The organism is Pseudomonas sp. GT1P32 (assembly GCF_054897805.1).
This window is the reverse complement of the sequence record NZ_CM142704.1, coordinates 56,234-514,315: the sequence shown is the minus strand read 5'-3', so window position 1 is coordinate 514,315 and position 458,082 is coordinate 56,234. Positions and strand designations below refer to the sequence as shown.

The window sequence follows — 458,082 nt, the reverse complement described above, 5'->3', positions numbered from 1 at the left end:
GGCTCGCCTTCACCAATTTGAACGCGATCCTCTTGGCGGCCGGTTGCACCTTCGACGATGTGATTGATGTCACCGTGTTCATCGTCGACCCCGAATCGACCTTCGAAACCATCTGGAAGATCGTGCCGGAGTTCTGGGGTAACGCGCCGCACCCGACGCTGACCGGGGTCGGCGTAACGTGGCTGTATGGTTTCCAGTTCGAGATCAAGGTGATCGCCAGACTTCCAGACACCGCCGAGGAATGAACTGACGCCTGTGCAGGGGATGAACGCGGTTATCCGTTCGGCGTTAGAATCGGAAAATGTTCAGCCCACACTTTTGAGGATGACCCAGGCATGTCCACACCCGACACTTCCCTGCAAGACACCGCGGCGCCGGAAGGCGTTTGTTATGGCTGTGGTAGCCGCAACCCGCATGGACTGCACGTCAAAAGCTTCTGGCACGAAGACGGCGTGCATGTCATCGCCGAGCACGTGCCCGACGCCAGGTATTGCGGTTGGCCGGATCTGGTCTACGGCGGTTTGATCGCGATGCTGGTGGATTGCCATTCCAACTGGACCGCGATGGCCTATCACTACCGGACGGAAAACCGCGACGCCGCCAGCCTCCCGCGCATCAATTGCGTCACGGGCAACCTCGGCATCAAGTTCATCAAGCCGACGCCGATGGGTGTCCCGCTGACCCTGCGGGCGAAGGTCGAAGGTGATGTAGGGCGCAAGACCCGGGTCATCTGCGAGATCTACGCCGGGGACGTGCTCACGGCGGTGGGCGACTCCACTTTTGTTCGCGTGGACACCGATCAATTGGCCGACGTCGCGCATAACCGATAGGTCGCCGCATGCTAACGTGCGTACACCCTCTTTATTGAAGTCGCACGCCCATGTCCATCGCCGACAATCTTCTCGCGTTCACCTTCGCGGCCACGTTGCTGACACTGACACCCGGCCTCGATACCGCACTCATCCTGCGAACCGCAACGGTGGAAGGCCGACAACAGGCCTTCCGCGCGGCATTGGGCATCAATGCTGGCTGCTTCCTGTGGGGCGCCGCGGTCGCGTTTGGCCTGGGCGCGTTGATTGCGGTCTCGGAACTGGCCTTCAACGTCCTGAAATACTGCGGCGCCGCTTACCTGGCGTGGCTGGGCCTGAACATGCTGCTGCGCCCGCGCCGCTCGCTGTCGCCCCTCGAAACGGACGCAAAACCAACGGCCAACTGGTTTCTGAAAGGCATGATGGGGAATGTGCTCAACCCGAAAATCGGCATTTTTTACGTCTCTTTTCTCCCACAGTTCATTCCCCAGGGCCACTCACTGATTGCCTGGACTTTTGGGCTGGTCAGCATTCACGTGGTGCTCGGTTTGATCTGGTCGTTGACGTTGATTCGCGCTACACAGCCGCTCGCCCTGGTGCTGCGGCGTGAAAAAGTCATCAAGTGGATGGACCGCACGACGGGCATGATCTTTGTTCTGTTTGCAGCGCGGTTGGCGTTCAGCAAGCGGTGAACAGCGTCCCCCTGTAGGAGCCGGCTTGCCGGCGATGACGCCCGAACGGGCAGCGTAAAGTTCAAGACTGCATCGCCGGCAAGCCGGCTCCTACAGTTTTGTGTTCCCCGGGGATTGTGTGAAGAACCCAAAAAAATGCCCGCATCTTGCGAAGCGGGCATTTCGTTCATGGGTTACGCGTCGTTTTCTTCGCTGTCTGTGTTAGACACTCGCTTAGACCTTTCGGCAACAGCGGCTTCAGCCTTCTGTTTCTGTGCAACCTGGAAGGCTTCCATCGAGACTTTCCGGGCCGACTCCATGCGTGTGAAGGTCCGATCACCGCCACCTGTGGCCATAGCCAGAGTGGAAGCAGTCAGAGCGGCGGCGACGAAAAGAACTTTTATGGATTTCATTTGGGTTTCCTCAAGTGAGAGTTTATTAATAGATAACAGTGGTATTTATTTGCTAAAGCATTACTTGCTTATTCAACCTGGCTTTAGCATCAAGCCAGGGCGGCGTTTCGTTGCGTCCAGGAGTCTTGTTCCATACGCCCATCGGTATCTCTGCTTTTTGCCCAGGCGGTGAGCAGTACCATCATTGCGAATCCGCCGACGATGAGAACCGGATAGGCTGCCAGCAACTCGATCAGCGAGTATTTCCAGGCCAGCGGACGACCAACACCCAACATGGCGGCATAGAACCACGACACGCCAGAGAGCGCCCCCGAGAACAGCGCCAGCATGCGAAGGCTGAAGGAAAGTTTGAGTAACGAACCGGCTTTTTTCAACGCCGGCAATACAGCGCTATGCAACAGGAAGCCGTTAAAGGTCAGCAGTACAACGATCCCGATTTTTGCTTGCAACTTTGGATTCAGGAAATACTCCATCCCTTTGCCGGCATAATCGATCCCGACAATGCCAATGCCCGTAATCCAAAGAGCTACAAGTGCAAGTACTACGGTTTTTTGAAGGCTTTCCATATGTGCGTCATCATGGTGACCCGACACGTCCCCCTTCAGGAGTTGCTTGACCATTGCAACGTCACTGGTCAAGACAAGACCGATTGCAACACAGCAGGCGATAAGATGGAAATACACAACACCCAAACGAAAATATTCCACGGCGGACGAAGAAATCATACTAAGTTCCATGGTTACCTCTTGGCTTCAATAGTGAATCAACATAGTTCTCGGCACAGTTTGATTGGAGTTTGCCGTTGCTGATTGTAATTAGGATCCAACATTCATTATTAAATAATCTTGCAGTATTACGCTGCCAAGACAATAGCGATCTTCGCGAATGAACTTTTAATCATCCGTACTTAGTGCATATGAGGTTTAACTTCCGCTTCTGGGGTCGGCGAGATCCAGAACCCTATCGGCGAGCGGATCAGGCAATGCTGGTGGGGTTGGCTGGGCTTGCGCCCCATTCGAGGAAACGGATCTTGTGAACCTCACCCAGGCTGTCTTCATAGACCACGGTCACCGGTACCACGCCTGTCTTGTTGGATGTATCAGTGCGCTGCAATACCCGCTTCACATCGATTTCCATTCCGTAGTGGTAATCGACGGCTGAGACATGCGCGCCGGGTTCTTGCAGGCCGTTCTGGTCGAAGACAGTTGGCGCGAGACTGGAAATCACGGCACTGACAATTGTGGCCATGTTCATAAGGCTGTACCTCCACTGAAGTTCTCTTAACGAGGACTTAATGTGACACGTGATCAAAGTGAAGTTCACTTCACCACGACGAACGCGCCGATTTGAGTCGCCGGTAGTGGCTTCAGGCCCCAAGCAATTCCCCGCGCTTGACGCCTTTCGACCATTCGTCCATTAAACGCCGTATTTGTTGGGCCAAACGGCATTTTTGAGTGAGGTCATAACATGTTATGACGGATTTTCGCGCAAGATTTCACGTGCTGGCGGTGACAGCAAATGGACCGAAAACGCCTGCGAGCCAGGTGAGAAATACCGGTCAGTTTCCGCCGTTCGAGCGTCCACATTCAGTACTTGATATCCCGGGCTTTTTGACGTCCTTCATGCTTCGTTTGTCGCTTGTCCTGTCGACAACGGGGATTGCTCTGGGCATCGGCCGCTCGACAATCCTGTTTCGTCTCACGCGCACCCTGGCGCGTTTCCTGCCTGACATCGCGCGCGGAACGACGCGTCTCGGCTCGTTCGGTGGCCGCCCAGGATGCCCCGTTCGCCGCTAGAAGAAAAATCATCGCTACCCAACCAAACGTCCTGTGCGTTTTCATAATCTGATCTCCAGGAGCTCGATGTCAGATTTTAAGTACAGCTGATTTCCAGACGTCCTGCAGGCTGAGGAACTGCCATTCATCCAAGCGATATCCATTGCTTAAGTCTAAGGGGGCAGCTGGTGAGCATCACTGTCGATGGTGGTTTGTATGACTTTCACTGAGCCATTGATGGCGGTATCTGGCCGAAAGAAGTCATTCGTGAACGGCAACAATCGGCTGTGAATTCAACCGGTCGATTTACCCCTCGCAAATGAAGCCTCTTTCCTGCCAGGGGTTATAGATGCTCTCTCCGCCTCCTGACATTGCATAGGTATAGGGGGTATGCCTATCATGCGCAATACATAGGTAGGGGGGGTATCTAATGGGCCATATTGCAGCAAACAAAGGCGATCTTCTCAAACGCGTAAAACGTATCGCCGGACAAATCCAAGCCGTTGAACGGGCATTGGAATCGAATCTCGATTGTGCCAAAACACTGCACCTTGTTGCCGCCACTCGCGGAGCCATCAACGGCTTGATGGAGGAAATCATCGAGGACCACGCGCGGGAGCATGTCGCAAACCCTGCTCTCAGCGAAGAGGAGCGTAACAAGGGCGTCGAAGAACTTCTTGAAGCCATTCGCCGTTACTCCAAGTGAACGCAGGTACACACTCATGAGCAGCTCCAACATCAACTACACACACGACCACATGTTCCTTGGCTCAGCGCACGACGAAAATGCCAAGCGTACGCTTTGGGTTGTGATACTGACCGTTGTGATGATGGTTGGCGAGATCACCGCCGGGTATATGACGGGCTCGATGGCGTTACTGGCCGATGGCTTTCACATGGCAACCCATGCCGGCGCATTGGGCATCGCGGCGGCCGCTTATGGATACGCAAAACGCCACGCTTTCAGCCAGCGCTACAGTTTCGGTACCGGAAAGGTTGGAGACTTGGGCGGGTTCGCCTCGGCGCTGATTCTCGGTATGGTCTCCCTGGGAATTGGCGTTGAGTCCGTCATACGTCTCTTGCAGCCAACCGAAGTTCAGTTCGGCACCGCTACGCTCATCGCGATTGCCGGCTTGATCGTCAACGTTGTCAGCGCACTGCTGCTGGGTCACGGGCATAGTCATGGGCACGATCACGATCACGATCACGATCACGATCACGATCATGACCATGCCCATCATGGGAACGACAACAACCTGAAATCGGCCTACGTCCACGTCATCGCGGACGCGCTGACTTCGGTTCTGGCCATTGCTGCATTGCTCGCCGGCCGGTATCTCGGTTGGGTGTGGCTGGACCCGGTCATGGGCATTGTCGGCGCCATCGTTATCGCGCGCTGGGCATGGATCTTGATGGGGGTCACCGCAGGTGTACTGCTGGATCAGACAGACGCACACGTTGCCGATGAAATCCGTGAACTGGTTGAGAAACCCGGGGATGCCACCATCACCGACTTGCACGTCTGGCGAGTTGGACCACAAGCGCATGCGGCCATCGTCAGCGTCGTTGGTGAAGCCACTACGAACGCCGACAGCATTCGTGAACGTCTGAAGCCGGTTCATGAAGTCAGCCATCTGACGGTCGAGTTTCGAGCGGCCTGATTCAGCGCCTCCCCTCCATTGCCTCCAAAGGAAACCGTAATGCCCCCAGGGAAACGTGAACTGGCGCGGATCGAACGCCGATTGATTACCACGCTCACTGATGCGTGCGAAACAGCAAAAGGTGAAATCAAGGGTTTTACCTGGCTCACCCACATCGCTGACCTGAACGCATTGGCTGAAACCCTGAAGGTGATCTGGGTGTTCGAAACCCTGGCTGACAAAAAGCTCGCCCAGGTTAACGCGAAGACGCGCATCTTTGAGCTGACGGCCATCGCCTTGAATGAGGCCAACATCGATCTGAGCCCTTCAGACCTCAATGTCCGCTTTGACTCCGAGGAAGAATGCCAGCGCACTCACGGTGGCGATTGGCAGAAGCGCCTGGCCAAAGGTTATTGACGATGGCTAAAGAAATCGAAAACCCCTGCATCTCGGTTTGCCAACTGAGTGGCGATCTGTGTGTGAGTTGTGGACGGAGCAAGGAAGACATCAGAAAGTGGAAACGCATGAAGCGGCCTGAAAAAATGGCCGCTGTGCAAAGGGCGAATGTGCGCTTGAAAGGGTTGAAGAAAGCGCAGGGGTAGTCACTTGAACTGGATGGCCGCGATTGGGATTTCAGGGACAGACCACATTTAGAAAATGTGGTCTGCCCTCTAATGACCCGAGTGGAAAACGGTCTGTCGTGACAGGCAGAGATCGGCCAGAAGCAGGCGCTCGTGAGCGACTGCTTACGTCTGATTGTTGCACGTCAGGAATGACAGGTAATGGCCGTTTTCAGTCGGACGCGATAGGCGGAATACGGCCAGAAGGGGCCAAATCTACGTGAATCACCCCTCCCTCACCGCTTTTAAGGTCAGTCACCTTTTTTGTGTTTATGTACTTCCAGATCGGGATGTTTGGGTTTGTTTTCTTCAGTAACACGACGGCGTTGATCCTTTTTGCCGGTGGATTCAGCGATCGGTTTGGGGCCGGGTTTAATACTCATGTGTTCAACTCCTTCGATTGATAACAGGTCTGTAAGTAAAGCCCTACGCATGGACAGTGAAGCTACGGGGCGACCAACTCGGCAAGCTTGGCCGCGATATCTGCAAACGTATCTTCAGCAGTGCTCAGGCCGCTTCTCGAACCGAGTAGAGGACTGACTTCGCGCAGCGATTCGTATGTGGTGTCGTGAATGATGGGAACCAGTAGATCCCTTGCGAGGAGCGCGGAAAGCTCTTTGTCAGCGATGCCTTCGGCTGCTAGGCGACGCAGCAAAGCAGGGGTCACCAGCACAATTCCTACTCGAGACTTCGCCAATCCCTTATCAATTTCACGCAGTAAGGAAGAGCCTAGAAGGACATCTTTCTCGCTGAACCAAACGGAAACACCGAGCGACTCGAGTACATCATGCAGCTCCTTCGCGGATCCTTTCCGGTCGTCCCAGGCGTGACAAAGAAAGACGTCACGTAGATCAGGTACTGTCGCACGCCTCTCGACATTTTCGCGTACCGGTGTGAGCGTTCTTACCTCGGCGGAGGTGTAGGCCACAGAGGATCCGGGCTTCGACCAGCGCGGCTTTGCGCTGCTGGATGAACCGCCGCTACTGCGACCGCCCCCGCCATGAGACGAGGACGAATAGGATGGTGCATAGGACGAGGATGAATACGATCGCGATCCGTACCCGCTATATCCGCTGCCACATGCGGGACACGCTGCTCTTGCGCTTGCCGAACGATGACCATGTACCGGTGCTGTACATCTAGACATGTCGTAATCCTTCCGTTTGTAGCTGCTTGCCCAAGAGATGATTAAACATCGGCTATACCGAGCCATCAGCTTTTGAAAACACCGCAGCCCCTCCTTATTGGTTCGAAATCAACCTGCGCTTCAGATCGTGATTCCAATATGCCGGCACAAACAATAGCCCATAGCGCGAATTTCGCTAGCAGGCGTAGCGTGAATGTTCGCTAGCCGCTTCCGATACAAATGCCTCCATGGTCTAGGGCTATCTATCATAGCGGGTAGCTCTCGACCCAGGTTTCAGGCCTTTGACGTTCAACGGCCCCACCATCGATGCCGTTGTTCAATCGACGAACGTCGCCTATGGGTCGAAAGCCGTCTTTTGCTAACCCCATCGGGACCTCGCGTATCCGTCCGGCCCACACACCTTCCTGATCCCGACGCCAAGGGCGATGGTGCCCACCTAATTAGTGGACACCATGTCTAGCCTTTTTAAGCGGGTCAGGGGTGGTCGGGACTTCGACGCTGCGCAACTGAAAGTGCTTCAAGTAATCCATCAAGCGACCGATAGATTGCGAAACCCTCATGGAAGAATCGCAAGATGTATTACCCACGCGAAGCCGAAAAAGATCATCTGTATAACCGAGTGATCCTGCTCACCGTTGCTTGCTGTGTACTGTTGGCACTGGCCGCCATGGCAAGGCAACAGGGGGCTGTCTATGCAGCCATCCAATGGAGCGCAGTTGAGGTCACCGGCACAGTTACGCGGCTGGAAGACATCCCAAGAAACGGCATGGTCAAAATCATTCACTACCGGTATTTCGATAACGACGGCCAGGTCCATGAAGACGAATGCTGGGACAAACGCTATAGCGAACACGCCCCCTATGAAGTGGGGCAGGACATTTCGCTGGTCTATTCACGCTGGTTTCCGCGAGCCAGCAGCATCACAACTGAACTGCACACCTACCGCCCGGGCTTTTACATCATGACGGGTGGGGTGTTGCTGACGTTGTTGTTTCTTGGCATCTCCTTCAAAACACTGGGCCGCATTTTTACTTTGAAGCAGGAAGATCGATTTTATTGAGAGGTACTGTTGATAAGCAGCTCGCCAACGCAATAAAGCGTTCTTAAGCTTGATCTAATTTCTGACCACATAGCCCGCAGTCTCGCTTGTGCATTAGTTACCCGTAGGAGAATCGGGAAGGCAGCATGACAAGGAACATTTACAACCCTAGCGTTGATGACCAGATCGCTTACCTAAGAGAAGCGTTAGAGCTAGGTGTCCTTGAGGTCTCGGACATTGTGCAATGGGCGGATGATCAGATCATTGCACGGGAAAATCCTGCCTACGAACTGGTAGAGCTTGCGCTGATGAGTGACTCGAATCGGTACGACACTGCAAATCAGTTACTTCGAGTCGGGACGCCCTCCTTGAGCCGCGCAGAGGTATTGCCCTATGTACTCGCCAAGGCGCATGAACAACTCCTTGTAGATCCTGATTTTGGAAAGGTCTTAGCAGAAGGATTGTACCAATCCTGGTTTCGGTCGAATTACGACTTTCCAGACGCTCTTAGCCTGTGCGGCTATTTCGAAGATGCCTATTCATTGGCTGAGAGCGGGATAGTTGGAACAGTTGACCAGATCAACCGAGAGCTGCTTGAGTTTACTGCCCAATTTCAGGACTACAATTGGTTCGGGATCGTGCTTGGCCGATAAGATAGCGGCAACTGAACGTGCAAGAGCAAAATGCTCTTGTGGCCCACAGACTCATGGTAACCGCCAAAGCCTGGCTGACCACAGGGGTTCCCGCCGCCTTAAAAAACTATGGCGAGTCAAAAGGCATTAGATGGTCAGAAACCGTCGTACTCGACCTTGAAGTCGACTTTCCCGGAATGCCACGCCTTTATGGTCTGTTGCTCACTCACGAAGAACGGTTCATTGCGTTTGAAATTGATACCGATAGCACTCATAGGTACGTGGAATCGGTGAGTCAATGGGCGGATGTTTCTACTCATCAGGACTACACGCCCCGCAAGCGTGGCAGGGGAAAGGGCTTCGCAGCGATTGCTCTTCAGGTGAGACGCGAACTTCTATGCGACTTGCAGGTGCGGATGTCATAGAAGCTGACAGCCCCATGGTGAATTGGGAGCCGCTTTTGGCCGACGGCTTCCAACAACGAGTGTCGCAGACATTGATAAAAATACAGGTACCCATCGTATGCCGACATCCCATCTGGATCCGTTAAGAGCAATCATCAGTCAATGCCAAACGTCCCAACCCCCGTCTCCCTGGGAACTCGCCGGGGAGTACACCGTTGCCGGTTTGTATGATGTTGGCTTTGATCGTGACTCGGAGTTGTTACTCGTATCTTCCAGTTCAGGACTAGGTCTATTCGATTGTGAGACCGGAGAAAAAATTGCCCGAGACGCTTCTGATCGAGCACTCACAGACCGCTTCCTCGAATGCAAGGGCATCGGCGCACTTGAAAACAAGACCATCCGCATGGCCGGCATTTATGGCGGCAGTCTACCCTCTACTACCCCCGATGGTTGGACGATAGAGACAGTGACTTTGAAATGGCCTGAGCATCACTTGCTTTTGCTAAAGCCGGGCTCCTGGCTTCATGGTACCGAATGCAATCGCCCATCGAGCTTTCACAAACTGGCGATCGAGTACGAAGTGAGAGCATTTGGTTTTTCGTACTCAGGGCAGACATTGGTGATTGCGACCTCCGGAGAGGTGGTGATTTACAGGCGTCACGGTTGAAGGGAGCGGCCTAGTCATTCAAGTCGGCTTTGCTATTGAGCAAAGACCGCATTCGGCCAACAGCTGACTGTCGATTTCGTCTGAGGAACATGCATGTGCATAGCATTTGACCAACTGCTTATTAGGATTAAAGTCTAAGGGAAAGATCGACCCCGTCAGTCTTTGATCCGCAACGGCTATCGCCACGCAGGTTCCTCAATGGCAGGTTCAGAAACGGAGTATTGCTCATGATCAAATACCTTCGAATGATGGCAATGATTTCAATCCTCGCGATCACGGCGGGCTGCCAAATGGGTCAATCAACTTCCGCCTCTGATGCGATGGCTGCTAACGCGGAAATGGACCGCGAGGCGAAAGCGGCGTTACAGAGTTTGTATACCAAAACGCCGCAAGCGCGCGCCCTCGCGCAGCGAGCCAAGGGTATCCTCGTTTTCCCTGATGTGCTGAAAGCGGGCCTCATCGCCGGCGCACACCATGGCGAAGGCGAATTGATTGAGAACGGAAAAGTGACGGGATACTACGCGACCACAGCAGCCTCATACGGCCTTCAGGCGGGCGTGCAGCGGTTTGGATACGTGATGTTTTTCATGACCTATTCAGCGATGAATGATCTGAAAAATGTTAATGGATTTGAGGTCGGCGTGGGCCCAAGCATCGTGGTCGTAGATTCAGGCATGGCCAAATCGATCACTACCTCAACGGCTCAATCCGATGTCTATGCGTTCATCTTTGATCAAAAGGGCTTAATGGCCGGGCTGGGATTGCAGGGTTCAAAAATCACCAGGCTCAATCGCTGAAGCCGTCTGCATGTCGCTTACACAGAATTTAGATGTGTTGCATCGACCTGCTGAATTCACAATCCCTAGCTGCCCTTAGCGGAGGGCAGCAATGGGGCGTTTGCTGCCCATCGCGATAGGTCGTTATCAACCATTTGATGTGCCTGCACCTTTGAGGGATATCCGCCCAACTAACTTCCATACAAACCCGAGAAACGTATCAAGCCAGCAACTCGCTAATCCACCGCGCCTGCCGGGCAACATCCTGCACCTTCTCCTCAGGCACAGCCTGCCGCGCGCGGGCGAACTGGGTCAGGGTCTGTTGCTTGTGGCGCAGGATGCGCTGCCATTTGACCAGGAACGCCGGGGTGCGTGCCTGCATCTGCAGCGGGCCGAAGTACAGTTCTTCGGCGGTGTACGTCACCGGTCCGGCGCGCTCGGCGACGATGATTTCGTAGTCGAAACGATTTTCGCGCAGCACTTCCTCACAGAGGATGCGGTAGCCATTTTCCATCAGCCATTGGCGCAGTGGCTGCTCGCCGCCGTTGGGCTGCAGGATCAAGCGTTCCTGGCCGCTCAGGTGCGCCTTGCCGCTGTCGAGGATGTCGCGGATCGTCTCGCCGCCCATGCCGCAGATGCTGATCGCGGTGATTCCGTCTCCCGGCTCGATCGCCGCCAGGCCATCGGCCAGGCGCACGGTGATGTGCTGGTCCAGGCCGTTTTCGCGCACGGTGCGTTCGGCCGAGTGGAACGGTGTCAATGCCACCTCGCCCGCCACCGCCGATGCGATGGCGCCACGGCGCATCAATGCCACCGGCAAGTAGGCATGATCCGAGCCGATATCGGCCAGGCGCGCACCGGCCGGCATCTGCGCGGCCACGCGCTCCAGGCGCATGGACAATGTCTGTTCGTTCAACTGCAGTTCCTTTTCACCACGGATGTCCGGCACCGTTGGCATGAGTGCGGGCCGCACATGATGCTTGGTGAGGGTGGCAGGGTAAAGCGCCGGCGCGGGTTGTGTGATGAACTGCCTGTCGTCGTACCGTCGGGAAGACAGGCTCGGACGATTGAATCGCCCTACTCCCGGTCTTTCGTCGTACGGATGAGATTGCCCCGTAACTTCACGATTGCCTGCTGCAAATGCACGAAGTCGTCGGCATCAAGACCGGTTTGCGGGAAGCCGTCTTCGGAGAGGCCTTCACGCAATTTTCGTCCCTCTTTTGTGAGGCTGATCCGCACTTGGCGTTCGTCTTCCGGGTCGCGCTGGCGCAGCACATATCCCATGGCTTCCAACTTCTTCAGGATCGGAGTGAGGGTGTTGGATTCCAGAAACAGTTTTTCACCGAGGCTGCCAACGGTCTGGTTGTCTTCCTCCCACAGCGCCACGAGGGTGATGTATTGCGTGTAGGTGAGTCCGAGCCGTTCGAGCATTGGCTTGTAAGCCTTGCCGAAGGCGAGGTTGGAGGAATAGACCGCAAAGCACAGGAAGTCGGATAGCTTCAGGTCGAGGGCGGATGTCTTTTCAGTGGGTTTCATGAGCATTCTCCGGGCCAAAGACAAATGGATCGCAAGGCCCGACTATACATCGCATGCGATGGTATCGGAAGTGCTACTCCCTCTGATGTTCGTTATCCACGTGCAGCAGGCCGGTGACGGTCGACGCACGGCTCACCAGGGAGTCGTGCGTCGACGGACACTGCCGCCGTCAGCATCAAGTCTTCATGCTTTGGGCTTTTCACTTACCTCAGCGACTTGAACCCGACTTTTTATATCGACTCACGCCGTCTGAACATTCAAATACACATCAATATTGCCGCGCGTGGCCTTCGAGTACGGGCAAATTTGATCCGCCGCATGTGCAACAGCGCAAGCGACCTCATAAGGCAGGCCTGGCAGGTTGACGTTGAACCCGGCCTGCAGGAAGTAAGCATTCCCGGTTTGCCCCAGATCAATCTCGATATCGACGGACACGTCGGCCGGAATAGTCACCTTCAACTCTTTGGCCGCAAGACCAAGCGCTGCGATGTAGCAGGCCGACCATGCGCCGGCAAACAACTGCTCGGCTGTCGGGTGCGGCTGGGTAGCGGCAAATACGTGGGCCGGTTTAGCGCTCCCAGGCGTTGAGAGTTCGATGTCGAGGTTGCCGTTATGCCCGCGCGAAGTGTTGCCGGAGCTGCTCAGGGTGGTGTGAGTCTTGCCGGTAGCCAAGACTTTTTCGATTTTGCTCATCAGTGATTCCTTGAGTTTTTTTATTAAAGTCAAATAGCACTAAAGATACGTAACTATCTGACCAGGCTCATTTTATAGGCGCGACAAAAGCACCGGGAATGACGGAAAAACCGATCACCTTCGGCTTTTCCGACCACCCTGCTGCCCTTCGCCAATTGAGATGAAGCCCATCACCGCTCGTCGCCAAGTCGCGAAATGAGCTTTGACATCAAGGGGTCTTTGCTTGAATATTAATATATCGCATACGATTTAATCGATAACGACAACAAGCCGCCACAACCCCTGCCGTTTGGAGAATCAGCCATGAACACCGCAAGCAGCCGCACAATCTCAATCTCTCACGCTGCCCATGGCCACAACGGCAACAACTGGATCACTGCTGCATGAAGCTGATCCAGCTCCGGGCGTTCTGCTCAGTGGTCGACATGGGCAGTTTTCGTTCGGCGGCGCGAACGCTGGAAGCGGCTCAAAGCACCTTGACCGAGTCGATTCAAAGTCTGGAAAGAGAACTGGGGGCCACCTTGTTGGTGCGCTCCAATCAAGGCATCAGCCTGACGCTGGCCGGCAAAGTGTTCCTGACCAGGGCACGCTCGATCATTCTGGATTGTGATCGCGCAGTACAGGACGTCCGACAATGCAACGGCGCGCCCGAAGGTCAGATCGCATTGGGTGTCACGACGGAACCTTTAGCTGCGTGCCTGATGCCGGTCTTCAACAGTTTTACCCGCCGATTTCCAAACGTGCAGTTGCACGTCGCCGGTGGCCAGACGAAGAAGTTGATCGAAATGATTCGCGCGGGCCGGCTCGACTTTGTGATGTGTCCACTGAGTGCCGACGTTTGCGATATCGACTTGCACATTGAGCGGCTTTACAGCTCGAAAGCCAGCGTCATTGCACGCAAGGGGCATCCCCTGGCGGAGGCTCGCTCGGTGCGCGACCTCGCCGATTGCCAGTGGATCAGCGTCCGCCCGGCGGGGATTGCCGGTAGCGCGGAGAAGCATCTGATCGAGCTGTTCAAAGCCCAAGGCTTGCCGCCTCCGAAGATCGCGATTACCACCGAATCGCTGCTGGAAATCCTGCACATCATCTCCGAGACGGACTACCTGACCATTGAGCCCGGCATGCTTCCCGGCATGAAGCTGTTTTCCTCGTCGCTGACCAGCATTTCGATTCGCGAGCCACTGGAATCGTGCGAGGTGTGCCTGATCAGCCGTCGAGTGTCACCCTTCTCCCAGATCACGCAAGAACTGACCAGCATGCTGATTTCGTACTCACGTTTGCGTCATCGGGCCAAAGGGTGAAGGTTCGAGTCGTCATTCAAGCACCCTCACCCGCTAAAACCTACGCGCAGTGGCCGGTGAAACTGAACCGGTGACGGCTACAAGCGCCGTCACCGGTTCAACCTCTCAAGCCAGCCGTTTACAGATCGGTGATTTCCTTGTGACGCGGTACCAGCAGTTTCATCACGCTCCACGCTACCAGGTAGGCCACCGCACAGATGGCGAACATGATCATGTAGCCGGTGTGAATATCGTTGATCGATTTGTAGTAGTCGAACACCCAACCGCCAAGCTTCGTCATCGCAACACCGCCCATGCCGCCGGCCAAACCGCCAATGCCGACCACTGACGCGATGGATTTTTGCGGGAACATGTCAGACACGGTGGTGAAGATGTTGCACGACCACGCCTGATGCGCGGACGCCCCGATGCCGATCAATATCACCGGCACCCAGAAACTGATGTAACCCAGTGGCTGAGCCAGCAACACCAGCAGCGGGAAGAAGGCGATGACCAGCATGGCTTTCATCCGACCGTCATACGGCGCATCGCCACGTGCCATGAAATAGCTCGGGAACCAGCCGCCACCGATGCTGCCGACCATGGTCATGCTGTACAGCACGGCCAAAGGCAACACGATGGCCGCGCCCTTCATGCCGTACTGCGCCGACAGGTAGGTTGGCAGCCAGAACAGGAAGAACCACCACACACCGTCGGTCATGAATTTGCCGAAGGCGAACGCCCAGGTCTGACGGTAGGTCAGCAACTTGAACCACGAGACTTTTTTCTCGGCAACGCCCGGTGCCGGGGTGGCAATCACCTGCGCATCACTGCGAATGTAGGCCAGTTCCTCTGCCGAAAGGCGTTTCTGATTTTCAGGTTTTTCGTACAGCGCAATCCACACGGCCACCCAGACAAAGCCCAGCATGCCGATCACGATGAACGCCGCTTCCCAACCCCAGAGGGCGGCAATCAGCGGCACGCAGATCGGCGCCAGGATCGCGCCCACGTTGGCACCGGAGTTGAAGATACCGGTGGCGAAGGAGCGCTCCTTCTTCGGGAAGTATTCGGCCGTGGCCTTGATCGCGATCGGGAAGTTCCCCGCCTCGCCTATCGCTAGTACGGCGCGGGACAGCATGAAACCGGCGATCGAGACCGGGATGACGGCAAGGCCGAACGCACTGCTCACCGCCGCGATGCCCTCGCCCATCGGTACTGAAAAGGCATGCATCATGGCGCCGGTCGACCAGATACCGATCGCGATGATGTAGGCCTTCTTGGTGCCGATCTTGTCAACGAAACGGCCGGCAAACAGCATGGAAATCGCGTACACAAACTGGAAAACGGAAGCGATGTTGGCGTAGTCGCTGTTGCTCCAGCCAAATTGCGTCGACAAATCCGGCGCCAACAGGCTGAGCACCTGGCGGTCGAGGTAGTTGACGGTGGTGGCAAAGAACAACAGCGCACAGATCGTCCAGCGGTATTTGCCGACGGCTTGGCCGACACGTTGCGCATTGATGGGCTCGTTCAGATTCATGGCATCACTTTATTATTGGATTGTGGTGATGATCTCTCGGTTTCAAGCGAGATCAATTCTTACGCGCAGCGAACTGCTCTGTGGCTATCGTCAGACGAGTAGCACGTGCAATCGGGAGGTTGCTACAGATAACGGGGATGACTGAGCGCCTGGGCAGGCAATCAGGACCGGACCACAAGAGGCGGTATGCGGGAAGGCGAGTAAGCGGATTGAGTTCATGATGGGACCCGGTTTTTGTTTTTAGGGGTGTAACATCGTATGTCGTCGTACAACTGCGCCTTTTATAACGACTCCCCTACCCGGCTGTCAATCCGGAAAATGGCCGTTCGTCTCGACAGACAACACGCCGAACGGCAACGGCTGTGCCGCTCTTGAAGAGATTAGTGGTCCGGGTGTGGCCGTGGGTATTTGAAAACCAGATAGTCATACGACAACACATGTCGTGACGCACATTTGAAATGTAGGAGCGAGCCTGCTCCTACAATTTCCGAGGGGGCTTATTTGACCAGCCGTTTTTCCTTGGACGGCCTGTACCCGAAATACGAGCTGTAGCACTTGCTGAAATGACTCGGTGACACAAAACCACAGGCCACCAGCACATCCACCTGGGACAGTTCCGTGTGCTGCAGCAGGCGCCGCGCTTCGGTAATGCGCAACTCCATGTAATAGCGCTGAGGCGTAGTGCCGAGTTGTTCCTTGAACAGACGCTCAAGCTGGCGGCGAGAACGGCCGGCGTAGACAGCCAATTGCTCCAGCTCCAGAGGTTCTTCGAGGTTGGCGTCCATCAGCTTCACCACCTCGCGCAAGGGTGCGCTCACGCAGACATTTTCCGTCGGTTTGATCCGCCGGTAACGCGACTCTTCGAACGCGAGGATGTCCTCGATCCCTTCGACAAGAGCCTTGTCGTGCAAGCTCTTGATCCAGTCCAGCGCCATGTGGAACGCGCCCGAAGGACTGGACGCCGTGAGCCGGTCCCGATCAATGACAAAAGGCTCGCTGGTGACATGCGCCGCTTTCGCCACTTCCGCGAGCGCGGGGCGATGTTCGGGATGAATCGCGCAGCGATAGCCGTCGAGCAAGCCGGCACTCCCGAGGAACCAGGCGCCATTCCACAACCCGGCCAGGCTCACGCCATGGTCGGCGGCCGCTCTCAACAGACTGGTCAACTCGTCAGAGGCCTTCAGCTCGGTCCTGTAACCACCGCAAATGACCAACAGATCGAGGTCGTGCACGACGGAGCAATCAATGCGCGCATCCGGCCGGATGACCAGCCCCAGATCGCTGATGACCTCACCGTCGTGCAAGCCGAACGTGCGCGACGAGAACAGTTTTGGCCGTAGCAGATTCGCCGTGATGATCGTATCCAGTGCCTGCGTAAATGCCGGCAGCGAAAAATGTTCGAGCAGCAAAAAGCCTGTCCGTGTCAGTTGAACAGGCTCGTCGGGGTTGTCATTCAGATAGCGAAGATTTTTCCCCTTCATGCCTCCGCTAAATTGGCGTCGTTCGATCAAAGTTTTAGGCACTCGGTTACGTTTAACGAACCTGTAGTTTGGCACATCGGGACAGTGCAAAGCCGTCTACGCTCCTCCCATTGCGTACCTCCGGAGACACCGTCATGACCCGCATCCTGCTGACTGCTTTCATGCTGCTCGCACTTAATGTCCCGGCCTACGCCGACGTCACTCCGTTCCCCTCCTCCTTCCGCACCCAGGACATCGCCGTGGAAGGCGCGAAGATCCACGTGCGCGTCGGCGGCAAAGGGCCTGCCGTGGTGCTGTTGCATGGCTTCGGCGACACCGGCGACATGTGGGCGCCTCTTGCTGCCGATCTGGCCAAGGACCACACAGTCGTGGTGCCGGACCTTCGCGGCATGGGCTTGTCGTCGATCCCGGACGGCGGCTACGACAAGAAGACGCAAGCAGGCGACATACGCGCGGTGCTTGCAGCGTTGAAAATCGACCACTCGGTGGTGATCGGCCATGACATCGGCACCATGGTCGCCTTCGCCTACGCCTCGCGTTATCCGCAGCAAACCGATCGCCTGGTGGTCATGGATGCGCCCGTACCGGGCATTCCGCCGTGGAACGACATTGTGCGTTCACCGATGCTGTGGCACTTCGATTTTGGCGGTCCGGATGCCGAGCGCCTGGTGGCCGGTCGTGAGCGTATCTACCTCGACCGATTCTGGAACGAGTTCGCCGGCGACCCGACCAAAGTGGACGAAGCCACTCGCCAGCATTACGCCAAGCTCTACGCCCGCCCCGGCGCGATGCACGCGGCGTTCGCGCAGTTCCGCAGCATTCGCCAGGACGCCGTGGACAACGAAGCATCGATGAAGACACGCCTGACCATGCCGGTGCTGGCCGTCGGCGGGGAAAAATCCTTTGGCAATAACGAGGCGATCGTCATGCGCAACGCCGCGGACAATGTCACGGAAGTGGTGATTCCGGGGGCAGGACATTGGCTGATGGAAGAAGCACCCACACAGACCATTCGGGCGATTCGCGACTTTTTGCAGTGACCGCCTCTAGCAGGTCAACAACGAATTGAATCCCGGCTGGATGTTGGTTTGGGATCAGGGAGGTGTCCATGGCTGTAATCAATATCAACAACCGGCCAATATCATTCGCAATAACCTCATCCTGATACTCGCTATTCCAAATGAGTCGAAGTCGCTAAAGGCCCGGTGCCTGGACTCATGCTACCGTTTCAATTCGTATTGGCAGCGCGTTGGTTACACGCGAAGGCAGAATCGCCATGTTCGAACCCGCACTGCGCCAGCTCATGACAGGTCTCTTGTTGGCTAGTCTTTTGCTGATCTCGGGGTGCCTTACCTCGGAAAAGCCTTTAATCGCCACTAGCGACTTTCCAATCCCAGCGGGCACGAAAGTTTTGCAATACAGCGATAAGACGGGAACCTACCAGGAACCAAAAACATCCTCTCTCAAGACACTATCGATCCGTGATGGTTGGTATGTCTATTCCGAACTTGACGCATCGGGTATGGCCTTCAAGTTGCGCAAGGTCACCGCCAGTTCCTGGGTAGTAATGATGCGTACCGGGCTTGAAACCGGTAAGTACGCCTATGGCTGGATGAGGCACGAAGGTGACCTTTATGTGATTTACCTGGGTGACGCCGAGCAATTCCGGAACTGGAAAGGCCAAGCCGAATTGAATACCGACTGGGCCGTGGTGAATGCCAACGTCCAGATCTTTTCGCTGGACTACTTGGCGAACATCATGCCGGCTGCCATTGCCGCTCGCGCGTACGCAAAGCCCATGGCGTTCAAAGTAGCAGACGCTGCAACCGTGAAGGCTGATCAAACTATCGTAACGCCCGAGATGCTGGACCGTATACGTAAGGCGAATGAAGCCCATATCAGCAAGCTCAATGCGCAGATCAAGGAGAACGAAGAGAAGACCAAGGCGTTGTGTGGCGGCCGGGTCTGCGTTATCCGCAATGACACTACGCTCTACCGCACCGAGAAATCCGACCCACCCGTGTGGTACTACCAGGATGGCCGCCTGGCCCCTGAATCGGTATGGCCAAAATGAACATCGGATCAAGCCTTGCAAGTCTTGTTGCAGCGACCTGTATATCCATGGGCGCCTGCGCCCAATCCCAGTTAACGCTGTGCAATGAAAACCCGACGGAAAATATCAGCACCGCCGTCATCTATCGGGTCAATCAACCCTTTGATAGAGAGTGGGTAGCGTACGGATGGGTGACAATTGCCCCAAACAAGTGCGTGGTGGTAGCGCAAACACCCAGCGGCTATTTGGAGGTGTTCCTGTCCACGCTCAGCCAAGACATTCACGGCGGGAAAGCCCACATCATGCATTTTGCTTTCAATGAGTTCAGTGAGAATAATTCAACGGCATCCGAGCGTTTTTTTGCGTACAGGACGAAAGCTTCAAGCGAACACTGGGAACGATTGATGCACATCAAAACTGCCCTTCTGGCTGGTATAAACAGCTGTTTAATCTATTCGTCAATGCCGAGCCTGACAGTAATTTCAAACTGCGCCTCTAGTGCGTTTGCGATAGATTACGGGGGCGATTCCAGCCCGTTCACGACAGGCAGCAACGACCAGAAGCTGCAGCTCGTATATAGCCGTAGAACGGATCACCGGCGCTGCTGTAACCGATGACATGAAGGGTCGCAAAGGGGGTTTTCCAACCCACTTATCATGATGTTCATGGGAACCTGATCGATGGCAAGAGATGCAAAAGTCGATTCAAAAAACGAGACTTTTATCACGCAGGAGATTGAGGCCCTGGTCGAACCAGCCCCCGATGACGATGTGGTTCGCAATGGAATCTGGCACGCACGGCTCAAGGTCCAGGCGCGCAAGCTGAGTCACTCGACCCAGTTTGTCATTGCCGCTGCGGTGATCCTGGGACTTACCATGTTCTTCGTCGGCAAACTGGTAAGCGAACGAATAGAAAATGCCGCGGTAAATAGCGCAGCAGAAGCCGGCGCCCAGTACATGGACACGTTTCTGGAGCCTTATGTGCAGGAGTTGAGCCGAGACAACAACCTCTCGGCTGCAAGCGTCCAGTCCCTGGACCTTCTCACGCAAAGCCGTGCGTTAAAACAGCACATTGTCTCGATCAAGATCTGGCGAGCGGATGGCACGGTGGTCTACAGCACGAACAAAGCCATCACCAACCACAAATTCCCAATGGATGAGATCACCGAGGCACTCAAGGGCAAAGTGGTCACCGACCTTGAAGAGTTGAACCAGGATGAGAACGAGTTCGAGCGTATGCTCAACATGCCGCTCTATGAGATCTACGCGCCCCTGCGGGATTCCAACTCCAGGAAAGTCATTGCGGTGGGCGAATTTTATGAAAAGGCCGATAGCCTCAAGCGCGAGATCAATCGCGTCCGACTGCAGGTATGGGTGGTCGTTGGCGCCGCGACGCTGGCAATGCTGACGCTGCTTTTCTTCATCGTGCGACGCGGTGACAAGATTATCCAGCGTCAACAAATTGCACTGCGCTTACGGCTGCTGGAGCAAACCCGCTTGCACATCAGCAACGCCGAACTCCAGCGCAAGATGGCGACCGCTACCCAGGAGTTTTCCCGTGTCAACGAACTCACCTTGAGGCGCATTGGTGCAGACCTGCACGATGGACCGGCGCAGTTGTTGACCTTGATTCTGATCCGGCTCGACGACTTGGCCGAAAACTGCTCCGCTGTCGATCAGGAGTCGCTGGAAACCATTCGTGGCGCCGCCACAGATGCATTGCGTGAGGTCCGCGATTTATCACGAGGCCTGGCACTGCCGGAAATTAACGACTTGAGCCTGGTGGAAGAGTTGCAACTGGTGGCGCAACGGCACGAGCAACGCACTGGCACCAAGGTCACATTGACCCTGGGCCTGCTACCGAAGGTCGCGCCACTGCCGCTCAAACTCTGTTTGTACCGTTTTGTGCAGGAAGCCCTCAACAACGCTTACCGTCATGCCAACGGAGAGGGTCAGGTCATCCAGGCGCAATACATTGATGAAGAATTGAACATCAGCGTCAGGGACAGTGGCCCAGGCATGGCGGAGGACGCCATGCTGCTCGATGCGTCCGGCAGAACCCGATTGGGGCTCGCCGGTTTGCGTTATCGCGTTGAATCTCTGGGCGGGTTGTTCAGCATCGACTCCTGCGCCTCCGGCACGTCGGTAAATGCTCAGTTCAAACTCTAGTCAGGAACCGCTCCAGGCGTCCATTTGTGTTTGCGCAGCTCCGATGTGAAGTCGCCCGACAGCTTCGCGCTCCCTGTAATGCCGTAGAGCGGTGACTGCTTCAACACGATTTCGGGCGTGGAGTTTCTGCATCACGCAGCCCATGTGGTGCTTGACGGTTTTTTCGCTGATTAACAGCTTTGACGCAACTTCCCTATTGGTCAGCCCCATTGAAACTTCACGAATGACCTGCTCCTCGCGATGAGTCAGACCACACATGTGAATTTCCGCTTCGTGTTTTTTGATGTTATTCAGCAGCTTGTTGGCAAACTCAGGGGTGATGTACGTCTCCCCCTTGGCAACCGACCTGATCGCCTGGACCAGTTCCGGTCCGCTGACACCTTTCAACACATACCCTCGCGCGCCGGACTCCAGCGCCATAAAGGCGTCATCTTCGGATTCTGAAACGGTCAGCATCAGCACCTTCACATCTGACAGCTGAGTGGAAATGAACCGCACCGTGGCGAAAACATCGCCCGGCATATTGACGTCCATCAACATCACATCCGGACGCACCCTCTGGGCAATATCCCTGGCCTCTTGCGCATTGGCGCCCTGCTCCACGACCTGAAGGTCCGCCCGTTTTCTCAAGGTATTGGCTACACCCTCACGCAACAACGGATGATCGTCAGCAATGCCAATGCGAATGAATGGACTCATGACGCGCTCCCCCAAAGGATTTGCACTCGAACACTTATTGATTAATAGCAGGGAACCTGGAAAGACGCCGGTCGTCAGTTGTGCGTCCCAGGCTCCCAGCGCTCGGAAATCAGACTTAGGTCGGATGAAATCCGGTCATCAACACGCGATCATTGTTACAAGACCCCAGGCATTTATAACCCAACCCATTGTTTTAAAAGGACTCTGAACACGTCAGAACACAGACAGCCTCATAAAACCCGGATCCATCTTTCATCCGACCAACAGTCGCTCTCCGGTCAGCACCTGGCTCAACTGTTCGGCTTGGAAACAGCCTCATGAAAACCCTTCTGATTCTGAGGGTGCCATCGTTACCATCGACACCGGTTCGACAGGAGGAATGCAATGGAACTGAAGTGGTGATTCCCGGGGCAGGACATTGGTCGATGGAAGAAGCGCCTACGCAGACCATTCGGGCGATTCACGACTTTTTGCAGTGACCGTCTGTGGCAGGGCAAAATTTGTCTACGAATCGTTGTCGAAGCCTTGCGCCCTGCCTGTTCGACGGGCAGTCGCTCGACACTGCATCTGCCTACCGCTTAAAGTGCCGCCCCCTCAACCGTGGATCGCCACCAAATGACTGAGACCTTCCAGGGCAGTTGCCTTTGCGGCGCCATCCAATACCAACTCCGGTCACGTCCCAAAGCTGTTTCGCACTGCCATTGCAGCCAATGCCGCAAAAGCCATGGCGCTGCATTTGCGAGCTACGGAAGTGTCTTGCGGGGCGACTTTGATCTGGTACAGGGTAACGACGACATCCGTTCTTATCCTTCCTCTGAATCTGTCGAACGCCAGTTTTGCACTCGCTGCGGCTCGTCGCTCTTCTGGTCAAATAGCCAGGGCGAATACTCCGACTGGATCTCCATAGCCCTCGGTACGCTGGACACACCCTTTACTTGCGATAAACAGAAGCATGTCGAGGTGACGTCCAAGGCTGTATGGCATGACATTCAGGATCACTGGCCGCAGTTTCGATAATCGCTTTGTGGCTCGATCGCCAATATCAAATCGTCGATCCGGTCACCTCAAAGGCCGAGCGAGAAGCATTGGCTCAAAAGCTTCGAAACCTGGCCGCGACAGGACTCATCGGCAGCGATAACGTAGCCCGTGTTGCATCGACCGGTTGAAACCCCAACCAATAGCTGACCTTGCAAGACAGCTGCCTGACGACCAGTTTTCCACTGCTATGCTGATAACACCTGTTTCTGCACTGGGGACGAGTAGCATGGCAGCACAAGGCAAGCATTCCCCATTCACGCTCAAGGCTATGGCCTGCTGGGCTGGGATTCTCCTTGTACTTTGGGCTGCCATAAAGCTGCTCGACACTCACCTCGAACTGAGATTGTTGGCAGATAGCACGAGCTGGCTGCTACGTTTTTCGGAATGGCTTTCGCTGGAAACGTCAATGCCGAATTGGTCACTGCTGGTGATAATCGCGATTTTAATCAGCACTCTGTCTGTAGCGATTTACTACGCCCGCAACACTGATGGCGATTACGACGAGCTACATGAGATAGAACGAAAAGTTTACAAAATGAACAACCCTCAGTTTCCACGATTGACAGATAACCAAACGCTACTGATGGAAGCTTTGGCCTATCATGCAAACTTCAGGAAAGTCGCAAACCTGAACTCAATCTGCAAACTTGTCTCACTCAGCACAGCAGAAGTTGAAGCCGATCTAAAGCAACTTCAAGCCATACGTCTTATCAAACAAAAAGTGACACGAGGTACGTTTGGCGCCACCACTTTTGAACTTACCTTGGCAGGCAAGGATTATGCATTAGAGCGATTTCAGCTAACGTAGCACAGGCAAAGTGGAGGTAGGCTGGAAGTTATTTTTTGAGAGGCATAATTTTCCCACCGGGCGAAACCATTCATCTTTTCACAAGATCAAGTGGCCCCAATGGGAAATGCCTAAGGATGCGATCCTAACTCTACAGGACCGTCGCTTTCCGGCTAGAACCAAACATCCACACAAGCCATTCAGCCAGGTACTTCCAGACTCCGCTTTGCAGACCACAGGTTTACAGACTTTGGTAGCGCCGTTCGAAATCACTGGCCAACTGTTCAAGCGTGACGCTTCCCAAGCGATCTATAAGCAGTGCCTGCGCCGCATCAAACGCGTCGGTCAGCGCAGCATTCACCGCTTGCTCCACCAGGCATTCTGGATGGTCGGTCGACAGACCGATGGCGAAAAGCGAGGACGAGCCCAAAGCCTGATGGATGTTCAACAGTGTGATATCCGCTAATGGTTTCGCCAGCGTCCACCCCCCACGGTGCCCCTTTTCCGAGCGCACATAACCCCCGTCCTTGAGCAGCGCCATGGTCCGCCGGACCACCACCGGGTTGGTACCGAGCATCTGCGCGATGGTATCGGACGTGGCGGGCTGTTCGTGTCGGGCCATGTGGATCAGCACGTGCAGCATACGGGACAAGCGAGTGTCATTTCTCATGGATGGCGGTTTCCTGAAGTTGCGTGTGCCGAGTATCGCTCGACACAGCATAAGTTACGAGACTGTTGACACCCTGACATCACGTAACTTACGTTGTATCTAGAGTTTTCGAGCAGGTCGAAGACCCAGGGAGACTGATCAATGGTTTATGACGTGATCATCGTTGGCGGCAGCTATTCCGGTATTTCCGCAGGCTTGCAACTGGCACGGGCGCGCCGAAAGGTGTTGGTGATCGATGCAGGTCAGCGCCGTAACCGGTTTGCTCACAATTCACATGGATTTCTTGGGCAAGACGGTCGCGATCCCGGCACGATAGCCAGCGAGGCACGTGCCCAGTTGCTGGCCTATCCAACAGTTGAGTGGCTGTCGCAACCCGCCATCCAGGCAAAGACGGGCGATGGTGGATTTGTGATAACAGCCGCGAACGGGGAACAATTCGCGGCGAGGCGTCTGATCCTGGCCACAGGGGTGGTGGATGAGTTGCCTGCAATTCCCGGGCTGTCAGAGCGCTGGGGGCAGCGAGTGTTTCATTGTCCGTATTGCCATGGATATGAACTGTACGGCGGACAGATTGGAGTATTGGCGGCGTCGCCAGTTGCCATCCACCAATCGCTGATGCTGCCCGACTGGGGGCCAACGACACTCTTCCTCAACGAGGTATTCGAGCCTGATGCCGAGCAGTTGGCGAAGCTGGCCAGGCGTGGGGTTGCGGTGGAGCGTGAACCTGTCTTGTCGGTTGGCGGTGAACAAGTCGATGTGACACTCGTCAGCGGTCGTGTGATCAAACTTGCAGGGCTGTTCACTCAGCCTCACACGCGTATGGGCAGCCCACTGGCAGCGCTGCTTGGTTGCGAGTTTGAAGCCGGGCCGACAGGTGAGTTCATCAAGGTCGATGCGATGCGCGAAACCAGTGTACCCGGCGTGTTTGCCTGCGGGGATGCGGCAATAGCCGCAGGTAATGTGGCAGTCGCAGTGGGTGACGGCGCACGCACGGGCGGCGCAGCACACCAGTCGCTGATCTTTCGCTGAATACGGGTAGCAAGCGGATTAAGTGCGTCCGTCGGCACCCGACCTTCTCATGCCGATTGCCTGCGCCAGGTGCCGGGTGATGTGCCGAACTGGCGTTTGAATGCGCGACTGAACGCAGCTTCGGATTCGTAGCCCACTGCAAAGCCGATTTGCGCCACATTGCCGCGACCTTCGCGCAGTTGTTGAGCCGCCACGTGCATGCGCCAGAGCGTCAGGTATTGCATCGGTGGCTGGCCGACCAATGCCGTGAATCGTTCCGCGAAAACCGAGCGCGACATGCCCACTTCAAGCGCCAGGGCTTCTGCCGTCCAGCCCTCGGTTGGGCGAGCATGAAGCAGTGCCAACGCACGCCCGATATGTGGATCCCGCAAACCCGCCAGCCACCCGCGCCGCTCGGCGGGGAGGCTCGCGACGTACTGGCTGACGGCTTCGACGAAGAGCAATTCGGATAACTTGGCGATGACCGTTGTCGAGCCAACGCGCCCCGCCGCGATCTCACTGACAGCAAACCGGAATGAGCTTTCAATCCAGGCACCCGAAGCCGTCGCGCGCATGTCCAGTTTCAATAAGGATGGCAGCGACGAGAGCAATGGACTGAAAGGGGTTTCAGTGCCGAGGAACCCACACAATAACTGCGTGACCTCGCCGCCACCGCCGCACTTGATACGTGAAATGCCGCCGACTTCCGGCGGCTGAATAACGTCGCGCGCCGACATGGGAGCAACGCTCAGGTCGCTGCCAAACGTATGAACGTCATTGCGCGGAAGCAGAATGAGTTCGCCTGCCCCCACGTCGAGGGGGGCTTCACCGTCGATTTTCAATTGCATGTGCCCCGCAGCGACAAAATGCGACGCAATGACATGTCGAGGGGCCGCCAGGAACGGTTTGCAATCGTCCGCAGAGATTTTTCCGCTGAGGCACCAGGGCGCAGTGAATTCCGCCTCGAGGAAGACTCCTCCAGACAGCCGAATGACACGCAAGACATCAGAAAGCGCATCCAGCAATTGCCAGCCCTCCTTTCCGGAGTCCGGAGCATGTAATCAGGCGCACCGGTCATTCTGCGCCTGAACGGCGAGGCCTAGATTAGCACCAACGCGGACTCAGTGATCGGGACACTCCCCAGAGGCTTCACCCAGGGTCACTGGCTCCGACGTTAACCGTAATGGCCCCCTTCCCACTCGATCAGGAAGCAGGAGATCGATATGAACACCGTCGCTACCCTACCCGGCACAGATTCAGGCAACGCCGCCCGTTATGCTCAACTTGTCAGATCATCGAAGAAAGCCGAATGGCAGATTGATCGCGATTTGCTCCAGGACCGCAACTTCGACTTCTCGCGCAAATTCTTGCCCGACGGACTCTCGCGGATCGACCGCCTGACCTTTCTCACCATGGAAGAGGCGCGCCTGCTCAGTCAGATTCAAGGCCGAACCTATGCGTATATCTTTGGCCTGGTCGAGCGTTTCATCAGTGCCAAAATGCTCGATCAAGGTCGGGCCCATGTCTTTGACGATCAGCTCGCGCTTGAAGCGCTGGTGCGCTTTTCCAATGACGAGATCAAGCATCAGGAGCTGTTCCGGCGCATAGAAACGATGATGGATGCGCAATTGCCGGCGGGATATCGTCAAGTGGCCGATCCGAACGATGTGGCGCGTGCAGTACTGGCGGCCAGCACCTGGTCGGTGCTGGCGCTGACCTGTCATATCGAGCTGTTTGTTCAAACGCATTACGCAAAAAGCATCGCCCCGCGTGAGGAGTTGTGCCCGCTCTTCAAGGATGTCTTCAAATTTCACTGGAAGGATGAAAGCCGGCACGTCGTACTCGATGAGCTGGAATGGAAAGCGGAGCATGCGAAACTTTCGCCAGTCGAGCGCGACCAGGCCGTGAACGACCTGATTGCGCTGGTGGCAGCCGTCGATGCAATCCTGCAGGCACAATCGGCATCCGATGCCGGCTACTTCATTCGCAATGTTCCACGCTCATTCAGTGTTGATGAGACCGCGCAAATCAAAGCCTCGGTGCTGGGCGCCTACCGCTGGCAATACATTATCTCGGGCGTGCAACATCCACACTTTGGCCAACTGCTTGCGCGCATGACAACACCCGAACAGATGTCCAGGATTCAGACCGCACTGGCTCCCATCATGAGCAACTGATCTACAGGGTGCGGCCGACCTCGCGTCGGCCGCGCGGATGTGCAATGACGTGCTGGATTGAGGATGGCAGCCATGACGATACCGATGTGGATGTTGCTTGGATTCGCGACCTGGACTTTGCTGCTGCTGATGGCAACCGTCGGGGTGTATCGCTGGGTCAGAATCCTGTTCTCGAATGTTCCGATTGCCTCTTTCCGAAGCGATCAGCCCGATGGCGAGGATTGGTACCGGCGCGGAACACGAGCGCATGCGAACTGTGTGGAAAACCTGCCGGTCTTTGGCGCCATCGTCTTCGTGATTTCAGCCCTTGGTATCAACACACCCGCCGTTGACTACTTGTCCATGCTCGTCCTGATCGCTCGCGTGTGCCAGTCGCTGGTTCACGTATCTCATGTGCAGACAAACAGGTTCGTGGCGGTTCGGTTTACCTTCTATTGCGTTCAGTTGGTCTGTTTCCTTGCGCTCATTGTGATAGCGGCGAGTTACGGCGTATGAGTAAGGGATGAAGTGTTCGCTTGCCGCAAACGTCAAGGGCAATGCGTTGCCGCTCTCGGCAAGCATGTGCCACGGACCCACCTCAGCGACCCTCCAACGCCCTGAAAAACAAGGCACTCAGCGAATGGCCTGACTTTTGCTCTACTACCTGGTTACTAACCAAGGAGTGTCAAAATGATCGGAAGCAACCTACCTCCGCTGCCTTACGTAGATGCGCTAAAAAGGTCTTTGGCGAGCGGCAACGTGACCGCCGGCAAGATACAAGTCGCCAATGCGACAGCGGAAACCCAGGCGCAGATCGATAAAAGTTTTCGCGAGGCAGAGCGCGATCTGGAACAGCTGAAAGCCCGCTATAAACCTGATCAAAGCTCGGCGACGTTCGACGCGAAAAGCAACGCTATCGAACGGCCCAATGTGCAGTCCCTCAGCAGCAGCGACGCTTCGCATGGTCCGATAGACCTTCAGCCTCTGATCGAAATCGGACGCCATGAAGAGACAACCCTCAACGCTAACCATGGCGACTTTTCGATTGATAGCACTGCGGTCTATCAGGAGTGGCTGCTGGCTCGTGGAAGCGTTGATGTAACGGTGTAGGCAAATTGTGAGGGGCACTCAAGTAACCCCTTCTGATCCTGAGGGTCACGTCGTTACCATGGACGCCGGTTCGACAGGAGAAATGCAATGGAGCTGAAGTTCAGTCACGTCGATGTGCTGGTCACGAATCTCGAAGAAGCCTGTGCTTACTACGCACAGACACTGAAGGCCAGGATCTCTAAAACGCTGGTCTGGGAACGCGGTGGCCTGCACGTGCGCTACGCGATTGCGTTGATCGGTCAGGAGCGTTTCATGCTGGTGCAACCGTTGGCGGGGAACCTGAAGGACCTCCTGGATTCCTCGGGCGAAGGCATGATTTATCGCCACTGCTACTCCACGCCGGACATCGAGAAGGCCTATGACGAATTGATCGCCACGGGTGTTCAGCCAGAAGACGAAAACGGCAAACCACTGGCCCGCGCGAACCTGCAATCCCCGTCCGGGACCCGCATCATCTGGTTGCCCAAGCGCTTCGGGCACTTCTCCATCGAGATATTGGAAGACAAGGCGCTGGAAGCATTTATCGAGGAGGCGTTTGCCTGAAAGAGGTTGGGGTGAATGCTCGCTATAAGGATGACGCCTTCATCGCATAGACGTTTAAGGACTCCACGCACACTGGTGAACGGCAACTCGCTGGCGAAGGGATGCGCCGCATCGGATATCCGCACTCAGGAAGTGCTGCCATGCCTGCTCCCCTTCCCCGCAGGATCACGCGCCGGACAGGCACGTGATCCTGCGGTATCACTACAAAAAAACCATCATCGAAGTTCTATCTTCGAAACCTGAGTGAGTGACCGGCCCGCAAGCTGTTTGGCCATTCAACACCGATCAGAAATCGACTGTAGCCGACAGCTGCAAGGTCCGTGGATATCCCGGAGAGAAAGCACCATACGAGGCAACGCCCGACCAGTACTCACGATCGAAGACGTTCTGAACCGTGGCGCGGAACGTGGTCGGTCGACCTTCGATCTTGGTGGTGTAACGCGCCCCCGTATCGAAACGCGTCCAGGAATCCAGCTCCTGGGTATTAGCCTGATTGACGTATTGGCTGGCGGTGTAGATTGCACCGCCAGTAAGGGTAAAGCCTTCCACCCAAGGCGTATCCCATTCAGCCCAAAGGTTGGCTTGTACGTCGGGCACGCCCACAGGCTTGTTGCCTTTGTTGGCGGCAGTCGCCGAATCCGTCAGTTCGCCATCGAGGAAAGTCACCCCGCCCATCAAGCGAGTACCCGTCGCCACTTCACCGAACATGCTCAGTTCCACGCCGCGGTTGCGTTGCTCTGCCTGTACCGAGAACACATTGCCTGCGCCAATTTCACCGCTTGGCTTCTCGATCTGGAACAACGCCAGGGTGGTCATGAACGTGCCATGTTCATATTTGACGCCGACCTCGTGTTGCTTCGACTCATAAGGGGCGAACGTTTGGCCGGAGTTGGCCGCGGTGCCCGGTGCGATATCACCTTTACTCAGGCCCTCGACATAGTTGTAGTAAAGCGAGACGTCTTCCCAGGGCTTGACCACCACACCCACCAGCGGGGTCGTGGCACTGTCGTCGTATCTGGAGCTGACCGAGCCTGCCGCGTTGTAGTTACGCGACTCGATGTCCTGTTTGCGTACGCCCAGGGTCAACTGAATACGGTCGTCCAGTACGGACAATGTGTCGGTCAACGCGACGCCAGACAATTCGGATTCGGAAACGCGCAGCACTTTGGGTGCGTTGATGGATTGTTTGGGCACATCCACCGGGTGGTAGATGTTCGAGTTGATGACCGTCCCGTTGTTGATCCCCCGGGACAACTCGTCTTGATAACGGGTCGCCATCAGCGTGGTCGTATGGGTGACCGGGCCGGTGGCGAACACGCCGCGGATACCCACATCGGCCGTCGAGCGATCGACGTTGAATTTGTAATAACCGGGGATATTGCTGGTGTCACCGGCGTCGTTAAGGATTCGCGGCACCTGGTCGGACATCCGCTTGACGTCTGCTTTACCACCACCAGCATGGGCGAAGACAGTAACCGCATCACTCAAATCATACTCACCGCCCAGCAATGCCGATTGTTCCTTCGTGTCTGACCATCCCCAATCCTGCGGCAAGTTGGTACGACCATTGGGCGCCGAGGGAACATCGACACCCGGCGCGACAGTGAATGGCCTTGAAGGGGCATCAAAGCTTTCTTTCTGACTGATGAAATCGAGGTTCAAACGCAACCGTTCGCCCTGATAATCGAGCGCAATGGCGCCGATATCGACCGATCGTTCCTGGTCATCAACGGCGGTGTCGCCGCCCTGGAGGCTGCCATTGAAGCGCACACCGAACTGATTTTCGTCGCCAAAGCGGCGGCTGATATCCAGGTGACCGCCCATTTGTGAGTCCGACGCGTAACTGGCGGTAAAGCGTGTCAGGTCTTCGGCCAGTGGTCGCTTGGGCACGATATTGATCACGCCACCGACACCGCTGTTCGGCGAGATCCCGTACATCAAGGCACCCGGCCCCTTGAGGACTTCGACGCGCTCGGCATACTCAGTGAATACCCGATAGTTGGGCGCAACGCCGTACACGCCATCGAAGGCCAGTTCGCCCAGGTTGCCTTCCCCCACCGGGAAGCCGCGTATGAAAAACGAATCGACGATGCCACCGGTTTGACCGGTAGAGCGGACCGAGGGATCGCGCTCCAGCGCATCGGCAACGGTCACCGTTTGCAAGTCGGCCAATGTCTTGGCGGTGTAGCTGGTCACACTGAAGGGGGTGTCCATTACATCCTTGTTGCCCATCATTCCCAAGCGCGCACCGCGAGCAACCTGACCACCGGCCAAGACTCCCGGAAGCGCAGTCGGACCGTTGTAATCGGCATTGATGTTAGTCGTCCCCAGCGTCAGGCCTTCAGCGCCAGGCTCCGGTTGCTCGGCTTGCTCGGGCTCGGCGGCCCAGGAATTGGCGCTTCCTGCGGCCAGGGCGAAACTCAGCATAGCGGTACGGATGGCCAGTGTTAACACGCGCTCACCGCAAGGTCGACTTGCAACAGACATGACGAATGGATCCTTTTGACTAAGGTAAAATGGTTATCACTCTTATTTGCCAGTCGAGATCCAAAAAAGTATCACCGTGAACGAACTTTTTTCAGCGGTCTGATTGCACTGCGTAAGGAATGTAGTTTCAGTGGGCGTGCCGGCACGGCAACGACGGGACAGGCCGTCCCGAGCCTGCTGAATGCAGGCCCGGTTCATTTTTCGAGCCGGTCGCGAGCGGGGGCGACCAGGCGCGGGGGTTATTGCCTGGCGGTGTTTTCGCTGCCGGGCCAATTCAACAAGTTATGGGTAAAACCATAACTCGCGGCCTGGTAATAGGTAATCGCACGTGCGATCAGGGGATCGTCGAGTTGAGCCGTCACCTCTTGACTGGCGCCCAGTGCGTCATCGTGGCGTCGCAGCATCGCCCGCGGGCTGAGAATTGCCAGATCTTTACCATCGAACAGACCAAGGTGTTGGTAATTGCCTACCAACACGCGGGGTGGCAAGGTTGAAGGCTGAAGCAAATCGCGACCAAAGAATGTCGATTCGTAATTCAGGTTCAACAGACCCAGCAGGGTTGGAGCCAGGTCGATCTGACTCGCCAGCTGACCGTCCTCACGTGCCGCCAGGAGCTTGGGTGCATAGATGAACAAAGGGATTTGGTAGTTGCGAATCGGAAGATCCTCCTTACCAGCGCTGCCCGCGGTGTGGTCAGCGACAAAGACGAAGACAGTGTCGTCGAACCAGGCTTTCTTTCGGGCGGCTTCAAGAAACTTGCCGATTGCATAGTCGGTGTACTTCACCGCGCCATCACGACCGTCACCGGATGCAATATCGATCCTGCCTTCAGGGTAAGTGTATGGACGGTGATTGGAGGTGGTCATCAGTTGCAGCAGGAACGGTTTTTGATTGGCAAAATTCTCGTCTGCCAGCTTCAGCGTTTGCTGGTAGAGGTCTTCATCCGCCATACCCCAGGCGTTTTTGAATTTGATATCCGCTTCATCGACACTGCTTTGATCGACGACCCGATAACCGTTCCCGCTGAAGAACGCATTCATGTTGTCAAAGTAGCCACGGCCGCCATACACAAACACGCTGTCATAACCGACGTGATTCAGCTGTTGGCCCAGGCTGGCGAAACCACTTTCACGGCCTACCCGTTTGACAATGGAGCGTCCTGGCGTCGGCGGGATAGACAACGTAATGGCTTCCAGGCCACGGTCCGTCCTGGTGCCAGTCGCATAGAAGTTATTGAAGTACAGGCTCTCTTTACGCAATTGGTCGAGGTTCGGCGTCAGGTTGTCGGGGTTCCCGTTGCTACCCATGTACTTGGCGCTGAAACTCTCGATAGTCACCAGAATAATATTGTGTCGCCGGGTCTTATCGTTCGAGGTCACGGTACGGCGGACATTGAGCGAATCCTTACCGATGAATTGCACATCGCGTTCCGCCAGTTCCTGCTGGATGTGCCGGCCAACGACATCATTCGGCAACGTGCCGTAGAACTGTTCGTAGTCCAGTTCGTTGTTGCGAAATGCGGCAAAAAACTGATACGGACCATTGCTGGCCAGCTCATGTTGATAGGTGTTGCCGCCCTTGCCACGTGGAGTGACCTGGTCAACGACCAAAAGAACGACGGCGCTCATGGCAAAAATCACCCCGATACTCAGCAAGCGCTGGCGCCAGGACGGTAGCGGCGCACCGATCACCCGCTGTAGAGGCTTGTGCAGAGCAATACAAATGACAACGGCGATCACCGCCAGCCCGCTCAACAATTTGCCGATCGGGTAAGACTCCAGGATGTTGTTCAGCACCTCGTCGGAGTACACCAGATAGTCCACGGCGATAAAATTGAAGCGCACGCCAAACTCGTCCCAGAACAGCCATTCAGCCACGGCAGTAAACAGCATGGCAAAAACGCTTAGCGTCAGCAGCCCTTGCAAGAACCAGCGGTGCCCACGTGAACGCCACAGTGAGGGCGGGCACAGCAGCACATACAGGCTCATTGGCAGAGCGGCGTACAGTAAAAAGCTCAGGTCGTACAAGACGCCGATGCCAAAGATCGACAAAAACTCAGTACCTGCCTCTGATAAATGAGAGACGAGTAAAGCCAGACGGGTAAGGAAAAAAATCACTAGCCACAGGCCTGTGATCATCAGTAGGAAACGCAGCGGGGCTGAGGCAGGAAAACGCATCTGAAACTCCTTGTTGTACTCCCCCCAGAATGGAAATTGTTGGGCCGGTTGGCCAAACAAAGTCATAAGCATTAAGACATTCTTGTCTTCCAATGCACTGAGTTACGACCCATTTGGAGGGAGGTCAATCTATCCGGCGAATTAGCAAAATTTTGTCAAAGCGATGAGCAGTATAGGTATTAAAAAGGTTTAGCTGTAAGTGTCCGGCAAACAGCTTCAAGGTTTGATCTGGCCCTGATTCGCACACAAGGAGCCCAGCCCGAGCAACAGGGCGGAACGCTTGGGTTTCAGGTACGACTCGATCCGCGTCAGGGTGCAAGGCGCCAGGGCTTGTAATGCCGCAGGTAGCGGCTCCTGGACAAACAGCAGACCCGGCGCATGGGCTACGCTGCTGACTTGCGACTCGTTGATCGAACTGACAGGCCGCCCCATGTAATAGACCAGGCGAATGTCCGCATCGCCCAGGCTATAGGCCGGGATGTTTGGGTATGCGTCGGTGGCGGTCTTTATCTGCGCAAATCCGTCGATCCGATGGGCGAACACCCGCTCTTCAAGACCCAGGTAGAACAGCGTGTACCCCACAAGAACCACGGCCGGAACAACTCGCAGACTCCAGCGCAGCCAAGGGTGTCGGGCCTGGGTCAGCAGTTGGCTCCAGTGCCAGGCCAGCAGCAGGGCAATGGCCGGGTAAATAGGCAGCAGGTACTTGGCGTGCTTTTCGGTGAACAACGAGAACAGCAGCAGCGGCACCAGAATGCAGCACAGCAACAGGGTCAGCTGTGGACTCAGGCGGATGGCGCGCCAGAGTTGCCGCGGCCGCACCAGCAATATCAGCCAGAAGGGAAAGAAATCCCCAGCCAGATACAACAGATAGGCATACCAGGCTTCTGCCCCCTGGCCATTGATTTTCTTGACGATGTCTTCATTGAGGATGGCCGACCAGACGCCCCAGCCCTCCTGCATTGACACCGCCAGATACCAGGAAATCCCGACCAGCACCGCAAGCATCCAACCCCAGCCGTCACACAGAAAAGCTCGAGCCAGACGATCGCGGCTGATCAACGCATAGACCAGTATCGGTGCCGTCACCCACAACAGGCAGACCGGCCCCTTGGTCAGCAAGGCACAGCCGAGCAGCCCGTAACTGAGCCAGACCCAGGTGCGAGCGCCTTGCTCGAACAGAAAGCGCCATGCACAAAACAGAGCCAGCAGACACAGGCCCGTCAAAGGCATTTCGATTTCAGCCCGACGGGCAAACAGGCTGAACCCGGCATTCGCCGCCAGGAACACCACAGCCAGCAGCGCCACTTGTCGCCCGGCGAATGCACTCGCCTGGCGATACAAGGTCAGACAGCACAGCGTCGAAAACAGCGCCGAAGGCAGGCGCACGCTCCACTCAGAGAGGCTTCCCAGCAGTGACGTGCTGACCAGGGCCAGCCAATAGAACAGTGGCGGTTTGGACAGGTACAGCTCGCCATTCATGTACGGCAACAGCCATTGGCCTGCCTCGTGCATTTCCCGAGTCGTAACGGCGCGCCGGGCTTCATTGACGCTCATGAACGGCAAACTCCCCAGCCCCCAATAAAACAGCAGCAGGAGCAACACCGCCACACCCAGGGTTGGCCAGTCCAGCGCGCGCCGCGTGCCTTGCATCGGCTGGAATGCCTCACTTTTTGTACTCATACGCACTTAACTCCTTCCCCAAGATGCACGAGAACGCATGAGTCTGCTCAAGGCTTATGGGTAAACGAATAGAACAAGTTCGGCTCGGCCACGACATACAAATGGCCTTGCGCATCCATGGTTACGCCTTCCGGATGCACCTTGGGCGAGAAAAAATCCTGCACGCCTTCGAGCAGACTTTTGTAGCTGACAAAGCGGCCGTCCTTATCCAACTCAATCAGTAATTTGGACTGCTCGCTGAGCATGATGAGATGGCCAGTGCCCGGATCGAAATAAGCGTCTGCCAGATCACGCCCGAAAACACTACGGTTCACCCATTCAGTCCGATCGATCAAGTTGATGGACAGGTTTCCATTCAGACTTTTAGACACGCCATCAATTTCGTAGAGCTGTCGCGGATCGCGCTCCTTGATGACAAACAAACGGTCCCCGACAGGGTCATAGGTCACCCCTTCAAAGCCCTTGTTGTTTGTGCTCAGGTTGACGCCTACGGTGATGAACGGCTCTGCGCCCTTTCGAATGGTCGCGGACTTCTCGGGCAGTTGAATGAACGTCAGGCGCTGGTCACCCTCTTCGGAGACAACCACTCGACCATTGCCCATGTAGGCCAATCCTTCGGTATCGTCAAAGCCTTCAAGCAGATAACGTTCGAGCACGTTGCCAGCCCGGTCGAGTGCGACAATTTGCATGAGGCCGCCATTGGTAATGGCCAGCAACCGGTCATGGTCATAGTCGTAGGTAATGCCTGAGATGTCTTCTTCAATGCCCTCGACTGGCTTCGCAACTACATCAGGCACAAAGCCTGGCAGCCATAACCCAGTCGCCTGACTGGCGCTGCCCCAGCTTTGCACTACAGAGTGGTAAATCTGATGGGGCCAGTAGAAACGGCAGGAAACCGCCCCAAGCACTCCTAATAACAGCAACACCAAACTGGCAATGCGTAGCCGATGTCGGCGCTGAGTCCTGCGCGCCACCAGAGCCGCACTCAATTCAAAACTCATAGAACTACTCCGGCCGTTACAGGGGGTGCTTCCACACGAATGAGTAAACCTTGTCTGGCGCGGCAGACTGGCAGCTATGGTTGTCCGCGTCCGCGCCAACCAAGAACCACTCAGCCCTTGAGGTGTCGCCAACACTGCGAGCTTTTTGTGGGTCATAACAGCGTGACAACTCATGCGCGGGCACTAACGCATAGGCCTGCGGATGGTTACGAAGCCACAGTGCCGATTGCTCCAGAGCCCGGTTGTCCACAAAGCCAAAATGCACAATGGGTTGCTGCGCGAACAACCAGTGTCCTTCGCGCCAACCGACCAGCACCAACTCGGAGTTTCCAGTCAGTCGCGCCACTTCACGCATGATCGTTTCGTGAGGGTTAATGCCTTCTTTGCGAGGCTCGATGAAGCCGCGCACAAACCACGCGCACAACCACACCGCAGTCAGTACAACAAATACCGTTCTGCCTCTCGGACGCTTGCTGAACCAACGACGCAGCATCCACGGAACAAGTGGCGCCACTAACAGAATCAGTGCGGGTAACGCAGGAAAGACATACAGCTTGCGTTTGCCACTGCTCAGACTAAAAAACAACAGCACCAGTACCACCCAACCGAGTAGCACCAACACTCGACCGTCGTGCTTGGCCAGTTGCTTGCGCCAGGCGGGCACCAGCCATGGCAGCATGAAAAAAATCGGTACCCAGTATTTGGGAATGACCTTGACGAAGAAGTACCAGAAAGGCTCGCGGTGATCCCAGGCATTGGCGTAACGGCCAGCCGTTTGCTTCAGCAGGATTTCCTGAGCGTAAGCCAGGCTATCGGAACTGCCCTGCAGCACGATCACCACCAGAGGCCCCAGCCAAACCGCAATTGCAGCCAACGCCACCGGCAGCCCCAGCCACCAGGCCCCCGCTTTGCCGGGCATGGGCACCACGCCTTTCCAACCTTTGCGCACTGCATACGCGTAGGGGATCAGCATCAACACCGGCAGAAAGCCCACACCTTTGCTGATGATTCCAAACCCCATGGCGGCACAGGCAACGTAGTACCAACGCCATGCCGGGCCGAGCAACAGATGCCGGCATAAGCCATAGATCCCCAGAATGATCCAAAGGGCCAGAAAACCATCGATCTGCCCCGTCCGTAAAATGCTGTAGGTCTGGTAGGTCGCGAGAAACAGTATCGCTGCGATGACACCGACACGTCGGCCCCACAAGCGCCGGCCCAGGTCATACAGGCAGCCCGTGGTAACGGCGCCCGCCAATAGCGCGGGTAAGTAGAGCGCCACTTTGGGCAGGTGGGTAAGCTGCACGAACAGCGCCACGGCCCACATGAAAAGCGGAGGTTTGTCTGCGTAAATTTCACCGGCGCGATGTGGAATAAACCACGAACCGTTCTGCAGCATTTCCAGGGCTACGCCGAGAAAACGCTCTTCATCGACGTTCAGCGGCTGGCGCCAGCCGAGACCGGCTCCCACCAGGACCAACGCCAGCACCACAAAAGCCAATAACTCCAACCGCGAAGAAGATAGTCGTATCCGCACCGTCTCAGTCCTTTTTATCCAGTTCGTGGCCTTCCTGCTCACGATGCTTGGCAATCAGTTGCAAATTGCGCAGATACACAATGAAACCGAAGGACTGGCCGACAATAAAAACCGGGTCTTCGCGGTAGATTGCGTAGGCCAGCAGCAACGCACTGCCGATGATGCTCAAGTACCAGAAGGCGACAGGGATCACGCTGCGTTTTTTGTATTCGCTGTACAGCCACTGCAGGACAAACCGCCCGGTGAATGCCAATTGACCGACGAAGCCAATGGCCAGCCACAAAGATTCTCTGCCCATGTCAGACCTCGGACTCTTGTGCGTTGACTTCCAGGCGGGTGCGTTTTATCAGCCACCACACGCCGAACAAATCAAGGATGCCCACGAGTGCCCGGTCGAGATTTCCGTAGTTGGAAACCCCGGCGCCACGCTCACGGTGGTTCACCGGATGAACCAACATCCGGCCGTTGTGACGACGGATCAGTGCAGGAATAAAGCGGTGCATGTGATCGAAATACGGCAGGCGCAGAAACGCCGTGCGTTCAATCAATTTGATGCCGCAACCGGTATCGGGGGTCTGGTCTTTCAGCAGCCTGCCGCGCAGGTTGTTGGCAAATCGCGATGCCCAGCGTTTGCTCGCCGTGTCCCGACGGTTAACGCGGTGACCCGCCACCAGCTTGACGCCTCCAGGCTTTCCTTCGGAACCACGAACCAGGTCCAGCATTTTCGGCAGGTCGGCTGGATCGTTCTGACCATCGCCATCAAGGGTTGCCAACCAATGGCCACGCGCCACGCCAGCGGCGTGGTAAATCGAGGTGCTCTGACCGAGAGAGCGAGCGTGGCTGAGCACCCTCAATTGACTGTAGCCACTACTTTGCAAGGCTCGCAATTCGGTGGCGGTGGCGTCGGTACTCCCATCGTCAACCACAATGACTTCAAAGATCTCGTTGGCTAACGCGGCACGCACTTCCTCCAACAGAGGAATGAGGTTACCGGCTTCGTTTTTTGCCGGAATCAGGACCGACACATAAGGAGTTTCTTGCATGACGCTTCCATAAATATGGCTGAGTAGTGAATGGCTAAACGCCGTAATAGTTGCGATACCAATCGACAAACGATTGCACGCCAGTAGACACACTAGTCTGCGGACGGAAACCCACACGATCTTCCAGCTCGCGAGTGTCTGCCCACGTGTTAACGACGTCGCCTGACTGCAACGGCATGAAATTTTTTATAGCGCGCATTCCCAGCGCCCCTTCAATGCACTCGACAAATTCCAGAAGCTTCACCGGTGCACCAAAGCCGATGTTGTAAACCTTGTTTCGCGCTCCGGTCTCATCGTCAGGTGGCAGCGGTATCAAGCGCACAAGCCCCTCGACGATGTCGTCGATATAGGTGAAATCGCGAGACATCGCGCCGTCGTTGTACACGTCAATGGCACGACCTTTGAGAATGGCGTCAGTGAATTTGAACAGCGCCATATCGGGCCGCCCCCAAGGCCCATACACGGTAAAAAAACGCAGACCGGTAGCAGGAATGCCATAGAGATGCGAATAGGAGTGGGCCATCAGTTCATTGGCGCGTTTGGTCGCGGCATAGAACGACATCGGTCGATCGACAGAGTCGGTCGTGGCATACGGCAAGTGATCGTTCAATCCATATACGGAGCTGCTTGAGGCGTAAATCAGGTGTGCCGGCCTATGGGCGCGGCAGGCTTCCAACACGTTGAGGAATCCCACCAGATTGCTTTGCGCATATGTGTCCGGAGCGTCGATGGAATAGCGCACACCGGCTTGAGCAGCCAGGTGAACGACTTGCTCGAACTGGTTTTCAGCAAACAAATTCAACAACGCTTGTTTGTCACCCACATCCAGCAACTGGAACTTGAAGTTGCTGCAAGCAGCCAGCTGTGAAAGCCGAGCCTGTTTCAGTTCAACGCTGTAGTAGCTGTTGAGGTTGTCGATGCCAACAACCTGGTGGCCATCGCTACATAGGCGTTTGGCAGTATGGAACCCGATGAAACCTGCGACGCCGGTTACCAGTATTCTCATGCCTCTCGTCCTTCTTCATCTCTCCCAATGATGTAGCTGGACGGATCTGACGCCCCTTTGATGTCCTCGACACGAATGACTCCAGACAACTCACTGGCGACTTTTTCGTAGCCGACATGGCTAGCGTCAAAATCATTACCGCACATCCAACGACACACCTCGGCTGCGTGGTCGGGCTGTGCCAAACCGACGTAGCCACTACCAAGAACGGACACTTCCATAAATCACTCTGCTAGATGGCGAGGCTTTTCTGTACCTGCAAAGCCTTATAATCAAAAAGAAATGAAAATTTTGTGAGCGCCGAAGGTAAAGAGAGACGGGCCTGTAAATAACCTGCTTTAACAGGCCATAGGCATTCAGTAATACCCCGGTTTACCGGGCTGCGGGCGGTGCGCAGTCCGGGCATGTCCCCACCCCGACCAAACCTTGAGCTCTCGAAGATCGAAACGAACCATCGACTGGCGCGACAACGCAACGTATCGGCAGCCGGCAAATCGTTTAAACGAAATCACCTGTAAAAATCAAGAACAGCAAATACACAAATGAAGTAGACGTAATACAAGACGGCAAAAACCTGTAAGACTTTCACCATTAAAGGCGTGAGAGTGATCCTGCTTTTTAGTACCGGCCTAGTTCGTAGATAAACAATTTTCCGACCAGTTTTTCATGCTTCTTTCACAAAATCGCGCTTACCCTCAATGAATTCAGGCTGCTCTGTTCCGAGCTCCGGCTTGCCCCCCTCCCGGCACGAAAAACCTACTGGAGCGTTTGATCAAGTATTTCAGGTAACTGATTGATGCAGCTTTTCTTTTAGCGTCTATGCTGTCATTGGATCCATGTTTCTAGCCTCAAAGGCTATTCACTTTTCAGCCCCGAGGTGCCCATGAGTCAAGCGTTTCTTCCGTTCTCTCGCCCCAGTATCGGCGATGAAGAAATAGCCGCCGTAGAGCAAGTTTTGCGCTCTGGCTGGATCACTACCGGCCCGAAAAACCAGCAACTGGAGGAGCAGTTCGCCAACTACGTGGGCTGCCGTCATGCCGTGGCACTGTCCTCGGCCACCGGCGCCATGCATGTCACGTTATTGGCCTTGGGCATCGGTCCCGGCGATGAAGTCATCACGCCATCCCAGACCTGGGTCTCCACCGCCAACATGATCTGCCTGCTGGGCGCGACGCCGGTGTTCGTTGACGTTGACCGCGACACGCTGATGAGCAACGTGGAGCACATTGAAGCGGCCATCACCCCGCGCACCCGCGCAATCATTCCGGTGCATTACGCCGGTGCCGCGTTCGATCTCGACCCGCTCTACGCGGTGGCCGAAAAACACGGCATCCCCGTTATTGAAGACGCCGCCCACGCCGCGGGAACCCTCTACAAAAATCGTCAGGTCGGCGCGAAAGGCACGGCGATCTTCTCGTTCCATGCGATCAAGAACATGACCTGCGCCGAGGGCGCGATGTTCGTCACGGACGATGAAACCCTGGCCAACCGGGTGCGCATGCTCAAGTTTCACGGCCTCGGCGTCGATGCCTACGACCGCCTGACCCACGGGCGCAAACCCCAGGCCCAGGTGATCGAGCCGGGGTTCAAATACAACCTGGCCGACATCAATGCGGCCATCGCCCTGGTGCAACTGGAGCGCCTGGACGAAATCAACGCCAAGCGCACTGAACTGGCCAAGGCTTACCTGCAACGGCTGGAAGGCTCAGCGGCGCAACCGCTGGCGATTCCGGCCTACCCGCAACAGCACGCCTGGCACCTGTTCATCCTGCGCATCGATGCCGAGCGTTGCGGACTGGACCGTGAGGCGTTCATGAAAGCCCTGCAGGAACAAAACATCGGCACCGGCATTCATTTTATCGCCACTCACCTGCACACCTACTACCGCCAGCGATTCCCCAATATTTACCTGCCCAACACCGAATGGAACTCGGCGCGCCTGTGTTCGATCCCGTTGTTCCCCGACATGACCCTCGATGATGTCGATCGTGTGGTCGGCGCCATTGAAACCGTACTGGACACACACCTGTGAAACCTTATCCGATCCGTTGCGTGTCAATTGTCATCCCGGTCTACAACGAACAGGACAGCCTGCCTGAATTGCTCAGGCGCACCGAAGCGGCGTGTCAGCAATTACGCTACCCATACGAAATTGTGCTGGTCGACGACGGCAGTCGGGACGAATCGGCGCAGATTCTTGAAGAAGCCGCCAGTCGCGAATGCAGCCCGGTGGTCGCGGTCATTCTCAACCGCAATTACGGCCAGCACGCGGCAATCATGGCCGGATTCGAGCAATGCAAGGGCGACGTCGTCATCACCCTCGATGCCGATTTGCAAAACCCGCCCGAAGAGATTCCGCGGCTGGTGGCCCAGGCTGAGCTCGGCTATGACGTGGTCGCCACGGTGCGCGACAACCGCCAGGATTCGGCCCTGCGTCGTTGGCCGTCGAAACTGATCAACCTCGCCGTGCAGCGCTCCACCGGCGTCGCCATGAGCGACTACGGCTGCATGCTTCGCGCCTATCGCCGATCCATTGTCGAGGCCATGCTCGCCTGCCGTGAGCGCAGCACGTTCATTCCGATCCTGGCCAACAGCTTTGCCCGGCACACCACGGAAATCCTGGTGACCCACGCCGAACGCGAACACGGCGTATCGAAGTACAGCCCCATGCGCCTGGTCAATCTGATGTTCGACCTGATCACCTGCATGACCACCACCCCGCTGCGGTTGCTGAGCATCGTCGGTTTCGCCATGGCCGCTTTGGGCGTGCTGTTCGCCACGGCCTTGATCGTCCTGCGTCTGGTGTTCGGCGCCAGTTGGGCTGGCCACGGCACATTCGTGCTGTTCGCCGTGCTGTTCGTGTTCACCGGCGGCCAATTCATCGGCATGGGTCTTTTGGGTGAATACCTCGGACGCATGTACAGCGACGTCCGTGCCCGCCCGCGGTTCTTTATCGAAAAAGTCCTGCGCAGCCAGCCCGCCACTCCCGTTCCCGTTGTCACCGTTGACGGCCTCACTTCCACTTCTTCCGATCAGGTTCTCTCATGAGTGCAAAAGCTGTTGTTTTCGCCTATCACGATATTGGCTGTGCCGGCATCGAAACCCTGCTCGCCAGCGGTTACGAGATTGCTGCGGTGTTCACCCACGCCGATGATCCGAAGGAAAACGCCTTCTACGGCTCGGTTGCGCAACTGTGCGCCCGCCAGGGTATCCCGGTGCATGCACCGGAAGATGCCAACCACCCGCTGTGGATCGAGCGCATTGCCAAGCTCAACCCCGATTACCTGTTCTCGTTCTACTACCGCCATCTGTTGAGCGAACCGTTGCTGGCCACGGCCAGTAAAGGCGCGTTCAACCTGCACGGTTCGTTGCTGCCGCGTTATCGCGGTCGCGCGCCGGCCAACTGGGTGCTGGTCAACGGCGAAAGCGAAACCGGCGTGACTTTGCACCGCATGGTCAAACGTGCCGATGCCGGCGCGATCCTCGCCCAGAAAAAAGTCGCGATTGAGCGCACCGACACGGCGCTGAGCCTGCACGGCAAGTTGCGCGTGGCCGCCGCCGATCTGTTGCGCGACACGTTGCCGGCGTTGCTCACCGGGAAAGTCAGCGAGACCCCGCAGGACGAATCGAAAGCCACGGTGTTTGGTCGCCGCACCCCGGCCGACGGCAAACTGATTTGGCAAAAACCGGCCGAAGAACTGTTCAATCTGGTGCGCGCCGTCACCCAACCGTATCCGGGGGCGTTCTGCGCCGTCGGCGAGCACAAACTGATTGTGTGGAGCGCCGAAGTCGCCAAAGGCAATGAAGGCCTGGCGCCAGGCCGGGTCATCAGCGTCGATCCGTTGCGCATTGCCTGCGGCGAAGACTCGCTGCTGATCACTGCCGGCCAACGCAACGACAACGGCTTGTACCTGAGCGGCCCGCAACTGGCCAACGAACTGGGGCTGGTCGACGGTTCCGTACTGCGTGGTGCCGAGTCCGGGCGCGCGCCTCGACGCACCCGGGTGCTGATCCTCGGCGTCAACGGCTTCATCGGCAATCACCTGTCCGAGCGTTTGCTGCGTGACGACCGCTACGAGGTCTACGGCCTGGATATCGGCTCGGACGCCATCGAACGCCTGCGCAGCCATCCGCATTTCCACTTCGTCGAAGGCGACATCAGCATCCACTCCGAGTGGATCGAGTACCACATCAAGAAGTGCGACGTGGTTCTGCCGCTGGTGGCGATCGCCACGCCGATCGAGTACACCCGCAACCCGCTGCGCGTGTTCGAGCTGGACTTCGAAGAAAACCTGAAACTGGTGCGCTACTGCGTCAAATACAACAAGCGCGTGATCTTCCCCTCGACCTCGGAAGTCTACGGCATGTGCCAGGACGCCAAGTTCGACGAAGACACTTCCAACCTCGTGGTCGGGCCGATCAACAAGCAACGCTGGATCTACTCGATCTCCAAGCAATTGCTCGATCGGGTGATCTGGGCCTACGGCCAGAAAGGCCTGAACTTCACCCTGTTCCGCCCTTTCAACTGGATGGGCCCGCGCCTCGACCGACTGGACTCGGCGCGCATCGGCAGCTCCCGGGCGATCACGCAACTGATCCTCAACCTGGTGGAAGGCACGCCGATTCGCCTGTTCGATGGCGGTGAGCAAAAACGCTGCTTCACCGACATCGCCGACGGTGTCGAAGCGTTGGCGCGGATCATCGATAACGACAACGATGCCTGCAACGGCCAGATCATCAACATCGGCAACCCGGATAACGAAGCCAGCATCCGTCAGTTGGGCGAGGAGCTGCTGCGCCAGTTCGAAGCGCACCCGCTGCGCAACAACTTCCCGCCGTTCGCCGGGTTCCGCGACGTTGAAAGCAAGGCGTTTTACGGCACCGGTTACCAGGACGTGTCCCACCGCAAACCGAGCATCGACAACGCCAAGCGCCTGCTGGACTGGGCGCCGACGGTCGAGATGAGCGAAACCATCGGCAACACCCTGGATTTCTTCTTGCGCGAGGCGATGCTCGAACAAGCGGACAAACGCTGATGCAGGCAGGTCTTCGAATCGATGTCGACACCTACCGTGGCACCCGTGAGGGGGTGCCACGACTGCTGGAAATCCTCGATGAAGCGCAGGTCAAAGCGACGTTTTTCTTCAGCGTCGGGCCGGACAACATGGGGCGCCATTTGTGGCGCCTGATCCGCCCGCAATTCCTGTGGAAGATGCTGCGCTCCAACGCCGCCGGGCTGTACGGCTGGGACATCCTGCTGGCCGGCACCGCATGGCCGGGCAAACCCATTGGCCGCGACCTCGGGCACTTGATGCGCCAGGCCCGGGATGCAGGCCATGAAGTCGGCCTTCACGCTTGGGATCACCACGGCTGGCAAGCCAATGCCGGGCGTTGGAGCGACGCGCAACTGATCGAACAGATCCGCCAGGGCGTGGACACACTCGGCGACATCCTCGGGCAAAAAATCGAGTGCTCGGCGGCCGCCGGTTGGCGTGCGGACGAGCGCGTGATCGAGGCCAAGCAGGCTTTCGGTTTTCGCTACAACAGCGATTGCCGTGGCCACAGCCTGTTCCAGCCGACTCTGGCCGGGGGTGGTTTGGGGGCACCGCAGATTCCGGTGGACCTGCCGACCTTCGATGAAGTGGTTGGCCCGACGGTCGCGGCCAAGGACTTCAACGGGTTCATCCTCGATCGATTCTCCCCTGAAAAACTCAACGTCTATACGATCCACGCCGAAGTAGAAGGGATTCTGATGGCCAACGATTTTCGTCAACTGCTGGCCGCTGCGCGCCAGCGAGGTATCCGTTTTCAACCCTTGGGCGACCTGCTGCCCAAGGCGCCAGGCACCTTACCGACCGGTCGCGTACTGCGCGGCACGCTCGACGGTCGTGAAGGCTGGCTCGGAGTACAAGGCGTATGAGCAAGCGCTGGGCATTGCCACTGCTGCTGGGCCTTTTCCTGTTGGGCTACCTGCTGCCAATGGGCACCCACGGTCTGTGGATTCCCGATGAAACCCGCTACGCGCAGATCAGCCAGGACATGCTCCTGAGCGGCAACTGGGTGTCGCCGCATTTCATGAGCCTGCGCTATTTCGAGAAACCGGTGGCCGGTTACTGGATGATTGCTGTCAGTCAGGCACTGTTCGGTCAGAACCTGTTCGGCGTGCGCTTCGCCTCTGCCCTGAGCACCGGGCTCAGTGTGTTGCTGTGCTACCTCATCGCCCGCCGGTTGTGGAACGATCCGCGCAAGAGTTTTGCGTGCGCACTGCTGTACATGAGCCTCACCGTCATCGCCGGCGCTGCGGGCTACGCCAACCTCGATCCGCAATTCACCTTTTGGGTCAACCTGAGTCTGGTGGCCTTGTGGTTTGCCCTGGACAGCGCCGGCCGTGGCCAGCGCCTTGCCGGCTGGGGCGTGCTGGGACTGGCCTGCGGCATGGGTTTCATGACCAAGGGTTTTCTCGCCTGGCTGTTGCCAGTGCTGATCGCCCTGCCCTGGATGCTCTGGCAAAAACGTTGGCGTGAACTGTTGATCTACGGCCCGCTGGCCATTGCCGTGGCCATCGCTGTCAGCCTGCCCTGGGTCCTGGCGGTGCATGCGCAGGAACCGGACTACTGGCGATTCTTCTTCTGGCACGAACACATCCGCCGTTTTGCCGGGGACGATGCGCAGCACGAAGCGCCGTGGTGGTACTACTTGCCGTTGCTGGTGGCGTTCAGCCTGCCGTGGGTGGCGCTGTTGCCACCGGCGCTCAAGCAAGCGTGGCAAACACGTCGCCAGGCAAATATCGCTTTCCTGTTGCTGTGGCTGCTGATGCCGCTGATCTTTTTCAGCCTGAGCAAAGGAAAACTGCCGAGCTACATCCTGCCGTGCCTGTTGCCGCTGGCTTTGCTGCTGGGTCATGCACTGGCCGACCGACTGCAACTGAAACAGGGGCGAGCCCTTGGCGTTAACGGTTTACTGAACCTGCTGCTGGGTCTGATCACACTGGTCGCGCTGGTCTACCTGCAACTGAAAAAACCGCTGTACGACCATGAGCCACACAACCTGGTGCTGGTGTTCATCGGCCTGATCAGCTGGATCATGGCCAACCTGCTGCAAGCGTTCCGGCCTTTGCAATGCTGGGCGGCGCCGGCGTTCGGCAGTCTGCTGCTGATCGGTCTGCTGCCTGCCGGACTGCCCAAGTCCGTGGTCGCTAACAAAATGCCCGACCAGTTCATCCTCGAACACCTTCAGGAGCTCGGTCAGACCGACAATCTGCTGAGCAACGATCTGGGTGCTGCATCGGCCCTGGCCTGGCGCCTGAAACGCCCGGACGTGGCGTTGTACAACACGATAGGCGAGTTGAAATATGGCCTTGCCTACCCTGACGGGATACAGCAGCGCGTCGACCCCGATCGCGTACAGCAGTGGATGCGCGAGGCCCGCAGCAGTGGCTCGGTCGGGGTGGTCATGCGGGTCAAGGGTGACGAGGAACGGCAAGAAATCGAACAGCTACCCAAGGATGGCAAACGCTATGAGCAAGGCAATCTGGTCATTCTGATCATCCCTCAGGGTGCGCCATGACCCTGTTGCTGCTGCTGGCCGCCTGCCTGTTGACCTGCCTGGGCCAGATCGCCCGGAAGTACGCCGTGGAAAGTTGGCGCGGCAAGACGTCGGGCTGGGGCGACAAACTGCGCTCGCCGTGGCTGTGGCTGGCGCTCGGCGCTCTTGGGTCGGGATTGCTGGTGTGGCTGCTGGTGTTGCAACGCCTGGAAGTCAGTATTGCCTACCCGATGCTCAGCCTCAACTTCGTACTGATCACCCTGGTCGCACGGTTCGTTTTCCACGAGACCGTCGACCGTCGTCATTGGCTGGGCGTGACCCTGGTGATGGGCGGCGTGGTTCTGCTGGGGCAACACACATGAACCTGCGTCGCGGAATCACCTTCGCCCTGGGCAGTGTGCTGCTGGTCAGTGCCGCACAGCTGGGCATGCGCTGGAGCATGAGTCGCCTGCCCTCCCCTGAACAATGGTTGACTGCCAGCCTCGATCTGACGGCGATCGCCGTGGTGCTCGCCGCCATCTTCGCTTATGCCCTGTCGATGCTCTGCTGGCTTGTCGCCCTGAAAGATTTGCCGTTGGGCCGTGCCTACTCACTGCTGAGCATCAGCTACGCGCTGGTCTACCTGCTGGCCGCCAGCCTGCCAGTGTTCAACGAAGATTTCAGCCTCTCGAAGAGCCTGGGGGTGGCCTTGGTCATCCTCGGCGTCATTACCATCAACTCTCGACCTGCTCACGCGCCCGAACTCAGGAGTGCCTCATGAAAATCAGCGTATTCGGAAGCGGCTATGTCGGCCTCGTCCAGGCAACCGTCCTGGCAGAGGTCGGTCATGATGTTATCTGCATGGACATCGACTACGAAAAAGTAACAGCCCTTAATCAGGGCCAAGTCAGCATCTTCGAACCTGGCCTGGCTGAACTGGTCAAGAACAACTTGGATAACGGACGGCTACGCTTCACCTGCGAAGAAAAACTTGCCGTTGAGCATGGTCAGGTTTTGTTTATTGCTGTGGGCACGCCCTCGCTACCGGACGGCTCGGCGGATTTGAGCTGTGTCTTTTCGGTGGGCGAAGCCATCGCCCGGCACCGCAGCGAGCCCATTATCATCGTTGAGAAATCCACTGTGCCGGTAGGCACAGGTGATGCCCTGCGCGACCGGATTATCGAGGCCCTGCGACGCTACGACCAAACACTGGATTTCGATATCGTCTCCAATCCAGAGTTTCTCAAGGAAGGCTCGGCCGTCGCCGATTGCCGACGCCCTGACCGCATCATCATCGGTTGCGAGCGTGATGATGTACGCGACGTGATGCGCGAGCTTTATGCCCCGTTCAATCGCAACCATGACCGAATCATGTTCATGGACCTGCGCAGCGCCGAGCTGACCAAGTACGCCGCCAACTGCATGCTGGCGACCAAGATCAGCTTCATCAACCAGATCGCCGAACTGGCCGAACACCTCGGCGCCGACATCGAATCGGTGCGCCTGGGCATCGGCGCCGACTCGCGCATTGGCTACGACTTTATTTATGCCGGTTGCGGGTATGGCGGCTCATGCTTCCCCAAGGACATGCGCGCCCTGATCCACAGCGCACAACAGGCTCATTGCTCCAATGATCTGCTGCAGGCCGTTGAGGCGATCAACCAGCGGCAGAAGCACAAGCTGTTCGAGCGCATCAATGCGTTCTACAAGGGTGATTTGCGCGGCAGGACTTTCGCTGTGTGGGGCCTGGCATTCAAACCCAACACCGATGACATGCGCGACGCGCCCAGCCGCGTGCTGATGGAAGATCTGTGGGAAGCAGGCGCACATGTCCGGGCATTCGACCCTGAGGCGATGCAGCAGACCCAATCGTTGTATCAGGACCACCCTAATCTGAGCCTGATGGGCACACCGGAAGCAACGCTCAGTGGTGCCGATGCGCTGATCATTTGCACCGAGTGGCAGCAATTCAAGGCGCCGGATTTCGACTTGATCCACAAACGGCTCAAAACCCCTGTGATCTTCGATGGCCGCAACCTGTACGACGCAGAACGTCTCGCACACCGGGGCTTCCAGTACTTTCCGATGGGGCGAGGCGACTCGCGCAAGTTGCCCATTCCGCAGCAAAAGTGGAAGGCCAGCGTCGCGCTTTGATTGCTGAAACCCGGGGCTGGTGTCATGTGACGCAATGTTTGCGGCACCGGGTTCATCAGGCAATGTTGAAAGGATTAAAGGAAAGTTTGTTCAGCTCGCCATAATCCAAATGACGGCTCTGGGCACTTCGCCCGGAGTTTAAATCTTGCGCAGAACGTAAACACGCCACATTGCATAAAACGGGATGAAGTCCGACTTGCTGTCGATGACGAATCCGGCCTGTTTGAACTCGGCTTCTGCGACGGCTCGAGGAATAACAAACCTGTTCTGGTATTCGCTATGTTCGCCTATGGCTTTGCGCCGCTCTTCGTGACGCTTACGCTTCCATGACTTGAAGTTGCCATCTACCCACATCGACAAGATGACGGTGTCTCGCGTCACCCGATGAAACTCTCGCAGCATCGCCATTCGATGCGCAGACTCACCGATATGATGGATCAACCGCATGCTGAAAATACAGTCAACCGAACTACCAGGCAGATCAATGGCAAACGCTGAGGTCTCAAGCGATTTGACGCGTTTGACTGTATCGGCAGGTTGATTCTCAAGTGCGGTGTTAATCATGTCCGGCGAATTATCTGCGCCAATGATGATTCGATTAGGGTTTTCTGCAAGCAAAGGCCAGAACCGCCCCGCACCGCATGGAAGGTCAAGAACCAGCCCGGGGTCTCCCGCCTTGTGTAACGCATCTCGCGCCATCTGAACGTCCCGATAATGGGAAAGTTTGCGCGACAGACCGTCCTGGTGCTTTAGGTAGTATTGCTTTGCGTGATCTTTATCGTACTTTTCGGAAAATTTAAGTTTGACAGGGGCGCTCATTGGCGGTCTCCATTGGCCAGGATTTTATGCTAATCATCCGCCTGTCGCTGAAAGGTCAACGTGATGTGAATTTTCTGTAGAGCGATAACTGAAGACCGCCATACCCGCTATCTGGCCAGTCTGTTGGTAGTAACTAAGCTCAGAGGTGTAGTGGACTTATCCTGCTTGTCACTGTCGATTTTTAACGTAGCACTGGACCAGTTGCATGCCGGCAATCGGCAAACCAACTCCTGTAATACACAGGCTCCAGATCAGACCTTCGATACCAAAAGCAATCAATGCCCCACCATTCCGTAGCCATGCATACCCTGCCTCCTTTCTGGAATTGAGCTTTTTTATCCTGACCGTCTCAGCATAGGCAACCTGGCTACAAAACAGCCCGTCGCCCAACGAGCGCGCGAAACGTTTATTCTATTCATTCGTGTGGCGCCGTCAAAACGCGGCAAAATACAAAACAGAGGCGATCGCTCTTGTAGCGAGTACACAGCAATAGATGGAACGTTTGCCCTTCCTCCCTGATCATCAGAGTGCGGTTAACTTGACTCGAAGCCTAAAGGCGATGCAATGAACATATTGATCATTGAGGATAATCGCGACATTCACGACAACCTCATGGATTTTTTCGCGCTAAAGGGCCACGCAGTCGAGGGTGCACTTGATGGGCTGAGCGGGCTTCATCTAGCCGCCTCTAAAAGCTTCGACGCGATTGTTCTGGATGTCATGCTTCCTGGCATCGACGGCAACAGGATTTGCCAAAGCTTGCGTCAGAATTCCAAATCCGACGTTGCCATTGTCATGTTGAGTGCCCGAGACCAACTGGAAGATCGATTGACCGGTTTCAAGGTCGGCGCTGATGACTACGTCACCAAGCCTTTTGCCATGTCTGAAATTCTTGCCCGGATCGAAGCCGTGGTGTCGCGTCGTGTTGGAAAAATGAACCGGGTGATGGTTGTAGCCGACCTGCAGTTTGATTTGGACACCATGGAAGTCTCTCGCTCCGGGGTCCCTATCAAGATGAATCCCATCTGTATGACACTGTTGGAAACCCTCATGCGTAGAAGTCCGCATGTCGTCAAACGGACCGAACTTGAAGATCTTGTCTGGGGGCGCAACCCTACCAGCAGCGACAGCCTTCGCAGCAACATCCACATGTTGCGAAGGGCATTGGACAAAACCTTCGATGAACCACTGCTGCATACGGTACACGGGATCGGGTACAGGCTTTGCGCCCTGGGTAGCTCACCCTTATAGCTCCCTCCCGCCTCTGTCGCCACGCGTCGAACGCCGTGTAAATACACTGATCACATTTAACGGGCGCTACTTGATTGTTTCCCACTGCGCGGCATTCAACGACCCAATGATTCTTGGTTTCTGCTTTCCATCCACCTGGACGAATACGGCTTCTGTGTAAGCGCTGGAACGAGATCCCGCGCGCACGCCCATCTGGCGTTCGAAATGATCGATGCAACCGCTGTGGGTGATCAGGATCAAATTTTCGTTGTCGCTTTTATGGGCTAACACGGCACCTTTGAACCCGTCATCGCACTCGCTCACCCAATCCTGAGTCGTCACCGGCCCGCCTGATAAAAGATCGGCAGTCTGACGCGTGCGAGTCAACGGACTGGCGATCATCCGGGCTTTTTCGAGACCCAGTCCGCGCAAGCCCGCACCGACCGCCAACGCAGCATTGCTGCCATCGACGGTAATGCCTTCGGCGTCGCCCAGGCACGGGTTCGCTGACCGATCACATCGCTCGGCGTGCCTGATCATGACGACGACGGAACCTTGCCGCCATTGCTCTTCAAGCCCTGACTTGATCATGTTGTCGCCCTCGCCCAGATCCATTACGGGCGTCGCCGTCGAAAACCATACGACGACCGCGCCGAGCAGAAAAGTAATGAGCGTCATTGCGATTTTTTTGCCATGCGAGCGCAACGTGCGCGGGACGAATCTCGACATTAACGAGTCATTGATCAGGGTGTGGGGCATACCATCGAACCTGCTGTATAGGACGCTAGTGCCAGCCAGGGTTGTCCCTTAGAACTTCACCGCGCCATTTACACCAAGATAAATATGGCGCTGTGCTGGAGCGGTGAAAGCGATGTGAAAAATCAGTAAAACCGAGGGCACCGACCACATCGGTTATGTTTGCGGTCCCTCAGGCTCAGCTAAGTTTCGTTCCGTACCTTCTCCCCTGCGCACATTCCGCGCTGCTCAGGAGAGGCTACCCGCCTATGAAATCCGCAATAGCCGGCTGGCTCAATAAAGTGCCCGAAGTGACGCTGTCATTCTGGGTGATCAAGATTTTGTCCACGACCGTGGGTGAAACAGGCGCAGACTTTCTGGCTGTCGATGCTGGCTTCGGCGCAGGCCCGACCAGTATCGGTATGGCGGTTTTACTGGCAATCGCGATGTTCTGGCAAATGCGCACCAAAGCCTACACGCCATGGATCTATTGGCTGACGGTGGTACTGGTGAGCATCGTCGGGACGCAAATCACCGACATTCTGACCGACATGCTGGACGTCAGCCTGTACACCAGCACAGCGGTTTTTTCCGTACTGCTGGCGATCAACTTCGTGGTCTGGTACCGGGTGGAACACAACGTGTCGATCAGGGAAATTGTCACGCCGCGACGGGAATTGTTCTATTGGGCCACTGTGCTCTGCACCTTTGCCCTGGGTACCGCCGCCGGTGACCTGGCCACCGAAGCCCTCGGCCTGGGGTTCACTCTTGGTGCCGTGATCTTCGGTGCACTGATCGCTGCCACCGTGGTGGCCTGGCGCATGGGCTGCAACATGGTGCTGACGTTCTGGATCGCCTACATCCTGACCCGTCCATTCGGTGCCTCTCTCGGCGACCTGCTGACCCAGGCCAAAACCTACGGGGGCCTCGGAATGGGTGCCACCTGGACCAGTGCCATCTTCCTGTGCGTCATTGTCATTCTGGTTGCGGTCGCGCAAATCAGCGTAGGCAATCGCAAAACCGTTACTCAATAAACGCCCGAAAGCCATTCAAGGAATCGTCATGCACCAGATTCAAAAAATCATTCGCCACGTCGCCATTGTCTCGTCGATTTTTCTGCTCAGCATCGCCGCCGGTTGCTCGAAACCTGCCGACAAGCCCAATCCCGGCGCTACGTCAGGTTCGGTAGGCACACAATCCCAATCGGGCTCAAAACTGGGAGACCTGTCCGAGTTCCGCACCATTGCCGCCGACGTCTCCGTCCTCGTCGATAAAAATGACTTGCCGGGTGCCAAAGCCAGGATCAAGGATCTCGAGTCCGTGTGGGATTCAGCCGAAGCAGGCATCAAACCTCGCGCCGCAAGCGACTGGCATGTGGTGGACAAGGCGATCGACCACGCACTCGATGCCTTGCGCGCGAGTAATCCGCAACAGAACGACTGCAAGGCAAAAATGGATGAACTGATGAAAGCCTTCGATTCGATGAAAAGCAAAGCATGAGTCCACTGCAGCACTGACTCCGCAGCGGACAAACGCTTGCACAGGTGCTTCAATACAAGCGCGACGGTCATGCCCGTCGCGTTTTTTTCGGGAGCGAGAAATGCGGATATTGCTGGTCGAAGACGACCCGATGATCGGTGATGCCATCCAGGGCGCCCTGAACGATGCGAGTTATGCCACTGACTGGGTCAAAAACGGTCTCACCGCGCTTGCAACGCTGGACACCCAACATTATGACTTGGTGCTACTGGACCTCGGGTTGCCCGGCAAGGATGGGCTGGATGTACTCGACAGCATTCGCGGGCGCAACAACCCGGTGCCACTGCTGATCATCACCGCACGGGACGGACTTGGTGATCGCCTGCGAGGCCTCGATGGCGGCGCTGATGACTACCTGCTCAAACCCTTCGACATGGCGGAACTCCTGGCCCGTATACGCGCGGTGTTACGTCGCAAAGGTGGCAGCGCCCTGTCCTTGCTGGATAACGGCGAGGTAACGCTGGACCTGATTTCCAAAGAAGCCAGTACCGCAGAAAATCGCGCCGTCCAGCTGTCCAGTCGCGAGTTCGCGCTGTTGCAGGCGCTGTTGATTCGGCCGGGCGCCATTCTCTCGCGCAGTGAGCTCGAAGACCGCATCTACGGCTGGGGCAATGAAGTGGAAAGCAACGCGGTGGAGTTCCTGATTCACGCCCTGCGGCGCAAGCTGGGTAGCCATGTCATCAAGAACGTCAGAGGTATGGGATGGATGGTTTCAAAAAGCGCTTGAAGGACTCGATTCAATTACGCCTCTCTGTGACGCTATCGCTGGCCATCCTGATCGTTGCCTTAGTGGCCGGTGTTTTTGCGTTCGTCTCGGCGTTCGACGAGGCCCACGAAATGCAGGACGACACCTTGCGTCAAGTGGCGGCCTTGTTTGATCGGCAGCAGATGACCCTGCACTACCCTGCTGCGCAGGACGTCGAAGATGACAACGAAGAATCCAGGGTCATCGTGCAATACCTGGCCGACGGCAGCAAAGCCATCGGCAACGATGACGCCCTGATGCCACTGCCCTTCCCCACAACACTCGCCGATGGCCTGTCGACCTTGAATGTCACCGGCGAAGACTTTCGTGTGTTGGTCAGAACCACGGCCCGCGGTGAACGCATCGTGGTGGCTCAAGAAACCGGTGTCCGCAACAAGGAGGCCCGCGAGAGCGCCTGGCGAAGTTTGCTGCCGTTTCTCATTCTGTTTCCGGTGTTGTTGCTGGTGGTGGGCGATCTGGTGCGCAAACTGTTCCGCCCCATTGCCGTCCTTTCGGCTGACATCGATCAACGTGATGAACAGGCCCTGCACCCTGTCGACGAGCGCGATTTGCCGACCGAGATCCGGCCTTTCGTCGTCGCCATCAATCGCTTGCTCGCGCGCGTTGCGCAGTCCATGGAAAACCAGCGCCGCTTCGTTGCCGATGCGGCCCACGAACTGCGTTCGCCCATGACGGCCCTGTCCCTGCAAGCCGAGCGGCTGGCCGCCACGGACATGCCGACACCGGCTCGCCAGCGCCTGTTGCCGTTATCCCGGGGAATAGAACGCAGCAGAAATCTGATCGATCAACTGCTGACACTTGCTGCCGCGCAATCGAGTTCGAACCGACCGCCGACAGCCGTTTCTGTCCATGATGTGTATCGACGTGTACTGGAGGATTTATTGCCGCTGGCGGAACGCAAACATATTGATATTGGTGTCGAGAGTACCGAGGACGTGCAGGTCATCATCAATGAAATGGACCTGCTGACTCTGGTCAAGAATCTGGTGGATAACGCGATCCGCTACACCCCCGATGGAGGACGGATCGACCTGTTGGTTGAGCGGGTGCAAGAGACTGCAATCCTGCAGGTCAGGGACTCGGGCCCAGGTATCACCGTCGAGGAGCAGGCGCGGGTGTTCGATCCGTTTTACCGCAGCCTGGGAACCGATGAAGCCGGCTCCGGGCTGGGCCTTTCTATCGTCAAGACAATTGCCGATCGCGCCGGAGTGCATGTCCGATTGGGTTTCTCGGACGAGACGAAAAAGAGCGGTTTATGTGTGTCGCTGGTGTTGAAACGGGCAAGCGCTGCGGCCATCGGGCAGGGCTGATTTTCAATCGCTCGACTCAACAGGCTAGTGAAATAATCACGACTTCTTTTTGACGTTTTTTTACCAAACTGCCTCGTAGAGTGGCTTTTCCAGCCATACAGGTAGCTGTCAATGAACCCCTCAGATCCTTCCGAGTTGGACGACGAAATCCTCACTCAGGCCGCCCATTGGTGTATGCGTTTGCAGGATGACACCTGTTTGGTTGAAGAACGTCTCGACTTCCAGACGTGGATTCAGAGCGATCCTCGCCACGCGTTCGAGTACGCCAAAATGCTTGAAATCTGGGACCTCAGCGGCGCGTTACCGGACAATCAAAGCACAGCAAACAAACTGCTGACCGCCCCTTCGACGCCCCATAATGGCGTCCACAAGATGTAACGTGAAGAAGGAAACCGGTGAAGCCGGACGCGAGGAATGTGCTTCCCCGCGCCCCTGGGTTTACATGTCGTAACGCAGAACCAGGCCCACCGTGCGCGGTGCGCCGACATCGATGCTGACTTCACCCAGCCCGCGCCGAGCCGGGAGAACCCTAAACCCGATCCTGTGTTTCACCCCGATACCTTCACGGTTCTGACGTTCAAATCGCGCTGACCTTGAGAGCCCGCTCAATGTGCAGCCGATGGCAGGATTGCTTGAATGTCAAACGCCCGCCCAGGGCCAGGTTATCGAATAGCCGGGAACTCATCGACGCTGTCAGGCCAGGCAGATAGAACCTCAAAGCCATCGTCAGTGACCGCCACCATGTGCTCCCACTGGGCCGAAAGGGAGTGGTCCTTGGTGACAACGGTCCAGCCGTCCGCCAGAGTTTTCACATGACGCTTACCCGCGTTCAGCATGGGCTCAATGGTGAAAATCATGCCCGCTTTCAACTGCAATCCGTGGCCGGGGTAGCCGTAATGGAGGATCTGCGGCTCATCGTGATAGACCTTGCCAATGCCGTGACCGCAGTATTCGCGCACAACACTGAACCCATCCCTTTCGGCGACCGACTGAATGGCATAACCGATATCGCCCAGCGTGGCGCCGGGGCGAACGACTCGAATACCGGCGCACAGCGCTTCATAGGTGGTCTTGACCAAATGCCGAGCCTGCGGACTGGGTTCACCCACGTAATACATTCGACTGGTGTCGCCATACCAACCGTCCTTTTTGACAGCGACGTCGATATTCACAATGTCGCCATCCTTCAGGACAGTGGCCGAAGGCAGGCCATGGCAGACCACCTCATTGACGGACGTCAGCACGGTTTTCGGGTAGCCGAGATACCCGATATTCCCTGCAATGGCCTTTTGCACATTGACGATGTAGTCGTGACAGCGCCGATCGAGCTCGTCGGTGGTGACACCCGCTTTCACATAAGGCGCAATCATGGCCAGCACCTCGGCAGCCAGCGTTGCAGCGGCACGTGAGCTGGCGATGTCTGCCGGGGTATTGATGCGCACGTTCGCCCTCATTTCCTGGCTCCGATGGCTGCTTGAACCTGTGGGCTTTGCGAACCCTCTGCAAGGGCGCAGAGCTGTTTCAAATCAAGACCGCCTTGCAGTTCTGCACGAATCAGCATGCGGCAAATGTCGCTGTGATCCAGGTTGGGGTGCAACTCGGCAAGCATTCCGATACGCATCCAGTGCTCGGCCTGAGCGTTGATCGAACGACTCAACGCATCGCTGGCGACGCGCAGATGCTCATGCATGTCTTCAGAAATTTTGACGATTCCCATGTATCACACCATATGAAATGCATATGGATCGTATATTAATGGGTTCGAGCGTGAAATCAAATTTGCATTGTCGGATTGGGGTGGATCAAAAGCGTCACGACGGGTTGAATCCACAGCCAGGAGCCGCGGCGTGGAAAGCATCAATGGCGGCACGATTCGGCGCTTCGAAGCTGATGGTGACACCGTTACCCATGCTGGCCGGGGCACCGTTCGCCGGCTTCAGAACGAAGAAAGAACATGAGAGGGTTTGGCTGTCAGCGAACACAAGGTGATGCTGCAACGAAGGCCACACAAAGGGCGTCCCTGCCCTATAAAAAACTAGAGCGTCGCGTCGATTTTTTTTGCAGCCGCTTCACTGACCCAGGTGTGCCAGATTTCCGGGTGTTCCTTGAAGAAAATCCTGGCGAGCTTGGGAGAATCAATGTGTTCCTTGGTCATCCGGGCCAAGTTCTGGTTCAACAGGTCGATTGGCAGATTGACCTTTTCCAGCACGCCCACCAGTTCTGGCGCTTGCTCATGAAAAACGCTGGAGAGCCCTACTTTGATGCTGATTTTTTTGTCGACGCCCGGCTTCTCTTCCAGCTTGACCAGGTCGACCTGCCCCATTAGCGGCGTCGGTGACCAGTAGTAAAACAGTATCGGCTCGCCACGCTTGTAGCTCGACAGGACTGCGGCATCCAGAGCCGGGCCGGTACCTGGGCGGAAGTTGGTGTAGCTCCCTTCGAGGCCGTAACTTTTAAGCATGTCGCTGTTTTCCAGTTCGCAGGTCCAACCGGCCGGGCAATTGTAAAAGCGGCCCTTGCCCGGCTCTTCCTGGTCCTTGAAGAGTCCGGCGTACTGGGTCAGATCAGCGATTTTTTTCAGGTCTGGCGCCTTGGGTTTGAGGTTGCGTTTAGTGTCGCCTTCGACCACATAACGCGGTACGTACCAGCCTTCGGTTGCGCCAATGATCGGTGCGCCGACACCTACGACCTTCCCGGTGTCCGCAGCCTTGTTCCAGACTTCACTTCGACCGACCCATTCTTCCGCCAATACTTGAATGTCGTTGCTGCCCAACGCGCTCTCCATGGTGATGGAATTGCCAGGCAGCGTATCGACAGCACAGCCGTAGCCGTCCTTGAGCAGAACCTGCAACACATCGGTGAGCAACATGCCGCTTTCCCAATTGAGCCCGGCGAACTTCACCGGTTTACCCGACTCGCACCAACCGGCAGCCTGGCTCGTTGCACTACCGGCCAACAGGCCAAGGGAAATCAGTGTGGCGGTAAGGTTTTTTTTGATTTTCACAATCGCACGCTCCAACACAGTGAACAGGGTTATGGCAGTGCAAGCGTTCGCCACATCAGTGGCGAACAATTGTCATCAACGTGAAACTCAAGCTCCTTGATGTATCGTCGGGAACCAATCTTCGCGCAGTCTCTGACCGGTCTGCATCGCATGCCCTGGATACGGTGGAGAGGTCCGTCCTGGACGCTCGAAGTAACGTATGTCGTCGCCGAGCCAGCGAAGCGACAACACACGTCGGCGCTGCGCCGACGCATTGCCTCTGGCGCCATGTACCGTCCGGAAATCGAACAGCACCGCATCGCCAGGTTGCATCTCCCACTCAAGGACTTGCATGCCCTCTTCCGAATCCGGATCGGGGGCATCGCGGTACCCGTCGGCGTCCCTGTAAAAATCACTTTGATCAGCCCAGTGGACGGGTTTTATCCCTTTCTCCCAACGATGTGAGCCTGCAAGAAGCCGCAGCGTCGACTCGCGAACCGGGTCCACGGGTATCCAGAAACTGACGTTCTGGTTGCCCTCGACAAAGTAGTACGGAATGTCTTGATGCCAGGGTGTGGCTTTTTGCGCACCCGGTTCCTTGACCAGCACATGATCATGGAAGAACTGTGCCGATTTCGAACGCATGACGGCGGCAGCGACGGAGGCGGCAGGTGACTGCTCCACCATTGCGCGAAACTCTGGAATCCGCTGCCAGTTGCAATAGTCATCGAAAAAGCCGCCCGGCTTGTCATCCTTCTCGACGTATCGGCTGGCGTAAACGCCCGGCTCGGCCAGGTTGCGCTCAATACCGGCGGCAATGGTCTCGATCCAGTCACTGAAAATGCCGCGCAGGCAAACCGCCCCATCGCGTTGAAAGGCCTCGATATCTTTTTCACTGATGGTGTATGAGCTTTGTGTCATGACCTGAAACTCCCTCAAGCAAGAAATAAGGTGGGCGCAGGACAAATATTTCATGACGTTCAACTAAGATAAAATAATATGTATTGATTTATCACCGAAGAAAACCTTATGAAGTTCAGCCTGCGACAACTCCGCTACGCACTCGCTGCGGCCAAACACAGCAACCTCACGCTGGCGGCCGAGGAGTTGCACGTTTCCCAACCCTCGATCTCCACGGCCATTACCGAGTTGGAACAGCTTTTCGGCCAGCCGCTGTTTGTTCGCCAACGCGGGCTCGGCGTGTCCCTGACGCCCTTCGGCCGCACGGTGATGGCTCAGGCAAAACGCGTCTTGGCCGAGGCCAGGACCTTTTCGGACATCGGCACTGATAGCAATGACTTTTCCGGTGAGCTGGTGCTCGGTTGCTACGAAGACCTGGCGCCTTATTGCCTGCCACAGATCCTCAGACGCCTGCAGCAGGACCACCCTCAGGTCACGGTCGATATGCGCGAAGGAGGGTTCGAATATCTCGGCAAGCGTCTCGCCGAAGGCACTCTGGAGTTGGCGTTGACGTACGACCTGGGATTGCCGGCAAACATGGAATGCATCGAGCTGCACCAGCTGACGGCTCATGCCCTGTTGGCGGCTGATCATCCGTTGGCAACCGAGACCCATGTCAGTCTGCAAGCACTCAGTGAATGCAATCTGGTGGTGACTGACCAAATCCACAGCTGGCAGCATGTGCTGGACCTGTTCAACTTCCATGGGCTCTCGCCCGACAGGGTCCAGCGCACACACAGCTTCGAGTTTCAGCGCAGCCTCGTTGCCAATGGATTTGGCGTGGCGCTGACCTACACCAGACCCTTCGGTGACCATAGCTACGATGGCCAGCCGCTGGTCTGTCGTCCCATACGCGAAGAGCTGCCCGCACAGCGCATCGTATTGGCTTATGACCAGCGCTACCCGTTAACGCCACCCGCCGAAGCGTTCAAAAAGCAAGCGGTGACCTGGTTCAAGGAACGGCTGCCGTTTGCCACCCATTGAACAGTGCGCAGGATCCATCCACGCAGTGCCGCTCGTGCAGATGAAAACCCGACGGGCCATCGGTTCAATGCCTCGTCTTGCGCTCCAGCAAACGCACACCGAGCGACAGCGGATAACACAGCGCAAAATAGATCGCGCCGACGAGCATGTAGATCTCCAGGGGCATGAAGTACACCGAGCTCAAATCCTGAGCCCGCAACATCAAATCCGGCGCCGCGATCAACGAGGCCACCGAGGTGTCTTTCAACAGCGAGATCGCCACGTTACCAATTGGCGCCAGCACGATGCGAATGGCCTGGGGCAACACGACCCAGCGCAACACCTTGAGATGAGGCATGCCAATTGCCTTCGCCGCTTCCACCTGCCCCTTGGGCACGGCCTCGAGGCCCGAGCGATAAATCTCCGACAGGTAGGCAGCGGCGTTCAGTCCCAAGCCGATCATGGCGGCTTGAAACGAGCTGAACTGCACGCCGACTTCGGTCAGGCTGAAGTAGACGATGAACAGTTGCACCAGCGCCGGTGTACCGCGAAAGACCTCGATGTAGACCAGCGCGGCGCGGCGCAATGGTCGGTTACGTGAAAGCCTGGCCAACGCCACCAACAGCCCGACAATCAAACCGATGACCAGTGCGCCAAACGCTAACTGGAGCGTCGCCCAGGCCGCCGCCAGCAATTCGACATGGGTTGCTTCCCACAACTCGCCATAGCCCATATCAATGCTCCTTCACGACTTTGAGTCGCCGTTCTGTGCGCGCCGCCCAGTGGGACAGCACCAGGCTCAAGACCAGGTAGATGATCGCCAACAGGAAGTAGATGAGGTTGGTCTGATAGGTTTCGCTGACCAGCATCCGCGCCTTGAACGTCAGCTCCGGCACCGCCGCTGCCGAGGCAAGGGAGGTGTCCTTGAGCAGGCCGATGGCGAAGTTGGCCATCCCCGGAATCGCCACCTTGAACGCCTGGGGCAGCACGATAATGCGCATCGCCAACGACCGGGTCATACCGATCGAAAACGCTGCTTCGCTTTGCCCCCGATCAATGGTGCGGATGCTCGAACGGAACACTTCCGACAGGATCGCGGCACCGTTCAGGCCAAAACCGATGATCGCCGCACCGATCGCCGGCAGCGTGATACCGATATAGGTCAGCCCGAAGTACAGAATGAACAACTGGGTCAAAATCGGTATGTTGCGAAACACCTCCAGGTACACGCTGGCAATCAGGCTCAGTACCCGGCTGCGCGAGAGCCGCATCAACGCCAGGCAAAACCCCAGCAACATCGCCACGACAAACGCGGCGGCCGTCAGGCCGACCGTCGTCAGAGCACCGATACCCAGCACATTCAAAAAGTACGGCAGCATCTCGATGGCTTTGTGCAGTGCAGTCGAATCGAACATCGATCAGTGCTCCTGCACGGCGCGGATGAAGGAGCGGGTGCGTTCGATCTGGCTCTCGCGAAAAATCTGTCGTGGCGGCCCCTGTTCAACGATGTTGCCGTCGGCCATGAAGATCACTTGATCGGAGACGCTTTCGGCGAAATGCATTTCATGGGTCACGATGATCATCGTCATGCCCTCCTCTGCCAGCTTGCGCATGACGGTCAACACTTCACCCACCAACTCCGGGTCCAGCGCTGATGTGGCCTCGTCGAACAGCATCAGCTTGGGTTGCATCGCCAGCGCCCGGGCGATGGCGATGCGTTGCTGTTGCCCGCCCGAGAGCTGTTCCGGGTAAACGTCGCGCTTGGCAAACATGCCCACCTTATTCAGCAGGTCTTCGGCCAGTTCCACCGCTTCGGCGCGGTTGCGTTGCTGCACCTTGAGCGGGCCGAGGATGATGTTCTCCAGCACCGAGAGATGCGGGAACAGGTTGAAGCGCTGGAACACCATGCCGATCTCGGTGCGCATCCGCGCCAGCTCCTTGTCGCTCATGGGCACTTTGCGGGTGCCCACCAGGCGCTGGCCGATCAGTTCGTTATCGATGTAAATATCGCCTTTGGTCGGCTCTTCGAGGTAATTGACGCAACGCAACAAGGTGGTCTTGCCCGAGCCGCTGGGGCCGATGAGCGAGATCTTCTGGCCTTGCTGTACGTTGAGGTCGATGCCTTTAAGCACGTCCAGGCTACCGAAGGACTTGTAGAGCCCTTCGATCCGCACCAGTGGAGTTGATTCAGCCATGTGCAATGTCCGTAAGTGGATGACGCAAACTGTGATCGCGACGTCGACTCAGGCGAAGGCCTGACTGAAATCTCGCGGCGGGTGCTCGAACGGCCCGATAAGGTTGCCCTTTTCGTCGCGGTCCACGCCGATGCGCGGGTCCTTGGCGGGAGGCACGAGGTAGTCGGAGTTCTTGATCCCGTACTTGGCGAGGATCGGCTTGATCTGATCGGTGCTTTTGAGCCAGCGCAGGCCCTGGTTTATGCCATCGAACAAGTCCTGGTTCTGCGGATGAACACCCCAGATCGCCTCGAACTTGGCGGTCAGGCTGGGGAATTTTTCATCGTAGGACATAGGGATTTGTTTGAGCTTGAGGCTTGGGTCCTGAAGGATCATGTAGTCAATGGTCGGGGCATCCAGCACGGCAAAATCCAGTCGCCCGGCGCGCACGTCACGCAGACAGGAGTCGGTGTTGTCGTAGAGTTTGACCTCCTTCACGCCTTCGATTTTCTTCATGTCCGGAATGGTGAAATAGCCGGTAATCGCGCCGATGGTGCGGCCCTTCACGTCGTTGACGGTGATCGAGGTGGTGAACGGCTCACTGTCGCGCATGATCACGTAGGCACCGGTGTAGAACACCGGGTCGGTCAGCAGCAGGATCTTCGAACGCATCGGGTTCCAGGCGAAGTTGCCGCCGAACCAGTCGGCCCGTCCCGACCTTACCGCTTCGACCACCGCCGGGAAGCCCATAGTCAGCACGTCGAGCTTGAGTTCGAGGCGATCGGCAATGATCTTCAGCAATTCCAGATCGGTGCCGACCGGTACGCCTTCGCGCAGCGCACCCAAGGGCATATCACCCAGGCAAGCGGCTGTCAGGTAGCCGGGGCGCACAGTCTTGATCGGTTGCCCGGCGGCGAATGACATCGGGATCGGGCCTACGACGCTGCTCAGCAGCGCAGCCAGCGAACCGTAACCCGTGGCTTTAAGCAGCCCGCGCCGGGAGAAACCCTGGGAGTCGAATTTGAAGTCGGACATAGATCACCTATTGGGCAAATTATTGTTTTGGACGGTTTCAAGCCAAACAACTCAACCGCCATCCGTGGCTGGATTTCCCTATGATTTATGACCGTGTCGGCAACCCCGCCAGCAAGTCGATGGCATTGATGTGGGGCTTGCCGACTGACTGCCGACGACGCTTGAGTAGCAGGTAAGCCGCCGATACCACGCCCAGACTTACAAGGCTGGCAAGGAACTGTGTGCGCAAGGATTCCTGAAAGGCCATGGCGACCAAAACACCCGCAATCACCGCTACAACAGCATAGGACAGCCAAGGAAACAGCCACATCTTGAGGGTCAGCCGGGCCGGTGCCGTGGCTTGCACCTGACGCCGAACCTGGATCTGCGCCAGCGCTACCGCGAGATACACGAACAGCATCACCGCGCCGGACGCATTGACCAGGAACAGGAACACGCCTTCGGGGGAAATGATCGCCGCCATGATCGCGATGTAGCCGATCACACTGCTCAGCAGCACCGCGGCCCTGGGCACTTTGCGCCCGGTCAGGGTCGACAGCCTGGCCGGTGCATCACCGCGCTGACTGAGGCCGAACAGAATCCGCGACGACACGTACAACCCGGAATTCAGCGCCGAGAGCACGGCCACCAGCACCACCGCTTGCATGATCATGGCCGCGCCGGGAATGTGCAGGACCTCCAGCGCCGCCACGAACGGCGAGTGCCCGGCCACGATCTGCCCCCAGGGCACCACGCAGACAATCAGGAAAATCGAGCCGACATAAAAGGTGATGACCCGGAAGATCACCGAACGGGTCATGTTCGCCACGTTCTTCGACGGGTCATCGGATTCGGCGGCGGCGATGGTCGCGATCTCGGCACCGCCCACCGCGAAGATCACCGTCGGCACCCCGGCCAGAATCGCGCTCACGCCGTAAGGCATGAAGCCGCGGTCGTTCACCAGGTTGCCCAGCAGCGCACTGGTGCTTGGCGCAAAGCCGAAGAGGTAGGCACCGACCACAAAGATGAAGACGATGATCGCGAAGACCTTCAATGACGCAAACCAGTACTCGAATTCGCCATAGGACTTCACGGACAGACAATTGATGGCGGTCATCACGGCCAACAGCGTCAGACCGATCATCCAGGCCGGCAACGGTATCCATTGCTGGAGAATGTTGGCGCCGACCACGGCTTCCACGGCGACCACGATCACCCAGAAGTACCAGTACAACCAGCCGCTGGTGAAGCCGACCCAATTGCCCAGGCCGATGCGCGCGTATTCGGTAAAGGAGCCGACACCGGGCAGGGCCACGGCCATTTCGCCGAGCATGCGCATGACCAGCATTACTACGATGCCTGCGGCGAGATAACTGAGGAACGAGGCCGGGCCGATGGCCTGAATCGTCGCGCTGCTGCCGACAAACAGGCCCGCGCCAATGATCCCGCCCAGGGAAATCATCGTGATATGACGTTGGCGCAACGCCCCGCTGAGTTGTTGCTGACCGGGCTTTGTATTGGTTGGCTGGGCGTTGTTCATCGGATGACCTCCGCTGCGTTGTCTGGGGCCGATCGACCGGATAATTTCATCGAAGACTTTGCGCGAGGGGGACAACACACCGGATACTCTGTGCCGCCCGCTGCCAGGCTGAAAAGTCGGTGGTGCCGGGGCGTGCCTGGCTGGAACGTTTTGATAGTCATGTGCGTACCTGTGGGGCTGAGCGTGGCAGCCATTTTCTTATTGTGTTGCATGACAAGCATTACAACTCACACACTAATCACGATTTTTTAGCTTGTCAATGGGCCTTGTATCGGATAAAAAGCAATACAAATTTGCTTATTGTCTTGCTACAAGCATGACAAGCAGGGATAAAGCACCATGAGTCAATTCGAACAATTGCTGGACGAGCTCAAAGCCAGTGCCGCTTTGCAGCGCGACAAGGCAGAAACCCTTTACGCCCAATTGGCCGACTCACTGGCTGAAGCGATCGGCAACGGCAAGCTCAAGCCGGGCGAGCGCCTGCCGCCGCACCGCGAGTTCGCCAGCGCACTGGGGGTGAACATCACCACGGTGACCAGAGCCATGGCGGTGTTGCAGCAAAAAGGCCTGGTAGAAAGCCGCCCGGGTCGCGGCACGCAAGTCGCCCAGCCTCGGCATCCGGCCGCGCAGTTCCAGTCGGCGCCGAGCAATGATCCGGGCACCGTGGACCTGAGCGTCAACCGCCCGGCCACCGATGGGTTCAATCGGGTACTGGCACAACTGCTGCCACGGCTGTCCAGTGATCCGCGCTTTGGCGACATGAAGGACTATCACCCGTCCGAAGGTCCGCTTTGGGCCCGGGAAGCCGCTGCGCAATGGTTGCGCCATACCGGCGTAGAGGCCCAGGCCAGTCAGATGCTGATTGTCGAAGGCGCGCAACATGGCATCGCCAATACCCTGCGCAGCCTGACCAACAGCGGCGACACCGTGTTGGCCGACAGCGTGACCTATCAAGGCATTAACGCCCTGTGCCGCTCTCTGGGTCTGATTCTGGTCGGGGTTGATGCTGATGCGCGCGGCATGTCCCCTGAAGCGTTGCGCCTGGCCTGCGCCGAACATCAGCCACGGTTGCTGTTTCTGGTGCCGTCGATCCATAACCCCACCGCCATTACCCTCGACGCCGAGCGCCGCGAAGAACTGGCGGCAGTGATTCGCGAAACCAACCTGCTGGTGATCGAGGACGATGTGTACCGACCGCTGCTGGATCAATCACCGCCCTCCTTCGCATCCCTGATGCCGGAACGGACGATTTACATCTCGGCCCTGTCCAAATGCATCGCGCCGGGGCTGCGCATGGGGTTTGTCATGGCGCCCCAACCGTTGGTGCAAGACATCGCCGCCATGCAACGCATCGACTGCTGGAGCACTTCGCCGCTGACTGCGCTGATCGCCACCCGGTTGATCGAGGACGGGCATGCCGAGCAACTGGTGTCCGAACAACGCGAAGAACTGCGGATCCGCCAGGCGCTGCTGGCCACGCATCTTGAAGGCCTGGAATTCCAGCACAGCGCCACCGGCACTCACGCCTGGCTGGTGTTGCCAGAACCGTGGACCGGTTCGCGCTTTGCCCGATTGTGCCAGGACCGCGGTGTCGTGCTGCTGGCCGGCGGCGCCTTCACCTTGCGCCCGGAACTGTCACCGCAAGCGGTGCGCATCAACATCTCGGCTGCTCTGTCACGGGAGCAGCTGGTCAAGGCCTTGGGCATCATCAGCCAACTGGCGCGCCAGGGTCATCTCTATATGCACAACCGGATCTGAGGTCATGACACAGCCAGTTCATTGCGAAATTGCCGTTATCGGCGCCGGTGTTGTCGGGGTGGCAACTGCACTCTGGCTGCGTCGCCAGGGTTACCAAGTGCTGTTGCTGGAGCGCGAGGCGATTGCCGCCGGTGCGTCCTACGGCAATGCCGGCACCCTGGCGCCCTACGGCGTGATGCCGATCGCCCAGCCTTCACTGTTGAAGGCGATTCCGTCGCTGCTGTTTTCGCCGGACTCGCCTTTTGTCATCAACTGGGCCCGCTTGCCCCGGCTGATGCCCTGGCTGTTGCGGTTTCTCAATGAATGTCGCGCTTCGCGCTGCGAAGCCAACACCCTGGCGCTGACAAAAATATTGCAACACACCTACAGCGGTTATGCGCCCTTGCTGGCTGATTGCCCCCAGGCCAATCAGCATCTGCGCCACAACGGCTGCATCTATGCCTACGGCACCGAGCAGGGTTTCGCCGGCGCCCAGGCCGCCATCGAACTGCGCCGCGCCCTGAACATCCCGCAACAAGTGTTGAACGCTACCGATATCGAACAGCTGGAACCGGCCCTGGCGGGTAAAGCGGTCGCCGGGATTCTGTTTCCCGAGTCGTCGCACATGGATGACCCGCGAGCCTTCATTGAAGCGCTGGCGGCACCGCTGGTGGCTGAAGGGGCGCTGCATCAAGCAACGATCACCGGTCTGCAAAGGCACAGCGACGGTCTGCACCTGCTCAGCGCCGAAGGCCTGACCTACCGCGCCGACCGGGTGGTGCTGTGCGGGGGGGCTTGGTCGGCGGCGTTGGCGCGTCAGGTCGGCGATCACATTCCGCTGGATACCGAGCGCGGTTATCACCTCGAATTCGACCTGCAAGACACCTTGCTCAATCGCCCTTGCTGCCCGGTGGAAAGCGCGTTCTACATGACGCCCATGGCCGGTCGCCTGAGGGTGGCGGGTACGGTGGAGCTTGGCTCGATCAACGACCCGGCCAACCCCAAACGCTTTGATTATCTGGAGCGCCATGTACGCCGTGTCATGGGCTTGACCGAACCGGTGGCGCGCAAATGGCTCGGCTTCCGCCCGTCCCTGCCCGACTCGTTGCCAGTGATCGGCCCATCGCCAAACGAACCGCGACTGATCTATGCCTTCGGCCATCAACACCTGGGCCTGACCCTCGCCGGGGCGACCGGCCAGTTGGTCGCGGATTGCATCGCCGGCAAGGCCCCGGGCTGGCTCGACAGTTTTTCCGTGCAACGTTTCTGAGCCACGTCATTCCACAGGAGAGCAATTGATGCCAACCATCGAACGCAAACAGACCAACCAACGCATGAGCCAGATCGTCATCCACGGCGACACGGTGTACCTGGCCGGTCAAGTGGGTGAGGCCCACCACAACGTCGCCGACCAAACCCGCGATGCCCTTTCACGGGTCGATGCCTTGCTCAAAGAAGCCGGCTCTACGCGGCAACACGTGCTGCAAACAACCATCTGGCTCGCCGACATGGCGGACTTCGAGGCGATGAACGCCGTATGGGATGCCTGGATACCGGCGGGCCATGCTCCGGCACGTGCTTGCGGCGAGGCGAAACTCGCTGATCCGCGGTTGTTGGTTGAAGTGATTGTCTGCGCGGCGAAGGAGTGAATTTTTACGGTTCTCTCAAGCGCATCAATGGCTACTAGAGCCGCATAGCTGCCGCTAGTGACGGGCAGCAACCCCATGCCGCCGCTCACTGGTTCAGGAACTCGATGACAGCAGCGGCGAACAGTTCTGATTGATCAAGCATGACGAAGTGAAAACTGCCGTCAATGCGTCGCAAGCTGATGTTTGGGGTCGAGACATAGGCGTTCCGGTACATTGCATCAACGTTGGAAGCATCTATGCCGTAAAGCGGGTCGTAGGCATAGACAACCTCGACCGGCACCTTAATGCGTTCAAGCTCAGGCCGCAGGTCAGTAACCATCAGTTCATACATGGCATCGGCCACGGTCTTTCGGTCCGAGCTTATCCCCGCTGCGGCCAAACCTGGCCTGAACGCTTCAGTTTTGACGAGACGGGCGATGGATGCATGCTGCATCGCTTCGGCCTGCTCAGGTGTTGCCGCTAACATCGCATCGCGCATCGCAGCAGCATGCGGGGTGGCCGTTTCACTGGTAGCCGAGGGGGCGATCAGCAACGTATAAAAAGGCAGAGCATCGACAATCATCAGGGGGCCAACCTGGTCGGGATGACGAGCACCAAGCATCAGTGCCACCTCACCACCCAACGAATGACCGATGATGACCGGCGCCTCGATGCGCTGGCTGCGGATATATTCAGCAATCGCCTCGGCTGCAGGCGCTGCTACTTTCCCTTCTGGATCGGATGCGGCAGGCGAGCCGGCAAAGCCAGCTACCTGTACGAGATGGAGACGGTGAGTCTGTCGCAATCTGGAGGCCAAATCAGCCCATACTTCGTAGGACGATGCCAATCCTGGAATCAATATAATGTCTGTTCCCTTGCCTTCGACCAGCACAGAGATACGCCCCTGTTCGACCGTCACTGGCGACAGGGACTCAGACAGGGCTGGCGATGCCGACATCGGGGACAAAGTGGCGCCGATCACGCCGACGAGTAAGCTTAAGGGGTTCATAGCCATTCCTTTGACCGAAAAAATGTTGCCACTATATAGCGATAACGGCACACGAAGGCGCGAGAAAACTATCCCCCCGCCTGCAATCCGTAGCGTCAGCTTCGGGTCGATGGCTGTCCCTGGTGACAGGCAGAAAACGGCATACCCGGCATTTGTTCCCTAGCTCGATAGCAGGCGTTTTCGGTCCATGTACCGTCACAACCACCGCGTGAACATATGCCGCTAGGGTCGGGACGCAGTGATCGGGGACAGGGGTACGCTCTGCGTGACTTTGGCCATCTGGGTGATTTCCACCTGCATCTTATCCTTGCCGAGCAGGTAGTCGGCCAGCTTCTGCGAAAACGGCCAGTAGTTCAGGTTGGCATTCAGGGTCAGCGGCCCGACGGCGTCGGCCGGCACCAGGAAGGAGAATTCCCGGATATCGTAGCCCTTGGGCAGAATGCGGTTGTCCGAGAGAATCTGCGTGGCATTCCAAACCTCGACGTCCAACAGATTTCCGTCCTTGTCGCCTATGTGCACTTTGAAATTTCGCGTGTCGTCCTCGGTCTTGCCGTCCTTGATCGAACCCAATCGATAGAGCTCGCGACCCGAGGCATCCTGCACCCGGAAATCGATCCACATCTCCCGTCCCTCCGGAAAGCCGGTCGGCAGCTTGTGCCCGGCGCCGACATTGGAAACTTTGACTGCGACCGAGGTGTATTGCCCGGGAATGATGGCTGCCGGCAGTTGCTCGAACTTTACTTCCGCCGCGCGCGCGAGCATGTTGCGCGCGCGTTGCGCGCCCTCTTCCTGGCCGAGATGCTGGAGCAGCATCGCGTTGGCTCCGCTGAACCAATGCGAGGCGACCTCCTCGCGGTCTGGCCCCATGATCGCGGCCTTGCCCGCAAAACCTGGCATATGGCAGCTCTGGCAGGTGACATCGTTAAGGCTGTAGGTGCTCTCCTGCCATTCGTCATAGGTGCGCTCGACCGCCACACTGCTGAACGGGTGCGTGACGTTGTGGCAGGTGCCGCAAAAGTCCGAGCGCGTGTGCAGAGCGGAATACACGGTGTCGTGATAAGGCGAAACGGCATCTTTACGCGGGCCGAACTTGGTGGGTTTACCGTGCGCTCGAGGGCTCAGAACATAGGCACCGTTATCGAGGCCCGTGCGCGCACTGATGTTGTGGCAGGTCTCGCAATCGACCCCAGGCATCGGATGATTCTTCGTGCTGTCTTCAATTGAAGAGCGGTTGACTTGCGAATTGATCTGCCCGGTCGTGAGACCGATCGGGGTATGGCAGCCGGTGCAGAAGTTATCGACCTTCCCCTCGGTGGCCGAACTCGCACGCTTGAGCAAAGCCCGATAGATGGGTTCATCCCAGGCTTGGGACATCATCGACGAGCGCCACTGCTTGTAGATCTCTGTATGGCAAGCGCCACAGACCTGGGCATTGTCGAAGTCTTTGACATTCAAAACCAGGTTGCCGGTGGTATTGGCCCGATGAGGAAAGAACGGCATCCCGCCAATCACATGCATGAGCCTGGAGCGTGCCGGCTCCAGCCACTTCTCATTACTTTGGTTGTCATTGCCCTGAGGTTCGTCGGCCGCCACCAGCGTGACCATCAGCAGGCAGGCTAGAAAGCACAACCGGTGCAGCGCTACCTGCACACACGTATTTCTGGAGTGGCCCATAAGCATTTCCCCTGGACGGTTGCAGAGGATGACTGCAGTACTTCTATTGAGTAGCCCCAGTATTGAGTAGTCAGAGGGACTTCGTGATGCAAACCGATGGTTACAGGCAATCACTCAATGGAGTACTGACAGTTCCACAGCATCCCGACCCTGCACCTTGCATGAACGGGACAAGCTCACTCAGCAATTGCCTTGCCAGCCCCGCAACAAAATATGTCGGATTACCTGGGAGACCAGCAAACATTGGTCAGTGCTTGAAATTTTGAGTTAATGGACACGCGAACTCTGCTGGGGAATCGCGCCCATTAGTGGGGAAGCTCACTCCGAAATCGGGGGGGGGGAACAAAAGCGCTTCAGCAGCGCTACAGGCCCAAGGCTTGCAGCCAGTGATCCCACATCAATTTTTTCTGGCTTTCGGTGTAATAGATCCGAGGTCTCTGCTTCATCTGCAACACTCCTTCTGCTTACACAGAATTTAGTTGTGTTGCATCGACCGGTTGAATCCACAGTCGTAAACGGCCTCTCACGAAGGCTGTTGGTCAATCGCGCCTTTTGAACTATGACCCATCCTAAATATCACGCTCTACCCCTTAACCTGGAGAGTCCAAAGGCTTTCGTATAAATACTGGCGCGCGCGGCCAATGAGTTTTTTTATCATGTAAAGGAGCGCAGAATGAGCAGCCTGGCGTTCGAATGACATGCCGCAGGCGTCTGGCGTGTAGTCATCTCGTACACCACCGGCAGGGACTTTCTCGGGGACGATGAGCGCGCTTGCTGTCGACGGCAAGGGCTGGAGAGGCGTTTTGAAACCATTCCCGCTCAGACCTGGTGCCTCAACTCTGGACATGTTTCTTCAAGCGTGTCTGCCACGCCGTGACGCTGTTCCGCCAGCCTTGACGGAAAAAGCTGTCATCCCAGGCATTCCCAATGCTCGCTACAGACTGGACCACGACCTGACGCCTTTCATTGAGGATGCGGTTCAGTCCAACAAACGTGAGAGCGAGGTTCTCGCCAAGGCCGGGAAGCCGAACAATATCCTTCCGCTGGCAAATATGCTGGCGATTTCCGGTGGCGGCGATGCGGGCGCATTCGCAGCGGGACTGATTGCTGGATGGACGACGCAAGGAACTCGCCCCATGTTCAAGGTCGTCACAGGCGTTAGCGCGGGTGCCCTGGTCGCCCCGTTCGCTTACCTGGGGTCCGAGTACGACGGCGTGATTCGGTATGTCTCCAACGCAATCGGTCCAAAAGACATTTTTCATTCGCGAAGCGTATTCACCCGTCTTGCCAGCGACGGTATAGCGGACAGTAAGCCACTGTCGCGGCTCATCGCAAAATACGTTACAGCACAGATTCTTGCGGCGATCGCGACAGAGTACGCCAAAGGACGAATTCTGCTGATTGGCACAACTGACCTTGATTCGGGGCGGCCAGTCACGTGGAACATGGGCGCGATTGCCGCAAGCAAAGCACCGGGAGCGCTCGACCTCTTTCGCAACATTATGCTCGCGTCAATGAGTATTCCCGGTGCAGTCTCACCCGTCATGATTGATGTGGACGTTGACGGCAAACAGTTTCAGGAAATGCACGTGGACGGAGGGGTCATCACTCAAGTGTTTCTGTACCCACCCAGCACCGTGATGGCGCTGAGCAAAGCCACCGGAGCACCTTTGCGACTCGACCGTCATTTCTATGTCATTCGTAATGGGACACTGGAGCCACAGTGGTCCGGGACCAAGCGCCGCACATTGAGCATCGGCGGTCGAGCCATCAGTGCCTTGATTCAAACTCAGGGGATCAGCGACCTGGAGCGTATTTACCGTATGGCGCAACAGGATGGAGCGGATTTTAATCTTGCGTACATTGGCTCCGACTTCTACTTTCCGCACAATCGAAAATTCGATGGCGAGTACATGAAGCGTTTATTCGATTACGCCTTTCAACTCAGCGCGAAAGGCTATCCGTGGCATAAATCGCCGCACTTGGAAAACACTAAACAATGAAACAACCGCTGAAAAATCGAGGCAATCTGCTGCATTGATCTGTTGCGTCCACGGTCGATTGCAGCAACGTGAACCTACCGTCTAATCTGATAAGTACACGACTACACACACGCTGCTAGCCGCCTCTTGCAGGAAAACGCCATGACCGCAAACACAGTACGCCACTGCTCGTCATGGATCCTGCCCTCCCTGCTTGCCATCATCCTGGCGATGATGGCGGGATGTTCAGCCAAAGCGGCCACGGCTCGCTACTCGGCCTCGAGCGTAGGCTCAAGCTGCTATGCCAAAGCACTGCCCACTTCCGGTGAGGGCGGCCTCGCTTGGGGGGACACCTTGAACATGGCACGCCAGAAATCCCTGAGTAACTGCATTCGCTATGCCGGCCGCTCCGGTGGCACGCCGGATACCTGCCAGGTGGTGTTGGCCAAGTGCAAAAATTAGGCGTGCAGCCGTGTGCGCTTCTACTCAATAAACATCTGTGGAAGGCGCGTGTTTAAGCGCCCTCATGCTTACGTCCAGAGGCCGACGACCATTTCCCGTCGGCTGCGGACATTAAAGACAAGACTCGCACGCCGAAACCGCATTTCTGCAAAGACCCCATGACAGGCAGTGAATTGGCAGTCAGACAGCATTTGACCACTCCATATGGAAAACCGTATATTCGATTAACCATATGTGCCAAGAGAAGTCACCATGCGCGTTTTGTTCATGTGCACCGCCAATAGCTGCCGCAGCATCCTCTCCGAAGCGATGTTCAATCATCTCGCGCCGCAAGGTTTTCAGGCGATCAGTGCCGGCAGCTTCCCCAAGGGCCAGGTTCTGCCGCGCAGTCTTGTGACGCTGCAAGAAGCCGGCATCGCGATTGACGGTTTGAGCAGTAAAGGCAACGACGCCTTCGAAGCCAACCCACCGGACATTGTCATCACCGTCTGCGACAAGGCTGCCGGCGAGGCGTGTCCGGTTTATTTCGGGCCGGCGCTGAAAGCCCATTGGGGATTGGAAGACCCATCCGAGGTGAAGGGCGACGAAGCGGTCGTGACCGCAGCCTTCCACTCGACCCTGGCGCGCATCGAAACACGCTGCCGGGCCTTCCTCGCCCTGCCCTTCGGCGAACTTGACCGGGATGCGTTGAAGCGCGAACTCGATCGCATCAGCACCCTGTAACCGGAGCCCTCATGTCCCACGAACTGCCCCATCTCGACGCCTCTCTGATTCAATCCATTGCCGGTGACGACACCCGGCACAAGCCACGAATCCTCCTGTTGTACGGATCGACCCGACCGCGTTCATTCAGTCGACTGCTGGTGGAGGAAGCCGCCCGATTGCTCGAGCACTTCGGTGCTGAAACGCGGATTTTCAATCCATCCGGCCTTCCTCTGCCGGACGATGCACCGACCGATCACCCGAAAGTTCAGGAACTGCTCGAACTGATGCAATGGTCCGAAGGACAGGTCTGGTGTTCACCCGAGCGTCACGGTTCGATGTCGGCCGTGTTCAAGGCGCAGATAGACTGGGTGCCGCTCGCGCTAGGCGCCATTCGCCCGACCCAGGGCAAAACCCTCGCGGTCATGCAAGTCAGTGGTGGTTCTCAGTCGTTTAACGTGGTGAATCAACTGCGTGTGCTGGGGCGCTGGATGCGGATGTTCACCATCCCCAACCAGTCTTCCGTGCCGAAGGCTTATCTGGAATTCGACGAAGACAACCGCATGAAACCGTCCGCGCTTTATGACCGGGTGGTGGACGTCATGGAGGAACTGGTGAAGTTCACTCTGCTGCTCCGGGAGCGTCCGGACCTGGTCGACCGCTACTCGGAACGCAAGGAGTCGGCAGAGGAACTGACCCGACGGGTGAATCAGCGGTCGATTTGAAGCTCAAGCCTCAGCGCTTGAATGCCTCATTTTGACAGTGACGAACATTTTGACGCGGTCGTGAATTTCCTGGAGAGCATGTCGAAAAGGTTCATGCCGTTCACTGCTCGCCGGGTCCTCAAAATTCCACGTCATCACTTCGTCAGAGATCGGCATCTTGCTCGCCTCTTCCGATGATTTGTCACACAGCGTGATGACATAGTCGAACTGCTGGCCCTCAAACTCGCTGATTGATTTGCTGCGCAACCCGGTTGCGTCGACGCCGATATGTTCCAGCGACTCAAGCGTTCGCGGGTCGACTTCACTGGCTACCAGACCCGCGCTGAAAGCTTCAAAGTGTTCGGAGTCGGTATGTTTGAGGAGCGACTCCGCCATCAATGAACGAATGTCATTTTTAGCGCAGACGAACAGCACCCGGGATTTTTCGGTCATGAGCAACACCCCCCTCTTTCAAGACAGTGAACGGAACTTCGGTTGCTGTTATTAGAGCAGTGATTGCGCCGAAGGGAAGTCCTGACCGATGGGAAGCACGTGAAATAAAGTGCGGATTGAAGAATCGTCACGAGGCTGTCATTTATCTTTAGTAATACTGACTTCAACCCGTTGCGGGCTCTTTCAATGGCTGCCATTTTGGCAGCTTTTTTTTGCCTGCCGCTTTTGCCACCTCAAACATCAATTAATCCCCCCCGATCCTGCCCCCCAACGCTTTATAGATCGCAATAAAAAAACGCCAGCGCTGGCGAGATAGAGGAAACCCTATCTCGCCACACCGATGTTGTTGTAGTCGGCAGCCCCCACTATCAGCCCTGCGCTTTGCTCATTTTGGTGAACAGCTCGGTCGGCACTTTCTTGCCGTTGGAGGTGAACTGGTTGGTGCGGAATTTGTAGACCTCGCCTTCGGAGAGGAAGCCATCGTTGTTGGTGTCCATCGCCTTGAACTCTTCAGCACCCTGTGGGGCCACGGTCAGCAATTCTTTCAGGGAAACGCGGCCGTCGTGGTCGGTGTCGGTACGGGCGAAGGAAGCGTCGCCGCATTTGCCTTCACCGCATTTACCTTCACCGGCCTTGGTGACCTTGGCGCCGGTTTCGCTGGCACCGCACTTGCCTTCGCCACACTTGCCTTCACTGGTTTTTTCCGCCGCGGCGAGTTGGTAGCCTTGAGGCAGTGCGTCAGCGGCAAAGGCGGACGAAGCGAGGTTCATACAGCCAACCAGTGAAACAGCGATCAGGCCAATACGGGATTTGTTCGAAAGACGGGACATGGTTATTTCTCCGGATACTGTGTGCGGTGAGGCCGCTCAGGGTCATGCCGCCAGGGCTATAAGCCGTGGTGCGAGGTGCGTTTGCTTTCTCGCTAAGGCCAGGCTATTTGACTGCAACCGTGTATCCCGGATGTATCCGGATCGAGGGGCATTTGTACGCCAGCATCTTTACAGCGAGTCTGGATACACAGCGATACATATGGCCCACTGTTTTTTATCCTGGCGACCTCGAAGGCCCTGAATAAATAGGCATCAACCCTATCCCTGAGCAATTTCAACACGATCGTGGTTGGGGGGCTGCCGATGAAGATGTCCGGGCCAGACTCGCTCATCCTGCAGCCCTGCCATACTGATCATCATGACCAGTGCAACCTTCCGCTTCTACGAGGAGCTCAACGATTTCCTGCCGGCTGAACGGCGGCGGCAGTCATTCACCTGCAAGTGCGCACGAGGGGCGACGGTCAAGCACATGATCGAGGCGCTCGGGATACCGCACACGGAGGTCGAACTGGTGTTGCTCAACGGTGAGTCGGTGGGTTTCGAGCGGGTGATCTTCGACGATGACCGGTTGGCGGTGTATCCCAAGTTCGAAACGCTGGACATCAGCCCGCTGTTAAAGGTTCGTGCTCAACCTTTACGGGTGCTGCGCTTCGTCGCTGATGCGCACCTGGGCGGGCTGGCCAACCTGCTGCGCATGAGCGGCTTCGACACCCTCTACGACAATGGCTTCGAGGATAGCGAGATCGCTGAGATCGCTGCGCAGCAAGGACGTATCGTGCTTACCCGTGACCGCGAACTGCTCAAGCGGCGGATCATCAGCCACGGCTGTTACGTGCATGCCCTGAAACCGTCGCTGCAGCTGCGCGAATTGTACGAGCGCCTCGACCTGGCGCGTAGCGCGCGGCCATTCAGCCTGTGCCTTCATTGCAACCTGCCGCTGCACGAGATCAGCCCGGAACTGGCCCGGCCGCAGGTGCCGCCACGCGTTGGCGCGCTCTATTCGCACTTCCTGCGCTGCGACGCCTGTCAACGGATTTACTGGGAGGGTTCGCACTGGCGCAGCATGTGTGCACTGCTGGCACCTCTGCTGGACCGATAGCCGAATGCATCGGCCGGGAGAGATCGCATTGGCCAACCCAAAACGTGCCTTGAGCAAGCGCGGCTAGGCACGTTCACGCCGCTATAGTCGACTCTATTGCCGACCATACTTCCAGGAGCCTTTTCCCAGTGTCTGACATGCCGACCCACTTCGCTTACACAAAACGCTTCAACGCCGTACTCGCCTACATTGATGCCAATCTCGAAGGTGACCTGTCGTTGAAAACGTTGAGCCATGTGGCGAACTTTTCGGCGTTTCACTTCCATCGACAATTCACCGCGTTCGTAGGAGTGCCAGTCTCACGTTATGTGCAACTGATGCGGCTACGACGCGCGGCACATCGCCTGGCCGCCCTCGCTGATCACTCGGTACTGGAGGCCGCACTCAGTGCCGGCTTTGAAAGTCCCGAAGCATTTTGCAGGGCGTTCAGGCGGGCGTTCGGTATGACGCCGAGTGCGTTCAGGAAGGAACCGAACTGGCAGGTCTGGAATGCGGTATTCGCAATCCCTCACTTTTCCAGGACTATCATCATGCAAGTACGAATCGTGGAATTCCCTGAAGTCAGGGTAGCTGCGCTTGAGCACTGCGGACCCGCCGGGCTCGTCAACGAGAGCGTGCGCAAGTTCATCGAGTGGCGTATGCAGAGCGGACAGTCGCCGGTGGCATCGAGCCGCACCTTTGGCATTCCCTATGGCAACCCCGATACAACACCTCCACAAGCATTCCGCTTCGCAATTTGCGGCGAAATTCACGAGGCCGTGGCGCCGAATGAGTTCGGCGTGCACGAGATCGTCATTCCTGGCGGTCGCTGCGTCGTGGTGAGACACGCGGGTTCACCGGATCACATCGGCGAAACGATCTATCCGGTTTACCGCGATTGGCTGCCCGCCAGTGGAGAGGAACTTCGTGACCAGCCGCTGTTCTTTCATTACCTGAGCGTCTTTCCCGAGACACCGCAGGATCAATGGCAAACTGATGTATATGTTCCGCTGCAATAGCGGAGCAAGTAGCTTTCGACCCTGAGCTGACGTGACGAGCGTCCGCTTTGGGTTGTGTTTCAGCCGGTCGCGACAGGCAAAATTCAGCCAGAAGCGGACAACGATCGATATTACAATCAGTCTTCATGCACGTACCATTCACTTGCCAACCCGGTACCGCGCAGCTACTGTCAGCCCTATGAACCAACCACGAATTACCTTGACCACGACTACCACGACCGCCAAAGGCGGGTCGTGAGAGGTGTCGTGAGCCGATAACGCACGAACTTCAAAGGCCCGCCAGTGATGGATAGGGCCTTTTCTTTTGCCCTTGTGTCGCTGGCCAAAACGCAAGGAAAAGCACTATGTATGCGCTGTTGATTCTCGATATGCAGGTTGGATTGTTTCATGGCGCGGATAAGCCATGGGCTGGCGAAGCGCTGGTAGACACGTTGAACGACCTGTTGAATAAAGCCCGCAGTGCGGGCGCCCCCATTTTTCTCGCCCGCCACATTGGTCCACCTGGTTCGCCAATCGAGCCTGGAAGCCAGTTGACGCAACTGGTGCAGGAACTGGTGCTGCAGGGCGACGAAGTGATTTTCGAAAAAAGTCGACCCAACGCCTTCACCAAGACAGCTCTGGTCGATCAACTGCGGGCTTGTGGTGCTCAGGGTGTGGTCATTGCCGGAATGAAGACCCAATACTGTGTCGACAGCACCTGCCGCGCCGCACGAGACCATGGTTTCGACGCAGTTCTGATCGCCGATGGTCATACCTGCTCGGACACCTCTGCGCTGAAGGCCGAAGAAATTGTCGCTCATCACAATGCGACCCTCGCGGGTCCATTCTGTCGTGTCGTAAACGCTGAGGACTGGTGTTTCTAACCGCCATTGACGGACCGGTCCGCATCAGGGTCGATCCGTCCGCTATGGGTCGAAAGCACGCCGTCATAATTAACACCTCTCGCCCAGAAGCCATCGCTCATCGAAGTCGCTTTCGACCCAAACCAAACATCCGAAATATCCGACCCGCCGCCCCACACCGTCAGTGTAGGGCGGCAGATTTCACGCCAGCATCAGTTCGTGGCTACCACTTTTTTGCCGCCACTGTCCCACCCTCCTCCCAACGCCTTATAGATTGCGACGATGCCCCGGTACTGATCAGTCTCACCCAGCGCCTGCGCATCCTCGGCGTTCAGACGTTCACGCTGCGCATCGAGCAAAACCAGATAATCCACCGTGCCTTCCTTGTACTGGATCGCCGCCAGGTCGGCCGCAGCACGGCTCGACTCACTTTGCTTGATCAATGACAGCAGCCGCTGCTGACGTTTGCCGTAGTCGCTGAAGGCGTTTTCCGACTCTTCCAGTGCCAGCAGCACTTGCTGTTCGTAGGTGGCCAAGGCGCCTTCGGCATTCGCGTCGGCACCCCGGATGCGCGCTCGCACACTGCCCAGGTCAAAAGCTGCCCAGGTAATGCTCGGTCCCAGCCCCCAGGCTCTGGCGGCACTGGAACCAATCTGCGAACCACGGCCAGCGGTGAAACCGAGGAAGCCGCTCAAGCTCACTCTCGGGAACAGGTCGGCGGTGGCCACGCCGATTTCCGCCGTGGAGGACGCCAGCCTGCGCTCGGCGGCGAGAACATCGGGACGCCGGCGCAGCAGCTCGGCGGGATCACCGATCGGCAGCGCTTTGGCGATGGCGGGCAACTGCGCAGGGCTCAACGACACGCTCAACGTATCCGGGCGCTCCCCCAAGAGCGTGGCGATGCGGTTTTTCTGCCGCACCTGTTCCGCTTGCAGTTGCGGAACCGTCGCCTCGACAGCCGCCAAACGTGCGTCGGCACGCACCACGTCGAGCTCATTGCCCACGCCGGCATCGCGCAGGCTGACCGTCACGCTGCGCGAATCCTGCTGATTTTTCAGGTTGGCCAGGGCAATTTTTTCCCGCAACTGCGCGCCGCGCAATTGGCCGTAGGCATCCACCAGCTCGGCGATCATTGTCACGCGAAGCTGAAACAAGTCTGCGGCGGCAGCGTCTTCCTGGGCGCTGCTGGATTCCAGTTGACGCTGGATCCGGCCGAACAGATCGACTTCCCATGCCATGTCGAGGCCCAGGTCGTAGCGTTCGATATTGACGCGGCTCTCGGTCAGACCGGGCACTTGCGACTTGCCCTGCTGGCTGCTGACGCGGCTGGTGACGACCGGCAAATTGTCATTGCTGACGTCATCACGAATCGCACGGGCCGCTTTCCAGCGGGCAAACGCGACGCGCAAGTCGCGGTTGCCCTCCAGGGATTTGCTCACCAACTGATTGAGCGTGGGGTCATCAAACTGTTGCCACCACACCGTTTCAAATCGCGATTGATCGTAGGCACTGCCTTGGGCAGACACGACGTTGGCAGGCGCGGTGTCAGGCGTTTTGTAGTCGGGGCCTACCGTGCAGGCGCCGAGCGCGACGACCAGAAGGCTGGGTAAGAAAAGCTTCAAGGTGTTCATGAATGTGCCTCCTGATTGAGCGCGTTTACCTGATGAACCTTGGTGACCTTGTGCGCGTTCTTGCGCTCGATGTAGCGACGAATCAGCACGAAGAACACCGGCGTCAGCAGCAACCCGAAGAAGGTCACGCCGAGCATCCCGGAGAACACCGCGACACCCATCGCACGGCGCATTTCCGAGCCGGCGCCAGTGGACGTCACCAGCGGAATCACCCCCATGATGAACGCGAAGGACGTCATCAGAATCGGCCGCAGACGCATGCGGCAAGCGTCCAGCACCGCATCCAGCGGCGACATGCCCTGGTCCTGTTTGTCCTTGGCGAACTCGACGATCAGGATCGCGTTTTTGCAGGCCAGGCCGACCAGCACGATCAGGCCGATCTGGGTGAAGATGTTGTTGTCGCCCTTGGAAATGATCACCCCGGCAATCGCCGACAGCAGGGTCATCGGCACGATCAGGATCACCGCCAATGGCAGGCTCCAGCTTTCATACAGCGCCGCCAGCACCAGGAACGCCAACAGCACGCAGAGCGGGAACACCAGCAGGGCCGTGTTGCCCGACAGGATTTGCTGGTAGGTCAGGTCGGTCCACTCGTACGTCATGCCGTTGGGCAATTCTTCCTTGAGCAACTTTTCAATCGCGGCTTGCGCCTGTCCGGAGCTGTAGCCAGGGGCTGCACTGCCGTTGATTTCGGCGGTGAGGAAACCGTTGTAGTGCGAGACCCGGTCAGGGCCTGACGTCGGGCTGACCTTGACGAACGTGGCCAGCGGAATCATTTCGCCGCGATCATTGCGCACCTTCAACTGACCGATCTGCTCCGGCTCCTGGCGGAACTGCTGCTCGGCCTGCACGTTGACCTGATAGGTCCGGCCAAAACGGTTGAAGTCGTTGGCGTACAGCGAGCCCAGGTAGACCTGCAAGGTGTCGAAAATATCGTTGATCTTCACCCCGTGAGTCTTGGCTTTTTCCCGGTCAATGGCGGCTTCGACCTGCGGCACGTTGACGGTGTAGCTGGTGAACAGGTTGGCCAGCTCTGGCGTGCTACGGCTCTTGGCGATGATGTTCATCGTCTCTTTGTACAGCTCGTCGTAACCCAGGTTGCCACGGTCTTCGATTTGCAGGCGGAAGCCACCGATGGTGCCCAGGCCTTGTACCGGCGGTGGCGGGAACACGGCGATGTAGGCGTCCTGAATCCCACCGAACTTGCCGTTGAGCGAGGCGGAAATCGCCTTGGCAGACAGGCTCGGGTCTTTACGCTCTTCGAACGAACTCAAGCCGATGAACGCAATACCGGCGTTCGGGCTGTTGGTGAAACCGTTGATTGAAAGGCCCGGGAATGCCACCGCACTGTCGAAACCCGGCTCGTTCATGGCGATGGTGCTCATGCGACGGATCACCGATTCGGTGCGGTCGAGACTCGCGGCATCCGGCAATTGCGCGAAGGTCACCAGGTATTTTTTGTCCTGGGTCGGCACGAAGCCGGTCGGCGTGGTGCTGAAACCCATGTAGGTCATGGCGATCAGACCGGCGTACACCAACAACGCCACGCTGCTGCCACGAATGACTTTGGCCACGGCAACCATGTAGCCGTGACTGGCCTTTTCGAAGAAACGGTTGAACGGTTTGAACAGCCAGCCACCGAGCAAACGATCCAGCACTCTGGAGAAACGGTCTTTCGGTGCGCCATGGGCCTTGAGCAACACCGCCGCCAACGCCGGTGACAAGGTCAGGGAGTTGAACGCCGAGATCACCGTGGAGATCGCAATGGTCAACGCGAACTGTTTATAGAACTGCCCTGTCAGCCCGGAGATGAACGCGGCTGGCACGAACACCGCGCACAGCACCAGCGCCGTGGCGATGATCGGCCCGGTCACTTCGCCCATGGCTTTCTTGGTCGCTTCGACCGGTTCCAGTCCGGATTCAATATTTCGCTCGACGTTCTCCACCACAACAATGGCATCGTCGACCACGATCCCGATGGCGAGGACCAGGCCGAACAGCGACAACGCGTTGAGCGAAAACCCGAGTAGATGCATCACGGCAAACGTACCGATCAGCGACACGGGCACGGCCACCAACGGAATGATCGACGCGCGCCAGGTTTGCAGGAACAGGATAACGACCAGCACCACGAGAATCAGCGCTTCGAACAGCGTGTGCACCACCGCCTCAATCGAGCTGCGGACGAAAATCGTCGGGTCGTAGACGATCTCGTAATCCATGCCTTCCGGGAAGTTTTTCTTCAGCTCGGCCATCTTCGCCCGCACTTGGTCGGAGACGTCGATGGCATTGGAGCCCGGCCGCTGGAAGATCGGCATCGCCACCGCTTCCTGGTTGTTGAGCAAGGCGCGCAAGGCGTACTGGTTGGAACCCAGCTCGATCCGGGCAATGTCTTTCAGGCGCGTGATTTCGCCGTTCGGACCGCTGCGCACGATCACGTTTTCAAACTCTTCCTCGCTGACCAACCGCCCTTGGGAGTTGATCGACATCTGGAAGCTGGTGGCATTCGGCGCAGGCGGCGAACCCAGTTGGCCGGCGGCGACTTGACGGTTTTGCTCGCGCACTGCTGTGACCACATCAGTGGCAGTCAGATTACGCGAGGCGGTTTTGTCCGGATCGAGCCAGATACGCAGCGAGTAATCGCCGATGCCGAACATCTTCACATCGCCGATCCCTTCCAGGCGCGACAGCTCGTCCTTGACGTTGAGGATCGCGTAGTTGGACAGGTAGAGCATGTCGTAGCGTTTGTCGGGAGAGATCAAATGCACCAGCAACGTCAGCTCGGGAGACGCCTTGTCGACGGTGATACCGATGCGCGTCACTTCTTCGGGCAGCTTGGGCTCGGTACGGGTCACGCGGTTCTGGACCTGGACCTGGGCGTTGTCCAGATCGGTGCCCAACGCGAAGGTCACGGTCAGGGTGAGCCGGCCGTCAGCCGTGGATTGCGAGGACATGTACAGCATGTTCTCGACGCCGGTGATGGCTTGCTCCAAAGGGGCTGCCACGGTTTCGCCGATGACTTTCGGGTTGGCGCCCGGGTAGTTGGCGTGAACGACGACGGTCGGTGGAACCACTTCCGGGTATTCACTGATCGGCAACTGGAACAGCGAGATCGCGCCGGCGATCAGGATCAGCAGCGACAGCACCGCCGCGAAGATCGGCCGCGTGATAAAGAACTGGGAGAACTTCATGTCGGTGCTCCTTATCCGCGAGGTGCAGCGGCAGAATCCGCTTTCACCAGGGCAGGTGATTTAGCGGCAGCCGGCTGATTGGAGGCTTCGATGGCCTGACGCTGGCGAGCCAGTGTGGCGACGGTTTCCGGGCTGGCCATCGGCGCATCCTGCGGGTCGATCACTGCGCCGGGCCGCACGCGCTGCAGGCCGTTGATGACGATGCGATCGTCTTTCTGCAAACCGCTGCGCACGATGCGCAAGCCTTCAAGCTTCGGCCCCAGATCGACGCTGCGATACACAGCTTTGTTGTCCTGATCGACCACCAGCACGAATTTTTTGCCAAGGTCGGTGCCCACCGCTTCGTCCTTGATCAGCAGGCCGGGATAGGCGGCGCTGCCCACCAGTTTCAACCGGGCATACAGGCCGGGGGTGTACTGGCCGTCCGCGTTGTCGAACACCGCGCGACCACGGATGGTGCCGGTTTTCGGATTGACCTGGTTGTCGACGAAGTTCATCTGCCCGAGGTGGCTGTTGCCCTCCTCGTTCGACAGGCCCATGTACACCGGCGTGGCTTGACCGCGCTGGCCCTGGCGGGAAAGCAGGCTGTACTTGAGGAACATGCGCTCGTCCGCATCGAAATAGGCGTAGACCTTGTCCGTGGAGACCACGCTGGTCAGCGCGGTGGTGTCGGCGGTCACGATGTTGCCGGCGGTGATTTCCGCACGGCTGACGCGGCCGGTGATCGGCGCGGTAACACGGGTGAAGCTGAGGTTCAAACGCGCCAGATCCAGCTGCGCCTGAATGGCATCGACACCGGCCCTGGCTTCTTGCGCAGTGGTCGTGCGGGTGTCGGCGAGCTCTGCGGAGATTGCGTTGCTGCTCAATAGACGTTGGCCGCGCTGCGCTTCGTTGCCGGTGCGGACCAGGGTGGCGCGTGCCTGTTGCAACTGTGCTTCGATGCGATGAACTTCATGTTCGAACGGACGTGGGTCAATCTGGAACAGCAAATCGCCCTTCTTCACCAGCGCGCCATCGGTAAAGGCCACACGTTCAATCTGGCCCGACACCCGTGGCCGAACCTCTACGGTTTCCGGTGCTTCCAGGCGAGCGGTGACTTCATCCCACTCGGTGATGGGCTGCTCGAGCACTTTGGCGACGGTGACGTGCGGCGCCCCCGGAGCCTGTGCGGCACTGGGTGTACGTTCACACGCGGCAAGCATCAGCAGCGCCAACGCAGCCAGGGGATAACGCAAAGGTTTGAGTGACTGTTCCATGGGTTGTGTCCGCCAGACGGTTTGGGAATTTGCGAATTCTCGGCCTCGCGCGAGGTCACGACGAATCGAACGGAGTGAAGTTGGCTATCATCATTAATGATAGCCGTCATGTTTAAGGACAAAAAAAGGGATCGGCCCGCTTAACCCCTCGTGTGAGCAATTGCCGAACACACGCAATCCAGCGCCGGCCCCAGCGTCTGCGCCGCACTCAATGCCCGTGGGGTGGGCACCATCCGGCGACCGATGCGCTCGAACAAAGGGTCGTTGAACAACTTGCGCAAACGCACCAACGCCGCGCTGATGGCGGGCTGGCCCAGCGACAATTTCTCAGCGGTGCGGGTGAGGTTTCGCTCCTGAATCAGCGTGTCGAATACCACCAGCAGATTCAGATCGATACTGTGCAGATCATTACGTTTCATGGGGCAGGTCCACGTAGAGATTTTTGACTTGAGCCACAGGCGGGGAATCCGCCAGACTTGAGTCGATACCGGAAAAGCCATTGCAGCGACTTTATATGACGCGCATCATCAATACCAGCCTCTCAGCACAGCTTTTCCCAAGCGATGCCGACCTGGCGACAGGAGCAGTCTCATGAAAGTCACGAAAGACCAGGCCGCCGCGAACAAAGAGGCGATCCTCACGGCCGCGTCCCGGCTGTATCGGGAAAAGGGAATCGACGGCATCGGCATTGGTGAACTGTCGCGCTCCGTGGGCCTGACCCATGGCGGGTTTTACGGACAGTTTCCGGGCGGCAAGGAGCAGCTGGCTTCAGAGGCTGTTACCCGGACATTCGAGTCCAATATCCAGGACTGGCAGGACGCCAAATCCATTCCCGAACTCATAAAGGGTTACCTGACGCAAGGGCACCTGGACAACTGGACCGAGGGCTGCCCCATCCCGGCATTGGGCGCCGATGTTGCCCGCGCCGGCGGGACCGTCAGCAACTCCTTCACCAAAGGCGTCGAGCGCTTGATCGAAACGTTGATGGCGCTGGTCGAGGGGGAAAGTCACGAGGAGAAATACCAGGAATCGCTGCGCATCCTGTCATCGATAGCCGGGGCGATGCTGATTGCCAGGGCGTTGGACAACCCGGAGTTGTCCGGGCAGTTTTTGCAATCGGTGATCAGTGCCTGGCCTGCTGTTCCTGAAACCTTCCCAGAATCTTAAAGCTTGAACTGCGTCACCAGGGTATTGAAGGAAACGGCCAGCCACGACAGTGCCTGAGTGCTGGAGGCCAGCGACAGGCTTTTGCCCATGGCAGTAACGGCCCCATTAGCACCCGATTGCACGGTACTGATCATGCTTTCAATTTCTACAGTCGAGGTTTGGGGGCGGTGTGCGAGCGCGAGCGCGCACTTCATCGGCTACCACCCCAAACCCACGCCCCTGCTCGCCAGCACAAACGGCTTCAATGGCAGCGTTGAGCGCCAGCAGATTAAAGTGCAGTCATGTCGCTTAGTACCGATAGGTAGCCTGCACTGAAACGCCATTCGCACTATTGTCGTAGTTGGCACTGTATTCAGGTTGAACTCCAGAGTTGTTCGACTGCTTTACAGAAACTTTGGAATCCCAGAGATATCCATAAGCAAAGTCTATCGTCAGATCGGAATTCGGCGAGTAAGCACCGCCCAAGGTCACGGCTTGGCGATTCCCGACCGGAATGCGCACGCTGCGATCGGCATTTCTGATAGGCGACGGATCATAGGCGTAGCCTGCGCGTAGCAGCCATTGTTGGTTCACTTGATAGGAGGCGCCAACTGCGGTGCTCCAGGTGTCGCGCCAATTCATTTCTTCGATCACATGTCCCAAACCAGCCGCTTGACCCACAGGGGAAAGACCGCTGTTGACTGCCTCGACCTTCTGGATTCGGCTCCAACGTTTCCAGGTGGTCCCCAGGTAGCCCGTCCAGCGACTATTGAAATGATGGGTGATCGACGTGTCCACGGACTCGGGCATAGTGAGGTCTATCTTGTTGTCATACTTTCCATCCAGCGGGATAACGCTCGGGGAGCCAGAAACCTCAGTATGCCCTTCGAGTTCATAGTCCACTTTCGAGTGATAGTTAATCCCCCAACTGGTTGCTTCAGTAAAGTCGACCAAGATGCCTACGTTGTAACCAAGTGCCGTGTCATCGCCTTTGATGGTGACCAGTGTGTCCTCGCCGTTGTTCAGGGCGCCGGTGGCCAGGTAATTCTGAAGTTTTGCATTGAAACGGTTGATGGTCGGTCCGCCACCAATGGACACGTAATCATTGATCCGCCAGGCAATGGTGGGCTGCAGGGTTATTTCCTTGGTCGTGCTATAGGAGCCATGGTAGCGGCCCTGAAAAGTGCTCTCGTAATCATTGATCAGACCACTCGGCGCATAGAGGCCCAGACCAATCGAAAAGCGATCATCAAGTGGCGTCGACATATAAGCGAAGGGCACGACTCCCAAGGGTACCGAGTCCCCTTTATTTGTTCCTGAGACACCGCTCTGCGCATCACTGATGTCGTCACTCACCGAGACGACCGCTGCCCCGCCGGAAATCTCAGCGCGCTTCAACTTGGTCAAGCCTGCGGGATTTCCAAAGATGGTACTGGCGTCCAGCGCGGAAGATGACCTTCCCGCATAGGCCGTTCCCGCACTACTTGCACTTTGTTCGTTTAGTGCAATGCCATTGGCACTTGCAATTGTAGAGGCGCTGAGTAGTGCGATGGCACTGCTGAATTGAATCCAGACAGCACACTTTCGCTGAGCAGAGAGACACGGGATCACACGGCTATTCAGTTTCATTTTCCACCTCTGGTTTATTGTTTTTGTTGTTTGCTCGCAGGCAAGGCTTCGCCATCCCGTGCACTTTTCAGTACCGGCTGGAGTTGATCGATGTTGCGTAAAAGGCCCTGGCTCAACAGGGCCAGGGCATAACTGCTGGACTTACAGATTGCGAATCAGGAACTCAATTAATCCATTCGACTTGAAAGCTATATCGCCCCAAGAGCGGAGCCAGGACTTCCTGGCCAGTGCCGGCCCTGACGCAGGCAACCTGCCCACGACGATTGTCCTGCACGACTTCAACAGCAATATCCGAAAGCCCCAGGCGCTCCACTTCCTGCTGGACGACTTTGGCAATCTCCCGCTGCTGCAAAGCAGGCTTGAATATCTTGCCCACGGCAGTCAGTGGCAACGCTTCGAGGATTTCAATGCGCTTGGGAACTGCTGCCCGCTCGCTGATGTTGTGATGAGCGAACGCCTGAAGTTCTTCGGCGTTGCACACGTGCCCGGGACGCAGTTGAACGTAGGCGACCGGTACCTCGCCCGAGTAGGCATCGGGGCTGCCGATTGCAGCGGCCAAAGCGACGGCGGGATGCGTCTGAAGCGCTTCTTCAATTTGCTTGGGATCAATGTTGTGGCCGCCGCGGATGATCAGCTCCTTCTTGCGTCCAGTCAGCCAGAAATAACCTTGCGCATCCTGGCGACCCAGATCGCCCGTATTCAGCCAGCGCTGACCGTCGATATCGATCCAGAGGCCCTGGTTATGACGCTCTTCCAGATACCCCTCGAAGAGGTTCGGCCCACTGATCGTGATCAGGCCGATCTCATCCACTTTGGCGTCGCGCAGGAACCCTCCGGAATCATTGAGCACGACCGCACGCATATTCTGGTAGGCGATCCGTATCCCGATGGAGCCGATATGGCGTTCGCCATGGGGCGGATTGATTGAGGAGACGCAGGCGCCCTCAGTGAGGCCATAACCTTCAAGGATTTTCACCCCGGTACGGCTCTCGAACTCCCGGAAAAGCTCAGCCGGCATAGGTGCGGCGCCACACATGGCAAAGCGAAGACTGGATAGATCGCGGCCCTGCCATTCATTTTGCAGAAGCGCGGCATAGACCGTTGGCACGCCGGAAAAGAGGTTGATACCAAAGTGTTCGACCATCTCCCAGAATCGTGGGATCACCCCCTCGCCACGATACCCATGAGGCGTCCCGAGAATCACGTGATCGCCTTGAGTCCAAGGCATCAGTCCAGTCACCAGCTGACCATTGACATGAAACAGCGGCAGGCCACAAAAGATAACCTGGCCACCACTGCGTGGTTGCAAGTGAGCGGCCACAGCCCATGCATTGAATACTTCCGAGCCGTGGGTGCGCGCGGCGATCTTGGGGAGTCCGGTGGTGCCGCCCGTACAGATGTAGGAGGAGCACTCATCCTGGCGGATTTCCCGACCGCTTTTCAGGTGTGTGTGTGGCTGAGTATTCATCAGCGATTGCCAATCGTGGATCGCGATGCCGCGGTGTATGTCTCGCTCCTTCAGTGCCACGGCTTTCAGAGCCCCACGTACAGGTTCCGCGACATAGGGTTCCATACTGACCCAGACAACAGACCTGACCGTGGGTAACTGATCCAGTTGCGAAGCCAGTTTGGGCCACAGGTCGCTGCCCGCCGTCGGCGCGAGCGTCACCACCACCGATGCTTTCGCCGCATTCAGCAAGCCAGCCATCTGCGTGGCTTCTAGCAGCGGATTGATCGCCATGACAATGCCAGCCGCCTCCCCGCCCCATAGTGTGAAGTGGGTTTCCGGCAGGTTGGGCAGGATGAAGGCAAGCACCTCGCCCGGCTTTATGCCCAGATCATGGAAGGCATTTGCCGCGCGGGTGATATCCGCGAAGAGCTGGGAATAGTTCCACTCGTAGGTGCGTTTGAAATCGGCGGCATCGGCAAAGAAACTCAGCGCTGGAGCCTGTGGGTTGCACTCGGCCGCCTGTTGCAGCGCTTCATAAGTGCTGCAAGCCAGACCGCGCTCCGACAAGGGGACTCGTTCGAAATTTTCGATGTCATCCAGGGTCTGCACAACCATCAGGCTTCCCCCACGACGCGATTGCGTTGTACGCCGAGGTCGATCACACCATCGGCGCTGCGAATGCGCGCCTCGACCACGTCACCGGCCTTGAGGTACTGCGTCCGGCCTTCCTGCGCCTTGAGGAAAAGCTTCCACTTGGTGGCTTCGGGCAGCAGGGCTGCAATGCGCATTTTGGCAGGCGAAGGGATCGTCAGGGCACAGCCGGCAGGCGTACCGGTGGCGATCAGGTCTCCAACGGCGAGATCTTGCAAGGCGGAAAGTTCGGTCAGGGTTTCAGCGGGGCCGTAAACCAGGTTGGCCGTGCTGTCGTTCTGTCGCACCTGGTCGTTGACTGTCAGGCGTAGCAGCAGTTCTTTCAGGTAGTGAATATTCGTGGCATCCAGAAGGCACAGGTACGGGCCGACCGGACCAAAAGTGCGGTAGCTCTTGCCCTTGTAGAACTGCATCTGGGGAATCTGAATGTCTCGAGCCGAGTAGTCATTGACGATGACGACGCCTGCAATGAACTCATGCAGATTGGCGTCGGTGACACCAATGGCGCCGGTGATCGAGCGCTTCATCACAAGGCCCAGTTCGATCTCGTAGTCAAGGAAGCGCACGTGGCGCGGCTTGATCAGGTCGCTGTCAGCCGCTACAAGGCAACTCGTCGCCTTGGTGAAGATCATGTTGAATTTCTTCGCATCCGGGTCCATGCCCGACTCGATCATGTGCTGACGGTAATTGGCACCCTGACAGACGAACTGTTGGTTACGGGTTACCGGCGACAGCAGTTTTACTTCGCCCTCCTCCAACTCCGGACCTTTCAGTTGAGCGAGGTCGTCAAGACTGTTCTGGCTAATGAAGTCACCGGTGGTTTCAAAAACACCGGGGACCACTGTAATACGACCCTGGCGTAGCACGCCCCAGTGGATACCACTCTGAAATTCAAAGCGGACTACGTGTACTGCAGACATTGAAGGCACTCCTGGAGCAGTGTTTTTCCCGTGCTCGATGGCACGAGAATTCTGGTGTTGTTCTTGTGAAGGGCTGGTAACGCTGTAAATCAACGAGCCGCCGGCGATCACAGCACCGGCTTTGAGTACATCGCGCCGGCCATATCTGGTTGAATTGCCCGACATGGCGGCAGCTCTACCCGAACATCCGCATAAGTGTTAGCAACTTTCGAAGGGTCAGGTCCGGGCTGCGTCGCAGGTTGCGGATCAGCAGAATCAGATTGGCCAGGCTCATCTTGGGTTTGGTAAAACTCCTGGGCATGCGCTGCCCCCACTGCGCCATTGCCTCGGGACTCACCGGATGAATGCCCGTAGGCTGGGTGGCCGTGAAAAGATCCCCGTCGCAGTAATGCTCGTGCTTGTCACCCCAAGGGTCTTGCCAGTAATCGAAGATCTGACTGCCCAGAATGTGCCGGCCGATGCCCCATGAGTGCTCCCAACCGCGCTCGCGCAAGACGCGCTGCCCCATACCCACGGCGTCTGCATCGACGACTTCATAGGCGCTATGGCTGTAGGTGGCCATGAACCCTTGTGCAATAGCGAGCGTATGGTGATCCGCGGGAATGTCACCGAGATCAAGGCGCATGAAAGTAACAATGGGCGTGCCGTCGGGGAGTACCTGCACATCGCTGGGAATAAACCCGAAATGCCGCGTATACCAGGCACACGTCGCCTGATAGTCGGCCACTTCAAGGACGATGTGGCCAAGCTTGAGGACTTCAGGGGGAGCAATTGGCGGGCGCTGCGTGGCGTTGATTCGAGGTTGCTCGTGCGCCAGATTCCAGTTCAAAGGAGCTCTATGCGCCAGAGGCTTGCCTGGCGTCTGGTCACAGACGGCTTCCACAATGAAACCGGAAGGATCCGTCAGTCTGACGTAATACCCTTTGCCAGGATGCTCCGACTTCTCGACCGATGACGCACCCGGGATTCGAGTGAGCTTCTCCAGATCTTCCAGGGACTGCACGGCAAGTCCGAACCCGATAAAACGTGCCTGTTCGGCCCGTTGGACACGGTAACAGTAGGCAGTCGCTTCGGTGGCCCGTAGATAGAGCGTATCGGCGTCCTGCCGACTGACCGTCAGGCCGAAGTCAGTCAGGAAACGCGCCGCCGCATTCAAGTCCGGCCGTTGGAAGATCAGGTGAGTCAGATCCTGGGCCTTCACCGTCGGCTGCGGATGCCGGGCGGGCTGTTGCGTCGCCAACCGGTGCAATTCGATTTTGTTGTTCATTGTTGTTGTTTTCCGGTTTTTTAGGGCAAAGCGGTCCCGAACCCCTGAAAACTCAGGGGTTTATTTTGTTAAGTCAGTTACGAACTCAGTCGAGAGATGGAAGTGCCGGCAACTCTTTGGTCGCCAACGCACGAGCCTCCTCGGACGGAACACCCAATGCGCGCAGTACCAGCTCGGCAGTATCAGAGCCCGATTCGCGCCACGTTCGATGCCCTTCCAGTACCAGGAAAATCGAGCCAAGCACGCTGCTCGATATCAACGTCAGTACCGAGAGCAATTGCTCCTGTGCAAACGTGTAGCGCCCGGTGGCAAGCCCGCTTAGAAGATCCTTGGTCGCCTGGCTGCTGAACATTTCGCGCAACGCCGAATTGCTCATGGCGAATTTATGGATGAACGCGCCCCACTGGGAGTCTTCGTGCGCTCGGCGAATGAAGAATCGAATGCCATTGGCAAGGCGATGAGCCGGATCCGAGAGGGAGTCGAAGCTCTTGTTGACGCGCTCATGCATCTCCCTCGCGAGATGGCTGGCGACCGCCTCGAACAGGCTTTCCATGCTGTCGATGTTGCTATAGACCGTTCCGCGCGCCACGCCTGCCTCTTGCGCGAGGTCGAGGATGTTCACTTGTGAGGTGCCTCTCTCAGCGAACAGGCGAAAGGCAGCTTGATGAATGCGGCGTTGTGTTGGATTCAGGGATTCCACGGTTCTCTCCAGGATTACCTCATGAATCGATTGAACACTCGTGTTCATTTTACGTCAACCCTATTTTTTAGCGTCTTGGATTTACCGCCTGAAATCTGGCCAAAAACCTAATAATCCGGACGTCATGATCGATGACGCCGGATCAATCAAAGCCCTGCACATTGACATAATTGAACACGCGTGTTCAATTATGTCATGGCTCAGGTTTGTCTTCTCCACAAGCACCTGGCTCTGCCCATCGATGAAAACCAGGACACAACATGACCGGCTCAAATCTCTTCAAACCGCTTCGATTGCCTAACGGCACGGTGATTCCAAACCGAATCGCCAAGGCTGCCATGGAAGAGAACCTTGCCAATGAGGCACACGCTCCAGGGGATGCGCTGGTTAGGCTCTACCAGCGTTGGGCGGAAGGTGGTGCCGGTCTGATCATCACTGGCAACGTCATGGTTGACCGCCATGCCTTGACCGACCCCGCTGGCGTAGTGCTCGAAGATGATCGGAATCTGGGCAAGTTCAAGCTATGGGCCGATGCTTGCCGCAGCCATGGAGCCCAGGCCTGGATGCAAATCAATCATCCCGGACGGCAGCTATTGGCTTCGATGGGGCAATCGGCAAGGGGCCCCTCCGCTGTTGCGGTCGATATCCCCGGACTTTCAAAAGCGTTTGTGCTGCCCAGGGCTTTGGAGGAGCAGGAGATCGAAGAGCTGATCGGGCGTTATACCCAAGCGGCGGTGCTGGCGGAGCGTGCCGGATTCACCGGCGTGGAGATTCATGCAGCGCATGGCTACCTGTTCAGCCAATTCCTTTCCCCCCTGACCAATCGGCGTGATGACCGCTGGGGTGGTAGCCTCGAAAATCGTGCGCAAATTCTATTGAAAACCATCGACGCCATTCGCCAGCGAGTGGCACCGATCTTTTGCGTCGCCGTGAAGCTCAACTCCGCGGACTTTCAGCGCGGCGGGTTCGATGCCGAAGATGCAGCTCGCGTGGTGGAGATGCTTAACGCCAAGGCGGTCGACCTGGTCGAGTTGTCGGGTGGCAGCTACGAAAGCCCGGCCATGCAGGGGCAGACCCGCGATGGCAGCAGCTTGGCTCGAGAAGCCTACTTTCTCGAGTTCGCAGAGAAAATAGGCGATATAGCGCGCATGCCGTTGATGGTCACCGGCGGCGTGCGCCGAAAAGAGGTCGCGGAGCGAGTGGTGAGCGGCTCGGTGTCGATGGTCGGACTTGCTACTGCGTTAGCAATCGAGCCAGCCCTGCCGAAACAGTGGATGTCAGGTCGGGACACCCAGGTGGAGCCCATCGTCGTCCGCTGGAAGAACAAGGCGCTGGCGTCGCTTGCCATGGCGTCGGTGGTCAAGAAGCAGCTCGGCTTGCTGAGCCAGGGAAAACGGACAAACCCCGGGGCGTCGCCGCTCTTGGCATTGATCGGCAATCAGTTGAAAGCCCGTCGCCAGGCGAAGAGCTATCGGCAATGGATCGATCAAGCAAGGTAGAGGATCAGGCCGGCAGAGGCTTGCCGGCGATTTTCCTGGCTTTGGCAGGTGTGACGCCCAGAGCCTGGAGAACCATTTCGGCGACCCGCAGATCGTGCTCCGCCACTGCCCGTCCCTCGACAACCGAGCGCATGGCTCCGGTTGTGCACGACACGACTATATCCAGGGCGACCCCTTCGTCCTCGTAAGCAAAAGTACCCGCACGCAGCCCTTCACGCAGATCGCCCAGTACATGGTCAGCCAGACGCGAACGCATGGCCTGGTCGAAATGGATGATGCGCAGCAGCGCATTCGCCCATTGGTGGTCGGCCGCGGCCCGGCACACAAACATGCGCACGCCGATCGAAAGCCGCTGCGCACCGCAGTGCACGTCCGTGCTGAGGGCGGAAATGGCATCGGAGAACTCGGCGGCCATAGCGATGCCCACCGCCTCCAACACTTCATCGCGAGTTCGAAAATAGTTATAGATGGTGCCGTTGGATACCTCTGCTTCCGCAGCGACCTCGAGCAATGCGATCTCCCCCACGTCCTTGCGCGCGATAAGACGCAATGCCGCGTCCACCAGACCGCGACGGGTGCGCTCACGCTTCTTGTGACCTCTCGTGAGAGGTTCTGGCGCATCAGTTTCTAAAGGAAGAGTGGGGGAAGGCATTATCAAGCTCGTAATCTAATGGGCTCGTTGATGGTAATGGAAACGCTGCCCGGAGTGGCGTCTTCGCTGACCAGCAGGATTCTGCAGTCCTGAAGGAGATTGCCGGCCTCTGCGCCAGGGGCGTGGTGCATGATGATACGGTCGGGGCGAACCACGACGAGCGTTCCCTTGGCAGCCAGCGGCAGGATCTCATGATTCATGTCTTCGATGAAATCACAGCTGCCGCCAGAGCGTTGGCCACGTGCTCTGACCTCTAAAAAGTGACCTCCCATTTTCTCCCAGGAAACGATCTGATCAGGGGTCAGCAGTGACAACGGGTCAACACCGAATCCAACCAGGGTCAGGTTGTCTCCAAGTGCATCGTCGCTCAGTTTGATCTGCTTTTGCAGGTTGCGAATCCAGGCTTGGGGAAACAGGCTGCCACGCACCAGCTTGTCGCCCCGGCGATGCTGTACGAACAGGCCGTGCTTGAAGGTGTTCTTCGGCTTGATGTCCAACTGTTCGAAGTACCTCCTGGTCGCGGGAGTCAACGCCAGCGTACGCATCAGGCCGTGGATAAAGAATGCCGCGATCTTGTTCTTGGGCATCACCAGGCGCCCCATGAGTTTCGCCAGATTGATCATCGCCTGAGCATGGGGGCGGCGCTCTACGTCATAGCTATCGAGTATTGCAGGCGCGGCATGGCCGCGAAGGACCCAAGCCAGCTTCCAGGCAAGGTTGGCGCCATCCCGAAGTCCCGCGACGAGACCTTGCCCGACAAAAGGGGGCGTGATGTGCGCGGCATCGCCAGCGAGAAAAACGCGTCCCTGGCTGAATCTGTTGCAGCAGCGTGCATGGAATCGATACACCGCCTTGCGCTCGATTTCCAGCTCCTGCGGGTTGATCCATGGCGAGATCAGCCGGGCTATGCTTTCCGGGCTTTCCAGCTCCTCTCGGGACTCATTGGGTTGCAGCATGAACTCCCAACGCTCCCTGCCGCCGGGTGCGGGCATGTGCGGAGTCGGGCGCTGCGGGTTACAGAGAAACTCAATGTGATCAATCGCTGACTTATGCCGGTTCTTGACATCGACAATCAGCCAATCCTCCGCATAGGTCTGCCCTTCGAACTCCTGGCCAATCAGCGCTCTGACCCTGGAGCTTGCGCCATCCGCACCGATCAGGTACTGGGCGCGAACGGAATGCGACTGTCCATTTTCATCCCGTACGGAAGCGAAGACGCAGTCCGACATCTCGACCAGACTTTCAAGCTCGAAGCCACCCAGGCTGGTTATAGACTTCTGCCGGGAAACCTGGCCGCGCATCGCTCGTTCGAGATCGGGTTGATAGAACGTCACAAGCTTGGGATGGCCGTCGATACACCCCTGCGTATTGGCTCGACCGAACTGCCCGAGTACCGGGGAGTGCATCTTCACTTCAGGGATAACGATCTTCTCGAAAGCGTCTTCCGACAAACCTGCGAGTTGCAGGATGCGTAGCGCCTCGTTGTCCAGGGCAATGGCACGAGGCATCAGTACGACGTCGTGGACCTTGTCCAGTACCAGGGTCGTGACCCCATAGCGGCCAAGCAGCGCCGCGATTGTCGCACCTACGGGTCCATAGCCGATGATCAGCACGTCAACGGCGGCGGGAGGCAATTCGGAAACTTTCTTGTTGTTGTTCATCTCGAGCCCTTGTTGTGATTGAAGTCGTGAGACGCGAGGTCTCATCGTCAGGCAAGGTGAAAGGTATGCAATATTGAGAGATATTTCAATATTGATGTTTTTGTCATTATTTTTTGGGATCATGGTCAAGCCGCGACAGGGCCAAGGGACGAGCCGAAGTGCGCGGCGTGAACTGCGTTTGCGCGAGTGCCAGTTTCCGACCGGCGACGCTTGGCTTCAGAACCGATCAGCGTTGTCATTGGAGCAATGGCTCAAGACTGTCGAGACTGGTGAGCAGTTGATTCAAAAGGCTGGTCGATAGCACCAGGCCGCCGGGCACACCAGTTTTTCAGTTTCGAACCCATGTGAAGCTTCGCGGCGCACACCATGTTTTAGTCTTCAGGAATCAACCGTGGCACGTCCGCAACCCCATCCGAACCCAGTCCTGCTCCGCTTTGTCGAGTTTGAGCTCGACGAGACCAACGCCTGTTTGTCACGTAATGGGCAAGCGGTGGCGTTGGCGCCAACGCCTTTCATGTTGTTATGCGTGCTGGCACGCCAGCCAGGGTCGCTGGTGACTAAGGACGCCTTGCTTGATGCCGTGTGGGGGCATCGGTTCGTCAGCGATTCGGTCCTGAAAACGGCCATCAGCGATCTGCGCAAGGTGCTGGGCGACGACCCCAGGCAGCCTCGGTTCATCGAAACTGTGTCGCGGCGCGGCTATCGCTTCATCGCCCCACCCTCCTCCGCACTTTCGATACCGCCTGCACCCGCTGCGGTTACGGCGGCCGGCACATCTCCGTCACCGCCATTCATCGGTCGCACCGACGAGGTCTCCAGACTGCAACGGGCGTGGGAGCAGGCGAATGGCGGCCAACGTGCCGTGGTCTGGCTCGCTGGAGAACCGGGGATCGGCAAGACCACATTAATCGAACATTTCCTCGCCAGCCTTGGCGGCATCGCTTGCGCACGCGGCCATTGCGTGGAGCATTACGGCGCCGGCGAGCCGTATCTGCCTGTGCTGGAGGCGTTAGCCGATCTGTGCCGCAGCGACCCTGCCCTACCGGCGCTGATGCGCGCCGTGGCACCGACCTGGCTGCTGCAACTTCCGTGGCTGAGTACCACGCAGGAGAAAGACGCGTTGCGGCGCGAGCTTGCCGGCGTCGGCCCGGATCGTATGCTCAGGGAAATGGGCGAGTTGCTGGACCGCTACACAGAACAGCGCCCGCTGATGCTGGTGACCGAAGACCTGCATTGGAGCGATCGGGCGACAGTCCAGCTCATCAACTACGTGGCACGGCGACGTGGCCGAGCGCGGCTTATGTGGTTGTCGAGCTTTCGCCTTGCCGAGGTTGTAGCACTCGAGCATCCCCTTAGCTCGTTGCGCCACGAACTGCGCCTGCAACGTCTGTGTGAGGAAGTGGTGCTCGACCCGTTCTCGGAAACCGAGGTCGCTGACTATGTTGCGCTGCGTTCGACCTCGCTGGCACGCGATGAAGCTTTCGTGCGCGCCCTTCACGAGCGGACCGACGGTGTGCCGTTGTTCGTTTCGTCAATCACCAGTGAAGTGATGGACCCAAAGGACGACAAAACCACCATCGAGGCCCGGCTTGCGAATCTGGCGGTTCCCGAGAATCTCGCAGCCATCATTGATCACTACATCGCCAGGCTGGGTCCGGAGCAACGCACCCTCCTCTCGGCCGCAGCGGTGTGCGGGGTTGAATTCCGAATCGAGACGGTTTCACTGGCTCTCGAGCGCGACCTCGCTTCGGTGGCCCACGCCTGTGAAGAGCTGGTACGCGAACAGGTATGGCTCACACGGTCGCGGGCCACAGAAATTGAAGAGACGCTAGAGCCACCCCACTCTTTCCGACATGCTCTCTTCCGCCAGGTGCTGTACGACCGCACGCCGCGCTCTTTGCGCACCCAACTCCATCGCCAGGTCGGCGCCGCCCTCGAACGCGACCGCACGATCGGCCTACCGGTTGCTGCCTCAGAGCTGGCAATGCACTTCGACCGCGCCCGGCTGCCGATGATCGCGCTGCGCTACTACGCCGAGGCCGCAGAAGCCGCACTACTGCACTTCAGCCCGGACTTGTGCATTGGCCTCACTGAGCGCGCCTTGGTCCTGCTGTCGCAGGCACCCGAAGGGACGGAGCGCAACTCCCTGGAGATTACCCTGGCTACGCTGCAGGGGGTTTCGGCATTCCACATGTTCGGTGTCGGCAACGAAGCCAAGAACGCCTTCGAACGTGCATACACGCTGCTGGCGGATGTACCCGAACATCCCATGCGCAGTCGCCTGCTGCACGGATTCGGCTATTTGCTGGGTCTGCGCGGCGATTATGCGTTGGCGCTCGAGGTGGCGGAGCGTGCCGAAACCCTCTCCTGCGAAGCAAATGATCAAGAGCTCATGCTGGCGGCGTGCATCGTCCAGGGAGAGGTGCATCACCTCCAGGGACGCACGAAAACGACTCGTCGTTGGCTGGAACGTGCACTCGCGATCGCCGAGCCGCTGGACATCGGGACGAACGAGGTTTTCGCGGCTGATCCTCAGGTCATGCTGCACGGCATGCTGGCTATAGAACTCGTGCGTTCTGGTCTGGTTGAGCAAGCCCGAGTCCACCTGCAGCAGGCACGGGTACGTGCGCAGAAGTTGCGCCAGCCCATGACTTGGCTGGTCGCCGCCTGGCAGGAGGTGTTGATCGAGGTGAGGATGGGAAACCACGTGCGTGTGGCTGCGCTGGCCGACGAGATGCAGGCGCTGGTCGATGAGTATTCGCTTGCACTCGGGCGGACGGCTTGCCGCTGGTGGCGCGGTTGGGCCGGCGCGCGCCGTGGCTCACCGAGCGACGGCTACCTTCGCATCCGTGAAGCCTACGAAGAACACACCGGGCTCGGCATGCGCTCCGGTGCAAGCGAAGTACTCGGTTATGCCGCCGAGGCACTTTTGTTGGCGGGCGATTGCAACGCAGCGCAAGTCGAACTGCAGGAAGCATTTCGGGTGGGCGAGGAACTGGGCGAGCGCGTATACCTGCCGCAGCTATTGCTGCTGGAGGCAGCGATCTCGCGAGCGCAGGGTCGGCCCGACGCCGGCATCGCTGCGGTACGGTGCGCGGTTGAAGAGGCTCGCGCCCAGGAAGCTCCGTGGCTGGAGCTGCAAGCGCTGGTCGAGTTGTGCGAGCAACCTGACGCAACGGCCGAGGACCTACAGGCATTGGCCACACTGGTTGACCAGTTGCCCGAAACTGACGGGACCGAGCTGGCAAAACGTGCGCGCTCGCTGATTCTCGCTGCCAAGCCGGCTTAAAGCGACGCGACGTCTCTGCGCAGAGAGTGCGGTCCCGACCGAAGCCTGACCTTTCGCTTACGACTCGACCCGGGGGGCGGCTTACGCTGTCGTCGAACTTTCTTGCCCCCCTGGTCTGCGATGATCCTGAACCCTGAATCCAAATACCCGAGCCGCCGCTCGTACGTAGTGAAGCTGCGTAGCGACGCCGCGCCGGGGGCCCTGGTGGGCCGCCTCGAAAACCTGGTCACTGGACGACAGCGCGAGTTTTCGTCCGCCGAAGAGCTGTTGGAGTCGATTGCCTCGGACCTCGCTTTGGCAACCGGCGAGCACACCGGCGATGCCAGCGGCGAGTGATGCATCCACCACGAATCAGCGCTCGATATGGCGACCGAACGGCGACCCTTCGCTGACGACTTCGCGTACACCGGGCCCTACGCTGATGCCACCTCGAATCTTCACGAGTCCAATCTGATGCCGCGACTTCCAACTTTCCATCTGTTGACCCGCAACGGGCAAACGCCCCTGCAACATGCCGAACGCGTGGTCGGCTTCGTCATGGGGGCAGCGCTCGCCGCGTCTGTTGCCCTGGCCTTGACCGGTTGCTCCACGGAGGTGCTCACGCCGTCGGTAGAGCTTCCGAGCAACTTCGCCGCAAGCACGGCCTCCGAAATGGAACCCGAGGCGGCCTGGTGGGAGGTTTACCACGACCCGGTGCTGACGGATCTGGTGCGCCGGGCAGCGCGCGAGAATCGCGACGTCAAGATTGCCGCCGAGTGCCTGCACGCGGCACGAGCCGGCGAAACGGTCAGCCAGTCCTGGCTGTTCCCGAGCGTTGGAGCATCCGTCTCCGGCAGCGATCGCAGCAGTGGCTACAACTCGGCCACGAAACAGGGTTATCCGGATACCAAGACCACCAGTGCGGGCCTGGACGTCTCGTGGGAACTCGACCTGAGCGGCCGCCTGCGCGCCGGCGCAGCGGCGGCCGACGCCGATGCGATGGCCGCGGAGCACAGCATGCGCGGCGTACGCCTGCTGGTAATGAGCGACGTCGTCAGCAACTACTTCACACTGGTCGGCGCGCAACGTCAGGTCGCGACGCTGCGTGCCATCTCGGCGATGCAGGACGAGACGCTACGTCTGGTCACTGCGCGCCAGCTGGCGGGGCTGGCATCCGCCTTCGACGTCGAACGCGCGCAGACCGACGCCTTGTCGGCGCGGGCGCAGATTCCGCCGCTGGAAACGCAGGTGGCTGTGTCGCGCCATCGTATCGCGGTGCTGATTGCCGACCAGTCCTTCAATACCGCGAACATCCAGACTTCGCTCAGCGATGTAACAGTGGTGCCCGAGGCCAAGCCCGGCCAGCCCGCCGAGTTGCTGCAACGCCGACCTGACGTACTGGCGCTGATGGCGCAACTCGATGCAGCCAATGCGCGCCGCAAGGAGGCCGCGGCCGAGTGGTTTCCGCGGCTGTTCCTCGATGCCTCCTTCGGCCGCCAGGGCTTGAGCCTGAACGGTGCCGATCTCGGCGTTGCACGTTTCACCAACGTGGCGGGCCTGCTGGCGATGCCGCTCTTTAACGCCGGGCGCACGCAAGCCATCAACGAGGCTGCCGAAAGCGCTCAAAAAGAGGCGCTGCTGCGCGCCGAAGACGGCATCGTACGGGCACTCGAGGATGTGGAGAACGCCCTCGTCACGCTGGCGCAGGAGCGGCGCCGCGCCGGGTCGCTGCAATTGGCCGCCGCGTCCGCCGAGGCTGCGCAGAACCGCGCCCAGTCACTTTATAACCGCGGGCAGATCGATCTGTTGCCACTGCTGGACTCGCAGCGGGCACGGCTGGCGGCACGCTTGAACTCCAACGAAAGCAACACCCGCCTGCTGATCGATAGCGTGCAGCTCTATAAGGCACTGGGCGGGGGCTGGCAGGTGTTCGAACAACCTTCCAACCCAACTGCATCCGCCAATGCCGACCGGCCACCACTTTCCTGAGAATTGCCGTTTTACAAAGAGGAACCCACTTGAAAACTTCCCTTACTGCGGCCAGCGCTCTGGCTGTAGCCGTCATGCTTTGCGCGTGTAGTCCAGACCAGTCTGTCGTGCAGGCACCACGACCGGTGCGTACCGCTGAAATCAACTACGACAACGCTCGCGACATCAGTCGCTACGTGGGCACCGTACAGTCGCGACATGAAGTCGACCAGGCCTTCCGCGTGGGTGGCAAGGTCGCTCAGCGCAAGGTCGAGGTAGGCCAGTTTGTGCGTGAAGGCGACATACTGGCTGTGCTGGATGACAGCGACTACCGCCTCGCCGAGGAAGCGTCGCGACAACAGTGGACGGTTGCCGTCGAGCAGACGCGTCAGGCCGACTCGGACCGCCTGCGCCTGACTGCGCTGAAGGCTGACGGCTCGGTCAGTGCGGCCGACGCCGAGCGCGCGCAGACCAATGCCCAAACCACGCATGCGACTGCCGAGGCCGAGGCACGAAAGCTCGAACTTGCGCGCAACCGGCTCAAGTACACCGTATTGCGCGCCTCGCGTAGCGGCGTCGTCACGGCCGTGCGCTTTGAGGCCGGGCAGGTCGTGCCGGAGGGTCAACCGGTTGTCTCGATCGCCAACCCGGATGAATCCGAGATCGTCATCGATGTACCCGAGGACCAGCTAGCCGTCTTCAAGGACGCGCGCTTCAAGGCGTCGCTGGCCAGTTCGCCGAGCGAGGTCTTCGATGTCTCGCTGCGCGAGCTGTCACCGCAGGCGGCAGCCCAGACGCGCACTTATCGCGCGCGGCTCAAGCCGGTGCAGGCGCTGCCGCTGGGCGCCACCGCCACGGTGATGGCCGAGCGTGTAATGACCAATGTCTCTGTGGCGGCAGTGCCAGCCACGGCACTGACGCAAAGCGGCGGTCAGCCGGCACTGTGGGTGGTCACGCCCACGGGCAAGGATCCGGTAGGCATCGTCGATTTGGAGCGTGTGGCCGTTTGGGGCTACCGCAACGACGAGGTGCTCGTCTCCGGGCCGCAGGCTGGTGCATTGATCATCACCGCCGGCGTTCAGAAGATGACGTCCGGACTGAAAGTCGCGCTCCCCGGTGCGGCGATCGTTGACGCGAATACCACGCAGCAGGCCGCCCGATGAGCAATCTCAACCTCACCGACTGGGCGCTGCGCCATCGCGCCATCGTTCTGTTCATGCTCCTCATTGTCGCGGTGGCCGGTGCCTTCAGCTTCACCAGGCTCGGTCAACTCGAGGATCCAAACTTTTCCGTGCCTTCCATGACCGCCATGGTCATCTGGCCGGGCGCCACTGCCCAGCAGTTGCAGGACCAGGTCCTCAACCGCATGGAGAAGAAATTCGAGCAGATCGACAACTTCGAGAAGGTGGTCACCTACGCGCGACAAGGCTACGCGGGAATGACGCTCACCGTGCGCGGCGGCACTTCCAAAGCTGACCAGCGCGAAGCCTGGTATCAGGCGCGCAAGAAACTCAACGACCTGAGCCTCGAGATGCCTGACGGTGTGATAGGCCCGGTTCTGAACGACGAGTACGGCGACGTGTATGGCCTGATGTACGCCATAAAGGGCGACGGCATCGGCCACGCCGACCTGACGGACGCGGCCGAGAACATCAAGCGCCAAATGCTGAAGGTGCCGATGGTCAAAAAGATCGATCTCATCGGCAAACAGGCCAAGCGTGTCTACGTCGAGTTCTCGCACGAGCGCCTCGCAGCGCTGGGCATTACACCGCTGGCGATCGCCGAAAGCCTCAAAAGCCAGAACGCGATGTTGCCCGCAGGCCAGGTCGACACCCATGGCGACCGCGTCATGGTGCGCGTGAGCGGCCAGTTCGAAAGCGAAGCGGCTATCCGCAATGTGCCCATCGCCGCGGGCGGCCGGTTGATCAAGCTCGGCGACATTGCGACCGTTACACGTGGTTTCGAGGATCCGCCCACCTACACGGTCCGCCACAACGGCCAGCCAGTGCTGATGCTCGGCATCACGATGACCAGCGACGGCAACATCGTGGACCTTGGCAAGGCGATGGACACGGCCGTCGCCAAGATTCAGTCGGAGCTCCCGCATGGCGTGGAACTGGAACTCGTGGCCGACCAGCCCACCACGGTGAAGGATGCAATCCTGGACTTCGGGCGCGCGCTGGCCGAGGCGTTGATCATCGTGATCGCCGTGAGCCTGGCCAGCCTGGGCTGGCGCGCAGGCCTTGTGGTCGCGGCCACAGTGCCGCTGGTGCTGGGCGGCGTGGCGCTGGTGATGCTGGCGATGGGCTGGAACCTCGAGCGCATCTCCCTCGGCTCACTGATTATCGCGTTGGGACTGCTGGTGGATGACGCCATCATCGCCATCGAGATGATGGTGGCGAAGATGGAAACCGGCATGGACCGCGTGAAGGCGGCCGCCTTCTCCTATCAGTCCACTGCCATGCCGCGCCTGACCGGCGCACTGATCACCGTCGTAGGCTTCCTGCCGATCGGCCTTTCGAAGTCCACCACCGGCGAGTACGCGGGTGGCATTTTCTGGATCGTCGGCGCGGCGGTGCTGTTCTCGTGGATCTGCTCCGGCATCTTCACGCCGTACCTGGCGGTCAAGATGCTACCCAACGACTTGGGCAATCACCAGCACGGTGATGTGCACGATACAAAGTTCTACCGTACCCTGCGCCGCCTGATCGACGCCGCCATTGAGCGCCGCTGGGTGGTCATCGGTGCGACGGTTGGCGCCCTGGTGTTAGCTCTGGCGTGTATCAAGCTGGTGCCGCAGCAATTCTTTCCCAACAGTTCGCGTCCTGAACTGGTCATTGACCTGCGTGTCAAGGAAGGCTCCTCGTTCGCCGCGACGACCGAGCAGGTCAAGCACATGGAGGAGATCCTGGCGAAAGACGAGGACGTGCGTTTCTATACCGCCTACACCGGCGCCGGTGCGCCGCGCTTCTATCTCTCGCTCAACCCCGAACTGCCCAATCCGGGATTTGCCCAGTTAGTTGTGATGACCAAGGATCTGGATGCTCGCGAGCGGGTACGTGCGCGGCTGGTGGCCACGGCAGACCAACAATTCCCGCAGGCGTGGGTGCGCGTGACCCGGCTCGAGTTGGGGCCACCTGTCGGCTACCCGGTGCAGTTCCGCGTCGTAGGGCCTGATACCCAGAAGGTGCGGCAGATCGCTCGCGAGGTGGAGAACGTGGTTGCATCCAACCCGAAGGTGCGCGACCTCCAGCTCGACTGGAACGACCCGGTGCGCACGCTGAAAGTGGAACTTGATCAGAACAAGGCGAGCGCGCTCGGCCTCTCCCCGGCGGACGTATCGCTGGCGACCCAGACCGTGATGAACGGCGCAACCCTGTCGCAATTGCGTGAGCACGAAAACCTGATCGACATCGTCGCCCGCGCCGTACCCGAGGAACGCTTGAACCTCGACACACTGAAAGACATCAACCTCTACACGCGCCAGGGAACAGTTGTACCGCTGTCGCAAGTCGCACAAGTGCGCTCTGAGCTGGAAGAGCCGGTGCTTTGGCGCCGCAACCGCGATATGGCAATCACGGTGCGTGCCGACGTGAAGGATGGCGAGCAAGGTGTATCGGTGACTCAGGAGATCCAGCCGATGCTTAAGGACATCGAAGCGAAACTGCCGTCGGGCTACCGCATCGACACGGGCGGCGCCGTTGAGGAAAGTGACAAGGCCAACAAGGCGCTGCTCGCGGTGGCCCCGCTGATGATGATCACCATCCTGTTGTTGCTCATGCTGCAATTGCAGAACTTCTCCCGCATGTGGATGGTCGTGCTGACCGCACCGCTGGGCCTGATCGGTGTGGTGCCGGCGCTGCTGGTGTTCCAGTCGCCGCTGGGCTTCGTTGCGATCCTGGGCATCATCGCACTGGGTGGCATGATCATGCGCAACGCAGTGATCCTGATCGATCAAGTGCAGATCGAGATCGCCGAAGGACGCGACCCATGGAACGCTGTACTGGACGCGGCCATTCACCGTGCCCGACCGGTGATGCTGACGGCGCTGGCCACCGTGCTTGCAATGATCCCGCTGACGCGCAGTGTGTTTTGGGGGCCGATGGCCATTGCGATCATGGGCGGCCTTACCGTGGCAACGCTACTGACGATCTTCTTCGTCCCGGCGTTGTACGCCGCATGGTTCAAGGTGGGTCGCCAGACGGCCGCCGCTACCCAACAGGTACAGGGGGCCGCCGCACTCGCTTCTGAATGATGAGTACCGTTGTGAAAACAACCGCGATCAGCCGCGAGGTCCTGCGAACGTCATGTGCTTTCGCCCCCCTCGCGGCTCACAGAATGATGGCCACAGGATTACTCAATCCCCCTTCACTCAACGAGCATATGCTCCAACACCACCTCCAGCGGGTGACGCAGTTGCTTGCTGGCCAGGCGCTTGACCTGGCTGCGGCACGAATACCCCGTCGCCAGCGCTTCACCCGCCTGGTCCAGCTTGCCCGCCCATGATTGCTCGAAAATAGTCCGTGAGGTCTCCTGATTGCGCGCTTCGTGGCCGTAGGTGCCCGACATGCCGCAACAGCCGGTTGCCTCGGTCACCAGCTTCAGCCCAAGCCTGGCAAACACGGTTTCCCATTGCGAGGTGCTGGCGGGGACGTTGGTCTTCTCGGTGCAGTGCGCCATCAAACGGAATGTCTGAGCCGCGTGACGGGACCTTTCAGGCAACACATCAACCAGCCACTCCTGGGGCAGCAAGACTTTCGGGCAGCCGTCGAGGCCCGGCACTTTCTGATATTCCTGGCGATAGACCAGCGTCATCGCCGGGTCCAGGCCAACCAACGGCACGCCACAGTCGGTCAGGGCCTTGAGCTGATTGGCGTTGCGGATCGCCGCTTTGGCGAATGCACCGAGGAAACCCTGCACGTGCAAAGGCTTGCCGTTGGCACTGTAGGGCGCCAGAAACACGCGGTAGCCCAACTGATGCGCCAACTGGATATAGCTCGCCAGCAGCGGCGTTTCAAAGTAGCGGGTGAAGGCGTCCTGCACCAACACCACGCTTCGCTCACGTTGTGCGGCAGTCAGTTCGCGCAGGGCGGGCACGCTGGCGACAGCGACTTTGCAACGGGTCAACGTGGTCTGCAGGTCGAAGCGGTGAATCAGCGGACTGTCGAGCATGCCGACGTGTCGCTCCAGCAAACGACTCACCCATTTCGACCCCATCACCGCGTTGTACAAACCCGGCGCGTACGCCATATAGGGAATGGTGAACTCCAGCGAGCCGATCAGATAATCGCGCATCGGGCGTTGATAGCGACCGTGATACAGCTCGAGAAAACGCGAGCGGAATTCCGGGACATTGACCTTGACCGGGCATTGTCCCGCGCAGGATTTACAGGCGAGGCAGCCGGCCATGGCGTCGTACACCTCATGGGAGAAATCCGCCTCGCCGCGCGAGCGCGCCAGGTTGTTGCGCAGTCGTGCCGGTAACCCGCTCAACCACGACAATTTGCCCCGGGCCGCTTGCAACACATCAATGTTGGCCGCTCCTTGCAGGCGCAACCACTCGCGAATCAATGACGCCCTGCCCTTCGGCGAATGCTGGCGTTCCCGCGTGGCTTTCCACGACGGGCACATCGCATCGTTGGGGTCGTAGTTGTAGCAAGCGCCGTTGCCGTTGCAGTGCACGGCGCTGCCGAAGCTCTGCCACACGCGTTCGTCGATTTGCCGATCCAGATCACCGCGCAGCGTCACTTCGTTGACCTTGAGCAAGCCTTGGGCAGCATCCGGCGGGGTGCAGATCTTGCCGGGATTGAGCTGATTGTGCGGGTCGAACGCGCCCTTGAGCGATTGCAGCGCCGGGTACAGTTCGCCAAAGAAATCGGGGACATATTCCGAGCGCAACCCCTTGCCGTGCTCGCCCCACAACAGTCCCCCATAACGCCGGGTTAGCTCGGCCACGGCATCGGAAATGGGCTTGACCAGCGCGGCCTGGGCCGGGTCTTTCATGTCCAGTGCCGGACGCACATGCAACACGCCGGCATCGACGTGGCCGAACATGCCGTAGGCCAGGCCATGGCTGTCGAGCAGTGCGCGGAACTCGGTGATGTAGTCGGCCAGTTTCTCGGGCGGTACGGCAGTGTCTTCAACAAACGGCTGTGGGCGGACCTCGCCTTCGACGTTGCCCAATAACCCGACGGAGCGTTTACGCATGGTGTAGACACGGGTCACCGCTTCAGCACCTTCGGCCAACGTGTGGCCCAGCCGTTCGATCGTCGTATCGGCCTGCAAATGCGTCACGAACGAAGCAACGCGAGCATTCACCTCCGACAGGTCTTCACCGCTGAACTCAACCAGATTGATACCCAGCGTCGGGCGCTCGGCATCCGTCGGGAAATACTCGGCGACGCTGTGCCAGACGATGTCTTTCATCGCCAGCAGCAACACTTTGGAGTCCACGGTTTCGATGGACAGCGGCTTGTGCGCCAGCAACGCGTTGGCATCGCGCAGTGCATCCATGAAGCTGCTGTAACGCACGTTCACCAGCACCGAATACTTGGGAATCGGCAGTACGTTGAGCTTGGCTTCGACGAGGTAACTCAACGAACCTTCCGCACCGCACAGCACGCTATTGAGGTTGAAACGCCCCTGTTCGTCGCGCAGGTGCGCCAGGTCGTAACCGGTCAGGCAGCGATTGAGTTTGGGGAACACCGTCTCAATCAGCTCGGCCTGGGTTTCCTGGATCTGCCGTGCGGTGCGGTACACCTCGCCGATACGGCCGGGTTGCGCACACGCAGCTTCCAGCTGTACATCGGACAGAGGCTGGCTGTGCAGGCGCTCACCGCCGAGCAGTACGCTGTGCAGTTCCAGCACATGATCGCGGGTCTTGCCGTAGGTGCAACTGCCCTGGCCGCTGGCGTCCGTGTTGATCATGCCGCCAACGGTGGCCCGGTTGGACGTCGACAGCTCCGGGGCGAAAAACAATCCATGAGGTTTGAGCGCGGCATTGAGCTGGTCTTTGACCACGCCGGCCTGCACCCGTACCCAACGTTCGGCGACGTTGATTTCGAGGATGGTGTTCATGTGTCGCGACAGGTCAACCACGATGCCGTCGGTCAGCGACTGGCCGTTGGTGCCGGTGCCGCCGCCACGTGGGGTCAGCTTGATCTGGCGAAAGCGCGGTTCGGCCATCAATGTTGCGATGCGCACGATGTCGTCTGCATCCAGTGGGAACACCGCCGCTTGCGGCAGACGCTGGTAAATCGAGTTGTCGGTCGCCAGCACGGTGCGGGTGGCGTAGTCGGCACTGAGCTGACCGCGGAAACCGGCGGCACGCAAGCCCTGGAGGAATTCCGGGTACTGTGCGGCGGGTGCAGCGGTAGGCAACTGGGCGATCATCGCTGGAAAATCTCTTGTAGGTCTAATCACGGAAATCAAAATACTTGTCGCCTGAGCATTAATAGGTCAGCCTCAGGTCGTCGGCGAAGCCAATGATCCTGCAGGTTTCGACGCCAAACAAACGGATAATCCTGCCGCTATCGATGACTTTTACGAATGAATTACCGCCATCTCACCCCTTCCATGTCCTTGCTGCTGGCGTTTGAAGCCGCCGCCCGGCATGAAAGCTATACCCGCGCCGCGCTGGAGTTGTCACTGACCCAAAGCGCCGTCAGCCGGCAAGTCCAGGCGCTGGAGCAGCAACTGGGCCTGACGCTGTTTCGTCGCGAAGGTCGGCAGGTGCAATTGACCGACGTCGGTCGTCTTTACCAGCGGGAAATGAGCGACGCGCTTGGGCGCATCCGCAGCGCCACATTGCAGGCGCTGGCTTATCAATCAGGCAGCGGCACCTTGCGCCTGGCCACTCTGCCCACGTTCGGTTCGAAGTGGTTGTTGCCGCGCCTTCATGACTTCTACAAAACCCATCCCGGCATGCTGGTGCACATCAACTCCCGGATCGAAGCCATCGACTTCGAAACCAGTGGCATCGATGCCGCGATCGTCGTCGGCACGGCTGACTCTCCGGGCCTGATCAGCCATCGCCTGCACACGGAAGAGTTGATGGTGATCATTTCTCCAGAAGCGGCCGAGGCCCATGACGCCTGGACCCCGGAACGCATCGGCGGACAGACGCTGCTCAACGTCGCGAACAACGCCAACGTCTGGGGCGAGTGGTTCAGCCACCACGGCCTGCCCCATCGAATGATGCGGCTGGGGCCGAGCTTCGAACTCACTTCACACTTGATCCAGGCCGTGAGAGCGGGCATTGGTATCGGTCTGGTGCCACGAATCCTGGTGACCGACGAGCTGGCCAACGCCGAGTTGATCAGCCTGGACCAACCCTTCGCCAGCCAGCGCAGTTACTACCTGACCTATCCACCGCGCAACGAAAGGCTACCGTCGCTGATTGCGTTCCGTACCTGGTTGCTGGCGCAGATATGACGACGTCCGTCGATGCACCGCGTCGCCTGGATCGCCAGCAAGCCGGCTCCTACAGTGCAGCGGTGTACACAAGATCCAGCCTCACCCCAATCCCGTAGGAGCCGGCTTGCTGGCGATGGTCGTCAACGATTAAGCGCATCTACAAGATAAACGCGACGCCTGTGAATCCATCGCCGGCAAGCCAGCTCCTACAGTGCAGCGGCGCACACAAGACCCAGCCTCACCCAAACCCTGTAGGAGCCGGCTTGCTGGCGATGGTCGTTAACGATTAAGCGTTTCTACAGGATAAACGCGACGCCTGTGAGTCCATCGCCAGCAAGCCGGCTCCTACAGTGCAGCGGTGTACGCAAGACCGAGCCTCACCCAATCCCGTAAACGAGCCATTGTTGCTTCGCGCACATCACTCCAGCAGCGAGACCAGGCGGGGCTCTATTGCCGTCTCGAATACCTCCAGCAACGCCAATGTCACCGGCAGCTTGAAGCGCCTGCGTCCCGCACTGCCCGGATTGAGATAAAGCACTTCGCCGCGCCATTCGATGCGTGGCTTGTGCGAATGGCCGGTGATCACCAGTTTTATACCGGCATCTAACACGACCGGGACATCAGCGATGTCGTGCACCAGCAACGCCTCCCACCCGTTCAAGTCGAAACGCAGGCAATCCGCAAGATCCTTTGCCCAGGGAGCATCAAGATCATTGTTCCCGCGCACGACGTGCAATGGAGCGATTGACCCCAGCTGCTCAAGGATTTCGGAGCTTCCGATGTCACCCGCATGAATGATCCGTTCACATCCCTCCAAAGCCGCAAGGGCCTCAGGGCGGAGCAATCCATGGGTATCGGAAATCACGCCAACCTTCATACAAAGCTCCCGACCAGGCTCAAGCAGTGGAGCATCGCAGACTAAACCAACGGCTGATGACTGGTCACACAATGAATACCGCCACCGCCGGCCGAGATCGCGTCGATGTTGAGCTGCACCACCTCTCGCTCCGGATAGAGCCTGGACAACAGATCAAAGGCTTTGGCATCTGCCGCCTTGTCACCAAACTCCGGCGCAATCACCGCGTCGTTGATCACGAAGTAGTTGATATAGCCGGCTGCAAAGTCCGGGTTGTTGCGGTTGAATTTGCTCTTTCGTGGATTGAGCGGCGGCGACACCGTATGCACCCGCAGCTTGCGGCCATCGGCATCGGTGGCATTTTTCAGAATTTCCAGATGAGCCCGCGAGACCTTGTAATCATATGACTCGGGGTCGTTGTCGAGGTTGGCGATCACCACGCCAGGCTTGACGAAACGGGCGTAGAAATCGACATGGGCATCGGTGATGTCCTTGCCCTTGATGCCCGGCAGCCAAATGATTTTGCGCAAGCCCAAGCGGGCTTTCAGCTCTTCCTCGACCTCGGCCTTGCTCCAGTCCGGGTTGCGATTTTTATTGATCCAGCTGCTCTCGGTCATGATCCCGGTGCCGTGACCATCCACTTCGATACCGCCGCCCTCGCCTACCAGTTCGCTGCGCAGGTAACGCGCATCCGTGGCATCGGCCACCTGTGCCGCCAGTTGCGCATCTTCGCTGTGCTGCTGTTTGTTGCCCCAGCCGTTGAAGTTGAAATCCACGGCGCCAAGTTCGCCCTTGTCATCAATGACAAAGTTGGCGCCGATGTCGCGCATCCAGATGTCGTCGAGTTCGGTGACGACGTAGGTGATGTTGCTCTTGCCGCAATGCTCTTCGGCCAGGCTCCGCTCGTGTTCGCGACAGAAAACGGTAACCGGTTCATGGCGGGCGATGGTGCGCGCAATCAGGCCAATGGCCGCTTGCACGTCGGCGGTGAAATCCTCCCAGATCGCCTCTTGTGCACCAAAAGCAATGAAGGCCCGCTCGTGGCGATCGCCCTCATCCGGCATGCGCCAACCGACTTGGGTGGCTGCTTGCACGGACAAAGGCATCAGGCCAAAACCGATGGAGGCAACCGCCCCCATCCCCGCCACGACCGAAACCTGCTTGATGAACTCGCGACGCGTCGACATGTAGTGATCCTTTGAAAATTGACTCATTTCGCGGTGGCCGTCTTGAACTTGGTCCAGGTGCGCATCCGCGCGCGCATATCGGACTGGGGAATGTCCTTGCCCGGAATCAGCCGTGCATAAGTGGCTTCATCGAGATAGATATCAGGATTATTGCGCATGCTCGCATCGACGTCCGGACGGGCCTTGGCATTGGAGGTCGGGTAACCAGTGAAGTTACTGATGGCGGCCATGTTCTGCGGGCGCATGACGAAATTGATGAACGCATAAGCGTACTCCGGATGTTTCGCATCGACCGGAATGGCCATGGTGTCCATCCACACGGTGGTGCCTTCACGGGGGATGCGGTACTCGAATCGGGTGCTTTTGCCGGCGCTGTCTGACGTCCGTTGCGCCTGGGTCATGTCGCCGCTGTAACCGAGCGACACGCACAGGTTGCCGTTCACCAGATCGGTCACCGGTTGCGACTGGAACTTGCGAATGTGTGGCCGCAGTTTCATCAGCAATTCACTCGCCGCCGCGAGATCTTCGGGCTTGGCGCTGCGCGGTTCCCGACCGAGGTAATTGAGCACCACGGCGAGCACTTCGTCCGGTGAGTCGATCATCGAAATACCGCAGTCGGCAAACTTGCCGGCCAGTTCCGGCTTGAACAACATATCAAGGCTGTTCACTGGAGCATCGGGCAAGCGCTGTTTGATCTGCTCATCATTATAGGTCAGGCCGATGGTGCCCCACGTGTAAGGCACGGTGGCCTGACTCGAGGTTTCATACTGCCTGCGCAGTTTCTGCAAACCGGGCTCGATGTCGTCCAGCGCGGTGAGTTTGCTGCGGTCCAGCGGCAGCAGGCTCCCGGCGCGCATCAAGCGTTCGGCCACCGTGTCGCCGGGGAAGATCAGGTCATAACCGCTGCCACCGGCGAGCATCTTGGCTTCCAGCGTTTCGCTGCCATCCATGACGTCATAGATCACTTTGATCCCGGTTTCAGCGGTGAATTTCGCCAGCGTGTCCTCGGCGAAATAATCGGCCCAGTTGTACAGCCTGAGGGTTTTCTCTTCGGCGTGCAGCGACGACGAGGCCAGTGCCAACCCCAAGGTGCCGAGCAACAACGTGTGCGCAATGCCCATATCAAACTCCTTGAGTGTTCCAGCGTGCATGAAGGTGACGACCGTCCTGACTCAACAGCGCCCCGTACATCTCAGGGCGACGGTCGCGGTAGATGCCCCAGCTCAGGCGCTCTTCGCGCATGGCGCTCAAGTCCAGGCTGTGCACCAGCACGCCGGTGCTGTCACGGTCGGCCTCGGCGAGCATTTTGCCCTTGTGATTGCAGATGAACGACGAGCCATAGAAGTTCATTTGCAAGGTCGGATCGGTGGTCGCCGCTTCTCGGCCGACGCGATTGGCGGCCACCACCGGCAGGATATTCGCGGCCGCATGGCCACGCATGGTCATCTGCCAGTGGTCACGGGAATCCAGCTCGGCGCAGCCAGGTTCAGAACCGATGGCGGTGGGAAACAGCAAGACTTCAGCGCCCATCAACGCCAGGCAACGCGCGGTCTCAGGGAACCACTGATCCCAGCAGATCCCCACGCCGAGGCGCCCGAACGCGGTGTCCCAAACCCGGAAACCGGTATCGCCGGGGCTGAAGTATTCCTTCTCCTGATAACCGATGGCGTTGGGGATGTGGGTCTTGCGATACACGCCCAACAAGCGCCCGTCGGCATCGGCCACGCTCAGAGAATTGAAATACGCGTTGCCGGCCTTCTCGAACCAGCTCAGCGGCAGCACCACGCCCAACTCCTTGGCCAACGCGGCAAAGCGTTTGAGTACACGGCTGTATTGATATTCTTCGGCCAGTGCCAAGTGTTTGTGGTTTTGCTCGATGCAGAAATACGGCGTGGCAAACAGCTCCTGCAACAGGATGACCTGAGCGCCCTTGGCCGCGGCCTCGCGAACCAACTGCTCGGCAAGGTCGAGGTTGTGCGGCAAGTCCCAGGTGCAAGGCATTTGGGTGGTGGCAATCGTCAATAGGGTCATGGCATCAACCCTTCACTGGCCAGGCAGGCTGCTGCTGGGTGATGCAATGCACCCCGCCGCCGCCATGGGCCAGATGGTTGATCCGCACCGGCACCACTTCACGCCCAGGGAACGCCTGAGCCAACACTTCGGCCGCTGCGTTATCGGCATCGATGCCATAGGCCGGCATGATGATCGCGTCGTTGGCGATGTAGAAATTGGTGTAGGAGGCACAGAACACTTCCGCCTCAGTGTCCACCGCATCGGTGGCTTCATACAGTTCGATCAGCTCGAACTTCCGGCCTTGGGCATCGGTGGCCAGCTCCAGCGCGCGGCGGTTCTCGCGGGCCACTTCGGCATACACCGACTGCTTGTCGTGGGTCGCGTCCACCAACAACACGCCGGGGCGCGCAAATGCGCAGACACCATCGACATGGCCGTCAGTCATGTCGCCGGTCACGTAGTCCGGATCACCCGGCAGCCAGATGGTTTTCTTCACGCCCAGCAGACGCGTGAAAATCTCCTCCATTTCAGCCTTGGTCATCCCGGGGTTGCGATTGGGATTGAGCAACACCGACTCGGTGGTGATCAGCGTGCCCTCGCCATCGACATGGATCGCCCCGCCTTCGTTACTCAGCGGTGTGCCGAAGCACGGCAAGCCCAGGTGATTGAGTGCGCGGCGCGCCAGGCCTTCATCCAGATCGTGCGCCGACTTGCCGCCCCACGCGTTGAAACGCCAGCTCACACCGGCCAGCCCTTGTTGCGGGTGGCAGACGAAGCTTGGGCCGGAGTCGCGGCACCAACTGTCGTTTACCGCCAATTCGATAAGCTCGATGTTCGGACCACAAAGCGCCTTGGCACTCGCGACAGCCGACGGATCAACGACCATTTTCACCGGTTCGAAACGGGCGATGGCGTTGGCTACCCCGGCGAAGTCCTTTTGCACTTGCGCCAGGGTGACGCGCCAACCCGACTCCCAGAGTGCCTGATTGTGTGGCCAGACCATCCAGGTCGCTGCGTGCTTTACCCATTCTGCCGGCATCAACCAGCCGCTGTTCTGAAGTTCGTTCTGCTGCATGACAATCGCCCTTGAGTTAAGTCATTGTGTTCAATGAAAATGACCTTTGCGGTCCTGGCATGCATGCTACGGCTGTAAAAACGGGCGAACAAACGATGGATTTTGCAGAAAAGTGATTAGAGGAACTTATCAATATGCTCAAGCACTGGCCCCCGCTCAGCACCCTTCGCGGCTTTGAGGCAGCTGCCCGCCTGGGCAGTTTTCACAAGGCCGCCGACGAGCTGCACCTGACCCAGTCGGCGATCAGCCAGCAGATTCGAACGCTTGAGGCGTACCTTGAACAGCCGCTGTTTTTTCGCAGTGGGCGCAGCGTCAGCCTGACCGATGCCGGCCACGATTTGCTCAGCACCACGCAGGCGTTGCTGCAGCAATTGTCGGTCGGCATTCGTCGCCTCGGGCAATACCAGAAACCCAATCAACTGGTGCTCAACACCACGCCGACGTTCGCTCGTCATTGGCTGCTGCCACGTCTTGGGGATTTTCGCCGACAGCATCCGGAAGTCGATCTGTGGATTTTCAGCACCGATGAAGTCCCGGACATGACCACCCAGACCATCGACCTCGCGGTGCGCGATGACATCAGCTCCCAGGCCGAATGCAGCTTCAAGGTGCTGCACGCAGACCGCCTCTACCCGGCGTGTCACCCCGATGTATTGGCGGTGCCCATCGAACAGCGCACCACCCTGCACGGCGAGCGGGAAATGGACTGGAGCCATTGGGACGTCGAGGCCGGCATCGATGTGGGACAGAAGGATCAGGGCTTGAATTTTTCCGACCCCGGATTGCTGCTGGACGCGGCGTGCGCGGGGTTAGGGATTGCGCTGGTCAGCCAGCTGTTGAGTCGGCAGGCGCGTGACAACGGATTGCTGCAACCGTTGGTGGAGGAAACCATTCGTGGGCCGAACTGGGCGTTGTTGACGCATCGGGACAGTGAGAACAATCCGTTGGCGCGAAGCTTCATCGAGTGGCTGCTGAACAACCTGACGTGACGCGGTCTTTCGACATCCTGCAAAGCGTTTTCGCAGGCCTCAAGGTAAGCTCCTCGTTCCTCTTTGGAAACGTGACCCAGGGACGTATAAATGACCGTTGAAAGCTACGACCAACTCGCGATCTTCTCGGCCGTGGCGCAGGAGCGCAGTTTCACCCGCGCCGCTGCCAGGCTGGGCATGTCACAGCCCGCATTGAGCCGGGCCATGCGCCAGTTGGAGGAGCGACTGGGGGTCAGGTTACTTTCTCGCACCACGCGCAGCGTATCCCCCACGGAAGCGGGCGAGCATCTGCTGAAAGTGATCGCCCCAAGGTTCGAAGAGATCGACATCGAGCTGGCATTGCTCAGCGAATTCCGCGACAAGCCCGCAGGCAAACTGCGTATTACCGCCGGTGAACATTCCGCGATTACGATCCTGCACCCGGTACTCGCGAAGCTGCTGCCCGACAATCCCGATCTCAATATCGAAATCATCGTCGACTACGGCCTGACTGACATTGTGGCGGAGGGCTTCGACGCCGGCGTTCGGCTGGGTGAACAAGTCGCCAAAGACATGATCGCAATGCGCATAGGTCCCGACATGCGCATGGCGGTTGTCGGCTCCCCGGCGTATTTCGCCCGGCATTCAAAGCCAGACATCCCGAGCGACCTCATGCAACACAACTGCATAACCTTGCGCATGCCGACTTACGGCGGCCTCTTTCTCTGGGAGTTCGAGAAGGATGGGCAAGAACTGAACGTACGCGTCGAAGGCCAAATGGTGTTCAACAACATCGCCATGCGCATGGAGGCCGCCCTTCAAGGGTTGGGGCTGGCCTATATGCCCGAAGACCTGGTGCAGGAGCATATTGCGCAAGGCCGGTTGATTCGGGTACTCGCAGATTGGTGCGAACCGTTCTCCGGGTACCACCTCTACTACCCGAGCCGGCGCCAGAGCTCACCCGCCTTCACACTGCTGCGCGAAGCCCTGCGCTATTTGGGCTGATTTGCCTGGGCAGCATTCAGCGCCTCGTCGGCACGTTTGGCCGCATCGGCATGACCTTGCTCCGCCAGCAGCCGGACCAATTGGCGCAATTGCGAAATGCTCAGGCCGACCCGCAGGCTCGCGGCCATGTGCGAACGCAGCTGCGACTCCACACCGGGAGTGACGGCCAACGCGGCGACCGTGGCCAACTCACGACTTTGCCAGTCCAGGTTGTCGCGCTCGAAAATATCGCCGAACAAATGCGCCTGCAGGTACTGGTTGATGACAGGTGCAAAGTCGAACAGCGGGCCCTGAACAGGCGCACCGGCAATGCGGGTCTGATTGGCCTTGCCCACCGCCAGCAGCTCACCACCGGTGGGAATGACGCGACCGGGCTCGCGCCCCGGATCGTCCTGGATGCCGTTTTTCTTGCGCGCCTCCACAACCCTCATCAGTTCGCCAAGTGCGTTGAGACTGCGGGGAAAACCGGTGTAGGCGTAGAGCTGCACCAGTATTTCCTTCGCCTCGCTGACGGTCAGGCCCGCGTCCAGCCCCTGATTCAATGCAGCATTCAGCCCCGGCATGTTGCTGCTGGCCATGTGGGCAGCAATCAGCGGGATGGCTTGCTGCCTCGCGGACAGCACCTCGGAAGCGAGATTTTCGGTGGACATTGATGTCGGCGTCACGGGTTCGTGGGCGTGGTATTGATCGTCGGTGACTTTCTCCAGCCAATCCACACTTTTGCCATTCACAGCACCGGTCACCGCCAGGTGGGTCATGGCACTTGACGGTGCGGCACCGTGCCAATGCTTGACGCCCGGAGGGCAGACGATCACGTCCCCGGGGAGAATTTCCTGCACAGGCTTGCCCCACTCCTGGGTCAAGCCCACACCGGAAACCACCACCAATCGCTGGCCTGCGGGATGGGTGTGCCAGGCCGAACGCGCACCCGGCTCGAAGGTCACGTAGGCGCTGGACGCATTGATTTCATTCGTGACGGGGAACAAGGGGTCGACGCGCACTTGCCCGGTAAAATAATCCGCCGGTCCCGCTGTGGAAGACTGGGAGCCTGCGCGACTGATCTGCTGAACGGACCGGGACTCACCGGCATTCTCAGCACCCGCAGCGCTGGCGAAGGGCGCTGCGACGCAAACCGCGATCCCCAAAAGAGTGTTTTTCATAATGACCGATCCCTCAAGTCAGAGCGTTCTGGCGTAGAACGCGTTCAACTGCGCAATGGCGACGTCCACATACTCAGGCACCCAATAGGTTTCGATATGCGTCGCGCCATCGATGGTGAACAGCTTCTTGTCCTGAGTACCGGTGGCCTTGGCAAAGGCTTGCTCCGACATATACAGGCTGTCCGCCTTGCTGCCTGCGATCATCAGCAACGGCTTGTCGAACAGTTCGATCTGATCCGTCGCATCGAAGCTCATCAGGTCCAGCAGGCTGCTCAAGGTGTATCTGAAGGTCGAGTTGGGGTGAGCATGAGTCTTGCCGTAGTACTCAAAACCCTGCCGATACAAATCAAATGGCAGCCTGGCGATCTGCTCGTCGGTGAGTTTGGCATCGCCGGTGTAGAGAACTTCTCCGCCTGCCGCTTCCTGGGCACGTGCGACCGAAGCCTGCTGTAAACGCTCCTGAACGGTGGACAGCTGCGAATCCCTGTAGCCATTGCGCCGTACCAGCCCGGAATTGAACATGCTCACCGTTGCGATGGACTGGAAGCGCTTGTCGGTTTGCGCCGCCTTCAATGAATAGCCGCCACCGCCGCAGATACCGAGCAAGCCCAAACGCGAGCCGTCGGCGCCCGGATAGCCGGCGATAAAATCCGCCATTCCATGGATGTCTTCGACGCGGTTCGCCGGTTTGTCGACGTTGCGCGGCTGACCGCCACTGCCTCCCTGATACGCCGCATCCGCAGTGATCGTGATGTAACCCTGATCTGCCAGACGCTGGGCATACAGGCCTGCGACTTGCTCCTTCACCCCGCCATTGGGATGCGCCACGACAACAACCGGGTACTTCTTCGCCGAGTCATAGTTCGCGGGGGTGTAAACGTTGGCGGCAATGTCCAGGCCATCGAGTTTGTAGGTGACCGGATGGATGTTGACCTTGCCGGGCTCGTTCTTAGTCAACGCGCCACCGTAGGTCAATGTGAATGGATTCTGCTTGTAGTCCCCGGCCTCTGCTTCGGCTCCGGACATTCCGATCATGGCGGCCAGGAATGTGGCCTTTATCGTGGTTCGCGTCATATGAATATCCCGTCAATTTCAGTTTCCAAGGTGCACGGCAGCCATGGCCGTGCGCGTCATCAATCAAGGTCTTTTTCTGCGAGGAAGGTCGAAACCAGATCCGCGATCTCGATGTTGTTCATGTCCGAGAACGGGAAGTGGCTATTGCCCTTGATCCCGATCTCCGGCAAGTGGATGAGCCTGACGTCACCGCCATGGCGATTCACCGCATCACGCCACAGGCGCGCCATCTCAAGTCGCGCGCGCCAACTGTCCTGAGCCGGCAAACGAACCGGTTTGTCAGGGATGTTGTCGCCGTAGAAGATGAGGATGGGGATACGGGTCAACGCTTCGAACTGCGTCTTCGAGACGGTCTGTGCCGAGACTGTGTCGAACGCGCTGGGGATCGGCGCGGGAATCTCGCCTTCCGGAAACACAAAGCTGCTGCCCGGTTCAAATGCGACGATAGCCCGCACATTGTGGCTCTTGATCGCCGTCAGCCAACCGGGCCCGCCACCTTGCGAGTGGGTAAACAGAATGGCCGGTCCTGTCTTTTCCAGCAGCGCGGATACGCCATCGGATACGACCTCAATGTCATAAGGACCGGTGTTGGGTGTCATCGAGCGGAAGAACTGCTCCAGCGCCTGCGGCCCACGAGGGAATTGGCTGCCTTCGAAAGTGTCGGGCCACAGGCCAATGCGGAACTGGTTGAACCACATCTGCTCGTCCGCAACCGGCTTGATCGTCGTTTCAACCAGACTGCGTCCTGCATCGCCACGGCGCGGCTGGTCGATCAACCAGGTGGAGAAGCCACGACGCAGGAAGATGTTCTGAAACCCTTCACGTCCGTCAGCCGTCGTTTCCCAGGATTTCGCAGACTGCCCCGCGCCATGCCACATGACAATCGGCAACGGGCGGGCGTCAACCGGGACCTGGTAGAACGCATACACATGGTCGCCATGGTAGCTTTGGCCATCAGACAGGGCAGGCTTGTAGGGGTCAAAGATGCCCGGCTGAGTCTCAACCCTCCCGCCGGCAATCACGCTGCCCTGCTCCTTGATAACCAGCGGACTGCGCTGGTCCGCTTCGGCGACCGCTGAGGTGCACAGGGCAAAGCACAGGGTGCCTGCCTTTGCCAGGGCTGAAACACGATAGAGAATAACGGGATGGGTCATGGGGTGCTCTCGGCGAGAAAACGCAGAGAAGCAACTTACCCTTAGGCTATTGATTGATAAACAGTACTAATCGGATAGAACTAATACCAAAATCACATAAATGTGATGAAAATGCGCAACACTTTCCCTGTAGGAGCGAGCCTGCTCGCGATGGAGGTCAACGATAACGCGGGCTTTCTGAATAAACGCGTTGCGCCTGAGTTCATCGCGAGCAATCGAGCGTCGACCGGCTGCTCCTACCATTTTGCTCAGCCCTTGGCTGCCATCGCGGTCACTTCCACACGCATGCCTTCAACCGCCAGCGACGCCACGCCAACAGCCGCACGCACCGGCCACGGTTTGGCGAAGAAGCGCTTGTACACCTCGTTGAACGCGGCGCGGTCGGCCATGTCGGTGAGGTAGATGGTCAGGTGCATGACGCGGTCCATGGAACTGCCGGCGCGCTCCAGCGCAACCTTCAATGCCTGCAACGTGCATTCGCTCTGCAGGGTGATGTCGCCCAGTTCCAGGCTGCCGTCGGCGCGGGTCGGGATCTGCGTGGAGACCAGGATGCCGTTGAAACCGGTAACGTCAGAGGAGATGGAATCCGCGTCGGGATCAGGGGTGAAGGTGATGTCTTGGTTCGCCATGGGGTTCTCTTGTTCGAGGAAGTAAAAAGTGTGGGGAGTTTACAGCTTCACCGGGTGACTTGCGCCTCCCCTGCGGCGGGTGAATTGCTGTTCAGTCACCACGCTGCCCCACTGACTGCCTTGTTGTTCGTGGGTCAGCTCAAAACCTGCGGCTTCATAAAGTCGACGCGCGGCCTCCAGACCCTTGAACGTTGCCAGCTCAATCGCCTCGAAGCCGAACCGGTCGCAGAACTCCACCGCCTCGCGCAGTAACTGACGACCAACCCCGCCACCACGGCAACCGTCGTCAAGGATGAACCAGCGCAGGTGGGCCTGGTTGTTGCCCAGATCCTGCCCGTCGATGGCGATCGAGCCGACGATGCGATCATTCACTGTCGCCACCCAGAGGCTGTTGCAGGGCTGGTCCAGACGCCCCACGAACTCAGCGATGCCACTGGCGACCTTGCTCTCGAAGAACTGCCCGAACCCTGAGTGCCTCGCGTAAAAGGCGGCATGCATTTCAGTCACACGCCCAACGACGCCAGGACGGTAACCGGCGCTGATCTCGACCGGGTTGCCCGGCGCTTTACCTTCGCCGGTACGGTGTGCATTCAGGGCGTGGGCATACGCCGCCAGCCCCTGGGCGACCGCTTGTTGTTGTGATGGATTCAAGTGTTCCAGCGCCGTTTGGACTTGCGTTCGCCCGTAAGCATGGATCGCAGCCACCGTGCGCCGGCCCTGCTTCGTCAATTGCAGGCGCTTGACGCGACCATCGCTGTCGGCACTTTCCACCAGCTCGCCGGCCTTGATGAGCTTGGCCACCATGCGGCTGACACTGGACTTGTCCAGATCGAGCAATTGCACGAGTTGAGCGGCGGTCAGCGCCAGGTGTGCTTCGATTTCCAGCAGCGTGTGTACGGCTGAAGGCGAGTAGTCGGTCGCCGCCAGCGTGGCGCGCATGAAGCCCAACTCACGCACCATCGTGCGCGACGCAGAGCGGATTTCTTCAACCAGAGCGGGATGAGTGGTCACTTCAGGCCTCCCCTGAAAATTAGTTGCACCATACAACCATATTTCAGCGTGGAGGTTCAACAGGCGCTGAGTCAAACGCTCTGCATCAGTTATTTATACTCAAATGCCAGCTTAATAATATTTTACCGATAACAGGGTCATCCCTAGTCTTGAGCCCAAGAAATGGCAGGCCGTTCGCGACCTAAATCCAACTCGAAGGGTATAGAGATGACCACTGAAAAAATAAAAACAGATACGCTGATTGTTGGTGCCGGTCAGGCTGGCGTGGCCATGAGTGAACACCTGAGCAAACTCGGCGTGCCGCACCTGGTGCTGGAGCGCAGCCGTATCGCCGAGCGCTGGCGCACCGGGCGCTGGGATTCGCTGGTGGCGAATGGTCCGGCGTGGCACGACCGTTTTCCGGGCCTTGATTTTGACGACCTGAGCCCCGACGAGTTTGCACCGAAAGAGCGTGTGGCCGATTACTTCGAAGCCTACGCAAAGAAATTCAACGCGCCGATCCGCACCGGCGTGGACGTGCTGAAAGTTGAACGCAACGTTGGCCGTCCGGGTTTCACCATCGAAACCTCTGAAGGCGTGATCGAGGCCAACCGTGTGGTCGCCGCTACCGGGCCTTTCCAGCGGCCGGTGATTCCGCCGATTGCGCCGCAGGATCAGCCCTTCCTGCAGATCCACTCCGCCGATTATCGCAACCCGCAGCAACTGCCTGAAGGCGCAGTGCTGGTGGTTGGCGCGGGCTCGTCCGGCGTGCAGATCGCCGATGAATTGCAGCGGGCCGGCAAGCAGGTTTACCTCTCCGTCGGCGCCCACGACCGCCCGCCTCGCGCCTATCGCAACCGTGATTTCTGCTGGTGGCTGGGGGTGCTTGGCGAGTGGGATCAAGCGGCGATGAAGCCCGGTCGCGAACACGTGACCATCGCGGTCAGCGGCGCACATGGCGGCCGTACGGTGGACTTCCGTGGCCTCGCTCATCGCGGCATGACGCTGGTCGGCCTGACCCAGGCGTTCAACGGCGGCGTGGCGACCTTCCAGCCGAACCTGGCCGAGAACCTGGCGCGTGGTGACGAAAATTATCTGGCGCTGCTCAACGCCGCCGACGTCTACATCGAACGCAATGGCCTGGACCTGCCGCAAGAACCGGAAGCACGCATCACCTTCCCCGATCCGGACTGCGTGACCCATCCGATTCTTGAGCTGGACCTGGCCAAGGCCGGCGTGACCTCGATCATCTGGGCCACCGGTTTTGCCACGGACTACAGCTGGCTGAAGGTGGACGCCTTCGACGACAAGGGCAAGCCGCAGCATCAACGCGGTGTGTCGAGCGAACCGGGGGTGTACTTCCTCGGTTTGCCTTGGCAATCCCGTCGCGGATCTTCGTTCATCTGGGGCGTTTGGCATGACGCCAAGTACGTGGCGGATCACATCGCCATTCAGCGTTCGTACCTCGACTACCACGATGCGGCGCAACGCGAGGCGGAATTTGTTTCGCTCGTACCTAAAAAAACCGTCAGCGCTTAAGCCATTTCCCAGGAGCTTCACATGTCCACGCCAACCCATACCCGTATTCGCATGTTCAACACCAAGGAAACCTACCCGAACCAGAGCCTGGACAATGACCTGTGCCAGGCGGTCCGCGCCGGCAATACGGTTTATGTCCGCGGCCAGGTCGGGACTGATTTCGAAGGCAATCTGGTAGGCCTTGGTGACCCGCGTGCGCAAACCGAGCAAGCCATGCGCAACGTCAAGCAGTTGCTGGAAGAGGCTGGCAGCGACCTCAGTCACATCGTCAAAACCACGACTTACCTGATCGACCCGCGGTATCGCGAGCCGGTGTATCAGGAAGTCGGGAAGTGGTTGAAAGGCGTGTTTCCGATTTCTACCGGGTTGGTGGTGTCGGCGTTGGGGCAACCGCAGTGGTTGATGGAGATTGATGTGATTGCGGTGATTCCCGAGTAAGGAACCAGACCGAGTCGCGGCCATCGCGAGCAGGCTCGCTCCCACAGGGGATCTTCAGTGGTCACGGAATTGTGTACGACACAAATCCAATTGTGGGAGCGAGCCTGCTCGCGAAGAGGCCCGCCCAGACACCTCATTTGCCAAGGAGAAATCCCATGACCTTTTCCATCGCCGCCCGTTGCCCCGAAACCGGTCAGTTCGGCATCGCCATCAGTTCCTCCAGCATCGCCGTCGGCGCCCGCTGCCCGTGGCTGCTGCCGGGCGTCGGCGCCGTCTCCACGCAAAACATCACCCTGCCCTCCCTCGGCCCGGACGTCCTCGCCCTGATGGAGCAAGGCCTCGCCCCCTTCGATGCGCTGGACAAGGTCCTCACGCGCAACGGCTACAGCCAATACCGGCAGATCACCGCCATCGACCACCTCGGCCAGACCGCCCACTTCAGCGGCGCGCAAACCCTGGGCAACCACAACGCCGTGTACGGCGAACAATGTGTGGCCGCCGGCAACATGCTTGCGGACCGGGGCGTGATCGAGGCGATGGTCGAAGCCTTCGAACACGGCGAAGGTCAACTGGCCGACCGCCTGCTCGCCGCGATGAAAGCCGCCATCGCCGCTGGTGGCGAAGCCGGGCCGGTGCATTCGGCAGCGATGGTGGTGGTCGGCGAACTGACCTGGCCGATCATCAACCTGCGGGTCGACTGGGCGGACAACGATCCAATCGGTCAGCTCGAAAAACTCTGGGATGCCTACCGCCCACAAGTCCAGGACTACATCGACCGCGCCCTCGCCCCGGACAAATCCCCCGGCTACGGCGTCGCCGGAGACGACCGATGAGCAGCAGCCGCGACGTGCTGCAAACCCTGGTGGCGTTCGACACCACAAGCCGCGAATCGAACCTGCAGCTCATCGAGTTTGTCCGCGACTATCTCGCGAGTCTCGATGTGCCTTGTGAACTGATCTACAACGAGCAGCGCAGCAAGGCCAATCTGTTTGCCACGATCGGCCCGGCGGACAAGCCGGGCATCGTGCTCTCGGGACATACCGATGTGGTGCCCGTCGATGGCCAGCCGTGGACCGTTGCGCCGTTCGAACTGACCGAGCGCGATGGCAAGTTGTATGGTCGCGGTACGGCGGACATGAAGGGCTACATTGCTTGCGTGCTTGCCATCGTTCCCTCCCTGGTGAACGCCTCGTTGCGACTGCCGGTGCACATAGCGCTTTCGTACGATGAGGAAGTCGGCTGCCTCGGTGTACGCTCCTTGCTGGCGGAGCTGGAACAACGCCCGGTCAAACCGATGCTGTGCATCATTGGCGAGCCGACCGAACTGAAACCGGTGCTCGGGCACAAGGGAAAACTGGCGATGCGCTGCGATATTCACGGTGAAGCGTGCCATTCGGCGTATGCGCCGCTTGGGGTCAATGCCATTGAGTACGCCGCCGAATTGATCGGTGAGTTGGGACGGATTGGCAACCGACTCAAAGCGTCCGAGCATCACGATGCGCGTTTCGACCCGCCATTTTCCACCGTACAAACCGGTGTGATTTCCGGTGGCAAAGCCTTGAACATCGTCCCGGCCGATTGCCGGTTCGACTTCGAAATCCGCGCGTTGCCCTCGCATGATCCAAGTGAAGTCGCCCAGCAATTGAAAGCTTACGCTGAGCAGCAAGTGCTGCCGCGAATGCGTGCGGTAAGTGAACAGAGTGAGATTCGCTTCAGTGAGTTGTCGGCGTATCCCGGATTGGCAACGGATGCACACAGCGAAGCGGCTGAGTTGATCGCTGCATTTTCCGGCTCCAGGGAATTTGGAACAGTGGCCTTCGGCACCGAGGGCGGCCTGTTCGATGCCGCAGGAATCCCCACCGTTGTCTGCGGACCTGGCAGTATGGATCAGGGCCATAAACCGGATGAGTTCGTCAGCCTCGAACAATTGAACCGCTGCGATGAAATGCTGCAACGAATGCTCGCGTTCATCAGCCTGTAGGAGCCAGCTTGCTGGCGATGGCGCCTTCAAAATCGCCATCGCCAGCAAGCCGGCTCCTACAGGTTGTGTGGTGATGCAACGATCCCGAACACCCCAAATAACCTTGTAGGAGCCAGCTTGCTGGCGATGGCGGTCTCACAATCGCTATCGCCGGCAAGCCGGCTCCTACAGGTTGTGTGGTGATGCAACGATCCCGAACACCCCAAACAACCCTGTAGGAGCCGGCTTGCTGGCGATGGCGGACTAACATTCAACACCTGTGTTGAATGACACTCACCCATCGCGAGCAGGCTCACTCCTACAGGTTTTTCGGCTGCCCGGCGGCCTACTTTTTTTAACGTCTGTACCAACAAAACTACTAATTTATCTATCCCACCCCACCGCACATCATCAACTCCAACAAGAAAAGCGTCGCCCCACGCGGCGCTCACCGAAGTACGTCCACGTACTCAAAATTGCCTTGGAGTCCGTCATGGTTACCGCAGCAACAGCCCCCGCCCCGCTCATCGAAAAACACACCATCGGCTACGTGCCACCCGAAGATCGCCACGGCAAAACCCGTGACCTGTTCACCCTCTGGTTCGGCGGCAACATCGCCCCGCTGCCCATCGTCACCGGCGCCCTTGGCGTGCAGATGTTTCACCTCAACCTGGTGTGGGGCATTGTCGCCATCCTCGTCGGCCACCTGGTCGGCGGCGTGTTGATGGCACTGCACTCGGCGCAAGGCCCGCAGATGGGCATCCCGCAAATGATCCAGAGCCGCGCCCAGTTCGGCTCCCTCGGCGCGCTGCTGGTGGTGCTGATCGCCGGCATCATGTACATCGGCTTCTTTGCCTCCAACATCGTCCTCGCCGGCAAGTCCCTGCATGGCGTGGTCGACAGCGTGCCGGTGCCGGTGGGCATCGTCATCGGCGCCCTCGGCTCCGGCATCATCGGCATCATTGGCTATCGTTTCATCCACGTGCTCAACCGCATCGGCACCTGGGTGCTCGGCGCGGGTATCGTGCTCGGCTTCGGCTACATCTTCACTCACGTGCAGACCGCCGACTTCCTCACACGCGGCAGCTTCAATATCTCCGGTTGGCTCGCCACCGTATCCCTTGCCGCGCTCTGGCAAATCGCTTTCGCGCCTTACGTCTCCGACTACTCGCGCTACCTACCGGCCAACGTGCCCGTCGCCGCAACGTTCTGGACGACATATCTGGGCACCGTGCTCGGTTCCAGTCTTTCGTTCATCTTCGGCGCCGTTGCCGTCCTCGCCACGCCCGTCGGCATGGACACCATGGACGCCGTCAAACTCGCCACCGGCTCCATCGGCCCGTTGATGCTCGTGCTGTTCCTGCTCAGCGTCATCAGCCACAACGCCCTCAACCTCTACGGCGCTGTGCTGTCGCTGATCACCCTGGTGCAAACCTTCGCCTACCGCTGGATCCCCACCGCCAAAAGCCGCGCCTTTCTGTCGATCATCCTCCTCGCCGCCTGCTGCTTTGCCGCCGTCGGCGCCTCCGCCAACTTCATCGGCCACTTCGTCGACATGGTGCTGGTGTTGCTCGTGGTGTTGGTGCCATGGACCGCGATCAACCTGATCGACTTCTACGCCATCCACAAAGGCCAGTACGACATCAATTCGATTTTCAAAGTCGATGGCGGCATCTATGGCCGGTACAACCCGCAGGCACTGTTGGCGTATGCGATCGGGATCGTGGTGCAGATTCCGTTCATGAACACCCCGCTGTACGTCGGGCCGATTTCGGAGCACATCAATGGGGCTGACCTGTCCTGGCTGGTGGGCCTGATCATCACCTCGCCGCTCTACTACTGGCTGGCCAATCGCGACACCGCGTACAAGCGCCGCCTCTCCACCGGAAAACTGGCCAATAGCCTTTAATCCCCCCACATTTCAACCGCAATAAAAAACCGCATTGATGCGGTTTTTTATTGCTTGATCATATTTTGCAGCTCCAAGAGATTGACTATCACGCACAATGAAAACGCCAATAAAACCTATATTAAAAAATTGACGTGTTTCAGCAACTTTACAACATAAGAAAAACTTGATTGACCTGATTACAAAACTGTAAAGCTGGCGTTGCACTGCGCCAGTGCCGATTCGAAAAAACGACATAGCCTCTCGCCTGATTTTGGTGCATAAATACATAGCCTATTCATATGCATTATTGAAATAAGTTATCTATCTATCTGTTTTTAATGGTGTTTTTTATTGACTACCTACGCATTGTCTTTTGGCACTTTCCTTGTAACCCCCACTCTTTATATTGCTGGCGCGAACTGTTCGAAATTCCTGTTAAAAAAAATGACAGTACCAGGAAGATGTTTGTCTACACTCTTGGTTCTGCGTTTGCGGACCCGAAAAACAAGTTGAACCAAACTGCCGCTTAGTTAGCCAAATAGAGCAACTGTCGGCCTGTGTGGCATGCCGATGGCCATCCGAAATCCGGGTATATGGGGAACTTACCAATGCGTATCAGCATATTTGGTCTGGGGTATGTGGGCGCTGTATGCGCGGGCTGTCTGTCTGCTCGCGGTCATGACGTAATCGGGGTGGATGTCTCGCAAGTCAAGATTGACCTGATCAACCAGGGTAAATCGCCTATCGTCGAGCCCGGCCTGGAACCGCTGCTCGAACAGGGAGTGAATTCGGGGCGGCTACGCGGCAGCAGTAATGTAAAGGCGGCCGTGATGGACACACAGATGTCGTTCCTCTGCGTCGGTACGCCCTGCAAGAAGAATGGCGATCTGGATCTGGTCTACATAGAGTCGGTCTGCCGCGAGATCGGCGAAGCCCTGCACACCAAGGACAGTTGGCATACGGTGGTGGTGCGCAGCACCGTGTTGCCGGGCACCGTGAAGAATGTGGTGATTCCGATACTGGAAGACTGTTCCGGCAAGAAGGCCGGGGTCGACTTCGGTGTGGCGATCAACCCGGAGTTCCTGCGTGAAAGTACGGCGATCAAGGACTACAACTGTCCGCCCATGACAGTGATCGGTGAACTCGACCAACGCAGCGGTGACCTGCTCGCCACGCTCTTTCAAGAGCTGGACGCACCGCTCCTGCGTCGCAGTATCGAAGTGGCCGAGATGATCAAGTACACCTGCAATGTCTGGCACGCGACCAAAGTCACCTTCGCCAATGAGATCGGCAATATCGCGAAGGCTGCCGGCGTGGACGGTCGCGATGTGATGGACGTGGTCTGCCAGGACACCAAGCTCAACCTGTCGCGTTATTACATGCGTCCCGGATTCGCGTTCGGCGGTTCCTGCCTGCCCAAGGATGTGCGTGCGCTGAACTACCGCGCCGGACAACTGGATGTCGAACACCCGCTGCTGGCGTCGATCATGCGCAGCAATGCGGCGCAGGTTCAGCGAGCCTTCGACATCATCACCAGTTACGGCAAGCGGCGTATCGCCCTGCTCGGCCTGAGCTTCAAGGCCGGCACCGATGACCTGCGCGAAAGCCCGCTGGTGGAGTTGGCCGAAATGTTGATCGGCAAGGGCTACGACCTGCACATCTTCGACCGCAACGTTGAATACGCGCGCATCTACGGCGCCAACAAGGACTACATCGAATCGAAGATTCCGCACCTGGCTTCGCTGCTACGCGCTGACCTTGTGAAGGTGATCGACGAGGCGGAGGTGATTGTGCTTGGCAACGGTGACGAGTCCTTCAGAGCCCTCGCGCTTGATGTGCCCGAAGGCAAGCGGGTGGTTGACCTGGTGGGTTTCATGCCACACACCAGTGACGATCAGCTCGAAGGCATCTGCTGGTAAGAACGGCACCGAACTGCAACCCGGGCAATACGGGTTTATCGAACAGGAGTCACGGGTATGGCTGATGCCAGGGATTACTTGCGCGAAGCGGCGGGCTGGCTGTTTTACGTCACCGCGTTGCTGGGGCTTGCATTGCTGCTGCCGCGCTCAGTGTTCGATCCCCAATCCAGGGACTTTCTCCTGTTGCTGGGGGCGGTCGGTATCTGGCGTTATTCGATGGGGGCTGTCCATTACATACGAGGGTTACTGTTCCTTTATCTGGTGTTCCCCTACTACAGACGCAAAGTCACCCGGCTCGGCAGCATTGCCGACCCGTCGCACGTATTTTTGCTGGTCACCAGTTTTCGGATCGAGGCGTTGACCACGGCGCAGGTGTATCGCTCGGTGATTGAGGAGGCCATCGGTTGTGGTTACCCGACCACGGTGGTCTGTTCCATCGTCGAGCTCGCCGATGAATTGCTGATCAAGGCGCTCTGGGACAGCTATACCCCGCCGGAGCAGGTCAAGCTGAGCTTCGTGCGGATTCCCGGCACCGGCAAGCGCGATGGACTGGCCCATGGTTTCCGGGCGATCTCCCGGCACGTGCCGGACGCCGATGCGGTGGTGGCCGTGGTCGATGGCGACACCGTGCTCTCCGCCGGGCTGGTACGTCAGACCGTGCCCTGGTTCAAGCTTTTTCCGAACGTCGGCGGGTTGACCACCAATGAGTTCTGCGAAGTGCGCGGCAGCTACCTGATGAGCGAATGGCACAAGCTGCGGTTTGCCCAGCGGCACATCAATATGTGCTCGATGGCACTGGGCAAGCGCGTGCTGACCATGACCGGGCGGATGTCGGTGTTCCGCGCCCAAGTGGTGACCGATCCCGGCTTCATTCAAGACGTCGAGCGCGATTATCTGCAGCACTGGCGCCTGGGACGTTTCCGCTTTTTGACCGGTGATGACAAGTCCAGTTGGTACAGCCTGATGCGGCTGGGCTACGACACCTTTTATGTGCCCGATGCGGCGATCAACACCGTCGAGCATCCACCGGAAAAGAACTTCATCAAGGCCAGCCGCAAGCTGATGTTCCGCTGGTATGGCAATAACCTGCGGCAGAACTCACGGGCCCTGCACCTGGGTGTGCGGCGGCTGGGCTGGTTCACCTCGGTGGTGCTGCTCGACCAACGCGTATCGATGTGGGCCAGCCTGCTTGGGCCGTCGGTGGCGATCATTGCCAGCCTCAAATACAGCATCGCCTACTTGCTGATTTATGTGCTCTGGATCGGCGTGACGCGCCTGATCCTGAGCCTTCTGTTGCTGGCGTCGGGGCACCCGGTCGGGCCGGCTTATCCACTGATTCTCTATTACAACCAACTGGTCGGCGCGATGGTGAAGATCTATGTGTTCTTCCGTCTCGACCAGCAATCGTGGACGCGCCAGAAAACCAAACTCGACCGTGGGCTGGCGAGCTATCAGCGCTGGTTCAATACCTGGTCGTCGCGGGCCATGACGTTTTCGGCCGGCAGCGTGTTTTGCGCGCTGCTGATGTGGATTGTGTAGTGCAGGTGTCAGGGCCGTGGCAGGCCGTGCCGGATCGGACTCAATCGATGGGAAGGAACGCGTTATGAACACAGCTTTTGTTGCTGTTGATGACAATGTCGTGCACGAGTCGGAGGTGCAGCGTCAGCATGCGCGGCTCACTCTACCGGCGAGGATCAAGTTTCACGGGCCGGACCGGGAGCCGTTCGATTGCGAGCTGATCGACTTGTCAGCTGGCGGATTCAGCCTGAGTCAGCCGGGTACAACGCTGATCGTGGGCCGGCAACACAAAGGCAAACTGGTGTTCCAGGTCGATGCGCTGGGGTTTGCCATCGACGTGGAGTTTGTCGTGCGCTCGATTAACGACGAAGGGCAGCGCATAGGTTGCGAGTTTCAAAACCTGCGCCCTCGTGCGATTTCCGCCTTGCGTTACGTGATCACCTCTTACCTCTCGGGCGGGGTGATCAGCCTGGGTGACATGCTCTCGACCCAGCAACGCGACAACTTCACCAAGCCGCGAAAGCACGAAAGCGGCCACGGCATGGGCATTCTCGCTCGCGTGCGGGCCACCGCGGTAAGCCTGCTGATGTTCCTGGTGGGACTGTTTGCCTTTGGTTATGTGGTGCACCAGTTGTATGGCATTTATTTCGTCACCCATGCCGAATCGGCGCGGGTCAACGTGCCCGGCCAGTTGATCGGCCTGCCGCGCGACGGCAGTGTCAATTCGTTAGTCAAAGTGGGGTCGGTGGTGGCCAAGGGCGCCCCGCTGGCGACCTTTTCCGCCTCGTTGCTGGATGTGATGAAAGGCAACCTGCCGCCCGGACAGGCGACCCCGGAAAACCTTGAGCGCCTGTTCAGCCGAACCCTGCAAGGTTCGTTGACCAGCCCATGCGATTGCCGCGTGGTGTCGCAACTGGTGCCGGACGGCCAGGTCGTCGGCAAGGGCACCACGGTGTATGAGTTGATGCCAATCGACGGTGTGGCAACCATCGAGGCGCGTTTTCCCTACAAGAATTTTGCCAAGATCCAGCCTGGCAAGGCGGTGAGCTTCCAGTTGATCGGCGAAGAACAGCCACGCGCGGGCAAAATCACTGCGGTGGCGCTGGACAACGGCGGCCTGGCCTCGGACCTGCGGGTCACCATTGAGCCTGACAGCCCGTTGCAAACCGATCAGGCCGGACGGCCGGTGGAGGTCAGTATCGAAGACCTGCAAGGCAATGTCTGGGTGCAGAGTGCCTCGGCGGCCAATGCCTGGGTGAAAAACACCTGGGCGAATAAAGTCATGGCGGCCGGAAAATGAACGGCGCATGGCGATCGGGGCTGCGGTTTTCCGCGCTGGCCGCGGCCCTGACAATGATTCATGGGTGCGGCACCCTCCCCGATCAAGGCTTGGCGCGCGAAGCCATGGCGCGCGGCGATTATGAAACGGCTCGCAAGAACTACGCGCCGCTGGCCGAAGAAGGCTATGCCGACGCGCAGGCCGGAATGGGCGACTTGACGGCCTCGGCGGGCGACCCGGCGAGCCTGAAAGAGGCTGAGGGATTGTACCGGCAGGCCGCGCCGGAATCGGTCAAGGCGCAGTCACGTCTGGGCCGCGTGTTGCTGCGTCAGGGACCGACGGATCCCAAGCAAGTGCAAGAGGCCCGGCAATTGCTGGAAGGTGCGCTGGACAAAGGCGAGTTCAGTGCAGTGGTGCCGCTGACCTTGTTGTACCTGGGCTACCCGCAACTGACGCCTGGGGTGGATCCGCAACAGAAGGTCAACGGCTGGCGCGCCCAGGGCATTGTCGAGGCGGACATGGCGCAAATCCTGATTTACCGCAATCAGGGCACCTATAACGCTCACCTGCCGCAGATCGAGCAGATGTGCCGGGCGCGATTGGCGGTACTCGATGCCTGTTATGTGGAGTTGGCCACCATCAACCGGATGCGCGCCCAATCCAAGGCGCAAGCCGACTTGCTGGCGCAGATGCGCCAGGGTTGGCGCGAAGGACGAGTAGCGCCCTTGCGGGTCGAGTCGGTGGCGCGCGTTCTGTCGACACCGACACTCGAAGGCCCGGCCGATCCGCAAAGCGCCCAACGCCTGCTCGAGGAACTGGCACCCGAGTATCCACCGGCCTGGACCAGCCTGGCTCGGCTGATCGACGACTACCCCGCCCAAGGCGATGCGCCGCAATTGCTCTCGGCCTTGCAGCGCGGGCGCGAAGCGGGCGATCCACGGGCGGAACTGTTGACCGGGCGCCTGTATTACCTCGGCAAATGGCTGCCGCAGGATCCGCGTCTGGCGCAAGAGCACCTGCTCAAGGCGGCCGCCGCCGGTGAAGTCGGGGCGCATTACTACCTCGGCCAGTTGTACCGGCGCGGTTATCTGGGCCAGGTCGAACCACAGAAAGCGCTGCAACACTTGCTGCTGGCAGCCCGCAACGGTTCGCCCAATGCCGACCTGGCGCTGGCGCACATGTTTTCCGACTCACGCGGGGTCAAGGTCAATCGAATCAATGCTTTTGTCTTTGCGCAACTCGCGCAACGCCAGGGCGTGGTAAATGCGGGGCCAGTGCTGTCGGCCGTGCAGTCGGGGATGACCCCGGCAGAGAGGAAAATCGCGCAGCCCTTACTTGAGGAAGAAGCTCAGGCCCGTCTGACGGGCGCGGCTCTCGCCAGGCTGCAAACTCCGGAAAATGGACAGGACTTACTATGAAACAAGCACTGTTGGCAGGTTATGGTCTGGGAGTTTCGCTGATGTGCAGCGCCGGTCTGGTGCTGGCGGCGGAAGTGGCGCCGAAGAATTTCGGCCTGGATGTGAAGATTACCGGTGAGTCGCAGGACGACCGGGACCTGGGCACTGCACCCGGTGGCACCCTCAACGATATTGGCCTCGACCTGCGCCCCTGGGCCTTTGGCCAATGGGGCAACTGGAGCGCCTATGTGATGGGCCAGGCGGTAGCGGCGACCGACACCATCGACACCGACACCGTGAACAACGGCGTCGACGACAGCAACACCCGTGAAGCGGATGACAGCTACCTGGCGCTTCGCGAGTTCTGGGTCGATTATTCGGGCATCACGGCCTATCCGGGCGAGCATCTGCGTTTGGGTCGCCAGCGTCTGCGCGAGGACAGCGGCGAGTGGATGGACACCAACATCGAAGCGCTCAACTGGACCTTCGAAACCACATTGCTGCGCAGCCACCTCGGCGCCGCTCAACGTTTTTCCGACTACCGCACCGACCTGGACGACCTGGCGCCGGAAGACAAAGACCGTTCCCATGCCTTCGCCGACATCTCTACGCAATGGACGCCCAATAATTGGGTCGGTCTGCGTGTACATCACTCGGAAGACAGCGGCAATCTGCCGGATCCCGGTGAACAGCTCGATGCACTCGACAAAACCACCACCGGCAGCCTGACCTGGGTCGGCCTTGAAGCGAACGGTGACGGCTACAACTATCGCTCGACGATGCCGCTCAATTACTGGATCAACGCAACCTGGCTGACCGGCGATCGCGACAACCTCAACAGCGTGATCGTCCCTTCCGGTAATCGAATCGCGACGGGCCACACCAGCGGCGACGTCAATGCCTGGGCCGCGGACCTGGGCTTGCGCTGGAACATCGATGACGCCTGGCGCGTCGGTGCTGCCGCCGCCCGTGGCGATGGCGGCGGCAACGACCAGGAGAACCAGTTCCAGCAAACCGGCCTGCAAAGCAACCGCTCCAACTACACCGGCACGCGCTCACGCGTACACCGCTTCGGCGAAGCCTTTCGCGGTGAACTGAGCAACCTCCAGACCGCGACGCTGTTCGGCGCCTGGTCGTATCGCGAGGACTACGACGCCAGCCTCGTCTACCACCGTTTCTGGCGGGTCGACGACCAGACGGAAACCGGCGACGACGGGATCATCAATGCGGCGCTGGTGGACGGCGAGAAGGACCTGGGCCAGGAAGTCGATCTGGTCATGACCAAGTACTTCAAGCAAGGCCTGTTGCCCGCGAGCATGGTGGATTGGGTCGACGAACCTTCGGCACTGATCCGCCTGCGCCTGGGCGTGTTCTTCCCCGGTGACGCCTACGCCAACGACACCGATTCGAGCATGCACCGGGCGTTCATCGATTTCATCTGGAAAATCTAGAACCCGGTGGTTGCCCGCGCTGAAACCATCGCGGGCAACGGCACATTGATCACAACCGGCTGCCTTTTGGATGAGTGAGACTTATGGACCGTGTCGTCAAGATAGGACTGATGCTCGCCGCAATGCTGTTGGTGCAGACGGCAGGTGCCAGTGCGGCAGGTGACCTCCTGATACCGCGCTACAGCATCAGCGAGGCTCCGGGAAAACCGTTGCTGATCAAGGAACCGAAAATGCCCGACCTGTCTGGCTATACCGCCGAGGCAGTCGCCGCGAAGATTGCCTACAAGCCCGCCGGCCGTGCCTTGATCCAGCCGATGCTCAAGGAGAACGCGCTCGACGAGTTCATCGGCGGCCAGGACCGCTTCAAGGAATGGGTGGTGCGCCAGAAGCAAATGCCCGTGGCGATCTTCATCGACCGTGGCTACATGAGCCTGACGCAACTGGCACGCAGCTTGCCGCAGACTGCCTTGCGCGAAACCGCGCCGGGGGTGTTTCTGGCGCGCTTGCCGATCGTCATTCGTCCCGGCGGGACGCTGCATATCGACAAGTCGGTCAAGGAATTGCGCTTGTCCCAGGACGGCGGTTCGTTCCTGGTCAACGACGGCAAACTGTTCATTACCGATACCAAGGTCAGCGCCTGGAGCGAGAAAGACGACAGCCCGGCCTGGTTCAAAAAAGAGGAAACGTTTCGCCCGTTCCTGATTTCCTGGGGCGGCACCGAGACCTACATCGTCAACAGCACCATCACCAGCTTCGGCTACACCGAGAGCAAGAGCTATGGGGTGAGTATTTCCCAGTACAGCCCGAGCATGGCGCCGAAGATGAAGCGCAAAAAACCGACCGGCTGGCTGATCAATTCGCAGTTCATCGACAACTATTTCGGCTTCTATTGCTACGAGGCCGACGACGTGGTGATTCTGCGCAACACCTATCGCGCAAACATCGTATATGGCATCGACCCGCACGACCGTTCGCGCCGGCTGATCATTGCCCATAACGATGTCTTCGACACCCACAAGAAGCACGGCATCATCCTCTCGCGCGAGGTCAACGACAGCTGGATCATCTACAACCGCACCTACAACAATCATCTGTCGGGCATCGTCCTGGACCGTTCCAGCGTCAATAACCTGCTGGCCTACAACGAAACCTACAAAAACCGCTCCGACGGCATCACCTTGTACGAGAGCGGCAATAACCTGATCTGGCGCAACCGCGCGGCGGACAATGACCGACACGGGATCCGCGTGCGCAACAGCACCGGCGTGCGCCTGTATGAAAACGAGCTGATGGCCAACGCCCTGACCGGGATCTATGGCCACACCAAGGATTTGCGTGGCACCGACCGCGATCTCAAGGAAGACCCTTACGAAGCCAAACTGTCGCTCACCGTGGTCGGCGGCAAGTTGATCGGCAACGGTTCCAGCCCCATCGCCGTGTTTTCACCCTCGCGCCTGGAACTCTATGACTTGACCTTTCTCGCGCCGCAGAAACAGGACGGCCTGGCCTTCACCGGTTTGCTGGGGGACGTTCAGGGCGACTTGATGGACATCCTCCTGCGCCGCCACGCCGCCGCGTTGATTCTGCCCGAGACACTGTGAGGAGCCTGCCGATGAACACCTTTCATGGATTTGCCGCGCTTGGCCTGCTGTCCATGTCGATGGGGGCACAGGCACAGCCGCAGTATTCGGCCGAGGCCTGCTGTCAGCTGTGCCCGCAAGCGGCGCAGGCAACCTATTACGAACCACCGGAACTGAAAAACTACGCGACGCTGGTGGAGGCCAAGGACCAGTGGCTGTTTCGCACCCGTAGCGATTTGCGCACTGACTTCGGCCTCGACGAGAGCGGCTACAAAGCCCTCAAGCGCCTGCGCGACGGGCTCGCCCAGCGCGGCGTCGAACTGGTGTTGGTGATGCCACCCAGTCGCGGCCTGCTGCACGCCGACCGCCTGACGCCGCTGGAACTGGCCAGCTTCGATCAGGCCAGGGCTAGGCAGAACTACCTGCAAACCCTGGACCGAGTGCGCGGCCTGGGCATTCTGGCACCCGACTTTGCCAACCTGCTGAGTTCGCCACAGCCCGCCGGGCAGCCCTTCTACTTCAAGGGCGATCACAACTGGACGCCCTATGGCGCCGACCGCAGTGCCCAATTGGTGGCCCAGACACTCAAGGGCAACGATGTGCTCAAGGCGTTGCCGCATCAGCTCTTCGCCAGCCAACCGGCCGGCCTGTTGGGGCGCTCGGGCACGCTGCAAAAAGCCGCCGCACAGATCTGCGGCAACGGCTATGCGGCGCAGTATGTGACCCGTTATCAAACCCGCGCCCAAGGCGATTCCAAGGGTCCGGCCAAGGTCGCATTGATCGGCACCAGCGCCAGCAGCGAGCTGTTCAACTTTCCCGGTTTCCTCGAACAATATCTGGAGACGCCGGTCCGCAACTTCAGCGTACCGGGCGGTGGCTACGATGATTCGTTGATCGCCTACCTGCTCGGCGACGACTTCCAGAACGCCCCGCCGGCGGTGCTGGTGTGGGAAACCGACAATCTCGACAGCCTTGGCAAACCCAGCTTCTACCGCCAGGCAATGGCGGCGCTGAGCGATGGCTGCGACAACCAGTCCCCGCTGCTCAAAAGCCAGGCGACCCTGCACAGCGGGCGCAATCAAGTGTTGTTCAACGGCAGTGGCGGCAACGTATATCCGATCAAGGGCAATCGTTATCAGGTCGACCTCAAGTTCGCGGATCCCGGCGTGCGTCTGTTGAACGCGACCCTGACCTACCTGAACGGTCGCCAGGAAAACCTCAGCTTGAGCCGTTCGCCGACGGTCAATACCCAGGGCCGATTCGCCTTCGAGCTGCGCGGCGACGGGGACTGGGGCGAACAGACGCTTCTTTCCATGGACGTGCAACCGCCGCCGGGAATGACCACCACAGGGCTTTCGACCCGACTGTGCGTCAAACCCGCCATCACGGCGGCACCGGCCCTGCGCACCGCGCAGACGGAGGAAAACTGATGCGCCCGGCACGCTGGGCCGCCATTGGCGTGGCCCTCATTCTGATGGGGTCGATCATGCAGGCGACCGCACAACTTCGCCCACCGCAGGGCTATTACGCGCCGGCCACAGAGAAAAAGGGCGACGCACAGAGCTGTCCGGCGACGCCCAAACCCTATACCGGCGACCTGTTGATCCCCAGCAAATACGAAGGCTCGGGCAAGGCCCGGGATCAGCTCAACGCAGAGTCCAACAAACGCTACAAAGAAATGTCCGGCGATATCAACGAACTGGAAAAAGGCGTCAACAAACAAGTCGCCGCCTACTTACGGGTCGGCCGCCCAGGTCATGTGGACTGCACGTTGAGCTGGCTGGGCGATTGGGCCAAGGCGCAGGCGCTGCTGAGTACCACCTACACCCACACCGGCAAATCGATGCGCAAATGGGCGCTGGGCAGTATTTCTTCGGCGTACCTGCGGCTCAAGTTTTCGCGCTCACAGCCATTGAAGGGCCGTGAAGCGCAGACCCGTCCCATCGAAGCCTGGATCGGCAAGCTCGCCGAACAGGTGGTGCGGGACTGGCGCGACCAACCGCTGGACCGTCTCAACAATCACCAGTATTGGGCAGCATGGTCCGTCATGGCGGCTTCGGTGGTGGTTGACCGGCGCGACCTGTTCGACTGGTCGGTCGCACAGTTTCGCATCGGCGCGTCCCAGGTCGATGCCGACGGGTACTTGCCCAACGAATTGGGCCGCGATACCCGCGCACTGGCTTACCATAACTACGCGATGGGGCCGCTGATGATGATCGCCTCCTTCGCCCAAGCCAACGGCGTCGATCTGCGCGAAGAAAACCACGGCGCCATGCGGCGTCTGGCGACGCGCGTGGAAGAAGGCATCAAGAATCCAGGTTTGTTTGAACGCAAGACCGGCCACAAGCAAGCACTCGAGGACCTCAACGAGGACGGCAAGTTTGCCTGGCTGGAACCGTACTGCGCCCTATACGACTGCTCGGCGGAAACCAACCGCTGGCGCCAATCGGTTGAACCGATGAAAAACTACCGCCTGGGCGGCGACATCACCCAGCTGTTTGCTGACCAGAAAGACTAGGTGCAACAGCCGGCACGCCCTGATTGCGGCCACATTGAATTGAGCTTGTGTTTCAAATAATGGAAGGCAGTCCTTCGCTGTTCGAAGCGCCTTCATATCGAACGATGAAGGTGCGGGAGGAAAGAAAAATGATTCCAGTCATTCTGTCCGGGGGCAGTGGTTCCCGGTTGTGGCCATTGTCACGCAAGTTGTATCCCAAACAATTCCTGAGCCTGGCCGGCGAAGGATCACTCTTTCAGCAAACCCTGCAGCGCCTGGCGTTCAACGGTATCGGCAAACCGATCGTGGTGTGTAATCAGGAGCATCGCTTTCTCGTCAACGAACAACTTGCCGCCATCGGCTGCAAGCCGCAGGCGATCCTGCTCGAACCCTTCGGCCGCAACACCGCACCGGCGGTGGCGCTGGCAGCCCTAAAGCTGATTGCCGAAGGCCGCGATGAGCTCATGTTGGTCCTTCCGGCCGACCATGTGATCAGCGACGTCCCCGCCTTGCGCGCCACACTGGAACACGCAGAGGAAGAGGCGCTCAAAGGCAATCTGGTGTTGTTCGGCATTCCGGCGACACGTCCGGAAACCGGCTTCGGCTACATCAAGGCCGACTGCAGCGATGCTGGCGCCCATGCCTTCAAGGTCGAGCAATTCATCGAAAAACCCGACCAGCAAACCGCCGCCGAATTTGTCCGCTCCGGCGAATACTTTTGGAACAGCGGCATGTTCCTGTTCCGTGCCAGCCGCTACCTCGAAGAGCTGCGCACTCACGAACCGGACATGTACGACACCTGCGTGATGGCCCTGGAACGTAGCCCCAGCAACGAAGGCGTGACCAGCATCGATCGCGTCACCTTCGAATGCTGCCCGGACAACTCCATCGACTACGCGGTGATGGAACGCACCAGCCGCGCCTGGGTCGTCCCGCTCAGCGCCGGCTGGAGTGACGTCGGTTGCTGGTCTTCGCTGTGGGATGTGCACGAAAAGGACGCCGACGACAATGTGCTCAAGGGCGACGTCGTCAGCTTCAACAGCCGCAGTTGCTTCGTCCATGGCAGCAGCAAACTGGTGACCCTGCTCGGGGTGGAAAACCTCGTCGTGATAGAAACCGAAGATGCACTGATGGTCGCGCACCGCGACACCGTGCAGGACGTGAAAAAACTGGTGAACGCGCTCGACGCCCAAAATCGTTCGGAAACCCAGAACAACTGCGCGGTGTATCGCCCCTGGGGCAGCTACCACTCGGTGGACAACGGCATCCGCCACCAGGTCAAGCACATCACCGTCAAACCGGGTGCGCAATTGTCCCTGCAAATGCACCACCACCGCGCCGAACACTGGATCGTGGTCTCGGGCACAGCCCAGGTAACGTGCAATGAAAAGGTCTTCCTGCTGACGGAAAACCAGTCCACCTACATTCCGATTGCTTCGGTGCATCGGTTGGCCAACCCCGGGAAAATTCCGTTGGAGGTGATTGAGGTGCAGTCCGGGAGCTATTTGGGTGAGGACGATATTGAGCGGTTGGAGGATGTTTATGGGAGGAATCAGCAGGTCAAGAATTGAGCCCATTCAGTAACCCCACCGGACATTATGAAGAGGTTATCAATCGAATAGTAACTTGTCGAATGCATTTTGAGTGGTTACGCTGAGCCTTATCAATCCAGGCTTTAGTGGACACCCTCATGAACAGCACTCCCCGTGGACCGGCCCTCTTCGTCGCCGACGCCGCCGCTCTCGATTTCCTGAACTCGATAGCAACGCCGGTCGATGAACCCGTCGACTGGATCGACGACGGCAACGGCTGGCTTGACTGGCTGAAACAATCGGGCTGGGTGGAAGACGAGATACTGCAACGGCTTCAGGCACAAGCGATGCCTGGCGAGCTGGAAACCGTCGCAGCGCAGGCACGGTCATTGCGCGAATGGTTTCGCGGCTTTGTCCTGAAATACAAAGGTAAACCGCTTGAAGCCTCGGCCCTGACAGAGCTAGAGGCCTTGAATCGCCTTCTCGAACGGGACGAAAAGTACACCCAGATCACGCTGCAGGACGGCGAAACACCCAAGCTCGCCTGGGAAACGAAACGCCGCTGGCGCAGCCCTGATTCCCTCCTGCTGCCACTGGGCGAAGTGCTCGCGCAGTTCGTCAGCGAGGAAGATTTCACCAACGTGAAATGTTGCGAAGGACCGAGCTGCACCCTGATGTTCGTCGACCACACCCGTGGCAGAAAACGCCGCTGGTGCAGCATGGCGGTCTGCGGCAACCGAGCGAAAGCAGCGGCCCACCGCGAACGGCAAAAGAAAGTCATCGATGCTTGAGGGCGAAAAACAATAACCTATCAAAATCATTTTGACAGGTTACTTTGTTCGTGCCAGATTTAATCTCGAAAACCGGCTTGATCTCATCCATGCGGTTACGAGGCCAATCATCATGACCAGCACCACTGCACCCATCCGCTACACATTTGCCGACGTCGACGGCGTCCGCGTCTTCTACCGGGAAGCAGGAGAACCGGCCAAGCCGACCCTCCTTCTGCTCCATGGCTTTCCCAGCTCATCCCACCAATTCCGCCAACTCATCCCGTTGCTGTCGGCACACTTCCACATCATCGCCCCGGACCTGCCCGGGTTTGGATTCACCGAAGTGCCTGCCGAGCGCAAATACGCGTACACCTTCGACGCGCTGGCAGAAACGCTGGGGCATTTCGTCGAGACCCTGGGACTGAAACGCTACGCGATGTACGTCTTCGATTACGGCGCACCGACCGGCCTGAGACTGGCAGTCAAATACCCCGAAAGAATGACCGCGCTGATCTCGCAAAACGGCAACGCGTATCTGGAAGGACTGGGCGATGCCTGGGCACCGATCAAAGCCTACTGGGCAGAACCGTCGGCTGAGAATCGCCAGGTCATCGCCGACGCAGTCCTGCACCTGGAAGGCACGCGCTGGCAATACGAACACGGCGTCAGCACGCCAGAGCTCATCGCTCCCGAGTCCTACACCCTCGACGCACTGCTATTGGAGAGGCCGGGCAACAAGGACATCCAGCTCGACCTGTTCCTGGACTACGCGAACAACCTCAAACGCTACCCGGACTTTCAGCGCTTCTTCCGTGAGACCCAACTGCCGACCCTGGCCATCTGGGGCCAGAACGACCCCTTCTTCATCCCGCCTGGCGCAGAAGCCTTCAAACGCGACAACCCCAATGCCGTAGTCGAACTGCTCGACACCGGACACTTCGCCCTGGAAACGCACGTCGACTACATTGCGAAGCGAATCATCGAAGTGATCGGTCACGCCGCATAAAGCAATCACAGGCGGACGCAACAATGCGCCCGCCTACACCGCCCCCCTGTAGGAGTGAGACCGGCTTGCCGGCGATGAGGCCCTAACATTCAACACCAACATTCACTGTCACACCTTTCAGCCCACCCGATTTCACAAACCTGACATCCGAAAAACGCGTAGGAATTCACCTTTTGTAACGAGGGAGTTTATTCCCAATAAGCAGCGAATCGCCCCCAAAACCTGCCCCCGATTTCCCAAGGCACTCCATACCGCCCGGATTACCGCGAAAGCCCCGTAAACAGTGGCATTAAGCCTTGTCGCAACAAACACCAAAGCGTCCTACAGCCCGGTTGTGAGCGCCAAAATCGCAGCTTATAGTTTCCCCCGTCGCTGCCATTGTCGGTGACCGGGATTCGCAGCCCAAAAGAGAAGACACCGAAGACCGCCAGACCCGCGCAGCCGACCCCCGTCGGCAAACGAGTAATGGCGATTGTGATTCATCTTTCTAGGACTACATCCATGTCGACCCAACATCCACCCCGCCGCTTCACCCCCATGTCCCAATTCGCCACCGACTACCCCGTACTAGTCATCGACAGCCACGCCCCAATCCGCGAACTGCACAACGTCGTCAGCGAACGCCTGAACGCCGTCCTCCCCTACCTCCAGCTCATGGGCTGCACCAGCCTCCCCGACTACGCCGAAAACGACATCAACACCGTCGCCAACATCGCCCGGATTTTGCTCCAGGACGTGAGTGATGTTTTTCGAGTCATAGAGCAGCGTGGATTTGAGGCACCCAAGGGTCACTGACCCGCTTTGAACCGCAGCAACACTCGTCGCTGCGGTAATTTCTCACTTGAACACAAGCCGTAATGGTCGCTTGCTTTTCAGTGAAAGTTTTTAAGGGGGCGTCGCAGATTGCTATCGGATAGAAGTATTGAAAAGAGGACAGGTTCATTTATTCAAACATATCTGTCTATTTTTTTGCCATATCAACAAGTTAACAGATAATTTTTGCTTTAAATTTCCACTTACCGTGCCTGGGTAACCGCATTTTTCAGACCCTGGAGCCCTCCCTCCCCAACACTACTCCCTGGCTAGACAAACCCTCTGCTTTGCAATAACTTGCGACTACGGTACTGGCAAATTGATGCTGGTCGACGTATCTACAGCATTGGGGAAATACATGGACGGTCGCAGCAGATTCAAATTTTCAGCGGCAGAAAGGACTATAGAGATAGAAGGATCTGAGGCTTTCGTGAGCCAGCAAATTGCCGAAATGAGAGAGGTGATATCTTTCTTTATCACTCAGGAACCTACCCCTTCCAGTTCGCAACCGATGGTTACGGTTACCGACGTCAAGACTACCGAAACCATAACTGCCTCCATCAGCCAAATCAGTGAGCGTCAGCCCCTTGGCATAGAAGCGTTCCCTAACACCTTCGACTCTCTAGATGGAGCAGTGAAACTCATCGCCGAGATCCCTGGCGATAGCAAAAAAACATCAACCAGAAATGCCGCCCTGATGTACGGATATGCCTGCAGCCTCCAAGGGAGGGATACCTACCCCAGTGATGAAGTGCGCGATATTTGCTTAAATCATGGCTTCCTCGATAACGCCAATTTCTCAAAGTCATTTGACGACAAAAAGCTATTTATCATTGGAGGTGTAAGAGGTGGTAAGAAAACACTAAAACTCACAATGGCCGGTAAAAAACTTGCTCTACAGCTCATAGAAGAAATTGAAGCAAATGCCAATTAAGGAGTTACTAAAGCGAGAGCACCCAGAGATACTAGTCGAGCATTTATACAACTCCTACAAAGAAATAGAAAGAAACTATCAACTTGCCAACTGGAAAACAAGTGAATTAGATGCCGGGCATTTTGTAGAAACTGCCTTGCGGATTATTGAGCAAAAATTACTGGGCACTCATACCCCCCTCTCAACAAGCTTTGGTTCATTTAGTCAAAATACTCTGGCTAAATTTGAAAACGCACTAGGTCACGAGTCATACCGCATACTCGTCCCCCGCACACTTTATAGTGTGTACTGCATACGAAACAAGCGCGGAGTAGGACACATCGGGGAAATATCCCCCAACCAACTTGATGCAACTTATATTTTACATTCCACAAAATGGGTTTTAGCCGAGTTTGTACGCCTAGCTTCCTCGCTATCACCCGACGAAGCAAACACCCTCATCCATCAAGTAATAGAGCGCAAAGTTGATACCATCTGGGACGATGGTGAAACATTCATGATTTTAAAAACCAAAATCAGGGCACAAGACAAAATATTATTAGTTCTTTATAAAAAAGACAACTTAGCCGATTTGGAGGTACAAAAAACAATAGAATATAAAAACACATCGACCTTTAGAAAAATCCTAACCACACTGAAAAAAGAACGACTTATCGACTACACCTTAGACAAACGCTGCAAGCTTTCCCCCTTGGGTAGTAAAAGAGCTGAAGAAATTCTCTCATCAAATGCATAATAAACAAGGGAAACGCACAAAATTAAGAACCATTAGAGTTCGACAATGAGGTGCAAAAACAGAAAACCTGAATAAAAATTGACATATCTACTCTTTAAATTCTGGCTAAGCTGCTGTTGACCCTATAACCGCCAAAATCAGCGAGCAACTACGGATGGTCAATTTGTGCCAATAGTATAGACGCAGCCGCAAAGCTAAGTGAGTTTGTCGAGGACGTATTGTTTGAACCAAGCTGGCTGGGTATCCGAGACTATATCTATATCTTCCCCTTCTGTTATCTCAGCAATTTGGGCAAAGCTGGAATCGCCATCTTGAGAGTTATCAAAGATGTAAGCCCGATTAGACACCAAAATAGCATCAGACAAATTTTCCAGAGATCGCTTATAGCGGGACCGGATCTTGTCCAGCGGAACATCGTGGCCACCAATCGAGGCACGATAAGCAACCCGAGCCACATTGATTTCAGCATCTGCCGTAGCTACGTAATAAACATACACCCGGTATCCGGCCAACCGCGCTTGCTGCAGCAACTCTATCTTGCTGACATCTGACATTACGGTTTCGAAGGTGAAGCTCGCGAGCTCCTGGATAAGTGACACACGGATGAAATCCGAAAGCACTGAGGCAATGTACGAATCAATCTGCCGTGAAGGAAAAACAAGCATACTGTCTTCAATGAACAGATCTTCGATCTTTGCCAGGGACTTAGGTTGCTTAGCGAGGAACCCGCTAGCGCGTAGAAAAGAGACCGCTCGTTCAACATAGGTCTGAAGCTTGAACTGTGCGAAATCGAACGCACCAGCCTCACGAATACCTAGCTCAACGGCATCCGGATTGATGTAGTTTACGAGCAGATGAGCGGGGACTTTCGAATTGAACGTGCTTTTTCCACTGCCATTCGGCCCCGCGAAAATCCTGACCCTAGGTGTACTCAAGCTTGCAACTGAGGAACGAGTTCCCCCTGCCGAGTCTTTTTGACCTTCAGTCGAGTGCCGGCCTTGATCGTCCCGTAGGTCTCGACCGAGCGAAGTACCACAGTCCCGGCGCTAGAGACTTTCACCAAATTCCCCTCGCGAACCACAAGCACGGCCTCCCCTTTTGAAAGCGCAACATTGTAGGCATCTCTGAATGCTTTGGCTGCAATCGAAGGTATCGCGGACTCCTGGGCGACTATTTGCGCCTCAGTCTTGGGCTGCTTTTCTCTCTTTCGAGACATATCTGACTCCGGATCACGCCTAGTACATTAAGCCAACAATTATCATACATCCTGACGAGCGTCGAGCGCTGAGCTGCTTCTGACCAAGCAGGTTCCAAAGTCATTCTTGAGAGGATGTTTCGCAGCTCATCTCGGGGAGTTTTTGGACCGCGCGACCATTCGAGAATCAGTTAGTAGCCCCGGCTCCACTCACGCAGGGCCCACAAGGAGTGTGACCGCTATCTGCCGTCCCGCTATCCACCCCTTTAAGAAGCAAGTCAGCATCTGGATCCGCATCTGTGGCTTCAGGTGCGGGTTCGCGAGAAGCGGACAGGCGGTTGTGGTTCCCGGTTGCGTACCCACAAACCAGTTCAGTAAGAGTTTTCAGCCCAGCAGTCCGACTGTCTTGAGCAACTTGTACAATCCATCAGGCACCAACGGCGCTTCATCAGTAAACCTCGCTAAAGGAAGCCACTTCGCAACGAAGGCCGCACCATCGCTTTCTTGAGCATTCAAGTACGACAACTCATAGACACTGGCATCCACAAACTTCGCGTCGTACACCTGCACGATTTCGTGCCCTGGTGTGCCGTTATACGTAAAGAGGCTTTCAAGCGTGCCGAGCAAGCGAACATCGGTGATGGGTAAACCGAGCTCTTCCTGTACTTCTCGTACAACGGCTTGGGCACTGGTTTCGCCGAATTCGATACCGCCACCGATTGGGCGGAAGAATGGCTTTTCAGTGATGGGGTCGCGGGCTTCGTTGACCAGTATCTTGCCATCGTGATGGAAGATGCAGAGTGCGAGGGGGCGGATGCGGGGTGTGGTCATGATGTGAAGTCCATTTACTTTGAAAATTCCTGAAGCAGCTGCTTCCATTCGGCATGGGTGTTGGTCGCGGACGCAACCTTGGCAGCTGCTACAGGTTGGCGTCCGCTTTTGATATCAGAAGTTGGCCGGAGTGTTGGCGCTGATGATTTCCGCCTCATCCTGGCCGATGTTGCGGAACTTGTGCGGCAAGGTTGTCGGGAAGTAATAGCCGTCCCCCGCATTGAGCACACTGATTTGCCCATCAACCGTCAGCTCAACAGTGCCACGAGTCACAAGCCCACACTCCTCGCCTTCCGAGTGCACAATTGGCTCTTCCCCCGAACTCGCCCCAGGCGCGTATTGCTCGCGCAGCAAGCGCATCTGCCGGCTCGGCACTGAAGCGCCAATCAGCAACAACCGCAGCCCATGACGCCCGAGATCCGGCTGTTCATTGGCACGGAAAACGTATTGATGTTCACGCGGCGGCTGATCAAAGGTAAAGAAGTCCGCCAAGGACATGGGGATGCCTTCGAGCAGTTTTTTCAGGGAGCTGACGGAGGGACTGACGCGATTCTGTTCGATCAGGGAGATGGTGGCATTGGTGACGCCGCTACGCCGGGCCAGCTCGCGCTGGGACAGTTTGTAGCTTTCGCGTACTAATTTGAGTCGTGAGCCCGTGTCCATGACAGCCTTATGCGAGAAAAACTTAAGGGTTATGGGGGTGGATGGCGGGCGACTTTTGGCCGCGAAAGTACCGCTTCCCTGTCCCGTAATTGTGAAAGGCGGGTATTAAATCACGTTTGGGGGTGTTGCTGTAGGCGCATGGTTATTGGTGATGGTGGTGGGTCAGTTGGCATTGATGGGGAACCGGATGGCGTCATCGCGAGCAGGCTCGCTCCCACAGTTTTTGACCTCTGCTGCACGTACATTTTGTGCCTGCCATGGATCCAATGTAGGAGCAGAGCTTGCTCGCGAAGGCGGTGTGTCAGGTGGCATCGATGTCGGATGTGCCGCCGTCTTCGCGAGCAAGCTCTGCTCCTACAAGGGTTGTGTTGGGTTAGATGCCGAAGCGGTCGCGAAGCGCGTAGTACGCGGCGCCCATGGCGGTGAGCGGGGCCTGGAAGGTGCGGCCGCCGATCATTGGCATGTGCGGCAAGGATGCGAAGGCATCGAAGCGTTCAGCGTCGCCGCGGATCATTTCCGAGATCAGTTTGCCGGCCAGGTGCGAGCAGGTGACGCCGTGGCCGCTGTAGCCCTGCATGTAGTAGGCGTTTTTCTCGATGCGACCGAATTGCGGCATGCGCGACATGGTCAGCAGGAAGTTGCCGGTCCAGCGGTAGTCGATCTTCACGTCCTTCAGTTGTGGGAAGGTCTTGAGGATTTTCGGTTTGATCAGTTGCTCGATGTCATCCGGCTCGCGCGCGCCGTAGACCACGCCGCCGCCGTACAGTAGGCGGTTGTCAGCGGTGAGGCGGTAGTAGTCGAGCAGGTAGTTGCAGTCTTCGACGCAGTAGTTGTTTTTGATCAGGCTGCGCGCAACCTTTTCCGACAACGGCTCGGTGACGACGATTTGCGAGCCGCACGGCATGCTTTTGGCGGTCACGCGATTGTCGAGGCCCTGCGGCAGGTAGGCGTTGCCGGCGATCAACAGGTATTTGGCGCGGACCACACCTTTGGCGGTGCGCACGGTGATCGGTTCGCCGTAGGTGATTTCCACCGCCGCCGATTGTTCGTAGATTTTGCCGCCCAGGCCGATGATGGCCGAGGCTTCGCCGAGTGCCAGGTTCAGCGGGTGGATGTGGCCGCCCTGCATGTCGAGCAAGCCGCCGACGTAGTTGTCGCTGCCGACTTCGCGCTTGATGTCCGCGGCATCGAGCATTTTCAGGTTCTTGTTGCCGTAGCGTTCCCAGCTGCTCTTCTGCTCGGCCAGGCCTTTGAGCTGCTTTTTGTTCAGCGCAGCGAAGATGCCGCCCGGCTTATAGTCGCACTGGATGTCGTAGTGTTGTATGCGCTGACGAATGATGTCGGCGCCTTCGAAGATCATGCTGCCGAGGACTTCAGCGGTTCTGTCGCCGTAGCGCTCTTCGATGACATCGACGTCGCGACTGTAGGAGTTGACCAGTTGGCCGCCATTGCGACCGCTGGCGCCGAAACCGACTTTGGCGGCTTCGAGTACGGTCACGCTGTAGCCGGCTTCGGCGAGGAACAGGGCCGAGGACAAACCGGTGTAGCCGGCGCCGATGATGCAGACGTCGCAATCCACCGCTTGTTCCAGCACCGGGAAGTCGCCGGTGAAGTTGCGGGTTGCGGCGTAGTAGCTGTTTACATGAGTCTGTTTCATAGGTTTCTCCGATGGCCGCTGGCATGTGCCGGCGGCCGCCGTTGTAGAAGTATTAGAGCTTGATCCAGGTCGCTTTGAGTTCGGTGTATTTGTCGAACGCGTGCAGCGATTTGTCCCGACCGTTACCCGACTGCTTGTACCCGCCGAACGGCGCGGTCATGTCGCCGCCGTCGTACTGGTTGACCCAGACGCTGCCGGCGCGCAAACCGCGGGCGAAGGTGTGGGCCTTGCTCAGGTTGCTGGTCCAGACACCTGCGGCCAGGCCGAAGATGCTGTCGTTGGCGATGGCCAAGGCTTCTTCAGCGGTATCGAAGGTGATCAGCGACAGCACCGGGCCGAAGATTTCTTCCCGGGCGATGGTCATGGCGTTGGTCACGCCGTCGAAAATCGCCGGTTCCACGTACAGGCCGCCGGTGGCTTCGAGGGTGCGGCTGCCGCCCGCGATCAGTTGCGCGCCCTGGTCTTTGCCGACCTGGATGTAGCGCAACACGTTGTCCAGTTGACGCTGATCGACGACCGCGCCGACGGTGGTTTGCGGGTCCAAAGCATGCCCTGGTTTCCAGGCTTGCAGCGCTTCCACCAACAGCGGAATGAACTGCTCGCGGATCGAACGCTCGACCAGCAAACGCGAACCGGCGGTGCAGACTTCGCCCTGATTGAAAGCGATGCCGCTGGCCGCTGCCTGTGCTGCCGCGCGCAGATCCGGCGCATCGGCGAACACCACGTTCGGGCTCTTCCCCCCAGCTTCGAGCCAGACGCGTTTCATGTTGCTTTGGCCGGCGTAGATCAGCAGTTGCTTGGCAATCGCGGTCGAGCCGGTGAAGGCCAGCACGTCGACGTCCATGTGCAACGCCAGCGCCTTGCCGACGGTGTGGCCGTAGCCCGGCAGGACGTTGAACACGCCTTTCGGAATGCCGGCGTCCAGCGCTAATTGAGCGATACGGATCGCGGTCAGTGGCGACTTTTCCGAAGGCTTGAGGATGAACGAGTTACCCGCCGCAAGGGCCGGGGCGAACTTCCAGCTGGCCATGATCAGCGGGAAATTCCACGGCACGATCGCGGCAACGACACCGGCAGGTTCGCGGGTGATGAGGCCGAGTTGATCGTGCGGCGTGGCGGCGACTTCGTCGTAGATCTTGTCGATGGCTTCGGCGCTCCAGCGGATCGCGTTGGCGGTCGCCGGGATGTCGATGTTCATCGAGTCGTTGATCGGTTTGCCCATGTCGAGGGTTTCGAGCAGGGCGAGTTCTTCCCGGTTGGCCAGGATCAGGTCGGCGAAGCGGATCAAAGTGCGCTTGCGTTCTGCGGGCGCCAAACGCGCCCAGACGCCGGATTCGAAGGTGCGGCGTGCGACGGCGACGGCTTCGTTGGCGTCGACTTCGTCGGTGCTGGCGACATTGGCCAGGAAGCGGCCGTCGACCGGGCTGATGCATTCGAAGGTTTCACCGCTGAGTGCATCGCGGTATTGGCCGTCGATGAAGGCGCGGCTTTCGATGGTTAGGGACTGGAAGCGTTGTTCCCAGTCGCTGCGAGTGTTTGTCATGGTTGTGACTCGACGCAGAGGAATGTTGGGTGGGCCGTGGGCGTTGGTGGTGGCTGAGCTGCCGCCATCGCCGGCAAGCCGGCTCCTACAGGGTTTGGTGACGTACACAAAAAGTGTGAACGACGAAGATCAACTGTAGGAGCCGGCTTGCTGGCGATGGCGGTGTGTCAGGCGAGATCAATGTTGATTGATCTACCGCCATCGCCAGCAAGTCGGCTCCTACAGAGTTTTGTGTCGTGCACGAAAGGTGTGGACGGCGCAGATCTCGTTAAACCGTGTGCAGGTACCAGTTGTACTCAAGGTCCGAAATGGAGTTTTCGAACTCGGCCAGCTCGCTTTCCTTGCACGCCACGAACACGTCGATGTACAGCGGGTCGATGTATTTGGCCATGACTTCGCTGTCGTCCAGCTCGCGCAATGCATCGCGCAGGTTGTTCGGCAGGCTCTGTTCGTTTTGCTCGTAGCTGTTGCCTTCCACCGGGGCACCCGGTTCGATCTCGTTGGTCAGGCCGTGGTGAATACCGGCCAGCACCGACGCCATCAGCAAGTACGGGTTGGCATCGGCACCGGCAACGCGGTGTTCGATACGCACGGAGTCCGGCGAACCAGTCGGCACACGTACCGCAACAGTACGGTTGTCGATGCCCCAGCTCGGCGAGTTCGGCACATAGAACTGCGCGCCGAAACGACGGTACGAGTTGACGTTCGGGCACAGGAAAGCCATCTGCGCCGGCAGGGTCTCGAGCACACCGCCGATCGCGTGTCGCAGCGCGGCGTTCTGCTCGGGATCCTCGCTGGCAAAGATGTTGTTGCCTTCTTTGTCGAGAATCGAAATGTGCACGTGCAAACCGTTGCCCGCCTGGCCCGGATACGGCTTGGCCATAAACGTGGTGTCCATCTCGTGGTCGTAGGCGATGTTCTTCACCAGACGCTTGAGCAACACCGCGTAGTCGCAGGCCTTGATCGGGTCGTTGACGTGATGCAGGTTCACTTCGAACTGCGCCGGGGCGCTTTCCTTGACGATGGCGTCAGCAGGAATGCCCTGCTCTTTCGCGCCTTCGAGGATGTCTTGCAGGCAATCGACGTATTCGTCGAGGTCGTCGATCAGGTACACCTGAGTCGACACCGGACGCTTGCCCGATACCGGCGAACGCGGCGACTGCGGACGACCATTCACGTTGTCCTGGTCGATCAGGTAGAACTCGAGTTCGAACGCAGCGCAGATGGTCAGGCCAAGTTCGTCGAACTTGCGCACCACATTGGCCAGCACTTCACGCGGGTCAGCGAAGAACGGCTCGCCTTCCAGTTCGTGCATGGTCATCAGCAACTGAGCGGTTGGGCGCTTCTGCCACGGCTCGATGCTCAGGGTGCCAGGGATGGGGAAGCAGATCCGGTCAGAGTCGCCGATGTCCAGACCCAGGCCGGTGCTTTCCACCGTGGAGCCGTTGATGTCCAGGGCAAACAGAGACGCCGGCAGGTTGATGCCTTTTTCGTAGACCTTATGAAGACTGGTGCGCTCGATGCGCTTGCCGCGCACCACACCGTTCATATCCGCAATCAGAAGGTCGACGTACAAAACCTCAGGATATTTCTTAAGGAATGCGTTTGCTTCGTTGAGTTGAACGGCACGCAGAGGGACCGACATGATGCACCTATTAGCTGTTAATTATTATGTTCACCGCACTTTCTGGAGCCCAGTCAACCCGAACGGCAAAGTGAAGTCAATAGCGAACACTTGGCCTTTCATCCTTTATTTTTGGGACTTTTCTGGGCACGAGAGTGCCATATAGGCCCTCAACACCGCACAAAGACTAGCAATCGGACGTATGGCGTTTAGAATTTTTTACATGAGAGTTGTTAATTAAAATCAACAAAGCTAAGCTCCTGAAAAACTCGTTCAAGGTCGAGGTGATAAAAATGGCATTCAAGCCATTGATCGGCGTTACAGCGTGCGTCAAACAGATTGGCCTGCACCCCTACCACATCAGCGGCGACAAGTACTTGCGTGCTGTCAGCGTCGCGGCTCTGGGGCTGCCCGTGGTCATTCCTTCCTTAGGCGAACTGACTGAAATCGAGGATGTGCTCGCGCATCTCGACGGTCTGTTGCTGACCGGTTCGCCATCGAATGTGGAGCCCTTCCACTATCAAGGCCCGGCCAGTGCTCCCGGCACGGATCACGATCCGGCGCGGGACGCCACTACCCTTCCTTTATTGCGTGCAGCCATTGCGGCGGGCGTTCCGGTACTCGGCATCTGCCGTGGCTTCCAGGAAATGAACGTGGCGTTTGGCGGCAGCCTGCATCAGAAGGTGCATGAACTGCCGGGCATGCTCGATCACCGCGAAGCGGACAGCCCTGAGCTGGCGGTGCAATACGCCCCGGCGCATGCGGTGACGGTGCAACCGGGTGGCGTGTTCGAAGCGCTGGAGTTGCCGACCGAGTTCATGGTCAATTCGATTCACAGTCAGGGCATCGACCGCCTCGCTCCCGGCCTGCGTGCCGAGGCGATTGCGCCGGACGGCTTGATCGAAGCGATTTCGGTGGACCACAGCCCGACCTTCGCTGTCGGTGTGCAATGGCACCCCGAATGGCAGGTGCTTTCGAATCCTCCTTATTTGAGTATTTTCCAGGCGTTCGGCGATGCATGCCGACGACGGGCCGCGCTGCGTAAAACCCGCTGACCCAAAACACCCATTTACTGCCCCCGCGAGTTTGGCGGGCGTGCCTTTGCGCGTCCGTGGCTCGCGAAAACAACACACTGCAATAACAACAAGTACGACCCAGGCAGCCAGGACGGCGGCGCCGAATAAGCCCGAGCGGTATGGATCAGGCGAGCGCAATCCTTTGTAGGAGCGAGGCTTGCCCGCGAAGGCGGTGTTTCAGGCAACGATGATATCGACTGACATACCGTCTTCGCGGGCAAGCCTCGCTCCTACAGGGGTTGCGCCAACCGAATGCCCCGGGCTTGCAATCCACTCTTAAGTCAGGCCGCGTTGGCCCGACGACTGAAACCTGTTGGGAGTTTCACATGGCAAACGCCTCCAGCATTTACAGGAAGGCTCTTGAAGGTCACCAGGCACCGAAAAAGGTGTTGGTGAAAGTCGACCGCGTCACCAAGAAATTCGACGAAACCACCGCAGTGGACGATGTTTCGCTTGAGATTCATCAAGGGGAAATCTTCGCCCTGCTCGGCGGTTCCGGCTCCGGCAAATCGACGCTGCTACGCATGCTCGCCGGCTTCGAGCGCCCGACCGAAGGGCGGATTCTGCTCGATGGCGTGGACATCACAGACATGCCGCCGTACGAACGGCCGATCAACATGATGTTCCAGTCGTACGCCTTGTTCCCGCACATGACCGTCGCACAGAACATTGCCTTCGGCCTCAAGCAGGACCGTTTGCCCGCCAGTGAAATCGACGCCCGCGTGGAAGAGATGCTGCGCCTGGTGCACATGACCCAATACGCCAAACGCAAACCCCATCAACTCTCCGGCGGTCAACGTCAGCGTGTCGCCCTCGCCCGCTCCCTGGCCAAGCGTCCGAAGCTGTTGCTGCTCGACGAACCGATGGGCGCGCTGGATAAAAAACTGCGTTCTCAGATGCAGCTTGAGCTGGTGGAAATCATCGAACGCGTTGGTGTGACCTGCGTAATGGTGACCCACGATCAGGAAGAGGCCATGACCATGGCCCAACGCATCGCGATCATGCACTTGGGCTGGATCGCCCAGATCGGCAGCCCGGTGGATATTTACGAAGCCCCGGTCAGCCGCATGGTCTGCGAATTCATCGGCAACGTGAACGCCTTCGAAGGCACCGTTGTCGAGGACCTTGAAGGTCACGCGATCATTCACAGCAAGGATCTGGAACAGAAGATCTACGTCGGCCACGGCGTCAGCACTTCGGTGGAGGACAAGTCCATCACCTACGCGATCCGTCCGGAAAAACTGCTGGTCAGCACCACCCAACCCGAGTCCCGCTACAACTGGTCCCAGGGCAAGGTGCATGACATCGCCTACCTCGGCGGTCACTCGGTGTTCTACGTCGAATTGCCTGGCGGCAAAGTCGTGCAGTCGTTCATGGCCAACGCCGAACGCCGTGGCGCGCGTCCGACCTGGGACGACAAAGTCTACGTGTGGTGGGAAGACGACAGCGGCGTGGTACTGCGCTCATGAAAACACTCAATCAGCAGTTCATGCGGCTGATGCCGAGTGGTCGAAAGCTCGTCATCGGGATTCCATTCCTGTGGCTGTGCCTGTTTTTCCTGTTGCCGTTCTTCCTGGTAATGAAGATCAGCTTCTCGGAAGCGGCGCTGGCCATTCCTCCTTACTCCGAGATCTACACCTTCGCCGAACAGAAGCTCCAGCTGTTCCTCAACGTCGGCAACTACCTGATGCTGACCGAGGATGAGTTGTACATCTCGGCTTACTTCGGCTCGTTGAAGGTCGCGTTTTTCAGCACGCTGATGTGCCTGGTGATCGGCTTCCCGATGGCCTACGCGATCACCAAGGCAAGCAAGGAAGCGCAAAACGTCTTGCTGCTGTTGATCATGATGCCGACCTGGACTGCGATCCTGATCCGCGTTTACGCGTGGATGGGCATCCTCAGCAACAACGGTTTGCTCAACGCGTTTTTGATGTGGACCGGGCTGACCGATCACCCGATCGAGATCCTCAACACCAACACGGCCGTGTATATCGGCGTGGTCTACGCCTACCTGCCGTTCATGGTCTTGCCGCTGTACGCCAACCTGGTCAAGCACGATCAAAGCTTGCTGGAAGCGGGTTCGGACCTGGGGTCGAGCAACTTCAACAACTTCTGGAAAATCACCGTGCCGCTGGCCAAGAACGGGATCATCGCCGGCTGCATGCTGGTATTCATTCCGGTGGTCGGTGAGTTCGTGATTCCGGAACTGCTGGGCGGCCCGGAAACCCTGATGATCGGCCGTGTGCTGTGGCAAGAGTTCTTCAACAACCGCGACTGGCCGGTGGCGTCTGCCTTGGCCGTGGTGATGCTGTTGATCCTGATTGTGCCGATCCTGTTGTTCAACCGTAGCCAGGCCAAAGAGATGGAGGGTCGGGGATGAAACGCTTCGGATTTTCAAAGTTCATGCTGATTTTCGGCCTGTCGTTTATCTACCTGCCGATGCTGATTCTGGTGATTTACTCCTTCAACGCCTCGAAACTGGTGACGGTGTGGGGCGGCTGGTCGGTGAAGTGGTACGTCGGCTTGCTCGACAACTCGCAACTGATGGGCTCGGTGGTGCGCTCGCTGGAGATTGCCTGCTACACCGCGATTGCGGCGGTGGCGTTGGGGACTTTGGCGGCGTTCGTGCTGACTCGTGTCACGCGCTTCAAGGGTCGTACGCTGTTTGGTGGCCTGGTCACCGCGCCGTTGGTGATGCCTGAAGTGATCACCGGTCTGTCACTGTTGCTGTTGTTCGTGGCCATGGCGCAACTGATCGGCTGGCCGATGGAGCGTGGCATCGTCACCATCTGGATCGCCCACACCACGTTCTGTGCGGCCTATGTGGCGGTGGTCGTCTCCGCCCGCCTTCGCGAGCTGGACCTGTCCATCGAAGAAGCGGCCATGGACCTCGGGGCGAAACCGTTCAAGGTGTTTTTCCTGATCACCATCCCGATGATCGCGCCGTCACTGGCGGCCGGCGGCATGATGTCGTTTGCCCTGTCGCTGGATGACCTGGTGTTGGCGAGTTTCGTATCCGGCCCAGGCTCGACGACCTTGCCGATGGAGGTGTTCTCGGCGGTACGTCTGGGCGTGAAGCCTGAGATCAACGCCGTGGCCAGCCTGATTCTGCTCGCCGTTTCGATCGTGACCTTCATGGTCTGGTACTTCAGCCGCCGCGCCGAAGCCACCCGCAAACGGGCGATCCAGGAAGCAATGGACCAGACCGCCAGCGAATCCTGGCAGCAACCGAAAAAGCAAATGGTAGAAGCGACGGCCTAGTGCCGTCGCGTTTCACAGCTTTGCGCATTGAATAAAAAAAGAATGGAGTTGTACCGATGAAAATGTTTGGCAGGACTCTGCTGACACTGTCCTTAATGGGCGCAATCGTCACCGGCGCCCAGGCCAATGACAAGGTACTGCGCGTCTACAACTGGTCGGATTACATCGCCCCGGACACCGTCAAGAAGTTCGAAGACGAGACCGGTATCCGCGTGACCTACGATGTGTTCGACAGCAATGAAACCCTTGAGGCACGCCTGCTCGCAGGCAAATCCGGCTATGACATTGTCGTGCCGTCCAACAGCTTCCTGGCCAAGCAGATCAAGGCTGGCGTCTATCAGGAACTGGACAAGTCGAAGCTGTCGAACTGGAAAAACCTCAACCCGGTGTTGCTGAAAAACGCTTCGGCCAGCGACCCGGGTAACGGTCACGCCTTCCCGTACATGTGGGGCTCGATCGGCATCGGTTTCAACCCGGCCAAGGTCAAGGAAGTGCTCGGTGCCAATGCGCCGACCAACTCCTGGGACTTGCTGTTCAAACCGGAAAACGCCGAGAAGCTGAAAGCCTGCGGCATCAGCTTCCTCGACTCGCCGACCGAGATGCTGCCCGCCGCCCTGCACTACCTGGGCTACCCGGTGAACTCGCAGGACAAGGCACAGATCGCCGAAGCTGAAGCGCTGTTCATGAAGATCCGGCCGTCGGTGGCGTACTTCCATTCGTCGAAGTACATATCCGACCTGGCCAACGGCAACATCTGCGTTGCGGTCGGTTACTCCGGCGACGTGCTGCAAGCCAAGGCCCGCGCGCAGGAAGCGGGCGACAAGGTGAAGATCGACTACAGCATTCCGAAAGAAGGCGCCGGCAGTTTCTACGACATGGTCGCGATCCCACGGGATGCGGCGAACGTCGACAACGCCTACCTGTTCATGAACTTCCTGATGCGCCCGGACATCATTGCCGAGATCACCAACAACATCGGCTACAGCAACGCCAACGCGGCGGCGACGCCGTTGGTGGATGAAGCGATTCGCAATGACCCGGGCTCGTATCCGCCCTTGGCCGTGATGGCGACGTTGTATGCGATTCCGGACATGCCGATCGGCGTTCAGCGGGTGATGACCCGGGGCTGGACGCGGGTGAAGCTCGGGAAATAATTGAGCGCCCCCCTGTAGGAGCGAGCGGGCGGCGTTCCGACTTGCCCGCGAAAGCGATGTGTCAGTCACCATTGATGTTGAATGTGACGGCCTCTTCGCGGGCAAGCCTCGCTCCTACAGGGGGTAGGCCAGACACAAACATTGGGGTTTTTACTGTTTACCGTTCACGCAGCGCCTTACCACCGCTGCACTCCTCTCTGACGAACGGCCTCACCTGGCTTCCTCGGTTAAGGTGAATTTGGCGCCCTCCTCGGGCGCCTTTTTTTATGCCGGCACCAGCGGCCATTCGGCCAGCGCCCGGTAACGACCCTTGTGCGATTCAAACAACACAAATCGATCCGCCCGCAGATAAAACTCCGGCGGCGTCGTCGACTCAGGCACCGGCGCCCGATAGTCACGCATCAACGTCAGATGTGGTCTGAATTCCTTGTGTGCCTCTTCAAACCCGAACGGCAACATCGCCTGCTCCAGCGCATACACCAGCCGCAGCAACTCCGGCGGCGCCTGTTCCGGCGCGAGCACCAACACCCCGGCCCTGCGCCACACATCCAGCCGATCCAGCGCCAACCGCAACGTCGCACCCGGCACGCGCACCTTTGCTGCCGCCGCGCAGATCTCGGAAATCTGCGCCACCTCCACAGCGCCCAAAAACAGCAACGTCAGATGGAAGTTTTCAACCGGCACCGGACGCCCGATGCGCAATTGCAGCGCGCTGCGCCATTGGGCAATCGCCTTGCGCTGGTCGGGTGGGCAATCCAATGCGAAAAACAGCCGTTTGACCGGCTCCGGGGTTTCGTCGCTCACGCCTGGCACCTCCTGACATGCACGTTATAGTTGAACCAACCGAATAAACGGGACGGGGCCATGCGAGAGATCATCAGCAAAGAGCCATGGTGGGCCGTGCCACCGCAACCGGGTCAGGATGAGTCAGAGCTGGAATGGGGCTGGCTGGTTCACTATAGCGAAGGTGAACCGCGTTTCGAGTTTGTCAAAGAGCGACCGACCGACAGTGAGATCCGCAATCGCAAGAGTTGCAGGATCACCCCGACGCCGGAGTGATCCTGTCACGCACTCAGGCCTGCAAGAGGATGTTGAAGCCGCCGAAAATCATCCGCTGACCATCGAACGGCATCGGGTTGACGTCCTGCTGCATACGCGGGTCGGCCATCATTTTCTGCATGCCAACATCGCGGGTGGGCTTGTCCGGCCAGACGATCCAGGAAAACACCACGGTTTCGTCGTCCTTGAGTTTCACGGCCAGCGGAAACGAAGTCACTTTGCCGTCGGGCACGTCATCGCCCCAGCATTCGACGATGCTCAGGGCGCCGTTTTCCTTGAAAATCACAGCGGCGGATTCCGCGTGTTTCTTGAATTTTTCGCGGTTGGCACTGGGCACCGCAAAGACACAGCCATCGACGTAAGACATGGTCATTCTCCTGCCTGGGGTAGAGGGGCGATCTGCGGTTTAGTCGGTTCGGACGGGCTCCAATCGACAGCGCCGCTGCCCGAACTGACCGACGGTACGTCGGCACTCCCCGCCAGGTTGCCCTCGATCTGCCCTGCCATGTACAACGTCCCCGCCATCACACCGGTGGTCGGGTTCTGCACCAGTTTTATCCAGGCCTTGTCGAACGTGTTGCCCAGACTGCTGCGAATCAGCGCCTCGCTGTCCGGCCGGTCGTTGGCCTGAATCAACGCGCGAATCCCCGCCACGCCCAAGGTAATCAAGCCTCCGGCGAATTTCCCCGCCGCTGCGGACACCGCGCTGGCGGCACCGCGCGGGGCCATTTCGGCTTCCATCCGCTGGCTCGCGCGCCTGGCCACCGGCGCCATGGCCTGGTCGGTGGAATCAACGCCCTTGCTACCGCCGGCCTTGTGGATCTTGTCGATCAGCGCCGCGTACGCCGGCAGGGTGTTGAGCGGCTGGGTGTGCATGACCTGGTACAGCGAAGCGTCCCGCGCGGGGGGCGGTCCGAGGGCGATGGCCGGGATTTTCTGGATACGGCCATTGAGCTGGGCCATGGGCACGCCGTGGCGCTGGGAGATTTTTTGCAGTTCTTCCTGAAGAATGTCCACGTAGAACGCCGTGGCCAGACCGAGGATCTGGTCGGGATCAATCTCTACCGCGACCGGGGCCAGCACGCGTTTCTGGTATTGCTCCAGCAGATAGGCCGCCAGGCGTTTCGACGAGGCATCCTGCTCACCCTGGGCGCTGAGGCTGTACCAACTGACTTTCATCGACAGCCATTCCTGGGTCCAGTAACTGCTGAACCAGGGAATGAAGTTTTCTTCGGTCAGCTGATAGACCCGGGTTCGCCAGTAATCCATGGCGCCGCGCGAATAGATTTTTGCCTGTTCGGTGGCGGACTGGGATGCCGCGACGATGTCCCGATCCACCTGCTGCCAGGTGCTCTGGGAAATGATCACCGGCGGCGCAGGCGCCGGGGCACGCGCAGGCGTGACGCATCCCGCCAACACCAGCAGCACGGCGACGATCAGCGAACGCAGGTTCAAGATCGTGGTTCTCTAGGGTTGAAATCAGATTAAGGGTTTCTACCTGAGTATAGGTGTTTGCCTGCAAGAGCATCGCGAGCAGGCTCACTCCCACAAGGGATCAGCGTCGGTCACAAAACAACTTTCAACACCGGCCCCTGTGGGAGCGAGCCTGCTCGCGAAGAGGCCCGAATGAACACCACAAAAACCCGACCATCACTCACATCGATATTCACCATCGCCGCGAATGCCTTCCGCTCATGAACCGTCAGCGTAGGATCAACTTCAACCCGACACACAACCCCGAACCGGAGGGGCAAATCATGTTGATCCATCTGCTGACCTGCCTGGCCCTGACAGCCTTAACGCTGACCGTATTTTCGTGGTACGTCCTGACCGAGGAGCGCACATCATGATCCACACCGTCACCCTCGCCGTGAGCTTTCCGGTGTTCGGCAACAACTACTACTCGCAGCAGGCCGTCTCGCGCAAAGTGCTGTCGCTGGTGTTCGACAAGAACTTCGAAGCGCTGCTGATGCCTGCCGCCGGAAACCACTTCAGCAACGAAGTGGTCGGCCTTAACGATCAATTCCGCTTTTTGAATGATGTGCTGGCCGAGCATCTGCTGGACGCCGAACTGGCCCATCACACCTCGCGGTCGTTCACTTTTTGAGCCTGCCCGTCAGCGCCATTCAGTGACATAGGCCGGCGCGACCCCTGCAGGCGTCTTAGGCTATTGCGCACAGACCTCACGAAAACACCCGCGTAACCAGCGATGCACCGGATCGGCGTCCAGACGCGGATGCCAGAGCATCGCGACGGTGAATTCCGGCAGGGCAAACGGCAGCGCAAAACTGTGCATGCCCGCCCGCAGGTTTTCGGTGTGGCGTTCAGGAACGGCAGCGATCAAATCGGTGGCTCGGGCAAGCGCCAGAGCGGTCGAGAAACCGGCGACGATGGTCACGACCTGCCGTTCCAGTTGCAGCGCCGCCAGCGCTTCATCGACAGGCCCCTTGTCGAGCCCGCGCCGCGAGACGCTGATGTGACCGCCCGCCGCATAACGTTCCGGGGTGATCTCGCCCTGGCTCAACGGGTGACCCATGCGCACCACGCCGATGAAGCGGTCGCGAAACAGACCCTGGGTCCTTAACTCAGGCCCGGCAGCCTTCCCCACCACACCGGTTTCCAGATCAACGGTCCCGTCCCGCAACGACGTGCTGTCCTTGTCAGGTTTGTGCATGAAGCGCAGCAGCACGCCCGGCGCTTGCTCGGCGACGCGGGCGATGAGCGGCGCACCAAAGTTCTCCACAAAACCTTCGCTGGTGCGCAACGTGAACGTGCGAACCAGTTGTTTCAAGTCAGGTTGCTCAGCCGGGCGCAGCACCGCTTCGGCGTCCTGCACCAACTGGCTGACCCGCTCGCGCAATTCCAGCGCCCGAGGCGTGGCCACCAGTCCGCGCCCGGCCCGGACCAGCAACGGGTCACCGGTGGTTTCGCGCAACCGCGCCAACGCCCGGCTCATCGCCGACGGGCTCAGTCGCAAGCGTTTGGCGGCGCGCGCCACGCTGCCCTCGGCCAGCAGTGCATCAAGGGTAATCAGCAAATTGAAATCGGGAGTCGACATGCGTTGCCCCACGGCCGGGTGAGATGGCGTTTGACGCACGAGTAGAGTGCAACCCGTGCGTCTTCCGCCATGTTAGGCGCCCGCGTAGATTTCTGATAGCTCCACTTCGGGAGTGGCCAGATCCAGAGGGACAGCATGAAGCCGACTATCGCCATCGTGGACAACACAACACAGACACCCGCCGTTCGCTGGGCGCTGGTCAGCCTTTCGCTGTCGATGCTGCTGTCGTCACTCGGCACCAGCGTCGCCAACGTCGGTTTGCCGACGCTGGCCCAGGTGTTCGGTGCAACCTTTCAGGACGTGCAGTGGGTCGTCATCGCGTATCTGCTGGCGATCACCACGCTGATCGTCAGTGCCGGAAGGCTCGGCGACCTGATCGGCCGTCGCCGGCTGCTGCTCGGCGGCATTGGCGTGTTCACCCTCGCCTCGGCGTTGTGCGCGTGGGCACCGACATTGGGGATGTTGATTGGCGCCCGAGCCCTGCAAGGGCTCGGCGCGGCGATCATGATGGCGCTGACCATGGCCTTCGTCGGTGAGACAGTGACGAAAGCCAAAACCGGCAGCGCCATGGGGTTGCTCGGGACGATGTCGGCGATTGGCACCGCGCTGGGGCCATCGCTGGGCGGCCTGTTGATCAGTGGATTCGGTTGGCGGGCGATGTTCCTGGTCACCGTGCCCCTGGGCCTGATGACGCTGCTGCTTGCGCATCGCTATCTGCCGGCGGATCGGCAGGAGGCAACCACAGGGAACGCCCGTTTTGACGCGTGGGGCACGCTGGTATTGGCACTGACGTTGGCGGCGTATGCGCTGGCCATGACGTTGGGCCGTGGCCATTTCGGGCTGCTTAATATTGGTTTGCTGTTGGCGGCGGGGTTCGGCGTGGGGCTCTTCGTTTTGGTTGAAATGAACGTCGCCTCGCCGCTGATACGGCTGGCGATGTTTCGCAACCCGGTGCTGAGCGCGAGCCTGGCCATGAGCACACTGGTCGCTACGGTGATGATGGCTACGTTGGTGGTCGGGCCGTTTTATCTGGCCCATGGGCTGGGGCTGAAGGCGGTTGTGGTGGGAATAGTGCTCGCGGTCGGGCCCTGTGTCGCGGCCCTGACAGGTGTGCCCGCCGGCCGGATCGCCGACCGATTCGGCGCCCAACGGATGACTGTCGCCGGGCTGCTCGCCATGGCCGTCGGTTGCCTGGTGTTATCGGTGTTGCCGCTGACAGTCGGCATCGGCGGGTACGTTGCGCCGATGGTGGTGATCACGCTCGGCTATGCCGTGTTCCAGACGGCCAACAACACCACGGTCATGAGCGATGTGCAGCCCGATCAGCGCGGCGTTGTCTCGGGCATGCTCAATCTGTCGCGAAACCTGGGACTGATCACTGGCGCCTCGGCATTGGGCGCTGTATTCGCCCTCGCCACGCAGGCGGCCGACATTACCCTGACGCCACCCGAAGCCGTGGCCCACGGCATGCGGGTCACCTTCGCGGTAGCGTTGGGGCTGATCGTTGTTGCGCTCGGCGTCGCACTAGCCCGCCGAACGCTGAAACCTTTGTAGGAGCCGGCTTGCCGGCGATGGAGTGTCAGTCGACATCGATTCAGCTGACCCACCATCGCCGGCAAGCCGGCTCCTACATGTGCGTGTGTGCTCCTGGGATGTTCGGTTGACGTAAATTCTGTAGGAGCCGGCTTGCTGGCGATGGCGGCGTATCAATCGCCATTGATGTTGGCTGACACACCGCTATCGCCGGCAAGCCGGCTCCTACAAGTGTGTGTGTGTACCGGGAATGTTCGGTTGACGTAAATCCTGTAGGAGCCGGCTTGCTGCGGGCGGCGTTCCGACGATGGTGGGTCAGCTGAATCGAAGTCGACTGACACTCCATCGCCAGCAAGCCGGCTCCTACAGGGATTTGCGGTGTATTAAAATTCGCGCATGACAGGTGAACCGTCGATAACCATATCGACGGTTCCCCCTAGGCCTTACTGCTTGATCACAACCAGCGGTTCGCCTTTCTTCACGATGTACGTCGCCAGTTCGGAGCCGGTTTTGGTTCCGATGTTCTTCGCGACATGCGCAACGCCCGCCGGGATGTACAGCGAATCACCGGTTTTCAACGTGACCGGTGGCTGCCCTTCCAGTTGATATTCGAACGTGCCGTCGATGACATAAGCCACTTCCACGCCGGGGTGGGAGTGGTTGGGCGACGAGACGCCCGGATCGATATCAACCCGTACCTGGATCACTTCACGACCGTCGACGTCGAGGTCCTTTTTCAGGAGATCGGTGCGATGAATCCCTGTCTGCCAGCTTTTTGCAGGGGCCTTCACTTCCTCGGCCTGAGACATCCCGGAGAACGCAGCGAGTGCGGCAGTGGTGACAACAGCGACGCCAAGCATTCTGGCGGTGTGACGAGCGTTGATACGGAACATGGCATTTCTCCGGTGGATACCGTTGTGGTGCCCCATTAGGCGGCCGTCGTGTATCGGGGACGTGTCGTGGATGCCATGGTTTTGTAAGCCAAGATAGCTTTGGCTGCGAGGGATACACAGGAATACAAACCGGCCGATTCATTTGGAGGTGTTGAGCACCACCGCCGCCCGAATCAGCGCCTTCACTGTTTTTTCATCAAGCGTCTCACCCTCATGCACATCAATCGCACGGCGGGTATTGCCTTCCAGGCTGGCGTTGAAGAGCTTGAGTATTACCGACTGGCGGATTCTCTCCAGCAATCAGGTGACCGGCTGGTCGCACAAAGTTGCGAGAGGCGCAATCGCGGCCTATGGTCCAAACGATGCATTGCTGGCGACTGGCGTGCGATGGCTCGCCGCCGGTTGCTGTCCTTCCCGTGCGAATTTTCGCAAAGAGGTGACAACATGCCGAATGACTCCCGCCCTGCCGTGCTTGAACTGATCGGCAATACGCCGCTGGTGCGCGTCAGCCGCTTTGACACGGGCCCATGCACCCTGTTTCTCAAGCTCGAATCACAGAACCCCGGCGGCTCGATCAAGGACCGCATCGGCCTGGCGATGATCGACGAAGCCGAGCGCGACGGCCGGCTGAAGTCCGGCGGCACCATCGTCGAGGCCACCGCCGGCAACACCGGCCTCGGTCTGGCCCTGGTCGGTCGCGCCAAGGGCTATCGGGTGGTGCTGGTGGTGCCGGACAAGATGTCCACCGAGAAAGTCTTGCACCTCAAGGCCATGGGCGCCGAGGTGCACATCACCCGCTCTGACGTCGGCAAGGGCCATCCCGATTATTACCAGGACGTTGCGGCACGGCTGGCGCTGGAGATTCCCGACGCATTCTTCGCCGACCAGTTCAACAACCCGGCCAACCCGCTCGCCCATGAGTGCAGCACCGCACCGGAGATCTGGGCGCAAACCCAGCATGACGTGGATGCGATTGTCGTCGGTGTCGGTTCGGCCGGCACGCTGACCGGGCTGACCCGTTTCTTCAAGCGCGTACAGCCCAATCTGGAAATGGTGCTGGCCGACCCCATCGGTTCGGTGATGGCCGAATACAGCCGCAGCGGCACCATGCAGACGCCCGGCTCGTGGGCGGTGGAAGGCATCGGCGAAGACTTCATCCCCTCGATTGCCGACCTGTCCAGCGTGCGCCACGCCTATTCGATCAGCGACGAGCAAAGCTTCGATCACGCCCGCCAACTGCTGCGCGCCGAAGGCATTCTCGGCGGTTCTTCAACCGGTACCCTGCTGGCGGCGGCCCTGCGTTACTGCCGCGAACAAACCACGCCCAAACGCGTGGTCAGCTTCGTCTGCGACACCGGCACCCGCTACCTGTCGAAGGTCTACAACGACCAGTGGATGAACGATCAGGGCTTGCTCAAGCGCAAACCTTATGGCGACCTGCGCGATGTGATCGCACGGCGTTTCGAGGATGGCCGAGTGATCAGCGTCGGCCCGGACGACACGCTGCTGACCGCGTTCCAACGCATGCGCCTGGCGGATGTGTCGCAATTGCCGGTGCTGGTGGACGGCAAGCAACTGGTCGGCGTGATTGACGAATCCGACATTCTGCTGGGCATGCAGGAAGATCCTTCGCACTTCCGCTTGACCGTGGCCAGCGCAATGACCGACAAAGTACAAACCCTGCCGGCCAGCGCCAATCTGGTCGAGTTGCAAGCAGAACTCGATCGCGGGCTGGTGGCGATCATCGCCGACGCCTCGGGCTTCCATGGCCTGATTACCCGCGTCGACCTGCTCAATCATTTGCGGAGATCCCTTGCATGAGTCAACACGATGAAAACGCCGCGACACGCGCCTTCGCCACTCGGGTGATCCATGCCGGGCAAACGCCGGACCCGACCACCGGCGCATTGATGCCACCGATTTATGCCAACTCCACCTATTTGCAACAAAGCCCCGGCGTGCACAAAGGTTTCGATTACGGGCGCTCGCACAACCCGACGCGCTTCGCCCTGGAGCGTTGCGTCGCCGACCTGGAAAGCGGCACCCAGGCCTTCGCGTTCGCCTCCGGGCTGGCGGCGATTTCCACGGTGCTGGAACTGCTCGACGCAGGCTCGCATATCGTGTCCGGCAATGACCTGTACGGCGGGACGTTCCGACTGTTCGACAAAGTGCGTAAACGCAGCGCCGGGCATCGTTTCAGCTTCGTCGACCTGACGGACCTCGCGGCGTTCGAAGCGTCATTGCAGGACGACACCAAAATGGTCTGGGTCGAGACGCCGAGCAATCCGTTGCTGAGCCTGACCGACCTCGCCGCCGTCGCACGTATCTGCCGCGACCGCGGCATCATCTGCGTCGCCGACAACACCTTTGCCAGCCCGTGGATCCAGCGCCCGCTGGAGCTGGGCTTCGACATCGTGCTGCACTCGACCACCAAATACCTGAACGGCCACTCCGACGTGATCGGCGGCATCGCTGTGGTCGGGCAGAACCCGGAACTGGCGCAACGCCTGGGTTTCCTGCAGAACTCGGTGGGCGCGATCGCCGGACCGTTCGACGCGTTTCTGACCCTGCGCGGCGTGAAAACCCTGGCGCTGCGCATGGAGCGTCACTGCAGCAACGCGCTTGAGTTGGCGCAATGGCTGGAGCGCCAGCCGCAAGTGGCGCGCGTCTACTACCCGGGCCTGCCGTCGCACCCGCAGCATGAATTGGCGAAGCGGCAGATGCGCGGTTTCGGCGGGATGATTTCTGTCGATCTGAAGAGCGATCTGGCGGGTGCCACGCGTTTCCTTGAGAGCGTACGGATATTCGCCCTGGCCGAGAGTCTGGGCGGCGTGGAAAGCCTGATCGAGCACCCGGCGATCATGACCCACGCCACCATCCCCGCAGAAACCCGCGCGCAGCTGGGCATCGGCGACGGGCTGGTGCGGTTGTCCGTGGGGGTTGAGGATGTCGAGGATCTGCGTGCCGATTTGGCGCAGGCGCTGACGCGGATCTAAAAACCCTGTAGGAGCCGGCTTGCCGGCGATGGCGGTGTGTCAGCCAACATTAATGCTGATTGATCTACCGCTATCGCCGGCAAGCCGGCTCCTACAGGGGAATGCGTAAGGCCGGCCGATTGCGCTCCGCCCTGAGTGTTATTCGCCGGACTTGATGCTGGTCCAGACCCGTGTGCGCACCCGCTCAAGCTTTTGCGGCAACGGTTGCACCACATACAGGGTTTTCAACGCTTCACTGGTCGGCGTCAGGTTCGGGTTGCCGGTGATCTCTTTGTTGATCAGCGCAAGCGAGTCCTTGTTGGCGTTGGGGTAGCCGAGGAAATCACTGATCGGGGCGATGACTTTCGGGTCCAGCAGGTTGTTCAGAAACTCGTGGGCCTCCTCCACGTTCTTCGCGCTTTTTGGAATCGCAAAGGTATCAAACCAGATCGGCGCGCCCTCCTTCGGCAAGCGCCAATCGACGACTACGCCGTTGCCCGCTTCCTTGGCGCGATTGCCGAACTGGTAGAAGCTGCCGGAGTAGCCGATGGCGACGCAGATATCGCCGTTGGCGATGTCGGTCATGTACTTGGCGGAGTTGAAGTAGGTGACGTAAGGGCGAATCTTCAGCATCAGCGCCTTGGCTTTTTCGTAGTCGTCCGGGTTCTGGCTGTTCGGGTCCAAACCTAGATAATGCAGTGCAATCGGCAGAATTTCCGAAGGCGTATCGAGCATGGCGACGCCGCAGGATTTGAGCTTCTGCATGTTCTCCGGTTTGAACACCAGGTCCCAACTGTCCACCGGCGCATTCTCACCCAGCGCGGCCTTGACCTTGGCCGGGTTGAAACCGATCAGCACGGTGCCGTACATGTAGGGCACGCCGTACTGGTTGCCCGGATCGTTCTTGTCCAGCAATGCGAGCAGTGCCGGGTCCTGATGTTTCCAGTTCGGCAGCTTGGTCTTGTCGAGTTTCTGGAATACACCGGCCTTGATCTGGGTTTCGATGAACTGGTTCGACGGCACCACCAGGTCGTATCCCGAGTTACCGGTCAGCAGCTTCGCTTCCAGCGATTCGTTGGTATCGAAGGTGTCCCAGGTCACTTTGATTCCGCTTTTCTGGGCGAAGTCCTTGGGCACGGACGGCAGGATGTAGTCCGCCCAGTTGTACACCCGCAATTCCCGCTGTTCGGCGTGCACGGCACTCGCCAACAGCGTCAGCCCACAAACAGTGGCGCCCAGTATGCGTTTCATCATGACCATGAATGAATTCCCCAAGTGTGTCGCTCGTTGGTTTTTATGTTCTGTACACGGCAGGCCTTAAAAATTGCCAAGGGCAAGGAAAACAGGATTTCAGTTGTGGATTCGCAAGCGTGCTGAAACAGCAATGCTGCTTCGATTCTTGCTGACGAACGAGTGAGTTCATAGTGCGAGGTCGGCCAAAAGGAGATCGAAATGGCCAATATCGGTGTCCCGGTGGATCCGGTTGATGGGGATGCAGAAAGATTTTCAGCAACACGCCACCCCTGTGGGAGCGAGCCTGCTCGCGAATGCGGTGTGTCATTCAACATTGATGCCGACTGACACGGCCTCTTCGCGAGCAGGCTCGCTCCCACAGGGGATTTGTGGTGGTTTGGGAGATGGCGAAACGACAAAGCCCGCACAAGGCGGGCTTCGGGATTCGAGTAGGTGGCCGGCGCTGGTCTCCGGCTTACAAGGTTTATCAGGCCTCTCACAGAACAGTTTTGTGCTCTTCTGCTTCACACGGCATAAGGGCCGGATCTCAGCGCGGAGATCTTTCTAACCGTGTACCCTTCGGAACGCGCCCCACGTGTCCTTGCCATCCGCTTGCGCATCAGTCTGCGTCTTCACCTACAAATTCAAGACTAGTACACCCCCCCGAACCACGCCCCGGAATTTTTAGAACGATTTTGCCCATGGCGACGGGCGTCAGGACGGAAAAATACTAACCAGTGTTCAAGGGTTTTGCTGCGCGAGGGTTTCCCTTCAAGCCCTTTGATGTACAGTCTTCGCCGACGTTTGCAGAACAACAAAAAATACAGGAGTTGAAAATGTCGGAACTGAAACTGCATCCAAACGCCGCACAATCCTTGAACCAATGGCACGCGATGATCAAAAAGGCTGACTTGCAGGCCTTGCCCGAATTGTTGGACCCACAAGCGGTATTCCGCTCGCCAATGGCGCACACGCCTTATCCGGGGGCGCCGGTGGTCAACATGATTCTCACCACGGTGTTCGACGTGTTTGAGGACTTCCAGTACCACCGCGAATTGGCGACTGCGGACGGCTTGAACGTCATCCTCGAGTTCAGCGCCAGGGTCGGTGAAAAACAGCTCAAGGGCATCGACATGATCCGCTTCAACGAACAAGGAAAAATCGTTGAATTCGAAGTGATGGTCCGTCCCCTGAGTGGCTTGCAAGCCTTGGGTGAAGAGATGGGCCGCCGACTGGGCGCTTACCTGGCCGCCAGCAAAGCCTGACCACCCTGCCGCGCTTCATCGGCGGGCTCATGCTCCGGTGAAGCGCGTCATCAGGCCAGGCTCGAAAGATACGGCCACGGGTAAATGCCGCGTTCGTGGCCATCGCTGAAAATCAGTTGCAGGCCATAGCCCTGCGCGTTCAATTCGATGACTTGCACTCGGTCATCGACCCTCGGCGTCAACCCTTTCAAGCGAAACGCCCGGCACTGCGAACACGGGCATTGCCGGCGTAACTCGGCATGATCCAGTAACTGCTCACGACCATCCGGCCAGTTCAGTCGCAGCTGCTGTTTGCTCCGGGAATTGCCGATCGCCAGCGGGTTCATTGCAGCTGACTCAGGGCAATACGCACTGCTTTGCGCACTTCCGGGTCGCCGTCGTTCTGCGCAGCCTGCAACGCTGCGACAGCGCCCTTATCGTTCAATTCGCCGAGAGCCAGCGCGGCTTCCTTGCGCAGGTTACTGATGCGATGGCCGAGGGTTTCGATCAATGCGTCCAGCGCCGGGGCGTAACGCAAGCGACCGAGACTGCGGGTGGCGCGCAGGCGCACTTGCCAATAATCATCGCTCAACGCTTCGACCAGTGCCGGGCCGGCGTCGGTGTGGCCTACCTTGCCGAGGGTGGTCGCGGCTTCTTCGCGCACTTGCCAGGCGCCGTCCTGTAACGCCTGGCGCAGGGCCGGCAGGACGTGCACATCGGAGGCCAGGCCAAGGGCACCCGTGGCGGCGCGACGGACTTCGGTGTCCGGGTCGTGACTGGCCAACGTCGCCAGGGCCGGCAAGGCATCGAGCTGTTTGAGCCAGCCGAGCACGCCAACAGCTTCGCGGCGAACGCTGGCATCTGCATCGCCCAGCGCCGCCAAAGCAGCGGTCGCGGCATCGGGAAAACGCAATTCGCGCAACGCCCGGAACGCGGCGATACGCACGTTGATGTCGGCATGCCCGGTCCACGGCAGAATCACCCGGCCCGCGGCTTCACTCTTGAGCAGGCTCAGGCTCTGCGCAGCGGCGGCCTGCACGGCCGGCGACGGATCGGTCAACGCCTGGCACAGCGCCTCGACGACCGGCGCATCCTCCCAGGCTTCAAGCAGGCGCGCGGCTTCGGCGCGGACCTCTGCGGTCGGGTCATCGGCCAGTCGATCAACCAGCCACAGCAAACCGTCCGGTTCTTCCAGATCCGCCAGCTCGATCAGGGCGATCCGGCGCACGCCGGCGTCGGCATCGGTCAGGCGTGGTTGCAGGGCGAGAATGTCATCGTTATCGGTTACATCGAATAGAGAGGTCATAGGGCAAATCGCGGCAGTTTGTTTTCAGGGGGAAGTCCGAGAGGGTTCAGGCGTGGTAGCTGCCGACCGTCTTCGTGACGCAGTAATTCGAGGCAATGGCGCTTCAAGCGGGAAAACTCATGGCTTGTCACCAGTTCGCTGGTGCGTGGCCGGGGGAAGTCGAGGCGCAGGTCTTCGATGATCCGCCCGGGACGCGTGCTCATGACCAGCAGCCGGTCGGCGAGGAACAGCGCTTCGTCGATGTCGTGGGTGACGAACACCACGGTGGTGCGAATCCGCGTCCAGATGTCCAGCAGCAGCTCTTGCATGTTCAACCGGGTCAGCGCGTCGAGGGCACCGAACGGCTCGTCCATCAGCAACAGGCGCGGACGGTTGATCAGCACGCGGGCGATTTCCACCCGCTGCTGCATGCCACCGGACATCTGATCCGGCCAGCGCTCGGCGAACCCATCGAGGCCGACCAGCGCGAGGATTTCATCGGCGGCTTCGTGCCGTTCGGCCTTGCCAATGCCGCGCATTTTCAGGCCGAACGCGACGTTGTCGCGCACCGTACGCCAAGGGAACAGCGTGTGGTGCTGGAACACCATGCCGCGCTGGGGCGAAGGACTCGACACGTCTTCGCCATCGACTTTAAGGCTGCCGGCGCGAGGTTGCAGGTGTCCGGCCAGCGCGCCGAGCAAGGTCGATTTGCCGCAACCGGAGGGGCCGAGAATGCACACGAACTGCCCCGGCTCGATCTGGCAATCGAGGCCTTGCACGGCTTCGAACGCGGCACGGCCCTCCCCGAGGCTGATCGACAATCCGCGAATGTCGATGCGCCCTTCAAGGTGTTGAAATACGCTCATCAGGCTTTTCCTCGTGGTCGATGCCAAGGCGTCAACAACCCGCCCAACCGTTTGATCAGCAAGCTGCTGCCCATGCCGAGCACGCCGATCAGCAACATGCCGACGACGATGTCGGCGTAGTTCTGGATGGTGTAGGACTCCCAGGTGTAGTAGCCGATGCCGTATTGGCCGGAGATCATTTCGGCGGTCACCAGGCAAAACCACGAGGTGCCCATGCCGATGGCGAGGCCGGTGATGATGCTCGGCGCGGCGCCCGGCAGAATCACCTCCAGCAGAATCGCCCGACGCCCTGCCCCGAGGCTTTTCGCCGAGGCAATCAGGCGCGGGTCAACGCCTTCGACGCCGTGCACGGTGTTGAGCAGGATCGGGAACAGCGCGCCAGTGAAGGTGATGAAGACCATCGACAGTTCCGACGACGGGAACATCAGGATCGCCAGGGGAATCCAGGCGACGGCCGGGATCGGCCGCAGGACTTCCAGCGGCGGCAACAGCAAATCTTCGGCCCATTTCGAACGACCGATGGCCAGGCCCAACGCGATGCCGATGATCAGCGCCGCGAGGTAACCGGCGAAGACCCGGCTGAGGCTGCTGCTCAGGTGCTGGGCGAGTTTGCCGGAATCGCCCAGGCCCAGGGCGGCTTCGATCACCGCCAGCGGTGTCGGGACATTGGCGAAGGTGACAAGGCCGAGGTTCCAGTGGTGGCTGGCGGCGAGTTGCCAGAACAAAAGGCAGAGCAGCAATGAAGCTGCCCTCGGGATCCAGCGCAAATAGGATCGGTACACAATTCTTCCTCTCAACCTAACCCCCCTGTAGGAGCGAAGCTTGCTCGCGAAGGAGTGTCAGCTAAGTCAATGTCGACTGACACTCCTTCGCGAGCAAGCTTCGCTCCTACAGGGGATTGCGGTGTTCTGGCGGTTAGCGGGCGGCTACGGCCTGGGTGGTGGCGTCGGTGAAGTCGAGGACTTTGCCGCCCTGGGCCGTGGCGAATTGCTGGGCCTGGCCCTTGAGCAGAAACGCGCTGAGGCGCCCTTTCGCATCACTGGCAAACCACGCCTGATCCGCCAACAACTTGATCCCGCTGTCACTCGCCTGGGCATACACCGCGCGGATGTTTTTGCCTTCGGACTTCAAACCGGCCAATGCCGTGAACGCCGATTCCGCCGAGGCGTACTGCCGGACTTTCGGCTCGCCGCGCACCCAGATCTCGGCCACATGACTGAAGTCGGTGATGGCTTTGCCGCTCAACGCATCCACTGCTTTGAGCGGTGTCTGACCGTAGTTGGCCAGTTGCGCGGTGTAGTCCAGGTGCGAGGCCTTGAACGCGGCGCGGATGTACTGGTCGTCGATGAAAGTGTTGAGATCGAGGCCGCGATCAGCCTTCTTCAGCAGCTTGAGGGTGTCGATGGCGGTGCCGACCGCCTGGCGATATTCCGGCTTCCAGCTCAGGTCGCGGGTCTGCACGCCGAGCGGGCCGTGGAACAGGTAATTGACCTCGGCATCGACGCCGGTGACCTTGGCGATCAACTCGCTGTACTTCTCGGGTTCTGCCGCCAACAACTGGTTGGCTTCGAGGCTGGCGCGCAGATACGCGACGACGATTTCCGGGTACTTTTTCGCGTAGGCCTGATCGACCAGCGCACCGTGGAACGTCGGCGTATTCGCCTGGGAACCGTCATAGATCTTGCGAGCGAAGCCACGGCTCGGGAACAGTTCGGCGAAAGGCACAAAGTCGGCGTGGGCGTCGATCTTGCCGGCCTGCAACGCGGAACCGGCGACTTCCGGCGGCTGGGCGATGATGTTCACGTCTTTGAGCGGATCCCAACCCTGAGCCGCCACCGCGCGCAGCAACATGCCATGGGCGGTCGAGGCGAATGGCACGGAAATGGTCTTGCCCTTGAGTTCGGCCAGTGATTGCACACCCGAAGCGCTCGGCACGACGATGCCGTTGCCGCTGCCCTTGATGCTGCCCGACAGCACGCTGATAAACAGGCTGTGCTTGCCGGCGGTTTCGAACGCGACACCGTTGAACGAGCCAGGGAAATCGGCCATCGCGCCGAAGTCCAGTTTGCCCGCAACCATCTCGTTGGTCAGGGGCGCACCGCTGGTGAAGTTCTTCCACTCGACCTCGTATTTGGCGTCTTTGTATTGGCCGTCGTGGGGCAGGTATTTGTCCAGCAAGCCGAGCTCGCGAATCAACAGGCCGCCGGCGGCGCAGTTGATCGTGGTGTCCTGGGTGCCGATGGCAATGCGGATGGTTTCGGCGGAAGCCGACAAGGTGAATGAAGCCAGTACCAGACCGGCCAATGCTGCACGCAATAACATGGTGAATCCCCTCGAATCATTTATAGGATGTTCGTCTCCGCCACGATCAGGGCGCGGTGGGAAACGAGGGGTGTTTGAAGCAGGCGTCCGGTGTTGCCGGGTAGCGTTTTATGTTGTTTGGGCTGGCCTCTTCGCGAGCAGGCTCGCTCCCACATTGGAACTCGATCAACTGTAGGAGCCGGCTTGCTGCGGGCGGCGTTCCGACGATGGTGTGTCAGTCGACATCAACGCAGCTGACACACCATCGTCGGAACGCCGCCCGCAGCAAGCCGGCTCCTACAAGGTCGGTGTTTCAACGTAAGAGGTATGGGATCTCGACTTTCACGGCCCCGGTCGGGCAGTCCTTTTCGCATGGCATGCAGTACCAGCATTCGTCGAAGGCCATGTAGGCCTTTTGCGTGGCCGGGTTGATCGCCAGCAAGTCCATCGGGCAGACGTCGACGCACACGGTGCAACCTTTGTGGGCGATGCACAGGTCCTCGTCGACGGTGACGGGCGCGTTGGAACGGAAGAAAATTTCCTGGGGTTGATAGGCCATTTCGCGGTCTCTCTTTTTTAGGCTCAGGCCGCAAAGGCACCGACACGCAGCCGGTCGTAGGCCTGCATTTCTTCGGCATCCAGCGGGATGATGTAGGGCTCGACGGCTTTCTTGAAACTGCTCATCTGGCCGTTTTCATCCTTCTTCAAATGGCAATGGCAGAACCAGTCGCTGTCGTTGCGCTGCGGGTGATCGACCCGATAGTGGTAAAGCCCCCAGCGACTTTCGGCGCGGAACAACGAAGCGCGGGCGGCCATTTCGGCGCAGTCGCGGATCATGCTGACTTCCATGGCGCGCATCAGTTCGTGGGCGTTGTGGGCCTTGATCTGATCGAGATCGCGCTGGATATCGCTGAAACGTTGCAGGCCGATCTGCATCTTCTTGGTCACTTTCGGCGGTTGCAGGTAATCGTTCACGAAGCGTCGCAGCTTGTACTCGACCTGGGCCGGCGGCAGTCCGTGTTCGCGGTCCAGTGGTGCGTAGACCCGTGCTTTCTCTGTTTCGATTTGTTTGGCATCGACCGCTGAAAATTCGCGACCGGCGACAAAATCCGCTGCGTTGGTGCCGGCAAACCAGCCGTAGGTGAACGCGCCAAGCATGTAGTTGTGCGGCACGGCGGCCATGTCACCCGCCGAGTACAAACCCTTGACCGAGGTTTCGGCCTTCTCGTTGACCCACACGCCCGACGCCGAATGCCCGCTGCAAAAACCGATTTCCGAGATGTGCATCTCGACCATCTGCGTGCGGTAATCGGTGCCGCGATTGGCGTGAAACTGGCCGCGACTCGGGCGTTCGTTGCTGTGCAGGATCTCTTCGATGTTCTGGATGGTTTCCTCGGCCAGGTGATCGAGTTTGAGGAACACCGGGCCGTTGCCGCTTTCGAGTTCCTGGTGGAACTCCCACATCATCTGGCCGCTCCAGTAGTCGCACTCGATGAAGCGCTCGCCCTTGTTGTTGGCGGTGTAGCCGCCCAACGGGCCGGTGACGTAGGCGCAGGCCGGGCCGTTGTAATCCTTGATCAAAGGGTTGATCTGGAAGCATTCGAGGTTCGCTAGCTCGGCCCCGGCGTGATAGGCCATGGCGTAACCGTCGCCGGCATTGGTCGGGTTTTCGTAGGTGCCCATCAGGTAACCCGAGGACGGCAGGCCCAAGCGCCCGGCGGCACCGCACGCGAGGATCACTGCCTTGGCCTTAATCACATGAAAATCGGCGGTACGGCAGTCGAAACCCATCAGGCCGTTGACCGCGCCCTCTTCGTCCGTCAGCAAGCGCGTGCAAACCACACGGTTGGTGATGCTGACCCGGGCGCGTTTCAACTGGCGGTACAGGACTTTCTTGATGTCGTGCCCTTCCGGCATCGGCAGCACGTAAGCGCCCATGTGGTGGACCTTTTTCACCGCGTAGTCACCGGTTTCGTCCTTCTCGAACTTCACGCCCCAGCGGTCCAGTTGCTCGATGGTTTCGAAGCTGTGTGTCGCGTAGGCGTAGACCGCTGCCTGATTGACGATGCCGTCGTTGGCGATGGTGATTTCCTTGGTGTACTGCTCCGGGGTCGAGTGGCCCGGAATGATCGCGTTGTTCAGGCCGTCCATGCCCATGCTGATCGCGCCGCTGCGCTTGACGTTGGCCTTGTCGATCAGTAACACGCGCAGGTCGCGGTTGCGCTCCTTGGCCTTGATTGCTGCCATGGGACCTGCCGTGCCGCCGCCGATCACGACGATGTCGTATTCCTGTTCGAGGGTACTTCTTGTCATGCCTGCGCCCCTTTTTGCCGGTCGATCCGCAGGCGGTACTGGAAGGCATCGCCGCGGTAGTAAAGGTGTTCGAAGTCCACGGGTTGGCCGCTGGCATCGTGGGTCAGACGCTCGATGCGCATGATCGGCGAGCCGGGTTCGACACTCAGTGCCTGGGTCAGGTCGCTGTCGGCGAGGACGGCGTCGATGGCCAGATCGGCATGACCGAGGGCCAGGCCGCAGTCGTTTTCGAGGATCAGGAAGATGTCGCGGGTGACCAGATCGGCCTTCTCCAGCCGTTCGCCGATGGTTTTGGGCAGGTAGGTGATTTCCAGTGAAATCGGCTCGCGATTGATCAGGCGAACCCGCTTGATCTGCGCCACGATCTCGCCTTCGGCCACCTGCAAACGCTCGGCGACAAGTTTGTCGGCGGGGATGAATTTGAAACTGCGCAGGCGGTTGATCACCTCGTAGCCACGCCCGGTCATGGACTCGGCGAGACCTTGCAGAGTGCTGACGTTCTGGAAGGTTTTCGGTTTGGCGACGAAGGTGCCCTTGCCGTGAATCTTGAAGATCAGCCCTTCTTTTTGCAGATCACCGAGGGCCTGGCGCACGGTGATGCGGCTGACTTTGAACAACGCGCCAAGCTCGCTTTCCGAAGGCATCTGGCTGTCTTGCGGGTATTCGCCGTCGAGAATGCGGGCACGCAGGACGTCGCGCAGTTGAGTGTGCAAAGGAACACTGCTGAGGGAGAGAACGTTATCGGTCATGGCAGATCACTTGTTATAACGAGTTATGACGTGATCTTAGAGTTCTAGCGCGAGGGTTGAGAAATACTGTTTGAGAATAAGGTTAGATTCGCGGGATGGCGCGTCACCTGACACACCGCGCCGCATGGATCGCCAGCAAGCCGGGCTCCTACAGGATTGGCGTCAACCGAACATCCCCGGCACACCCACGCACTTGTAGGAGCCGGCTTGCTGGCGATGGCGTCCATGAAATCGCCTTCGCCGGCAAGCCGGGCTCCTACAGGATTGGCGTCAACCGAACATCCCCGGCACACACGCACTTGTAGGAGCCGGCTTGCCGGCGATGGCGTCCATGAAATCGCCTTCGCCGGTAAGCCTGGCTCCTACAGGATTGGCGTCATCCGAACATTCCCGGCACACCTACGCACTTGTAGGAGCCGGCTTGCTGGCGATGGCGTCCTTGAAATCGCCATCGCCGGCAAGCCTGGCTCCTACAGGATTGGCGTCATCCGAACATTCCCGGCACGCATACGCACTTGTAGGAGCCGGCTTGCTGGCGATGGCGTCCATGAAATCGCCTTCGCCGGCAAGCCTGGCTCCTACAGGGTTTGCATCATCCGAACATTCCCGGCACGCATACGCATTTGTAGGAGCCGGCTTGCCGGCGATGGCGTCCTTGAAATCGCCTTCGCCGGCAAGCCTGGCTCCTACAGGATTGGCGTCAACCGAACATCCCCGGCACACCCACGCACTTGTAGGAGCCGGCTTGCCGGCGATGGCGCCCATGAAATCGCCTTCGCCGGCAAGCCTGGCTCCTACAGGATTGGCGTCAACCGAACATCCCCGGCACCCACGCACTTGTAGGAGCCGGCTTGCTGGCGATGGCGTCCATGAAATCGCCTTCGCCAGCAAGCCGGGCTCCTACAGGATTGGCGTCATCCGAACATTCCCGGTACGCATACGCACTTGTAGGAGCCGGCTTGCTGGCGATGGCGTCCATGAAATCGCCTTCGCCGGCAAGCCTGGCTCCTACAGGATTGGCGTCATCCGAACATTCCCGGCACGCATACGCACTTGTAGGAGCCGGCTTGCCGGCGATGGCGCCCATGAAATCGCCTTCGCCGGCAAGCCTGGCTCCTACAGGATTGGCGTCAACCGAACATTCCCGGCACACCCACGCACTTGTAGGAGCCGGCTTGCTGGCGATGGCGTCCATGAAATCGCCTTCGCCGGCAAGCCTGGCTCCTACAGGATTGGCGTCAACCGAACATTCCCGGCACACCCACGCACTTGTAGGAGCCGGCTTGCTGGCGATGGCGTCCTTGAAATCGCCATCGCCGGCAAGCCTTGCTCCTACAGATCAACCGACGCGCAGTGCGCGCAAGTCCAGACGACCGTCCTTCAGCGGTGGGCACCAGTAGTAGCCGCCGGTGATCGGGCGACTGATGCGGTACAAGCCGTCGGTGATGCCATCTTCCAGACCGCTCATGCGTCGCAATTGGGCTTCGAAGGCGTCGAGGGAGAAACCGAACGCGAGGAACATCAGACCGGCGCGATCCCCTTCGATCCACGGCATCGAGCGGCGGACCACGAACGCTTCGGGGGCGAAGCTTTCCTGGGCGGTGCGTTTGACGTGGGCAGAGATAGGCGCGTCATCGATTTCTTCGTTGTCGCTCAAGCGACGGCCCATGATGTTGTCCTTTTCTTCGGACGGCATCGCGTGGAAGCCCTTCAGGTCGTGCTGCCACTGCTGGATCGCGGCGAAGCTGCCACCGACCACACCGTCAGCGCCCTCACCGATCAACGCGGCAGCCACGGCGGCTTCGTTGTGCGGGTTTTCGGTGCCATCTTCGTAACCGGTCAGGTCGTGGCCGGTGAGGTGGCGGAAAGTTTCATTCATCTGCACCAGGCGCAGGGCCGGCGCCAGCGCGGCTTCGATGGCGGTGGCGCGATTGAGCAACTCGCCACGGTCGACACCATGCAACCAGCACCACAGCGCGTGCTGGGTCGACGGGTTGTCGACGCCGACGCCGGTCAGTGCCGGAAACGGCCGCAGCCCGTCGATCTGCACGTGCAGCGCCTTGACCAGGGATTCACCGAAACCGGCCACCGCCGACTTCCAGTCCACCAGCTGCGTCAACTTGTCGAGCGCGGCCGGCAGAGCATCGACGGATTCCAGCGTGAAGAACATATGACGGGCCTGAGGTGGAACGGGGGTGGCGAGGATGCCCGGCTGGTAGTAACTCATATGAACTCCTTAAGAAAGAGCGTGAAGTTTACCCGCAGCGTCGGCCGTTGTGTGTTCTCAGGTCAAAAGATCGCCGGATCTTGATCCCGGCACTTAAAAAGTCGAGGCAATAAGGCGTATAACCTTTGAAGTGAATTCTGAACTGCAAGCCGCCAGCGCATGGCTTACATCACATGGAGTAGCGACATGACCACAGCACACATCCTCGGCAACCTGTTTCCCGACGCCAGCGACATTCCGGAAAAGTACCGCCTCGACGGCCAGACCGAGCAGCGTGAATACCTGGTCGATGGCGAGCTGAAAACCTGGTCCGGCCCCCTCGCCCAAGTCCGCAGCCCGGTGTACCTGACCGGCGAAAATGGCGACGAACAAGTGATCCTCGGCAGCACGCCGTTGCTCGATGCCGACACCGCGCTGACCGCCCTCGACGCCGCCGTCCGCGCCTATGACCGGGGCCAGGGTTTGTGGCCGACCATGCGCGTGGCCGAACGCATCCAGCACGTCGAAGCGTTTCTCGGGCGTATGCGCGAACAGCGCGAAGCGGTGGTCAAGTTGCTGATGTGGGAGATCGGCAAAAACCTCAAGGACTCGGAAAAAGAGTTCGACCGCACCTGCGACTACATCGTCGACACCATCAACGCCCTCAAGGAACTCGACCGCCGCTCCAGTCGTTTCGAGCTGGAACAAGACACGCTCGGGCAGATCCGCCGCGTGCCGCTGGGCGTGGCGCTGTGCATGGGGCCTTACAACTACCCGCTGAACGAAACCTTCACCACGCTGATTCCGGCGCTGATCATGGGCAACACCGTGGTGTTCAAACCGGCCAAGCTCGGCGTGCTGCTGATCCGTCCGCTGCTGGAAGCGTTCCGCGACAGCTTCCCGACCGGTGTGATCAACGTCATTTACGGCAGCGGCCGCGAGACGGTCAGCGCGCTGATGGCCAGCGGCAAGATCGATATCTTCGCGTTCATCGGCACCAACAAGGCCGCCAGCGACCTGAAAAAACTCCACCCGAAACCGCACCGTTTGCGCGCCGCGCTGGGCCTGGATGCGAAAAACCCCGGTATCGTTTTGCCTGAGGTGGACCTGGACAACGCCGTGAACGAAGCGGTCACCGGTTCGCTGTCGTTCAATGGCCAGCGCTGCACCGCGCTGAAAATCCTCTTCGTCCACGAAGACGTGGTCGAGGCGTTCATCGACAAATTCAACGCCAAACTCGCCAGCCTCAAACCCGGCATGCCGTGGGAAACCGGCGTAGCCCTTACGCCGCTGCCGGAATCGGGCAAGGTCGATTATCTGCACGGGCTGGTCGCGGATGCCGTGAGCAAAGGTGCCCGTGTGGTCAACCCGAATGGCGGTGAAGCCCGCGCGTCCTTCTTCTATCCGGCGGTGGTGTACCCGGTGACGCCGCAGATGCGCGTCTATCAGGAAGAACAGTTCGGCCCGGTGGTGCCAATCGTGCCTTACCGGCATCTGGACACAGTGATCGATTACGTCCTGGAGTCGGACTTCGGCCAACAACTGAGTATCTTCGGCACCAACCCGGTGGCGGTTGGCCGGCTGGTCGACACCTTCGCCAACCAGGTCGGGCGCATCAACCTCAACGCCCAGTGCCAGCGCGGTCCGGACACCTTCCCGTTCAACGGCCGCAAGAACTCCGCCGAAGGCACGTTGTCGGTGCATGATGCTCTGCGGGTGTTTTCGATCCGCACGCTGGTCGCGACCAAGTTCCAGGAGACCAACAAGGACCTCATCAGCGAGATCATCAGCGGCCGCAGTTCGAGCTTCCTGACCACCGACTACATCTTCTGAGGACCACGAGCCTGAGCACCTTCAGAGCCCATCGACTACCACCACTGTTGCGCCGGGTACTGCGTCCGTTACTGGACCCGTACCGGCGCTATCGCCACGCCAAACTGATTCACGCCGTGCGCGTATCACTGGGGTTGCTGGCGACGATCCTGTTGACCACCGGCATCCACCTGCCCCACGGTGAGTGGGCGTCGGTGACGATGCTGGTGGTGATCGGCGGTTTGCAGCACCACGGCAACATCGGCAAAAAAGCCGCCGAGCGCGCCATCGGCACCTTGATCGGCGCCGGTGTCGGCCTGTTGCTGGTGGCGCAACAAGCCTGGCTCGGGATGCCGTGGCTGACCTATTTTGCGATGTCGGTGGTCTGCGGATTCTTCTCATACCATGCCATCGGCAAGGGCGGTTACACGGCGCTGCTGTCGGCGATCACCGTGTTTATCGTCGCCGGGCATGGCGATAATCCGGTGACCGACGGGCTGTGGCGCGGGGTGGATATCCTGATCGGCATTGCCCTGGCCCTGGCGTTTTCCTTTGCGCTGCCGCTGTACGCGGTTTACTCCTGGCGCTACAACCTGGCCGATGCGCTGCGCGATTGCGCGACGATTTACGGACGCATCATCAATGGCCAACCCGTCACTGATGACGAGCACGTGAAGTTGATGAATCGCCTGAACACGGTGATGGTGCAACAGCGCTCGCTGATGCCGTCGGTGTCCAAGGAAGTGAAGATATCCATGACCGAGCTCGATGCGATCCAGCGCCATTTGCGCATGTGCGTCAGCACCCTGGAAATCCTCAGCAACACCCGACCCGATGCCAATGACCCCGACGCCATGGCGCATCTGCAATCGGCGTTGAAAGCGGAGCATCGGCTGATTCGCGTGCAATTGGTGGGGATGGCGCGGGCGCTGAAATCCGGTGCGTCCCGGCGGCTGAATCGACCCGTCGAACTGCCAGCGGATTCGAGCCTGGACGCACCGGTTTACAACCCGCTGGACGGCTACCGGCTATTGATCCGGCAGCTGGCCAGCAACATTGGTGAAATGCGCCAGCGCCTGGCCAAGACCGCGCCGTGCTGGAACATCTGATTATTGTGTAACTGTCCGCCGAAACTTCAGGCTCCAGCCTTGTTGCATGCCCGCGGCGGCCAGCAGAATCGCAGCGACACCGATCCATTGCAGCACTTCCAGACGATGACCGAAGGCAAACCAGTCGACGAAAATCGCCGCAATCGGGTAAATGAACGACAACGCGCCGGTGAGTGCCGTCGGCAATTTCTGGATCGCGCCGTACAGCAACACGTACATCACGCCGGTGTGAACAATGCCGAGAGTCACCAGGCTGGCCCAGGCGCTCGGTGCTTGCGGCAACGCCGAGAAGTGCGCGAATGGCGCGAGCAACAACACGCCGGTGCTGACCTGAACCAGCGCGATCAGGTGCGGTGGCGTGCCGGTCAGGCGTTTGATGATCAACGCCGCAATCGCGTAAAGGAAAGCGGCCCCAAGCGCCAGCGCGATGCCCATCAGGTAATCGTTGCCGCCCTCGCCCTGTTGCCCGTGTGCGCTGACAATCGCCAGCATCCCCAGAAACGAAACGCCCAGCCAGAACAGTTTCTGCAGGGTGATTTTTTCGTTGAGGAACAGCGCGGCCAAGCCGACCAGCATGAACGGTTGAACGTTATACACCGCGGTGCCGATGGCAATCGAAGCGCGGGAGTAAGAAGCAAACAACAGCACCCAGTTGCCAACAATCGCCACGCCGCTTAGCACCGCCAGCAGGAAGGTGGTGCGGGTCAAAATGCCGGGGCGCAGGAAGCCGAAAGCCGCGCAAATCAGCAACAAGGTGCCGGCGCCGAACACGCAACGCCAGAACACCACGTCCAGCACCGGTTGCCCGGACACCAGCACGAACCAGCCGATGGTCCCGGAAATCAGCATGGCGGCGGTCATCTCGAATGACCCGCGACGAAGTGTTTTGTCCATCATCAGACTCCTGTGATTGAGCCCAAAGTATGCCCATCCAACCGGGGGCTTCTCCAGCGTAAAAAGCAGGCTAAACTCGGCATCTGCCTTTTTTATCAAGGCGGTTTCGATTAATTGCCTTACAGGGGTTACGCCATGACTGACGATATCGACCAGGTGCTGATTACGGCGTTGATGGAAGACTCACGGCGTTCGCTCAAGGCGCTGGCAAACCTCAGCGGCCTGTCCTCACCGAGCGTCGCCGAGCGTTTGCGCCGCCTCGAAGAACGGGGCGTGCTCAAGGGCTACACCGTCGAGATTGATCCCAAGTGTTTCGGCTATCAACTCCAGGCCATCGTGCGAATCCGCCCGTTGCCGGGCCAGTTACAAGAGGTGGAGCGGCAAATCCAGGCGATTCCCGAATTCACCGAGTGCGACAAGGTCACCGGCGACGACTGCTTCATCGCCCGCCTGCACGTGCGCTCGATGGAACAGCTGGACACCCTCCTCGACCGCCTCAACACCCATGCAGAAACCAACACCGCCATCGTCAAGAAAACCCCGGTCAAACGCCGATTGCCGCCCATGGCCTAAGCCTTCAGCCAAATCGCAGGCAAGAAAAAACCCGCCGAAGCGGGTTTTTTACTCATGGACGACGATTAATCATCGCGGCTCATGATGCCGAAGATCTGCAACAAGCTGATGAACAGGTTGTAGATCGACACATACAGGCTGATGGTCGCCATGATGTAGTTGCGCTCACCGCCGTGAATGATGGCGCTGGTCTGGAACAGAATGCAGACCGAGGAGAACAGCACAAAACCTGCGCTGATCGCCAGCTGCAGACCGCTGACCTGGAAGAAGAAGCTCGCCAGCGTCGCACCCAGCAGCACAAAGAAACCTGCGGTGATGAAGCCGCCGAGGAAACTCATGTCCTTGCGGGTGATCAGCACGTAAGCCGACAGACCGCCGAACACCAGCGCCGTCATCGCGAAGGCCGAGCTCACTACTTCAGCGCCGCCCTGCATGCCCAGGTAACGGTTGAGGATCGGGCCGAGCAGGAAACCCATGAAACCGGTCAGGGCAAACGCCGACACCAGGCCCCACGCGGAATCACGGAGTTTGTTAGTGAGGAAGAAAAGGCCGTAGAAACCGATCAGCACCACGAATATATTCGGGTAGCCGACGCGCATCTGCTGGGCGACGAACGCCATCACGCCGCTGAATGCGAGGGTGAGAGCGAGCAAGCCGTATGTGTTGCGCAGGACGCGGCTAACCTCTAGCTGCTCAGCCTGCACGCTGTTATTAACTGCGTAATCCTGTTCGCGCATGGCGACACTCCTGTTGGTTTGAAACGTTCAGTCGCAAAGATCATAACAGACGCTCTGTAACAAGCCATGCAGAGAGTTTGACAGTGTGTTTCATTCAGGTATTATGGCGCCCGCAACGCAAACGGAGGTGTGGCCGAGTGGTTTAAGGCAACGGTCTTGAAAACCGTCGACTGTAACAGGTCCATGAGTTCGAATCCCATCGCCTCCGCCATCTTTATACGACAAAGCCCTGATTATTCAGGGCTTTGTCGTTTCTGGTACTCGCGGTTTTTGGTCTTCCCTTTCTGGATCGCTTCCGCATCTTTTCGGTCATTTCCGCAACCCTACCCTTCCGATATCACTGGTTCGACCTCGACACGCAGGTGGATGTGGCTTTCTTCAACAGGCAGCTGTCGGCCAAAAGCGGTCTCTAGCGCCCCAGCCCAAGTGCGGCCACGTCGAAGGCGTGAATGTCACACTGGAGGGCCTTGTTGTGCGCCGAGCCGCAAACATCCGCTTTACTCCGTTTGAAGTGCTTTACCAAGTTTCGCACCCAGATCGCGGCGACATTGATTGTGCACGTGGTATCGCTGCATGACGGTTGCCGTCAAGGCTTCCTCGGAGAGCGCGACGTCCATTGGCTCCGGCCCCCACTCCTTACTGACCTTGAGCTGTTGGAGTCCAATGACAGTCTCAATCAAGGCCTGCTCGAACCATGCGTGGACTACATCCGTAAGGGACATCTGGTGAATAAAGAGCAGGCGCCAATGCTAATGCCTGTCAGTTAAGAAATCTCTCGCGAAAGATGCTTCGTGTAACAGCTGGCGAAGCCATCCAATTACAGATTGCTTTACGGCTTACTGACTGGCACCAATGGTGCCCGAATATCGTTCGAATGGAAATCGACACGGGAGGTACATGGCGATACTCCAAAACAAAATCATTTAAACAGCAAGTTACTGGATAGCTCCCTAAGATTGTGAAAAGGAGTCACCAATCGGATAGCGGTACCATTTATCTGCTTTAGCTTCCCGCTACGAGCCAGGGTATAAAGTTCCTTTAGATCCTTTTTATCATCCTCGGTAAGCTGGCTGTCAGCACCATAATTCATTATCGACACGCGGTTCTCTGAACCAAAGGGAACAGCAGGATTATCAGGCTCTTTCTGTGGTGCAAACCAATGTCGAAGCCCAAATACGTGGCCAAGCTCATGCGCCAATGTCTCGACTTGCTCAGTTAGCTCCTGACTAAACAGCGTCGGATAGATCACCAGGTCATGTCGCCCGGAGTCTGGAAAAAAGGCGCTTGCCAAAACACAACCCGCGGTATTACAGCGTTCGACTTCCTGTATGACTATCTGAAAATCCCACGCATCATCGTCCTTGGCAAACTTGATTGGCACAGCGTCTCCCCATGCCTGCAATGCAAGCGCAAGAAGATGTTCAATCCTTTCTTTGGCTTTATCAGGCGACTCAAAGTTAGTCAGCGATTGCTCCTTGAATCTCCACCTCAGTATTGAACCTTCGCTCCAAAGAGGAATAAAACCCTCCGTGGCGTCAAGCTGCAACTCCGCAGGGTTACGCTTATAACCACGAGACTCTGTATCACAGATTATATTTACGTGCTGTCCATAGACATGGACCTTGGGATCTTCGCTGACGCTCTGTTGCCCGGCAATTTTCATACGAAACGGATCATCCGTTAGTACGTCTGTGTTGGACTGGGTTAACTCAACTGTATCAGTCATGAACTCTTCCTTTTGCCCGTTGAAGATAACTGCACACAGGTAAATTAGCTCACAGCCCACAAGCTGCACTGACCGTCCGGCAGATCTGAAGCAACGGTCAACTCATCAAAATGGAACTGAAGCTGCCGGGTGGAGAAGCGGCATCCAAAAAACGTCGACCCTACGCCTTCAAAACGACCGACCTGGCGAACTGTCCTATCGGGTAGAGCTCGACTACGCTTCGACAGCAACACACCGCAATCACGATGAATACCTTCATCGCTGGGAGGTGCATTGATGTGCTTGCCCTGGTTCGTTATACCCTTGTACTTCATGAGGTACGGGGCAATGTGTCTACTGCTGATATGCGGTGCCGTCAGTCATGCTCAGGATAGACTCGCATTGGTCATCGGCAACGGCACTTACAGTGAATCATCCCTGGCCTTTGCAACTGCCGACGCGCAAGCGATGGCGCAAGCGCTACAGAGTGCAGGGTTCGCCGTCACACTCGCGAAGGACTTGAATACAGTCGACATGCGCATGGCCCTGGATGAGTTCGTGGCACATGCATCAAATGCCGACGCAGTGCTTTTTTACTTCGCAGGTCATGGCGTCCAGGTCCAGAACAATACGGAATACCGCAACTACCTGCTGCCGACAGACATCAGCCCGAGTGCGCCCGGAAACATCATCCAGAACGGCATCGACGTCGAATCCGATGTACTCAAACGGTTGGCCAGCAATCTCCATTCACACACAACGATAGTCATTCTCGATGCCTGTCGACTGCGGGCGCTTAGCAGCTCACAGTCGGTAGGCATTACCTTGTCGGCGAAAGGTAGCAGCGGACTTGCGCGCATGTCCGTGCCCAGTGGCACCTTCGTGGCCTATGCCACAGCGCCAGGGCAGCGGGCACTCGAAGACACGGCCGCATTGCCCAAACACGGCACGTACACCGGAGCACTGCTCGAGCACATCACGACGCCGGGCATCATGATCGAACAGGTTTTCAAACGAACCCGATCGGATGTCGAGCTTGCAACCCATGGCGCACAGAGCCCGCGCGAGGAGAGCTCCTTGCGTGGGGACCAGGATTTTTTCTTCTTGGACACGTCCGTCAATCGCACTCAATCCCCTATCACCGTTCGGTCGGGTTCGACGGCAAGCTCACCGAGCAACACAGAGGCGGGTTCGGCGATCGAACTGATGATCTCAAGCATTCGCCAGGCACCTCGTGAGCAACGCATGCGCACACTGGCCAGGCTGCTTGAAAATCGCTCATTCACCTTACAACCCGCGGATATTCGGGAGCTGCTCCGGTCGTTCTGGATCGCCGCACGCCCCAAGGTACTGCAACTGCTCGACCCGGCACTGCCAAGAACGATAGAACCCTCACAACTGCTCGAATACAGCTACCTCATCGACCGGCGGGACCTTGTCGAGCTGCTGCGTGACTATGATGAAAAGCGGCGCATCTCGGCACCCTCCTCGCCAACGCTCGATATTCTGGAAGAAAGTATGTCCCGAGCCCGCTCGCAGGGCGCATGCGCTGTCGCTGAAGCGCAGAGCGTGAACAGACCGGCGACAGCCCCAACCGCGCTCAACGCGCAGCGGCTGCTGGGGGAACTCGGTAATGATCCGCAAACCATGCGCCTCGCACTGCACGAACTGCTTCAACAAAATGAGGTGGCGCTGAGTTACGAAGAGGCGATGAGCGTTTTGAAAGCATTCCCGGATTCGGCGCGAGGGCCGGCTTTCGACGAACTTCTGCAGCTGTTTCCGGACCGGATGTCTCCGCAAGAACTGGTGGGTGTTTCTGCCGCGCTTGGCGCTCATGCACCTGATCCGCAAAATTTCTTCTCGATAACCTGGCGGGTCGACGGCAAACCGACCGCCGAGCAGCGACAGCAAATCACGCAACCCATAATGAAATCGGCCGGATCAGGTGATGTCTTCGCCCCCATACTCGATAAGTACTGTCCCGAGCAACAGACGCCCTTGCAATACCTAGTGGGCATGCAAATGAACTCGATGGAGTACCAATATCAATTGGGTTCGGACGGCAAATACTGGGAATTGCTCGACATCCAGGACCGTCTGGAGTTCGTCCGCAGTCGTCCGCCGAAGGAGAGAGGCATGGCACTGATGTACGCAGGCTTTGCAAAACCTACGTTGCATTTCAACGTGAGTGATTTGGAGCCGATTCACGATGGCTCGGTAACTGACAAGGAACTTCAAGACGCCATCAGCATGTACCAACGTCATGGAAACCTGTTGCTACCGCTTTCAGCCATCGAAGTTGCGATGATCCGTAGCTGGTTCTCCGAGGCAGATGCCCGCAATCTGTTGAAAGATTTGGAGGCCCGCAATTGAGCCCCGCCGCAGCGCGACGTCGCCATGGATGCATCCACCATGTATGGCATCACCTGGTCATCGCGACGCTGATCACCTGTTTTGTCTACTGGGCCAGCACGTTCGGGCTTACCGGTGCGCTTGACAGCGCGACCTTACATGCGACCCAACGCCTGATTTCGCAGCAAAAACCTGGCGCTACCACGGCTCCTCAAAAGACAGATGATGTTCCGCCGCCAGTAATATTCGAAGTCACTCGCCAGAACTATGAGACCACTTATCACAACACTTCGCCGCTGGGGCGCGAGGCACTCAAGCGTGAATTGAGTCCGGTCCTCGGGGACAAATCCACCGCGAAACTGGTGGTCATCGATCTCGACATCTCCCCCGCCACGCCAGAACAGGACACTCGTGACCTCGATGCCCTGCTCGACTCCCCGGCCGGTCCGCCCGTGGTTCTCGTCGTTCCTGCGTTCCTGGGCACCCCCGCCCTCACGCAACGTCAATCCGAGTGGATGAAGGAGCGATGTATGGCGGACCGGCGTGGCCGGCCACTGTACTTCGGGTTTCCTTACCTGAGTGGCGAAGGGGGCGTCATCCTCAGGTACTCGAAACACTACCCCTCAATCGGCAACGTTGCCCTCTGGGCCGCTACTCGTGAATACCCCCAAGGCACGTCCCTCCTGCCGACCTCGTGCGAAGCCCCCATGCATCCCGATGCCATTTGCGAGTTTCACAAGGGCGGTCAGGATCTGGATTTGCTTCGCGAACACTTCAAAGACATACGCGAGCATTGCGCCACGAGCCCGATCGATTTCGAAAGAGTCGCTCCGAACCGCCTTGTCCACAGACCGCTGGAGACCGTGACTGTGGACCTGGCCAAGGAACTGACAAAAAACGTCGTGTTCATTGGCGGTACCTATGACAGTCGCGATGTCCACCTCACCGGCGCCGGACCGATGGATGGCATTTACGTGCATGCCGCTATCTATTCTTCGAAGGTCACTGCGCTGTCCCATCTCTATGTGTTTCTGATCGAGATTACACTCGGCGTCGCGCTCGGCTTCGGATTCAGCTGGTTATTCTCGCGCGCCGCCCATGCTGATCACAGCTACCGGGATCGCCTCCACCACCGGGCAGTGGGTGCAGCGCTGGTGGCCTGGGGACGTTGGCTCTTCTACGTCGGGGTGATCTTCCTGTTGATGATCGGGGCCGCCGTCGTCCTGATTTATGCGTCATCCAGTGTCCTTTGGCGCGGGTCGTGGCTTAACCCGGTGCCTTTGGTCATCGGTATGCTGATTGACGGGCTCGTTGCATCACGGACCGTCAGCGCGGTTCATTACCACAGCACTGCGCGTTTTCCAGACAAGGTCTGGTGGGTAAAAAACGCAGGATCACTGGTGTCTGCGCTGTTGATCACGATAACTCTCGCCTACATTTCCTTCGGTGCACTTCATGGACACTAGCTTCTTTCGTCGAGGGCTGATTGGCCTCAGTGTGTTGATGATCTGCATACCGTCATCTGCGGCAGCGATGTCGTGTGTGCTCCAACAGGACGGCGACGCGCGCGTTTTGACTTCAGACGGGAAAGAGGTGGTCATTCCCGAAGGGCCGTTCGGTGTGCCGTTCGCTAATTGCCTGGAACTGAAAGTTGCGGAAGGAGAAGTGACATTGATAACGATGACAGCTGAGCACACGCGCAGCTCGAACCGTTATAAGGCAGGACAAACCGTGACGCTCGAGTCGTTAACGGCCCAAGGCGGTGAATCATCGTTCTGGGGCCTCGGAATACTGGCCGAAATTCTTTCTGGCACGGCAACTGAATCCCAAGGAGTGAGTCGGGGAGCCAAAGCGACCGCTGTCGCATTTCAGCAGTATCTCAGTGGAAAAATCCTCAAGCGCAGCTCGATGGCTCAATATGACCTTCGTCCACTCGGGGGCTCGACGGTGTCTGACTTGAGTTTTGTGACGAAGAATGCACAACGCCTTGCCGCTCATGGGGCGACGTTACAGCAAGGGATTCTCACGGTTGCGCCCAATGCATTCGAGTCCGGAAGGACTTACCTGTGGAAAGCAAAAATTGAAGGTGTCGAAGTATCGGGAGAAATTCAGGTGGCCAATGAAGACACAGCGCCCGGCCTGCGCGAAGAGGTCGAGAAGGCCTTGAGCGCCCCTCGTCCACCCAACGAATTGCTTGCTCTTGCCACTAGGCTTTGGGAGAAGCGCTTTGCCCTGGATTCACTGGCGGTTGCTCAGCGCTGGCTTGCGCCATCGGGTGATAGTTATTGAGGTGAGCGTTTTTACTCAATACCAGAATCATTAACGCTTACTCCCGGTCTTTCGTCGTACGGATGAGATTGTTCCGCAATTTCACAATGGCCTTCTGCATTTGCACGAAGTCATCGGGACGCTTTACAACAGAGTCTGGCCATCCTGATAGAATCGATCAGGCTATAGATAACACCCTTCTGAGAAATGGTATGAATACAGAATTGATGGAAGATGAGATGCGCCGGGCGCTATTCGGCGATCCTGATTCCTCTGCGCCGGCAATTCACTCAGAAGTGCAGGACACAGTCCCGGATGTTGTGATCGTGCAACCGGAGAAGGCAGCGAAGAAAAAAACAGTCTCAAAAGGCTTCACACCTAGGTTGAGAGTCACGCTCCGTGTGGGAAATGAATTTGAAGGCGAGATGCACGAGATGGTACATGAGGCCGATACGCTGAGCTCCCTAGTTGCAGAACAAGAAGCTACTAAGACGGCCAGAAAAAAATTCAGGTATGTGGAAGTGGTATCGGTCAAGTCGATGTAAGTGGGTACTTCCACTTGGCTCACCCGCCTGGGCATTAAACCGCATTCGGTTGCCGCGGATCAGCCAACAGGTTCGTGTCGATTGAAGCCTCAAACATTAGGGGGAGGTAGTCGTATCCCGGACTGGATTTAACATCACACTCCATACCGCTCTCAATGTTAATTGGTCGCCAGCCCAAGCCGCATAACTGAGGGTAGCGACAGACAGAAATCAGCCAAAAGCAGTCATCCAGGCTAAGCATTATCTCGAATGACTTGGGTTTCGATATCAAATCTGCTCAACAACGCGGCGCCATCCGTAATACCTAGAATCTGATCGATCGCGGCGATTTTCTGGGTTGCGTGATCGAGCTGAAAGTCAGCGTTGGTGTACACAGCCTCCGCCTCATTATGAAGTGCATAGGTAATATGCGCCGCGACACGGACGCTCGTTGGGGCATCTACAACGCTACCCAGATAATCAGCAAGTAACATCCTGATCTCTAGCAATGCGAGGGCGAGTAGCCTGTTCTGGTCGGTCTGCATATTGGGATCCTGGATATTGCAACGAGGTGTACGAAACGAATTTCGCGAGGTTATATAAAACCCCGGATAGGCAAAAGCAAAAGCCCGCTTCGGGTCGGTAGCTGCCCTTTGCCACAGACGGCAATCGGCCAAGAAACGGTCATTCGCGAAAAGGCGAGAAGCAGTTATTGAGCGGCTAAAAGCTTAAGGGACATTCATCGCGTGCCTCGACAGGGCCTCAACTTGAATGCTGAAGTCGTCCAGTTGACTATCCATCCTAGGAATTTTCCCACCCATGCCGAAAGACGATCCCGACATTCAAATAAACCAGCAATTCAATACGAACAACCTGACCGAATTCGAAGCAGCGCGTCGGGTCGCGTTCGCATTGAGCAAGGAGGTCGGAACAACCCAACCTATTCGCCGCGATGGCTTTCCATGTCGGCAATGACCTGTGCAGATACGTCGAACACGAGGTGGTGGTTGTCGAACAGATCGTCCTGATCCGATACGAGGTCGACGGCGATATGCCCGCAGTTGAACATCAGCAATAGTTGACCGCCGTCCGGCAGCGGGACGATACGAATAGCTTCGGCTTCACCTGTGGTAGAGATGATGGCTTTGGCGATAAGCAGACGGGTGTGTGAATCAATCGTAAGAGTAGGCATGGTAGCTACTCCGCTTTAGCGAGAATTTCTCAAGCGCCCCCGCAAGTAGGATTAAATCGGCGCACCTTTGAGTGTAGCCCATGCGCACAGACTGCCTAGAGGGATCAAGGTCGGCGACCGGCAGAGAACGACCCATAGCGGTCATCGGGATCGGCAGAAAACGGCGAAAAGCGACCGTTCGCAAGTGACTGGTTTCCGCCCATCTGTTGCGAAGCGGGTGCGCCCCGGCCCTCGAAAAATTGAAAGCGGAGCGGTATCTTCATACGACCTCTATAGTTGCTTAAGCATCCCGAGCAACCCGACAGAGCCTTTTCACCTTGGATAAAGCGCTTCATAGGCGATCCCTGCGATGAAATCCTCAGAAATCATAGCAAGGGTTCGCGAAAGCGTTTTTACACACTCTGGGCCAGAAGCGGTCAGTCTGATGCGTTTGGTAAGTCAGGGGCAACGCATCGCCATTAGAACATGTGATAAAGCACCAGCCCGCCCTCTGCATCCGGGCTAGCGTCAGAAAAGCCTTTGACCGCGTACAGTTGAATCTTCCACTCGTGGCTGAGCTTATGTGTGACGAACAGGGTGAATTCCTGAATTTGCGAACCGGTGGAGACGACTTTCTGCCTCCAGTCGTAGGAGGCACCCGCCGTAGTGCGCGCAGCCACGGGGATGGCGAAGCCGAGGCTGGCAAATACCGGATCGTCGAAATCGCTGTCGGGTGGGTCGCCGAACTTTTTCCAGCCCAGGGTCGCGAAACCGGTCACCGGGCCGAAGGCCTTGGCGATGTCGATTTGAGCGGTATAGTCGGTTTCGCCGGTGCCCAGGCACTGATCTTCATCTGCCGTGGGGAACTTAACCTTGCCGATCAGATCCAGCAACACGCCCCCCTCACTGCCATCGAGCAAGGCATAACCTGCGCTGGCGACAGTATCGCCCAGGCCACTTTCCACGTCCCTGCAACCACCGGGCAACGGGTCGCCTTCCGGGCCGACTTCGGGGTTAGTGATGCGCAACCAGGGCACGGTCACCTTGTAGGTCATAGGGCCCGTTTCATACTTTCCCACAACGGGGACATACCAGATTTCCGAAGTGGTGCCGGTGCCATAGTCACCGCTTGAATAGTCCATGCCGATGGCGGTGCTGAAGGTATCGGTCGAGGCCTGCACGGTAAAGCTTGCCAGCAGGCTGGCAAAAAGAGGCAGCATGGGTCTCATCGTCACCTCAAAGTCTCGTTGAGAAGTGTGATCGAACTTACCCAGCCTAGTTGCTTATTCACCGCTTGTAGAATTGCCGCAGCGCTTATGCCGAACGGCCAGATCGATCCACTTTCTCTACTTTTTCGACCTTTTCAGGTAGTTCGACTTTTTCTACCTTTTCTGGCCGCTCCACTTTCTCAACTTTTTCTACCTTTTCGGGGCGCCCTACCTTCTCGACTTTTTCGACTTTTTCGACTTTTTCGACTTTTTCAACCTTCTCGACCTTCTCTACCTTTTCGGGCCGTCCGCTGTTGTCCTCCTTCTCGGGTTGTTCCACTTTCTCGACATGCTCTGATTTTCCAGACTTGTCCACGGTCTCGGATTTGCCGCTGTTGTCGACCGCGTGGCTCCCACCGCTACGGTCGTTACTGTCATCACTGCGCGGACTTACATCGCGCCCACCGTGACCGCTGCTGTTGTTGGAGTTGCCTGAGCCATCCGCACTCTGTTCCGTGTCGGCGCCCGTTCGGTTGTCACGTCCCCCATGGCCCCTGCCCGAGGTATCGGCGCGTTCGCTATGGAACTCGACACGGGTTGCCCGTACTTCACGTTTACCAATAAACACCCCGCTCACCCGAACGCGTTGATCCACTGCCAATGTGGCGGGCTGCTCGCCGACAAACACTGTGTCGTGCCCCAGTGTCACATTGAAGCCTGCGACCACCAGATGTTGGTCCTGTCGGCTCTGCACCAGGCCTTCGATCACTGCCTCATGCACACGGCCGGCAAAAGGCAGGCTCGGGTCAGGACGGCTTTGAGCGACCTCCAACTGGCGACCGGACCACTGGCCACGCACCAGCACTTCCTGCGCCGGAGCCACGCGACTCCCCAGTTTCAGCCCCTGGAGGCTGCCGGTACGATCTATCGAGCCGATGGCACTGGATTCTCTGAGGCCCGGCGCCCGTTCGATGCGACTAGCCACTACTTCACCACTAGCGTCGCGTAGACCGCTGACTCTGACCGGTTCGCCCGGGCGTAGCCCTTCAGCGACCCGTGCCCCCACGGCAAGGCGCACGGGTTGCCCCATGACCCGCAGTGGCGCCGAAGCATTTGGTAGTGCCGTCAGCGGCCCTTCATAGACGTTCAGGATCGAGATGCGCCCGGCTTGCAGGCCTCGCTTGGTGGCGAATGCTTCCACCGCGACAACCTGTCCAATCGCCAGGTGAGCGCTGCTGGCGGCGACGCCGTTTTCGCTCACTGGTACGTCTTTGCCGAAGTGCACTTCCATACCATTGACGCAGATCGAAGCGAACCCGGTGATGGTGCCGACGATACCAGTGCCGCCAGTACCTCCCGGACGCAGGATCGGTGCGCCCGTGCCACCCACCCCACCGTTGTCACGATCAATGATGGTGCCATCCACACCGGCAGCCACCGCGCCCGTACCGCCTGTGCCGCCGGGACGTTGTTGGAGCGGCGCGCCGGTGCCACCAACACCACCGCTTTCACTGTGGACGCCTGTACCGCCCACACCGCCTGTCTTTGCCCCGGTATCACCAATGCCGCCCGGAAACTGCAAGCTCGATGCGCCCGACATGCCCACTTCATCGCGGCTGACACAGGCCGGTGCTGCGTCTACCCATGTGGTAGTCACCAGGTTCAGCCCAAAACCCAGGACAAGAGTGACGACACTGAAGCAGCGCTTGAGGGAAATCATGGGGCAGACGTCATCGGAGAATCGGGATCGGTGGGCTCAGTGTAGAAATAAAGTCCGATAGTGATGCGCTGGCGTTGCTCGATACTAGGCAAATCAACGTTTTCGAGGTCTGCGGCAAGCCGGCTGAAACTGAGCAGAGTTTGCATCCCGTCCCTGGCCACGGCCTCGCGCAAAGTGTTGACGCTGACCGAGGCCAGGGCATCGTAGTGCACGCTGCGTTCGAAGAAAGGCTGGCCTTCCCCGCTCAAGTTATGCACCGCTGCACTGGCATGATCGTGCAGGTTGTGGCCGAGGTACGCGGCTTTTTCGTCGAAGCCTTTCTGCGGCACGAACGCCTGGGCTTCAAGGTGTACACAATCCTGTTCATCGAGCCGAACGACGCCTAAGCGCAACCATTCATCGAGCACCACCCGCGCGCGGATGTCCGTGCTGACCTTCGCCACCAGGGCGTCAAAGGAGCAGTCACCGCCAACACTGGCCAGTCGCGGCAGAGGTAACGCCTGGCCGACACCCGTGGAGAAAGGCTGACTGTTGGTCCAGGCGTTGACCAGCTGCGCTCCTAAAGTAATGTTTTCTGGCAGCGCCGCGATCGACGTCTCGCTCTCGTTTCGCAGCCGCCGAACATCCTTGCGATGAACCCCCGTGAGCAGGCTGATGCGGCTGTCGCTCGGAACTTTGTCGTCCAGGCGAAACTCACGATCAGCCACATCAACGAACACCTCTTTGAGCAAATCGGAGAACACCGTATAGGTGACCCCTTTGCGAAGCATCAGGCGCACCAAAGGACGCATGACCCGCCGCAGGGCTCTTAACAGAGAAGGAGGTAAGGTGGGCGATTGCATTCAGCGCATTCCTTGACAGATAAACCCAGTATAACGACGTGGAAAAAAATCCCATACGAGCTGGCACCCACTTTTTGCCAGGGATATGGGATAGCTGTAAGCGCTCTCTGCATATGCGTTGGTTGGGGCTGTAATGAGCTAGACCAAGCCTCATACAAAACCCGCCCCGAAGGTTTTGTATGAGACCCCATCAGAGTGAGTCAGCTCCTGCTGTTGTCATCCCCTGCTTCGCCGCCGACGTGAACGCCGCGGTTATCACCCGGTTCGCCACCCACATGGTTGCCACGATTATCACCAGGCTCACCACCAACGTGATTGCCACGGTCGTCTCCAGGCTCGCCGCCAACATGATTGCCATGATCGTCCCCGGGCTCACCGCCAACATGATTGCCATGATTATCACCAGGCTCACCACCAACGTGATTGCCATGATCATCGCCGGCTTCAGCATGGTTGTTGCCGCGCCCTGAATTCGAATTCCCGGCGTGGTCGTGGCCTGTATCGCCATGGCTGCTACCACTGTTACCACCGCCGTTGCCAGCATGACCACCGCTACCGCCGCCGCTTCCACCATGGCCGCCTCCACCTCCGCTTCCGCTTCCACCGCCGTTTCCGCCGCTGCCGCTGCCGCCTCCTCCGTTTCCGCCGCCACTACCTCCATTTCCGCCGTGGCCACCGCCTCCACCGCCGCCGCCACCGTCTTTGGCGTAAGCACTGGAACTATGAGAAATCGAATCCGGAACCAAAACGATGGACGCCGACAGCACGCCACCAATGGCCATCGCCAATAGAGCCCTCTTGAACAGCCTATGAATTTGCATTTTTCGTCTCCTGGTCATTACCGCGAGAAACGCCAAATCAAGTCAGGAATCGGTATAAATTTTTTGGCATTTATTGTGTGGGATTTTTTCCCACGCCTAATAATTAGACCTCTTTGCACAGAGGTTCAAGCGGCGCACAGAAAAGTCGACCGATGGTTGGCCGCAAAGAAGTTGCCAATCTGTTGCATCGACCGGTTGAATCCACAGTCGATAGCGGCCCTTCAGTCTCAACGAGACACTTCACGCACATAGGCTTGGCACGCCGCCAAAGCGATCAGTCCCTGGTCGCCGGCATCGGTGATTCCGATAATTCGTTGAGCATGCGCTGGGTCAAGTCGGGCGCGCGCTCCTCCATGAATCACGCCGCCGGCTTCGGCACCGGTTGACACTGAACAGCCACTGGCTGAATCCGTGGTGTCGAGAAGGACTGACAGCCGCAGATCAGAAGTGGCAAGACGATCACGTCGGCGGCCTTGATCACGCAGGGCATCGCTCAGCTCCTTGTAGTGGGATTGTTCGCTGGCCGACAGCCACTGCTCGAGCGCAAGCCGCTTATCCTGATCGGCCCGTACCTGGTCTGCGGCTGCATTGCTGATGGCGGTCAGGTCATCCTTGTGCAACCCGGCCTACTCGGCTAGCTGCTTTCCATAGCGCCAGTCCTACACCTTCCATGTGCCCGCAGCGCTGCCACCCATCAACATCGCGATCAGCACCAGCAGAGCTATCAGCTTCTGCGCCGGCGTCATCACGGCACATCCCTGAAGAAGACATGGCCACCAATCGTCACCGTCTGTTTGGCCCCCTTCGTCCAGGTCGGCGCCTTCATCATCGCGGCGGCGTAGTAGTGCGTGGCACCGCCGGTAGGGTCTGGCACCTTTCCGTCAATCACCAGGTCAGCGGCGATACGTGCCTGCGCAAGCTCCAGGTAGTTGGCGGCCTTGCTGGTCTTCAAGGAAGACGATGTCAGCGTAGTTCTGCTCGCCGCCGGAGAAGGCCACATCTGTAATCTGCGGGATTTGCGCCCAGGTCAGTACCTTCGTCAACGTGCCCGCGCCAGAGCCAGCCGGGAAGATCTGGGTGCTGGTGGTGTCGATTGCTTCCAAGGTAATCGCGGTCGCTGTCGCGGTCTTAACGCGCACCACTTTGCCATTGAGTGGCGTCCAGCCATAGCGATAGGTGTGATGGAGCCGAAATGATTGGACTTGATACGTCCGGGAAAACATCCACTGGGTAGCGGCTTTCCTCGGAGGTACAAAAAAGCCCCGATCAATGTCGGGGCTTTCTCGTTTCTGCTATACGCAAAACCCGCTCGATGTCGGGCTGTGCTTGTTAGTTTTTGCAGGCCATCTGCGGAGGCGCAGAAGGTGTCAGCTTTTGGGGAATTACGAATGAAGTTCCAGCTAAGGGCATAAGTTCGATAACTCCGAGCATGCAAGTAAGCGCTTGCCCGCCATCGCTGCTTGGTCTGCTAAATACCCCTACCAAAACTTCGTAGTCTTTCCCAGACTCCAGCTTGTAAACGAGCGCTTGGCCACCGCAGGACGAGTATGTGCTGCCATAGCCACCAATGGTCGCGCCAAGAGTTGCAATTTGGAACGGCAGATCAGTCCTGACGCGATACTCGGTTACGACCTCTTTATATACGCCTTCACCCATCCGAATTGCTGGGACGTATTCAGTAAGAGTGGGCGCAAATCTTTTCGGCATGCCAACGCTCGCCGACTTCAGGGGGTACTGCGGATAGTTGATGTTCGCCGTCCCGTCCCCTCCGAAACGTCCGGCATCAGCCATCTTATGACGGGTAGCAGGGGCACAACTGCCAGTGATGCTATCTCCATACACACTGGAGTTAGTGATCACACGAAGACGCGCCACCCCCTCTGATTGAGCAGGCTCTTCATATGGAACTGAAGGGATTCCAGAGCAACCGGCAAGTGCTACAGCAAAAAAAGTTACGAAAGTGACAACCCGCATGACCATGTCCTTATGTACTCGAAAACTCAAAAAAAACCCGACACTATGGCCGGGCTTTTTTTGCCACTCCTACACACGTAGAAACGACAGGATGGCGCTATTTACTCTCACTTTCTCACTTCAATGCAAAGGCTTTTTGCTATGCCACGCAACTTTCGATGAGCCCCTCTATATCGAGCCGTTCCTGGGCGGCGGTGAGCGCTTCGTTCACCTGGTCATCCAGTGCCTTGCGGATGCTCGAGCGCCACCGGTAACGGGTTGATTCCGGCTTGCCGTCGTCGTCCCAATTGGTGATGTCGTACCATGCCGCTGGCAGCACCGCCGCAGAACGCTTGCCCTCGGCACCCGCCACTTGCGAAATTGCCCAGGTCAACACGGCGCACTCCCGGAAGCGTTTCGGCGCCGGAGTTTTAACCGAAATGAGCAGTTCTAGGATCGCACCGTGTTTGCGCTCTTCATGCAGCGAACGCTGCGATAGCCGTTGCAACCGCAGAGATGATTGCGAACAAATCTACAATCTTGAAACCATCGGAAGAGCCACCAGCGAAAGCATAAGCGAACAGGCTGCCAGTCAAAAAAAGACCGACGCAGCCGCCCCAGATAACCCTGTCCTTAATCAATATCTTATCTCCCGAGTTGAGTCTCGATTACGCCGAACCCTTCAAGCTATCGGGAAATATCCATCCATTCACCCATCCTCCACCGCCCGAGCATGACCCGGCATAGGACGCCCCATGCCCACGCAGCGGCGGATCGATGTAAAAAGTCAATCTATTCCGAAGCGATCGATGTCCTGGAACGACTCGCCGAGCTGCCAGATCGCTCTTTAGTGGCGCGGTGCAATAAGGAAACGTTGTAATCGTAGGTCGATATCAACGGCACTGGCCCCTCGTTCCGAGCCATCCCAAGCCATTGCCTTGTTCGTTCAACGTCAAAGAATTCGTTCTTGAACTTCATCTTCGCAACAAGGTTTGCTGAGACCCTGAAGTGTCCACATCCGGCCGAGCATTTGACCTCGGACCAGCATCCTGTCGTGTGAACAATTTTAGAAGCAGCTTGGCAAATTAAGCATTGCATGTCCGATCTCCATTTCGATGACCAACTCACTGTAGTCGAACACCAGCCAAGGCTCCTCCATGCCCACAGAAAACAAACCGGTCGAGCCTGGCTTTGACCAGAACACGCCAGATGGCGGACGCGGTTACATAGCCCACCTGTTCAAGACCGTGCTCAGGCATTCAAGCCTTGCCTGTGTCTAGCTGTACGCCAACCTCACTGCCACCACAACGGGCCGGTCGTGAAATCGGGGACCGAGCGTTTATTGATAAGACATTGTGATGGTCATTCCCGCGTTTACTTTGCCTGCGACAACGGGGACGGTAGTTCTGAGATAGCGAACGGTAAATGATTTTCCTAGATGACCGCCGGCACTTGTGAGCTTGCCAAAGTCTCGTTGATTAGTAGTGCCTATCGCTGATGAATCAGGACCGAAACTTACGGGTAAACCGTTTTCCAGAACTTGAAGGGCAAAACCCGACGCGGAGTCCGGTACGTTCGCCAATCCAAGCGTCGATGAGGTATTCGTGGGGGATGAGATATCGGAGAGTGTATATTTCACGTTTACGTTTGATGCGCCTGCCCCGCAATCCAAATCGATAGAAAAGGGGGTTTCTCCAGCCGTCGTTTGTGCACCTCCCAAAGATCCGATATCGACTGTCGGCAGTTTTATTACCCCTGGCACGCTGAGCTTACAGACAGGGTATTTCACATTAAGAGTCGTTCCCTGAGTCGTTACAAACCCAAAACCATAATATTCATCATCCACTTTCATATATATGCCGTGCCGCATAACTCTGATTGATGGAATGTTTATTGTTCCCGGCTGCAGGAGCTCTGTGGCAACAAAGCGAACTCGATATTTACTTAACGCAGAAGCAGCAACGACCCCAGTACTAGAAGCCCACATTCTAATTTCAGCTGATAGTAAGAAAGGCTCATAAGGTCTATTCCCATCGGCAGCGGCCATAATTATTCCAACACCCTTGACACCTGAGCTGTGAATTGTATATGAGACTCCTTCAAAGACTAACGTTTGTGCCGTCCTACTAACAACATTATTTGCGTACGAGAAAAAATCGGATGTTGATGGAACGTTTTTACATGACCCTAAGCCTCCTCCAACCTCATGCCAAGAGTTTGAAATTACTGTCGGCAAAGTGGCGTCCCTAGCCGCCAGCGTAAGAGCAGGTGTAGGAATTGTGACGTCGTTGAATGTACAAGTTGTTGTTGTTGCAGCAAGTAAATTACCGCTAAAAAATGCAGATACTAAAAGCAATGTTCTCATAAGGCTCAAATACCGATACTGCCCATTGACCAGGCGATGCCAACCGCATGCCTTGCTTGATTTGCTCCGACCTCCATAAACCTACTTCATTTCGGCTTTCTTTCCAGACCCTGCGCGCGCCGACAACCAGCGCAACAGATCCTCACCGCTCATCGGTCGGGCGTAGAAATAGCCTTGCCCAGAAGTGCAACCCAACTCCAGTAACAGGTCATGTTCTTCTTTATTCTCAATGCCCTCGATCACCACCGACATTCCCAGGCTTTTACCTAGCGCCAAAGTACTGGAGATGGCTGCCCGGCAGCGTGGCTCATGTTTGAGAGTGCGGATAAATTCGCCATCGAGTTTGATCTCGTTGAACGGCAACTGACATAACCGCTGCAACGACGAGAATCCCGCCCCAAAGTCATCGATCGACAACTGGCAGCCCATCATTCGTAATCGCACCAGGGTTTCCAGACTAGTGACAGGACTTTCCAGCAACCCGCTTTCCGTGAGTTCAAAAGTCAGGCTGGAACCCGCCGCATTGTGAAACTGCAGAATGCGTTTGACGATCGATGTGAGGTCGCTATTGGTCAGTTGCGTTACGTGCAGGTTGAACGCCAGGTTTAATACAAAACCATCGCTGCGCGCTTGTTGTTGCAGGCGCAGCGAAGTATCCATTTGTGCGAATAACAACTCATCAAGTAATCCGCAACGCTCCAGCACTGGCATGAACACCGCCGGGGACAGAATGCCTGAAGCCGGATGCTGCCATCGCGTCAGCACTTCCACGCCTCTCACCTCCCCGGTACTCAGATTCACCTTGGGCTGATACCAGGCCTTCAACTGTTGCTCGCGTAGCGCTCGAAGAACCTCATCTTCACTGGCCAATTCAACAGGCGCGCGAACTGGCGGCACAACATCCGAACCACGCAGGTGCTTTTTCAGCAAGACGTCCAGAGCAGGCGCCTGCAGCGGCTTACCGACATCACCGAGCATTTCCAGCCCCAACAACGATACGATCTGCTGCACCGCCCGACGCAGGTCGGCGGACAGCGAGCTGCTGATGATCACAGAGCCTACGAGCCCCGAGCGTCCGACTCGCTGAAGAAACTCCAGCCCATCCATGCCGTCCATACACAAGTCACAGAGGGCAATGTCTACCTTGCCCACTTTGTGTAAAACATCGAGTGCCTGGACGCCGTCTACAGCCTCGAAAACTTCCTGACAGCCAAGCTGGCGCAGCATGCTGACCGCGACTGAACGCTGAAAATCATGATCTTCAAGCACCAGTACACGTAGAGGAAGACGCTTCATGGAGATCAGCTCGGTGATGGAGGGCGAACCATCCTGCCTAAAGCTGAAACAAATCTAATTAGGAAATATCTGACATTCGCGCGGATTAATCTTACGTCGATGAATTTCTCTGGCGGGGCCCCAATGCAATATGGGCCGTTGAGCATGTCTCAGTTCGCGCGGATAGCTTGTTCTACGCGCCGAACAAACTGATCGACTTCGACTGCACAGTCGTGGCCAGAGCTCTCGACCAATCTCTCCACTTCTCGACAAAGAACAATGAGGCTTTTGGCTTTGCCTACCGCAAGAGCGCCACGAATCCGGTGCAACAATCTAACGGTTTTTGCAGCGTCGGCTTCCTTCATCGCGGATTTCAATCCACTCGAATCTTCACGAATAGTGAGCATGAAGAGCACAACCATGCGCTCTGGAATCTGAATCCGGTCTTGAGGGCCCGTAGCCTCGATCACCTCTATGTGGTCGAGCACTGGTTGGTTCATCGTACTTTTCAGGCTCAAGTAAAGGCCCTGAATGTCGATGGGTTTGGTCAACCAATTGTTCATGCCGGCATGTATGCAGCGCTCGCCTTCCTCCCGCAACGCATTGGCAGTAACGCCGATTATGGGTATCTCCAGATCCCGCTGTCTGACGGACTCTGTGAAGTCATAACCGTCCATGACGGGCATGTTGACGTCGGTGAGGATCAGGTCATAGCGTCCGTGTTCAAGAGCTTTCAGCGCTTGAATACCATTCGATGCCACCTCGACCGTACAACCGATGGCTTGCAGTTGCTCTTTCATCAACCGCTGATTGACCGGGCTGTCTTCAGCCAGTAGCACGCTCAGGCCCAAATGACGTTTATCGGGGGCGATTGCATTGGCAATGGGCTCGGGCATGGCACCGGTGACGGCCATGGTAAGGGCCTGACGCATGCCCGAGAGGCTGTGCTGACTGACCAGAATATCTTTGCCAATGACTTGCGGCACTTCACTGAAGTCATGCTGGGCAAAGACTTTGACGCCAGCCCAATCAAGCACTGGCAATTGTTCAGGCATGACTTCCAATAGCGCATCGTGGAATGCCTGGACTTGGGTCGAAACAATCACGCCAAGACGCTCCAGCCATGCAGCCAGACTCTGCGTCAATGCCGGGTACGGCGTGCGCACCAATACGTTCTTACCGGATAACAGTTGATCGGACACAGGGATCATCGCCGGTTTCAGGACATCCACCGTTAACGCGAAAGTGAACTCGCTGCCCTCTCCCGTTTGACTGCTGACCCTGAGCGTGCCGCCCATCATCTGGCTGAGCATGGAACATATGGGAAGGCCCAACCCTGTGCCCTTGACCGTGTGTTGCTTGCTGTTGGCCTGGAAAAAACGCTCGAACAAGCGCTCCTGGTGAGCCGGCGAAATACCCGGCCCGGAATCGACGACTCGCCACTCCAATCCGACTTGACCATTAGGGTTGTGGGTCACAGCCACAAAAACCGCTACCTGCCCACTGTCGGTGAACTTGATTGCATTGCTCAGCAGATTACTGATGATTTGCCGAATACGAAGACTGTCCCCTGATACCTCTTGAGGCAGCGCCGGATCGATGCAACAAAAAAGCGATAAGCCCTTACTCGCAGCGGTACCTGCGAAGAGGCGAATGATGTCTTCAATAAGATCCAGCGGATTGAATTTGATCGGCTCAAGAACCAGTTGTCCTGCTTCGATTTTCGACAGATCCAGGACATCGCTGATCAAATGCAGCAGAACGTCGGAGGAACTGTTTATCGTCGCGAGGTAGGCTCGTTGTCGCTCTTCCAGTTCTGTCATGCCCAGTAATTCGAGCGTTCCAAGCACACCGTAAAGCGGCGTGCGAATTTCGTGGCTGATCGTTGCCACGAAGTTGCTTTTTGCTTCGTTGGCCGCATCCGCGGCCTTGCGCGCAAACACCAGAGTTGCCGCCGCCTCGCGATGGGAAGTGATGTCCGTGAAGGTGCACAGCAAAACCCGCTCGCCCTGATAATCTGTCGGGGCAAAACGAACATGCAGCGATCGTTCAGCCGTCATCAGGCAACCTTCACCCGAGAGCGCCTGATCCTGGTCGAACATAGGCCAGTCGCGCATCAAGTCGTGAAGATCTCCGGCATCACCGAGCCACTCGGTAAACAGTTCGTTTTGGGTGACCTGCTCCAAACCCTCCGCTCTTATAACGCACAACGCCAGCGGCACCGTTTGCAGCAGTGAATGATTAAAGTCGTGATTAACCAACAACTCCCGATAGTCCGTACTTGCAGGTACCAGGACACGACGCCGATACCAGTTAATCAGCCACCAGCCACCGGACACACACACCATCAACAAGCCCGTCAGCCCCAGTAGCGGCCATCTCGCGTCGTGAATAAGTCGCTCATAACTGATGTAATACAGCGCCTGCCAGGTTCCAATAGTGCCGGCACTACGCTTGATCAGCAGACCGGAGGTGGTCAGGTGCAGGCCGTTTTCGTATTCACGAATATCAGTGTTCTGTGACCCGACCAGCACGCTACCGTCAGGTGCTATCAAATCAATCGATTCAAACGCAGGCAGATTGTAAAACTGCTTGTCGATACTGATGCCGAAGGCATTGAACTCATTGAGCTCCAGCAGGGTCGCCACAATCATTTCCGGGGGGTTGTGGCCATCTGCACTGTATTCATGGGATTGGTCGGAGATATAGGCCAGCAGTTCCCGTCGGCCATCCGCCAGAAAGCGTCTACCCGGTGTCCAGTGCACAATCAAATCGCTTTTTTTGGGCGGATTCCTGGCAATAGTTGCCTTGACCTTTTCGATGACCGGCAGCAAAGCGCGCTGTGAATCCGCAGGCTCCGCGTCAATCGAGGGCACCGCTACATCAAAACCATCTTCCAGATCGAACAAAAACATCTGAGGCGCGGTAAACGATGATCCACCCCAGAAATCGCTGTAGACATTGGCCATGCCACGAGCTTGATCCAGCTCCCGAGCAACCGCGCCACTGACCAGCAAGTCGAGGCGATCAGGCCCGAGAACCGATACTGTGGTCGAAAACTGTGAGGCCCTGCCCTCGTAGAGGCGCAAGTCGCCCATTGGACGTTCATCAAAGACATAGCCGACGCTTTTCTCCGGTTTGTAATCAACCGAACCACTGGCTTTTATTGCTCGCAACAAAAACGTTTCGTGATCGTTGGCGCGCGCTACCAGTCTCAAAAAGTGATAGTTGACTTTGACAAGTTCGCCCCTGACTACTTTGTAAGTTGCCCAATAGCCGACAACTACAAAAAACAGCAGCAACAAAAAAGAAACGATCAAACCAAAACCCAGACGCAGGGAGATTTTTTCCAGCCGCCCTACTCTTGATTGCCTATAACGCATAAAAATTCAAATCAGACGGCATCAAGCCACGTCCGTAAACCATCAAAAAATCCCCCGCCACAGAAGCGTTTTCGCTCCCTTTGCGTGCTGACAAGCCATGAAAGCAGAGTCATTGAAGCCTGTAAGATTAATCCTACAAGCGCTGTAGAAACCGCCGACCGACAGTCTGCCTGAGCTGCGCCAAGGTTCACAAACAGTTTCTCTTACCTGTTTCTGACCTTGGAGCGCCCATGAAAAATTCGAGTGTGAAAAATCTGGATTTGCTCGACCGCGCTCGATTGTCGACAGCAGAAAAAGATCGCAATCCATCTTCAAATCCACTTGTTGCTACGCCGCCTGGTATCACTTCATACGAAATATGCCGGGGGCTGCGTAATCATGAGTTCGCCTCTTATTACCAACCGAAGTTATCACTGAAAGATGGCACCATTACTGGCGCCGAAGTACTCGCGCGCTGGAATCACCCGCAGCGCGGAGTATTGAGCCCGTCGCAGTTTTTACCGGCGATGCAGCACCACGACCTGATCGACGAGCTGTTTTTTGAAATGCTCGAACAGGGCGTATTGCTGCGAAGGACCTTGTCGGCGTTCGGTTTTCCCATGGAACTCGCCTTTAACCTGCAACCTTCGCAACTGGGCTGCAAGTCCTTTTCCAACACGATCCGTCATTGGCTTGAACAGTATCAATGCCCCGCCAGCCGAATCACGTTTGAAGTCACCGAAACCGGCTCGATGCACTTGTCGCCAGCTTGCCTGAAGAACCTGTTGCAGCTGCGAATCCTCGGTTGCAACCTGTCAATGAACGACTTCGGCACCGCGTTTTCCTCCCTCGAGCACTTGTGCGACCTGCCCTTCAATGAGCTGAAGCTGGAAGGTTCTTTCGTGCAACGCCTGCACTCTCATCCCTCCTGCCGGATCGTGGTGGAAAACACCATTCAACTGGCAAACACCCTCGGCCTGTCGCTGGTTATCGAAGGCGTGGAAACCGTAGCGCAAATGAAAGAACTGGAAGCTCTGGGCTGCCCGATGGTTCAAGGCTTTGCAATTGCCCGACCGATGCCGGAGCAGCAGTTCATCGACTATTGCCTGCAATACAACGCCCAGCCCCGAAACACCTCGCTCTGCGCGTGATGCTCACTACGCCTTGCCCGGCATCTCGCAGTTCCACCACCACGGGCACCTGCCTGCCAAGAAGACATTCAATGTTCAGCGCCAAATCCGTTTTAACTTTTCTTCTCGTGTGCCTGAGCTCGCTGATTGCGAGCAGTCGAACCCTCGCCGACCCGGCCGGAGGCTATCTCCATCTGACCAGTCAATTGGCCAGCGAGCCGCAAAAGTTGCAACTGGCCCCCGAGGATTGGGCCTGGCTTCGTGAACGGCGCAGTCTGACGCTGGGTGTACCGGGGACGTCCGCCCTGCCCCTCGACGTCATCTATAGCAACGGCGACTACGAAGGCATCAGCGCCGATGTCGTCGCGCTGCTGAAGCAACAACTGGGTCTCGAGATCAAGGTGCTGGGGTTCGCTTCACGCCAGGATGCGCTGGCGGCGTTACAGGCTGGCGAAATTGATCTGATCAGCCGTTCCAGCGTCTACGAGCATCACCACCCGGAAACAGCCCTGAGCATTCCTTACGCAGTGAATGCTCCTTCGCTGTATCGACGAGCGGGCGATGATCGCCCTGTCCCGGACAACCTGCGCGGCATGACGATCGCCGTGGCGAAAAACTACATCCCCTCGGACCTGTTCCGAGCGCGTTATCCAGAAGCGCAGATCATCACCTTCAATAATAATATCCAGGCGATGGCCGCCGTGGCATTTCAGGGTCTCGACGGATACATCGGTGATTCGCTTTCCGCCCATTACATGATCAATCACAGTTTTTTCAATTACCTGAAGTTTTCGCAATTCATCAAGCTCGACGTCGGCGGTTACGGCTTTTTGCTCAGGGGCGACGAGGGTCGGCTCTTGAACATTCTCAACTCCACCCTGTCATCCTTCGGCACGTTGAAAATGCGCTATCTGGTCAAACGCTGGACCGGTGGCGGTACAGTGATGCCGGAAGACCGGGTGGCGCTGTCGGACCAGGAGAAACGCTGGCTTGCCAAACATCCTGTAGCGCGCCTGATGATCAACGATGACATGGCGCCTTCGGCCTATTTCGATGCCAGCGGTCGGTTTAATGGCGTGGTCTCGGACCTCTTCGAAACCATCACCCAGCGCACCGGCCTGCGCTTCGAGATATTGCGCACATCAAGCTTCCAGGGCGTTCAGGATGCACTGCGTGAAAACGAAACGGATCTGGCCCTGCTGACACCCAGCGCCGAACGCCAGGAAACTCTGCGATTCAGCCATCCTTTTGCTACCAGCTCGTTCAGCCTCGTGACTTCAGTCGATCATCGGGACATTTACGGTCTGGACTCCATGGCCGGCAAACGCCTGGCGATTGCCAAGGGCCACGTGCTGATCAACAGCCTGCGCCGGGAGTACCCGGATGTGGTCCTGCTGCAACCCGCCAATAATCTGGAAGCAATGAACATGGTGGTCAGCGGCGAGGCCGATGCCGCGGTAATGGCCCTGTCCATGGCCCGCTATTACACCGCTCGCCTGTACGAACAAAAACTGCGTATCTCGGCGATCCTCGATGGCGAAGACGCAACGGCGAGCTTTGCCATGCGCCGTGGCGACACCGAACTGCAATCGATCATGGACAAGGCGATCCTGAGTATTCCACCGGATGAGCTGAACGCGCTGACGGCGCGCTGGCGCTCCAACGCCGCGATGAGCGGGCAGAGCTGGCGCGACTATTCGCGGGTGATACTGGAAATCGTCGGTTGCGCGCTGTTTGTGCTGACGATCTCGATGCTGAGAATTTTCCAGTTGCGCCGGCAGATTCGACGTCGTGTGGCGGCCGAAAAAGCGCTCAACGATCAGTTGGAGTTTCTGCAAACCCTGAACGACTCCATGCCGATTCCCATCTATGTCCGCGATCTGGAAGGTCGCTTGCTGTCGTGCAGTCGCAGTTATGAAGAGGTCATGAATCTGCGTCAGGCCGACGTGTTGGGCAAGACTGCACTGGAAATGCCAATCGAGCATTTTGAAGTGGCCCTGGCACTGCACAACAGCTACCTGCTCGCAATGGAAACCGGCACTCCGCTTGAGCAGCAGTACGAAATCTCAATTGCCGGCAACAGCCGAAGTATCGAGCATTGGATACAGCCGTTCCGCGATTCTTCGGGAAGCATCAAAGGTGTGATCTGCGGATGGCAGGACGTGTCCGAGCACCGCCGACTGATCCAGGATCTGCAACAGGCAAAAGAGCACGCCGACGAAGCCAGCCTGGCAAAGACCCAGTTTCTGGCGACCATGAGCCATGAAATCAGAACGCCGATGAGCGCGGTGATCGGCACACTGGAGCTTGCACTCAAGCGTGCCGATCAAGGCGTGCTGGATCGTGACAATATTGACGTGGCTTACGACTCGGCTAAAAACCTGCTCGAACTGTTGGGCAATACCCTGGACATCGTGAGAATCGAATCCGGTCGCCTGAGCTTTTCGCCAAGACGTTCCAGCCTCAAGGAATTGGTCGAACCCGTGGCGCGGGTCTTCGAGGGTCTGGCACGCCAGAAAAACCTCAAACTGCTGCTGGAGATCGACGCCGGCACTACTCGGGACGTGTTGGTGGACCCTCTGCGCTTCAAGCAGATCCTGTCGAACCTGGTGAGCAACGCGATCAAGTTTACTGACGAAGGCAGCGTGGCCATCCGTATCACCACCCATATCGATGCCTCGCGTATGTTGCATGTGCAATTGCAAGTCACCGACACCGGAACGGGTGTCTCCGATGAGAACCTGCAGTTGTTGTTCCGCCCTTTCGCACAGGTGGCGCAATCGACACTCAACGCCCAAGGCGGAAGCGGGCTGGGTCTGGTCGTCTCGCGCTCACTGTGCGAAATGATGGGCGGACGCCTGGAAATGCACAGTGCGCTGGGGCACGGCAGTACGGTCAATGTCACACTGAAACTGAAAACCCTTGAACCGCTTCCTTTGATGGACGACGCGCCTGTAGCCAAGCCCCGACAGACGTCGAGAAAGATCGCCCATGTGCTGATCGTCGATGACAATACCCTCAACCGGCAGATGCTGCGTGCGCAACTGGAGTTCCTCGGCTGCACGGCAGTAGAGGCGGAAAATGGCCTCGAAGCGCTGCAATTCTGGCGACAGCATTCGTTCGATCTGCTGATCACTGATTACCACATGCCGGTCATGAACGGCGTCGAGTTAACCCTGGCGATTCGCAAGGAAGAACACGAGCGGCAGCGCCCTCGCCTCACCATCCTCGGTCTTACCGCTGACGCACAGCAAGAGGAAATCGATCGATGCATCAGCGCCGGCATGCGTGACTGCCTGATCAAACCCGCCAGCCTCGGCGTGCTGGAAGAGCGATTGAACGCCTTGATTCCAGCGGTCGCGACGGCACCCTCAAACGAGGTGTTTGTGCCTGCCTGCGACGCCCTCGCCGACATGCCCGAGGGCTACGCCGAAGCGATCGACACGTTGAGCAAAATCAGCATGGGCAACCCCGCCGTCGTCGAGCAACTGCTCGGGGAACTGCTGAAAAGCAACCGCCGGGATCTTGAGGAACTGCGCCGACTCAACGAACACATGGACATCAATGCACTGATGCAACTGTCCCATCGCATTCGCGGAAGCGCAGCGATCATGCGCAACACTCGCCTGATCGAGTTATGCAAAGCCATGGACCTGGCCTGTGTCGAAAGCAGCTTCGAGGAACTGACCGGCAAAACGGCCGAAGTGGACAAAGAACTGCTGCTGATAGAAAGGGCCTTCACCAAATCCCAGTGACAAAAAAGGGCTGGAGAGATGCTCTCCAGCCCTTTTCTTTTTTGCGCTCGAGCCCGGGCTCAAACCAGATCGTTACGCTTGGCCAGTTCGACCAGGGCAATCAGGTTTTCTGCACTCAACTTGCGCTGCAGTCGCACTTTATACGTGCTGACAGTCTTGTGGCTGATCAGCAACTCTTCGGCAATTTCCTGATTACCCATGCCTCGGGCCAGCAACTTGAGCACAGTGATCTCGCGATCCGAAAGCTGGGAAATCTTCTGGCTTTCCTGGCTGGCAGCCTGGGAGTTGTCCCGCAACATCTGAATGGTATCGGCGGGGAAATAACTGTATCCCGACAGCACCGCTTTTACGGCCCCCACCAGTTCATCCAGACTGTCGTCCTTGCAGACGAAGCCAGATGCGCCGGCCTGCAATGAGCGCACGGCAAAGTTACTGGTGTCGCCGGAAGTCAGAATCAACACCTTGGTGGAAATACCAATCGCCTTGAGATGCGCGATCACCGACAAACCATCCATCTTCGGAATGCTCAAATCCAGCACGATCAGATCCGGGAGCAACTTGCGGATCGCTTCCAGTGCGTCCACACCGTTATCGACCTCCGCCATGATGGTGTGCCCTTCACCTTCAAGCATCACCCTCACCGCCATACGCATCAGCGGGTGATCATCGACGATGACTATATTGCCCATGGTGTTTACTGCTCCTGAAGTGAAGACGATCGAGTGGCACGCATTGAATGGCGGCCAACATAGCACAGGCCCGAGAGCGCAATGCTTGCGCGCCCGGGCCTGTAGTGTTCAGTGAAATGAGAGTGTAAGGATGTCATCAGCGCTCGCTAAGTGGTTACGAACGTGCAAACCACATCAAACTTCTCGTACATCATGTCTTTTTTCGCTGGCGGCACGTCGAAGTTCGCCCGGCAACTGCCCTGGCTCCAACGAACATCCAGTACCCCTTTATCCTTCGCACCGAATACCAACAGACGCGACAGATTGTCGACCACTCCACTGACGTTGCCTTTTTCGTCAAAGGCCTGGGCGCCAAACGGAATTTTCTCGCCGTTGTCCAGGCTCAACGTCAGTTGCATGCGACGTCCCGTCTCCGCTTCGAACCGGCCTTTGACGATGGCACCTCGGGTTGGTACGACCATGCGCGAAGTGTCGGTGACTTCCATGTCGCTACCCAAGGTGCTGGTATCGAGGTTGATCCAGTTAAAGCGATACGGTTGCGCATACGGCACCACTGCGTAGCCCTTGCCGTCCGTGCGTGCGGCGCCGGCTGAAGCGACACCGACATCGGCCACACCCGGGACCTCCACCAGTGCGAAGGTCTCGCCGACCGGCTGACCAAACGTCACGCCACCACCGTGTACGACCATAGAGCCGGACGCACCGGTGTTCATATGGGTGCTGCCCGGACCCTGGCCATAGTTGCCGTTGATCTTGGCTTTCGGGGTATCCCAACTCAGGCCGAGGTCGCCGTTGGTACCGCCATTTTTACTGTGACCCGCCTGGGCCGAATACATCAGGCTGCTGTCTTCGGTCAGGTTGCCGGCGATGCCGGACTGGATCGACGAATCGCCCTGGGACGAAGACGTTACGCTGGTATAAGCCCTTTGCGAACGCTTGCTGCCACCGAATGGCAGGCTGATCGACGCAGTGACCTGAGTATCGGCGCCTTGCGTCATGGCTTGGCCATCGGTACGCGAAATGGCGAAGCTGTAACTGGTATCCGAGTAGCTGCCGCTGTAGCCGAACTGCCAGCGGCGAGTGCTGCCTTGACGATTCCAGTAGCTGGTTTCACCGAGGCTCAGGAACAATGAATCACGGTCGGCAAACGACTGGTTGATGTTCATGTCGAATCGGCTTTTCTGCCGTCCGTAATTCGAGCCACTGAGGTAGCCTTGCTCATCGACGTGCTGGCTGAACGTCCGATAGCCTTCAGTGGAGTAGCGATAACCGACCATTGTGAAAGTGGTGTCGGTGGCACTGAGGGTCTTGGAATACAGGAAACGCGCACTTTTCCCGGTGTTCTTGCGTCCCGCCGCATCTTCGGAGGTGCTGCTGGTGACGTCAAACGACAAGCCGCCCACCGAAGTATTCAAGCCCAGGCCGAGGTTGAGCGCTCGGTACTGCTTTGAAGTCAGCACGCCGCCGTAACCGGTAACGTTGTCGCTGACACCGTAGACCAGGGTGCCCTGTCCGAATTTCGGCGCAACGGGCCCCTGGCTCTGGTATTGACCACCGGCAAAACTGTACCGGGCACTGCCACGGCGAGTCATCACCGGCAGATACGAATAGGCTTGGGAATACTGGCGTTCGCGGCCATCGGCTTCGATGATCTTGACCTTGAGGTCGCCGTTCGAACCGCTGGGATAGATGTCGCTGATCTCGAACGCGCCGGGCGACACCGTCGTCGAATAGATGACGTAGTCGTTCTGGCTGATTTCGACAGTCGCGTTGGTCTCGGCGATACCACGCACCACCGGGGCAAAACCGATCTCGTTGTCCGGCAACATGCCCAACTCGGAACTGATTTGCGCGCCGCGAAAGCGAACGCTGTCGAAGATATCTCCCTGCGTGTACAACTCCCCCGCCGCCAGTTTGGCTTTGAGGCCGATGAGATCGCGCTCCACGTAACTGCGGTTGCTGCTGAATTGGTTCCGGGTGCCGGTAGAGCCGGTAATCGACGACTCATTGCGCAGGCGCCAAGCCCCGATGTTGAAGCCGTTGCGCAAACCGATATAGCGGTAGTCGTTGCGATTGCCCTGATTGATATTGCGGCTGAAGTTGGTCTGATAATTGGTGTAGAACGCAGTAATCCCCTGATCCCAAAGCGAGGGGTCAACGTAGCCCCGAGACTGACGCTGGACATAAGCCTGGGGAATGCTGATCTGCAGCGCCAATGCGTTTACATCAAACTCGACCGACGCACCGGGCGCCAGCGTCGCGACATCAATGACGGACTGATCATCACTGTCCTGGGCAATAACATTTTCCCGACGCAAGCGGTTGACGTTAACGCCGAGGTTTTGCAGTACGCCTAGCTGAATGATCGGGCGCACCTCTCCATTGTCGCCAGACACTGCAAACTCGATGTTCTCGCGGACAATCAGAATCTGATTGAGATAAATATCTACCGCGTAGCGACCCGGCGGCAGTGAGTTACCCTGCTCAAAGTATTTGAGTTCAGCCTCGGCCCCACCCTTACTCAGGAAGTCAACATTGAATTCGACCGGAAACGCCGCAACAGGAACGGTCATCCCCAGGAGAAAGACGCAAGAACCACTTACGTAATTAACGAGGCTTGGATTCGCTTTCTTCCTGAAAACATACACAGGCTCTTTCCTCTTGCAACTTCTTAGTCAACTTGTGGCTCCCCTCCACTACAGAAAGTCAATCCACGGACATGCACTCGGCTATTACTCGAAAACACTCACCGTATGCTTAACCGGCGCACCGTAATCGTTGATGTTGTAATACTCGACCACAGACCGTTTATCGATGCTGCCTACAGGCGCGCCCTTGACCGGAAACTTTCCGGTAGAGAGTGGTGCGACCATATCGGTGTCTACCGGGTATGTTTTGCCATCGCTTTTGTATTGAGTCGTGCCGAAGGACACGTGATAGAGCGAGTCGTTAGTGACGCGAAGATAGCGCTTGCCACTTTCATCCTGAACACGCCATTTGAGACCACTGGCGGCTTCCGCCGAAGTGCCCTTCATAGCGTCGGGGCGATAGAACACCTTGATCCGTTGGCGTATCGCCAACTGCAAGGTATTGTCACCTTCGGCCTTTTGCGGAATTTCCTGGACATTGAGCCAGAACACCGATTCCTTGTCGCCTAGCAGCCCTTGCCCGTAATAGAAAACCCGCAGAGTCTGCTGTTTGCCAGTGGCGAGACGGCTCAGGGCCGGGGTTAGCGCAAACGGTACATCCCGGCCTTTGAAGGCTACGTCCGGCTCGATCCAGGACTGGATCATGATGTCCTGATTCCCGTCGTTTTTAACCAGAATGGATGTTTCCTTGCTCTTTTGAGGATAAATAATGCGCGTGCCGCCTAATGTAATTCCTGCCGCGGCGACGCTGCTGTAAAGCAAAGCGATACCAGCCAGCACATATCTGGATTTCACTATCATCGTTTGGACCTTGAAGAGATGAGACAGAGAGGCAATTGATGTCTCCCTGTCTTGAAGACTTACTGGTAAGTCAGCGTGTAAGGCAAAGTACCGTTGGCAACGCCCGGAGTAATGGTGGGTTCACCGTTGGCAACATACGCGGCGCGAATGTTCAAATTGGCCGTGTACTGAGCTGCAGCACCTGCGCCCGTTGCAATCAACGCCGAGTCAAAACTGTCGCCAGCCGCCAGGTTCAACATGGTGTTGTTAGCAGCAAAGATACCGATACCGACTCCCGCGGCGCCGCCCGGGGCAATTTTCAGTAGTGCATTATTCTTGTCATCCACACCGCTGCCCGAGTACGGGTCAAACTTCATTTTCACGGTGGTCAACCCGGTGGCTGTATTGCCGCAATCAAGATTAATGTTGATTGGCGTGCCGGAAACAATAGGCGTGGTACCGGCATTTTTCAGCGAGTCAATACTGACCTTGCCCAACCCAACGGCAATAACTGTATTGCCTTTATTACCGGTAATGCCCGTACCGGCACCGGCGGTGACACTGCAGGAAGCCGCGGTGATTTCGCCGGTGAATTCAATTTTACCGTCAGCAGCAATCGCCGAAGTTGTAATGAGCCCGACTGTGGTGGCAGCCAGAATACTTCTCAGGGAAACAAACATTGCGTATTCCTTTTACTGCGTAAAGTTAGCGCTTCTAGAACTCTTGAAAAGAGTCGGGCAATCTTTACCGAGTGCAGCTAAAGCAACAATTGCAGGATTCGTCCTACCCCAATAGATAAATCTGTCTTGCGTGTAGGATTAATCCTACTTGCCTGGGAGGTTTGCAAAAAAAAACCGCCTGAACCTTAAGGATCAAGCGGCGCTGTGTGAACAACCTTAAAACGTTTGCCATCGTCTACGGCGCAACAACCTGCGAGCACTCCACAGACACAGAACAAGCAACGTCAGCACACCGGGCACCAGACCGATATTGATGGCTTTGAGCAGCGTCCCCAGCTTCTCCACCTCCAGATTCGATTGCCTGGCCACCGCGCGCATCTCACTTGCAAGGGCGGTTTTCTCCTGAATGAAACGATCGATTTCCTTCTGCTGATCGGGGCTCATACCCGTACCGTCGTGATGTTCAGATTGCAAAAACGCCAGCTGTCGTTCGGTTTCATCGAGCTTGCTCTGCAACGTATCGCTCATATCCCGAAAGCGCTGCCGAGCTTGTCGCTGGAGAACTTCCACAGTGGTAAACGTGCGGCTGTAGTGCCCGCGAGAGCGTAAATTGATCAAGGCATCGGTGCCGGTCAGGCTGTCCAGCGCGTTAAGCACAAACACGCCATTGTCAGCCCAGGCCGTGGGGTCACCGATGCGACCCCGAGCGTCAACCCACAGGTTGTCGCTGAGCAGATCAGTGTCGGCCACCACAATCACATTAATGTTTTCAGTCGAGGTGATTGCTCCAGGCTTGCCCTGTACCTCTGTCAGAAACGCTGACTGCGCCGGACCTTGCAGCCGGGCCGCGAGGGTGAAGCGCTCGCCGGAAGGTTTCATTTCCCGCGCCAGTTCGCCCGAGTCTTTCATCTGGTCAAAGCGCGCGGTGCTGAACGGCATCGAGTACTCGGAGCCGCGCAACAAAGGGCAGAACGTAGTGCGCGAGCCCTCCAGCGGTTCAAGAATCCCCGCCGTGGTCAGGTTGATGCTTTGCAGTCCAGCGGTGGCAACGTCCTGTTGATTCATCGCCGATGCTGGCAGTGCGAGTGCTGTCGGTTGCCACACCGGATCGGCGCTGTCCTTGAGGTTGACGAACTGCCCGTAGTGACCGTCGCCCAGCACCTTGCCAGGCACCTGGCGCACACCCCATGCCCGCAACAATGGCGCCAGGTCAGAAGATTTGTCTTTGCTGGGAATGCCGAAGTATTGCTCACCGCGATCCTGCTCGCTGTACGGATCTACAAACAGCAGCAACCGACCGCCGCGCAACACGAATTGATCAATGGCCAACTGGGTGTTGCGGCTGACTCGCTTGGGGTGTACCAGCATCAGCACATTGAGCCCCTCGGGGATCTGCTCGATCTCGTCGGTCAACTCCTGCACATCGAATGCCTTGCGAATCTCCTCGAGCACGAACCAGGGCGGTAACGTGCGGCGACTTTGCTCATCGAAGCCACCCGCCAAAGGCAGGGATGACAGCAAACCGATGGGCGCCCGCTCCGGCTTGTCCAAAGACTGTAAAAGACGACTGATCTCGTACTCCAGGAACGCCTGTTCATCCAGAGAGAACAAGGGAATGCGTTGCGTATGCTGTTGCTGATCGACCGCCGCCAACCCGAAGAACACCTGCCCTTCGACCGGCCCCAAAGGAATGGCATCCAACCCGAATTCACGCGCTCGATCTTCCTCGACAGAGAACGCCTGCGGATCGATTACGTGCAATTTGAGTTTGCCGTGGCCCTGTCGCTCATACTCCCTGAGCAGCGCCTCGACGCGCCGGGCGTAGCTGCGCAGAACAGGCAGGTCTTTGGCAGCCCTGCTGGAGAAAAACAGGTAGAGATCCGTCTGACTGGCGAGCTGCTCGATAATCTGCCGGCTACCTTGGCTCAAGGTAAACAGTTGCTGCTCGGTCAGATCCAGCCGTGGCTCGTCCAGTAATGTACCGACACCGGGACTGCCGGCCAGAATCGTCAAGGCTGCGCCGCTCAGGCACAGCGTGACGTAACGCAAGCGTCTCAAGTCCATGGCTTACGAAGCCTTCTTCAGATCGACAACCAACGCCGTCGCGGCCAACCAAGCGACGATTTGACCGAAGAAATAGAGCAGGTCCCGAGGCGCTATGACGCCTTGGCTGATCGAGCCGAACCGTGCGAGAAAACTCATGGACGCGCTCACATCAAGCCACGCCATCGGCGCCCATTGTTTGAGCAGATCCAGTACCGGAGCCGAACCGCTGGCAATAAAAAGCAGGCCGACCATGGCCGCCATCAAGTAAGCGACCACCTGATTCTTGCTGAGTGCAGACATACAACCGCTGATCGCCAGGTAAACGCCGGCCAGCAACCAACTTCCCAGGTAACCGCACAAAATGGCGCCATTGTCCGCTTCGCCGAGGTAATTGACGGTGAGCACGATGGGAAAAGTCAGCAGCAACATCAGTGCGGCAATCAACCAGGCCGCGAGGTATTTGCCGACCACCACTTCGAAACGGGTCAACGGCAACGTCATCAGCATTTCAATGGTGCCGGACTTGCGCTCTTCAGCCCATTGACGCATCGCCAAGGCTGGCATCAGCAGTAGATATATCCATGGGTGCCAGGCAAAAAACGGCGCCAGGTCCGCCTGGTTTCGTTCAAAAAAACCGCCGGGATAAAACGTGCATACGCCACACAGCACCAGGAACGTCATCAGCAGCAGGTACGCAGTTGGCGTGGCGAAGTAGCTGCAGAATTCGCGCTGGACGATTGGCGACAACATCCTCATGCGGCGCGCTCCCGGGTCAGGGTCCGGAACACGTCCTCAAGCCCGCCCCGCTCCTCTTCCAGACGCCGCACTTGCCAGCCTTTGCTGACGATCAAGGCGTTGATCGCCGGAAGAATGACGGCACCGTCCCGGGCCAGCACTTTTACGCTATGCGCCTCGAGACCTGCCTCGATACCGGCAACGCCAGGCAGTATTGCCAACGCCAGCAGATCCAGCGGATGGCAGCCGAACAGTGTCACTGCCTGGTGATAACGGGATCGGCTTTGCAGTTGTTTCAGTGTCTCGTCCGCCAACAAATGACCGTTGTCGATGATCAGGGCACGACTGCACAGAGAAGTGACCTCTTCCAGAATGTGCGTCGAAATCACCACAATCTTGTCCTTGGCCAGCTCCGAAATGAGCCCGCGCACATGGTGCTTCTGATTCGGATCAAGGCCATCGGTAGGCTCATCCAGGATCAGCACTTTAGGGTCGTGCAACATTGCTTGCGCCAGACCCAGGCGCCGCTTGAACCCCTTGGACATGGAATCAATGGTGTCGGCGCGCACGTAACCAAGCTCGAACCGGTCGAGCATCTGCGCTACCCGCAACTTCCTTTCAGCGCCGCGATAACCGCGCACCCTGGCAATAAACCCGAGAAACCCCTGCACACTCATATCGCCATAACACGCGTTACCTTCCGGCAAATAGCCCAACAAACGCTGTGCCTGACGAGTGTGTCGGCTGATATCGAAACCGCAGACGGTGACTGTTCCAGAGGTAGGTTTGATCAGGCCGGTGAGCATGCGCAGGGTCGTGGATTTGCCAGCACCGTTGGTGCCGAGAACCCCTAGCACTTCTCCCGTGACAACCCGGAACGAAATATTGTTTACGGCGACATTTCCTGAGAAACGTTTTGTCAGTGTCGAAATATCAATCATGGCTTCCAGCTCGCTAAGCGATTTTTCCGCTTCACATTTGCAGTTACGTTTGTTGAAGCGAGGAAACATAAACCGCTGATTGATCCGATTGAACGGGGGCAAGTGAATACCAGATCGGTCTGTAGGCTGTGAGGATTTATCCGGGGCCTTATGCGCTTGTTCCTACAAAACACGGCACCGACACTCGCTATTCTTTAATCGGCCGATAGTCCAGATTTTTGCCCAGCCTCGGAGCCGCAAAGCCAAATGAACTTTAAAACAATCACCGTATTGAACACCGATGGGGAACCGCTGAACGCTGCAGTACTGTGCGTGTTTTCGGCGGTTGTGATTGACAGGCGATTTGTGATTTACAGCCTGAATGAAAATCTTGGTGGTGGCCTGATACGAATCTACTTAGCGTCGCTGTGTGATGACGGGGAAGCGTTACTGATGACCGGCATGTCTTCGAACGACTTCAAGATTGCTGCGCAAACCCTCAAAAACATCATAAGCGACGCCTTGGCGCCGGCACCCGACATGACCGATGGGAGCTATCGGATACTTGATCTGCTGGAGACTCGGATCATTCCCGGGGATGTGCACACCCACCGCACGTTGAAGGTCAACGAAACATGGGTGGAAAAGCTGTTGAATTTTCAACCTTCGCCAGGCCTCTTTGTACAAACAACCGTGAAAACTTCGACGCGGGATATACATATCGAACTGGAGTGCACCGACTACTACTCGAAACTTACACGCGTTAACCAACATGAAGACGACCATCGTCAGGTTCCCCCTCTCCCCCTGAACAAGATCTCCCGAGATGCCCCCGCTGCTTCTCCGAAATTCATTATGACCCACGTAGCGTCAACTACCGCCCTGACAGCATCCGAGGAAACCGCGCCAATGACCCAAAATACCGTATCGCGTATTGAACAAAGCTTGCAGACACTCATGACGAACCTGAGCAACCATAAAGAGGCGCTGCAGAACAAACATGAGGAGTTCTATAACGTTCGACTTAAACAGGAGCGTCTTGACCGCGACTTGACTGCCCGTGAAGCCATGTTGGATCAACGGGAGGAAGAGTTGAGTAGAAGCGCTGCATCATTGACCATTGCCGAGGCGCAACTAAGTGAGTTGATCCACCTGATCAACGATGCCTCCGTTATTGCCTTGCCCCCAAAGTCCGATTGAAGCTTCAATCACCTTACGGTTGTAAGCCTCAAAGCCGCGAAAAATTATGGATAGCTCGGCAATGAACCTGCCGGGACAGGTATGAGATAAATCCTGCATAAAGCAACGATTCTTCAGTACATCCAAGATTACTCTTCTTTATTTTGATTCCACCTTATGCGAACTCAATCATCTATTATTTACGGGCGTATTCGATGAATTCAAAAAAAATTCTTAGCCGACCTTGCCATCTTAATGTTTTCAGCCCTTCTATTATTCGGATACTCTTCACTGGTTCTCGCCGCGTGCAGCACGAGCCCAACTTTCATTACTCCCACTGCAAAAGCGCTACAGGGTGCGGACACCCGATCAGGCGAGCGGCGTTAAGTTACAGATCCTGGACAGCGGCGGGCCTTTTAAATTTGGCCCGCGCTCTTGGTCAAGTTCGGGTCCAGGGTTGTTGGGGACTATGTCTGCTCCCGGAGGAAGCCTGACTAAAACACTCACCGCGCAGTATGTTCGAACCGGGAATACTGTTACTCCCGGCAAGGTGAATTCAGGAGTAACAATCACACTGTCCTATGAGTGAAGTTAGTAGCCGTTGAGCCGACTCGGCTACCTGACCGGGCAGAATCTGCTGATCGATGGCGGCGCGATTCGCTCAAGTCAGTAGGTCCGCCGCTGCGCATCGCTCTTCGAGCAAACGCACGAACATGGTCAGGCTTTGCGACACCGTGCCCCGGCGCCAAACCAGCCAGGTTCGCAAATAGCGAAAGGACTCAGACAACGGCCACACACTCACGGTAGTGCAGCCCGGCATGCTTTCGAGCATGCTGCGCGGCATCAGCGCCAGGCCAGCACCAGAGCTGACACAGGCCAGCATGCCGTGATAGGACTCCATTTCGAAAATCTTGCCGGGTACTGCGGCGTCCTTGGCGAACCAACTTTCAAAGTGGTGGCGATAAGAGCAATTGGAACGAAAGGCGTAGATGTTTTCGCCGTTCACGTCTTGCGCACGGTGGATCGGGGCATGGTTGAGCGGCGCGATCAGCACCATTTCTTCCTCGAAGGCCGGCACGCCCTCCAGTGCCGGGTGCAGCACCGGCCCGTCGACAAACGCAGCGGCCAATCGACCCGAGAGCACGCCGTCGATCATGGTTCCGGAAGGACCGGTGGACAGGGCCAGTTCGACCTTGGCGTGCTTCTGGTTATAGGCGGCCAACAGCCCGGGAATGCGCACCGCCGCCGTGCTCTCCAGCGACCCCAGGGGAAACGACCCTTGCGGCTCTTCCCCGGCAACCGTCGCGCGGGCCTCCTGGACCAGGTCGAGGATGCGTCGGGCATAGTCGAGAAAACTCCAACCGGCCGGCGACAGCCGCAGGCGGCTTTTCTCGCGGATAAACAAGTCCACGCCCAGATCCAGTTCCAGTTGTTTGATCCGCGTCGTCAGGTTCGACGGCACCCGATGGATATGCTGAGCAGCCACGCTGATGCTGCCGTGCTCGGCGACAGCTTTGAAAATTTCGAGCTGAACCAGATCCAAGTTATTCTCCAAACGTGAACGGTACGATCAGTATTATTCAGTTTCCAGAAAACAAATGCCACCGTAGTCTGAACACATTCCCACCCCGCAGGACGGTGCCATGACCAATGTTTCCAGCCTCACCCATGCCATTTCGATCAACCCCGCCAACGGCGAGCAGATCGGCCACTACCCTTTTGAATCCGATGTGGCGCTGCAAACCGCACTGTCACGCGCTGCGGCCGGGTTTCGTGTCTGGCGCGGCACACCGGTGGCGCAACGCGCGCAACGGCTGATCGCCCTGGCCAACGTCTTGCGCAACAACGCAGAAGCGATGGCAACCATGATCACTCTGGAGATGGGGAAGCCGATCAGTCAGGCCCGTGGCGAGATCGAAAAGTGTGCGCAGCTCTGCGAATGGTACGCCGAGCACGGCCCGGCCATGCTCAACGCTGAACCGACGCTGGTTGAGGGCGGGAAAGCGCGCATTGAATACCGCCCGCTCGGCCCGATTCTCGCGGTAATGCCGTGGAACTTCCCGATCTGGCAGGTTCTGCGCGGCGCCGTTCCGGTACTGCTCGCCGGCAACACCTACGTGCTCAAACACGCACCAAACGTGATGGGCAGCGCTTACCTGTTGCTGGATGCCTTCAAACAAGCCGAATTCCCTGAAGGGGTTTTCGAAGTCATCAACGTCACCCCGGACGGCGTTTCCACGGCGATCAAAGACTCACGCATTGCGGCGGTGACCCTCACCGGCAGCGTGCGGGCCGGCATGGCCATCGGCGCGCAGGCCGGTGCGGCGTTGAAAAAATGTGTATTGGAGCTGGGTGGTTCCGACCCTTTTATCGTGCTCAACGATGCCGACCTCGACGATGCGGTGAAAGCCGCCGTCATTGGCCGTTATCAAAACACCGGGCAAGTCTGCGCAGCGGCCAAACGCCTGATTGTCGAGCAAGGCATCGTCGAGGAGTTCACACGCAAGTTCGTCGAAGCCACGCGCAAACTGGTGGTCGGTGATCCACTCGCCGCCACCACGTACATCGGCCCGATGGCCCGCTTTGATCTGCGTGATGAACTGGATCAACAAGTGCGCGATACCCTGGAAGAAGGCGCGACATTGTTGCTGGGTGGCAAGAAAGCAGAAGGCCCCGGCAACTTCTACGAGCCAACGGTTTTCGCGGATGTCACCGACCAGATGACCTCGTTCAAGCAGGAACTGTTTGGCCCGGTCGCGTCGATCATCACCGCACGCGATGCCGCCCACGCGCTGGAATTGGCAAATGACAGCGAATTCGGCCTCGCTGCGACTATCTACACCGGCAACGTAGAACGTGCCCAACAGATGGCCGGCGAACTGGAAACCGGTGGCGTATTCATCAACGGTTACTGCGCCTCCGATCCGCGCGTCACCTTCGGCGGCGTGAAGAAGAGCGGTTTTGGTCGCGAGCTTTCACACTTCGGCGTGCGGGAATTCTGCAACGCGCAGACGGTGTGGCTGGATCGTCACTAAGTGCAGGGATGTTCGCTTTAGTTGATACAGGTTGTTCATTGCCCCCGCTCGCCCTGCACGAGCGGTCAGGCAACATACGTTTAATCACCTGAATAGCCAGATCGGAGCAGACGCTCGGGTTACTTGAAAACGGGCACGCTGGCTGACCCGTTCGGCTTTTTCAGGTATTCACGCAGCCGCGCACCGATCTCGGCAATTTTCGCCTCCCCCGCCCGCAAGGCTTGCGGGTTGGTATGCACCGAGTAACTTCCCAGCGCCAGATCATAAGGATGAGGCTGCGCGGAGCCGATCACGAAGACCGTATCCTTGTGCATGGCCTTGAGCGTAACGGTGCCGCTACCGGGTTCGAAGACGACCATTTCTCCCGCCATGACTACCTCCGGAGCGCAAAGCGAGCCGCGACTGACACTCAACCACAACGACTCATGACCAGCGGGCGGAACATAACTCCAGGATTCTCCGGCAGGTAGCGTGACCAGCAGGTAGTTCATGCCGGCGGGTGCGCGAACCGGGCTTTGGACACCCTGGTATGCACCTAGAATCACACGCGCCGGCCCCACTTCTGGCATCACGCCTGACTCCAGGTATTGGCTATCGACACTGGCGTTTTCCAGCGCCGGCGGGAGTGCAACCCACAGTTGAAAACCCTGAATGCGCTTCGATGTGCCGACCGACATTTCCTTGCCGTGCCAGACCCCGCCACCCGCGCGCATCCATTCGACACCGCCATAGTCAATCATCCCCGAACCCGAATCCGCCTCCTCAAAACGCAAATTCCCTTCGGTAATGACGGTGACCGTGGCGATGCCCGAATGCGGATGCATCTGCATGCCGTTGATGAACGAGCTCTCGCCTTCAAACAGGTCAAGGAACACAAAAGGCTTGAGCAGTTGGCCGAGGTCTGAGGGGCTCATCAACCGGACAATCGCGCCATGCCCATTGCCGGTGGTGCGGTAACGGATGGCCCGCTGGGTAACGGTTTCTTGTGTAGCGAATTGAGGCTGTTGCTTTAAAGACATCTTGATGACTCGAAGTTGGAAGCCTTTCGGCCCGATGCTCCAGACAATAGGCCCGGAACGATTACTTGATAAGCCGGTACAATTGGATTGCACTCGTCCACCAGCATCAGGAATGACTCGCCATGCTCGACCTCAATGACATCGCCATGTTTGTGCAGGTAGTACGTTGCGGCAGCTTTGCAGAAGCCGCGCGACAGTTGGGCATGCCGCCCAATACCGTGAGTCGGCGCATCCAGCAGCTCGAAACGCAGCTCGGCACTCGGCTGATGCAACGCTCCACTCGCAAACTCACGCTCACCAGTGCGGGCCTTGGCTTTCATGAACGTTGCGTGGGCGCTGTCGATGGCCTGCTCGAAGCGGGACAGGCGTTGATGACGGGCAGTCACGAGCCCAGTGGCCGGGTGCGCGTGGCGGCCCCGGCCGACTTTTTCGACTTTTTTCAGATGCAATGGGTGACGGAGTTTCTGACCGCGCATCCGCGCGTGCGACTCGACTTCGTGCTCAGCGACGCAAAGGCCGACTTGATCGCCGAGCAGATCGACGTCGCCTTTCGCGGCGGCCCCTTGCGCGATTCAGGCTATGTCGGTCGTCAGATCCTTGACCCGCGCAGCGTCGGGATGGTCGCCAGCCCCACCTACCTCGCGGCGCGTGGTTCACCCCGCACGCTGCAAGACCTGATAAACCACGATTGTGTGATCTCGGCGCATCCAGGCGGCCACGCCACTTGGCGCTTGGTCGGCCCGAACGGTGAGGAAGAAGTGCAAGTGACCGGACGCTTCAGCGGCAATACCGCCCAGGCGCTGCGCAAGGCCGCCGTGGCGGGCCTCGGCATCGCGCTGCTGCCGCCGGTGATGGCCAAGCTTGAAGTGGAGGCCGGCGCACTGGTCCCGGTGTTGCCTCAATACCAACCCAACGGTTACGGCCTGAACGTGCTGTATCCGAGCCGCCGACAGTTGCCGCTGGCGGTATCAGCGTTCATCGAGTTGGTCATCCAGAAGATGAATGCGGCCGACTCTTCGCTTGTGCATCAGTAACGGCACCCATTGCGGGCAGCCCGTCACGGCGGTGCCAGGCCTCTACACCTCGCGATAAAGAATCATGCCCGCGTGGTACAGAATCCCGTCGCGGAACTCGCCATCAGCCGTGAACCCGGTGTCATCGACGTACTCGATGTGGTCACCTTCCAGCCAATACCGCCCCTGGTAGGCACTCGCCTTCCGGCCCCGGGCTTCATCGTACCGGCCACCCGGCAAGAGCTCATGGCGGATGAGCCCGTCTGCCGTGACCCACATACCGACGTACTTGCCCTGATCAGCGGATTTTTTTACCGTCATGTTCAACTCATCTGTTCAGAACGCACTGGCGGTCGGGCGGACAATCAGCTCACTGACGTCCACATCGGCAGGCTGTTCGATAGCGTCTCGCTGCCAGTCCAGATTAGGGATAACGGTGGGCAGCCAGTTAGTCAGATCCTTCTGACAACTTGCCTGATCCTGTCGGGATAACGGGCTGCGACTTACCGGTTCAACGACGGCGAGCGTCGAGGCTGAAGCGACCGGCACCGAAAGCCACGACCTGCAACAGGCCACCGGCCATCGCGATGTTCTTGAAGAAGTGGATGAACTGGTTTTGATCGCCCAGTGCGTTATGGAAAGCCAGTGCGGTAAACACGCTGAACACGGCCAGTACAGCGGCAACGGTGCGGGTGCGGTAACCGGCGATCAGTGCCAGGCCACCACCGACCTCGACAATGATTGCCAGCGCCAATGCCAGTTGCGGAAGCGGCAGACCTACGGAGCTGATGTAGCCGACCATCATCGCGGGAGCGGCCAGTTTCGAAAAACCAGAGAGGATGAAAATTGCGCTGAGCAGTACGCGGCCGATCAACGAAGCCGAGGCTTGGGTCACGTCGCGGCGGCTCTGTTCAGAGCCGGTGGAATGAGCGATGTTTGCAGAAGTAGTCATGAGGTATTTCCTTCAAAGTTTGTGCGACTCGCCATGAATCGCTGCTGTGAAGAAATCTTGCGCCTCGCCCTCTCATCTGAATAGCCGACTAATTTAGATCATTAGATTCGAATAAATAGGCAAGTCACTCACCCCATCAATAGGGAGTTCAATCGTGCAAATCGTTGAGCGGACCTCTGCAACAGGTCTGGAATTGCACATTCGCGGTCAGCGCCTGGATTCGGGTCAACTGCGCCAGTACCCCTTTCGACGCGGTGCAGGTCGGGTTGAAACCGCAAGCCGGGCAGGCAATCCAGGCTGATGAAACGGTTAGCAATACCGGGATAATATTGACCATTACGTTCGAGGAAACACGCATGATTTCTGATCCCGGAACACCGACACTGGACCAACTGCGCGTGTTCCTGACGGTCGTTGAAGTTGGCAGTTTTGCAGCGGCTGCCAGAAAGCTGCATCGAGCCACTTCGGTCATCAGCTACTCGATTGCCAACCTGGAAATGCAACTCGGCGTGTCGCTGTTTGACCGTCAGACGACACGCAAGCCGCAGCTCACCGACGCCGGCCGCACCGTGCTGGCCGAAGCCCGGACCATCGCCAATGGCATTCATGGTTTACGCGCCAAAGTGAAAGGGCTGCTTCAGGGGCTTGAAGCCGAAGTCCACGTGGTGCTCGATGTGATGCTTCCCCCGGAGCGCGTGGTCGACGCACTCAAATCCTTTCGCGAAGAATTCCCTACGGTTGCCCTGCACTTGCATATGGAAGCGCTCGGCGCCGTCACGGAACTGGTGATCAACCGTGGTGCTATCGTCGGCGTCAGTGGGCCGATGAACGAAGGCATCGACGGTATCGAAAGAATTGGCGTCGGCAGCGTGGAGTTGATTCCGGTGGCAGCCCCGAATCATCCACTGGCTTCAAGCGGCTCGAATGTGCCGGGTGCCGGGCGAGAGTTCACGCAACTGGTGTTGTCCGATCGCTCGCTTCTGACCAAAGGCAAGGATTTCGCCGTGCTCAGTAACCGCACCTGGCGCCTGGCGGACCTGGGCGCCAAGCACATGCTGCTGCGTGAAGGCATCGGTTGGGGGAACATGCCGACGCCGATGGTCCAGGAAGATCTGGAGAGCGGCCGACTCGTGCAATTGAACATACCGGAATACAAAAGCGGCAAATATGCCTTCGACGTTATCTACCGTACGGATCTGCCACCGGGCCCTGCGGCAAGGTGGTTGATCGATCGGTTCGTACAACAAGGCTCGGTGCTGGATAGCGCCGCTTGAGGGCGATTTCGCCCTGCCTGCATCTGCTCTCGAACGGGTGCTGGCAGGGCTGCGTGAAACCATTACCCATGACGACCACTTGCTCGCTGCTGCAAGCGCCATCTTCGACGGCCTGCTCACCGAATGTGTGAAAGAGGAATAACCCGATGAGTAAGGTTTCCACATTGGAAGTTGACGAGAATCTGTCGAGGCCTCAGCCGGTCAGTTTGCGTGAGGCGTTCTGGTTCTGGCTAAAGCTCGGCTTCATCAGTTTCGGCGGGCCGGCAGGACAGATCTCGATCATGCACCAGGAGTTGGTAGAACGGCGGCGCTGGATTTCGGAACGGAGATTTTTGCATGCCCTCAACTACTGCATGTTGCTGCCCGGGCCCGAGGCTCAGCAGTTGGCGACCTACATTGGCTGGCTGATGCATCGGACATGGGGAGGCGTCATTGCGGGCGCACTGTTTGTGTTGCCCTCGCTGTTCATCCTGATTGCGTTGTCGTGGATGTACATTGCGTTCGGCGAAATACCCGTGGTGGCCGGGCTCTTCTATGGAATAAAGCCCGCCGTGACGGCCATCGTGGTGCAAGCGGCACACAGGATCGGCTCTCGGGCACTGAAGAACAATTGGCTGTGGGCGATAGCGGCGGCGTCATTTACCGCGATCTTCGCGTTCAACGTTCCATTCCCGCTGATCGTGCTGAGCGCCGCTTTGATCGGCTATGTCGGAGGGCGTCTGGCGCCCGAGAAGTTCAGGACCGGGGGCCATGGTTCCGCCAAAAAATCCTTCGGACCGGCCTTGATCGATGACGACACCCCCTCCCCTGAGCATGCCCGTTTTAACTGGCTGAGACTGGTGTCGCTCGCACTTATCGGCGCCGCGCTCTGGGCATTGCCGATGGGCATCTTGACCCTCCTCTTCGGCTGGGAAGGCACCTTGACTCAAATGAGCTGGTTCTTTACCAAGGCCGCGTTGCTGACCTTTGGCGGTGCATATGCCGTGCTTCCGTATGTCTACCAGGGCGCGGTCGGACACTATGGCTGGCTGACCCCGACACAAATGATCGACGGGCTGGCGCTGGGGGAAACCACACCGGGGCCGCTGATCATGGTCGTGGCCTTTGTCGGTTTTGTCGGCGCCTATGTCGCGCAAGTGTTCGGAGCCGATCAGGTGTTTTTGGCCGGGGCCGTGGCGGCCTCGCTGGTGACCTGGTTCACCTTCCTGCCCTCGTTCCTGTTCATCCTCGCAGGAGGCCCACTGGTGGAATCGACCCACAACGAACTCAAGTTCACGGCACCGCTTACCGCCATAACAGCCGCAGTGGTTGGTGTGATCCTCAATCTGGCGTGCTTCTTCGGCTATCACGTGCTTTGGCCAAAGGGCTTCAGCGGCAACCTGGACTGGCCCTCCGCGCTGATCGCGATTGCGGCGGCGGTTGCCTTGTTCCGCTTCAAGCGGGGCGTCATTCAGGTGCTGATGGCCTGCGCGCTCGTCGGTTTGACCGTGCATCTGTTGCGTTAGCCTGGTGCAAGGAATGCGAGGGTGAATCGCATAAATGGCCTTCACCCACGCCCTGAACCAGACTAAACCCGAAATTGCTGCATCAGCCCCTGCTGATGGTTGGCCAGGCGGTTCAGCGCCTGGCTTACCTGGGCCGACTCCTCGGCTTGCCCCGAAAGGGATTCGGTGACATCGCGGATGGTCGCCACGTTGGTATTGATCTCTTCGGCTACAGCGCTCTGCTCCTCGGCGGCGCTGGCAATCTGCAGGTTCATGTCAGAGATGACCGATACCGATTCGCCGATTCGACGCAAGGCGGCGACCGCCTGTTCGACGTGTACGACGCTGCCCTGTGCTTGCTGGTAGCTGCTGTTCATTGAACTGGCGACCTCGCGGGTCCCCTTCTGCAAACCTTCGATGACCTGACGGATTTCCTCCACCGAGTCCTGGGTCCGCTTGGCCAGGTTGCGCACCTCGTCGGCAACCACCGCAAAGCCGCGTCCGGCTTCACCGGCACGCGCAGCTTCGATGGCGGCATTGAGGGCGAGCAAGTTGGTCTGCTCGGCGATGCTGCGGATCACCTCCAGCACCAACCCAATCTGTTCACTGTTGGCCGCCAGGCCTTCGACCTGCGCCATGGCACTGCTCATGTCGCGCGCCAGGGCATCGATGGCGCTGGTGGTGTGGCCAATGATGTCGAGGCCTTCGCGGGTGGCGAGGTCGGCACCACGCGCCGCTTCAGCGGCCTGCGCCGCGCTGCGGGCAACATCCTGGGCGGTGGCGCTCATCTCGTTGGAGGCCGTGGCCACCTGGTCCACTTCGCGATATTGCTGCTGCATGCCGGAGCTGGTCTGACTGGCAATGGCCGCAGACTGGTCAGCGGTGCTGCGGGCGTCCTGCACCGAGCGCTTCACGTCGGCAATCACCGGTTGCAGCTTGTCGAGGAAGCGGTTGAACCAACCGGCGAGCTCGCCCAACTCGTCCTTGCGCGAGTAGTCGAGGCGACGGGTCAGGTCGCCTTCACCGCTGGCGATGTCCTTGAGCATGCTGGCGACGCCAAGGATCGGTCGGGTCACGCCACGCGCCGTCAGCCACACCAGGAGCAGACCGGCGATGGCGGCGCCTATCCCGAGCAGCAGCTCCAGCCAGGTTCCCTGGGTGTTGCGCACGTCCAGATCGTTCTGCAAGGCCATGGCCGGCGCCAGCAGGGTCGTCATGGGTACGTCCAGCAACACGGCCCAGGGCTTGGCATCTGGAATGGGTTGCAGCGGTGCCAGCACCTGCAAGTGGTCGTTCGTCTGCTGCTCATGCCCCTGCCCCTGGCGTTGCAAGTCCAGCAGCTCGGCCGCTTCGCCCGGGTAGGCCTTGGACAGGCTCTGGCCGAGCAGGCCGACGTCCACGCTGTGACCGGCCAGCAAGCCGGCCGGGCTGAGGATACTGATGGCGCCCTGCCCCTGATAAAGGCCCTGACTGCCCGCCGTCGCCAACTGCTGGAGATTGCTCAGGCTGATGTCCATACCCACCACCGCGATCATGCGACCGTTCTCGATGACCGGAAAAGTCAACGTGGTGATCAGCGTCTTCTGCCCCGAAGCGTCATCGAAGTAGGGATTCAACAAGCAGGGTTTAAGGCTTTGCTTGGGGCAATTGAACCAGGTATTGAAAGGGCTGCCGTCGAGCATGGGCGTGGCGTCGCTGATCATGTCTTCGGTCACCGCCAGGGTGTTCAGGCTTGCACCGCGCTGTGCCCAGTAAGTGGCGAAGCGGCCTTGTTCGTTACTGCCCGTTTCGGCACGACCGGCAAAAGCGGAGTCGTCGCCGCCCAGCGCATCCGGTTCGAACACCAGGTAAAGGCTGAGCAGTTGCGGGTTGGCCTGCAACGCCTCTTTGATCTGCTGGTTGAGCGAATCACGCAGGGCCTGACCGTCCAGATTCAGTTTCTGCGCCTGGCGACGCTGGCGCATTACTTCGCGGGATAAGTTCAGGCCATCCTGGTAGGCCGACATGAAGTAACGCTGGATGGTCAACGCCTGAACCTTGCCCTCCCCGTGCATGCGTTCGCGGGCCGATGCTTCGAGCATCTGCGCACTGCTTGCCTTGACCAGCGTGGTCCCGGCCCCCATGCGGTAGAGCGAGATGCCAATGAGCATGGCAACGATAGCCAGCAGACAGAGGCCGGTCAGCAGGGTGATCTTCCATTGGATGGAAAGTCGGTCAAGAGGCATTGAAGCAGTCCTTGTGCGGAGATACTGGTTGAGGTCCGACGATGCGCGCATTGACGGCGGAACCCGACGGCAACGTTGATCGGGTCAGCTCAGCAAGCAGTACTGGCCCCCTGACATCAATCACCAGCACTTTTCACGCCAAAGACATAAAATCCTTTAATTACAATGATTTAATTAAAAAACTGGAACCGCGTCGCCGCAGACAGAAGGCCCCTGTGTCAAATTTTGCGACAGACTATCTCTACTTGAATCACTACCTGACCGGCCTCAACATTCGCGATCTGGCTGCTAATCGCTGAGCACCGAGTCGATATCTGCAAACCCTGAGCAGCCCCCAATGCTGATCAATCACATGGGAACGGCGATGAGCAATATCGCCGTCCCGTGTGCAGCGGTGGCGGCGATCACGCCGTAGCGCATGCGGACGAAAGCACAGACCAGCCCCTCCAGCAATGTGAACAGTAGAATCGGCCAGCCAATCCGGGTGACGCTCAGTGCCAGAAACGAATGGCAGGCCGAGAACGCGACAGCGCTGATCAAGGCGGCTCGTACCGCAGAGGTGTGGTGTTCGAGGTGACCTTGCAGGAACCCGCGAAACAGCACTTCTTCCAACGCATTCCCGCCGTAGGCCAGCACGACCATGCCCATCAACCAGGGCCAGTAACCGGCTATTTCGCCTACACCGATACCTTGATAGAGCCGCAGCGGAACGCCGATCGCACACCCGGCAGCAACACCCAGTGCAAGCCCTGCAGCCAGATTGCCCTTCCTCCAGACGACGAGTTGCCAAAGCTGCGGGGCGATCCTTGCCAGCACGGCGACGATCGCCAGCGACAGCGCACCCAGCACGGCCAGGACAAACGGATTCGCAACAAAGCCGATCTGCACATCGCCACTCAGGGACCATAAGCGCAGCGGGGTCATCACATCGCGCATCAGGACGAAGGTCAGCAGCAGGATCGCAATGCGCAAACCGGGTTGCGTCTTCGGCGTCAGCCAGAACCAGAGAGCACAGAGGCTAAAACCGGGCAGCAGATAAGTGCCGTAATCGATCAGTAGCGAAAGTCCCTCTTCAATCATGTGTCTGTCCGTTGGCGTCGAGGCGAGTGCCGGGTTATAGCATCCACTTCAGAAGAATGTGAGCGGCAATCCAGGGAGACGCTGCGGCCACGCCCAATCCGAACACCAGGAAAGCGGACAGATAAACCGCAAAAAATCCAATCAGCACCCGCCTCGACATCACCCGCCTCCAGAAACATTGAAACGCTCAAACCGGCTTAATGGCTTGGACGTGCGGCAAATTGCACAGTTCAATGTTCCGCGAGGCCGGGTATTCAGACGCCATTGCACCTCAGGTGGGTGCTGAACACCTGCGCGTTGGCAAACTCAGAGCGACGTCCGAAAAATAAAAGGAACTGGCACTACGCCATCAGTGTCGTAGTGGCATGACCTGGAGAATCGGATGACCCGCGCTCGGCATTTTCAAATCAGCTATTGCTTCAAAAAAAGACGGCAGGTGTTTATCCAGCCGGACTCCCACATGAGTGATGAAGATGCCTGGTACTACGCGTGCCTGCACGCGGGCGTGAGCCTTTTATATGGCGAACACCACAATCAGCAAAATCACCTGAAGTTGCGCGCACATGCTGAAAAGTCCGGTTTGACTCACGTTATCTGGGAGGAACTGCCATAAAGCAGGCAGAGCCTGCAACCTGGCGCTACGCTCAACACTGTGCATCTTCCTCTAAAAAAGGTAGTCATCATGCCTTTGTCTCTGAGGTTATCTGCCTGGGCTCCAGGCGGACTTCTGCTGCTGGTGCTTGTTGTCGGCAACGCTCAAGCGCAAGGCAAAACCTGCGAATGCGAGTTCAGTAGCCACGACTATCAGGCCTACGGCACGAGTGGTGCCTGTGGTGTGTTCATGTACGCGAAGGCCAGTATCTGCGAGATCTCCTTCGCCGGTATCGGCGCCAATCCCGATGTGCTTGTTAACCCGAGGCTGGGCACCAACACGCTGCAGGCCCAGTCAGACATCGCCCCGGATATTTTCAGTCGTTATCTGGAGTTCGTTAAAACGGGCGATATCACCCAACTCAGCGATCGCGCATTCATAGAGCGCAGTTTGCCTGTCATGGCCCGCGCCAGCCTGTACCGCGCAGCCGTGCAAATAGCAGAAGCGCCGATCAAACAGCTCGATGCCTTGACTCAAGATGTGGCACACAAATACAGCGGCGAAATGGAAGCGATTTTCCTCGGCAAAAAAGAGCCGCACACCCTCAAGTGGGATGCCGAGAGCGACGTTGAGCTAGGTCGCGGCTATGTCCAGATCAATTACCGAAAGGATACTCAGCTGCGCATTCTTTACTTCTCGCCAGCACAGAGGTGAAGGCTCATGAACTTCACATGCCTTGAAGAGCTGTCGGACCTTGAGCGGGTGGCTTTGTTTGCGGCCCTGGGCTTTGCCGCGATTTTACTGCTCATCGGCCTTGGCTTGTCCTTTCGACTGAAGCTCTGGCAGACACTGGCGGAAATCCTCTACGACAACATCCATTTAAAGTTGCCGCCTCCCCTCCTTTGCCTGGCGATTAGCTTTGCGCTGTTGGGCGGCATTTATTGGTACCTGGATCGCCAATACCCGGCTGACAGCCTTGTGTTCAGTTCAAAGCCGTGGACGCTTGGGGAGATCAAGCAGCGATTGGAGACGGTGTCGGGGGTGGACATACAACTGAAGGGCGACGTGGCGGGGTTTGCGATTGATCGGCGGATCAGCGGGGCTTGCGCGAGTGATGTGCTGAAATCGCTGTGTGACAACTATCGGGACAAGCTTGTGTGCCGCAATGAACCGGGGCGAACCCTCATCGAACGTAAACCCTGAAAAGCAGAAGCCCGGCTTGTCGGCGATGGCGTCCTGAAGATCGCTATCGCCGGCAAGCCGGGCTCCTACAGTGGTGTGTTGCTTAAGCCTCGTGCATCAACAGCACTTCGGCCCGGCCTTGCTTCCGTAACGCGCTTCCTGGCGTTCGCGGAAGAACACCTCGTAACTCATCACCGGTTTGTCCGGATGTTTGGTCTGCATATGCTCGACGTAAGTATCGTAGTCGGGCATGCCGACCATCAGGCGCGCGGCCTGACCGAGGTATTTACCGAGGCGACTCAGGTCATTGAACATGCTGCACTCCTCGATCAAGCATTCGGCAGAGCCTGGAATGGCGCTTCTTTATCCGTGCGCTCCTTGGTTCCCCACGCGGCAATGCCGACCTTGAGGGCAAAGAACAGGATGCTGAACACCACCAACAGGAACAGCGCGGTCAACGTCGCATTGGTGTAGGCGTTGTAGATCACGTGCTGCATCTGCTCGATGCTTTTGGCCGGCGCGAGTACCTGACCGTTGGCCAAGGCATCGCTGTACTTCTTGGCCAGCGCGAGGAAGCCGATCGCCGGGTTGGCGTCGAACAGCTTGATGAATCCGGCGGTGGTGGTGCAGATCAGCAGCCAGACCGCAGGCAGCATGGTCACCCAGACGTAGCGCTGGCGTTTCATTTTGATCAGCACAACCGTCGCCAACATCAGCGCGATACCGGCCAGCATCTGGTTGGAGATGCCGAACAGCGGCCACAAGGTGTTGATGCCACCCAGCGGATCGATCACGCCTTGGTAGAGCAAGTAACCCCACATCGCCACACAACCAGCGGTGGCGATCAGGTTGGCGGTCCAGGATTCGGTGCGTTTCAGCGCCGGCACGAACGAGCCGAGCAAATCCTGCAACATGAAGCGACCGGCACGGGTACCGGCATCGACTGCGGTCAGGATGAACAGCGCTTCAAACAGGATCGCGAAGTGGTACCAGAACGCCATGGTGTTTTCACCCGGCAGGACGTGGTGCAGGATCTGTGCGATACCGACCGCCAGGGTCGGCGCACCGCCAGCACGAGCCAGGATGGTGGTTTCACCGATGTCCTTGGCCACCGCTTGCAGCGCTTCCGGGGTAATTGCAAAGCCCCAGCTGCTGACGGTCTGCGCAACCGAAACAGCATCCGCGCCGACAATCGCCGCTGGGCTGTTCATGGCGAAATACACGCCCGGATCGATCACCGATGCCGCAACCATGGCCATGATGGCGACGAAGGATTCCATCAGCATGCCGCCGTAACCGATGTAGCGGGCATGACCTTCACTGGCGAGCAGCTTCGGCGTGGTGCCGGAAGCAATCAGCGCGTGGAAACCCGATACCGCGCCACAGGCAATGGTGATGAACAGGAACGGGAACATACCGCCCTTCCACACCGGACCGGTGCCATCGATGAACTGGGTCAGTGCCGGCATTCTCAGCTCGGGCATGGTCACCAGAATGCCGATCGCCAGCGCAATGATGGTGCCGATTTTCAGGAACGTGGAGAGGTAGTCACGCGGCGCCAGAATCAGCCACACCGGCAGAACCGCGGCAACGAAACCGTAACCGATCAGCATCCAGGTGATCTGCACACCGGTGAAAGTGAACGCCTTGGCCCACACTGGGTCAGCGGCAATCTGCCCGCCCAGCCAGATCGAGCCCAGCAGCAGGAACACGCCGATGATCGAGATTTCACCGATGCGGCCCGGACGGATGTAGCGCATGTAGATGCCCATGAACATCGCGATCGGGATGGTCGCCATCACGGTGAACATGCCCCAAGGGCTTTCGGCCAGGGCTTTGACCACGATCAGCGCCAGCACCGCGAGGATGATGATCATGATCAGGAAGCAGCCGAACAGCGCGATGGTGCCGGGGATGCGGCCCATTTCTTCGCGGACCATGTCGCCCAGGGAGCGACCGTTGCGACGGGTGGACATGAACAGGACCATGAAGTCCTGAACCGCACCAGCCAGCACCACGCCGGCGATCAGCCACAGTGTGCCGGGCAAGTAGCCCATCTGCGCCGCCAACACCGGACCGACCAGCGGACCTGCGCCGGCAATGGCTGCGAAGTGGTGACCGAAGAGCACGTGTTTGTTGGTCGGAACAAAGTCCAGACCATCGTTATTGAGTACGGCGGGAGTGGCTCGATTGGGGTCCAGTTGCATCACCTTGTTGGCGATGAACAGGCTGTAGTAGCGGTATGCGACGAGGTAGATGGCGACGGCTGCGACTACGATCCAGAGGGCGTTGATCGCTTCGCCGCGGCGCAGGGCCACGACACTCAGCGCAAACGCTCCCAGAACAGCCACGGCAAACCAGGCGAGGTGTTTAGCCAGACGGGGCATAGCGTGTCTCCTGCCGACAGCTTGTGACTGCGGCGGTAATTTTTATAATTGTGTCCGCTGTGCGGAGCTGGCCCAATATCCGCGCATGCCGTCCACAAATAAATCCGCGTTACTACGTACGCACTCTCTACGTAGTTCTACGTAGAAAGCGCAAAACCTGTAGGAGCCGGCTTGCTGGCGATGGCGGCGGAACTGACACACCGCGTCGCCTGAATCGCCAGCAAGCCGGCTCCTACAGTTCAGCGTCGTCCAGAAAGCCGCAGGTCATTCCGTCCAGCAGCGCTACTGGACGCGCGTATCTTTGGCATATGATGCCGGCCTTCGCCTTCCCCCGGTCCGGACAGGAGCCCAGATGCAGCTCAAACACAAAATCGTCGCGCTCGGGATTCTGCCGCTGGTGTTGGCGATCGCTGTCATCTGCGGGCTGGTGATTTCCCTGAACCGCCAGGTGGGTGATCAACAGGCGCAACTGATCGAAGACAGCATCCTGGCGAGCAAACGCGCCGAACTGAAAAACTACGTGGAAATGGCGCAAAGCCTGATCGCGCCGCTGTACGACGACGGCCACGGTGACGAACACGCCCAGCAACGCGTGCTGGAGGAACTGCGCAAACTCAGCTTTGGCATCAATGGCTACTTCTTCGTGTACGACCGCGAAGGTCGCAGCCTGATGCACGCACGGCAGTCGGAACTGGTCGGCCAATACCTGTGGGACATGAAGGACCCGCACGGCCTGCCGGTGATTCAGGCGTTGCTCAAAAGTGCGCAATCGGGCGAAGGCTTTCAACGCTACGCCTGGAACAAGCCGTCCTCCGGCCAGGTCACCGACAAGCTCGCCTATGTGGTGATGCTGGATCGCTGGGGCTGGATGCTCGGCACCGGCATTTACCTTGAGGACGTCGAACGCGCGACCCAACAGGCGCGTGACGAAGTGGCCCAGGGCATCCGCAAAACCATGCTGGCGATTGCCGCTGTGGCGCTCGTGGCGGTGCTGTTCGTGTTTGCCAGCGGCATGACACTGAACGTCAGCGAGCACCGTCTGGCCGACAAAAAACTGCAACGCCTGACCCAGCGAATCGTCAGTTTGCAGGAGGAAGAACGCTCGCGGGTTTCCCGTGAACTGCACGACGGCATCAGTCAGGTGCTCGTCTCCATCAAGTTCCAGTTCGAACTCGCCAGCCATGTGCTGGAGAATGGACAAGACAAGGGTTTGAGTATTTTAAGAGAGGCCACTGAACGTCTCGGCGAGGCGATTGGCGAGGTGCGCAGCCTCTCCCACGACCTACGCTCATCCTTGCTCGACACCCTGGGGCTGTCGGCAGCCATCGGTCAACTTGCCGAGGAATTCGAGCAACGCAGCGGCCTCACCGTGACCTACATCGACAACGAATTCGACTGCCATCTGGTCGATGGCGCGGCGGTTTCGTTGTTTCGCATTGTGCAGGAAGGCCTGACCAACATTGAACGCCACGCACAGGCAAAAAACGTTTCCATCAACCTGCACGGTTCTGAAGAATCCATCCGGCTGACGGTGATCGATGACGGTATCGGCTTCAACGTCGCCCAGGTCGAACGTGGCCATGCCGGCATCGGCTTGCGTAATATCCGTGAGCGTGTCGAGCACTTTGGCGGCCGGTTCGAGCTGATCTCGGTGCCGGGAAGAAGTGAGCTGGACGTGCTGCTGCCCATGAAAATGCCCGGCACAAAACGCTGATCAGACAATAAGAGTGAATGCCCGTGATAAACCTGCCCTCCCCGATCCGCGTCGCCCTGGTCGACGATCACTCCCTGGTTCGCGACGGGATCAAGGCGCTGCTGTCCGTCATGGCCCCGCTGGAAGTGGTGGGTGAAGCCGAGAATGGCGCGGACGCCATCGAGATGGTCGGACGCTGCCAGCCTGACCTGTTGCTGGTCGACATCAGCCTCAAGGACATGAACGGTCTGGAGTTGACCCGGTTGCTGCGCAGCCAGTACCCGTCGCTCAAAGTGCTGGTGCTGAGCATGTACGACAATTATGAATACGTGAGCGAGTCCGTGCGTTCGGGTGCCAGCGGTTATGTGCTGAAGAACGCACCGTCGCGGGAGATCATCGCAGCCATCGAAGCCATTGCCAGTGGCGGCACGTTCTACAGCGCGGAAATTGCCCAGCGGCTCATTGCTGATAAAAGTACCGACAACGAGCTGACGCCGCGTGAAAGCCAGGTGTTGTACAAAATGGCCCAGGGGATGAACAACAAGGAAATGGCCCGTGACCTCGACATCAGCGTGCGCACGGTTGAAACCCATCGCCTGAGCATCCGTCGCAAACTCAACATCGACAAACCGGCGGCGCTGGTCAAATACGCCATCGACCACGGGATCATTTCCCCATAAACCAGCTGAACACTACCCCCTGTAGGAGCCGGTTTGCCGGCGATGGCGTCCTCAAGATCGCCATCGCCAGCAAGCCGGCTCCTACAAGGTTGGGTGTCGTTGCCGATTTTTTACCTGAGCCCACCGGAGACACCCGTGCCACCGTTGACCACCCGCGAGATTTACCAGCTATTGCGCGACGCCGCCCTGGAGGTTCGTCCCCTGCGGCTGATAGGCGAACCTTCCGCATCCGGCCTGGTGCAGGTCGACATCGAGGGTTGGCAACTGAGCCTCGACATCGACGACAACCACTTGCGCCACTGCCAACGCTGCCAGAGCCCGGACGGCCGCGAGGGCCTGTTCGACAATTGGCAACGTTACGGCACCGACCCGGTCAGCCTGCTCAGCACCTGGGAACTGGCGCAAATAGAACGCCTGCTGACCGAGCTCAAAAACGCGGTTTGACCGCCTTCCAGTCCGGTTTGTAACGCTGCATCTGCTTCACGTCATCGCGCTGGCGGATGCCACAGGTCAGGTATTGGTCATGCAGCTTGCCCAGTTGATCGTGATCCAGTTCCAGACCCAACCCCGGCGCGCGAGTGATTTTCACGCAGCCATCGACGATCGGCAGCTTGCCGCCCTTGATCACCTCTTCATCCGGCTCCTGCCACGGGTAATGCGTGTCGCAGGCGTAATCCAGATTGGGCACCGCGGCCGCAACATGCGCCATCGCCATCAGGCTGATGCCCAGGTGCGAGTTGGAGTGCATCGACACGCCAAGACCAAAGGTGTCGCACATTTTCGCCAGCGCCTGTGTGTCGCGCAGCCCGCCCCAGTAATGGTGATCGGCGAGGACAATCTGCACGCTGTTCAACGCCACGCTACGGCGGAACTCGTCGAAATCGGTGACCACCATGTTGGTCGCCAGCGGCAGCCCGGTGCGTTTGTGCAGCTCAGCCATGCCGTCGAGGCCCGGCGTCGGGTCTTCGTAATATTGCAGGTCATCGCCCAGCAATTCAGCCATGCGAATCGATGTTTCCAATGACCAGTTGCCATTCGGGTCAATACGCAGCGGGTAACCGGGGAAGGCCTTTTTCAGCGCCTTGATGCACGACACCTCATGCTCCGGCGGCAGCGTGCCGGCCTTGAGTTTGATGCTCTTGAAACCGTAGGCCTCAATCATCCGTCGTGCCTGGGCAACGATCTGCTCTTCGTTCAGCGCCTCGCCCCAATTGTCCGGTTTGTACGGCGAATCGACATGCTGCGCGTACTTGAAAAACAGGTAGGCGCTGAACGGAATCTCGTCGCGAATCGCCCCGCCCAGCAAGTCCACCAACGGCACGTTCAACGAATGCGCCTGCAAATCCTGGAACGCCACTTCGAACGCCGAATAGGCGTTGCTCACCGCTTTGCTGGCATGGGAGCCCGGAGCCAGTTCCGCGCCGGCAATGCTCGCCGGTTTGTGCGCCGCCACGGTGGCCTGGACGATGCGCCGCAGTTGATTGAGGTCGAACGGATCGAGACCGATCAGTTGCGATTGCAGTTGCTGCTGGATCAACAGCGCCGGCGCATCGCCGTAACTTTCACCCAGACCGATGTAGCCATTGTCGCTCTCGATCTCGATGATCGAACGCAGCGCGAACGGCTCGTGAATCCCGCTGGCGTTGAGCAGCGGCGGATCACGGAAAGCGATGGGGGTGACGGTGACTCGTTTGATTTTCAAGAGGCTGCTCCCTTTGGACCTGAGCTCAAGGCTTGATGACTGACTGATTTTTCTGGGACTGCGATGTCGACAGGTTGGCCGCTCAACACGCGAACGGGATCACCACGCGGGGCGGTGCGGGCAAAGAAGATCACCACCGCCGCCACCAGCGAGGTGGCCGCCAGCCCATAGAGACCGCCCTCGATGGAGCCGGTTTTTTGTTCGAGGAAACCGAACGCCGTCGGGGCGACGAAGCCGCCGAGGTTGCCGATGGAGTTGATCAAAGCGATCACCGCCGCAGCGATGCGCGCGTCCAGATAGCCTTGCGGAATGGGCCAGAACAGTGCCGAGGCGGCCTTGAAACCAATCGCGGCAAAACAGATGGCGACGAAGGCGAAAACCGGCCCGCCAGTGGTGGACATGAACATGCCGAATGCGGCAATCACCAGGGTCAAGGCGACCCATGCCTGCTGGTGTTTCCATTTGCTGGCCATGGCAGCGAAGCCATACATCGCGACGATGGAAATGATCCACGGAATCGAGTTGAACAGACCGACCTGGAAGTCGCCGAGGTTGCCCATTTTCTTGATCATGCTCGGCAGCCAGAACGTCGCGCCGTAGATGGTCAGGGCAATGGAAAAGTAGATGAAACAGAACAGTGCGATCTGCTTGTCGGCGAGCAATTTGAACATCGACGGCTTGACCGTCTGCGTGGCTTCGCGGGCCTGTTGTTCAAGGGCGATGGCGCCCACCAGTGCATCCTTTTCTTCCGTGCTCAGCCAGTTCGCCTGGCGCGGATGGGACTGCAACCAGAACCAGACAAACCCGCAGAGCACGATCGAGGCGAAGCCTTCGATCAGGAACATCCACTGCCAGCCGTGCAGGCTGAAACCGCTGACGTGCAACAGCGCACCGGACACCGGCCCGGAAATCACCGAGGCAATGGCCGAGCCGCTGAGGAAGATCGCCATGGCCTTGCCGCGTTCGGTCGACGGCAGCCATTGGGTGAAGTAATAAATGATGCCGGGGAAGAACCCCGCTTCGGCCGCACCGAGGATGAAGCGCAGTACATAGAAACTGGTTTCTCCGCGCACGAACGCCATGGCCATGGCCGCTGCGCCCCAGGTAAACATGATGCGCGTCAGCCAGGCGCGGGCGCCGTAGCGTTGCAGCAGCAGGTTGGAGGGGACTTCGAAGATTGCGTAACCGATGAAGAACAGCCCGGCACCGAGGCCATAAGCGGCGGCGCCAATGCCAAGGTCGGTTTCCATGTGACTGCGCACGAAGCCGATGTTGACCCGGTCGATGTAATTGACGATGAACATCACCACGAACAGCGGCAGCACATGGCGCTTCACCTTGGCCGCTGCGCGGGCGAGCACAGTTGGATCGGGCGGACTCTGGAGGGTATTCAAGGGGGCGACTCCCGTTCATTGTTTTTTTAGGGACGAGCCGATCATGGACGCCGACATTGATCCCGTCTAATCTAACTTGGCATTCGATTGATACCTGGATTAGATCAATGTTCGAACTGACCCAACTGCGCTGCTTCACCACGGTGGCCACCGAACTGAACTTCCGGCGCGCCGCCGAACGGTTGAACATGACCCAGCCGCCGCTCAGCCGACAGATTCAGCTGCTGGAACATCACCTGGGCGTCGAGCTGTTCACCCGCACCACCCGCAGCGTCGCCCTGACCGCCGCCGGCCGCGCCTTCTTCATCGAAGCGCAGAACCTGCTCGAACGCGCCCAGCAAGCCGCCGCGACCGCCCGGCGTTTTGCCGAGGGCGATATCGGCACGGTCAACATCAGTTTTGTCGGCAGCGCTGTGTATGAATTCCTGCCCAAAGTCATTGCCGAAGCCCGCCTCAAGCAACCGCACGTGAAAATCGACCTGTCGGAGATGAATACCTACCAACAGCACGAAGCCCTGCGCGCCCGCCGCATCGATCTGGGCATCGTCCGCGCGCCGTTGCTGGAACCGGGCTACGCCACGGAATGCCTGGTGCGCGAGCCGTTTGTCCTGGCCGTGCCCAGCCATCATCGATTGGCCAGCGCCGAAATCGTGTCGGTCAAAGACCTCGATGCGCAACCGTTTCTAATGTACTCCCACGCCGCCTACCCACCGTTCAACGAACTGCTGACCGGCATGCTGCGCTCGGCCCGCGTCGCCCCGGAATACGTGCAGTGGCTGGGTTCGTCGCTGACCATTCTGGCGCTGGTCAACGCCGGCATGGGCCTGGCGCTGGTGCCACGGTGCGCCAGCAGCGTGGTGTTCAAGAACGTGGTGTTTCGCGATATCGATCTGGGGGAAGGCGTGCAGAGCGAGTTGCATTTGATCTGGCGCGAGAACAATGACAACCCGGCGTTTGCGATGTTGCTGGAAGGGATTCGCACGGCTGTGCGCGAGGGATGGGGGGGTTGAAGGTACGTCTGTCGGACACACGAAGTCGCCGGTAAATATGCGCTCCTGCCCCGTGAACCTTGTTTCAACTCCCCAGTCTTACAGCGGCGCCAATTCCTCCCCTAACCGCCGCCATCTCTTCAGAGCTGTCCCTCCATGCGCCAAACCGCCCACGCCTTGCGCTTGACTTCGCTGTGCCTGTTTACCTTGCTTTCTTTTACCTCCAGCCCCGCCCACGCCGGCGCGGAACGGCAACTGGTGGAAGCCATCAACGATTACCGCGCCCACCCACAACGCTGCGAGCGGCGTCCCGCCCAACGCTTGGCACCGCTGGCGCTGAAATCGAATCTGGCCCTGCCGATCGGCTACGGCGGCGGCTTGCGGGACCGGTTGAAAGCGTCCGGTTATCAGGCTGTGACCGTGCGCACTCTGCGCGTGGTCGGCGCGCAAGATGCCGAAGAGGCCTTCGACCTGCTGCAGAGCGATTACTGCACGGCATTGCTGGATAGCCAATACGCCGATATCGGCGTCAGCCGCAGCCGCAGCGAATGGCAAGTGGTGCTGGCGCGGCCGGTGCTGGACAGCCAGATGAGCGACACGCGAGCCGTCAGCCAGGCGTTGCTCGCCCAGGTCAACGCCGCGCGGGCAAAACCGCGTATCTGTGGGCGCCAGCGCTTTGCCGCCGCCCGGCCACTGGCCTGGAATGCCAGCCTCGGGGCAGCGGCGCAGGGCCACAGCAAGGCAATGGCCTACGGAAATTACTTCGCACACCGCGATCCCGACGGTGATATGCCTGCCGACCGGGCGCGGGCTGCCGGATTCCGTGGCCGCCAGATCGGCGAAAACATCGCCGCAGGCCAAGGCTCACCGAGCAAGGCAATGGCAGGCTGGCTCGCCAGCCCCGGACATTGCGCCAACCTGATGAGCCCGCTGTTCACCCAAGTGGGAGCCGCCTACGCGACGGACGCTCGCAGTGATGAAGGGGTTTACTGGACGATGTTGTTTGGAGCGCCTTGAGGCCGGTCCCACCGCGAGCAGCGTGATGCGTCACGCTGGCCGCCGCACCGCCCTCACCTTCCCGCTGCCACCGCCGCCGCAGAAGAACTGATCGCCGCCATCGGACTCAAGTCCCGACACGCCGACTCCGGTCGGCATCTTGACGCTGTGCAGCACTTCTCCGGTTTTGGCATCCACGCGGCGCAACTCGCTTTCATCCCCTTCCCACGTTCCATGCCACAGCTGCCCGTCAACCCAGGTCACCCCGGTAACGAAGCGGTTGGACTCGATCGTGCGCAAAATCGCGCCGGTCTCGGGGTCGATCTGGTGAATTTTCCGATCGCGATAGCGGCCGACCCACAGCGTCCCCTCAGCCCAGGTCAGCCCGGAATCATTGCCGCCACCCGGTGCCGGGATGGTGTTAAGCACTTTGCCGGTCTGCGGGTCGATTTTCTGGATGCGGTCGGCGGCGATCTGGAACAGGTGCTGGCCGTCGAAGGCCGTGCCTGCATCGGCGATGACGTCGATTGAACGCAGGGTCTTGCCGCTGGCCGGGTCGAGAGCGATGAGTTTTTCGCCACTGGCAAACCAGACGCGCTCACCGTCCCAGGTCACGCCATGCACGCTGTCGACACCGGCGAACGGGCCATATTCGCGGAGGATTTCTGCGGTTGAGTGTTTCATCTCGGTTACCTCTTCAGGGGTTCGTGGCGTTCATCCTAGTCACTCGGCAGTGGCGCCGGGAGTAACAAGGTCGTCGCGAAACCCGGTACCGGCGGGGTCATCCAGCGCCGCGCCCGGCCACGTCCGAATGGCTGCACTTTGCCCGCCGCCGCCAGCGCGTCGAGTGTGCGTTGCACCGTGCGCTGGCTGGTGTCGAGGGCCAACGCCAGCGCCGAACTCGACCAGGATTCGCCGTCGGCGAGCAAGGCAAACAGCGCCGCGTGTCGTTCTTCGACCGGTTGCGCCAACACCACTACGTCAGATGAAACCAGCGCCACCAGCGCAAACCCGCGTTGAGTGGCGATGACGCCCGCCAAGGGTTTCAGCGCCACACGCAAGCGCCCGACTTCGACACGCAAGCGCGCTCGATGGGACTCGTCCGAAAGCTTCAGGCGGAACGCCCGGCGGATCAGTGTTTCCCTCGATACGTCCGCCGGCCACGCTTCGGCCAACGCCCGAGCGAGGGTGAACAACACCGGGCGCCTGGCGAGGGAAACCGACATGCCAACGCCGCGCACGGCATAACGGCAGGCGTCCACCACCAACGCGGTCGACCCAAGCACGGCTTCAACTTCATCCAGCCACAACGGTCGCTCTTCGCCATGGGCGATCAGGCGCGCCGCCGGGGAATTCAGGACGTTAACGGCGTTTTCGACTTCGCCAGTGAGCGCCGGGATACTCGCCTCGCGTGCGACATGTTCGGCCCTCGCCAGGGCAAGCCGGGCTGTTTGCGATTGCAGGCGGCGGATGGCAATCCCCGCCACCACCAATTCATGGGCGGCGCGCAGCACCGGCGGCAACGGTGCGGGATCCAGCGCGGCCAACAGAACGTCCGCCTCGTCGAGCCGACCGATCAGCACCAATCGCCGAATCTGCAGATACCGCGCGTGGGCGGCGTTCACTCGATCCCCGTGGGCCTCAAGCGTCAGGCGTGCCGTTTCGAGCGCCTTCACTGGCCAGCCCAGGTCACGCGAAGCCAGCGCAATTTCGGCCTCGGCCACCACGCAGCGCGCCCGCGCCAACGGCTCTTTCGGCCCGAATGCGCGCGCGGCGCTTTTCACCAGCGCTTTCGCCCGAACCAGATCGCCGAGCTGCGCCATGGCGATGCCGCGCAACGCGAGCGCGGGCGCATCGTCACGCAACGCCACCCGGTCCAGCGCACCGAGCGGATCACCCGCCGCGAGCGCCCGCGCTGCGGCTGTGATCAATGAGTCCATAAGAGTAGCGCCACGGTTGTCGCCCCTGCCGTTCGATAACCCTGGTTAGTCTAGTCACGCGGCAGCTGAGCACGAGGCGCGATTGTTTGCGTTTGTAAGGGCCCTGTTTTCAACAAAGACGCCGACTCAAGAACCCCAGAGCGTCCTTGAAAACCTGATGCCATTCGTCACTGGGCTTGCTCGCCAATGGATGCCAAAAAAACGCGAATTCATGACCTCCATCGTCCGCTGCAAAATGACACCAGGCATCTGGAAGGTTCTGCGTCACGCGACACTCGTGAAACGCCCACGTGTGTCCTGTGATCATCGAATTCCAGGTGCCCAGATCCCGCATTACTTCGCCCCTGATACCGGCCTCTTCGAACAACTCCCGGACAGCCGCGGTGCCAGTCAACTCTCCCGGCTCCACGCTACCCTTGACCAGTTGCAGACCTGCCAGCGGATGCCGGAACGCTAAAATTTCCAGCCGCTCGATGTTGCGTGTAACCACGGGGCAAGCCTTGTCTACGCGCATGGGATGTCCGCGGGGCGCGCCTGGGTGAGCAACCTCATATTTAAAAGCGCGACCCGACGACCATCCGGCGATAACCGCTCCTCGATCTCAAACGGTACAAAACCGAGTTGCGGGTACAGCAACAGCCCCGCAGTGTTTTCGTTGAAACACGAAATCTGCACTTCACTGGCCCGGTGACGATCGATCGCCAGCCCCACCATCGTTTCCACCAGAAATTTCGCCACGCCTTTCCCCCGGGCCTTGGGGGACACGATCACGTTGCCAATCGTGCACACGCCCTCACGCTCGAACTTGTAAAAGTTCGCAAAACCAATCACGGAGCCGTTCTCTTCAACCACCGTTGAGTCAGAACGTTGGGCAATCGATGCCAGTAGCTGGTCGTCCGTCAGCGGGTACTGCGCCTTCGGAAACATGAAAAACAGTTCTTCAGGGTTTTGCGGGAAGTTGCAGATCGTCAGAACATCTTCAGCGCGTACGGGGCGGTGGGTGAGTGGCATGATTTGGCTCCATCCAAATGGCGGTGTCACAGATTACTGATTGCAGGCTCCGGATTAAAGTGGCTGCATACGGACAGTTTGCTGACCCTGAAATGCAAAAAGCCCCGCCCTCTCAATGAGGACGAGGCTTTTCGGCAGCCGCCGTTCAACCGGCGTTCAGCAGCACCGCGTCGTGCAGCTGCGTTTGCCGTAACGTGCTTCCTGACGTTCGCGAAAGAATGCTGAATAGCTCATGACCGGCTGGTCCGGATGATTCAGCTTCATCTGCGCGACGTAGTTGTCGTAATCCGGAACGCCCACCATCAGGCGCGTGCTCTGGCTGAGGAACCTGGCGGCAAGCTGCAGTTTGCGGAACATGGCAAAAGCCTCTTTGTGGTGTTGGACGGCCTCATCAAACCGCACTCATGTATCTGCATTGTGTCCGCGACCGGGGAATTTGTATGTTCAAGTGGCTGAACGAACCCGACAAACCGTCCCCCCGATCACAGAACCAGCCTGCGGTAATCCGCCAGCACACTGCTCAGATAGGCGTTGAAACGCCCCGCCTCCGTGCCATCGATCACGCGATGATCCCAACTCAGGCTCAACGGCAGCATGTTGCGCGTGACAACCTGCCCGCCCTCCAGCGCGAGTCGCTCCGTGCTTTTGCCCACCCCGAGAATCGCGACTTCCGGCGCATTGATGATCGGCGTGAAATAGGTCCCGCCAATGCCGCCCAACGACGAGATTGAAAAGCAGCCGCCACTCATCTCGGCAACGCTCAACTTGCCCGCCCGCGCCTTTTCAGCCAGCGCCGACATTTCCCGGGCAATCGCCAGCACACCTTTCTGATCGACGTCCTTGATGACGGGGACGACCAACCCTTCGGGTGTATCGGCGGCAAAACCGATGTGGCAATAACCCTTCAACACCAATTCGTCGCCGTTGAGACTGGCATTGAACTCCGGGAATTTTTTCAACGCACCCGCACAGGCTTTCATCAACAACGCCAGCAACGTCAACTTGACCCCGCTGCCGGCCTTTTCCTTGTTCACCTGCACGCGGAACTGTTCGAGTTGCGTGATATCCGCGTCGTCATGATTGGTCACGTGGGGAATCATCAGCCAATTGCGATGCAGGTTGGCCCCGCTGATTTTACGGATGCGCGACAGTGGCCGGGTTTCCACCGGCCCGTACTTGGCAAAATCCACCACCGGCCAGGGCAGCAATCCGCCCAACGGCTGGGCACGGGTTTCAGTTACCGTCAGTGCGCCTTTCACATGGGCCAACACGTCGTCCTTGGTGATGCGGCGACGCAGGCCCGTGCCCTGAATGGCCTTGAGCGAAACACCCAGTTCTCGAGAGAACTTGCGAACCGACGGCGAAGCCAGCGGCAAGTCCGTTGGCGGATCAGCCGCTTCGATGAGCAACCCTGGCGAGGCAATCGGCTGAGGCTCTATGACCGTTGCAACAGGCTCGATGCGGGGGGCAGGCGCCGCCGATAGACCTTCACTCTCGATAAAGGCAATCGGCGATCCCTCGCTGACTTTGTCATCCAGACTGACCACCAACGATTGCAACACGCCCGTCTGCGGCGATGGAATTTCCATGGACGCCTTGTCCGTCTCGACAATGATCAGGGTCTGCCCTTCGACCACCGCATCGCCCGCCTTGACCGGTATTTCGATGACACCGACATCCTTGGCATCGCCGATGTCGGGCATTCGCACTTCATGCACATTCTTCATGACCATTTCCTGAAAATTCGACTCGACCTGAAGCCCGGCTTCAAGCGTCCCAAGGCGCGATGGCGTCAACATCAATCCCGTAGCGCGCAATCGCTTCGGCACACACGCCGGCATCGAGGCGCCCGTCCTGAACCAGTGACGTCAGGGCGCTCAAGACGATCTGATGGCGGTCCACTTCGAAAAACGCGCGCAACCTGCTGCGGGTATCACTGCGGCCGAAACCGTCGGTGCCGAGCACCGTGTAACGCGCCGGCACGTAGCTGGCGATCAGCTGGGGCAAGGCACGCACGTAATCGGTGCTGGCAATGATGGGTGCCGCGTCGTTGAGCGACTCCTGAACGTGGCTGCGCCGCGCCGGTTGTCCCGGATGCAAGCGATTCCAGCGCTCCACTTCACGGGCCTCGCGAGCCAGCTCGGTGAAGCTGGTGACACTCCAGACCTCGCTGTCGATGTTCCAGTCGCTGGCCAGCAGCTCGGCCGCCGCGATCACTTCAAGCAGGATCGCACCGGAACCCAGCAACTGAACGCTGCCACGTGCGTCCTCGACTTCATGCCGGGCGAACAGGTACATGCCCTTGATAATTGCCTGTTCGACGCCCTCGGGCAGGTTGGGCTGCGGGTAGTTTTCGTTCATCAGCGTGACGTAATAAAACTCGTCTACCTGACGCTCCAGCATCTGGCGCATGCCGTGATCGAGGATCACCGCAAACTCACCGGCGAACGCCGGATCGTAGGCCCGGCAGTTGGGCACCATCGCCGCCATCAGGTGGCTGTTGCCGTCCTGATGCTGCAAACCTTCGCCGCCCAACGTCGTGCGTCCCGCCGTGGCGCCGAGCAGAAACCCGCGCGCCCGCTGGTCCGCCGCCGCCCAAATCAAATCGCCGATACGCTGGAAGCCGAACATCGAGTAGTAGATGTAGAACGGCAACATCGGCAGGCCATGCACCGAATAGCTGGTCGCGGCGGCCACCCAGGAACTGATCGCACCGGCCTCACTGATGCCCTCTTCGAGAATCTGCCCGTCAAGGGCTTCGCGATAACTCAGGATCGAACCGATGTCCTCCGGCTCATAACGCTGGCCCACGCTGGAATAAATCCCGATCTGCTTGAACAGGCTGGCCATGCCGAACGTGCGCGCTTCATCGGCCACGATCGGCACGATGCGCGGCCCCAGTTGTTTATCCCGGAGCAAACCGCTGAGCATCCGCACGAAGGCCATGGTGGTGGACATTTCCTTGCCTTCGGCGGCAATGGCGAACCCGGCGTAGCTGTTGACGTCGGGCACGGCCAAGGACGTCGACGTGGTGGGCCGCGACGGCATGTAACCACCCAATGCCCGGCGACGTTCATGCAGGTAGCGCATTTCGGCGCTGTCGTCGTCTGGTTTGAAGAAGCTCAGCGAGGTCGCCTGTTCATCGGTCAACGGCAGATTGAAACGGTTACGGAAGGCGATCAAGGCATCCTTATCGAGTTTCTTCTGCTGGTGCACGGTCATCTTGCCCTGCCCGGCGTCGCCCATGCCGAAGCCTTTCTTGGTCTGCGCCAGAATCACCGTGGGTTTTCTGCCCTCGCGCATCGCGCTTTGGTAGGCGGCGAAAATCTTCACCACGTCGTGGCCACCGCGTTTGAGGCGGTCGATCTGCTCATCGGTCAGGCCCTGGGCCAGATGAGCCAGGGCTTCGTTCTGACCAAAGAACTGATCGCGGTTGAAACGTCCGTCCTTGGCGGCGAACGTCTGGAACTGGCCATCGACCGTGGCGGACAGGGCCTTGACCAGTGCGCCGTCGTGATCCCGGGCAAACAGTCCGTCCCAGTCAGAGCCCCAGACCAGTTTGATGACGTTCCAGCCGGCCCCACCGAACAGCGCCTCCAGCTCGTCGATGATGCGACCGTTGCCCCGCACCGGACCGTCCAGACGCTGAAGGTTGCAGTTGACCACCCACACCAGATTATCCAGCCCTTCGCGTGCCGCCAGCGTCAGGGCCGACATGCTTTCCGGCTCATCCATTTCACCGTCGCCGAACACCCCCCAAACGGTGCGCCCGGCGGTGTCTTGCAGGCCGCGGTGTTCCAGGTAGCGCATGAAACGCGCCTGGTAGATCGAGCTGATCGGACCGATGCCCATCGAGCCGGTCGGGAACTGCCAGAAGTCCGGCATCAACCACGGATGCGGATAACTCGACAAACCCCGGGCACCATTGGCGCGCGCGCCGATCTCTTGTCGGTAATGCTGCAAGTCCTTCTCTTCGAGACGGCCTTCCAGAAAAGCCCGTGCATAGACACCCGGCGCCGAGTGCGGCTGGTAGAACACCAGATCGCCGCCGCTGGTTTCAGTGCGCGCCCTGAAGAAGTGGTTGAAGCCCACTTCAAACAAATCGGCAGCGCTCGCGTAACTGGCGATGTGGCCACCGAGTTCCCCGTAGGCCTGATTGGCTCTCGCCACCATGACCAACGCGTTCCAGCGCATGATCGAGGCCAGGCGTTCTTCGAGTGCCAGATCCCCCGGGAACACCGGCTGCTGCTCAACGCTGATGGTGTTGATGTAGGGCGTGCCGTGACGGGGCCGCCAATTCATCTCGCAGGTGCTGGCCAGCGTCACCAGCATGTCCATGATCTGCCGGGCCTGCCCGGCGCCGCCGTGGGCAACGACCGATAGCAAGGCATCGCGCCATTCAGCGATTTCCTCGGCATCTTCCGTGGTCTGGCCGGGTAACTGGGCATGAAGATCGGACGGGTTCATGGGCATCTCCTGCAAAAGGCTAATTCGGTATCAATACGCGGTGGAGGGTTCGCTCGGGCCAGGCTTTTGACCTGCTCGACCGCTTCGATGACGGAGCGCTCGGTCCGGGCATCCCGGGCTATCGGGTAAATATTGATTCTGCGCTTGGGCAAATCGCGTAAAAAGCGCTTATCCAGTTCGCCTGACACGACAAGGCAGTAATCACAGGTGGATGTGTGCGTTTCAAACATTCCAGCGGTCATCGGCGCGACATCAACCTGCATCAGTGCAATGTTTTCAAAGCAACTGAAACTGTGGTGAATCAACTCTAGATGTTCACTGCCCAGTCCAGCAGTGATCACAACAATGCGCGTGCCACTTGAGGGCTCGCGCATCCATTTCCTGGCGTTATTGCGACGGTCGGCAGATCGGCTCATAGGCGTTGCCTTTCTTATTGGGTGTGTTTGATTGAGCGGGTGAAGACATCCGCTAAATGACGTAGCGCTCCTGCAGCACGCTTTTCGCCAGACTCCGGGTCGCCAACAAAACGGCTTCCACCTGTCGATCCATCGCCGCATGGGTTGAGGCGATTGTTCCCAGGTCGACGACGCGCAGCGGGTGACCGCAGACGGATCCCAGCCAGGTCAGGCCCGGCACCGTGCCGACTTCGACGTCCAGTAAAAAACTGCTTTTGCACACGCCGCGCAGCAATTGGCGGGCATCACACGCTTGCTCGGGGCTGGACCCGATCCGCAACCAGTCGAGCATCAATGCCCTGGATTGCTTGACGGCCAGGTAAGCCACCTGATCCCAGTCGTCGATGGCCACGTGCAGCTTGTCGATCATGTATTTGGGCAACGCGGCACTGGTCACGATGACCACCCCGGCATCCGCCGAGGGTTCCTTGATCCAGACGGCGGATTGCGATATCGCATGCATGGCGCTACTCCTGGCGGTTGAACGTTATCCCCTTTCCTGTAGGAGCCGGCTTGCTGGCGATGAGGCCCGTTGGTTTTGCATCGATCTCAAGGCCGCCATCGCCGGCAAGCCGGCTCCTACAAGGGTTTGGTGACAAACACGAAAATGTGAACAACACAATCCACTGTAGGAGCCGGCTTGCCGGCGATGAGGCCCGTTGGTTTTGCATCGATTTCAAGACCGCCATCACCGGCAAGCCGGCTCCTACAAGGGTTTGGTGACAGACACGAAAATGTGAACAACACAATCCACTGTAGGAGCCGGCTTGCCGGCGATGAGGCCCGTGAGTTCTGCATCGATTTGGAGGCCGCCATCGCCGGCAAGTAGGCTCCTACAGGTTTGTGATCAGCCGTTACGGAACAGGAAGCTGTAGGCATTCAGCGCAGGCACCCCGCCCAAGTGTGCGTAAAGCACTTTCGAGCCCTCGGGGAACTCGCCACGGCGAACCATTTCGATCATCCCGTGCATGGATTTGCCTTCGTACACCGGGTCGGTCAACACGCCTTCAAGTCTGCCGCACAGGCGGATGGCTTCCAGCGTGCCGTCATTCGGCAAACCGTATTCCGGATAGGCGAACCGTGTGTCGAGCACCACGTCCTCCTCGGTGATTTCACGCCCCAGCTCCACCAGTTCAGCGGTGTGCCGGGCGATCCGCAGGATCTGTGCCTTGGTCTTTTCCGGTTTGGCCGAAGCGTCGATACCGATGACATTCTTCGAACGACCGTCGGCGGCAAACCCGACCACCATGCCCGCCTGGGTGCTGCCGGTCACCGAGCAGACCACGATGTAATCGAACTTGAAGCCGAGTTCTTTTTCCTGCTGGCGGACTTCCTCGGCGAAACCGACGAAGCCGAGGCCGCCATACGGATGCTCGGAACAGCCCGCCGGGATCGGAAACGGTTTGCCGCCGCGCTCCACCACATCGTTCATGGCCTTTTCCCAGCTGGGCCGGATGCCGATGTCGAACCCGGCGGCGTCCAGTCGTACATCCGCGCCCATGATGCGAGACATCTCGATGTTGCCAACGCGGTCATACACGGCATCGGAGTAGTTCACCCAGTTTTCCTGGACCAGCACGCACTTCATGCCTAGGTGTGCGGCGACGGCGGCGACCTGGCGGGTCTGGTTCGACTGGATCCCGCCGATGGACACCAGGGTGTCGCAGCCCTGCTCGATGGCCTCGGGAATCAGGTATTCGAGCTTGCGCGTCTTGTTGCCGCCGAAGGCCAGGCCACTGTTGCAGTCTTCACGCTTGGCATACAGCTCGACCTTGCCGCCCAGGTGTTCGCTGAGGCGTTTCAAGGGGGTGATGGGCGAAGGACCGAAGGTCAACGGATAGCGTTTGAAACGATTCAGGTTCATGACTCTGCTCCTTGATTATTGGATATCCAAGCGCCAGACCGAAAGGCAAACAGGCTGCATTCCAGGTTCTTTCAGAGGGGCTTCGATGAGTTCAATATTAAGAACAAAGCCAAAAATATGTGTTGCAAGTTTCAATGCATTAAAGAAACATAAATCACCACATATAACTTCTAACAACTTTTTATTGCGTATAAATCCATATGAACGCAACAAATACTCACAAAAAAACCGGCACACCCAGCCCGGAGCCACACCCGCTGGACCGGACCGACCGCGCCATACTCAAAACCCTGCAGCGCGACGCTTCAATCTCCAATGTGGCGCTCGCCGAGAAGGTAAAACTGAGTGCGCCGGCGTGTTTGCGCCGCGTCGAGCGCCTCAAGCAGGTTGGTTTGATCAAGGGCATCGTCGCTTTGCTGGACAATGACGCGCTGGATGCGGGCATGGTGGTGTTGATCGGCGTGGTGCTGGACCGCTCGACGCCGGAATCCTTCGCTGCCTTCGAGGCCGCCGCGCAAAAGGTTTCCGGCTGCATGGAATGCCATGTGGTGACGGGGGAATTCGACTACTTCATGTTGATACGAACCAAGGACAGCAACAGTTTCAACCGGCTGCACGCGGAGCAATTGTTGTACCTGCCCGGCGTGCGGCAGATCCGTTCGTTCATGGGGTTACGCCAGGTGTTGTCGACAACCCACATCCCCATTTGAGGCTCAAATCAGCCCGAGGGTCAGCGCCTTGAGCGTTGCAGCCGCACGGGTGGTGCAGTGCAATTTGCGGAACACGCTCTCGACATGGGTACGCACCGTACTCGGGCTGATGCCGAGCTGGCGTGCCACCTCTTTGTTGCTCCCGCCCATGCTGATCCGTTGCAGGATTTGCGTTTCGCGGTCGGTCAGCGGACTGCCATTCACTTTGGCCGCTACAGCGCTTTCACCGTGCGCCGCCGCGATGACCGCCTGACAGGCCTGAGGGTCGAAACGCCCTTGGGCGGCTTCGTCGAGCAACAGACGTTCCGCGTCACTGTCAGTGAAGGCCGGTCGCCAGGGGCGTTCGCAACGTAACGCCTGCCAAACCAACGCCGCTGCCAGCAAGCGCTGCTCAGCGGGCAAGGCATCGCCCTCAAGGCCGCGGAAATAGCCGCTGCCATCCAGTCGTTCGTAAGCGTTGGCCGCCAGCCGGCCCGGCACCGACAGTTCGGGAATCTGGCCGCAGGTACGCGACGTCCAGTAAGGCACCAGGCGTACCTGTTCAAGATCACCGTCCAGCAGCGCCCCCGCCGTGTTCCAGATTCGGTTGGGAACCGCCGCCCGGCCGATGCCATGCACCAGCGCGGCCTTCGCGGCCTGGTCGCCCGACTGTTCCGACAAGCCCCAGAGTCTGGCGGCTTCGCGCACCAATTCGGCCGAGCGACGCGAATAGCCCGCCAGCCAGGGCAGCTTGAGGTCGATCACATCCCCCACCAGCGTAAGCGGCACCTTCATCCCGTTTTCACGGGGTTGTGATGGAGTGACCTCTGGGACGCGCAACGACTCCAGCCAGTCTGCGGCATGTTGCGTGAGCCGGGCGGCCAGCGATGCCGGGTAGCGACGATTGCCCTTGGTCGCGATCCATTCCAGCGCGGCGTCGAGCCCGTGAACCCGCGAGAGAATTTCCAGATCGCCGGCCAGGAGTACCTGATACACCACCTCCGGCACCTCGGGATGGCGCAATCCAAAGGGTTTGCCTTCGCCGTCGAACTGCTCGAACACATGCCGCAGCCCGTGTTCGACCGGCGCACTCAGGCCCAGTGTCTGCGCAATATCGCCCGACACTTCGCAATGCACCTGCGCCAACGGCGTCGATTTGCGCAGGGCCCGCAAGCCCGCCGCCCCCAGCGTCTGGCTGAGCATCGCGTTGCGGCCCTCGACGTCATCGCCCAGCAGACGGGTGAAGCCCTCGGCATTCGCGGTACAACCCGACCAGCGCAGCAAGGCCACTTGCCGCGCAACTTCGGTGTGTTCACCGGCCCCGTGGCACGACTGTGCGAGCAGCTGGACCAGCCGGGCGGTACGACGTGACTGGTCGAAGGGCTGGCCCATGCTCAGGTCTCCGACCATGGACAACGCCACGATCGCACTCTCCAGCTCGATGCCGTCACTGTCGCGCATACCGTTCTGCCCCCCCTCTCGTTTTTTGGCCTGCCTCGGATAAACGACCGATACCGGACCGTTCGCGTATTGCTGAAACTGGATCACACCAACCACAGGAGATTTAACCATGTTCAAACCCAAGGCTATCGCCCTCGCACTCGCCATGACGGCGTCACTGTTCGCCGTCGGCAGCCATGCCGCTACTGCGCAACCTTCGGTAGTGATCGTACACGGCGCCTTCGCAGACGGCTCTGACTGGGCCAAGGTTGTTCCGTTGTTGCAGGCCGAAGGCATCAAGGTCACCGTGGTGCAAAACCCGCTGACGTCGCTGGCCGATGACGTGGCCGCCACGCAACGCGTCTTGAACAACCAGGACAGCGACGTCGTGCTGGTCGGGCACTCCTGGGGCGGTACAGTAATCAGTCAGGCCGGCACTGACCAGAAAGTTCGTGGGCTGGTGTACGTCGCCGCGTTTGCGCCCGATGCCGGTCAGGCCAGTAAAGACCTGGGCAAGGACTACCCGGCACCACCCGGTACGAAAGACATCGCCGCGGATAAAAACGGCTTTCTGTACATGACCCGCCAGGGTATGGCCACAGGCTTCGCTCAAGATCTGCCAGCCGCGCAGACCGACATCATGACCGCGACACAAGGTCCGATTCGAGCCTCGGCGTTTGGCGACGTAACCACTGCCGCCGCCTGGAAAGGCAAACCGTCGTGGTACGTCGTGGCCCGTGAAGACCGCATGATCCAGCCCGACCTGCAACGTGCGTTTGCCAAGAAGTTGAAAGCGCAGGTCACCGAAGTCGAAGCCAGCCATGTCCCGCAGCAATCGCGCCCGGCCGACGTGGCCAAGGTCATCATCGACGCGGTTCACAAGACCCAGGGCGGGGTTTGAGTCGGTTTCTTCCGACCACAAAAAAGGCGCGTGCCTCATGGCACGCGCCTTTTATCGTCTGCACTGAGAGCGCAGCTCAGGCGTCATTGACCAGGCTTGGCCACCGCCACGCGCCATACTTTGTTGCCGACATCGTCTGCCACCAGCAACGCACCGCTACGATCAAGCGCTACGCCCACCGGACGCCCCTGCGCTTCGCCTTCGGCATTGAGGAAACCGGTGAGGAAATCCACCGGCAAACCTGAAGGCTTGCCGTCGCGAAACGGAATGAACACCACCTTATAGCCGGCTTGCGGATTGCGGTTCCACGAGCCGTGTTCGCCAATGAACACGCCGTTGGCGAAACCGGCGGGCATGGCGCGTGAATCGGAGAACGCCAGGCCCAGCGGTGCAACGTGGGTGCCCAACGCGTAATCCGGGGCGATGGCTTGGGCCACCTTGTCCGGGCGCGGCGGCTCAACCCGGGTGTCGACGTGGCTGCCGTAGTAACTCCATGGCCAGCCGTAGAACGCGCCGTCTTTTACTGACGTCAGGTAATCCGGCACCAGGTCGCTGCCGATTTCATCGCGTTCATTGACCACGGTCCACAACTGGCTCGAACCGGGTTTCCAGGCCAGGCCGTTGGGGTTGCGCAGACCGCTGGCAAACAGGCGCTTGTCTGCGCTTTTAACGTCAACTTCCCAGATGGCCGCGCGCCCTTCTTCGGCCTCCAGACCGTTTTCGCCAACGTTGCTGTTGGAGCCCACGGTGACGTACAGCTTGGTGCCCTCGGGGTTGGCGAGCACGTTCTTGGTCCAGTGATGGTTGATGCCGGCAGGCAGATCGGTGACTTTCACCGGCGTCGCCGTGATCTCGGTTTGCCCCTCGCTGTAAGGCACTTTGACCAGGGCGTCGGCGTTGGCGATGAACAGCTCGTTGCCCACCAATGCCATGCCGAAGGGTGACGTCAGTCCACTCATGAACACTGTGCGCAGTTCTGCGTGACCGTCACCGTCGGCATCGCGCAGCAAGGTGATTCGATTGGCGCTGGGCGCATCGGCGCCGACACGGCCCATCACAAAACCCATCGCGGTACGCCGCGCCCAGGCCAGCGGACCGCTGCCACCGTCAGTGGCGCCCTCAGGCATCGGCGGGTGATTGCTTTCGGCGACCAACAGATCGCCATTGGGCAATCTGTAGATCCAGCGCGGGTGGTCGAGGTTCTCGGCCAGGGCCGTCACCGTGAAACCGGCGGGCGCTTTCGGTTTATCACTGCCGGACCAGCCGATGGCCTTGGACACCTTCAACGTCGGGATCAGCGTGGTCGTGGGCTCAGGCAACTGCGGGCTCGGGCCGACACTGGCCTGCGGCGGCAGTTTGGAAGATTCACCACAAGCGGTGAGCAACGCGGCAGCGGTCATCAAGAGCGCCAGTCGGCGGGAGACAGTCATGGTTCGAACCTCGCAATGGCCATCCGTGGGCCAATTTAGGAAAAGGCAAAATCCCGTCGAGTATCGCGGCGCCGATTCGTTTCAAACACCGCGCCTGTCACAAATCAATTTTGCCTGAATCGCACGAATGCAGACGTCCAATGCCGGGCACTATCCCTGACAACGACGCAACCCCTTGTAGGAGCCGGCTTGCCGGCGATGGGGCCCGTGAGTTTTGCATCGATTTCGAGGCCGCCATCGCCGGCAAGCCGGCTCCTACAAGGGGTTGGTGGCGGGCACGGGAAAGGTGAACAACACAACCCACTGTAGGAGCCGGCTTGCTGGCGATGAGGCCCGTAAGGTTTGCATCGATTTCGAGGCCGTCATCGCCGGCAAGCCGGCTCCTACAAGGGGTTGGTGGCGGGCACGGGAAAGGTGAGCAACACAACCCACTGTAGGAGCCGGCTTGCTTGCGATGGGGCCCGTAGGATTTGCATCGACTTCGAGGCCGCCATCGCCGGCAAGCCGGCTCCTACAAGGGTTCGGTGGCGGGCACGGGAAAGGTGAACAACCGCGATCCACTGTAGGAGCCGGCTTGCTGGCGATGAGGCCCGTAAGGTTTGCATCGATTTCAAGGTCGCCATCGCCAGCAAGCCGGCTCCTACAAGGGTTTGGTGGCGGGCACGGGAAATGTGAACAACCGCGATCCACTGTAGGAGCCGGCTTGCCGGCGATGGGGCCCATGGGTTTTGCATCGATTTCGAGGTGGTCATCGCCAGCAAGCCGGCTCCTACAAGGGTTTCGTGGCGGGCACGGGAAAGGTGAACAACCGCGATCCACTGTAGGAGCCGGCTTGCCGGCGATGGGGCCCGTAGGATTTGCATCGATTTCAAGGCCGTCATCGCCAGCAATCAGGCGGGATTCAGCAATGCCTCGCGCAGCAGCCTGGCCGCTGGCGAGTCCGGGACGCCTTTGCGCGACACCAGTTCATAGGGTTCGCTGCGTGAGGTGATCGGCAGCGGCAGCGTGGTGGTGAAGCCGTAGCCGGAGCAGAACTTCGCCACGTCGGTCGACACCAGCGCGACGAGGGTCGGGTTTTCCTGGAGCAGCGACAGAGTGGCGAAGGCCGAGGTGGTTTCCAGCAAATGCACCGGGAAACGCAGGTCTGCCTCATGAAACTCCCGCTCCAGCAACAGGCGCATCGGCATGTTGGCGCGATAGACGACCCAACGGTAATCCACCAGGTCTTTCAACGACAACTGGCGGGCATAGGCGAACGGATGCTGGGTGCTGGCGATCACCGCCAGGGTTTCCTCGACGAAGGTCGAGCTCTCATACAAGTAGGGGGTGGTGCTGATGGTGGTACGGCAGATCGCCAGGTCCAGGCGCCCGGCATCGAGCTGGCTGAGCAGCGCGGCGCTGGTGTCTTCGACAATCTCGATGGACAGCTTCGGGTTGTCGGCAATCACCCGGCTGATCGCCGTGGTCAGCAGCGGTACGGCGCCCATGATGGTGCCGACCGACACGCGTCCGCCCTCGCCGCTCATGATGCCGATGATCTCTTCGCGCAGGTGCGCAAGGTCAGTCTGGATCAACCGCGCGTACCGGATGACCGAACGCCCGGCATCGTTCGGCTCAAGCCCGCGGTTAGTGCGGGTGAACAGCGCAGTACCGAAAGTGGTTTCAATTTCTTGCAGCGCCTTGCTCGCGCCGGGCTGGGTCAGCGCGACCTGTTTGGCCGCGCCCAGCAAGGAGCCGTGCTCATCCAGGGCGATCAGCAAACGGAGCTGCTTGACGTGCAGGCGGGACATGATCGAGTTCAGTGAGGGCGTCATCAGGGCTAACTAAAAGTTATAGAGGTATCGAAAGTTGTCAGTATCGAGGCTGGCCAAGACGGCCCTATAGTCCACCCCACAGCCAGGCAATGCAATGGTTTTGACCAGAGCGCGAAAGCCCTCCTGCCCCAGACCGGTTGCAACAATAACAATCCTGTATAACTTGTGGTGAATCATGTCACTCATCAATTACGTCACCAAAATCCAGTTCGGCTACGACAGCCTGCAGCACCTGGCCGCCGAAGCCGAGCGCGCCGGCATCACCCGGCCGCTGATCGTCACCGACGTCGGCGTGCGCAATGCCGGCATCGTCGACAAAGTCATCGCCGCCCTCGGCGGTGACCGCGCACCGACAATCTTCGACGCCACCCCGCCCAATCCGAATGAACACGCCGTGCGTGAAGCCGTGGCCCAATACCACCTCGGCGAGTGCAACGGCATCATCGCTGTCGGTGGCGGTTCATCGATCGATCTGGCCAAAGGCGTCGCGGTCTGCGCCACCCACGACGGTCCTCTGCAAAGCTTCGCAGTGATTGAAGGTGGACTGGATCGCATCACCTCGGCCACCGCGCCGCTGATTGCGGTTCCGACCACGGCCGGCACCGGCAGCGAGGTGGGTCGCGGCGCCATTCTGATCCTCGACGATGGTCGCAAGGTCGGCGTTATCTCCCCCTATGTCGTGCCTCGCGTGGCCATCTGCGATCCGGAGTTGACCCTCGGTCTGCCGCCCATGCTCACCGCCGCCACCGGCATGGACGCTATCGCGCATTGCATCGAAACCTTCATGGCCCCGGCCTTCAACCCCGCCGCAGACGGCATCGCCCTCGATGGTTTGTGGCGCGCCTGGGAACACATCGAACGCGCGACCGCCGAACCCGGTGATCGCGAAGCGCGGATGAACATGATGAGCGCGTCCATGCAAGGCGCGCTGGCCTTCCAGAAAGGACTAGGCTGCGTGCACAGCCTTTCCCACGCCTTGGGCGGCATCAATCCGAAACTGCACCACGGCACTTTGAACGCGATTTTTCTACCGGCGGTCGTGCACTTCAACGCCAACGCCCCGACTGTCCGTGACGAGCGCAAACTCGAAAGACTGCGCCACGCCATGGGCCTTGAGGCCGATGCAAACATCGGCGCAGCCATCGAAGACATGACCAAACGCCTGGGCCTGCCGACCCGCCTGAGCCAGATCGGCGTCGATGAAAGCCTGTTCGCCGGCATCGTCGAGGGCGCGTTGCACGATCACAGCCACAAGACCAATCCGCGCGAAGCATCCTCGGCGGACTACCTGTCGATGCTCGAACAATCGCTGTAAGCAGCCGCTGCCCAACAACAATAAAACAGGAGGCATCCGCGTCGTCGATCTCACCCCCCGAGCATCGACGACAGCGGAACAATCATGAAGCCCACCGTCCTTATCGAACGGCAAGACGCCATTGCCATCGTCACCCTCAGTCATCCGGGAAAGATGAACGCCCTGACCCTGTCCATGTGGCAAGACCTGGGTGACGTCATGACCGAATTGTCCGCCGACCTCAGCGTGCGCTGCGTGGTGTTGCGCGGTGCGGGCGAACAGGCCTTTGCCGCCGGCGCCGATGTCGGCGAGTTTCCGAGCGTGCGCGCCAACCAGGCGCAAGCCCGACACTATGCCGAAGTCACTTCAGCAGCGATGCGCGCGGTTGCCGACTGCCCACACCCGGTGATCGCGATGATCCACGGCGTGTGCGTCGGCGGTGGCCTGGAAATCGCCGCACTCTGCGACCTGCGCATCTGTGGCACGTCCAGCCGCTTCGGCGCGCCGGTCGGCAAGCTCGGACTGGTCATGTCCTATGACGAAATGGCCGGGCTGGTGGCGCTGGCGGGACGCTCGACGACCCTGGAGATTCTCCTTGAAGGCCGCATTCTCGACGCCAACGACGCCTACGTGAAGAACCTCGTTACCCGCGTCGTACCGGATGCCGAAGTCGAATCCGAAACCCTCGCCACCGCCAAACGCATCATCAACGGCGCCCCCCTCGTCGCCCGCTGGCATCGCCAGGCGGCACGGCAACTGGAAGCCGGCGTCGCACCCACCGTCGAGCAGATCGACAGCAGTTACTCCTGCTACGACACCGACGATTTTCAGATCGGCCTGAACGCGTTCATCGCCAAAGCCAAACCACAATTCGAGGGCAAATAACATGGGACCGCTGACAGGAATGCGCGTGGTAGAACTGGCTCACATCATGTCCGGCCCGGTGTGCGGCATGATGCTGGCCGACATGGGCGCTGACGTGGTGAAGGTCGAGAAAGTCCCGGACGGTGATGATTCGCGCCGCTTCTCGCCGATCATGGCCAGCGGTGAATCCGCTTCGTTCATGGTGGTCAACCGCAACAAGCGCGGCATCGGCCTGAACCTGAAAACCGACGGCGGCCGCGACGTTCTGCGCCGCCTGCTGATGGACGCCGACGTGGTCACGGAAAACTACCGCGCTGGCACCATGGAAAAATTCGGCCTCGGTTACGAAACCCTGAAAACCCTCAACCCCGGGCTGATCTACTGCGCGATCTCCGGTTATGGCCGCAGCGGGCCGTTCGGCGAAAAAGGCGGTTTCGACCTGATCGCCCAGGGCATGAGCGGCATGATGAGCATGACCGGTGAAGCCGGGCGTGAGCCGGTCAAGGCCGGTTCGCCGGTGGCCGACATCAACTCCGGCATCCTCGCCGCCCTCGGCATCTGCGCCGCGTATGCCGCGAAACAGAAAACCGGTCTTGGGCAGATGGTCGACACCTCGCTGTTCGAAGCCGGCCTGCAACAAATGTACTGGCCAGCAGCGGCGTATTTCGCCGACGGCACCATCCTGCCAAAAATGGGTTCGGCCAACTCCACCAGCGCTCCATATCAGGTGTTCCGCACGGCGGACGGCTGGATCAACATCGGCGCCGCCAACCAGGCCAACTATGAACGACTGGTCGAGGCGCTGGCCGTTCCGCAATTGAAAGCCGACCCACGTTTCGCCAGCAACGCCTTGCGCATGGAGCATCGCCTGGCGCTGGTGGAAATCCTCAACGAAGTCCTGGTCGCGCGCACCACGGATGAATGGATGGTGTTGTTCGACAGCCTCGGCCTGCCTGCAGGGCCGGTCCTCGACATCGCCGCCGCGTTGGCCCACCCGCAAACCAAGGCACGCGGCATGGTCGTCGAGACTGAACACCCGACCGAAGGCCGGGTGCGCGGCATGGGCTTGCCGATTCACTTCTCCGACATGGACAACGCCGCGCCACCGACCAGCCGCCCTGCACCGCTGCTCGGCGAACACACCCGCGAAGTGCTGAAGGAAAGCGGGTATGCGGAAAACGAAATCGACGAGTTGATTCGAAGCCAGGCCGTCGTGGCACTCGCCTCCTGAACGATGGGAAATCTGTAGGAGCCGGCTTGCTGGCGAAGGCGGCGTGTCAGCCAGCATCAATGGTGATTGATACACCGTCTTCGCCAGCAAGCCGGCTCCTACAGAAAGCAGCTGTTTTTTTAGAACAACTACAACAAAAACAATAGGTGAACATCATGAGCCGTATCTTGACCGAGTCCGTCAGCCGCCGATCCTTTCTAGTGTCTGCCGGCGTCACCGTGGGTGGTGCTTTCGCCGCCAACCTGCTGCCTTCCAGCGTCTTCGCCGCGACCAAACCCATCGTGCTGCGCTACACCAGCAGCCTGCCCGACACCCATCCGCTGAACCAACAGATGAAGGCCGCCTCGCTAGCGATCAAGGCCGAAACCAACGGCGCGGTGGACTTGCAGGTGTACGCCAACGGCGCCATGGGCGGCGACACTGACATGCTGTCCCAGGTGCGCGCCGGGGCGATCGATTTCATTCCATTGCCGGGTGCGATTCTCTCGACGCTGGTGCCGGCCATGTCGATTGAAAGCATGCCGTTTGCGTTCAAGGACTACGACAGTGTCTGGGCCGCGCTGGACGGCAAACTGGGTGAGCACGTGCGCGCCAAGACCGAGAAGGTCGGCCTGATCCCGATGGAAAAAGTCTGGAACAACGGCTTCCGTCAGATCACCAGCTCGACGCGGCCGATCAACACGCCGCAAGACCTCGCCGGCTTCAAACTGCGCGTCTTGGTCAGCCCGCTGTGGACGTCGATGTTCAGCGCCCTGGGCGCCTCGCCGACCGGCATCAGCATCAACGAAACCTACTCGGCCTTGCAGACCAAAGTGGTCGACGGCCAGGAAAACCCGCTGGTGGTGGTCGAGTCCGCACGTTTCTATGAAGTGCAGAAATATTGCTCCCTGACCGACCACATCTGGGGCGGTTTCTGGATCGTCGCCTCTGGCAAGACCTTCCCGAAACTGCCGGCGGACGTGCAGGAAATCGTCTCCCGGCAGATCAACGCCGCCGCGCTGGTTCAGCGCCAACAAGTGATCGACCTCAACTCCAGCCTGGAACCGTCGTTGACCGCCCACGGCATCACCTTCAACAAAGTCGACCGCACATTGTTCAGGACTGAACTGCAATCGAAAGGCTTCTACACCCAATGGAAGGATAAGTACGGCCCGGAAGCCTGGAGCTTGCTCGAACAATACGCGGGTCAACTGTCCTAAGCCGGAGACAAAGTCATGAAAAATGAACTGCCAATGACGGATGTTGCTCCCGCTGAAGGACTCAGCCCACACCAAACCACGTTTCGTCTCGGTCGCGCGCTGGACACCGGTCTGCGCTGGCTGACCGAGGGCAGCGCGGCGTTGCTGGTGGTCATCGAAGTCACGCTGCTGTTCTGCAACGTGTTCTCGCGTTATGTGCTCAACCAGCCGATTGTCTGGGGCGACGAACTGGCTTCGCTGCTGTTCCTGTGGCTGGCAATGCTCGGTTCGGTGGTGGCGATGCGACGCGGCGAGCACATGCGGCTGACCTCGTTCATCTCGCGGCTGCCCGTGGAAAAACGTGCGTTCATCGACACCCTGGGCGCGGTGATCGTCATCACCTTCATCGGGCTGCTGTTTACCCCGGCCTGGGAGTACGTCAGCGACGAGTGGATCATCACCACCGCCGCCCTCGAAATCCCCAACGCCTTTCGTGTGTCCGCCATCGCCGTCGGCCTGAGCCTGATGTTGATGACCTGCGTCGCCCGGCTGTTGACCAGCGCACGGTTGATCGATTTCTCGGTCTCGGTGGCGATGCTCGCGTCCCTCGGCGCGTTGTTGTGGGTGGCCGAAGGCTGGATGCTGTTGATGGGCAACTGGAACCTGGTGATCTTCTTCATGGTCGGCGTGATGGCGATGATTGTCATCGGCGTCCCCATCATGGTCGCGTTCGGCCTGGCCACGGTGGCGTATCTGTCGACCATGACCAGCACACCACTCACGCTGGTGGTCGGGCGGATGGACGAAGGCATGGCGAGCCTGATCCTGCTGGCCATCCCGCTGTTCGTGTTTTTGGGTGCACTGATCGAAGCCATGGGCATGGCGCGGGCGATGATCCGTTTCCTGTGCTCGCTGATCGGCCATGTGCGCGGCGGTCTGTCGTATGTGCTGATCGGCGCCATTTACCTGATCTCCGGCATTTCCGGCTCGAAAGCGGCCGACATGGCCGCCATCGCGCCGGCGCTGTTTCCGGAAATGAAAAAACGCGGCGAGGACGAAAACGAACTGGTGGCGATGCTCAACGCTTCCGGGGCGATGTCGGAAACCATTCCGCCGAGCCTGGTGCTGATCACCATCGGTTCGGTGACCGGCGTGTCGATTTCCGCACTGTTCACCGGTGGTTTCATGCCGGCGGTAGTGGGTGCGATTGCGATGGCAGCCGTCATCTGGTGGAAGAACCGCAAAGGCGAGGCCTCCACCGGCAAACGCGCCTCGGGCAAGGAAATCGGCCACTCGCTGCTGGTCGCGATCCCTGCGCTGGCCCTTCCCTTCGTGATCCGCACTGCGGTGGTCGAAGGCGTCGCCACCGCGACCGAAGTCGCCGCCATCGGAGTGGCCTACACCTTCATCGTCGGTCTGCTGTGCTACCGCTGCTTCGACTGGCGCCGGTTGTATCCGATTCTGGTCAGCACCGCGTCGTTGTCCGGCGCGATCCTGATCATCATCGGCAGCGCCACCGCCATGGCCTGGGCGCTGACCCAGTCGGGCTTCTCGCACCAATTGGCGCAAGTGATGGCGACCGTTCCGGGGGGCGCGATGGGCTTCCTGATCATCTCCGCCGTGGCGTTCATCCTGCTCGGCAGTTTCCTGGAAGGCATCCCGGCCATCGTGCTGTTCGGCCCGTTGCTGTTCCCGATTGCCAAAGCCATGGGCATCAACGACGTGCATTACGCCATGGTCGCGATCTTCGCCATGGGCCTGGGCTTGTTCGCCCCGCCATTCGGCGTCGGTTTCTACGCCGCGTGCGCCATCGCCAAGGTCGACCCAAGTGGCGCCATGCGCCGGGTCTGGCCGTATCTCGGCGCGCTCGTCGTGGCGCTGGCGGTGCTGATTGCCGTGCCATGGATTTCCATCGGTTTCCTGCCGTCTGCCTGAATCAACCTTTGACTGTCAGCACTCAAACACGAGGTTTTTTATGAATTTCTCCACACTGCACCCAGGCTCCGCCACTGAGCGCCCACTGATCGTCGACAAACAACGCACCATTTCGTTTCTGGGCGAAGACTTGCGCATCTATGCCACGCCACGCCTGGTCGACGACATCGAACAGACTTGCCTCGATTACCTGCTGACCTTCCTCGACGAGGGTGAAAACACCGTGGGAGCAGCGGTCGATATCCGTCACGTCGGCGCCACGCTGCTGGGCATGTCGGTGAACATCGTCGCCACGGTCACTCGCATTGAAGGTCGTAGCGTCACCTTCAATGTCGAGGTGCGCGATGACGTCGAGCTGGTGGCGACAGCGGCGCATACCCGCGTGGTGGTGAACGTCGCCAAACTGCGCAGCCGCGTCCAGGCCAAAGCCGAGGCAGCGGCCGCCGGCGACGTCGAAGACGGCGTGCTCAGCCCTTCGCAATTCTCCGCGTCACGCTGAGTCAGGGTCTCCGTCATGATCACCCTTCACGAACGCAACGGCATGCCGAACCTGGCGGCCGGGGACGCGCTGCCGATCGTCGATGCCCATCACCATTTGTGGGACCTGAGCAACGGGCGCTATCCGTGGTTGCAGGACGAGTATCACGAGGAATTCTTCCTCGGCGACTATCACAGCCTGTGCCGTGATTTCCTGCCAGAACAGTTCCTCGCCCTGACCGAAAATCAACGCTTGGTCGGTACGGTGCACGTCGAGGCCGAGCGTGCGCGCGATGAGCAAGTCGCCGAGACACGCTGGCTGGAACAGGTGAACGCCCGCTACGGCTTTCCGAATGCCATCGTTGCCCATGCCTGGTTCGATCGCGAAGACAGTGCAGAGATTCTCGCCGCTCAAGTCGCCAGGCCTCTGGTGAAAGGCATCCGTTCAAAACCGGTGACCTCGGCATCGCCGGACGTGTCGGTGGCCGGGGCCAAGGGCACCATGCAGGACCCGAACTGGCTGGAAGGCTTTTCGCGGCTGGCCGAGCACGATCTGTCGTGGGACCTGCGGGTGCCGCCGTGGCATTTGGTCGAAGCGGCGGAAGTGGCGGCGATGTTTCCGCAGATCCGCATTGCGCTCAACCACACCGGTTTCGCCTGGGACCGCAGCCCACAAGGCATGGCGCGCTGGCGCAAAGGCCTGGAAGCGTTGGCCTTGCAGCCGAACGTGCACATCAAGCTGTCGGAGTTCGGGCTTAAAGATTCGCCCTGGAATTATGACGACAACCGGATTGTGGTCCTGACCGCGCTGGAAATCTTCGGCCCCGAGCGCTGCATGTTCGCCAGCAATTTCCCGGTGGCCGGGCTGCGCGCTTCCTACGACACGATTGCCGATGGCATGGCCGCGATGCTCGCCCCCATGGGCCGTGCGGTGCAGGAAGCGGTGTTCGCCGGCAACGCTCGACGCTTTTATCGATTGGAGGAGCAGCATGGATAACCTGTCGGCCATCGACTGGCGCGCACGTTTTCTGGCCAGCGGCGACGATGCGGATTTGCCCATCGTCGACGCGCATCAACACTATTTCGATATCGAAACCCATTACTACCCATGGCTGAACGACCGCCCGTTGCGACCGTTTCGTTATGGCGATTACTCGTCGATCTGCCGCAATTTCCTGCCGGCCGACTATCACCGGCTGACCGGCCGCCATCACGTCGTGCAAACGGTCGTGATCGAAGGTGAATGGGACCCGGCGACACCGGCCGATGAAGTGCGGTTTGTCGAATCGCTGGCGAAAACCGAGTCCACCCTGGGCGCCATGGTCGCGCAGGCCTGGCTGGATCGTGAAGACGCTTTTGATCTGCTGCGCCTGTACGGCGATCACCCATTGGTGCGCGGCATACGCCACAAACCGGCAGTGACCAGCCGTGAGGCCTGGCGCGAAGATTTTATCGCCCCCGGTTCGATGCGCGATCCGTGCTGGCGCGAGGGATACGCACAACTGGCCGAAAACGGCCTGCACTTCGAGTTGCAGGCGCCGTGGTGGCATCTGTCGGAAGCCGCCGAGCTGGCCCGGGATTTTCCCGACGTGTCCATCGTGGTCAATCACACCGCACTGCCCGCCGACCGCTCCGAAGAAGGTCTGGCCGGTTGGCGTGAAAACCTCGCCCTGCTGGCAAAGGAGCCGAACGTAGTGCTGAAGATTTCCGGCATCTGCATTCCCGGCCAGGCGTGGCCGGTCGAGGCGAACCGCGTGGTGGTGAACGACGCGATATCGATTTTCGACGTCAGCCGCTGCGCGTTTGCCAGCAATTACCCGGTCGATGGCGTACTGAACAGCCTCAGCGAAGTGTTCGACGGTTTCAAAACCATTGTCCGGGACCGCTCTCTCGAAGATCGGCTTGCGCTGTTTCATGACAACGCCCGACGCATCTACCGGCTCGCTTGACCCGATTTGAACAGCTCATCAGGAGTCCAACATGTTTGAAGTTTCAGGCCACAACTACATCGCTGGCACACGCTCGGCCAACGGCACGCACACCCTGCAAAGCCACGACGCCAGCACTGGCGAAGCACTGCCCTATCGCTTCCATCAGGCGACAGCCGAGGAAGTGAATGCGGCTGCAGAAGCCGCAGCTACCGCGTACCCGACTTTCCGCAACCTGTCGGCCGCCCGCCGCGCCGGATTTCTCGATGCCATCGCCGCAGAACTCGATGCGCTGGATGACACGTTCATCGCCCTGGTTTGCCAGGAAACCGCCCTGCCCGCCGGGCGCATTCAAGGTGAACGGGCACGCACCAGCGGCCAGATGCGCCTGTTCGCCACGATGCTGCGCCGGGGTGACTTCTACGGTGCGCGCATCGACCGTGCCCTGCCGGACCGTCAGCCACTGCCGCGTCCCGACCTGCGTCAGTACCGCACCGGGCTCGGTCCGGTCGCCGTGTTCGGCGCCAGCAACTTTCCGCTGGCCTTCTCCACTGCCGGCGGCGACACCGCTTCCGCCCTCGCCGCCGGTTGCCCGGTGGTGTTCAAGGCCCACAGCGGCCACATGGCAACCGCCGATTACGTCGCCGATGCGATCACCCGCGCAGCGCGCAAAACCGGGATGCCCGCAGGTGTGTTCAACCTGCTCTACGGCAGCGTCGGTGAGGCACTGGTCAAGCATCCGGCCATTCAGGCGGTCGGTTTCACCGGTTCGTTGCGTGGCGGCCGCGCCTTGTGTGACATGGCGGCCGCGCGCCCTCAGCCGATCCCGGTGTTCGCCGAGATGAGCAGCATCAACCCGGTGTTGCTGATGCCCGAAGCACTCAAGGCACGCGGTGAAAAAATCGCCGCTGAGCTGAGCGCTTCCGTGGTGTTGGGTGCGGGCCAGTTCTGCACCAACCCCGGTTTGGTGCTGGGCATTCGTTCGGCGGAATTCACGGCTTTCCTCGACCGGTTTACCGGATTGATGAGCGAGCAACCGGCGCAAACGATGCTCAACGCCGGCGCCTTGAAAAGCTATTGCCATGGCCTCGACAACCTGCGCGCTCACCCCGGCATCACGCACTTGGCCGGCAGCGAGCAACAGGGCAATCAGGCGCGGCCGCAAGTGTTCAAGGCCGATGCGAGCCTGCTGATCAACGGCGATGAGTTGCTTCAGGAAGAAGTGTTCGGCCCGACCACCCTCGTCGTTGAAGTCGCTGACCACAGCGAGTTGATGCAGGCATTGCACGGTTTGCGCGGGCAGTTGACCGCCACGCTGATTACCGAGGATTCGGAGCTCGATACCCTCGGCGACGTACTGGCCCTGCTGGAACAGAAAGTCGGGCGCGTGCTGTTCAACGGTTATCCCACTGGCGTGGAAGTCTGCGACGCCATGGTGCATGGCGGCCCCTACCCGGCGACGTCGGATGCGCGCGGCACCTCGGTCGGGACCTTGGCGATCGATCGTTTCCTGCGGCCGGTATGTTACCAGAATTGCCCCGATAGCCTGTTGCCGGAGGCCCTGAAAAACAGCAATCCGCTGGGCATCGCCCGACTGGTTGACGGCGTCAGCCATCGCGATGCGCTGTAAGTCACACGGCTTCAACTAACACCCACGTTTAGCGACAACTTCCGCGCCTGTTGAACAACAGGCGTCGGATTCGCTCGTCCCGAAAACCGCAACACCCACACAACAACAAAAACAGAGGAAGTCTCATGCAAGTCCAACGTCACCCGAAACAACGCTTGTGCAAACTGATGCTGGCCGTGTCCGCCGCCGTGATGATCAACATTGCAGGTGCTCAATTGGCCTTTGCCGAAACCACTCCCACCGCGACGACCGCGCCCATGCAATGCCCCACTGAAGCCACACCGCGCTACACCAAAACCCCCACCGGTTACCTCATGGTCCTGCGCACGGGCGACAACGCGTTCAAGGAGCTGACCAAACTGGCCATCGCCGAGAAGATCCCCAGCGCGTCCATCACCGGTATCGGCTTCGGCAACGTCAAGTTCGGTTTCTGGAACAAGGACAAGAAGGACTTCGACGCCAAGCTCTTGAACGGTGTCGAGATGGCGAGCATCACCGGCTCGGTCGCCTGGAAAAACGATCAGCCTTCGATCCATATGCATGGCGTGGCCGGTGACGCCACGTTCCAGGCGTATGGCGGCCACATCCTCGACTTCGAAGTCACCACCGGCTCGATGGAAATCACCGTGATCGTCCACCAGCGTCGCCTGGAGCGCGGCATTGACCCATGCATCGGCGCCAACGTGCTGGGTATCTGATCCAGGCATCACGCTCCCGCCTGTCACGGCGGGAGCCACCCTCCTGAATTCAAAAACTACAAAAAAGGGGCGATTTACATGAGCAACAAGAACACCGTTATAACCCTGGCGCTGGGCGCCATTGCACTGAGCACCCAGGCCCACGCCGACTTCCTGAGTGACAGCAAGGCAACCCTGGGGATGAGGAATTTCTACTTCAACAACGACAACCGCGACGGCCCGGCCGCGCCGTCGAAAACCGAAGAGTGGGCGCAGGGTTTCATGCTCGACTTCAAGTCGGGTTACACCGACGGAATGGTCGGCTTTGGTGTCGATGCTCTCGGGCTGATGGGGGTCACGCTGGACAGCGGCAAAGGACGCCACGTCGGTAGCAGCATGATTCCATCGGACAGCGACAACAGCGCGGTCGATGAATGGAGCCGGCTGGGGTTGACCGGCAAAGTCAAAGTCTCGAAAACCGAGCTGCGCCTGGGCACGCTGATGCCGAAACTGCCGATCCTGGTGTCCAACGACGGGCGCCTGCTGCCACAGACATTCGACGGCGGCCAGATCACTTCAAGCGAGTTCAAGGACCTGACCCTCACGGGTGGCCGCATTGAACATGCGACGGGCCGTGGCTCAAGCGACCGGACAGGCCTGGCGGCCACCGGCGGCACCCGCGAAAGCAATGCCTTCGATTTCGCCGGCGGCGACTGGAAAATCACCAAGGACCTGACCGCCCAGTATTACTACGCCAACCTCGACAACTATTACACCCAGCAGTTTTTCGGCCTGCTGCACACGCTGGCGATCTCGGACAATCAATCGCTGAAAACCGACCTGCGCTACTTCAAGACCGATTCGTCCGGCGCCAACAGCTCGGGCACGTCAGGCTACCGCATCAGCGGCTACACCGAAGGCGCCGATGGCGAAATCGACAACCGGACCTGGAGCGCTGCACTGATCTACACCGCCGGTGCCCATGCACTCACCGCCGGTTATCAAAGCGTCTCCAGCGGCAGCAACTTCACTCAACTCAGCCAGGGTAACCTGCCCAACAAAGGTGCCGGCGGCGCCAGCCTTTACCTGTTCACCGACCGCCTGATCCAGACCTTCACCCGCGCGGGCGAGCGCACGTCTTTCGGTCAGTATGCGTATGACTTTGCCGGTTTGGGTGTACCCGGTTTGAAGGCTACGGTCATCTACCTCAGCGGCGATAACATCAAGACCGTCACCGGCGACACCCAGAAGGAATGGGAACGGGATTTCGGCCTGGACTACACGATTCAGTCCGGCGCGCTCAAAGGTGTCGGGTTTGGCTGGCGCAACGGCAAGTCCAACAGCGAAGCGAGCCGTGATCAGGATCAGAACCGCTTGATCGTGAGCTACAGCATTCCGCTGCTTTAACGCGTACCGGTTCGCAGGGATGCGACCGCTTAAAGAATCGAGCGAATGGTGCCGCCCTCGACGCGCATGGCCATGCCATTGAGCGCCGGTGACGCCGCAAGATGCAGCACGCTGCAGGCCACTTCTTCAGGCTCGATCATGCGCCGGATCAACGACGTCGGTTCGGTATCGTCAAAGTAATCGTGGACCACCTGCTGCGGGGTGATGCCTTTCTCGGCGGCGATTTCGCGGTGGTAACGCTTGACCGCCTCGGTGTAGGTCGGCCCCGGCAGGATCGAGTTGACCCGCACCGCGGTGCCTTTGGTGAGTTCGGCCAACGCTCTGGAAATCCCCAGCAGGCAGGTTTTCATCGCGCCGTAATGAACCATCCACGGCTGCGGCTTGACCGCGGATTCACTGCTGATAAACACAATCGAACCGTGCCCGCGTTCGAGCATCTGCTTCATGACCAGGCGCGTCATGCGCACGCCACTCATGACATTGACGTTGAAGTAGTGAAACCACTGGGCGTCGTCCGTTTCGAAAAAGTCCCGGACCTCGAAGATGCCGACATTGTTGATCAGGAAATCAATCGGCCCGGACTCAAGGGCCAAGGCCACCAGACGTTCCGCCGCGCCTTCCTCGGTCAGGTCCGCCACCAACCCTTTGCTGCGTTCACCCAGTTCTGCGACGGCTGCGTTGACCTCTTCCGCCAACAGCCCGCTGATGACCACGTTGGCGCCTTCAAGGATGAAACGCTGGGCGATGGCTTTGCCGATCCCCGTCGCGCCGCCGGTGATCAGCGCGGTTTTTCCAGTCAGTTGATAGTCCATGAACACCCCTGGTTTGTTGTTATACGGACAATCATGCCCCAGGCCTGGCGTGAAGACTTTCAAGGGTTGCTGAAGACTGATTCAGCAAAAAACCGAAACCGCGGGGTTGTGTCGCAATCAGGGCAAGGTCAACTGCGGCCCGATTCGCTCCAGCAGAAAATCAATGAACACCCGTACGCGATGGGGCAATTGCTGTCCCGGACCGATGAACACGGCGTGAATCGCCTCGGTTTCACCACTGTCGAATGCCTCCAGCACCGGTACCAGGCGCCCCGCTTCGATGTCGGCGCTGATGTGGAAATTCGCCAGCCGGGCGATCCCTAATCCGGCCAGCGCCGACTGACGCATGCTCTCGCCGTCACTGAGCAGGACATTGCCCTTGGGCTCGATCTCGATGCGTTGACCGTCAGCGCCGCGAAAAACCCAGGCCTGGGAATGGCGATGAAAACCAAAACTGAGGCGGTTATGCCGCTGCAACTCCTCCAGGGTTTTCGGCTGCCCCCAGCGGGCGAGGTAACCCGGTGAGGCCACGGTGATCATGCGGCTTTCACCCAGGCGTCGCTGAACCAGGCTCGACTCTCTCATCGGGCCGGTGCGGATCGCGACGTCCGCGCGTCGCTCCAGCAGGTCCACCACGGTGTCGGTCAGCTCGACGTTCAGCGTGATGTCCGGGTAGGCCGCAAGAAAATCCGGCAGCAGCGGCAACAGGCAATGCAGACCGAACGGCAGGTTGGCGTTGACCTGAATCAGCCCGCTGGGCCGGGTCACGTTGGCGATGTCTCGCTCGGCGGAATCGATCAGTTCGAGAATCCGCAGGCATTCGTTGTTGAACCGCTCTCCTTCCGCCGTGAGTTCCAGACGCCGCGTCGAACGATGCAACAAGCGCGCACCCAAGCGCGCCTCAAGGCGCGCAATCAGTTTGCTGACCGCCGAAGGCGACATGTCCAGGCGTCGTGCGGCTTCAGAGAAGGTGCCGGCGTTGACGACCCGGGTGAACACTTCCATCTCGCCGGAGCGGTTGATGTCTTTGATCGTTAGCATGAACTTGATTCACAGATACTTGTAGTTCCAGCAGTCTAGCTCATATACGGAGTGGATCGTATCGTGACCGGATTCCTTGACCAGGAATACCTGCGCCTTCCATTTAATGCGAGGCCGGGCATAACTCAAAGATGCAAGGGAGATAATCCATTGAAAATTTTCGTTACCGGCGTGACCGGTTACATCGGCGGTTCCGTGGCCAAATACCTGGTGGATGCGGGCCATGAAGTCAGCGGCCTGGTGCGTAACCCGGAACACCGCGCAGCGTTGCAGGCACTGGGCATCACCCCGGTACTCGGCACCCTCGATGATGCTTATATTCTCAGCGAACAGGCGCGCGCTGCAGACGCGGTGGTCAACGCCGCCAACTCCGACCATCGTGCTTCGGTGGAAACGTTTATCAGCGCCCTGAGCGGCAGCGGAAAAGTGCTGTTGCACACCTCCGGTTCGAGCGTGGTCGGTGATGATGCTCGCGGTGCCTATGAACGCCCGGACATCTTCACTGATGAAACGCCGTTCACGCCGATGGACATCCGCAAGGACCGTGTCGAGATCAATCAGCTGGTGCGTAATGCCGGCGTTGAGCTGGGTATTCGCAGCATCGTGTTCTGCCCGACCATGATTTATGGCGAGACGTTGGGCGTGCCGGCGAAAAGCGATCAACTGCCGAAACTGTTCGCTCAATCGCGCAAGTATGGCGCGGGGGCATATATGGGGGCCGGGGTGCATCGTTGGTCCAACGTGCACATCGAGGACCTGGCGGAGTTGTATCGTCTGGCTATCGAGAAGGCGCCTTCTGCTTCGTTGTTCTTTGCCGAGAATGGCGAGGCTTCGTTTATCGAGATTGCGACGTCGATCAGCAAGTCGTTGGGTTTTGGCGGGGCGATTCAGAGCTGGCCGGCGGATGAGGCGATTGCCGAGCTGGGGGATTGGGCGCGCTTTGCCATTGGCTCGAATAGCCGCGTGCGCGCGGTCAATGCTCGTGTGTTGCTGGGCTGGGCGCCGAAGCGGGAGTCGATTCAGCAGTGGATCGAGACTAGCGGTGTGCAGTGGTGATTGTTCGCTTTATGTTGTGATGCTTTTAGTTGTGTACATATCCGTTTCTTCGGTAACGGCGGCTATTGGTTTCGCCCTTACGGCGAGTCACTTGGAAAAGCCCCAAGTAACCAAGGGCTCTTGCCCCTTTCGTTCGGTGCCTCGCTAAGGCTCGGCATGCCCTCGCTCCGGCCCTGCTCCGTGGGCCCGCCGCCATCGGCCATCCATGGCCGGGGGCGGCTAACCCGGCATCCATGCCGGGTTGCCCACTGCGCAGAACCTCCACTCGGCCTCTCGAGGGGGCGCTCAGATCAAAAGCTGAAGGCGAGCTAACGCTCGACCTGGTGAGTGGTGGAAATCAAAAGCGTACGCGATTCCCTGTAGGAGCCGGCTTGCTGGCGAAAAGCGTCTGGGCGACGCGTTCATTCAGACAGCACGCGTTATCGTTGACGTCCATCGCCAGCAAGCCGGCTCCTACAGGGGAATGCGTAAGTGTCCGAAATTTGTGGGCCACGACAATGCTGGAGTCCGCGCTCGACTGAAGAGCCAGGCCGCCTCGCGTTGCTGTTGCCGTAGTCGCCCTCTCGAAAGGCCGAGCACCCTGGTCACACGTTCAAGCCTATAACGCCCAAAGGGAAAAAACGTAGTACGCGTTCTGCTCCTCCTTTGCGGTCATCTCATTCCGAACACATCCACATTCCCACTGTAGGAGCTGGCCTGCCAGCGATGGCGTCCACCCAATCAAGTAACAGGTGACTGAGGCAGACCCAGTGAACGGCGTTGCGTTGGCACCCTACAAATTCATCGTCCACCTGCCACGCATCCGTTCGGGCTTGCCGATCCGGGGCGGGTTGGCACGTCTCGCCGCCGTGGGTTACATGTGCAAGGCCTGGACTTGGAAGGACTGGATGGGCTTCGCCGACATCTTCGGTATGCCAATGCGCGCTGGGCGTTATGGGCCAGGTGCCAGCAAGGACGATATCGCAACTCTTATGTCAGCAGTGGGCAACTTGGGCAGTGACGCGGCGGCGGTGATACCGGACAGCATGCGCATTGACTTTACCCAGGCCGCGAACGTGACCGGTGCCGATGACTTCTTCAAAGGTCTGGCCGAGTGGTGGGACAAGCAAGTCAGAAAAGCAGTTGTAGGGCAGACAATGTCCACCGACGATGGCTCCAGCATGGCGCAGGCCATGGTTCACAACGAGGTACGACTCGATCTGTTGCAAGCGGATGCCAAAGCGGAATCCAACACACTGAACCGCTACTTTGTGCGGCCCTGGTGCGATCTAAACTTTGCACCTGGTCGTCCATATCCACAGCTGATTATCGACGTACCACAGCCCGAAGACACCAAACTCCTGGTCGACGCTCTGGAGAAGCTGGTGCCATTGGGGTTGAGAGTCGAACAGTCGGTGATCCGCGACAAACTCAATATCCCGGCTCCGGCCGTGGGTGCCGAGCTGCTGGGGATTCCGGCGCCTGTTGCTGCTCCGCCGCTGGCCAAAGCGACCAACAGCGAGCAGACGCCCACTAAACCAGTGGTAATGGCGGACATCGTGGATAACCAGGTGCGGACAATGGAGCGAGCGGCGGGGGTGTATGTGGATGACATGGTCGAGCAGATCAAGGAACTGCTCGACACAGTCAATAGCCTGGAAGAGTTCCGGGATCGGTTGATTGAAACCTATCCGGCTATGACGACCAGCCAGTTAGCGGATGCTATTGCCGATGGGCTGACGGCAGCCAGCCTGGCTGGGCGGGATGACATATTGAGAGGGCTTTAAGCGTCTTGCATCCTGGTCTGTAGTGCCTGGCATTCCTGGCAAAGCATTTCATCCAGGATGTAGCAGCCGTCTAGATCCTCATCATCAATTCTACCGTTGCCAATGCAGCCACCATTCCCGTCCTCATCTTCGGGACCGAAAACTCCACTGCATGGAACATTTTCGACTAGCGGGCGAATGTGATTTTCGTAGTGATAGCGTTGGTTTTCTGACAGCGCTTCTACGTTGCCATTGTTGCCGACGAGAAACTTGGCGACACCTATCGCCGCAGCAGGGTTACCCCTTGCTGGTACGTTTTCTTCGATCAGCTCTGGGTTGTTTTCAACGACGTGTCTTAAGGCGACGATATTCATAAGGCGCTCCATTTCCTGGCTTGATGAACAGTGATCATAATTTCAGAGTTTGAGGTATAGCAAATGGCCGTCTCCCACGGGTCAATTCCGTTCAAAGAACAGATCGACTACTTCCATGGCAAGGTCAATCTGCCTACTCGCTCCTGGACGGACATTTATACCTCCGAACATGACTACGCCTTTGTCGTGGCTGGAGCGGTCAAACGGGAACTTCTGGTCGACCTGCGCGCTGCGGTCGAGAAATCCATCGCTAACGGCACTACCTTGGAACAATTCCGCAAAGACTTTGACCAGGTCGTTGGCAAACATGGCTGGCAGTACCAGAGCGAACGTGGCTGGCGCACCAACGTCATTTGGGAAACCAACCTGCGTCAGTCTTACAACGCTGGCCGCGAAGCACAGATGGCCGACCCGGAATTACGCAAGCGCCAGGGCCTGACGATTGGCCCCGCGCCTGCTATTGAGTGGGAAGATCGGGTTATCGGCAAGAACAGCCCCAACGGCTCGCGCACTGTTCGCGTTCCCAAGGGGATCGATCCTGGCTTCGAGTACGCACCAGGTCAATCACGCCTGGCGAATTCCGTGCCCCAGCTGCGCGCCCGTGATTTTCTACCTGCGCCGTCAACAGCTCCAGCTCTGGCAACAGGACTGCCTAGCCATCGGCCGGCCGGCCCATTGCCGCTACCTCGGTCAATCCCGGCGAAGCGCTTGCAACCGGCCAAAGTCGCTGCGCCGCAAGCGGTGACCCAGTTCCTTGGCGAGTTCGGCGCCACTGATGCCGCTCCGGCAGTGTTCCGTGATGTGACCGGTGAGGCCTTGGTAGTCGGCCGGGAGATGTTCACAGATGCCAAAACCGGCGCGATAACGCTGGCTCAGCAGATCAAAGTCCACGAACTGCCCCTGCTGATAGAAGCCATCAAGACGCCCGACGAGATCTGGGCTCGCTTGGAATGGCATCCGGACTTGGGCAAAGCCACACTGCGGCGCCGCTACTTGATGCACGGCCAGGTGAAGGGCAAAGCCAGCTCTGCCGTGGCCGTGTTCGACCAGGGCGATGGAGGCTGGAACGGCGCAACGGGATTTGTTGAAGATAGCGAGCAGTACCTTGAGCCCCTGCGCCAGGGTGTTTTGCTTTATCGCCGACCTGAGTAGGGGACCTTGATGGCAGGTGCAATGCTCGATGTTACTCTCGACACCAGACAGGTCGGCAGCGTCCTGGAAGAACTGACCCGCCGACTTGGCGACCTCACAACACCCTTTAATGACATCGGTGAATACCTTCACCAATCCACCGACGAACGTTTCCAACGCAAGGTAGCGCCGGACGGTTCATCTTGGGCGCCACTCTCGGCCGTCACCTTGGCGAGAAAGAAAGGCACCGGCATCCTGCGGGAGAAAGGCACACTCCAGGACACGCTACACAAACAAGTCACCAGCACCGAACTGGCCTTTGGTACAGACCGCCCGTATGGGGCGGTCCACCAGTTCGGGCAGAAGAAAGGTGCCTCAGGCAAAACAGGCAAAGGCAGCTCCATACCGTGGGGGGATATTCCTGCGCGGAAGTATCTTGGCCTGTCGGCTGACGACGAAATAGAGGTGCTATTCATTATTCATGAATACCTACTAGCACCGGCAAAGGAATGACTGCGCAAAATACCAGAGGGGCGCTGATCGCTTTACATGGGTACATCCGCCGTCAGGAGCTACGCAAAGGGCGTTAGACCTGCGTTAGATTGCCTCTAGGTGATAGTCTTGAAGCATTCAACCCCTAGCCGCTGGAAAATCTCGCAAAGGAGTGAGTATGGACAAGATTGTTAAGGGTATTTCAGGCGTAACGAAGCATTCAAAGACATCTTCGATATTGAAGATTGCAGATATTGTCATCAAAACAGGGTTCGCCACTGTTGGTGCAGTACTCCCAGATGCAGCTTATGAATTTTCTAAATTTGGTCTGGGAAAGCTCCGAGACTATATACATGGCCGAGACGACCAACGCATTTATGAATTCCATAAAAAACTTTTGTACCTCGACGACGTAGTTGATGCGGAAATTCTTAAGGGAGAGATAGAAGAAGCAAATTACCATGCCTTACTCAACGCCTGTCTATCTGATATAGAGGATGAAAAAACTATCCCCTATGCGAACTTAACTCGCGCAATTGCACTAGGCAAAGTAAGTAATGACCTAAAAAGGCATTACGTACTTTCACTTAAAGATATTGCATGGGAGGATTTGGATTTTCTCAGACAAGCCTATGTGATATCTAACAACCCCATAATTCCTAGCTCTGGCAATGGCAATTTAAGTTCAAGAGACTTTTTAGTACAAATCCCATCGGAGAGCGTCCGTGCTTTGTCTGTAAGAAATTTGACCGCAAAAGGTTTTGTAGATGGTCAGAAACTTACAGCTATTGGAGTTGGATTTGTTAAAGCATGCTCAGAAGACGATGACTTGACCCCTGGCGCCTATGACTATAGGGTTTGGACAGGACAAAGTTGCGATAACTACTTGCTTGATGACAGCGCGGGAGCAGCACGAGTGCAGGATTTGCTCCAGAGCGATTTGCGTTCTATAGGTGTGAATAGCAACACTCCAATGGAAGGCATGTTAGACGGGCGACGGGAGAAAAACATATTCACGACCTGCGCTTCTATTATTTATAGGCGAGGCAAGATTTTAGAAGATCTTCAATTGGAAAATCTAAAATTCCTGCTAGGAACAAATCCAGTTGTGCAAATAGTAATTGACGACAATAACTCTGATTCATCTGAGCTTTTGCTACCTGAAGATTTTGTGGTAATTAGTAACGATGACAGTCGCGTAGGCGTGCAAGAAGCCATCGAAAAATTAGTACGCAAGATCAACGCTCAGCACGAAACCTCAAAAAACCTTAAACGCCCCTGAAATATCCCCCCTTAGACATGCCGCCAACAATGGCGGCATGAAAACTCAACTCGCACTCAACACCGACCTTTCCGCCACCGTCTCTGACGGTAAGGCCCCGGAGTGGGTCGAACTAATTCCCCCTGGTCCCAACGTCACCGGCCGCGATGGTCGGCAATGGCTGTTCGATGAGCAAGCAGAAGTGCTGGTGCAATCCAGCTTCACCGGCCGCTCTATCGATCTGCCCATTGATTGGGAGCATGCCACCCAGCACCGCGCTACAAAGGGTGAAGACGCCCCGGTCGCTGGCTGGATAAAGCAATTGGATATTCGTGGAGGCGCGCTGTGGGGGCTAGTTGACTGGACACCCCGTGCGTCCTCCCAGGTCATCAATCGCGAATACCGTTTTCTATCCCCCGTCTTCGACTTCGACCCCGATACCACGCGTATTGCGCGTTTGGTCAGCGCAGGCCTGACCAACAAACCTAACTTCCTGCTGACAGCCCTCAATCAAGAAATCACGGAGAACACGCCTGGAAAACTCCACCTGCGCTTTTGGCCGCGCTCGGCTTGCCGGACACAGCTATCGAAGAACAAGCCCTCGCGGCCACCACTCAGCTCAAGGCTGCGGTCCAGGCGACCAACACCGAAATAGCCAACCTGGAACAGTTCGTCCCTCGGGCGGACTACAACGCGCTGGAAACCTGCGCAACCAATGCAGAACAGGCGCTGGCCACCCAGAAGAAAACCGAGCACGACAAGGCCGTCGACGTGCTGATCACCTCAGCGACACAGGCCGGAAAAGTTACGCCAGCAACCGTGGAATGGGCTTGAAAGCGCAGTGCGACGCGCAGATCGGAACTCATCTGATACTCCCGAAGGTCTTACAGGGACAAGAAAGGCTCGGAGTTCGAGCCTTGATTCTAGCGAGGCTTCGGCAATGGCTTGCGTTGCCGAGTGCTCACCAGCCGCCTGGCTGTGGGCTTGCCAATAATCAGATCAATGCGAGCATCGATCTCGTGCTTGGTCATTTTTCGGATTTCGTCTAGGCGGTAGCCGTGTCGGACAAAGATGTGTTCGATTCGTCGCCAGTCGGCATTGCCGCGCTCCGCGGCCCGCGTTTTTTTTTCCAGATCTGCATCCGCGTCGGCGATTGTCGCGAGATCCAATTCAGTCAGCTCCATTGCCAACCGTTACAGGGAGATCACTGTGCTTGGCCAGCATAGTCAGTATGATCCCGACGAACTTGATGCTAAGCGTTCCCACCTTAGGTCAACTGTCCAGGATCAAGCGCTGGCACGTCGTGGGATCTTTCGACCGAAGGTTGTCATAGACAGCTCAAACGAGAGTCAGGATATGGCGACGACCCGCGCTCGAAAGCTGCTGTCAGATAGTCGTCTGGAGGGATTCGAGATCCGTGCCATTGTCAAAGGACACAGGGCGGGCAACGGCAAGGTATGGACACCTGGCCAACGCGTAATCGTTCATAGTGCCCCTCATGCACTTGATGACACGTTTTTTTTGATGTCTCGAACACTGCGGCTTTCTCGTGGCGAGGGTGCCTTCACTGAGCTGCGATTGCGAGAAGACAAAATGTGGGTACTGGACGGAAATCCGATTAAAAAGCGTAAAGGCAAGGCCGATCCGGACGCCGACTTTATTCAAAAAATCAAGGTGCTTTGATGAGTAGCATGGCGCGCCTGGTACGCGAGCAAGTCGGTAGAGTTATGGCTAATTTTCGAATGCCGTTTCGAGCGGTCGCAGCTCGGAACACACATGGAAAGCTGATCGCTGTCCAGATCCAGGGGTTGGCGGGTGAGACCGTTTCGGGTGAGCAGTTTCAGAATTACGGCTTCAGTACCGCCCCATTACCTGGTGCGGAGTACATCGTTATTCCGGTGGAGGGCAACAGCAAACATGCAGTGGTAGTCGCCAGTGAAGATGGTCGATACCGGCTGACGCTTGAGGATGGAGAGGTGTCGCTCTATACCGATGAAGGTGACTATGTGCATATGAAGCGCGGCCGCATGATTGAGGTCGTGACTGATGACCTGGTGTTCAAGGTCAAGAACAAGAACAAGAACAAGAACAAGAACAAGAACAAGGTGCGATTTGAAACGCCCTTAGTCGAGATGACGGAGAACCTGACAGTCACCAAAGATATCAAGGCAGATGGAGAGATTGCTGATCACACGCGATCCATGCAGGCGGACAGAGATCTGTATAACCAGCACGACCATGCTGGCGGAAGTGGCGCAAAGCCATCGCCATTGCAGTGAGTTTCTGCTATTCCTTTAGGCGGTCAATGATCTCCTCTCTACCGCATCTCATGCAGGCAATACATGGCGAAAAAAATTATCGTCTTCATTCGATTTTTCAAAGAAAAGGCACATCGCGACGCATTTTTGCGCGGTGATTTGTACATGAATCGTTTGAGGTTTTTCAAGGCATACGAAGAGCACGACGCCTGCAATATCGGGGACAAGCATGAGGGGGTAACAGGCTGGTACCAACCTGATCAGATATCGAGGATGACCATCAAGAATAACGTGACTGGAGAGGAGCATGTAATAAAGAGTTTGGCAGGTCCGGTTGTGCTGGGACTAACGCGTCACAATGACTACCACGTCTACTGCATGTCGACCCTTTGTACAGATGATGAGTTAACCTTTGAAACGTTCGACGAGCTAAAATCCCACATGATGTTAGACGTCGAAAAGGGGGATTTGGGGGACTACTGCGTAGTTGTTGCTGCTTCAGAATTCATTGCGCGTTTAGACATCGCGCTAAAGGCTGAAGTGCAGGCAGGAAACATCGTGGGTCGTGGAATGGTTGAATATTTTGACCCTGACACCTTCAATGGTTCGTTCGAAGAGGATCAAGCCATACTGCAGAAAAGGGAGTGTTTCAGTCATCAGAAGGAGTATCGGATTTACGTCTACGATGGGACTTCCGGTCATGATTCCAGGGTCATTAATGTAGGTGATCTTTCAGATATTGCTCACAGTTTCCACAAGCGGGATTTCTATACCACTGTCCTTATCAATCAGAAGGATGATGGTTCTGCTAGCGACTGACTGTAAATCTTAAACCGTCCTGAAATACCCTCACTGCGCGTACCTCTGCACCATGCATCCCCATGGACGCAGGCATAAACCCAACCACAGGCGACTTGACGGGCCAGCGTATTAATACGCTGGCAAATGCCGTTTACATCCGCCTCGTTACTCCCCTCGGAACCTGGTTGGCAGACCCCACGTTGGGTTCCCGCCTGCACGAACTTCGCCGCGAAAAAGACCGCCCAAGGGTTGGCATTCTTGCCAAGCAATACGCCAAACAAGCGCTCCAGCCCCTGCTCAATGACGGTCGCGCCAGAAAGATTTCCATCTCCGCCGAGCAGCCTCACAACGGCTGGCTTGTCCTACACGCCGAAATTATCGACGCCACCGGCAATCCGCAGGTGTTTCGCCAGCCTGTAAGAGTGATTTGGCATGGCCTATTGCCTCCGCCAGGTGACTACTATGTGTGGCGAGACGATGGCTGGCAACTGGACGTCGTAGCCCAGAAACAAGCAAAGGTGGTGCAGGTTCTGGCTGAGCGGGATGGTCGGCTTGGCGTGGCTCAAATGCGCATAGCGCCGCTACAGTACGCAGCTAATTTAGAGATGGCGACAGAGCAAGAAAAAGAAGCCTTGCTCGCGTGGATGCGTTACAGCGTGGATTTGAACCGAATGGAGCAACAACCAGGTTATCCCTTCACGATAACTTGGCCGGTTAGCCCAGCTTAAATGCGTTGGGTAATGCGGACCGAATACGACTTCACGCTCACAGGTGCCAAATAGAACGCTAAAGCACTCGACACATCTTGATCTGGTCGGTGCCAATTATCGCGCAAGGCGGTGCCAAATCCGGCGCGCGCTTACAATTTGCTTTTGATTTTCACCACTCATCAGGCCGAGCGTTAGCTCGCCTTCAGCTTTTGATCTTGAGGTACACGCCCCCTCGAGAGGCCGAGCGCAGGTTCTGCGCAGTGGGCAACCCGGCATGGATGCCGGGTTAGCCGCGCACAGCCAGGGATGGCCGATCGCGGCGGGCCCACGGAGCAGGACCGGAGCGAGGGCATGCCGAGCCACAGCGAGGCACCGAACGAAAGGGGCAAGAGCGCTTGGTTACTTGGCGCTTCTCCAAGTGACTCGCCGTAAGGGCGAAACCAATAGAAGCCGTTACCGCAAAAACGGATATACACACAATCACCAAGCAAAAAAAAACGTGCAACCAGCGCGCTCTTCAATGAACACCCCGGTCACACGTACAGGCCCATAAAGCCCAAAGGGAAAAACCCCAGGCGACCTCACCAAAAGCCGCCTCAATCAGTCAGCAAAAAACCGCAATCAACCCAGCACTTCCAGCGCCACACTTTCAATCCCGGCCGCATCAAGCCGGTAATGCCGGTAAAGATGAGTCGGCGGCGCAATCAGGCTGTACTCGTCGTAAATGCCATGCCGCCGCACTTTGACCCCAACGCCCTCTTCCGCAATCACCTCACACACCGCCCCACCCAACCCGCCGATGATGTTGTGCTCTTCCACCGTCAGAATCGCCCGGCTATTGCGCGCCGCAGTCAGCACCGCCTCACGGTCCAGCGGCTTGATGGTCGTCATGTCGATCACCCCCACCGAACGCCCCGCGGCATTCAACGCCCGAGCCGCTTCAAGGGCCGGGTGAACCGTGGAACCGGTGGCAATGATCGTCAGTTCATCGCCCGTCAGGTGCACGGTGGCTTTGCCGAAGACAAAGTCCGGAACGGTTTCATACACCACCGGATCACGCCCGCGCTGAATGCGGAAGTAGATCGGTTGCGGGTAGTTGGCTGACGCCAGAATGGCCGCCTTGAGCTGATTGCCGTCCGCCGGGGCGACCACTGTGATGTCGGCAATCGAACGCATGATCGCCAGGTCTTCAGTGGCGTGGTGCGAAGTGCCGTAAAAGCCGAGGGAAATCCCCGCGTGGTGACCGATCAAACGTACCGGCAACGCCGAGTACGCCACGTCCATGCGGATCTGCTCGCAGCACAGTAACGGCAGAAACGAGGCAAACGTCGCCACAAACGGCTTCATGCCCACTGCCGCCATGCCGGCTGCCGCCGACACCATGTTTTGCTCGGAAATCCCGAATTGCACGAAGCGCTCCGGGTGCAGCTGCGCGAATTTCGACAGGCCGTTGGAGTACTGCAAGTCAGCGGTGCCGGCGACAATCGGCTCGCCCTGCTCGACCAGTTCGATCAGCGCATCGGACAAGGCATTCAAGCTGGGTGTCTGGCTGTTCAGTTCCCGGTACTGCCAGGAGTTGTTCGACAGAGGTGCGGTATTCATGAGTTAAATCACCTTGCTTTTGATTTCGTCGATAGCACGTTGCGCATCTTCCGGATCGAGATAACCGAGGTGCCAGCCGGGCTCGGTTTCCATGTAGGAAACGCCCTTGCCCTTCACCGTGTTGGCGATGATGCAAACCGGCTGCGTGCGAGTGTTATCAGCCTTGAGGCGACGCAACAGGCGGGTGACCGCCGCCAGGTCATGCCCGTCGACCACGTGGGTTTCCCAACCGAAGGCGATCCATTTGTCCGCCAGCGGTTCGATGCCGATGACGTCGTCGACATTGCCGTCGAGCTGGTAGCCGTTACGGTCGATGATCGCCACCAGGTTGTGGACTTTGTGGTGAGCTGCTCCCAGCGCCGCCTCCCAGACCTGCCCTTCCTGCATTTCACCGTCGCCGAGCATCACGTAGGTGGTGAACGACTTGCCGAGCATGCGCCCGGCCAATGCCATGCCCAGGCCGCCGGACAAGGCGTGCCCGATGGAGCCGGAGGAGAAATCCACGCCCGGCACTTTGCGCATGTCGGGGTGATCGCCCAGCGGGTTGCCGAGGCGCGTGTAGTTATCGAGGATCTCTTTCGCAAAGAATCCCCACTCCACCAGCACCGGAAACAGGCCGACCGCCGCATGCCCCTTGCCCATCATGAAGCGGTCGCGATCAGGCCATTTCGGTTCGCCAAACCGCAGGTCCATCACGTCGTAATACAGCGCGGCGAACAACTCGGCGGCGGAAAAAACCGAGGTGTAGTGACCGACCTTGGCGATCTCGATCAGCCGGATGGTTTCCAGGCGAATGAACTGGGCTTTTTCCCGCAGGCGAGCCAGTTCAGTGGCGGTCAGTTCGAACGCGCGATCACCTTCGCGCAGGTCCTGTCTTGTCAAATCAGTCATGTGTAGTGTCCAGGCGCATTACCAAAGTTGCGGCCACATCCGGGATGTGGCCGTACACACGCGCGCAATCGCGACAAGGCGATTACTGCGCTTTCAAACGCGGAGTCATGTAGTCGTTCAAACGGGGCATGACCTGCTGCGCCGTCAGCTCCATCGAGCGCCGCCACAGTGCTTCGTCATCCCACTCGTGGAAGGCGGTCATCAAGGTGCCGAACGGCCCGGTCTGCTCACTGAACGCGACCAGTTGTTCGGTCACGGAATTCACGTCGCCGTAAATCACCATTTCCTTGATGCAGTGATCGACCGTCACTTCCTCGTCGGTCATGTCGGGGCGGGTCTTGAAGATCTTGGTGTAGTTGTTGGAGGACAGGTTATCGATCATGTAATCGAAGTAACGGCGCAGGGTGCAGCTGTCTTGCGCCAGGTAGTCTTCGGCCTGGGCCTGGGAGTCGGCGACGAACACCGAACGGGCCACGCGCCAGTTGTTCGCATCGGCCTTGATCCCTGCACTTTCGGCGCCCTGGCAGTAAGCCAGCCAATGCGAGGCCACGGTCGCCGTCGGGTTGAAGTTGGCCGACATCAGGTCCCAGTCCTTGGCCCCTGCCAGTTTCGCCGTTCCGGAAAACGGGCTCATGGCCGTGGTTGCAACCCGTGGGAACGGCTTCTGGAACGGCGTCGGCATGTAGCCGATTTCCAGCTCGTGATTCACCGAGTCCTTGAGGCTGACCTGGAAGTGCTCCGAGGAAAACTCGTAAGGGGCGCTTGAGTTCCAGATGGCGCGGATCATCTCGTAGCATTCGACCATCATCTGCCCACGGTCCTTGCCGTTGCTGCCGAACACCTCGAAATCCGAGGCCAGGCCACCCGGGCCGATGCCCATGATGAATCGGCCCTTGGACATGTGATCGAACATCGCGGCATCGGCGGCAATCCGCGCCGGAAAATGATGCGGCAAGTTCAGCACCCCGGTGCACAGTTTCATGCGCCGGGTCAGCGGAATCAGGCTGGACATGAATTGCAGGGCATTGGTCACCGGCTCCGTGCGTTGCGAGGTGTGCTCGCCGACCCAAAGCTCATCAAAACCGACGGCGTCGGCGTGGACGGCGCAGGCAATATCCTGGTCGTACATCTCGTGATAATCCCAGCCCTTGTGATGAAGGGGCTGCATGAACATGGCAAGTTTCATGTCGTTCTCCTGCTGTTTTCAGTGATCGGTGCGCTGCTTGATTTCAATGCGCAGCACACCGCTTTCAGGACGTGCGCTCGTTTTGCAGGCGTGCCAGTGCCGGCGCTGCAAGTCGCAACGTTCAAGGGATGCGTTCAATTTTTCGCGGCGATCGGCTTGAGCAAGCGCAATCAGCCGCGCTTCTTCAACTGCCGTGCAGCAACCAGCCGCCGTCCACCAACAGATCGATACCCGTCACGTAGGAGGCCAGCGGCGACACCAGAAACAGCACCGCATTGGCGATCTCGAAGGGCTCTGCCGGCCGCCCCAGTGCAATGTTGTTCAACACGTTGTTCTGCCGGTGTTGCTCCAGCAGCTCCGGCTCCAGATTGCCTGGCGTTGCCGTCAACCCGGGGGATACCGAGTTGACGCGAATGTTGAAGGCGCTCAGGTCCTTGGCCAGGCTTCGTGTCATCGCCAGCACCGCACCTTTTGACGCGTCGTAGGTGCAGTGATTGGCCATCGGCCGGTGCCCGCAAATCGACGACAGATTGACGATCGCCCCGGCACTCGCCTGCTTGCGCATCTGCCGTTGAGCGGCCTGTGCCCCCAGAAACACCGCACGCGTATTGATGGCGTGGAGTTCGTCCCAGAAACCCGGATCAATGTCGTCAACGGCCTTGAGCGGGTAAACACCTGCGTTGTTGATCCAGATATCGAGACGGCCGTAACGCTCGATGGCGGTGTCTGCCAGGCCCTGAATGTCGGCGGGACGACAGACGTCGGTGGCCAGGAACGAAACGGCATAACCGGCTTCGATCAGTTCATGGCAACGCTCCGGCGCCAGGCTGCCGATCAGCACGTTGGCCCCGGCTTCGGCCAGCCGTTGGCTGATGGCGAACCCGATGCCACTGCCACCGCCGGTGACGACGGCGGTTTTACCGCGCAAGTCGAGCAACTCGGCAAAGGGCCGGTAAGGTAACGGTTGATACGGGGTAGACATGATGGAGCTCCTCAGTGACAGCCCGTTATCAAGCGGTGGCCAGGGTCATGATGGTGTCGGGCGCGATCTGCGGTCGGTGCAAAATCCCTTGGGAACAACCGCGCGCCATGACCATCACCCGATGGGACAAACCGATGACTTCTTCAAGGTCGGAACTCACGACAATCACCGACACGCCGGTCTTCGACAGTTCGATGATCAACTCGTAAATCGCCGCTCGCGCGCCCATGTCGATGCCCCGGGTCGGCTCATCGAGAATGATGACTTTCGGGTTGCGCGCGATCCATTTCGCGATGACCACTTTCTGCTGATTGCCGCCCGACAACTTGTCGAGCATCTGTTCCGCCAGGCCCTTGATCCCCAGTGTCGCAATGCGCTCACGGGCAAACGCCAGCACCCGCTGATTGGCCATGACGCCGCAGGAGCTCAGGCTGTCGAGATTGCAGTAGGCGAGGTTTTCAGCAATGGTCTGGCTCAGCACCACACCTTCGGACTTGCGGTCTTCGGGAATCAGCACCACGCCGGCACGGATCGCCGCCAGCACGTTGTTGGCCGGCAGGTGCCGGTCACCCAGCATCACCTTGCCGTGATTCACCGCACTTAACCCGGCAATCGCTTGAACCAGTTCCGTGCGGCCGGCACCGACGATGCCCGCAATGCCGAAAACTTCGCCGGCCTTCACCGAAAAAGAAATGTCGTGGAAGCGCCCAGCCTTGTCCGACAGCTGTTCGACATTCAACACCACCTCTTCGCGAGGCGCTGGCAACTGCGGAAACAAGCGCTCGATCGAACGCCCGACCATCTGCGACACCAGCACGCTGACATCGGCCGCTCCGGTTTCGTGGCGAGCAATGAGATGACCATCGCGCATGACCACCACCTTGTCTGCGATCCTGGCAATCTCCTCCATCCGATGGCTGATGTAGATGAAAGAAACGCCCTCTTTCTTCAACTCCTCGATCTGTCTGAACAACAGGTCGGTCTCTTCCTTGCCCAGCGCCGCCGTCGGTTCGTCGAGGATCAGCAGCCGCGAATTGAGCGTCAGCGCGCGGGCAATCTCCACCAGTTGCTGCGCGGCGATTTTCAACTGGCGCACAGGGGTGTCCGGCGAGATATCGAGGCCCAGTCGACGCAGCTGTTTTTCTGTCTCGCGGTACATTTGCTTGCGGTCGATGATCCCGTCCCGGGTCGGTAGATGGCCGAGGAAAACGTTCTCGGCCACGCTCAGGTCAGCCAGCAGATGGATCTCCTGATGAATCATGTTGATCCCCAGGGCAATCGCCGCCCCCGGACCGGTGGGTGCATAGGGCTGGCCGGCGAGGAACATCGTGCCTTTGGACGGCGTCAGCGCTCCGGCGACAATGGAGGAAAAGGTCGATTTGCCTGCACCGTTTTCCCCCAGCAGCGCCACCACTTCCCCGTAACCGATATCGAGACTGATGTCCTCCAGCACCTTGACCGAGTTGAAGGATTTTCCGATGTTGCAGGCGCTGAACAGCGGCGCCTGATCGCTGGTGATCGCTTTCATGACGTGCCCTCCTTCGCCGATCTCAAGGATGTTGCTCAAGGAAAGCCGCGACGTTTTCCCGGGTGGTGACGAAGGCCGGCAGCAGCTGGGTCTTCTCGACCGGTTTGCCTTGTTGCAGATTCACCGCAGTGCGCAAGGCTGTACGGCCCATTCCCACCGCTTGCTGGGTAATGGTCATGTCCAGTTTGCCGTCGCGGATGGCTTCCAGGGCCGACGGCAAACCGTCGTAGCCGAACACCCAGACCTTGTGATCGATGTTGGCGACTTTGACCGCCTGGGCGGCACCGAGCGCCGGGGCATCGGAACGCCCAATGAAGACGTTGATCTTCGGGTTCTTTTGCAGCATGTCCTGGGCGACTTTGAAGCCGTTGTCCTGCAGCCAGTCGGTAGGTTTCTGGTCGACGATTTTCATCTCCGGAGCCTGGGACAGCACCGCGTTCAGGCCCTTGGCCCGGGCCACTTCCGTCGAGTCGCCCAAGGTGCCCTGGAGCAGGCCGATTTCAGCCTTGCCCCCGGTCAGTGAGATCATCTGCCGGGCCAGCTCACCCGCTGCCGCCAGGTTATCGGTGGAGATGTAGGCATCGCATTCGACGTTCTTCGGGAAATTGTCGATGCAGATCACCGGCACGCCCTGCTGACGCGCCAGCCGCACCGGTACGGCCGACGCCGCGCTACCCGTGGCGGTATAGAGCAGCACATCGATGCCCTTGCTCAACATGTCCTGAATCTGGCTGACCTGCCGGGCGGGATCGGCCTGTGCGTCGGCCACCAGCACGTTCTTGATGCCCAAGGTCTTGGCCTGTTCCATGACGCCGTCACGGACCATCAGGTAGAACACCCATTGCAGGCTCGGGATCGACATCCCGACTGTGATTTGTTCCGCCGGTTTACTCTCGGCGTGGACGCCTGCCGACATCATGCAGGTCAACAGCGGCAGCCACAGAAAGCGCCGCGAAAATGCGTGGAGGTTCATGTCTTTATCCTTTTTATTGTGTGTTGGACGGTTCGACCACAGGGGGTTCAGTCAGCCTTGCGCTTGAGCAGATCGAGCATCACCGCGAAGGCAATCACCGCGCCGATGACCACTTGCTGCACGAAGGGAGAGATGCCGGCCAGGTTCAAGCCGTTGCGCAAAACGCCGATGATCAGTACGCCGACAATCGTGCCGACCACACTGCCGGCGCCGCCCTTGAGGCTGCCGCCACCGATGACCACCGCCGCGATCACATCCAGCTCATAACCGACGCCGGCGCCCGCTCCGGCGGTGTCCAGACGCGAGGTCATGATGATTCCGCCCAGCGCGGCGCAAATGCCCGAGATGATGTAGACGGCACTGGTGTAGCCCTTGACGCGAATGCCGGCGAGCTTGGCCACCTTGCTGCTGCCGCCGATGGCGTACAGGCTGCGGCCGGGGACGGTGAACTTGAGAACGAACCAGAACACCAGGGCCAGTACGATGAAGCAGGTCACGGTCAGCGACAGCACACCACCGTAGCGAATCACCGAGAGGTTGCTGAACCACTCCGGAAAACCGCTGACTTGCGCGCCGTCAGTAACCATGTAGGCCAGCCCGCGAGCGATGGACATCATTGCCAGCGTCGCAATGAAAGACGGCAACCCTGCCCTGACCACCATCAACGCCGTGGTTGAACCACACGCAGCACCGGCAGCGATCGCACCGAGCATGGCGACCCACATCGGCAAGCCGAGCACCTGTTCGAGCCAGCTCATGACCATGATCGCCACCGCGAGCACCGCGCCCACGGACAGGTCGATTCCGCCGATGAGAATCACCAGCGTCATGCCCAGCGCCATGATGCCGAGCACGGTGACTTGATCCAGTACGTTGAGCAGGTTACTCAACGTCAGAAAACTATCGGTGAAGACTGTTAATACCGTGCATAACAATAAAAGGCCGATCATCGGACCTGCGACATTGGTGTCCAGTCCGATCCACTTGGGAATGGACCCGGACAGTCTTGATTTCACCAGCAACTGATTATTCATACCCACATCCACTTCTTATCTAATTGTTATAAGACCGAGCAAGACACAACGACTGTTTAAATCCCAAGTTCCCTGTAACGCCCGCCCATATACAGAAGCGGCTCTTCCAGAGGTTGCGTAATCACATCAATGACGTTGCCGATAAATATGGTGTGTGTGCCGTGTTCGATTTCCTGCACCACTTCGCAAAAGATCGCTGCCTGCGCGTCGACCAGGTAACGGATACCGTGCATGCCGGTCTGCCACTCGCCCGCGACAAAGCGCTGCTCGCGCAGGTCCGGCTGACTGAAAATCTTGCAGATCGGTTCGTGGTTGTTTTGCAGCATGTTCACGCAGAACAGCCCGGAGCGTTTGATCGCGGGTGAGGCGCTGGCGCTTCGGTTGATGCAGATCAGCGCCGACGCGGGGTCCATCGACACCGAAGAAAAAGCGGTTGCCGCCAGACCATGGGGGTGGCCGTCATCATCGAGTGTGGTGATCAGGGTTATGGAGGAGGCGAAGCGACCCATCGCCAATTTGAATTGGCCGGCCAGATCAATCGCTGGAGCGGCCTCTTGATATTGAACACGCATACATAAACCCTCTTTTTATTGTGACTCATCAAGCGCAGGCATTCATTATTAACAATCACCCAGCATTTTCTATTCACTTTTAAAAAATTGACTTTTCAACTATTCCGAAAGGTGAAGCCAACAACAAACTCATTTGAATTATCTTCACAAGTGCCCTGAAACGCCCGCCCCAAGGGGCTCACATGTTTATGGCCGCACTTATCAACGCCGCCGACAATATGGCTTTAACTGAATAATCGGCCGATACTTCATGAACAACTAACAAGAAACTTCCGCGAGACGAACTGCCATGGTTGATCGATTACAGGACATGCGAATGTTTCGCCTGGTCGTGCAGACCGGGTCACTTTCAACCGCCGGACGACAAATGGGCCTGTCACCAGCGGCCATGAGTGGCCGGCTCAAGGCGATGGAGGAGTTCTATGGTTTGCGCTTGCTCAAGCGCAACACCCGCAGCCTGAGCCCAACCGCTGAAGGGCAGTTGCTGTTTGAGAACGCCCTGAAAATTCTCGAACAGGTTGATGCACTCGACAGCGTCATCAAAAACGGTCACAGCGATCTGCTGGGCACCATCGGCCTGACCTGCCCGACTGATCTTGGGCGGCAGTGGGTCAGCCAATTGGTCGATGCGTTTATCCGCGAAAATCCGCATGTCAGCATCCGCCTGTTTTTCACCGACCGGATACTGGACTTCGTCGAGTCCGGCTCGGACATCGCAATCCGTTTCGGCGACTTGCCGGACAGCTCGCTTATCGCCCGCAGCCTGGGTGTGGACCGGCAAATGGTCTGCTGTTCGCCGCAGTACCTTGAACAACACGGCACTCCCCTGCACCCCGAAGACCTGCATCAACACAACTGCCTGGTGCAACTGCGCGCCGACTTTGCACTGGATCGCTGGAAGTTCATCAGCAAGGGCGTGCCGACCACGATTCAGGTCAAGGGCAACCGGCTGGCCAACGACGGCTTTACCCTGCGCCAGTGGGCGGTTCAAGGCTTGGGAATTATCTGGAAGTCGGTCTGGGAGGTGGCGGAAGACATTCAGGCCAAGCGGCTGGTGCCGCTGCTGGAAGACTATCAATGCCCCACCACGGGGTTCCATTTGCTCACCGAAGGCGGGAAGAAATTACCGCCACGGGTCAGATCTTTTGTCGAGTTTGCCGTTCAGTACTTCAAGCACCTCGACACCGCGTCGCGACACATTTTGAGCCCGACGCCCGACGCCATCGTGCTCAGGGAAGCGAAACCGCCTGCAGATCGGCAAATACCGGCTTGAGGTTTGTCAGCATCCGCTCATAGGCCTTGCGCATGCCGGCATAGAACGCCTGTTTCGAAACGTCAGGCAAGGTCAGGGTTTCGTCCGGACGCGGCCAATCAGTGGCGGTTTTCTGCAAATCAGCGAACACCCCGGCACCGTGCCCCACCAACATCGCTGCGCCGAGCACACCGTACTCGGCGGCCGGAGGTTTGCGATAAGGCAAGCCCAGCACATCGGCCTTGATCTGGTTAAACAGCTGGCTGCCGGACCCGCCGCCCAGACTGAATACATCAACCTGATCGACAGCGATCTGCATGTCCTTCATGCACCCAAGAAAACGCGCGTATTCGTAGGCAATCGACTCCAGCATCGCCCGGTATTGGTCGCTGCGGTCGTGGGTCCAGTCGAGACCGACGAAGGCGCCGGCCAGCGAGGCATCGAACGGCGCATGGCGCCCGCCGAGATGGGGCAGGAACAATAATTTATTGCGCTCAGACAACGGCGCCGCGGCACGCTGTTCGAGTTGTTGGCATTCGGCGCCATCGAGACCGAACCGATTGAGGCTGATGCCGGCCCCACCGACGTAGGCCATCGAATAAAACAGCTCGGGGATGCAATGCCGGAACGTGGTGAGGGTGTTGTGCTGCGAGTCGACCGCATAGTGGTCGAGCAACGTCGCCAACACTGAACCGGTGCCGGCAATGTCGAACAGTTGCCCCGGCGTGAAGGCCCTGATGCCCAGCAACGATGCGGCGATATCCCCACAGCCGGCATAAATCGGCGTGCCGGCCAACAGTCCGCAAACGCTCGACGCGCTGGGGCCGACCGAGCCGATGCGATCCCAGGGTTTTACCAGCGTGGGCAGCCGGTCGGCCTCAAGGCCGAATGCCTCAATGAGCGAAGTGTTCCATTGCATCGCCTGGCTGTCGGCAAAACTGTTGAAGCCCAGGTAGGTGTAATCCATGAACGCGGCATCGCTGTTCAAGTCGGCCATGCGCCCCGCCACATACGCGGCCGGCATGATGATCTTGCTGATCTTGCGGTAGATGTGCGGTTGTTCCTCGCGCCAATACAGCCATTTCGCCGCGTGATTGGCACTTACCGGGCCACCCGAGCATTGGATGATCTGTGGCTCGCAGGCCTTCAGTCGCGGGACCTGACTGGCGCAACGCAGATCCAGCCACGAGTCATAAGGCGTGGTCGCCTCCCAGTCCCGGCCGATGGTGGAAATCCCGGCCATCTGTCCGCAAATCGCCAGGCCGCCAACGTCCGCGAGCTGGAAGTCGGACTGACTCAAGGCATCCTTTATCGCCAACAGGACCGAGGCATACAGTTCGTCAGGGCTCTGCTCGAACACCTGACGCGCGGGATTCAACAAACGTGTGGGGCGACTCGCGGCGCCCAGGTTGCGGCCGTTTTCGTCCATGACAACGACTCGAGTGCTTGAGGTGCCCATGTCCACCCCAACCAGCAATGCTCGACTCTTCAAGGGTTGGCGCTCGCACAATTCAGCGGTGATTGTTATGCAGACAGAATACTGTCATCAAACACCCTGCGCATTAACTGCCACCGTCCGTGCAAAAAAGGCCTGAGCGCCGGTGGTCAGAAGCGACGGCGCAAGAGTTCGCCGCCGCCTCCTGCAGGCCGTTCTCAATCCTTGAATTGCGTCAGTTGCTGGTTCAACGACCCGGCCTGATCGCGCAATTGCAGCGACTGATCGAGCAGGCTGCGGATCGCGTGATCGTTCTGCTCGGAGATCCGGCTGACGCCCTGAATGGCGACGGACAATTGCTCACCGGTGGCGGCCTGGCTTTGGGTCTGGCGCGCCACTTCGCTGATGCGCGTCAGAATGTCCTGGGCATGCTGGCGAATCTGATCGACACCTTGTGCCGAGGTGGTCAGTTGCACCACGCCCAGTCGCACCGCTTCGCCGACTTGCTGGACGTTAGCAACCGTGTTGCGCACATCAGAACCGATGGCGCCGATCATCTCGCCGATTTCACCGGTCGAGCGGCTGGTGCGTTCTGCCAGTTGCCGCACTTCGTCCGCCACCACGGCGAACCCGCGTCCCTGCTCCCCTGCCCGCGCGGCTTCGATCGCAGCGTTCAAGGCCAGAAGGTTGGTCTGGTCGGCGATGCTGCGAATCACCGCGATGATCCCGGCGATCTGCTGCGAGCGTTTTTCCAGGTCGCCCACGGCGCCGGCGACGACGTCCATGGTCTGGTCGATGTGGGTGATCCCGGCCAGGGTCTGGTTCATATCGCCGGAGATATGCTTGGTCAGCTCTTCGGTGTTGCGCGCCAGTTGCTCCACGTCTTCGGCTTGCTGCGACATCTCGGTGACCGAGTGCGCCAGCGCGGTGACGCCGCTGGCCATTTCTTCGGTTGCGGTGTGCTGCGACGTCGCCCGGTCGGCAACGGCCTGAGTGGTATCGCCCAAGTGATTGGAGATCTGCATCAGGGCGCCGCTGCTGTGGCGAATCGACCCCACCAGATCCCCCAGACGCTGGATAAACTGGTTGAACGCGCCCGCCAGTTTGCCGGTTTCATCACCACTGCGTTGTTCAAAACGCAGGCCCAATTCGCCGCCCCAGGCCTGGATACCGACCGTCAGGCCGGAGAGTGGACGAATGTGCCACGCCAGCAAATGCCAGAGCACGATGGCCAATGCCAACAGCGCCACCAGGCCGATGACGACGGCGGTCCAAAGGAACTGATTGATGCCCGCCATGGCTTCGGCCAGCGGGTACGCCACCATCAGCGCCCAGGTGTTCGGTGCTTTGCCGATGCGCACCGGTTGCAGCACATAACCCCAGCCATCGCGCTGGAAGTTGTACGGCTGACCGGCCTTGATCGCTTCTTTGGCAGCCGTCGGCAAATCGTCGGCCGGCTGACTCAAGCGCTTCGCATCAGGGTGGCTGGCGTACAGGCCGTTGCTCGAAACCAGTGCGCCATAACCTTTGTAGGCATCGATTTTCGCCAGTTGCCGATTGATGCTTTCAAGCGGGATGTCGACACCCGCCACGCCCAGGGCTTTGCCGCCCTGCAACAGCGGCGCCATGATCGAGACCATCATGACTTTCTGGCCGCTGCCCGTGCTGTAGGCAAACGGTTCGGAAGCCCACGGCTGACGGCTGTGCAGCGGCTGATAGTAGTACTGGTTATCGGCATTTTCCGGGGCATAACCGCTGAGCGCTTCCGATTTCACCGAGCCACTCGCACGGTTCCAGTAGGTCAGGTAACGGCCGGTGGCGTCGTGATTCGGCTGGTTGGCGAATTCGCTGTCCTTGCCATCGAAGGCGTTGGTTTCCCAATATTGCCCCAGGCCCAAAAGTTGCGGGTTGGCTTCAAACAGTTGGCGGGTCACGGCATCGGCGGTCTTGCGATCAACGTGCTGTTGTTGCATGGCCGTTGCGACGCTAGCCAGCGATTCGGCGACGGTAAAACCGACACCCAGTTCGACTTCCACTTCCTTGGCATTGGCCTTGACGACTGTGTCGACCAGCGCGGCGGTTTCTTTGACGGAGGAGCCATAAGCGATATAGGCGATGGAGCCCAGCAGCAGCGCCATGACGACGACGGTCCCAATCAGGGCCGTCCAGAACAGCTTGAAGTGCAGAGAGCGATTAGGCATGGACATTCTCAAGTGCGCGATTCGTCAACCAGCACGGAGCGCCCAACGGTGTGAATGCAGCCCTGCTGGCAAATTATTTATAGTTGATATTATTTTGCCACTATATAGAAGCGCACTCTGCCGGTGCAACTTGAATGACTGCCGGAGCACAAACCTAGCGCGGCATCACTCGGAAACGGCGATCTGGTTTCGGCCACGGGCCTTGGCTCGATACAGGGCCTTGTCGGCGTTGTTCATCAAGCTGTGCAAATCAAGGTCGGCGGCGTCCATCGACGCGACACCGAGGCTGGCCGTTATGCAATGCACCGGGCCGGTCATCAATTCGGCAATGGAGCGGATGAGTTGCTCGGCAATGTTCAGGGTTTCTTCAATCGAAGTGTCCGGGAGCAGAATGGCGAACTCCTCTCCCCCCAGCCTGCCGTAGACATCCGTTTCACGAAACGAGGTGCTGATGACCAGGCCCATCTGACTCAGCACCTGATCCCCGACCTGATGGCCATAGGTGTCGTTGATGTGTTTGAAGTGATCCATATCCAGCATCACGGCGCACAGCGGCAGCTGATTGTTTTTGCAGTAACTGTGCAACTGCTGGGCGTGCTCGAAAAAAGCCCGGCGATTCCTCAGGCCGGTGAGTTCATCGGTCTGCGCGGCAAGATTGGAAATGCGGTGCGCCTGTTCCATTTCACGGGTCAATCGAAAGGCCGTTTCCACCGCATCGGAGAGTTTGCGGGTAGCGCTGGCCACGAAGGAGGCAAACACCAGCACCGCCAGTGCCATGCCGACTTGCATCGCTGACGGCTGGAACAACAGCCATATCGTGCACGGCAACAACACCAGGCCAATGGACACCAACGTCATGTATCGGTAGGCCGAATAGCAGGACACCGCACTGACCGACATCCCGACGGTAAAAAGCATGACCAGTGCCTGGGCCAGAATATCGTCCGGGGGCATCAATGCCAGCGCGCCTGCGCCCCAGATACCGGCAGATAACACCAGCGTGCTCCAGTATTTCCACTCCCATTGCTCAGGTGTGCGCGTACTTTTGTCGCTGCGGAAATAGGCGATAAACATCGCGACGCGCAATGAGGTCGATGCCGTCAGAATGCCCATCCACCAAAAAATGACGTGGTGATCGAAGCGCTCCCAACACAGCAGGCACAGCATGATCGCCGCCAGGACACTGCCCGGAATCGCGCTCACCGACTGATGGAACAACTGGTGCAGGCGATCAGTGCGTACCTGCGCTGCTATCAAAGCATCCGGGGCATACCGGGGTCCGAGTCCGTCCATTTGATCCGCCTGATCATGATGCTTCGACAAAGAAGTATTGTGGCACCCAGCCAGTAGCTCAAACAACCGAGGCCTTGAAATGTTTCCGGGCGCCAGATTGAAAGAGTACGTCTATCACGCCCCAACACTCGCCCTATTAGCTGACTTCCCGACTCAGGTCTAACCTTAGTCTGCGCTGGCGCCATAAGCCGGCCGGATTAGCGCTGAAAAGGAGACAGGAATGAGCCCGAAGCTTGACTAGGCCACCCGTGGGCCACCGCGCAGGCAACCTGATTGCCGCTGTTCAGAATTCCCGTGTGGTCACCACAATCAGTTGATCCAACTGCTGGCCCTGCAGCCTATGTCCTTGATTCCGCTCGTTGCTATTTAACGCCCGCCCCGGGCCCGATAGCCGGATGAACACGACCAAAGGTAGCTCGCACATGGCAAACGAATCGAAATGCCCGTTCAATCACGCCGCAGGCGGTGGCACCACCAACCGCGACTGGTGGCCGAACCAACTGAATCTGAAGATCCTGCACCAGCACTCGTCCCTGTCTGACCCCATGGACGAAGGCTTCAACTACGCCGAAGCATTCAAAAAACTCGACTTTGCGGCGGTCAAGCGCGACCTGACGGCACTGATGACCGATTCGCAAGACTGGTGGCCGGCGGACTTCGGTCACTATGGGCCGCTGTTCATTCGCATGGCCTGGCACGCCGCTGGTACATACCGCACCGGTGATGGTCGTGGCGGTGCCGGTTCCGGTCAGCAGCGCTTTGCCCCGCTCAACAGCTGGCCGGACAACGTCAGCCTCGACAAGGCGCGCCGGTTGCTGTGGCCGATCAAGCAAAAATATGGCAACAACCTTTCCTGGGCGGACCTGATCGTCCTCACCGGTAACGTCGCGCTGGAGTCGATGGGCTTCAAGACCTTTGGTTTTTCCGGTGGCCGCGCGGACGTCTGGGAACCCGATGAAGACGTTTACTGGGGCTCGGAAAACAAATGGCTGGGCGGCGACACCCGCTACGACAAAGCGCAAAAACCCGTGCAAGCACCCGGCGATGTTCCACTGGTGGCCGAGCCCGGGAGAAATGAAGACAGCCGTACCGATGAGGGGCGCAATCTGGAAAACCCACTGGCCGCCGTGCAGATGGGCCTGATCTATGTGAACCCGGAAGGTCCGGAAGGCAATCCCGATCCCGTCGCTTCGGCCCTGGACATCCGCGAAACGTTCGGCCGCATGGCCATGAACGACGAAGAAACCGTGGCACTGATCGCCGGCGGCCACGCCTTCGGTAAAACCCACGGCGCCGGCCCTGCCGACAACGTCGGTGCCGAGCCGGAAGCCGCCGGTCTCGAAGCCCAGGGCTTTGGCTGGAAAAACAGCTTCGGCACCGGCAAAGGCCCGGACACCATCACCAGCGGACTGGAAGTGACCTGGACCACCACGCCTACCCGGTGGAGCAACAACTACCTGGAAAACCTGTTCGGCTTCGAGTGGGAGTTGAGCAAAAGCCCGGCAGGCGCGAACCAGTGGGTGGCAAAAAACGGCGCCGGGGCCGGCACCATTCCGGATGCACACGACCCGTCCAAGCGGCGTAACCCGACCATGCTCACCTCGGACCTGGCGCTGCGCCTCGACCCGATCTATGAACCTATTGCCCGGCGCTTTCTGGCCAATCCGGATCAGTTGGCCGATGCCTTCGCCCGCGCCTGGTTCAAGCTGATCCACCGCGACATGGGCCCGCTCTCGCGCTACCTCGGCCCGGAAATGCCCAACGAAGAACTGTTGTGGCAAGACCCGATTCCACCGGTCGACCATGCCTTGGTCAACGACAGTGACGTCGCTGCACTCAAGGGCAAAATCCTCGCCTCTGGCCTGAGCGTCTCGCAGCTGGTATCAACGGCCTGGGCGGCGGCGTCGAGCTTCCGTGGCTCCGACAAACGTGGCGGCGCCAACGGTGGACGCCTGCGACTGGCGCCACAGAAATCCTGGCAAGCCAACCAACCCGAACAACTGGCGAGCGTGCTGGCGAAACTGGAAAGCATTCAGAGTGAGTTCAACAACAGCGGCAAGAAAATCTCGCTGGCGGACTTGATCGTGCTGGCCGGCAGCGCCGGTGTCGAACAAGCCGCAAAAAATGCCGGTCACAGCGTGACGGTGCCGTTCACACCGGGACGGACGGACGCCTCGCAAGAGCAGACGGACGTCGAATCCTTCGGCTTCCTCGAACCTATTGCCGATGGTTTCCGCAACTACCTGAAAACCCGCTACCGCGTAACGGCCGAGCACCTGTTGATCGACAAGGCGCAACAACTGACCCTCAGCGCACCGGAACTGACTGTGCTCGTGGGCGGTTTGCGGGTGTTGAACACCAACGTCGGACAGACCCGACACGGCGTGTTCACCCAGCAACCGGAGGCGTTGACCAACGACTTCTTCAAAAACCTGCTGGACATGGGGGTGGAATGGAAGCCGGTGTCGGACGCCAATCAGGAGTTCGAAGGGCGCGATCGCAAAACCGGCCAAGTGAAATGGACCGGGACGCGGGTCGATCTGGTCTTTGGCTCGAATGCGCAACTGCGGGCCTTGGCCGAACTGTATGCCAGCAGTGATGCGAAGGAGAAATTCGTCAAAGACTTCGTGGCGGCGTGGACGAAGGTGATGAACCTGGATCGTTTTGATCTGTAGGAACCAGCTTGCTGGCGAAGCGGTGGTGGCCGTGATGACGCCATCGCCGGCAAGCCGGCTCCTACAAGTCTCGGGGTTCATCGACGGATTCTTGTAAATAAACGGTACCGCTGAAACAACAACGCCTCCCAAGTGGAGGCGTTGTGCTTGTTGCGCATTGAAGGAAGGAATCAGGTCGGAGAGATCGTGGCCAAGGCACCGATCAAAATGGTTAACAGCAGAAATCCACCCAGAAAAATGGCCATCTTGGGCATGGGGCCTCCTACATGATGAGTTTGCGGTTCAGTGGCTACCGCGACTGCGGACCGTGCGGTCATTGTGGGGCGCGGGCCGGGTACATGACAGATGCAGATAGCGCAGAAAAATACGGATCAGAGCAAAACCCCGGGCGAGTGCGGCGTCTCGAAAAATCACAGAAACCCTCCGACACCGACATCCATAACGCAAAGACCTCGGAGAGATTGCTGAATCCTTTTCAAAACACCTTTGCGCAATCAGGCGTTCTGCTCGGGAGGGATGGCAACGATACTGATGCCCTCAAGGTTGACCGCTCAAACAAGGTGGCGAAGGTGGCGACTGAACGATCCAGAGCCCACCCCGCTCGGCCAGCCATAAAACGACAGCGCCCGCGGCTCCTGATGTGGAGCTCGGGCGGCAGGTTCAGCTTGATGCGACAGAGGCGCGTTAGTTATGCCTCAGCGAGGTTTTCCTTTTTCTCAAGCCAATCGATCATCAGCTCGCCCCAGGCGATATCGGCCTGCATGGCGTCTTTGGCTTTGGCCGAGTCACGGCTACGCAAGCCGTCCAGCACTTCGAAATGCTTGTGTTTGGCGCTGGCCAACTCTCGCTTGGGCACCTCGGCATGAAACCGGCTCAGCAGCGGCCCCATGATGACCCACATGTTTTCCAGGGTTTTCGATACCACGGGCATGCGCGCCGCAGAGATCAAACCGAAGTGGAACTCGCGGTTGAGTAGCGCCGCCTGTTTGTAGTCGACCGAGACCGCCTTCTGGAACGCGTCCTGAATGGCTTCAAGTTTCTCCAGTTCCGGCAGGGTGATCCGCTGGGCCGCCACGCCGGCGGCCTCGCCTTCCAGCAAATGGCGGATCAACTGGATTTCACGCAGCTGGCTGACCGTCAGCTCCGGCACATAGATCGAGGTCGCCGCTTTCATGTCCAGCGCATGGTCACTGACCAGACGGAAAATCGCTTCCCGCACGGGGGTGATCGACACACCGAACTCCTCGGCCAACGTACTGATACGCAGCCGGTCGCCGGGTTGGTACTGCCCGTCCATCAACGCGGTGCGAATAATGGAATACACCCGTTCGCTCAAATTGCCTTTATCAATGGGCTTATGCACGGTCACGGTTACTCGATCTCCAGGTTCAATGAAGGTGCGCCGGCTCGGCAGATTGACTGACCTGCAGGCCTCAAGCGCGAATAACGCATGATACATCATCGGTTTTCCACCGCTACTGCGTCTGGATTCACCACCGTGTTGACTCACGCTCACATTGAGGATATATCATGCATCACAACAAAATCACAAAGGAACATGGCAATGCCTATCACCGGTAAAACCCGGGTCGTGGTTCATCTCACCTACCCTGCCAAACACCTGCGCACCCCGGAATTCTTCAACCCGCTGCTGGAACGTCTCGGCCACGACGGCGTGCTGGTGCCCTGGGAAGTCTCACCGGCCAACCTCGCCACAACATGGGAAGGTTTGCGCGGGATTGAAAACCTGGCGGGGGTGATTGTCACCGTGCCGCACAAGCTTGAGGTGGCGAAATTGTGCGATGAGCTCAAAGGCACGGCCAGCCTGTTGCAAGTGTGCAACGTCGCCAAACGCCTGCCCGACGGCCGTTTCAGCGGGCGCATGTTCGATGGCGACGGCTTTGTCGCCGGCCTGAAAAAGCAAGGCCATGACCTGAGCAACAAACGCGTGCTGTTGCTCGGTGCGGGGGGCGCAGCGACGGGCATTGCTCACGCACTGCTCGCCGAGCCTCTTCAAGAATTGGTGATCAGCAACCGCACGCCGGCCAAGGCTGAAGCGCTGGCCCATGAACTGCGGCAGATGTTCCCCGGTCGGCAGGTCAGCGCCGGCCCCGCCGACGCGACGGGTTTCGATGTGGTGATCAACGGCACCGCGCTGGGCCTCAAAGCCGAGGACCCGCTGCCGCTGCCTTTCGAAACCCTAGCCCCCGGCACGGTGGTCGGTGAAGTGGTGATGAACCCGGACATCACCCCGCTGCTCAGCGCCGCCGCCGAGCGTGGCTGCGTCATTCATAAAGGTGCGCACATGATCACCGGCCAGATCGATCTGCTGGCCGAGTTTCTGTTTTCCAAATCGGGCGTTTGACGCGCCCGCCTCCCCTGCATAAGGAAAGACCATGAAAAAGACTGCAATCGTGACTGGCGGCGGCTCCGGTATCGGCCTGGCCACTGCTCAACGTCTGCACGCGGACGGTTATGAGGTATTCACCGTAGGGCTCGGCGAACCCGAGCAACGGGTCGAGGGCATTCATTACCGGGAACTGGACGTGACCGACGACGAAGCGGTCAGCGGCTTCTTCGAGCCGTTCGAGCGCATCGACGCCATCGTCAATGCCGCCGGCATCATTGACCACAACCGCGAGTGGGAACTGGAAGGCTTCAGCCGCGTAATGGACGTCAACCTCACCGCCGTAATGCGCATCACCAACGCCGCTCTGCCCGGCCTCAAAGCCGCGCGCGGGGCGGTGGTCAATTTCGCCTCGATGCTGGCGATTTTCGGTTCCGCCAAGACCCCGGCCTATGCATCGAGCAAAGCCGCCATTTCCGAACTGACCCGCTGCATGGCCGTGGCCTGGGCGACCGATGGCGTGCGGGCCAATGCCGTGGCGCCGGGCTGGATCATGACCAACCTGTCGCGCCGAGCGTTCGAGGACCCGACGCGATCCGAAGGGATCATGGCGCGTATTCCGATGAAGAGCTGGGGGGAACCGGAAGACGTGGCCAACGTGATCGCCTTCCTGGTGTCGGACAACGCGCGTTACGTGACGGGGACAACATTGCCGGTCGACGGCGGTTATTCGATCGCCTGACGTCATCTCGTCGCTTGAGCGCTTGACCGTTTAAATACATGATATATCATGCATCACAACAAGACCGAGACCCCGGCAGCCTGTCGCCGAGTCCTCGAATAACAATAAGCAGTGAAGTGAGAGGTTCTGAATGAATCTGGTTTTCGGCTCGCCCGGACGGTATGTCCAAGGCACTGAAGTGCTCGCTCAGGCGGGCACTTATCTGGCGCACTGCGGACGCCAGGCCGTGGTGGTCATCGACAGTTATGTGCTGGGCCTGATCCGGCAACGCCTCGATGCCACCTGTGCGCAATATGGCGTCGAGTTGCACTACATCACCTTCGACGGCGAGATCACCGCTGACGGCATCGCCGGTCTGAGAGCGGCAGCTTCAGAGGTCAGTTTCGACATGATCCTGGCCGTCGGTGGCGGCAAGTGCATCGACGCCGGCAAGGCTCTCGCCCACACCTCGGGTCGTGCGCTGATCACCATGCCGACCGTGGCCTCCAACGATGCACCCACGTCGAAAAACTACGTGGTCTACGACGCCCATCATCAACTGAGCGAAGTCGGCCACTTGCTGGTCAGCCCGCGCTATGTGCTGGTGGACACCGCGTTGATTGCCCAGGCACCGCGTCAGTTCTTGCTCGCGGGGATTGCCGATGCGCTGACTAAAAAATTCGAAGCCGAGCAGTGCTACAAGTCCGGTGGCGTGAACATGTTTGGCGCCCGACCGGCACTGTCAGGGCTGGTGCTCGCCCGCGAGTGCTATCACATCATTCGCCAATACGCCGAACCCGCACTGGCGCAGGCCGGTACCGGCGAGGTCACGGTCGCCTTCGACCACCTGATTGAAGCGGTGCTGCTGATGAGCGGCCTGGGGTTCGAAAGCGGCGGCTTGTCCATTGCCCACGCGATGACCCGTGGCCTGTCGAAAATCCCCGGCGCGCAACAGCAGGTTCACGGTTTCCAGGTGGCCTACGGCCTGCTCGTGCAGTTGGTGCTTGAGGACCGCAATGCCGAACTCATGGGCGACATGTTGAGCTTCTATCAACGCATCGGCCTGCCCCGCAACTTGACCGAACTGGGCGTACTCAACATCGATGATTCGGTGTTGATGCAAGTGGCCGAGCCCACCTTGAAAGCGCCTCACGCGCGCAATTTTCTCTCGGTATCGGGCGACGCACTGACGTGCGACGAACTGATCGGGGCGATGCGCGCGCTGGAAGGCCTGACCCACTGAGCACCGACTCAAAAGCGCCGTTGAACCCACCACTATCCGGGTGAAGTTCAAACCCCGCCACTGAGATTCAACTTCAACAAATTCATGCCTGTGATTGGAGGTAGAGATGTCTGCACCCCGCAAAACACTCGAACAGTGGAAAGCCAGCAATTTTGTGCCGTCCGCCGAGACCGTGAGGATGTTGAAAGACCGGGCGAAATTCGTCCGACTGGAAACGATCCGCCTGATTGAAATCGCCAAGACCGGTCACTACACCTCGGTGTTTTCCGCCGCCGAATTGTTCTCGGCGCTGTACTACGACGTGATGACCATTCGCCCCGACGAACCGAAATGGCCGGGCCGCGACCGCTTCCTGATGGGCAAGGGCCACGCTGCCGTGGGCCAGTTCCCGATCCTGGCGGACCTTGGCGTGTTCCCCAAGGAGTGGCTCGATGAATACACGCGCCTGGGCAGCCCTTTGGGCGATCACCCTGACATGCGCAAAGTGCCCGGCATCGACTTCTCTTCCGGCTCCATCGGCCACGCCCTTTCCGGCGGTCTGGGCATGTGCCTGGCGCAGCGATTCACCGGCGAAGTCTACGACGTGTTCGTCATGCTCGGAGACGGTGAAATGCAGGAAGGCCAGGTCTGGGAAGCCGCAATGAGCGCCGCTCATCACAAAGCCCGGCACCTGATCGCGATTGTCGACCGCAACGGCTTCCAGCTCGACGGCTCGGTCGACGACGTGATCGGTATCGAACCGCTGGACGAAAAATGGCGCGCGTTCGGTTGGGAAGTGCACGTCATCGACGGCCACAACATTGCCGAAGTGACTGAAACCCTGCGCCGTGTCAAAGCCGATGAAACCCGCGACAAGCCGGTGTGCATCATCGCCAAAACCGTCAAGGGCAAAGGCGTTTCCTACATGGAAACCGAACCCGGCTGGCACCTCGGTTACCTCGACCCGAAAGACGCCAAACGCGCTATCGCTGAAATTGAAGCCATGGAGATCTGAACATGAATGCCCCTCTTTCCCCCAATTCCTGGCAGTACCGTGGCCTTAACGCGCTCAACCCTGGCCTGTCGTATTTGTCCGATGCGCTGATTGAGCTGACCGAGGCCGGGTATCCGGTGATGGCCGGTTCCGCCGACCTGCAGTACTCCAACGGCCTGAACAAATTCGCCAGCCGCTACCCCGAGCGCTACCTGCAATTCGGTATCTCGGAGCAGAACATGGTCACGGCCGCCGCCGGTCTGGCCACCTGCGGAGTGATGCCGTTCGTGGCGACCTTCGCCTCGTTCCTCGGTTTGTTGTGCTGCGAACAGATCCGCATGGACGTCGCCTACTCGGCGCAACCGGTGCGCCTGATCGGGCACCACACCGGGATTTCCCTGGGCTTCTATGGCACCTCGCACCACGCCACTGAAGACATCGCCACCATGCGCTCGATCGCTGATCTGGCGGTGGTGTCGCCGGCGGACGGCGCGCAACTGGTCGCAGCAATCAAAGCCTCGGCCACCTACGACAAGCCGGTGTACTTCCGCATCGGTCGCGGTCGCGATCCGATCGTTTACGAAGACGGCGTGACCTTCGAGTTCGGCAAGGCTCATGAACACTTCGAAGGCGAGGAACTGACCATCATCGCCTGCGGCATCACCGTACATCCGGCACTCGCGGCGGCTCGCAAAATGAATGCCGAAGGGCGTTCGGTGGGCGTGATCGACATGGCGTCGATCAAGCCGATCGACCGTGACGCCATCCTGCGCGCCGCTGCACGCAGCAAACGCATGATGACCGTCGAAGAGCACAACGTGCTCGGTGGCCTGGGCGCTGCGGTGGCCGAAGTGCTGGCGGATGAAGGCGTCGGCGTGAAGCTCAAACGCCACGGCATCTACGACGAATACAGCCTGATCGCACCGCCGACACACTTGTACGAGCACTACAAACTGGATGCCGCCGGCATCGAGGAAGTAGCGCTGGCGCATCTGCGCGCCTGATCCGCGGACGTCACCTGTAGGAGCCGGCTTGCTGGCGATGAAATCACCACGGTGCACCTGACACACCGCGGTGCCTGGATCGCCAGCAAGCCGGCTCCTACAGAATTGTGTATTTCAGGGACATCTCGTTTTTTCAGGGAACTTTACGCAACTCATCGTTACCCACCACATCCCGTGGTTCATGAAACATCTCGGAGCCAACAATGAATAACATCACCGAGACCATGCCCGACTACTCGATCGGGCAGGCCAAAACACGTACCACCTTGCGCAGAAAGTCATTGATGGCCACCGGCGTCGGCAACCTGCTGGAATGGTTCGACTGGACGATCTATACCGTCGCATCGGTGTACATCGCGGCGGCACTCTTCGATAAAAGCAACGCCACTTCTGCCCTCCTCAACACGCTGGCGGTGTTTGCCGCCGGGTTCCTGTTACGGCCGATTGGCGGCATCTTCTTTGGCATCCTTGCCGACAGACTCGGCAGGCGCATGGTGTTGCTCAGCACCATGCTGCTGATGGCCAGCGCCAGTTTGCTGATTGCGTTCATCCCCTCGTATGACGCAATTGGCAGTTGGGCGTCGGCGCTCCTGCTGTTGGCCAGGCTGGTGCAGGGCTTTGCCCACGGTGGAGAAACCACCACCTCATACGCCTACATCGCTGAAATCGCTCCACCGAAACGTCGCGGGTTGTGGTCGAGCACGGTATTTCTCGCGGTGGGTTGCGGATCGTTGCTGGCGACGTTTTACATGGCTTTGCTGACGTCGTTGCTGTCGGTCAGTGAAATGCAGGAATGGGGCTGGCGTATCCCCTTCGCCACCGGTGGCCTGTTGGCGGTGGTTGCCTTGTGGCTGCGGCGCAACATGATGGAAAGCGAGCACAGCCCAAGTGCCGGTGGTACGAGCGAAGAACCGGCGTGGAGTCGCGGCACAATCATTCAGCACGGCGTTCGGTTGTTTCTATATGAAGCGGGCGCCACGTTGACGTATTACACGTGGGTGACTTCGGCGTCGATCTACGCCATCAGTGTCAAGGGCATGGATCCGCGTAGTGCGTTCACCATGAGTTGCATTGCTCAGGTCATTTACCTGGTGTTTTTGCCGATCTCGGGCTGGACCTCGGATCAGTGGGGACGCAAGATTTCGGCGCTGATTTCGTTGCTCGGGATCGCCGCGACGCTGTTCCCGCTGTGGGGGCTGATTTCCAGTGAGCCGTGGACGTTGATGGTGGCGCAGACGGCTGGATTGCTGTTGGTAGGCTTTATCACCGGCTGTAAACCGGCTTCGATTTCGGAGCAGATTCCGACTCGTTATCGCACGCGGATGTTCGGGGTGTGCATTTCTTTGGGGGTGGCGGTGTTTGGGGGGACGGCTTCGTATCTGACGACCTGGTTGTACTCGGAGAATATTGGGTGGATGTTCAACATTTACTTGATTGTGGTTGCGGTGATTGCCAGTGCTGTGGTGCTGATGTGGAAGAATAACCATGGGGTGCCGATTGACAAGATCTGAGTTGGGGTTGGGGGTTTATCCGTTTCTTCGGTAACGGCGGCTATTGGTTTCGCCCTTACGGCGAGTCACTTGGAAGAGCCCCAAGTAACCAAGGGCTCTTGCCCCTTTCGTTCGGTGCCTCGCCTAGGCTCGGCATGCCCTCGCTCCGGTCCTGCTCCGTGGGCCCGCCGCCATCGGCCATCCATGGCCGGGGGCGGCTAACCCGGCATCCATGCCGGGTTGCCCACTGCGCAGAATCTGCGCTCGGCCTCTCGAGGGGGCGTGTACCTCAAGATCAAAAGCTGAAGGCGAGCTAACGCTCGGCCTGATGAGTGGTGAGAAGCAAAAGCAAACGCGATTCCCTGTAGGAGCCGGCTTGCCGGCGAAAGGCGTGTGGGCGACGCGTTCACTCAGACAGCCCGCGTTATCGTTGACGTCCATCGCCAGCAAGCCGGCTCCTACAGTTGATTGGTGCCATGGCCAATTACCGCGTCTGCTGTTGCTTTGCTTTGCTTTGCTTTGCTTTGCTTTGCTTTGCTTTGCTTTGCTTTTGATTTTGATTTTGATCTGCCCCGTCGGGAGGCCGAGTGGAGGTTCTGCGCAGTGGGCAACCCGGCATGGATGCCGGGTTAGCCGCCCCCGGCCAGGGATGGCCGATGGCGGCGGGCCCACGGAGCAGGACCGGAGCGAGGGTATGGCGAGCCTTAGCGAGCCACCGTACGTCAGGGGCAAAGCCTTTTGGTTCCTTTTCGGCGTTTGGAAAAGGGACTCGCCGTAAGGGCGAAACCGCCAGCAGCCGTTACCGCAGAAACGGATATGTACACAATCCCCCCTACCCACCCAACACATTCACCAACGTCGCCTGATTCTGCAACTGCGCCGTCTTGACCTGGGACAACGCATTCTGCGCCGCCAACTGCACCCGCTGCGCCTGCAGCACATCCAGAAACGGCGTCTCCCCCGCCTGCCACGCCCGTTGAATCTGCGCGGCGGCCGAACTGGCCTGACTCGCCGCACTGGCCAGAAACGTCTGGCGCTCGGCATTGCGTTGCGCAGCAGCCAGTGCCGACTCCACCTCGGACACCGCCACCAGCACAGTGCGCCGATAACTCAACAACGCCTGCCGCGCTTCCGCGTCCCGCAAATCAACCACATTGCGTCGACGGCCGCCATCGAGCACCGGCACGCTGGCATTCAAACCCGCGAGCCAGAACGTCGAACTGGCCAGGTTCGCCGCGCTCACACCATCAATCAAAGACCCCAGCGCAGCTGACAGACTCAAGCGCGGCAACAGATCCGCCTTGGCAACGCCGACCCGCGCATAAGCCGCGATCAAGCGAGCTTCCGCGGCACGGATATCAGGCCGGCGGCGCAACAGATCCGCCGGGGTTCCGGCCTCCAACAACGACACCGTGGAAACCGGCGCCGGACTGTCCCTGAACTGCTGATACAAGCCCTCGGTCGGCTGGGCCAGCAGCACCGACAACCGATGCAGCGAACGCTGCCAGTTCAATTGCAGCGCCGGCACCTGAGCGGCGGTGGAGTCCGACTGCGAACGTGCACGCAACACATCCGCCTCCGGCGCGTCCCCGGCCGCATACAACTGCTCGGTCAGTTGCAAGGTCTGCGCCTGACTGGCAGCACTTTGCTTGACGATCGCCAGGCGTTCCTCCTGGCCGCGCGCCTCGGCATAGGCCTGGACCACCTCAGTGATCAACGCTACCCGCACGCCCCGCGCCTCTTCCTCGGTCGCGTTGAGGTCTGCGTCGGCAGCCCGCACGCCTTCGCGGATGCGTCCGAACAGATCGATTTCCCAGGCGGCACTCAACCCGACCGAGGTCGGCTCGGTGATCAGCGAATCCGTGAAACCGGCCTGATCGGCCGAGATCCGCTGACGCGCCGCGCTCGCCCCGAGGTCGACCTGTGGGCTGCCCGACGCCGCGCTGATGTTGCGCAGCGCGCGCCCGGCTTCGATGCGCGCCAGGGCAATCTGCAGGTCAAGGTTTTGTCCCAGGGCGCGCTCGACCAGACGGTCCAGCAACGGGTCCTGATAACGCGTCCACCAGTTGTCGGTAACGCTCGCCGCACGTGCCGTTTGTGCGTTGACGAAACGCTCGACCGGCACGTCGGACGGCGGTGGCATTACCGGCGAAGCACAGGCGCTCAACAGCACCGCTCCCAGCATCAGGCCTGGAGCACGAAGCAAGTTATTCATGGGCCACGCCCTGTTCAGAATGAATGGAATGAGCCTTGGCGTGACGTTCGCCACCCGCGAGGCGGCGGATCAGCACATAAAAGACCGGGGTGAACAACAGACCAAACAACGTGACGCCGATCATCCCGAAGAACACCGCCGAACCCACGGCCTGGCGCATCTCGGAACCCGCGCCCTCGGACATCACCAGCGGCAACACGCCCAGCACGAAAGCCAGTGAGGTCATCAGGATCGGCCGCAAGCGCAGACGACACGCCTCAACCACGGCATCGACAATGCCCTGCCCTTCCTTCTCCTGCTGACGCGCCACTTCGACGATCAAAATCGCGTTCTTCGCCGCCAGTCCCACCAGCACGATGAAACCGATCTGGGTCAGGATGTTGATGTCGAGCCCCATCAGCCGTACGCCTCCGGCAGCTGCCAGCAAGCACATCGGCACGATCAACAGGATCGCCAGCGGCAGACTCCAGCTGCCGTACTGCGCCGCCAGCACCAGGTAGACGAAGATCACGCACAGCGGGAACACCAACAAACCCATGTTGCCGGCCGTGGTCTGCTGGTAGCTGAGGTCGGTCCACTGATAAGTGATACCGGCCGGCAGCGTCTCTTGAGCCAGGCGTTCCATGGTCTTGATCCCGAACTCGGAGCCCAGTCCCGGCAACGTATCACCGTTGATTTCCGCGGTCGGAAACAGGTTGTAGCGCGGGAATCGCTCTACACCCAGCGCTTCATGCAGACGCGTCACGCTGGCAATCGGCACCATCTGACCGGCATCGTTACGCACCTTGACCCGTGCCAGATCCTCCGGCGTGACGCGGTACGGCAGGTCAGCCTGCGCCGTAACGCGATAAGTCCGCCCGACGAGGTTGAAGTCGTTGATGTACGACGAACCAAAGTAGGTTTCGATGGCCTGGTTGATCTGGCTGCTCGGTACGCCGAGCATTTCCGCCCGTTCACGGTCCAGTTCAACGAACACCTGCGGCGTGCGGGCCGAGAACGGCGAGTACACGCCGGTCATGCCTTGGGTGGCGTTGGCGGCGGCAATCAGGTTATCGGTCGCTTTGGCCAGGGCTTCAGTGCCCAGCCCGGCAGTGTCCTGCAAACGCATGGAGAAACCACCGGTGCTGCCCAAGCCTTGAACCGGCGGCGGCGTGGCAACAATCACCGTCGCACCGCTGACCACTTTCAAACGTTCACGCAAGTCTTCGGCAATCCTGTCCGAGGTAAGCCCATGGACCTTGCGCTCGGACCACGGCTGGAACACCGGCGCCAGACCGGCCGAGTTCGAGGAACTGGTGCCCGTCACCATCGAGAACCCGGAGAACGTCGGTACGCGATCCACTCCCGGCACTTGCAGGGCAATCGCCTCGATCTGCTGGGAGATTTCGTTGGTGCGCTCCAGCGATGCGCCATCGGGCAGTTGCACGATGACCACCAGGTAGCCGCGATCCTGAACCGGGATGAAACCCTTGGGCGTCGACACCAGCAGGTAAGCGGTCGCGGCGATCAGCACCGCGTAGATCGTCAGCATCAACGGTGTTCTGGCCACCAGGCCACGTACGCTGCCGGCATAACTCGAAGAGAGTTTCAGGAAGCCACGGTTGAAGCCATCAGCCGCCCGTTTGAGCACGCCTGTTTTCGCAGCGTGATGCGCTTCAGGTTCATGCCGGCGCAGGATCATCGCCGCCAGGGCGGGAGACAATGTGACCGAGTTGAACAGCGAGATCGCGGTGGCCACCGCAATCGTGATCCCGAACTGGCGGAAGAACTCACCCGAGATCCCCGGAATGAACGCAGTCGGAATGAACACCGCACACAACACCAGGGTAATGGCGATCAACGCACCGCCGATTTCCTGCATGGTGACGATGGTCGCTTCCAGCGGACTCTTGCCATCGGCCAGATGCCGCTCGACGTTTTCCACCACCACGATGGCGTTATCGACCACGATACCCACGGCCAACACCAGCCCGAAGAGGGTCAGGTTGTTGATCGAATAACCGAGCATTGCCATGACCGCGAAGGTGCCCACCAGCGACACCGGAATGGCCAGGATCGGAATGATCGACGGCCGCCAGCCTTGCAGGAAAACCATGATCACCAGCACCACAAGGATGACCGCCTCGTAAATGGTCTTGCCCAGCTCGCCGATGCTGTCGGCAATGAACGCCGTCGGGTTGTAACCGATGCTGTATTCGATGCCCTCCGGGAAGTCCTTGCCGATTTTCTCCATGGTCTCTTCGACCACTTTCATCGTCGCCAGGGCGTTGGCGCCCGGACGTTGCAGCACTTGCAGGCCGATGGCCGGGTTGCGCAAGTAATAGGTGTTATTGACGTACGCCAGCCCGGCAATTTCCGTGCGCGCCACATCCTTGAGCCGCACCAGACGCCCGGCAGTTCCCGACTTGAGAACGATGTTGTCGAAGTCGGCCGGCTCTTTCAGGCGACCCTCGAAGATCAGGTTCGGCTGAAACGCCTGGGACGCCACTGGCGGCTGGGCGATCACCCCGCCGGCCACCTGGGTGTTTTGCGAACGCACGGCCGCGATGATGTCGGCGGGTGTCAGGTTGAACGCCGCCACGCGCTCCGGATCGAGCCAGATGCGCATCGAGTACTCGCGTGCGCCGAGCGGGTTGATGTCGCCGACACCGTCGATACGCTTGAGCACATCGGCGACGTTGCGGATCGCGAAGTTCGAGACGTACAGCTGATCGTAAGTACCCTTGGGCGAGGAGATGAAAATCGTCGACAACTGCGTCGGCGACGATTTGCGCACCGTCACGCCACTGCGCTGCACCGGCTCCGGCAAGCGCGGCGTAGCCAGCGCCACACGGTTCTGCACCAGCACCTGGGCCTTGTCGACATCGGTGCCGCTCTTGAAGGTCACGGTCAGGTTGAGGCTGCCATCGGAGGTTGCCTGGCTGTACATGTAGAGCATGTCTTCAACGCCGTTGACCTCCTGCTCGATCGGGATTGCCAGGGTCTCGGCGACCGTTTGCGCCGAGGCACCGGGATAGGTCGCGGTGACCACCACGGTGGGCGGCGCGATGTCCGGGTACTCGGAAGTCGGCAAGACCAGATAGGCCAGGCCACCGATAATCATCAGGACGATCGACAGCACAATCGCCAATACCGGCTGTTCGATGGATGTACGGCCCAGGCTCATAACGGCGCCTCCTCGTTGCCCGTGGTTTTCGCGGCCTGGGCCAGCGAGCGATCCTCGGCCATGGCCGTATCACCGGCCCGCACGCGTTGCAGGCCATCGACAATCACCCGGTCCTGCGCCTGCAGTCCGCTGGCAATTTCGCGCAAACCGTCATGCAGTTTGCCGAGCGTCACCGGTCGCACTTCGACCTTGTTCTGCGCATTCAACACGTAGACGACTTTGCGGGTCGCATCGACGCTGATCGCAGTGTCCGGCAGAAGGAGCGCCGAGTACGGTGCCTGACTGGAGAACTGCACCCGGCCAAATTGCCCTGGGCTCAGTTGCAGGTTCTGATTGCTGACCCGGGCTCGCTGCCGCAAGGTCCCGGTCGATGGATCGAGGCGGTTGTCGATGAAGTCCATGCGTCCGGTCATGCTCGGCTCGGCTTCGCCGGGCAAGGCAATGCGCACCTGACTCTGTTTGCCGGCGGCGTTCGCCTGGCGACGGTATTTGAGGTAGCTCTGTTCATCGATATCAAAGTAGATATCAATCGGGTCAATCGAGACGATGGTGGTCAGCAACGTGGCGCTGCTGTTGCCGCCATTGACCAGGTTGCCTTCACTGATCAGCTTGCGGCTGATCCGCCCGCTCATGGGCGCGGTGATGCGGGTGAATTCCAGGTCCAGCTTCGCTGCGCTCAACGCGCCTTCGGCACTGAGGACTTCGGCCTGTGCTGCCTGGCGTGCTTGCAAGCGCTGGTCGTAGAGGCTGCGGGCGATGGTTTTGGACTCGATCAAGACGTTGGCGCGGGCGAACTCCTGCTCGGCGAGGGCCAGTTGCGAGCGTACCTGCGCCAGTTTGCCTTGCGCCTGGATCACGGCGGCCTGGAACGAGCGCGAATCAATTACGAACAGTAAATCGCCCTTCTTGACGATGGCCCCATCCTGAAACGCGACTTTCTCCAGATAGCCGCTGACCCGCGAACGAACTTCCACCGAATCGGTGGCCTCGAAGCGCCCGGTAAAACTGTCCCAGTCGGTGATCACCGACTTGACCGGCTGACTGACCGTAACGCTCGGTGCCGCCGGCGCGCTGCTGGCCTTTTCCGGACCGCATCCGCTCAAGGCAGCCACCAGCGCAAGGCTGATCGCGGACAACGCCGCGCCTTTTAATACCTTCGATTTGACTGGGGATGCTGCCGGTTTCCCCGTGGTGTGCAAGTTCACTTTTGTGCTCTCCGAAGTGGGTAAAACTAAAACATCAGTTCATTTATCCAGAACTGGCTTAATCAACTTCCGACAGCGCGCTCATCCAGTGTTTTATTGCGCCCGACAAAAGCACCCGACTCTTCTGCATGAACTGCGAAAGATCCAGAAAGAGCAGCCACGGTGGCAAACAAGGCAACGATTTTTTTGAAAAAAGTCATGATGGAAAATCTCGGTAGTGATCAGAATGGAAAGGATTTTCCAGCACCACCCACCGAAGATAAACCGCAGGAATACGAAAACAATATTGACTAAAAGACACGAACTAGCGCTCTAGCACAAGGATTATACAAACACCATCGCACCGATCCGACACCACGGGACAATGACTTGTGAAGCGCATTCACTGATGATTGGGCGATTGCCAATTATGGAGGCAGGACTAATAACAAGAAGATTAAAAGCAGGCAGGGATAATTAACTTTCAATAAACAAGGAGATGACCTGGCGGCCATCCCCCCAGAACTATCAGCGATTAATACCTCCCAGGCAGAGGTATTTGATCTCAAGATAATCCTCGATGCCGTACTTGGAACCTTCACGGCCAAGTCCCGACGATTTGACGCCACCGAACGGCGCCACTTCCGTAGAGATCAACCCTTCGTTGATCCCGACAATGCCGCACTCCAGCGCCTCAGCCACGCGCATGATCCGGCCGATATCGCGGCTGTAGAAATACGCGGCCAAACCAAACTCGGTGTCGTTGGCCATTTCGATGGCTTGCGCCTCGGTGCTGAAACGGAACAACGGCGCCACCGGGCCGAAGGTTTCCTCACGAAACACCTTCGATTCGCGCGGCACATTCACCAGGATCGTCGGCCGGTAGAAACTGCCCCCCAGCGGATGACGCTCGCCACCGGTCAACACCGACGCACCGCGCTCGACGGCATCGGCGACATGCTCCTCGGCCTTGCGCACCGCGTTGTCGTCGATCAACGGACCGATCGTCACGCCGTCTTCAAAGCCGTCGCCAATTTTGAGCGCTTCGACGGCGGTTTTCAGTTTGGCCGCAAACGCCTCATAGATGCCGTCCTGCACCAGCAAGCGATTGGCGCAGACGCAGGTCTGCCCGGCGTTGCGGTACTTGGACGCCAACGCCCCCTGCACTGCCGCATCGAGATCGGCGTCGTCGAACACGATGAAGGGCGCGTTGCCACCGAGTTCCATGCTGGTCTTTTTGATCGTGGGTGCGCATTGGGCCAAGAGTGTTGCGCCGACCTCGGTGCTGCCGGTAAACGACAGTTTGCGCACATCCGGGTTGGAGGTCAGCTCGCCACCGATTTCACTGCCCGGTCCGGTGATCACGTTGCACACGCCGGCAGGCAGGCCGGCACGTTCGGCCAGCACGGCAATCGCGATCGCCGAAAACGGCGTCTGGCTGGCCGGACGCAACACACCGGTGCACCCCGCCGCCCAGCCCGGCCCGGCCTTGCGGGTAATCATCGCGGACGGGAAATTCCACGGGGTAATCGCGGCAAACACGCCGATGGGTTCTTTCTGCACGATGATGCGGCTGTTCGGCGAGTGCGAAGCGATGGTGTCGCCGTAAACACGCTTGCCCTCCTCCGCGAACCACTCGATGAACGACGCGGCGTAGGTGATCTCGCCGCGACTCTCGGCCAACGGTTTGCCTTGTTCCGCGGTCATGATCCGCGCGAGGTCTTCGCGATGGGTGATCATCAATTCGAACAGGTGCCGCAGCTTTGCCGCACGTTCCTTGGCGGTGAGCGCACGCCACGCCGGTTGTGCGCGCCTGGCGGCGGCAATGGCTCGCGCGGTTTCGCTCGCCCCCAGTGAAGGCACGCGCCCCAGTACCTTGCCGGTGGCCGGGTTGATGACGTTGATGCTGCGACCTTCACCAATCGCCAGCCATTGACCATCGATGTAGTTGGCCTCGCGAAACAGCGAGGGATCGTCGAGCGTCGACAGGAAGTTTGAATCGGCCATGCTGCTGTCACTCCTCAAAATTCAATCACCTGACGGACCGCGCTGCCATCGTGCAGGCGGTCGAAACCTTCGTTGATGTCGTCCAGTTTCAGCCGGCCGCTAAGCAGCCGATCCACCGGCAGGCGGCCATCGCGATAGAGCTCGATGAAGCGTGGAATATCGCGCAGCGGCACACAGGTGCCGATGTAGCTGCCCTTGAGCGTGCGCTCTTCGCCCACCAGTTGAACGACGTTGACCGGCAGCGCCGAACCGGGCGGCGGCAAACCGGCGGTCACGGTCATGCCACCGCGTTTGGTCATTTGCATGGCGTTGTCCAGTGCGCGGATCGAACCGGCCATTTCGAACACATAGTCCGCGCCGCCCCCGGTCAATTGCCGCACCTGCTCGACGGCGTCCGGGTCGCCGCCATTGACCACCGCAGTGGCCCCGACTTCTTTAGCCAGTGCGAGCTTCTCGGGTGACAGGTCGACGGCAATGATTTTGCTCGCCCCGGCCGCCCTCGCCCCCAACACCGATGCCAGGCCGACACCGCCCAGCCCGATCACCACGGCGGTCGAGCCCACCCGCAGCTGCGCGGTATTCACCACAGCGCCAACCCCCGTCAGCACTGCACAACCAAACAGCGCCGCTTCGACAAACGGCAGATCGCGGTCGATCTTGACCACCGAGTTGCGCGACACCACCGCGTATTCGGCAAACGCCGAAACGCCGAGATGGTGATGGACGTGACCGGCAGCACTGCTTAAACGCACCGAGCCATTGATCAGCGTGCCGGCGGCATTCGCTTTTGCCCCCGGCTCACAGAGCGCTGGCCGACCTTCTGCGCACGGCAGGCAGTGGCCGCAACTGGGCATGAACACCATCACTACATGGTCGCCTGGCTCAAGGTCACTGACCCCATCGCCGAGCGCTTCGACTACACCCGCCGCTTCGTGGCCGAGCGCCATGGGCATTGGTCGCGGGCGGTCGCCATTGATCACCGACAGGTCGGAATGGCACAGGCCTGCGGCACGGATACGCACCAGCACTTCGCCCGGCCCCGGTGGCGCCAGCTCGATGGTTTCAATTGCGATCGGCCTGCTCTGTGCATAAGGCGGCGCAACATTCATATGTCTTAGAACAGCAGCTCTGACTTGCATCTTTCGTCTCCGACGCAGCTGGACTCGATAGTGAGTACTCATCACTATGCCGCAGCCCGCCCACCTCAGAAACGCATCGCCAGGCGTAGCTGTTTGGAATTGAATTCGCAAAAGCATGCTGTCCCGACGGGCACGCACTCGGGTCGAATTGTTATTTCGGTTCTCAAATCTTGTGCTCGGCCACCGCGTTCCCGGCCACCCATCCACTGCTTATCCTGAACCCGCAAACAACATCACAGCGTCCCCAGAGGCGCCTGAATGAGGGTTTCAAGATGACCGAAGCAAGCACCCGAAAAAAACTGGTCGAGGCCGCACCCCATGCCTCGTTCAATCTCGACGAGATCGTCAAGACATTCCCCGAAACCGCCGAAACACTGCTGGTCGATACGCGCCTGACTGACGAAGACGAGGCCAGTGCGCGGGTCTTCCGGGTCTATCACCCGACGCCTGCGCACTATCACGCCACCTGCGACGAATACCTGATTGTGTTGTCCGGGCGCGCGACCTTTTTCATGGGTGACCGCGAAGAATTCGAGGTCGGTCCGGGCGAGATGCTGTTCTTCAAGAAGTTCACCATCCACGGCATGCCGAAGATTCTCGAACACCCGCTGTTCATGGTGTCGGTCGACACTCCGCGTCGCGATCCAAGCGACATCATCTTTGTCGATCCATCCAGCGGCACCGCCGAATCGTTCGTGCAGGCAAAGCCATGAACAGCAGCGCACTAGAAGTTTTCGCGACCTTTCCAGTCGAGCGTCCCGGCAATCCGACCGTGATGCCGGACGGGCGCGTGCTGGTATCGGTCTCGGCGATCATCGCGCCGTCGATCTCGGTGCGCGCCGTGTCCGAAAACGGCGAGCATGCGGCCTATCCCGATGAGGTCTGGGCCGGCAAACCCGGCGTCGACGGCCGTGGCATGTCTGCCGTGATCGGCATTCGCACGGACCCGCAAGGGATCGTCTGGATCCTCGACATGGGCAGCCCGCAGCAACAGCCCCGGCTCATCGCCTGGAATGATCGCGAACAACGCCTGCACCGCCTGATCGTGCTGCCGCAGAACGTACTTCGCCCGAGTTCCTTCACCCAGGACTTCGTCATCGACTGGCGCCGCCAACGCATTTACATCGCCGACATGACGATGAACCCCAGCGGTGCGAGCGACTATCCGGCCATCGTCGTGGTCGACCTGCAAAGCGGTCTTTCGTGGCGTTCGCTGGAGTGCTACCCGGGCCTGATGCCCGGTGATGTGCCGCTGATGGTCGCCGGCAAACCGCTGTCGCGGCGCACACCGGACGGCGAGGTCATTGCTTACCAGTACGGGCTGAACCCCATCGCCATCGACCCGTTGGGCCGCTGGGTTTATTTCGGTTCGATGTCGGCGCGCAAGGTCTACCGCATCGCCACCGAAATCCTCGCGCAACCTGCCGCCGACGCGCCGTTGAGCGAGGCGGTGGAATACTGGTGCGAGAAGCCCCATTGCGACGGGTTTGATGTCGATGCACTGGGCAACGTCTATGTGACGGACATCGCCAACAGTGCGATCGGGCTGGCCTCTCCTGCTGGCTATCGCATCCTGGCCCAGGACGACCGACTGCTTGCCTGGCCGGACGGGGTCGAGCTCGATGCACAGGGAAAATGGCTGTACATCACGGCGAACCAGTTGCACCGACACCCGCTGCTCAATGCGGGTGAAGACGCCAGCCAGCCGCCCTTCCATGTTCTGCGTTTGCGGGTGGATGCACCGATGGGGTTGAGCGAAGCGCCATGAGCATCCGGTCTGTTGTCATTGCGCTGCTGTTGACGGTAAGCGCTATTGGCCTGGCGCTCGCGGGTGTGGGTGCCGGCGTATGGATCTATGCCGCAGTGGCGCTCGCGGCGGCAGCGCTCTCGCGGGGCGGTCCGGACCGTTGGCCCGGTTGTATGTTCGAGGGGCCGAGGGTCTCCCTGGCGCATCGTTTGCTGACTCAATTGGCAGCGCTGGTGTGTTTGCTGTTGGCGCAATGGCTGCGTGGAGACCTGCGGGACATTCTTTCGATTGCCGGGATTCTGCTGTTTGTTCATGCCTTGCTGGTGGCTTGCGTGCCGCGAATTGGCAGGGTGATTCGCCGGTGAATGAAGGGCTTCTGCCAACCCCCGATCAATTGTAGGAGCTGGCTTGCCGGCGAAAGCGGTGGGTCAGACGACATATTTTTCGACTGAAAGGACGCCATCGCCAGCAAGCCGGCTCCTACAGGAGACATGTACATCCGATGCATCAGGCTGGCCGCCGAAGCATCGCCAACAACGACATCACCCGATCACACCACAAACCGTTATCAAAACACCTTGAAAAACTCTCCCCCCACACAGGTGAAAACATGAGTGAAGTCCACATCTGGATTGCCATTGAACGCCCCATCGAACAGGTCTGGTCGCTACTGGGCGGCTTTGACTGGCTCCCGCGCTGGGTCGAGGTCATCGCCAGCAGCCGCCTCAGCGACAGCGGCCGCCTGCGCCATCTGAAAACCACTGACGGTGCCGTCATTGTCGAGCGCTTGCTCACGTTCGACGAAAATGAAAAATACTACAGCTATGCCCTGCTCGAAGGCCCCTCACCGGTCACCGACTATGTCGGCACGATGTCAGCCCAGAGCGATGGCAACGGTAGAACGCTGGCCTCCTGGTCAAGTACTTTCCAGGTCCTGGAGGCCGACGAGGCGCAGGTCGTCGCGCATCTCGAGGCGCTCTACCGCAATGGTCTCGAGCGCCTCAAAGCCATCGTCGAAACCATGGACTGAGCACCGAAAAAGCCTCATCCCCGGTTCATGAAGGCCTGCAGACGCGGCACCATAAAGTCGAGGAACGTCCGGATACGCTGGGGCACATGCTGCCCACCCTGATACAGCGCATGGACTTCCTCGCAATCATGCCCGGTCTGCGCAAGCACCTCGACCAGACGCCCCGAGGCCAGGTCCTCATCAATGTGAAAATCCGCCAATCGGGCAATCCCGACCCCGGCGATGGCCATGCGCCGAACCGTCTCGCCATTGTTCGCTTGCAGGTTGCCCTGGACGATGCGATCAACGATGCGACCACTCTGATGCATCGGCCAGACCGGACTGGAGCGGCGGAAATTGAAGCTCAGGCAATTATGCTCGGCGAGGTCTTCAAGGGTCTGGGGCACGCCGTACTTTTCCAGGTAGCCAGGGGACGCCACCATCTTGCGTCGGGCAACACCGATACTTCGTGCGCGCAACGTCGAGTCGGTCAAGACGCCGACCCGGAAGGCAACGTCGGTGCGGTCCAGGTACATGTCGACGATGTCATCGCACAGGGACAGGTTGATCTGAATGTTCGGATGGGCTTCCCAGAAGGCCGGCAGATTCGGCTCGATCGCCAGCGTGCCAAACGCCACCGAGGCATTGATGCGCACGGTCCCACGGGCTTTCTGTGCACCTTGGGCCAGGACTCTTTCGACGTCGTCGAGCTCGGCCAGCAAAGCATTACTGCGCTCGTAGTAAATGCGGCCCTCATCGGTCAACGACAGCTTGCGGGTCGAGCGCTCGAGCAGACGAACCCCCAGGCGCAGCTCCAGGCGAACGATCAGCTTGCTGACCGTGGAAGGTGTCATCAGCATCTGCCGCGCAGCCTGTGAAAAGCTGCCGGCATCGACGACCCGCACAAAAACCTGCATCTCGCCCGCTCTGTTATCCACGTCTGTCTCCCGTTCATTTATTAGTGAAAAAATATCACAGGCGACACCCCTCGATACGCCGAAATAAGCGGGTCAATGTTCATTGAACTTGTGAATATTTTTCATAAAAAGCTGTAGGAGCGGGCTTGCTGGCGATGGCATCTGTTCAGGCACACCGTGTCGCCTGAATCGCCGGCAAGCCGGCTCCTACAGATTGTGGGGGTGTTCGGGATTGAGGGTTTACGCAAAACCTGTAGGAGCCCGGCTTGCTGGCGATGGCGTCCGTGAGATTGCCATCGCCGGCAAGCCGGCTCCTACAGATTGTGGGGGTGTTCGGGATTGAGGGTTTACGCAAAACCTGTAGGAGCCTGGCTTGCTGGCAATGGCGTCCGTGAGATCGCCATCGCCAGCAAGCCGGCTCCTACAAATTGTCGGGGTGTTCGGGATTGAGGGTTTACGCAAAACCTGTAGGAGCCTGGCTTGCTGGCGATGGCGTCCGAGAGATCGCCATCGCCGGCAAGCCGGCTCCTACAAATTGTGGGTGTGTTCGGGATTGAGGGCTCACACAAAACCTGTAGGAGCCGGCTTGCTGGCGATCCAGGCGACGCGGTGCATCAAGTACGCTGACACCTACAGGGACGGCTCGCTGGCTGGCTCGGCCACTTCCCGGGTCAGGAAGTCGATCAAGGCCCGCGCGGTCGCAGACAATTGGCGATGGGGCGGATAGATCACCGAGAACGGTCGGGAGCGTCCGCCCGACTGTTCAAGCAGCGGCACCAGGCGTCCACTTTGAATGCGCTCGCGGACGATGAAATCGTAGCTCTGGCAGATCCCCATGCCGTGCTCGGCCAGGGACACAATGCCCAACACGTCATCGGACACCTGCACATTCGCCTCAGGTATCCACTCCCGATCAACCCCCTGTTCGCGAAACAGCCAAGGCCCGACGCGGCCACTGCTGGGCATCACAAACGGCAGGCAGGCATGCGCCGCCAGTTCGTCGACACTGCGCGGGGTGCCGGCGCGTTTCAGGTAGTCCGGCGCGGCGACCAGGCACAAACCCGCGTCCTCCAGCTTGCGTCCGATCAGGCCGCTGTCCGGCAATTGCCCGAGACGGATCGCCAGGTCATACCCTTCCGCCACCAGGTCCACATTGCGATTGCTGATGCTCAACTCTATGCGCACTTGCGGGTACTGCCGGGTAAAGCGGCATAGCAATGGCGGCAACCGGTAATGCCCGTAGGTCGTCGGTACACTCAGCCGCACACGCCCGGTCAACTCGCCTTCCTGCCCCTGGATCGTTCGTTCGGCATCGTCGATCAACCCGAACGCCGCGCGGGATTGTTCAAGGTAAAGCAGGCCCGCCTCGGTCAGGCTCAGACGCCGGGTCGTGCGCCGCAACAGCTGGACGCCGAGGCGCGCTTCCAGGCGCGAAATCGCCCGGCTGACCACCGACGGCGTGGTCGCCAGAAACACCGCCCCGGCGCTCAACGAGCCCTTTTCCACCACGGTGACGAACACTTCAACGTCCGCGAGATAATCGAATCGACGGGTCACTCTTACCTCCAAAGAACAAGTGCTTTCCTTCTCAGCGAGTTTATCGCCCAAACAGGCATGAATATAGTGAATCAACGATCCGGCGACCGCCGATCGATCACCTCACTGTTCGGAAGCTCCCATGCGCCCTATCGCCCGACTCGCCCTCGCCATGACCATTTCCGCGGCTGCCTTCAACGCTCAGGCCAGCAATGTCCTGATCGTGCTGTCCGATTCCGACCACCTCGACCTCAAGGACCAGAAGGTTTTTGCCACCGGTTTCTACCTGAACGAACTGATGCAACCTGTAAAACTGCTGCTCGATGCCGGGCACTCGGTCACTTTCGCCACGCCGACCGGCAAGGCGCCGACACTGGACCAATCGTCCAACGACAAGATGTATTTCAACAATGACGTGACAGCCTTGCAGGCGCACAAGGCGTTGCTGGATCAGCTAAAAGTCACTTCAAAAGGCGAGTCGCCGGTCATCAGCCTGGCGCGGGTCGAACAAATCGGCTACGAGCATTTCGATGCCGTCTACGTCCCCGGCGGCCACGCGCCGATGCAGGACCTGCTGCACAGCGCCGCGCTGGGAAAACTGCTGAACAACTTCCATGACAACGGCAAGACCACCGCCCTCGTCTGCCACGGTCCGATTGCCCTGCTGTCGACGCTGGCCGATCCCGTCGCATTCACCCGACAACTCGAAACCGGCGGCAAAGCCTCCACCAAAGGCTGGACCTACGCCGGCTACAAATTCACGGTCATCAGCAATCAGGAAGAGGAATTGGCCAAGGGCTTGTTGAATGGCGGCGCGATGAAGTTCTATCCGCAAACGGCGCTGGAACAAGCGGGCGGCGTCTATCGCAGCAATACCTCGCCGTGGGCCTCCAACGTCGTCATCGACCGCGAACTGGTGACCGGGCAAAACCCCGGTTCGGCACTGGACGTGGGCAAGGCAATCGTCGAGCGTCTCAAGCCTCGGAGCTAGAGACTGAGTGGTCCCGGAATGGTAAAACTCGTGGCGTTGTTTTTTGTTTGAATGACCTCGAAAAAGGATCACCTCGGTGAAGTCACCCGCCACGCCAGATTCACGCACCACAGCCGAGGCAGGACTCAGCCTGCAAACCCGGCTGATCGCGCTGGTGGTGGCGGTGACCTTTTTCATGGAAAACCTCGACGCGACGGTCATCGCCACCGCGCTGCCCACCATGGCCAGCGCATTCGGCATTACGCCGGTCGACATGAACATCGGCATCACCGCCTACATTCTTGCCGTGGCGATCTTCATCCCGCTGTCCAGCTGGATCGCCGACCGCTTTGGTGCGCGAAAGGTGTTTGCCGGCGCAATCATCGTCTTCACCCTCGCCTCGCTCCTGTGCGGGCTCAGCCAGAACATCGAAATATTCGTTTTCGCCCGCGTGCTCCAGGGCATCGGCGGCGCGCTGATGGTGCCGGTGGGACGCCTGGCCGTGCTGCGCAACACCGACAAAAAAGACCTGGTGAAAATGATCGCGGTGATTACCTGGCCCGGCCTGGTAGCGCCCATTCTCGGGCCAATCGTGGGCGGCCTGATCGTCACCCATGCGTCATGGCCGTGGATCTTTTACGTCAACCTGCCGCTCGGTGCATTGGCGCTATTTGCCGCTCTGTGGCTCGTGCCGGAAGGACGAGAAGACAACGTCCGCCCATTCGACGGCAAAGGCTTCGCCCTGCTGGCCGGCGCCTGCGCCTCGCTGCTGGGCGGCCTGGAATGGCTGGGCAGCCAGCACGGCAACGCCATGTACTCAGGACTCGCGCTAGTGATCGCCGGCGCGATTCTCGCCGTGTGGGCCGTGCATCACTGCCGACATCACACCCACCCGCTTTTGCCACTCGGCACCGTGTCCATCAACACCTTCCGGGTCAGCCTCTTCGGCGGATCACTCTTTCGCCTGGCCATCAGCGCCTTGCCGTTTTTGCTGCCGCTATTGTTCCAGGTCGGCTTCGGCTTATCGCCCGTCGACGCCGGCCTGCTGGTGCTCGCGGTGTTCGCCGGCAACCTGGCGATGAAGCCGTTCACCACGGCGATCATGCAGCGTTATGGCTTTCGCCAAGTCTTGCTGGTCAACGGTGTCATCGGCGTTAGCTCGATTGTCGCCTGTGCCTTCTTCACCCCACAGACACCCTTCGCCGTGATTGCCTCTGTGCTATTTATCGGCGGCTTGTCGCGATCCATGCAATTCACTTGCTACAACTCCATCGGCTTTGCCGACGTACCCAAGGCACGCATGAGCGAAGCGTCGGCGTTGTTCAGCATGTTTTTTCAACTGGCCATGGGGTTGGGGGTGACGGTTGCCGCGTTGTTGTTGCGAGCGTCGATGTCGGTGCAAGGCCATGAGTTGCAGGCGCAGGTGGCTGACTTTCGAGTGGCGTTTGTGGGTGTGGCGGTGTTGGGATTGTTGGCGTTGGTTGACGTGATCAGGTTGCCCAAGGATGCGGGGGATAGTGTGTTGAAGCGGGTTTGAGCCTGCCTCAAAGCGGCTGAACAGAGACGGTTCATTCGAGCCGCCCCTGTACTTGATTACCCGCGTTTGGGCAATTTCCAGTTGGGTCGGATGAAGTGGCAGGTATAACCGTCGGGAAGCCGTTCGAGGTAATCCTGGTGTTCCGGTTCCGCTTCCCAAAACGGGCCGGCCGGGGTGATTTCAGTGACCACCTTGCCGGGCCAAAGGCCGGAAGCTTCGACGTCGGCCACGGTGTCTTCGGCAACCTCTCTCTGCTCATCGCTGAGGTAGAACAACGCAGATCGGTAGCTCGCGCCGACATCGTTGCCTTGGCGATTTTGGGTGGTCGGGTCATGAATCTGGAAAAAGAACTCGAGAATCTGGCGATAGCTGATTTGTTGCGGATCGAACACGATCTCGATGGCTTCCGCGTGATTGCCGTGGTTGCGATAAGTCGCGTTCGGCACATCGCCTCCCGAGTAACCCACCCGTGTGGACAGCACGCCGGGGTAACGTCGCAGCAAATCCTGCATACCCCAGAAGCAACCACCGGCCAGGATGGCGGTTTCGGTTTGCGTCGTCATGAACGGTCAATCTCCTCAATGAAAGTGGCGCGTTATTGATTACGGATCGGACTGTTGAACGAGTCGGAGCGACTGCCGCACGGGTGTCGACGCAATGATCATAAACCTTAACCGCTACGCCGTAAGCTCGACGTAACTCGACTCCCCACCACCCGTCGCGCCCGACAACCAACCCCAAACGAAGGCCAGAGTGGTACGCCCTGCGTGATCAACGCCCACCGTGCCACGAGACCAGCCAGCAAGCATCTCGCCATCCGCCGTCAAACACTGAAAAAGCAGCTCAATGGTATCGGGGCCTGTCACACGCCCGACTTGATGACCGATGCGTATCCGTCCGCCCTGGTAGGTGCTCGAAATGGCATTCCCCTCAACGTGGTAGTGAAACACGGTGCCTGCACCGGACAGCCCTTGAGCGTTATTCGCGACGGTAAATCGGCGATTGTTCAAACGCTCTCTGATTTGAGAAAAAAGGGTTTCCATGAATGTCTCGTCCTTTGCTTGAGATGTTCCGTTTTTAGGCTTTGATGATCCTAACTCATTCTTTTCCGAGTGATGAAGGCACTGGGTTGGCGATCTCTGATGCTGTGGCTTCAATCCAAAAACAAAAAAGCCCTGCCCCGACTAAATTGGGGCAGAGCTTCTGTTGGCGCATCACGTTATATCAACGCCCTCGCCTACTCCTGCGGGTCAACCTGATCCAGCACTCGATTCACCGTCAACTCGGCTAAAGCAATCATTTGCTGAATTCCGAGTGCCAAATTGCATTTGGGACCTTCGAGTATGAACGCCAGTTCACTGGCCATAACGCTTGCAGAAGCGAGTGTTTCGCACGCGTGAACCAGGAGGGTTTCGTTATTGACGTTGGGGGCGATGGTGAAAATGGGATTGGGACGGCGCTCGGCCTCGGCGGGTTTGCGGGGTGGGGATTCAGAAGTTTCGGATGGGTTAACGTTTTCGTCGAGCATTTGGAACTCCAATGAACTGGGCTCCTATGAGAAAGTCGGGCTACCACACCCGGTCGCTGTATTGGCAGCGGCAGAGGGAGGTTAGTAAGGTCGCTTCCTAGGTGCAAGCCTATTAGGTTGTAGGAAATTTCGATGGGGTTTGGAGACGAATCTGTAGGGGTTGATTTCGGCCGAAGCAGGTTTTCTTTCAGCGCGAATAAATAAATCTGTCCCCTTTTCCTCTGTTTGGTCATACGAAGCTTGAAAGCACCGTCAGATACCTGGGAATCGAAGTCGATGATGCCCTAGAAATGGCGGAACAGACGGAAGTCTGATCATCCTTAGTGACAGTCGACGCTAGACCGTCGCTATTCGACCCATAGCTGCCCTTCGCGGAGGGCAGCTAACGGCCAATAGCTGCCGGTCAGCAGTGGCAGAGTTCGGCCAAACGCTGCCGTTCGAAAAAGCGTCTGTCGAGGATACCTAAGTCCACTTCGCCTGATGAATTGAGCTTTGAGTACACTGTCATCGGCTTAGTCAAACGTGTACAAACGTCTGGGAACTGCCATGTCCAGAGTCATTTACAGCGCCACCATCATGGTTTTGAATGAGTGACTCTGGTCGAATTTAATCGCTTGCAAGCGGCCTAGGAAAAGCAACATGTCCACCAACGAAAACGACAAACCTGAATCAGTATGTTTAGACAGGCCCCGTTTGCGCCCGAAACGAGTAACTGTTTCGCTCCAAGCTGAGCAAAACCGTCTGTTAGCTGCGCTCCTCCACAGTGATTGCCCGGTTTTTCTAGACACAAATATTTTGATTTGGAGCTTTGGTCTCAACGAGCAAGCCTCCGCAGCATGGCAGAAGTGGCTGCAAAGACTGCACACGCGCCTAGTCATTCCGGCTTGGGTTGTCCATGAATACAACCAGCATTCGGATAAGCCAGAAGTCTTTTCTCCCTATAAAGCGCTGCCCAAGAAGCTCCAGGTAGTCTTGGATGAGGTTCGGGACTGCGCTGCACGTGCATTGGATGGTGCTGCCGCTTCGGATTTGGGGTATCCGAGCAAAATTGATTTGGAGAGTAAACTAGCCGAGACGTCGGGTTTTATTGTGAACATTGCGAAGGCAGTGTCCAAAAATGACAATGGTCATCGGACTGATCTCCTGAAATTCTACGAGGAATTGCTATCTTGGCGTTCTAACCCCGCTGATATTCATGAACTCTCTCAAAGAGCGCACTTGGAGTTTGACGCACGGGCAGCCTCGCGGCTGTCACCAGGTGGCGAAGACGCAGACAAATCACAGAATCGGTGCGGTGATCTCATTATCTGGAAGGAGATCCTCTATTACTGTGCGGAGACAGGCCAAGGCGAAGCTCTCTTTGTCAGCAACGACGTTAAGCGCGATTGGTGCTACAAGCCGGTTAACGTGGTTCTCGAAAACGGAAAAGAGATTCGCTGGTCTAGCGAGGCAGCAAAAGATTTGCGCTTACCCAACCCTGAGTTGCTCGCGGAATTTCAGCGGTATACCGGCGGAGAAGGGATCATATTTGCAACTATTGAGCAAATCATTGAGAAGCTTGGATCTACTGCCCACAACGCTACGGAAGCGACAGAGTTCAGTCAGCTTGCGCAGGCAACCAGGTCCAATCGGACGCCCACCGACAGCGTAGTGGATTGGATATACAGCTCGGAGGACGTATACAAAGAAGGGTTGCGAGGTGTCGCTTATTGGCAGTTTTCCCCTAGCGAAGTAGACCCAGAGGAGTTCGAAGCTTGGTGTCGTGAGAAGATGAAAGATACAAAAATTCAGTTCAACAAAGTCGACTGGGGAGACGTTTTCGCCGCGCTGTATCTATGAAGTATACCAACGCGTTGCCCCCCCAGAGCTGACAAGCACCAAGCGACGAGCTCGCAACAGGCTAGTGTCCGCTTTGGGTTGTGGATTCAACCGGTCGACGCAACAGGTAGCTACCGGCCAATAGCGGGCCTTCGTGAGGCCCGCTTTCAGCCAAAAGACAGGTGTTGCCGCCTAGGTTGCCTTGATAATCCCAGGCATTTCCGAAATTCCCAAGACATCAAAGTATGAGACTCGGCTCAAGGGCGCTACTAAGTCGAACATAACCAAATGGTGGTTGGCGGCGTCAGCAGTTGGCGAAGACAGAAATATCCCCAGTTCGCTCGAATCGAGTTCCACAATTAAGCCAGAGATATCGAGGTCATAGAAGGGTTTTAGAGCCTTTTGCTTGGTATGCGGAAACTTATTTTTAAATTTTTCATTATATACGGGCTGAAAATACCTAATGAGGGCCGCTTCGATAACCCCGATCGCCTCTCGCTTCTCAGGTGGATTTGGGATGTCCTTTAGCAACCTTGCGTCGTTCTCATCGTCATCAATAGTACCGTCTGTACGCCCACCCATTGAAGAAAGAACCTGAGAATGGTCGAACTGATACATGAAGAGCGCGATCTCTTGGTCAGGATGATCGTAGGGCGCTCGGGCTAGAATTTTCTGGAGCGTAGAATGGCTAATCAATCGATCCATAGCCCCCCGACTACCATCACCGATCGCCTGCCCGACATAAAGAACCTGAAATGCGTTGAGGTCTGCATGCTCAGCTTCGCTGAGCGTATACATCGTCGCGATCGCGTTCGCAGGCATGTAAGTCACTAAATTACCTTCCGGATTCAGTGCATGCACTTCAAGGTGGGGATAAGGGCATGCCAACTGAGTAGCATCGTCCTCCAGCTTCCACTGATAGCCGTCGAATGGCAGCTGTCGTTCTGCTCCTGCTACCGTGTAAGTCAAAACACCGCCGAATGTATCATTTTCATGACTGATCGACTCAGGCTTATATCTAACTACAGGTCGGGCCGCGATGATGTAGATGTGGCACCTCGATAACATATCCTTCTGCTCAGGAGACATCTTTCCGCCACCCATCAGTTGGTCTGCCGTCACCATGGCGGTATAACTATTCATGTAGGAGATGGCAAATTCTGTCGAGTATTTACGTTGCACTGATCGTGTCCACGTGTCTGGGAAGTTTCAGGTGGAGGTTGCAATCCTAGTTAAACTCCACGGGGGCATTTTTGATTATATGATTTAGCAATGCCGCATTATCCTGAAGAGCTAGCGGCGACGATGTCAAGCGGTGCCGAACAAAGCGCTGCGAACACAATAAGGCCGCAGACGATGCGGGCAGGTACGGCTGTGGCATGACTGAGGGACGATGAGACGGCACCGACAGACCGTTAACATACCCGATTACTGGATGGGAAGTGCCCGCGTTAGGTCGTAAACAACCACTCGCAAACGGCAGCTATTGGCCGATTGTTGCCTGTCACGAAGGGCTGCTTCCGCCCCATAGCGGCCCTTCGCTGAAGGGAGTTTTGGGGCGATTGCAGCCATCAAACCCTGGTTAACTAGCTCGTCGCGAAGGTTTTCAAGGCGGTGTCCTTTTGGCTGTCAGAAATGCGCATGAGGTGTGTCTATTCCCCAACCTGGGGGACGTCAGGTATGGTTACGGCCAGGTAAGACAGCAACCTCGTGTTCGCCTTAGCTAATGCATGTTGATACACCCAAATTGCCTAGCTATCCGCCTGGCATCTTGGGGGTGATCGCGAACAGCACCCCTCTGCCGGGCTTAAGGAAATAGCCATGAGCAAAAAAACTCAACCCGCAACAAACCTGCAAGACATCAAGAAACACGCAAAACAGCTCTCTAAGGAACAGGGGGTGAAGTACATGGAAGGCCTCAATCTGGCAGCAGAGGCAGCTGGGTTTCAAAACTGGAATCACGCCTTCAACGTGTTCCGGGTCAAAGAGCCCTTGGAAGCTCTGGTGGGTGTGAAGTGCTCATTCAAATGGTACGCGGAACGTAGCCGCTATTTCTGGGAGCGCGTTGGCCACCTCCAGGTTCAGGTTACTCCGATGCTCGGGTTCTCTGAGGAGGTGCTTCAGCGCCTTGTGTTTGAGATCCCCGAATTCTGGATTGGCTCGGAAGCCGCTGGTGATCGGGCCGAGCATTTCCGAATCGATTCGGCGTATTTTCACCGCGTCACCAGTGCTGACTATTTCCGGGAAAGTCAGCAAACGCGGCGTAGCGTCCTGAGCTTCCACCTTGTGGACAGCCAATGGCACGCAACAATCTTTGACTACGGCACGAAGCTGACCCAGAAAGAGATGGAGGGCGAGATCCAAGATGCCCTTACTGCGCATATCCAAAAAGTCGCCAGAGATCATCATACCAATGCACTGGACGATTTCCGGGTATTGCCCGAAGACCTCCATGAAGAAATGGTAGTCGTCTGTGGCCCTGCGGCGCGGGAATACGCGGCGGCCTTCTCGCTCTAATCAAGGCGACTTACCCACCGCCTGATAGAGGGGCCCCCGATCACTCGGGAGCCCCTTTTTTCTAACCTTCAGGCCCCCTACTGTTGAAAAAAACAGGCTCTTTTACACCGTGGCAGACGCAGTATCAGCACTGAGTCGACCTCAAGACATGGAATAGGCTAACCGTCTCGGTTTACCTGTTCGACCGTCTGCGTCCTGCCGTAAACTGCACTCCGCCAAGGGCAGCTTCGGGTCGGCTGCGGCTCCTCGCAATGGGCGGCAATCGGCCAAATGGCAACCTTTCAGACATTCCACCTAGGTGTCTGGTTTGCGGTTAAAACCCGCAAAATAAGGATCACCTTATTGACGCTCTGGGCTACGCGGTTCTATCAGGTCCCTATTTGGTAATCGCCCCCTTAGAACACTCTGATTTTTTACTGACCTAAAGCCGAGACGAGTTCATCCGCTTCCGGAGGCCATGAGCGGTCCGTGCCAATGTCCGGATGACGTGGCTCATTGAGAACCCTACCGTGAACGTCCCGATACTCTTCAATCTCAATCAGACACTGTTTAGCCAATAGTGCCCGTTCATCGTTCGCCGGAAGCATGGCAAACAGCCGAGCGCGAAGGCCGGTCAGCGGAAGCCCGAACTCCTCGAATGCCCCGGCCCACTCCTCCGACGGCCTTCGACCGAGCGCCAGATTCCGTATCACGTTGCCCATGCCACGTGGGGGATGTGGTGCGTCGAGGTGCCCGTCGAACAGCGCCATGAAGACATCCTCTCCGGTCATATCGTCCAAAGCCATTTCGAAAACCCGGCGGATGTCGCCAGGCGGCAGGGTACGGTAATGCTCGATCATGGCTGCGCGAACATTGGCAAATTTGCTTGCCAATGCAGTCAATGCCGTCGACAGCCGAAGATCATTCCCAACCGGAATATGGCCCCTGCAAAGGTGATCGAGTACAGCCAACGCCGAGTCCTCTGTACCCAGCTTCAGCGCTGCGTTCATCCATTCGAATTCACGCAGGAAAGCAGGGTCGTCTGCGGCGAGGCGCTCCAACATAAGGAGGGCGGAGCTAGCGGGTGCTTGCGGCACGGTCTCGAGCAGACGCCGCAATGCATGCGGTCGCCGGTGCAACGTTGGTAATAGCGCAATGGCAGTGTGTACGCTCTGCGGATCATCAGAAAAGGGAAACAGATCGATCCATCCCATCAACTCGCCGCGATTTTCTTCAAGACGCCAAGGTTGCGTTTGGGACGCGGTGAGCACGTTCCGCACCCCTTCTATCAATAGTGCCGCGGGGATGATGTAGCCTGCACGGGCAGATCCCGCGAGCAATCGCTGCTTGCAGATTACCGGTTGAAGTAGAGCGAGTAGAGTTGTGATCTCGCGTCGCTTGTCTCCGTGTGGGAGGGCAAGGCCGGTAGCGGCAAGCGTAAGCGCGTGTTGCTGTTCTGCGTCGGACCTCGCCGCATCACCAAGATCGCGAACCATGACGAAGATCGCTTCGGCAAAATCCGACGTCGGTGGGATTCCCGCAGCAAGCTGTGCCCTGCGAGTTAGATGCTGTGAATAATCAGTCCAACTGCCGAAGATGCGTTTTTCTTGGGACGGGTGATCCATAGACCAGATTCCAAGCAACGCACCTGCTGCGTCGCTGCCCCAGCGGAGATCTCCAAGGCCGCGGGTTAGTACGGCAACCGCAGGTGCATCATGCATGTCTTTGAAGGCGCGGGCATAAATCAGGGTGTAGCCCATCTCGCTGATTGCTCCCTGGCGACCCGTCGTGAGACGCACGGCGCGTGCAGCGTCGTAGTCCGCCAAGTCTCGCTCAAGAAGCGCGAACAAGGGTTCAGCAAGTTCTGCGTCGGCCAATCTTCCTGCAGCCCGTGCCACTGCAGAAGCTTCGTGCCTTGCTGGCTGCTGTACAGTGCGCAAAGTCTCTATCCAGTCTACGACTACGTCACGCATACCTAGGCGGTGCGCGGCGTCAAACGGTATTTCGGAATCAGCACTGCTTCTGCCGTATCGGGCAAGAACATCAGCCAGTAAACCAATTCGACGAGGATCGCCACTCTGGGCATTGGCGATCAAGGCCGGCACGAAAGCGTCCTGTCGCGTCGCTGACAGTGCACCTACTAAACGATGATGGGCATCCGAAAGTTGATTGTCATAGCGACCAAGCGCCTGTATCTCGCTGTCTACTGCAATCAGCTGTTCGAAGAGTGTCGTGACGGTCAACGGGCCAATTATTGCCGCCGCCGCAATTAGCCGTTGCACAGGTGTAGATGGGTCGATGGCGGCCTCGGCCACCGGCCCTGTGTCTAGTAGCGGGGCCTCTACAAGATAGTCGCCTACACGATGTGGAAGCGGTAAGTCGGTAGAGATACGGGCGACAAGCCCTTCAGCAACGGCGCTCGGGTATTGAGAGTAGGCTTGCGCAATTGCATGCTCGAAACTCATGTCGTTTGTACCAACTTCGGTAGTCCCAAGCAGTTGCGTGATTCGAGCCTCAGCGTCCGCGGGCCTTCCATCGACGATCCAACCAAGTAAACGCTGCGGATGGATTTCTGCGCTGTTTGCTGCTTCGCGCTCTGCGGCCAGGCGCGTATCAAGTCGCGAGTCCGTCAGGTGCTCAGGGTAGTGTTCTCTGCCTAATTCGTTCCAGGTGGCGTCCGAAGCCGCCATCATGATTTGATTCACATGCCGGTCACCGCCGCGAAACTCCAGAGATGCAACGACGGCAACCACCACTTCTGGATCAGGGTCTGAAACGGCCAACGTTGCGGCAAGCTCCATCCCGTCGAAGCTGCTGTTTCGTGCGATCTCGGACAGGGCGATTTTTCGCTGAGGCGAGGGCAACGCACGCAAACGTCTCTCGCGATCGACCCCGAGAACACCTGGGCGAAAGCGATCAACTGCCCGGAATGTCGCGAACTGAATCTGCTCATTATCATTCGACGCAAGTGGCCAGATGTACTCCGAGAACTCTGGCTTGCCAGATGCGACCATGAAACGCACTGCACGATCGAACACTCCTGATGTGTGCCAGCGGCCGATGAAGCGTAGGACTCGATCGCGCAGGCGCTGCCAAACGGCGTCTGCGCTCCTATCGAGCATTGCTGCAGCGAGAAGCGGATCAATGCCAAGCGTCTCGTCGACGGCGACGGCCACAACACGCTCGCCTTCTGTACTTTCGCGCGAAAGCCGATCGCACACGAACAGAATCGACTCTTCCCAATTTGATCGGTCGAGAACGTTCTCGCGCAGATATCTACGCGCCTCGGCATCGCCCGCAGCCGCCTTCATCATAAGATTTTCGACTTCTGCTGCCGCGTACCATTCCTGAAAAAGTTGGTGCTGGAAGCTAATGGCACCATTGGCACCGGCCATACGGACCAATATGTGTGCGTCGACCAAGCTGTCGATGATGTCTCGGGGGTTCGGTTGAGCGCCGATCTGACCGTCTTCGTAAAGCCTTCGCAAGATCGCTGAGATAGTGCGATTGGCGCTTGCGTCTGAAATAACCGTGCTTTCGCTTCGGTTCGCTTCTACGGCGAGCGCTCCTAGCAAGGTAGTGTGGTGGCCCAGCGTATCTCGGAGTAATCGTTCGACTCTGTCCGGCGCGGTCTCGTTGTGCCGCACAAATATGCCAAGCACAGCTTCCTTCGTTTCGGGGAACGCTTCACCCCGCGGTAAGGTTAACAAGGCCGTCAGGTAGAGAGGGTTGCCAACGAGCTCACGTACGCCGCCAGTACGCCATGCCCGGTCGACAAGTTCTTCGCCCTCCTGCCCACGTACTGCCCGCGCAAGCTCCATCTGCTGATCGTGCGAAAGCGATTCAATCTTTACGATCTGGCCAACAACAGGTAGGGCCTGGCGTCGGGAGCTGATCACAATGCCGAGCTGTGGATAATCACGCTGCAGGGCGGTGAGATCGTTCGTTGCACGCAGTCGAGCTTGAGGCGTCAGCTCGTTCCAACCATCGAGCAGAAGTGCAAGCTGCCCGTGATAGGAAAGCATCATCAGGTGCTGCCGCCTGAAGGCGACGAAGGCGTTACGGCGCAAGATAAAATTGAAAAAGTCTTCCTGCCGATCAGACCATTCGCCCAGCGGCACTAAAAGTGGGATCGGACCATCTTCCGCCCCCATGCATTCTGCTAGCTGCACAAGCGTGGTTGACTTGCCGGTGCCTCCTGAAGCAACCACACCGAGCGGTTCAGCAAGGGCTATCAAACCCGCCACGCTTTGGAGCGTCACGTAACGTACGGTGCTGCCTTCAAGACTAAGTGTTCGCGCAATGGCCCGCGCGGGCCGACCTTGCGCAGCGCCAAACGCTTCGATGTCTCTTTGGGATGCAGTGCGAATCCGCGCCCTGACGGCATAGACTGCGTCTGCACTCGGAAGGTTGAGCCCGCGAAGAAAATCTTCGTCCGCAGCGTCTAGCATGACAGTCGGTATCACTGGACCGAGCTGACGACCACCTGCGATGGCATCGTGGGCGCGCTGGATCGCATCAGTCTTCCACTGATGCAGTAGCGCGACCGTATAGCGAATTTCATCAGAGTCTATGAGCTTTGAGCAGCTCTGGCACAACCATATCCCGTTTGCGCCACTGCTGCGCTCGGCCTGGCTCATGTTAGGGTCATAGCGTTTACCCCCTACGGCGGCGGCAGCGATGTGCGCGCCGACACCGACGTTAACGCTACGCGCCTCATCGATCGCTGGGCCAGAGGTCGAGCCCACGCAAGTTGGGTTCGAACAGTGATACCCCACCCGCGCGGCGAGAGTACGAATGGTTTTGGTCGAGAAATCATCGCGCACGGACATTCGAGATTAGGGCACCAAATTTTCCATATCGACCAAGATTAACACTCGTTCACTCGTCGTGGGATTTTAGCGCGAGCTTGGGTCGTATGGCTGCTTTCCCAATCAACGACGGAATGTCTGCTCATGGCTGCAAAAGCGAGGGCTTGGCAGGGACATATCGAAAGTCGCCTATGGTTCGCTATGTGCCTCCCAGCTTTTTCTAGTTGGTCACTTGCAGGGCTAAGTTGTCAACGACCCTATCCCTTGCTACGGCGAAGACCTTCGCTGCGCGGGTATGTAAACTCATTCTCGACAAAGGTTATGTCGGTATTAAATGAAATCAACAGTAGATGGGGCCGCGGTACTCTGCGAGTGGCAAGTGTTCCATTAAGTCCCTAGTGGGCCATGCGGCGAAGCCTCATGAGCCAGAGTTACGGGACGAAGCTCGATCGTTTATGGCAAGTCCCCAGCTAGAAGCATTAGTGGCGGATTAGCCGGTCATTTGAAGCAAATCATCAGGATCATTAAGTGACTATGGCAAAGCTTGCTGCTTGATCTTCTGATCGATATGTTGATAAAGGTCGGAATAGTGTTCTGGGGGACTAATCATTAGAAGGATAAGTCAAGGACCCACCGAGCTCGAGCGTTAACCAGTCCTCAACAGGGGAATCGAGGTAAAGATTAATCGCCTGCCTCGCTACCTTTGCGGCTTGCTGTAATACCATCGCGACCTCATTAGGTCGTTTACTGGATATTTTTCCACGATGAACGGCGGCGGATCCATGGTCATATGCTTTTTTCATCATGCGATAAGTAGCAACGCGCTCTTCGAGCGATCCACCCATCACCAGTGATGCCCGAATGGACAAGCGATGAGAGAGTTCGCCACTGTCATTGTCCAAGAAAATAGATTCTAGACATGTACGCAAAAGCACCGCTGCCTCAGAGATATCCTTGCAGGCATAAAACTCATTAAGCTTACTTAAAGGCAACCTTACTCTATTCCTTTGGGCTTCATTCATTGCATAGAGTTTATCTAGTAATGATTCAGCACTATTAGCATCTTCATCGACTATTGTGGAAACTTCAGGCATTACTCGAAAGGAATGATACTCCCACACAGCCGACCCGAAGCATGGCACGTCATCCGCAGCGACTATAGAAGTGGCTACTTTCTGTACAGCGACAGAGCCACTACCGCCTAGAGCTAAACAACCCAGCACATCATCTAATAACTCCAATCGCCCATTTACTATTGGGTGTGGTTCACCATCCTTCTCCTCTCCAATCATAAGTGGATGCCGAAACGGAATGACCAAAGCCGCCGAATACTGTGGAGTTAAAGCATTGGCATCCAAAGAATCGCTTAAGGCAACCTGCAAGGATAGGTTGGGCAGATTATAAATACTCATGAGAGCTCCATAATTACCGACATTTAGCGTCCGTTCTATTTCAATCCCTGCCAATAGCGCTATCCCGTATGCTTGGAATGACGACTCCTTTAAATAAGTCTTTAACTGATTCTCAAATGGCCCATAATAGCTGGCCTTGATGCAAGACAAAATCCACGCCGCTACTTTTCCTGACGTAACAGAGTTTCTAGAGGAGCCGATAACCTGATAGCCAGACAAAAGCTTTTTGAGGCTCTCATCCTCTTCAATCAGATATAAAATATCTGACCTCAACCGATCCCCTTCTTTTTCAGCCTGAGAAAATGATACTTCAGGATACGCATCATTGGGACGAGTACGATAGAGCCAGTAGATATGTTGTCCTATACGCTCATCCATAGAAACTCATCCAATATTTGATGCTTGTAGCATAATTAGTTTGAGTGCTCAGATCTACTGATTTGCCCGGTAAAAGTCGAACATGCTGCGTCTACGCGGCCGGCACATTTTTAGCAGATCTTGATCTCTTTGCATTTCGCATGAAAATAATTCGATGCAAAGCATAGGACTGTGCCTGTTAAAGCTCCATCTATGGCGATTATTTTTTCTAAATGATTCTCGGCTGGGCTCGCAAATTCTATGTAATTTAAACACTGCTGAAAATTTTCTATATCCATGAATCCATCCAACTCTTATAAATCGCTGATTTGCATGTGAACCGCGAAATCCTACCACTTGCTTAGGGAGCCTGTAGCATACGTCCCAAGGCTTGAGCCAAGCACCGGAACCTAAATCTGATGCGTTCTGTAATTAGTTGATTCTTCTTAGCACGCCCTCGCGGCTGCGCGCTCCTGCTGTTGTGCCTGGATAACGGCGATTTCAAAGGCGATCTAGCCATTCTTCTGACACAGATAGGCGAGGCGGCCCGCGATGCAGGCACAGCATTGGTCATTTTCAACGACGAACTTCATTACGTCGCAGAGGTAGAGATGACCGTCCGCTTCTGGCCGATTGCTGCCTTTCGCGAAGGGTAGTGAATGGGCCCACTCAGCTCTGCTTCGAAGCCCAATGGGGGCTCCAACGCTAATCACGACAAAGCAGCAATCAATCTTTCAACAAGCCATTCGCAATTGTCCCCGAAAAAACTGCCTCAACCGGCCCAATAAGAAACACCGGCCCCACGCCATCCCATTGAACCGTGACACTCCCACCATCACATTCAACCTCAACAGTATCGTCCAACAACCCTCGACGAATCCCGTTAACCGCAGCACCACAAGAGCACGAACCTGAACCCAGCGGAATACCGCCCCAGCGCTCCCAAATGCGCAGTCGAATATGCTTGCGGTCAATGATCTGGACGAAATGCACATTCGTCCTGAGCGGAAACAGCGGGTGGGTTTCAAGGGTGGGTCCGATGGCCGCAATATCAATCGCTGTCAGGTCATCCACAAAGTAGGTGCAGTGCGGATTGCCCATGCTGCACGCACTCGGGCCGCCATCAAGGGGCAGAACCAACGTATCCATTTCATGAGCCAGAGGAACATCCGACCAGCCGAACAGCGGCTGCCCCATGCTGACGGAAATGTTGCCGTTGGAGGTTCGTTGGCAAGTGAGCAGCCCCCGGTTGGTGCGGAGCGTTATCGACGTCGAATTCGATTCGCGCATCAGCCTGTCCGCAGCACCCCGCGTTGCGCTGCCACACACATCCAGCGTGGAGCCATCGGTGTTCCAGAACATCAATCGCGCATCGGCGTCTTCGCAATCGAGCACCACGGCGAGTTGATTGAAACCGACTCCACGGTGGCGATCCCCCATTCGCCGAACCAGGGCGCTTGTCACTGGATTGGCCGAGTTTCGCGCGTCCACGACCACGAAGTCGTCGCCATTGGCGTGCATCTTATGGAAACTCAGCGGCATAGACAGATCTCTGTGGTGAATGGCCGTTTGCAGGCGATCTAGCCCCATTCGCAGTGCTTTTGCAAGTTGTGTGAGGGTAAGCGAAAGCTACCCGCCAGCCCCGAATTCCAGACACAAAAAAGCCCACTGACCGTCACCGGTTCAGTGGGCTTTTTGACTGGGTTTCTGGTTACAGAGCCATATCAGTTGCAGCGTTTGCCTTCGGCGCTTTTGGCGCTTCAGCCGGGGCAGCTGCCGGGGCCGCTACCTGACCGATCGCCGGTGGCGGGGTCAGTTGCAGGACCTTGGCGGTGTAAGCCCACTCTTGTGCAACCTTCTCAGGGCTGCCATTCAGCTGAGTGCCGTAGCTCGGCACGATCTGGTGCAGTTTTTCCTGCCAGGCCGGCGAAGCGACCTTGTCCTTGAACACTTTCTGCAGCACGGTCAGCATGATCGGCGCAGCGGTCGAGGCACCTGGCGATGCGCCCAGCAGGCCGGCGATGGTGCCGTCAGCGGAAGCAACGATTTCGGTGCCCAGTTTCAGCACGCCACCGGCGGCTTCATCACGCTTGATGATTTGCACGCGCTGGCCGGCTTGCCACAGGCGCCAGTCTTCAGCCTTGGCGTTCGGGAAGTATTCTTTCAGGGCGTTGAGGCGGTCTTCGTCAGACAGCATCAGCTGACCGGCAAGGTACTCGACCAGCGGGTATTCCTTGATGCCGACCTTGGTCATCGGCCACACGTTGTGCGTGGTGGTGGTGGTCAGCAGGTCCAGGTACGAGCCTTCTTTGAGGAACTTGGTGCTGAAGGTCGCGAATGGGCCAAACAGGATCACGCGCTTGCCGTCCAGGACACGGGTGTCCAGGTGCGGAACCGACATCGGCGGTGCGCCAACGGAGGCTTTGCCGTAGGCCTTGGCCAGGTGTTGCTCGGCGATGGTCGGGTTTTCGGTGACGAGGAACGAGCCGCCGACCGGGAAGCCTGCGTATTCCTTGGCTTCAGGAATGCCGGACTTCTGCAGCAGGTGCAGGGCACCGCCGCCCGCGCCGATGAACACGAACTTGGCGTCGGTTTCGGACTTGCTGCCGTCTTTCAGGTTTTTGTAGCTGACGCGCCAGGTGCCGTCTTCGTTCTTGGTGATGTCTTGCACTTCGCTAGACAGTTTCAAGTCGAATTTCGGGGTGGTTTGCAGGTGCGCAACGAACTGGCGGGTGATCTCGCCGAAGTTCACGTCGGTGCCGATCGGGGACCAGGTGGCCGCGATTTTCTGGTTCGGGTCGCGCCCTTCCATCATCAGCGGAACCCACTTGGCGATTTGCGCCGGGTCTTCCGAGTACTGCATGCCGGCGAACAGCGGGCTCGCTTGCAGGGCTTCGTAGCGCTTTTTCAGGAACTTGATGTTGTCATCGCCCCACACAAAGCTCATGTGCGGTGTGGAGTTGATGAACGAACGCGGGTTTTTCAGCACGCCTTGCTGAACCTGCCAGGCCCAGAACTGACGGGAGATCTGGAACGCTTCGTTGATTTCAACGGCTTTCGGGATCGAGACATTGCCCTTGTCGTCTTCCGGGGTGTAGTTCAACTCGGCCAGGGCGGAGTGACCGGTACCGGCGTTGTTCCAGCCGTTGGAGCTTTCCAGGGCGACGCCGTCGAGGCGCTCGATCATTTCCATCGAGGTGCCAGGTTCCAGCTCATTGAGCCAGACACCCAGGGTCGCGCTCATGATGCCGCCGCCGATCAGCAGGACATCGACTTTCTTTGCCTCTGACCCGTGAACGGTTGTGATCCCCATCGACAAAGCCAGCCCCAGCAGGGCCGTGTTCATTTTCTTAAACATCTTGTAGCACCTTTGATAAAACGTCATCCGCCCTTCCATCCTCACAACGAAACCCTTGTTTCACACGGCATTCAGGCAAATGTCGTGGGGGCTCGTACATGAGATCCGGAGGGTGGGCACACAAGGCCGACGTGATCCATCGACCTCAGTTTATATGTCCCTACTGAACTGACTTTTTATCTTTATTGGCTTCAGCTACTTGAGCGACAGTGATTCTGTTGGCGCGTCTCGAGAACACGCAAACTGAATAGGTCAAACCAAGTTGAGGTGAAGAATATCACGCCGGAGCAAACCCGCGCGTCTGTTCCCGACCTGATAGTCCGAACACGCGCGTCGGGGCCACTATACTCAACCTGTTTTTTCGATGAGCCGGTGAGGAGCAGTCATGAGTATTAAAGACGATCTGCGCAAATATTCCTCTCAAGTGGTCGATGGCGTGGAGCGTGCGCCCGGTCGCGCGATGCTGCGGGCAGTGGGTTTCACCGACGAGGACTTCAAGAAGCCGCAGATCGGAATCGCCTCAACGTGGGCGATGGTCACGCCCTGCAACATGCACATCGACAAACTGGCGATCGAGGCCGAGAAAGGCGCGAATGCCGCCGGGGCCAAGGGCGTCATTTTCAACACCATCACCATTTCCGACGGCATCGCCAACGGCACAGAAGGCATGAAGTATTCGCTGGTGTCACGCGAGGTGATTGCCGATTCCATCGAGGTCGTGGCCGGTTGCGAAGGCTTCGACGGCCTGGTGACCGTGGGCGGTTGCGACAAGAACATGCCGGGCTGCCTGATCGGCATGGCGCGGCTGAACCGCCCTTCCATCTTCGTCTATGGCGGGACGATTCGGCCCGGTGCCGGCCACACCGACATCATTTCCGTGTTCGAAGCCGTGGGCCAGAATGCCCGTGGCGACATCAACGAAATCCAGGTCAAGCAGATCGAGGAAGTGGCGATTCCCGGCCCCGGCTCCTGCGGCGGAATGTACACGGCCAACACCATGGCCTCGGCCATTGAAGCACTGGGCATGAGCCTGCCCGGTTCCAGCTCTCAGGACGCCGTCGGCAGCGACAAGGCTTCGGACAGTTTCCGCGCCGGCCAGCAGGTCATGGAGTTGTTGAAGCTGGACCTCAAACCTCGCGACATCATGACCCGCAAAGCCTTCGAAAATGCGATCCGCGTGGTCATCGCCCTCGCCGGCTCGACCAACGCGGTGCTGCACCTGTTGGCCATGGCGCATGCGGTGGATGTCGAGTTGACGCTGGATGATTTCGTCGAGCTGGGCAAGGTCTCGCCGGTGGTGGCCGACCTGCGCCCCAGCGGCAAATACATGATGAGCGAACTGGTCGCCATCGGCGGCATTCAACCGCTGATGAAGCGCATGCTCGCGGCCGGCATGCTGCATGGCGATGCGATGACGGTGACCGGCAAGACCCTCGCGGAAAACCTCGAAAACGTGGCGGATTATCCGGAAGGCCAGGACGTGATTCTGCCCTTCGACCAGCCGGTGAAAAAGGACTCGCACCTGGTGGTGCTGCGCGGCAACCTTTCGCCCACTGGCGCGGTGGCCAAGATCACGGGCAAGGAAGGCCTGCGTTTTGAAGGTACGGCGCGGGTTTATCACGGCGAAGAAGGCGCGCTGGCCGGGATTCTCAACGGTGAAGTGAAAGCGGGCGACGTGATCGTGATTCGCTACGAAGGGCCCAAGGGCGGCCCGGGCATGCGCGAAATGCTCTCGCCGACGTCGGCGGTCATGGGCAAGGGGTTGGGCAAGGATGTTGCGTTGATTACCGACGGCCGCTTTTCCGGTGGTTCCCATGGTTTTGTGGTGGGGCATATTACGCCGGAAGCCTTTGATGGCGGGCCGATTGCGTTGATCGAAGATGGCGACAAAATCACCATCGATGCCGAAACCCGGCAGATCACGGTCGACGTTTCCGATGCCGAACTGGCCGAGCGCAAAACCCGCTGGGTGCGGCCTGAGTCCAGGTACAAACGCGGGGTGTTGGCGAAGTATGCGAAGACGGTGTCCAGCGCCTCCGAGGGTGCCGTCACCGATAAATACCTTTAATGCTTTGATTCTGCCTCGTTTGAGCGATTGCCATCGCGAGCAGGCTCGCTCCCACAGTTGATCTTCGCGTTGACGCAATCAATGTGGGAGCGAGCCTGCTCGCGATGGGGTCCGGTCTGGCAACATCAATGTTGAATGGATATCACAGCCGAAACCGGTCCACCGACTGCGACAATTTTCCCGCCAGCGCTGACAGGTCATCCGTCGTCGATGCCGTCTGGCCGATCACCTTGCTGTTGCCTTCGGACATGCCGGCAATCATCTCCACCTGATGCGCGATTTCATTGCTGGCCAGGCTCTGCTCGCCAATCGTGCGGGAGATGTCATTCACCAGTTGCGTGGTGTTCAGCGTGGCCTCGAGAATTTCGCGGATGGCGCGCTCGACGTCGGCGGTCACGGCCATGCCTTTGTCGACCTGCGCGACGCCCGCCTCCATGCTGGTGACCGCTTCGCGGGTGCTTTGCTGGATGCGTGAAACCATCGCGGCAATTTCCTGGGTCGAGGCGCTGGTGCGGCCCGCCAGGCTACGGACCTCGTCGGCCACCACCGCAAAGCCACGGCCCTGCTCACCGGCGCGAGCCGCCTCGATGGCGGCGTTGAGCGCCAGCAGGTTGGTTTGATCGGCAATGCCCTTGATCACCTGAATGATGCTGAATATCGCCTCGGACTCCTTGTCCAGTGTGCGGATGACCTGCGCCGATTGCTGTGCTGAACGCGCGATCCCGTCCATGTCATTGACCACCTGATGGATCACCCGACCGCCATCCTTGGCCAGCGCCTCGGCCTGGTTGGCCATGTTCAGCGCACGCTCGGCGTGGCGGGTGATTTCTTCGATGCTTGCGGTCATCTCACTGGCGGCGGCCGCCATGGTGCTGGCGGCGGCGCTTTGTTGCTGGCTGCTGCCGGCCACTTCGTGACAACCGTTGCTCAATTGCTCGCTCATGCCGCTGACGCCGTGGGCGTTGCTGCGCACGACTTCGATCATGCCGCGCAAATCGCGCTGCATGGTCGCGAGGCTGCGAATCAGTGCGCTGGCTTCGTCCTTATGGGTGGGTTCGACAATCGGCTCGCTCAGGTTGCCATGGGCGATGCTCTCGGCAATGCGGCTGGCGGTCCGCAACGGCCCCATGATGCTCAAGATCACCCAGCGGCCCTGAACGATCAGCAGCAACAGGCTGGCGATCAGTACGATACCGAGCGTGAGGTTGGCGTTGTCGATGGCGTGCTGTGTGCCCGTGCTGGTCTGTTGGGTGTTGGTCTCGATCAGCTCGCTGAGGGCGGCCATCTGGTCTTCCAGTTGGCTGAACGTCGCGTTGAAAGAGCCCAGTTCCTTTTGCGCGGCATCCGGATTTTCCAGCGCCAGCCCGACGATACGTTCGGCGGCACTGATGTAGGTATCGAGGCTGGGTTTGATCTTGTTCAAGCCAGCCTTGATGGTGTCGTTGACCGGCAGCTTGAGGTTGTCGCCGAGCATTTCACGAAAGTGTGACGCGTGTTCCTCGATGGAACTGCGCACCTCGGCTTTGCTGCTGGTGCTTTTGCCCAGCCCGACGACCATCGCCGACAGCACATCCGCGCGTAACGCGTCGTGCATCATGTCGGCTTCGAGGTGATTGCGCAGCGCGGCCATGCTGACCTCGTTGTCATTCACTGCGGTCGCCATTTGCGAATTTCCCAGGTAACTGACCAAGCTCATGATCAAGGCCGTGAGCAGACCGGTGCCAATCAGCAGGATCAAACGTAATTTTATCGACACTCTGTGGTCCCCTGTCAGTTGGGTAGAGCCATGCGCGGATGGCTTCTGAACAGGTTATCGACTGCGTCACAGCGCAATTGAAGGCTATTTGCGTTCACGCGCTTTTTTACGACATGCGGTAATTCCCCCTGGCCATGTTCGTTTTTTTCTCAGCGCATGCTAGGTTGTACGACGACTGATGAATGATCTTTATGCTCATCACTCGATCACCCACAACAACAAGGAAACACCCATGAAAAAAGCGAAATTGCTGGTTGGATTTCTGTGCCTGTTCAGTGGCTATGTCGCGGCCGCCCCGGCCGCCGCTGAAAAAGACGTGGCCCAGGCTGTCGACCACCTGACCCAGGCCATGCTGAAAAAGAACATTTCCGAACTGAACGCTCTGACCGCCGAAAACCTGACCTACGGGCATTCCAGCGGGAAAATCCAGAACAAACAGGAATACATCGCCGACATCGAAACCGGTCGAAGCGCCTTCAAGACCCTCGAAATGCAAAACCAGACCATCACCCTGTCCGGTGACGTGGCGTTGGTTCGCAACCATTTCTCGGCACAGGCGTTGAAAGGCACTGAAGTGATTCCGACCGAAATCGAGAACTTCCAGATCTGGCAGAAGCAGAAAGGCCACTGGCTGCTGGTCGGGCGTCAGGCGTTCAAGTTCTGATTTCCGTGTAACCGCTGTAGGAGCGGGCTTGCTCGCGAGGATTGATGAGCGACGCGTTTTTTCAGGAAATACGCGTAATCGTTGACGTCCATCGCGAGCGGGCTCGCTCCTACAGGGGTCCGTAAACGACCGTTGATCTGCGAATTTGGCGTGCACCCGATAAAAACATATTTTTATGCTTAAATTGATATTGTCGAACAATCCCACTTCCCGAGGGTGCCGTCATGAATATCAAGATCCTGGCTTTAATGTTGTTGGCGTTCTGTGCTCAACCGGTCTGGAGTCAGACGCCGCCCGCCTCAACGGCTGCGCTTGATAGCGCTGCATTGACCACACGCCTGGCCTTGCGCGACCTGTGGGTCGAGCATGTTTTCTGGATCAGAAACTACGCCATCGCCAACCAGTCCGCCGACAAGCAGCAAGCCAAAGTCGCCGCCGATCAGGTGGTCGACAACGCCACCAAAATCGCCAATAGCATCGCCCCGCTCTACGGTCAGCCCGCTGCCGATCAGTTGCTCAAATTGCTGGCCGGCCACTGGGGCGCGGTCAAGCACTACAGCGATGCAACGGTCGCCAAAGACAGCAAAGGCAAGCAAGCCGCAGTCGCGGACCTGACCAGCAATGCCAAGGCGATTGCCGCCTTCCTGGCCAAAGCCAACCCCAACTTGCCTGAAGCCACGCTGGTTGCCATGCTCGGTGCTCACGGGGGCCATCATGTCGCGCAGATCGATGAACTCGCCGCACACGATTACCCGGGCGAAGCGCGGACCTGGCACATGATGCGCGGCCATATCCTGGCGCTGGCCGACGCGCTGACGGCGGCACTGGTCAAGCAGTTCCCGGACAAGTTCTGACGTCGGGCGAGGACACACCATGCTGGAAGGACTGGGCCGGACACAGCAAGACCTGCTCAATGCGCTGCTGCACCATGCGAGCGGCATGAGCATTGACGAGTTGGCCGAACAACTGGCCGTCACGCGCACTGCGATTCGCCAGCATCTGGCGGCGCTTGAGCGTGACGGCCTGGTGTTGCGGGGCGAAACCCGGCCGACGGGCCGGCGCCCAGAGCAACTGTACCGGCTCACCGACCATGCCAAGGAGCAGTTTCCTCGCCAGTATCAGATGCTGGCGAGTGTGCTGATTGATGAAGTGGCCGGCATCATCGGTCCCGAGGCGCTGGCCACGCTGATGCGCAGCATGGGCCGAAAACTGGCGCTGGATCGTGAATCGCAGGTGGTCGACGAAGCCAGGATCGTGCAGCACATGAACCAGGCGGGATACCAGTCGGAGGTGTTCTTTCGCTCCAGCGGTGCCCCGGAAATCGTCGCGCACAACTGCGTTTTTCACCGACTCGCAGAGGCCCATCCGGTGGTCTGTGAACTGGACCTGGCCTTGATCGGCGCGCTGGGCGGTGCAGAAGTTGACCACACGGAATGCATGGTGCGCGGCGGTAACGTCTGCCGGTTCAAGCTTCGACCAAGCGCAGAAACGGCCACCGGGCCCGATAACGTGCGGCCTTCTGAGCAAACTGATCCGGTTGATGATTGAGCCGTCTTCAACATCGCCCAGATCGCAAGACGCGTACACCTCGCCGCCCCCCCGATCCAGGTCGAGGCAGCGTTGGCCGAATGGCATCCGGCGAAGTCAGAGATTGCAGTGGCGATCATCTCAAAGGTAATATTGAGAACGATTCACACTAACATCTGGAAAGCCAACCGGTGCAAGTTCCTCCGACCAGCAAGCTGGGCTTCTTTTTCAGCGACCATCATCGCTGGCTGCTGCAGCATATCCAGCGGCGCCTGCGCAATCACGCGGACGCCGAGGACACCGCCGCCGATACGTTTTGCCAGATGCTGTTAGCCCGGGTAGACCCCGACAGCATCGAACAACCTCGCGCGTACCTGTCGACCATTGCCCGACGACTGATCTTTGACCGTCATCGCCGGCGCAAGCTGGAACTGGCCTACCTCGAACGCCTGTCCACGCTGCCTGAATCGTTCGCTCCCTCCCCTGAAGAACAGTTGCAACTGATCGAAGCCCTGGTCGCGATCGACCGGGCGCTCGACGGTTTGCCACTGCTCGTCAAAGCCACGTTCCTCTACAGCCAGCTGGACGGTCTGAGCTACGTGGCGATTGCTCACAAAATGGGACTTTCGGAGCGCACGGTCAGCCGCTACATGAAACAGGCATTGCGTCAGTGCTACCTGAGCGAGTTGGCGCCATGAGCAAGCCGCGCCTTGACCCGGTCAGCGAGCAGGCCATCGACTGGATGGTGAGCCTTCGTGCCGGCAAGCCCGATGCCGCACTGCAAGAACGGTTCAACGCATGGCTGGCGATGGACCCCGCACACGCCCGTGCCTGGGCCACCTTGCAGGAACGTCTTGGCGGTTCCTTCAACACGATTCGTGCCCTGGATCGGCGCCTGCCCGGTCAGGCCAACGAAGCGCGGCAACTGCTGTTGCAGCCCCACGGTTCACGCCGCGATGCGCTCCGCGTGATCGCGGGCCTGGGCCTGCTGGGCGGCGGCGCGTGGCTCGGCATTCGCAGCCCGCTGGGTGACTCGCTGCTGGCGGACCTGCACACCGGCCGTGGCCAGCGTCAGGATTTCACGCTGGCCGACGGCAGCCGCCTGAGTCTGAACGCGAACAGCGCGGTGGACCTGCGCTTCGATGACAAGCAAAGGCTGGTGATTCTGCGCAATGGCGAGCTGGTGATTCAGGTGGCGGCCGACCCCCTGCGTCCGCTGCGGGTGCGCACCGCTCAAGGTGAAATACGAGCACTGGGCACCCGTTTCCTGGTGGCTCAGGAACAAGACGCGACTCGCGTTGTGGTGCTGCAGCACTCCATCGAAGCCCGTCTGTTCGACGGCACGACACTCGATCTGCAGGAAGGTCAATCGGCCTTGCTGTATGCAGGGAACATTGCACCGGTGGCCGGTGATCAGCGTCATCGCGCCGATTGGCTCAGCGGGCGATTGAATGTGCTGGACGATCCCCTGGAACACGTCGTCGATGCGCTACGCCCATACAGCCGGGGTTTTGTCCGCGTGGCTCCCGAGGTTCGCGGCTTGCGCGTCCAGGGCGTATTCCCGTTGAACGATCCGGATCGGGTGTTCACGGCACTGGCGGAAACCCTGCCGATTCGCGTGGATCGCTACAGCCCATGGTTGACGCTGATACGTGCGAAATAGTCCTGCTGATAAATTTTTTTGAAAATAACTCTCATTCGTGTCCGGTTTTCATTTCTCGTCCCACCTATCTCCTGACACTTCCACATTTTCAGGAGAACGCTGTGTTCAACCCGTGGCCCCATGCCCTTTCCGCCGCTGTCGCCCTGGCAACCCTGGCAAGCCCTGCCCTGTCGCAGGCGCAAGACCTGATGTTCAACCTGCCGGCCGGCCCACTCGCCAGCACGCTGAATGCCATCGCCAGCCAGAGCGGCCATATCGTTTCATTGGAGCCTTCGCTGGTGCAGGGCAAACAAGCGCCGGCGGTGGTCGGCCAGATGCCTGCGGAACAGGCGATGCAAAAGGCCTTGGCGGGCAGCGGCCTGCAATTGCGAGTGACCGGGCAAGGTAACTTCAGCGTCGAGCCAGCCCCGGACAACAGCGCAGCGTTGCAGCTGGGCGTGACCAACATCGTCGAACGCAGCACCGACGCCACCACCGAAGGCTCAGGCTCCTACGCTGCGCGTGCGGTGACCATCGGCAAGGGCACCCACACCCTCAAGGAAATCCCGCAGTCGGTCACGGTGATGACCCGCAAGCAAATGGACGATCAGGATATCGTCGATCTCAAGGACGCGGCCAACAAGACCACCGGCCTGGTCGGCGCCCAAGGCGTCGGCAGAGGCCTGATCCTGAGCTCGCGCGGTTTCCAGATCGATGACTGGCAATACGACGGCGTGCCGATCCCGCGCAACTATTACGCGCTGGGCAACTGGGCCACGCAGGACCTGATTTTCTTCGATCGCATGGAAGTGCTACGTGGCGCGTCCGGCCTGCTGCAAGGCACCGGCAGCCCTGGCGGCGCGGTCAACCTGGTGCGCAAACGCGGCCAGGCCGCACCGACAGTGACCCTCACCGGCAAGGCTGGCTCATGGGACCACTACGGTCTGCAACTGGACGCCGGCGGTCCGCTGAACCAGGACGGCACCGTGCGCGGACGCTTCATTGCCGACCAGGACGACAGCCACTCGTTCGTCGATTCCGAATGGTACAAGACCACCTCGCTGTACGGCGCGCTGGACGTCGACCTGCGTGAAGACACCACCCTGGGTCTGGCGGTCAGCCAGTCCGACGGCGAATCGCGCTCGAACGTGCGCGGCTTCCCGCGCTACTCCAACGGTAAACCCATCGACCTGCCGCGCAGCACGTACACCGGGGCGAAGTGGAACCATTCGGACATCGATGTCACCACGCTCTACACCGACCTGGAACACCGTTTCAACGACGACTGGGCCTTCAAGGTCGGCGCCGTGCGCATGACTGAAACCAATAAAGCGAAAAACCAACGGGTGCAATCCAGTGGCAACGGCATCAATGCCGATGGCAGCGGCGTGCAGTACGCAGACTTCGTGACGGACATGGACTCCACCAAAGTTGCTCTGGACATGAACCTCAACGGCAAATTCGAAGCCTTGTCCATGCAGCAGGAAATCATGGTGGGCGGTAACTACTCCAAGTACACCTCGGATGACAAATACGCTCGGACCTTCAATAACAGTGCCGACACCATCTTCGACATTGATCACAACCGTCCCGAAATCAGCTACGACGGTTTGCTCAATAGCCCCGGTGGCCGTGGGACACCGAGCAAATATGACATCCGCCAAAAAGGCCTGTACGGCAGCTGGCGGGTCAAGCCGATTGATCCGCTGACCCTGGTGCTCGGCTCACGGGTCAGTTGGTACGACTACAGCTATCAAGCGTGGAGCCAGGACGCGACCAGCATTACCGCCGATCCTGAAAGCACCAGCAACGAAAACGGTGAAGTTACCCCCTTCGCCGGTATCGTCTATGACTTGAGCCGCGAATGGGCGGTCTATGCCAGCTACACCGACGTGTTCACACCGCAAACCGAACGCAGTACAAGCGGCTCGGTAGTCAAACCGATTATCGGTACGAACTACGAATTGGGTCTCAAGGGCGAGTTGATGGAGGGCCGGGTCAATACGTCCCTGGCTTTGTTCCGTTATGACCAGGAAAACCGTGCCACGCTCGATATGGACGGTGGGCAAAACTGCGACGGTTGGTACTGCTCGAAGGCATCCGGCAAAGTACGCAGCCAGGGTCTCGACGCCGAAATCAGCGGCGAAGTGCTGGACGGTCTGCAACTGTTCGCTGGCTATACCTACAACACCACCAAGTACCTCAAGGACCCGGACAACGAAGGCAAAGTCTTCAGTTGGTGGACGCCGAAACACATGCTGCGCGTCTGGGGCAACTACCAGTTGGGTGGCGACTGGAGCCGTGTGAGTACCGGCCTGGGCTTCACGACCCAAAGCCATACGCTGGGTTACGACCACGTCGTCAACGTACCGGGTTACACCGTTTGGAATGCCCGTGTCGGCTACCAGCTCTCCTCGGAGATCGAGCTGGCGATGAACGCCAACAACCTGTTCGACAAGACTTACTACACGGCGGCCTACAACCAGATCAATGGCAACAACAACTACGGTGAACCACGCAACGTGATGTTCAGCGTGAAATACACGCCGGAGTTCTAGCGCCACCGTTCGACCATCAACGCCCTCCTTCCGGCTGCTGTCGCAGGGAGGGCCGTTTCAGGGTCATTCAATTTCCAACGGTATCGCAAACGTTCTTTTATTATTCTGCATCGCGACAAACGTCTTGAACTGCTTGATGTTCCCGAAGAAAAACAACTCTCTGGTTAATTGTTCGTACTCACTCATGTCACGCACATTCAACACCAGTAAAAAATCAAAATCCCCCGTCACATAATAAACCTGCTGAACTTGCGGACAACTCACAAAGCGCCGCTTTATCTCATCCAGCAAATCAAGTCTTTCATTCTCTAGTTTAACTTCGACGATAACGGTAATCGGTCGGCCGACCGCTGCCGGGTCGACAATACTCACGTTATATCTGATCACTCCCGCCGCTTCGAGGGCGGCGATTCTTCTATTGACTGCCGAGGGAGACAGATTCACGCCCTCAGCCAGTTCCCGCTGGGAAATCCGGTTGTTTTCCTGAAGGAAGTTGAGAATTTTTCGGTCATAGGCATCTAGCTGCATAGGGGAACTCCTTCACCTGGGGCCCAGCCATTACAGCAGAAAAGGCACCTGGACGCTCATTCGTTGCGCACAAACCCTTGTACCAACGCACCAGGCCTGAGCGCCGCGCAACAAAGTGCTGAAAACGCAACGATGGTGCGTTTGATGCCGCGATTTTCGAGCAATCGTGCGCCCCCTGAGCATTAGCATCGTTTTATCCCACCTGCTTGTCAGGCAAGGGCTGCGCTCCCACCCGCCGAAAACAATAAAAACGGAGAAAGCATGACTAACGCCATCTCACCCCCAATCGCAGCTTTTAGTTTGGTACTGCCCCACCACTTAACCGATGGGAGTTTCACGATGAACAGTACTCAAGAAAGTCGAGTTGACCGCCGCATCATTTCAAAGGCCGGTCGTTTTCTTATCGTTGGCGCAGCCAGTATTATTTTCAGCCTTGGCATTACCGGCGCAGCGAGTGCAGCCAGCCTGGCAGAGATAAACAGTCGCGGCACACTTAACGTTGCAACCGAAGACAGTTATTACCCTTTCGAATTTATAAAGGACGGTGAGTCCGAAGGTTTCCATAAGGACGTTATCGCGGAGCTGCGCAAGTACGCTCAATTCAAAGTGAATCAGGACATCATGCCCTGGACCGGCCTGCTGGCGGGTATCACCTCAGGGAAGTACGACGCCGCCATCACCGGCGCCGGTGTTACGGAGGAACGCCTGGGCGCCTTTGACTTCGTGGCACCGGTCGCGCCTGAGGTCTCGCATTACATCAAGCGCGCAAACGATGACCGCATCAAAAGCATCTCGGACCTTTCCGGGTTGATCGTCGGCGTGCAGGCCGGTGGTGCGCAACTGGCCCGATTGACGCAGCTGGATGCAAAGCTCAAAGCCTCCGGCGGTTCCATTGGCAAGATCGTTCAGTACCAATCCTACCCGGAGGCGTATGCCGACCTGGCGAATCACCGGCTCGACTACGTTGTGAACTCGATCGTGCCCGCCAACATGCTGGTGAAGGAACGTCCACAGGCGTTTGCCGTTGGCGAGGCCACTTCAAGCATGGGCTACATCGCGTGGCCAGTGGCCAAGGGGAACAAGGAGCTCCTCGATTACCTGAGTGGTTTTGTGAACCACTTGCGTGACACCGGCAAGCTCGCCGAACTGCAGAAAAAATGGCTCGGACAATCGTTCGATGACCTGCCCCGCGAACCGATTACTTCTGCGCCACAGTTCACTCAACTGACCGCGAAATAACCTGAGAGCCGCCATCGTTGATGCAAGAAGTGTCAGCGATGGTCAGGTCAGTGGATCGTTCTTTTGACCCGGCAGGTAGCCGACGGCCAAAAGACTTGTTCGAAGGATGTTTTCAATGCAAAGCAGTGACTGGATCACGCTTGTGTACGCGGCCTGGACGACCATTTGGGTGTCCGGCATTTCTATCGTGCTCGGCATCATTCTGGGGCTGGTTGTTGCCGTGTTGCGGGCGGCAAAAATCCCGGTCTTGAGCCAGGCCCTCGCGGTCTATGTCAGTTTGATCAGAGCGACACCGATGGTCACGCTGGTGCTGTTTCTGTTTGTGATTGCGCCCTCCATCGGCTGGGAAGTCGACGCCCGAGTGGTGGCCATTGCGGCCATGACCGTCAACACCACGGCGTTCAACGCCGAGATCTGGCGCAGTGCCCTGACCAGTTTCTCGCGCGAACAACTGGAAGCGGCAAAAGCCGCCGGCATGACCACGGGGCTGACACTTCGCCGCATCATGCTCCCGCAGATGTTGACCACCAGCCTTCCCGGGCTTGTGAATGAAATGTCCTTGTTGGTCAAAAGCAGTCCCGCGATCGCCATGATCGGCATTGTGGACCTGACGCGCGTGACGAATCGGATCGCGGCCGTCACTTACGATCCGCTTCCTCCCATCCTCGCGGCGGGCCTGCTTTACATCGTGATCATCGGTGGACTTGTCCGCTTCCAGAGAATTGCAGACTCGCGCGCCAAGCGCCTGGCCATGTAGGGGCTCCCATGAACGGAATTAAAATGCTGTGGGACAACCTCGACGTGTTCGCGGCCGGGCTGCAGAACACACTCATACTCTTTGGCGTGTCGTCTGCCTGCTCATTTATGTTGGCCTGCGTTATCGCCTTCCTGCTGGAAGGACAGGACAACCTGTTTGGACGGCTTGTTCGCTGGGCGCTGGACCTGATGCGAATGCTGCCCTTCCTGATCTTCCTGTACCTCCTTTACTACGGGCTTCCCAACCTGGGTATCAGCCTGGATGTATGGTCGGCGGGTTTCATTGCCCTGATTACGTATCACGGTGCTTATTTCGCCGAGATCCTGCGGGCGGCGAGAACGGCGCTGCCCGCAGGCCAGGCGGAAGCGGCCTATGCCCACGGCTTCGTCAACTCAACCATGTACTGGAGGATTCTCCTCCCGCAAATGGTGATGCGTTCCGGGCCGCTCTTTGGCAACCAATTGGTCTGCCTGCTGAAGGACACCGCCTTCCTGTCGATCATCACTTTGATGGATCTGACCGCTGCGGCCTCTGCTGTACAAGCCAAATATTTTGTTCCGTTGCCGCCCTTCATATTCGTGATCGCACTGTATTGGTCCATCACCCTGTTGGTTGAGGCATTACTTCGTCGCCTGGGTCGCCGAGCGCAGAAAAGAGGATTGGTCCATGAATAAGTCCGCCCCGGTCGTTGAAATCCGCGACCTGCATAAACACTTCGCCGGCATTGAGGTGCTTCGCGGCATCAACCTCAAGGTCGAGCGAGGACAGACTGTCAGCATTCTGGGCTCTTCCGGCTCAGGCAAATCCACCATGTTGCGTTGCATCAACTGGCTGGAAGTGCCTGATACCGGTGAAATCTACATCGGCGGTGATCGCATGGGCGTTAAAAGTGGCGGCGGCAAAGCCATGTCCAATCGCGAACTGGCGGCGATGCGTGCAAGAACCGCCATGGTGTTCCAGAGCTTCAATCTCTGGCCCCATCTGACGGTGCTTCAGAATGTCACCGAGGCGCCTATTCACGTCATGGGTGTCAGTCGCAAAGAGGCCAATGATCAGGCGGTAGCGCTGCTGGAGAAAGTGGGCCTGTCGCACAAGCACGATGCTTATCCCTGGTCGCTGTCAGGAGGCCAACGGCAGCGTGTTGCCATTGCGCGAGCCTTGGCGATGAACCCGCAAGTCATCTTGTTCGATGAGCCGACATCTGCGCTCGATCCAGAACTGGTCGGGGAAGTCCTGGCGGTGATGCGCTCACTGGCCGAGGACGGTTTCACGATGGTCATCGTGACGCATGAAATGGAATTTGCCCGCGCCGTCTCCAACGAGGTCGTGTTCATTGAAAAAGGACAGATCATTGAAAGAGCGGCACCGGAAAAATTCTTTACCAACTCAGACAGTGAGCGCGTTCGGCAGTTTTTAGGGCGCTACAGAACGACCACTGCATGACTGCCCCCGACTCTCGCAAAAACGCGCACGCCTTTTCTCCAGCGTTACAAGGAACCGCTATGTTTTTCGCTAACCCACGCGCCTCTCGCTGCACCTACCCAAAACACCTTCAGGACATCATGAGTGTCGACGCGGCCCATGAGTCACGAGACTGGCTATCGAGCTGGGAACACCTGAACCAAAAGGCGACACCGCTGTGGGAGCTTCCGGGCATGACTGAAGAACTCGGCGTGGCCCGGTTCTGGGTCAAAGACGAATCGACACGCTCACCCCTGGGCAGCTTCAAGGCACTCGGCGCACCGATCGCGTTGGTCCGGCTGATTCTGCGGCTGATGCCCCATGAATCCTTTGATCCCAAAGGGCTCATCACCGGTCAGTATCGGCAGCGCCTGCATGATTTCACCGTGATCAGTGCCACTGACGGCAATCACGGGCGAGCCCTGGCGGCAGCGGCTCAAAGCGTCGGTTGCCAATGCGTCATCGTTTTGCATGCCAACGTGAGTACGGAGCGCGAGGCGGCCATTGCCGCGTATGGCGCCCGCATCATCCGGGTTGAAGGTAACTACGACGAGTCGGTGGAACATACCGCCGCCGTGGCAGAACAAAACGGTTGGCCGGTCGTGTCGGACACCTCGTATGAGGGTTATGAGATCGTCCCTCGCGACGTGATGCAAGGCTACGGCACCATCGCCGCCGAATTGATCGAGCAAACCACGGGCAAGGCCCAGGCGGCCTGCCCTTTCACCCACGTGTTCCTGCAAGGGGGGGTGGGAGGAATGGCAGCGGGCATCAGCAGTTACCTCTGGGAAATTTACCAGGAACAGCGTCCCGTCTTCGTCATGGTCGAACCCCGGCAAGCGGATTGCCTGTACCAAAGTGCGATTCAGGGCTTGCCCGCCAAAGCAACAGGCTCGGTGGACTCGGTCATGGCGGGCCTCGCCTGCGGCGAAACCTCTCCCCTCGCCTGGCGATTCCTCGAACCGTGCGTAGATTTCTTTATGACCATCAGCGACGACGACGCCGTGTCTGCCATGCAGCAGCTGGCTCACGGCAGTCCAACCGACATTCCCGTGGTTGCCGGTGAGTCGGCGGTGGCCGGTCTGGCAGCGCTTCAAATCCTGCTACGCGATTCGGCAACAGCCAGAACAGTCGGCATCGACCGTGACTCCCGAGTGCTCATCATCAGTACCGAGGGTGCGACGGCCCCGTCGGTCTACGAGCGTCTGGTGGGTGAATCCGCGCAAGCGGTCACTGCCCGTCAGCACCAATGGCAGCTACAAAAAAATGTGTGATCAACAGAACGCAGGAGCCCATGCAGTGATCGACGACCACGAGTTTCACGCGCAGCTGGTCAGCTGGCGTCACCACCTCCATCAACATCCAGAAGTCGGTTTCGAAGAAATCCACACGTCCGACTACGTGGCTGATGCGCTCGCGTCGATGGGCCTTGAGGTGCATCGGGGCATTGGCGGCACAGGCCTGGTCGCCAGTTTGAAGCTCGGAGACGGTCCGGCGGTGGTGGGGCTTCGGGCCGACATGGATGCCCTGCACATTCACGAAGATGCTCCGGGGCGGCATCACGCCTCGGTAACCGCGGGGAAAATGCATGCCTGCGGTCATGACGGCCACATGTCCATGATCCTCGGCGCCGCCAGGCTGCTGACCACCACTCGCGATTTCAACGGGACGGTACGCTTCATTTTCCAGCCCGCCGAAGAACACGGCTGTGGCGCCAAAGCGATGATCGCTGATGGCCTGTTCGAGCGTTTCCCGGTGGATGCGATCTACGGCGCTCATAACATGCCGGGGCTGCCCGCCGGCACAATCGCGACGCGCTCTGGAGGGATCATGGCCAGTGAGGACAACTTCGTTATCCGGATCAAGGGCCAGGGCACGCACGCGGCACGACCGCACATGGGGGTTGACCCGATCGTCATCGCTTCCGAGGTGGTGCTGGCCCTGCAAACGGTGATTTCCCGCAACCTCGACCCGAGCGTTCCGGCCGTGATTTCCTGCACAGAGTTCATCACCGATGGCATCCGCAATGCGATTCCAACCCACGTCGTCATCAAGGGCGACACGCGCAGCTACGCGCCCGAGGTCCAGGCCATGCTGGAAAGGCGCATGCGAGAAATCTGCGAAGGCATTTGCAGGCTCCACGGCGCATCGTGCGAGTTCGAATACACCCATGAATTCGCACCCACCGTGAACTGGGAAAAGTGCACCCCCATCGCTGTCGCGGCGGCGACCCGAATTGTTGGTCAGGACCGGGTGAATGCGGACATCCAGCCGATGATGATTTCAGAGGATTTCGGTGCGTTCCTGCAGGTCGTACCCGGCAATTTCGTGTTTATCGGCAACGGTGACACAGCGGATGAAGGGGGGACTCCGCTTCACAATGCCCGGTATGACTTCAACGACAATGTGCTGGCCACGGGGGCGCACTATTTCGCCGAAGTTGCCCGGACAGCACTCGCTGCGGGATAACCCGCCACAGAGCAGCACGCCAACGTGCTGCTTTTTCTGGCGGATGGCTACGCGCTTCGACTGCCCTTGAACGCCTCACGCCGCGCCTGCCTCTCTGTGCGGTAGGCCGCGCTCTGCTCACTGATCAACTCTTCGCGGCGCAACAGCTCACCGCAATGTGCGCACAGCGGCCCTAACCCGGCGGGCTCGCCACAGGTTTTGTGGGTGTACACCACCGCCACCCCTTCTTCCGGCGACTTGCACCAGGTTTCCCCCCAGGCGCGCAGTGCCAACACCACCGAGTAGAAGGCCTGCCCTTTCGCGGTGAGGTGATACTCGTAGCGCGGTGGCCGTTCGTTGTAGAGGCGGCGTTCGACCAGGCCGTCGGCTTCCAGGTTTTTCAGGCGTGTAGCGACCATTTGCGGGGTGCCGCCGGTCTGCGCCTGGATCTCGTCATATCGATGACTTCCCATGAACAACTCACGCAGGACCAGCACGGTCCATCGGTCGCCCACGACTGTTTCGGCCCGCGAAATCGGGCATAGAGTGTCGGGAGCAGCAATGTTGGTCGACATATGGGCTTGCCTCTTTCGATGTAACTATGATTATCATATCAACAGGATGCCAAGGCAAGTCCTCAGCACCGGTCACTCAACTTTTGTGGAGAACATCGTCATGTCGAACGCCCTTTATCCGCTCAACAGGACCGCCTATCTGCTGGTCGATCCGTACAACGATTTCCTCTCGGAAGGCGGCAAGGTCTTTCCCTTGATCAAGCCGATCGCCGAGCAAGTCGGCCTGCTCGACAACCTGCGCACGCTCGACCGCACGGTTCGCGCCCTCGACATTCCGGTCGTCATCGTACCGCACCATCGCTGGGAACACGGTGACTACGAAGGCTGGGACCATCCAACGCCGACCCAGTGCAAGATCATGCACATGCACCACTTTGCTCGTGGGGAATGGGGCGGCGAATGGCATCCGGATTTTGCGCCGAAGGACGGTGACATCGTCGTGCAGGAGCATTGGGGTTCGAGCGGTTTCGCCAACACCGACCTTGATTTTCGCCTCAAGCAAAAAGGCATCACCCACGTAATCATCGTCGGTCTGCTGGCCAACACCTGCATCGAAGCGACCGCCCGTTATGCATCGGAAATGGGTTACCACGTCACCCTGGTGCGCGATGCGACCGCCGCCTTCCGCCCGGAAATGATGCACGCCGCCCACGAGCTGAACGGCCCCACGTTTGCCCATTCGATTGTGACCACGGACGAGCTCGTCGCCGCCCTCGCAGGGCAGGAGTGACCGATGATGAAACTGACAGGAAACCTGATCATCGGGACCCACGATGTCGCGGCCACCGAAGGCACGATGAAAGCGCTCAACCCCGCGACCAATACGTTGATCGAACCGGGTTTTGCCCTCGGCGGCGTCGCGCAAGTCCACCAGGCGGCAACACTCGCCGACGAAGCGTTCGACAGTTACAGCCATACGTCGCTCGCACGGCGCGCGGCGTTTCTCGAGAGCATTGCCGACAATCTTGAAGCCGTGCGCAAGGAGCTGGCGGCACGGGCCGCGCTCGAAACGGGTCTGCCAGAAGCTCAGCTTGAGGGCGAAGCGAGCAGAGCCGCCGTCCAGTTCCGTCAGTTCGCGGAGGTCGTGCGCAAAGGCCGCTTCCTGCAACTGGCCATCGATCCGGCACAACCTGATCGTCAGCCTCGCCCGCGCATGGACCATCGCCTGCAGAAAATGGCCATCGGCCCGGTGGCCATTTTCGGTGCGAGCAACTTTCCGATTGCCTATTCCGTAGCCGGTGGCGACACCGCTTCGGCATTGGCCGCCGGCGCGACCGTCATCCTCAAAGCGCACAACGCCCATCCGGGTGCTTCAGAAATCCAGGCACGGGCCATCCAAAAAGCCGTGCAGGAGCACGGGTTGCACGAGGGGGTTTTCTCGATGGTACGCGGCAGCGGCAACACCATCGGCGAAGCGCTGGTCGATCATCCTTTGATTAAAGCCGTGACGTTTACCGGTTCGGAGCAAGGCGGTATGGCGCTGTATCGGCGCGCGCAACTGCGGCCCGATCCGATTCCGGTGTTTACCGAAATGACCAGCATCAACCCCACATTCATCCTGCCCGCAGCCCTGGCCGAGCGCGGCGCACAGATCGGCGATGGCTTTATCGAGCGCATGCTGGTCAATGTCGGGCAAGCCTGCCTCAGACCCGCGCTGTTGATCGCGATCAAAGGCGCCGGCCTTGAAGCGCTGCGCGCCGCCATGGTGCAGCGCGTCAGCGAGGCCGCAGCCCGGACGATGCTGACGCCGGGGATCCATGCGTCTTACCTGAACGGTCTCGCTACGATGGAAAACGCCGGTGCGCAGCGCATCGCCGAAGGCACGGCCGCCAGCGCGGACGTTGACGGCCAATCGGCGTTGCTGGAGGTCACCGGCCAACGTTTCCTTGAGGAAGCCGCCCTGTCGCAGGAAGTCTTCGGACCATCGGCGCTGCTGGTGACCGTCGAGGACGAGGCTGAACTGCTCGCCATTGCCCGCTCGCTCAAAGGCCAACTCAGCGCCGCCCTGCACCTCGAAGCAACTGACTTGCCACTGGCCCGGCGCCTGTTGCCGGTGCTGGAACGCAGAACCGGACGCATCGTCGTCAACGCCTTCGCCCATCCACAAGAGGTGACGCACGCCACTGTTCACGGCGGACCGTTTCCGGCGACCTCGGACAGTCGCTTCACTTCGGTGGGCATGACGTCGATCGAACGCTTCCTGCGGCCGGTGGCTTACCAGGGGTTTCCGGACGCGCTGTTGCCTGAGGCACTGCGTGATTTCAACCCGCTGGGGCTGCCTCGGCTGGTGGACGGGCAGTAGGCGCCACCCAGCGCCGAACGTCTTGCGACGTCAGTGGCCAGAATCGCGATCGATAGCAAAGTGGCGCACTCCCAAACGCCGGTCTTTCCAGCTAGACCGGTTTGCCCAGTGCGTTGTCGATCATCAGGCGCACGCCCCGCAACACTTGCGCCGACACCTCTGGCCTGGCCTTCGCCGTGGCGCGCGCAACCGATAGGGCTCCGACCATGGCGGCAACGATGGCCATGGCGGTGTCCAGCGCGTCGACGCCGGGGTTGTTCGCAGCAACCCTGCGCTCGAACGCCCGAACCAGCACCATGTAACCCTCGGTAAACGTAGCGCTCGCCGCAACATCCTGACGGCCGATTTCGCTGGCGGACGCGGCCATTGCGCAGTGATCGGCGTAGTCGTCGCGCTTGTCGACGGATAGATAGTCAGACAGGAAGCGATCCAGGTCCGGCTCGCCATCGACGGTGCCCGAATAGAGCTTGGCATTGCTCTGCTCCAGGCTCCACGCCAGCGCCTCGGCCGCCAGCGCTTCCTTGGACGCGAAGTGCGCGTACAGCGCGCCGTGGGTCAAACCGGCCGATTTGCTGATTTCGGCAACGCCCACCCCGTCGATTCCTTTCTGGCGAAACAGACGGCTCGCCGCCTCGATCAGTGCGGCGCGGTTTTCTTCAGCTTTTTCTTTCGAGATTTTCATAATGAGACTCCTCCGCGCGCACTCTGGCACATTATCGTTGTAGTCGCAATTAACAAGAATGGCAGGTATTACCGGCCGTCGCAGAGGATCAAATTCCATCTTGACTTTAATAATTATGACTACCATTATAAATTCATTGATTGCGACCGCAATCTCAATGAGCGTAAGTCGCTCGCCCAGCCAGAGCACACCACCATGAACATTAAAGATTCCGTAGCTTTTGTTACCGGCGCCAACCGTGGTCTTGGCCTCGCCTTCGCAAAAGAACTCGTGGCACGTGGCGCGAGCAAGGTTTATGCAGGGGTGCGCAACCCTGAAGGCGTCGACATTCCGGGGGTGATCGCCATTCGCCTTGATGTCAGCGACCCGGCATCGGTTGCTGCGGCGGTGGCCCAGGCTGGCGACGTGACACTCTTGGTAAACAATGCCGGCATCGCCCGCGTGCTGCCCTCCATGCTGGATCCTGGCCTGGTGGAAGCCGCCCGCGAAATCTTCGAAACCAATTACTACGGCGTCATGCACGTCAGCCTCGCCTTCGCACCCATCCTCAAAGCCAACGGCGGTGGCGCGATCGTCAACGTACTGTCGGATGCGACCTGGATTGCCGCGCCTTTCCTGTCCGCCTATGCGGCATCGAAAGCAGCGGCGTGGAGCTTCACCAATTCGCTGCGAATCGAACTCCATGGCCAGGGCACAAGTGTGCAAGGGCTGCACGTGGGTTTCATCGACACCGACCTGACACACGGTTTTGATGTACCGAAAGTCCAGCCATCCGACGTCGTGATCCAATCGCTGGACGGAGTGGAAGCGGGACTTCAGGAAGTGCTCGCAGACGAAGGCACACGCGCCATCAAAGCCAGCCTGTCCACCGGGCAAGCGGCTTACCTCAACGCCCAGACCGTTGCGTAAGGAGCACACAGTGAACCTCTTCCAGCGGTTGGCCCTCGGGGCTTCATTCTTCGCCATCGCGGTCAGCGGCGCCCTCGCGGCGCCGGCTGCCACGCATAACAGCGCTCCCAATCAATTCGTCGAAGCTGACGGCGTGCGTTATGCCTATCGACAATTCGGGGCGCAGACGGGTGTTCCCGTTATCTTGCTCCAGCACTTTCGCGGCAATCTGGATTACTGGGACCCGGCCGTGACCGATGGCCTGGCGAAGCAGCGACCGGTCTACCTGTTCGACAATGCTGGGGTGGGCCTCAGTAGCGGCGAAACACCCGATTCGTTCGAGGGCATGGCCGACCACGTCGCCGCATTTGCCCGCGCACGCGGCTTGAAGCAGGTTGACGTACTTGGCTTTTCAATCGGCGGCATGGTGGCGCAGGAAGTTGCGTTACGCCATCCGCAGTTGGTGCGCCGACTGATCCTGGCAGGAACGTCGCCGCGCGGCGGGATTGCGGGAAATGATCCTCGGGTTCCCGAAATCGCGCTTCGCGAGTCCATCGCCACGCTGGAAGAAACGGCTTACCTGTTTTTCGATCCGACGCCGTCCAGCCAACTCGCGGCCCGGGAATTCTGGGAAAGACGCCACCAACGCACAGAGGGCCTCGACAAGCTCAATTCGATGAAGGTCATCGCAGCCCAAGGGGCCGCGCTGGGCAAGTGGAACGCTCCTGGCGATGGCACTTTTGCGCAACTGAGCAAAATTACCCAGCCAACCCTGGTGGTTAACGGCAGCAAGGACATCATGGTGCCCACCCAGAACTCGTTCACGCTGCAACAGCACATACCGAACGCCAAACTGCTGATCTATCCAAACTCGGGGCACGGTGCGTTATTCCAATATGCCGACGATTTCGTGCAGCAAGCCAATGCCTTCCTGAACTGAGCCCATACTCAGCTCAGGCCCACAATGCTGCGCCACGGAGTCACCCATGCGTATTCTGATAGTAGGTGCCGGATCGACCGGTGGATTTTTCGGTGCCAAGCTCGCCAGCGCCGGTCGAGATGTCACGTTCCTTGTGCGAGCGCAGCGACTGAGCCAGCTGGAGCAACATGGCCTCTGCGTAAAAAGCCCGGCCGGCGACATCGAAATACAACCGCAGCTCATCACATCGGCGCAAATCCAGGGCCCCTTCGACATCGTTCTGCTGGCGGTTAAAGCCTATGCACTCGACTCGGCCTTACGCGACATGGAGGCTGCCGTTGGTCCTGACACCGTTATCCTGCCGTTGCTGAACGGAATGCGGCATATGGACGTCATCGCAAAACAATTCGGTGCAGACCGCCTGCTGGGCTGCGTCTGTAAAGTCGCGACGAGTCTTGACGAGAATGGCCACATCATCCAACAGGGCACGTTTAACGATATCGCCTATGGCGAGTTGGACGGCAGCGACTCAGAGCGAATTACTCTTGTGCACACGTTCATGCGGGAGGCCGGATTTGACGCAACAACGTCGAAGACGATCTTGAGAGACATGTGGGAAAAATGGACGCTGCTCGCCGCCATGGGAACGATAAATTGCCTGATGAGAGGCAGCATTGGCGATGTTGCATCCGTCAAAGGAGGTCACACATTCGCGATGCGTGCGATCGATGAAGTGGTGTCGATTGTCCGCGCCGTGGGTCAAGAACCGAGCGAACCGTTCCTGGCGCAAGCTTATCGTCTTCTCACACTGGAAGGCTCTCCACAGACATCGTCAATGTACCGGGATCTGATGGCGGGTCGAGGCATCGAGGCCGATCAGATCATTGGAGACCTTCTGGAAAGGGCCAGTGCGAAAGGCCTGGAAGCGCCGATATTGGCCTTGGTCTATACGAACCTGCTGGTTTACCAGGCTCAATCGGGCAAGTGATATCGAGTGGGTCGGCAAGTCGCAGCTTCAGCGTCGAGGTATTTGCGTCAGCTGCGCACTGTTTGGGTCGCTCAAGGATCGACTTGAGCCATCAGTTCAGCGACCGTTTCCTTGCGATTGGCATAGCGCTGCGCCAACACTGCGCAGACCATCAGTTGAATCTGGTGGAACAGCATCAACGGCAGGATCAACACCCCCATGGTGCTGCCGGCGAACAGGACCTGGGCCATCGGCACGCCGGTGGCCAGGCTCTTCTTCGAACCACAGAACAGGATGGTGATGCGGTCTTCCTGATTGAAACCGAACGCCTTGCCCAGCACGGTGGACGCCAGCAAGACCAACGCCAGCAAGATGCAGCAAGCGACCACCAGTCCGGCCAGTTCCCAGAGCGGAATCTGATGCCAGATGCCTTCGATCACCGCCTCGCTGAACGCGCCGTAAACCACCAGCAGAATCGAGCCCTGGTCGACGAATTTCAGCCAGCTCTTGTTGCGCGCAACCCAGGCGCCGATCCAGCGTCGGGCGATCTGTCCGGCAATGAACGGCAGCAGCAGTTGCACGCTGATTTTCAGAATTGCATCGAGCGTCGAGCCGCCTTCGCCGTGCACATTCAGCAGTAAGGTCACCAGCAACGGCGTGAGGAAAATCCCGAACAGGCTGGAGGCCGCCGCACTGCAAATCGCCGCCGGAATATTTCCGCGCGCCAGGGAAGTGAACGCAATCGCCGACTGCACCGTAGCCGGCAACGCACAAAGGTAAAGCATGCCCATGTACAGGTCGGCACCGATCATCGGCGACAGCAAGGGTTTGAGTGCCAGCCCAAGCAAGGGGAACAGGACAAACGTCAGGCTGAACACCAGCAAATGCAGGCGCCAGTGGCCAGCCCCGGCGATGATCGATTCACGCGACAGTTTGGCGCCATGCAGGAAAAACAGCAGGGCAATGGCGATGTTGGTCAACCAGCCAAATCCGACCGCGACCTGACCACTGGCGGGCAGCAGACTGGCGAGAATCACCACGCCGATCAGGGTCAGGGTGAAGTTGTCGGGTAAAAAACGGGGGCGAGTCATCGGTATTATCCGGCGGTGGCGAGGGGCGTGGGTCGACTCTAACGCGCCTGCCGATTACCGACTAACGCTAACAAGCCAGTAGATATCGCCTAACGGACATAACGTTGATGCGAATGCATTCATCAACAAAAACAACGGGGGGCGAGTAACGACATTTCCAACTGCCCCGCTAATTGATGCATAACACCGATCCCCTGTAGGAGCCGGCTTGCCGGCGATAGCGGTGGGTCAGTCAATATATTTATCGCCTGAAAGGACGCTATCGCCGGCAAGCCGGCTCCTACAGGGGAACGAGTTCACCCGAAGAAGCCGGTTGGCTGTTAGTCAATCATCCTCATGCAACTTGATGCCCCTTGCGTGCAGCAGATGCGGCACCACCAGCACCAGCAACGTCAACGCGAGAAACGCGGCGGAGATCGGTTGTGTCAGAAACACCGTCCAGTCGCCCTCGCTGATCGACAACGCGTTACGCAGCTGTTTCTCCGCCATCGGTCCCAGCAGCATGCCCACGATCACCGGCGCGACGGGGAAGTCGAACCGCCGCATCAACACCCCGCCCCACCCGATCGCCAGCATCAGCAACAGGTCGAAAGATGAGTGACGCATGCCATACACGCCGATGGTGGCGAACACCAGAATCCCGGCATTCAAATAAGGCCGGGGGATTTGCAGCAGTTTGACCCAGAGGCCTACCAACGGCAGGTTCAGCACCAGCAGGATGACGTTGCCGATATACAGCGAAGCCACCAGGGTCCAGACCAGTTCACCCGAGGTTTCAAACAGCAGCGGCCCCGGTTGCAGGTTGTAGTTCTGGAACGCCGCCAACAGGATGGCTGCCGTGGCGGAAGTCGGGATACCGAGGGTCAGCAACGGCACCAACGAACCGGTGGCACTTGCGTTGTTCGCCGCTTCAGGGCCGGCGACGCCCTCGATGGCGCCCTCGCCTTTGTTGGCGGCAAATTCTTTCGGATACTTGCTGAGTTTGCGCTCAGTCGAATAGGACAGGAACGTCGGGATTTCCGCACCACCGGCCGGAATCGAACCGAAAGGAAAACCGATCAGCGTCCCTCGCAGCCACGCGGGAACCGAGCGCTTCCAGTCCGCGCGCGTCATCCACAACGAGGACATGCGGTGTCGACCGCTGGCCTCTTCTTTCTGATACAGCAGGCTGTACAACGCCTCGCCCACCGCAAACAGCCCAACCGCCACCAGCACGACTTCTATGCCATCGACCAGCTCCGGGACGCCCAAGGTGTAGCGAGCGATACCCGAGGTCGAGTCCAGCCCGATCAAACCGATGGTCAAGCCAATCCCCAGGGATGCAAAGCCGCGCAACATCGACGCCCCGAGCACCGCAGACACCGTCGTGAACGACAGCACCAGAATCGCGAAATACTCCGCAGGCCCGAACTTCAGTGCCAGTTTCGCCACAATGGGCGCGAACAAGGTCAGCAGAACCGTAGCAATAGTGCCCGCCACAAAGGACCCAATGGCCGCCGTGGCCAAGGCCGGCCCCGCCCGGCCATTGCGGGCCATGAGGTTGCCTTCCAGGGCCGTGACCATGGAAGACGATTCCCCTGGGGTATTGAGCAAAATGGAGGTTGTGGAACCGCCGAACTGAGCGCCGTAGTAGATACCGGCGAACATGATCAGCGCGCCGGTGGGATCGACCTTCGCGGTAATGGGCAGCAACAGCGCCACGGTCAGCGCCGGCCCGATGCCCGGCAAGACGCCGATGGCGGTGCCGAGCAGGCAGCCAATGAAACCCCACATCAGATTGATCGGCGTCAGGGCCGAGGAAAAACCCATTGCCAGGCTTGCGAGAATATCCACCCTGTTGATCTCCTGCGGCCTGAATCAGATCCAGGCGTTGACAAGCGGCGGAAGGGAAACCCCCAGCCCGGCATTGAACAGCCAGTAAATCGGGAGCGTCAGGGCAATGCCGATGGCGAGATCGCGCAACGGATGACGGCTGCCGAAACCCCGCGCCGAACAGGCAAACAACAGCGCGGCCGACAGGACAAAGCCAATGAGATTGATAAGCGCGGCAACGCCTATCAGCCCCGCTGTCACCCAGGCCACCCCCGCTTTGCCGCCGGGCAACACTTTGGCGGATTCATCATCGTGATCGGCCAGTTCGCGAAAACCGCCGGTGACCGCTTGAAAGCACAGAACCACGCCTACGCCCGCGAGGAATACCGCCACGGCATAGGGATAGACGTACGCGCCCAGGATGACGAACCCCATCTCCTCGGGAAACAGAAAGGCGCCGTAGCCCAGCATGGCGCTGATGGCGATTACACCGACGCCAATCGCCAGTTGCACCGGTACGATTGCACGCGATTGACTCATGGCTTGACCAGCCCCACTTCCACCAGCATCGCCCGCAGCCGCACGTGCTCCGCGTCGACGAATTTGCCGAACTCGTCACCGGTGAGGACGTTGGGTGCCCATTTGTTGGTTTCGATGTTGTCTTTCCAGACCTTGCTATTGGCGGCCGCCACCACGGCGTCGGTGACTTCCTTGCGCTGCTCGGGCGTGAGGTTCGCGGCACCATAAACACCGCGCCAGTTGCCGATGATCACGTCATACCCGCTTTCTTTAAGCGTCGGGGCATCGATGCCTGCAACGCGCTCCGGTGCGCCGATGGCGAGTACACGGAACTGATCGCTCCTGATGTATTGGCCAAGTTCGGCATAACCGCCGGTGATGACTTTGATCTGCCCGCCCAACGCCTGGGCAACCACTTCACCCCCGCCGGCGAAGGCGACGTAATTGACCTTGTTGACCGGGACGCCCATTTTCGCGGCCAGTTCGGCAATGCCGATGTGATCGATCGAGCCTTTGGAGCCCCCGCCCCAGGCAATGCTGGTCGGTTTTTCCTTGAAGGCTTTCAGCAAGTCGTCCAGGGTTTTGAATTCGGATTCCTTGCGCACCGCAATTACGTTGTATTCGGTAAACAGCCGGGCAATCGGCGTCACATCCTTCAAGGTGATCTGCGGGTTGTTCTGCTCAATGCCAGCGACCATGATCGCGCCCATCACAAGCAGCGCATCCGGATCGCCCTTGGTGCTGTTGGCAAACTGCGCCAGCCCCAGCGTGCCACCTGCGCCGCCCTTGTTTTCGAAGGTAACGGATTTGGCCACGTTGGCTTCAATCAAGGCTTTACCCAACACGCGTGCGGTCTGGTCATAACCGCCACCCACGGAACCTGGGGCCATGAACTTGACGGTTTCCAGCGCAAAGGCGGGCGTTGTGAACACAGCGGCAGTGACGACAACCGCGAGGCAAAGGGTGGATCGACGTAACGATGCGAACATGCGTTTTCTCCCGGGACTTTTGTTTTTATGGGGCGCCGGCTGAACGTCGGTCCGGGCATAAATCCGGATCGATGAACGGCCATCTCGGGATAAGCGTAGGCCATGGTTGGAATGGCGGCATACAACAGTGAATCAGTTCATTTCAGGAAGACGCCTGCATGGACGCACGACGCGCCGCACGGGCTCAAAGTGGTGGCCGTCGCGGTGGGAACAGTTGCAGGGTTGCTGGATGGCTTTTGAGCGTCATTGACCGGGATTGCCCCGCCGATACTGCCCCCTCCCTGACTCACGCGCGTCAAAGGAAGGGGCAATCACCCTCAGGTATTGGTTTTCAACTTGGTCCACAGGCGCGTGCTTAACCGCGCAATCGCCGCCGGCAATTCCTCGACAGTAAACAGCTTGTCCAGCACGCTCTTCGGCGGGTAGATCGCCAGGTCCTGCTTCACGGCCGGGGTCACATACTGATCCGCAGTGAGGTTGGGGTTGGCGTAGTGGATGCTGTTGCTGATGTTGGCAATGACTTGCGGCGTCAGCAGGTAGTTCATGTAGGCGTAGCCGTTTTTCTCGTGAGGCGCGCTTTTGGGCATGACCACCATGTCGAACCACAGGGTCGAGCCTTCGTCAGGAATCGAATAGGCGATGTCGATGCCGTTGTTGGCTTCCTTGGCGCTGGCGGCCGCCTGAACGATGTCGCCGTTGAAGCCGATCACAGCGCAGACATTGCCGTTCGCCAGGTCACTGATGTACTTGGACGCATGGAAGTACTGCACGTACGGCCTGATTTTCAGCAGCGCCTGCTCGGCTTTCTTGTAGTCCGCCGGCTCGTGGCTATGGGGCGGCAGGCCCAGGTAATTGAGGGTGATTGGCAGGATTTGCGTCGGGTTATCGATGATCGCCACGCCGCACTGGCTGAGCTTCTTGATGTTTTCTTCTTCAAAAAACAGCTTCCAGGAATGGGTGACATCGGTATTGCCGAAGATCGCCTTGATCTTCTCGACGTTGTAACCGATCCCCGCCGTGCCCCACATGTACGGATAGCCGTACTGGTTGCCCGGATCATTGACCTCGAGCTTTTTCATCAACGCCGGGTCAAGGTTCTTCCAGTTCGGCAGCTGGCTCCGGTCGAGCTTCTGAATGGCCCCGGCCTTGATCAGGCGCGACAGGAAATGGTTCGAAGGGCTGACCACGTCGTAGCCGGTGTTGCCGGTCATCAGTTTCGATTCCAGCACTTCGTTGCTGTCGTGGATGTCGTAAGTCGCCTTGATCCCGGTTGCCTGGGTGAAGCTGGTCAGGGTGTCGTCGGCGATGTAGCCGTTCCAGTTGGAAATATTGACGACTTCGTCGGCGTAAGTGGCGGCCGACAACGTGGTCAGTACAACCATCAGGGGAATTGTGTTCACGCGCATGTTCAATCACCTTATTGATGAGCTTTTGTTGTTTTTTGATCGCCGGGGTTTCTAGATTTCTGTTCTGGCCCTGACCGCCTCCACGCGCATGCGAAGCATGGCACCGATATCGAGCAAGGGCTTTGGCGGCAGCCAGCCCGGTTGCGCCCTGCGCATGACCGATTCGAGGATCGGCGAGCAGGTGCCCGAGGCCATTTCGGCGAGCAATCGCCCCCACAGCGTTCCGCGCGCGACACCCGAACCATTGCAGCCGGCCACCGCAAACACGCCCTCTTCGACCTTGCCGAAAAAGGGTTGCCCGGTGCGCGAGGCGCTCAAATGTCCGGTCCAGGTGTACTGGATGTCCTGCTCGCCCAAAAACGGAAAACGCCGTTGCAAACCGAGCACATGGTGTTTGCGCCGATGCAGCAGTTCACTGTCGGTCAGGTCACGAGAGCGGTACTCCGCAGTGTTGCGGATCATCACGCGGCGGTCCGGGGTCAGGCGCACCGTGGCGCCGAGCGGCCGGGTGGAGAGCACGCCCCACGGTTCGACGGCGCCGATGGACTGGAATTCTTCATCGCTGAGCGGACGGGTAAGGCTGGCGCTGAGTTCCATCGGGAAGGTTCCGCTGTCTTCTATGCCCGACCGGGGAATGAACGCGTTCAGGCACACCAGGACTTGCGTCGCCTCGATACTGCCAGCGATGCCATTGGCGCGAATTCGTCCTTTGCCCAGACGCTCCAGGCCGGTGATGTCGGTGTTCTCGAACACGGTCACGTTGTCCGGCAGTGCATCCAGCAAGCCCTTCACGTATTTCGCCGGTTGCAGCAGCGCGTTGCCCTGACCGCACCAGATCGCGGCCTGGTAGTGCCGGGTGCCGAGTTTTTCGCTCAGTTGCTCACCTTGCAGAAATTCAGCAGAGGCGCCGACGGCGCGTAGCGTGGCCAGTTTGCCTTCGACATCGGTCAACTTGCCTGGGTCGCTGACCGCGAAGAAGTAACCGCAATCCCTGAAGTCGCATTCGATACCGTGACGGGCGATGCGTTGGCGCACTTCGTTGCTGGCAGCCCGTGAAATCGCGGTGTCCACTTCATAACCGGCAAACCCGTGGTTGCCGATCAGCTCGTCCCTGGTCGGGTGTTCGTGGCCTACGACGAAGCCTGAGTTGCGCGCCGAAGCGCCTTGCGCCGCGCGCTGGCGGTCGACGATCACGATCCGCGCCTGAGGGTGCAATTGCGCGAGCGAGTGCGCGGCACTCAGCCCGGTGATACCGGCACCGATAATCAGCCAGTCGGCTTTTACCGTGCCTTTGAGAGGACCACGAGCGGTTGAGCTTCCCGCCTGCGCAATCCAGCCACATTCATTGGTCATGCCTCACCTCATTGACTGTCATTCTGCGAGCGCATGCTGTAATCGCATGGACGTTTCCGGAAAACGCTCGCCAGAGCTAGAATCTATAAGGCCCGCAGTGATACAACCAACGTTATAAAATCATCGAGCCATTCAGAAAACGCATGGATAAAATTCGCCACGTTCCTTCGCTCCAGGCCTTGCAGGCGCTGGTGGAAGTCTCCGACTTGGGCAGCTTCACCCAAGCGGCGGCCAGGCTGTGCCTGACCCAAAGTGCGGTGAGCCGAAAGATTCAGCTGTTGGAAAGTCACTTCGGCGTGCCGATGTTTGCGAGGAACAGCCGCCATGTGCGCCTGACGCCGGAAGGTGAACAGGTGTTGGGCACCGCGCGAAATATCCTGGCGCAACTGAAAACCCTGGAGGACCGCCTCTCGCCACAGGAACGCCCCTTCCGCATTCGCATGCATGTGTCGCTGGCGGTTCGCTGGTTGCTGCCGAAGTTGAGCGAGTTTTATCGAAGTCATCCGCAGGTTTCGCTGTCGATCGAGACCGTGGCGACAGAAGTGGTGGAGCCGGCCATCGACAGTGATGCGTACATTCTCTATCTGCCCGAGCCGTCTGCTGATCCGGATAGCCTGACCCTGTTCAAGGAAGCGCTGGTGCCGGTGTGCGCGCCCGGACTGGGCACCTCGACGCGGCCACTGGCGGCGGTGGAAGACCTGGTGAGTTTCCCGTTGTTGCATCGCTCGGCGGACCGCAATGATTGGGTTCAGTGGTTGTCAGCCAATGGTGGCAGGCCGTTGGAGGATTACCGGCACATCCCCTTCAACCTTGATGAACTGGCGCTGGATGCGGCGGCGAGAGGATTGGGTGTGGCGATGACGGACATGACGCTGGCCGGGGAGTCGATAGAACGGGGGGTGCTGGTTATTCCGTTTGGCCGGCCGTTGGCAACACGCGGTATTTACGCGTTGAATCTGCAACCTTCAGCCGCTGCTCATCCGGCTTGCGCGATGGTCCTGCAATGGTTTGCGCAGCAGGCCGAGATGGAAGCCCTTGAGCGTTAGGTGCCCCTACCGGCCCCATCGCCGGCAAGCCGGCTCCTACAAGGATTCGGTACAAACGCCGCGAACTTGTAGGAGCCGGCTTGCCGGCGATGGCGGTCGCAAGATCACCGCAAAACCCAATGGCCGTGCATTACAAACTTGTCATCGACTTGTCAGCGTAGCCAGCACCCTCGCTTCCTAAAGTGGCGTCGTCAGTCACCCACACCGGGTGACGCCTCCCACTGATGATGACAAGGGTCGATACCATGAAACCATTGAGCAAACTCTGCCTGATCGCCGCCAGCCTGCTGATGCTCGGCACCGGCTCCGCCATGGCCGGCGACATCGCGCCGGTCAAGGCCGACAACGTCGTGCTGGTGCACGGTTCCTGGGCCGATGGCTCGAGCTGGGCGGACGTGATTTCACGGTTGCAGGCCGCCGGATTGCACGTCACCGCTGTTCAAAACCCGTTGACCTCGGTCGCCGATGACGTCGCCGCCACGCAGCGTGTACTCAACCAACAGGACGGCCCGACGGTGTTGGTCGGCCACTCCTATGCCGGCACTGTGGTCAGTGAAGCCGGGGGCAATCCAAAGGTCAGCTCGCTGGTCTACGTCGCGGCCCGCGCCCCGGACGCCGGGGAAGATTTCGTCGCCCTGTCAGCCAAATACCCGACCATGCCCGTGCGTGCCGGCACCGAAGAACACGACGGTTTCGTCAGCCTGAAACAGGATGCCTTCCTCAAATACTTCGCCAGCGATGTGCCCCACGACAAGGCGATGCAACTGTTTGCCGTGCAGCAACCGATTGCCAAAACCCTGTTCACTGATCGCACCACCGCAGCCGCCTGGCACAGCAAACCGTCGTGGTACGCGGTCTCCAGCCTCGACCAGACCATCAACCCGGACCTCGAGCGCTTCCTCGCCAAACGCATGGGCGCGACCACCATCGAGCTGCCGTCGAGCCATTTGTCGCTCGTCTCCCACTCCAAAGAAATCGCCGACCTGATCCTCGAAGCCTCCGGCCGCCAGCCCTGACGCCAGGCCCGGTTTCATTACAACTTTGTCATTGAACTGTTGGTCGGCTGTCCGGATCGCCTGGTTAACCTGAACTCACTGTCAGGCCATTCCCGGCAGCCAACCTGAATAGAGAGCCACATCATGAAAATGTTAATCCTCGGTTTCGCCGCCCTCCTCGCCACCGGCTCGGCGTTTGCCGATACGCAGACCACTGCGCCGGTGATCCACGACAAGACCGGTTTCTTCGTGCACATGGACGTCGCCAAAGTCCTCGCCAGTACCGACATCTCGCAGCAATGCGGCGTGATCCCGGCGCGACTCGACTACCTCGACCACCAGGGTCGTGAGCACGTCCTCGATTACCAGGTCAGCGGCACGGGCTGCACCAACGATCATTGATCCGGCTACACTGGCGCCAATTGGCTGAGGCATAACCCCATGAACATCCTGGTAGTCGAAGACGAACCCAAGGCAGGCAATTACCTGCTCAACGGCCTGCAGGAACTCGGTTACTCCGTCAGCCTGGCGCGGGACGGCGTCGATGGCCTGCACCTGGCTCTGGAGCACGATTTCGATGTCATCGTACTGGACGTGATGATGCCGAAAATGGATGGCTGGGAGGTTCTGCGCCGCTTGCGCAAGGAGGCCGACACGCCGGTGTTGTTTCTCACCGCGCGAGATGACATCGCCGACCGCATCAAGGGCCTGGAACTGGGCGCCGACGATTACCTGATCAAGCCCTTTTCCTTCGCCGAACTGGTGGCGCGCCTGCGCACCCTGACCCGCCGTGGTCCCACCCGCGAAGAAGAACAGCTGCAGGTGGACGACCTGCAGATCGACGTGCTCAAGCGCCGCATCACCCGCGCAGGCGTGAAGATCACCCTGACCAACAAGGAATTCGCCCTGCTGCATTTGTTTGCCACGCATCAAGGCCAGGTCTTGTCGCGCTCGATGATCGCGTCACGGGTCTGGGACATGAATTTCGACAGTGACACCAACGTCGTCGACGTCGCCGTGCGTCGCTTGCGCCTGAAAATCGATGACCCGTTCCAGCTCAAGCTGATCCACAGCGTGCGCGGTATCGGCTACCGCTTCGACACCCAGGCATGAGTCGCCTTCGCCATTCCCTGACACTGCGGCTGGCGCTGGTGTTTGCCCTGCTCGCGTTTGTCTCGCTGACCCTGTTGGGCGTGGCGCTGTACCGCGACCTGGAGCGCGAGCTGATCCGCCGCGACGACGCTTCGTTGGTAAACCGAATCGATCAACTGCGCACCTTCCTCAACGACAGCAATACGCTGGAGCTGATCAGGACCAAACCGGCGCTGTTCCAGAACATGCTGGGCAATCGCGAAGCCCTGCTGACCATCGGCGCCGCCGGACAGAAACCGCTGCTGGTGGTCAATCCCGGCAACCTCGCCTTGCCATCGCTGGCACCGGTGTCTATGGACCATCCGTTGAGTCTGGCCGATGTGCAGCACTATCCCGGCGTGGACGGCATCCCTTTCGCGGCCGTCGCGGCGACCATCGAATCCGACGACATGGGAAGCTTGCAGGTGGTTACCGGACGCCTGATGACCGAGCGCACCGCCGTGCTCGCCCGCTATCGCCTCAACGTGTACCTCTTCGCCAGCGTGGCGGCGATTCTGCTGGCGCTGTCCGGCTATCTGCTGGTGCATCGCGGCTTGCTGCCCGTGCGACGCCTGGCCCGGCATGCCCACGGCATTGGTGTCGGCAACCTCACCGAGCGCCTCGATGGCCAGGGCGCACCACGGGAGTTGCTGCCGATGATCGACGCGCTCAATGCAATGCTCGACCGTTTGGGCAAGGGTTTCGTGCAACTGGGTCAGGTGTCGACCGACATGGCCCATGAGCTGCGTACGCCGATCAACAATTTGCTCGGCGAAACCCAGGTCGCGCTGCAGCAGAACCGTAGCGTCGAGGCCTATCAGCAACTGCTCGCCTCCAACGTCGAAGAGCTTGAGCGTCTGGCGCGAATGCTCGACAACATGCTGTTTCTGGCGCGTACCGATCCGGCCAGTGCCCTGAGCCAACGCCAGGAGCTGGATGCCGCTGACGAAATGGAACGTATGGCCGACTATTTTGAAGGGCTGGCGGCGGATGTCGGGATCAGCATCGATGCCCAGGGCAGCGGCGTGATCTGGGCTGAGCCGATGCTGCTGCGCCGTGCGTTGGCCAACCTGTGCGCCAATGCCATCAAATATGGCGCGGCGCATTCTGAGCTGGTCATTCGCGCCATACCTTCGGCTGAGGGTATCCGGGTGATCGTGCGTAACCATGGCCAGACTATCCCTGCCGAACACTTGTCCCGGTTGTTTGAACGCTTTTACCGGGTTGACGAATCCCGCGAGCGTTCGGCTCATTCCAATGGCTTGGGGCTGTCGATCGTGGCGACGATCATGCAGTTGCATAACGGGGCTTACAGTGTCAGCAGCAGTGAGGGGGTGACGTGTTTTGAGTTGTTTTTTCCGGGGCGGCGGGTGGGTGAGTGAGGTTTGGTGTTGTCGCGGTTGGTGTGAATATCCGTTTTTTTGGTGACGGCGGCTGACGGTTTCGCCCTTACGGCGAGTCACTTGGAAGAGCCCCAAGTAACCAAGGGCTCTTGCCCCTTTCGTTCGGTGGCTCGCTAATGCTCGCCATGCCCTCGCTCCGGTCCTGCTCCGTGGGCCCGCCGCCATCGGCCATCCATGGCCGAGGGCGGCTAACCCGGCATCCATGCCGGGTTGCCCACTACGCAGAACCTGCGCTCGGCCTCTCGAGGGGGCGCTCAGATCAAAAGCTGAAGGCGAGCTAACGCTCGGCCTGATGAGTGGTGGAAATCAAAAGCAAACGCAGATCCCTGTAGGAGCCGGCTTGCCGGCGAAAAGCGTCTGGACGACGCGTTCATTCAGACACCCCGCGTTATCGTTGACGTCCATCGCCAGCAAGCTGGCTCCTACAGGGGAAATGCATAGATTTTCGGTATATCCACGATCAATTGTAGGAGCCGGCTTGCTGGCGATAGCGTCCGTCCAGTCAATAAATGCGTCGACTGAACCACCGCCATCGCCAGCAAGCCGGCTCCTACAGGGGATTGGTGTACATGTCGGGAATGAGTGAACGCAGCAGTGAAGGAGAACGCGTACGCAAATGAGCCAGGTCGGCTTTCAGGCCGCCTCGGCGGCTGTGGCGGTAGTCGCCCCCTCGAGAGGCCGAGCGCAGGTTCTGCGCAGTGGGCAACCCGGCATGGATGCCGGGTTAGCCGCGCACGGCCAGGGATGGCCGATCGCGGCGGGCCCACGGAGCAGGACCGGAGCGAGGGCATGCCGAGCCTAGGCGAGGCACCGAACGAAAGGGGCAAAAGCGCTTGGTTACTTGGCGCTTCTCCAAGTGACTCGCCGTAAGGGCGAAACCAATAGCCGCCGTTACCGCAGAAACGGATATGCCCCCCCAACCACTCAGACCAATCTAAAATCCCCCCACCAGAACTGGCAAAAAACACCACCCCCCTTGAGCACTTTCGACCTATCCCAACCAAACCACCGCCCCTAGACTCTGCCCCGAATAAAAGCGCCAAACGCGCACCAGACCGAACCAGGAAAACCCTCATGAACCCATCCGACATTTTCGTTATCAGCGCCGTCCGTTCCGCCATCGGCAGCTTCGGCGGCTCGCTCAAGGATGTGCCACCGATTCAACTGGCCACCGACGTCTGCCGCGCCGCCATCGAACGCTCGGGGCTGGCGCCTGAGCACATCGGTCATGCGGTGATGGGCCATGTGATCCCGACCGAAGCCCGCGATGCCTACATCTCCCGGGCGGTGGCGATGAATGCCGGCCTGCCGAAAGAGACACCCGCCTTCAACGTCAACCGCCTCTGCGGTTCCGGTTTGCAGGCAATCGTCAGTGCCGCGCAAAGCCTGATGCTCGGTGATGCGGGCGCGGCGCTGGCCGGTGGCGTCGAATCCATGAGCCGTGGCGCGTATCTGTTGCCGCAAGCGCGTTGGGGCGCACGCATGGGCGACATGCAGGCCATCGACTACATGCTCGGCGTGCTGCAAGACCCGTTTGCCGGTTTCCACATGGGCATCACCGCGGAAAACATCGCCGAGCGCTACGGCATCACGCGTCAGGCCCAGGATGAACTGGCCATGCTCAGCCAGCAGCGCGCCGCGCGGGCAATCGCCGAAGGCCGCTTCAATGGTCAGATCGTGCCAATCGAAGTGGCATCGCGCAAAGGCACCGTGACCTTTGCGACCGACGAACACGTGCGTGCCGAGGTCAATGCCGAGCAACTGGCCAAGATGAAACCGGCCTTCAAGAAAGACGGCAGCGTCACCGCCGGCAACGCCTCGGGCCTGAATGACGGCGCCGGTGCGTTGATCATGGCCACCGGTGAAATGGTGCGCGCACAAGGCCTCAAACCAATGGCCCGGCTGGTCGGCTATGCCCACGCCGGTGTCGAGCCGGAACTGATGGGGCTCGGCCCGATTCCCGCCACTCGCCTGGTGCTCAAGCGTGCCGGCCTGACCGTCGCCGACCTGGATGTCATCGAGTCGAACGAGGCCTTCGCCGCGCAAGCCTGTGCCGTGGCGCAGGAACTGGGCTTCGATCCGGAGAAGGTCAACCCCAACGGTTCGGGCATCTCGCTGGGCCATCCGGTGGGCGCCACCGGCGCGATCATCGCGACCAAGGCCATTCACGAACTGCACCGCGTCCAGGGCCGTTATGCACTGGCGACCATGTGCATCGGCGGCGGCCAGGGCATCGCCGTGTTGTTCGAACGCGTCTGATACGTCCACCCTGCCCCCGTTCAACGGGGGCAATCGACCAAACTATTGCTCGAAGGTTTGACTGATGACCTAACCTCATAGGCTGAATGACTAACAACAGAGTCGGACACTCCTATGCGTCATGCACTGAAAGCCATGATTTTCGTCGCTTTCACGCTTTTCGGGGCGGGACCCGGAATGCTGTTGGCGGCAGACCCTGCGGACATTTCAATGCCCAGGGCGGTTGCCACGCCCCCCAGTGTTTCCCCAAGCGACCTCCAGGCGTTGCAACTTCGGCTGGACGCCCTCAAACAACAGATCTCGCTGGTTGATAACTACAGCCAGCTGGAGGCCCCGCAGGACCTCGTCCAGATGTTCATGCTGGATGTCGATCGCCTCTCGACCTCGCTGCTTCCCCTGCAGACTCAACTGCGCGCGCAACTGGGTGTGCTGGGGCCTGTCCCGCGTGATGACGCCGCGGCCGAGCAGCCCGATATCACCGCGCAAAGGGTCGCGCTCACCGAGCAAAAAAACAAAATCGACGCCACCCTGAAAACCCTGGCCACCCTGAAAACGAGTGCCACCGACCTCATCACCCAGATTGCCGGCATCCGTCGCAACATGCTGGAAAGCGAACTGACCCTGAGCACCCGAAGCGTCCTGAACCCCGAGTTCTGGTCACCGATCCTGAGCCCCTCGATGGACGATCGACAGCGCTTCGCATCGTTCCTCGGTCAGGCAAGTGAGGTCGTCAAACTGGCCTGGCAACCGGGCCAACGCCTCTACACCAGCACATTGCTGCTGCTGGCTCTGGTTATCTGGACGCTGGGACGCCGACTCGCGGAACGAGGGCTGACGTGGCTTTGCATTCACCGGATGCCAGAAGGACGCCTGCGCCGCAGCTCCCTGGCGCTGGCTTCCGTATTGGCCACGGTGCTGACGGTCGGCCTGTCCCTGCAACTGCTGTTTTATGTCTTCACACGCCAGGCTCCGCTGACGCCGACACTGTCGACGTTCTCCCAGGAATTCGAAAAAGTCGCCTACACCTGCGTGCTGATCACCGCGTTGAGCCGCGCCCTGTTGTCCACGAAACACCCGTCGTGGCGGCTGCCGGCGCTTGCCGATCAGGTGGCGCTGTCACTCAAACCTTATCCGCGGGTTCTGGCGGGCGTGCTGCTGGTTCTGGTGACAATGATCCAGATTACCAACGCAACCGGCATGAGCAGCGGCATCGTAATCGCCGGTCGAGGGGTCGTCGCACTGGTTGTTACGTGCGTTCTGGTGGATTTACTGTGGCGCACCGGCAAAGTCCGCAGAGCCGTCGTGGCGTCTGGCGAAGCCTATGAAGCCGGCAGGACGTTCGCGGGCGTGCTTTACACCCTCGCCAGTCTTGCGATGGTGATCTGCCTGGTTTCCCTCTTGACCGGTTACGTGTCCCTGGCCAGGTTCGTCACCTATGAACTGGTCTGGGGCTTTCTTATCCTCTCCGGTTTCTATTTGCTGATGCAGTGCTTCAAAGATGCCTGCGAATACTTTTTTTCAATCAAAAGCCCCAGCGGCAAGGCGCTCAAGCAGTTGCTCGGCATTGAAGACCGGCGCCTGGAGCAGATCTCGATCGTTCTTTCAGGGGTCGGGCGGGCCGGACTCTTGCTGCTGGCGCTGGTCACCCTGTTCGTCGGCGGGGTCGGCACGACGCTCGGGCAACTGCTCACCAACGTCTTTTCCATTCTCGGCGGCGCCGGGCTGCGCAAACTGAACATCATCCCCGGGCACTTGCTCAATGCCGCACTGGCCTTGCTGGTCGGCATCTACCTGATTCGCACGCTGGGCCGCTGGCTGGACAAGGAGCTCTTGCCGAAAACCGAGATGGACCCTGGCATGCGCGCTTCGCTGACCACGCTGTTTGCCAACATCGGCTATGCGTTGGTCATTCTGCTGACGCTGTCATCGTTGGGCGTGCAGTGGACCAACCTGGCCTGGATCGTCAGCGCGTTGTCGGTGGGGATTGGTTTTGGCTTGCAGGAGATCGTCAAGAATTTCGTCTCAGGCCTGATCCTGCTGACCGAGCGCCCGGTGAAAGTCGGAGACCTGATCAGCATCAGCGGGGTCGAGGGCGACATCCGCCGGATCAACGTGCGGGCCACCGAAATCCAGCTCAGTGACCGCTCGATTGTCATCGTGCCCAATTCGCAGCTGATCTCGCAAAACCTGCGTAACGTAACCCTGGGTGGCAGCGCCCAAGGGGTGGCGTCACTCGAACTGACCTTCCCCCTGGACATCGACCCCGAACAGGTGAAAGACCTGCTCTACAACACCTACCGCGAGCACGAGACCATTCTCGACAAACCGGCGCCGATGGTGCGCTTCAGCAAACTGACCCCCGATGGCATCACGCTGACGGTCACCGGCTATGTCGGCAGCCCGAGAATCGTCGGCGTGACCAAGAGCGACCTGCTGTTTGAAATCCTCAAGCGCCTGAGTGACGCGGGTATCGAGCTGGCGAAGCCGCCGACACCCGCAGTGTGAATCAGTGTGCGATGCACACTGATTTCAGTTCGGTGTAGGCCTCGATCACCGCACGTCCGAACTCGCGGCCCATGCCGGATTGCTTGACGCCACCGAACGGCATGGCCGGGTCGAGCAGCACGTGGGCGTTGACCCACACGGTGCCGGCTTCGATGCGCGGCACCAGGTTCATCGCTTTGCCGAGGTCATTGGTCCACAGGCTGGCGGCCAGGCCGTAGCGGTTGTCGTTGGCCAGGGCGATCACGGCGTCCTCATCGTCAAACGGCATCACCCCCAGCACTGGGCCGAACACCTCTTCGCGGGCCACCGCCATGCTGTGATCGATGTCGGCCAGAATGGTCGGCTGCACATAGAAGCCCTCGCCTTCCACCAACTCGCCCCCGGATACCACGCGTGCGCCTTCGCGGCGCGCCAGTTCGATGTGTTTGAGCACGCTTTGCTGCTGCTTGCGCGAGACCAGCGGGTTGATCGCCGCTTCGCCGTTCATGCCTGCGCCGATGGGCATCGCCGAAACGGCGGCGGCGAGTGCTTCAACGAATTGATCGTGGATCGAGCGATGCACGTAGAAGCGCGAAGCCGCCGCACACACCTGACCGTTGTTCAGCAGACCGCCAAGGATTGCGCCCTGGACGGCTTTTTCGATGTCGGCATCGGCCAACACGATCATCGGGTTTTTGCCGCCCAGCTCCAGCGAGAACCGCGTCATGTTTTCCATGCACGCCACGCCGACGCTTTTGCCCACCGCCGTGGAACCGGTGAAGGACACTTTGCTCACCAGTGGATGCGCCGTCAGCACACCGCCGACATTGGCACCGCCACCGGTGACAACGTTGAACACGCCCGCCGGAATCCCCGCTTCCAGCGCCAGTTCAGCCAGACGCATGGCGGTCAGCGGCGTTTCCATCGCTGGTTTGATGATCACCGTGCAACCGGTGGCCAGCGCCGGCATCAGCTTCCACGCAGCGATCAGCAGCGGGAAATTCCACGGCACGATCCCGACCACCACGCCCACCGGTTCACGCTTGGTGAACGCGGTGAATTTCGCCCCCGGCGGCAGCGGAATCGACACGTCAAAGGTCTGCCCTTCGATCTTGGTCGCCCAGCCGGACATGTAGCGCATGAACTCCACGGTGGCGTTCAGGTCCAGCGCGCGTGCCATGTTGATCGACTTGCCCTGGCTCAGGGTTTCCAGCTGCGCCAGCTCTTCGGCATGCGCTTCTACCAGCGCAGTGAAGTTCAGCAGGATGCGTTCGCGGTCCGCCGGGCGCAGGCCCGACCACACGCCGGACTTGAAGGCTTTATGCGACGACTGCACGGCTTGCTCGACCACGTCCAGCGGCGCGTCGAGGGTTTCGCACAGGGTTTGTCCGGTGGCCGGGTTGACCACGGCAATGCGCGGCCCTTCGGCGAACACCCATTGGCCATCGATAAAGCAGCCGTGGCGGCGGTCAAGGAATGCAGCAACCTGCGGCAGGATTTCAACGTTGCTCATAAATCACCTTTGGTTCAGACGCGTTGTTCAGCCGCATAACGGGCTGATTACTGTTGTTCTTTGAGGAAACACACGACCGCCTGGCGATCGTCCGCGGAGGCCAGGCCCATGTAGGGCATGTAAGTCCCCGGCACGAAGGTCTGGGGTTGGGTGATGAGTTGCGCGATGTTCTCGGCCTGCCAGTTGATGTCTTTGCTGCGCATGGCCTGGGAATAGTTGAAGCCTTCCAGCGAGCCGGATTTACGCCCGACCACACCCGCCAGGTTCGGCCCCATCATCCCCGTCATGCCCTTGGTCACCGAATGGCAGACCGCGCATTCATTGGCGAAGACCTGAGCCCCATGCCCCTGGTCCGGCGCGCAGTCGGCGGCCAGCGCGGTGTGTGCAAGGGTGAGTGAGAGCAGACCGATGAGGGGCAATCGCAGCGAGGTGAACATAGGAAAACGACCTTGAAAATCCGCGCTCGTCCATTGAGCGGCAACACGGGAGCGCCGACGCAGCGGTGCATCGACAGGGTTGAGAGGGATTGTCGATGGTCAGTGATGCGCAGGTTTTGCCCTGCGTGCCAGTCGTATTGGCGAGGCTGCCAAACCGGGCATTTTGGCAAGCACAGCCAACTCTTTGGCAACCACACAAAAGGCCGGAAAAGTTCCGCGCCTTAGTATCGAAAAAGACCGCAAACCTGCGCTCAAGAACAAGAACGGATGCCACACCATGCTCAAGTCCCCCTTGCTGCGTCTCTCTACGCTTGCCCTGATGATCAGCGCCGGCCATGCCGGCGCGTATGAACTCTACGCCGATGACGACAGTCACCTGAACGCCACGCTGGAAGCGGTCTTCGGCATCTTCCACAGCCAGGAAAACTACGCGCTGTCCGGCCGCCTCGACCCGGGTTCTTCGTCGTGGCGCGAGGGCTACATCAAATATGGTCTGAGCTTCGACAAGGGCCTGGCCGGTGTCGGCACCGCGTATGGCGCAGCGAACCTGCTCAGCTCCGGCACCTGGGGTGACGGCGATTCCGCAGGCTTCAGCGACGGTTCGGAACGCACCACCAAATTCGAAGACGCCTACCTCGGCTGGCGTTCGGGCAAGCTGTTCGACGTGCTCGGCGAGGACGGCGTCGACCTGTCCTTCGGTCGCCAGAACATCGTGGTCGGTGATGGTTTCCTGATTAATGGCGACGCGCTCAACCTGGGCAAAGGTCTGGCGGACGGTGAGTTCAACCGTGGAGGCGCGTACTGGCTGGCGGCACGCAAAGCCTTCGACGAGACCGCCGTGCTGCGTCTGGGAGGCAAGGAAGGCTGGCGTGGCGACCTGATGTGGTTGAAATCCGATAACCGCGCACAAGCGAAAACCGAAATGTACGTCGGCACGCTTGAGCACGTCGCCGAAGCAGGCACGGTCGGCCTGACCTACATCGACACCACCGATGTCGACGAAGAGTTCGCCTCACCGATGCAGCTTGAACGCGACGGCATGAAAACCTACAGCCTGCGCGCAGCCGGTAATGCCGGGGTGAAAAACCTGTTCCTCTCCGGCGAATACGCCAAGCAGGACAAACCCCATACCGGCACCGAAGACGCCTGGTACCTGGAAGCCGGCTGGACCTTCGCCGACGTGGCCTGGACGCCAAATGCCAGCTACCGCTACAGCCGTTTCTCGGAAGGCTACGACACGCTGTTCTATGGTTTCAGCCGTGGCTTCGGCACCTGGTTCCAGGGTGAGGTCGCCGGCAACTACGCCGGCCCGTTCAACACCAACTCGCGTATCCAGCAAGTCAAGTTCACCGTCTCGCCGCTGGAGAACCTGACGGTCGGTGCGATGTATTTCAACTACGACACCATCGACCGCAACCTCGGCAATACCGACGGCCACGAAGTCGATCTGTATGCCGAATGGCACGTCAACGAGCACCTGACGGTGATGCCGCTGATCGGCCTCTATCAGCCGGACAAGAGCGCCGACGAAGGTGGCACGCAGCTGGGCAGCAACGACAAGAACCTCTACAACCAGGTGATTTTCGCCACTACGTTCTAAGCCCCTACGCAATCCCTGTAGGAGCGAGCCCGCTCGCGATGGACGTCAACGATGACGCGTGTTGCCTGAATGAACGCGTCGTCCAGACATTTTTCGCCGGCAAGCCGGTCTCGCGCCTACAGGGGACCGTGTTATGCCTCAAGGAAAAAGGCCTTTCCAATGCAAAAGAAATTCCTGACGATTCAGAGCAAAATCGCCCTGCTCGCTGGCCTCTGCCTGCTGTTGGTGGTGGGTTTACTGATGGGTTTGTCGCTGTATCAAACCCATCGAAGCAGCCAGCAAGTGGCCGAGGCCAGCAGCGAAATGCTCGCCAACGCCGCCAAGGAACACATGCAGGCGCTGGGCAAAGTGCAAGCGATGCAGGTGCAACGCACCTTCATGCAGACGCACGAATATGGCCAAGGGTTGTCGCGCTATCTGCTCTACCTGAGGCAGTTGCAACATCAGGGCAACCTTACCCGTCCACAACTGCGCCAGGAGCTGAGCACCCAGCTGCACCAGGCCCTGATCGACAAGCCCGACCTGCTCGGGCTTTATGTCATTTTCGAACCCGATGCCCTGGACGGCGCCGACGCCGGTTTCGTCGATCAGGCGGCCATGGGCAGCAACGAAACCGGGCGCTTTTCGCTGTATTGGGTGCAAAGCAAACCCGGCGAACTGCAAGCGGTGATCGGCGACGAAGCGCTGCTCGCCAACACCTCGCCCGGCCCCAGCGGCGCGCCCTACAACGCCTTCTACACCTGCGCCCGCGACACCCGCAAAGCCTGCGTCCTGGAGCCTTATTTCGACGAGGCCTCCGGCAGCCGCAAACTGGTGACCAGCATCGCGTTCCCGCTGCTGGACCATGACAAGGTCATCGCCGTGGTCGGCCTCGACATCAACCTCGCCGCCCTGCAACAGAACAGCGAAGCCAGCGCGCTCCAACTGTTCGACGGCAACGGCCAGATCAGCATCGTCAGCCCGCGCGGGGTGATTTCCGCCAACAGCCAGGACATCAGTCGCCTCGGGCAACCGCTGGACAATGCCGAGGTGATGGATACCTTGCGTCAGGGACAGCCGAAAGTGTTCGTCGATCAACAGCAGATCAAAGTGCTTGAGCCACTGGCACCGATTGCCGGGGCAGCGCCATGGGGCGTGCTGGTCGGCGTGCCGCAGAACGTGCTGCTCGCCCCGGTCACCACGCTGCAACAGGAACTCGATGCGCAAGCCGTGCGAAGCACCGCGCTTGAGCTGTTGCTGGGCTGCGGCTCGGCCCTGCTCGGCCTGGTGTTGATCTGGTACGCGGCGTATCGCATCACCCGGCCGCTGCAACTGCTGACGCGGGTCATGGAGGATATTTCCCTGGGCGAAGGCGATCTGACCCGGCGCCTGGCCGTGCAGTCGCGGGATGAAATAGGCCAACTGGCGACGGCGTTCAACCGCTTTGTCGAACGTATCCACCACTCCATTCGCGAGGTGTCTTCGGCGGCGCTTGGCGTCAACGAAGGCGCCAAGCGTGTGCTGCTGGCGTCCAACGCATCGCTGAGCAATTTCGATGAACAATCGACCCGCACCAACAGCGTCGCCGCCGCGATCAACGAACTGGGCGCCGCCGCCCAGGAAATTGCGAACAACGCCTCCGATGCCTCGCAGCAAGCCTCCGCCGCGCGCCAACAGGCCGAAGACGGGCGTCAGGTGGTCGAGCGCACGATTGAAGTGATGAACGAACTGTCCGGCAAAATCAGCGCGTCGTGCGTCAACATCGAAGCGCTGAACAGCAAAACCGTGAACATCGGGCAAATCCTCGAAGTAATCAAAGGCATCTCCCAGCAGACCAACCTCCTCGCCCTCAACGCTGCCATCGAAGCAGCACGGGCGGGTGAAGCGGGTCGCGGCTTTGCCGTGGTCGCCGACGAAGTGCGCAGCCTGGCCGGGCGCACACAGACCTCGGCAGCAGAGATTCAGCAGATGATTGAAGCACTGCAAGTCGGCGCGCGTGAGTCGGTAACAACCATGACCGAGAGCCAGCAGCACAGCGAGGAAAGCGTCAGCATCGCCAACCTCGCCGGCACGCGGCTGGGCAGCGTGACGCAACGCATTGGCGAGATCGACAACGTCAATCAATCGGTCGCCGCAGCCACTGAAGAGCAGACCTCGGTGGTCGAGGCGTTGAACGAGGACATCACCGAGATCAACACACTGAACCAGCAAGGAGTGGAGAACCTGCAATCGACATTGCAGGCATGTACCGAGCTGGAACGCGAGGCTGGGCGGCTGAATCAGTTGGTCGGCAGCTTTCGCATTTAAAGGCAGTGTTGCCTGATCTATCGCTATCGCGAGCAAGCTTGCTCCTACAGTGACCCCGTCCGTCCGGGCACCCCTGTCACCTGTAGGAGCGAGGCTTGCCCGCGATGAACGATAACGCGGTCTTGCTGACTATCTCTGGCAGCTACCCGACCGGGTCAAGCTGATCCAGCGCCCGATTCACCACCAATTCACCTGAATTGATGACTTGCGCAATGCCCAGCAGGGTATTGCGGCTCGTTCCCTCCGTGCGATCCGCCAGATCCATGACCATGACATTGGCCGATGCCAGCGACTCACAGGCATGGCCCAGCAGGGTTTCGACGTCGTAGTCCGGGTTGACGATGAACATCTTGCAGGGAGTGCGTGGGGTGGCGCGGATATCAGCGGCCGAAGGGATGCGTTCGGAGGCTTCGTCGAGTAATGGGTCGGGAGTTTCGTGTGGGGATGTTGGGTCAGTGTCTGGTGGATCAGGAGTAATCTTTGTCATTATTTTCTTTTCCGGTAGTGACGCTGCCACTCCTTCGCTACTAAACGAGGGGTGGCAGCTGTGCGCAGGTTAGTAGACCGGGGAAAAGAAGAAAGCCGGCGCGCCCGGGGGCGCCCTACGCACAGCCACCATCAAATACAGGCATGAAAATACCTGTTTGACAGACGCTCGTACGACCTTCTAATACCACGGGCTACTAAACCCGATCACTGGGAATCAGTGACGCGAATCAAGTTACCGGGGGACTCCAAAGCGTACAAGCCGGCGGATTCTGGCGTACCTGTAGGCAACGGCGCAAGGTGCTGTGGCTTTCAGGAAGTAACGCTAAACGCTTTTAAACAGACACTCCGAACGGACATCGCTTTCGCGGGCAATGCGGCGACCCGACTTGCCCGCGATGAACGATAACGCGGTGTTTCAGCAAGCCGCCACAGCATGCTCAACCCGATGAAACAACCGGTTGAAATACACCAGGCTGTCACCCTCCCCACGCACACCCACCTTCGACAATTCCACAAACATCACCGAATGCGACCCGACTTCCTTGCACTCGCTGATCCTTCCTTCCAGTTGCACCAGCGCATCACGCAGCACCGGCACGCCCGTGTCGCCGCCGTCCCACAAGTCCCAGGCAAACCGCTCGGCCATCGGCACCTGGGTCATGCCGGCGAAGTGTCGGGCCAGTTCTTCCTGTTCGCCGCACAGCACGTTGACGCACAGCCGGCCGTTGGTGCGGAACACATCGTGGGTGGCGCTGTTGCGGTTGACGCACACCAGCACGGTCGGTGGCGAATCCGTCACCGAGCACACGGCGCTGGCGGTGATGCCGCAGCGACCGCCGGGGCCGTTGGTGGTGATGATGTTCACCGCCGCCGGCAGTTGCGCCATGGCGTTGCGAAAGTCGATTTGCTGCTGGCTCAGGTTGGCCATGTCGGTGCCCCTTCCTTCAGGAGGACCGCGCGTTCGCGGCCCGTGGGTGATGGAACAAGACTAAAGCCCGGCGTTGCGTGCAACCATTCTGACGATCCCCATGCCGAGGTGGGCTTTCCGCTAGTCGACTAGGTGGTTTCTTTATCGTCAGGACCCGTCGCAGTGGGTATTCTGCTGGAAGGCGCCAACATAGGTGCCGACGTCCGCCGCAGCGTGCACGCGTGCGAAAACAATAATTAGAAATTCTCGTGGCAACCCCTGATGGAAACCCGCAAACCGATTGTTTATATCGTTGATGACGACAAAGACCTGCGCACTTCGCTGGCCTGGTTGCTGGAGTCGGTCAGCGTCCAGGCGCAATGCTTTGCCGGCGCTGAAGAGTTCCTGAGCCAGTACGACCCCAAGCAACCGGCGTGCCTGGTGCTGGACGTGCGCATGCCGGAAACCAGCGGCTTTCAGCTGCAGGAAATCCTCAACCAGCGTGGCAGCACCCTGCCGACGATCTTCGTGTCCGCCCATGGCGACATACCGATGTCGGTGACGGCGATGAAGAACGGCGCACTGGATTTCGTCGAGAAACCCTACAACCCGCAGCAGATGATCGACCGCATTCAAGCGGCGCTGAAGACCGCCGTGCATGCCCAGGCCGATCAGCAACAACGCCAGCACCTGCAAGGCAAACTCGCCCTGCTGACCAGCCGTGAACGGGAGGTGTTGATGCTGGTGATCGATGGCAAGGCCAGCAAGGTCATCGCCCGGGAGCTGAACATCAGCGTGAAAACCGTTGATGTGCACCGGACCAAGATCAAGGAAAAGATGGGCGTGACCAGCATTGCCATGCTGGTGCGCGAAGTGCTGCATTTGCCGGTGGATGAGCCGTCGCGGCATTGAGGGATCTGCGGCGGTCATGAGGCCGCCATCGCCAGCAAGCTGGCTCCTACATTGGATCTCCAGTGAACGCAGGATATGTGAACGGCAGTGACCTATTGTAGGAGCCGGCTTGCTGGCGATGAGGCCGGCACATTCAACATCAATGGCGCCTGACACTCCGCCATCGCCAGCAAGCCGGCTCCTACAGGGGATCTGCAGTGAACTCAAGGTATGTGCACAGCGAAGATCTACTGTAGGAGCCGGCTTGCTGGCGATGGGGTCGGCACATTCAACATCAATGGCGCCTGTCACTCCGCCATCGCCAGCAAGCCGGCTCCTACATGGGATCTGCAGTGAACTCAAGGTATGTGCGCGACGAAGATCTACTGTAGGAGCCGGCTTGCCGGCGAAGGGGCCGGCACATTCAACATTGATGGCGCCTGATGCCCTGCGATCGCCGGCAAGCCGGCTCCTACAGGAGATATCAGTTGTGGCTGTAGCGCTTGCGATAGGCCCCCGGCGAGACGCCGAAGCGCGACTTGAACGCCGAGGAGAAGTAGCTGGAATCGGAAAAGCCCCAGGCGTAACACAGCGCCGAGAGCTTCTGCTCGTCAGGTGAGCGGCGCAGGTTTTCCGCGCAGAAATCCAGGCGTCGGTGCTTGATGTATTGCGCCACCACCAGGCCGCGCTTGGAGAACATCCGGTACAACCCGCGTACCGAAATGCCCACCTCACGAGCAATCAGCTCGGGGCACAGGTCTTCGGCGCCGATGTGTTCGTCGATGTAGGCGATGATCTTGCGAAACTGCCGCTCGTGGGCATCCGCGCCGCTGTCGCGGGCACTGATCCCGGGCAACAACAGGCTGACCAATGCATCCAGTACCGCTTCGCTTTCCTGCATGTCCAGGCCTTCCTGCTGCCGGGTATCCAGCACCAAGCGGTTGGCCATCGCCGCCAGTGGTGTACTGGCCGCGATGCGTGTGGCGCAGTTGACTGCATTGAAATGCGAACCGCGCTCGACCACCTGACGCGGCAGGATCAGCGACAACTGTCGGGAATCCTCGTTGTAGGTCATGTCACTCGGGCGACAGGCGTCGATCAGGGCGATGTCGCCCGTGCCCAATTGAGCGCGGTTGTCGCCCTGCTCCAGCCGGGAACTGCCACGCATCTGGAACACCGCGTAATAGTGGCCGTCGCTGCTGACGCTGACGTCTTTACTGGTGCGGTACAGGTGCACGTGCGCCATGTCGACGACACTGAGGTTAATCGCGCCGCTGCGATATTCCGCCAGCTCACCGTAGAAATCCGTATCCAGGGCCCGGGCATCGAAACGCCCGCAAGCCTGGTTGACCTGGCTCAGCCAGCTTTCGAACGCCTCGTTGCGAACCGCCGAAGAAGTCATCATCACTGCAAAGCCTCACGCGTTTTATTGTTATTTTTTCGACCGCTTCGTCGAGCGGTTCGGCAAATATTACGTACCTTGGCTGTCTCCTCCTTCGACGGCCGCCGGGCCCTATTCAACAGGCTCCGGCGCTGGCTTGCCAGCCTTCCCTTGCGTTAGATGTCCAATACCAGACGAGCGGAAACGGCGCGGGAAACGCAGGCGCAAATCTGTTTGTTGGACGCCTTTTCCTTGTTCGACAAACAGTTGTCGCGGTGCTCCGGCACACCGTCCAGCACCTCGACGATGCAGGTGCCGCAGATGCCTTCGCGGCATTCGGTGTCGATGTCACAACCGTGGGCCTGCAACACATCGACCAGACTCGCGTTGGCCGGCACCTGAAGCACCACGCCGGAACTGGCCAACTCCACTTCGAAACCGCCACTCGGACCGGCATTCGCTGCAGGGTCTGCCTGGAAGTGTTCAAGGTGGATCGCATCGTCGCAGCGGCTGCGCGCCGCCACTTCCACCACTTTGTTCATGAACGGCGCCGGGCCGCAGGTGTACACGTGTGCGGCACTGCCAGCGTGGTCAAGGCATTCACTCAACGTGGCATCCATGTCACCCGGCTCGATGCCGTAGTGGAACTGCACATGCCCGGCGAACGTGCTCGCCAACAGCTCGGCGAACGCTGCGTATTGCGGCGAACGGGCGAAATAATGCAGGCGCCACGGTTGGCCGTTTTCGCTCAGCCGATAAGCCATGCTCAGCAGCGGCGTGACGCCGATACCGGCGGCGCACAGCACATGTTCGCTGGCCGTCGGGTCGAGGCGGAACAGGTTTCGCGGCACACCCATTTCCAGCTCCATACCCTCTTCCACCTCGTGCAGCGCCGCTGAACCGCCACGGGACTGCGCCTCTTTCTTCACCGCCACCAGGTACGCGTGACGGTCCTGTGGCGGGCTGCACAGCGAATACTGACGGGTCACCCCGGTCGGCCCGGTCAGGTCGACGTGGGCTCCCGGTTCATAGGCGTCGAGCGGCTGGCCGTCACTGCGCACGAGGCGAAAGGAACGGATATCCAGCGCTTCGTCGACGATCCTTTCGATCTTCACCTTCATCATTGCATCACCTGAAATACGGTTGATTTTTGGGACGTTTGTTAGGGCCCCTGTAGGAGCTGGCTTGCCAGCGATGGCGGTCTTGAGATTTGCATCGCCAACGTGGGCGCCATCGCCGGCAAGCCGGCTCCTACAGGGGATTGTTCCGGTCTTGAGATTTGTATCGCCGATGAGGGCGTCATCGCCAGCAAGCCGGCTCCTACAAGGGATTGTTCCGGTCTTGAGATTTGTATCGCCGATGAAGGCGCCATCGCAGGCAAGCCGGCTCCTACAAGGGTTGTGTGTGAAGCCTTGTTTAGCGCATGAACAGGCCGCCGTTGATGTCCCAGCACGCGCCGGTTACGGAGGCGGCGTGATCGGCGATCAGCAGCAACACGCTGTCGGCGATGTATCCGGGGTCACCGAGGGTGCCCGCCGGGATCATTTTCAGGATCTGTTCCAGACGCTCCGGGGCCACGGTTTCGCGCACCACCGGCAAGTCCAGCGGCCCCGGCGAAATGCTGTTGACCGTCACGCCTTGTGGGGCCAGTTCACGGGCGAAGACCTTGGTCAGCGTCGCCACGCCACCCTTGGCTGCCGCGTAGTGCGCGCCGGTGGCGGTGCCGCCGTTCTGTCCGGCGAGCGAGGCGATGTTGACGATGCGGCCAAAACCACGCTCGGCAAAATGCGCGCCGAATACCTGGCAGGCCACGAAGGTGCCGCGCAGGTTGATTGCCATCGACTCGTCGAACTCTTCTGGTGTGATGTCCATAAGCGCTGCGACTTTCGACACGCCCGCGTTGTTCACCAGAATGTCGGTGCCGCCCCAGTGCGCGGCGAGCACGTCGCGGGCATGCTGGAAGTCGGCCTTGCTGCGCACATCCAGCTCGATGGCGACCGCCGTGGAGCCGCTGCCATCCAGCTCGGCGGCCAGTTGCCGCACGCCATCGAGGCGCACATCCGCCAGGCCGACGCGATAACCGGCTGCGTGCAGACGTCGGGCGATGCACTCGCCCAGTCCACGCGAAGCTCCCGTTACAAGGGCTACTCGACTCATGATCCTGCCCTCACAAAAGGAACCCGAGCGCACTCAGGCTGTCGGTGGAGTTGATCAGGCGCACCACTTTTCGCTCCAGCGACGGCACACCGTCGGTGAAGCGAATGCGGTGGTTCAGGTCGGCCACGAACGGCGTGTGCACGCCGCGCTTGTAGGCGTACAGCAACTGCGCCGAGTTGACTTCGACGATGTCGCCGGCGGCTTCCACCAGGCGGAAACGCGAGACGGTACGGATGGTTTTCGCCGCGTCCACCGCCGATGGCGAGTAGCCGGCCGTCAGGCGTTCGATGCGCAAATCACGCATGCGCGCATCGTCATAGGCGTAGTTGAGGTTGGCTTCGAAGTCCTCGGTGTCCGGGTCGATCGGCACGATGTATTTGCCGCTGTCGCTCCACAAGGTCGCCCATTCGGCGTAGTTCTTGTGATCAAGCAACTCGGCTTCGCGCCAGATGAATTCGATGGCCTGGGCCAGCGGGCCGGAAAAACCGTTCAGGGTGTCGTGAGTGCTCATTGGCTCATCATCCTTTTCCACATGTCGTAGGCACCGCGCATGCCGCCTTCGTCGGTGGCGTGGCTGACCTTGTCGCCGTTTTCGGCAGTGATTTCGCGATTGAGGCCACGGTTGACCAGGATTGGCGCATCGACACCGGCATACGAGCCGCGCTGCACACGGTCCCAGGCCTCGGCATCGTCCGGGCTGCCAAAACCGAACGGGCCCTGGAAGTGTTCGTGAATGCGCATGCGTTCGCGGTTGGCGATTTCCGGGCCGCCGTCCATGCCGAGGGCGACATGGCGGATCTCGGTTTCAGTGACCGACACCGGACGCAGCACGCGGAAGAACGACATCGACATCGCGACGTTCGGGAACAGGTTCAGGTTGAAACCGGCGCCGTGCAGCGAGCGCACGATGCGACGGACTTGCGCAGGCTCCATGGTTTTCGACAGCTCTTCCGTCACGTGAGCGAAGCGCTCCTGCAACTGTTCGGTGCCGTCGTCGTGATCCAGATCGACGTGTTCCGGTACCATCACCATCACGCTATGGCCGTTGCCCAGCGAATGGGTGACCGCTTGTTCGTCGGTCATGAACGAGAGCATTTCCGAGGTTTCTTCATCCACCGACGACATGAACGACTTGTGCACGATCGGGAAGTGGTAACCGTCGGTGGTGTTTTCCAGCTGTATCTTCCAGTTACCCTTGAAGCTGAATTTGTGCTCGCCCTGGGTCTTGATCGGGAAACCGGCGCCCTGCTTCATGAACAGGTCCATCCAGTGTTTGGCGCCGCCGAGGAAATCTTCCAGCGGTTCAATGTCGTCGTTGTAACTGGCGAAAACCATGCCGGCGTAGCTTTCCACGCGCAGGCTGGTCAGCGGCAATTCGGACTTCTCCAGAATGCCTTCGTAGCCGTCCGGATACGGAAGCGCACGGAGCTTGCCGTCCAGACCGTAAGACCAGCTGTGATACGGGCAAGTGAAACCGGTGGCGTTGCCCTTGTGTTTTTCGCACACCGTGGCGCCACGGTGCCGGCAGCGGTTTTCCAGGACGTTGATGCTGCCCTTCTTGTCGCGCACCACAATCACCGGGCGGCGGCCGATGGTCGCGGTCTTGAAATCGCCGCTGTTGCGCACTTCACTTTCGTGGGCAACCCACACCCAGGTGCGGTAGAAAATCTTTTCCAGTTCGGCTTCGAACAGCGCCGGATCGTTGTACAGCGAGACGTCGATGCGGTCGTGGCTGACCAGTTCGTCCGGGCTTTTCGATGATGCGATCAGCCGGTATTCATGAGTGCTCATGCGGTTCTCCTCATGGCTTTTTATGATTTCTTGTTAGGGGTCGACCGTTCGCCGGCCATGCTCTGTTGCAGTTGCGCACCGAAGGCGCAGACCAGCTCGTCCTGACCTTTACGGCCGACAATCTGCAGGCCGACTTTCAGCCCGCTGCCCTCCAGCTCCACCGGCACCGTCAACGCCGGATGGCCGCTGAGGTTGAACGGCCGCACCAGTGGGGTCATGCCGGCCACCGCTTTGCTGGCGCTGCGGGCTTCGACCAGCGTCGGTGGCAGGCTGGGCATCGTCGGCAACAGCAGCACCGCAAAGTCTTCCAGCGCCGCGTCCACTTGCTGGCTGAAGCGCGCGCGGACTTTCTCGGCTTGCGCCAGGTCCGCCGCGCTGGTGCGACTCGCGGCCAGCAGGCGTTGCTCAACGTCCGCGCCGATCAGGCCTTTGCCGGTGAGGTGGCCGAACGCGGCCCAGTTTTCAAAATTGATCACGGTGAGGCCGGCGGCGAATGCGGCTTCGAAATCGCTCAGGTGCAGTTGGCTGCGACGCCAGTCTGCGCGGTCGACGGCGGCGCCGAGGCATGCTTGAAGATGCGAGTCGCAGTCGACGTTCAGGAAAGCCACAGACACATTGCTCGATGGCAAGCCTTGTGCCTGAAACCCAGGGCAAATCACTTGCATCGCCGCAATCAGATCCGCCATGTCGGCGGCAAACGGCCCGACGCAATCGAGGCTGGACACCGCTGGATGCGCACCGACCCGGCTGACCCGCCCATAAGTCGGTTTCAAGCCAGCGATGCCGCAGCACGCCGCCGGTACGCGAACCGAGCCGCCGGTGTCAGTGCCGATGGCGATGTCCGCCAGACCGGCGGCAACCGCTGCCGCCGAACCGCTGGAAGAGCCGCCCGGCACGCGCTCCGGTGCTTGCGGGTTGATCGGCGTGCCGGTCCAGTCGTTGATCCCGGTCACGCCAAACGCCAACTCGTGCATATTGGTTTTGCCAACGATTTGCCAACCTGCGTCGAGGATCGCGTCCACCACGTCGGCGTTGCGCAGCGCCGGTTCAACCTCGGCAAACGCACGACTGCCCGAGCGCGTCGGATGCCCGGCGATGTCGATCGAGTCTTTGATCGCGACCCGCTTGCCGTCGCCACCGAGTAAAAATTCGCTGATAAACGTGCTCATTTTCCCAGCTCCGAATTGAACAAGCGTTGCGTGCGGAAATGTGCGATCAGCCAGACACCCTCGACACAGCGAAAATCGATGTTCAAGCGCGTGCCGAACAACTCGCTGCGCCCATCGGCGTAGGTCGACACCTGCTGCATGATCCACTGCCCCTGCGCGGTGCTGCCGTCAACCAGGATCGACTCGCTGGTGAGGTAATGCAGGTTCAGGCGAAAGTGCTCCGAGGGCGGCAAGTAACCGCCGACAAACGCCGCAATCGCATCACGCCCGTGATGCTGGCCGAAGGTCTGCGCGGTGACGCTGCCGACGCCTTCCCACACGGCGTCGATGCAGAACAATAGCGCCAGCTCGCTGACGTGGGTGATCGCCCTCGGCACATCGCACAGGTCCATGTAGCGCGCCATCAAACGGCGCACCTGGCTCTCCCCTTCGAGCGTCGCCAGACGCTGCAACAAGGCCTCGTTCATGACTTACACCCTGGCGGCATCAGGGATGGTCAGTGGACGACCGATGCGCGCTTCGACCTTGGCGTAACGCCACAGGCTGTACTCGTTCACCGGCGTGGTGCGGAACAGGTTGCAGGCATCGATCACCGATTGGTGGCAGTCGACGTCGGCCATGATGTAGACGGTCCAAGGCGAGGTGGTGGACGGGCCGACCATCAGCCGGTCATCGTCCATCGCGCCGAGCACAGTGATGCCGGGCATGGCGCCGAGCGAGCCCATCATCTGGCTGAAGCCTTTCCAGACGCTCAGGCCTTCGCCGGTGGGCAGGTCGAAAAAGTTCTGGGTGATGCCGATGCAGAAGACGACGCGCAGCGGTTCTTGAGTGGTCTGGGACATGAATATTGATCCTTGAATAGTGGGTTCAGATGTAGCCAGGGAACGGCGGCACGCCGAGGAACACCGAGCCGGCGCCGTCGTACAGGCCTTCGCTGAGGAACGCGTGCTGGGTGACCACCATCGAATCGCGCAGGTAGCGCTGCAGCGGATGGCGCAGATAAATCGCAGTGGTGCCGGCGAGGCTGTACGCGCTCTGCACCACGGCGGCACCGGCCTGGGACACGTGAATCGCCGACAAGCGCAACAGGCTGGTTTGCTCGGCGGTGACCGGGTTGCCGGCCAGGATCGAATTCCATACTTGCTCGGTGGCGTTGTAGAAGAAGCCACGGGCGGCGGCGAGCCGGGCTTCGGCCTTGGCGATCTCGATGCGCACGTAGGCGCGGTCGGCCATTTTCGGTGCGCCGGTGATGCCGCTGCCGGCGGCCATACGACTGACTTCGTCGAGGGCGGCACGGGCCAGGCCAAGGTTGACCACGGCCAGCACTTGCGCGGCGTAGGCAATCGACGGGTAGCGGAACAGCGGCTCGTCAATGGTCGAGGCACCGCCACGGATGAAGGTCCAGCGTTCGTCGACTTGTTTGTCGCTGACGCGCAGGTCGTGACTGCCGGTGCCTTTGAGCCCGACCACGTCCCAGTTTTCGATGATCTCGACCTGGTCCGCACGGAACACCGCGGTGCGCGGCTTGCCACCCGCCGCGCCAATCCCCACGCCGAGCAAGTCGGCGCCCTTGCAGCCGCTGGCGAATTTCCAGGTGCCGTTGACCTGCCAGCCACCCTCGACAGCTTCCGCCGGTTGCAGCGGGAACAGACCGCCGGCGAACACCAGATCAGGGCTTTGGGCGTAGATTTCGGCGAGGGTTTCCGTCGGTAATGCGGCGAGATAGACCCCGGCGCTGCCGAAACTGGCGACCCAGCCCGCAGAGCCATCGGCTTCGGAAATACGCTCGATCATTTGCAGGAACAGCGCCGGCGCCAGGGCGTCACCGCCGAAGCATTTCGGCGTGGCGGCGCGGTAGATGCCCACGTGCTTGAAGCGTTCGATCATGTCCCGTGGCACGTGGGAACCGGCGTCGAATTCATCGCGACGCTGGCGCACTTCCGCCAGCACCTGCTCAAAGGCCTGGCGGTGGACGGTGTTGCCGTCGACGCCTGGTAGAGGGTCTTTCTCCGCGACAGCTGAACGCAGCATGGGCTTCTCTCCGTTTTACTTATTGTTAGTGGGCCGAGGCTGGACAACATCGCCCCCTGTAGGAGCGAGGCTTGCCCGCGAACGAGGCACCGCGGTTTCAATGGCAGACCGCGTTATCGTTCTTCGCGGGCAAGCCTCGCTCCTACAGAGAAGATGCGTGGCTGCCCTTGCATTGAGGTCCAGTGTAAAAACCGCGTCGGGTCGCCACTATTGGTGCGTGCAGCCTCTTCACTAAAGGAATCCCCTAGCCCGCCCCCGGTTACCTCTGAGCGCATCCCCACGCGCAAGCGGGTATAAAAAGCCATACTTTCCCTTCACCGGTTCCTCAGGACTGCGCGATGTACCTGCCAAAACCGCACGACTTCTTCACCCTCATCGAAGCCATGCCGCTGTGCATCATTCTTCACGATGCGCAGAGCAAGGAGATCCTCTGGGCCAACACCGCCGCCCTCGACGCGCTGGGTTTTACCCTGGAAGAACTGACGCCGCTGAAAGCCCCGGACATGACCCGCGACGCGCCCAAGTACCGGCGTTCGGTCGGCCTGCGCTGGCTGGAAGGCGCAGCGCGCACGGGCCAGCGCGCCATCGAGTGGTGTTATCGCTCCAAGCAAGGCGTGGAAATCCTCTCCGAGGCCGTCGCGACGCTGGTGCATCTGGACGGTCGCGATGTGCTGATGGTGCAGTTCCGCGACATCTCCAGGGAGGACAAGGTCAAGCGCGACCTCAAGCGTTTCGAAAGCCGGCTCAAGGCATTCATGCAGGACCTCGCCGAAGGTGTCGCGGTGCTCGGCCCTGAAGGTGATATCCGCTTTATCAGTGACTCCGGCGCGCACCTGCTCAACAGCGAAGAACACGCGCTGATCGGCGAAAATTTCCTGTCCTGGTGCGACGACGATTCACGCCAGCGGCTGCTGCAACAGCTGGCCAGCGGGACCCCGGAACATGCGCCGTTCCGCGTGCACTACCACCTGCAACGCCGCGACGGTGAGTGGCGCTGGCATGAGGCGACGTGTCGTTTTATCGAGATCGAAGACGACCTGGTCGGCCACCTGCTGCTGTTTCGCGACGTCACCGAACAAGTGCGCGCCGAAGAAGCTCGACGGGTCAGCGAGCAGAAACTCGAATACCTGGCGCGCTACAACGCCATGGGTGAAATGGCCGTGGCCATTGCTCATGAGCTAAGCCAACCGCTGGCCGCCACCCGCAACTTCATCGAAGGCGCGGTGATTCGCCTGGGCAAGGAGTCCACCACGGATCAGGGCGTCGCCTGGGGTTTGCAAAACGCCGTGCGGCAAATCGAACATGCGTCGCTGATCATCAAAAGCGTGCGCGATTACGTGGTCAAACTGGAGCAGGCCGAAGAGCTGATCGACCTCAACGAACTGCTGCGCGAAACCCGCTATTTCATCAGCCTGCGCGCCGATCCGAGCCTGGTCCGCGTCGAGATTGTCGCCAGTCCCGCGCCGCTGTGGGTGAGCTGCGAGAAGGTGCTGATCGGTCAGGTCATTCTTAATCTGGCGTTCAACGCGATTGAAGAAATGAGCGATCTGCCTGTTGAACGACGGATGCTGCGCATTCACGCCAGCCGCGAAAACGACGTGGCGTTGGTGCGCATCGAAGACTGCGGTCGCGGCATTCAGGCCGAGGCGCAAGAGAAGCTGTTCGACGGTTTCTTCTCCTCCAAGGTCAGCGGCAACGGCATTGGCCTGGCGCTTTGCAAAAACATCATCGGCCGCCATCGCGGCGACATCTGGGCGCAAAACCTTGAGCCCTGCGGCGCTGTTTTCACCTTCTCCATTCCCCTCGCAACTCCCGCCTGAAGCCTCCGAAAGGCCTGAATCAAACCACGAACCTGTAGGAGCCAGGCTTGCCGGCGAAGGCGTACTCAAGGACGCCTTCGCCGGCAAGCCTGGCTCCTACAGGTCAGTGGTTTTGGCTTGCAATTGCGGTGTGTTCAGCCTGTTTTTCGAGACTGGCACAGACACACAAACGCTTGGCAGCCACAGCAATTCCCCCCTTCTGCCAGCGAGGCAGAATCGAACTGCAAAAATCTGCCAATGCACTTGCGATTTGCACGAACAATAATTCAGGGAGTTCCCCCTAATGCGAGCCACCAGGATCACCGTACAGTCAGCGCTGAGTCTCAGCCTGCTGGTACTGGGTTTGAACAATGCCAGCGCGGATCTGCCCGCTGACACGATCGGCCAGACCGTTCTGGCATTTCCGCCGGAAGTTCATCGGGCCTTTATCGTCGACGTCGAATTCGAAAGTTTCGTGGCCGGCCGTGTCACCGTGGTCGACCCCGATAAAAAGCGCGTGCTCGGCATGGTGCCGACTGGTTTTGCTGCGCCCTCGACGCTCAGCCACGATCAGAAAACCCTCTACAGCGCCGACATCTTTTATTCGCGCGGCACTCGTGGCACCCGCACCGACGTGCTGACCGCCTGGGACAGTTCGACCCTGTCGCCGGCCTGGGAGCTGTTGATCCCAACCAAGCGCGCCGAGTCGCTGACCCAGCGCTACGGCTTGAAGACCAGCGGCGATGACCGCTTTGTCTACGTCTACAACTTCACCCCGTCGACCTCGGTGACCGTGGTCGACACCCAGGCCAAAGCCGTCACCGCCGAACTGGCGATTCCCGGTTGCGTGCTCAACTACCCGATCGGCAATCGCCGCTTCGCCTCGCTGTGCGGCGACGGCAGCTTGCAAGTGATCACGCTGAACGATCAGGGCCAGGAAACCGCACGCAGCCGCACGCCGTTCTTCGACCCGAACGCGGAAAAACTGGTGGAACGCGCGGTGAACGTCGGCGACACCTATTACTTCACCACCACCACGGGCACCGTGCGCCCGGTGGATTTCTCGGCCGACGCGCCGAAAATCCTGCCGTCATGGTCGTTGACCAGCGACGAGGAAAAGAAGGCCGGCTGGGCACCCGGCGGCTGGCAGCTGATGGCCGTCGCGCCGAAGCTGAACCGCTTGTACGTGCTGATGCACGACGCGCACGAACCGATGAAGTGGGAAGACCCAAGCCCGCTGATCTGGGCGTTTGATCTGAAAACCCACAAGAAGATCGCCACGCTGGAGGCACCGGTTCCGGTGTGGAGCATGCAGGCCACCGGCGACGACAAGCCGCTGCTGCTGGGCGCCGACGTTGCAGGCGGTTTGCAGATCTTCGACCTGAAGACCAACACGCTCACCGGCAGCATGGCGAAGGTCGCGAAAACCGCGACTCAGGTCATGAGCTACTAACCGAGGTTCGGCCATGCACTTAGATCCGATCTTCATCATTGCCAGCGCCCTCGCCATCGCGGTGCTGCTGGCCAGTGCCGCGACCCACAAGGTGCGCGCGCCGGCACGTTTTGCCCGGCAATTGGCGGACTACCAATTGCTGCCCGACGTGGCCGTACGCCCCATCGCACGATTCATTCCGGTGGTTGAACTGGCCATCGCCTTTGCGCTGCTGGTACCGGTCAGCCGTGCCTGGGCAGCGTTGGGCGCCGCCAGCCTGATCGCACTGTATGCAGCAGTCATTGGCATCAACCTGTGGCGCGGCCGTCGCGATATCGACTGCGGCTGTGCCGGCCCGGACCAGGCTCAACCGCTGCGCCCGGTTCTGCTGCTGCGCAACAGCGCGCTGGTAGCGTTGGCGTTGCTGGCCAGCGTCTCGCCGGTGGTTCGTGACCTGGGTTTTTTCGACGGTTTCGTGACTGTCGCCGCCAGCGCCGTCGCGCTGCTGATTTACGCCGCAGCCGATGGCTTGCTGGCGAACTCCCCTCTTCTGCTCAAACTGATTGGTAGGTGATCAATGGAAGGCTTAATCGTTTCCAACGTTCTGCTCTGGGTACTGCTGGTGGCCGTGGCGTTTGCCGTCATGGGCCTGGTCCGTCAGATTGGTGTGCTGCACGGCCGTCTGGCCCCGGCCGGTGCGTTGATGATGGACAAGGGCGTGGCGGTCAATGAAGCCGCGCCGCAGGTCACCGCTTCCGACCGCAAAGGGCGCCCAGTGAACTTCGGCTATGCCGGCGAGAAATCGCAACTGCTGTTCTTCCTCTCGCCAACCTGCCCGATCTGCAAGTCGCTGCTGCCGGCGATCAAATCCATCGCCAAGGAACAAGCCGATCGACTCGACGTGGTGTTCATCAGCGACGGCGACATGGACGCACAGCAAAAGCTGATCACCGAACACAAACTGGAAGACGCCACTTATGTGGTCGGGCCTGAAGTGGGCATGACCTACCAGATCGGCAAGCTGCCGTACGCCGCGCTGATCGACAAGAGCGGCACCCTGCGCGCCAAAGGCCTGGTCAATTCCCGCGAGCACCTGGACAGCCTGTTCGAAGTCGAGCACCTGAAAAGCGCGACGCTGCAGGAATACCTCAACAGCCAGCCGCATGCACACGACCACAGCCACGGCCATAGCCACTGATAAGGCAGGAGACTTTCATGAAACTGCTGGATCTGTTGTTTGAGCGTTCGACTCGTCGTGTTGCCGACACCACTTCGCGACGCAAACTGCTGTCGCGCATGGGCTCTCTGATGGTTGCCGGCGCCGCGTTGCCGCTGCTGTTGCCGCTGGATCGCACCAGCAAAGCCCTGGCCGCCGATAACCCGAAAGCCGGTGACCCGGGTGATCCAAACACCTGCGACTACTGGCGCTACTGCTCCATCGACGGCTTTTTGTGCAGCTGCTGCGGAGGGTCGGTGACGTCCTGCCCACCGGGCACGGAAGCGTCGCAAGTGACCTGGATCGGCACCTGCCGCAACCCGGCCGACGGCAAGGATTACATCATTTCGTACAACGACTGCTGCGGTAAGCAGAGCTGTGCGCAGTGCGCCTGCACCCGTAACGACAGTGAAGAACCGGCCTATCGCCCGTTCAACAACAACGATGTGAACTGGTGCCTGGCCGCCAAATCGCACATCTACCACTGCACCGTTTCGATCATTCGTGGCGTCGCGGTTTAACGCTTGATTGCGGTTGGCTATTTGTAGGAGCCGGCTTGCCGGCGATGGCGTTTTCAAGGACGCCATCGCCAGCAAGCTGGCTCCTACAGGTCCGATTTCTCCTGCATAGAGGGAAGTGCTGCTTATGGGTAGGTTGCTCATCCTCGGTCTTGTCTGCGCCATGACCGCCCCGCTCGTTCATGCCCGGGCCATCCCGGACCCGGCGCAACGGCATGCGCCGGGCAATGAAGCCCTGCAAAAGCCAATTGCCCAGGCCGGTTACAGCGTTGGCGTGAACTACCAACTGCAATGCGCCGGTTGCCACTTGGGCAATGGCATGGGTTCTGCCGCGAATGACACGCCCCGGATGGCCGGGTTTGTCGGCAACTTTCTGAAAGTGCCGGGCGGCCGCGAGTTTCTCGTGCGTGTGCCGGGCATGTCGCAGTCCGCCTTGAACAATGCGCAATTGGCCGATCTGCTCAACTGGTTGATCCGTGCCGACGGGATGGCAGGCAAAAGCACGCCAGCCGACTATCAGCCTTACAGCGCCGAAGAAGTGGCGGCACTGCGCGCAGAAACCATGCTCAACCTCCCCGGCACCCGCGCCGGACTGATCCAGCAAATGCGTGCGCAAGGCATCGCAATTGAAGACGGGATGAACAACTGACAACGGCTTGAATCAAAGCCGTCATTGCAACAACGGGGGCCTGGTCCCCCGCCCTTCCGCTCCACCAACTCTCCTCTCTGATGACAAGACGACCTTGGGGCAAACGCCACGCAGGCGTCTCACCGTGGTTTGCCCGGCACCTTGTGTCCGAGTGCATTTTTATTTATGGATGTTGTCTGAATCCGCAGCTATTGAGTGAATGTTTGCACAGTGGTGCTAAAGTGACAGCACCTGTCTTTGTCTCACCGGATTTACGCATTTGAGGGTGCAAACCTGTCACAAGTATGAGCAGCTTGTCGGTGACGCCAAGGCTCTCAAACGAGAGCTGTGTTGACTTGAATCTCGTCATCACCGAGCGCAAGGGAAAGCAAATGAGGTCTAAAGATGATATTTGAGCCTAACAGTACCCGTTCCGTTCTCCAGCGAAGAAGCAGTACCAGTATCGTTATTCAGGCCGGTCTCGATTGCGTTGCGGTAACCGGTGTTGCGTGGTTTTTGATCAATTATCACATCGGCTTCATCTCGCAAGACTACGTCATCATGCTCTTGCTGCTGCTTGGCGCGTTGGCCGTCGTGTACGACCACTATGCCATTTACCGCAGCAATGTCGGGTTCACTGTCAAAGCCTTCAAGCTTATGAAGGCATGGACCGCGACCTTTGGTTTTCTCGTTGCCATGGCTTTTCTGACCAAAACCAGCGAACGGTATTCGCGGCTATTGGTTGGGGAGTTATTTGTTCTTGGCTATTTCGCCCAGTTGTTTTTGCACCTCGCCACACGGGAAATGCAGAAGAAGTTTCTGGCCCACCCGACGCAACTGGAAAATTCGTTGATCATTGGCTCGGGCGAGCTGGCGAGCTACCTCCACAGGAAAATCAGTAACAACCCCTGGCTCGGTGAACGCATCGTTGGCTGTGTGTTGATTGGCGCAGACGATGACTGGGGAAAGGAAGGCGTTGAAGGCGCACCACGCCTGTCGATACTGGGCAATATCTCTGATCTTGATGATCTGGTTGTCAAACACGCCATTCGTACCGTCTATTTTGTGACCCCTGTGGGTGGCTCCGAAGTTATCCAGAAGGTGTATTTAAGTCTGTTTGATAAACACGTCAGGGTTAACTGGGTGCCTGACATTTTCGCCTTGAAGTTGATCAACCACAGTGTTCGCGAGATTGCCGGCATTCCCGTGCTGACGTTGTCTGAAACTCCGCTGATGGGGATGCGACTGTTCCTGAAGAATCTCGAAGACAAGGTCGGAGCTTTTCTGATCCTGCTTTTTGCGGCGCCAGTGCTGGCGTTAGTTGCCCTTGCGATCAAGATCGATAGCCCAGGTCCCGTGTTCTTTCGTCAGCAACGCATGGGGTGGAGTGGCGAGGTTTTCCGTATCTGGAAGTTCAGAAGCATGGTGGTCCATCAGTCTTCGGACGGCACCGTCAAGCAGGCACAAAAGAATGATCCACGCGTGACCAGGGTGGGCGCCTTTATTCGCAAAACCAGCCTCGATGAGCTGCCGCAATTGTTCAACGTGTTGATGGGCGAAATGTCGCTGGTGGGACCTCGCCCACATGCGATTCAACACGACGTGCAGTACTCGCCCGATGTCTCGGGCTACTTTGCGCGACATAACATTAAACCGGGCATCACCGGGCTGGCGCAGGTGCGGGGTCTTCGCGGTGAAACGAAAGATGTAGAACAAATGATTCGCCGGGTTGACTCAGACATCGAGTACATCAACAACTGGTCGCTCTGGCTCGACTTCATCATTCTTTTACGAACGGTATCTGCCTTCTCCGGCAAACAGGCCTATTAGTGCGTGGTGAATGCCTGGCCGGAAATGAAACTGCAGGAGCGAGTTTCCTCGCTCCTACACTTCGCCGCACGATGACGGAAACAGGTCCAGCGTGCGCTCGACCTCATCGGGGTCGATAGTAAAACCATTGCCCGCGGGAGTACCGACGACAAAACCAAAGTGTTGATGATCACGATCGGTCAGGTACTTGAAATAGCAGATGAAACGCTCGGGAGGTTGCAACACCAGCAGCGAACCACCTGGCGGCAATACATTAACCCCATGGATCAATTGACTGCCCTCGACCCCTATCACGGTTCTTGCACCGGCACAGGTCGCGACAATGGTCGCAACATCGCACAGCGCCGGGTCGAGAATGCGAAAACCTCGACGATCACGCAGACGCTCAGCCAACTCCATTTCGTTACGCAACAAGCGTAAATCGCCGCGGCCACCTCTCAGAATAAACACGCCTGGATGAGCGCTCGTGTTGACGTGGGACAGCAACTTTTCGCCCATTGCACGGAAGCGCAGATGCTTGTGGCGATTTTGGCTTATGTCGTCAAAGATCACGAGTTCACGAAAAAACGCATTACGTAAACGAACCGGCTTCATGCCAAGCCAGTCCTCATAACCGGGGGTGTGAAGGATGCCGTTCCTGGTGGTGGAAACACTGTTGCCGGAGGGAGCCGTGGTCACTGGAACGCCTTCGTTGCAGGCCAGTGAATAGGTCAGGCAATCGTCCGTCAGCCAACTGCCAAACCACTTGTTGCCCCCCGCCGTGCAATACAACGCGCCGCGCTCGATTTCGTTTTCAACGCGAACCCCAGGCAGCCGGCCCACGCCAGGCGTCAACCAGGATTTGGCGCTTCCTTTGTAGAGCGCGCCATCGATTAACCAGGCATCTTTGAGCAAATAACCCCGGGTCGGCCCATGTTCAACACGACCGACGCCTTCCATTGTGCGACGAGGATGTTCATGGGGATAAAAAAGTTGCTCTTCCCATCCCGTCACACGCTCAAGTTGATTGGGAAGAAAGAAGGCGGGTTGAACAAACGCGACTTCACCCGGCGCAATGTCCCAGGTTTTCACCGCCATACTTTGCAGCGTTAACGCTGGTTTCCGGGCAAGGCGTGTTTTAAAGAGGTGTTTATAGGCCTCCAGGCTCCACTTCGCCGGGCCGCTACTTGCCAACGCGTTGAATTCCGTCATAGACACCCCGGCGCAATATGATTACACAGCATTTACTTTTTCAACGTCTCCCGCCTATTCAAGTGCAGAGAATAGTTTGCAGAATGGGCGGTGAATTCAAATGAGCGTAGCGACTACGCAAGTTATCGAGCAGCGCGGCGTCCGGCTCCCTGGAACAATGGAGATACAGTTTGGATAGTCCCCCAAAGCCCATTTCACGATATCGATTTGCAACTTCTTCATCACTTGGCCCGTCGGGTATTCCAAGATGAAGTGTCAAATGTTTGCCTTCAACAGCAAAAAGTGGCGTCTCCCACAGAAACTGCGCAGCGCCGGTCCTGGGCAGCCGAACAAACACGTAGCCATGGTTTCCCAGCGTATCGACATCACCGCCGCGCCTTCTTTTCCACTCAAGAAGCCCGTCGTCCGGACGTGCCAGACACGTCCCGATATCGTAGTAATCAAATCCGTTTTCTATTGCCCACTCAAGCGCCATGAACGTGGTGATGGAATTGACTTCACGTAATTTTTTGGCGTCTGAAAACACCTCGTCTGGGTAGCCGAAACGCACAGTGCTCCAGTAGCGCTTGCCCGCGCGAGTGACGACGCACCCCAGATGGCAGGCAACAACCTGGTCTTCCAACACCACCAGATCGAGGCGTCCGGCACTTTTAGCCACCCGTTGAACTTCATGTGATGCGATTTGCGAGGCGGCTGAGCCATGACGGGCCCTGGCATAGGGTTGAAGCATTTCCCGATCCGCCGTTTCAATCTCATCATCGTTCAATGCTTGCTTCATACCGTAGCGCAACCGGTTCTTGCGTAGATTGCGCCGTAACTCGGTGTTGTATCGCGCCGTAATCTCATCAATGGATCTGCGCAGCGGCACGACAGCACTCAGGTATTGCGGCACATACAATGCACCCCAGGTCGGCATGTCACTGACAACGACCGTGCGGTCTGATTTCGACAGGTTATCAGCCCCCTGAGTCTCAGCCCCCAAGAGCACCTTCACAAATTCCCGCTGGGATTTTCTGCCCACATAAAGAATGTCGTAGCGGCTGTCTTCCCGCAGTTTGAACCTGGCAATTTCCCAGCGCCAAACACAGGCCCGCGCGGCTATATCGCGTAACCAGGCGAGCGCTTTTCTTAGCTCAAATCGCAAGGAAGGCGACATTAACTTATGTATCAGCTTTGATATATATGCTTTCATTTGTTTATTAGCACACGTCAAGAAGCGTTCATTTGAGTTTTCAAACCAATAGATCAAACACTCGAAATGAGAGTCGATAGCTCATCACGCTTTTCAAAATATGCGGCAAACCATAACTGCCAATATGATGTGCGCTGTTTTTTGAATGTACGCCCAGCTGTCTTTCTTGCGAGAAACTCGCCACTCACTCTCTGTAATCAAGATTTTCTGACGTCATTTATTCGCCTCCAACCTTAACAAAAAAACGCTCCAACTCATCCGCCGAGTCGGCAATACAAGGCTGAGTAAAGATGCTGGCGCAGAGTTTTGCAAGATATTTCAGACGTGCTTTTCAGGCAGCCCGAATATTAAAACTGACGTCAAATTCCTGTTACATCAGGAACTTCGACAGATGAGTGTGCGTAACAAAAACGTTGGGTTACCCACGATATAGCGAGTGAATAATCGCTTTGGCTCACTGAGCAGCCTGAACACCCACTCACAACCGAGGCGACGCACCCATTGCGGAGCACGCGTCACCTTGCCACCGAGAAAATCCAGGATCGCCCCACCGCATACCACCAGGCATGGCACGCCACTGGCGGCCAGCCTCGCGGCAACGACTTCCTGCTTGGGCATGCCCATCCCCAGCACCACCAGTTCCGGCAGTGACTGACGGGCAAGGTTGACGTAATCATCCACCCCGGCAAAACCATGGTGAGCAGAGACGACATTGACCGCAAACACCGCTTCGCTGTGCCGCACCGCGTTGGTCAGAAAGGTCTCTTCAGTTCCCCAGAACGCCACGCGCCGGCCCTTGTAGGCGGCCAGTAATTTGGGGATGAAATCGGTGCCGTTCATATTCAGACCCGGTTCGAGACCGAGTCGACGATACAGGATGGCCATGCCGGAGCCATCCCGTAACAACACGTCAGCCGCCGACAGCGCGTCGTAGTAGGCGGGGTTGGCCGTCACCAGGTTCATGGCATGGGCATTGACGAATCCAAGCACTGTCGTCCCCTCAGACCGGGACAACGCATCAATCAATTGTTGTTCGTCGCCAGCATCGCGAACCACCCTGAGTTTGCGCAGGATGGTTTGCCAGTTGTGCTGCCAGGATAAGGGGCTCATCAGGTGTCATCTCGCTTCGAACGCACCCAGTCGACCTGGCGCTTGAGCACAAAACCAATGTACAGCGGGATTTTCTTCAACGCGTAGAACGGCGCATACAACAAGGCTGAAAACGCGATGATCCCGCGACCGAATCGACTCCATGCCAGCAAGACAGTCACGCCCAACAGCGCGAGCCCGAAAGACGCTATCAAGGCTGGCGCCAACGCGCCGCCGAGCAACACCACCAGCCATGAGAGGCTGAAGGCGACCACCAGCAGCAACGTCAGCAAGGCCAGCGGCGGGACCAGTAAATCCGCGGTCATTGCCAGAAGGTTCAAGTTGCCTTTGCGGATAGCCTCTAACAGCAACGTTGGCGCATCACTGAGGATGACCCCGAGATGACCATGCTCCCAGCGTGTACGCTGGATACCCAGGCCTTCTTCGCTGCGCGGAAAATCACTGCTGACCAACGCACCGGGGCAAAACAGGGGCGGTTTGCCGCTTCGGCAGAAATCCAGGCCCATCTTCAAATCTTCGACGATGTGGCCACTGGCTAATTCGATCAATGCCAGATCCCGCCAGACGAACGCCATTCCCGAGCCCATCAACGAACAAGGCAACCCCACGCGGGCCCATCCCTGCGCTCGCACCCGATTCTTCACGCACCAGGCGAATTCGGCAATTTGCACTTTCAACCCGGAGCCTGCAGGCGCATGCATCAAGTACAGGGCCTGTGCTGGACGCCCGGAGTCGATGCAGCACAGTGCCAAACGCTCAATCGAGCCTTCACCCACCCGCGAATCGGCATCGACAACGATCATCACATCCGGCGCATCGCTGGCCAGGTAACGCACCCCGAAGTCCAGTGCATAACCCTTGCCTCGCTGCTGAGCATTGCTGCGCTCCACCACCTCGGCACCCGCGGCGCGGGCCAGCGCGGCCGTGTCGTCAGTACAGTTGTCCGCGACAACCACCAGGCGATCGCCCGCCAGCAGTTGCGGCAGAATGCTGTTTAACGTCGCGACGATCAGCGAGGACTCATTGTGAGCCGGCACCAGCACCGCCACCCTCGGTCGCGATCCTTGCGCCGGGGCAAGTGATCGCGCCGGCAGGCTGGCCAGCAGCACCTGCACGAACAACACCAACACCGGCACGACGATGAGTATCAGCAGTGCACTGAACAGCCAACCCAGTAACGTGATCATGCGCTCGCCTTAAACAATTCAGCCAACTTGGCCGCTTCGGTATCGATATCGTGCCGCTCCAGCACACGCTGATACGCGGCATCGCCCATCCGCTGCAACACCTCGACAGGTTGCGCGAGGCAGTCGGCCAGCGCCACCGCCAACTCATCCACGGCGCCCGCGGGAAACAACCAGCCGTTCTCGCCCTGACGCACCAGTTCGGGAATGCCCGCCACGTAGGTCGTCAGCACGGGCCGGCGCAAGGCCATGGCTTCCATGATGACCACCGGCAAGCCCTCGCCAAAGCTCGGCAACACCAGGGCCCGCGCCGCCAGGATTTCCGCCCGCACCTGATCGCTGCTGATCCAGCCGGTAATGCGCACCTGCGCCTGCAAGCCGTACCGCGCAATCAGGGTTTCGATCTCTGCACGCATTTCCCCGTCGCCGGCCAGTACGATCTCGAACACCACGCCTTGCGCCGCCAGTTTTCGCGCCGCCTCAAGCAACAACAGTTGCCCCTTCTGCTCGCACAAGCGCCCCACGCACACCAACCGTGGCACGGACGGCACTGCGACAGTCGGCACCTCATGAAACGCCCGCTCCAGGCCGCAGTGAACCACCTTGACCTTTTCCCAATGCGCATGCTCCACCCAGCGAAACAACTGGCTGCGCCCATAAGAACTGATCGCCGCGACAAACGCCGCGCGCCGGACTTTCTCGCCCAGATGGATAAATTGTGGTTTGTCGAACTCTTCCGGGCCGTGCACGGTAAAGCTGTACGCAGGCCCACCGAGCGCATGGGCCAACATCACCACCTCGGTTGAATTGGTGCCGAAATGCGCATGCACATGCCTGGCATCGAACGCTTGCAACCAGGACAACAACCGGCACGCCTCGAACAAATAGATCACATGGTACGGCCACGGCCGATCGGCCCGCAGGCCCATGCGCAACGCCAGCCACAGCGTCGAAAAAAAGCGCCGCGGCTGCGCGCGCAGCACTTGCAGCACCGGCCCTGCCAGCGCTTTGACTCCGCCCTGCAACACATAGTGGGTCTGGGCTTGTTCGGACACGTCCTCGGCATCCACCAACTGCGCATCCCAGCCGCGCAGGGCAATGCGCTGCACTTCAAAGCCCTGACGCTCTAATGCCAGAATCTCGCGACGAATGAAGCTATGGCTGACTTTGGGGTATTGATTGATGAAATAAGCGATACGCATAGGCACCAAGCTTGGCTGTCGTTGCGGTGAATGATTACGGCGGGACATCCCGCAGTAGTTCAGTGGACTGGAACGTCAATCAGCCCCACGCGGGTGGCTATAACTGCCAATCAACACGCCGTCTATCTTTTTGAACGTGTCCTCCAGCAGCTCATAACGCCTGCGGTACATGGCGCGTTTTTTCGACGCGATACTCTCAAGCGGTTTGCTCGACGGGGCCATGGGGATTTCAAAGAAGTCTTCCCGCGCTGACGGTGTCGCGCCATGTTCCAGCCAGATCACATCGTAATTGGCTGCCAGGTCCTGGGTTTTTTCAGCACCAAAATAGGCGTGCCGGTGATGACGGAACCCATCGCTTACTGCGTAGATCTTTTCAACGCCAATCCGGGTTGCGATGTATTTAATGACTTCAATCAGAAAACTTCGTGGCCGAAGACCTTCGAAACTTTTTGTCAGCTCCCGGTAAATCTCCAGGGAGCGTTCGCTCTCCACCCCTTTGTGAATCCCTTGCACGGCACCGATGAAAATACACAGCTCACCCTCGGTGCAACACAAGGTGAACGCAATCGATGCAATGCGTAAATCACCCTGAAACAGGTTCAACACCAGCTCGCCTTCGCGCATAAACCAAATGGGTCGATCCAGCACCAGGGAGCAATCGGCAGCGAAGGCCGACAAGTCACTCAGCACCAGACTTTCACTTCGACCAAACAGCAATAGCTGCGGGCAGCTTTTCGTCACCACCTCATAGTGCGAGGCCAACACACTCAGCCGGTCCTGAGGGTTCCAGCTTTTGCTGATGTAGGGCCAATGAACGACCCCCACACAATCCCCGCCCAACTTCGCAAAACCGGCGCTGCCCAGAGCGTTCGACATGCGCCCCGTGAACAACTTGAGGTCAGCCCAGTTCTTCGCCACTAAAATCATTAATCTGAGCTTGTTTTTCACGGCCCTCAATGAATAACCAGCGTGTAAAGAAAACGCGTTTTTCAGCAGTTGCCAGTTATTCATTTAAGTCTCACTTGTATTCGATCAACGCGGACTTGCGAGCGCCGAACCTGTTCAAAAGAAACTTCAATTGCCCCAGCATCTCGGGGAATTTTCCCAGCACCAGAAAGAATGCCTGCAGCCAGTTTTCCCGCGTGGATCCCGTACCCCGACGGGCCAGGCGCACGACCTGCAATGGGTAGACCAGCAACAACAGCAGGCCTGCCCCTCCCAGCACCAGGCTGGCGAGAACAGTTGCCAGCGGAATGCCCAGGCCCCAGAACCAGGCGCGGCGTGACTCACGCAACCAATGCTGCTCGGGGGCCGCCCCATGCAAATAAGCACCTTCGGCAAAAGCGTAGCCGCCGCGCAGGGTTCGCTTCCACCATTGGCCGAACCGGGTCATGGTCGCATCGTGCAGGGTCATTTCCTCAGGCAGACGCCAGACTTTCCAGCCCTTGGCACGCAGACGCACACACAACTCGGGCTCTTCCCCGGCAATCAGATCCGGCCGAAACCCGGACACTTCGGCGAAGGCGTCAGCCCGCATCAACGCATCGCCCCCGCAGGCCTTGGCTTCACCTATCGGCGTGTCCCATTCGAGATCGCACAACAGGTTGTAAACCGAATGCTGAGGAAAGCGTTCACGGCGTCGCCCACACACCACCGCCACCTCAGGATGCACATCCAGAAAGGCTTGCGCCTTTGACAGCCAGCCGCCGACGACCTCGCAATCACCATCGACGAACTGCACATGACGCAGCGAAGGCAACACGCGTTGCACCCGGGAAAATCCTTCATTGCGCGCGCGTGCAGCCGTAAAAGGGATGCTCATATCCAGCTCGACCACCTCGACGCCAAGCGCCTGCGCCATTGGCACCGAACCATCGGTTGAGCCGGAGTCGACATAAACGACCTGCTGCGCGGCATCAACCAGCGACGCCAGGCAACGCTGCAACCGCAGGCCTTCATTGCGACCGATAACCACCACACCCAGGCCGGTAGTCATGGCGCTCACTCAGCGCCGCCATCGAAACAGCCCTTCGGATAGCTCATGAGTATTCCTTTGTTTCAACAGACTTCCTTTTCTTGATGGTCGCGGGCACACCCACGGCCACCGAGTCGTCGGGTACATCGGTCAGCACCACGGCGTTGGCCCCGATCACGACATTGTTACCAATGCGGATGTTGCCCAATACCTTGGCCCCGGTACCGATATCCACGTTATTACCAATCACCGGGGCAATCGGCTCGTTCACATTCTTCAGGCCCACGACGACGCCATTGCGGATCCGGCAATCATCGCCAAACTGCGCATAGCCACTGATCACAATGCCGCCGAAATGATCGATGACGAAGTTGCGCCCGACCACGACTTCACAGGGCAACTCGATGCCCGTCATGATCTGCACCAGTTTGAAGAGCACTTTATAGATAAAAGAGAACAGTTTGCGTAACAGTGCCGGGCGCACACCGTAGCGCCAGCGCCCAAAACGATAAACCAGCATGACCCAGAATCCCTGAGCGCCCCAATCACCACCATAGGCACGCAAGTCCGCCCGTATATTCTCGAACATTGATTGACCTATCGTGTGGGTTGGGTAGCGAATCGGGTTTCACGCAGCAGCGCCCAAGTGGCACGCGTATGCTGCCAGCACGCTGCGATGGCGGCTCGGCCACGACCTTTGAGCAGCGCCTTGAGCGCCAGAATCAGATCCCCCAGGCAAACCAGAAACATATGCCAGCCCAACCCCAGCAGACCGTGGTGCTTGCGGAAGTACAACAACTCGCTTTCGATTTGCATCTTGGGTATTTGCCGGCTGACCGCGTTGAGTTCAACCACTGTCTTGGCGCTTTCACCACCGATATGCACCACCGTGGTATGCGGGTAGAAAACCACCTTCCAACCGGCCTGTTTAACGCGTTTGCAGTGGTCAACTTCCTCGTAGTAAAGGAAGTAGCGCGGGTCGAACAAGCCCACCTGGTCGATGACTTCCCGGCGAATCAGGTAATAGCACCCGGGCACCCAGTCGCATTCACGGACCGAGGCGTGATCCCATTCCATGTCGTCGACCCGCTTCACCACCGGAAAAAAACGTTCAAGCCCCGTACGGGAAAGGAAGACATTCAACGGCGTGGGGAAAAAGCGACAGGAGGGTTGCAAGTCGCCTTCGCGCCCGACCAGCCGAACGCCAAGCACGCCGCAATCAGGATGAGCCTCCATGTATTCGAGGGTTTTGTTCAGGGTGTCGGCGGCAACAAAAGCGTCGGTATTGAGGAGTAGCGCGTACTTGCCCTGCAGGTGTTCAACCAACTGATTGTTGGCACGACCAAAACCCACGTTATTGTCATTGGCCAGCAGCAACGCCTCTGGGCAAATGGAGGCCAGACACTCCAGCGAATTGTCGGCAGAGGCATTGTCCACCATCAAGTAGCGCGTTCGATCCGCACTGTTTGACTGGCGCAATGCATCAAACATCGGCTGCAACAGCTTCGCTGTGTTGTAGTTGACGACCAGCACATCAAGGGGAGTATTGATCATTTTTGTGACTCGCCAAAAAAGTACTGCACTCGCATGGCCATCAGCGCCGGCTCCACGCTTGGATCAAAGGCACCGTTGCGTTCTCTGATCATGTCCATCCACGGATAGTCGTTGCAGCGCGTCTCGAATTTTTTCATCAGCTCGTCAACGGTACTGATGACCCTCGCTGGATTGCCCGCGACCACGACACCAGGCGGAACATCTTTCCTGACCACAGCACCTGCGGCGACAATTGAACCCGGACCTACGGTCACGCACGGCATGATGATCGCACCATGCCCGACAAAGCAGTTGTCACGGATGTCGACAGGTCCGACGGAATCGAGTTTTACGTTGTAGAGAGTGGAGAAGAAAACGGCTCCATCGTGGCAGAACAGCGTGCAATCCGCTAAAGCGATGTTGTTGCCGAGACGCACCAGCGAAGGGTCAGCGATATTGCACCCGACATTGATCCACACATTGCTGCCGACGGAATGCAGCGATCCCCAGCGCGCCAGATATCGGGCCCACTCGAACCCGTCAGGATTACAAAACCGTTTAAAGAGCCAGCGTCCCCGCCCCGTTTTGTTGACGTAAAAACTTACAGCACGTCTTGCCAGCCCTATCATCCTGTCAGCCTCACAAATTCTGCGATTTTCATCCGTGCCAGAGCCAGATACACCCCGGTTTTTTTGATTGTAGTATCAGGAATATCTGCCCGCCGGGCCCGCTTGATGATTAAGATGATCTGCCAGCCTCAGGGCAAGCTGTAAAAGAGGCATGGTCGGATTGCTCGCACCGGCTGTAGGAAAGACACTGCTGCCCGCCACGTAAAGATTGTCGGTGCCGAACACTTTGCAGTTCTCGTCGACCACGCCGGACTCAGGCGTCGAGGCCATCCGTGTAGTCCCCATATGATGAGCGTGGGGCGCCACTTTCAGTGGCACAGAGACGTCATACACGTACTCATCCAGCTTGACGAAACCCAGCCCCGTCTCGGCAAAACACTTGGCGACCTCCAGCCCTATCGACTTGATGGTATGTCTGTCTTCGGGGGCCAGTTCCCAGTTGATGTTGACCTTGCGCATCCCCAACGCATCCCGCGTTTCGAGCAAATTGACGCGGCTGTTGCGGTTGGGAAATTGTTCGATGAGGGTGGTAATCACCCCGTCGCCAGGACAATTGAAGTGGGTAATGAAATCGATCTTGTGCGCCAACCCGACGTCGCAGACGAGGTTCTCCAGAAAGTCCTTGATGGCCGCTGTTCGCCCATAGGCTTTCACTTCCGCCAGCAGCGCAGCAGAGATATTCCCTTTACCTGACTGATAGTGCGCGACAAACGCATCGGTGGTGAAATACTGCCGAGGCTCGGTACTCTGCCCCTCCCCCAGAATGAAGGTGCCCAGGTCGAGGTTCAGGTGTTCCATGAAACATCTGCCGACGAAACCGTCCTTGCTGACAATACCGGCGGATGCCAGGGATTCGCTGTTCATCAGTTGCCGGGCATTCTCGATGGCGCCCGTCGCCAGAATGAATTGCTTTGCCTTCACTCGTTCCCGGTGCTTCTCGTAATCGGACACAACGACGGTGGCTATGCAGCCGGTCTTGGCATCGAACTCAAGATCGACACAGTTGCAATTGATGAAGACATCAAGCCCCTCGGTCTCTTGAAGTTCCTTGGCGTATTTTTGTGCAAATCGTGTCGGCGGGCTCAGCAGGAAACGGTCCGCTTCAAAGTCGTTGCCATCCATGGACGCATTAATGGCCTTGAATCCGGAATCCGTCGGGAGATCCACAATAGCCATGGCCGCTGGCAGATAACGCTCGATCTCGGAAAACGCTATGGGCCAGCCGGGCAGTTTGACGGGAGGAGCCACTTCGAAGTCTGACTTTTCGAAGGGGCGGCAACGCCCCGCCCAGTGGTTGGACGTGCCGCCGAGAAAGCGCAGGCGTGTTTCTTGTGCGTAGACATCCATGCCTGTCGAGGGGCATTCATAAAGGGTTTGCGAGGGCTGCGAATACTCGTGCCCACCGCCCTCGAGAAGCAGCACGTGCCGACCATTCCCGGCCAGGCGCAACGCCAGCGTGATGCCCGCCGGCCCGGCCCCGATGATGCAGAAGTCATAATGATCGCGGAGTTCTTTCTGCGATTGGTAATCTTTGATCATGTTCGCGTTTGCCGAAAATACTGGGCCGGCAACACCCAGCCGTTGACGACGACAAACCCGCTTTTTTCAGAAGAAGGCGAAGCAAGGAGCGAGGGTAATCCAAATGTCATCCCCCCCAGACTTAATAGAGCAAACGCCTGGAGGAGTTCTCTGCGCCCCATCGCAGAGGTACTCAAATCAAGTTCACTCATGCTTCAAGCTCCCCGACATTGAAATTGAATACTGCAAAAGACTTGAATCAAGTCAAAGCCAATTGGCAAGGCCCAACACTAACTCCCCACACCCGATCCCTACCAGCACCATTGGCAGCACAGCCAGCTCTCGCTTGAGATTAAACAGCCCCACACGACGGTTCACATAAACAATTAGCACAAGTGTAGGAAACGTATGCAGCGCGACACCCCAAATTGCATATTTCACTCCGCCAACAGCCAGCAGCAGAGGCAGTAACACCCATAACGAGACGGCGCGAATAATGTTATCCATGGCCTGGTACTTCGTGAGCCCCAAGGCAAGCCAGGCTTGATGCGCCACGCCATAGCGCAAGATGAAGAAAGACAGTGAGAGCACGGACATCATGTTGCCGGCCTCGGCATAACGCTCATCGTATAACCAGTGGATGATGAGCGGGCTGATGACCCACAACAGTCCGGTGATAAACAGCAAGGCGATGTCGATAATCAGCCTGAAGCGGTCATACAAAGCGCGCAGCCGTACGGTGTCATTGCTTCTTGACGCCTCGCTGAAGGCTGGCAACGCCACGGCGCCAACCAGCCTCTGCGCGCCGAGTGTAATAGCCCCCAGAATCAACACGGCAATGGAGTAGACACCCAGTTCGGCGGCCGACATGCTGCCGCCGAACCAGATGCGATCGCCATTCATGGCCAGTACGCCCACTGCCGAAGACAACAATATCCATCGGCCGAAGACGACCAGTTCCTGGAGCGCACTACGATCCCACTGCAGACGGTTATGCGGGCCCTTGAACCAGAAATGCCCCAGAAGCAAACCGACCAGTGCGGAAACCAGTCCCGCCCCCACCAGCGACCAGATAGACCGGGTGAAGTAGCCGATAAGCAGCATCACCAGCAGGCCGGAAATCTGCGACGCAAACTCGGCGAGCACGACTTTCTTTTGCTGGAATGCACGAACGGCCACATCGACTTTTGTCGACTGAAAACCATAGATGAGCGCGGACAAACCGGTAATGGCCAACACCAGCGGCAACTCCGGTGCGGCATAGGTGGATCCAGGCGACCACAGATTGATGACCTGCGCAAACCAGGCGAAGCCTGCGATCAGAAGTGTCGAGGCAAAAAGGATAAAACCGCGCACGATCTGCACGGTCCAGACGGTATTGAGAAATACCGGATCGTCACCACGCGGGCTCTGGATGATGTTCTGGCGCAAACCCACATCGGAAAGCAAATGGATGACGACCGAAACGGTGGTAGCGATGATCATGATGCCGAACATCTCCGGCATCAGCAGGCGAGCCATGATCAGGTTGCCGCCCAGGCGCACGGCTTGAGACGTGACAAGTGCCCCGAGATTCCATGCCCCGGCGAATATCGCTCGCTTGCGCAGGCTCAACGATGGCGATAAATCAATTGAAGGCATAACATCAATCCCGGACTCTGTGGCACGAACGTTACTATAGCCGCAATCAGGCAATCCACTATGCTTCGCTCACCATTCAATAAGTTTAAAAACTCATGCCTGAGCACTTACGCGCGTTAACCGTCATTCTGGTTCTGGCCGGCATCGTTTTTGCCCTTTCACGCCGGGCTGCAGCGGACCTTGTCCCCTACAGCGACTTCACGCGTCGCCGCAATCTGTGGTTCGTGTTGACGCTCCTGGTCTTCGTCTCGCACAGTTTCTGGGTGTATGCAGCCGTTGCCGCCGTCATCTTGACCGTCGCGGGAAAACGCGAGCGCAACCCCATCGCGCTGTTCTTCTTTCTGCTGTTCCTGGTCCCGCCGGCCTCGGCGCAGATTCCAGGCTTGGGCGTGATCAACTACTTTTTCGATCTCAACCATATTCGCCTGCTGTCCTTGTGCGTTTTGCTGCCGGCGTTTTTTGTACTGCGCCGGCGTGCAGACACGCTGGCATTCGGGCGGACCTGGCCTGACAAACTATTGGCCGCCAACATCCTGCTGGCGAGCCTGCTGTTGCTGCGCGAAACCACGCCCACCGACACCTTGCGCCAAGCGCTCTACATGTTCATCGAAGTTTTTCTGCCGTACTACGTCGCCAGCCGGGCTCTGAAAAACCTCAGTGACTTCAAGGACGCGCTGCTGGCCTTTGTCCTCGCCGCCATGGTGCTGTCGATTATTGGCCTGTTCGAATTTGCCCGCAGCTGGCTGCTGTACAGCGCGTTGATCGATGCCTTGGGCATGCAATGGGAAATGTCCGGATACCTGAGCCGTGGCGGTTCATTGCGCGCCAGTGCCACGACCGGCCAGGCGATTGCGCTGGGCTTCGTGATCAGCACAGCCATCGGCTTATATATGTATTTGCAGGAAAACGTGCGCAGCAAGTTCCAGCGCCGCCTCGGCGCACTGTTGCTGGCCGGCGGGTTGTTTGCACCGCTGTCGCGCGGCCCGTGGATCGGCGCCGCCGTCATGATCGCAACCTTCATCGCCACCGGCCGCAGTGCTGTCAAACGCCTGATCCTGCTGGCGTTGGCCGGCGTGCTCGCCCTGCCCTTGCTGGCGGTTGTGCCTGGCGGGCAAAAAGTGCTGGACCTGCTACCGTTCTTCGGCACGATCGAAGTAGAGAACATCACGTACCGGCAACGCTTGTTCGATAACGCAATGATCGTGATCCAGCGCAACCCCTTGTTCGGCGCTTTCGACTTCCGCAACACGCCGGAAATGCAGTCCATGATTCAGGGCCAGGGCATCATCGATATCGTGAACACCTACATCAACGTGGCGCTGCAGGTCGGGTTGATCGGGTTGACACTGTTCGTGGCTTTTTTCGTCACGGTGCTCTTGGGTCTGCGCAAGGCAATGCGTTCTTTTTCCGACAAGAACGATGAGACGCGCCGACTGGGACGTGCGCTCTTCGCGACCCTGGCGGGGATATTGGTGACCATCGTTACTGTCAGCAGCATCACGGTAATCCCCGTGGTGTATTGGTCGGTGGCCGGGCTGGGCGTTGCCTATGTCCAGATGGTTCGCAAGCTCAAGCACACCTCACGTGCAACCGCTGTAAGTGCCCATCCTCAACTTCGGTAATGCCAATGCCCAGCTTGTTTCGCCGCACACCTCTGCTGCTCATCGCGCTCTTGTGCGTTGCCATCTGGCCGTTCAGGAGCTGGGCGTCGGACTGGGTCGCGAGCGTGGATGAGCGCAGCGGCCTGCCGATACTGACGCGCGGCGGCAGCCCCGTCGCAGGGTCGACATTCACCTTCTGGGGGAGCAACTGGGACTGGTCGTATTTTGCGTCCCGGTTCAAGTTAAACGCCCCCTACAGTTACTCCCTGGAAGGCCAGAACAAAGACCTGGACTTCGACTTGACGGCGCAGATTCAAAAGGACGGCGAGCAAAAGCTGACCTGGAACTTTGCCCTCGATGCGCACAGCACGAAGTCGGGTGTAATGGGCGGGGGCATCGTCTTCAAGTTTGACCCGGCACTGTTCGCTAAAGAAATGGGCGAACCGGTGCTGCTCCCCGACAACAGCGGCTGGGCCTGGGGAAACGCACAAGGACGACGCATCGAGATGCGTTTTGAGCCGGCACTGGCGAGTGTGTATTTTGAACTCGGCGACCGATCCGAGGTGCGCGCTTTTTTCTACAAAAGCACGATCAGGCCCGGCCGGCAAAACGTCAAAGCCACCTTGAGCGTCTCGGGTGATGTGACACTCGGCCCGACCCTGAGCGAGCGCTTTGGCCTGGCGGACCCGACACGTTGGCCGAACGACAACGTCGACATAAAAACCTCACCGGTCGATCTGTCGTTTCTCAATGCTGACGAAAAACCTGCGGGCAAGCGCGGTTTCGTCAAAGCGTCCGGCGAGCAACTGATGTTCGCCGACAACACCCCGGCGCGTTTCTGGGGCACCAACATCACGTCCTACGCGCTGTTCCGAACGTCCGACGATGCAATCAAACAGCAAGCCAAACGCCTGTCGGCACTCGGTTTCAACCTCGTGCGACTGCACCACCATGACTCGCCCTGGGTCAGCCCGAATATTTTTGGCGAGCGCGACCTCACCCATGACACTCAGCAACTCAGCGAGCAGTCGCTGAAAAAAATCGACTGGTGGATCAAGTGCCTGAAAGACGAAGGCATTTATGTATGGCTCGACATGCACGTCGAGCGAGCCCTTATGCCGAAGGACAACATTTTTGCCTTCGACGAGCTGCCAAAAAATGAGCAGAACAACGCCAGCCTCAAGGGCTACGCGTATGTAAACATCACCATTCAGCAGGCCATGAAACGCTTCACCGAAGCCTACATGACCCATGTAAATCCCTTTACCGGCCTCGCCTACAAAGACGAGCCGGCAATCGCCGCCGTCCTGATCACCAACGAAAATGACGTCACTCAACACTTCGGCAATGCCCTGTTGCGCGACAAGGGAGTCCCCAAGCACTGGAAGCTCTACAAAAACCGGGCTGATGCCTTTGCCAGCCAGCACAAGCTATCGGAAGAACTCACCTGGCGTTCGTGGGAGCATGGCCCCGCCAAGCTGTTCCTCAACGATCTGGAACAGAGTTTCAACGTAGAGATGATTCAGCATCTGCGCGACCTCGGCGTGAAGGTGCCCATCGCCACCACCAGCAGTTGGGGAGGTGACGGCCTGAGCTCTTTGCCGGCCTTGACTAGCGGTGATGTCATCGACGTTCACAGCTACGGTGGCGCGGGCCAGCTGGAGAAAAACCCGCTCACCTCCGCCGGCATCATCGACTGGATCGCCGCCGGCCAGGTGACAGGCAAACCCCTGACCGTCACCGAGTGGAACAACGAACCGTTCCCGACACCCGACCGCCACTCGTTGCCACTCTATGTCGCCGGCACCGCCAGCCACCAAGGCTGGGACGCGCTGATGCAATATGCCTACAGCCAGCAACCCCTCGACGGCGGCTGGGTAACGGCCGATAACTGGCACGCCTACAACGACCCCGCCATGCTGTCCACCCTGCCCGCCGCCGCCTTGCTCTATCGTCGCGGCGACGTCAGCGAAGCCAACACGACATACGTCTTCGCACCGACGCCCGACACCCTGTTCAACAAACCCGTGTCACCGGCCAATTCTGCACTGCTGCGCACGGCGATGGAGATAGGCAAGCTGCAAATCGCCATGCCACCAACGCCGGAATTGGCCTGGTTGCAGCCGGGCATTATCCCAAGCACTGCCAAGGTGTTTCATGACCCTGACCAGTCGTTGCTGGACGCCAATGCCAGCGAGTCCACGACGGATACGGGCGAGCTCAAGCGCAACTGGAAACAAGGCATCTACACCATCGATACGCCGCGCACCCAGGCTGCCACCGGCTGGATCGGCGGCGAATCGATCAGCCTGGGCAACATCAAGGTGCAAGTGAAAACGGCGAATGCCAGCGTGGTGGTGCAGAGTCTGGACAACGCACCCGTCGCACAATCGAAGGATTTGCTGATTTCGTTGGGCACCCGCGCCATCCCCAAGGAAGACGACAAAACACCGTTTTATGTGGAGCCTCTGGAGGGCACGCTGAGCCTCCAGGCACCGCCTGGCCTGACGCTCTTCACTCACGGCACGCTCGCGCAAATGAAGAAGCTGCCCGCAACCTATGTTGATGGACGCTATACGATCAAGTTCGACGACCTGCAGATGTCCAATTGGTTGTTTTTGAGAAAAAACGCCACTCGCTGACGCTGCAATCCGCTTGTACAGGAACAGTTTCCAGGAGGTCAGGATGAAATTTTTGGTGATTGGCGGCGCAGGCTACATCGGCTCGCACATGGTGAAACAATTGCTGCGTGCGGGTCACGAGCTGGTGGTGGCAGACAACTTTTCCACTGGCTACCGCAGCGCCTTGCTGGGCGGGAAACTGGTCGAACTGGACATCGCCGACGCGCAAGCCCTGGACGATGTTTTTGCCGCAGAGCACTTTGATGCGGTGTTCCACTTCGCTTCATTTATCCAGGTCGGCGAATCCGTCACCGAACCTGCCAAGTATTACCGGAACAACCTCGCCGCGACGCTGACGCTGCTACAAGCCATGGTGCGCGCGAAGGTCAAACACTTCGTTTTTTCCTCGACCGCCGCCGTCTATGGCGACCCGGTGTACGTGCCCATCGACGAAGAACATCCCAAGGCTGCCATCAACCCTTATGGCCGCAGCAAGTGGATGGTGGAGCAGATACTGGAAGACTTCGACCGCGCCTACGGTCTGAAATCGGTGTGCCTGCGCTACTTCAATGCAGCCGGCGCCGACCCTGAAGGACAGCTGGGTGAACGCCATGAACCGGAAACCCACCTGCTGCCACTGATCCTGCAAGCGGCCTCGGGCCGACGCGAATCCATCACCGTGTTTGGTCGGGATTACGACACACCGGACGGCACCTGTATTCGCGACTACGTCCACGTGGTCGATCTCGTTGCCGCGCACGCTCTCGCCGTGGATTACCTGCTGGCCGGTGGCGCAAGCACGGCGTTCAACCTCGGTAACGGCCAAGGGTTTTCAGTACAGGAAGTGATAGACACTGTGCGTCGCGTCACCGGCCAGGACTTCTGCGTCAGTGACGCGCCCCGCCGTGCCGGCGACCCGCCACGGCTGGTGGCCGACCCCCGAAAGGCCAACGAAATACTGGGCTGGCAAACACAATTTGCCTCGCTTGAAGAGATCGTGACGCACGCCTGGAAGTGGGAGCAGAAGCACCCTTGGCACTGACAGTCGGCGCCGGCGCATAACGCGCCGTGCGCCGAAGGGTGACGCGCTAGTAGTAAGAGCGGTTTTGTGGTTCGGCTTTGTTCAGCACCGTGCCAATCAGATTGGCTGAGCCCAGGTGATGCAGGCTTTCCTCGATCTCTTTCTTGCTGTTCATGCCGTTGGCGACCACGAGCAGGACGCAGTCAAATTTCGGCAGGACGGTAATCACATCGTCCGAGCTGAGGATGGGCGGCAAGTCGAAAATCACGATACGCGAGTTGTAGCGTTCACGCAGATCACTAATCAAATGGGTGACTGCGGGCGATGACAACACCTCGGTGGAGAGAGGAATCGGCTTACGGGTCGGCAGGACTACAAAACGCGGCAAGGTCGGGTTGACCAGAACCTCTTGCAGTTCTGCTTCGTCGGCCAGGTACTCATTGAGCGATTTATCCATCGGCAGACCCAGGCAGGCACCCACTGTCGGGCGGCGCAGGTCAAAATCCACCAGCAATGCGGTCTTGGTGGTGTGATGGGCGATGCTCATTGCCAGGTTGATCGCCAGGACCGTCTTGCCTGCCTCCGGCGTCGGCGAGGTGATGGCAAGCGTACGCCAACCGTTTTCTTCCATGATTTTCAGAACTTGCGTGCGCAACAGATCGAACGCCCCGCCCATGTTCGAATTCTTGTTGTACGCCACAATGCGGTTGCGCTCGAGATGATCCGGGCGCAAAGGCACGACTTTGGTTTGCACATAACTGAGCGCATTCAAACCTGCAGAGTGCCCGGTTGCGGTCATGGCTTTTGGCGTGGTCACGAGAGCCGAGGATGACTGTTTTTCATCATCTTCGGTATCGGTCTTGTTTATTTCCATGGCTGTATTCCTTATGCAAACCGGCCCAAAGCTTTAAAAATCAAAAGATCCAGTGGCATGTAGAGGAAGTGCACGAGCACCAGAAAGATCACGATTGCCACTATCCCACAGATGATCAAGCGCGTTCGCCACTTCTTGCGATTCGCCAGCTCCGCCTTGGTGTGAATGTAGGGAATGGCAACCAGTACACGCCGCCCCAACACGCTACCCAGGGCTTCAGCTCCGCGCACGCGCTGAGTCAGCATTTCCAGGAGCATCACCAATGCGCCAGCGCCCACAGGGGCAAGAACGAAGCCCATGGCAACCACTTTCTTGCGGTTCGGCCGCACCGGTTTTTCAGGCATCAGCGGCGACTCCAGGAGAACAAAACGCTCGGCTTTGTTTTCCTGTTCCAGGCTTTCGGAAATTCTCGCGCTCATCTCCTTGGCGCGCATTTCCTCGTATTTCTTTTTCGCGTTGTCATGGTCGCGCATCAGCGTGATCAGGCCGCGCTCGACTTGTGGCATTTCAATAATCTGCGCTTCGTACTCGGCTATTTTCTGCTGCGTCTGCTGCTTCTGATCGGCCAGCGACTTGATACGTGTGTCGGTGGCGGCGATCCGCGCCTGAGCCTTTGCTACGTCCATACTGACGGACACTGTCGAACTCCCTGCCACCGACTTGTTCGCCTCAAGTGCCGCAATCTTGCGTTTCACGGCACGCACATCGGGGTGTGCTTCGGTATACAGCGTCAGCAAACGGACGTATTCCGCCTTGAGGCTGCCCAGATCCTGCGGTTTGTCAGCGGCTGCACCTGCCACGCCAGGCTTGGTCGCTACGCCGGCATTGGCGGCGACAAGCTCCAGCTCATTGAAACGCAATTCCTCACGGGCAGCCTTGTAGTCACGATCGACTTCCTTGAGGTCGTTTTCGGCGCGGGTCAACATATTCGTGAGCAATTCCCGATTCTCGGGCAGCGCTTTGCTGTGCTCCTCCTTGAATTTCGCCACACGACTGTCCTGGGCATTCAGGGCAACCTCGAGCTTGTCCGCCTCCTGCTTTGCGAACTCTGTGTTTTCATTGGCGCGCTCGGTGCGCTGCCGGATGTTTTCATTCAGGAACAGCGTCACCAGCTCGTTAGCCACTTTGTTGGCAATCTCTGGTTGGCGGTGCTCAAAGGAAAGACGAAACGCAATCGTCACTTCCCCACGCCCCTTGATCGCGGCGCTGACCAGGTTGACCCCGATCGTATTGCGCATTTCATCGATTTTCTCGGAAACGCTCAACTGCCGGCCTTGAGAAGAGAACAAGTTGTATTTGTCGATGATCGCTAAAAGATTCTCCCGGGTCATCACACGCTGGCGAATGACCTCAATGCGCTCATCGGCAAAGGTGCCGTTGTTTGCCGCGACCAGTTCAGGCGAGATCTGCTGCGACTCGATCAGGATCGTGCCGGAGGACTCGAACGTGGGCGGAAGCGACATCGCGACCGCGATGCTCACGCCAAGTATGGCTGCGCAACTCACGATCAACAGCACGGCGTGGTGTTTGACGATGGCGATGTAGTCGTTGACCGACATTTCGTATTCAGAGGCCATATTTCTCACACAACTGAATTTCAGAGACCGGGGTAACTGTAAACCAGCGTCATCCCGACAATATTTGCGCTGGCATCCGGCAAGCCGTCCTGCTGGCGCTCCTTGTACGTGAAGGATAGGCGCGCAATCCAAAAAGGCGAGAGCTCTTGACTGATCCAGGCACTGTAATTAAGCAAAGTGTTCGGCGTCTGGCCTTTGGTGTCCTGCCAGGAGGCATCAAAACCGGTGCGTCGGATCTCATCGATGGCGTAACTGAATGTTCCCTTCAGGTTATCCGCCTCGACGAACCCGCCGTCACCGCTGGCGACCGTACTGCGACCGGCGTCGACGAGTGCATCAAACCGCTCGCCGGTGTATTGCAAGGTCAATCCGCCCTGGCCCTTGGGGCCTTCACCCGAACCGGAAACCTGATTGACGCCCGCGTACACCGTACCCTTTAACTGCTCGGAGACCTGGAAGTTCACGCCGACCGTGGGTGTATAGCTGTTTGAGGAGGACGCCACCGCAGAGCCCTTCTCAGGCTCATAGCGCCTGACGCCTAAACGGGTGAACACCTCGGTCTGCTCGCTCCACGCGTAGCTCCACGTCAAGCGGTTGGCCAGTTCGTCGTAGTTGATCAGGGTGGGAATGTCGTAAGTGACATGAGTGTAGTCAGTCTCGTTGAGCAAGGTACTTCGCTCGCTGAGAGCCGTGTGCCAGTTGCCGCCCAAGGTATAAAGCTTTTGCGTGCCGTCGGTCGCCACCACGCCGGTTTCCTGAACGGCAGTGGAGAGCGTTGAACTCTCTTCATACTTGGCCGTGAGTCCAAAACCGCCCGTTTCGGTTTCCCGCTGCCACCCCAGTTTCAATCGTGGGTCTTCACGGTCCGTCACGATGTCGGTATCGGAAGAACGCACGACGTATACACCGAGACCGAATTGAAATTCATCCCGACCGGCAGTGCCGACAAGGCCGAACTCGGGGGCGATGATGGTGCGGGTCACGCCCTGCTCGCCACTCGTGAGCAACAGTGGATTGCTGTCGTACTCAACAGTCGAAGGCACCGCGATTGATGATTGCCAGGTCGCCGCATGGGCCATACCGGAACACGACAGGATCAGGGTTGCAGTGGCAACCCCGGTGGTTCGAAGAGCAAGCAAGTTAATCCTTAATGCATCGAGCAAGTCTAAGGCACGACCAGCGTATCGCCGGCCTGGAGAAGAATATTGGTGGACATGTCACGCCCGGACATCAGATCGCTGTAATTGACTGGCAGGATCTGTTGCTTGGTCCCGTTGAGTCGCACGACCTTGATTTCATCCTTGTCGGCGAATTTGTCGAGCCCGCCCGCCATGCTTATTACCTGCAGCACTGACGTTTGCCCTGACATGTGCACGGTACCGGGCTTCAGCACCTTGCCCTGAACGTAAGCGACATTACCTTCCGTGCCGGTGACGACAACACTCACCTGCGGATCGGGTATGTATTTTACAAGCTTGGCAGCTATTTTCTCTTCGACTGCGGTGGTATCGAGACCCGCCACATCGACTTGCCCTGCCAGCGGGAAAGTAATGCTTCCGTTGGGAAGAACGATCACATCCTGTTTGAGCTTGTCTTCGCCCCAAACGGAAACGGCAAGCTTGTCACCCGGACTCAACCGGTATGTCGTATCGTTTGCGACGGCATTGGAAATGCTGGGCATAACTGCCAGCGCGCAGACCACAGGTAACCAGAAACGCGACATCGGGATCCCTCCGCCTAAGTAGCCTTGCCAAGAGTTTTACATAAAATCCGGGGTAAATCACTCTTGCTCATTTTTAGGTCAAGGAAACGATCAAGGGGCAGTTTTTTGCGCTCGACGCCGTCCGGTTTTCGTCGGCCCGCCGCCTCTATTACCTGCCGGGAAACAGCTGGCGAAGGAAGTTTTTTATTTAACAATACGTTGTCGTTAAACATGTCGTCCTCGATGTCTACCTGCCAAATTAATAGCACTCTGCTTAATAGAGCCCGTCATTCAGCTAATACATCGCCAACCCACTAGTAGATCAAACTGATATCAATCACTAGTGTCAATGCGCCACACAATCGCCAGCAAAAACAAAAAGCTAGCTACACCTTCCGCCGGTTGGCGACCATGACAAAACCGAATAACGCGGATGAAAACAACCAGGCGGCAGCAGCTAACGGAACTGCATTCGGTTGATTGGTGAGGGCATCATCCCCGCCACCCAAAACTTTACTTTGCGTACCTGAATCTGCCGTTAACTTGTCAATGGCAAGTTGCGCCATTAATCCGTCACAGGAAGAACTATTGACGGTGGCGCCCACCTTGGTGGCGGACTCTATAAGGCTGTTGAGTTGATTTTTTGCTGTATCAGCGAAGCTGATATCGCTGGCCGAAGCTGCCGCGCCAGTCCCGTTTGCAACGGTTGAAGGAGCACCACCCTGCTCGGCGGCGGTCATGCCCGCTTTTGGACCATTACCTTCGCAAGCATTGCCCATGCGGTTAATTTCATGGACCAAATTGGTCGCTTGTGCGGTGGCAATGGCCGCACCATTAAAGAGCACGCAGAACAAAACGGATTTGAGAACCAGTGATGAACGCATTGAAGACCGCCTCCCTGCACACAGGGTGTTCCTGATATCGAATGAAGGATTCGTTACCCAGCTGATTGGAGCCTATAAGCACATAGCCAGCACGTCAATGGTCTGTCACAACAATAAATTAAAATAAAAATCAAGGCAGAATGGCGTCAATAAATCGACAATTAGTCCTCATCATAACAAGGGCTTCTATCTCCTTGAAACGACTCAAACATGGGCATCAGCCCTACCGAAAACGGGCCTGAACGCTTGGCTTTTCTCCCGCCAAAACACCGGTGACAAAAAACTATCGGCGCTGGCCGCTGTGCATCCACTCTCGTGGACTGACGCCGGTCTTGCGCCGAAATGCCCGAGCGAGCGCCGAAGGGCTTTCATACCCCACTTCATCGGCAATCAGGGCAATGGACTTGCCTTCACGCAAGCGTTTCTGGGCCAGGCTGATGCGCCAGCTCACCAGGTAATCCACCGGGGTTTGCCCCACCACCTGACGAAAGTGTTCGGCAAAACTCGCCCGGGACATGTTGGCTGCCGTCGACAACTCAGCCACGGTCCAGGACTTGCCGGGCGTGTCGTGCATCAGGCTTAACGAGCGTGCCAGGCGGGGGTCGGCGAGACCGGCCATCATGCCGGGGCTTTGTTCGCGATTGGTCAGAATGTGCCGCAGCAACTGGATCACCAGCACTTCGAACAAGCGGTCCATCATCGCTTCGCGACCGCAAATGCCGCCGAAGGCTTCGTTGAACAGCCAGTCCAGCGTACCGGCCATGGTTGGCACTTCATCGAGATCAAGCACCAGGTAATCGGGCAACGCCGCCGCCAGCGCATTCCCCGCACCGCCATCAAACGTCAGCGAGGCGCACACCAGTTGCGTGTCGGACGTGTCAGCGGCAATCAATCGGTGGCGGTAAGGTCGAGGGAAGAAAATCAAGGTGGGTGTATTGAGCTCAATCGCGCGCTCATCGGCCAGTTTCAGGGTCAGCCCGCCGGATTGCAGCAGATGGAGGTGCCCGCAGGCCTGATCACCGTCAAAACCGGTGGTGCCGCAAAAGGTCCCGCTGTGGAAGGTACCGGCGCTGACGCCGAAATGGCTGAGCAAGGTGGACAAGCGATCCATGGACAGGCTCCTGACGGCATATCTGGACGATCAGTCGCATATCCTCGACGATTTGCAGCCAATAGACCAGCGCTCGTCATTAGCATGGACCCCGTACCCAGCGCACACCGCGCCGTCATCTACGGAGATCCACCATGAGCCGCATCAACACCCTGAGCCTCGAACACGCCACCGACACCACTCGCCCGCTGCTGGAAGGCGTGCAGAAAAAAATCGGTTTTTTGCCCAATGTCTTCAAGACCCTGGCGCATGCTCCCGCCGTGCTGTCCTCTTATCTGCAACAGTCTGCGACCCTCGGTAAAACTTCACTGAGCGCCACCGAGAAAGAAGCGATCTTCCTCGCCACGTCCCAGGTGAATGGGTGCGACTACTGCCTCGCGGCCCACACATTGTTTGCCGGCAAGGCAGGGTTATCGGCGCAAGACATCCTCAGCGCCCGCAACGGCCAGCTCAATGCCTTTGCCACCCTCGCCCGGCAGATCACCGAAAGCCGTGGCCACCTGAGCAGCGAGCAGATCGCAGCGGCACGGGCAGCCGGGATCAACGACAGCAAGATCGTCGAAGTGATCGCTCACGTTGCCTCGCAGACCTTGACCAATTACCTCAACAACGTCGCCCTGACCGAGATCGATTTTCCGGCTATCGATGCTTGAACGACTGTCAATTCGGGAGAACCGCTGATGAACACCGTGACGCTCTATACCACTGACACTTGCCCTTATTGCCGCAACGCCAAGATTTTGCTGGCCAGCCGAGGCATTGCGGCGCAGGAAATAAACGTTCAATCGGAACCTGGGAAGTTCGAGGAGATGCTCAGCCGCAGCGGTCGCCGTAGCGTGCCGCAGATTTTTATCGGTGATGTGCATGTTGGTGGGTTTGACGAGTTGGCCAAACTTGATCGTCAGGGGGGGTTGATGTCGATGCTTGCTTGAGGTCGGCGACGGTTTTTTTGCGGGCGTACATATCCGTTGTTGTGGTAACGGCCGCTATTGGTTCCGCTTTTACAGCGGGTTACTTGGAAAAGCGCCAAGTAACCAAGCGCCCGCGCCCCTGACGTACGGTGGCTCGCTAAGGCTCGCCATGCCCTCGCTCCGGTCCTGCTCCGTGGGCCCGCCGCCATCGGCCATCCATGGCCGGGGGCGGCTAACCCGGCATCCTTGCCGGGTTGCCCACTGCGCAGAACCTCCACTCGGCCTTCCGACGGGGCAGATCAAGATCAAAAGCCACATCAAAAACGAGGCGGCCTGCCAGCCGACCTGGCTCTTCAACCGTACGCATCCCCCTGTAGGAGCCGGCTTGCTGGCGATGGCGTTTGTTCAGTCACGCACTCATAGCCTGACCCACCGCTATCGCCGGCAAGCCGGCTCCTACAGTTGATCGTATTTATCCAAACACATATGCATTTCCCTTGTAGGAGCCAGCTTGCTGGCGATGGCATCCGTTCAGTCAATGCACACGTTGACTGACCCACCGCTATCGCCAGCAAGCCGGCTCCTACAGGGAATCGCGTTAGCTTTTGCTTCTCACCACTCATCAGGCCGAGCGTTAGCTCGCCTTCAGCTTTTGATCTGAGCGCCCCCTCGAGAGGCCGAGCGCAGGTTCTGCGCAGTGGGTAACCCGGCATGGATGCCGGGTTAGCCGCGCCCGGCCAGGGATGGCCGAACGCGGCGTGCCCACGGAGCAGGACCGGAGCGAGGGCATGCCGAGCCTAGGCGAGGCACCGAACGAAAGGGGCAAGAGCCCTTGGTTACTTGGGGCTCTTCCAAGTGACTCGCCGTAAGGGCGAAACCAATAGCGGCCATAACCACAGAAATGGATATGTACACGTGAAAGAAAATAGTCGCCGAATAGACCGCTATCGCCGGCAAGCCAGCTCCTACACGGGCCAGGTACATCCGCAAGAGTCAGGTCATATGGGCAAACACGCACAGCGCGCTCTATGATTGAACCCTATGACCACTTCGCTGCCGATCCGCCAACCCTGCCCGCCCGGTGCCTGCAACTGCGAGCGTGAACCGCTGCTGGAAAAAGCGGGCGCGGACCTGCGCATCCTGTTCCTGACCCGCACCGAGGAAAAACGCCTGCTCGACCGCCTGGAAAATCTCCAGAGCCTGAGCGACCTCGAACGTCTGCAACAGCGGATGTTCGAACAACTGGGCATCCGGGTCGAAATCGCCCCCGGCTTCAACGAAGTCCGCACCATGCGCGGCATCGCCATCTCCATCGGCGAATTGCCGGGGCTGTGCCGCAAAACCCGCCAGGCGATCCCGGCCGCGATTCGTCGCGGGCTGGAGAAACGTCCGGAAATCGCCTACGAACTGCTCAACGCCAACGACCTGTTGCGCGACGCTTGACGGCTCAATGCCCCCAACAATCCCGAATGCCCCGAAAGAGGATCAGCGGTCGTACGCGAATCCCGGCGCGCTGCTATGCCTTCTCAAAGGGAGAAAGACATTCAAGCCCGTCAGGATGAAGCGGCAAACAGGCGTGACCGTGGTCCCGGCGCCAGCCAGGTGCGCGAAGAGCAACAGGTGCCAATCCCTATCAGGAGGTGGCAGATGTTATTCATAGTCAGTTGGTCAATCAGTCCGCAAAACCGCAACAGCGCGATCAAGCGCTTTATCGAGACCCAAGGTGCCCCACCCCCCGGCGTCAAGATGCTCGGGCGCTGGCATGCGGTCGGTGGCTCGAGCGGTTTTGGCATCGCGGAAACCGACGATGTCGTACAGATTCAAAAATGGGTGCTGCAATGGAGTGACCTGATGAGCATGGAGGTTCATGCGGCACTCACCGATGAGCAGGCGGGGCCGCTGCTGGCGGCGGCTGTCAGCAAGCAATAATCGTCGTGGCGGCGAGTCTTGCTCGCCGCCACGACGCAGGCGCTCTGTCAGCGTTCCCAGCACTCAGAATAACGCGCGTGCACCTGTGGCACCCGCACTTGGGCAGCGTCAGGCTTTAGATCCTGCTACTTCTTCATTCCCACCCGCCGCCGCATCTCGGCAGTGATTGCCTCAGCAGCAGAGCGATACGCCGGGGAAAAATTCAATCGGGGTTGAAACTACCCTGACAGACGGACAGATGGGCGGGCACTGGGCACGCCGGCAAGTAAATATACTCAGCGGGTGTGGACACATCCACCGGAGAGCAATCATGCGAACGGTTCATATCATCGCACCCGAAAAAACCCCGGGGCCGGTCAATGTCGTAGGTGAGGCGATCACGGTTCTTGCCGGTGGTGATCTGAGCAAACCCTTTGAAATGCACATTCAGGAAGGCGTGCAAGGGGGCGGGCCGCCGCTGCATTTCCATCCGTGGGACGAGGCTTTCTACGTTACCGACGGGCAGGTCGAAGTGACGGTCGAGGGCAAGTCCACCACCGTTTCTGCCGGCGGCTACGTGCATATTCCCGGTGGCTCGATCCATGCCTACAAGAACATCAGCGCAACCGCGAGGATGATTGGTGTGGTGTCCGATCCGCGCGGTGGTCAGTTTTTTACGGCGGTGGACCATCTGAGGGTGCCGGAGGATTTGCCGCGGATTCTGGAAATTGCCGAAGCGCACGGGGTTACGTTTCTGATTCCGAAATCACCGCAGCCTCTGTAGGAGCCAGGCTTGCCGGCGAAGGGGCCTGTCAGTACGCCTTCGCCGGCAAGCCTGGCTCCTACAAAAAGCTATCAGTCAAACCGCGCCACCCTTGGCCTGCTGCTCCAGATGCACCTGCAACTGCGGATCTATCTGCAACGCCGCCGCCAGTTCATCCAGGTAGCTGCGCTCGGCGTCTTGCTGATCGTCCACCAGCATCACGCTGGCCAGGTACATTTCCGCCGCCATCGCCGGGTCCGTCGCCGATTGCGCCACATCCGCTGCATCCAGCGGCCGGGCGACTTCATCATCCAGCCATTGCTGCAGTTCCGGATCATCGGTGTGGCGGCCGATTTCAGTGCTGATCATTTGTTTCTCGGCGTCGTCGATCCGGCCATCGGCCTTCGCCGCCGCGATCAATGCGCGCAGGACCGCGTGGCTGTGGTCCTCGACTTCCGGGCCGGAGAGCTGGTCCACGGTGCGCGGCGCCTGTTGCGGCGCGGCCGCCTGACTGCTTTGCCAGGCCTGATACGCCTGGAAAGCCATCATCCCCAGGGACGCTAACGCCGCGTAGTTGGTGCCCCCACCCGAGCGAGGCTGGGTCGCGCCACCCATGGCCGAGCCGCCGCCCAGCAAGCCGCCGAGCAAACCGCCCAACCCGGCGTTTGCACCGCCACCGCCGCCCAACAGGCCACCGAGCAACCCGCCAAGACCGCCGCCCATGCCGCCTTGAGGTGCGCCGCCACCTTGCTGCGTCATCGAGCCCTGACCGGCTCGCAAGAGTTGTTCGAGCAAATCGCTGGTGTTCATGACGACGTCCTCATCGGTTGGAGTTATCCAGTCAGGCAACGATAGTCTTCGTACGCCGATGCGCCATTACCGTTTGGCTGACTTCGCGGCTTTTGGTGTTTAAGCGTTTTGGGGGGATATCCATTGTTTTGGTGATGGCGGCTGGCGGTTTCGCCCTTACGGCGAGTCACTTTCGAAAAGCGGAACGTGAGCTAACGCACGGCCTGATGAGTGGCGACAATCAAAAGCGTACGCGATTCCCTGTAGGAGCCGGCTTGCTGGCGATGGCGGAGGGTCAGTCACCTGTTGATTGGCTGCACGAACGCTATCGCCGGCAAGCCAGCTCCTACAGGGGGTTGCGGACATTCGTGAGTGAAAGGTCGGCTGGAAGGACGCCATCGCCAGCAAGCCGGCTCCTACAGGGGGAGTGCGTAAATGTCAGAATTTATGCGGCCACCAACGCGCCAAGTGTGCGTACGGTTGAAGAGCCAGGTCGGCCGGCAGGCCGCCTCGCTTTTGCTTTTGCTTTTGCTTTGGCTTTTGATCTTGATCTGCCCCGTCGGAAGGCCGAGTGGAGGTTCTGCGCAGTGGGCAACCCGGCATGGATGCCGGGTTAGCCGCCCCCGGCCAGGGATGGCCGATGGCGGCGGGCCCACGGAGCAGGACCGGAGCGAGGGCATGGCGAGCCTTAGCGAGCCACCGTACGTCAGGGGCAAAGCCTTTTGGTTCCTTTTTGGCGTTTGAAAAAGGGACTCGCTGTAAGAGCGAAACCAATAGCCGCCATTACCGCAGGAATGGATATGTACACCCTCAAAAAAATAGCCGCCTGATACACAGCCATCGCCGGCAAGCCGGTCTCACTCCCACAAGGGCTCCGGGTACATCCACAAAATCAGGTCAGCCCCCCCTGAAATGGACGCAAGCGCAGTCCAACAGCGACATTCCCCTCGGTGAAGGATTTCATCCCCAGCACCACGGTATTTTTTGACGACCCAGCTAAGATTTACAGACGGTGAACCTTATTCCCGGATTTCCGGTCGATACCTGCAACCCGACCCGGTTCGCCGCCGCCCCCGATCAACGAGGGTGATGACTGGCTTGCTTCACTTTCTGGAGAACGCCCCCGTGATATCCACCCTACACATCGCCAGGCTCAAAGCATGGGGCGCCCATGGTTTTACCGCCACTGGCGTAGTCACAGCCTTCCTCGCCACCCTCGCCCTGCTGGAAAACCAGCCCACCAATTGCCTGCTATGGCTGGGCGTCGCACTGATCGTCGACGGGCTCGACGGCGCACTGGCGCGCAAGGTCAATGTGCAGTCGGTGTTGCCAAGCTTCGACGGTTCGATCCTTGACCTGGTCATCGATTACCTGACGTACGTGTTTATCCCGGCACTGTTTATCTATCGTTACATCCCGTTGCCGGACTACACCCTGCTGCTGACCGTGTCGCTGATTCTGGTCTCGTCGCTGTTCTGTTTCTGCAACGTCAACATGAAAAGCAAAGACAACTACTTCCAGGGCTTCCCCGCCGCGTGGAACGTGGTTGCGCTGTGCCTGTACATCATCGCCCCGTCGCCGTGGATCACCCTGCTCACCGTCATCGGCCTGGCGTTGCTGACCGTGACCCGGATGAAATTCCTGCACCCGTTTCGCGTGCGCAGGTTCATGCCGATCAACATCGCCGTGACGGCCATCTGGTTGCTGTGCAGCTTGTCGCTGGTGATCAACCATCCGGTGATCAACCCGATGGTCATGGGGCTCTGGTTGCTGATGTCGGCCTACTTCCTGGGGATTTGCATCTGGCGCACGGCGATGGAATGGTTTGACGGCTCGCGGCACCCATAAGCCATGCCTATTCATATCGTACGACTCGGCTCACCGCGCCTGCCCGATGAAGGCCTTCGGTTAGGCACCGTGCGCCGCCCGCCTCGTGGCGTGCCGAAGGCTGAGTTTGCCCGTCGGGATTTTTATGATGTGTGGCAACCGCTGCTGTCGCCCAGTGCTGAATTAGTCGCCGAAGCCAAGGCGGCGGCTGATGAAAAAACCTGGGAAGGCTTCAAGCGCAAGTTCAAGGCTGAAATGAATCAGCCTGCGCCCAGCCAGTTGCTGGATCTGTTGGCGGCCCTCTCCCATCAAACCTCGCTGGCCGTCGGCTGCTATTGCGAAGATGAAGCGCACTGCCATCGCTCTGTGCTGCGCGAGCTGTTGCAGGCACGCGGCGCCAAGGTTATTTAAATTCCAAACCCCCACAAATCCCCCCTGTAGGAGCCGGCTTGCCGGCGATGGCGTCCGTCCAGTTGCCCTTACTTTTACTGACAGACCGCCATCGCTGGCAAGCCAGCTCCTACAAGGGATCGCGTTGTTGTCGAGATTTCCATTCGCGCGTAATCGCCACCCTCATCCCCCCGCACCACTCCCACCTGACCAGACGACAGGTTGATCATGGTCAATACTCAAAGGATTGAATGCCTGTCGAATGACCCTAACGCTCGTTTACCCACGGGAGGTTTGTCATGTCTGAGCAATCACGTTTCATGCTGGTCGCCTCACCCCTGATGGAACACAGCCCCGCCTTCGACAGGGCCGCAGCGCTGGCCAAGGCCGAAGACGCGGCGCTGCACATCGTTGCGTTCGATTATCTGGAAGGCCTGGCGACCGCCAGTCTGGTCAATGAAAAGGCCCTGGAGCAGATGCGCCTGGGCTATGTCGATCGACACCGTCAATGGCTTGAGGACCAGGCGCGGCCCTTGCGCAAGATCGGGGTGCATGTCACCACCGAAGTGACGTGGGTCGAACGGCCGCTGGAGGAAATCCTGATTCACCTGAAAGAGCAGCCGATGGACGTGCTGATCAAGGCGCTGGAGCCGCATTCGATGCTCTCAAGGCTGATGTTCACGCCACTCGACGTGCATTTGCTGCGTGAATGTCCGGTGCCGTTGCACTTCGTCAGCCATGCCGCGCGTGCCTTGCCGCGCAAGATCGTCGCGGCGGTCGACCCGTTCCATCGTGATGATCACTACAAAAGCTTCAACGACCGCATTCTTCACGAAGCGGCGAAACTGGCGAGCGCCTGCAATGCCGAGCTGGATGTGGTCTATGTCTATGACCTGTCATCGATCAGCGCCGATGAATTCGGCTTCGACAACGGTTCGGCGTTTTTTTCGTCGGGCAAAGCCAGGACCCTGTTCGACTACCAGGAAGCCGCCTTCAACGAACTGGCCGAACGCAACGGCATCGCGCCAGAGCAACGGCACATGATCATGGGCAACCCGGCAAAAATCCTGACCCGCTACGCCGATGCCTACGACATCGACGTGATCGTCATGGGTCGCGTCGGCCATCGCGGTCTGGGCAGGTTGATCGGCAGCACGGTGGAGCACGTGCTGTACAAAATGCCGTGCAGCGTCTGGGTGGTGTACACCGAACGGTTGGATGAGTAATCCGGCACGCCGCAAAACCGGGAACTCGACGTGAACCCTGTAGGAGCTGGCTTGCCAGCGATTGCGGTCTGCCAGTTAACCTGATGGTAACTGGACGGACGCTATCGCCGGCAAGCCAGCTCCTACAAGGGGGCGTGGCGTTTTTCAGCGTCGGGTGATCACCACTTCAAGGTATTCACTCGGCACCACCAGCGATTTTTCACCCGTGCGGTTCAAGCGGTTGATCAGTTCGGTCAGGTCACCTTCAAGGGCCTGGGCGCCTTCGGGGGGCAGCGCCGCGAACGCCTTGTGGACCGGGCCATACCAGGTGCGGAACGTGTCGATGAAATGCGCGGCCGAGCGGTAGCGGAAATTGAAAAACCGCCGTGTCACCTGAAGCAAAAACTCGCGCTCATCGAAGTGCTTATGCAGCCAGGCCTCGGAGCCCCAGTTCGACGGTGGTTGTGCCCCCGGCGGAGGTGGCATGTGCCGGCCCAGGGTCTTGAACATCTGGCCGACGAAACCTTCGGGCGTCCAGTTGGCGAGGCCGATCCGGCCCCCCGGACAACAGACCCGCGCCAACTCGGCGGCGGCTTTGGCCTGGTCCGGTGCGAACATCACGCCGAAGGTCGACAGCACCGCATCGAAACTGCCGTCCTCGAACGGCAGCGCCTCGGCATCCGCTACTTGAAAGGTCACCTCCAGGCGTTCCGCCCGGGCCCGGTCTTCGCCGCGCTCGAGCAGCGCGGCGACGTAGTCGGTGGACATGACGTGGGCACCCCGACGCGCGGCCGCCAATGTCGCGTTGCCGTTGCCGGCGGCGACGTCCAGCACGCGCTCGTCGCAAAGCAGGTCGCAGGCTTCGGCGAGCTGCTCGCCGACAATCTGCAAGGTGGTGCCGATCACGGCATAGTCGCCACTGGCCCAGGCGGCCATCTGACGGTTTTTCAAGGCAGTGAGATCAATGGGAGTACTCATCAAATCGCTCCGTTACGAGTTCAAACGCCCCCGGCTTATTCCGCCGTGGTGGGGTCGATGACGGTCATGACCCGGGAAATGCTGTTGGCCGGGAAACCACTCAGCCTGGCATGTTCCCTGATCAACTCTTCGTTGGGCGAGATGTACACGCAGTAGAGCTTGTCACCGGTGACATAACTCTGCTGCCACTGCACCTCCGGCAAGTCGCGCAACGCCCGGCAGGACTTTTGCGAAGCCGCTTTCAAATCCCTTTCTGACAGTGTTCCAGCACCCGGAATCTCGCGTTCAATGATGAACTTCGGCATGGCAACCTCTCATTTTTGTTATTGATGACAGGGTCGGCAGACCCTGTGTGCCAACTATCGCGCCGCTGACCATCGGCGTCCTGCCCGATCGTCGGCCAACCTTGCCCGATCGTCCGGAGGTTTCACGTTGTGCCGCGACAGGCTCACAATCAAAAGCTGCCCGCACACAGGGGAACACCACCATGGACGCCCTGTCCCAGACCCTGCGCGTCGTCCGCCTGGTCGGCGCGATTTTCATCAACGCCAGGTTCACTGCCCCCTGGTGTTATCAGTCACCGAGCGCGGACACCGCCGCGCCGTTTCTCGAACCCGGCGCCGAACGTGTGGTGATCTTTCACTTGATCACCGAAGGCGAGTGTTATGTCGAACTCGGTGATGATCCTCCGCAATTGCTGACGGCTGGCGATGTGGTGGTGTTTCCGCAGGGCGATGCCCACCGCATGTGCTCTAAACCCGGTCTCGCGCCGGCCAGCGGTGCACGGCTGGACGTCGTGCTCGCGCGCCGTCCACGGCAGTTGAGTTATGGCGGTGGCGGCGCGGTCACGCGTCTGGTGTGCGGTTATCTGGCGTGCGATACGCGGCTGGCGGGCATGTTGTTGACCGGGTTGCCGGCCGTGGTAAAGGTCAATGTGCGCGGCTCGAACGCCGGGATCTGGCTGGAATCTTCGGTGCGTTATGCGCTGGCTGAAGCACGCTCGCCCAGGCCTGGCGGTGAAGGCGTACTGGCCAAACTGGCCGAGGTGTTGTTCATCGAAGTGCTGCGTTTGTACATGCACGAACAGGGCGAAGGCCGCACCGGTTGGCTGGCGGGTGTGGGCGACCGGATCGTCGGCGCCGCACTCAACGCGCTGCACAAAAAACCCTGTCATGCCTGGACACTGGATGAGCTGGCGCGCACCGCCGGCACCTCAAGATCGGTATTGGCGGAACGCTTTCAGCAACTGGTGGGGATTTCGCCGATGCAGTACCTGACGCAATGGCGCATGTTGCTGGCGGCCAACCTGTTACGCAGCAGCAACAGCTCATTGATGCGCATCGCCGAAGAGGTCGGTTACCAGACCGACACGGCGTTCAGTCGGGCGTTTCGGCGGGAGTTCGGCGCACCGCCCGCAGCGTGGCGGCGAGGTCAAGCTGTATCAAGGGGCACCCTCGGGATTGCCGGTACGCCGTGAATCAGCTCTTATGTGCGACCGGTTTTTTGAAAGGACTCAACCATGACGCTTCACCTGGAATGGCTCGCCGATCATCCGCAGCACAGTGACACCTTTGCCGGCTGGATCCATCGGCAATTTCACTACGAATACGCGGAACAACCTCTGCTCGACTGGCAACGGGAGTTTGCCGAGGGCCAGATCAACGGCGACTGGAAATGCCTGATTGCACTGGAGGGGGATCAATTGAAGGGTGGCGCTGCGCTGGCCAAAGCGGATCTGGCCGAACGCCCCGATCTCGGCCCGTGGCTGGCCTGTGTGTTCATCACCCCCGAAGCACGGGGAAAGGGACTGGCGGAGCGTTTGATCGAGGGGATCTGCGAGGATGCGAAAGTCAGCGGTGTGTCGAGGCTCTATCTGCACACCCAGGACAAACAAGACTATTACGCCAAGCGTGGCTGGACAGTTCTGGATCGTTTTCGCGCCTGGGAAAAAGAACAATGGCTCATGGTGCGAAACCTGTGAGCCATTGATTTGCCGGTTTATGCCGCTGGCGCGGGGGCTTTGGCGTCTGCCTTGGCCTCTTCCAGCAACTGCTGAATCACCTTCTCCTGCGTGTCGTAGCTGCCTTCACCGAAGTGGGTGTAACGCACCTGCCCCTTGGCGTCGATCAGGTAGTGAGCGGGCCAGTACTGGTTATCGAAGTTACGCCAGATCGTGTAGTTGTTGTCGATGGCCACCGGGTAGGTGATGCCAAGCTTTTTCACCTGATCCTTGACGTTGGCGATGATGCGTTCGAAGCCGTATTCCGGGGTGTGGACGCCGATCACCACCAAGCCATCCTTCTCGTATTTCTTTGCCCACTCCTTCACGTAAGGCAGGGTGTGCTGGCAGTTGATGCAGTCGTAGGTCCAGAAGTCCACCAGCACCACTTTGCCTTTGAGCGAGTCATTGGTCAGTGCTGGCGAGTTGATCCATTCGACGGCGCCGGACAGCGACGGCATCGGGCCTTGGGCATTGTCCAGGCTTGAATCGGCCTTGACCTTGCTGACCAGGTAATCGACCACTTTCGGTACGCTTTCCAGCACGCCTTTCTCGATACTGCTGACGCCTTCGGAAGAAGTGCCGGCCAGCAGGGTCTTGTCGGCGCCGGTGGAAATCACCGCCGCAGCAGCCAGTACCGCAAACCCGGCACCACGTCGCAACCAGCCGGTCACCGGAATAGACGCTTTCAAGCGATTGACCAGGCCGCGACCGGCGAAGATCAAGGTGCCCAGGGACAACGCGCTGCCCAGGCCGTACGCCACCAGCAACAGACTGGTTTGCGCGTTGGCGCCTTGCAGCATGGCGCCGGTGAGGATCACGCCGAGGATCGGCCCGGCGCACGGCGCCCAGAGCAGACCGGTGGCGACACCGATCATCACCGAACCCAGCGGGCCGGACATTTTGCGGGTGTCAGGGTCGAGGCGATTGCCCAACAGCACGAACGGACGTGCCAGCCAGCCGCCGACCCGTGCGGAAATCAGCGACAGGGCGAACAACGCCATGACGATCAGGGCCACGTGACGACCGGTGTTGTTGGCTTGCACCACCCATTCACTGCTGACCACGGCCAGGCTGGAGATCAGGGCGAAGGTCAGGACCATGCCGCCGAGGGTGAGCAGGATCGAGGAGCGAGTGCGGTCGACCCCGGCGAACAGGAACGGCACGACCGGGAGGATGCAGGGACTGAGGACGGTCAAAATGCCGCCCAGAAAAGCGATGAGAAACATGGGGATCACCTTATAAATACGAGGGTGGCGATTCACACGCGGTCCCTGTAGGAGCTGGCTTGCCAGCGATAGCGATCTGTCAGTCACTTATGAGGTGCATGTGATGACGCCATCGCTGGCAAGCCAGCTCCTACAAGGGAACGGTGTTACTTCAGGCCGTCTGGGTATCCAGCAATTGGCCTTGTGGCGTGCGGCTGCCACCGTTCTCGGCAACCATCTGCCCTTGCGGCGTACGGCTCGAACCGTCCTGCACCAGCAAGTCGTTGGCGCCCTGCTCGTTCACCGGGGTCAGCTGAAAGCAAGTGCTGCTGCCGCAAGTGCTTTGTTCAACCGCAGCGTTGGCGTGAGCGGCGGCGCCGGCAAGGGCGAAGGCAGTAGCGGTCAAAAAGCGGGTTACGTTGTTCATGGCGTTCTTCCTGTTTCAAAGGGGATTGGTAATCGGTCAGCGAAGGACTCAGTTGTCTTCGTTGCAGTCAGCAATTTTTCGGTAGTCCAGCACCTGGGTTTTGTTCTGGGAGTCCAGGTAAGTCAGCTGGGCATCGACAATCCCGCAGGCGTTCGTGGTGTCCTGTGTCAACGACACCACTTTCTTGATGTCCAGGTGCGTGCCGTAGCTGTAGGTCTTGGCGCTGACGTCGGCTTCGGCACGGGCCGACAGGGTGCAGATGTTCAGGGCGGCAAACAGGCAAGCGGCGTAGATGGCTTTAGTGTTCATGGTGGTTTCCTCAAGGCTTCAATGGGTAGATCGTTCAATTGAGCCGAGGCGGTTGGGTTTGCCTCGATGGAACCTATTAGAAGGCCCTGAGGTATCTCGTCTGTGTCGAGAAGCGGCGCGTGTAAATCGGTACGTATCAAAGGGGCCTGCCGATACACAGCGATACAAACCCCCTGGAATCCCGGGTTTTTAAGTCCATGTGTATCCGCCGACACACCAGATACACTGCAATACAAAGGGTGGCGGGCGAGCGGGCAAAGGCTCGATAGACTGTGCGTCATTCCCTATTTGAAGAGGCTTGGCCCCATGGAACACGTCGATCACATCCTCATCGTGGACGATGACCGCGAGATTCGAGAGCTGGTAGGCAACTACCTGAAGAAGAACGGCCTGCGCACCACCGTCGTGGCGGATGGCCGGCAGATGCGCGCGTTCCTGGAGACCACGCCGGTGGACCTGATCGTGCTCGACATCATGATGCCGGGCGACGATGGCCTGATGCTGTGCCGCGAGATCCGCGCCGGCAAACACAAGACCACCCCGGTGCTGATGCTCACTGCGCGCAACGATGAAACCGACCGTATCATCGGCCTGGAAATGGGCGCCGACGATTACCTGGTCAAGCCGTTCGCCGCCCGTGAACTGCTGGCGCGGATCAACGCGGTGCTGCGGCGCACGCGGATGCTGCCGCCTAACCTGGTGGTCACCGAAAGCGGTCGCCTGCTGGCCTTCGGTCGCTGGCGCCTGGACACCTCGGCCCGCCATCTGCTTGATGACGACGGCACCATGGTCGCGCTCAGCGGCGCGGAATATCGACTGCTGCGGGTGTTCCTCGATCATCCGCAACGGGTGCTCAACCGCGACCAGTTGCTGAACCTGACCCAGGGCCGCGATGCCGATCTGTTCGACCGCTCCATCGATTTGCTGGTCAGCCGCCTGCGTCAGCGCTTGCTCGACGACGCGCGGGAACCGGCCTACATCAAAACCGTGCGCAGCGAAGGCTATGTGTTTTCGCTGCCGGTGGAAGTCCTCGGGGCGCCCGCATGAACCTTTCTTTCCGGTGGCCCCGCACCCTCGCCTCGCGCCTGTCGCTGATTTTCTTGATCGGTCTGATTCTGGCGCAAGTCCTGTCTTTCGGCGCGCAGTACTACGAGCGCTACGAAAGCGCGAAAAACACCATGCTGGGCAATCTGGAAACCGACGTTTCAACGTCCATCGCCATCCTCGACCGCTTGCCGGCCGAAGAACGCATGAGTTGGCTGCAACAACTCGATCGCCGCAACTACCGCTATTTGCTGGATGAAGGTTCGCCCGGCACGGCGATGAGCGATACACCTATCGCGATGACCTCGATCAAGGACGCCATCGGCAAGGATTACCCGATGACGGTTACGGACATTCCCGGTCCGGTCAAACACTTCCAGGTCCATCTGAAACTGGCCGATGGCAGCCCCGTCACCATCGACGTGCGTCCGTCGATGGTGCCGTTGTCGCCCTGGTTGCCGGTCGTCTTGCTCGGCCAACTGCTGCTGATGATTCTGTGCACCTGGCTGGCGGTGAGAATCGCCATTGGCCCCCTCACCCGCCTCGCACAGGCCGTCGAAACGCTGGACCCCAACACCCACCCGGTGCACCTGGACGAAACAGGCCCGACCGAAGTCGCCCATGCCGCCATGGCCTTCAACGCCATGCAGGCGCGCATCGCGGCGTACCTCAAAGAACGCATGCAATTACTGGCAGCGATTTCCCACGACCTGCAAACCCCCATCACTCGGATGAAACTGCGCGCCGAGCTCATGGACGACTGCAACGAAAAAGACAAACTGTGGAACGACCTTGGCGAGATGGAGCACCTGGTGCGCGAAGGCGTGGCCTATGCCCGCAGCGTCCATGGCGCCACCGAAGAGAGCCGCCGCACCGATCTGGATTCGTTCCTCGACAGCCTGGTGTTCGACTATCAGGACGTGGGCAAGGACGTTCAGCTCAGCGGAAAAAGTGACACCGTCATCGACACCCGGCCGCACGCCTTGCGCCGCGTGCTGGTGAACCTGACGGACAACGCACTCAAATTCGCCGGCGCGGCGGAACTGCAGGTGGAATCGAAACCTGGCGGCAGCTTGTCGGTGAAGGTGATGGACCGCGGCCCCGGGATTGCCGAAGAAGAACTCGCCCACGTGATGGAGCCGTTCTACCGCGTGGAGAATTCCCGCAACCGCAGCACCGGCGGCACCGGCCTGGGCCTGGCGATTGCCCAGCAACTGGCGCTGGCCCTCGGCGGATCGTTGACGCTGAGCAACCGCGAAGGCGGCGGACTCTGCGCAGAACTAAAGCTACCCACCAGACCTTTGTAGGAGCCGGCTTGCCGGCGATGGGCGTGAACGTTAACGCGTGTTGTCTGGATAAACGCGTTATCGTTAACGTCCATCGCCGGCAAGCCGGCTCCTACAAAGTGATATGGACATTGCACATGGATGAAAACAGAAGACCCATCAAAACGCGTTCTGCGGGATGGGCCAGATACATCACCGACCTGTTGGTGAAAAGGGACCTCTCCCCCAATCAGATCTCCGTGGCCAGCATCGCCTTCGCACTCGCTGGCATCGTCGCTCTCAATATCGACACGGGCGTCATCGGCTCGATCCTCTGCGCCCTCGGCATTCAGTTGCGCTTGTTGTGCAACCTCTTCGACGGAATGGTGGCGATTGAAGGCGGCAAAAAATCCGACATCGGCAGCCTCTACAACGAATTCCCCGACCGTATTGCCGACAGCCTGCTGATTGTCGGCCTGGGCTACGCCATCGGCTACTCTGACCTTGGCTGGTTTGCCGCGCTGGCTGCGGCATTGACGGCTTACGTCAGGGTGTTTGGCGGCTCGATCGGTCTCAAGCAGAGCTTCATCGGCCCGATGGCCAAGCAACACCGAATGGCAGTCATGACGGTCGGGCTGCTGCTGAACGCTGTCGAAGCGAGCGTTTATGCCACTCACTACGTGCTGTTGATTGCGCTGGTCATCATCGCGGCCGGATCCGCCGCGACCTGCGTCATGCGCACCCTGGCCATCGCGCGCGAGCTGAAGGGGAATTCTCATGTGGATCAGTAACGCGCTGATTTCTGTTCTTCGATTCGTGATCGGCGTCACGGCCCGATGGGAAAGCCCGCCGGACCTGACACGCCAGCGTATCTATTTCGCCAATCACTCCAGCCATATGGACACCCTGGCAATCATCGCGGCCCTGCCACCGGAAGCCCGAGTGAACGTGAAACCGGTCGCGGCCGCTGACTACTGGGGAAAGAACAAATTCCTGTCATACATCTCGCAGAAAGGCCTGAATGCGGTGCTGATCGATCGCAACCCCGCGCCCGGCGTCAACGTACTGGAGCCGACTTTCGACGTGGTGCGCGCCGGCCATTCGATCATCATCTTTCCGGAAGGTACGCGCGGCAGCGAGGCGTTGCCCGGTCCTTTCAAATCGGGTCTGTTCCGCTTGGCCGAGACATTCCCTGAGGTTGACCTGGTGCCTATCTACCTGGAAAACCTGCATCGCTCCATGCCAAAAGGCAAACACGTCCCCCTGCCCATCATCTGCACGATCCGTATCGGCGATCCGCTGCAACGGATCAGAGGCGAGGAAAAACAGGTGTTTCTGGATCGGGCGCGTGGCGCGATTGTGAGGTTGTCGGAATGAATCTTGATGAAAAGTTTTTGTGGTTCTTCGGCGCCATTGCCGCCCTGTTGGCGATCGCTTCGATCATCGGCCGGATACTGGCCAAGCGGGCGACGACAGAGGGCTCGGTCTCGACCATCGAAAACCTCAACCAGCGCGTAAATGCCTGGTGGGGGATGGTGATCATTTTCTTCGTGTCCTACCTGCTGGGCGGGAACGCGACGGTCATTCTGTTCGGCTTCATTTCCCTGTTCGCGCTCAGGGAATTCATTACCCTGACACCGACCCGGCCTGGCGACCATAACGCGCTGTTTTCGGCGTTTTTCATTCTGATACCCCTGCAATACGTACTGATCGGCACCCACTGGTATTCGCTGTTCACGCTGTTGATTCCGGTGTACGCCTTCCTGCTGCTGCCGGCGATTGCGGTGCTGAGCCAGGACACCGACGCCTTCCTGGAACGGGCGGCCAAAATTCAGTGGGGGGTAATGATTTGCGTCTACTGCATCAGCCACGCGCCGGCGCTGTTACTGCTGGACCTGGAAGGCTTCCAGGGCCAGAACGCGCTGCTGCTGTTCTACCTGGTGTTCGTCGTGCAGTTGAGTGACGTGTTGCAGTACGTGTTCGGCAAGCTCTTCGGCAAGCACAAGGTTGCGCCGCTGGTGAGCCCGTCGAAAACCGTGGAAGGCCTGGTCGGCGGCGGTTTGTCGGCCACGCTGATTGGTGGCTGCATGTTCTGGATGACACCGTTCAGTTTCTGGCAGTCGCTGATGATGTCGTTCGTGATTGTGGTGATGGGTTTCCTGGGCGGCCTGGTGATGTCGGCGATCAAGCGCAGCCTCAGCGCCAAGGACTGGGGCACCATGATCAAGGGCCACGGCGGCATGCTCGACCGAATGGACTCGATCTGCTTCGCGGCGCCGATCTTCTTTCACCTGACGCGGTACTTCTTCTCCGCCCAATAAAAACGCATCCCCTGTAGGAGCCGGCTTGCTGGCGATAGCGGTAGGTCAGTCGACACATTTATCGCCTGTACAGACGCCATCGCCGGCAAGCCGGCTCCTACAGGGGATTATGTCGGGCTCACCACCCCTTCCCCGTGCATCTGCCGCAACAACGCCGCTCCGCTGTCGATGAAATCCTGCGATCCCGCCGCCCCCGCTTCGACGGCCAATCCTTCCAGCTGCTCACGCCCGTTCAGTTGGGGAAACTCGCCGATCCGCTGCAACAAGCGCCAGGCCAGTGGGCTCAGTTCGGAAAACTTCACACTCCAGTCCTCCGCCCGACGAACCAACAGCAACGTCGGCTGAGCCGGAGGCGTTTCAGGCTGATAGTCCGGCCCCACCAACTGCACCGGCCAGGCATACGCCAACGGCCAGGCCAGTGGTGAAATCTGCAACGGTCGATCCAGCAACAACCCGACATCACTCGCCGGCAATGGCTCGGCGTCGGACTGTTGCAACACCATCTCGATCCACTCGTAATGCGCCAGCTCCACCATGAACGGCGGCCACGACCCCTCGTGCAACGCAGGCGGCTCTGACGCGAGAAAGTCGACAAACTCCCTGGCGATCTCACCGAATTTCGGCGTTTGCGCACGGTAGTCCCGCAAGAAAATGCGCACCAGCGAACCCCAGCGCTCATCACCAAGAATCTTGATCAGCACCGGAAAAGTGCCGCTGAGCAAGATCGAGAGGTTGTTGAAAACAAGGTCGCGATAAACCTGTGCCCGCGCCACGTCCATCCCGGCCGGCGGCGCGCAGTGATCGGGGTCACGCAAGTAAAGCCCCAAGGTGTTTTGCTGCTGAAACAGGCTTGCGTTATCCACGGTTCACCCCCTTGGCCTGCAAGCGGCGGATGGTCTGCAATTCAGCCACCAGTTCAGAGAACGCCGGGAAGTTGAAATCCCGCTCAAGCAACGTCGGTTGCGCGCCGAACCGCGCATAAGCCTGGGCCAGCAACGACCAGACCACCGGTTTCACCGAGGCGCCGTGGGTGTCGATTTTCAACGTGTCGGATTCATCGAAATGCCCGGCCACGTGCATCGCCACTACCCGGTCCGAATCGATGCCGGCCAGAAACACCTGCGGATCAAAATCGTGGTTGATCGAGTTGACGTACACATTGTTGACGTCCAGCAACAGGTCGCAATCGGCTTCGCGCAGCACCGCGTTGGTGAACGTCAGCTCATCCATATCCTGCTGCGGCGCGGCGTAATACGAGACGTTTTCCACCGCCAGGCGCCGACCGAGAATGTCCTGGGACTGACGAATGCGCGCGGCGACGTGGTGCACCGCTTCTTCGGTAAAGGGCAGCGGCAACAGGTCGTAAAGGTGACCGTCATCGCTGCAGTAGCTCAGGTGTTCGCTGTACAGCGGCACGTTGTGCTGATCGAGAAAAACCCGCACTTCCTGCAGAAAAGCGACGTCCAGCGGCGCCGGCCCGCCCAATGACAGGGACAAACCATGGCAGGACAACGGATAGCGCTCGGCCAGGCCCCGCAGTGCCGCGCCATGGGCGCCGCCGATGCCGATCCAGTTCTCCGGCGCGACTTCCAGAAAGTCGAAATCGCCCACGCGGGCGGCTTGAAGGTCTTTCATCAAACCGCGACGCAGGCCAAGTCCGACGGTGGCCTTCGTTGATGTGTTGGAAGTCTGCATGATGTCGATCTCAAAGGTTGTCAGAACGGAATCACAGTTAACCGAAACGGTGTATCGGGCCTGTGTTGCGTTCCGGCAGAAAATCGCAGCGGTTGTATCGCCGGCGGGTCTGTACACACTTCGGTACAGAGCCGCCGTTGGGCGTTACGCCAGGTCGTATTTCTCGCGCACCAGGTGGCCGATGCCGATGCGATCGAGCACGTTCATCGGGCACAGGAAGGTCACACGCACGGTGCCGGGCAAGCGGCTGATGTCGATGGAACCGGTGATGGTCGCGCGGTTGAGCACTTCGTCATACGGCAGGCCCGTGACCGAAGCGGCACGTTTCAGGCCGTTTTCCACCGCCACGTTGAGGTTTTCGCCGCTGCCGATAAAGGTGATCGGGCCGCTCTGCTCGATCTCGGTCTGGCCCCAGCGCTCGCCCAGTTCGCGGACTTTCTGCCGTTGCACGGCATTCATCGGCCGCGCCATTGGCGGCAGATCGTCGAGGTTTTGCAGGAGGATCGGCCCTTCCAGTGTCAGGTTCTTGATCACTTCGACCTGCACTTCGGTTTCCCCGGAGCAGTCGGTGGCATGCCCGGCGATTTCGCCATTGCCTTGCTGGGCGTGCATGTCGCCCATGTACACACCGGCGCCCGGGACTTTCACCGGGCAGATCAATACGCAGCCTTCACGGATCGAGTTGGTGTCCATGTGACCGTCGGTCTTGGCCGCGTGCAGTTCCTCACGCGTCATACCGAAACGGTGCGGTGCGCCGATCAGGTATTGGCCGAAATCGGCGCAGTTGTGCGAGTCCGGCAAGTCCCGCGACGGCGTGGTGCCGATGTTGCCGAGGAACGGTCGCATGTGCGCGGCAACGCCGGGGATGTCGGCACGGGCCAGGGACAGGATCGAATGCTGGGCGGCGAACTCCGGCAGCGCCGACATCTCGGAGGCGTTGCCGGCCAGTTGGTTGGCGATGTCCTGATTGACGGTCAGGCTGACCTGATTCTGCGCATCGAAGACGATCACGTACCCGTGACTGAAGCGGAAAGCGCTGACTTCGGCGCCGCAATTGCTGCAACGAATCGAATCTTCGCCGATGCCTTCGACGTAGCTGGCCGGGTGCTCGGTGCCGCATTTGCTACAGAATTTCGCGACGAACGGATCGCCGTTGTAGCGACCTTCAACGAAGCTCATCACGCCGGACGACGTGGCCAGCGAGGTGACGCGCATGCTTTTGATCTTGATCGCCACGGCGTCGCCGATTTCGGCACCGGCAATGGCCACCGGTTGGGTCACTTCATGGCCGCCCTCGAAGGCCGGCGTAATCATCGGCCCCCAGCAACCCGGCGGCGTGCCGGTGATCAGGGTGCCGCCGTCGGCCAAGGGGCCGAGCATTGGCTGGCTTGGGCCGATGAGGCCGGTGGTGTACTGGTCGACGCGCAGGCGATCGAATGGGGTAGATGTCAGGTCGGTTTCAAGCTGGAGCGTAGTCATTGTTGTCCCCTTCACGGTGTATAGGGTGCCAAACGGCCTATGCAGTTCATCGCAGGTTTGTATCTGGGCTGTGTTCGGCAACCCACCGGTTTTGTGGGAAATGTATCGAGCAGGACGTTAGATACAGTGCGATACACACCACAAATTCCTGTAGGAGCGAGGCTTGCCCGCGAAGGCGGAGTGTCAGGTAAATCCCTGGGTCTGACACTCCGCCTTCGCGGGCAAGCCTCGCTCCTACAGAGGTTCTGGGCAGTCCATCCGGGCTTTCGTCGCTCCGGCCAGCAGCCCACGGCCTGCGGACTAAACTTACTGCACGCAGGACGCACTCACCGTCCTGATCATTTCCACGACCACTGCCCAGAGGCGAATGCCTCGACAAAGAATGCCCCTGGGCCGTGATCCAGCTGAAGGAGCACACGTGATGGACGAGGCCAGACTCAACGATTTCATGGGCAAACTGGTGAACGACATGGGCGGCGCGGCGATGCTCGCCAACGTCATCCTCGGCGAAGAGCTCGGGCTGTACCGGGCGATGGCCGACAGTCAGTTGATCAGTCCCGAAACTCTCGCTGACAAAACCGGCTGCAACCCCCGCCTGCTGCGCGAATGGCTCAGCGCCCACGCCGCGTCCGGTTACATGGAACACAGCGACGGCCTGTTCCGTTTGCCCGAAGAGCAAGCCCTGGCGCTGGCGATCGAAGACTCACCGGTCTACGTGGCGGGCGGTATCGGGGTGGTCGCGTCGTTTTTCCATGACAAGGACAAGCTGGTCAAAGCCATGCGCGGCAACGGCGCCCTGCCCTGGGGCGAACACCATCCATGCATGTTCAGCGGCACGGAACGGTTCTTCCGGCCCGGCTACAAAGCGCACCTGGTCGCCGAATGGCTACCGTCCCTTGAAGGTGTCGTCGCCAAACTGGAGGCTGGCGCCAAGGTCGCGGACATCGGCTGCGGGCATGGCGCATCGACGGTGATCATGGCCCAGGCGTTCCCCGACTCGAGGTTCGTCGGCTTCGACTACCACGCGCCGTCCGTCACCGTCGCCACCCAGCGTGCCGAGGAAGGCGGTGTGTCCGGGCGGGCGCGGTTCTTCCAGGGCACGGCAAAAAGCTATCCCGGTAACGACTACGACCTGATCTGCTATTTCGACTGCCTGCATGACATGGGCGACCCGGTGGGCGCGGCACGGCACGCCTATGAGTCGCTGAAACCGGACGGCACGGTGCTGCTGGTGGAACCGTTCGCCAACGACAAGCTCGATGACAACGTTACCCCGGTTGGCCGGTTGTTCTACGCCGCCTCGACGTTCATTTGCACCCCGAACTCGCTGTCCCAGGAAGTCGGCCTCGGGCTCGGCGCCCAGGCCGGTGAGGCGCGGTTGCGCAAAGTGTTTACGGAAGCAGGATTCAGCACATTCCGTCGGGCGACGGAAACGCCGTTCAACCTGATACTCGAAGCACGCAAGTAAACACCGCCCCTTGTAGGAGCCGGCTTGCCGGCGATGGCGCCCGTAAGATCGCCATCGCCGGCAAGCCGGCTCCTACAGGTTCAGTGCTAACCTGCAAACACCCCAGGCCCATCGGAGTGTTGAACATGCTCGACAGTCGCACCCGCGAACAACTCGACCGGCTCCAGCAGTTCATGGCCGACCAGCCGTTCGTGGTCCTGACCGGTGCCGGCATCAGCACCCCGTCGGGCATTCCGGACTACCGCGACCACCAGGGCGTGCGTCGAGGGCGGCAACCGATGATGTATCAGGAGTTCCTCAGCGCCCCCGAATCCCGGCGCCGCTATTGGGCGCGGGCGATGCTCGGCTGGCCGCGGGTGCGTCAGGCTCAGCCAAATGTGGCGCATGAAGCCCTCGCCAACCTGCAAAGCACCCGACAGATCAGCGGGCTGATCACCCAGAACGTCGACACCTTGCACGACCAGGCCGGCAGCCACGACGTCATCGAACTGCATGGCAGCCTGCATCGGGTGCTGTGCCTGGATTGCGGGCAGCGAAGTGAGCGGGATTCGATCCAGCAATTGATGGAAGCGCAGAACCCGTATCTGGCCGGCGTGGATGCGGTGCAGGCACCGGACGGTGACACGCTGCTCGACGCGGCGTTCGAAGCGCGGTTTCAAGTACCGCACTGCCCGCATTGCGCGGGCGAGCGAATGAAACCGGACGTGGTGTTTTTCGGCGAGAACGTGGCGCAGGTAACGGCGGCCAAGGCAATGGCTGCGGTGGAAAAAGCTGCGGGATTGCTGGTGGTGGGGTCTTCGTTGATGGCGTATTCGGCGTTTCGGTTATGCCGGGCGGTGGCGGATCAGGGCAAGCCGCTGATAGCGATTAACCTGGGCAAGACGCGAGCGGATGACATCCTCGATCTGAAAATCGAGGCTTCGTGCGAACAACTATTGCCGTTGCTCACCCAGCGCCTGACACCTTAGCAACAACGCATACCTTGCCGGCGATGGTGGCGTAACGTTTACACCGCGTCGCCTGAATCGCCAGCAAGCCGGCTCCTACAAGGGTCTGTATTCACCTGACACACCACCAAACCTGTAGGAGCCGGCTTGCCGGCGATGGCGTCCGCAAAAACACCACAAACCTCAAAGCCCAATCGCCGGCAAACCGACTCCTACAAAGACCGTGCTCGCCTGGCACCTTGGCAACTGGCACAACGCATACCCTGTAGGAGCCGGCTTGCTGGCGATGGCGTCCGCATAAACACCACAAACCTCAAGGCCCAATCGCCGGCAAGCCGGCTCCTACAAAGACCGTGCTCACCTGACACCTTGGCAACTGGCACAACGCATACCCTGTAGGAGCCGGCTTGCCGGCGATGGCATCCGCAAAAGCAGCGCAAACCTCAAGGCCCAATCGCCAGCAAGCCGACTCCTACAAAGACCGTGCTCGCCTGACACCTTGGCAACTGACACAACGCATACCTTGTAGGAGCTGGCTTGCCGGCGATGACGTCCGCAAAAGCATCACCAACCTCAAGGCCCAATCGCCAGCAAGCCGGCTCCTACAAAGACTGTGCTCGCCTGAAACCCGTCGGCAATTACAACAGCGACAATGTGTAGTTGATGATGAAACGATTCTGATCAACGTTGCGGCCCGCATCGGTGTTCGACTTGCCGTTGCGCACACTGAAACCAAGCCCCTTGAGCGACCCCGATTGCAGCACGTAGTCCAGGGTCATATCACGCTCCCACTCGGACTGATCCCCCGCGTTGCGAACCTTGATGTCAGTCCCTTTCAGATACGCGATCGACGCTCTCAGGCCCGGCACGCCCAAAGGCGCAAAGTCATAGGAATACTGACCAAAGTTCGTCTGCTCGCCCGCGCGGGTAAAACTCTGGATCATGCGGTCCGTCGGCAGGTAAACACTGCCACCACCGGCGCCTTTATCGACCAGGCTGCCTTGGTTGGGCTGCACGAAGTTGCTGCCGTCACCCACCTGTTGATGCCCCAGCGACACCGAGTGTCCACCGTTCACATAGGTGATCATCGCCACCCAGGTGTTGTTGTCGATTTCACCGTTGTTGTCTTCGGTGTAACCCGAGGTTCGATAACCTTGTGCGCGGCCGGTGGCGGAACTGTTGGCGCCCGTCGATGTGGTGTTGAAGTAACGCAGATCAGTGGTGAACGAGCTTTTGCTGTCGATCGGCAACACGTGGGTCAGACCGAAGAAGTTCTGGTTGTAGAAGTCTTCCATCTGCGCGAAGTAGTACTGCGCCTTCAGTTCCTTGGTGATGTAGTAGTCACCGCCGGCGAAGTAGAACTTGTTGCTGTCCTGGATGGCGCCCGGCACCGACAAACCGGTCCGGTCCGTCGAGGCGCGGCCGACTGCGTGTTCAAGCACGCCACTGGTCAGCATCAAGCCATCGATGTCATTCGAGGTGACCTGCGCACCGGTGAACGACTGCGGCAATACACGGGCATCGTTCGACAACAGGATCGGCAGTTTCGGCATCAAGGTGCCGTAGCGGAACTCTGTTTTTGAGATGCGCATCTTCGCCGTTGGACCGAAGCTGCTCCAGCTGTCGGCAGCACCGTCGCCGTCAGTCGGGATC

General features: G+C 58.8%; 420 protein-coding genes, 1 tRNA gene and 14 pseudogenes (2 of these 435 only partly in view). 211 read left to right on the top strand and 224 right to left on the bottom strand.

The window, feature by feature from the left end; all coding sequences use genetic code 11:
- The 3 genes from ACYZUC_RS02460 to ACYZUC_RS02450 all read left to right on the top strand — a co-directional run.
- Nucleotides 1–245, top strand: the 3' portion of a protein-coding gene (locus tag ACYZUC_RS02460) for a RidA family protein (protein ID WP_461993261.1). 160 nt of this gene lie to the left of the window's left edge; the window shows 245 of its 405 coding nt (coding positions 161–405); its start codon lies off the left edge, out of view; the stop codon is at nt 243–245.
- A 90-nt stretch (nt 246–335) separates the two neighbouring features.
- Nucleotides 336–830 carry a PaaI family thioesterase gene (locus ACYZUC_RS02455; protein ID WP_461993259.1) on the top strand — a complete coding sequence of 165 codons (495 nt, stop codon included), beginning with the start codon at nt 336–338 and terminating at the stop codon, nt 828–830.
- Nucleotides 831–880: 50 nt separating this feature from the next.
- Complete coding sequence (locus tag ACYZUC_RS02450; RefSeq protein WP_008024109.1) at nt 881–1,501, top strand: LysE family translocator; 621 nt, start codon at nt 881–883, stop codon at nt 1,499–1,501.
- 173 nt (nt 1,502–1,674) lie between these two features.
- On the opposite strand, the gene ACYZUC_RS02445 is transcribed toward ACYZUC_RS02450, so the two are convergent.
- From ACYZUC_RS02445 to ACYZUC_RS02435, 3 genes are all read right to left on the bottom strand, one after another.
- Nucleotides 1,675–1,893: a co-regulatory protein PtrA N-terminal domain-containing protein gene (locus ACYZUC_RS02445; protein ID WP_461993257.1), complete on the bottom strand. Its 219-nt coding sequence runs from the start codon at nt 1,891–1,893 to the stop codon at nt 1,675–1,677.
- A gap of 89 nt (nt 1,894–1,982) precedes the next feature.
- A complete protein-coding gene (locus ACYZUC_RS02440) occupies nt 1,983–2,630 on the bottom strand; it encodes a hypothetical protein (RefSeq protein ID WP_461993255.1) in 648 nt (215 codons plus the stop codon).
- A gap of 238 nt (nt 2,631–2,868) precedes the next feature.
- On the bottom strand, nt 2,869–3,147 hold the full coding sequence (locus ACYZUC_RS02435; protein ID WP_461993253.1) for a DUF2790 domain-containing protein: 279 nt from the start codon (nt 3,145–3,147) through the stop codon (nt 2,869–2,871).
- Between the two features lie 951 nt (nt 3,148–4,098).
- On the opposite strand from ACYZUC_RS02435, the gene ACYZUC_RS02430 reads away from it, so the two are divergent.
- From ACYZUC_RS02430 to ACYZUC_RS02415, 4 genes are read left to right on the top strand one after another with little or no spacing between them, the layout of a single operon-like run.
- Nucleotides 4,099–4,374 (top strand): metal/formaldehyde-sensitive transcriptional repressor, encoded by a 276-nt coding sequence (locus tag ACYZUC_RS02430; RefSeq protein WP_461993251.1) that lies wholly within the window; start codon nt 4,099–4,101, stop codon nt 4,372–4,374.
- A 16-nt stretch (nt 4,375–4,390) separates the two neighbouring features.
- Nucleotides 4,391–5,329, top strand: a complete 939-nt coding sequence (gene dmeF / locus ACYZUC_RS02425) for a CDF family Co(II)/Ni(II) efflux transporter DmeF (protein ID WP_461993249.1) — start codon at nt 4,391–4,393, stop codon at nt 5,327–5,329.
- 39 nt (nt 5,330–5,368) lie between these two features.
- On the top strand, nt 5,369–5,725 hold the full coding sequence (locus ACYZUC_RS02420) for a hypothetical protein (protein ID WP_461993247.1): 357 nt from the start codon (nt 5,369–5,371) through the stop codon (nt 5,723–5,725).
- A 2-nt stretch (nt 5,726–5,727) separates the two neighbouring features.
- Nucleotides 5,728–5,910, top strand: coding sequence for a DUF1289 domain-containing protein (locus ACYZUC_RS02415; protein ID WP_008033373.1), 183 nt, complete (start codon nt 5,728–5,730; stop codon nt 5,908–5,910).
- 269 nt (nt 5,911–6,179) lie between these two features.
- On the opposite strand, the gene ACYZUC_RS02410 is transcribed toward ACYZUC_RS02415, so the two are convergent.
- The gene (locus tag ACYZUC_RS02410) at nt 6,180–6,311 is read right to left on the bottom strand and encodes a hypothetical protein (protein ID WP_017337405.1); all 132 of its coding nucleotides are present in this window, start codon (nt 6,309–6,311) and stop codon (nt 6,180–6,182) included.
- Between the two features lie 62 nt (nt 6,312–6,373).
- Nucleotides 6,374–6,856: a toll/interleukin-1 receptor domain-containing protein gene (locus tag ACYZUC_RS02405; protein WP_017337404.1), complete on the bottom strand. Its 483-nt coding sequence runs from the start codon at nt 6,854–6,856 to the stop codon at nt 6,374–6,376.
- A gap of 793 nt (nt 6,857–7,649) precedes the next feature.
- Here ACYZUC_RS02405 and ACYZUC_RS02400 point away from each other — a divergent pair.
- The 4 genes from ACYZUC_RS02400 to ACYZUC_RS02385 all read left to right on the top strand — a co-directional run bounded on the left by ACYZUC_RS02400 (nt 7,650) and on the right by ACYZUC_RS02385 (nt 10,614).
- Nucleotides 7,650–8,135 carry a hypothetical protein gene (locus tag ACYZUC_RS02400; protein ID WP_461993244.1) on the top strand — a complete coding sequence of 162 codons (486 nt, stop codon included), beginning with the start codon at nt 7,650–7,652 and terminating at the stop codon, nt 8,133–8,135.
- A 125-nt stretch (nt 8,136–8,260) separates the two neighbouring features.
- Nucleotides 8,261–8,767 (top strand): hypothetical protein, encoded by a 507-nt coding sequence (locus ACYZUC_RS02395; protein WP_461993242.1) that lies wholly within the window; start codon nt 8,261–8,263, stop codon nt 8,765–8,767.
- 501 nt (nt 8,768–9,268) lie between these two features.
- On the top strand, nt 9,269–9,817 hold the full coding sequence (locus ACYZUC_RS02390; RefSeq protein ID WP_461993240.1) for a hypothetical protein: 549 nt from the start codon (nt 9,269–9,271) through the stop codon (nt 9,815–9,817).
- 227 nt (nt 9,818–10,044) lie between these two features.
- Nucleotides 10,045–10,614, top strand: coding sequence for a lipid-binding SYLF domain-containing protein (locus ACYZUC_RS02385; protein ID WP_008024532.1), 570 nt, complete (start codon nt 10,045–10,047; stop codon nt 10,612–10,614).
- 199 nt (nt 10,615–10,813) lie between these two features.
- On the opposite strand, the gene ACYZUC_RS02380 is transcribed toward ACYZUC_RS02385, so the two are convergent.
- The 3 genes from ACYZUC_RS02380 to ACYZUC_RS02370 form a co-directional block, all read right to left on the bottom strand.
- The gene (locus ACYZUC_RS02380; protein WP_461996804.1) at nt 10,814–11,509 is read right to left on the bottom strand and encodes a tRNA (adenine(22)-N(1))-methyltransferase; all 696 of its coding nucleotides are present in this window, start codon (nt 11,507–11,509) and stop codon (nt 10,814–10,816) included.
- 161 nt (nt 11,510–11,670) lie between these two features.
- Nucleotides 11,671–12,129 carry a MarR family winged helix-turn-helix transcriptional regulator gene (locus ACYZUC_RS02375; RefSeq protein ID WP_461993238.1) on the bottom strand — a complete coding sequence of 153 codons (459 nt, stop codon included), beginning with the start codon at nt 12,127–12,129 and terminating at the stop codon, nt 11,671–11,673.
- 240 nt (nt 12,130–12,369) lie between these two features.
- Nucleotides 12,370–12,822 carry an Ohr family peroxiredoxin gene (locus ACYZUC_RS02370; protein WP_461993236.1) on the bottom strand — a complete coding sequence of 151 codons (453 nt, stop codon included), beginning with the start codon at nt 12,820–12,822 and terminating at the stop codon, nt 12,370–12,372.
- Between the two features lie 383 nt (nt 12,823–13,205).
- On the opposite strand from ACYZUC_RS02370, the gene ACYZUC_RS02365 reads away from it, so the two are divergent.
- A complete protein-coding gene (locus tag ACYZUC_RS02365; RefSeq protein ID WP_461993234.1) occupies nt 13,206–14,123 on the top strand; it encodes a LysR substrate-binding domain-containing protein in 918 nt (305 codons plus the stop codon).
- Between the two features lie 118 nt (nt 14,124–14,241).
- Here ACYZUC_RS02365 and ACYZUC_RS02360 read toward each other — a convergent pair whose 3' ends face one another.
- Together ACYZUC_RS02360 and ACYZUC_RS02355 are read right to left on the bottom strand one after the other, a co-directional pair.
- Nucleotides 14,242–15,639 carry an MFS transporter gene (locus ACYZUC_RS02360; protein ID WP_461993233.1) on the bottom strand — a complete coding sequence of 466 codons (1,398 nt, stop codon included), beginning with the start codon at nt 15,637–15,639 and terminating at the stop codon, nt 14,242–14,244.
- A 497-nt stretch (nt 15,640–16,136) separates the two neighbouring features.
- On the bottom strand, nt 16,137–17,120 hold the full coding sequence (locus ACYZUC_RS02355; RefSeq protein ID WP_008038798.1) for a GlxA family transcriptional regulator: 984 nt from the start codon (nt 17,118–17,120) through the stop codon (nt 16,137–16,139).
- Nucleotides 17,121–17,254: 134 nt separating this feature from the next.
- On the opposite strand from ACYZUC_RS02355, the gene ACYZUC_RS02350 reads away from it, so the two are divergent.
- From ACYZUC_RS02350 to ACYZUC_RS02335, 4 genes are all read left to right on the top strand, one after another.
- A complete protein-coding gene (locus ACYZUC_RS02350; protein WP_461993231.1) occupies nt 17,255–18,160 on the top strand; it encodes an alpha/beta fold hydrolase in 906 nt (301 codons plus the stop codon).
- A 236-nt stretch (nt 18,161–18,396) separates the two neighbouring features.
- Complete coding sequence (locus ACYZUC_RS02345; RefSeq protein ID WP_461993230.1) at nt 18,397–19,194, top strand: hypothetical protein; 798 nt, start codon at nt 18,397–18,399, stop codon at nt 19,192–19,194.
- A complete protein-coding gene (locus ACYZUC_RS02340; protein ID WP_461993228.1) occupies nt 19,182–19,790 on the top strand; it encodes a DUF1036 domain-containing protein in 609 nt (202 codons plus the stop codon). The genes ACYZUC_RS02345 and ACYZUC_RS02340 overlap by 13 nt, the downstream gene beginning before the upstream one ends.
- A 63-nt stretch (nt 19,791–19,853) precedes the next feature.
- Nucleotides 19,854–21,341, top strand: coding sequence for a sensor histidine kinase (locus ACYZUC_RS02335; protein ID WP_461993226.1), 1,488 nt, complete (start codon nt 19,854–19,856; stop codon nt 21,339–21,341).
- Here ACYZUC_RS02335 and ACYZUC_RS02330 read toward each other — a convergent pair whose 3' ends face one another.
- A complete protein-coding gene (locus tag ACYZUC_RS02330) occupies nt 21,342–22,040 on the bottom strand; it encodes a response regulator (protein WP_223416280.1) in 699 nt (232 codons plus the stop codon). It abuts the gene before it with no gap.
- A 615-nt stretch (nt 22,041–22,655) separates the two neighbouring features.
- On the opposite strand from ACYZUC_RS02330, the gene ACYZUC_RS02325 reads away from it, so the two are divergent.
- Both ACYZUC_RS02325 and ACYZUC_RS02320 read left to right on the top strand, forming a co-directional pair.
- Nucleotides 22,656–23,057, top strand: a complete 402-nt coding sequence (locus ACYZUC_RS02325; protein WP_461993224.1) for a GFA family protein — start codon at nt 22,656–22,658, stop codon at nt 23,055–23,057.
- 247 nt (nt 23,058–23,304) lie between these two features.
- On the top strand, nt 23,305–23,886 hold the full coding sequence (locus ACYZUC_RS02320; protein WP_461993221.1) for a hypothetical protein: 582 nt from the start codon (nt 23,305–23,307) through the stop codon (nt 23,884–23,886).
- A 220-nt stretch (nt 23,887–24,106) separates the two neighbouring features.
- Here the strand turns inward: ACYZUC_RS02320 and ACYZUC_RS02315 are convergent, their stop codons facing one another.
- Nucleotides 24,107–24,535: an Rrf2 family transcriptional regulator gene (locus tag ACYZUC_RS02315; protein WP_461993219.1), complete on the bottom strand. Its 429-nt coding sequence runs from the start codon at nt 24,533–24,535 to the stop codon at nt 24,107–24,109.
- Nucleotides 24,536–24,676: 141 nt separating this feature from the next.
- Between ACYZUC_RS02315 and ACYZUC_RS02310 the strand changes: the two genes are divergently transcribed.
- Nucleotides 24,677–25,564 (top strand): NAD(P)/FAD-dependent oxidoreductase, encoded by an 888-nt coding sequence (locus ACYZUC_RS02310; protein WP_461993218.1) that lies wholly within the window; start codon nt 24,677–24,679, stop codon nt 25,562–25,564.
- Between the two features lie 47 nt (nt 25,565–25,611).
- Here ACYZUC_RS02310 and ACYZUC_RS02305 read toward each other — a convergent pair whose 3' ends face one another.
- Nucleotides 25,612–26,568 (bottom strand): AraC family transcriptional regulator, encoded by a 957-nt coding sequence (locus ACYZUC_RS02305; protein ID WP_461993217.1) that lies wholly within the window; start codon nt 26,566–26,568, stop codon nt 25,612–25,614.
- 198 nt (nt 26,569–26,766) lie between these two features.
- On the opposite strand from ACYZUC_RS02305, the gene ACYZUC_RS02300 reads away from it, so the two are divergent.
- From ACYZUC_RS02300 to ACYZUC_RS02285, 4 genes are all read left to right on the top strand, one after another.
- Nucleotides 26,767–27,720, top strand: a complete 954-nt coding sequence (locus tag ACYZUC_RS02300) for a diiron oxygenase (protein WP_461993215.1) — start codon at nt 26,767–26,769, stop codon at nt 27,718–27,720.
- A 72-nt stretch (nt 27,721–27,792) separates the two neighbouring features.
- On the top strand, nt 27,793–28,215 hold the full coding sequence (locus tag ACYZUC_RS02295; protein WP_461993213.1) for an MAPEG family protein: 423 nt from the start codon (nt 27,793–27,795) through the stop codon (nt 28,213–28,215).
- A gap of 174 nt (nt 28,216–28,389) precedes the next feature.
- A complete protein-coding gene (locus ACYZUC_RS02290; RefSeq protein ID WP_461993211.1) occupies nt 28,390–28,809 on the top strand; it encodes a hypothetical protein in 420 nt (139 codons plus the stop codon).
- An 87-nt stretch (nt 28,810–28,896) separates the two neighbouring features.
- Nucleotides 28,897–29,352 (top strand): VOC family protein, encoded by a 456-nt coding sequence (locus ACYZUC_RS02285; protein WP_461993209.1) that lies wholly within the window; start codon nt 28,897–28,899, stop codon nt 29,350–29,352.
- Nucleotides 29,353–29,637: 285 nt separating this feature from the next.
- Here ACYZUC_RS02285 and ACYZUC_RS02280 read toward each other — a convergent pair whose 3' ends face one another.
- From ACYZUC_RS02280 to ACYZUC_RS02240, 9 genes are all read right to left on the bottom strand, one after another.
- Nucleotides 29,638–31,839: a TonB-dependent receptor gene (locus ACYZUC_RS02280; RefSeq protein WP_461993207.1), complete on the bottom strand. Its 2,202-nt coding sequence runs from the start codon at nt 31,837–31,839 to the stop codon at nt 29,638–29,640.
- Nucleotides 31,840–32,078: 239 nt separating this feature from the next.
- Entirely contained in the window at nt 32,079–34,016 is a 1,938-nt protein-coding gene (locus ACYZUC_RS02275; RefSeq protein ID WP_461993205.1) for an LTA synthase family protein, read from the bottom strand.
- A gap of 216 nt (nt 34,017–34,232) precedes the next feature.
- Nucleotides 34,233–35,699 (bottom strand): ArnT family glycosyltransferase, encoded by a 1,467-nt coding sequence (locus ACYZUC_RS02270; RefSeq protein WP_461993203.1) that lies wholly within the window; start codon nt 35,697–35,699, stop codon nt 34,233–34,235.
- Between the two features lie 47 nt (nt 35,700–35,746).
- On the bottom strand, nt 35,747–36,700 hold the full coding sequence (locus ACYZUC_RS02265; protein WP_461993201.1) for an SdiA-regulated domain-containing protein: 954 nt from the start codon (nt 36,698–36,700) through the stop codon (nt 35,747–35,749).
- Between the two features lie 16 nt (nt 36,701–36,716).
- Nucleotides 36,717–38,237 (bottom strand): ArnT family glycosyltransferase, encoded by a 1,521-nt coding sequence (locus ACYZUC_RS02260; RefSeq protein WP_461993199.1) that lies wholly within the window; start codon nt 38,235–38,237, stop codon nt 36,717–36,719.
- A 4-nt stretch (nt 38,238–38,241) separates the two neighbouring features.
- Complete coding sequence (locus tag ACYZUC_RS02255; RefSeq protein ID WP_461993197.1) at nt 38,242–38,535, bottom strand: lipid-A-disaccharide synthase N-terminal domain-containing protein; 294 nt, start codon at nt 38,533–38,535, stop codon at nt 38,242–38,244.
- Nucleotide 38,536: 1 nt separating this feature from the next.
- Complete coding sequence (locus tag ACYZUC_RS02250) at nt 38,537–39,280, bottom strand: glycosyltransferase family 2 protein (RefSeq protein ID WP_461993195.1); 744 nt, start codon at nt 39,278–39,280, stop codon at nt 38,537–38,539.
- A 34-nt stretch (nt 39,281–39,314) separates the two neighbouring features.
- Nucleotides 39,315–40,286, bottom strand: a complete 972-nt coding sequence (locus ACYZUC_RS02245) for an NAD-dependent epimerase (RefSeq protein ID WP_461993193.1) — start codon at nt 40,284–40,286, stop codon at nt 39,315–39,317.
- Nucleotides 40,283–40,507, bottom strand: a complete 225-nt coding sequence (locus ACYZUC_RS02240; protein ID WP_461993191.1) for a hypothetical protein — start codon at nt 40,505–40,507, stop codon at nt 40,283–40,285. Before ACYZUC_RS02240 ends, ACYZUC_RS02245 begins: the two co-directional genes overlap by 4 nt.
- 662 nt (nt 40,508–41,169) lie before the next feature.
- Here ACYZUC_RS02240 and arnB point away from each other — a divergent pair.
- The 8 genes from arnB to ACYZUC_RS02200 are packed head-to-tail and all read left to right on the top strand — an operon-like array spanning nt 41,170 to nt 49,964.
- A complete protein-coding gene (gene arnB / locus ACYZUC_RS02235; protein WP_461993188.1) occupies nt 41,170–42,318 on the top strand; it encodes a UDP-4-amino-4-deoxy-L-arabinose aminotransferase in 1,149 nt (382 codons plus the stop codon).
- A complete protein-coding gene (gene arnC / locus ACYZUC_RS02230) occupies nt 42,315–43,334 on the top strand; it encodes an undecaprenyl-phosphate 4-deoxy-4-formamido-L-arabinose transferase (protein WP_461993185.1) in 1,020 nt (339 codons plus the stop codon). Before arnB ends, arnC begins: the two co-directional genes overlap by 4 nt.
- Nucleotides 43,331–45,322, top strand: a complete 1,992-nt coding sequence (gene arnA / locus ACYZUC_RS02225) for a bifunctional UDP-4-amino-4-deoxy-L-arabinose formyltransferase/UDP-glucuronic acid oxidase ArnA (protein WP_461993183.1) — start codon at nt 43,331–43,333, stop codon at nt 45,320–45,322. The genes arnC and arnA overlap by 4 nt, the downstream gene beginning before the upstream one ends.
- A complete protein-coding gene (arnD, locus tag ACYZUC_RS02220) occupies nt 45,322–46,206 on the top strand; it encodes a 4-deoxy-4-formamido-L-arabinose-phosphoundecaprenol deformylase (RefSeq protein WP_461993181.1) in 885 nt (294 codons plus the stop codon). Before arnA ends, arnD begins: the two co-directional genes overlap by 1 nt.
- Entirely contained in the window at nt 46,203–47,852 is a 1,650-nt protein-coding gene (gene arnT, locus ACYZUC_RS02215) for a lipid IV(A) 4-amino-4-deoxy-L-arabinosyltransferase (protein WP_461993179.1), read from the top strand. Before arnD ends, arnT begins: the two co-directional genes overlap by 4 nt.
- The gene (gene arnE, locus ACYZUC_RS02210) at nt 47,849–48,193 is read left to right on the top strand and encodes a 4-amino-4-deoxy-L-arabinose-phosphoundecaprenol flippase subunit ArnE (protein WP_461993177.1); all 345 of its coding nucleotides are present in this window, start codon (nt 47,849–47,851) and stop codon (nt 48,191–48,193) included. The genes arnT and arnE overlap by 4 nt, the downstream gene beginning before the upstream one ends.
- Nucleotides 48,190–48,591, top strand: coding sequence for a 4-amino-4-deoxy-L-arabinose-phosphoundecaprenol flippase subunit ArnF (arnF, locus tag ACYZUC_RS02205; RefSeq protein WP_461993175.1), 402 nt, complete (start codon nt 48,190–48,192; stop codon nt 48,589–48,591). The genes arnE and arnF overlap by 4 nt, the downstream gene beginning before the upstream one ends.
- Nucleotides 48,588–49,964: a UDP-glucose dehydrogenase family protein gene (locus tag ACYZUC_RS02200; protein ID WP_461993173.1), complete on the top strand. Its 1,377-nt coding sequence runs from the start codon at nt 48,588–48,590 to the stop codon at nt 49,962–49,964. Before arnF ends, ACYZUC_RS02200 begins: the two co-directional genes overlap by 4 nt.
- A gap of 138 nt (nt 49,965–50,102) precedes the next feature.
- Here the strand turns inward: ACYZUC_RS02200 and ACYZUC_RS02195 are convergent, their stop codons facing one another.
- Entirely contained in the window at nt 50,103–50,783 is a 681-nt protein-coding gene (locus ACYZUC_RS02195) for a class I SAM-dependent methyltransferase (protein ID WP_461993171.1), read from the bottom strand.
- 564 nt (nt 50,784–51,347) lie between these two features.
- Here ACYZUC_RS02195 and ACYZUC_RS02190 point away from each other — a divergent pair.
- Nucleotides 51,348–52,034, top strand: a complete 687-nt coding sequence (locus ACYZUC_RS02190; RefSeq protein WP_461993169.1) for a response regulator transcription factor — start codon at nt 51,348–51,350, stop codon at nt 52,032–52,034.
- Nucleotides 52,035–52,100: 66 nt separating this feature from the next.
- Here the strand turns inward: ACYZUC_RS02190 and pmrG are convergent, their stop codons facing one another.
- Complete coding sequence (pmrG, locus tag ACYZUC_RS02185) at nt 52,101–52,772, bottom strand: lipopolysaccharide core heptose(II)-phosphate phosphatase PmrG (RefSeq protein WP_461993167.1); 672 nt, start codon at nt 52,770–52,772, stop codon at nt 52,101–52,103.
- A 245-nt stretch (nt 52,773–53,017) separates the two neighbouring features.
- On the opposite strand from pmrG, the gene ACYZUC_RS02180 reads away from it, so the two are divergent.
- The 5 genes from ACYZUC_RS02180 to ACYZUC_RS02160 all read left to right on the top strand — a co-directional run bounded on the left by ACYZUC_RS02180 (nt 53,018) and on the right by ACYZUC_RS02160 (nt 56,741).
- Nucleotides 53,018–53,782 (top strand): COG4705 family protein, encoded by a 765-nt coding sequence (locus ACYZUC_RS02180; protein ID WP_461993165.1) that lies wholly within the window; start codon nt 53,018–53,020, stop codon nt 53,780–53,782.
- 28 nt (nt 53,783–53,810) lie between these two features.
- The gene (locus ACYZUC_RS02175) at nt 53,811–54,248 is read left to right on the top strand and encodes a hypothetical protein (RefSeq protein ID WP_461993163.1); all 438 of its coding nucleotides are present in this window, start codon (nt 53,811–53,813) and stop codon (nt 54,246–54,248) included.
- Between the two features lie 100 nt (nt 54,249–54,348).
- Nucleotides 54,349–55,014, top strand: a complete 666-nt coding sequence (locus ACYZUC_RS02170) for a response regulator (protein ID WP_461993160.1) — start codon at nt 54,349–54,351, stop codon at nt 55,012–55,014.
- Nucleotides 54,990–56,363 carry an ATP-binding protein gene (locus ACYZUC_RS02165; protein ID WP_461993159.1) on the top strand — a complete coding sequence of 458 codons (1,374 nt, stop codon included), beginning with the start codon at nt 54,990–54,992 and terminating at the stop codon, nt 56,361–56,363. Before ACYZUC_RS02170 ends, ACYZUC_RS02165 begins: the two co-directional genes overlap by 25 nt.
- Before the next feature lie 111 nt (nt 56,364–56,474).
- On the top strand, nt 56,475–56,741 hold the full coding sequence (locus tag ACYZUC_RS02160) for a FecR/PupR family sigma factor regulator (RefSeq protein ID WP_461993157.1): 267 nt from the start codon (nt 56,475–56,477) through the stop codon (nt 56,739–56,741).
- Between the two features lie 284 nt (nt 56,742–57,025).
- Here the strand turns inward: ACYZUC_RS02160 and map are convergent, their stop codons facing one another.
- From map to ACYZUC_RS02135, 5 genes and pseudogenes are all read right to left on the bottom strand, one after another.
- Nucleotides 57,026–57,817, bottom strand: a complete 792-nt coding sequence (map, locus tag ACYZUC_RS02155; RefSeq protein ID WP_461993155.1) for a type I methionyl aminopeptidase — start codon at nt 57,815–57,817, stop codon at nt 57,026–57,028.
- The gene (locus tag ACYZUC_RS02150; RefSeq protein WP_461993153.1) at nt 57,814–58,080 is read right to left on the bottom strand and encodes a ParD-like family protein; all 267 of its coding nucleotides are present in this window, start codon (nt 58,078–58,080) and stop codon (nt 57,814–57,816) included. The genes map and ACYZUC_RS02150 overlap by 4 nt, the downstream gene beginning before the upstream one ends.
- A 109-nt stretch (nt 58,081–58,189) precedes the next feature.
- A pseudogene (locus ACYZUC_RS02145) lies at nt 58,190–58,315 on the bottom strand (VOC family protein); the annotation flags it as partial.
- Between the two features lie 83 nt (nt 58,316–58,398).
- Nucleotides 58,399–59,367, bottom strand: a complete 969-nt coding sequence (locus tag ACYZUC_RS02140; protein WP_461993151.1) for an ABC transporter substrate-binding protein — start codon at nt 59,365–59,367, stop codon at nt 58,399–58,401.
- 87 nt (nt 59,368–59,454) lie between these two features.
- A complete protein-coding gene (locus ACYZUC_RS02135) occupies nt 59,455–60,267 on the bottom strand; it encodes a phytanoyl-CoA dioxygenase family protein (protein ID WP_461993149.1) in 813 nt (270 codons plus the stop codon).
- Between the two features lie 108 nt (nt 60,268–60,375).
- Between ACYZUC_RS02135 and ACYZUC_RS02130 the strand changes: the two genes are divergently transcribed.
- Nucleotides 60,376–61,290 carry a LysR family transcriptional regulator gene (locus tag ACYZUC_RS02130; protein WP_461993147.1) on the top strand — a complete coding sequence of 305 codons (915 nt, stop codon included), beginning with the start codon at nt 60,376–60,378 and terminating at the stop codon, nt 61,288–61,290.
- A 64-nt stretch (nt 61,291–61,354) separates the two neighbouring features.
- On the opposite strand, the gene ACYZUC_RS02125 is transcribed toward ACYZUC_RS02130, so the two are convergent.
- From ACYZUC_RS02125 to ACYZUC_RS02105, 5 genes are all read right to left on the bottom strand, one after another.
- On the bottom strand, nt 61,355–62,002 hold the full coding sequence (locus ACYZUC_RS02125) for an amino acid ABC transporter permease (protein WP_461993145.1): 648 nt from the start codon (nt 62,000–62,002) through the stop codon (nt 61,355–61,357).
- A 1-nt stretch (nt 62,003) separates the two neighbouring features.
- Nucleotides 62,004–62,684 carry an amino acid ABC transporter permease gene (locus tag ACYZUC_RS02120; RefSeq protein WP_226299554.1) on the bottom strand — a complete coding sequence of 227 codons (681 nt, stop codon included), beginning with the start codon at nt 62,682–62,684 and terminating at the stop codon, nt 62,004–62,006.
- Nucleotides 62,685–62,687: 3 nt separating this feature from the next.
- Nucleotides 62,688–63,464 (bottom strand): amino acid ABC transporter ATP-binding protein, encoded by a 777-nt coding sequence (locus ACYZUC_RS02115; protein WP_226299555.1) that lies wholly within the window; start codon nt 63,462–63,464, stop codon nt 62,688–62,690.
- 48 nt (nt 63,465–63,512) lie between these two features.
- Nucleotides 63,513–64,478, bottom strand: coding sequence for an ABC transporter substrate-binding protein (locus ACYZUC_RS02110; RefSeq protein WP_461993142.1), 966 nt, complete (start codon nt 64,476–64,478; stop codon nt 63,513–63,515).
- Between the two features lie 85 nt (nt 64,479–64,563).
- The gene (locus ACYZUC_RS02105) at nt 64,564–65,997 is read right to left on the bottom strand and encodes an amino acid permease (protein WP_461993140.1); all 1,434 of its coding nucleotides are present in this window, start codon (nt 65,995–65,997) and stop codon (nt 64,564–64,566) included.
- A gap of 339 nt (nt 65,998–66,336) precedes the next feature.
- On the opposite strand from ACYZUC_RS02105, the gene ACYZUC_RS02100 reads away from it, so the two are divergent.
- The 3 genes from ACYZUC_RS02100 to ACYZUC_RS02090 are packed head-to-tail and all read left to right on the top strand — an operon-like array spanning nt 66,337 to nt 69,383.
- The gene (locus tag ACYZUC_RS02100; protein WP_461993138.1) at nt 66,337–67,755 is read left to right on the top strand and encodes an aminotransferase-like domain-containing protein; all 1,419 of its coding nucleotides are present in this window, start codon (nt 66,337–66,339) and stop codon (nt 67,753–67,755) included.
- Between the two features lie 4 nt (nt 67,756–67,759).
- The gene (locus tag ACYZUC_RS02095) at nt 67,760–69,004 is read left to right on the top strand and encodes an NAD(P)/FAD-dependent oxidoreductase (protein WP_461993136.1); all 1,245 of its coding nucleotides are present in this window, start codon (nt 67,760–67,762) and stop codon (nt 69,002–69,004) included.
- A gap of 28 nt (nt 69,005–69,032) precedes the next feature.
- Complete coding sequence (locus tag ACYZUC_RS02090) at nt 69,033–69,383, top strand: RidA family protein (RefSeq protein WP_461993134.1); 351 nt, start codon at nt 69,033–69,035, stop codon at nt 69,381–69,383.
- Nucleotides 69,384–69,468: 85 nt separating this feature from the next.
- Here ACYZUC_RS02090 and ACYZUC_RS02085 read toward each other — a convergent pair whose 3' ends face one another.
- Both ACYZUC_RS02085 and ACYZUC_RS02080 read right to left on the bottom strand, forming a co-directional pair.
- Nucleotides 69,469–70,371: an alpha/beta fold hydrolase gene (locus ACYZUC_RS02085; protein WP_461993132.1), complete on the bottom strand. Its 903-nt coding sequence runs from the start codon at nt 70,369–70,371 to the stop codon at nt 69,469–69,471.
- Nucleotides 70,372–70,593: 222 nt separating this feature from the next.
- The gene (locus tag ACYZUC_RS02080) at nt 70,594–72,045 is read right to left on the bottom strand and encodes a multiheme c-type cytochrome (RefSeq protein WP_461993130.1); all 1,452 of its coding nucleotides are present in this window, start codon (nt 72,043–72,045) and stop codon (nt 70,594–70,596) included.
- Nucleotides 72,046–72,848: 803 nt separating this feature from the next.
- Here ACYZUC_RS02080 and ACYZUC_RS02075 point away from each other — a divergent pair.
- The 4 genes from ACYZUC_RS02075 (at nt 72,849) to arsH (ending at nt 75,916) form a co-directional block, all read left to right on the top strand.
- Complete coding sequence (locus ACYZUC_RS02075) at nt 72,849–74,048, top strand: patatin-like phospholipase family protein (protein ID WP_461996803.1); 1,200 nt, start codon at nt 72,849–72,851, stop codon at nt 74,046–74,048.
- A 141-nt stretch (nt 74,049–74,189) separates the two neighbouring features.
- Complete coding sequence (locus ACYZUC_RS02070; protein WP_461993128.1) at nt 74,190–74,489, top strand: hypothetical protein; 300 nt, start codon at nt 74,190–74,192, stop codon at nt 74,487–74,489.
- 252 nt (nt 74,490–74,741) lie between these two features.
- Complete coding sequence (locus ACYZUC_RS02065) at nt 74,742–75,212, top strand: arsenate reductase ArsC (RefSeq protein WP_461993126.1); 471 nt, start codon at nt 74,742–74,744, stop codon at nt 75,210–75,212.
- 11 nt (nt 75,213–75,223) lie between these two features.
- Entirely contained in the window at nt 75,224–75,916 is a 693-nt protein-coding gene (gene arsH, locus ACYZUC_RS02060) for an arsenical resistance protein ArsH (protein WP_461993124.1), read from the top strand.
- A 3-nt stretch (nt 75,917–75,919) separates the two neighbouring features.
- On the opposite strand, the gene ACYZUC_RS02055 is transcribed toward arsH, so the two are convergent.
- Together ACYZUC_RS02055 and ACYZUC_RS02050 are read right to left on the bottom strand one after the other, a co-directional pair.
- The gene (locus tag ACYZUC_RS02055; protein ID WP_461993122.1) at nt 75,920–76,348 is read right to left on the bottom strand and encodes an arsenate reductase ArsC; all 429 of its coding nucleotides are present in this window, start codon (nt 76,346–76,348) and stop codon (nt 75,920–75,922) included.
- A 368-nt stretch (nt 76,349–76,716) separates the two neighbouring features.
- Nucleotides 76,717–77,178 (bottom strand): HvfA family oxazolone/thioamide-modified RiPP metallophore, encoded by a 462-nt coding sequence (locus ACYZUC_RS02050; protein ID WP_461993120.1) that lies wholly within the window; start codon nt 77,176–77,178, stop codon nt 76,717–76,719.
- 358 nt (nt 77,179–77,536) lie between these two features.
- Between ACYZUC_RS02050 and ACYZUC_RS02045 the strand changes: the two genes are divergently transcribed.
- From ACYZUC_RS02045 to ACYZUC_RS02035, 3 genes are all read left to right on the top strand, one after another.
- A complete protein-coding gene (locus ACYZUC_RS02045; RefSeq protein WP_461993118.1) occupies nt 77,537–78,277 on the top strand; it encodes a Mut7-C RNAse domain-containing protein in 741 nt (246 codons plus the stop codon).
- A 128-nt stretch (nt 78,278–78,405) separates the two neighbouring features.
- Nucleotides 78,406–79,275 carry an AraC family transcriptional regulator gene (locus ACYZUC_RS02040; RefSeq protein WP_461993116.1) on the top strand — a complete coding sequence of 290 codons (870 nt, stop codon included), beginning with the start codon at nt 78,406–78,408 and terminating at the stop codon, nt 79,273–79,275.
- Between the two features lie 344 nt (nt 79,276–79,619).
- Nucleotides 79,620–80,138, top strand: coding sequence for a cysteine hydrolase family protein (locus ACYZUC_RS02035; protein ID WP_461993114.1), 519 nt, complete (start codon nt 79,620–79,622; stop codon nt 80,136–80,138).
- Nucleotides 80,139–80,329: 191 nt separating this feature from the next.
- On the opposite strand, the gene ACYZUC_RS02030 is transcribed toward ACYZUC_RS02035, so the two are convergent.
- The 4 genes from ACYZUC_RS02030 to ACYZUC_RS02015 all read right to left on the bottom strand — a co-directional run bounded on the left by ACYZUC_RS02030 (nt 80,330) and on the right by ACYZUC_RS02015 (nt 86,614).
- Nucleotides 80,330–81,748, bottom strand: coding sequence for an efflux transporter outer membrane subunit (locus tag ACYZUC_RS02030; RefSeq protein WP_461993112.1), 1,419 nt, complete (start codon nt 81,746–81,748; stop codon nt 80,330–80,332).
- Entirely contained in the window at nt 81,745–84,939 is a 3,195-nt protein-coding gene (locus ACYZUC_RS02025; RefSeq protein ID WP_461993110.1) for an efflux RND transporter permease subunit, read from the bottom strand. Before ACYZUC_RS02025 ends, ACYZUC_RS02030 begins: the two co-directional genes overlap by 4 nt.
- 11 nt (nt 84,940–84,950) lie before the next feature.
- Nucleotides 84,951–86,195, bottom strand: a complete 1,245-nt coding sequence (gene mexE, locus ACYZUC_RS02020) for a multidrug efflux RND transporter periplasmic adaptor subunit MexE (protein ID WP_192228263.1) — start codon at nt 86,193–86,195, stop codon at nt 84,951–84,953.
- A gap of 140 nt (nt 86,196–86,335) precedes the next feature.
- Entirely contained in the window at nt 86,336–86,614 is a 279-nt protein-coding gene (locus ACYZUC_RS02015) for a LysR family transcriptional regulator (RefSeq protein ID WP_008033468.1), read from the bottom strand.
- 172 nt (nt 86,615–86,786) lie between these two features.
- Here ACYZUC_RS02015 and ACYZUC_RS02010 point away from each other — a divergent pair, with 172 nt between their 5' ends.
- The gene (locus ACYZUC_RS02010; protein WP_461993107.1) at nt 86,787–87,362 is read left to right on the top strand and encodes a TetR/AcrR family transcriptional regulator; all 576 of its coding nucleotides are present in this window, start codon (nt 86,787–86,789) and stop codon (nt 87,360–87,362) included.
- Between the two features lie 44 nt (nt 87,363–87,406).
- On the opposite strand, the pseudogene ACYZUC_RS02005 reads toward ACYZUC_RS02010, so the two are convergent.
- The 6 genes and pseudogenes from ACYZUC_RS02005 to ACYZUC_RS01980 form a co-directional block, all read right to left on the bottom strand.
- Nucleotides 87,407–87,632: pseudogene (locus ACYZUC_RS02005) on the bottom strand (methyl-accepting chemotaxis protein); the annotation flags it as partial.
- Between the two features lie 18 nt (nt 87,633–87,650).
- Complete coding sequence (locus ACYZUC_RS02000; RefSeq protein WP_461993105.1) at nt 87,651–88,970, bottom strand: OmpP1/FadL family transporter; 1,320 nt, start codon at nt 88,968–88,970, stop codon at nt 87,651–87,653.
- 163 nt (nt 88,971–89,133) lie between these two features.
- Nucleotides 89,134–91,035 carry an acyl-CoA synthetase gene (locus ACYZUC_RS01995; RefSeq protein WP_461993103.1) on the bottom strand — a complete coding sequence of 634 codons (1,902 nt, stop codon included), beginning with the start codon at nt 91,033–91,035 and terminating at the stop codon, nt 89,134–89,136.
- Complete coding sequence (locus ACYZUC_RS01990; protein ID WP_461996802.1) at nt 91,035–91,991, bottom strand: fumarylacetoacetate hydrolase family protein; 957 nt, start codon at nt 91,989–91,991, stop codon at nt 91,035–91,037. Before ACYZUC_RS01990 ends, ACYZUC_RS01995 begins: the two co-directional genes overlap by 1 nt.
- 175 nt (nt 91,992–92,166) lie before the next feature.
- Complete coding sequence (locus ACYZUC_RS01985) at nt 92,167–93,258, bottom strand: VOC family protein (protein ID WP_461993101.1); 1,092 nt, start codon at nt 93,256–93,258, stop codon at nt 92,167–92,169.
- Nucleotides 93,259–93,343: 85 nt separating this feature from the next.
- Nucleotides 93,344–93,958 (bottom strand): TetR/AcrR family transcriptional regulator, encoded by a 615-nt coding sequence (locus tag ACYZUC_RS01980; protein WP_461993099.1) that lies wholly within the window; start codon nt 93,956–93,958, stop codon nt 93,344–93,346.
- A gap of 260 nt (nt 93,959–94,218) precedes the next feature.
- On the opposite strand from ACYZUC_RS01980, the gene ACYZUC_RS01975 reads away from it, so the two are divergent.
- The gene (locus ACYZUC_RS01975; protein WP_461993097.1) at nt 94,219–95,457 is read left to right on the top strand and encodes an NADH:flavin oxidoreductase/NADH oxidase family protein; all 1,239 of its coding nucleotides are present in this window, start codon (nt 94,219–94,221) and stop codon (nt 95,455–95,457) included.
- 4 nt (nt 95,458–95,461) lie between these two features.
- Here the strand turns inward: ACYZUC_RS01975 and ACYZUC_RS01970 are convergent, their stop codons facing one another.
- Both ACYZUC_RS01970 and mhpA read right to left on the bottom strand, forming a co-directional pair.
- The gene (locus ACYZUC_RS01970) at nt 95,462–96,109 is read right to left on the bottom strand and encodes a TetR/AcrR family transcriptional regulator (RefSeq protein ID WP_461993095.1); all 648 of its coding nucleotides are present in this window, start codon (nt 96,107–96,109) and stop codon (nt 95,462–95,464) included.
- A 2-nt stretch (nt 96,110–96,111) separates the two neighbouring features.
- On the bottom strand, nt 96,112–97,770 hold the full coding sequence (gene mhpA / locus ACYZUC_RS01965; RefSeq protein ID WP_461993093.1) for a bifunctional 3-(3-hydroxy-phenyl)propionate/3-hydroxycinnamic acid hydroxylase MhpA: 1,659 nt from the start codon (nt 97,768–97,770) through the stop codon (nt 96,112–96,114).
- Nucleotides 97,771–98,161: 391 nt separating this feature from the next.
- Between mhpA and ACYZUC_RS01960 the strand changes: the two genes are divergently transcribed.
- From ACYZUC_RS01960 to ACYZUC_RS01940, 5 genes are all read left to right on the top strand, one after another.
- Nucleotides 98,162–101,059 carry an AAA family ATPase gene (locus ACYZUC_RS01960; protein ID WP_461993091.1) on the top strand — a complete coding sequence of 966 codons (2,898 nt, stop codon included), beginning with the start codon at nt 98,162–98,164 and terminating at the stop codon, nt 101,057–101,059.
- Nucleotides 101,060–101,179: 120 nt separating this feature from the next.
- Complete coding sequence (locus tag ACYZUC_RS01955) at nt 101,180–101,395, top strand: hypothetical protein (protein WP_461996801.1); 216 nt, start codon at nt 101,180–101,182, stop codon at nt 101,393–101,395.
- 117 nt (nt 101,396–101,512) lie between these two features.
- Nucleotides 101,513–103,027 carry a TolC family protein gene (locus tag ACYZUC_RS01950; RefSeq protein ID WP_461996800.1) on the top strand — a complete coding sequence of 505 codons (1,515 nt, stop codon included), beginning with the start codon at nt 101,513–101,515 and terminating at the stop codon, nt 103,025–103,027.
- Nucleotides 103,028–103,152: 125 nt separating this feature from the next.
- On the top strand, nt 103,153–104,169 hold the full coding sequence (locus ACYZUC_RS01945) for an efflux RND transporter periplasmic adaptor subunit (protein ID WP_461993089.1): 1,017 nt from the start codon (nt 103,153–103,155) through the stop codon (nt 104,167–104,169).
- Nucleotides 104,166–107,261: an efflux RND transporter permease subunit gene (locus ACYZUC_RS01940; RefSeq protein WP_461993087.1), complete on the top strand. Its 3,096-nt coding sequence runs from the start codon at nt 104,166–104,168 to the stop codon at nt 107,259–107,261. Before ACYZUC_RS01945 ends, ACYZUC_RS01940 begins: the two co-directional genes overlap by 4 nt.
- Nucleotides 107,262–107,374: 113 nt before the next feature.
- On the opposite strand, the gene ydiJ is transcribed toward ACYZUC_RS01940, so the two are convergent.
- Entirely contained in the window at nt 107,375–110,398 is a 3,024-nt protein-coding gene (ydiJ, locus tag ACYZUC_RS01935) for a D-2-hydroxyglutarate dehydrogenase YdiJ (RefSeq protein ID WP_461993085.1), read from the bottom strand.
- Nucleotides 110,399–110,554: 156 nt separating this feature from the next.
- Between ydiJ and ACYZUC_RS01930 the strand changes: the two genes are divergently transcribed.
- Nucleotides 110,555–111,439: a LysR substrate-binding domain-containing protein gene (locus ACYZUC_RS01930; protein WP_008038922.1), complete on the top strand. Its 885-nt coding sequence runs from the start codon at nt 110,555–110,557 to the stop codon at nt 111,437–111,439.
- Nucleotides 111,440–111,839: 400 nt separating this feature from the next.
- Here the strand turns inward: ACYZUC_RS01930 and ACYZUC_RS01925 are convergent, their stop codons facing one another.
- Genes ACYZUC_RS01925 through ACYZUC_RS01905 form a run of 5 tightly spaced genes read right to left on the bottom strand, consistent with a single transcriptional unit; the run spans nt 111,840 to nt 116,552 of the window.
- Entirely contained in the window at nt 111,840–112,298 is a 459-nt protein-coding gene (locus ACYZUC_RS01925; RefSeq protein WP_461993083.1) for a metallophosphoesterase family protein, read from the bottom strand.
- A gap of 41 nt (nt 112,299–112,339) precedes the next feature.
- Complete coding sequence (locus tag ACYZUC_RS01920; protein WP_461993081.1) at nt 112,340–113,464, bottom strand: agmatine deiminase family protein; 1,125 nt, start codon at nt 113,462–113,464, stop codon at nt 112,340–112,342.
- A 23-nt stretch (nt 113,465–113,487) separates the two neighbouring features.
- Nucleotides 113,488–114,585: an extracellular solute-binding protein gene (locus ACYZUC_RS01915; RefSeq protein WP_461993079.1), complete on the bottom strand. Its 1,098-nt coding sequence runs from the start codon at nt 114,583–114,585 to the stop codon at nt 113,488–113,490.
- A 1-nt stretch (nt 114,586) separates the two neighbouring features.
- Nucleotides 114,587–115,495, bottom strand: coding sequence for an N-carbamoylputrescine amidase (aguB, locus tag ACYZUC_RS01910; RefSeq protein ID WP_461993077.1), 909 nt, complete (start codon nt 115,493–115,495; stop codon nt 114,587–114,589).
- Nucleotides 115,496–115,499: 4 nt separating this feature from the next.
- The gene (locus tag ACYZUC_RS01905; RefSeq protein ID WP_461993075.1) at nt 115,500–116,552 is read right to left on the bottom strand and encodes an agmatine deiminase family protein; all 1,053 of its coding nucleotides are present in this window, start codon (nt 116,550–116,552) and stop codon (nt 115,500–115,502) included.
- Nucleotides 116,553–116,686: 134 nt separating this feature from the next.
- Between ACYZUC_RS01905 and ACYZUC_RS01900 the strand changes: the two genes are divergently transcribed.
- Together ACYZUC_RS01900 and ACYZUC_RS01895 are read left to right on the top strand one after the other, a co-directional pair.
- Complete coding sequence (locus ACYZUC_RS01900) at nt 116,687–117,541, top strand: LysR substrate-binding domain-containing protein (protein ID WP_008027147.1); 855 nt, start codon at nt 116,687–116,689, stop codon at nt 117,539–117,541.
- Between the two features lie 90 nt (nt 117,542–117,631).
- Nucleotides 117,632–118,525, top strand: a complete 894-nt coding sequence (locus ACYZUC_RS01895) for a LysR family transcriptional regulator (RefSeq protein ID WP_461993073.1) — start codon at nt 117,632–117,634, stop codon at nt 118,523–118,525.
- On the opposite strand, the gene ACYZUC_RS01890 is transcribed toward ACYZUC_RS01895, so the two are convergent.
- From ACYZUC_RS01890 to ACYZUC_RS01870, 5 genes are all read right to left on the bottom strand, one after another.
- A complete protein-coding gene (locus ACYZUC_RS01890) occupies nt 118,513–119,685 on the bottom strand; it encodes a (R)-mandelonitrile lyase (RefSeq protein ID WP_461993072.1) in 1,173 nt (390 codons plus the stop codon). The two genes, ACYZUC_RS01895 and ACYZUC_RS01890, sit on opposite strands and share 13 nt — an antisense overlap.
- Before the next feature lie 18 nt (nt 119,686–119,703).
- Entirely contained in the window at nt 119,704–120,759 is a 1,056-nt protein-coding gene (locus ACYZUC_RS01885) for an alpha/beta hydrolase (RefSeq protein ID WP_461993070.1), read from the bottom strand.
- 59 nt (nt 120,760–120,818) lie between these two features.
- Nucleotides 120,819–121,913, bottom strand: coding sequence for an alpha/beta hydrolase (locus ACYZUC_RS01880; protein ID WP_461993069.1), 1,095 nt, complete (start codon nt 121,911–121,913; stop codon nt 120,819–120,821).
- Between the two features lie 248 nt (nt 121,914–122,161).
- Nucleotides 122,162–122,542 carry a RidA family protein gene (locus ACYZUC_RS01875; protein WP_461993067.1) on the bottom strand — a complete coding sequence of 127 codons (381 nt, stop codon included), beginning with the start codon at nt 122,540–122,542 and terminating at the stop codon, nt 122,162–122,164.
- 39 nt (nt 122,543–122,581) lie between these two features.
- Entirely contained in the window at nt 122,582–123,553 is a 972-nt protein-coding gene (locus ACYZUC_RS01870; RefSeq protein ID WP_461993065.1) for a bifunctional helix-turn-helix transcriptional regulator/GNAT family N-acetyltransferase, read from the bottom strand.
- A gap of 207 nt (nt 123,554–123,760) precedes the next feature.
- Between ACYZUC_RS01870 and ACYZUC_RS01865 the strand changes: the two genes are divergently transcribed.
- From ACYZUC_RS01865 to ACYZUC_RS01845, 5 genes are all read left to right on the top strand, one after another.
- Nucleotides 123,761–125,071: a flavin-containing monooxygenase gene (locus tag ACYZUC_RS01865; protein ID WP_461993063.1), complete on the top strand. Its 1,311-nt coding sequence runs from the start codon at nt 123,761–123,763 to the stop codon at nt 125,069–125,071.
- Between the two features lie 21 nt (nt 125,072–125,092).
- Nucleotides 125,093–125,509 carry a RidA family protein gene (locus tag ACYZUC_RS01860; RefSeq protein WP_008027166.1) on the top strand — a complete coding sequence of 139 codons (417 nt, stop codon included), beginning with the start codon at nt 125,093–125,095 and terminating at the stop codon, nt 125,507–125,509.
- Between the two features lie 155 nt (nt 125,510–125,664).
- Nucleotides 125,665–126,342, top strand: coding sequence for a DUF1028 domain-containing protein (locus ACYZUC_RS01855; RefSeq protein ID WP_461993061.1), 678 nt, complete (start codon nt 125,665–125,667; stop codon nt 126,340–126,342).
- Nucleotides 126,339–127,490 (top strand): acetylornithine deacetylase, encoded by a 1,152-nt coding sequence (gene argE / locus ACYZUC_RS01850; RefSeq protein ID WP_461993059.1) that lies wholly within the window; start codon nt 126,339–126,341, stop codon nt 127,488–127,490. The genes ACYZUC_RS01855 and argE overlap by 4 nt, the downstream gene beginning before the upstream one ends.
- A gap of 472 nt (nt 127,491–127,962) precedes the next feature.
- Entirely contained in the window at nt 127,963–129,378 is a 1,416-nt protein-coding gene (locus ACYZUC_RS01845; protein ID WP_461993057.1) for a purine-cytosine permease family protein, read from the top strand.
- 12 nt (nt 129,379–129,390) lie between these two features.
- Here ACYZUC_RS01845 and ACYZUC_RS01840 read toward each other — a convergent pair whose 3' ends face one another.
- Nucleotides 129,391–129,615: a hypothetical protein gene (locus ACYZUC_RS01840; protein WP_461993055.1), complete on the bottom strand. Its 225-nt coding sequence runs from the start codon at nt 129,613–129,615 to the stop codon at nt 129,391–129,393.
- A gap of 353 nt (nt 129,616–129,968) precedes the next feature.
- Between ACYZUC_RS01840 and ACYZUC_RS01835 the strand changes: the two genes are divergently transcribed.
- From ACYZUC_RS01835 to ACYZUC_RS01770, 14 genes are all read left to right on the top strand, one after another.
- Entirely contained in the window at nt 129,969–131,279 is a 1,311-nt protein-coding gene (locus ACYZUC_RS01835) for a nucleotide sugar dehydrogenase (protein WP_461993053.1), read from the top strand.
- A 57-nt stretch (nt 131,280–131,336) separates the two neighbouring features.
- The gene (locus ACYZUC_RS01830; RefSeq protein WP_461993052.1) at nt 131,337–132,818 is read left to right on the top strand and encodes a glycosyltransferase family 2 protein; all 1,482 of its coding nucleotides are present in this window, start codon (nt 131,337–131,339) and stop codon (nt 132,816–132,818) included.
- 64 nt (nt 132,819–132,882) lie between these two features.
- Nucleotides 132,883–134,097: an alginate biosynthesis protein Alg44 gene (locus ACYZUC_RS01825; protein WP_223415517.1), complete on the top strand. Its 1,215-nt coding sequence runs from the start codon at nt 132,883–132,885 to the stop codon at nt 134,095–134,097.
- On the top strand, nt 134,094–135,494 hold the full coding sequence (locus tag ACYZUC_RS01820) for an alginate biosynthesis protein AlgK (RefSeq protein WP_461993050.1): 1,401 nt from the start codon (nt 134,094–134,096) through the stop codon (nt 135,492–135,494). Before ACYZUC_RS01825 ends, ACYZUC_RS01820 begins: the two co-directional genes overlap by 4 nt.
- A gap of 41 nt (nt 135,495–135,535) precedes the next feature.
- Nucleotides 135,536–136,924 carry an alginate export family protein gene (locus ACYZUC_RS01815; protein ID WP_461996799.1) on the top strand — a complete coding sequence of 463 codons (1,389 nt, stop codon included), beginning with the start codon at nt 135,536–135,538 and terminating at the stop codon, nt 136,922–136,924.
- An 83-nt stretch (nt 136,925–137,007) separates the two neighbouring features.
- Complete coding sequence (algG, locus tag ACYZUC_RS01810) at nt 137,008–138,525, top strand: mannuronan 5-epimerase AlgG (protein ID WP_008027184.1); 1,518 nt, start codon at nt 137,008–137,010, stop codon at nt 138,523–138,525.
- An 11-nt stretch (nt 138,526–138,536) separates the two neighbouring features.
- Nucleotides 138,537–139,934, top strand: coding sequence for an alginate O-acetyltransferase AlgX-related protein (locus ACYZUC_RS01805; RefSeq protein WP_461993048.1), 1,398 nt, complete (start codon nt 138,537–138,539; stop codon nt 139,932–139,934).
- On the top strand, nt 139,934–141,022 hold the full coding sequence (locus ACYZUC_RS01800; RefSeq protein WP_461993046.1) for a mannuronate-specific alginate lyase: 1,089 nt from the start codon (nt 139,934–139,936) through the stop codon (nt 141,020–141,022). The genes ACYZUC_RS01805 and ACYZUC_RS01800 overlap by 1 nt, the downstream gene beginning before the upstream one ends.
- A 128-nt stretch (nt 141,023–141,150) precedes the next feature.
- Nucleotides 141,151–142,572, top strand: coding sequence for a mannose-1-phosphate guanylyltransferase/mannose-6-phosphate isomerase (locus ACYZUC_RS01795; protein WP_461993044.1), 1,422 nt, complete (start codon nt 141,151–141,153; stop codon nt 142,570–142,572).
- A gap of 107 nt (nt 142,573–142,679) precedes the next feature.
- Complete coding sequence (locus tag ACYZUC_RS01790; RefSeq protein ID WP_461993042.1) at nt 142,680–143,324, top strand: CGNR zinc finger domain-containing protein; 645 nt, start codon at nt 142,680–142,682, stop codon at nt 143,322–143,324.
- 112 nt (nt 143,325–143,436) lie between these two features.
- Nucleotides 143,437–144,312 (top strand): alpha/beta fold hydrolase, encoded by an 876-nt coding sequence (locus tag ACYZUC_RS01785; protein ID WP_461993040.1) that lies wholly within the window; start codon nt 143,437–143,439, stop codon nt 144,310–144,312.
- Between the two features lie 501 nt (nt 144,313–144,813).
- Entirely contained in the window at nt 144,814–145,107 is a 294-nt protein-coding gene (locus tag ACYZUC_RS01780; protein WP_461993038.1) for a fructose-bisphosphate aldolase, read from the top strand.
- Between the two features lie 340 nt (nt 145,108–145,447).
- Nucleotides 145,448–146,059 carry a hypothetical protein gene (locus tag ACYZUC_RS01775; protein ID WP_461993037.1) on the top strand — a complete coding sequence of 204 codons (612 nt, stop codon included), beginning with the start codon at nt 145,448–145,450 and terminating at the stop codon, nt 146,057–146,059.
- On the top strand, nt 146,049–146,795 hold the full coding sequence (locus ACYZUC_RS01770; RefSeq protein WP_461993035.1) for a hypothetical protein: 747 nt from the start codon (nt 146,049–146,051) through the stop codon (nt 146,793–146,795). The genes ACYZUC_RS01775 and ACYZUC_RS01770 overlap by 11 nt, the downstream gene beginning before the upstream one ends.
- A 194-nt stretch (nt 146,796–146,989) precedes the next feature.
- Here ACYZUC_RS01770 and ACYZUC_RS01765 read toward each other — a convergent pair whose 3' ends face one another.
- The 7 genes from ACYZUC_RS01765 to ACYZUC_RS01735 all read right to left on the bottom strand — a co-directional run bounded on the left by ACYZUC_RS01765 (nt 146,990) and on the right by ACYZUC_RS01735 (nt 154,329).
- The gene (locus ACYZUC_RS01765; RefSeq protein WP_461993033.1) at nt 146,990–147,730 is read right to left on the bottom strand and encodes a hypothetical protein; all 741 of its coding nucleotides are present in this window, start codon (nt 147,728–147,730) and stop codon (nt 146,990–146,992) included.
- On the bottom strand, nt 147,727–148,011 hold the full coding sequence (locus tag ACYZUC_RS01760; RefSeq protein ID WP_461993031.1) for a hypothetical protein: 285 nt from the start codon (nt 148,009–148,011) through the stop codon (nt 147,727–147,729). The genes ACYZUC_RS01765 and ACYZUC_RS01760 overlap by 4 nt, the downstream gene beginning before the upstream one ends.
- 363 nt (nt 148,012–148,374) lie before the next feature.
- A complete protein-coding gene (locus ACYZUC_RS01755) occupies nt 148,375–148,821 on the bottom strand; it encodes an NUDIX hydrolase (RefSeq protein WP_461993029.1) in 447 nt (148 codons plus the stop codon).
- A 114-nt stretch (nt 148,822–148,935) separates the two neighbouring features.
- Nucleotides 148,936–149,484, bottom strand: a complete 549-nt coding sequence (locus tag ACYZUC_RS01750) for a cupin domain-containing protein (RefSeq protein ID WP_007946335.1) — start codon at nt 149,482–149,484, stop codon at nt 148,936–148,938.
- A 373-nt stretch (nt 149,485–149,857) separates the two neighbouring features.
- Nucleotides 149,858–151,141, bottom strand: coding sequence for an NAD(P)/FAD-dependent oxidoreductase (locus ACYZUC_RS01745; protein ID WP_008027204.1), 1,284 nt, complete (start codon nt 151,139–151,141; stop codon nt 149,858–149,860).
- Nucleotides 151,142–151,193: 52 nt separating this feature from the next.
- Nucleotides 151,194–152,684 (bottom strand): aldehyde dehydrogenase, encoded by a 1,491-nt coding sequence (locus ACYZUC_RS01740; RefSeq protein ID WP_461993027.1) that lies wholly within the window; start codon nt 152,682–152,684, stop codon nt 151,194–151,196.
- Between the two features lie 268 nt (nt 152,685–152,952).
- Nucleotides 152,953–154,329 (bottom strand): glutamine synthetase family protein, encoded by a 1,377-nt coding sequence (locus tag ACYZUC_RS01735; protein ID WP_253403907.1) that lies wholly within the window; start codon nt 154,327–154,329, stop codon nt 152,953–152,955.
- A 272-nt stretch (nt 154,330–154,601) separates the two neighbouring features.
- Between ACYZUC_RS01735 and ACYZUC_RS01730 the strand changes: the two genes are divergently transcribed.
- The 5 genes from ACYZUC_RS01730 to ACYZUC_RS01710 all read left to right on the top strand — a co-directional run bounded on the left by ACYZUC_RS01730 (nt 154,602) and on the right by ACYZUC_RS01710 (nt 159,799).
- On the top strand, nt 154,602–155,363 hold the full coding sequence (locus ACYZUC_RS01730; RefSeq protein ID WP_461993025.1) for a gamma-glutamyl-gamma-aminobutyrate hydrolase family protein: 762 nt from the start codon (nt 154,602–154,604) through the stop codon (nt 155,361–155,363).
- Nucleotides 155,364–155,710: 347 nt separating this feature from the next.
- A complete protein-coding gene (potA, locus tag ACYZUC_RS01725) occupies nt 155,711–156,853 on the top strand; it encodes a polyamine ABC transporter ATP-binding protein (protein ID WP_008027211.1) in 1,143 nt (380 codons plus the stop codon).
- Between the two features lie 29 nt (nt 156,854–156,882).
- On the top strand, nt 156,883–157,764 hold the full coding sequence (locus tag ACYZUC_RS01720) for an ABC transporter permease subunit (RefSeq protein WP_162130729.1): 882 nt from the start codon (nt 156,883–156,885) through the stop codon (nt 157,762–157,764).
- Complete coding sequence (locus tag ACYZUC_RS01715; protein ID WP_461950775.1) at nt 157,761–158,645, top strand: ABC transporter permease subunit; 885 nt, start codon at nt 157,761–157,763, stop codon at nt 158,643–158,645. Before ACYZUC_RS01720 ends, ACYZUC_RS01715 begins: the two co-directional genes overlap by 4 nt.
- A 56-nt stretch (nt 158,646–158,701) precedes the next feature.
- Nucleotides 158,702–159,799, top strand: coding sequence for a polyamine ABC transporter substrate-binding protein (locus ACYZUC_RS01710; protein WP_461993022.1), 1,098 nt, complete (start codon nt 158,702–158,704; stop codon nt 159,797–159,799).
- Nucleotides 159,800–160,063: 264 nt separating this feature from the next.
- Here ACYZUC_RS01710 and thpR read toward each other — a convergent pair whose 3' ends face one another.
- Nucleotides 160,064–160,603 (bottom strand): RNA 2',3'-cyclic phosphodiesterase, encoded by a 540-nt coding sequence (gene thpR, locus ACYZUC_RS01705; protein WP_461993020.1) that lies wholly within the window; start codon nt 160,601–160,603, stop codon nt 160,064–160,066.
- 60 nt (nt 160,604–160,663) lie between these two features.
- On the opposite strand from thpR, the gene ACYZUC_RS01700 reads away from it, so the two are divergent.
- Entirely contained in the window at nt 160,664–160,858 is a 195-nt protein-coding gene (locus tag ACYZUC_RS01700; RefSeq protein ID WP_192415742.1) for a hypothetical protein, read from the top strand.
- A 13-nt stretch (nt 160,859–160,871) separates the two neighbouring features.
- On the opposite strand, the gene ACYZUC_RS01695 is transcribed toward ACYZUC_RS01700, so the two are convergent.
- Together ACYZUC_RS01695 and ACYZUC_RS01690 are read right to left on the bottom strand one after the other, a co-directional pair.
- Complete coding sequence (locus ACYZUC_RS01695) at nt 160,872–161,225, bottom strand: DUF1428 domain-containing protein (protein WP_461993018.1); 354 nt, start codon at nt 161,223–161,225, stop codon at nt 160,872–160,874.
- Nucleotides 161,226–161,227: 2 nt separating this feature from the next.
- Nucleotides 161,228–162,313, bottom strand: coding sequence for a hypothetical protein (locus ACYZUC_RS01690; protein WP_461993017.1), 1,086 nt, complete (start codon nt 162,311–162,313; stop codon nt 161,228–161,230).
- Between the two features lie 239 nt (nt 162,314–162,552).
- Between ACYZUC_RS01690 and ACYZUC_RS01685 the strand changes: the two genes are divergently transcribed.
- A complete protein-coding gene (locus tag ACYZUC_RS01685; RefSeq protein WP_461996828.1) occupies nt 162,553–162,708 on the top strand; it encodes a hypothetical protein in 156 nt (51 codons plus the stop codon).
- Nucleotides 162,705–162,965, top strand: coding sequence for a hypothetical protein (locus ACYZUC_RS01680; protein ID WP_461993015.1), 261 nt, complete (start codon nt 162,705–162,707; stop codon nt 162,963–162,965). The genes ACYZUC_RS01685 and ACYZUC_RS01680 overlap by 4 nt, the downstream gene beginning before the upstream one ends.
- A gap of 60 nt (nt 162,966–163,025) precedes the next feature.
- On the opposite strand, the gene ACYZUC_RS01675 is transcribed toward ACYZUC_RS01680, so the two are convergent.
- Nucleotides 163,026–163,916 carry a LysR family transcriptional regulator gene (locus tag ACYZUC_RS01675; RefSeq protein WP_461993013.1) on the bottom strand — a complete coding sequence of 297 codons (891 nt, stop codon included), beginning with the start codon at nt 163,914–163,916 and terminating at the stop codon, nt 163,026–163,028.
- Between the two features lie 135 nt (nt 163,917–164,051).
- Between ACYZUC_RS01675 and ACYZUC_RS01670 the strand changes: the two genes are divergently transcribed.
- Entirely contained in the window at nt 164,052–165,470 is a 1,419-nt protein-coding gene (locus ACYZUC_RS01670; RefSeq protein WP_461993011.1) for an MFS transporter, read from the top strand.
- A 422-nt stretch (nt 165,471–165,892) separates the two neighbouring features.
- Here the strand turns inward: ACYZUC_RS01670 and ACYZUC_RS01665 are convergent, their stop codons facing one another.
- Together ACYZUC_RS01665 and ACYZUC_RS01660 are read right to left on the bottom strand one after the other, a co-directional pair.
- Nucleotides 165,893–166,342 (bottom strand): cupin domain-containing protein, encoded by a 450-nt coding sequence (locus ACYZUC_RS01665; protein ID WP_253403920.1) that lies wholly within the window; start codon nt 166,340–166,342, stop codon nt 165,893–165,895.
- 138 nt (nt 166,343–166,480) lie between these two features.
- A pseudogene (locus tag ACYZUC_RS01660) lies at nt 166,481–166,606 on the bottom strand (DUF1801 domain-containing protein); the annotation flags it as partial.
- 180 nt (nt 166,607–166,786) lie between these two features.
- Here ACYZUC_RS01660 and ACYZUC_RS01655 point away from each other — a divergent pair.
- The gene (locus tag ACYZUC_RS01655; protein ID WP_461993009.1) at nt 166,787–168,163 is read left to right on the top strand and encodes a pyridoxal-phosphate dependent enzyme; all 1,377 of its coding nucleotides are present in this window, start codon (nt 166,787–166,789) and stop codon (nt 168,161–168,163) included.
- Complete coding sequence (locus tag ACYZUC_RS01650; RefSeq protein WP_461993007.1) at nt 168,160–169,338, top strand: cystathionine gamma-synthase; 1,179 nt, start codon at nt 168,160–168,162, stop codon at nt 169,336–169,338. Before ACYZUC_RS01655 ends, ACYZUC_RS01650 begins: the two co-directional genes overlap by 4 nt.
- 138 nt (nt 169,339–169,476) lie before the next feature.
- Here the strand turns inward: ACYZUC_RS01650 and ACYZUC_RS01645 are convergent, their stop codons facing one another.
- The gene (locus ACYZUC_RS01645) at nt 169,477–170,577 is read right to left on the bottom strand and encodes a polyamine ABC transporter substrate-binding protein (RefSeq protein WP_461993005.1); all 1,101 of its coding nucleotides are present in this window, start codon (nt 170,575–170,577) and stop codon (nt 169,477–169,479) included.
- Nucleotides 170,578–171,386: 809 nt separating this feature from the next.
- Here ACYZUC_RS01645 and ACYZUC_RS01640 point away from each other — a divergent pair.
- The gene (locus tag ACYZUC_RS01640) at nt 171,387–171,815 is read left to right on the top strand and encodes a nuclear transport factor 2 family protein (RefSeq protein ID WP_461993003.1); all 429 of its coding nucleotides are present in this window, start codon (nt 171,387–171,389) and stop codon (nt 171,813–171,815) included.
- A gap of 50 nt (nt 171,816–171,865) precedes the next feature.
- Here the strand turns inward: ACYZUC_RS01640 and ACYZUC_RS01635 are convergent, their stop codons facing one another.
- The 11 genes from ACYZUC_RS01635 to ACYZUC_RS01585 form a co-directional block, all read right to left on the bottom strand.
- Entirely contained in the window at nt 171,866–172,141 is a 276-nt protein-coding gene (locus ACYZUC_RS01635; RefSeq protein WP_008027252.1) for a DUF971 domain-containing protein, read from the bottom strand.
- Nucleotides 172,138–173,100, bottom strand: coding sequence for a HEAT repeat domain-containing protein (locus tag ACYZUC_RS01630; RefSeq protein ID WP_461993002.1), 963 nt, complete (start codon nt 173,098–173,100; stop codon nt 172,138–172,140). The genes ACYZUC_RS01635 and ACYZUC_RS01630 overlap by 4 nt, the downstream gene beginning before the upstream one ends.
- On the bottom strand, nt 173,097–173,945 hold the full coding sequence (locus tag ACYZUC_RS01625; RefSeq protein ID WP_461993000.1) for an ABC transporter ATP-binding protein: 849 nt from the start codon (nt 173,943–173,945) through the stop codon (nt 173,097–173,099). The genes ACYZUC_RS01630 and ACYZUC_RS01625 overlap by 4 nt, the downstream gene beginning before the upstream one ends.
- On the bottom strand, nt 173,945–174,727 hold the full coding sequence (locus tag ACYZUC_RS01620) for an ABC transporter permease (protein ID WP_461992998.1): 783 nt from the start codon (nt 174,725–174,727) through the stop codon (nt 173,945–173,947). Before ACYZUC_RS01620 ends, ACYZUC_RS01625 begins: the two co-directional genes overlap by 1 nt.
- Before the next feature lie 133 nt (nt 174,728–174,860).
- A complete protein-coding gene (locus tag ACYZUC_RS01615; RefSeq protein ID WP_461992996.1) occupies nt 174,861–176,267 on the bottom strand; it encodes an ABC transporter substrate-binding protein in 1,407 nt (468 codons plus the stop codon).
- A gap of 292 nt (nt 176,268–176,559) precedes the next feature.
- A complete protein-coding gene (locus tag ACYZUC_RS01610) occupies nt 176,560–176,805 on the bottom strand; it encodes a 4Fe-4S dicluster domain-containing protein (RefSeq protein ID WP_007946457.1) in 246 nt (81 codons plus the stop codon).
- Between the two features lie 23 nt (nt 176,806–176,828).
- Entirely contained in the window at nt 176,829–178,559 is a 1,731-nt protein-coding gene (locus ACYZUC_RS01605; RefSeq protein ID WP_192228316.1) for a fumarate reductase/succinate dehydrogenase flavoprotein subunit, read from the bottom strand.
- The gene (locus ACYZUC_RS01600) at nt 178,556–179,308 is read right to left on the bottom strand and encodes a GntR family transcriptional regulator (RefSeq protein WP_461992994.1); all 753 of its coding nucleotides are present in this window, start codon (nt 179,306–179,308) and stop codon (nt 178,556–178,558) included. Before ACYZUC_RS01600 ends, ACYZUC_RS01605 begins: the two co-directional genes overlap by 4 nt.
- Nucleotides 179,309–179,707: 399 nt before the next feature.
- Entirely contained in the window at nt 179,708–180,073 is a 366-nt protein-coding gene (locus ACYZUC_RS01595; RefSeq protein ID WP_461992992.1) for a hypothetical protein, read from the bottom strand.
- A 43-nt stretch (nt 180,074–180,116) separates the two neighbouring features.
- Nucleotides 180,117–180,503, bottom strand: a complete 387-nt coding sequence (locus ACYZUC_RS01590; RefSeq protein ID WP_461992990.1) for a hypothetical protein — start codon at nt 180,501–180,503, stop codon at nt 180,117–180,119.
- Nucleotides 180,504–180,647: 144 nt separating this feature from the next.
- The gene (locus tag ACYZUC_RS01585) at nt 180,648–181,535 is read right to left on the bottom strand and encodes a Dyp-type peroxidase (RefSeq protein ID WP_461992988.1); all 888 of its coding nucleotides are present in this window, start codon (nt 181,533–181,535) and stop codon (nt 180,648–180,650) included.
- Nucleotides 181,536–181,721: 186 nt separating this feature from the next.
- Between ACYZUC_RS01585 and ACYZUC_RS01580 the strand changes: the two genes are divergently transcribed.
- Entirely contained in the window at nt 181,722–183,347 is a 1,626-nt protein-coding gene (locus ACYZUC_RS01580) for an NADP-dependent glyceraldehyde-3-phosphate dehydrogenase (RefSeq protein WP_461992986.1), read from the top strand.
- A 44-nt stretch (nt 183,348–183,391) separates the two neighbouring features.
- The gene (locus tag ACYZUC_RS01575; RefSeq protein WP_461996798.1) at nt 183,392–184,435 is read left to right on the top strand and encodes an FUSC family protein; all 1,044 of its coding nucleotides are present in this window, start codon (nt 183,392–183,394) and stop codon (nt 184,433–184,435) included.
- Here ACYZUC_RS01575 and ACYZUC_RS01570 read toward each other — a convergent pair whose 3' ends face one another.
- A complete protein-coding gene (locus ACYZUC_RS01570; protein WP_461992984.1) occupies nt 184,436–185,329 on the bottom strand; it encodes a DMT family transporter in 894 nt (297 codons plus the stop codon).
- A 135-nt stretch (nt 185,330–185,464) separates the two neighbouring features.
- Between ACYZUC_RS01570 and ACYZUC_RS01565 the strand changes: the two genes are divergently transcribed.
- Nucleotides 185,465–185,902 carry an Lrp/AsnC family transcriptional regulator gene (locus ACYZUC_RS01565; protein ID WP_008028095.1) on the top strand — a complete coding sequence of 146 codons (438 nt, stop codon included), beginning with the start codon at nt 185,465–185,467 and terminating at the stop codon, nt 185,900–185,902.
- 65 nt (nt 185,903–185,967) lie between these two features.
- On the opposite strand, the gene ACYZUC_RS01560 is transcribed toward ACYZUC_RS01565, so the two are convergent.
- Nucleotides 185,968–186,639 (bottom strand): Bax inhibitor-1/YccA family protein, encoded by a 672-nt coding sequence (locus ACYZUC_RS01560; RefSeq protein WP_007915443.1) that lies wholly within the window; start codon nt 186,637–186,639, stop codon nt 185,968–185,970.
- A gap of 123 nt (nt 186,640–186,762) precedes the next feature.
- Here ACYZUC_RS01560 and ACYZUC_RS01555 point away from each other — a divergent pair.
- Nucleotides 186,763–186,850: transfer RNA gene (locus ACYZUC_RS01555), tRNA-Ser, on the top strand.
- Between the two features lie 708 nt (nt 186,851–187,558).
- Here ACYZUC_RS01555 and ACYZUC_RS01550 read toward each other — a convergent pair.
- On the bottom strand, nt 187,559–188,365 hold the full coding sequence (locus ACYZUC_RS01550) for a matrixin family metalloprotease (protein WP_461992981.1): 807 nt from the start codon (nt 188,363–188,365) through the stop codon (nt 187,559–187,561).
- A 381-nt stretch (nt 188,366–188,746) separates the two neighbouring features.
- On the opposite strand from ACYZUC_RS01550, the gene ACYZUC_RS01545 reads away from it, so the two are divergent.
- Genes ACYZUC_RS01545 through ACYZUC_RS01535 form a run of 3 tightly spaced genes read left to right on the top strand, consistent with a single transcriptional unit; the run spans nt 188,747 to nt 192,985 of the window.
- Nucleotides 188,747–190,717 (top strand): caspase family protein, encoded by a 1,971-nt coding sequence (locus ACYZUC_RS01545; RefSeq protein ID WP_461992979.1) that lies wholly within the window; start codon nt 188,747–188,749, stop codon nt 190,715–190,717.
- A complete protein-coding gene (locus ACYZUC_RS01540) occupies nt 190,714–192,162 on the top strand; it encodes a hypothetical protein (protein WP_461992978.1) in 1,449 nt (482 codons plus the stop codon). The genes ACYZUC_RS01545 and ACYZUC_RS01540 overlap by 4 nt, the downstream gene beginning before the upstream one ends.
- Complete coding sequence (locus ACYZUC_RS01535) at nt 192,152–192,985, top strand: hypothetical protein (protein WP_461992976.1); 834 nt, start codon at nt 192,152–192,154, stop codon at nt 192,983–192,985. The genes ACYZUC_RS01540 and ACYZUC_RS01535 overlap by 11 nt, the downstream gene beginning before the upstream one ends.
- 37 nt (nt 192,986–193,022) lie before the next feature.
- On the opposite strand, the pseudogene ACYZUC_RS01530 reads toward ACYZUC_RS01535, so the two are convergent.
- A pseudogene (locus ACYZUC_RS01530) lies at nt 193,023–193,103 on the bottom strand (MarR family transcriptional regulator); the annotation flags it as partial.
- Nucleotides 193,104–193,176: 73 nt separating this feature from the next.
- On the opposite strand from ACYZUC_RS01530, the gene ACYZUC_RS01525 reads away from it, so the two are divergent.
- Entirely contained in the window at nt 193,177–193,509 is a 333-nt protein-coding gene (locus ACYZUC_RS01525) for a hypothetical protein (protein ID WP_461992974.1), read from the top strand.
- 233 nt (nt 193,510–193,742) lie between these two features.
- Here ACYZUC_RS01525 and ACYZUC_RS01520 read toward each other — a convergent pair whose 3' ends face one another.
- The 14 genes and pseudogenes from ACYZUC_RS01520 to ACYZUC_RS01455 all read right to left on the bottom strand — a co-directional run bounded on the left by ACYZUC_RS01520 (nt 193,743) and on the right by ACYZUC_RS01455 (nt 208,226).
- Nucleotides 193,743–194,033: a hypothetical protein gene (locus tag ACYZUC_RS01520; RefSeq protein WP_461992972.1), complete on the bottom strand. Its 291-nt coding sequence runs from the start codon at nt 194,031–194,033 to the stop codon at nt 193,743–193,745.
- A gap of 395 nt (nt 194,034–194,428) precedes the next feature.
- A complete protein-coding gene (locus ACYZUC_RS01515) occupies nt 194,429–194,680 on the bottom strand; it encodes a hypothetical protein (protein ID WP_461992970.1) in 252 nt (83 codons plus the stop codon).
- Nucleotides 194,681–195,138: 458 nt separating this feature from the next.
- Entirely contained in the window at nt 195,139–195,888 is a 750-nt protein-coding gene (locus ACYZUC_RS01510; RefSeq protein WP_461996797.1) for a hypothetical protein, read from the bottom strand.
- 85 nt (nt 195,889–195,973) lie between these two features.
- A complete protein-coding gene (locus tag ACYZUC_RS01505; RefSeq protein ID WP_461992968.1) occupies nt 195,974–197,587 on the bottom strand; it encodes a DUF5666 domain-containing protein in 1,614 nt (537 codons plus the stop codon).
- Entirely contained in the window at nt 197,584–198,429 is an 846-nt protein-coding gene (locus tag ACYZUC_RS01500; RefSeq protein ID WP_461992966.1) for a DUF6502 family protein, read from the bottom strand. Before ACYZUC_RS01500 ends, ACYZUC_RS01505 begins: the two co-directional genes overlap by 4 nt.
- 200 nt (nt 198,430–198,629) lie before the next feature.
- Nucleotides 198,630–199,250, bottom strand: a complete 621-nt coding sequence (locus ACYZUC_RS01495) for a hypothetical protein (protein WP_461992965.1) — start codon at nt 199,248–199,250, stop codon at nt 198,630–198,632.
- Nucleotides 199,251–199,477: 227 nt separating this feature from the next.
- A pseudogene (locus tag ACYZUC_RS01490) lies at nt 199,478–199,996 on the bottom strand (lysis protein).
- Nucleotides 199,996–200,175 (bottom strand): annotated as a pseudogene (locus ACYZUC_RS01485) (cell wall hydrolase); the annotation flags it as partial. The pseudogenes ACYZUC_RS01490 and ACYZUC_RS01485, both read right to left, overlap by 1 nt.
- Nucleotides 200,174–200,416, bottom strand: a pseudogene (locus tag ACYZUC_RS01480) (phage tail tube protein); the annotation flags it as partial. The pseudogenes ACYZUC_RS01480 and ACYZUC_RS01485, both read right to left, overlap by 2 nt.
- Before the next feature lie 163 nt (nt 200,417–200,579).
- A complete protein-coding gene (locus tag ACYZUC_RS01475; protein ID WP_461992964.1) occupies nt 200,580–201,224 on the bottom strand; it encodes a hypothetical protein in 645 nt (214 codons plus the stop codon).
- 139 nt (nt 201,225–201,363) lie between these two features.
- Nucleotides 201,364–201,600 carry a hypothetical protein gene (locus tag ACYZUC_RS01470; RefSeq protein ID WP_461992962.1) on the bottom strand — a complete coding sequence of 79 codons (237 nt, stop codon included), beginning with the start codon at nt 201,598–201,600 and terminating at the stop codon, nt 201,364–201,366.
- 942 nt (nt 201,601–202,542) lie between these two features.
- Complete coding sequence (locus ACYZUC_RS01465; protein WP_461992960.1) at nt 202,543–203,568, bottom strand: fimbrial protein; 1,026 nt, start codon at nt 203,566–203,568, stop codon at nt 202,543–202,545.
- An 81-nt stretch (nt 203,569–203,649) separates the two neighbouring features.
- A complete protein-coding gene (locus tag ACYZUC_RS01460; protein WP_461992958.1) occupies nt 203,650–204,864 on the bottom strand; it encodes an EAL domain-containing response regulator in 1,215 nt (404 codons plus the stop codon).
- Nucleotides 204,865–205,013: 149 nt separating this feature from the next.
- A complete protein-coding gene (locus ACYZUC_RS01455) occupies nt 205,014–208,226 on the bottom strand; it encodes a hybrid sensor histidine kinase/response regulator (RefSeq protein WP_461992956.1) in 3,213 nt (1,070 codons plus the stop codon).
- Between the two features lie 230 nt (nt 208,227–208,456).
- On the opposite strand from ACYZUC_RS01455, the gene ACYZUC_RS01450 reads away from it, so the two are divergent.
- Both ACYZUC_RS01450 and ACYZUC_RS01445 read left to right on the top strand, forming a co-directional pair.
- Nucleotides 208,457–209,356 (top strand): EAL domain-containing protein, encoded by a 900-nt coding sequence (locus tag ACYZUC_RS01450; protein WP_461992954.1) that lies wholly within the window; start codon nt 208,457–208,459, stop codon nt 209,354–209,356.
- Between the two features lie 71 nt (nt 209,357–209,427).
- The gene (locus ACYZUC_RS01445) at nt 209,428–213,090 is read left to right on the top strand and encodes a transporter substrate-binding domain-containing protein (protein WP_461992952.1); all 3,663 of its coding nucleotides are present in this window, start codon (nt 209,428–209,430) and stop codon (nt 213,088–213,090) included.
- Between the two features lie 59 nt (nt 213,091–213,149).
- Here the strand turns inward: ACYZUC_RS01445 and ACYZUC_RS01440 are convergent, their stop codons facing one another.
- The 7 genes from ACYZUC_RS01440 to ACYZUC_RS01410 all read right to left on the bottom strand — a co-directional run bounded on the left by ACYZUC_RS01440 (nt 213,150) and on the right by ACYZUC_RS01410 (nt 221,609).
- Complete coding sequence (locus ACYZUC_RS01440; RefSeq protein WP_192415655.1) at nt 213,150–213,779, bottom strand: response regulator transcription factor; 630 nt, start codon at nt 213,777–213,779, stop codon at nt 213,150–213,152.
- 146 nt (nt 213,780–213,925) lie between these two features.
- Complete coding sequence (locus tag ACYZUC_RS01435) at nt 213,926–216,427, bottom strand: fimbria/pilus outer membrane usher protein (protein ID WP_461992949.1); 2,502 nt, start codon at nt 216,425–216,427, stop codon at nt 213,926–213,928.
- A gap of 84 nt (nt 216,428–216,511) precedes the next feature.
- Entirely contained in the window at nt 216,512–217,228 is a 717-nt protein-coding gene (locus ACYZUC_RS01430; protein WP_461992947.1) for a fimbria/pilus periplasmic chaperone, read from the bottom strand.
- A 59-nt stretch (nt 217,229–217,287) separates the two neighbouring features.
- Nucleotides 217,288–217,887, bottom strand: a complete 600-nt coding sequence (locus ACYZUC_RS01425) for a fimbrial protein (protein ID WP_461992945.1) — start codon at nt 217,885–217,887, stop codon at nt 217,288–217,290.
- A 216-nt stretch (nt 217,888–218,103) separates the two neighbouring features.
- Complete coding sequence (locus ACYZUC_RS01420; protein ID WP_461992943.1) at nt 218,104–219,951, bottom strand: GldG family protein; 1,848 nt, start codon at nt 219,949–219,951, stop codon at nt 218,104–218,106.
- A 3-nt stretch (nt 219,952–219,954) separates the two neighbouring features.
- Nucleotides 219,955–220,689 carry an ABC transporter permease subunit gene (locus tag ACYZUC_RS01415; protein WP_461992941.1) on the bottom strand — a complete coding sequence of 245 codons (735 nt, stop codon included), beginning with the start codon at nt 220,687–220,689 and terminating at the stop codon, nt 219,955–219,957.
- Nucleotides 220,686–221,609 carry an ABC transporter ATP-binding protein gene (locus tag ACYZUC_RS01410; RefSeq protein ID WP_461992939.1) on the bottom strand — a complete coding sequence of 308 codons (924 nt, stop codon included), beginning with the start codon at nt 221,607–221,609 and terminating at the stop codon, nt 220,686–220,688. Before ACYZUC_RS01410 ends, ACYZUC_RS01415 begins: the two co-directional genes overlap by 4 nt.
- Before the next feature lie 246 nt (nt 221,610–221,855).
- Here ACYZUC_RS01410 and ACYZUC_RS01405 point away from each other — a divergent pair, with 246 nt between their 5' ends.
- On the top strand, nt 221,856–222,788 hold the full coding sequence (locus ACYZUC_RS01405) for a hypothetical protein (protein ID WP_461992938.1): 933 nt from the start codon (nt 221,856–221,858) through the stop codon (nt 222,786–222,788).
- Between the two features lie 640 nt (nt 222,789–223,428).
- On the opposite strand, the gene ptrR is transcribed toward ACYZUC_RS01405, so the two are convergent.
- A complete protein-coding gene (gene ptrR / locus ACYZUC_RS01400; protein WP_461992936.1) occupies nt 223,429–224,310 on the bottom strand; it encodes a putrescine utilization regulator PtrR in 882 nt (293 codons plus the stop codon).
- 100 nt (nt 224,311–224,410) lie between these two features.
- Here ptrR and ACYZUC_RS01395 point away from each other — a divergent pair, with 100 nt between their 5' ends.
- Nucleotides 224,411–225,802, top strand: a complete 1,392-nt coding sequence (locus ACYZUC_RS01395; protein ID WP_461992934.1) for an aldehyde dehydrogenase family protein — start codon at nt 224,411–224,413, stop codon at nt 225,800–225,802.
- 119 nt (nt 225,803–225,921) lie between these two features.
- Here ACYZUC_RS01395 and ACYZUC_RS01390 read toward each other — a convergent pair whose 3' ends face one another.
- Nucleotides 225,922–226,821 (bottom strand): pirin family protein, encoded by a 900-nt coding sequence (locus ACYZUC_RS01390; protein ID WP_461996796.1) that lies wholly within the window; start codon nt 226,819–226,821, stop codon nt 225,922–225,924.
- Nucleotides 226,822–226,943: 122 nt separating this feature from the next.
- On the opposite strand from ACYZUC_RS01390, the gene ACYZUC_RS01385 reads away from it, so the two are divergent.
- A complete protein-coding gene (locus tag ACYZUC_RS01385; protein WP_461992932.1) occupies nt 226,944–227,855 on the top strand; it encodes a LysR family transcriptional regulator in 912 nt (303 codons plus the stop codon).
- Nucleotides 227,856–227,897: 42 nt separating this feature from the next.
- Here the strand turns inward: ACYZUC_RS01385 and ACYZUC_RS01380 are convergent, their stop codons facing one another.
- The 3 genes from ACYZUC_RS01380 to ACYZUC_RS01370 form a co-directional block, all read right to left on the bottom strand.
- Nucleotides 227,898–228,155, bottom strand: coding sequence for an Atu4866 domain-containing protein (locus ACYZUC_RS01380; protein WP_461992930.1), 258 nt, complete (start codon nt 228,153–228,155; stop codon nt 227,898–227,900).
- Between the two features lie 190 nt (nt 228,156–228,345).
- On the bottom strand, nt 228,346–228,786 hold the full coding sequence (locus ACYZUC_RS01375) for a DoxX family protein (RefSeq protein WP_461992928.1): 441 nt from the start codon (nt 228,784–228,786) through the stop codon (nt 228,346–228,348).
- Between the two features lie 148 nt (nt 228,787–228,934).
- Nucleotides 228,935–229,144 carry a hypothetical protein gene (locus ACYZUC_RS01370; RefSeq protein WP_461992926.1) on the bottom strand — a complete coding sequence of 70 codons (210 nt, stop codon included), beginning with the start codon at nt 229,142–229,144 and terminating at the stop codon, nt 228,935–228,937.
- Here ACYZUC_RS01370 and ACYZUC_RS01365 point away from each other — a divergent pair.
- The 3 genes and pseudogenes from ACYZUC_RS01365 to chrA all read left to right on the top strand — a co-directional run bounded on the left by ACYZUC_RS01365 (nt 229,143) and on the right by chrA (nt 231,565).
- Nucleotides 229,143–230,060 (top strand): LysR family transcriptional regulator, encoded by a 918-nt coding sequence (locus tag ACYZUC_RS01365; RefSeq protein WP_461992924.1) that lies wholly within the window; start codon nt 229,143–229,145, stop codon nt 230,058–230,060. The two genes, ACYZUC_RS01370 and ACYZUC_RS01365, sit on opposite strands and share 2 nt — an antisense overlap.
- Before the next feature lie 19 nt (nt 230,061–230,079).
- A pseudogene (locus tag ACYZUC_RS01360) lies at nt 230,080–230,202 on the top strand (chromate resistance protein ChrB domain-containing protein); the annotation flags it as partial.
- Between the two features lie 4 nt (nt 230,203–230,206).
- Complete coding sequence (chrA, locus tag ACYZUC_RS01355) at nt 230,207–231,565, top strand: chromate efflux transporter (RefSeq protein ID WP_461992922.1); 1,359 nt, start codon at nt 230,207–230,209, stop codon at nt 231,563–231,565.
- A gap of 62 nt (nt 231,566–231,627) precedes the next feature.
- Here the strand turns inward: chrA and ACYZUC_RS01350 are convergent, their stop codons facing one another.
- Both ACYZUC_RS01350 and ACYZUC_RS01345 read right to left on the bottom strand, forming a co-directional pair.
- On the bottom strand, nt 231,628–232,383 hold the full coding sequence (locus tag ACYZUC_RS01350; protein WP_461996795.1) for a methyl-accepting chemotaxis protein: 756 nt from the start codon (nt 232,381–232,383) through the stop codon (nt 231,628–231,630).
- A gap of 102 nt (nt 232,384–232,485) precedes the next feature.
- Nucleotides 232,486–233,508, bottom strand: a pseudogene (locus tag ACYZUC_RS01345) (methyl-accepting chemotaxis protein); the annotation flags it as partial.
- Between the two features lie 302 nt (nt 233,509–233,810).
- On the opposite strand from ACYZUC_RS01345, the gene ACYZUC_RS01340 reads away from it, so the two are divergent.
- Nucleotides 233,811–234,068: a hypothetical protein gene (locus ACYZUC_RS01340; protein WP_461992920.1), complete on the top strand. Its 258-nt coding sequence runs from the start codon at nt 233,811–233,813 to the stop codon at nt 234,066–234,068.
- Nucleotides 234,069–234,117: 49 nt separating this feature from the next.
- On the opposite strand, the gene ACYZUC_RS01335 is transcribed toward ACYZUC_RS01340, so the two are convergent.
- Entirely contained in the window at nt 234,118–234,849 is a 732-nt protein-coding gene (locus tag ACYZUC_RS01335) for a CPBP family glutamic-type intramembrane protease (protein ID WP_461992918.1), read from the bottom strand.
- Nucleotides 234,850–235,231: 382 nt separating this feature from the next.
- Here ACYZUC_RS01335 and ACYZUC_RS01330 point away from each other — a divergent pair, with 382 nt between their 5' ends.
- The 3 genes from ACYZUC_RS01330 (at nt 235,232) to ACYZUC_RS01320 (ending at nt 236,644) form a co-directional block, all read left to right on the top strand.
- A complete protein-coding gene (locus ACYZUC_RS01330; RefSeq protein WP_461992916.1) occupies nt 235,232–235,462 on the top strand; it encodes a DUF6555 family protein in 231 nt (76 codons plus the stop codon).
- A 69-nt stretch (nt 235,463–235,531) separates the two neighbouring features.
- Nucleotides 235,532–236,155, top strand: coding sequence for a hypothetical protein (locus ACYZUC_RS01325; protein ID WP_461992914.1), 624 nt, complete (start codon nt 235,532–235,534; stop codon nt 236,153–236,155).
- A 54-nt stretch (nt 236,156–236,209) separates the two neighbouring features.
- Complete coding sequence (locus ACYZUC_RS01320) at nt 236,210–236,644, top strand: hypothetical protein (protein ID WP_461992912.1); 435 nt, start codon at nt 236,210–236,212, stop codon at nt 236,642–236,644.
- A gap of 96 nt (nt 236,645–236,740) precedes the next feature.
- Here ACYZUC_RS01320 and ACYZUC_RS01315 read toward each other — a convergent pair whose 3' ends face one another.
- Both ACYZUC_RS01315 and ACYZUC_RS01310 read right to left on the bottom strand, forming a co-directional pair.
- Nucleotides 236,741–236,938 carry a YbdD/YjiX family protein gene (locus ACYZUC_RS01315; protein ID WP_007900300.1) on the bottom strand — a complete coding sequence of 66 codons (198 nt, stop codon included), beginning with the start codon at nt 236,936–236,938 and terminating at the stop codon, nt 236,741–236,743.
- Nucleotides 236,939–236,952: 14 nt separating this feature from the next.
- Nucleotides 236,953–239,010: a carbon starvation CstA family protein gene (locus ACYZUC_RS01310; protein WP_461992910.1), complete on the bottom strand. Its 2,058-nt coding sequence runs from the start codon at nt 239,008–239,010 to the stop codon at nt 236,953–236,955.
- Between the two features lie 352 nt (nt 239,011–239,362).
- On the opposite strand from ACYZUC_RS01310, the gene ACYZUC_RS01305 reads away from it, so the two are divergent.
- The 3 genes from ACYZUC_RS01305 to ACYZUC_RS01295 all read left to right on the top strand — a co-directional run bounded on the left by ACYZUC_RS01305 (nt 239,363) and on the right by ACYZUC_RS01295 (nt 241,827).
- Complete coding sequence (locus ACYZUC_RS01305) at nt 239,363–240,724, top strand: cache domain-containing protein (protein WP_461992908.1); 1,362 nt, start codon at nt 239,363–239,365, stop codon at nt 240,722–240,724.
- Between the two features lie 26 nt (nt 240,725–240,750).
- The gene (locus ACYZUC_RS01300) at nt 240,751–241,383 is read left to right on the top strand and encodes a response regulator (protein ID WP_017339266.1); all 633 of its coding nucleotides are present in this window, start codon (nt 240,751–240,753) and stop codon (nt 241,381–241,383) included.
- A 135-nt stretch (nt 241,384–241,518) separates the two neighbouring features.
- Nucleotides 241,519–241,827: a DUF7693 family protein gene (locus tag ACYZUC_RS01295; RefSeq protein ID WP_461992906.1), complete on the top strand. Its 309-nt coding sequence runs from the start codon at nt 241,519–241,521 to the stop codon at nt 241,825–241,827.
- On the opposite strand, the gene ACYZUC_RS01290 is transcribed toward ACYZUC_RS01295, so the two are convergent.
- Together ACYZUC_RS01290 and ACYZUC_RS01285 are read right to left on the bottom strand one after the other, a co-directional pair.
- Nucleotides 241,811–243,085 (bottom strand): glucarate dehydratase family protein, encoded by a 1,275-nt coding sequence (locus ACYZUC_RS01290; RefSeq protein WP_461992905.1) that lies wholly within the window; start codon nt 243,083–243,085, stop codon nt 241,811–241,813. The genes ACYZUC_RS01295 and ACYZUC_RS01290 overlap by 17 nt on opposite strands.
- Complete coding sequence (locus tag ACYZUC_RS01285) at nt 243,082–244,479, bottom strand: MFS transporter (protein ID WP_461992903.1); 1,398 nt, start codon at nt 244,477–244,479, stop codon at nt 243,082–243,084. Before ACYZUC_RS01285 ends, ACYZUC_RS01290 begins: the two co-directional genes overlap by 4 nt.
- A 107-nt stretch (nt 244,480–244,586) precedes the next feature.
- Between ACYZUC_RS01285 and ACYZUC_RS01280 the strand changes: the two genes are divergently transcribed.
- Nucleotides 244,587–245,489 carry a LysR family transcriptional regulator gene (locus tag ACYZUC_RS01280; protein ID WP_461992901.1) on the top strand — a complete coding sequence of 301 codons (903 nt, stop codon included), beginning with the start codon at nt 244,587–244,589 and terminating at the stop codon, nt 245,487–245,489.
- Nucleotides 245,490–245,624: 135 nt separating this feature from the next.
- Complete coding sequence (locus ACYZUC_RS01275; protein ID WP_461992900.1) at nt 245,625–246,485, top strand: CAP domain-containing protein; 861 nt, start codon at nt 245,625–245,627, stop codon at nt 246,483–246,485.
- Between the two features lie 30 nt (nt 246,486–246,515).
- Here the strand turns inward: ACYZUC_RS01275 and ACYZUC_RS01270 are convergent, their stop codons facing one another.
- From ACYZUC_RS01270 to ACYZUC_RS01225, 10 genes are all read right to left on the bottom strand, one after another.
- On the bottom strand, nt 246,516–247,148 hold the full coding sequence (locus tag ACYZUC_RS01270) for a Vgb family protein (protein ID WP_461992899.1): 633 nt from the start codon (nt 247,146–247,148) through the stop codon (nt 246,516–246,518).
- Between the two features lie 35 nt (nt 247,149–247,183).
- A complete protein-coding gene (locus ACYZUC_RS01265) occupies nt 247,184–248,404 on the bottom strand; it encodes a helix-turn-helix domain-containing protein (protein WP_461992897.1) in 1,221 nt (406 codons plus the stop codon).
- Nucleotides 248,405–248,513: 109 nt separating this feature from the next.
- Nucleotides 248,514–248,918, bottom strand: a complete 405-nt coding sequence (locus tag ACYZUC_RS01260; protein WP_461992895.1) for an NUDIX hydrolase — start codon at nt 248,916–248,918, stop codon at nt 248,514–248,516.
- Nucleotides 248,909–249,415 (bottom strand): GNAT family N-acetyltransferase, encoded by a 507-nt coding sequence (locus ACYZUC_RS01255; protein ID WP_461992893.1) that lies wholly within the window; start codon nt 249,413–249,415, stop codon nt 248,909–248,911. The genes ACYZUC_RS01260 and ACYZUC_RS01255 overlap by 10 nt, the downstream gene beginning before the upstream one ends.
- Nucleotides 249,416–249,571: 156 nt before the next feature.
- Nucleotides 249,572–249,772, bottom strand: coding sequence for a YbdD/YjiX family protein (locus ACYZUC_RS01250; RefSeq protein ID WP_008033844.1), 201 nt, complete (start codon nt 249,770–249,772; stop codon nt 249,572–249,574).
- A 125-nt stretch (nt 249,773–249,897) separates the two neighbouring features.
- A complete protein-coding gene (locus ACYZUC_RS01245) occupies nt 249,898–251,142 on the bottom strand; it encodes a dihydrolipoyllysine-residue acetyltransferase (RefSeq protein ID WP_461992891.1) in 1,245 nt (414 codons plus the stop codon).
- A 40-nt stretch (nt 251,143–251,182) separates the two neighbouring features.
- Nucleotides 251,183–253,882: an alpha-ketoglutarate dehydrogenase gene (mdeB, locus tag ACYZUC_RS01240; protein ID WP_461992890.1), complete on the bottom strand. Its 2,700-nt coding sequence runs from the start codon at nt 253,880–253,882 to the stop codon at nt 251,183–251,185.
- Nucleotides 253,879–254,298, bottom strand: coding sequence for a hypothetical protein (locus ACYZUC_RS01235; RefSeq protein WP_461992889.1), 420 nt, complete (start codon nt 254,296–254,298; stop codon nt 253,879–253,881). The genes mdeB and ACYZUC_RS01235 overlap by 4 nt, the downstream gene beginning before the upstream one ends.
- Before the next feature lie 52 nt (nt 254,299–254,350).
- On the bottom strand, nt 254,351–254,800 hold the full coding sequence (locus ACYZUC_RS01230; RefSeq protein ID WP_461992888.1) for a transketolase: 450 nt from the start codon (nt 254,798–254,800) through the stop codon (nt 254,351–254,353).
- A 384-nt stretch (nt 254,801–255,184) separates the two neighbouring features.
- The gene (locus ACYZUC_RS01225; protein WP_008045265.1) at nt 255,185–256,201 is read right to left on the bottom strand and encodes a 1-aminocyclopropane-1-carboxylate deaminase; all 1,017 of its coding nucleotides are present in this window, start codon (nt 256,199–256,201) and stop codon (nt 255,185–255,187) included.
- 200 nt (nt 256,202–256,401) lie between these two features.
- Here ACYZUC_RS01225 and ACYZUC_RS01220 point away from each other — a divergent pair, with 200 nt between their 5' ends.
- On the top strand, nt 256,402–256,911 hold the full coding sequence (locus tag ACYZUC_RS01220) for an Lrp/AsnC family transcriptional regulator (RefSeq protein WP_461992886.1): 510 nt from the start codon (nt 256,402–256,404) through the stop codon (nt 256,909–256,911).
- Nucleotides 256,912–256,914: 3 nt separating this feature from the next.
- Here the strand turns inward: ACYZUC_RS01220 and ACYZUC_RS01215 are convergent, their stop codons facing one another.
- Nucleotides 256,915–258,351, bottom strand: coding sequence for an HD domain-containing phosphohydrolase (locus ACYZUC_RS01215; RefSeq protein WP_461992884.1), 1,437 nt, complete (start codon nt 258,349–258,351; stop codon nt 256,915–256,917).
- A 109-nt stretch (nt 258,352–258,460) separates the two neighbouring features.
- Here ACYZUC_RS01215 and ACYZUC_RS01210 point away from each other — a divergent pair, with 109 nt between their 5' ends.
- Nucleotides 258,461–259,231, top strand: coding sequence for an alpha/beta hydrolase (locus ACYZUC_RS01210; protein WP_461992882.1), 771 nt, complete (start codon nt 258,461–258,463; stop codon nt 259,229–259,231).
- A gap of 83 nt (nt 259,232–259,314) precedes the next feature.
- Here the strand turns inward: ACYZUC_RS01210 and ACYZUC_RS01205 are convergent, their stop codons facing one another.
- Both ACYZUC_RS01205 and ACYZUC_RS01200 read right to left on the bottom strand, forming a co-directional pair.
- Nucleotides 259,315–260,661 (bottom strand): PQQ-dependent sugar dehydrogenase, encoded by a 1,347-nt coding sequence (locus ACYZUC_RS01205; RefSeq protein WP_461992880.1) that lies wholly within the window; start codon nt 260,659–260,661, stop codon nt 259,315–259,317.
- 890 nt (nt 260,662–261,551) lie between these two features.
- A complete protein-coding gene (locus tag ACYZUC_RS01200) occupies nt 261,552–262,475 on the bottom strand; it encodes a LysR family transcriptional regulator (protein ID WP_008033815.1) in 924 nt (307 codons plus the stop codon).
- Nucleotides 262,476–262,650: 175 nt separating this feature from the next.
- On the opposite strand from ACYZUC_RS01200, the gene ACYZUC_RS01195 reads away from it, so the two are divergent.
- The 11 genes from ACYZUC_RS01195 (at nt 262,651) to ACYZUC_RS01145 (ending at nt 275,096) form a co-directional block, all read left to right on the top strand.
- Nucleotides 262,651–263,790, top strand: a complete 1,140-nt coding sequence (locus tag ACYZUC_RS01195; protein ID WP_008033814.1) for an iron-containing alcohol dehydrogenase — start codon at nt 262,651–262,653, stop codon at nt 263,788–263,790.
- Nucleotides 263,791–263,874: 84 nt separating this feature from the next.
- Nucleotides 263,875–264,654, top strand: coding sequence for an enoyl-CoA hydratase-related protein (locus ACYZUC_RS01190; protein ID WP_461992877.1), 780 nt, complete (start codon nt 263,875–263,877; stop codon nt 264,652–264,654).
- A 1-nt stretch (nt 264,655) separates the two neighbouring features.
- Nucleotides 264,656–265,864 carry a CaiB/BaiF CoA transferase family protein gene (locus ACYZUC_RS01185; protein ID WP_461992875.1) on the top strand — a complete coding sequence of 403 codons (1,209 nt, stop codon included), beginning with the start codon at nt 264,656–264,658 and terminating at the stop codon, nt 265,862–265,864.
- 155 nt (nt 265,865–266,019) lie between these two features.
- Nucleotides 266,020–267,063 (top strand): TRAP transporter substrate-binding protein, encoded by a 1,044-nt coding sequence (locus tag ACYZUC_RS01180; RefSeq protein WP_461992873.1) that lies wholly within the window; start codon nt 266,020–266,022, stop codon nt 267,061–267,063.
- Between the two features lie 15 nt (nt 267,064–267,078).
- Complete coding sequence (locus tag ACYZUC_RS01175; protein ID WP_461992871.1) at nt 267,079–268,977, top strand: TRAP transporter large permease; 1,899 nt, start codon at nt 267,079–267,081, stop codon at nt 268,975–268,977.
- A gap of 40 nt (nt 268,978–269,017) precedes the next feature.
- Entirely contained in the window at nt 269,018–269,476 is a 459-nt protein-coding gene (locus tag ACYZUC_RS01170; protein ID WP_008033805.1) for a thioesterase family protein, read from the top strand.
- Nucleotides 269,477–269,491: 15 nt separating this feature from the next.
- Nucleotides 269,492–270,451, top strand: a complete 960-nt coding sequence (locus ACYZUC_RS01165) for an amidohydrolase family protein (protein WP_461992869.1) — start codon at nt 269,492–269,494, stop codon at nt 270,449–270,451.
- The gene (locus ACYZUC_RS01160) at nt 270,444–271,403 is read left to right on the top strand and encodes an amidohydrolase family protein (RefSeq protein ID WP_461992868.1); all 960 of its coding nucleotides are present in this window, start codon (nt 270,444–270,446) and stop codon (nt 271,401–271,403) included. Before ACYZUC_RS01165 ends, ACYZUC_RS01160 begins: the two co-directional genes overlap by 8 nt.
- A 31-nt stretch (nt 271,404–271,434) precedes the next feature.
- Complete coding sequence (locus ACYZUC_RS01155) at nt 271,435–273,012, top strand: aldehyde dehydrogenase (NADP(+)) (RefSeq protein ID WP_461992866.1); 1,578 nt, start codon at nt 271,435–271,437, stop codon at nt 273,010–273,012.
- Nucleotides 273,013–273,137: 125 nt separating this feature from the next.
- A complete protein-coding gene (locus ACYZUC_RS01150) occupies nt 273,138–273,710 on the top strand; it encodes a PPC domain-containing DNA-binding protein (protein ID WP_008043099.1) in 573 nt (190 codons plus the stop codon).
- A gap of 78 nt (nt 273,711–273,788) precedes the next feature.
- Entirely contained in the window at nt 273,789–275,096 is a 1,308-nt protein-coding gene (locus ACYZUC_RS01145; RefSeq protein ID WP_461992864.1) for an OprD family porin, read from the top strand.
- A 29-nt stretch (nt 275,097–275,125) separates the two neighbouring features.
- Here the strand turns inward: ACYZUC_RS01145 and ACYZUC_RS01140 are convergent, their stop codons facing one another.
- Both ACYZUC_RS01140 and ACYZUC_RS01135 read right to left on the bottom strand, forming a co-directional pair.
- On the bottom strand, nt 275,126–275,908 hold the full coding sequence (locus tag ACYZUC_RS01140; RefSeq protein ID WP_461992862.1) for an SDR family NAD(P)-dependent oxidoreductase: 783 nt from the start codon (nt 275,906–275,908) through the stop codon (nt 275,126–275,128).
- Between the two features lie 117 nt (nt 275,909–276,025).
- Nucleotides 276,026–276,949, bottom strand: a complete 924-nt coding sequence (locus ACYZUC_RS01135) for a LysR family transcriptional regulator (RefSeq protein WP_461992860.1) — start codon at nt 276,947–276,949, stop codon at nt 276,026–276,028.
- A gap of 150 nt (nt 276,950–277,099) precedes the next feature.
- Here ACYZUC_RS01135 and ACYZUC_RS01130 point away from each other — a divergent pair, with 150 nt between their 5' ends.
- A complete protein-coding gene (locus ACYZUC_RS01130; protein WP_008035828.1) occupies nt 277,100–278,005 on the top strand; it encodes an NAD-dependent epimerase/dehydratase family protein in 906 nt (301 codons plus the stop codon).
- Nucleotides 278,006–278,736: 731 nt separating this feature from the next.
- Entirely contained in the window at nt 278,737–279,771 is a 1,035-nt protein-coding gene (locus tag ACYZUC_RS01125) for a DUF935 domain-containing protein (protein ID WP_461992858.1), read from the top strand.
- Here the strand turns inward: ACYZUC_RS01125 and ACYZUC_RS01120 are convergent.
- Nucleotides 279,768–280,124: a hypothetical protein gene (locus ACYZUC_RS01120; RefSeq protein ID WP_461992856.1), complete on the bottom strand. Its 357-nt coding sequence runs from the start codon at nt 280,122–280,124 to the stop codon at nt 279,768–279,770. The two genes, ACYZUC_RS01125 and ACYZUC_RS01120, sit on opposite strands and share 4 nt — an antisense overlap.
- 63 nt (nt 280,125–280,187) lie before the next feature.
- Here ACYZUC_RS01120 and ACYZUC_RS01115 point away from each other — a divergent pair, with 63 nt between their 5' ends.
- From ACYZUC_RS01115 to ACYZUC_RS01095, 5 genes are all read left to right on the top strand, one after another.
- Nucleotides 280,188–281,276, top strand: a complete 1,089-nt coding sequence (locus tag ACYZUC_RS01115; RefSeq protein ID WP_461992854.1) for a PBECR2 nuclease fold domain-containing protein — start codon at nt 280,188–280,190, stop codon at nt 281,274–281,276.
- Nucleotides 281,277–281,297: 21 nt separating this feature from the next.
- Complete coding sequence (locus ACYZUC_RS01110; protein ID WP_461992852.1) at nt 281,298–281,768, top strand: phage virion morphogenesis protein; 471 nt, start codon at nt 281,298–281,300, stop codon at nt 281,766–281,768.
- A gap of 157 nt (nt 281,769–281,925) precedes the next feature.
- Nucleotides 281,926–283,029, top strand: coding sequence for a hypothetical protein (locus tag ACYZUC_RS01105; RefSeq protein WP_461992850.1), 1,104 nt, complete (start codon nt 281,926–281,928; stop codon nt 283,027–283,029).
- A gap of 37 nt (nt 283,030–283,066) precedes the next feature.
- Nucleotides 283,067–283,663 carry a phage protease gene (locus ACYZUC_RS01100; RefSeq protein WP_461992848.1) on the top strand — a complete coding sequence of 199 codons (597 nt, stop codon included), beginning with the start codon at nt 283,067–283,069 and terminating at the stop codon, nt 283,661–283,663.
- Nucleotides 283,564–283,842, top strand: coding sequence for a phage protease (locus ACYZUC_RS01095; RefSeq protein WP_461992846.1), 279 nt, complete (start codon nt 283,564–283,566; stop codon nt 283,840–283,842). Before ACYZUC_RS01100 ends, ACYZUC_RS01095 begins: the two co-directional genes overlap by 100 nt.
- Before the next feature lie 89 nt (nt 283,843–283,931).
- Here the strand turns inward: ACYZUC_RS01095 and ACYZUC_RS01090 are convergent, their stop codons facing one another.
- Nucleotides 283,932–284,192: a hypothetical protein gene (locus ACYZUC_RS01090; protein ID WP_461996827.1), complete on the bottom strand. Its 261-nt coding sequence runs from the start codon at nt 284,190–284,192 to the stop codon at nt 283,932–283,934.
- Here ACYZUC_RS01090 and ACYZUC_RS01085 point away from each other — a divergent pair.
- The 4 genes from ACYZUC_RS01085 (at nt 284,080) to ACYZUC_RS01070 (ending at nt 286,795) form a co-directional block, all read left to right on the top strand.
- On the top strand, nt 284,080–284,691 hold the full coding sequence (locus tag ACYZUC_RS01085) for a hypothetical protein (RefSeq protein ID WP_461992844.1): 612 nt from the start codon (nt 284,080–284,082) through the stop codon (nt 284,689–284,691). The two genes, ACYZUC_RS01090 and ACYZUC_RS01085, sit on opposite strands and share 113 nt — an antisense overlap.
- Nucleotides 284,691–285,287 (top strand): phage baseplate assembly protein domain-containing protein, encoded by a 597-nt coding sequence (locus ACYZUC_RS01080; RefSeq protein WP_461992842.1) that lies wholly within the window; start codon nt 284,691–284,693, stop codon nt 285,285–285,287. Before ACYZUC_RS01085 ends, ACYZUC_RS01080 begins: the two co-directional genes overlap by 1 nt.
- A gap of 63 nt (nt 285,288–285,350) precedes the next feature.
- Complete coding sequence (locus ACYZUC_RS01075; protein WP_461992839.1) at nt 285,351–286,085, top strand: hypothetical protein; 735 nt, start codon at nt 285,351–285,353, stop codon at nt 286,083–286,085.
- A 62-nt stretch (nt 286,086–286,147) separates the two neighbouring features.
- The gene (locus ACYZUC_RS01070; RefSeq protein WP_461992837.1) at nt 286,148–286,795 is read left to right on the top strand and encodes a tail fiber assembly protein; all 648 of its coding nucleotides are present in this window, start codon (nt 286,148–286,150) and stop codon (nt 286,793–286,795) included.
- 603 nt (nt 286,796–287,398) lie between these two features.
- Here the strand turns inward: ACYZUC_RS01070 and ACYZUC_RS01065 are convergent.
- The 8 genes from ACYZUC_RS01065 to ACYZUC_RS01030 form a co-directional block, all read right to left on the bottom strand.
- The gene (locus ACYZUC_RS01065) at nt 287,399–288,379 is read right to left on the bottom strand and encodes a transketolase family protein (RefSeq protein ID WP_207286423.1); all 981 of its coding nucleotides are present in this window, start codon (nt 288,377–288,379) and stop codon (nt 287,399–287,401) included.
- A gap of 3 nt (nt 288,380–288,382) precedes the next feature.
- Entirely contained in the window at nt 288,383–289,270 is an 888-nt protein-coding gene (locus ACYZUC_RS01060; protein WP_461992835.1) for a transketolase, read from the bottom strand.
- Between the two features lie 82 nt (nt 289,271–289,352).
- On the bottom strand, nt 289,353–290,456 hold the full coding sequence (locus ACYZUC_RS01055) for an LLM class flavin-dependent oxidoreductase (protein WP_223416357.1): 1,104 nt from the start codon (nt 290,454–290,456) through the stop codon (nt 289,353–289,355).
- Nucleotides 290,457–290,640: 184 nt separating this feature from the next.
- Entirely contained in the window at nt 290,641–291,438 is a 798-nt protein-coding gene (locus ACYZUC_RS01050; RefSeq protein ID WP_461992833.1) for an SDR family NAD(P)-dependent oxidoreductase, read from the bottom strand.
- Nucleotides 291,439–291,466: 28 nt separating this feature from the next.
- Complete coding sequence (locus tag ACYZUC_RS01045; protein ID WP_461992831.1) at nt 291,467–292,966, bottom strand: sugar ABC transporter ATP-binding protein; 1,500 nt, start codon at nt 292,964–292,966, stop codon at nt 291,467–291,469.
- 22 nt (nt 292,967–292,988) lie between these two features.
- Nucleotides 292,989–293,939: a substrate-binding domain-containing protein gene (locus ACYZUC_RS01040; protein ID WP_461992830.1), complete on the bottom strand. Its 951-nt coding sequence runs from the start codon at nt 293,937–293,939 to the stop codon at nt 292,989–292,991.
- Nucleotides 293,940–293,986: 47 nt separating this feature from the next.
- Complete coding sequence (locus ACYZUC_RS01035) at nt 293,987–294,973, bottom strand: ABC transporter permease (protein ID WP_008033226.1); 987 nt, start codon at nt 294,971–294,973, stop codon at nt 293,987–293,989.
- Nucleotides 294,974–295,029: 56 nt separating this feature from the next.
- Nucleotides 295,030–295,545 carry a flavin reductase family protein gene (locus ACYZUC_RS01030; RefSeq protein WP_253404015.1) on the bottom strand — a complete coding sequence of 172 codons (516 nt, stop codon included), beginning with the start codon at nt 295,543–295,545 and terminating at the stop codon, nt 295,030–295,032.
- Nucleotides 295,546–295,834: 289 nt separating this feature from the next.
- Here ACYZUC_RS01030 and ACYZUC_RS01025 point away from each other — a divergent pair, with 289 nt between their 5' ends.
- A complete protein-coding gene (locus ACYZUC_RS01025; protein ID WP_461992828.1) occupies nt 295,835–296,818 on the top strand; it encodes a LysR family transcriptional regulator in 984 nt (327 codons plus the stop codon).
- Here ACYZUC_RS01025 and ACYZUC_RS01020 read toward each other — a convergent pair.
- The 4 genes and pseudogenes from ACYZUC_RS01020 to ACYZUC_RS01005 form a co-directional block, all read right to left on the bottom strand.
- A complete protein-coding gene (locus tag ACYZUC_RS01020) occupies nt 296,775–298,262 on the bottom strand; it encodes a xylulokinase (RefSeq protein ID WP_461996794.1) in 1,488 nt (495 codons plus the stop codon). The genes ACYZUC_RS01025 and ACYZUC_RS01020 overlap by 44 nt on opposite strands.
- A gap of 188 nt (nt 298,263–298,450) precedes the next feature.
- Nucleotides 298,451–298,987, bottom strand: a pseudogene (locus ACYZUC_RS01015) (methyl-accepting chemotaxis protein); the annotation flags it as partial.
- A 324-nt stretch (nt 298,988–299,311) separates the two neighbouring features.
- Nucleotides 299,312–300,205, bottom strand: a pseudogene (locus tag ACYZUC_RS01010) (PDC sensor domain-containing protein); the annotation flags it as partial.
- Nucleotides 300,206–300,598: 393 nt separating this feature from the next.
- Nucleotides 300,599–301,726, bottom strand: coding sequence for a GGDEF domain-containing protein (locus ACYZUC_RS01005; protein WP_461992826.1), 1,128 nt, complete (start codon nt 301,724–301,726; stop codon nt 300,599–300,601).
- A 422-nt stretch (nt 301,727–302,148) separates the two neighbouring features.
- Between ACYZUC_RS01005 and katG the strand changes: the two genes are divergently transcribed.
- Nucleotides 302,149–304,401, top strand: coding sequence for a catalase/peroxidase HPI (gene katG / locus ACYZUC_RS01000; RefSeq protein WP_461992824.1), 2,253 nt, complete (start codon nt 302,149–302,151; stop codon nt 304,399–304,401).
- 688 nt (nt 304,402–305,089) lie between these two features.
- On the opposite strand, the gene ACYZUC_RS00995 is transcribed toward katG, so the two are convergent.
- Nucleotides 305,090–305,770, bottom strand: coding sequence for a GntR family transcriptional regulator (locus tag ACYZUC_RS00995; RefSeq protein WP_461992822.1), 681 nt, complete (start codon nt 305,768–305,770; stop codon nt 305,090–305,092).
- Nucleotides 305,771–305,965: 195 nt separating this feature from the next.
- Between ACYZUC_RS00995 and ACYZUC_RS00990 the strand changes: the two genes are divergently transcribed.
- The 6 genes from ACYZUC_RS00990 (at nt 305,966) to ACYZUC_RS00965 (ending at nt 312,200) form a co-directional block, all read left to right on the top strand.
- Entirely contained in the window at nt 305,966–306,766 is an 801-nt protein-coding gene (locus ACYZUC_RS00990) for a shikimate dehydrogenase family protein (protein WP_461992820.1), read from the top strand.
- A 31-nt stretch (nt 306,767–306,797) separates the two neighbouring features.
- Entirely contained in the window at nt 306,798–307,490 is a 693-nt protein-coding gene (locus ACYZUC_RS00985; protein ID WP_461992818.1) for an SDR family NAD(P)-dependent oxidoreductase, read from the top strand.
- Between the two features lie 130 nt (nt 307,491–307,620).
- Nucleotides 307,621–308,712 (top strand): glycerol dehydrogenase, encoded by a 1,092-nt coding sequence (locus ACYZUC_RS00980; protein WP_461992816.1) that lies wholly within the window; start codon nt 307,621–307,623, stop codon nt 308,710–308,712.
- 106 nt (nt 308,713–308,818) lie between these two features.
- Nucleotides 308,819–309,706 carry a transketolase gene (locus tag ACYZUC_RS00975; protein ID WP_461992815.1) on the top strand — a complete coding sequence of 296 codons (888 nt, stop codon included), beginning with the start codon at nt 308,819–308,821 and terminating at the stop codon, nt 309,704–309,706.
- 2 nt (nt 309,707–309,708) lie between these two features.
- Entirely contained in the window at nt 309,709–310,689 is a 981-nt protein-coding gene (locus ACYZUC_RS00970; protein WP_008033976.1) for a transketolase family protein, read from the top strand.
- A 203-nt stretch (nt 310,690–310,892) separates the two neighbouring features.
- On the top strand, nt 310,893–312,200 hold the full coding sequence (locus tag ACYZUC_RS00965) for an MFS transporter (RefSeq protein WP_461992812.1): 1,308 nt from the start codon (nt 310,893–310,895) through the stop codon (nt 312,198–312,200).
- Between the two features lie 811 nt (nt 312,201–313,011).
- Here ACYZUC_RS00965 and ACYZUC_RS00960 read toward each other — a convergent pair.
- The 6 genes from ACYZUC_RS00960 to ACYZUC_RS00935 all read right to left on the bottom strand — a co-directional run bounded on the left by ACYZUC_RS00960 (nt 313,012) and on the right by ACYZUC_RS00935 (nt 321,890).
- Entirely contained in the window at nt 313,012–314,394 is a 1,383-nt protein-coding gene (locus tag ACYZUC_RS00960; RefSeq protein ID WP_461992810.1) for an efflux transporter outer membrane subunit, read from the bottom strand.
- Nucleotides 314,387–317,560, bottom strand: a complete 3,174-nt coding sequence (locus tag ACYZUC_RS00955) for an efflux RND transporter permease subunit (protein ID WP_461992808.1) — start codon at nt 317,558–317,560, stop codon at nt 314,387–314,389. The genes ACYZUC_RS00960 and ACYZUC_RS00955 overlap by 8 nt, the downstream gene beginning before the upstream one ends.
- Nucleotides 317,557–318,765, bottom strand: a complete 1,209-nt coding sequence (locus ACYZUC_RS00950) for an efflux RND transporter periplasmic adaptor subunit (RefSeq protein ID WP_461992806.1) — start codon at nt 318,763–318,765, stop codon at nt 317,557–317,559. Before ACYZUC_RS00950 ends, ACYZUC_RS00955 begins: the two co-directional genes overlap by 4 nt.
- A 62-nt stretch (nt 318,766–318,827) precedes the next feature.
- Nucleotides 318,828–318,965 carry a hypothetical protein gene (locus ACYZUC_RS00945; RefSeq protein ID WP_461992804.1) on the bottom strand — a complete coding sequence of 46 codons (138 nt, stop codon included), beginning with the start codon at nt 318,963–318,965 and terminating at the stop codon, nt 318,828–318,830.
- Between the two features lie 307 nt (nt 318,966–319,272).
- Nucleotides 319,273–320,751, bottom strand: coding sequence for an NADP-dependent succinate-semialdehyde dehydrogenase (gene gabD, locus ACYZUC_RS00940; protein WP_192228400.1), 1,479 nt, complete (start codon nt 320,749–320,751; stop codon nt 319,273–319,275).
- A 14-nt stretch (nt 320,752–320,765) separates the two neighbouring features.
- Nucleotides 320,766–321,890, bottom strand: coding sequence for a zinc-dependent alcohol dehydrogenase family protein (locus tag ACYZUC_RS00935; protein ID WP_461992802.1), 1,125 nt, complete (start codon nt 321,888–321,890; stop codon nt 320,766–320,768).
- Between the two features lie 272 nt (nt 321,891–322,162).
- Here ACYZUC_RS00935 and ACYZUC_RS00930 point away from each other — a divergent pair, with 272 nt between their 5' ends.
- From ACYZUC_RS00930 to ACYZUC_RS00915, 4 genes are all read left to right on the top strand, one after another.
- Nucleotides 322,163–322,603: a cupin domain-containing protein gene (locus ACYZUC_RS00930; protein ID WP_008024140.1), complete on the top strand. Its 441-nt coding sequence runs from the start codon at nt 322,163–322,165 to the stop codon at nt 322,601–322,603.
- The gene (locus tag ACYZUC_RS00925) at nt 322,600–323,658 is read left to right on the top strand and encodes an L-dopachrome tautomerase-related protein (protein WP_461992800.1); all 1,059 of its coding nucleotides are present in this window, start codon (nt 322,600–322,602) and stop codon (nt 323,656–323,658) included. Before ACYZUC_RS00930 ends, ACYZUC_RS00925 begins: the two co-directional genes overlap by 4 nt.
- On the top strand, nt 323,655–324,002 hold the full coding sequence (locus ACYZUC_RS00920) for a hypothetical protein (protein WP_461992798.1): 348 nt from the start codon (nt 323,655–323,657) through the stop codon (nt 324,000–324,002). The genes ACYZUC_RS00925 and ACYZUC_RS00920 overlap by 4 nt, the downstream gene beginning before the upstream one ends.
- Before the next feature lie 245 nt (nt 324,003–324,247).
- A complete protein-coding gene (locus ACYZUC_RS00915; RefSeq protein ID WP_461992796.1) occupies nt 324,248–324,667 on the top strand; it encodes an SRPBCC family protein in 420 nt (139 codons plus the stop codon).
- A 14-nt stretch (nt 324,668–324,681) separates the two neighbouring features.
- On the opposite strand, the gene ACYZUC_RS00910 is transcribed toward ACYZUC_RS00915, so the two are convergent.
- On the bottom strand, nt 324,682–325,584 hold the full coding sequence (locus ACYZUC_RS00910) for a LysR family transcriptional regulator (protein ID WP_461992794.1): 903 nt from the start codon (nt 325,582–325,584) through the stop codon (nt 324,682–324,684).
- A 609-nt stretch (nt 325,585–326,193) separates the two neighbouring features.
- On the bottom strand, nt 326,194–327,120 hold the full coding sequence (locus ACYZUC_RS00905; protein ID WP_461992792.1) for a LysR family transcriptional regulator: 927 nt from the start codon (nt 327,118–327,120) through the stop codon (nt 326,194–326,196).
- Nucleotides 327,121–327,241: 121 nt separating this feature from the next.
- On the opposite strand from ACYZUC_RS00905, the gene ACYZUC_RS00900 reads away from it, so the two are divergent.
- Nucleotides 327,242–328,090, top strand: coding sequence for a type 1 glutamine amidotransferase domain-containing protein (locus ACYZUC_RS00900; RefSeq protein WP_461992790.1), 849 nt, complete (start codon nt 327,242–327,244; stop codon nt 328,088–328,090).
- Between the two features lie 76 nt (nt 328,091–328,166).
- Nucleotides 328,167–329,606 carry a DHA2 family efflux MFS transporter permease subunit gene (locus tag ACYZUC_RS00895; RefSeq protein ID WP_461992788.1) on the top strand — a complete coding sequence of 480 codons (1,440 nt, stop codon included), beginning with the start codon at nt 328,167–328,169 and terminating at the stop codon, nt 329,604–329,606.
- A 56-nt stretch (nt 329,607–329,662) separates the two neighbouring features.
- Here the strand turns inward: ACYZUC_RS00895 and msrA are convergent, their stop codons facing one another.
- From msrA to ACYZUC_RS00880, 3 genes are all read right to left on the bottom strand, one after another.
- Entirely contained in the window at nt 329,663–330,169 is a 507-nt protein-coding gene (msrA, locus tag ACYZUC_RS00890) for a peptide-methionine (S)-S-oxide reductase MsrA (RefSeq protein WP_192228409.1), read from the bottom strand.
- Nucleotides 330,170–330,283: 114 nt separating this feature from the next.
- Nucleotides 330,284–330,649 carry a hypothetical protein gene (locus ACYZUC_RS00885; RefSeq protein WP_461992787.1) on the bottom strand — a complete coding sequence of 122 codons (366 nt, stop codon included), beginning with the start codon at nt 330,647–330,649 and terminating at the stop codon, nt 330,284–330,286.
- Between the two features lie 194 nt (nt 330,650–330,843).
- The gene (locus tag ACYZUC_RS00880; protein WP_461992785.1) at nt 330,844–331,134 is read right to left on the bottom strand and encodes a DUF6124 family protein; all 291 of its coding nucleotides are present in this window, start codon (nt 331,132–331,134) and stop codon (nt 330,844–330,846) included.
- Nucleotides 331,135–331,773: 639 nt separating this feature from the next.
- Here ACYZUC_RS00880 and ACYZUC_RS00875 point away from each other — a divergent pair.
- The gene (locus ACYZUC_RS00875) at nt 331,774–332,973 is read left to right on the top strand and encodes a PIN domain-containing protein (RefSeq protein WP_461992783.1); all 1,200 of its coding nucleotides are present in this window, start codon (nt 331,774–331,776) and stop codon (nt 332,971–332,973) included.
- A gap of 171 nt (nt 332,974–333,144) precedes the next feature.
- Here ACYZUC_RS00875 and ACYZUC_RS00870 read toward each other — a convergent pair whose 3' ends face one another.
- Entirely contained in the window at nt 333,145–334,134 is a 990-nt protein-coding gene (locus tag ACYZUC_RS00870) for a hypothetical protein (RefSeq protein WP_461992781.1), read from the bottom strand.
- A gap of 639 nt (nt 334,135–334,773) precedes the next feature.
- Here ACYZUC_RS00870 and ACYZUC_RS00865 point away from each other — a divergent pair.
- Complete coding sequence (locus tag ACYZUC_RS00865) at nt 334,774–335,469, top strand: hypothetical protein (protein ID WP_461992779.1); 696 nt, start codon at nt 334,774–334,776, stop codon at nt 335,467–335,469.
- Nucleotides 335,470–335,882: 413 nt separating this feature from the next.
- On the opposite strand, the gene ACYZUC_RS00860 is transcribed toward ACYZUC_RS00865, so the two are convergent.
- On the bottom strand, nt 335,883–340,274 hold the full coding sequence (locus ACYZUC_RS00860; RefSeq protein ID WP_461992777.1) for an NACHT domain-containing protein: 4,392 nt from the start codon (nt 340,272–340,274) through the stop codon (nt 335,883–335,885).
- A gap of 294 nt (nt 340,275–340,568) precedes the next feature.
- On the opposite strand from ACYZUC_RS00860, the pseudogene ACYZUC_RS00855 reads away from it, so the two are divergent.
- Nucleotides 340,569–340,733: pseudogene (locus tag ACYZUC_RS00855) on the top strand (DUF4113 domain-containing protein); the annotation flags it as partial.
- A gap of 128 nt (nt 340,734–340,861) precedes the next feature.
- Here the strand turns inward: ACYZUC_RS00855 and ACYZUC_RS00850 are convergent.
- From ACYZUC_RS00850 to mqo, 3 genes are all read right to left on the bottom strand, one after another.
- Nucleotides 340,862–342,049, bottom strand: a complete 1,188-nt coding sequence (locus ACYZUC_RS00850) for a hypothetical protein (protein ID WP_461992775.1) — start codon at nt 342,047–342,049, stop codon at nt 340,862–340,864.
- Between the two features lie 705 nt (nt 342,050–342,754).
- Nucleotides 342,755–343,570, bottom strand: a complete 816-nt coding sequence (gene dapF, locus ACYZUC_RS00845) for a diaminopimelate epimerase (protein WP_461992773.1) — start codon at nt 343,568–343,570, stop codon at nt 342,755–342,757.
- Nucleotides 343,571–343,739: 169 nt separating this feature from the next.
- Entirely contained in the window at nt 343,740–345,386 is a 1,647-nt protein-coding gene (gene mqo / locus ACYZUC_RS00840) for a malate dehydrogenase (quinone) (RefSeq protein ID WP_192229085.1), read from the bottom strand.
- A 385-nt stretch (nt 345,387–345,771) separates the two neighbouring features.
- Here mqo and ilvD point away from each other — a divergent pair, with 385 nt between their 5' ends.
- Nucleotides 345,772–347,454: a dihydroxy-acid dehydratase gene (ilvD, locus tag ACYZUC_RS00835; RefSeq protein ID WP_461992771.1), complete on the top strand. Its 1,683-nt coding sequence runs from the start codon at nt 345,772–345,774 to the stop codon at nt 347,452–347,454.
- Between the two features lie 142 nt (nt 347,455–347,596).
- Here ilvD and ACYZUC_RS00830 read toward each other — a convergent pair whose 3' ends face one another.
- Both ACYZUC_RS00830 and ACYZUC_RS00825 read right to left on the bottom strand, forming a co-directional pair.
- On the bottom strand, nt 347,597–348,322 hold the full coding sequence (locus tag ACYZUC_RS00830; protein WP_461996793.1) for a methyl-accepting chemotaxis protein: 726 nt from the start codon (nt 348,320–348,322) through the stop codon (nt 347,597–347,599).
- Nucleotides 348,323–348,454: 132 nt separating this feature from the next.
- Nucleotides 348,455–349,210: pseudogene (locus ACYZUC_RS00825) on the bottom strand (MCP four helix bundle domain-containing protein); the annotation flags it as partial.
- Nucleotides 349,211–349,442: 232 nt separating this feature from the next.
- Between ACYZUC_RS00825 and ACYZUC_RS00820 the strand changes: the two are divergent.
- From ACYZUC_RS00820 to ACYZUC_RS00795, 6 genes are all read left to right on the top strand, one after another.
- Nucleotides 349,443–349,874, top strand: a complete 432-nt coding sequence (locus ACYZUC_RS00820; RefSeq protein ID WP_461992769.1) for a nuclear transport factor 2 family protein — start codon at nt 349,443–349,445, stop codon at nt 349,872–349,874.
- A 224-nt stretch (nt 349,875–350,098) separates the two neighbouring features.
- On the top strand, nt 350,099–350,728 hold the full coding sequence (locus tag ACYZUC_RS00815) for a hypothetical protein (RefSeq protein WP_461992767.1): 630 nt from the start codon (nt 350,099–350,101) through the stop codon (nt 350,726–350,728).
- Between the two features lie 19 nt (nt 350,729–350,747).
- Nucleotides 350,748–351,422, top strand: coding sequence for a helix-turn-helix transcriptional regulator (locus tag ACYZUC_RS00810; protein WP_461992765.1), 675 nt, complete (start codon nt 350,748–350,750; stop codon nt 351,420–351,422).
- A 170-nt stretch (nt 351,423–351,592) separates the two neighbouring features.
- On the top strand, nt 351,593–352,099 hold the full coding sequence (locus tag ACYZUC_RS00805) for a sigma-70 family RNA polymerase sigma factor (RefSeq protein WP_461992763.1): 507 nt from the start codon (nt 351,593–351,595) through the stop codon (nt 352,097–352,099).
- Nucleotides 352,096–353,064 (top strand): FecR domain-containing protein, encoded by a 969-nt coding sequence (locus ACYZUC_RS00800; RefSeq protein WP_461992761.1) that lies wholly within the window; start codon nt 352,096–352,098, stop codon nt 353,062–353,064. The genes ACYZUC_RS00805 and ACYZUC_RS00800 overlap by 4 nt, the downstream gene beginning before the upstream one ends.
- A gap of 101 nt (nt 353,065–353,165) precedes the next feature.
- Nucleotides 353,166–355,601: a TonB-dependent siderophore receptor gene (locus ACYZUC_RS00795; protein WP_461992759.1), complete on the top strand. Its 2,436-nt coding sequence runs from the start codon at nt 353,166–353,168 to the stop codon at nt 355,599–355,601.
- A gap of 63 nt (nt 355,602–355,664) precedes the next feature.
- Here the strand turns inward: ACYZUC_RS00795 and ACYZUC_RS00790 are convergent, their stop codons facing one another.
- Complete coding sequence (locus ACYZUC_RS00790) at nt 355,665–356,129, bottom strand: Lrp/AsnC family transcriptional regulator (RefSeq protein WP_008032416.1); 465 nt, start codon at nt 356,127–356,129, stop codon at nt 355,665–355,667.
- 261 nt (nt 356,130–356,390) lie between these two features.
- Between ACYZUC_RS00790 and ACYZUC_RS00785 the strand changes: the two genes are divergently transcribed.
- From ACYZUC_RS00785 to ACYZUC_RS00760, 6 genes are all read left to right on the top strand, one after another.
- The gene (locus ACYZUC_RS00785) at nt 356,391–357,368 is read left to right on the top strand and encodes a transporter substrate-binding domain-containing protein (protein WP_461992756.1); all 978 of its coding nucleotides are present in this window, start codon (nt 356,391–356,393) and stop codon (nt 357,366–357,368) included.
- 115 nt (nt 357,369–357,483) lie between these two features.
- A complete protein-coding gene (locus ACYZUC_RS00780) occupies nt 357,484–358,125 on the top strand; it encodes an amino acid ABC transporter permease (protein ID WP_461992754.1) in 642 nt (213 codons plus the stop codon).
- Nucleotides 358,126–358,133: 8 nt separating this feature from the next.
- A complete protein-coding gene (locus ACYZUC_RS00775; RefSeq protein ID WP_461992752.1) occupies nt 358,134–358,799 on the top strand; it encodes an amino acid ABC transporter permease in 666 nt (221 codons plus the stop codon).
- Complete coding sequence (locus tag ACYZUC_RS00770) at nt 358,792–359,568, top strand: amino acid ABC transporter ATP-binding protein (RefSeq protein WP_008032422.1); 777 nt, start codon at nt 358,792–358,794, stop codon at nt 359,566–359,568. The genes ACYZUC_RS00775 and ACYZUC_RS00770 overlap by 8 nt, the downstream gene beginning before the upstream one ends.
- A 59-nt stretch (nt 359,569–359,627) precedes the next feature.
- Nucleotides 359,628–360,860, top strand: coding sequence for a diaminopropionate ammonia-lyase (locus ACYZUC_RS00765; RefSeq protein WP_461992749.1), 1,233 nt, complete (start codon nt 359,628–359,630; stop codon nt 360,858–360,860).
- Between the two features lie 25 nt (nt 360,861–360,885).
- Nucleotides 360,886–362,055: a M20 aminoacylase family protein gene (locus ACYZUC_RS00760; RefSeq protein WP_461992747.1), complete on the top strand. Its 1,170-nt coding sequence runs from the start codon at nt 360,886–360,888 to the stop codon at nt 362,053–362,055.
- A 47-nt stretch (nt 362,056–362,102) separates the two neighbouring features.
- Here ACYZUC_RS00760 and ACYZUC_RS00755 read toward each other — a convergent pair whose 3' ends face one another.
- The gene (locus ACYZUC_RS00755; RefSeq protein WP_461992745.1) at nt 362,103–362,609 is read right to left on the bottom strand and encodes a winged helix-turn-helix transcriptional regulator; all 507 of its coding nucleotides are present in this window, start codon (nt 362,607–362,609) and stop codon (nt 362,103–362,105) included.
- 100 nt (nt 362,610–362,709) lie between these two features.
- Here ACYZUC_RS00755 and ACYZUC_RS00750 point away from each other — a divergent pair, with 100 nt between their 5' ends.
- Nucleotides 362,710–363,339 carry a cysteine hydrolase family protein gene (locus tag ACYZUC_RS00750; RefSeq protein WP_223414151.1) on the top strand — a complete coding sequence of 210 codons (630 nt, stop codon included), beginning with the start codon at nt 362,710–362,712 and terminating at the stop codon, nt 363,337–363,339.
- Between the two features lie 6 nt (nt 363,340–363,345).
- Nucleotides 363,346–364,911 carry an aldehyde dehydrogenase (NADP(+)) gene (locus ACYZUC_RS00745; RefSeq protein WP_461996792.1) on the top strand — a complete coding sequence of 522 codons (1,566 nt, stop codon included), beginning with the start codon at nt 363,346–363,348 and terminating at the stop codon, nt 364,909–364,911.
- A gap of 91 nt (nt 364,912–365,002) precedes the next feature.
- On the opposite strand, the gene ACYZUC_RS00740 is transcribed toward ACYZUC_RS00745, so the two are convergent.
- Nucleotides 365,003–365,593: a TetR/AcrR family transcriptional regulator gene (locus ACYZUC_RS00740; RefSeq protein WP_461992743.1), complete on the bottom strand. Its 591-nt coding sequence runs from the start codon at nt 365,591–365,593 to the stop codon at nt 365,003–365,005.
- A gap of 195 nt (nt 365,594–365,788) precedes the next feature.
- On the opposite strand from ACYZUC_RS00740, the gene ACYZUC_RS00735 reads away from it, so the two are divergent.
- From ACYZUC_RS00735 to ACYZUC_RS00725, 3 genes are read left to right on the top strand one after another with little or no spacing between them, the layout of a single operon-like run.
- Nucleotides 365,789–366,502 carry an SDR family oxidoreductase gene (locus ACYZUC_RS00735; RefSeq protein ID WP_008032433.1) on the top strand — a complete coding sequence of 238 codons (714 nt, stop codon included), beginning with the start codon at nt 365,789–365,791 and terminating at the stop codon, nt 366,500–366,502.
- 10 nt (nt 366,503–366,512) lie between these two features.
- The gene (locus tag ACYZUC_RS00730; RefSeq protein ID WP_461992740.1) at nt 366,513–367,421 is read left to right on the top strand and encodes an alpha/beta fold hydrolase; all 909 of its coding nucleotides are present in this window, start codon (nt 366,513–366,515) and stop codon (nt 367,419–367,421) included.
- Between the two features lie 46 nt (nt 367,422–367,467).
- Nucleotides 367,468–368,388: a ketopantoate reductase family protein gene (locus tag ACYZUC_RS00725; RefSeq protein WP_461992738.1), complete on the top strand. Its 921-nt coding sequence runs from the start codon at nt 367,468–367,470 to the stop codon at nt 368,386–368,388.
- Between the two features lie 71 nt (nt 368,389–368,459).
- Here ACYZUC_RS00725 and ACYZUC_RS00720 read toward each other — a convergent pair whose 3' ends face one another.
- The 6 genes from ACYZUC_RS00720 to ACYZUC_RS00695 form a co-directional block, all read right to left on the bottom strand.
- A complete protein-coding gene (locus ACYZUC_RS00720; protein ID WP_461992736.1) occupies nt 368,460–369,458 on the bottom strand; it encodes a bile acid:sodium symporter family protein in 999 nt (332 codons plus the stop codon).
- A gap of 324 nt (nt 369,459–369,782) precedes the next feature.
- Nucleotides 369,783–371,291, bottom strand: a complete 1,509-nt coding sequence (locus tag ACYZUC_RS00715; RefSeq protein ID WP_461992735.1) for a tripartite tricarboxylate transporter permease — start codon at nt 371,289–371,291, stop codon at nt 369,783–369,785.
- Between the two features lie 24 nt (nt 371,292–371,315).
- A complete protein-coding gene (locus ACYZUC_RS00710) occupies nt 371,316–371,810 on the bottom strand; it encodes a tripartite tricarboxylate transporter TctB family protein (RefSeq protein ID WP_461992733.1) in 495 nt (164 codons plus the stop codon).
- Nucleotides 371,807–372,778 carry a Bug family tripartite tricarboxylate transporter substrate binding protein gene (locus tag ACYZUC_RS00705; protein ID WP_461992731.1) on the bottom strand — a complete coding sequence of 324 codons (972 nt, stop codon included), beginning with the start codon at nt 372,776–372,778 and terminating at the stop codon, nt 371,807–371,809. The genes ACYZUC_RS00710 and ACYZUC_RS00705 overlap by 4 nt, the downstream gene beginning before the upstream one ends.
- A 317-nt stretch (nt 372,779–373,095) precedes the next feature.
- Nucleotides 373,096–374,184, bottom strand: coding sequence for a polyamine ABC transporter substrate-binding protein (locus ACYZUC_RS00700; protein ID WP_461992729.1), 1,089 nt, complete (start codon nt 374,182–374,184; stop codon nt 373,096–373,098).
- 51 nt (nt 374,185–374,235) lie between these two features.
- Nucleotides 374,236–375,537 carry an NAD(P)/FAD-dependent oxidoreductase gene (locus ACYZUC_RS00695; RefSeq protein ID WP_461992727.1) on the bottom strand — a complete coding sequence of 434 codons (1,302 nt, stop codon included), beginning with the start codon at nt 375,535–375,537 and terminating at the stop codon, nt 374,236–374,238.
- Nucleotides 375,538–375,680: 143 nt separating this feature from the next.
- Here ACYZUC_RS00695 and ACYZUC_RS00690 point away from each other — a divergent pair, with 143 nt between their 5' ends.
- The 7 genes from ACYZUC_RS00690 (at nt 375,681) to ACYZUC_RS00660 (ending at nt 384,876) form a co-directional block, all read left to right on the top strand.
- A complete protein-coding gene (locus tag ACYZUC_RS00690) occupies nt 375,681–376,583 on the top strand; it encodes a LysR substrate-binding domain-containing protein (RefSeq protein ID WP_461992725.1) in 903 nt (300 codons plus the stop codon).
- 245 nt (nt 376,584–376,828) lie between these two features.
- The gene (locus ACYZUC_RS00685; RefSeq protein ID WP_461992723.1) at nt 376,829–377,599 is read left to right on the top strand and encodes an alpha/beta hydrolase; all 771 of its coding nucleotides are present in this window, start codon (nt 376,829–376,831) and stop codon (nt 377,597–377,599) included.
- A gap of 123 nt (nt 377,600–377,722) precedes the next feature.
- Nucleotides 377,723–377,980 (top strand): DUF2790 domain-containing protein, encoded by a 258-nt coding sequence (locus tag ACYZUC_RS00680; RefSeq protein ID WP_461992721.1) that lies wholly within the window; start codon nt 377,723–377,725, stop codon nt 377,978–377,980.
- Nucleotides 377,981–378,019: 39 nt separating this feature from the next.
- On the top strand, nt 378,020–378,691 hold the full coding sequence (locus tag ACYZUC_RS00675; protein WP_226299856.1) for a heavy metal response regulator transcription factor: 672 nt from the start codon (nt 378,020–378,022) through the stop codon (nt 378,689–378,691).
- Complete coding sequence (locus tag ACYZUC_RS00670; RefSeq protein ID WP_461992719.1) at nt 378,688–380,091, top strand: heavy metal sensor histidine kinase; 1,404 nt, start codon at nt 378,688–378,690, stop codon at nt 380,089–380,091. The genes ACYZUC_RS00675 and ACYZUC_RS00670 overlap by 4 nt, the downstream gene beginning before the upstream one ends.
- Before the next feature lie 1,095 nt (nt 380,092–381,186).
- On the top strand, nt 381,187–382,371 hold the full coding sequence (locus tag ACYZUC_RS00665) for an acetyl-CoA C-acyltransferase family protein (RefSeq protein ID WP_461992717.1): 1,185 nt from the start codon (nt 381,187–381,189) through the stop codon (nt 382,369–382,371).
- A 114-nt stretch (nt 382,372–382,485) separates the two neighbouring features.
- Nucleotides 382,486–384,876 carry a DUF3772 domain-containing protein gene (locus ACYZUC_RS00660; protein WP_461992715.1) on the top strand — a complete coding sequence of 797 codons (2,391 nt, stop codon included), beginning with the start codon at nt 382,486–382,488 and terminating at the stop codon, nt 384,874–384,876.
- A gap of 1 nt (nt 384,877) precedes the next feature.
- Here the strand turns inward: ACYZUC_RS00660 and ACYZUC_RS00655 are convergent, their stop codons facing one another.
- Together ACYZUC_RS00655 and ACYZUC_RS00650 are read right to left on the bottom strand one after the other, a co-directional pair.
- Nucleotides 384,878–386,368 (bottom strand): aldehyde dehydrogenase family protein, encoded by a 1,491-nt coding sequence (locus ACYZUC_RS00655; protein WP_207285953.1) that lies wholly within the window; start codon nt 386,366–386,368, stop codon nt 384,878–384,880.
- Nucleotides 386,369–386,415: 47 nt separating this feature from the next.
- A complete protein-coding gene (locus ACYZUC_RS00650) occupies nt 386,416–386,805 on the bottom strand; it encodes a c-type cytochrome (RefSeq protein ID WP_461992712.1) in 390 nt (129 codons plus the stop codon).
- A gap of 277 nt (nt 386,806–387,082) precedes the next feature.
- Between ACYZUC_RS00650 and ACYZUC_RS00645 the strand changes: the two genes are divergently transcribed.
- From ACYZUC_RS00645 to ACYZUC_RS00635, 3 genes and pseudogenes are all read left to right on the top strand, one after another.
- Nucleotides 387,083–388,405: an alginate export family protein gene (locus ACYZUC_RS00645; protein ID WP_461992710.1), complete on the top strand. Its 1,323-nt coding sequence runs from the start codon at nt 387,083–387,085 to the stop codon at nt 388,403–388,405.
- Nucleotides 388,406–388,474: 69 nt separating this feature from the next.
- Nucleotides 388,475–389,833: pseudogene (locus tag ACYZUC_RS00640) on the top strand (methyl-accepting chemotaxis protein); the annotation flags it as partial.
- Between the two features lie 27 nt (nt 389,834–389,860).
- Nucleotides 389,861–390,691: a methyl-accepting chemotaxis protein gene (locus ACYZUC_RS00635; RefSeq protein WP_461996791.1), complete on the top strand. Its 831-nt coding sequence runs from the start codon at nt 389,861–389,863 to the stop codon at nt 390,689–390,691.
- 142 nt (nt 390,692–390,833) lie between these two features.
- Here ACYZUC_RS00635 and ACYZUC_RS00630 read toward each other — a convergent pair whose 3' ends face one another.
- Nucleotides 390,834–391,178 (bottom strand): DUF6124 family protein, encoded by a 345-nt coding sequence (locus tag ACYZUC_RS00630; RefSeq protein ID WP_461992708.1) that lies wholly within the window; start codon nt 391,176–391,178, stop codon nt 390,834–390,836.
- A gap of 417 nt (nt 391,179–391,595) precedes the next feature.
- Nucleotides 391,596–392,108, bottom strand: coding sequence for a 4-hydroxyphenylacetate 3-monooxygenase, reductase component (gene hpaC / locus ACYZUC_RS00625; RefSeq protein ID WP_223416540.1), 513 nt, complete (start codon nt 392,106–392,108; stop codon nt 391,596–391,598).
- 261 nt (nt 392,109–392,369) lie between these two features.
- Between hpaC and ACYZUC_RS00620 the strand changes: the two genes are divergently transcribed.
- On the top strand, nt 392,370–392,999 hold the full coding sequence (locus ACYZUC_RS00620; RefSeq protein ID WP_008033885.1) for a response regulator transcription factor: 630 nt from the start codon (nt 392,370–392,372) through the stop codon (nt 392,997–392,999).
- 463 nt (nt 393,000–393,462) lie between these two features.
- Here the strand turns inward: ACYZUC_RS00620 and feaR are convergent, their stop codons facing one another.
- The 9 genes from feaR to ACYZUC_RS00575 form a co-directional block, all read right to left on the bottom strand.
- Nucleotides 393,463–394,383: a transcriptional regulator FeaR gene (gene feaR / locus ACYZUC_RS00615; RefSeq protein WP_223416539.1), complete on the bottom strand. Its 921-nt coding sequence runs from the start codon at nt 394,381–394,383 to the stop codon at nt 393,463–393,465.
- A 152-nt stretch (nt 394,384–394,535) separates the two neighbouring features.
- Complete coding sequence (locus ACYZUC_RS00610; protein ID WP_461992705.1) at nt 394,536–395,483, bottom strand: PDR/VanB family oxidoreductase; 948 nt, start codon at nt 395,481–395,483, stop codon at nt 394,536–394,538.
- A 292-nt stretch (nt 395,484–395,775) separates the two neighbouring features.
- Complete coding sequence (locus ACYZUC_RS00605) at nt 395,776–396,516, bottom strand: SDR family NAD(P)-dependent oxidoreductase (protein WP_461992703.1); 741 nt, start codon at nt 396,514–396,516, stop codon at nt 395,776–395,778.
- 10 nt (nt 396,517–396,526) lie between these two features.
- Entirely contained in the window at nt 396,527–397,027 is a 501-nt protein-coding gene (locus ACYZUC_RS00600; RefSeq protein ID WP_461992701.1) for an aromatic-ring-hydroxylating dioxygenase subunit beta, read from the bottom strand.
- The gene (locus ACYZUC_RS00595; RefSeq protein ID WP_461992699.1) at nt 397,024–398,307 is read right to left on the bottom strand and encodes an aromatic ring-hydroxylating oxygenase subunit alpha; all 1,284 of its coding nucleotides are present in this window, start codon (nt 398,305–398,307) and stop codon (nt 397,024–397,026) included. The genes ACYZUC_RS00600 and ACYZUC_RS00595 overlap by 4 nt, the downstream gene beginning before the upstream one ends.
- Nucleotides 398,308–398,327: 20 nt before the next feature.
- Nucleotides 398,328–399,476, bottom strand: a complete 1,149-nt coding sequence (locus ACYZUC_RS00590; RefSeq protein WP_461992697.1) for an amidase — start codon at nt 399,474–399,476, stop codon at nt 398,328–398,330.
- Nucleotides 399,473–399,943 carry a nuclear transport factor 2 family protein gene (locus ACYZUC_RS00585; RefSeq protein ID WP_461992695.1) on the bottom strand — a complete coding sequence of 157 codons (471 nt, stop codon included), beginning with the start codon at nt 399,941–399,943 and terminating at the stop codon, nt 399,473–399,475. The genes ACYZUC_RS00590 and ACYZUC_RS00585 overlap by 4 nt, the downstream gene beginning before the upstream one ends.
- A gap of 3 nt (nt 399,944–399,946) precedes the next feature.
- Entirely contained in the window at nt 399,947–400,318 is a 372-nt protein-coding gene (locus tag ACYZUC_RS00580; protein WP_008033901.1) for a hypothetical protein, read from the bottom strand.
- A 25-nt stretch (nt 400,319–400,343) separates the two neighbouring features.
- Nucleotides 400,344–401,507, bottom strand: coding sequence for an acyl-CoA dehydrogenase family protein (locus ACYZUC_RS00575; RefSeq protein ID WP_461992692.1), 1,164 nt, complete (start codon nt 401,505–401,507; stop codon nt 400,344–400,346).
- 338 nt (nt 401,508–401,845) lie between these two features.
- Here ACYZUC_RS00575 and ACYZUC_RS00570 point away from each other — a divergent pair, with 338 nt between their 5' ends.
- The 7 genes from ACYZUC_RS00570 to ACYZUC_RS00540 all read left to right on the top strand — a co-directional run bounded on the left by ACYZUC_RS00570 (nt 401,846) and on the right by ACYZUC_RS00540 (nt 408,930).
- Complete coding sequence (locus tag ACYZUC_RS00570) at nt 401,846–403,327, top strand: sensor histidine kinase (RefSeq protein ID WP_461992690.1); 1,482 nt, start codon at nt 401,846–401,848, stop codon at nt 403,325–403,327.
- 283 nt (nt 403,328–403,610) lie between these two features.
- Nucleotides 403,611–404,759: an amine dehydrogenase large subunit gene (locus tag ACYZUC_RS00565; RefSeq protein WP_461992688.1), complete on the top strand. Its 1,149-nt coding sequence runs from the start codon at nt 403,611–403,613 to the stop codon at nt 404,757–404,759.
- 13 nt (nt 404,760–404,772) lie between these two features.
- Nucleotides 404,773–405,312, top strand: coding sequence for a MauE/DoxX family redox-associated membrane protein (locus ACYZUC_RS00560; RefSeq protein WP_461992686.1), 540 nt, complete (start codon nt 404,773–404,775; stop codon nt 405,310–405,312).
- A 3-nt stretch (nt 405,313–405,315) separates the two neighbouring features.
- Nucleotides 405,316–405,936, top strand: a complete 621-nt coding sequence (gene mauD, locus ACYZUC_RS00555) for a methylamine dehydrogenase accessory protein MauD (protein ID WP_008041094.1) — start codon at nt 405,316–405,318, stop codon at nt 405,934–405,936.
- A 17-nt stretch (nt 405,937–405,953) separates the two neighbouring features.
- Nucleotides 405,954–406,475 (top strand): methylamine dehydrogenase light chain, encoded by a 522-nt coding sequence (locus tag ACYZUC_RS00550; protein ID WP_392890180.1) that lies wholly within the window; start codon nt 405,954–405,956, stop codon nt 406,473–406,475.
- Between the two features lie 124 nt (nt 406,476–406,599).
- Nucleotides 406,600–407,121, top strand: coding sequence for a cytochrome C (locus ACYZUC_RS00545; protein ID WP_461992683.1), 522 nt, complete (start codon nt 406,600–406,602; stop codon nt 407,119–407,121).
- A gap of 384 nt (nt 407,122–407,505) precedes the next feature.
- Nucleotides 407,506–408,930, top strand: a complete 1,425-nt coding sequence (locus tag ACYZUC_RS00540; protein WP_461992681.1) for an undecaprenyl-phosphate glucose phosphotransferase — start codon at nt 407,506–407,508, stop codon at nt 408,928–408,930.
- A gap of 54 nt (nt 408,931–408,984) precedes the next feature.
- Here ACYZUC_RS00540 and ACYZUC_RS00535 read toward each other — a convergent pair whose 3' ends face one another.
- The 13 genes from ACYZUC_RS00535 to ACYZUC_RS00475 form a co-directional block, all read right to left on the bottom strand.
- Nucleotides 408,985–410,121 (bottom strand): glycosyltransferase 61 family protein, encoded by a 1,137-nt coding sequence (locus ACYZUC_RS00535; RefSeq protein WP_461992679.1) that lies wholly within the window; start codon nt 410,119–410,121, stop codon nt 408,985–408,987.
- Nucleotides 410,122–410,179: 58 nt separating this feature from the next.
- Entirely contained in the window at nt 410,180–411,313 is a 1,134-nt protein-coding gene (locus ACYZUC_RS00530) for a hypothetical protein (protein ID WP_461992677.1), read from the bottom strand.
- A gap of 375 nt (nt 411,314–411,688) precedes the next feature.
- Nucleotides 411,689–412,423: a WecB/TagA/CpsF family glycosyltransferase gene (locus ACYZUC_RS00525; protein ID WP_461992675.1), complete on the bottom strand. Its 735-nt coding sequence runs from the start codon at nt 412,421–412,423 to the stop codon at nt 411,689–411,691.
- Nucleotides 412,423–413,610, bottom strand: a complete 1,188-nt coding sequence (locus ACYZUC_RS00520) for a glycosyltransferase family 2 protein (RefSeq protein WP_461992673.1) — start codon at nt 413,608–413,610, stop codon at nt 412,423–412,425. Before ACYZUC_RS00520 ends, ACYZUC_RS00525 begins: the two co-directional genes overlap by 1 nt.
- Nucleotides 413,607–414,809 carry a glycosyltransferase gene (locus ACYZUC_RS00515; RefSeq protein ID WP_461992671.1) on the bottom strand — a complete coding sequence of 401 codons (1,203 nt, stop codon included), beginning with the start codon at nt 414,807–414,809 and terminating at the stop codon, nt 413,607–413,609. The genes ACYZUC_RS00520 and ACYZUC_RS00515 overlap by 4 nt, the downstream gene beginning before the upstream one ends.
- A gap of 75 nt (nt 414,810–414,884) precedes the next feature.
- Nucleotides 414,885–415,820, bottom strand: coding sequence for a DUF535 family protein (locus ACYZUC_RS00510; protein ID WP_461992669.1), 936 nt, complete (start codon nt 415,818–415,820; stop codon nt 414,885–414,887).
- Between the two features lie 7 nt (nt 415,821–415,827).
- Nucleotides 415,828–416,805, bottom strand: a complete 978-nt coding sequence (locus tag ACYZUC_RS00505) for a glycosyltransferase family 2 protein (protein ID WP_461996790.1) — start codon at nt 416,803–416,805, stop codon at nt 415,828–415,830.
- A gap of 43 nt (nt 416,806–416,848) precedes the next feature.
- The gene (locus ACYZUC_RS00500) at nt 416,849–417,373 is read right to left on the bottom strand and encodes a serine O-acetyltransferase (protein ID WP_461992667.1); all 525 of its coding nucleotides are present in this window, start codon (nt 417,371–417,373) and stop codon (nt 416,849–416,851) included.
- An 8-nt stretch (nt 417,374–417,381) separates the two neighbouring features.
- The gene (locus ACYZUC_RS00495) at nt 417,382–418,338 is read right to left on the bottom strand and encodes a glycosyltransferase family 2 protein (protein WP_461992665.1); all 957 of its coding nucleotides are present in this window, start codon (nt 418,336–418,338) and stop codon (nt 417,382–417,384) included.
- Nucleotides 418,335–418,946: an acyltransferase gene (locus tag ACYZUC_RS00490; protein ID WP_461992663.1), complete on the bottom strand. Its 612-nt coding sequence runs from the start codon at nt 418,944–418,946 to the stop codon at nt 418,335–418,337. The genes ACYZUC_RS00495 and ACYZUC_RS00490 overlap by 4 nt, the downstream gene beginning before the upstream one ends.
- A 75-nt stretch (nt 418,947–419,021) precedes the next feature.
- Nucleotides 419,022–420,485: a GMC oxidoreductase gene (locus tag ACYZUC_RS00485; protein ID WP_461992661.1), complete on the bottom strand. Its 1,464-nt coding sequence runs from the start codon at nt 420,483–420,485 to the stop codon at nt 419,022–419,024.
- Nucleotides 420,482–420,676: a hypothetical protein gene (locus tag ACYZUC_RS00480; protein WP_461992659.1), complete on the bottom strand. Its 195-nt coding sequence runs from the start codon at nt 420,674–420,676 to the stop codon at nt 420,482–420,484. The genes ACYZUC_RS00485 and ACYZUC_RS00480 overlap by 4 nt, the downstream gene beginning before the upstream one ends.
- A gap of 52 nt (nt 420,677–420,728) precedes the next feature.
- The gene (locus tag ACYZUC_RS00475; protein WP_461992657.1) at nt 420,729–422,105 is read right to left on the bottom strand and encodes an oligosaccharide flippase family protein; all 1,377 of its coding nucleotides are present in this window, start codon (nt 422,103–422,105) and stop codon (nt 420,729–420,731) included.
- A 95-nt stretch (nt 422,106–422,200) separates the two neighbouring features.
- Here ACYZUC_RS00475 and ACYZUC_RS00470 point away from each other — a divergent pair, with 95 nt between their 5' ends.
- From ACYZUC_RS00470 to galE, 3 genes are read left to right on the top strand one after another with little or no spacing between them, the layout of a single operon-like run.
- Nucleotides 422,201–423,727: an O-antigen ligase family protein gene (locus ACYZUC_RS00470; RefSeq protein WP_461992655.1), complete on the top strand. Its 1,527-nt coding sequence runs from the start codon at nt 422,201–422,203 to the stop codon at nt 423,725–423,727.
- A gap of 5 nt (nt 423,728–423,732) precedes the next feature.
- The gene (locus ACYZUC_RS00465; protein WP_461992653.1) at nt 423,733–426,348 is read left to right on the top strand and encodes a glycosyl hydrolase family 5; all 2,616 of its coding nucleotides are present in this window, start codon (nt 423,733–423,735) and stop codon (nt 426,346–426,348) included.
- Nucleotides 426,349–426,391: 43 nt separating this feature from the next.
- Nucleotides 426,392–427,369: a UDP-glucose 4-epimerase GalE gene (gene galE, locus ACYZUC_RS00460; protein WP_461992651.1), complete on the top strand. Its 978-nt coding sequence runs from the start codon at nt 426,392–426,394 to the stop codon at nt 427,367–427,369.
- A 46-nt stretch (nt 427,370–427,415) separates the two neighbouring features.
- On the opposite strand, the gene ACYZUC_RS00455 is transcribed toward galE, so the two are convergent.
- The 7 genes from ACYZUC_RS00455 to ACYZUC_RS00425 all read right to left on the bottom strand — a co-directional run bounded on the left by ACYZUC_RS00455 (nt 427,416) and on the right by ACYZUC_RS00425 (nt 433,496).
- Nucleotides 427,416–428,147 carry a CpsD/CapB family tyrosine-protein kinase gene (locus ACYZUC_RS00455; protein WP_223437084.1) on the bottom strand — a complete coding sequence of 244 codons (732 nt, stop codon included), beginning with the start codon at nt 428,145–428,147 and terminating at the stop codon, nt 427,416–427,418.
- A gap of 86 nt (nt 428,148–428,233) precedes the next feature.
- Nucleotides 428,234–429,799 (bottom strand): GumC family protein, encoded by a 1,566-nt coding sequence (locus tag ACYZUC_RS00450; protein ID WP_461992649.1) that lies wholly within the window; start codon nt 429,797–429,799, stop codon nt 428,234–428,236.
- A gap of 20 nt (nt 429,800–429,819) precedes the next feature.
- A complete protein-coding gene (locus ACYZUC_RS00445; RefSeq protein ID WP_461996789.1) occupies nt 429,820–430,938 on the bottom strand; it encodes a hypothetical protein in 1,119 nt (372 codons plus the stop codon).
- A gap of 26 nt (nt 430,939–430,964) precedes the next feature.
- A complete protein-coding gene (locus ACYZUC_RS00440; RefSeq protein WP_461992647.1) occupies nt 430,965–431,522 on the bottom strand; it encodes a polysaccharide biosynthesis/export family protein in 558 nt (185 codons plus the stop codon).
- A 14-nt stretch (nt 431,523–431,536) separates the two neighbouring features.
- Nucleotides 431,537–431,734 carry a hypothetical protein gene (locus ACYZUC_RS00435; protein WP_461992645.1) on the bottom strand — a complete coding sequence of 66 codons (198 nt, stop codon included), beginning with the start codon at nt 431,732–431,734 and terminating at the stop codon, nt 431,537–431,539.
- 153 nt (nt 431,735–431,887) lie between these two features.
- Entirely contained in the window at nt 431,888–432,385 is a 498-nt protein-coding gene (locus ACYZUC_RS00430) for a hypothetical protein (RefSeq protein ID WP_461992643.1), read from the bottom strand.
- A 283-nt stretch (nt 432,386–432,668) separates the two neighbouring features.
- A complete protein-coding gene (locus ACYZUC_RS00425; RefSeq protein ID WP_461992642.1) occupies nt 432,669–433,496 on the bottom strand; it encodes a helix-turn-helix domain-containing protein in 828 nt (275 codons plus the stop codon).
- A 134-nt stretch (nt 433,497–433,630) separates the two neighbouring features.
- Here ACYZUC_RS00425 and ACYZUC_RS00420 point away from each other — a divergent pair, with 134 nt between their 5' ends.
- From ACYZUC_RS00420 to ACYZUC_RS00400, 5 genes are all read left to right on the top strand, one after another.
- Nucleotides 433,631–434,149, top strand: coding sequence for a carboxymuconolactone decarboxylase family protein (locus ACYZUC_RS00420; RefSeq protein WP_461992640.1), 519 nt, complete (start codon nt 433,631–433,633; stop codon nt 434,147–434,149).
- A 27-nt stretch (nt 434,150–434,176) separates the two neighbouring features.
- Nucleotides 434,177–434,428: a glutaredoxin 3 gene (gene grxC, locus ACYZUC_RS00415; protein ID WP_008033960.1), complete on the top strand. Its 252-nt coding sequence runs from the start codon at nt 434,177–434,179 to the stop codon at nt 434,426–434,428.
- A gap of 1,020 nt (nt 434,429–435,448) precedes the next feature.
- The gene (locus ACYZUC_RS00410) at nt 435,449–435,850 is read left to right on the top strand and encodes a hypothetical protein (RefSeq protein ID WP_461992638.1); all 402 of its coding nucleotides are present in this window, start codon (nt 435,449–435,451) and stop codon (nt 435,848–435,850) included.
- A 204-nt stretch (nt 435,851–436,054) separates the two neighbouring features.
- Nucleotides 436,055–436,336 (top strand): DUF3303 domain-containing protein, encoded by a 282-nt coding sequence (locus tag ACYZUC_RS00405; RefSeq protein WP_461992637.1) that lies wholly within the window; start codon nt 436,055–436,057, stop codon nt 436,334–436,336.
- A 310-nt stretch (nt 436,337–436,646) separates the two neighbouring features.
- Nucleotides 436,647–437,099, top strand: coding sequence for a cupin domain-containing protein (locus tag ACYZUC_RS00400; protein ID WP_461992636.1), 453 nt, complete (start codon nt 436,647–436,649; stop codon nt 437,097–437,099).
- Between the two features lie 75 nt (nt 437,100–437,174).
- Here the strand turns inward: ACYZUC_RS00400 and ACYZUC_RS00395 are convergent, their stop codons facing one another.
- Nucleotides 437,175–437,888 carry a tellurite resistance TerB family protein gene (locus ACYZUC_RS00395; protein WP_461992635.1) on the bottom strand — a complete coding sequence of 238 codons (714 nt, stop codon included), beginning with the start codon at nt 437,886–437,888 and terminating at the stop codon, nt 437,175–437,177.
- Between the two features lie 1,104 nt (nt 437,889–438,992).
- On the opposite strand from ACYZUC_RS00395, the gene pcsA reads away from it, so the two are divergent.
- The 3 genes from pcsA (at nt 438,993) to ACYZUC_RS00380 (ending at nt 441,310) form a co-directional block, all read left to right on the top strand.
- Complete coding sequence (gene pcsA / locus ACYZUC_RS00390) at nt 438,993–439,715, top strand: phosphatidylcholine synthase (protein ID WP_008028178.1); 723 nt, start codon at nt 438,993–438,995, stop codon at nt 439,713–439,715.
- Between the two features lie 3 nt (nt 439,716–439,718).
- Nucleotides 439,719–440,105, top strand: a complete 387-nt coding sequence (locus tag ACYZUC_RS00385; RefSeq protein ID WP_461992633.1) for a DUF488 domain-containing protein — start codon at nt 439,719–439,721, stop codon at nt 440,103–440,105.
- 278 nt (nt 440,106–440,383) lie between these two features.
- Nucleotides 440,384–441,310, top strand: coding sequence for a universal stress protein (locus ACYZUC_RS00380; protein ID WP_461992631.1), 927 nt, complete (start codon nt 440,384–440,386; stop codon nt 441,308–441,310).
- 144 nt (nt 441,311–441,454) lie between these two features.
- Here ACYZUC_RS00380 and ACYZUC_RS00375 read toward each other — a convergent pair whose 3' ends face one another.
- Nucleotides 441,455–442,267, bottom strand: coding sequence for a class I SAM-dependent methyltransferase (locus ACYZUC_RS00375; RefSeq protein WP_461992629.1), 813 nt, complete (start codon nt 442,265–442,267; stop codon nt 441,455–441,457).
- A 35-nt stretch (nt 442,268–442,302) separates the two neighbouring features.
- The gene (locus ACYZUC_RS00370) at nt 442,303–442,572 is read right to left on the bottom strand and encodes a DUF4242 domain-containing protein (RefSeq protein WP_461992628.1); all 270 of its coding nucleotides are present in this window, start codon (nt 442,570–442,572) and stop codon (nt 442,303–442,305) included.
- Nucleotides 442,573–442,754: 182 nt separating this feature from the next.
- On the opposite strand from ACYZUC_RS00370, the gene ACYZUC_RS00365 reads away from it, so the two are divergent.
- Together ACYZUC_RS00365 and ACYZUC_RS00360 are read left to right on the top strand one after the other, a co-directional pair.
- On the top strand, nt 442,755–443,744 hold the full coding sequence (locus ACYZUC_RS00365) for an AraC family transcriptional regulator (protein ID WP_461992627.1): 990 nt from the start codon (nt 442,755–442,757) through the stop codon (nt 443,742–443,744).
- Between the two features lie 42 nt (nt 443,745–443,786).
- Nucleotides 443,787–444,248: a GNAT family N-acetyltransferase gene (locus ACYZUC_RS00360; protein WP_461992625.1), complete on the top strand. Its 462-nt coding sequence runs from the start codon at nt 443,787–443,789 to the stop codon at nt 444,246–444,248.
- A gap of 17 nt (nt 444,249–444,265) precedes the next feature.
- Here ACYZUC_RS00360 and ACYZUC_RS00355 read toward each other — a convergent pair whose 3' ends face one another.
- From ACYZUC_RS00355 to ACYZUC_RS00345, 3 genes are all read right to left on the bottom strand, one after another.
- Nucleotides 444,266–445,495: a cytochrome c biogenesis protein DipZ gene (locus ACYZUC_RS00355; RefSeq protein WP_461992623.1), complete on the bottom strand. Its 1,230-nt coding sequence runs from the start codon at nt 445,493–445,495 to the stop codon at nt 444,266–444,268.
- A gap of 151 nt (nt 445,496–445,646) precedes the next feature.
- Nucleotides 445,647–445,901: a hypothetical protein gene (locus tag ACYZUC_RS00350; RefSeq protein ID WP_461992622.1), complete on the bottom strand. Its 255-nt coding sequence runs from the start codon at nt 445,899–445,901 to the stop codon at nt 445,647–445,649.
- Nucleotides 445,902–445,949: 48 nt separating this feature from the next.
- Nucleotides 445,950–446,210 (bottom strand): DUF2790 domain-containing protein, encoded by a 261-nt coding sequence (locus tag ACYZUC_RS00345; protein WP_461992620.1) that lies wholly within the window; start codon nt 446,208–446,210, stop codon nt 445,950–445,952.
- Nucleotides 446,211–446,516: 306 nt separating this feature from the next.
- Here ACYZUC_RS00345 and ACYZUC_RS00340 point away from each other — a divergent pair, with 306 nt between their 5' ends.
- The 5 genes from ACYZUC_RS00340 to ACYZUC_RS00320 all read left to right on the top strand — a co-directional run bounded on the left by ACYZUC_RS00340 (nt 446,517) and on the right by ACYZUC_RS00320 (nt 450,840).
- The gene (locus ACYZUC_RS00340) at nt 446,517–447,257 is read left to right on the top strand and encodes a response regulator (protein ID WP_008028195.1); all 741 of its coding nucleotides are present in this window, start codon (nt 446,517–446,519) and stop codon (nt 447,255–447,257) included.
- Nucleotides 447,254–448,561: a sensor histidine kinase gene (locus ACYZUC_RS00335; RefSeq protein ID WP_461992618.1), complete on the top strand. Its 1,308-nt coding sequence runs from the start codon at nt 447,254–447,256 to the stop codon at nt 448,559–448,561. The genes ACYZUC_RS00340 and ACYZUC_RS00335 overlap by 4 nt, the downstream gene beginning before the upstream one ends.
- A gap of 116 nt (nt 448,562–448,677) precedes the next feature.
- Entirely contained in the window at nt 448,678–449,310 is a 633-nt protein-coding gene (locus ACYZUC_RS00330) for a CDP-alcohol phosphatidyltransferase family protein (protein ID WP_461992616.1), read from the top strand.
- Nucleotides 449,297–449,896, top strand: a complete 600-nt coding sequence (locus ACYZUC_RS00325; protein WP_461992615.1) for a lysophospholipid acyltransferase family protein — start codon at nt 449,297–449,299, stop codon at nt 449,894–449,896. Before ACYZUC_RS00330 ends, ACYZUC_RS00325 begins: the two co-directional genes overlap by 14 nt.
- Nucleotides 449,893–450,840 carry a phosphatidate cytidylyltransferase gene (locus ACYZUC_RS00320; protein ID WP_008043299.1) on the top strand — a complete coding sequence of 316 codons (948 nt, stop codon included), beginning with the start codon at nt 449,893–449,895 and terminating at the stop codon, nt 450,838–450,840. Before ACYZUC_RS00325 ends, ACYZUC_RS00320 begins: the two co-directional genes overlap by 4 nt.
- 107 nt (nt 450,841–450,947) lie before the next feature.
- Here ACYZUC_RS00320 and ACYZUC_RS00315 read toward each other — a convergent pair whose 3' ends face one another.
- The 3 genes from ACYZUC_RS00315 to ACYZUC_RS00305 form a co-directional block, all read right to left on the bottom strand.
- Nucleotides 450,948–451,703: an HvfC family RiPP maturation protein gene (locus ACYZUC_RS00315; protein ID WP_461992613.1), complete on the bottom strand. Its 756-nt coding sequence runs from the start codon at nt 451,701–451,703 to the stop codon at nt 450,948–450,950.
- On the bottom strand, nt 451,696–452,535 hold the full coding sequence (locus ACYZUC_RS00310) for an HvfB family MNIO-type RiPP peptide maturase (protein ID WP_461992611.1): 840 nt from the start codon (nt 452,533–452,535) through the stop codon (nt 451,696–451,698). Before ACYZUC_RS00310 ends, ACYZUC_RS00315 begins: the two co-directional genes overlap by 8 nt.
- A gap of 144 nt (nt 452,536–452,679) precedes the next feature.
- Nucleotides 452,680–454,014, bottom strand: coding sequence for an acetamidase/formamidase family protein (locus ACYZUC_RS00305; protein WP_461992609.1), 1,335 nt, complete (start codon nt 454,012–454,014; stop codon nt 452,680–452,682).
- A gap of 421 nt (nt 454,015–454,435) precedes the next feature.
- On the opposite strand from ACYZUC_RS00305, the gene ACYZUC_RS00300 reads away from it, so the two are divergent.
- Both ACYZUC_RS00300 and ACYZUC_RS00295 read left to right on the top strand, forming a co-directional pair.
- The gene (locus ACYZUC_RS00300) at nt 454,436–455,482 is read left to right on the top strand and encodes a class I SAM-dependent methyltransferase (RefSeq protein ID WP_461992607.1); all 1,047 of its coding nucleotides are present in this window, start codon (nt 454,436–454,438) and stop codon (nt 455,480–455,482) included.
- A gap of 125 nt (nt 455,483–455,607) precedes the next feature.
- Nucleotides 455,608–456,450 (top strand): NAD-dependent protein deacetylase, encoded by an 843-nt coding sequence (locus tag ACYZUC_RS00295; RefSeq protein WP_461992605.1) that lies wholly within the window; start codon nt 455,608–455,610, stop codon nt 456,448–456,450.
- A gap of 617 nt (nt 456,451–457,067) precedes the next feature.
- Here the strand turns inward: ACYZUC_RS00295 and ACYZUC_RS00290 are convergent.
- On the bottom strand, nt 457,068–458,082 hold the 3' portion of the coding sequence (locus ACYZUC_RS00290; protein WP_461992603.1) for an OprD family porin. It continues 311 nt past the right edge of the window; the window shows 1,015 of its 1,326 coding nt (coding positions 312–1,326); its start codon lies beyond the right edge, outside the window; it ends in the stop codon at nt 457,068–457,070.

Bases quoted from the DNA above. Each gene is read 5' to 3' on its own strand.
- ACYZUC_RS00450 (WP_461992649.1), bottom strand. From the start codon at position 429,799: ATGGCCTCTGAATACGAAATGTCGGTCAACGACTACATCGCCATCGTC.
- ACYZUC_RS01085 (WP_461992844.1), top strand. From the start codon at position 284,080: ATGTGTTCGATTCGTCGCCAGTCGGCATTGCCGCGCTCCGCGGCCCGC.
- ACYZUC_RS00735 (WP_008032433.1), top strand. From the start codon at position 365,789: ATGAACATTAAAGATTCCGTAGCTTTTGTTACCGGCGCCAACCGTGGT.
- ACYZUC_RS01005 (WP_461992826.1), bottom strand. From the start codon at position 301,726: ATGGACGGACTCGGACCCCGGTATGCCCCGGATGCTTTGATAGCAGCG.
- ACYZUC_RS01050 (WP_461992833.1), bottom strand. From the start codon at position 291,438: ATGTCTACCCCGTATCAACCGTTACCTTACCGGCCCTTTGCCGAGTTG.
- ACYZUC_RS01120 (WP_461992856.1), bottom strand. From the start codon at position 280,124: ATGAATATCGTCGCCTTAAGACACGTCGTTGAAAACAACCCAGAGCTG.
- ACYZUC_RS01650 (WP_461993007.1), top strand. From the start codon at position 168,160: ATGAGTCAACACGATGAAAACGCCGCGACACGCGCCTTCGCCACTCGG.
- ACYZUC_RS01720 (WP_162130729.1), top strand. From the start codon at position 156,883: ATGCCGAGTGGTCGAAAGCTCGTCATCGGGATTCCATTCCTGTGGCTG.
- ACYZUC_RS00350 (WP_461992622.1), bottom strand. From the start codon at position 445,901: ATGAACAACGTAACCCGCTTTTTGACCGCTACTGCCTTCGCCCTTGCC.
- ACYZUC_RS02135 (WP_461993149.1), bottom strand. From the start codon at position 60,267: ATGACACAAAGCTCATACACCATCAGTGAAAAAGATATCGAGGCCTTT.
- ACYZUC_RS00945 (WP_461992804.1), bottom strand. From the start codon at position 318,965: ATGACTTTTTTCAAAAAAATCGTTGCCTTGTTTGCCACCGTGGCTGCT.
- ACYZUC_RS02360 (WP_461993233.1), bottom strand. From the start codon at position 15,639: ATGAATCTGAACGAGCCCATCAATGCGCAACGTGTCGGCCAAGCCGTC.
- ACYZUC_RS00365 (WP_461992627.1), top strand. From the start codon at position 442,755: ATGGACGCCCTGTCCCAGACCCTGCGCGTCGTCCGCCTGGTCGGCGCG.
- ACYZUC_RS01160 (WP_461992868.1), top strand. From the start codon at position 270,444: ATGGATAACCTGTCGGCCATCGACTGGCGCGCACGTTTTCTGGCCAGC.
- ACYZUC_RS01840 (WP_461993055.1), bottom strand. From the start codon at position 129,615: ATGTCGTTTTTTCGAATCGGCACTGGCGCAGTGCAACGCCAGCTTTAC.
- ACYZUC_RS01580 (WP_461992986.1), top strand. From the start codon at position 181,722: ATGACCACAGCACACATCCTCGGCAACCTGTTTCCCGACGCCAGCGAC.
- ACYZUC_RS01830 (WP_461993052.1), top strand. From the start codon at position 131,337: ATGGCTGATGCCAGGGATTACTTGCGCGAAGCGGCGGGCTGGCTGTTT.
- ACYZUC_RS01925 (WP_461993083.1), bottom strand. From the start codon at position 112,298: ATGAAGGTTGGCGTGATTTCCGATACCCATGGATTGCTCCGCCCTGAG.
- ACYZUC_RS02420 (WP_461993247.1), top strand. From the start codon at position 5,369: ATGCCCCCAGGGAAACGTGAACTGGCGCGGATCGAACGCCGATTGATT.
- ACYZUC_RS00725 (WP_461992738.1), top strand. From the start codon at position 367,468: ATGCGTATTCTGATAGTAGGTGCCGGATCGACCGGTGGATTTTTCGGT.
- ACYZUC_RS00585 (WP_461992695.1), bottom strand. From the start codon at position 399,943: ATGAACGAGGCCTTGTTGCAGCGTCTGGCGACGCTCGAAGGGGAGAGC.
- ACYZUC_RS01065 (WP_207286423.1), bottom strand. From the start codon at position 288,379: ATGAATACCGCACCTCTGTCGAACAACTCCTGGCAGTACCGGGAACTG.
- ACYZUC_RS00400 (WP_461992636.1), top strand. From the start codon at position 436,647: ATGCGAACGGTTCATATCATCGCACCCGAAAAAACCCCGGGGCCGGTC.
- ACYZUC_RS00540 (WP_461992681.1), top strand. From the start codon at position 407,506: ATGATATTTGAGCCTAACAGTACCCGTTCCGTTCTCCAGCGAAGAAGC.
- mhpA (WP_461993093.1), bottom strand. From the start codon at position 97,770: ATGAACAACAACAAGAAAGTTTCCGAATTGCCTCCCGCCGCCGTTGAC.
- ACYZUC_RS01525 (WP_461992974.1), top strand. From the start codon at position 193,177: ATGAATACAGAATTGATGGAAGATGAGATGCGCCGGGCGCTATTCGGC.
- ACYZUC_RS02400 (WP_461993244.1), top strand. From the start codon at position 7,650: ATGTATTACCCACGCGAAGCCGAAAAAGATCATCTGTATAACCGAGTG.
- algG (WP_008027184.1), top strand. From the start codon at position 137,008: ATGGACCGTGTCGTCAAGATAGGACTGATGCTCGCCGCAATGCTGTTG.
- dmeF (WP_461993249.1), top strand. From the start codon at position 4,391: ATGAGCAGCTCCAACATCAACTACACACACGACCACATGTTCCTTGGC.
- ACYZUC_RS01405 (WP_461992938.1), top strand. From the start codon at position 221,856: ATGAACTTTAAAACAATCACCGTATTGAACACCGATGGGGAACCGCTG.
- ACYZUC_RS02265 (WP_461993201.1), bottom strand. From the start codon at position 36,700: ATGAGTTTTGAATTGAGTGCGGCTCTGGTGGCGCGCAGGACTCAGCGC.
- ACYZUC_RS00295 (WP_461992605.1), top strand. From the start codon at position 455,608: ATGCTCGACAGTCGCACCCGCGAACAACTCGACCGGCTCCAGCAGTTC.
- msrA (WP_192228409.1), bottom strand. From the start codon at position 330,169: ATGACGACGCAAACCGAAACCGCCATCCTGGCCGGTGGTTGCTTCTGG.
- ACYZUC_RS02345 (WP_461993230.1), top strand. From the start codon at position 18,397: ATGTTCGAACCCGCACTGCGCCAGCTCATGACAGGTCTCTTGTTGGCT.
- ACYZUC_RS00600 (WP_461992701.1), bottom strand. From the start codon at position 397,027: ATGAGCACTCACGACACCCTGAACGGTTTTTCCGGCCCGCTGGCCCAG.
- ACYZUC_RS02105 (WP_461993140.1), bottom strand. From the start codon at position 65,997: ATGAACAACGCCCAGCCAACCAATACAAAGCCCGGTCAGCAACAACTC.
- ACYZUC_RS01425 (WP_461992945.1), bottom strand. From the start codon at position 217,887: ATGTTTGTTTCCCTGAGAAGTATTCTGGCTGCCACCACAGTCGGGCTC.
- ACYZUC_RS02325 (WP_461993224.1), top strand. From the start codon at position 22,656: ATGACTGAGACCTTCCAGGGCAGTTGCCTTTGCGGCGCCATCCAATAC.
- ACYZUC_RS01835 (WP_461993053.1), top strand. From the start codon at position 129,969: ATGCGTATCAGCATATTTGGTCTGGGGTATGTGGGCGCTGTATGCGCG.
- ACYZUC_RS01890 (WP_461993072.1), bottom strand. From the start codon at position 119,685: ATGAAAAACACTCTTTTGGGGATCGCGGTTTGCGTCGCAGCGCCCTTC.
- ACYZUC_RS00765 (WP_461992749.1), top strand. From the start codon at position 359,628: ATGTTTTTCGCTAACCCACGCGCCTCTCGCTGCACCTACCCAAAACAC.
- ACYZUC_RS00690 (WP_461992725.1), top strand. From the start codon at position 375,681: ATGGATAAAATTCGCCACGTTCCTTCGCTCCAGGCCTTGCAGGCGCTG.
- ACYZUC_RS00440 (WP_461992647.1), bottom strand. From the start codon at position 431,522: ATGTCGCGTTTCTGGTTACCTGTGGTCTGCGCGCTGGCAGTTATGCCC.
- ACYZUC_RS00505 (WP_461996790.1), bottom strand. From the start codon at position 416,805: ATGACTACCGGCCTGGGTGTGGTGGTTATCGGTCGCAATGAAGGCCTG.
- ACYZUC_RS01440 (WP_192415655.1), bottom strand. From the start codon at position 213,779: ATGGGCAATATAGTCATCGTCGATGATCACCCGCTGATGCGTATGGCG.
- arnD (WP_461993181.1), top strand. From the start codon at position 45,322: ATGCAGGCAGGTCTTCGAATCGATGTCGACACCTACCGTGGCACCCGT.
- ACYZUC_RS01635 (WP_008027252.1), bottom strand. From the start codon at position 172,141: ATGAACCCGCTGGCGATCGGCAATTCCCGGAGCAAACAGCAGCTGCGA.
- ACYZUC_RS02250 (WP_461993195.1), bottom strand. From the start codon at position 39,280: ATGCAAGAAACTCCTTATGTGTCGGTCCTGATTCCGGCAAAAAACGAA.
- ACYZUC_RS01735 (WP_253403907.1), bottom strand. From the start codon at position 154,329: ATGTCGGTCCCTCTGCGTGCCGTTCAACTCAACGAAGCAAACGCATTC.
- ACYZUC_RS00670 (WP_461992719.1), top strand. From the start codon at position 378,688: ATGAGTCGCCTTCGCCATTCCCTGACACTGCGGCTGGCGCTGGTGTTT.
- ACYZUC_RS01670 (WP_461993011.1), top strand. From the start codon at position 164,052: ATGAAGCCGACTATCGCCATCGTGGACAACACAACACAGACACCCGCC.
- ACYZUC_RS00605 (WP_461992703.1), bottom strand. From the start codon at position 396,516: ATGAGTCGAGTAGCCCTTGTAACGGGAGCTTCGCGTGGACTGGGCGAG.
- ACYZUC_RS01825 (WP_223415517.1), top strand. From the start codon at position 132,883: ATGAACACAGCTTTTGTTGCTGTTGATGACAATGTCGTGCACGAGTCG.
- ACYZUC_RS01055 (WP_223416357.1), bottom strand. From the start codon at position 290,456: ATGAAACTTGCCATGTTCATGCAGCCCCTTCATCACAAGGGCTGGGAT.
- ACYZUC_RS01205 (WP_461992880.1), bottom strand. From the start codon at position 260,661: ATGACTGTCTCCCGCCGACTGGCGCTCTTGATGACCGCTGCCGCGTTG.
- ACYZUC_RS01775 (WP_461993037.1), top strand. From the start codon at position 145,448: ATGCTGGTCGACGTATCTACAGCATTGGGGAAATACATGGACGGTCGC.
- ACYZUC_RS01750 (WP_007946335.1), bottom strand. From the start codon at position 149,484: ATGGACACGGGCTCACGACTCAAATTAGTACGCGAAAGCTACAAACTG.
- ACYZUC_RS02175 (WP_461993163.1), top strand. From the start codon at position 53,811: ATGCACCAGATTCAAAAAATCATTCGCCACGTCGCCATTGTCTCGTCG.
- ACYZUC_RS00545 (WP_461992683.1), top strand. From the start codon at position 406,600: ATGGGTAGGTTGCTCATCCTCGGTCTTGTCTGCGCCATGACCGCCCCG.
- ACYZUC_RS00430 (WP_461992643.1), bottom strand. From the start codon at position 432,385: ATGCGTTCATCACTGGTTCTCAAATCCGTTTTGTTCTGCGTGCTCTTT.
- ACYZUC_RS01175 (WP_461992871.1), top strand. From the start codon at position 267,079: ATGAAAAATGAACTGCCAATGACGGATGTTGCTCCCGCTGAAGGACTC.
- ACYZUC_RS00520 (WP_461992673.1), bottom strand. From the start codon at position 413,610: ATGATCACGTTACTGGGTTGGCTGTTCAGTGCACTGCTGATACTCATC.
- ACYZUC_RS00710 (WP_461992733.1), bottom strand. From the start codon at position 371,810: ATGAGTCAATCGCGTGCAATCGTACCGGTGCAACTGGCGATTGGCGTC.
- ACYZUC_RS00900 (WP_461992790.1), top strand. From the start codon at position 327,242: ATGCGCCCTATCGCCCGACTCGCCCTCGCCATGACCATTTCCGCGGCT.
- ACYZUC_RS02390 (WP_461993240.1), top strand. From the start codon at position 9,269: ATGCCGACATCCCATCTGGATCCGTTAAGAGCAATCATCAGTCAATGC.
- ACYZUC_RS01770 (WP_461993035.1), top strand. From the start codon at position 146,049: ATGCCAATTAAGGAGTTACTAAAGCGAGAGCACCCAGAGATACTAGTC.
- ACYZUC_RS00685 (WP_461992723.1), top strand. From the start codon at position 376,829: ATGAAACCATTGAGCAAACTCTGCCTGATCGCCGCCAGCCTGCTGATG.
- ACYZUC_RS01340 (WP_461992920.1), top strand. From the start codon at position 233,811: ATGCGCGCATTGACGGCGGAACCCGACGGCAACGTTGATCGGGTCAGC.
- ACYZUC_RS01795 (WP_461993044.1), top strand. From the start codon at position 141,151: ATGATTCCAGTCATTCTGTCCGGGGGCAGTGGTTCCCGGTTGTGGCCA.
- ACYZUC_RS00570 (WP_461992690.1), top strand. From the start codon at position 401,846: ATGTACCTGCCAAAACCGCACGACTTCTTCACCCTCATCGAAGCCATG.
- ACYZUC_RS01930 (WP_008038922.1), top strand. From the start codon at position 110,555: ATGAATTACCGCCATCTCACCCCTTCCATGTCCTTGCTGCTGGCGTTT.
- ACYZUC_RS00330 (WP_461992616.1), top strand. From the start codon at position 448,678: ATGGATGAAAACAGAAGACCCATCAAAACGCGTTCTGCGGGATGGGCC.
- ACYZUC_RS01105 (WP_461992850.1), top strand. From the start codon at position 281,926: ATGGACAAGATTGTTAAGGGTATTTCAGGCGTAACGAAGCATTCAAAG.
- ACYZUC_RS00550 (WP_392890180.1), top strand. From the start codon at position 405,954: ATGAAACTGCTGGATCTGTTGTTTGAGCGTTCGACTCGTCGTGTTGCC.
- ACYZUC_RS02070 (WP_461993128.1), top strand. From the start codon at position 74,190: ATGACCGCAAACACAGTACGCCACTGCTCGTCATGGATCCTGCCCTCC.
- ACYZUC_RS00535 (WP_461992679.1), bottom strand. From the start codon at position 410,121: ATGACGGAATTCAACGCGTTGGCAAGTAGCGGCCCGGCGAAGTGGAGC.
- ACYZUC_RS01210 (WP_461992882.1), top strand. From the start codon at position 258,461: ATGTTCAAACCCAAGGCTATCGCCCTCGCACTCGCCATGACGGCGTCA.
- argE (WP_461993059.1), top strand. From the start codon at position 126,339: ATGAGCAGCAGCCGCGACGTGCTGCAAACCCTGGTGGCGTTCGACACC.
- ACYZUC_RS01150 (WP_008043099.1), top strand. From the start codon at position 273,138: ATGCAAGTCCAACGTCACCCGAAACAACGCTTGTGCAAACTGATGCTG.
- ACYZUC_RS01655 (WP_461993009.1), top strand. From the start codon at position 166,787: ATGCCGAATGACTCCCGCCCTGCCGTGCTTGAACTGATCGGCAATACG.
- ACYZUC_RS01520 (WP_461992972.1), bottom strand. From the start codon at position 194,033: ATGCAGACCGACCAGAACAGGCTACTCGCCCTCGCATTGCTAGAGATC.
- ACYZUC_RS00880 (WP_461992785.1), bottom strand. From the start codon at position 331,134: ATGCTCGACGAAAACGTTAACCCATCCGAAACTTCTGAATCCCCACCC.
- ACYZUC_RS02010 (WP_461993107.1), top strand. From the start codon at position 86,787: ATGAAAGTCACGAAAGACCAGGCCGCCGCGAACAAAGAGGCGATCCTC.
- ACYZUC_RS00655 (WP_207285953.1), bottom strand. From the start codon at position 386,368: ATGAGCAACGTTGAAATCCTGCCGCAGGTTGCTGCATTCCTTGACCGC.
- ACYZUC_RS00820 (WP_461992769.1), top strand. From the start codon at position 349,443: ATGAAAAAAGCGAAATTGCTGGTTGGATTTCTGTGCCTGTTCAGTGGC.
- ACYZUC_RS02025 (WP_461993110.1), bottom strand. From the start codon at position 84,939: ATGAAGTTCTCCCAGTTCTTTATCACGCGGCCGATCTTCGCGGCGGTG.
- ACYZUC_RS01715 (WP_461950775.1), top strand. From the start codon at position 157,761: ATGAAACGCTTCGGATTTTCAAAGTTCATGCTGATTTTCGGCCTGTCG.
- ACYZUC_RS01325 (WP_461992914.1), top strand. From the start codon at position 235,532: ATGCCTTTGTCTCTGAGGTTATCTGCCTGGGCTCCAGGCGGACTTCTG.
- ACYZUC_RS00620 (WP_008033885.1), top strand. From the start codon at position 392,370: ATGGAAACCCGCAAACCGATTGTTTATATCGTTGATGACGACAAAGAC.
- ACYZUC_RS01330 (WP_461992916.1), top strand. From the start codon at position 235,232: ATGACCCGCGCTCGGCATTTTCAAATCAGCTATTGCTTCAAAAAAAGA.
- ACYZUC_RS02270 (WP_461993203.1), bottom strand. From the start codon at position 35,699: ATGAGTACAAAAAGTGAGGCATTCCAGCCGATGCAAGGCACGCGGCGC.
- ACYZUC_RS01075 (WP_461992839.1), top strand. From the start codon at position 285,351: ATGGCGAAAAAAATTATCGTCTTCATTCGATTTTTCAAAGAAAAGGCA.
- ACYZUC_RS02315 (WP_461993219.1), bottom strand. From the start codon at position 24,535: ATGAGAAATGACACTCGCTTGTCCCGTATGCTGCACGTGCTGATCCAC.
- ACYZUC_RS00920 (WP_461992798.1), top strand. From the start codon at position 323,655: ATGAGCATCCGGTCTGTTGTCATTGCGCTGCTGTTGACGGTAAGCGCT.
- ACYZUC_RS00645 (WP_461992710.1), top strand. From the start codon at position 387,083: ATGCTCAAGTCCCCCTTGCTGCGTCTCTCTACGCTTGCCCTGATGATC.
- ACYZUC_RS01460 (WP_461992958.1), bottom strand. From the start codon at position 204,864: ATGAAGCGTCTTCCTCTACGTGTACTGGTGCTTGAAGATCATGATTTT.
- ACYZUC_RS00420 (WP_461992640.1), top strand. From the start codon at position 433,631: ATGAGCCGCATCAACACCCTGAGCCTCGAACACGCCACCGACACCACT.
- ACYZUC_RS00815 (WP_461992767.1), top strand. From the start codon at position 350,099: ATGAATATCAAGATCCTGGCTTTAATGTTGTTGGCGTTCTGTGCTCAA.
- ACYZUC_RS01570 (WP_461992984.1), bottom strand. From the start codon at position 185,329: ATGGACAAAACACTTCGTCGCGGGTCATTCGAGATGACCGCCGCCATG.
- ACYZUC_RS00530 (WP_461992677.1), bottom strand. From the start codon at position 411,313: ATGAAAGCATATATATCAAAGCTGATACATAAGTTAATGTCGCCTTCC.
- ACYZUC_RS01755 (WP_461993029.1), bottom strand. From the start codon at position 148,821: ATGACCACACCCCGCATCCGCCCCCTCGCACTCTGCATCTTCCATCAC.
- ACYZUC_RS00300 (WP_461992607.1), top strand. From the start codon at position 454,436: ATGGACGAGGCCAGACTCAACGATTTCATGGGCAAACTGGTGAACGAC.
- ACYZUC_RS02365 (WP_461993234.1), top strand. From the start codon at position 13,206: ATGAAGCTGATCCAGCTCCGGGCGTTCTGCTCAGTGGTCGACATGGGC.
- ACYZUC_RS00345 (WP_461992620.1), bottom strand. From the start codon at position 446,210: ATGAACACTAAAGCCATCTACGCCGCTTGCCTGTTTGCCGCCCTGAAC.
- ACYZUC_RS00360 (WP_461992625.1), top strand. From the start codon at position 443,787: ATGACGCTTCACCTGGAATGGCTCGCCGATCATCCGCAGCACAGTGAC.
- ACYZUC_RS01140 (WP_461992862.1), bottom strand. From the start codon at position 275,908: ATGGACTATCAACTGACTGGAAAAACCGCGCTGATCACCGGCGGCGCG.
- ACYZUC_RS02320 (WP_461993221.1), top strand. From the start codon at position 23,305: ATGGCAGCACAAGGCAAGCATTCCCCATTCACGCTCAAGGCTATGGCC.
- ACYZUC_RS00500 (WP_461992667.1), bottom strand. From the start codon at position 417,373: ATGTTCGAGAATATACGGGCGGACTTGCGTGCCTATGGTGGTGATTGG.
- ACYZUC_RS00800 (WP_461992761.1), top strand. From the start codon at position 352,096: ATGAGCAAGCCGCGCCTTGACCCGGTCAGCGAGCAGGCCATCGACTGG.
- ACYZUC_RS02110 (WP_461993142.1), bottom strand. From the start codon at position 64,478: ATGTCCGACTTCAAATTCGACTCCCAGGGTTTCTCCCGGCGCGGGCTG.
- ACYZUC_RS01100 (WP_461992848.1), top strand. From the start codon at position 283,067: ATGAAAACTCAACTCGCACTCAACACCGACCTTTCCGCCACCGTCTCT.
- ACYZUC_RS00975 (WP_461992815.1), top strand. From the start codon at position 308,819: ATGTCTGCACCCCGCAAAACACTCGAACAGTGGAAAGCCAGCAATTTT.
- ACYZUC_RS00425 (WP_461992642.1), bottom strand. From the start codon at position 433,496: ATGGATCGCTTGTCCACCTTGCTCAGCCATTTCGGCGTCAGCGCCGGT.
- ACYZUC_RS01280 (WP_461992901.1), top strand. From the start codon at position 244,587: ATGTTCGAACTGACCCAACTGCGCTGCTTCACCACGGTGGCCACCGAA.
- ACYZUC_RS01560 (WP_007915443.1), bottom strand. From the start codon at position 186,639: ATGCGCGAACAGGATTACGCAGTTAATAACAGCGTGCAGGCTGAGCAG.
- aguB (WP_461993077.1), bottom strand. From the start codon at position 115,495: ATGACCCTATTGACGATTGCCACCACCCAAATGCCTTGCACCTGGGAC.
- ACYZUC_RS00385 (WP_461992633.1), top strand. From the start codon at position 439,719: ATGCCTATTCATATCGTACGACTCGGCTCACCGCGCCTGCCCGATGAA.
- ydiJ (WP_461993085.1), bottom strand. From the start codon at position 110,398: ATGATCGCCCAGTTGCCTACCGCTGCACCCGCCGCACAGTACCCGGAA.
- ACYZUC_RS00325 (WP_461992615.1), top strand. From the start codon at position 449,297: ATGTGGATCAGTAACGCGCTGATTTCTGTTCTTCGATTCGTGATCGGC.
- ACYZUC_RS01090 (WP_461996827.1), bottom strand. From the start codon at position 284,192: ATGGAGCTGACTGAATTGGATCTCGCGACAATCGCCGACGCGGATGCA.
- ACYZUC_RS00565 (WP_461992688.1), top strand. From the start codon at position 403,611: ATGCGAGCCACCAGGATCACCGTACAGTCAGCGCTGAGTCTCAGCCTG.
- ACYZUC_RS00925 (WP_461992800.1), top strand. From the start codon at position 322,600: ATGAACAGCAGCGCACTAGAAGTTTTCGCGACCTTTCCAGTCGAGCGT.
- ACYZUC_RS01455 (WP_461992956.1), bottom strand. From the start codon at position 208,226: ATGCGTTATAGGCAATCAAGAGTAGGGCGGCTGGAAAAAATCTCCCTG.
- ACYZUC_RS02170 (WP_461993160.1), top strand. From the start codon at position 54,349: ATGCGGATATTGCTGGTCGAAGACGACCCGATGATCGGTGATGCCATC.
- ACYZUC_RS01550 (WP_461992981.1), bottom strand. From the start codon at position 188,365: ATGACTGATACAGTTGAGTTAACCCAGTCCAACACAGACGTACTAACG.
- ACYZUC_RS02065 (WP_461993126.1), top strand. From the start codon at position 74,742: ATGCGCGTTTTGTTCATGTGCACCGCCAATAGCTGCCGCAGCATCCTC.
- ACYZUC_RS01245 (WP_461992891.1), bottom strand. From the start codon at position 251,142: ATGAAGAATGTGCATGAAGTGCGAATGCCCGACATCGGCGATGCCAAG.
- ACYZUC_RS01025 (WP_461992828.1), top strand. From the start codon at position 295,835: ATGGTTGATCGATTACAGGACATGCGAATGTTTCGCCTGGTCGTGCAG.
- mdeB (WP_461992890.1), bottom strand. From the start codon at position 253,882: ATGAACCCGTCCGATCTTCATGCCCAGTTACCCGGCCAGACCACGGAA.
- ACYZUC_RS01375 (WP_461992928.1), bottom strand. From the start codon at position 228,786: ATGACTACTTCTGCAAACATCGCTCATTCCACCGGCTCTGAACAGAGC.
- ACYZUC_RS01640 (WP_461993003.1), top strand. From the start codon at position 171,387: ATGTCGGAACTGAAACTGCATCCAAACGCCGCACAATCCTTGAACCAA.
- ACYZUC_RS02050 (WP_461993120.1), bottom strand. From the start codon at position 77,178: ATGTCCCGTCTTTCGAACAAATCCCGTATTGGCCTGATCGCTGTTTCA.
- ACYZUC_RS01500 (WP_461992966.1), bottom strand. From the start codon at position 198,429: ATGCAATCGCCCACCTTACCTCCTTCTCTGTTAAGAGCCCTGCGGCGG.
- ACYZUC_RS00590 (WP_461992697.1), bottom strand. From the start codon at position 399,476: ATGAGCACGTTTATCAGCGAATTTTTACTCGGTGGCGACGGCAAGCGG.
- ACYZUC_RS01955 (WP_461996801.1), top strand. From the start codon at position 101,180: ATGATCCTGAACCCTGAATCCAAATACCCGAGCCGCCGCTCGTACGTA.
- ACYZUC_RS00790 (WP_008032416.1), bottom strand. From the start codon at position 356,129: ATGCAGCTAGATGCCTATGACCGAAAAATTCTCAACTTCCTTCAGGAA.
- ACYZUC_RS01845 (WP_461993057.1), top strand. From the start codon at position 127,963: ATGGTTACCGCAGCAACAGCCCCCGCCCCGCTCATCGAAAAACACACC.
- ACYZUC_RS00865 (WP_461992779.1), top strand. From the start codon at position 334,774: ATGAGCAAAAAAACTCAACCCGCAACAAACCTGCAAGACATCAAGAAA.
- ACYZUC_RS01410 (WP_461992939.1), bottom strand. From the start codon at position 221,609: ATGATTGATATTTCGACACTGACAAAACGTTTCTCAGGAAATGTCGCC.
- arnE (WP_461993177.1), top strand. From the start codon at position 47,849: ATGACCCTGTTGCTGCTGCTGGCCGCCTGCCTGTTGACCTGCCTGGGC.
- ACYZUC_RS01710 (WP_461993022.1), top strand. From the start codon at position 158,702: ATGAAAATGTTTGGCAGGACTCTGCTGACACTGTCCTTAATGGGCGCA.
- ACYZUC_RS01270 (WP_461992899.1), bottom strand. From the start codon at position 247,148: ATGAAACACTCAACCGCAGAAATCCTCCGCGAATATGGCCCGTTCGCC.
- katG (WP_461992824.1), top strand. From the start codon at position 302,149: ATGGCAAACGAATCGAAATGCCCGTTCAATCACGCCGCAGGCGGTGGC.
- ACYZUC_RS02310 (WP_461993218.1), top strand. From the start codon at position 24,677: ATGGTTTATGACGTGATCATCGTTGGCGGCAGCTATTCCGGTATTTCC.
- ACYZUC_RS02000 (WP_461993105.1), bottom strand. From the start codon at position 88,970: ATGAAACTGAATAGCCGTGTGATCCCGTGTCTCTCTGCTCAGCGAAAG.
- ACYZUC_RS01950 (WP_461996800.1), top strand. From the start codon at position 101,513: ATGCCGCGACTTCCAACTTTCCATCTGTTGACCCGCAACGGGCAAACG.
- ACYZUC_RS00455 (WP_223437084.1), bottom strand. From the start codon at position 428,147: ATGACCGCAACCGGGCACTCTGCAGGTTTGAATGCGCTCAGTTATGTG.
- ACYZUC_RS01250 (WP_008033844.1), bottom strand. From the start codon at position 249,772: ATGTTCCGCAAACTGCAGCTTGCCGCCAGGTTCCTCAGCCAGAGCACG.
- ACYZUC_RS00610 (WP_461992705.1), bottom strand. From the start codon at position 395,483: ATGATGAAGGTGAAGATCGAAAGGATCGTCGACGAAGCGCTGGATATC.
- ACYZUC_RS02370 (WP_461993236.1), bottom strand. From the start codon at position 12,822: ATGAGCAAAATCGAAAAAGTCTTGGCTACCGGCAAGACTCACACCACC.
- mauD (WP_008041094.1), top strand. From the start codon at position 405,316: ATGGAAGGCTTAATCGTTTCCAACGTTCTGCTCTGGGTACTGCTGGTG.
- ACYZUC_RS02180 (WP_461993165.1), top strand. From the start codon at position 53,018: ATGAAATCCGCAATAGCCGGCTGGCTCAATAAAGTGCCCGAAGTGACG.
- ACYZUC_RS01185 (WP_461992875.1), top strand. From the start codon at position 264,656: ATGGGACCGCTGACAGGAATGCGCGTGGTAGAACTGGCTCACATCATG.
- ACYZUC_RS00970 (WP_008033976.1), top strand. From the start codon at position 309,709: ATGAATGCCCCTCTTTCCCCCAATTCCTGGCAGTACCGTGGCCTTAAC.
- ACYZUC_RS00705 (WP_461992731.1), bottom strand. From the start codon at position 372,778: ATGTTCGCATCGTTACGTCGATCCACCCTTTGCCTCGCGGTTGTCGTC.
- ACYZUC_RS01885 (WP_461993070.1), bottom strand. From the start codon at position 120,759: ATGACGCGAACCACGATAAAGGCCACATTCCTGGCCGCCATGATCGGA.
- ACYZUC_RS02130 (WP_461993147.1), top strand. From the start codon at position 60,376: ATGAAGTTCAGCCTGCGACAACTCCGCTACGCACTCGCTGCGGCCAAA.
- feaR (WP_223416539.1), bottom strand. From the start codon at position 394,383: ATGATGACTTCTTCGGCGGTTCGCAACGAGGCGTTCGAAAGCTGGCTG.
- ACYZUC_RS00630 (WP_461992708.1), bottom strand. From the start codon at position 391,178: ATGACAAAGATTACTCCTGATCCACCAGACACTGACCCAACATCCCCA.
- ACYZUC_RS02120 (WP_226299554.1), bottom strand. From the start codon at position 62,684: ATGTTCGATTCGACTGCACTGCACAAAGCCATCGAGATGCTGCCGTAC.
- potA (WP_008027211.1), top strand. From the start codon at position 155,711: ATGGCAAACGCCTCCAGCATTTACAGGAAGGCTCTTGAAGGTCACCAG.
- ACYZUC_RS00480 (WP_461992659.1), bottom strand. From the start codon at position 420,676: ATGAGTGAACTTGATTTGAGTACCTCTGCGATGGGGCGCAGAGAACTC.
- ACYZUC_RS00355 (WP_461992623.1), bottom strand. From the start codon at position 445,495: ATGTTTCTCATCGCTTTTCTGGGCGGCATTTTGACCGTCCTCAGTCCC.
- ACYZUC_RS01080 (WP_461992842.1), top strand. From the start codon at position 284,691: ATGAGTAGCATGGCGCGCCTGGTACGCGAGCAAGTCGGTAGAGTTATG.
- ACYZUC_RS00750 (WP_223414151.1), top strand. From the start codon at position 362,710: ATGTCGAACGCCCTTTATCCGCTCAACAGGACCGCCTATCTGCTGGTC.
- ACYZUC_RS01695 (WP_461993018.1), bottom strand. From the start codon at position 161,225: ATGTCTTACGTCGATGGCTGTGTCTTTGCGGTGCCCAGTGCCAACCGC.
- ACYZUC_RS02045 (WP_461993118.1), top strand. From the start codon at position 77,537: ATGACCAGTGCAACCTTCCGCTTCTACGAGGAGCTCAACGATTTCCTG.
- ACYZUC_RS00470 (WP_461992655.1), top strand. From the start codon at position 422,201: ATGCCTGAGCACTTACGCGCGTTAACCGTCATTCTGGTTCTGGCCGGC.
- ACYZUC_RS01310 (WP_461992910.1), bottom strand. From the start codon at position 239,010: ATGCCCCGTCTGGCTAAACACCTCGCCTGGTTTGCCGTGGCTGTTCTG.
- ACYZUC_RS01700 (WP_192415742.1), top strand. From the start codon at position 160,664: ATGCGAGAGATCATCAGCAAAGAGCCATGGTGGGCCGTGCCACCGCAA.
- ACYZUC_RS01165 (WP_461992869.1), top strand. From the start codon at position 269,492: ATGATCACCCTTCACGAACGCAACGGCATGCCGAACCTGGCGGCCGGG.
- ACYZUC_RS01465 (WP_461992960.1), bottom strand. From the start codon at position 203,568: ATGAGAACATTGCTTTTAGTATCTGCATTTTTTAGCGGTAATTTACTT.
- ACYZUC_RS01070 (WP_461992837.1), top strand. From the start codon at position 286,148: ATGGACGCAGGCATAAACCCAACCACAGGCGACTTGACGGGCCAGCGT.
- ACYZUC_RS02195 (WP_461993171.1), bottom strand. From the start codon at position 50,783: ATGAGCGCCCCTGTCAAACTTAAATTTTCCGAAAAGTACGATAAAGAT.
- ACYZUC_RS02285 (WP_461993209.1), top strand. From the start codon at position 28,897: ATGGAGCTGAAGTTCAGTCACGTCGATGTGCTGGTCACGAATCTCGAA.
- ACYZUC_RS01035 (WP_008033226.1), bottom strand. From the start codon at position 294,973: ATGAATAATCAGTTGCTGGTGAAATCAAGACTGTCCGGGTCCATTCCC.
- ACYZUC_RS01730 (WP_461993025.1), top strand. From the start codon at position 154,602: ATGGCATTCAAGCCATTGATCGGCGTTACAGCGTGCGTCAAACAGATT.
- ACYZUC_RS01420 (WP_461992943.1), bottom strand. From the start codon at position 219,951: ATGGACTTGAGACGCTTGCGTTACGTCACGCTGTGCCTGAGCGGCGCA.
- ACYZUC_RS01505 (WP_461992968.1), bottom strand. From the start codon at position 197,587: ATGATTTCCCTCAAGCGCTGCTTCAGTGTCGTCACTCTTGTCCTGGGT.
- ACYZUC_RS02445 (WP_461993257.1), bottom strand. From the start codon at position 1,893: ATGAAATCCATAAAAGTTCTTTTCGTCGCCGCCGCTCTGACTGCTTCC.
- ACYZUC_RS02410 (WP_017337405.1), bottom strand. From the start codon at position 6,311: ATGAGTATTAAACCCGGCCCCAAACCGATCGCTGAATCCACCGGCAAA.
- grxC (WP_008033960.1), top strand. From the start codon at position 434,177: ATGAACACCGTGACGCTCTATACCACTGACACTTGCCCTTATTGCCGC.
- ACYZUC_RS01740 (WP_461993027.1), bottom strand. From the start codon at position 152,684: ATGACAAACACTCGCAGCGACTGGGAACAACGCTTCCAGTCCCTAACC.
- ACYZUC_RS02415 (WP_008033373.1), top strand. From the start codon at position 5,728: ATGGCTAAAGAAATCGAAAACCCCTGCATCTCGGTTTGCCAACTGAGT.
- ACYZUC_RS00740 (WP_461992743.1), bottom strand. From the start codon at position 365,593: ATGAAAATCTCGAAAGAAAAAGCTGAAGAAAACCGCGCCGCACTGATC.
- ACYZUC_RS02300 (WP_461993215.1), top strand. From the start codon at position 26,767: ATGAACACCGTCGCTACCCTACCCGGCACAGATTCAGGCAACGCCGCC.
- ACYZUC_RS00475 (WP_461992657.1), bottom strand. From the start codon at position 422,105: ATGCCTTCAATTGATTTATCGCCATCGTTGAGCCTGCGCAAGCGAGCG.
- ACYZUC_RS02055 (WP_461993122.1), bottom strand. From the start codon at position 76,348: ATGACCGAAAAATCCCGGGTGCTGTTCGTCTGCGCTAAAAATGACATT.
- ACYZUC_RS01805 (WP_461993048.1), top strand. From the start codon at position 138,537: ATGAACACCTTTCATGGATTTGCCGCGCTTGGCCTGCTGTCCATGTCG.
- ACYZUC_RS00380 (WP_461992631.1), top strand. From the start codon at position 440,384: ATGTCTGAGCAATCACGTTTCATGCTGGTCGCCTCACCCCTGATGGAA.
- ACYZUC_RS01350 (WP_461996795.1), bottom strand. From the start codon at position 232,383: ATGCAGCAGCAATATCGCGAAGTGGACCAGGTGGCCACGGCCTCCAAC.
- ACYZUC_RS00575 (WP_461992692.1), bottom strand. From the start codon at position 401,507: ATGCTGCGTTCAGCTGTCGCGGAGAAAGACCCTCTACCAGGCGTCGAC.
- ACYZUC_RS02085 (WP_461993132.1), bottom strand. From the start codon at position 70,371: ATGAACCCCTTAAGCTTACTCGTCGGCGTGATCGGCGCCACTTTGTCC.
- ACYZUC_RS00980 (WP_461992816.1), top strand. From the start codon at position 307,621: ATGAATCTGGTTTTCGGCTCGCCCGGACGGTATGTCCAAGGCACTGAA.
- ACYZUC_RS01275 (WP_461992900.1), top strand. From the start codon at position 245,625: ATGCGCCAAACCGCCCACGCCTTGCGCTTGACTTCGCTGTGCCTGTTT.
- ACYZUC_RS00405 (WP_461992637.1), top strand. From the start codon at position 436,055: ATGTTATTCATAGTCAGTTGGTCAATCAGTCCGCAAAACCGCAACAGC.
- ACYZUC_RS01860 (WP_008027166.1), top strand. From the start codon at position 125,093: ATGTCCACGCCAACCCATACCCGTATTCGCATGTTCAACACCAAGGAA.
- ACYZUC_RS01030 (WP_253404015.1), bottom strand. From the start codon at position 295,545: ATGCGTGTTCAATATCAAGAGGCCGCTCCAGCGATTGATCTGGCCGGC.
- ACYZUC_RS01395 (WP_461992934.1), top strand. From the start codon at position 224,411: ATGACCAATGTTTCCAGCCTCACCCATGCCATTTCGATCAACCCCGCC.
- ACYZUC_RS01820 (WP_461993050.1), top strand. From the start codon at position 134,094: ATGAACGGCGCATGGCGATCGGGGCTGCGGTTTTCCGCGCTGGCCGCG.
- ACYZUC_RS01135 (WP_461992860.1), bottom strand. From the start codon at position 276,949: ATGCTAACGATCAAAGACATCAACCGCTCCGGCGAGATGGAAGTGTTC.
- arnA (WP_461993183.1), top strand. From the start codon at position 43,331: ATGAGTGCAAAAGCTGTTGTTTTCGCCTATCACGATATTGGCTGTGCC.
- arnT (WP_461993179.1), top strand. From the start codon at position 46,203: ATGAGCAAGCGCTGGGCATTGCCACTGCTGCTGGGCCTTTTCCTGTTG.
- ACYZUC_RS00755 (WP_461992745.1), bottom strand. From the start codon at position 362,609: ATGTCGACCAACATTGCTGCTCCCGACACTCTATGCCCGATTTCGCGG.
- ACYZUC_RS01880 (WP_461993069.1), bottom strand. From the start codon at position 121,913: ATGACCCATCCCGTTATTCTCTATCGTGTTTCAGCCCTGGCAAAGGCA.
- ACYZUC_RS02200 (WP_461993173.1), top strand. From the start codon at position 48,588: ATGAAAATCAGCGTATTCGGAAGCGGCTATGTCGGCCTCGTCCAGGCA.
- ACYZUC_RS01195 (WP_008033814.1), top strand. From the start codon at position 262,651: ATGTCACTCATCAATTACGTCACCAAAATCCAGTTCGGCTACGACAGC.
- ACYZUC_RS01220 (WP_461992886.1), top strand. From the start codon at position 256,402: ATGAACGCAACAAATACTCACAAAAAAACCGGCACACCCAGCCCGGAG.
- ACYZUC_RS00485 (WP_461992661.1), bottom strand. From the start codon at position 420,485: ATGATCAAAGATTACCAATCGCAGAAAGAACTCCGCGATCATTATGAC.
- ACYZUC_RS01785 (WP_461993040.1), top strand. From the start codon at position 143,437: ATGACCAGCACCACTGCACCCATCCGCTACACATTTGCCGACGTCGAC.
- ACYZUC_RS02240 (WP_461993191.1), bottom strand. From the start codon at position 40,507: ATGGAAGTGTCCGTTCTTGGTAGTGGCTACGTCGGTTTGGCACAGCCC.
- ACYZUC_RS01895 (WP_461993073.1), top strand. From the start codon at position 117,632: ATGACCGTTGAAAGCTACGACCAACTCGCGATCTTCTCGGCCGTGGCG.
- ACYZUC_RS02295 (WP_461993213.1), top strand. From the start codon at position 27,793: ATGACGATACCGATGTGGATGTTGCTTGGATTCGCGACCTGGACTTTG.
- ACYZUC_RS00435 (WP_461992645.1), bottom strand. From the start codon at position 431,734: ATGTTTAACGACAACGTATTGTTAAATAAAAAACTTCCTTCGCCAGCT.
- ACYZUC_RS02335 (WP_461993226.1), top strand. From the start codon at position 19,854: ATGGCAAGAGATGCAAAAGTCGATTCAAAAAACGAGACTTTTATCACG.
- ACYZUC_RS01180 (WP_461992873.1), top strand. From the start codon at position 266,020: ATGAGCCGTATCTTGACCGAGTCCGTCAGCCGCCGATCCTTTCTAGTG.
- ACYZUC_RS02115 (WP_226299555.1), bottom strand. From the start codon at position 63,464: ATGGCTGAATCAACTCCACTGGTGCGGATCGAAGGGCTCTACAAGTCC.
- ACYZUC_RS01415 (WP_461992941.1), bottom strand. From the start codon at position 220,689: ATGAGGATGTTGTCGCCAATCGTCCAGCGCGAATTCTGCAGCTACTTC.
- ACYZUC_RS01475 (WP_461992964.1), bottom strand. From the start codon at position 201,224: ATGCGGGTTGTCACTTTCGTAACTTTTTTTGCTGTAGCACTTGCCGGT.
- ACYZUC_RS00965 (WP_461992812.1), top strand. From the start codon at position 310,893: ATGAATAACATCACCGAGACCATGCCCGACTACTCGATCGGGCAGGCC.
- ACYZUC_RS01760 (WP_461993031.1), bottom strand. From the start codon at position 148,011: ATGTCTCGAAAGAGAGAAAAGCAGCCCAAGACTGAGGCGCAAATAGTC.
- ACYZUC_RS01745 (WP_008027204.1), bottom strand. From the start codon at position 151,141: ATGAAACAGACTCATGTAAACAGCTACTACGCCGCAACCCGCAACTTC.
- ACYZUC_RS00775 (WP_461992752.1), top strand. From the start codon at position 358,134: ATGAACGGAATTAAAATGCTGTGGGACAACCTCGACGTGTTCGCGGCC.
- ACYZUC_RS00810 (WP_461992765.1), top strand. From the start codon at position 350,748: ATGCTGGAAGGACTGGGCCGGACACAGCAAGACCTGCTCAATGCGCTG.
- ACYZUC_RS01675 (WP_461993013.1), bottom strand. From the start codon at position 163,916: ATGTCGACTCCCGATTTCAATTTGCTGATTACCCTTGATGCACTGCTG.
- ACYZUC_RS01045 (WP_461992831.1), bottom strand. From the start codon at position 292,966: ATGAAAGCGATCACCAGCGATCAGGCGCCGCTGTTCAGCGCCTGCAAC.
- ACYZUC_RS01255 (WP_461992893.1), bottom strand. From the start codon at position 249,415: ATGCCACTCACCCACCGCCCCGTACGCGCTGAAGATGTTCTGACGATC.
- ACYZUC_RS01855 (WP_461993061.1), top strand. From the start codon at position 125,665: ATGACCTTTTCCATCGCCGCCCGTTGCCCCGAAACCGGTCAGTTCGGC.
- ACYZUC_RS00465 (WP_461992653.1), top strand. From the start codon at position 423,733: ATGCCCAGCTTGTTTCGCCGCACACCTCTGCTGCTCATCGCGCTCTTG.
- ACYZUC_RS00785 (WP_461992756.1), top strand. From the start codon at position 356,391: ATGACTAACGCCATCTCACCCCCAATCGCAGCTTTTAGTTTGGTACTG.
- ACYZUC_RS01260 (WP_461992895.1), bottom strand. From the start codon at position 248,918: ATGCGCGTAGACAAGGCTTGCCCCGTGGTTACACGCAACATCGAGCGG.
- ACYZUC_RS02440 (WP_461993255.1), bottom strand. From the start codon at position 2,630: ATGGAACTTAGTATGATTTCTTCGTCCGCCGTGGAATATTTTCGTTTG.
- ACYZUC_RS02080 (WP_461993130.1), bottom strand. From the start codon at position 72,045: ATGGGCCACTCCAGAAATACGTGTGTGCAGGTAGCGCTGCACCGGTTG.
- ACYZUC_RS00320 (WP_008043299.1), top strand. From the start codon at position 449,893: ATGAATCTTGATGAAAAGTTTTTGTGGTTCTTCGGCGCCATTGCCGCC.
- ACYZUC_RS02275 (WP_461993205.1), bottom strand. From the start codon at position 34,016: ATGCGTTTTCCTGCCTCAGCCCCGCTGCGTTTCCTACTGATGATCACA.
- ACYZUC_RS00580 (WP_008033901.1), bottom strand. From the start codon at position 400,318: ATGTCCCAGACCACTCAAGAACCGCTGCGCGTCGTCTTCTGCATCGGC.
- ilvD (WP_461992771.1), top strand. From the start codon at position 345,772: ATGAGTATTAAAGACGATCTGCGCAAATATTCCTCTCAAGTGGTCGAT.
- ACYZUC_RS01450 (WP_461992954.1), top strand. From the start codon at position 208,457: ATGAAAAATTCGAGTGTGAAAAATCTGGATTTGCTCGACCGCGCTCGA.
- ACYZUC_RS01995 (WP_461993103.1), bottom strand. From the start codon at position 91,035: ATGGTTGTGCAGACCCTGGATGACATCGAAAATTTCGAACGAGTCCCC.
- ACYZUC_RS00510 (WP_461992669.1), bottom strand. From the start codon at position 415,820: ATGAATAACTGGCAACTGCTGAAAAACGCGTTTTCTTTACACGCTGGT.
- ACYZUC_RS02280 (WP_461993207.1), bottom strand. From the start codon at position 31,839: ATGTCTGTTGCAAGTCGACCTTGCGGTGAGCGCGTGTTAACACTGGCC.
- pmrG (WP_461993167.1), bottom strand. From the start codon at position 52,772: ATGCCCCACACCCTGATCAATGACTCGTTAATGTCGAGATTCGTCCCG.
- ACYZUC_RS02330 (WP_223416280.1), bottom strand. From the start codon at position 22,040: ATGAGTCCATTCATTCGCATTGGCATTGCTGACGATCATCCGTTGTTG.
- ACYZUC_RS02095 (WP_461993136.1), top strand. From the start codon at position 67,760: ATGACACAGCCAGTTCATTGCGAAATTGCCGTTATCGGCGCCGGTGTT.
- ACYZUC_RS01815 (WP_461996799.1), top strand. From the start codon at position 135,536: ATGTGCAGCGCCGGTCTGGTGCTGGCGGCGGAAGTGGCGCCGAAGAAT.
- ACYZUC_RS00850 (WP_461992775.1), bottom strand. From the start codon at position 342,049: ATGGATGAGCGTATAGGACAACATATCTACTGGCTCTATCGTACTCGT.
- ACYZUC_RS02160 (WP_461993157.1), top strand. From the start codon at position 56,475: ATGAACCCCTCAGATCCTTCCGAGTTGGACGACGAAATCCTCACTCAG.
- ACYZUC_RS01605 (WP_192228316.1), bottom strand. From the start codon at position 178,559: ATGACAAGAAGTACCCTCGAACAGGAATACGACATCGTCGTGATCGGC.
- ACYZUC_RS02375 (WP_461993238.1), bottom strand. From the start codon at position 12,129: ATGAAACCCACTGAAAAGACATCCGCCCTCGACCTGAAGCTATCCGAC.
- ACYZUC_RS00495 (WP_461992665.1), bottom strand. From the start codon at position 418,338: ATGATCAATACTCCCCTTGATGTGCTGGTCGTCAACTACAACACAGCG.
- ACYZUC_RS01200 (WP_008033815.1), bottom strand. From the start codon at position 262,475: ATGACGCCCTCACTGAACTCGATCATGTCCCGCCTGCACGTCAAGCAG.
- ACYZUC_RS01990 (WP_461996802.1), bottom strand. From the start codon at position 91,991: ATGTCTGCAGTACACGTAGTCCGCTTTGAATTTCAGAGTGGTATCCAC.
- ACYZUC_RS01215 (WP_461992884.1), bottom strand. From the start codon at position 258,351: ATGCGCGACAGTGACGGCATCGAGCTGGAGAGTGCGATCGTGGCGTTG.
- ACYZUC_RS02190 (WP_461993169.1), top strand. From the start codon at position 51,348: ATGAACATATTGATCATTGAGGATAATCGCGACATTCACGACAACCTC.
- ACYZUC_RS00560 (WP_461992686.1), top strand. From the start codon at position 404,773: ATGCACTTAGATCCGATCTTCATCATTGCCAGCGCCCTCGCCATCGCG.
- ACYZUC_RS01625 (WP_461993000.1), bottom strand. From the start codon at position 173,945: ATGAGCGTATTTCAACACCTTGAAGGGCGCATCGACATTCGCGGATTG.
- ACYZUC_RS01315 (WP_007900300.1), bottom strand. From the start codon at position 236,938: ATGTTCAATGACCTGAGTCGCCTCGGTAAATACCTCGGTCAGGCCGCG.
- ACYZUC_RS02100 (WP_461993138.1), top strand. From the start codon at position 66,337: ATGAGTCAATTCGAACAATTGCTGGACGAGCTCAAAGCCAGTGCCGCT.
- ACYZUC_RS00915 (WP_461992796.1), top strand. From the start codon at position 324,248: ATGAGTGAAGTCCACATCTGGATTGCCATTGAACGCCCCATCGAACAG.
- ACYZUC_RS01385 (WP_461992932.1), top strand. From the start codon at position 226,944: ATGCTCGACCTCAATGACATCGCCATGTTTGTGCAGGTAGTACGTTGC.
- ACYZUC_RS00340 (WP_008028195.1), top strand. From the start codon at position 446,517: ATGGAACACGTCGATCACATCCTCATCGTGGACGATGACCGCGAGATT.
- ACYZUC_RS01970 (WP_461993095.1), bottom strand. From the start codon at position 96,109: ATGCCTTCCCCCACTCTTCCTTTAGAAACTGATGCGCCAGAACCTCTC.
- ACYZUC_RS00595 (WP_461992699.1), bottom strand. From the start codon at position 398,307: ATGAGCACTCATGAATACCGGCTGATCGCATCATCGAAAAGCCCGGAC.
- map (WP_461993155.1), bottom strand. From the start codon at position 57,817: ATGAGGGCGAACGTGCGCATCAATACCCCGGCAGACATCGCCAGCTCA.
- ACYZUC_RS01535 (WP_461992976.1), top strand. From the start codon at position 192,152: ATGGACACTAGCTTCTTTCGTCGAGGGCTGATTGGCCTCAGTGTGTTG.
- ACYZUC_RS00370 (WP_461992628.1), bottom strand. From the start codon at position 442,572: ATGCCGAAGTTCATCATTGAACGCGAGATTCCGGGTGCTGGAACACTG.
- ACYZUC_RS00875 (WP_461992783.1), top strand. From the start codon at position 331,774: ATGTCCACCAACGAAAACGACAAACCTGAATCAGTATGTTTAGACAGG.
- ACYZUC_RS00660 (WP_461992715.1), top strand. From the start codon at position 382,486: ATGCGTCATGCACTGAAAGCCATGATTTTCGTCGCTTTCACGCTTTTC.
- ACYZUC_RS01665 (WP_253403920.1), bottom strand. From the start codon at position 166,342: ATGTTCCGTATCAACGCTCGTCACACCGCCAGAATGCTTGGCGTCGCT.
- ACYZUC_RS00930 (WP_008024140.1), top strand. From the start codon at position 322,163: ATGACCGAAGCAAGCACCCGAAAAAAACTGGTCGAGGCCGCACCCCAT.
- ACYZUC_RS00935 (WP_461992802.1), bottom strand. From the start codon at position 321,890: ATGCAAGTCAGAGCTGCTGTTCTAAGACATATGAATGTTGCGCCGCCT.
- ACYZUC_RS01365 (WP_461992924.1), top strand. From the start codon at position 229,143: ATGATTTCTGATCCCGGAACACCGACACTGGACCAACTGCGCGTGTTC.
- ACYZUC_RS00985 (WP_461992818.1), top strand. From the start codon at position 306,798: ATGAAAAAGACTGCAATCGTGACTGGCGGCGGCTCCGGTATCGGCCTG.
- ACYZUC_RS01170 (WP_008033805.1), top strand. From the start codon at position 269,018: ATGAATTTCTCCACACTGCACCCAGGCTCCGCCACTGAGCGCCCACTG.
- ACYZUC_RS02150 (WP_461993153.1), bottom strand. From the start codon at position 58,080: ATGGGAATCGTCAAAATTTCTGAAGACATGCATGAGCATCTGCGCGTC.
- ACYZUC_RS02290 (WP_461993211.1), top strand. From the start codon at position 28,390: ATGATCGGAAGCAACCTACCTCCGCTGCCTTACGTAGATGCGCTAAAA.
- ACYZUC_RS01495 (WP_461992965.1), bottom strand. From the start codon at position 199,250: ATGCAAATTCATAGGCTGTTCAAGAGGGCTCTATTGGCGATGGCCATT.
- ACYZUC_RS00990 (WP_461992820.1), top strand. From the start codon at position 305,966: ATGCCTATCACCGGTAAAACCCGGGTCGTGGTTCATCTCACCTACCCT.
- ACYZUC_RS01645 (WP_461993005.1), bottom strand. From the start codon at position 170,577: ATGGTCATGATGAAACGCATACTGGGCGCCACTGTTTGTGGGCTGACG.
- ACYZUC_RS02245 (WP_461993193.1), bottom strand. From the start codon at position 40,286: ATGAGAATACTGGTAACCGGCGTCGCAGGTTTCATCGGGTTCCATACT.
- ACYZUC_RS01940 (WP_461993087.1), top strand. From the start codon at position 104,166: ATGAGCAATCTCAACCTCACCGACTGGGCGCTGCGCCATCGCGCCATC.
- chrA (WP_461992922.1), top strand. From the start codon at position 230,207: ATGAGTAAGGTTTCCACATTGGAAGTTGACGAGAATCTGTCGAGGCCT.
- ACYZUC_RS01680 (WP_461993015.1), top strand. From the start codon at position 162,705: ATGATCCACACCGTCACCCTCGCCGTGAGCTTTCCGGTGTTCGGCAAC.
- ACYZUC_RS02395 (WP_461993242.1), top strand. From the start codon at position 8,261: ATGACAAGGAACATTTACAACCCTAGCGTTGATGACCAGATCGCTTAC.
- ACYZUC_RS00720 (WP_461992736.1), bottom strand. From the start codon at position 369,458: ATGACTCGCCCCCGTTTTTTACCCGACAACTTCACCCTGACCCTGATC.
- ACYZUC_RS01985 (WP_461993101.1), bottom strand. From the start codon at position 93,258: ATGAACAACAAAATCGAATTGCACCGGTTGGCGACGCAACAGCCCGCC.
- ACYZUC_RS01390 (WP_461996796.1), bottom strand. From the start codon at position 226,821: ATGTCTTTAAAGCAACAGCCTCAATTCGCTACACAAGAAACCGTTACC.
- mexE (WP_192228263.1), bottom strand. From the start codon at position 86,195: ATGGAACAGTCACTCAAACCTTTGCGTTATCCCCTGGCTGCGTTGGCG.
- ACYZUC_RS01370 (WP_461992926.1), bottom strand. From the start codon at position 229,144: ATGCGTGTTTCCTCGAACGTAATGGTCAATATTATCCCGGTATTGCTA.
- arnB (WP_461993188.1), top strand. From the start codon at position 41,170: ATGAGTCAAGCGTTTCTTCCGTTCTCTCGCCCCAGTATCGGCGATGAA.
- ACYZUC_RS02350 (WP_461993231.1), top strand. From the start codon at position 17,255: ATGACCCGCATCCTGCTGACTGCTTTCATGCTGCTCGCACTTAATGTC.
- galE (WP_461992651.1), top strand. From the start codon at position 426,392: ATGAAATTTTTGGTGATTGGCGGCGCAGGCTACATCGGCTCGCACATG.
- mqo (WP_192229085.1), bottom strand. From the start codon at position 345,386: ATGTTTAAGAAAATGAACACGGCCCTGCTGGGGCTGGCTTTGTCGATG.
- arnF (WP_461993175.1), top strand. From the start codon at position 48,190: ATGAACCTGCGTCGCGGAATCACCTTCGCCCTGGGCAGTGTGCTGCTG.
- ACYZUC_RS01610 (WP_007946457.1), bottom strand. From the start codon at position 176,805: ATGGCCTATCAACCCCAGGAAATTTTCTTCCGTTCCAACGCGCCCGTC.
- ACYZUC_RS00665 (WP_461992717.1), top strand. From the start codon at position 381,187: ATGAACCCATCCGACATTTTCGTTATCAGCGCCGTCCGTTCCGCCATC.
- ACYZUC_RS01905 (WP_461993075.1), bottom strand. From the start codon at position 116,552: ATGCAGCAGAACGAACTTCAGAACAGCGGCTGGTTGATGCCGGCAGAA.
- ACYZUC_RS01145 (WP_461992864.1), top strand. From the start codon at position 273,789: ATGAGCAACAAGAACACCGTTATAACCCTGGCGCTGGGCGCCATTGCA.
- ACYZUC_RS00515 (WP_461992671.1), bottom strand. From the start codon at position 414,809: ATGCGTATCGCTTATTTCATCAATCAATACCCCAAAGTCAGCCATAGC.
- ACYZUC_RS00885 (WP_461992787.1), bottom strand. From the start codon at position 330,649: ATGGAAACCCTTTTTTCTCAAATCAGAGAGCGTTTGAACAATCGCCGA.
- ACYZUC_RS01915 (WP_461993079.1), bottom strand. From the start codon at position 114,585: ATGGGCATTGCGCACACGTTGTTGCTCGGCACCTTGGGGTTGGCACTG.
- dapF (WP_461992773.1), bottom strand. From the start codon at position 343,570: ATGCCGCTGAGTTTCCATAAGATGCACGCCAATGGCGACGACTTCGTG.
- ACYZUC_RS00395 (WP_461992635.1), bottom strand. From the start codon at position 437,888: ATGAACACCAGCGATTTGCTCGAACAACTCTTGCGAGCCGGTCAGGGC.
- ACYZUC_RS00780 (WP_461992754.1), top strand. From the start codon at position 357,484: ATGCAAAGCAGTGACTGGATCACGCTTGTGTACGCGGCCTGGACGACC.
- ACYZUC_RS01265 (WP_461992897.1), bottom strand. From the start codon at position 248,404: ATGGACTCATTGATCACAGCCGCAGCGCGGGCGCTCGCGGCGGGTGAT.
- ACYZUC_RS00310 (WP_461992611.1), bottom strand. From the start codon at position 452,535: ATGCAGACTTCCAACACATCAACGAAGGCCACCGTCGGACTTGGCCTG.
- ACYZUC_RS01445 (WP_461992952.1), top strand. From the start codon at position 209,428: ATGTTCAGCGCCAAATCCGTTTTAACTTTTCTTCTCGTGTGCCTGAGC.
- ACYZUC_RS01430 (WP_461992947.1), bottom strand. From the start codon at position 217,228: ATGATAGTGAAATCCAGATATGTGCTGGCTGGTATCGCTTTGCTTTAC.
- ACYZUC_RS01040 (WP_461992830.1), bottom strand. From the start codon at position 293,939: ATGAACCTCCACGCATTTTCGCGGCGCTTTCTGTGGCTGCCGCTGTTG.
- ACYZUC_RS02035 (WP_461993114.1), top strand. From the start codon at position 79,620: ATGTATGCGCTGTTGATTCTCGATATGCAGGTTGGATTGTTTCATGGC.
- ACYZUC_RS01060 (WP_461992835.1), bottom strand. From the start codon at position 289,270: ATGACTGATTTGACAAGACAGGACCTGCGCGAAGGTGATCGCGCGTTC.
- ACYZUC_RS00745 (WP_461996792.1), top strand. From the start codon at position 363,346: ATGAAACTGACAGGAAACCTGATCATCGGGACCCACGATGTCGCGGCC.
- ACYZUC_RS01565 (WP_008028095.1), top strand. From the start codon at position 185,465: ATGACTGACGATATCGACCAGGTGCTGATTACGGCGTTGATGGAAGAC.
- ACYZUC_RS02455 (WP_461993259.1), top strand. From the start codon at position 336: ATGTCCACACCCGACACTTCCCTGCAAGACACCGCGGCGCCGGAAGGC.
- ACYZUC_RS01110 (WP_461992852.1), top strand. From the start codon at position 281,298: ATGCTCGATGTTACTCTCGACACCAGACAGGTCGGCAGCGTCCTGGAA.
- ACYZUC_RS02125 (WP_461993145.1), bottom strand. From the start codon at position 62,002: ATGGGCTATGGCGAGTTGTGGGAAGCAACCCATGTCGAATTGCTGGCG.
- ACYZUC_RS00830 (WP_461996793.1), bottom strand. From the start codon at position 348,322: ATGGCGGCCGCCGCCAGTGAGATGACCGCAAGCATCGAAGAAATCACC.
- ACYZUC_RS01595 (WP_461992992.1), bottom strand. From the start codon at position 180,073: ATGGGCGCCATCGCCGGCAAGCCGGCTCCTACAAGTGCGTGGGTGTGC.
- ACYZUC_RS00305 (WP_461992609.1), bottom strand. From the start codon at position 454,014: ATGACTACGCTCCAGCTTGAAACCGACCTGACATCTACCCCATTCGAT.
- ACYZUC_RS01510 (WP_461996797.1), bottom strand. From the start codon at position 195,888: ATGAGACCCATGCTGCCTCTTTTTGCCAGCCTGCTGGCAAGCTTTACC.
- ACYZUC_RS01515 (WP_461992970.1), bottom strand. From the start codon at position 194,680: ATGCCTACTCTTACGATTGATTCACACACCCGTCTGCTTATCGCCAAA.
- ACYZUC_RS00955 (WP_461992808.1), bottom strand. From the start codon at position 317,560: ATGAGCCTGGGCCGTACATCCATCGAACAGCCGGTATTGGCGATTGTG.
- ACYZUC_RS02090 (WP_461993134.1), top strand. From the start codon at position 69,033: ATGCCAACCATCGAACGCAAACAGACCAACCAACGCATGAGCCAGATC.
- ACYZUC_RS02340 (WP_461993228.1), top strand. From the start codon at position 19,182: ATGGCCAAAATGAACATCGGATCAAGCCTTGCAAGTCTTGTTGCAGCG.
- ACYZUC_RS00770 (WP_008032422.1), top strand. From the start codon at position 358,792: ATGAATAAGTCCGCCCCGGTCGTTGAAATCCGCGACCTGCATAAACAC.
- ACYZUC_RS01230 (WP_461992888.1), bottom strand. From the start codon at position 254,800: ATGCATGCGATATCGCAATCCGCCGTCTGGATCAAGGAACCCTCGGCG.
- ACYZUC_RS01305 (WP_461992908.1), top strand. From the start codon at position 239,363: ATGCAGCTCAAACACAAAATCGTCGCGCTCGGGATTCTGCCGCTGGTG.
- ACYZUC_RS00335 (WP_461992618.1), top strand. From the start codon at position 447,254: ATGAACCTTTCTTTCCGGTGGCCCCGCACCCTCGCCTCGCGCCTGTCG.
- ACYZUC_RS01335 (WP_461992918.1), bottom strand. From the start codon at position 234,849: ATGATTGAAGAGGGACTTTCGCTACTGATCGATTACGGCACTTATCTG.
- ACYZUC_RS00680 (WP_461992721.1), top strand. From the start codon at position 377,723: ATGAAAATGTTAATCCTCGGTTTCGCCGCCCTCCTCGCCACCGGCTCG.
- ACYZUC_RS01975 (WP_461993097.1), top strand. From the start codon at position 94,219: ATGACCGGCTCAAATCTCTTCAAACCGCTTCGATTGCCTAACGGCACG.
- ACYZUC_RS01380 (WP_461992930.1), bottom strand. From the start codon at position 228,155: ATGACGGTAAAAAAATCCGCTGATCAGGGCAAGTACGTCGGTATGTGG.
- ACYZUC_RS00960 (WP_461992810.1), bottom strand. From the start codon at position 314,394: ATGAATAACTTGCTTCGTGCTCCAGGCCTGATGCTGGGAGCGGTGCTG.
- ACYZUC_RS01155 (WP_461992866.1), top strand. From the start codon at position 271,435: ATGTTTGAAGTTTCAGGCCACAACTACATCGCTGGCACACGCTCGGCC.
- ACYZUC_RS02355 (WP_008038798.1), bottom strand. From the start codon at position 17,120: ATGAAGGGGAAAAATCTTCGCTATCTGAATGACAACCCCGACGAGCCT.
- ACYZUC_RS01780 (WP_461993038.1), top strand. From the start codon at position 144,814: ATGTCGACCCAACATCCACCCCGCCGCTTCACCCCCATGTCCCAATTC.
- ACYZUC_RS01235 (WP_461992889.1), bottom strand. From the start codon at position 254,298: ATGAGCCGATCTGCCGACCGTCGCAATAACGCCAGGAAATGGATGCGC.
- ACYZUC_RS00410 (WP_461992638.1), top strand. From the start codon at position 435,449: ATGACCACTTCGCTGCCGATCCGCCAACCCTGCCCGCCCGGTGCCTGC.
- ACYZUC_RS01615 (WP_461992996.1), bottom strand. From the start codon at position 176,267: ATGTTATTGCGTGCAGCATTGGCCGGTCTGGTACTGGCTTCATTCACC.
- ACYZUC_RS02015 (WP_008033468.1), bottom strand. From the start codon at position 86,614: ATGAAACGTAATGATCTGCACAGTATCGATCTGAATCTGCTGGTGGTA.
- ACYZUC_RS01600 (WP_461992994.1), bottom strand. From the start codon at position 179,308: ATGACCGATAACGTTCTCTCCCTCAGCAGTGTTCCTTTGCACACTCAA.
- ACYZUC_RS02255 (WP_461993197.1), bottom strand. From the start codon at position 38,535: ATGGGCAGAGAATCTTTGTGGCTGGCCATTGGCTTCGTCGGTCAATTG.
- gabD (WP_192228400.1), bottom strand. From the start codon at position 320,751: ATGGCCGATTCAAACTTCCTGTCGACGCTCGACGATCCCTCGCTGTTT.
- ACYZUC_RS00525 (WP_461992675.1), bottom strand. From the start codon at position 412,423: ATGAGCCCCTTATCCTGGCAGCACAACTGGCAAACCATCCTGCGCAAA.
- ACYZUC_RS02450 (WP_008024109.1), top strand. From the start codon at position 881: ATGTCCATCGCCGACAATCTTCTCGCGTTCACCTTCGCGGCCACGTTG.
- ACYZUC_RS01920 (WP_461993081.1), bottom strand. From the start codon at position 113,464: ATGTCGACGCGTCGCGAGTTCATCAAGCAGGTTTCGGTCGTGGCGGGG.
- ACYZUC_RS01865 (WP_461993063.1), top strand. From the start codon at position 123,761: ATGACCACTGAAAAAATAAAAACAGATACGCTGATTGTTGGTGCCGGT.
- ACYZUC_RS00695 (WP_461992727.1), bottom strand. From the start codon at position 375,537: ATGACCAATGAATGTGGCTGGATTGCGCAGGCGGGAAGCTCAACCGCT.
- ACYZUC_RS00490 (WP_461992663.1), bottom strand. From the start codon at position 418,946: ATGATAGGGCTGGCAAGACGTGCTGTAAGTTTTTACGTCAACAAAACG.
- ACYZUC_RS01875 (WP_461993067.1), bottom strand. From the start codon at position 122,542: ATGGCGAACCAAGACATCACCTTCACCCCTGATCCCGACGCGGATTCC.
- ACYZUC_RS01900 (WP_008027147.1), top strand. From the start codon at position 116,687: ATGCTCAAGCACTGGCCCCCGCTCAGCACCCTTCGCGGCTTTGAGGCA.
- ACYZUC_RS00675 (WP_226299856.1), top strand. From the start codon at position 378,020: ATGAACATCCTGGTAGTCGAAGACGAACCCAAGGCAGGCAATTACCTG.
- ACYZUC_RS02165 (WP_461993159.1), top strand. From the start codon at position 54,990: ATGGATGGTTTCAAAAAGCGCTTGAAGGACTCGATTCAATTACGCCTC.
- ACYZUC_RS01590 (WP_461992990.1), bottom strand. From the start codon at position 180,503: ATGGACGCCATCGCCAGCAAGCCGGCTCCTACAAGTGCGTGGGTGTGC.
- ACYZUC_RS02030 (WP_461993112.1), bottom strand. From the start codon at position 81,748: ATGAACACCTTGAAGCTTTTCTTACCCAGCCTTCTGGTCGTCGCGCTC.
- ACYZUC_RS01800 (WP_461993046.1), top strand. From the start codon at position 139,934: ATGCGCCCGGCACGCTGGGCCGCCATTGGCGTGGCCCTCATTCTGATG.
- ACYZUC_RS01585 (WP_461992988.1), bottom strand. From the start codon at position 181,535: ATGAGTTACTACCAGCCGGGCATCCTCGCCACCCCCGTTCCACCTCAG.
- arsH (WP_461993124.1), top strand. From the start codon at position 75,224: ATGTCCCACGAACTGCCCCATCTCGACGCCTCTCTGATTCAATCCATT.
- ACYZUC_RS01225 (WP_008045265.1), bottom strand. From the start codon at position 256,201: ATGAACCTGAATCGTTTCAAACGCTATCCGTTGACCTTCGGTCCTTCG.
- ACYZUC_RS01190 (WP_461992877.1), top strand. From the start codon at position 263,875: ATGAAGCCCACCGTCCTTATCGAACGGCAAGACGCCATTGCCATCGTC.
- ACYZUC_RS00650 (WP_461992712.1), bottom strand. From the start codon at position 386,805: ATGTTCACCTCGCTGCGATTGCCCCTCATCGGTCTGCTCTCACTCACC.
- ACYZUC_RS02430 (WP_461993251.1), top strand. From the start codon at position 4,099: ATGGGCCATATTGCAGCAAACAAAGGCGATCTTCTCAAACGCGTAAAA.
- ACYZUC_RS01115 (WP_461992854.1), top strand. From the start codon at position 280,188: ATGGCCGTCTCCCACGGGTCAATTCCGTTCAAAGAACAGATCGACTAC.
- ACYZUC_RS00700 (WP_461992729.1), bottom strand. From the start codon at position 374,184: ATGCGCGTGAACACAATTCCCCTGATGGTTGTACTGACCACGTTGTCG.
- ACYZUC_RS02385 (WP_008024532.1), top strand. From the start codon at position 10,045: ATGATCAAATACCTTCGAATGATGGCAATGATTTCAATCCTCGCGATC.
- ACYZUC_RS01685 (WP_461996828.1), top strand. From the start codon at position 162,553: ATGAACCGTCAGCGTAGGATCAACTTCAACCCGACACACAACCCCGAA.
- ACYZUC_RS02435 (WP_461993253.1), bottom strand. From the start codon at position 3,147: ATGAACATGGCCACAATTGTCAGTGCCGTGATTTCCAGTCTCGCGCCA.
- ACYZUC_RS01630 (WP_461993002.1), bottom strand. From the start codon at position 173,100: ATGACCTCTCTATTCGATGTAACCGATAACGATGACATTCTCGCCCTG.
- hpaC (WP_223416540.1), bottom strand. From the start codon at position 392,108: ATGGCCAACCTGAGCCAGCAGCAAATCGACTTTCGCAACGCCATGGCG.
- ACYZUC_RS00375 (WP_461992629.1), bottom strand. From the start codon at position 442,267: ATGAGTACTCCCATTGATCTCACTGCCTTGAAAAACCGTCAGATGGCC.